At 60.7% G+C, this 449856-nt stretch carries 468 protein-coding genes, 2 tRNA genes, 2 pseudogenes and 1 riboswitch (2 of these 473 running past the window's edge); of the genes and pseudogenes, 207 read left to right on the top strand and 265 right to left on the bottom strand.

Going from position 1 to position 449856, the window contains the following annotated elements; translation table 11 throughout:
- The 8 genes from IHQ71_RS06585 to IHQ71_RS06550 all read right to left on the bottom strand — a co-directional run.
- A protein-coding gene (locus tag IHQ71_RS06585; protein WP_308737921.1) for a Na+/H+ antiporter subunit E crosses the window boundary here: on the bottom strand, positions 1 to 33 show its 5' portion. The gene continues 294 nt to the left of window position 1, outside the view; the window shows 33 of its 327 coding nt (coding positions 1-33); the start codon lies at positions 31 to 33; the stop codon falls past the left edge of the window.
- On the bottom strand, positions 30 to 1574 hold the full coding sequence (locus IHQ71_RS06580) for a Na+/H+ antiporter subunit D (protein ID WP_258161151.1): 1545 nt from the start codon (positions 1572 to 1574) through the stop codon (positions 30 to 32). Before IHQ71_RS06580 ends, IHQ71_RS06585 begins: the two co-directional genes overlap by 4 nt.
- The gene (locus tag IHQ71_RS06575; RefSeq protein ID WP_258161150.1) at positions 1574 to 1948 is read right to left on the bottom strand and encodes a Na+/H+ antiporter subunit C; all 375 of its coding nucleotides are present in this window, start codon (positions 1946 to 1948) and stop codon (positions 1574 to 1576) included. Before IHQ71_RS06575 ends, IHQ71_RS06580 begins: the two co-directional genes overlap by 1 nt.
- Positions 1945 to 2349, bottom strand: a complete 405-nt coding sequence (locus IHQ71_RS06570) for an MnhB domain-containing protein (protein ID WP_258161149.1) — start codon at positions 2347 to 2349, stop codon at positions 1945 to 1947. The genes IHQ71_RS06575 and IHQ71_RS06570 overlap by 4 nt, the downstream gene beginning before the upstream one ends.
- Positions 2346 to 4667, bottom strand: a complete 2322-nt coding sequence (locus IHQ71_RS06565; RefSeq protein ID WP_258161148.1) for a putative monovalent cation/H+ antiporter subunit A — start codon at positions 4665 to 4667, stop codon at positions 2346 to 2348. Before IHQ71_RS06565 ends, IHQ71_RS06570 begins: the two co-directional genes overlap by 4 nt.
- Positions 4668 to 4964: 297 nt before the next feature.
- Complete coding sequence (locus tag IHQ71_RS06560) at positions 4965 to 5627, bottom strand: hemolysin III family protein (RefSeq protein ID WP_258161147.1); 663 nt, start codon at positions 5625 to 5627, stop codon at positions 4965 to 4967.
- Between the two features lie 107 nt (positions 5628 to 5734).
- Complete coding sequence (locus IHQ71_RS06555) at positions 5735 to 6145, bottom strand: universal stress protein (protein ID WP_258161146.1); 411 nt, start codon at positions 6143 to 6145, stop codon at positions 5735 to 5737.
- A gap of 81 nt (positions 6146 to 6226) precedes the next feature.
- Entirely contained in the window at positions 6227 to 7108 is an 882-nt protein-coding gene (locus tag IHQ71_RS06550) for a hypothetical protein (protein WP_258161145.1), read from the bottom strand.
- Between the two features lie 239 nt (positions 7109 to 7347).
- Between IHQ71_RS06550 and IHQ71_RS06545 the strand changes: the two genes are divergently transcribed.
- From IHQ71_RS06545 to IHQ71_RS06520, 6 genes are read left to right on the top strand one after another with little or no spacing between them, the layout of a single operon-like run.
- Positions 7348 to 9195, top strand: coding sequence for a beta-1,6-N-acetylglucosaminyltransferase (locus IHQ71_RS06545; RefSeq protein WP_258161144.1), 1848 nt, complete (start codon positions 7348 to 7350; stop codon positions 9193 to 9195).
- Positions 9192 to 10187, top strand: coding sequence for a glycosyltransferase family 2 protein (locus IHQ71_RS06540; RefSeq protein WP_258161143.1), 996 nt, complete (start codon positions 9192 to 9194; stop codon positions 10185 to 10187). Before IHQ71_RS06545 ends, IHQ71_RS06540 begins: the two co-directional genes overlap by 4 nt.
- 14 nt (positions 10188 to 10201) lie before the next feature.
- Positions 10202 to 11173, top strand: coding sequence for a hypothetical protein (locus tag IHQ71_RS06535; RefSeq protein ID WP_258161142.1), 972 nt, complete (start codon positions 10202 to 10204; stop codon positions 11171 to 11173).
- A gap of 52 nt (positions 11174 to 11225) precedes the next feature.
- Positions 11226 to 12068, top strand: coding sequence for a sulfotransferase (locus IHQ71_RS06530; protein ID WP_258161141.1), 843 nt, complete (start codon positions 11226 to 11228; stop codon positions 12066 to 12068).
- 49 nt (positions 12069 to 12117) lie between these two features.
- Positions 12118 to 12831 (top strand): sulfotransferase family protein, encoded by a 714-nt coding sequence (locus IHQ71_RS06525; protein ID WP_258161140.1) that lies wholly within the window; start codon positions 12118 to 12120, stop codon positions 12829 to 12831.
- Positions 12828 to 13529 carry a hypothetical protein gene (locus tag IHQ71_RS06520; RefSeq protein ID WP_258161139.1) on the top strand — a complete coding sequence of 234 codons (702 nt, stop codon included), beginning with the start codon at positions 12828 to 12830 and terminating at the stop codon, positions 13527 to 13529. Before IHQ71_RS06525 ends, IHQ71_RS06520 begins: the two co-directional genes overlap by 4 nt.
- 7 nt (positions 13530 to 13536) lie before the next feature.
- On the opposite strand, the gene IHQ71_RS06515 is transcribed toward IHQ71_RS06520, so the two are convergent.
- Positions 13537 to 14397: a hypothetical protein gene (locus IHQ71_RS06515; protein ID WP_258161138.1), complete on the bottom strand. Its 861-nt coding sequence runs from the start codon at positions 14395 to 14397 to the stop codon at positions 13537 to 13539.
- Positions 14398 to 14490: 93 nt separating this feature from the next.
- Positions 14491 to 15936 carry a hypothetical protein gene (locus IHQ71_RS06510; protein WP_258161137.1) on the bottom strand — a complete coding sequence of 482 codons (1446 nt, stop codon included), beginning with the start codon at positions 15934 to 15936 and terminating at the stop codon, positions 14491 to 14493.
- Between the two features lie 316 nt (positions 15937 to 16252).
- Here IHQ71_RS06510 and IHQ71_RS06505 point away from each other — a divergent pair, with 316 nt between their 5' ends.
- From IHQ71_RS06505 to IHQ71_RS06485, 5 genes are all read left to right on the top strand, one after another.
- Entirely contained in the window at positions 16253 to 18085 is a 1833-nt protein-coding gene (locus tag IHQ71_RS06505; protein WP_258161136.1) for a hypothetical protein, read from the top strand.
- A 16-nt stretch (positions 18086 to 18101) separates the two neighbouring features.
- A complete protein-coding gene (locus IHQ71_RS06500; protein WP_258161135.1) occupies positions 18102 to 18944 on the top strand; it encodes an ABC transporter permease in 843 nt (280 codons plus the stop codon).
- Complete coding sequence (locus tag IHQ71_RS06495; protein WP_258161134.1) at positions 18941 to 19612, top strand: ATP-binding cassette domain-containing protein; 672 nt, start codon at positions 18941 to 18943, stop codon at positions 19610 to 19612. Before IHQ71_RS06500 ends, IHQ71_RS06495 begins: the two co-directional genes overlap by 4 nt.
- A gap of 168 nt (positions 19613 to 19780) precedes the next feature.
- A tRNA-Pro gene (locus IHQ71_RS06490) sits at positions 19781 to 19857 on the top strand.
- A 158-nt stretch (positions 19858 to 20015) separates the two neighbouring features.
- Positions 20016 to 20732 (top strand): sulfotransferase family 2 domain-containing protein, encoded by a 717-nt coding sequence (locus IHQ71_RS06485; RefSeq protein ID WP_258161133.1) that lies wholly within the window; start codon positions 20016 to 20018, stop codon positions 20730 to 20732.
- 9 nt (positions 20733 to 20741) lie between these two features.
- Here the strand turns inward: IHQ71_RS06485 and IHQ71_RS06480 are convergent, their stop codons facing one another.
- Together IHQ71_RS06480 and IHQ71_RS06475 are read right to left on the bottom strand one after the other, a co-directional pair.
- The gene (locus IHQ71_RS06480) at positions 20742 to 22115 is read right to left on the bottom strand and encodes an FAD-containing oxidoreductase (RefSeq protein WP_258161132.1); all 1374 of its coding nucleotides are present in this window, start codon (positions 22113 to 22115) and stop codon (positions 20742 to 20744) included.
- Positions 22112 to 22573 (bottom strand): DUF4126 family protein, encoded by a 462-nt coding sequence (locus IHQ71_RS06475; RefSeq protein WP_258161131.1) that lies wholly within the window; start codon positions 22571 to 22573, stop codon positions 22112 to 22114. Before IHQ71_RS06475 ends, IHQ71_RS06480 begins: the two co-directional genes overlap by 4 nt.
- Before the next feature lie 524 nt (positions 22574 to 23097).
- On the opposite strand from IHQ71_RS06475, the gene IHQ71_RS06470 reads away from it, so the two are divergent.
- Positions 23098 to 23499, top strand: a complete 402-nt coding sequence (locus IHQ71_RS06470; RefSeq protein WP_258161130.1) for a DUF1236 domain-containing protein — start codon at positions 23098 to 23100, stop codon at positions 23497 to 23499.
- 38 nt (positions 23500 to 23537) lie between these two features.
- Here IHQ71_RS06470 and IHQ71_RS06465 read toward each other — a convergent pair whose 3' ends face one another.
- The gene (locus tag IHQ71_RS06465; RefSeq protein WP_258161129.1) at positions 23538 to 24815 is read right to left on the bottom strand and encodes a DUF763 domain-containing protein; all 1278 of its coding nucleotides are present in this window, start codon (positions 24813 to 24815) and stop codon (positions 23538 to 23540) included.
- Positions 24816 to 25072: 257 nt separating this feature from the next.
- Here IHQ71_RS06465 and IHQ71_RS06460 point away from each other — a divergent pair, with 257 nt between their 5' ends.
- Both IHQ71_RS06460 and IHQ71_RS06455 read left to right on the top strand, forming a co-directional pair.
- Positions 25073 to 27112 (top strand): type I secretion system permease/ATPase, encoded by a 2040-nt coding sequence (locus IHQ71_RS06460; protein WP_258161128.1) that lies wholly within the window; start codon positions 25073 to 25075, stop codon positions 27110 to 27112.
- The gene (locus tag IHQ71_RS06455; protein WP_258161127.1) at positions 27109 to 28425 is read left to right on the top strand and encodes an HlyD family type I secretion periplasmic adaptor subunit; all 1317 of its coding nucleotides are present in this window, start codon (positions 27109 to 27111) and stop codon (positions 28423 to 28425) included. Before IHQ71_RS06460 ends, IHQ71_RS06455 begins: the two co-directional genes overlap by 4 nt.
- A 301-nt stretch (positions 28426 to 28726) precedes the next feature.
- Here the strand turns inward: IHQ71_RS06455 and IHQ71_RS06450 are convergent, their stop codons facing one another.
- The 4 genes from IHQ71_RS06450 to IHQ71_RS06435 all read right to left on the bottom strand — a co-directional run bounded on the left by IHQ71_RS06450 (position 28727) and on the right by IHQ71_RS06435 (position 34446).
- The gene (locus IHQ71_RS06450; protein ID WP_258161126.1) at positions 28727 to 30814 is read right to left on the bottom strand and encodes a S8 family serine peptidase; all 2088 of its coding nucleotides are present in this window, start codon (positions 30812 to 30814) and stop codon (positions 28727 to 28729) included.
- 238 nt (positions 30815 to 31052) lie between these two features.
- Positions 31053 to 32528 (bottom strand): sulfate adenylyltransferase subunit CysN, encoded by a 1476-nt coding sequence (cysN, locus tag IHQ71_RS06445; protein ID WP_258161125.1) that lies wholly within the window; start codon positions 32526 to 32528, stop codon positions 31053 to 31055.
- Position 32529: 1 nt separating this feature from the next.
- Positions 32530 to 33483 carry a sulfate adenylyltransferase subunit CysD gene (gene cysD, locus IHQ71_RS06440; protein WP_258161124.1) on the bottom strand — a complete coding sequence of 318 codons (954 nt, stop codon included), beginning with the start codon at positions 33481 to 33483 and terminating at the stop codon, positions 32530 to 32532.
- A 213-nt stretch (positions 33484 to 33696) separates the two neighbouring features.
- Positions 33697 to 34446 carry a phosphoadenylyl-sulfate reductase gene (locus tag IHQ71_RS06435; RefSeq protein WP_258161123.1) on the bottom strand — a complete coding sequence of 250 codons (750 nt, stop codon included), beginning with the start codon at positions 34444 to 34446 and terminating at the stop codon, positions 33697 to 33699.
- 250 nt (positions 34447 to 34696) lie between these two features.
- On the opposite strand from IHQ71_RS06435, the gene IHQ71_RS06430 reads away from it, so the two are divergent.
- From IHQ71_RS06430 to IHQ71_RS06410, 5 genes are all read left to right on the top strand, one after another.
- Positions 34697 to 35140: an Rrf2 family transcriptional regulator gene (locus tag IHQ71_RS06430; RefSeq protein ID WP_258161122.1), complete on the top strand. Its 444-nt coding sequence runs from the start codon at positions 34697 to 34699 to the stop codon at positions 35138 to 35140.
- A 270-nt stretch (positions 35141 to 35410) separates the two neighbouring features.
- Positions 35411 to 36445, top strand: a complete 1035-nt coding sequence (locus IHQ71_RS06425; protein ID WP_258161121.1) for a sulfate ABC transporter substrate-binding protein — start codon at positions 35411 to 35413, stop codon at positions 36443 to 36445.
- Positions 36446 to 36655: 210 nt separating this feature from the next.
- Positions 36656 to 37513, top strand: coding sequence for a sulfate ABC transporter permease subunit CysT (cysT, locus tag IHQ71_RS06420; protein WP_258161120.1), 858 nt, complete (start codon positions 36656 to 36658; stop codon positions 37511 to 37513).
- Positions 37503 to 38396, top strand: a complete 894-nt coding sequence (gene cysW / locus IHQ71_RS06415) for a sulfate ABC transporter permease subunit CysW (RefSeq protein ID WP_258161119.1) — start codon at positions 37503 to 37505, stop codon at positions 38394 to 38396. The genes cysT and cysW overlap by 11 nt, the downstream gene beginning before the upstream one ends.
- Before the next feature lie 11 nt (positions 38397 to 38407).
- Positions 38408 to 39445, top strand: coding sequence for a sulfate/molybdate ABC transporter ATP-binding protein (locus IHQ71_RS06410; RefSeq protein ID WP_258161118.1), 1038 nt, complete (start codon positions 38408 to 38410; stop codon positions 39443 to 39445).
- A 129-nt stretch (positions 39446 to 39574) separates the two neighbouring features.
- On the opposite strand, the gene IHQ71_RS06405 is transcribed toward IHQ71_RS06410, so the two are convergent.
- Positions 39575 to 39925, bottom strand: a complete 351-nt coding sequence (locus IHQ71_RS06405; protein WP_258161117.1) for a hypothetical protein — start codon at positions 39923 to 39925, stop codon at positions 39575 to 39577.
- A gap of 42 nt (positions 39926 to 39967) precedes the next feature.
- Positions 39968 to 40444 (bottom strand): redox-sensitive transcriptional activator SoxR, encoded by a 477-nt coding sequence (gene soxR / locus IHQ71_RS06400; protein ID WP_258161116.1) that lies wholly within the window; start codon positions 40442 to 40444, stop codon positions 39968 to 39970.
- 83 nt (positions 40445 to 40527) lie between these two features.
- Here soxR and IHQ71_RS06395 point away from each other — a divergent pair, with 83 nt between their 5' ends.
- From IHQ71_RS06395 to IHQ71_RS06375, 5 genes are all read left to right on the top strand, one after another.
- Positions 40528 to 41097, top strand: a complete 570-nt coding sequence (locus IHQ71_RS06395) for an NADPH-dependent FMN reductase (protein ID WP_258161115.1) — start codon at positions 40528 to 40530, stop codon at positions 41095 to 41097.
- A gap of 600 nt (positions 41098 to 41697) precedes the next feature.
- Positions 41698 to 41907 (top strand): cold-shock protein, encoded by a 210-nt coding sequence (locus IHQ71_RS06390; RefSeq protein ID WP_025557033.1) that lies wholly within the window; start codon positions 41698 to 41700, stop codon positions 41905 to 41907.
- Between the two features lie 146 nt (positions 41908 to 42053).
- Positions 42054 to 42341: a cold-shock protein gene (locus tag IHQ71_RS06385; RefSeq protein WP_258161114.1), complete on the top strand. Its 288-nt coding sequence runs from the start codon at positions 42054 to 42056 to the stop codon at positions 42339 to 42341.
- A gap of 58 nt (positions 42342 to 42399) precedes the next feature.
- Positions 42400 to 42648 (top strand): 30S ribosomal protein S21, encoded by a 249-nt coding sequence (gene rpsU / locus IHQ71_RS06380; protein WP_258161113.1) that lies wholly within the window; start codon positions 42400 to 42402, stop codon positions 42646 to 42648.
- Positions 42649 to 42703: 55 nt separating this feature from the next.
- Entirely contained in the window at positions 42704 to 42928 is a 225-nt protein-coding gene (locus IHQ71_RS06375) for a hypothetical protein (RefSeq protein ID WP_258161112.1), read from the top strand.
- 6 nt (positions 42929 to 42934) lie between these two features.
- Here the strand turns inward: IHQ71_RS06375 and IHQ71_RS06370 are convergent, their stop codons facing one another.
- Positions 42935 to 43660: a hypothetical protein gene (locus tag IHQ71_RS06370; RefSeq protein ID WP_258161111.1), complete on the bottom strand. Its 726-nt coding sequence runs from the start codon at positions 43658 to 43660 to the stop codon at positions 42935 to 42937.
- A 151-nt stretch (positions 43661 to 43811) separates the two neighbouring features.
- Positions 43812 to 44813, bottom strand: coding sequence for an asparaginase (locus IHQ71_RS06365; protein ID WP_258161110.1), 1002 nt, complete (start codon positions 44811 to 44813; stop codon positions 43812 to 43814).
- Between the two features lie 68 nt (positions 44814 to 44881).
- Between IHQ71_RS06365 and IHQ71_RS06360 the strand changes: the two genes are divergently transcribed.
- A complete protein-coding gene (locus IHQ71_RS06360) occupies positions 44882 to 45616 on the top strand; it encodes a DUF3750 domain-containing protein (RefSeq protein WP_258161109.1) in 735 nt (244 codons plus the stop codon).
- Here the strand turns inward: IHQ71_RS06360 and IHQ71_RS06355 are convergent.
- The 12 genes from IHQ71_RS06355 to IHQ71_RS06300 all read right to left on the bottom strand — a co-directional run bounded on the left by IHQ71_RS06355 (position 45613) and on the right by IHQ71_RS06300 (position 55774).
- Positions 45613 to 46008 carry a type II toxin-antitoxin system VapC family toxin gene (locus tag IHQ71_RS06355; RefSeq protein ID WP_258161108.1) on the bottom strand — a complete coding sequence of 132 codons (396 nt, stop codon included), beginning with the start codon at positions 46006 to 46008 and terminating at the stop codon, positions 45613 to 45615. The genes IHQ71_RS06360 and IHQ71_RS06355 overlap by 4 nt on opposite strands.
- Complete coding sequence (locus tag IHQ71_RS06350) at positions 46005 to 46277, bottom strand: type II toxin-antitoxin system VapB family antitoxin (RefSeq protein ID WP_258161107.1); 273 nt, start codon at positions 46275 to 46277, stop codon at positions 46005 to 46007. Before IHQ71_RS06350 ends, IHQ71_RS06355 begins: the two co-directional genes overlap by 4 nt.
- A gap of 38 nt (positions 46278 to 46315) precedes the next feature.
- Complete coding sequence (locus IHQ71_RS06345) at positions 46316 to 46999, bottom strand: DUF899 domain-containing protein (protein WP_258161106.1); 684 nt, start codon at positions 46997 to 46999, stop codon at positions 46316 to 46318.
- A gap of 18 nt (positions 47000 to 47017) precedes the next feature.
- Positions 47018 to 47626 carry a TetR/AcrR family transcriptional regulator gene (locus IHQ71_RS06340; RefSeq protein WP_258161105.1) on the bottom strand — a complete coding sequence of 203 codons (609 nt, stop codon included), beginning with the start codon at positions 47624 to 47626 and terminating at the stop codon, positions 47018 to 47020.
- A 68-nt stretch (positions 47627 to 47694) separates the two neighbouring features.
- Positions 47695 to 48474 carry an SDR family NAD(P)-dependent oxidoreductase gene (locus IHQ71_RS06335; RefSeq protein ID WP_258161104.1) on the bottom strand — a complete coding sequence of 260 codons (780 nt, stop codon included), beginning with the start codon at positions 48472 to 48474 and terminating at the stop codon, positions 47695 to 47697.
- Between the two features lie 104 nt (positions 48475 to 48578).
- The gene (locus tag IHQ71_RS06330) at positions 48579 to 49742 is read right to left on the bottom strand and encodes a cytochrome-c peroxidase (RefSeq protein ID WP_374990004.1); all 1164 of its coding nucleotides are present in this window, start codon (positions 49740 to 49742) and stop codon (positions 48579 to 48581) included.
- Between the two features lie 111 nt (positions 49743 to 49853).
- Positions 49854 to 50438, bottom strand: coding sequence for an alkylhydroperoxidase (locus IHQ71_RS06325; protein ID WP_258161102.1), 585 nt, complete (start codon positions 50436 to 50438; stop codon positions 49854 to 49856).
- 68 nt (positions 50439 to 50506) lie between these two features.
- On the bottom strand, positions 50507 to 51334 hold the full coding sequence (locus tag IHQ71_RS06320) for a dipeptide ABC transporter ATP-binding protein (RefSeq protein ID WP_258161101.1): 828 nt from the start codon (positions 51332 to 51334) through the stop codon (positions 50507 to 50509).
- Positions 51331 to 52185 carry an ABC transporter ATP-binding protein gene (locus IHQ71_RS06315; protein WP_258161100.1) on the bottom strand — a complete coding sequence of 285 codons (855 nt, stop codon included), beginning with the start codon at positions 52183 to 52185 and terminating at the stop codon, positions 51331 to 51333. The genes IHQ71_RS06320 and IHQ71_RS06315 overlap by 4 nt, the downstream gene beginning before the upstream one ends.
- A 2-nt stretch (positions 52186 to 52187) precedes the next feature.
- The gene (locus IHQ71_RS06310) at positions 52188 to 53078 is read right to left on the bottom strand and encodes an ABC transporter permease subunit (RefSeq protein WP_258161099.1); all 891 of its coding nucleotides are present in this window, start codon (positions 53076 to 53078) and stop codon (positions 52188 to 52190) included.
- Between the two features lie 9 nt (positions 53079 to 53087).
- Positions 53088 to 54092, bottom strand: coding sequence for an ABC transporter permease subunit (locus IHQ71_RS06305; RefSeq protein ID WP_258161098.1), 1005 nt, complete (start codon positions 54090 to 54092; stop codon positions 53088 to 53090).
- Positions 54093 to 54178: 86 nt separating this feature from the next.
- Positions 54179 to 55774, bottom strand: coding sequence for an ABC transporter substrate-binding protein (locus IHQ71_RS06300; protein ID WP_258161097.1), 1596 nt, complete (start codon positions 55772 to 55774; stop codon positions 54179 to 54181).
- Positions 55775 to 56296: 522 nt separating this feature from the next.
- On the opposite strand from IHQ71_RS06300, the gene IHQ71_RS06295 reads away from it, so the two are divergent.
- Entirely contained in the window at positions 56297 to 56701 is a 405-nt protein-coding gene (locus IHQ71_RS06295; protein WP_258161096.1) for a hypothetical protein, read from the top strand.
- A gap of 52 nt (positions 56702 to 56753) precedes the next feature.
- Here the strand turns inward: IHQ71_RS06295 and IHQ71_RS06290 are convergent, their stop codons facing one another.
- The gene (locus IHQ71_RS06290) at positions 56754 to 57047 is read right to left on the bottom strand and encodes a DNA-binding transcriptional regulator (RefSeq protein WP_258161095.1); all 294 of its coding nucleotides are present in this window, start codon (positions 57045 to 57047) and stop codon (positions 56754 to 56756) included.
- Positions 57048 to 57056: 9 nt separating this feature from the next.
- Positions 57057 to 57362 (bottom strand): type II toxin-antitoxin system RelE/ParE family toxin, encoded by a 306-nt coding sequence (locus IHQ71_RS06285; protein WP_258162759.1) that lies wholly within the window; start codon positions 57360 to 57362, stop codon positions 57057 to 57059.
- A 214-nt stretch (positions 57363 to 57576) separates the two neighbouring features.
- Here IHQ71_RS06285 and IHQ71_RS06280 point away from each other — a divergent pair, with 214 nt between their 5' ends.
- The 3 genes from IHQ71_RS06280 to IHQ71_RS06270 all read left to right on the top strand — a co-directional run bounded on the left by IHQ71_RS06280 (position 57577) and on the right by IHQ71_RS06270 (position 60421).
- The gene (locus IHQ71_RS06280; RefSeq protein WP_258162758.1) at positions 57577 to 58986 is read left to right on the top strand and encodes a cytochrome ubiquinol oxidase subunit I; all 1410 of its coding nucleotides are present in this window, start codon (positions 57577 to 57579) and stop codon (positions 58984 to 58986) included.
- The gene (gene cydB, locus IHQ71_RS06275; protein WP_258161094.1) at positions 58976 to 59980 is read left to right on the top strand and encodes a cytochrome d ubiquinol oxidase subunit II; all 1005 of its coding nucleotides are present in this window, start codon (positions 58976 to 58978) and stop codon (positions 59978 to 59980) included. The genes IHQ71_RS06280 and cydB overlap by 11 nt, the downstream gene beginning before the upstream one ends.
- Positions 59981 to 60232: 252 nt before the next feature.
- Positions 60233 to 60421: a hypothetical protein gene (locus IHQ71_RS06270; protein ID WP_258161093.1), complete on the top strand. Its 189-nt coding sequence runs from the start codon at positions 60233 to 60235 to the stop codon at positions 60419 to 60421.
- 15 nt (positions 60422 to 60436) lie between these two features.
- Here the strand turns inward: IHQ71_RS06270 and IHQ71_RS06265 are convergent, their stop codons facing one another.
- From IHQ71_RS06265 to IHQ71_RS06255, 3 genes are all read right to left on the bottom strand, one after another.
- A complete protein-coding gene (locus IHQ71_RS06265; RefSeq protein ID WP_258161092.1) occupies positions 60437 to 61114 on the bottom strand; it encodes an NYN domain-containing protein in 678 nt (225 codons plus the stop codon).
- Between the two features lie 158 nt (positions 61115 to 61272).
- On the bottom strand, positions 61273 to 63045 hold the full coding sequence (locus IHQ71_RS06260; protein ID WP_258161091.1) for an adenylate/guanylate cyclase domain-containing protein: 1773 nt from the start codon (positions 63043 to 63045) through the stop codon (positions 61273 to 61275).
- Between the two features lie 114 nt (positions 63046 to 63159).
- On the bottom strand, positions 63160 to 63840 hold the full coding sequence (locus IHQ71_RS06255) for a DNA-3-methyladenine glycosylase I (RefSeq protein WP_258161090.1): 681 nt from the start codon (positions 63838 to 63840) through the stop codon (positions 63160 to 63162).
- A 113-nt stretch (positions 63841 to 63953) separates the two neighbouring features.
- Between IHQ71_RS06255 and msrB the strand changes: the two genes are divergently transcribed.
- The 3 genes from msrB (at position 63954) to IHQ71_RS06240 (ending at position 65367) form a co-directional block, all read left to right on the top strand.
- On the top strand, positions 63954 to 64403 hold the full coding sequence (gene msrB / locus IHQ71_RS06250) for a peptide-methionine (R)-S-oxide reductase MsrB (protein WP_258161089.1): 450 nt from the start codon (positions 63954 to 63956) through the stop codon (positions 64401 to 64403).
- Entirely contained in the window at positions 64400 to 64912 is a 513-nt protein-coding gene (msrA, locus tag IHQ71_RS06245) for a peptide-methionine (S)-S-oxide reductase MsrA (protein ID WP_258161088.1), read from the top strand. Before msrB ends, msrA begins: the two co-directional genes overlap by 4 nt.
- Before the next feature lie 158 nt (positions 64913 to 65070).
- Positions 65071 to 65367, top strand: coding sequence for a hypothetical protein (locus IHQ71_RS06240; protein ID WP_258161087.1), 297 nt, complete (start codon positions 65071 to 65073; stop codon positions 65365 to 65367).
- Positions 65368 to 65496: 129 nt separating this feature from the next.
- On the opposite strand, the gene IHQ71_RS06235 is transcribed toward IHQ71_RS06240, so the two are convergent.
- From IHQ71_RS06235 to IHQ71_RS06220, 4 genes are all read right to left on the bottom strand, one after another.
- Positions 65497 to 65868, bottom strand: a complete 372-nt coding sequence (locus IHQ71_RS06235; RefSeq protein ID WP_258161086.1) for a hypothetical protein — start codon at positions 65866 to 65868, stop codon at positions 65497 to 65499.
- Positions 65869 to 66056: 188 nt separating this feature from the next.
- Positions 66057 to 67379: a calcium-binding protein gene (locus IHQ71_RS06230; protein ID WP_258161085.1), complete on the bottom strand. Its 1323-nt coding sequence runs from the start codon at positions 67377 to 67379 to the stop codon at positions 66057 to 66059.
- Between the two features lie 164 nt (positions 67380 to 67543).
- Entirely contained in the window at positions 67544 to 67918 is a 375-nt protein-coding gene (locus IHQ71_RS06225; protein WP_258161084.1) for a hypothetical protein, read from the bottom strand.
- 153 nt (positions 67919 to 68071) lie between these two features.
- Positions 68072 to 69253 (bottom strand): MFS transporter, encoded by a 1182-nt coding sequence (locus IHQ71_RS06220; RefSeq protein WP_258161083.1) that lies wholly within the window; start codon positions 69251 to 69253, stop codon positions 68072 to 68074.
- Between the two features lie 375 nt (positions 69254 to 69628).
- Between IHQ71_RS06220 and IHQ71_RS06215 the strand changes: the two genes are divergently transcribed.
- Positions 69629 to 69991 carry a hypothetical protein gene (locus IHQ71_RS06215; RefSeq protein WP_258161082.1) on the top strand — a complete coding sequence of 121 codons (363 nt, stop codon included), beginning with the start codon at positions 69629 to 69631 and terminating at the stop codon, positions 69989 to 69991.
- Positions 69992 to 70133: 142 nt separating this feature from the next.
- On the opposite strand, the gene IHQ71_RS06210 is transcribed toward IHQ71_RS06215, so the two are convergent.
- Positions 70134 to 70616, bottom strand: a complete 483-nt coding sequence (locus IHQ71_RS06210; protein WP_258161081.1) for a class I SAM-dependent methyltransferase — start codon at positions 70614 to 70616, stop codon at positions 70134 to 70136.
- 291 nt (positions 70617 to 70907) lie between these two features.
- Between IHQ71_RS06210 and IHQ71_RS06205 the strand changes: the two genes are divergently transcribed.
- The 7 genes from IHQ71_RS06205 (at position 70908) to IHQ71_RS06175 (ending at position 77392) form a co-directional block, all read left to right on the top strand.
- The gene (locus IHQ71_RS06205) at positions 70908 to 72701 is read left to right on the top strand and encodes a DUF6538 domain-containing protein (protein ID WP_258161080.1); all 1794 of its coding nucleotides are present in this window, start codon (positions 70908 to 70910) and stop codon (positions 72699 to 72701) included.
- Positions 72702 to 72728: 27 nt separating this feature from the next.
- Positions 72729 to 73265 (top strand): hypothetical protein, encoded by a 537-nt coding sequence (locus tag IHQ71_RS06200; RefSeq protein ID WP_258161079.1) that lies wholly within the window; start codon positions 72729 to 72731, stop codon positions 73263 to 73265.
- A gap of 84 nt (positions 73266 to 73349) precedes the next feature.
- A complete protein-coding gene (locus tag IHQ71_RS06195) occupies positions 73350 to 74564 on the top strand; it encodes a phage portal protein (RefSeq protein ID WP_258161078.1) in 1215 nt (404 codons plus the stop codon).
- Positions 74561 to 74875, top strand: coding sequence for a gene transfer agent family protein (locus IHQ71_RS06190; RefSeq protein WP_258161077.1), 315 nt, complete (start codon positions 74561 to 74563; stop codon positions 74873 to 74875). The genes IHQ71_RS06195 and IHQ71_RS06190 overlap by 4 nt, the downstream gene beginning before the upstream one ends.
- Positions 74872 to 76428 carry a phage major capsid protein gene (locus tag IHQ71_RS06185; protein ID WP_258161076.1) on the top strand — a complete coding sequence of 519 codons (1557 nt, stop codon included), beginning with the start codon at positions 74872 to 74874 and terminating at the stop codon, positions 76426 to 76428. The genes IHQ71_RS06190 and IHQ71_RS06185 overlap by 4 nt, the downstream gene beginning before the upstream one ends.
- Entirely contained in the window at positions 76428 to 77051 is a 624-nt protein-coding gene (locus IHQ71_RS06180; protein WP_258161075.1) for a hypothetical protein, read from the top strand. Before IHQ71_RS06185 ends, IHQ71_RS06180 begins: the two co-directional genes overlap by 1 nt.
- Entirely contained in the window at positions 77048 to 77392 is a 345-nt protein-coding gene (locus IHQ71_RS06175; RefSeq protein WP_258161074.1) for an HNH endonuclease, read from the top strand. Before IHQ71_RS06180 ends, IHQ71_RS06175 begins: the two co-directional genes overlap by 4 nt.
- A gap of 14 nt (positions 77393 to 77406) precedes the next feature.
- On the opposite strand, the gene IHQ71_RS06170 is transcribed toward IHQ71_RS06175, so the two are convergent.
- Positions 77407 to 77697 carry an HNH endonuclease signature motif containing protein gene (locus IHQ71_RS06170; protein ID WP_258162757.1) on the bottom strand — a complete coding sequence of 97 codons (291 nt, stop codon included), beginning with the start codon at positions 77695 to 77697 and terminating at the stop codon, positions 77407 to 77409.
- Between the two features lie 653 nt (positions 77698 to 78350).
- On the opposite strand from IHQ71_RS06170, the gene IHQ71_RS06165 reads away from it, so the two are divergent.
- The 12 genes from IHQ71_RS06165 to IHQ71_RS06110 all read left to right on the top strand — a co-directional run bounded on the left by IHQ71_RS06165 (position 78351) and on the right by IHQ71_RS06110 (position 88168).
- The gene (locus IHQ71_RS06165) at positions 78351 to 78689 is read left to right on the top strand and encodes a head-tail connector protein (RefSeq protein ID WP_258161073.1); all 339 of its coding nucleotides are present in this window, start codon (positions 78351 to 78353) and stop codon (positions 78687 to 78689) included.
- Entirely contained in the window at positions 78676 to 79110 is a 435-nt protein-coding gene (locus IHQ71_RS06160; RefSeq protein WP_258161072.1) for an HK97 gp10 family phage protein, read from the top strand. The genes IHQ71_RS06165 and IHQ71_RS06160 overlap by 14 nt, the downstream gene beginning before the upstream one ends.
- Complete coding sequence (locus IHQ71_RS06155) at positions 79107 to 79520, top strand: DUF3168 domain-containing protein (RefSeq protein WP_258161071.1); 414 nt, start codon at positions 79107 to 79109, stop codon at positions 79518 to 79520. Before IHQ71_RS06160 ends, IHQ71_RS06155 begins: the two co-directional genes overlap by 4 nt.
- The gene (locus tag IHQ71_RS06150; protein WP_258161070.1) at positions 79517 to 79831 is read left to right on the top strand and encodes a head-tail adaptor protein; all 315 of its coding nucleotides are present in this window, start codon (positions 79517 to 79519) and stop codon (positions 79829 to 79831) included. Before IHQ71_RS06155 ends, IHQ71_RS06150 begins: the two co-directional genes overlap by 4 nt.
- On the top strand, positions 79828 to 80214 hold the full coding sequence (locus tag IHQ71_RS06145; protein WP_258161069.1) for a phage terminase small subunit P27 family: 387 nt from the start codon (positions 79828 to 79830) through the stop codon (positions 80212 to 80214). Before IHQ71_RS06150 ends, IHQ71_RS06145 begins: the two co-directional genes overlap by 4 nt.
- Positions 80214 to 81851, top strand: a complete 1638-nt coding sequence (locus IHQ71_RS06140) for a terminase large subunit (protein WP_258161068.1) — start codon at positions 80214 to 80216, stop codon at positions 81849 to 81851. Before IHQ71_RS06145 ends, IHQ71_RS06140 begins: the two co-directional genes overlap by 1 nt.
- A 240-nt stretch (positions 81852 to 82091) precedes the next feature.
- Complete coding sequence (locus IHQ71_RS06135; protein WP_258161067.1) at positions 82092 to 84557, top strand: hypothetical protein; 2466 nt, start codon at positions 82092 to 82094, stop codon at positions 84555 to 84557.
- A gap of 480 nt (positions 84558 to 85037) precedes the next feature.
- Positions 85038 to 85469 (top strand): hypothetical protein, encoded by a 432-nt coding sequence (locus IHQ71_RS06130; RefSeq protein WP_258161066.1) that lies wholly within the window; start codon positions 85038 to 85040, stop codon positions 85467 to 85469.
- 149 nt (positions 85470 to 85618) lie between these two features.
- Positions 85619 to 86110, top strand: a complete 492-nt coding sequence (locus IHQ71_RS06125) for a hypothetical protein (RefSeq protein WP_258161065.1) — start codon at positions 85619 to 85621, stop codon at positions 86108 to 86110.
- Between the two features lie 245 nt (positions 86111 to 86355).
- Positions 86356 to 86547 carry a hypothetical protein gene (locus tag IHQ71_RS06120; RefSeq protein ID WP_258161064.1) on the top strand — a complete coding sequence of 64 codons (192 nt, stop codon included), beginning with the start codon at positions 86356 to 86358 and terminating at the stop codon, positions 86545 to 86547.
- 47 nt (positions 86548 to 86594) lie between these two features.
- Positions 86595 to 87299, top strand: coding sequence for a phospholipase D family protein (locus IHQ71_RS06115; protein WP_258161063.1), 705 nt, complete (start codon positions 86595 to 86597; stop codon positions 87297 to 87299).
- A gap of 68 nt (positions 87300 to 87367) precedes the next feature.
- On the top strand, positions 87368 to 88168 hold the full coding sequence (locus IHQ71_RS06110; protein WP_258161062.1) for a hypothetical protein: 801 nt from the start codon (positions 87368 to 87370) through the stop codon (positions 88166 to 88168).
- On the opposite strand, the gene IHQ71_RS06105 is transcribed toward IHQ71_RS06110, so the two are convergent.
- Positions 88103 to 88717 carry a hypothetical protein gene (locus IHQ71_RS06105; RefSeq protein ID WP_258161061.1) on the bottom strand — a complete coding sequence of 205 codons (615 nt, stop codon included), beginning with the start codon at positions 88715 to 88717 and terminating at the stop codon, positions 88103 to 88105. The genes IHQ71_RS06110 and IHQ71_RS06105 overlap by 66 nt on opposite strands.
- A gap of 291 nt (positions 88718 to 89008) precedes the next feature.
- A tRNA-Gln gene (locus IHQ71_RS06100) sits at positions 89009 to 89082 on the bottom strand.
- A gap of 264 nt (positions 89083 to 89346) precedes the next feature.
- Between IHQ71_RS06100 and IHQ71_RS06095 the strand changes: the two genes are divergently transcribed.
- The 4 genes from IHQ71_RS06095 (at position 89347) to IHQ71_RS06080 (ending at position 92380) form a co-directional block, all read left to right on the top strand.
- Entirely contained in the window at positions 89347 to 89643 is a 297-nt protein-coding gene (locus tag IHQ71_RS06095) for a cupin (protein WP_258161060.1), read from the top strand.
- A gap of 8 nt (positions 89644 to 89651) precedes the next feature.
- On the top strand, positions 89652 to 90551 hold the full coding sequence (locus tag IHQ71_RS06090; protein WP_374990003.1) for an MBL fold metallo-hydrolase: 900 nt from the start codon (positions 89652 to 89654) through the stop codon (positions 90549 to 90551).
- 252 nt (positions 90552 to 90803) lie between these two features.
- A complete protein-coding gene (locus tag IHQ71_RS06085) occupies positions 90804 to 91103 on the top strand; it encodes a hypothetical protein (RefSeq protein ID WP_258161058.1) in 300 nt (99 codons plus the stop codon).
- Between the two features lie 47 nt (positions 91104 to 91150).
- A complete protein-coding gene (locus IHQ71_RS06080; protein ID WP_258161057.1) occupies positions 91151 to 92380 on the top strand; it encodes a glycosyltransferase in 1230 nt (409 codons plus the stop codon).
- Here the strand turns inward: IHQ71_RS06080 and IHQ71_RS06075 are convergent.
- Positions 92377 to 93279, bottom strand: a complete 903-nt coding sequence (locus IHQ71_RS06075; protein WP_258161056.1) for a DUF1499 domain-containing protein — start codon at positions 93277 to 93279, stop codon at positions 92377 to 92379. The genes IHQ71_RS06080 and IHQ71_RS06075 overlap by 4 nt on opposite strands.
- A 294-nt stretch (positions 93280 to 93573) precedes the next feature.
- The gene (locus IHQ71_RS06070) at positions 93574 to 95808 is read right to left on the bottom strand and encodes a tetratricopeptide repeat protein (RefSeq protein ID WP_258161055.1); all 2235 of its coding nucleotides are present in this window, start codon (positions 95806 to 95808) and stop codon (positions 93574 to 93576) included.
- A 148-nt stretch (positions 95809 to 95956) separates the two neighbouring features.
- Here IHQ71_RS06070 and IHQ71_RS06065 point away from each other — a divergent pair, with 148 nt between their 5' ends.
- Positions 95957 to 96367, top strand: a complete 411-nt coding sequence (locus IHQ71_RS06065; protein WP_258161054.1) for a hypothetical protein — start codon at positions 95957 to 95959, stop codon at positions 96365 to 96367.
- A 24-nt stretch (positions 96368 to 96391) separates the two neighbouring features.
- Here the strand turns inward: IHQ71_RS06065 and IHQ71_RS06060 are convergent, their stop codons facing one another.
- On the bottom strand, positions 96392 to 97120 hold the full coding sequence (locus IHQ71_RS06060) for an SDR family oxidoreductase (protein ID WP_258161053.1): 729 nt from the start codon (positions 97118 to 97120) through the stop codon (positions 96392 to 96394).
- A 156-nt stretch (positions 97121 to 97276) separates the two neighbouring features.
- On the opposite strand from IHQ71_RS06060, the gene IHQ71_RS06055 reads away from it, so the two are divergent.
- Both IHQ71_RS06055 and IHQ71_RS06050 read left to right on the top strand, forming a co-directional pair.
- Positions 97277 to 98206, top strand: coding sequence for an AraC family transcriptional regulator (locus IHQ71_RS06055; RefSeq protein WP_258161052.1), 930 nt, complete (start codon positions 97277 to 97279; stop codon positions 98204 to 98206).
- 100 nt (positions 98207 to 98306) lie between these two features.
- Entirely contained in the window at positions 98307 to 99203 is an 897-nt protein-coding gene (locus IHQ71_RS06050) for a DMT family transporter (RefSeq protein WP_258161051.1), read from the top strand.
- Between the two features lie 55 nt (positions 99204 to 99258).
- On the opposite strand, the gene IHQ71_RS06045 is transcribed toward IHQ71_RS06050, so the two are convergent.
- From IHQ71_RS06045 to mutY, 5 genes are all read right to left on the bottom strand, one after another.
- Positions 99259 to 99831 carry a DUF1851 domain-containing protein gene (locus tag IHQ71_RS06045; RefSeq protein ID WP_258161050.1) on the bottom strand — a complete coding sequence of 191 codons (573 nt, stop codon included), beginning with the start codon at positions 99829 to 99831 and terminating at the stop codon, positions 99259 to 99261.
- Positions 99832 to 99833: 2 nt separating this feature from the next.
- Complete coding sequence (gene ppdK / locus IHQ71_RS06040) at positions 99834 to 102503, bottom strand: pyruvate, phosphate dikinase (protein WP_258161049.1); 2670 nt, start codon at positions 102501 to 102503, stop codon at positions 99834 to 99836.
- Positions 102504 to 102624: 121 nt separating this feature from the next.
- The gene (locus IHQ71_RS06035; RefSeq protein WP_258161048.1) at positions 102625 to 102993 is read right to left on the bottom strand and encodes a nuclear transport factor 2 family protein; all 369 of its coding nucleotides are present in this window, start codon (positions 102991 to 102993) and stop codon (positions 102625 to 102627) included.
- The gene (locus IHQ71_RS06030; RefSeq protein WP_258161047.1) at positions 102993 to 103604 is read right to left on the bottom strand and encodes an HAD family phosphatase; all 612 of its coding nucleotides are present in this window, start codon (positions 103602 to 103604) and stop codon (positions 102993 to 102995) included. Before IHQ71_RS06030 ends, IHQ71_RS06035 begins: the two co-directional genes overlap by 1 nt.
- A gap of 16 nt (positions 103605 to 103620) precedes the next feature.
- Positions 103621 to 104694: an A/G-specific adenine glycosylase gene (mutY, locus tag IHQ71_RS06025; protein ID WP_258161046.1), complete on the bottom strand. Its 1074-nt coding sequence runs from the start codon at positions 104692 to 104694 to the stop codon at positions 103621 to 103623.
- Between the two features lie 59 nt (positions 104695 to 104753).
- On the opposite strand from mutY, the gene IHQ71_RS06020 reads away from it, so the two are divergent.
- From IHQ71_RS06020 to IHQ71_RS05990, 7 genes are all read left to right on the top strand, one after another.
- Complete coding sequence (locus tag IHQ71_RS06020; protein ID WP_258161045.1) at positions 104754 to 105260, top strand: DUF721 domain-containing protein; 507 nt, start codon at positions 104754 to 104756, stop codon at positions 105258 to 105260.
- A gap of 144 nt (positions 105261 to 105404) precedes the next feature.
- Positions 105405 to 106070 carry a DsbA family protein gene (locus IHQ71_RS06015; protein WP_258161044.1) on the top strand — a complete coding sequence of 222 codons (666 nt, stop codon included), beginning with the start codon at positions 105405 to 105407 and terminating at the stop codon, positions 106068 to 106070.
- 72 nt (positions 106071 to 106142) lie between these two features.
- Positions 106143 to 109601, top strand: a complete 3459-nt coding sequence (locus IHQ71_RS06010) for a chromosome segregation SMC family protein (protein WP_258161043.1) — start codon at positions 106143 to 106145, stop codon at positions 109599 to 109601.
- A 221-nt stretch (positions 109602 to 109822) separates the two neighbouring features.
- Entirely contained in the window at positions 109823 to 110305 is a 483-nt protein-coding gene (locus IHQ71_RS06005) for a hypothetical protein (RefSeq protein WP_258161042.1), read from the top strand.
- Positions 110242 to 111189, top strand: a complete 948-nt coding sequence (locus tag IHQ71_RS06000) for a hypothetical protein (RefSeq protein ID WP_258161041.1) — start codon at positions 110242 to 110244, stop codon at positions 111187 to 111189. The genes IHQ71_RS06005 and IHQ71_RS06000 overlap by 64 nt, the downstream gene beginning before the upstream one ends.
- A 99-nt stretch (positions 111190 to 111288) precedes the next feature.
- A complete protein-coding gene (locus IHQ71_RS05995; RefSeq protein ID WP_258161040.1) occupies positions 111289 to 113472 on the top strand; it encodes a heavy metal translocating P-type ATPase in 2184 nt (727 codons plus the stop codon).
- Between the two features lie 121 nt (positions 113473 to 113593).
- Positions 113594 to 115852, top strand: coding sequence for an MHYT domain-containing protein (locus IHQ71_RS05990; RefSeq protein ID WP_258161039.1), 2259 nt, complete (start codon positions 113594 to 113596; stop codon positions 115850 to 115852).
- Here IHQ71_RS05990 and otsB read toward each other — a convergent pair.
- On the bottom strand, positions 115849 to 116658 hold the full coding sequence (otsB, locus tag IHQ71_RS05985; RefSeq protein WP_258161038.1) for a trehalose-phosphatase: 810 nt from the start codon (positions 116656 to 116658) through the stop codon (positions 115849 to 115851). The two genes, IHQ71_RS05990 and otsB, sit on opposite strands and share 4 nt — an antisense overlap.
- Positions 116659 to 116810: 152 nt before the next feature.
- Between otsB and IHQ71_RS05980 the strand changes: the two genes are divergently transcribed.
- The gene (locus IHQ71_RS05980) at positions 116811 to 117935 is read left to right on the top strand and encodes an ROK family protein (protein ID WP_258161037.1); all 1125 of its coding nucleotides are present in this window, start codon (positions 116811 to 116813) and stop codon (positions 117933 to 117935) included.
- A gap of 111 nt (positions 117936 to 118046) precedes the next feature.
- Positions 118047 to 120629 carry a hypothetical protein gene (locus IHQ71_RS05975; protein WP_258161036.1) on the top strand — a complete coding sequence of 861 codons (2583 nt, stop codon included), beginning with the start codon at positions 118047 to 118049 and terminating at the stop codon, positions 120627 to 120629.
- 108 nt (positions 120630 to 120737) lie between these two features.
- Here IHQ71_RS05975 and IHQ71_RS05970 read toward each other — a convergent pair whose 3' ends face one another.
- From IHQ71_RS05970 to IHQ71_RS05955, 4 genes are all read right to left on the bottom strand, one after another.
- The gene (locus IHQ71_RS05970) at positions 120738 to 121151 is read right to left on the bottom strand and encodes a hypothetical protein (RefSeq protein WP_258161035.1); all 414 of its coding nucleotides are present in this window, start codon (positions 121149 to 121151) and stop codon (positions 120738 to 120740) included.
- 76 nt (positions 121152 to 121227) lie between these two features.
- Positions 121228 to 122616 (bottom strand): FAD-binding oxidoreductase, encoded by a 1389-nt coding sequence (locus tag IHQ71_RS05965; RefSeq protein WP_258161034.1) that lies wholly within the window; start codon positions 122614 to 122616, stop codon positions 121228 to 121230.
- A 300-nt stretch (positions 122617 to 122916) separates the two neighbouring features.
- Positions 122917 to 124281, bottom strand: coding sequence for a GAF domain-containing protein (locus IHQ71_RS05960; RefSeq protein ID WP_258161033.1), 1365 nt, complete (start codon positions 124279 to 124281; stop codon positions 122917 to 122919).
- Positions 124278 to 124826 (bottom strand): hypothetical protein, encoded by a 549-nt coding sequence (locus IHQ71_RS05955; protein ID WP_258161032.1) that lies wholly within the window; start codon positions 124824 to 124826, stop codon positions 124278 to 124280. The genes IHQ71_RS05960 and IHQ71_RS05955 overlap by 4 nt, the downstream gene beginning before the upstream one ends.
- A gap of 229 nt (positions 124827 to 125055) precedes the next feature.
- Here IHQ71_RS05955 and IHQ71_RS05950 point away from each other — a divergent pair, with 229 nt between their 5' ends.
- Positions 125056 to 125673, top strand: coding sequence for a GNAT family N-acetyltransferase (locus IHQ71_RS05950; protein WP_258161031.1), 618 nt, complete (start codon positions 125056 to 125058; stop codon positions 125671 to 125673).
- A gap of 1 nt (position 125674) precedes the next feature.
- On the opposite strand, the gene IHQ71_RS05945 is transcribed toward IHQ71_RS05950, so the two are convergent.
- The 5 genes from IHQ71_RS05945 to IHQ71_RS05925 form a co-directional block, all read right to left on the bottom strand.
- A complete protein-coding gene (locus IHQ71_RS05945; RefSeq protein ID WP_258161030.1) occupies positions 125675 to 126013 on the bottom strand; it encodes a hypothetical protein in 339 nt (112 codons plus the stop codon).
- Complete coding sequence (locus tag IHQ71_RS05940) at positions 126010 to 126915, bottom strand: S1C family serine protease (RefSeq protein WP_258161029.1); 906 nt, start codon at positions 126913 to 126915, stop codon at positions 126010 to 126012. Before IHQ71_RS05940 ends, IHQ71_RS05945 begins: the two co-directional genes overlap by 4 nt.
- A 142-nt stretch (positions 126916 to 127057) precedes the next feature.
- The gene (locus tag IHQ71_RS05935; RefSeq protein WP_258161028.1) at positions 127058 to 127231 is read right to left on the bottom strand and encodes a DUF1328 domain-containing protein; all 174 of its coding nucleotides are present in this window, start codon (positions 127229 to 127231) and stop codon (positions 127058 to 127060) included.
- 242 nt (positions 127232 to 127473) lie between these two features.
- Entirely contained in the window at positions 127474 to 129528 is a 2055-nt protein-coding gene (locus IHQ71_RS05930; RefSeq protein ID WP_258161027.1) for a calcium-binding protein, read from the bottom strand.
- Between the two features lie 28 nt (positions 129529 to 129556).
- The gene (locus tag IHQ71_RS05925; protein WP_258161026.1) at positions 129557 to 130027 is read right to left on the bottom strand and encodes an anthrone oxygenase family protein; all 471 of its coding nucleotides are present in this window, start codon (positions 130025 to 130027) and stop codon (positions 129557 to 129559) included.
- Between the two features lie 77 nt (positions 130028 to 130104).
- On the opposite strand from IHQ71_RS05925, the gene IHQ71_RS05920 reads away from it, so the two are divergent.
- The gene (locus IHQ71_RS05920; RefSeq protein WP_258161025.1) at positions 130105 to 130749 is read left to right on the top strand and encodes a TetR/AcrR family transcriptional regulator; all 645 of its coding nucleotides are present in this window, start codon (positions 130105 to 130107) and stop codon (positions 130747 to 130749) included.
- A gap of 147 nt (positions 130750 to 130896) precedes the next feature.
- On the opposite strand, the gene IHQ71_RS05915 is transcribed toward IHQ71_RS05920, so the two are convergent.
- Positions 130897 to 132030, bottom strand: coding sequence for a site-specific DNA-methyltransferase (locus tag IHQ71_RS05915; RefSeq protein WP_258161024.1), 1134 nt, complete (start codon positions 132028 to 132030; stop codon positions 130897 to 130899).
- 314 nt (positions 132031 to 132344) lie between these two features.
- On the opposite strand from IHQ71_RS05915, the gene IHQ71_RS05910 reads away from it, so the two are divergent.
- The gene (locus IHQ71_RS05910) at positions 132345 to 133076 is read left to right on the top strand and encodes a carbonic anhydrase (protein WP_258161023.1); all 732 of its coding nucleotides are present in this window, start codon (positions 132345 to 132347) and stop codon (positions 133074 to 133076) included.
- 39 nt (positions 133077 to 133115) lie between these two features.
- Here IHQ71_RS05910 and IHQ71_RS05905 read toward each other — a convergent pair whose 3' ends face one another.
- Positions 133116 to 134537, bottom strand: a complete 1422-nt coding sequence (locus IHQ71_RS05905; RefSeq protein ID WP_258161022.1) for a hypothetical protein — start codon at positions 134535 to 134537, stop codon at positions 133116 to 133118.
- A gap of 242 nt (positions 134538 to 134779) precedes the next feature.
- On the opposite strand from IHQ71_RS05905, the gene IHQ71_RS05900 reads away from it, so the two are divergent.
- Positions 134780 to 135481 (top strand): helix-turn-helix transcriptional regulator, encoded by a 702-nt coding sequence (locus IHQ71_RS05900; protein WP_258161021.1) that lies wholly within the window; start codon positions 134780 to 134782, stop codon positions 135479 to 135481.
- 29 nt (positions 135482 to 135510) lie between these two features.
- On the opposite strand, the gene IHQ71_RS05895 is transcribed toward IHQ71_RS05900, so the two are convergent.
- Positions 135511 to 137469, bottom strand: coding sequence for a calcium-binding protein (locus IHQ71_RS05895; protein ID WP_258161020.1), 1959 nt, complete (start codon positions 137467 to 137469; stop codon positions 135511 to 135513).
- Between the two features lie 246 nt (positions 137470 to 137715).
- On the opposite strand from IHQ71_RS05895, the gene IHQ71_RS05890 reads away from it, so the two are divergent.
- Positions 137716 to 138372 carry a glutathione S-transferase family protein gene (locus IHQ71_RS05890; RefSeq protein WP_258161019.1) on the top strand — a complete coding sequence of 219 codons (657 nt, stop codon included), beginning with the start codon at positions 137716 to 137718 and terminating at the stop codon, positions 138370 to 138372.
- Positions 138373 to 138378: 6 nt separating this feature from the next.
- The gene (locus tag IHQ71_RS05885; RefSeq protein ID WP_258161018.1) at positions 138379 to 138774 is read left to right on the top strand and encodes an SMI1/KNR4 family protein; all 396 of its coding nucleotides are present in this window, start codon (positions 138379 to 138381) and stop codon (positions 138772 to 138774) included.
- 38 nt (positions 138775 to 138812) lie between these two features.
- Here the strand turns inward: IHQ71_RS05885 and IHQ71_RS05880 are convergent, their stop codons facing one another.
- On the bottom strand, positions 138813 to 139067 hold the full coding sequence (locus IHQ71_RS05880) for a DUF1127 domain-containing protein (RefSeq protein WP_258161017.1): 255 nt from the start codon (positions 139065 to 139067) through the stop codon (positions 138813 to 138815).
- Between the two features lie 129 nt (positions 139068 to 139196).
- Here IHQ71_RS05880 and gcvA point away from each other — a divergent pair, with 129 nt between their 5' ends.
- Complete coding sequence (gene gcvA, locus IHQ71_RS05875) at positions 139197 to 140117, top strand: transcriptional regulator GcvA (protein WP_258161016.1); 921 nt, start codon at positions 139197 to 139199, stop codon at positions 140115 to 140117.
- 19 nt (positions 140118 to 140136) lie between these two features.
- Here gcvA and IHQ71_RS05870 read toward each other — a convergent pair whose 3' ends face one another.
- Together IHQ71_RS05870 and IHQ71_RS05865 are read right to left on the bottom strand one after the other, a co-directional pair.
- Positions 140137 to 141477: an FAD-binding oxidoreductase gene (locus IHQ71_RS05870; protein WP_258161015.1), complete on the bottom strand. Its 1341-nt coding sequence runs from the start codon at positions 141475 to 141477 to the stop codon at positions 140137 to 140139.
- 118 nt (positions 141478 to 141595) lie between these two features.
- On the bottom strand, positions 141596 to 141955 hold the full coding sequence (locus IHQ71_RS05865; RefSeq protein WP_258161014.1) for a DUF4406 domain-containing protein: 360 nt from the start codon (positions 141953 to 141955) through the stop codon (positions 141596 to 141598).
- 111 nt (positions 141956 to 142066) lie between these two features.
- Between IHQ71_RS05865 and IHQ71_RS05860 the strand changes: the two genes are divergently transcribed.
- The 5 genes from IHQ71_RS05860 to IHQ71_RS05840 all read left to right on the top strand — a co-directional run bounded on the left by IHQ71_RS05860 (position 142067) and on the right by IHQ71_RS05840 (position 146137).
- Positions 142067 to 142822 (top strand): DeoR/GlpR family DNA-binding transcription regulator, encoded by a 756-nt coding sequence (locus IHQ71_RS05860; protein WP_258161013.1) that lies wholly within the window; start codon positions 142067 to 142069, stop codon positions 142820 to 142822.
- Between the two features lie 80 nt (positions 142823 to 142902).
- Positions 142903 to 143991 carry a hypothetical protein gene (locus tag IHQ71_RS05855; RefSeq protein WP_258161012.1) on the top strand — a complete coding sequence of 363 codons (1089 nt, stop codon included), beginning with the start codon at positions 142903 to 142905 and terminating at the stop codon, positions 143989 to 143991.
- A gap of 76 nt (positions 143992 to 144067) precedes the next feature.
- Positions 144068 to 145192: an alpha/beta hydrolase gene (locus IHQ71_RS05850; RefSeq protein ID WP_258161011.1), complete on the top strand. Its 1125-nt coding sequence runs from the start codon at positions 144068 to 144070 to the stop codon at positions 145190 to 145192.
- Positions 145193 to 145278: 86 nt separating this feature from the next.
- The gene (locus tag IHQ71_RS05845; protein ID WP_258161010.1) at positions 145279 to 145662 is read left to right on the top strand and encodes a DUF6152 family protein; all 384 of its coding nucleotides are present in this window, start codon (positions 145279 to 145281) and stop codon (positions 145660 to 145662) included.
- 4 nt (positions 145663 to 145666) lie between these two features.
- The gene (locus IHQ71_RS05840; protein ID WP_258161009.1) at positions 145667 to 146137 is read left to right on the top strand and encodes a DUF6644 family protein; all 471 of its coding nucleotides are present in this window, start codon (positions 145667 to 145669) and stop codon (positions 146135 to 146137) included.
- A gap of 1 nt (position 146138) precedes the next feature.
- On the opposite strand, the gene betA is transcribed toward IHQ71_RS05840, so the two are convergent.
- The 4 genes from betA to betC all read right to left on the bottom strand — a co-directional run bounded on the left by betA (position 146139) and on the right by betC (position 151828).
- The gene (gene betA / locus IHQ71_RS05835; protein ID WP_258161008.1) at positions 146139 to 147788 is read right to left on the bottom strand and encodes a choline dehydrogenase; all 1650 of its coding nucleotides are present in this window, start codon (positions 147786 to 147788) and stop codon (positions 146139 to 146141) included.
- A 280-nt stretch (positions 147789 to 148068) separates the two neighbouring features.
- Positions 148069 to 149532, bottom strand: a complete 1464-nt coding sequence (betB, locus tag IHQ71_RS05830) for a betaine-aldehyde dehydrogenase (RefSeq protein WP_258162756.1) — start codon at positions 149530 to 149532, stop codon at positions 148069 to 148071.
- Between the two features lie 171 nt (positions 149533 to 149703).
- On the bottom strand, positions 149704 to 149961 hold the full coding sequence (locus tag IHQ71_RS05825) for a DUF1344 domain-containing protein (RefSeq protein ID WP_258161007.1): 258 nt from the start codon (positions 149959 to 149961) through the stop codon (positions 149704 to 149706).
- 337 nt (positions 149962 to 150298) lie between these two features.
- Positions 150299 to 151828 (bottom strand): choline-sulfatase, encoded by a 1530-nt coding sequence (gene betC, locus IHQ71_RS05820; protein ID WP_258161006.1) that lies wholly within the window; start codon positions 151826 to 151828, stop codon positions 150299 to 150301.
- A gap of 211 nt (positions 151829 to 152039) precedes the next feature.
- Between betC and IHQ71_RS05815 the strand changes: the two genes are divergently transcribed.
- The 5 genes from IHQ71_RS05815 to IHQ71_RS05795 all read left to right on the top strand — a co-directional run bounded on the left by IHQ71_RS05815 (position 152040) and on the right by IHQ71_RS05795 (position 156503).
- The gene (locus IHQ71_RS05815; protein ID WP_258161005.1) at positions 152040 to 153848 is read left to right on the top strand and encodes a bifunctional diguanylate cyclase/phosphodiesterase; all 1809 of its coding nucleotides are present in this window, start codon (positions 152040 to 152042) and stop codon (positions 153846 to 153848) included.
- Positions 153849 to 153909: 61 nt separating this feature from the next.
- Positions 153910 to 154905, top strand: coding sequence for an NAD(P)H-quinone oxidoreductase (locus IHQ71_RS05810; protein ID WP_258161004.1), 996 nt, complete (start codon positions 153910 to 153912; stop codon positions 154903 to 154905).
- An 86-nt stretch (positions 154906 to 154991) separates the two neighbouring features.
- Positions 154992 to 155303, top strand: a complete 312-nt coding sequence (locus IHQ71_RS05805; RefSeq protein WP_258161003.1) for a type II toxin-antitoxin system HigB family toxin — start codon at positions 154992 to 154994, stop codon at positions 155301 to 155303.
- 15 nt (positions 155304 to 155318) lie between these two features.
- Positions 155319 to 155699, top strand: a complete 381-nt coding sequence (locus IHQ71_RS05800; protein WP_258161002.1) for a type II toxin-antitoxin system HigA family antitoxin — start codon at positions 155319 to 155321, stop codon at positions 155697 to 155699.
- 114 nt (positions 155700 to 155813) lie between these two features.
- Positions 155814 to 156503, top strand: a complete 690-nt coding sequence (locus IHQ71_RS05795; protein ID WP_258161001.1) for an HAD family phosphatase — start codon at positions 155814 to 155816, stop codon at positions 156501 to 156503.
- 38 nt (positions 156504 to 156541) lie between these two features.
- On the opposite strand, the gene IHQ71_RS05790 is transcribed toward IHQ71_RS05795, so the two are convergent.
- Positions 156542 to 157117, bottom strand: a complete 576-nt coding sequence (locus IHQ71_RS05790; RefSeq protein ID WP_258161000.1) for a hypothetical protein — start codon at positions 157115 to 157117, stop codon at positions 156542 to 156544.
- 281 nt (positions 157118 to 157398) lie between these two features.
- Here IHQ71_RS05790 and IHQ71_RS05785 point away from each other — a divergent pair, with 281 nt between their 5' ends.
- From IHQ71_RS05785 to IHQ71_RS05765, 5 genes are all read left to right on the top strand, one after another.
- On the top strand, positions 157399 to 159975 hold the full coding sequence (locus IHQ71_RS05785; RefSeq protein ID WP_258160999.1) for a VCBS domain-containing protein: 2577 nt from the start codon (positions 157399 to 157401) through the stop codon (positions 159973 to 159975).
- A 181-nt stretch (positions 159976 to 160156) separates the two neighbouring features.
- The gene (gene thrC / locus IHQ71_RS05780) at positions 160157 to 161554 is read left to right on the top strand and encodes a threonine synthase (RefSeq protein ID WP_258160998.1); all 1398 of its coding nucleotides are present in this window, start codon (positions 160157 to 160159) and stop codon (positions 161552 to 161554) included.
- A 22-nt stretch (positions 161555 to 161576) separates the two neighbouring features.
- A complete protein-coding gene (locus IHQ71_RS05775; protein ID WP_258160997.1) occupies positions 161577 to 162878 on the top strand; it encodes a pitrilysin family protein in 1302 nt (433 codons plus the stop codon).
- Between the two features lie 22 nt (positions 162879 to 162900).
- Positions 162901 to 163512: a GNAT family N-acetyltransferase gene (locus tag IHQ71_RS05770; protein ID WP_258160996.1), complete on the top strand. Its 612-nt coding sequence runs from the start codon at positions 162901 to 162903 to the stop codon at positions 163510 to 163512.
- 59 nt (positions 163513 to 163571) lie between these two features.
- On the top strand, positions 163572 to 166424 hold the full coding sequence (locus IHQ71_RS05765) for a sensor domain-containing phosphodiesterase (protein ID WP_258162755.1): 2853 nt from the start codon (positions 163572 to 163574) through the stop codon (positions 166422 to 166424).
- A gap of 26 nt (positions 166425 to 166450) precedes the next feature.
- Here the strand turns inward: IHQ71_RS05765 and IHQ71_RS05760 are convergent, their stop codons facing one another.
- Positions 166451 to 167059: a YqgE/AlgH family protein gene (locus tag IHQ71_RS05760; protein ID WP_258160995.1), complete on the bottom strand. Its 609-nt coding sequence runs from the start codon at positions 167057 to 167059 to the stop codon at positions 166451 to 166453.
- Between the two features lie 134 nt (positions 167060 to 167193).
- Here IHQ71_RS05760 and IHQ71_RS05755 point away from each other — a divergent pair, with 134 nt between their 5' ends.
- Complete coding sequence (locus IHQ71_RS05755) at positions 167194 to 168003, top strand: protein-disulfide reductase DsbD domain-containing protein (protein ID WP_258160994.1); 810 nt, start codon at positions 167194 to 167196, stop codon at positions 168001 to 168003.
- A 51-nt stretch (positions 168004 to 168054) separates the two neighbouring features.
- The gene (locus IHQ71_RS05750; protein WP_258160993.1) at positions 168055 to 168534 is read left to right on the top strand and encodes a peroxiredoxin; all 480 of its coding nucleotides are present in this window, start codon (positions 168055 to 168057) and stop codon (positions 168532 to 168534) included.
- Between the two features lie 50 nt (positions 168535 to 168584).
- On the opposite strand, the gene IHQ71_RS05745 is transcribed toward IHQ71_RS05750, so the two are convergent.
- From IHQ71_RS05745 to coxB, 18 genes and pseudogenes are all read right to left on the bottom strand, one after another.
- Positions 168585 to 169076, bottom strand: coding sequence for a copper chaperone PCu(A)C (locus IHQ71_RS05745; RefSeq protein WP_258160992.1), 492 nt, complete (start codon positions 169074 to 169076; stop codon positions 168585 to 168587).
- Positions 169077 to 169129: 53 nt separating this feature from the next.
- Positions 169130 to 169486 carry a hypothetical protein gene (locus IHQ71_RS05740; RefSeq protein WP_258160991.1) on the bottom strand — a complete coding sequence of 119 codons (357 nt, stop codon included), beginning with the start codon at positions 169484 to 169486 and terminating at the stop codon, positions 169130 to 169132.
- Between the two features lie 142 nt (positions 169487 to 169628).
- Positions 169629 to 171824 carry an esterase-like activity of phytase family protein gene (locus IHQ71_RS05735; protein WP_258160990.1) on the bottom strand — a complete coding sequence of 732 codons (2196 nt, stop codon included), beginning with the start codon at positions 171822 to 171824 and terminating at the stop codon, positions 169629 to 169631.
- Between the two features lie 68 nt (positions 171825 to 171892).
- On the bottom strand, positions 171893 to 172366 hold the full coding sequence (rnhA, locus tag IHQ71_RS05730; RefSeq protein ID WP_258160989.1) for a ribonuclease HI: 474 nt from the start codon (positions 172364 to 172366) through the stop codon (positions 171893 to 171895).
- Positions 172363 to 173340 carry a homoserine kinase gene (locus tag IHQ71_RS05725; RefSeq protein ID WP_258160988.1) on the bottom strand — a complete coding sequence of 326 codons (978 nt, stop codon included), beginning with the start codon at positions 173338 to 173340 and terminating at the stop codon, positions 172363 to 172365. Before IHQ71_RS05725 ends, rnhA begins: the two co-directional genes overlap by 4 nt.
- Before the next feature lie 363 nt (positions 173341 to 173703).
- A complete protein-coding gene (gene ispH / locus IHQ71_RS05720) occupies positions 173704 to 174696 on the bottom strand; it encodes a 4-hydroxy-3-methylbut-2-enyl diphosphate reductase (RefSeq protein WP_258160987.1) in 993 nt (330 codons plus the stop codon).
- A gap of 77 nt (positions 174697 to 174773) precedes the next feature.
- Positions 174774 to 175130, bottom strand: a pseudogene (locus IHQ71_RS05715) (DUF1304 domain-containing protein); the annotation flags it as partial.
- A gap of 25 nt (positions 175131 to 175155) precedes the next feature.
- On the bottom strand, positions 175156 to 175881 hold the full coding sequence (locus IHQ71_RS05710; RefSeq protein ID WP_258160986.1) for an SURF1 family protein: 726 nt from the start codon (positions 175879 to 175881) through the stop codon (positions 175156 to 175158).
- Entirely contained in the window at positions 175874 to 176272 is a 399-nt protein-coding gene (locus tag IHQ71_RS05705; RefSeq protein WP_258160985.1) for a DUF983 domain-containing protein, read from the bottom strand. The genes IHQ71_RS05710 and IHQ71_RS05705 overlap by 8 nt, the downstream gene beginning before the upstream one ends.
- 42 nt (positions 176273 to 176314) lie before the next feature.
- Entirely contained in the window at positions 176315 to 176596 is a 282-nt protein-coding gene (locus IHQ71_RS05700) for a GNAT family N-acetyltransferase (protein ID WP_258160984.1), read from the bottom strand.
- Between the two features lie 17 nt (positions 176597 to 176613).
- Entirely contained in the window at positions 176614 to 176907 is a 294-nt protein-coding gene (locus IHQ71_RS05695; protein WP_258160983.1) for an addiction module antidote protein, read from the bottom strand.
- Between the two features lie 3 nt (positions 176908 to 176910).
- Positions 176911 to 177060 (bottom strand): type II toxin-antitoxin system RelE/ParE family toxin, encoded by a 150-nt coding sequence (locus tag IHQ71_RS05690; protein WP_374989964.1) that lies wholly within the window; start codon positions 177058 to 177060, stop codon positions 176911 to 176913.
- Positions 177061 to 177228: 168 nt separating this feature from the next.
- Positions 177229 to 178104, bottom strand: coding sequence for a cytochrome c oxidase subunit 3 (locus IHQ71_RS05685; protein ID WP_258160982.1), 876 nt, complete (start codon positions 178102 to 178104; stop codon positions 177229 to 177231).
- Positions 178105 to 178157: 53 nt separating this feature from the next.
- Positions 178158 to 178757: a cytochrome c oxidase assembly protein gene (locus tag IHQ71_RS05680; protein ID WP_258160981.1), complete on the bottom strand. Its 600-nt coding sequence runs from the start codon at positions 178755 to 178757 to the stop codon at positions 178158 to 178160.
- A complete protein-coding gene (locus IHQ71_RS05675) occupies positions 178757 to 178900 on the bottom strand; it encodes a hypothetical protein (protein ID WP_258163016.1) in 144 nt (47 codons plus the stop codon). The genes IHQ71_RS05680 and IHQ71_RS05675 overlap by 1 nt, the downstream gene beginning before the upstream one ends.
- Position 178901: 1 nt before the next feature.
- Positions 178902 to 179858 (bottom strand): heme o synthase, encoded by a 957-nt coding sequence (locus IHQ71_RS05670; protein WP_258160980.1) that lies wholly within the window; start codon positions 179856 to 179858, stop codon positions 178902 to 178904.
- 63 nt (positions 179859 to 179921) lie between these two features.
- Complete coding sequence (ctaD, locus tag IHQ71_RS05665) at positions 179922 to 181610, bottom strand: cytochrome c oxidase subunit I (RefSeq protein ID WP_258160979.1); 1689 nt, start codon at positions 181608 to 181610, stop codon at positions 179922 to 179924.
- Between the two features lie 24 nt (positions 181611 to 181634).
- Positions 181635 to 182522, bottom strand: a complete 888-nt coding sequence (gene coxB / locus IHQ71_RS05660) for a cytochrome c oxidase subunit II (RefSeq protein WP_258160978.1) — start codon at positions 182520 to 182522, stop codon at positions 181635 to 181637.
- A 396-nt stretch (positions 182523 to 182918) separates the two neighbouring features.
- On the opposite strand from coxB, the gene IHQ71_RS05655 reads away from it, so the two are divergent.
- From IHQ71_RS05655 to tldD, 4 genes are all read left to right on the top strand, one after another.
- Positions 182919 to 183440, top strand: coding sequence for an invasion associated locus B family protein (locus tag IHQ71_RS05655; protein WP_258160977.1), 522 nt, complete (start codon positions 182919 to 182921; stop codon positions 183438 to 183440).
- A gap of 54 nt (positions 183441 to 183494) precedes the next feature.
- On the top strand, positions 183495 to 183869 hold the full coding sequence (locus IHQ71_RS05650; RefSeq protein WP_258160976.1) for a type II toxin-antitoxin system RelE/ParE family toxin: 375 nt from the start codon (positions 183495 to 183497) through the stop codon (positions 183867 to 183869).
- 11 nt (positions 183870 to 183880) lie between these two features.
- A complete protein-coding gene (locus IHQ71_RS05645) occupies positions 183881 to 184198 on the top strand; it encodes a helix-turn-helix domain-containing protein (RefSeq protein ID WP_258160975.1) in 318 nt (105 codons plus the stop codon).
- 73 nt (positions 184199 to 184271) lie between these two features.
- Positions 184272 to 185687: a metalloprotease TldD gene (tldD, locus tag IHQ71_RS05640; RefSeq protein WP_258160974.1), complete on the top strand. Its 1416-nt coding sequence runs from the start codon at positions 184272 to 184274 to the stop codon at positions 185685 to 185687.
- 8 nt (positions 185688 to 185695) lie between these two features.
- Here tldD and IHQ71_RS05635 read toward each other — a convergent pair whose 3' ends face one another.
- Positions 185696 to 186580 (bottom strand): LysR substrate-binding domain-containing protein, encoded by an 885-nt coding sequence (locus IHQ71_RS05635; protein ID WP_258160973.1) that lies wholly within the window; start codon positions 186578 to 186580, stop codon positions 185696 to 185698.
- A gap of 139 nt (positions 186581 to 186719) precedes the next feature.
- Here IHQ71_RS05635 and IHQ71_RS05630 point away from each other — a divergent pair, with 139 nt between their 5' ends.
- A complete protein-coding gene (locus tag IHQ71_RS05630) occupies positions 186720 to 187853 on the top strand; it encodes a TauD/TfdA family dioxygenase (protein ID WP_258160972.1) in 1134 nt (377 codons plus the stop codon).
- A 212-nt stretch (positions 187854 to 188065) separates the two neighbouring features.
- On the opposite strand, the gene IHQ71_RS05625 is transcribed toward IHQ71_RS05630, so the two are convergent.
- From IHQ71_RS05625 to aroC, 5 genes are all read right to left on the bottom strand, one after another.
- Positions 188066 to 189025, bottom strand: a complete 960-nt coding sequence (locus IHQ71_RS05625; RefSeq protein ID WP_258160971.1) for a hypothetical protein — start codon at positions 189023 to 189025, stop codon at positions 188066 to 188068.
- A 24-nt stretch (positions 189026 to 189049) separates the two neighbouring features.
- Positions 189050 to 190129: a hypothetical protein gene (locus IHQ71_RS05620; protein WP_258160970.1), complete on the bottom strand. Its 1080-nt coding sequence runs from the start codon at positions 190127 to 190129 to the stop codon at positions 189050 to 189052.
- Between the two features lie 5 nt (positions 190130 to 190134).
- On the bottom strand, positions 190135 to 191217 hold the full coding sequence (locus IHQ71_RS05615) for a hypothetical protein (protein ID WP_258160969.1): 1083 nt from the start codon (positions 191215 to 191217) through the stop codon (positions 190135 to 190137).
- Positions 191217 to 192317, bottom strand: coding sequence for a 3,4-dihydroxy-2-butanone-4-phosphate synthase (gene ribB / locus IHQ71_RS05610; RefSeq protein ID WP_258160968.1), 1101 nt, complete (start codon positions 192315 to 192317; stop codon positions 191217 to 191219). The genes IHQ71_RS05615 and ribB overlap by 1 nt, the downstream gene beginning before the upstream one ends.
- A 72-nt stretch (positions 192318 to 192389) precedes the next feature.
- Positions 192390 to 193487: a chorismate synthase gene (gene aroC, locus IHQ71_RS05605; protein ID WP_258160967.1), complete on the bottom strand. Its 1098-nt coding sequence runs from the start codon at positions 193485 to 193487 to the stop codon at positions 192390 to 192392.
- Positions 193488 to 193734: 247 nt separating this feature from the next.
- Between aroC and IHQ71_RS05600 the strand changes: the two genes are divergently transcribed.
- Positions 193735 to 193995, top strand: a complete 261-nt coding sequence (locus tag IHQ71_RS05600; protein WP_258160966.1) for a DUF1344 domain-containing protein — start codon at positions 193735 to 193737, stop codon at positions 193993 to 193995.
- A gap of 81 nt (positions 193996 to 194076) precedes the next feature.
- Complete coding sequence (locus IHQ71_RS05595; protein ID WP_258160965.1) at positions 194077 to 195132, top strand: polysaccharide deacetylase family protein; 1056 nt, start codon at positions 194077 to 194079, stop codon at positions 195130 to 195132.
- A 24-nt stretch (positions 195133 to 195156) separates the two neighbouring features.
- On the opposite strand, the gene pdxH is transcribed toward IHQ71_RS05595, so the two are convergent.
- A complete protein-coding gene (pdxH, locus tag IHQ71_RS05590; protein WP_258160964.1) occupies positions 195157 to 195771 on the bottom strand; it encodes a pyridoxamine 5'-phosphate oxidase in 615 nt (204 codons plus the stop codon).
- A 148-nt stretch (positions 195772 to 195919) separates the two neighbouring features.
- Between pdxH and IHQ71_RS05585 the strand changes: the two genes are divergently transcribed.
- From IHQ71_RS05585 to IHQ71_RS05570, 4 genes are all read left to right on the top strand, one after another.
- Entirely contained in the window at positions 195920 to 196270 is a 351-nt protein-coding gene (locus IHQ71_RS05585; protein WP_258160963.1) for an RT0821/Lpp0805 family surface protein, read from the top strand.
- 89 nt (positions 196271 to 196359) lie between these two features.
- Positions 196360 to 197676, top strand: coding sequence for a DnaJ C-terminal domain-containing protein (locus IHQ71_RS05580; RefSeq protein WP_258160962.1), 1317 nt, complete (start codon positions 196360 to 196362; stop codon positions 197674 to 197676).
- A 140-nt stretch (positions 197677 to 197816) separates the two neighbouring features.
- Entirely contained in the window at positions 197817 to 198656 is an 840-nt protein-coding gene (gene fabI, locus IHQ71_RS05575; protein ID WP_374989963.1) for an enoyl-ACP reductase FabI, read from the top strand.
- 15 nt (positions 198657 to 198671) lie between these two features.
- Positions 198672 to 199253: a histidine phosphatase family protein gene (locus IHQ71_RS05570; protein ID WP_258162754.1), complete on the top strand. Its 582-nt coding sequence runs from the start codon at positions 198672 to 198674 to the stop codon at positions 199251 to 199253.
- Between the two features lie 9 nt (positions 199254 to 199262).
- Here the strand turns inward: IHQ71_RS05570 and IHQ71_RS05565 are convergent, their stop codons facing one another.
- The 3 genes from IHQ71_RS05565 to IHQ71_RS05555 all read right to left on the bottom strand — a co-directional run bounded on the left by IHQ71_RS05565 (position 199263) and on the right by IHQ71_RS05555 (position 201747).
- Positions 199263 to 200576 carry a J domain-containing protein gene (locus tag IHQ71_RS05565; RefSeq protein WP_258160960.1) on the bottom strand — a complete coding sequence of 438 codons (1314 nt, stop codon included), beginning with the start codon at positions 200574 to 200576 and terminating at the stop codon, positions 199263 to 199265.
- Between the two features lie 69 nt (positions 200577 to 200645).
- Entirely contained in the window at positions 200646 to 201101 is a 456-nt protein-coding gene (locus IHQ71_RS05560) for a DUF1284 domain-containing protein (protein ID WP_258160959.1), read from the bottom strand.
- 61 nt (positions 201102 to 201162) lie between these two features.
- The gene (locus IHQ71_RS05555) at positions 201163 to 201747 is read right to left on the bottom strand and encodes a biotin transporter BioY (RefSeq protein ID WP_258160958.1); all 585 of its coding nucleotides are present in this window, start codon (positions 201745 to 201747) and stop codon (positions 201163 to 201165) included.
- A gap of 166 nt (positions 201748 to 201913) precedes the next feature.
- Between IHQ71_RS05555 and IHQ71_RS05550 the strand changes: the two genes are divergently transcribed.
- From IHQ71_RS05550 to IHQ71_RS05525, 6 genes are all read left to right on the top strand, one after another.
- Positions 201914 to 202840 carry a histone deacetylase family protein gene (locus tag IHQ71_RS05550; protein ID WP_258160957.1) on the top strand — a complete coding sequence of 309 codons (927 nt, stop codon included), beginning with the start codon at positions 201914 to 201916 and terminating at the stop codon, positions 202838 to 202840.
- 2 nt (positions 202841 to 202842) lie between these two features.
- Complete coding sequence (locus IHQ71_RS05545) at positions 202843 to 203097, top strand: exodeoxyribonuclease VII small subunit (protein WP_258160956.1); 255 nt, start codon at positions 202843 to 202845, stop codon at positions 203095 to 203097.
- 288 nt (positions 203098 to 203385) lie between these two features.
- On the top strand, positions 203386 to 205299 hold the full coding sequence (locus IHQ71_RS05540) for a methyl-accepting chemotaxis protein (RefSeq protein ID WP_258160955.1): 1914 nt from the start codon (positions 203386 to 203388) through the stop codon (positions 205297 to 205299).
- 113 nt (positions 205300 to 205412) lie between these two features.
- Entirely contained in the window at positions 205413 to 206420 is a 1008-nt protein-coding gene (locus IHQ71_RS05535) for a DUF4424 domain-containing protein (RefSeq protein WP_258160954.1), read from the top strand.
- A 428-nt stretch (positions 206421 to 206848) separates the two neighbouring features.
- The gene (locus tag IHQ71_RS05530; protein ID WP_258160953.1) at positions 206849 to 208033 is read left to right on the top strand and encodes a calcium-binding protein; all 1185 of its coding nucleotides are present in this window, start codon (positions 206849 to 206851) and stop codon (positions 208031 to 208033) included.
- Positions 208034 to 208111: 78 nt separating this feature from the next.
- Positions 208112 to 209293: a calcium-binding protein gene (locus IHQ71_RS05525; protein WP_258160952.1), complete on the top strand. Its 1182-nt coding sequence runs from the start codon at positions 208112 to 208114 to the stop codon at positions 209291 to 209293.
- 27 nt (positions 209294 to 209320) lie between these two features.
- On the opposite strand, the gene dxs is transcribed toward IHQ71_RS05525, so the two are convergent.
- From dxs to IHQ71_RS05510, 3 genes are all read right to left on the bottom strand, one after another.
- Positions 209321 to 211246 (bottom strand): 1-deoxy-D-xylulose-5-phosphate synthase, encoded by a 1926-nt coding sequence (gene dxs / locus IHQ71_RS05520; protein ID WP_258160951.1) that lies wholly within the window; start codon positions 211244 to 211246, stop codon positions 209321 to 209323.
- Between the two features lie 188 nt (positions 211247 to 211434).
- On the bottom strand, positions 211435 to 212616 hold the full coding sequence (locus IHQ71_RS05515; protein WP_258160950.1) for a serine hydrolase: 1182 nt from the start codon (positions 212614 to 212616) through the stop codon (positions 211435 to 211437).
- Between the two features lie 13 nt (positions 212617 to 212629).
- Complete coding sequence (locus IHQ71_RS05510) at positions 212630 to 213553, bottom strand: pirin family protein (RefSeq protein ID WP_258160949.1); 924 nt, start codon at positions 213551 to 213553, stop codon at positions 212630 to 212632.
- Between the two features lie 88 nt (positions 213554 to 213641).
- On the opposite strand from IHQ71_RS05510, the gene IHQ71_RS05505 reads away from it, so the two are divergent.
- Together IHQ71_RS05505 and IHQ71_RS05500 are read left to right on the top strand one after the other, a co-directional pair.
- Positions 213642 to 214382, top strand: a complete 741-nt coding sequence (locus IHQ71_RS05505; RefSeq protein ID WP_258160948.1) for a TlyA family RNA methyltransferase — start codon at positions 213642 to 213644, stop codon at positions 214380 to 214382.
- Positions 214379 to 215629 carry a class I SAM-dependent RNA methyltransferase gene (locus IHQ71_RS05500; RefSeq protein WP_258160947.1) on the top strand — a complete coding sequence of 417 codons (1251 nt, stop codon included), beginning with the start codon at positions 214379 to 214381 and terminating at the stop codon, positions 215627 to 215629. The genes IHQ71_RS05505 and IHQ71_RS05500 overlap by 4 nt, the downstream gene beginning before the upstream one ends.
- Positions 215630 to 215650: 21 nt before the next feature.
- Here the strand turns inward: IHQ71_RS05500 and speB are convergent, their stop codons facing one another.
- The 3 genes from speB to IHQ71_RS05485 are packed head-to-tail and all read right to left on the bottom strand — an operon-like array spanning position 215651 to position 219313.
- Entirely contained in the window at positions 215651 to 216712 is a 1062-nt protein-coding gene (gene speB, locus IHQ71_RS05495) for an agmatinase (RefSeq protein ID WP_258160946.1), read from the bottom strand.
- Between the two features lie 52 nt (positions 216713 to 216764).
- Entirely contained in the window at positions 216765 to 217523 is a 759-nt protein-coding gene (locus IHQ71_RS05490) for a crotonase/enoyl-CoA hydratase family protein (protein ID WP_258160945.1), read from the bottom strand.
- 8 nt (positions 217524 to 217531) lie between these two features.
- The gene (locus IHQ71_RS05485; RefSeq protein WP_258160944.1) at positions 217532 to 219313 is read right to left on the bottom strand and encodes an acyl-CoA dehydrogenase; all 1782 of its coding nucleotides are present in this window, start codon (positions 219311 to 219313) and stop codon (positions 217532 to 217534) included.
- Positions 219314 to 219501: 188 nt separating this feature from the next.
- Here IHQ71_RS05485 and IHQ71_RS05480 point away from each other — a divergent pair, with 188 nt between their 5' ends.
- Positions 219502 to 220494, top strand: coding sequence for a transporter (locus IHQ71_RS05480; RefSeq protein ID WP_258160943.1), 993 nt, complete (start codon positions 219502 to 219504; stop codon positions 220492 to 220494).
- A 14-nt stretch (positions 220495 to 220508) separates the two neighbouring features.
- On the opposite strand, the gene IHQ71_RS05475 is transcribed toward IHQ71_RS05480, so the two are convergent.
- A complete protein-coding gene (locus IHQ71_RS05475; protein WP_258160942.1) occupies positions 220509 to 221000 on the bottom strand; it encodes an SH3 domain-containing protein in 492 nt (163 codons plus the stop codon).
- A gap of 267 nt (positions 221001 to 221267) precedes the next feature.
- Here IHQ71_RS05475 and IHQ71_RS05470 point away from each other — a divergent pair, with 267 nt between their 5' ends.
- From IHQ71_RS05470 to IHQ71_RS05445, 6 genes are all read left to right on the top strand, one after another.
- Complete coding sequence (locus IHQ71_RS05470) at positions 221268 to 221765, top strand: cupin domain-containing protein (RefSeq protein ID WP_258160941.1); 498 nt, start codon at positions 221268 to 221270, stop codon at positions 221763 to 221765.
- Between the two features lie 118 nt (positions 221766 to 221883).
- The gene (locus IHQ71_RS05465; protein ID WP_258160940.1) at positions 221884 to 222849 is read left to right on the top strand and encodes a glycoside hydrolase family 25 protein; all 966 of its coding nucleotides are present in this window, start codon (positions 221884 to 221886) and stop codon (positions 222847 to 222849) included.
- 111 nt (positions 222850 to 222960) lie between these two features.
- Positions 222961 to 223551, top strand: coding sequence for a DUF6656 family protein (locus IHQ71_RS05460; protein ID WP_258160939.1), 591 nt, complete (start codon positions 222961 to 222963; stop codon positions 223549 to 223551).
- An 80-nt stretch (positions 223552 to 223631) separates the two neighbouring features.
- The gene (locus IHQ71_RS05455) at positions 223632 to 224627 is read left to right on the top strand and encodes an L-threonylcarbamoyladenylate synthase (RefSeq protein WP_258160938.1); all 996 of its coding nucleotides are present in this window, start codon (positions 223632 to 223634) and stop codon (positions 224625 to 224627) included.
- Entirely contained in the window at positions 224617 to 226032 is a 1416-nt protein-coding gene (locus IHQ71_RS05450) for an FAD-binding oxidoreductase (protein WP_258160937.1), read from the top strand. Before IHQ71_RS05455 ends, IHQ71_RS05450 begins: the two co-directional genes overlap by 11 nt.
- Positions 226032 to 226418 carry a winged helix-turn-helix domain-containing protein gene (locus IHQ71_RS05445; protein ID WP_258160936.1) on the top strand — a complete coding sequence of 129 codons (387 nt, stop codon included), beginning with the start codon at positions 226032 to 226034 and terminating at the stop codon, positions 226416 to 226418. The genes IHQ71_RS05450 and IHQ71_RS05445 overlap by 1 nt, the downstream gene beginning before the upstream one ends.
- Here IHQ71_RS05445 and modC read toward each other — a convergent pair.
- The 4 genes from modC to IHQ71_RS05425 form a co-directional block, all read right to left on the bottom strand.
- On the bottom strand, positions 226376 to 227488 hold the full coding sequence (modC, locus tag IHQ71_RS05440; protein WP_258160935.1) for a molybdenum ABC transporter ATP-binding protein: 1113 nt from the start codon (positions 227486 to 227488) through the stop codon (positions 226376 to 226378). The genes IHQ71_RS05445 and modC overlap by 43 nt on opposite strands.
- Positions 227485 to 228177 carry a molybdate ABC transporter permease subunit gene (gene modB / locus IHQ71_RS05435; RefSeq protein WP_258160934.1) on the bottom strand — a complete coding sequence of 231 codons (693 nt, stop codon included), beginning with the start codon at positions 228175 to 228177 and terminating at the stop codon, positions 227485 to 227487. Before modB ends, modC begins: the two co-directional genes overlap by 4 nt.
- Positions 228178 to 228188: 11 nt before the next feature.
- Positions 228189 to 228968, bottom strand: a complete 780-nt coding sequence (gene modA / locus IHQ71_RS05430) for a molybdate ABC transporter substrate-binding protein (protein ID WP_258160933.1) — start codon at positions 228966 to 228968, stop codon at positions 228189 to 228191.
- 83 nt (positions 228969 to 229051) lie between these two features.
- Positions 229052 to 231217 (bottom strand): DUF1217 domain-containing protein, encoded by a 2166-nt coding sequence (locus IHQ71_RS05425; RefSeq protein WP_258160932.1) that lies wholly within the window; start codon positions 231215 to 231217, stop codon positions 229052 to 229054.
- Between the two features lie 288 nt (positions 231218 to 231505).
- Between IHQ71_RS05425 and IHQ71_RS05420 the strand changes: the two genes are divergently transcribed.
- A complete protein-coding gene (locus IHQ71_RS05420) occupies positions 231506 to 232069 on the top strand; it encodes a DUF6101 family protein (RefSeq protein ID WP_258160931.1) in 564 nt (187 codons plus the stop codon).
- A gap of 87 nt (positions 232070 to 232156) precedes the next feature.
- Here the strand turns inward: IHQ71_RS05420 and IHQ71_RS05410 are convergent, their stop codons facing one another.
- Positions 232157 to 233956, bottom strand: coding sequence for a calcium-binding protein (locus IHQ71_RS05410; protein ID WP_308737920.1), 1800 nt, complete (start codon positions 233954 to 233956; stop codon positions 232157 to 232159).
- 90 nt (positions 233957 to 234046) lie between these two features.
- Between IHQ71_RS05410 and IHQ71_RS05405 the strand changes: the two genes are divergently transcribed.
- Positions 234047 to 234325 carry a hypothetical protein gene (locus tag IHQ71_RS05405; protein ID WP_258160930.1) on the top strand — a complete coding sequence of 93 codons (279 nt, stop codon included), beginning with the start codon at positions 234047 to 234049 and terminating at the stop codon, positions 234323 to 234325.
- Here the strand turns inward: IHQ71_RS05405 and ubiA are convergent.
- A complete protein-coding gene (gene ubiA, locus IHQ71_RS05400; protein WP_258160929.1) occupies positions 234270 to 235223 on the bottom strand; it encodes a 4-hydroxybenzoate octaprenyltransferase in 954 nt (317 codons plus the stop codon). The genes IHQ71_RS05405 and ubiA overlap by 56 nt on opposite strands.
- A gap of 46 nt (positions 235224 to 235269) precedes the next feature.
- Positions 235270 to 236070, bottom strand: coding sequence for a MipA/OmpV family protein (locus IHQ71_RS05395; protein ID WP_374989962.1), 801 nt, complete (start codon positions 236068 to 236070; stop codon positions 235270 to 235272).
- 229 nt (positions 236071 to 236299) lie between these two features.
- On the opposite strand from IHQ71_RS05395, the gene purD reads away from it, so the two are divergent.
- Together purD and IHQ71_RS05385 are read left to right on the top strand one after the other, a co-directional pair.
- Positions 236300 to 237574 carry a phosphoribosylamine--glycine ligase gene (gene purD, locus IHQ71_RS05390; protein WP_258160928.1) on the top strand — a complete coding sequence of 425 codons (1275 nt, stop codon included), beginning with the start codon at positions 236300 to 236302 and terminating at the stop codon, positions 237572 to 237574.
- A gap of 82 nt (positions 237575 to 237656) precedes the next feature.
- Positions 237657 to 238157 (top strand): plant virulence effector HPE1-like domain-containing protein, encoded by a 501-nt coding sequence (locus tag IHQ71_RS05385; RefSeq protein ID WP_258160927.1) that lies wholly within the window; start codon positions 237657 to 237659, stop codon positions 238155 to 238157.
- 36 nt (positions 238158 to 238193) lie between these two features.
- On the opposite strand, the gene moaB is transcribed toward IHQ71_RS05385, so the two are convergent.
- The 4 genes from moaB to IHQ71_RS05365 form a co-directional block, all read right to left on the bottom strand.
- On the bottom strand, positions 238194 to 238742 hold the full coding sequence (gene moaB, locus IHQ71_RS05380) for a molybdenum cofactor biosynthesis protein B (RefSeq protein ID WP_258160926.1): 549 nt from the start codon (positions 238740 to 238742) through the stop codon (positions 238194 to 238196).
- 16 nt (positions 238743 to 238758) lie between these two features.
- Positions 238759 to 239643 carry a 4-(cytidine 5'-diphospho)-2-C-methyl-D-erythritol kinase gene (locus IHQ71_RS05375; RefSeq protein ID WP_258160925.1) on the bottom strand — a complete coding sequence of 295 codons (885 nt, stop codon included), beginning with the start codon at positions 239641 to 239643 and terminating at the stop codon, positions 238759 to 238761.
- Positions 239644 to 239653: 10 nt separating this feature from the next.
- Positions 239654 to 241756 (bottom strand): tetratricopeptide repeat protein, encoded by a 2103-nt coding sequence (locus IHQ71_RS05370; protein WP_258160924.1) that lies wholly within the window; start codon positions 241754 to 241756, stop codon positions 239654 to 239656.
- A gap of 1045 nt (positions 241757 to 242801) precedes the next feature.
- Entirely contained in the window at positions 242802 to 243071 is a 270-nt protein-coding gene (locus IHQ71_RS05365) for a hypothetical protein (RefSeq protein ID WP_258160923.1), read from the bottom strand.
- Positions 243072 to 243375: 304 nt separating this feature from the next.
- On the opposite strand from IHQ71_RS05365, the gene IHQ71_RS05360 reads away from it, so the two are divergent.
- Entirely contained in the window at positions 243376 to 243975 is a 600-nt protein-coding gene (locus IHQ71_RS05360) for a c-type cytochrome (protein ID WP_258160922.1), read from the top strand.
- Positions 243976 to 244113: 138 nt separating this feature from the next.
- Here the strand turns inward: IHQ71_RS05360 and IHQ71_RS05355 are convergent, their stop codons facing one another.
- From IHQ71_RS05355 to IHQ71_RS05345, 3 genes are all read right to left on the bottom strand, one after another.
- Positions 244114 to 244833, bottom strand: a complete 720-nt coding sequence (locus IHQ71_RS05355) for a DUF899 family protein (RefSeq protein WP_258160921.1) — start codon at positions 244831 to 244833, stop codon at positions 244114 to 244116.
- A 152-nt stretch (positions 244834 to 244985) separates the two neighbouring features.
- Positions 244986 to 246371: an adenylate/guanylate cyclase domain-containing protein gene (locus tag IHQ71_RS05350; RefSeq protein ID WP_258160920.1), complete on the bottom strand. Its 1386-nt coding sequence runs from the start codon at positions 246369 to 246371 to the stop codon at positions 244986 to 244988.
- Positions 246372 to 246496: 125 nt separating this feature from the next.
- A complete protein-coding gene (locus IHQ71_RS05345; protein WP_258160919.1) occupies positions 246497 to 247513 on the bottom strand; it encodes a polyprenyl synthetase family protein in 1017 nt (338 codons plus the stop codon).
- Between the two features lie 110 nt (positions 247514 to 247623).
- On the opposite strand from IHQ71_RS05345, the gene IHQ71_RS05340 reads away from it, so the two are divergent.
- The 4 genes from IHQ71_RS05340 (at position 247624) to IHQ71_RS05325 (ending at position 249784) form a co-directional block, all read left to right on the top strand.
- The gene (locus IHQ71_RS05340; protein ID WP_374989961.1) at positions 247624 to 247830 is read left to right on the top strand and encodes a DUF2007 domain-containing protein; all 207 of its coding nucleotides are present in this window, start codon (positions 247624 to 247626) and stop codon (positions 247828 to 247830) included.
- Positions 247831 to 248631, top strand: a complete 801-nt coding sequence (locus IHQ71_RS05335; protein WP_258160917.1) for a tRNA1(Val) (adenine(37)-N6)-methyltransferase — start codon at positions 247831 to 247833, stop codon at positions 248629 to 248631. It abuts the gene before it with no gap.
- 61 nt (positions 248632 to 248692) lie between these two features.
- Positions 248693 to 249547, top strand: coding sequence for a S49 family peptidase (locus IHQ71_RS05330; protein WP_258160916.1), 855 nt, complete (start codon positions 248693 to 248695; stop codon positions 249545 to 249547).
- A gap of 36 nt (positions 249548 to 249583) precedes the next feature.
- Positions 249584 to 249784, top strand: a complete 201-nt coding sequence (locus tag IHQ71_RS05325) for a hypothetical protein (protein WP_258160915.1) — start codon at positions 249584 to 249586, stop codon at positions 249782 to 249784.
- A 31-nt stretch (positions 249785 to 249815) separates the two neighbouring features.
- On the opposite strand, the gene IHQ71_RS05320 is transcribed toward IHQ71_RS05325, so the two are convergent.
- Positions 249816 to 250115 (bottom strand): hypothetical protein, encoded by a 300-nt coding sequence (locus IHQ71_RS05320; protein ID WP_258160914.1) that lies wholly within the window; start codon positions 250113 to 250115, stop codon positions 249816 to 249818.
- A gap of 146 nt (positions 250116 to 250261) precedes the next feature.
- On the opposite strand from IHQ71_RS05320, the gene IHQ71_RS05315 reads away from it, so the two are divergent.
- On the top strand, positions 250262 to 251215 hold the full coding sequence (locus IHQ71_RS05315) for a glycine--tRNA ligase subunit alpha (RefSeq protein WP_258160913.1): 954 nt from the start codon (positions 250262 to 250264) through the stop codon (positions 251213 to 251215).
- An 83-nt stretch (positions 251216 to 251298) separates the two neighbouring features.
- Entirely contained in the window at positions 251299 to 251979 is a 681-nt protein-coding gene (locus IHQ71_RS05310) for a DUF4328 domain-containing protein (protein WP_258160912.1), read from the top strand.
- Between the two features lie 24 nt (positions 251980 to 252003).
- On the opposite strand, the gene IHQ71_RS05305 is transcribed toward IHQ71_RS05310, so the two are convergent.
- Positions 252004 to 252201 carry a hypothetical protein gene (locus IHQ71_RS05305; protein ID WP_258160911.1) on the bottom strand — a complete coding sequence of 66 codons (198 nt, stop codon included), beginning with the start codon at positions 252199 to 252201 and terminating at the stop codon, positions 252004 to 252006.
- A 305-nt stretch (positions 252202 to 252506) separates the two neighbouring features.
- Between IHQ71_RS05305 and IHQ71_RS05300 the strand changes: the two genes are divergently transcribed.
- The 6 genes from IHQ71_RS05300 (at position 252507) to IHQ71_RS05275 (ending at position 258904) form a co-directional block, all read left to right on the top strand.
- Positions 252507 to 253061 carry a LemA family protein gene (locus IHQ71_RS05300; protein WP_258160910.1) on the top strand — a complete coding sequence of 185 codons (555 nt, stop codon included), beginning with the start codon at positions 252507 to 252509 and terminating at the stop codon, positions 253059 to 253061.
- Positions 253062 to 253323: 262 nt separating this feature from the next.
- Positions 253324 to 255201, top strand: coding sequence for a DUF2207 domain-containing protein (locus IHQ71_RS05295; RefSeq protein WP_374989960.1), 1878 nt, complete (start codon positions 253324 to 253326; stop codon positions 255199 to 255201).
- A 274-nt stretch (positions 255202 to 255475) separates the two neighbouring features.
- Entirely contained in the window at positions 255476 to 257758 is a 2283-nt protein-coding gene (gene glyS, locus IHQ71_RS05290) for a glycine--tRNA ligase subunit beta (RefSeq protein ID WP_258160909.1), read from the top strand.
- A 149-nt stretch (positions 257759 to 257907) separates the two neighbouring features.
- Positions 257908 to 258225: a transcriptional regulator gene (locus IHQ71_RS05285; protein WP_258160908.1), complete on the top strand. Its 318-nt coding sequence runs from the start codon at positions 257908 to 257910 to the stop codon at positions 258223 to 258225.
- Positions 258226 to 258437: 212 nt separating this feature from the next.
- Positions 258438 to 258587, top strand: a complete 150-nt coding sequence (locus IHQ71_RS05280; protein ID WP_258162750.1) for an addiction module killer protein — start codon at positions 258438 to 258440, stop codon at positions 258585 to 258587.
- On the top strand, positions 258587 to 258904 hold the full coding sequence (locus IHQ71_RS05275) for a DNA-binding protein (protein WP_258160907.1): 318 nt from the start codon (positions 258587 to 258589) through the stop codon (positions 258902 to 258904). The genes IHQ71_RS05280 and IHQ71_RS05275 overlap by 1 nt, the downstream gene beginning before the upstream one ends.
- A 3-nt stretch (positions 258905 to 258907) precedes the next feature.
- Here the strand turns inward: IHQ71_RS05275 and IHQ71_RS05270 are convergent, their stop codons facing one another.
- On the bottom strand, positions 258908 to 259423 hold the full coding sequence (locus IHQ71_RS05270) for a glycosyltransferase family 2 protein (RefSeq protein WP_258160906.1): 516 nt from the start codon (positions 259421 to 259423) through the stop codon (positions 258908 to 258910).
- A 123-nt stretch (positions 259424 to 259546) separates the two neighbouring features.
- On the opposite strand from IHQ71_RS05270, the gene IHQ71_RS05265 reads away from it, so the two are divergent.
- The 3 genes from IHQ71_RS05265 to bluB all read left to right on the top strand — a co-directional run bounded on the left by IHQ71_RS05265 (position 259547) and on the right by bluB (position 262554).
- A complete protein-coding gene (locus IHQ71_RS05265) occupies positions 259547 to 260704 on the top strand; it encodes a PA0069 family radical SAM protein (RefSeq protein ID WP_258160905.1) in 1158 nt (385 codons plus the stop codon).
- A 194-nt stretch (positions 260705 to 260898) separates the two neighbouring features.
- On the top strand, positions 260899 to 261552 hold the full coding sequence (locus IHQ71_RS05260; RefSeq protein WP_258162749.1) for a ribonuclease HII: 654 nt from the start codon (positions 260899 to 260901) through the stop codon (positions 261550 to 261552).
- A gap of 50 nt (positions 261553 to 261602) precedes the next feature.
- Positions 261603 to 261778: riboswitch (cobalamin riboswitch) on the top strand.
- Positions 261779 to 261819: 41 nt separating this feature from the next.
- Complete coding sequence (bluB, locus tag IHQ71_RS05255; RefSeq protein WP_258160904.1) at positions 261820 to 262554, top strand: 5,6-dimethylbenzimidazole synthase; 735 nt, start codon at positions 261820 to 261822, stop codon at positions 262552 to 262554.
- 256 nt (positions 262555 to 262810) lie between these two features.
- Here bluB and IHQ71_RS05250 read toward each other — a convergent pair whose 3' ends face one another.
- From IHQ71_RS05250 to IHQ71_RS05200, 11 genes are all read right to left on the bottom strand, one after another.
- Positions 262811 to 263305: a F0F1 ATP synthase subunit B gene (locus IHQ71_RS05250; protein WP_374989959.1), complete on the bottom strand. Its 495-nt coding sequence runs from the start codon at positions 263303 to 263305 to the stop codon at positions 262811 to 262813.
- Between the two features lie 14 nt (positions 263306 to 263319).
- Positions 263320 to 263922 (bottom strand): F0F1 ATP synthase subunit B, encoded by a 603-nt coding sequence (locus IHQ71_RS05245; protein ID WP_258160903.1) that lies wholly within the window; start codon positions 263920 to 263922, stop codon positions 263320 to 263322.
- An 85-nt stretch (positions 263923 to 264007) separates the two neighbouring features.
- The gene (locus IHQ71_RS05240) at positions 264008 to 264232 is read right to left on the bottom strand and encodes a F0F1 ATP synthase subunit C (protein ID WP_099306389.1); all 225 of its coding nucleotides are present in this window, start codon (positions 264230 to 264232) and stop codon (positions 264008 to 264010) included.
- Between the two features lie 72 nt (positions 264233 to 264304).
- Positions 264305 to 265054, bottom strand: a complete 750-nt coding sequence (locus IHQ71_RS05235) for a F0F1 ATP synthase subunit A (protein ID WP_258160902.1) — start codon at positions 265052 to 265054, stop codon at positions 264305 to 264307.
- A 45-nt stretch (positions 265055 to 265099) separates the two neighbouring features.
- On the bottom strand, positions 265100 to 265450 hold the full coding sequence (locus IHQ71_RS05230) for an AtpZ/AtpI family protein (protein WP_258160901.1): 351 nt from the start codon (positions 265448 to 265450) through the stop codon (positions 265100 to 265102).
- A gap of 260 nt (positions 265451 to 265710) precedes the next feature.
- On the bottom strand, positions 265711 to 266847 hold the full coding sequence (locus tag IHQ71_RS05225) for a cell wall hydrolase (RefSeq protein ID WP_258160900.1): 1137 nt from the start codon (positions 266845 to 266847) through the stop codon (positions 265711 to 265713).
- Positions 266848 to 267159: 312 nt separating this feature from the next.
- Positions 267160 to 269028, bottom strand: coding sequence for a potassium transporter Kup (locus IHQ71_RS05220; RefSeq protein ID WP_258160899.1), 1869 nt, complete (start codon positions 269026 to 269028; stop codon positions 267160 to 267162).
- A 57-nt stretch (positions 269029 to 269085) separates the two neighbouring features.
- The gene (locus tag IHQ71_RS05215; protein WP_258160898.1) at positions 269086 to 270066 is read right to left on the bottom strand and encodes a magnesium transporter CorA family protein; all 981 of its coding nucleotides are present in this window, start codon (positions 270064 to 270066) and stop codon (positions 269086 to 269088) included.
- Between the two features lie 233 nt (positions 270067 to 270299).
- Positions 270300 to 271490 carry an iron-sulfur cluster carrier protein ApbC gene (gene apbC / locus IHQ71_RS05210; protein WP_258160897.1) on the bottom strand — a complete coding sequence of 397 codons (1191 nt, stop codon included), beginning with the start codon at positions 271488 to 271490 and terminating at the stop codon, positions 270300 to 270302.
- 695 nt (positions 271491 to 272185) lie between these two features.
- Positions 272186 to 272389, bottom strand: a complete 204-nt coding sequence (locus IHQ71_RS05205) for a hypothetical protein (RefSeq protein ID WP_258160896.1) — start codon at positions 272387 to 272389, stop codon at positions 272186 to 272188.
- Positions 272390 to 273324: 935 nt separating this feature from the next.
- On the bottom strand, positions 273325 to 274059 hold the full coding sequence (locus IHQ71_RS05200) for an autoinducer binding domain-containing protein (protein WP_374989958.1): 735 nt from the start codon (positions 274057 to 274059) through the stop codon (positions 273325 to 273327).
- Between the two features lie 479 nt (positions 274060 to 274538).
- Here IHQ71_RS05200 and IHQ71_RS05195 point away from each other — a divergent pair, with 479 nt between their 5' ends.
- Genes IHQ71_RS05195 through IHQ71_RS05180 form a run of 4 tightly spaced genes read left to right on the top strand, consistent with a single transcriptional unit; the run spans position 274539 to position 277771 of the window.
- Entirely contained in the window at positions 274539 to 275306 is a 768-nt protein-coding gene (locus tag IHQ71_RS05195; protein WP_258160894.1) for an SDR family NAD(P)-dependent oxidoreductase, read from the top strand.
- On the top strand, positions 275306 to 276241 hold the full coding sequence (locus IHQ71_RS05190) for a 2-dehydro-3-deoxygalactonokinase (protein WP_258160893.1): 936 nt from the start codon (positions 275306 to 275308) through the stop codon (positions 276239 to 276241). Before IHQ71_RS05195 ends, IHQ71_RS05190 begins: the two co-directional genes overlap by 1 nt.
- Complete coding sequence (locus IHQ71_RS05185) at positions 276241 to 276873, top strand: 2-dehydro-3-deoxy-6-phosphogalactonate aldolase (protein ID WP_258160892.1); 633 nt, start codon at positions 276241 to 276243, stop codon at positions 276871 to 276873. Before IHQ71_RS05190 ends, IHQ71_RS05185 begins: the two co-directional genes overlap by 1 nt.
- 1 nt (position 276874) lies before the next feature.
- Positions 276875 to 277771 carry an SMP-30/gluconolactonase/LRE family protein gene (locus tag IHQ71_RS05180; protein ID WP_258160891.1) on the top strand — a complete coding sequence of 299 codons (897 nt, stop codon included), beginning with the start codon at positions 276875 to 276877 and terminating at the stop codon, positions 277769 to 277771.
- A 44-nt stretch (positions 277772 to 277815) separates the two neighbouring features.
- On the opposite strand, the gene IHQ71_RS05175 is transcribed toward IHQ71_RS05180, so the two are convergent.
- The 3 genes from IHQ71_RS05175 to IHQ71_RS05165 are packed head-to-tail and all read right to left on the bottom strand — an operon-like array spanning position 277816 to position 281476.
- Positions 277816 to 279234, bottom strand: coding sequence for an amidase (locus IHQ71_RS05175; protein WP_258160890.1), 1419 nt, complete (start codon positions 279232 to 279234; stop codon positions 277816 to 277818).
- A gap of 21 nt (positions 279235 to 279255) precedes the next feature.
- The gene (locus IHQ71_RS05170) at positions 279256 to 280056 is read right to left on the bottom strand and encodes an SHOCT domain-containing protein (RefSeq protein WP_258160889.1); all 801 of its coding nucleotides are present in this window, start codon (positions 280054 to 280056) and stop codon (positions 279256 to 279258) included.
- Between the two features lie 40 nt (positions 280057 to 280096).
- Positions 280097 to 281476: an amidase family protein gene (locus IHQ71_RS05165; protein ID WP_258160888.1), complete on the bottom strand. Its 1380-nt coding sequence runs from the start codon at positions 281474 to 281476 to the stop codon at positions 280097 to 280099.
- 62 nt (positions 281477 to 281538) lie between these two features.
- Between IHQ71_RS05165 and IHQ71_RS05160 the strand changes: the two genes are divergently transcribed.
- From IHQ71_RS05160 to IHQ71_RS05150, 3 genes are all read left to right on the top strand, one after another.
- Positions 281539 to 281964: a metalloregulator ArsR/SmtB family transcription factor gene (locus IHQ71_RS05160; protein ID WP_308737919.1), complete on the top strand. Its 426-nt coding sequence runs from the start codon at positions 281539 to 281541 to the stop codon at positions 281962 to 281964.
- Positions 281961 to 282425 (top strand): SRPBCC domain-containing protein, encoded by a 465-nt coding sequence (locus IHQ71_RS05155; protein ID WP_258160887.1) that lies wholly within the window; start codon positions 281961 to 281963, stop codon positions 282423 to 282425. The genes IHQ71_RS05160 and IHQ71_RS05155 overlap by 4 nt, the downstream gene beginning before the upstream one ends.
- A gap of 235 nt (positions 282426 to 282660) precedes the next feature.
- The gene (locus IHQ71_RS05150; protein ID WP_258160886.1) at positions 282661 to 283014 is read left to right on the top strand and encodes a cupin domain-containing protein; all 354 of its coding nucleotides are present in this window, start codon (positions 282661 to 282663) and stop codon (positions 283012 to 283014) included.
- A gap of 44 nt (positions 283015 to 283058) precedes the next feature.
- Here IHQ71_RS05150 and IHQ71_RS05145 read toward each other — a convergent pair whose 3' ends face one another.
- Positions 283059 to 284954: an acetoacetate--CoA ligase gene (locus IHQ71_RS05145; protein ID WP_374990002.1), complete on the bottom strand. Its 1896-nt coding sequence runs from the start codon at positions 284952 to 284954 to the stop codon at positions 283059 to 283061.
- Between the two features lie 253 nt (positions 284955 to 285207).
- Between IHQ71_RS05145 and IHQ71_RS05140 the strand changes: the two genes are divergently transcribed.
- Positions 285208 to 285459 carry a DUF6460 domain-containing protein gene (locus IHQ71_RS05140; RefSeq protein WP_258160884.1) on the top strand — a complete coding sequence of 84 codons (252 nt, stop codon included), beginning with the start codon at positions 285208 to 285210 and terminating at the stop codon, positions 285457 to 285459.
- Positions 285460 to 285468: 9 nt separating this feature from the next.
- On the opposite strand, the gene IHQ71_RS05135 is transcribed toward IHQ71_RS05140, so the two are convergent.
- The 5 genes from IHQ71_RS05135 to IHQ71_RS05115 all read right to left on the bottom strand — a co-directional run bounded on the left by IHQ71_RS05135 (position 285469) and on the right by IHQ71_RS05115 (position 291119).
- A complete protein-coding gene (locus IHQ71_RS05135; protein ID WP_258160883.1) occupies positions 285469 to 286284 on the bottom strand; it encodes an ABC transporter permease in 816 nt (271 codons plus the stop codon).
- 10 nt (positions 286285 to 286294) lie between these two features.
- Positions 286295 to 287197: an ABC transporter permease subunit gene (locus IHQ71_RS05130; RefSeq protein WP_258160882.1), complete on the bottom strand. Its 903-nt coding sequence runs from the start codon at positions 287195 to 287197 to the stop codon at positions 286295 to 286297.
- A gap of 12 nt (positions 287198 to 287209) precedes the next feature.
- Positions 287210 to 288355 (bottom strand): ABC transporter ATP-binding protein, encoded by a 1146-nt coding sequence (locus IHQ71_RS05125; RefSeq protein WP_258160881.1) that lies wholly within the window; start codon positions 288353 to 288355, stop codon positions 287210 to 287212.
- Between the two features lie 108 nt (positions 288356 to 288463).
- Positions 288464 to 289561, bottom strand: a complete 1098-nt coding sequence (locus tag IHQ71_RS05120) for a polyamine ABC transporter substrate-binding protein (RefSeq protein ID WP_258160880.1) — start codon at positions 289559 to 289561, stop codon at positions 288464 to 288466.
- 142 nt (positions 289562 to 289703) lie between these two features.
- The gene (locus IHQ71_RS05115; RefSeq protein WP_258160879.1) at positions 289704 to 291119 is read right to left on the bottom strand and encodes a short-chain fatty acyl-CoA regulator family protein; all 1416 of its coding nucleotides are present in this window, start codon (positions 291117 to 291119) and stop codon (positions 289704 to 289706) included.
- Between the two features lie 230 nt (positions 291120 to 291349).
- Between IHQ71_RS05115 and aceA the strand changes: the two genes are divergently transcribed.
- Both aceA and IHQ71_RS05105 read left to right on the top strand, forming a co-directional pair.
- Positions 291350 to 292639, top strand: coding sequence for an isocitrate lyase (gene aceA / locus IHQ71_RS05110; RefSeq protein ID WP_258160878.1), 1290 nt, complete (start codon positions 291350 to 291352; stop codon positions 292637 to 292639).
- A 56-nt stretch (positions 292640 to 292695) separates the two neighbouring features.
- Positions 292696 to 292929: a hypothetical protein gene (locus IHQ71_RS05105; protein ID WP_258160877.1), complete on the top strand. Its 234-nt coding sequence runs from the start codon at positions 292696 to 292698 to the stop codon at positions 292927 to 292929.
- A gap of 58 nt (positions 292930 to 292987) precedes the next feature.
- On the opposite strand, the gene IHQ71_RS05100 is transcribed toward IHQ71_RS05105, so the two are convergent.
- The 3 genes from IHQ71_RS05100 to IHQ71_RS05090 form a co-directional block, all read right to left on the bottom strand.
- Entirely contained in the window at positions 292988 to 293725 is a 738-nt protein-coding gene (locus IHQ71_RS05100; protein ID WP_258160876.1) for a copper homeostasis protein CutC, read from the bottom strand.
- A gap of 205 nt (positions 293726 to 293930) precedes the next feature.
- Entirely contained in the window at positions 293931 to 294842 is a 912-nt protein-coding gene (locus tag IHQ71_RS05095; RefSeq protein WP_258160875.1) for an ROK family protein, read from the bottom strand.
- A 14-nt stretch (positions 294843 to 294856) separates the two neighbouring features.
- Positions 294857 to 295732, bottom strand: coding sequence for a LysR family transcriptional regulator (locus IHQ71_RS05090; RefSeq protein WP_258160874.1), 876 nt, complete (start codon positions 295730 to 295732; stop codon positions 294857 to 294859).
- A gap of 70 nt (positions 295733 to 295802) precedes the next feature.
- Here IHQ71_RS05090 and IHQ71_RS05085 point away from each other — a divergent pair, with 70 nt between their 5' ends.
- The gene (locus IHQ71_RS05085; RefSeq protein WP_258160873.1) at positions 295803 to 296081 is read left to right on the top strand and encodes a hypothetical protein; all 279 of its coding nucleotides are present in this window, start codon (positions 295803 to 295805) and stop codon (positions 296079 to 296081) included.
- 53 nt (positions 296082 to 296134) lie between these two features.
- Here the strand turns inward: IHQ71_RS05085 and IHQ71_RS05080 are convergent, their stop codons facing one another.
- Positions 296135 to 297574 carry a glutamine synthetase family protein gene (locus IHQ71_RS05080; protein WP_258160872.1) on the bottom strand — a complete coding sequence of 480 codons (1440 nt, stop codon included), beginning with the start codon at positions 297572 to 297574 and terminating at the stop codon, positions 296135 to 296137.
- Positions 297575 to 298096: 522 nt separating this feature from the next.
- On the opposite strand from IHQ71_RS05080, the gene IHQ71_RS05075 reads away from it, so the two are divergent.
- Positions 298097 to 300634 (top strand): methyl-accepting chemotaxis protein, encoded by a 2538-nt coding sequence (locus IHQ71_RS05075; protein WP_258160871.1) that lies wholly within the window; start codon positions 298097 to 298099, stop codon positions 300632 to 300634.
- 123 nt (positions 300635 to 300757) lie between these two features.
- On the top strand, positions 300758 to 301114 hold the full coding sequence (locus IHQ71_RS05070) for a hypothetical protein (protein WP_258160870.1): 357 nt from the start codon (positions 300758 to 300760) through the stop codon (positions 301112 to 301114).
- 26 nt (positions 301115 to 301140) lie between these two features.
- Here IHQ71_RS05070 and IHQ71_RS05065 read toward each other — a convergent pair whose 3' ends face one another.
- Together IHQ71_RS05065 and IHQ71_RS05060 are read right to left on the bottom strand one after the other, a co-directional pair.
- Positions 301141 to 302319, bottom strand: a complete 1179-nt coding sequence (locus IHQ71_RS05065; protein ID WP_258160869.1) for an MFS transporter — start codon at positions 302317 to 302319, stop codon at positions 301141 to 301143.
- A gap of 109 nt (positions 302320 to 302428) precedes the next feature.
- Positions 302429 to 302638, bottom strand: a pseudogene (locus IHQ71_RS05060) (DUF1127 domain-containing protein); the annotation flags it as partial.
- A gap of 136 nt (positions 302639 to 302774) precedes the next feature.
- Here IHQ71_RS05060 and IHQ71_RS05055 point away from each other — a divergent pair.
- Entirely contained in the window at positions 302775 to 304283 is a 1509-nt protein-coding gene (locus IHQ71_RS05055) for a winged helix-turn-helix domain-containing protein (protein ID WP_258160868.1), read from the top strand.
- Positions 304284 to 304308: 25 nt separating this feature from the next.
- On the opposite strand, the gene IHQ71_RS05050 is transcribed toward IHQ71_RS05055, so the two are convergent.
- Positions 304309 to 304701 carry a GFA family protein gene (locus IHQ71_RS05050; RefSeq protein ID WP_258160867.1) on the bottom strand — a complete coding sequence of 131 codons (393 nt, stop codon included), beginning with the start codon at positions 304699 to 304701 and terminating at the stop codon, positions 304309 to 304311.
- 213 nt (positions 304702 to 304914) lie between these two features.
- Between IHQ71_RS05050 and IHQ71_RS05045 the strand changes: the two genes are divergently transcribed.
- Together IHQ71_RS05045 and IHQ71_RS05040 are read left to right on the top strand one after the other, a co-directional pair.
- Complete coding sequence (locus IHQ71_RS05045; protein WP_258160866.1) at positions 304915 to 307434, top strand: HAMP domain-containing methyl-accepting chemotaxis protein; 2520 nt, start codon at positions 304915 to 304917, stop codon at positions 307432 to 307434.
- Positions 307435 to 307563: 129 nt separating this feature from the next.
- A complete protein-coding gene (locus tag IHQ71_RS05040) occupies positions 307564 to 308853 on the top strand; it encodes an FAD-binding oxidoreductase (RefSeq protein WP_258162746.1) in 1290 nt (429 codons plus the stop codon).
- A gap of 9 nt (positions 308854 to 308862) precedes the next feature.
- Here IHQ71_RS05040 and IHQ71_RS05035 read toward each other — a convergent pair whose 3' ends face one another.
- Together IHQ71_RS05035 and IHQ71_RS05030 are read right to left on the bottom strand one after the other, a co-directional pair.
- On the bottom strand, positions 308863 to 309393 hold the full coding sequence (locus tag IHQ71_RS05035; RefSeq protein WP_258160865.1) for an RNA polymerase sigma factor: 531 nt from the start codon (positions 309391 to 309393) through the stop codon (positions 308863 to 308865).
- Positions 309390 to 309620 carry a DUF2892 domain-containing protein gene (locus tag IHQ71_RS05030; protein WP_258160864.1) on the bottom strand — a complete coding sequence of 77 codons (231 nt, stop codon included), beginning with the start codon at positions 309618 to 309620 and terminating at the stop codon, positions 309390 to 309392. The genes IHQ71_RS05035 and IHQ71_RS05030 overlap by 4 nt, the downstream gene beginning before the upstream one ends.
- Before the next feature lie 266 nt (positions 309621 to 309886).
- On the opposite strand from IHQ71_RS05030, the gene zwf reads away from it, so the two are divergent.
- The 6 genes from zwf (at position 309887) to IHQ71_RS05000 (ending at position 315283) form a co-directional block, all read left to right on the top strand.
- On the top strand, positions 309887 to 311356 hold the full coding sequence (zwf, locus tag IHQ71_RS05025; RefSeq protein ID WP_258160863.1) for a glucose-6-phosphate dehydrogenase: 1470 nt from the start codon (positions 309887 to 309889) through the stop codon (positions 311354 to 311356).
- A gap of 25 nt (positions 311357 to 311381) precedes the next feature.
- Positions 311382 to 312080: a 6-phosphogluconolactonase gene (gene pgl / locus IHQ71_RS05020; RefSeq protein WP_258160862.1), complete on the top strand. Its 699-nt coding sequence runs from the start codon at positions 311382 to 311384 to the stop codon at positions 312078 to 312080.
- A 53-nt stretch (positions 312081 to 312133) separates the two neighbouring features.
- A complete protein-coding gene (gene edd, locus IHQ71_RS05015; RefSeq protein WP_258160861.1) occupies positions 312134 to 313948 on the top strand; it encodes a phosphogluconate dehydratase in 1815 nt (604 codons plus the stop codon).
- Entirely contained in the window at positions 313949 to 314434 is a 486-nt protein-coding gene (locus tag IHQ71_RS05010; RefSeq protein WP_258160860.1) for a GNAT family N-acetyltransferase, read from the top strand.
- Positions 314435 to 314536: 102 nt separating this feature from the next.
- The gene (locus IHQ71_RS05005; protein ID WP_258160859.1) at positions 314537 to 314824 is read left to right on the top strand and encodes a type II toxin-antitoxin system prevent-host-death family antitoxin; all 288 of its coding nucleotides are present in this window, start codon (positions 314537 to 314539) and stop codon (positions 314822 to 314824) included.
- A 6-nt stretch (positions 314825 to 314830) separates the two neighbouring features.
- Entirely contained in the window at positions 314831 to 315283 is a 453-nt protein-coding gene (locus IHQ71_RS05000) for a growth inhibitor PemK (RefSeq protein WP_258160858.1), read from the top strand.
- Between the two features lie 2 nt (positions 315284 to 315285).
- Here the strand turns inward: IHQ71_RS05000 and IHQ71_RS04995 are convergent, their stop codons facing one another.
- The 41 genes from IHQ71_RS04995 to flgF all read right to left on the bottom strand — a co-directional run bounded on the left by IHQ71_RS04995 (position 315286) and on the right by flgF (position 351809).
- A complete protein-coding gene (locus IHQ71_RS04995; RefSeq protein WP_258160857.1) occupies positions 315286 to 316185 on the bottom strand; it encodes a bifunctional methylenetetrahydrofolate dehydrogenase/methenyltetrahydrofolate cyclohydrolase in 900 nt (299 codons plus the stop codon).
- 119 nt (positions 316186 to 316304) lie between these two features.
- Positions 316305 to 317042: a hypothetical protein gene (locus IHQ71_RS04990; protein ID WP_258160856.1), complete on the bottom strand. Its 738-nt coding sequence runs from the start codon at positions 317040 to 317042 to the stop codon at positions 316305 to 316307.
- A 230-nt stretch (positions 317043 to 317272) separates the two neighbouring features.
- Positions 317273 to 318352 carry a hypothetical protein gene (locus IHQ71_RS04985; RefSeq protein ID WP_258160855.1) on the bottom strand — a complete coding sequence of 360 codons (1080 nt, stop codon included), beginning with the start codon at positions 318350 to 318352 and terminating at the stop codon, positions 317273 to 317275.
- A 30-nt stretch (positions 318353 to 318382) separates the two neighbouring features.
- Complete coding sequence (locus IHQ71_RS04980) at positions 318383 to 318619, bottom strand: acyl carrier protein (protein WP_258162745.1); 237 nt, start codon at positions 318617 to 318619, stop codon at positions 318383 to 318385.
- A 226-nt stretch (positions 318620 to 318845) separates the two neighbouring features.
- Positions 318846 to 320255 carry a sulfatase-like hydrolase/transferase gene (locus tag IHQ71_RS04975; RefSeq protein WP_258160854.1) on the bottom strand — a complete coding sequence of 470 codons (1410 nt, stop codon included), beginning with the start codon at positions 320253 to 320255 and terminating at the stop codon, positions 318846 to 318848.
- A 162-nt stretch (positions 320256 to 320417) separates the two neighbouring features.
- A complete protein-coding gene (locus IHQ71_RS04970) occupies positions 320418 to 321236 on the bottom strand; it encodes a WecB/TagA/CpsF family glycosyltransferase (protein WP_258160853.1) in 819 nt (272 codons plus the stop codon).
- A 436-nt stretch (positions 321237 to 321672) separates the two neighbouring features.
- Positions 321673 to 322230, bottom strand: coding sequence for a hypothetical protein (locus tag IHQ71_RS04965; RefSeq protein ID WP_258160852.1), 558 nt, complete (start codon positions 322228 to 322230; stop codon positions 321673 to 321675).
- 6 nt (positions 322231 to 322236) lie between these two features.
- A complete protein-coding gene (locus tag IHQ71_RS04960) occupies positions 322237 to 322617 on the bottom strand; it encodes a hypothetical protein (protein ID WP_258160851.1) in 381 nt (126 codons plus the stop codon).
- 60 nt (positions 322618 to 322677) lie between these two features.
- Positions 322678 to 323238 (bottom strand): rod-binding protein, encoded by a 561-nt coding sequence (locus tag IHQ71_RS04955; RefSeq protein ID WP_258160850.1) that lies wholly within the window; start codon positions 323236 to 323238, stop codon positions 322678 to 322680.
- A gap of 80 nt (positions 323239 to 323318) precedes the next feature.
- On the bottom strand, positions 323319 to 323723 hold the full coding sequence (locus IHQ71_RS04950; protein ID WP_258160849.1) for a hypothetical protein: 405 nt from the start codon (positions 323721 to 323723) through the stop codon (positions 323319 to 323321).
- Between the two features lie 3 nt (positions 323724 to 323726).
- Complete coding sequence (locus tag IHQ71_RS04945) at positions 323727 to 324473, bottom strand: flagellar biosynthetic protein FliR (RefSeq protein WP_258160848.1); 747 nt, start codon at positions 324471 to 324473, stop codon at positions 323727 to 323729.
- Complete coding sequence (gene flhA / locus IHQ71_RS04940) at positions 324470 to 326575, bottom strand: flagellar biosynthesis protein FlhA (RefSeq protein WP_258160847.1); 2106 nt, start codon at positions 326573 to 326575, stop codon at positions 324470 to 324472. Before flhA ends, IHQ71_RS04945 begins: the two co-directional genes overlap by 4 nt.
- 94 nt (positions 326576 to 326669) lie before the next feature.
- Positions 326670 to 326936, bottom strand: a complete 267-nt coding sequence (gene fliQ / locus IHQ71_RS04935) for a flagellar biosynthesis protein FliQ (RefSeq protein ID WP_025556143.1) — start codon at positions 326934 to 326936, stop codon at positions 326670 to 326672.
- 32 nt (positions 326937 to 326968) lie between these two features.
- A complete protein-coding gene (flgD, locus tag IHQ71_RS04930) occupies positions 326969 to 327484 on the bottom strand; it encodes a flagellar hook assembly protein FlgD (protein WP_258160846.1) in 516 nt (171 codons plus the stop codon).
- A complete protein-coding gene (gene flbT, locus IHQ71_RS04925; protein ID WP_258160845.1) occupies positions 327475 to 327924 on the bottom strand; it encodes a flagellar biosynthesis repressor FlbT in 450 nt (149 codons plus the stop codon). The genes flgD and flbT overlap by 10 nt, the downstream gene beginning before the upstream one ends.
- Positions 327921 to 328268, bottom strand: coding sequence for a flagellar biosynthesis regulator FlaF (flaF, locus tag IHQ71_RS04920; protein WP_258160844.1), 348 nt, complete (start codon positions 328266 to 328268; stop codon positions 327921 to 327923). The genes flbT and flaF overlap by 4 nt, the downstream gene beginning before the upstream one ends.
- Before the next feature lie 102 nt (positions 328269 to 328370).
- Positions 328371 to 329426 carry a flagellar hook-associated family protein gene (locus IHQ71_RS04915; RefSeq protein ID WP_258160843.1) on the bottom strand — a complete coding sequence of 352 codons (1056 nt, stop codon included), beginning with the start codon at positions 329424 to 329426 and terminating at the stop codon, positions 328371 to 328373.
- Positions 329427 to 329432: 6 nt separating this feature from the next.
- Complete coding sequence (gene flgK / locus IHQ71_RS04910) at positions 329433 to 330923, bottom strand: flagellar hook-associated protein FlgK (RefSeq protein WP_258160842.1); 1491 nt, start codon at positions 330921 to 330923, stop codon at positions 329433 to 329435.
- 22 nt (positions 330924 to 330945) lie between these two features.
- A complete protein-coding gene (locus tag IHQ71_RS04905; RefSeq protein WP_258160841.1) occupies positions 330946 to 332241 on the bottom strand; it encodes a flagellar hook protein FlgE in 1296 nt (431 codons plus the stop codon).
- Between the two features lie 276 nt (positions 332242 to 332517).
- The gene (locus IHQ71_RS04900) at positions 332518 to 333189 is read right to left on the bottom strand and encodes a response regulator transcription factor (RefSeq protein WP_258160840.1); all 672 of its coding nucleotides are present in this window, start codon (positions 333187 to 333189) and stop codon (positions 332518 to 332520) included.
- Between the two features lie 283 nt (positions 333190 to 333472).
- The gene (locus IHQ71_RS04895; RefSeq protein ID WP_374989957.1) at positions 333473 to 334051 is read right to left on the bottom strand and encodes a transglycosylase SLT domain-containing protein; all 579 of its coding nucleotides are present in this window, start codon (positions 334049 to 334051) and stop codon (positions 333473 to 333475) included.
- Positions 333978 to 335354: a flagellar hook-length control protein FliK gene (locus IHQ71_RS04890; protein ID WP_258160839.1), complete on the bottom strand. Its 1377-nt coding sequence runs from the start codon at positions 335352 to 335354 to the stop codon at positions 333978 to 333980. The genes IHQ71_RS04895 and IHQ71_RS04890 overlap by 74 nt, the downstream gene beginning before the upstream one ends.
- A 2-nt stretch (positions 335355 to 335356) precedes the next feature.
- A complete protein-coding gene (gene motC / locus IHQ71_RS04885; RefSeq protein ID WP_258160838.1) occupies positions 335357 to 336655 on the bottom strand; it encodes a chemotaxis protein MotC in 1299 nt (432 codons plus the stop codon).
- A gap of 3 nt (positions 336656 to 336658) precedes the next feature.
- Positions 336659 to 338128, bottom strand: coding sequence for a MotB family protein (locus IHQ71_RS04880; RefSeq protein WP_258160837.1), 1470 nt, complete (start codon positions 338126 to 338128; stop codon positions 336659 to 336661).
- The gene (locus IHQ71_RS04875) at positions 338125 to 338772 is read right to left on the bottom strand and encodes a hypothetical protein (RefSeq protein ID WP_258160836.1); all 648 of its coding nucleotides are present in this window, start codon (positions 338770 to 338772) and stop codon (positions 338125 to 338127) included. The genes IHQ71_RS04880 and IHQ71_RS04875 overlap by 4 nt, the downstream gene beginning before the upstream one ends.
- A 286-nt stretch (positions 338773 to 339058) precedes the next feature.
- Positions 339059 to 340021, bottom strand: coding sequence for a flagellin (locus tag IHQ71_RS04870; RefSeq protein WP_258160835.1), 963 nt, complete (start codon positions 340019 to 340021; stop codon positions 339059 to 339061).
- A 430-nt stretch (positions 340022 to 340451) separates the two neighbouring features.
- Positions 340452 to 341414 carry a flagellin gene (locus tag IHQ71_RS04865; protein ID WP_258160834.1) on the bottom strand — a complete coding sequence of 321 codons (963 nt, stop codon included), beginning with the start codon at positions 341412 to 341414 and terminating at the stop codon, positions 340452 to 340454.
- Positions 341415 to 341682: 268 nt separating this feature from the next.
- Positions 341683 to 342645: a flagellin gene (locus IHQ71_RS04860; RefSeq protein ID WP_258160833.1), complete on the bottom strand. Its 963-nt coding sequence runs from the start codon at positions 342643 to 342645 to the stop codon at positions 341683 to 341685.
- A 277-nt stretch (positions 342646 to 342922) separates the two neighbouring features.
- Positions 342923 to 343681: a flagellar type III secretion system pore protein FliP gene (gene fliP, locus IHQ71_RS04855; RefSeq protein WP_258160832.1), complete on the bottom strand. Its 759-nt coding sequence runs from the start codon at positions 343679 to 343681 to the stop codon at positions 342923 to 342925.
- A complete protein-coding gene (fliL, locus tag IHQ71_RS04850) occupies positions 343678 to 344190 on the bottom strand; it encodes a flagellar basal body-associated protein FliL (protein WP_258160831.1) in 513 nt (170 codons plus the stop codon). The genes fliP and fliL overlap by 4 nt, the downstream gene beginning before the upstream one ends.
- 14 nt (positions 344191 to 344204) lie before the next feature.
- The gene (gene flgH, locus IHQ71_RS04845; RefSeq protein ID WP_258160830.1) at positions 344205 to 344918 is read right to left on the bottom strand and encodes a flagellar basal body L-ring protein FlgH; all 714 of its coding nucleotides are present in this window, start codon (positions 344916 to 344918) and stop codon (positions 344205 to 344207) included.
- On the bottom strand, positions 344915 to 345439 hold the full coding sequence (locus tag IHQ71_RS04840; protein WP_258160829.1) for a MotE family protein: 525 nt from the start codon (positions 345437 to 345439) through the stop codon (positions 344915 to 344917). The genes flgH and IHQ71_RS04840 overlap by 4 nt, the downstream gene beginning before the upstream one ends.
- Complete coding sequence (locus IHQ71_RS04835) at positions 345436 to 346554, bottom strand: flagellar basal body P-ring protein FlgI (protein ID WP_258160828.1); 1119 nt, start codon at positions 346552 to 346554, stop codon at positions 345436 to 345438. Before IHQ71_RS04835 ends, IHQ71_RS04840 begins: the two co-directional genes overlap by 4 nt.
- Complete coding sequence (gene flgA / locus IHQ71_RS04830) at positions 346551 to 347039, bottom strand: flagellar basal body P-ring formation chaperone FlgA (protein ID WP_258160827.1); 489 nt, start codon at positions 347037 to 347039, stop codon at positions 346551 to 346553. The genes IHQ71_RS04835 and flgA overlap by 4 nt, the downstream gene beginning before the upstream one ends.
- Before the next feature lie 17 nt (positions 347040 to 347056).
- Positions 347057 to 347845, bottom strand: coding sequence for a flagellar basal-body rod protein FlgG (flgG, locus tag IHQ71_RS04825; protein ID WP_258160826.1), 789 nt, complete (start codon positions 347843 to 347845; stop codon positions 347057 to 347059).
- Between the two features lie 12 nt (positions 347846 to 347857).
- Complete coding sequence (locus IHQ71_RS04820) at positions 347858 to 348181, bottom strand: flagellar hook-basal body complex protein FliE (RefSeq protein WP_258160825.1); 324 nt, start codon at positions 348179 to 348181, stop codon at positions 347858 to 347860.
- Entirely contained in the window at positions 348178 to 348597 is a 420-nt protein-coding gene (gene flgC / locus IHQ71_RS04815) for a flagellar basal body rod protein FlgC (protein WP_258160824.1), read from the bottom strand. The genes IHQ71_RS04820 and flgC overlap by 4 nt, the downstream gene beginning before the upstream one ends.
- Positions 348598 to 348600: 3 nt before the next feature.
- Entirely contained in the window at positions 348601 to 348984 is a 384-nt protein-coding gene (gene flgB / locus IHQ71_RS04810) for a flagellar basal body rod protein FlgB (RefSeq protein ID WP_258160823.1), read from the bottom strand.
- A 117-nt stretch (positions 348985 to 349101) separates the two neighbouring features.
- Entirely contained in the window at positions 349102 to 349665 is a 564-nt protein-coding gene (locus tag IHQ71_RS04805) for a flagellar protein (RefSeq protein WP_258160822.1), read from the bottom strand.
- A gap of 1 nt (position 349666) precedes the next feature.
- Complete coding sequence (gene fliI / locus IHQ71_RS04800; protein WP_258160821.1) at positions 349667 to 351046, bottom strand: flagellar protein export ATPase FliI; 1380 nt, start codon at positions 351044 to 351046, stop codon at positions 349667 to 349669.
- A gap of 37 nt (positions 351047 to 351083) precedes the next feature.
- Entirely contained in the window at positions 351084 to 351809 is a 726-nt protein-coding gene (flgF, locus tag IHQ71_RS04795) for a flagellar basal-body rod protein FlgF (RefSeq protein ID WP_258160820.1), read from the bottom strand.
- A gap of 251 nt (positions 351810 to 352060) precedes the next feature.
- Between flgF and motA the strand changes: the two genes are divergently transcribed.
- The 6 genes from motA (at position 352061) to IHQ71_RS04765 (ending at position 357250) form a co-directional block, all read left to right on the top strand.
- A complete protein-coding gene (gene motA / locus IHQ71_RS04790) occupies positions 352061 to 352936 on the top strand; it encodes a flagellar motor stator protein MotA (RefSeq protein ID WP_258160819.1) in 876 nt (291 codons plus the stop codon).
- A gap of 18 nt (positions 352937 to 352954) precedes the next feature.
- Positions 352955 to 353896: a FliM/FliN family flagellar motor switch protein gene (locus tag IHQ71_RS04785; protein WP_258160818.1), complete on the top strand. Its 942-nt coding sequence runs from the start codon at positions 352955 to 352957 to the stop codon at positions 353894 to 353896.
- 61 nt (positions 353897 to 353957) lie between these two features.
- On the top strand, positions 353958 to 354608 hold the full coding sequence (fliN, locus tag IHQ71_RS04780) for a flagellar motor switch protein FliN (protein WP_258160817.1): 651 nt from the start codon (positions 353958 to 353960) through the stop codon (positions 354606 to 354608).
- Positions 354609 to 354653: 45 nt separating this feature from the next.
- Complete coding sequence (locus tag IHQ71_RS04775; RefSeq protein WP_258160816.1) at positions 354654 to 355682, top strand: flagellar motor switch protein FliG; 1029 nt, start codon at positions 354654 to 354656, stop codon at positions 355680 to 355682.
- Between the two features lie 27 nt (positions 355683 to 355709).
- Positions 355710 to 356792 (top strand): flagellar biosynthesis protein FlhB, encoded by a 1083-nt coding sequence (flhB, locus tag IHQ71_RS04770; RefSeq protein ID WP_258160815.1) that lies wholly within the window; start codon positions 355710 to 355712, stop codon positions 356790 to 356792.
- Between the two features lie 5 nt (positions 356793 to 356797).
- Complete coding sequence (locus tag IHQ71_RS04765) at positions 356798 to 357250, top strand: hypothetical protein (protein WP_258160814.1); 453 nt, start codon at positions 356798 to 356800, stop codon at positions 357248 to 357250.
- Here the strand turns inward: IHQ71_RS04765 and visR are convergent.
- The 14 genes from visR to IHQ71_RS04695 all read right to left on the bottom strand — a co-directional run bounded on the left by visR (position 357238) and on the right by IHQ71_RS04695 (position 369934).
- Positions 357238 to 357966 (bottom strand): transcriptional regulator VisR, encoded by a 729-nt coding sequence (gene visR, locus IHQ71_RS04760; RefSeq protein WP_258160813.1) that lies wholly within the window; start codon positions 357964 to 357966, stop codon positions 357238 to 357240. The two genes, IHQ71_RS04765 and visR, sit on opposite strands and share 13 nt — an antisense overlap.
- A gap of 21 nt (positions 357967 to 357987) precedes the next feature.
- Positions 357988 to 358656, bottom strand: a complete 669-nt coding sequence (visN, locus tag IHQ71_RS04755) for a transcriptional regulator VisN (protein ID WP_258160812.1) — start codon at positions 358654 to 358656, stop codon at positions 357988 to 357990.
- A gap of 298 nt (positions 358657 to 358954) precedes the next feature.
- The gene (gene fliF, locus IHQ71_RS04750) at positions 358955 to 360664 is read right to left on the bottom strand and encodes a flagellar basal-body MS-ring/collar protein FliF (RefSeq protein ID WP_258160811.1); all 1710 of its coding nucleotides are present in this window, start codon (positions 360662 to 360664) and stop codon (positions 358955 to 358957) included.
- Positions 360665 to 360825: 161 nt separating this feature from the next.
- Positions 360826 to 361218, bottom strand: a complete 393-nt coding sequence (locus tag IHQ71_RS04745) for a hypothetical protein (RefSeq protein ID WP_258160810.1) — start codon at positions 361216 to 361218, stop codon at positions 360826 to 360828.
- Positions 361219 to 361234: 16 nt separating this feature from the next.
- Entirely contained in the window at positions 361235 to 361786 is a 552-nt protein-coding gene (gene cheD, locus IHQ71_RS04740) for a chemoreceptor glutamine deamidase CheD (protein ID WP_258160809.1), read from the bottom strand.
- Positions 361783 to 362172: a response regulator gene (locus IHQ71_RS04735; protein WP_258160808.1), complete on the bottom strand. Its 390-nt coding sequence runs from the start codon at positions 362170 to 362172 to the stop codon at positions 361783 to 361785. Before IHQ71_RS04735 ends, cheD begins: the two co-directional genes overlap by 4 nt.
- Position 362173: 1 nt before the next feature.
- Entirely contained in the window at positions 362174 to 363235 is a 1062-nt protein-coding gene (locus IHQ71_RS04730; protein WP_258162743.1) for a chemotaxis response regulator protein-glutamate methylesterase, read from the bottom strand.
- A complete protein-coding gene (locus IHQ71_RS04725) occupies positions 363232 to 364131 on the bottom strand; it encodes a protein-glutamate O-methyltransferase (RefSeq protein WP_258160807.1) in 900 nt (299 codons plus the stop codon). Before IHQ71_RS04725 ends, IHQ71_RS04730 begins: the two co-directional genes overlap by 4 nt.
- Positions 364132 to 364133: 2 nt before the next feature.
- A complete protein-coding gene (locus IHQ71_RS04720; protein ID WP_258160806.1) occupies positions 364134 to 364601 on the bottom strand; it encodes a chemotaxis protein CheW in 468 nt (155 codons plus the stop codon).
- A gap of 27 nt (positions 364602 to 364628) precedes the next feature.
- The gene (locus IHQ71_RS04715; RefSeq protein WP_258160805.1) at positions 364629 to 366920 is read right to left on the bottom strand and encodes a chemotaxis protein CheA; all 2292 of its coding nucleotides are present in this window, start codon (positions 366918 to 366920) and stop codon (positions 364629 to 364631) included.
- 16 nt (positions 366921 to 366936) lie between these two features.
- Positions 366937 to 367302 (bottom strand): chemotaxis response regulator CheY1, encoded by a 366-nt coding sequence (cheY1, locus tag IHQ71_RS04710; protein WP_258160804.1) that lies wholly within the window; start codon positions 367300 to 367302, stop codon positions 366937 to 366939.
- Entirely contained in the window at positions 367302 to 367598 is a 297-nt protein-coding gene (locus IHQ71_RS04705; RefSeq protein ID WP_258160803.1) for an STAS domain-containing protein, read from the bottom strand. The genes cheY1 and IHQ71_RS04705 overlap by 1 nt, the downstream gene beginning before the upstream one ends.
- A 142-nt stretch (positions 367599 to 367740) precedes the next feature.
- On the bottom strand, positions 367741 to 369360 hold the full coding sequence (locus IHQ71_RS04700) for a globin-coupled sensor protein (protein WP_258160802.1): 1620 nt from the start codon (positions 369358 to 369360) through the stop codon (positions 367741 to 367743).
- A gap of 196 nt (positions 369361 to 369556) precedes the next feature.
- A complete protein-coding gene (locus IHQ71_RS04695; RefSeq protein WP_258160801.1) occupies positions 369557 to 369934 on the bottom strand; it encodes a hypothetical protein in 378 nt (125 codons plus the stop codon).
- 109 nt (positions 369935 to 370043) lie between these two features.
- Here IHQ71_RS04695 and IHQ71_RS04690 point away from each other — a divergent pair, with 109 nt between their 5' ends.
- The gene (locus IHQ71_RS04690; protein ID WP_258160800.1) at positions 370044 to 370502 is read left to right on the top strand and encodes a YbaK/EbsC family protein; all 459 of its coding nucleotides are present in this window, start codon (positions 370044 to 370046) and stop codon (positions 370500 to 370502) included.
- Positions 370503 to 370507: 5 nt separating this feature from the next.
- Positions 370508 to 370816: an XRE family transcriptional regulator gene (locus IHQ71_RS04685; RefSeq protein ID WP_258160799.1), complete on the top strand. Its 309-nt coding sequence runs from the start codon at positions 370508 to 370510 to the stop codon at positions 370814 to 370816.
- A 39-nt stretch (positions 370817 to 370855) separates the two neighbouring features.
- On the opposite strand, the gene IHQ71_RS04680 is transcribed toward IHQ71_RS04685, so the two are convergent.
- Positions 370856 to 371080 (bottom strand): hypothetical protein, encoded by a 225-nt coding sequence (locus IHQ71_RS04680; protein WP_258160798.1) that lies wholly within the window; start codon positions 371078 to 371080, stop codon positions 370856 to 370858.
- Between the two features lie 64 nt (positions 371081 to 371144).
- Positions 371145 to 371393: a DUF2171 domain-containing protein gene (locus IHQ71_RS04675; protein WP_258160797.1), complete on the bottom strand. Its 249-nt coding sequence runs from the start codon at positions 371391 to 371393 to the stop codon at positions 371145 to 371147.
- Positions 371394 to 371768: 375 nt separating this feature from the next.
- On the opposite strand from IHQ71_RS04675, the gene IHQ71_RS04670 reads away from it, so the two are divergent.
- The gene (locus IHQ71_RS04670) at positions 371769 to 374564 is read left to right on the top strand and encodes an EAL domain-containing protein (protein WP_258160796.1); all 2796 of its coding nucleotides are present in this window, start codon (positions 371769 to 371771) and stop codon (positions 374562 to 374564) included.
- Here the strand turns inward: IHQ71_RS04670 and IHQ71_RS04665 are convergent, their stop codons facing one another.
- Positions 374565 to 375053, bottom strand: coding sequence for a hypothetical protein (locus tag IHQ71_RS04665; RefSeq protein WP_258160795.1), 489 nt, complete (start codon positions 375051 to 375053; stop codon positions 374565 to 374567).
- Positions 375054 to 375534: 481 nt separating this feature from the next.
- Between IHQ71_RS04665 and IHQ71_RS04660 the strand changes: the two genes are divergently transcribed.
- Complete coding sequence (locus IHQ71_RS04660; protein ID WP_258160794.1) at positions 375535 to 376263, top strand: Crp/Fnr family transcriptional regulator; 729 nt, start codon at positions 375535 to 375537, stop codon at positions 376261 to 376263.
- 247 nt (positions 376264 to 376510) lie between these two features.
- Here IHQ71_RS04660 and IHQ71_RS04655 read toward each other — a convergent pair whose 3' ends face one another.
- From IHQ71_RS04655 to IHQ71_RS04630, 6 genes are all read right to left on the bottom strand, one after another.
- Positions 376511 to 377293, bottom strand: a complete 783-nt coding sequence (locus tag IHQ71_RS04655) for an enoyl-CoA hydratase-related protein (RefSeq protein WP_258160793.1) — start codon at positions 377291 to 377293, stop codon at positions 376511 to 376513.
- A 1-nt stretch (position 377294) separates the two neighbouring features.
- On the bottom strand, positions 377295 to 378203 hold the full coding sequence (locus tag IHQ71_RS04650; RefSeq protein WP_258160792.1) for a hydroxymethylglutaryl-CoA lyase: 909 nt from the start codon (positions 378201 to 378203) through the stop codon (positions 377295 to 377297).
- The gene (locus IHQ71_RS04645) at positions 378200 to 380200 is read right to left on the bottom strand and encodes an acetyl/propionyl/methylcrotonyl-CoA carboxylase subunit alpha (RefSeq protein ID WP_258160791.1); all 2001 of its coding nucleotides are present in this window, start codon (positions 380198 to 380200) and stop codon (positions 378200 to 378202) included. Before IHQ71_RS04645 ends, IHQ71_RS04650 begins: the two co-directional genes overlap by 4 nt.
- Before the next feature lie 7 nt (positions 380201 to 380207).
- Positions 380208 to 381809: a carboxyl transferase domain-containing protein gene (locus IHQ71_RS04640; RefSeq protein ID WP_308737918.1), complete on the bottom strand. Its 1602-nt coding sequence runs from the start codon at positions 381807 to 381809 to the stop codon at positions 380208 to 380210.
- A 222-nt stretch (positions 381810 to 382031) separates the two neighbouring features.
- A complete protein-coding gene (locus IHQ71_RS04635; RefSeq protein ID WP_308737957.1) occupies positions 382032 to 383204 on the bottom strand; it encodes an isovaleryl-CoA dehydrogenase in 1173 nt (390 codons plus the stop codon).
- A 99-nt stretch (positions 383205 to 383303) separates the two neighbouring features.
- Positions 383304 to 383780, bottom strand: a complete 477-nt coding sequence (locus IHQ71_RS04630) for an Lrp/AsnC family transcriptional regulator (RefSeq protein WP_258160789.1) — start codon at positions 383778 to 383780, stop codon at positions 383304 to 383306.
- A 137-nt stretch (positions 383781 to 383917) separates the two neighbouring features.
- Between IHQ71_RS04630 and IHQ71_RS04625 the strand changes: the two genes are divergently transcribed.
- The 7 genes from IHQ71_RS04625 (at position 383918) to IHQ71_RS04595 (ending at position 391307) form a co-directional block, all read left to right on the top strand.
- A complete protein-coding gene (locus IHQ71_RS04625; RefSeq protein ID WP_258160788.1) occupies positions 383918 to 384685 on the top strand; it encodes a 3-hydroxyacyl-CoA dehydrogenase in 768 nt (255 codons plus the stop codon).
- A gap of 11 nt (positions 384686 to 384696) precedes the next feature.
- Entirely contained in the window at positions 384697 to 385884 is a 1188-nt protein-coding gene (locus IHQ71_RS04620; protein WP_258160787.1) for an acetyl-CoA C-acyltransferase, read from the top strand.
- 21 nt (positions 385885 to 385905) lie between these two features.
- Positions 385906 to 387138, top strand: coding sequence for a 3-methyl-2-oxobutanoate dehydrogenase (2-methylpropanoyl-transferring) subunit alpha (locus IHQ71_RS04615; protein ID WP_258160786.1), 1233 nt, complete (start codon positions 385906 to 385908; stop codon positions 387136 to 387138).
- 1 nt (position 387139) lies between these two features.
- Entirely contained in the window at positions 387140 to 388153 is a 1014-nt protein-coding gene (locus tag IHQ71_RS04610; RefSeq protein WP_258160785.1) for an alpha-ketoacid dehydrogenase subunit beta, read from the top strand.
- 1 nt (position 388154) lies between these two features.
- Positions 388155 to 389423: a dihydrolipoamide acetyltransferase family protein gene (locus IHQ71_RS04605; RefSeq protein WP_258160784.1), complete on the top strand. Its 1269-nt coding sequence runs from the start codon at positions 388155 to 388157 to the stop codon at positions 389421 to 389423.
- 4 nt (positions 389424 to 389427) lie between these two features.
- Complete coding sequence (gene lpdA / locus IHQ71_RS04600; RefSeq protein ID WP_258160783.1) at positions 389428 to 390819, top strand: dihydrolipoyl dehydrogenase; 1392 nt, start codon at positions 389428 to 389430, stop codon at positions 390817 to 390819.
- A gap of 104 nt (positions 390820 to 390923) precedes the next feature.
- Positions 390924 to 391307: a BA14K family protein gene (locus tag IHQ71_RS04595; RefSeq protein ID WP_258160782.1), complete on the top strand. Its 384-nt coding sequence runs from the start codon at positions 390924 to 390926 to the stop codon at positions 391305 to 391307.
- A gap of 42 nt (positions 391308 to 391349) precedes the next feature.
- On the opposite strand, the gene doeB is transcribed toward IHQ71_RS04595, so the two are convergent.
- The 10 genes from doeB to IHQ71_RS04545 form a co-directional block, all read right to left on the bottom strand.
- The gene (gene doeB / locus IHQ71_RS04590; protein ID WP_258162741.1) at positions 391350 to 392354 is read right to left on the bottom strand and encodes a N(2)-acetyl-L-2,4-diaminobutanoate deacetylase DoeB; all 1005 of its coding nucleotides are present in this window, start codon (positions 392352 to 392354) and stop codon (positions 391350 to 391352) included.
- 10 nt (positions 392355 to 392364) lie between these two features.
- On the bottom strand, positions 392365 to 393546 hold the full coding sequence (doeA, locus tag IHQ71_RS04585) for an ectoine hydrolase DoeA (RefSeq protein WP_258160781.1): 1182 nt from the start codon (positions 393544 to 393546) through the stop codon (positions 392365 to 392367).
- A gap of 30 nt (positions 393547 to 393576) precedes the next feature.
- Positions 393577 to 394569: an ectoine utilization protein EutC gene (eutC, locus tag IHQ71_RS04580; protein ID WP_258160780.1), complete on the bottom strand. Its 993-nt coding sequence runs from the start codon at positions 394567 to 394569 to the stop codon at positions 393577 to 393579.
- The gene (gene eutB / locus IHQ71_RS04575; protein WP_258160779.1) at positions 394566 to 395558 is read right to left on the bottom strand and encodes a hydroxyectoine utilization dehydratase EutB; all 993 of its coding nucleotides are present in this window, start codon (positions 395556 to 395558) and stop codon (positions 394566 to 394568) included. Before eutB ends, eutC begins: the two co-directional genes overlap by 4 nt.
- 3 nt (positions 395559 to 395561) lie before the next feature.
- A complete protein-coding gene (gene eutA, locus IHQ71_RS04570) occupies positions 395562 to 396341 on the bottom strand; it encodes an ectoine utilization protein EutA (protein ID WP_258160778.1) in 780 nt (259 codons plus the stop codon).
- On the bottom strand, positions 396341 to 397000 hold the full coding sequence (gene ehuD / locus IHQ71_RS04565) for an ectoine/hydroxyectoine ABC transporter permease subunit EhuD (RefSeq protein WP_258162740.1): 660 nt from the start codon (positions 396998 to 397000) through the stop codon (positions 396341 to 396343). The genes eutA and ehuD overlap by 1 nt, the downstream gene beginning before the upstream one ends.
- Positions 397001 to 397003: 3 nt before the next feature.
- Positions 397004 to 397663: an ectoine/hydroxyectoine ABC transporter permease subunit EhuC gene (gene ehuC, locus IHQ71_RS04560; protein WP_258160777.1), complete on the bottom strand. Its 660-nt coding sequence runs from the start codon at positions 397661 to 397663 to the stop codon at positions 397004 to 397006.
- Positions 397664 to 397819: 156 nt separating this feature from the next.
- A complete protein-coding gene (ehuB, locus tag IHQ71_RS04555) occupies positions 397820 to 398671 on the bottom strand; it encodes an ectoine/hydroxyectoine ABC transporter substrate-binding protein EhuB (protein WP_258160776.1) in 852 nt (283 codons plus the stop codon).
- A 58-nt stretch (positions 398672 to 398729) separates the two neighbouring features.
- On the bottom strand, positions 398730 to 399515 hold the full coding sequence (gene ehuA, locus IHQ71_RS04550; protein WP_258160775.1) for an ectoine/hydroxyectoine ABC transporter ATP-binding protein EhuA: 786 nt from the start codon (positions 399513 to 399515) through the stop codon (positions 398730 to 398732).
- A gap of 123 nt (positions 399516 to 399638) precedes the next feature.
- Positions 399639 to 401024 (bottom strand): PLP-dependent aminotransferase family protein, encoded by a 1386-nt coding sequence (locus IHQ71_RS04545; protein ID WP_258160774.1) that lies wholly within the window; start codon positions 401022 to 401024, stop codon positions 399639 to 399641.
- Positions 401025 to 401121: 97 nt separating this feature from the next.
- Here IHQ71_RS04545 and IHQ71_RS04540 point away from each other — a divergent pair, with 97 nt between their 5' ends.
- The 4 genes from IHQ71_RS04540 (at position 401122) to IHQ71_RS04525 (ending at position 405716) form a co-directional block, all read left to right on the top strand.
- Positions 401122 to 401604 carry an Lrp/AsnC family transcriptional regulator gene (locus tag IHQ71_RS04540; RefSeq protein ID WP_258160773.1) on the top strand — a complete coding sequence of 161 codons (483 nt, stop codon included), beginning with the start codon at positions 401122 to 401124 and terminating at the stop codon, positions 401602 to 401604.
- 124 nt (positions 401605 to 401728) lie between these two features.
- Entirely contained in the window at positions 401729 to 403225 is a 1497-nt protein-coding gene (locus IHQ71_RS04535) for an NAD-dependent succinate-semialdehyde dehydrogenase (RefSeq protein ID WP_258160772.1), read from the top strand.
- 31 nt (positions 403226 to 403256) lie between these two features.
- Complete coding sequence (locus IHQ71_RS04530) at positions 403257 to 404636, top strand: aspartate aminotransferase family protein (protein WP_258160771.1); 1380 nt, start codon at positions 403257 to 403259, stop codon at positions 404634 to 404636.
- Between the two features lie 9 nt (positions 404637 to 404645).
- Entirely contained in the window at positions 404646 to 405716 is a 1071-nt protein-coding gene (locus tag IHQ71_RS04525) for an alcohol dehydrogenase family protein (RefSeq protein ID WP_258160770.1), read from the top strand.
- Positions 405717 to 405740: 24 nt separating this feature from the next.
- On the opposite strand, the gene IHQ71_RS04520 is transcribed toward IHQ71_RS04525, so the two are convergent.
- From IHQ71_RS04520 to IHQ71_RS04475, 10 genes are all read right to left on the bottom strand, one after another.
- Positions 405741 to 407279 (bottom strand): amidohydrolase, encoded by a 1539-nt coding sequence (locus tag IHQ71_RS04520; protein ID WP_258160769.1) that lies wholly within the window; start codon positions 407277 to 407279, stop codon positions 405741 to 405743.
- Complete coding sequence (locus IHQ71_RS04515; protein ID WP_258160768.1) at positions 407276 to 408217, bottom strand: nucleoside hydrolase; 942 nt, start codon at positions 408215 to 408217, stop codon at positions 407276 to 407278. The genes IHQ71_RS04520 and IHQ71_RS04515 overlap by 4 nt, the downstream gene beginning before the upstream one ends.
- Positions 408214 to 408648 carry a VOC family protein gene (locus tag IHQ71_RS04510; RefSeq protein ID WP_258160767.1) on the bottom strand — a complete coding sequence of 145 codons (435 nt, stop codon included), beginning with the start codon at positions 408646 to 408648 and terminating at the stop codon, positions 408214 to 408216. The genes IHQ71_RS04515 and IHQ71_RS04510 overlap by 4 nt, the downstream gene beginning before the upstream one ends.
- An 11-nt stretch (positions 408649 to 408659) precedes the next feature.
- A complete protein-coding gene (locus IHQ71_RS04505) occupies positions 408660 to 409553 on the bottom strand; it encodes an ABC transporter permease (RefSeq protein WP_258160766.1) in 894 nt (297 codons plus the stop codon).
- A complete protein-coding gene (locus IHQ71_RS04500) occupies positions 409550 to 410587 on the bottom strand; it encodes an ABC transporter permease (RefSeq protein ID WP_258160765.1) in 1038 nt (345 codons plus the stop codon). The genes IHQ71_RS04505 and IHQ71_RS04500 overlap by 4 nt, the downstream gene beginning before the upstream one ends.
- Positions 410584 to 412149, bottom strand: coding sequence for an ABC transporter ATP-binding protein (locus IHQ71_RS04495; RefSeq protein ID WP_258160764.1), 1566 nt, complete (start codon positions 412147 to 412149; stop codon positions 410584 to 410586). Before IHQ71_RS04495 ends, IHQ71_RS04500 begins: the two co-directional genes overlap by 4 nt.
- A 122-nt stretch (positions 412150 to 412271) precedes the next feature.
- A complete protein-coding gene (locus IHQ71_RS04490) occupies positions 412272 to 413321 on the bottom strand; it encodes a BMP family ABC transporter substrate-binding protein (RefSeq protein WP_258160763.1) in 1050 nt (349 codons plus the stop codon).
- Between the two features lie 93 nt (positions 413322 to 413414).
- A complete protein-coding gene (locus IHQ71_RS04485; protein ID WP_258160762.1) occupies positions 413415 to 413735 on the bottom strand; it encodes an NIPSNAP family protein in 321 nt (106 codons plus the stop codon).
- 10 nt (positions 413736 to 413745) lie between these two features.
- Positions 413746 to 415365 (bottom strand): GMC family oxidoreductase, encoded by a 1620-nt coding sequence (locus IHQ71_RS04480; RefSeq protein ID WP_258160761.1) that lies wholly within the window; start codon positions 415363 to 415365, stop codon positions 413746 to 413748.
- 2 nt (positions 415366 to 415367) lie between these two features.
- Positions 415368 to 416195: a uracil-DNA glycosylase gene (locus IHQ71_RS04475; RefSeq protein ID WP_258160760.1), complete on the bottom strand. Its 828-nt coding sequence runs from the start codon at positions 416193 to 416195 to the stop codon at positions 415368 to 415370.
- Between the two features lie 251 nt (positions 416196 to 416446).
- Between IHQ71_RS04475 and IHQ71_RS04470 the strand changes: the two genes are divergently transcribed.
- A complete protein-coding gene (locus IHQ71_RS04470; RefSeq protein WP_258160759.1) occupies positions 416447 to 417073 on the top strand; it encodes a TetR family transcriptional regulator C-terminal domain-containing protein in 627 nt (208 codons plus the stop codon).
- A gap of 6 nt (positions 417074 to 417079) precedes the next feature.
- Here IHQ71_RS04470 and IHQ71_RS04465 read toward each other — a convergent pair whose 3' ends face one another.
- From IHQ71_RS04465 to IHQ71_RS04455, 3 genes are all read right to left on the bottom strand, one after another.
- The gene (locus IHQ71_RS04465; protein WP_258160758.1) at positions 417080 to 418309 is read right to left on the bottom strand and encodes an adenylate/guanylate cyclase domain-containing protein; all 1230 of its coding nucleotides are present in this window, start codon (positions 418307 to 418309) and stop codon (positions 417080 to 417082) included.
- A gap of 133 nt (positions 418310 to 418442) precedes the next feature.
- The gene (locus IHQ71_RS04460) at positions 418443 to 418589 is read right to left on the bottom strand and encodes a hypothetical protein (RefSeq protein ID WP_258160757.1); all 147 of its coding nucleotides are present in this window, start codon (positions 418587 to 418589) and stop codon (positions 418443 to 418445) included.
- A 29-nt stretch (positions 418590 to 418618) separates the two neighbouring features.
- Positions 418619 to 418876, bottom strand: coding sequence for a hypothetical protein (locus IHQ71_RS04455; RefSeq protein ID WP_258160756.1), 258 nt, complete (start codon positions 418874 to 418876; stop codon positions 418619 to 418621).
- A gap of 276 nt (positions 418877 to 419152) precedes the next feature.
- Between IHQ71_RS04455 and IHQ71_RS04450 the strand changes: the two genes are divergently transcribed.
- The 7 genes from IHQ71_RS04450 to IHQ71_RS04420 all read left to right on the top strand — a co-directional run bounded on the left by IHQ71_RS04450 (position 419153) and on the right by IHQ71_RS04420 (position 423491).
- Positions 419153 to 420352: a site-specific integrase gene (locus IHQ71_RS04450; RefSeq protein ID WP_258160755.1), complete on the top strand. Its 1200-nt coding sequence runs from the start codon at positions 419153 to 419155 to the stop codon at positions 420350 to 420352.
- Entirely contained in the window at positions 420345 to 421373 is a 1029-nt protein-coding gene (locus IHQ71_RS04445; protein WP_258160754.1) for a hypothetical protein, read from the top strand. The genes IHQ71_RS04450 and IHQ71_RS04445 overlap by 8 nt, the downstream gene beginning before the upstream one ends.
- A 116-nt stretch (positions 421374 to 421489) precedes the next feature.
- Complete coding sequence (locus IHQ71_RS04440; protein ID WP_258160753.1) at positions 421490 to 421702, top strand: AlpA family transcriptional regulator; 213 nt, start codon at positions 421490 to 421492, stop codon at positions 421700 to 421702.
- A gap of 35 nt (positions 421703 to 421737) precedes the next feature.
- Positions 421738 to 421944 (top strand): hypothetical protein, encoded by a 207-nt coding sequence (locus tag IHQ71_RS04435; protein WP_258160752.1) that lies wholly within the window; start codon positions 421738 to 421740, stop codon positions 421942 to 421944.
- Positions 421944 to 422261, top strand: coding sequence for a hypothetical protein (locus IHQ71_RS04430; protein WP_258160751.1), 318 nt, complete (start codon positions 421944 to 421946; stop codon positions 422259 to 422261). The genes IHQ71_RS04435 and IHQ71_RS04430 overlap by 1 nt, the downstream gene beginning before the upstream one ends.
- 208 nt (positions 422262 to 422469) lie before the next feature.
- A complete protein-coding gene (locus tag IHQ71_RS04425; protein ID WP_258160750.1) occupies positions 422470 to 423309 on the top strand; it encodes a hypothetical protein in 840 nt (279 codons plus the stop codon).
- Positions 423306 to 423491: a hypothetical protein gene (locus IHQ71_RS04420; protein WP_258160749.1), complete on the top strand. Its 186-nt coding sequence runs from the start codon at positions 423306 to 423308 to the stop codon at positions 423489 to 423491. The genes IHQ71_RS04425 and IHQ71_RS04420 overlap by 4 nt, the downstream gene beginning before the upstream one ends.
- A 32-nt stretch (positions 423492 to 423523) precedes the next feature.
- Here the strand turns inward: IHQ71_RS04420 and IHQ71_RS04415 are convergent, their stop codons facing one another.
- The 4 genes from IHQ71_RS04415 to IHQ71_RS04400 all read right to left on the bottom strand — a co-directional run bounded on the left by IHQ71_RS04415 (position 423524) and on the right by IHQ71_RS04400 (position 424713).
- Positions 423524 to 423739, bottom strand: coding sequence for a hypothetical protein (locus IHQ71_RS04415; RefSeq protein ID WP_374990001.1), 216 nt, complete (start codon positions 423737 to 423739; stop codon positions 423524 to 423526).
- A 21-nt stretch (positions 423740 to 423760) separates the two neighbouring features.
- Complete coding sequence (locus tag IHQ71_RS04410) at positions 423761 to 423961, bottom strand: hypothetical protein (RefSeq protein ID WP_258160747.1); 201 nt, start codon at positions 423959 to 423961, stop codon at positions 423761 to 423763.
- Positions 423962 to 424363 carry a hypothetical protein gene (locus IHQ71_RS04405; RefSeq protein WP_258160746.1) on the bottom strand — a complete coding sequence of 134 codons (402 nt, stop codon included), beginning with the start codon at positions 424361 to 424363 and terminating at the stop codon, positions 423962 to 423964.
- An 80-nt stretch (positions 424364 to 424443) separates the two neighbouring features.
- Positions 424444 to 424713, bottom strand: a complete 270-nt coding sequence (locus IHQ71_RS04400; protein WP_258160745.1) for a DUF982 domain-containing protein — start codon at positions 424711 to 424713, stop codon at positions 424444 to 424446.
- A 194-nt stretch (positions 424714 to 424907) separates the two neighbouring features.
- On the opposite strand from IHQ71_RS04400, the gene IHQ71_RS04395 reads away from it, so the two are divergent.
- The 6 genes from IHQ71_RS04395 (at position 424908) to IHQ71_RS04375 (ending at position 427096) form a co-directional block, all read left to right on the top strand.
- Positions 424908 to 425390, top strand: a complete 483-nt coding sequence (locus IHQ71_RS04395; RefSeq protein WP_374989956.1) for a ribonuclease H — start codon at positions 424908 to 424910, stop codon at positions 425388 to 425390.
- Positions 425369 to 425641, top strand: coding sequence for a hypothetical protein (locus IHQ71_RS04390; protein WP_258160744.1), 273 nt, complete (start codon positions 425369 to 425371; stop codon positions 425639 to 425641). The genes IHQ71_RS04395 and IHQ71_RS04390 overlap by 22 nt, the downstream gene beginning before the upstream one ends.
- A complete protein-coding gene (locus IHQ71_RS04385) occupies positions 425638 to 425922 on the top strand; it encodes a hypothetical protein (protein WP_258160743.1) in 285 nt (94 codons plus the stop codon). Before IHQ71_RS04390 ends, IHQ71_RS04385 begins: the two co-directional genes overlap by 4 nt.
- Positions 425919 to 426464, top strand: coding sequence for a hypothetical protein (locus tag IHQ71_RS04380; RefSeq protein ID WP_258160742.1), 546 nt, complete (start codon positions 425919 to 425921; stop codon positions 426462 to 426464). Before IHQ71_RS04385 ends, IHQ71_RS04380 begins: the two co-directional genes overlap by 4 nt.
- The gene (locus IHQ71_RS31875) at positions 426465 to 426707 is read left to right on the top strand and encodes an HGGxSTG domain-containing protein (RefSeq protein ID WP_308737917.1); all 243 of its coding nucleotides are present in this window, start codon (positions 426465 to 426467) and stop codon (positions 426705 to 426707) included.
- Positions 426708 to 426769: 62 nt separating this feature from the next.
- Entirely contained in the window at positions 426770 to 427096 is a 327-nt protein-coding gene (locus tag IHQ71_RS04375; RefSeq protein WP_258160741.1) for a hypothetical protein, read from the top strand.
- Between the two features lie 36 nt (positions 427097 to 427132).
- On the opposite strand, the gene IHQ71_RS04370 is transcribed toward IHQ71_RS04375, so the two are convergent.
- A complete protein-coding gene (locus IHQ71_RS04370) occupies positions 427133 to 427405 on the bottom strand; it encodes a hypothetical protein (RefSeq protein WP_258160740.1) in 273 nt (90 codons plus the stop codon).
- Between the two features lie 203 nt (positions 427406 to 427608).
- Between IHQ71_RS04370 and IHQ71_RS04365 the strand changes: the two genes are divergently transcribed.
- The 4 genes from IHQ71_RS04365 (at position 427609) to IHQ71_RS04350 (ending at position 432433) form a co-directional block, all read left to right on the top strand.
- Complete coding sequence (locus tag IHQ71_RS04365) at positions 427609 to 427824, top strand: hypothetical protein (protein ID WP_258160739.1); 216 nt, start codon at positions 427609 to 427611, stop codon at positions 427822 to 427824.
- A 12-nt stretch (positions 427825 to 427836) separates the two neighbouring features.
- Positions 427837 to 429843, top strand: coding sequence for a hypothetical protein (locus IHQ71_RS04360; RefSeq protein ID WP_258160738.1), 2007 nt, complete (start codon positions 427837 to 427839; stop codon positions 429841 to 429843).
- A complete protein-coding gene (locus tag IHQ71_RS04355) occupies positions 429840 to 431945 on the top strand; it encodes a hypothetical protein (RefSeq protein ID WP_258160737.1) in 2106 nt (701 codons plus the stop codon). The genes IHQ71_RS04360 and IHQ71_RS04355 overlap by 4 nt, the downstream gene beginning before the upstream one ends.
- A 356-nt stretch (positions 431946 to 432301) precedes the next feature.
- On the top strand, positions 432302 to 432433 hold the full coding sequence (locus tag IHQ71_RS04350; protein WP_258160736.1) for a hypothetical protein: 132 nt from the start codon (positions 432302 to 432304) through the stop codon (positions 432431 to 432433).
- A 68-nt stretch (positions 432434 to 432501) separates the two neighbouring features.
- Here IHQ71_RS04350 and IHQ71_RS04345 read toward each other — a convergent pair whose 3' ends face one another.
- The 5 genes from IHQ71_RS04345 to IHQ71_RS04330 all read right to left on the bottom strand — a co-directional run bounded on the left by IHQ71_RS04345 (position 432502) and on the right by IHQ71_RS04330 (position 436369).
- Positions 432502 to 432804 (bottom strand): hypothetical protein, encoded by a 303-nt coding sequence (locus IHQ71_RS04345; protein ID WP_258160735.1) that lies wholly within the window; start codon positions 432802 to 432804, stop codon positions 432502 to 432504.
- 910 nt (positions 432805 to 433714) lie between these two features.
- A complete protein-coding gene (locus tag IHQ71_RS32015) occupies positions 433715 to 433906 on the bottom strand; it encodes a helix-turn-helix domain-containing protein (RefSeq protein WP_374990000.1) in 192 nt (63 codons plus the stop codon).
- Positions 433907 to 434228: 322 nt separating this feature from the next.
- Positions 434229 to 434492, bottom strand: coding sequence for a hypothetical protein (locus IHQ71_RS04340; protein ID WP_374989955.1), 264 nt, complete (start codon positions 434490 to 434492; stop codon positions 434229 to 434231).
- A 1095-nt stretch (positions 434493 to 435587) separates the two neighbouring features.
- On the bottom strand, positions 435588 to 435875 hold the full coding sequence (locus IHQ71_RS04335; RefSeq protein ID WP_258160734.1) for a DUF1236 domain-containing protein: 288 nt from the start codon (positions 435873 to 435875) through the stop codon (positions 435588 to 435590).
- A gap of 170 nt (positions 435876 to 436045) precedes the next feature.
- On the bottom strand, positions 436046 to 436369 hold the full coding sequence (locus tag IHQ71_RS04330) for a response regulator (RefSeq protein ID WP_374989954.1): 324 nt from the start codon (positions 436367 to 436369) through the stop codon (positions 436046 to 436048).
- Between the two features lie 539 nt (positions 436370 to 436908).
- Between IHQ71_RS04330 and IHQ71_RS04325 the strand changes: the two genes are divergently transcribed.
- A complete protein-coding gene (locus IHQ71_RS04325) occupies positions 436909 to 437967 on the top strand; it encodes a VWA domain-containing protein (RefSeq protein ID WP_258160733.1) in 1059 nt (352 codons plus the stop codon).
- A gap of 1446 nt (positions 437968 to 439413) precedes the next feature.
- Here IHQ71_RS04325 and IHQ71_RS04320 read toward each other — a convergent pair.
- The 3 genes from IHQ71_RS04320 to IHQ71_RS04310 all read right to left on the bottom strand — a co-directional run bounded on the left by IHQ71_RS04320 (position 439414) and on the right by IHQ71_RS04310 (position 440377).
- Positions 439414 to 439695 (bottom strand): hypothetical protein, encoded by a 282-nt coding sequence (locus IHQ71_RS04320; protein ID WP_258160732.1) that lies wholly within the window; start codon positions 439693 to 439695, stop codon positions 439414 to 439416.
- Positions 439696 to 439865: 170 nt separating this feature from the next.
- Complete coding sequence (locus tag IHQ71_RS04315; protein ID WP_258160731.1) at positions 439866 to 440168, bottom strand: hypothetical protein; 303 nt, start codon at positions 440166 to 440168, stop codon at positions 439866 to 439868.
- A 2-nt stretch (positions 440169 to 440170) separates the two neighbouring features.
- Positions 440171 to 440377 carry a hypothetical protein gene (locus IHQ71_RS04310; protein ID WP_258160730.1) on the bottom strand — a complete coding sequence of 69 codons (207 nt, stop codon included), beginning with the start codon at positions 440375 to 440377 and terminating at the stop codon, positions 440171 to 440173.
- 350 nt (positions 440378 to 440727) lie between these two features.
- On the opposite strand from IHQ71_RS04310, the gene IHQ71_RS04305 reads away from it, so the two are divergent.
- Complete coding sequence (locus IHQ71_RS04305; protein ID WP_258160729.1) at positions 440728 to 441534, top strand: hypothetical protein; 807 nt, start codon at positions 440728 to 440730, stop codon at positions 441532 to 441534.
- Positions 441535 to 441648: 114 nt separating this feature from the next.
- On the opposite strand, the gene IHQ71_RS04300 is transcribed toward IHQ71_RS04305, so the two are convergent.
- Positions 441649 to 441909, bottom strand: a complete 261-nt coding sequence (locus IHQ71_RS04300) for a hypothetical protein (RefSeq protein WP_258160728.1) — start codon at positions 441907 to 441909, stop codon at positions 441649 to 441651.
- Positions 441910 to 442090: 181 nt separating this feature from the next.
- On the opposite strand from IHQ71_RS04300, the gene ligD reads away from it, so the two are divergent.
- The gene (ligD, locus tag IHQ71_RS04295; protein WP_258160727.1) at positions 442091 to 443155 is read left to right on the top strand and encodes a non-homologous end-joining DNA ligase; all 1065 of its coding nucleotides are present in this window, start codon (positions 442091 to 442093) and stop codon (positions 443153 to 443155) included.
- Between the two features lie 82 nt (positions 443156 to 443237).
- On the opposite strand, the gene IHQ71_RS04290 is transcribed toward ligD, so the two are convergent.
- The 3 genes from IHQ71_RS04290 to IHQ71_RS04280 all read right to left on the bottom strand — a co-directional run bounded on the left by IHQ71_RS04290 (position 443238) and on the right by IHQ71_RS04280 (position 444805).
- On the bottom strand, positions 443238 to 443834 hold the full coding sequence (locus tag IHQ71_RS04290; RefSeq protein WP_258160726.1) for a general stress protein: 597 nt from the start codon (positions 443832 to 443834) through the stop codon (positions 443238 to 443240).
- A 23-nt stretch (positions 443835 to 443857) separates the two neighbouring features.
- A complete protein-coding gene (locus IHQ71_RS04285; RefSeq protein ID WP_258160725.1) occupies positions 443858 to 444166 on the bottom strand; it encodes a PepSY domain-containing protein in 309 nt (102 codons plus the stop codon).
- 144 nt (positions 444167 to 444310) lie between these two features.
- A complete protein-coding gene (locus tag IHQ71_RS04280) occupies positions 444311 to 444805 on the bottom strand; it encodes a ferritin-like domain-containing protein (RefSeq protein ID WP_258160724.1) in 495 nt (164 codons plus the stop codon).
- Between the two features lie 280 nt (positions 444806 to 445085).
- Here IHQ71_RS04280 and IHQ71_RS04275 point away from each other — a divergent pair, with 280 nt between their 5' ends.
- Entirely contained in the window at positions 445086 to 445394 is a 309-nt protein-coding gene (locus IHQ71_RS04275) for a hypothetical protein (protein ID WP_258160723.1), read from the top strand.
- Positions 445395 to 445398: 4 nt separating this feature from the next.
- On the opposite strand, the gene IHQ71_RS04270 is transcribed toward IHQ71_RS04275, so the two are convergent.
- Positions 445399 to 446085, bottom strand: coding sequence for an SOS response-associated peptidase (locus IHQ71_RS04270; protein ID WP_258160722.1), 687 nt, complete (start codon positions 446083 to 446085; stop codon positions 445399 to 445401).
- A gap of 81 nt (positions 446086 to 446166) precedes the next feature.
- On the opposite strand from IHQ71_RS04270, the gene IHQ71_RS04265 reads away from it, so the two are divergent.
- Positions 446167 to 446556, top strand: a complete 390-nt coding sequence (locus IHQ71_RS04265) for a hypothetical protein (RefSeq protein WP_258160721.1) — start codon at positions 446167 to 446169, stop codon at positions 446554 to 446556.
- Between the two features lie 596 nt (positions 446557 to 447152).
- Here IHQ71_RS04265 and IHQ71_RS04260 read toward each other — a convergent pair.
- From IHQ71_RS04260 to IHQ71_RS32010, 3 genes are all read right to left on the bottom strand, one after another.
- Positions 447153 to 447368, bottom strand: a complete 216-nt coding sequence (locus IHQ71_RS04260; RefSeq protein ID WP_258160720.1) for a hypothetical protein — start codon at positions 447366 to 447368, stop codon at positions 447153 to 447155.
- Between the two features lie 281 nt (positions 447369 to 447649).
- Positions 447650 to 447994, bottom strand: a complete 345-nt coding sequence (locus IHQ71_RS04255; protein WP_258160719.1) for a hypothetical protein — start codon at positions 447992 to 447994, stop codon at positions 447650 to 447652.
- A gap of 89 nt (positions 447995 to 448083) precedes the next feature.
- Positions 448084 to 448335: a hypothetical protein gene (locus IHQ71_RS32010; RefSeq protein ID WP_374989953.1), complete on the bottom strand. Its 252-nt coding sequence runs from the start codon at positions 448333 to 448335 to the stop codon at positions 448084 to 448086.
- Positions 448336 to 448534: 199 nt separating this feature from the next.
- Here IHQ71_RS32010 and IHQ71_RS04250 point away from each other — a divergent pair, with 199 nt between their 5' ends.
- The 3 genes from IHQ71_RS04250 to IHQ71_RS04240 all read left to right on the top strand — a co-directional run.
- Positions 448535 to 448948: a hypothetical protein gene (locus tag IHQ71_RS04250; protein ID WP_258160718.1), complete on the top strand. Its 414-nt coding sequence runs from the start codon at positions 448535 to 448537 to the stop codon at positions 448946 to 448948.
- Between the two features lie 84 nt (positions 448949 to 449032).
- Complete coding sequence (locus IHQ71_RS04245; protein WP_258162736.1) at positions 449033 to 449509, top strand: Hsp20 family protein; 477 nt, start codon at positions 449033 to 449035, stop codon at positions 449507 to 449509.
- An 87-nt stretch (positions 449510 to 449596) separates the two neighbouring features.
- On the top strand, positions 449597 to 449856 hold the 5' portion of the coding sequence (locus IHQ71_RS04240; protein WP_258160717.1) for a DUF982 domain-containing protein. The gene runs 40 nt beyond the window's last position; only the first 260 of its 300 coding nucleotides appear in the window; the start codon lies at positions 449597 to 449599; its stop codon lies beyond the right edge, outside the window.

The following is a 449856-nucleotide window of genomic DNA, read 5'->3' as shown; positions in this document are numbered from 1 at the left end:
GAAAAGTTTCAATATCCGGAACGCGCGCATCATGGCCGGGGCTCCGTGAAGACACTGCGGATATAGGTCTCGGGGGCATAAAGGCCGTGGGCGGCGGATTTGGCGAGCACTGCCAGCGGTTCGGGCCAGAGGCCGGCGGCGACACTGGCTGTCGTCAGCACCGCGAGCGCGACGACCGACATGACCGGCAGGCGTGCGGGCTTGATCTCCACGGATGCGGCCCGCCAGAAGGCGAGCAGGAAGATGCGGCCTCCGGCGAACGTGATCAGGAAGCCCGATGTGAGGATCGCGGCGGCAAGCCACCAATGCGATTTCTCCAGCGCTGCGCCGACCAGCATGGCCTTCGGCCAGAAGCCGGAGAATGGCGGCAGGCCGGCCACCGACAGGATGAGGCAGAGGCCGATCGCCGAGAGCAGCGGCGATGATTTCCACAGCCCGCCCGCGCTTTTGAGATCGAAGCTGCCGGATCGCATGGCCATCAGGCCGACGAGGAAATAGAGCGCGGTCATCACCACCATGGAATGCATCATGTAGAAGACCGATGCAGCCAGCGCCTGGATGCCGCCGATGGCGAGGCCCGACAGCATGACGCCGATGCCCGCGATCACCCAATAGCCGAGCGTGCGGCGCAGGTCGCTCTGGGCGATGGCGCCGACCGAACCAGCGAGCATGGTGAGGATCGCGACGATACCGACCAGCGGCGCCAGTGTTTCGAGCGCACCGGGCATCAGCATGACCAGTACGCGGAACATGGCATAGACGCCGACCTTGGTGAGCAGGCCGGCAAACAGGGCGGACACGGTGATGCGGGGCGTGTGGTAGGAGGCCGGCAGCCAGAAGTTCACCGGAAACGCCGCGGCCTTCATGCCGAAGGCGGCGAAAAAGAGCACCGCCAGCGTCATCAGCGGCAGTGTGGACGACTGATGGCCAACTTTCGAGGCGATGTCGGCCATGTTGAGCGTGCCAAAGATCGCATAGAGATAGCCGACCGCGATCAGGAACAGGGTCGTCGCGACGAGGTTGAGCAGACCATATTTCATCGCGCCATCGATCTGCTCGCGCTCGCCGCCGAGCACGATGAGGCCGAAGCTCGAGATCAGCAGGACTTCGAACCAGACGTAGAGATTGAAGATATCGCCGGTGAGGAAGGCGCCGGAGACACCGGCCATCAGGAACAGCAGGAACGGATAGAAGCCGTAGCGCCTGCGGTTGGTGTCGATATCGGAGAGCGCAAAAATGGCACCCGCCAAGGCGACCAAAGCGGCAGTGAGTGCGAGAAGCGCACCGAGCACGTCAACAGTGAATGCGATGCCGAAGGGCGGCAGCCAGCGGCCCATCACCATGGTCATGGGGCCATCCGTCGAAACGCGATAGAGCAATGCGGCATCGATGATCGCGAGAAGCGCCAGCGTGGCAATCGCCAGCGGCGCGTGGAGATGGATGCGCTTGCGGATGGCGGCGAGTGCGGCGCCCATGGTGATGCAGAGCACGACGGGGAGGATGACCAGCCAGGCTTCGGGGGCCGGGTCGGCGACAAAGACGCGCGTGAGGTCGAGAGCGGCAGGCGCAGCCATCAATACCCCTCCGGCGGCGCAGGTTCGTCAGCGGGCTCGGCAAAGCGCATGCCCGTCGTATCGTCGGTCTTCAGCGTCTGCCAGGCGCGGTAGCCGAGCACCATCAGAAAGGCGAAGAAGGAGAAGGAGATGACGATCGCCGTCAGGATCAGGGCCTGCGGCAGCGGATTGGCGGCTGTCGCGGGGAGGACGTCCGATGTGATGACCGGCGGAATCTCCCGCGTCACCCGGCCGGCCACGAAGAGCAGCAGGTTGACGGCATTGCCGAGCAGCGCCACGCCGATGAGGATGCGTATGATGTGGCGCGACAGCATGAGATAGATGCTCGCTGCGAAGAACAGACCGTCGAGCAGGATGAGCGGGGTCTCGATCATTCGTCCTCCGTCTCCTCGAGCGTGAGCAGGATCGACGAGAAGGCGCCGACGACGACGAGATAGACGCCAATATCGAAGCTCATGACGGTGGAGAGGTCGATGCCGATGTCGAACCACAGGCCGGTCATGTAGGGCACGCCGTACAGCGCCGAGGCCATGCCGGAGAGCGCCGAGACGATGAGCCCGATTGCCGCGATGGTCAGCGGATGGAGTCGCAGCATGCGGCGTGCGGCTGCGACGCCGAAGGCCAGCGCGTAAAGCGCAACGCCGGAAGCGGCGAGCAGGCCGCCGATGAAGCCGCCGCCGGGGGAATTGTGGCCTCGCAGCGTGACGAAGACCGAAAAGACGATCATCAGCAGGGTGATGACGGGCGCAAGCGTGCGCAGGATCAGGGAGTTCATATGCGCTCCCTTTCCTCAAGATCAGGATCGTTGAACGTGCGCGTCACGGGCGCGGTCCGCAGCCGAATCAAAGCCAGGATGGCGAGACCGGTGATCGTCACGACGGCGATTTCGCCGAGTGTATCCGTGCCGCGGAAATCGACGATGATAACATTCACGACGTTGGCGCCGTGGGCGACGATTTTCGAGTATTGGCTGAAGAACTCGGTGAGTTCGGTGTTGAACGGGATTTCGACGGCGCGCAGCAGGAAGAGCGCGAAGCCCAGCCCGCAGGCGATGGCAATTGCGCCATCAAACAGGACATGGCCGAGCGGCCGGCGGTCGGTGACATCGAGCCTGAGCCGCGTCATGATCAGCGCGAGAATGACCACCGACAGCGTCTCAACCATGAACTGGGTGAAGGACAGGTCCGGCGCGCCGAACAGCAGGTAGAGCACCGCGACGGCAAAACCCTGGATGCCGAGCGCGACGATGGCCGTGATCCGGCTGCGGGCGATGAGCACCGCGACGAGGCCGATCACGGCGATCAGCATGAAGGCCGCTTCGTGGATCTGCAGGGCCGGCCAGCTTGGCCATGCGGGCAATTCGCCGAATGCGAAAAGCGGCCAGAGCAGGCTGAGCGCAATGACGATGAAGACGACGGTGAGGTAGATTTCCAGCCGCCCGGGCTGGAGGAAGCGCGTGAGATGCCAGGCGCCGCGCACAGTGCCGGAAACGAACTGGTCGAAGCCGCGGTCCGGACCCCAGCCGATGATGTCGAGCAGGCGGCTGGCTGCGGCGCGGACGCGATCGAGGAACAGGAGGATGACCGCGCCGAGCACGATCGTCAGGAGCGAGAGCAGGAACGGCAGGCTGATATGCGGGATGGCGGTGATCTCCACATGTGCCGAGGCGCCCAGCACGGCGGAGGCCATGGGCGAGGAAATGAATTGGTGAAGCTCCGTGGGTACGAGCGCCACGGCGAGGCCCATGATCGCAAGCAGGACCGGGCCCGCCATCAGCAGGACTGGGCCGTCATGGGCGTGCTTCGGTGTCTCAACCGCCGGCCCGAGAAAAACCTTGAGCGCGATGGCGAAGCCGATGGCGAACATCATGGCGTTGCCGGCGATCGCGGCAATCATCGCGAGGTTGCCTGTCGTCAGCGCCGCGTAAATCTCCTCCTTGGCCATGAAACCGGCGAAGAAGGGAATGCCGCCCATCGAGCAGGCGGCGATGAGCGCCGCGGCAAAGGTGATCGGCATGGCGCGGCCAAGACCGCCGAGCTTGGTGATGTCGCGGCTGCCGGCTTCATGATCGATGACACCAGCGATCATGAACAGCGCGCCCTTGAACAGGGCATGTGCGAAGAGATAGAGCACCGCCGCCTCGATCGCCTTTTCGTGGCCGATGCCGGTGAGCATGACCAGCAGGCCGAGCGAGGCGACCGTCGTATAGGCGAGCATCAGTTTGAGATCGGTCTGGCGGAGCGCGAGAAAGCCGCCGACCAGCAGGGTCACGCCGCCGAACAGGGGCAGTGCGGTCTGCCAAAGGTCCATCTCGCCGAAGACCGGGTAGAGCCGCATCAGGAGATAGACGCCGGCCTTCACCATGGTCGCGGAGTGCAGGAAGGCCGAGACGGGCGTCGGCGCTTCCATGGCGTTGGGCAGCCAGAAATGGAACGGGAACTGCGCCGACTTGGTGAAGGCGCCGAGCAGGACGAGTACGAGCGCAGCTTCGGCGAGATAGTGATCACGGATCGCGGCACCGCCGGCGATCAGGCCGCTGATACTATTCGCGCCGGTCAGCTGGCCGAGCATCAGCAGGCCCGCCAACAGGCAGAGGCCGCCGCCGCCGGTGACCAGCAGTGCCTGATAGGCACCGCGGCGGGCGGCCTCGCGCTCGTGATCGAAGCCGATCAGCAGGAAGGAGGTGATCGAGGTCAGCTCCCAATAGATGAACAGCATCAGCAGGTTATCGGATATGACTACGCCCAGCATGGAAAACGAGAACATCAGGATGAAGGCGATGAACCGCCCCTGCCCCGGATGGCCCTTTAGATACGCGCCGGAATAGAGCACGATCAGTGTACCGATGCCGGAGATCAGCAGCGCGAAAGTGAGCGACAGGCCGTCAAGCTTCCAGAGAAAATCGGCGCCGAATGTGGGCGCCCAGGTGAAGCCGCCGGTGATGATGCCGCCGGCCGCAACCGTATCGATATGGCCGGCGAAAACGAGAAACGGGACGAACAGGGAGAGCGCAAGAATCCAGGCAGCGTTATGACCCAGCGCCCGCACCAACAACGGCGAGAACGCGGCGCCCAAAAGCGGCGCGAACAACATGGCTGTCGTCCAGAATTCCAAAGAAGGCGCCCCCGGCGAATTGGCTTCGGGAGACTATTACGGGCTGGAAATCGGCTACGCTACCCCTGGGCGAGCAAAAATCACTCCCGCCAACAGAGGGTAATCGTATCTGGAACGACGATGCCGCTTGCTCCCTCTTCTCCCCCTGGGGAGAAGTGCCGAGCGAATGCGAGGCGATGAGGGGTTCCCTCGATACAAATTCGGCGCTTCGCGCAACCCCTCATCCGGTCCTTCGGACCACCTTCTCCCCAAGGGGAGAAGAGGGAGCAAGCCGGCTCACACCGGAAACCAAACCACGCAGGTCAGCACGGCGGCATAATGCACGCCGGCGGCGGTGACGACGAAGCCGTGCCAGATGGCGTTCTGGAAGCGCAGTTTTTCCCAGACGTGGAAAATGACCCCGACAGTGTAGATGATCCCGCCGGCCAGGATCAGCACCAGCGTCGCGAGCGACAGCACATCATAGAGGTGCGAGAAGATCACCACGCCGCTCCAGCCCATGGCGAGGTAGAGCAGGATGGTCAATTTGTCGAAGCGGCCGGGCCATATGCATTTGAGGGCAATGCCGAATGCCGCCACGCACCAGAGACCGATCAGGTTGGCGATGACGAGCGGATCGGGCCATGCTGCGACCAGGAACGGCGTGTAGGTTGCGGCGATCAGGATGAAGATCGCCGAATGATCGAGGCGGCGCAGGAACCATTTCACCGGCGAGCGCGGCCAGATGTTGTAGGCGAAGGAAATGCCGAGCGAAGCGACGAGGCCAATTCCGTAGATCCAAGAAGCGACCAGCGCGCCCGATGTGCCCCAGACCGTGGCGTAGAAGATGAGCGCCGTCACCGCGATCAGCGCCGCGACCACGCCGACACCATGCACGATACCATCAGCGATGATCTCGCTGACATCGTAACGCCGGAACATGGTCTCGAATGACGTCATCGGTTCGTCCTTGATATCAACCCATGACAACATGGGATCATGATCTCATCAAGACAATACAACGAACAAACGTTCCATCGCGTAACCGATGTGACAGCGCTTTGTAATCAGCGGTCGACGAGAACCGAACAGGTGGCGTGGCGGACCACGCGGTCGGCGGTTGAGCCGAGCAGGTAATTGGCGAGACCCGGCCGGTGCGAACCGATGATGATGAGATCGGCGTGCTCCTCCTCCCCGAGATGGAGAATTTCGCGGGCGGGCGAGCCGATCACGACCTTGACCCTGGCGCTGCCGCCATGCCCGGCATTCAACGCGGCGAGCTTGGTCTCGGCTTCGGTGACCGACTGGTTGATGAAATCCATCGGCAGTTCGATTGTGATATAGGGGGGCACGCTCTCGACCACGTTCATCAGGACGATCTCGCCGCCGGCATCGAGCAGCGTGGCGGCCTTTGCGAGGATCTTCTCGCCCTTTTCGAGCTGGCCCATTTCAACCGGTACGATGATCTTCCTGTACATGGCGGTTCTCCTTATGCGTGCTGATGCAATGTAGGCGCAAAGGCCGGGCGCCACCAGTGCGGGGCGTCGTTCCGTGCGAGGTCAGCCGTGGAATTCCACGCCCGAGGCGCGGATTTTCTCGATATCGGCGCGGTACTTCTCATCATAGGCCGCGATGAGTGCCGGCTCGCTGATTTCGAGCCGGGGATTCGGTTCGTCGAACTCGAAGGTGCGGATGACAGCGCTCAGACGCTTGAGCTCGGCCCGCGACAGATGGTCCTCGAGCTGGTTGATGACATTGAGGCCCTTGATCGTCAGTGACGGCAGAATTTCGCGCTTGAGTTCCCTCTCCGGCACTGTGAAATCGGTGCCGGGAGCAAGGAGCCGGAAGACTTGCGCCGGATTCTCGGAGAACCAGTCATAGGTCCAGACCGTGAGATTTTTGGGGCCGCAGACATTTGTGATATCACTAACGATATCGGCCCATCCCCTCCCCTCGGGCGGAAATTTCTCGAGATATTTCTCGAAGGGCGGCGCCTTGCCTTTCGAGGCCATCTGCAGCCAGGACGAGGTGAGGTAATCGGGATAGCGGCGGATGCAGAGGAAGTAATGTGCTTCGCGCGCGCCGAACAGGCTTTTGAGGATCTTCACCCGCATGCCGGCCCAGGGATAGAGCGCGCCGCGCCAGTAGTTGGCGGAGATCAGGCCGAGCAGGTTTTCGTCCGAGAGGAGAAAGGTCTCGCCCGTTTTGTTCTTGCCGATGATGCGTTCCAGACGGCGCCTGAGAATAGGCCGGGTAAGGAACCGCCAGACCGGGTCGAAAAAGCTCAGCCTGTCGAAGAGGTTGGTGAAGCGCTTGCGCACGACCCAGATGCCGGCCACGCCATAGCCCTTGCCCGAGAGCTCCGCCCTGTTGTTGGCGAGCTGGCTCTGGATAAAGGTCGTGGCGGTCTTGTGAACGCCCAGATGGACGAGAATCTTCATGCGGCGGGATGTTCCGGGTGGTGTGTGGTTCGGCGATCTATAGCGGGTGGTGGTCGGATAGGAAAGGCTCCCGGCAAAAGTGGAAAACCGAGCGCCATATTGCTTTTGAGCGCGTCCATGGATAAACGCTTCAGCCCAAGACAATCAGCGATAAATGGTAGCGGAGATCTGCTTTTGTCGTCCCGCTGACCCTGCATCATCAGGGCTCGACGGCGGCAATACAGGAATACAGGCGCTTAATGGCGAAAATCACGTTCATCATACTGGCACATGAGAATGCCGACCACGTCGCCGACCTGGCAAGCCTGCTCACCGAATGGGATCCGCATGCGAATGCCGTGATCCATTACGACCTCAATTCGCCGACCAAGCAGTTCGAACGCCTCAAGGAACGGACGGCGGCATCCTCGCGCATCCACCTGGTCAAGGACCGGATCAAATGCGGCTGGGGCAATTTCAGCCTGGTGGATTCGGTTGTCCGGGCGCTGCGCGTCGTGCGCCGGGAGAAGATCGATTGCGACCGGGTGATGCTGATATCGGGCGCCTGCATGCCGATCCGGCCACTTGCGGAGCTCTCACAATTCCTCGACGAACATCCGCAGACGGAGTTCATCGAAGCCTATGATTCGAACTGGATGATCGGCGGGCTGCGCAAGGAACGCTATCAATACTGGCATTTCTTCAATCACCAGAAATATCCGAAACTGTTCAACGGACATTTCCAGCTGCAGCGGATGTTCTGGCCGAAGCGGCGCTTTCCGCGTTCGCTCGAGCCGCGCTTCGGGTCGCAATGGTGGTGCCTGAGCTGGAAGCTCTGCGAGAAGATTCTGGATTACATCCAGAAGCACCCGATGGTGTATTTCTTCTTCTCGACGACGTGGATCCCTGACGAGATGTTCTTCCAGACCATGGCCTTCCGCTTCACGCACAATGACAATCTCGCGCGGCGGAACCTGACCTTTTTCCACTTCAACGACTGGGGCAAGCCGATCGTCCTGATGGACGACCATATGGAGATGATCCGGGACCTGCCCTTCTTCTTCGCCCGCAAGGTGAGTTCGGCGGCGAAGAAGCTGCGGGCGAGCCTGATCGATATCGCCAAGCAGCCGGTGCCTGAGAAGCCACTGAAGATCGATTTCTCGAAGCGCTACCATTTTCCCTACAAGGAGATGATCGCGGCACTTCCGAAGGCTTCGCCGCTGACGCCGGCGCTGTTCCAGCATCGTAGCCTGGGCCTATGGCCGGATGTGCTGGAAAATTGCCCACAGAGTTTTACCGTGCTCTATGGCCCGCCGCAGCTGACGCGCCGTGCCGCCGACGCGCTTCGCGGCATCAAGGGCGTGACGGTGCTCGGCCGGGTGCTGCATCCCGGCAAGGTCGATTTCGGGCCGGGTGTCGCGACATTCCGCGGGCTTCATAGCGACGACAACCTGATCCGCGACTTCGATCCACCGACCTATTTCGGCCGCATCCTGTCGCGCGTCGATGACATGGCGGTGATCGAGCTGGCGCCGGGCGACAGTCCACAGGGCGAAATGGCGCTGATGTTGAGCCGCAATGCCGTGGTGCTGCCCGTCATGCCCGAGCACGACAACGATGTGATGCGGCAGATGTACTGGACGCTGGTCGCCGGTGATGGCCAGAAGACCGGCCGTGCATCGACGCCGATCGAGAGTTTCCGCGCCATGCAGAAGGCGGTGGAGGCCAAAGTGCCGCCCGATTACCGGCTGCGCACGGAAACCTATCTCAAGACAGCCAATATGAGTGCCGAGACCTCGGCCAACGACTGGCAGGCAGCGCTCAAGTTCCGCCATGGCGAGGCCGTGATGCCGGTGACGGAAAATCTCGCGCGGATGGAAGACGCTCTCAATGCGCTCACCATCGAGGAACTGATCACCGATCTGCCCGACCATTGGAAGACCTCGGTCTCGATGCTGGGACAGCTGCACGCGCGCTGGCGGCTGCTCAAGCTGAATTTCCCGGTGGCACTGCCCGAACTCTTTACGTCCGCGCTCGAACTGCAGACAGCGGTGCGCGAAGACGCACCGAAGGACCTCACCGAGGCGCTCAGGGGGTTGGACAATTGAATCTCAACTTCAACATGTTCCTGAACCAGGTGTCGCATCACATGCGGATGCGCCGCTTCGGCAAGCAGCTGAAGCTCAAGGTCGACAACACCAAGGCGATGAAGAAGAGCGACGTGCTGCTCTTCATGTGCCTGCGCAACGAGCTGTTCCGGCTGCCTTATTTCGTCGATTACTACCGCAAGCTCGGCGTCAACCACTTCCTCATCATCGACAACAATTCCGATGACGGCTTCATGGATTGGGCGCGGCAGCAACCCGATATTTCCGTGTGGCACACCAAGGCGGGCTACAAAGCGGCGAACTTCGGCATGGAATGGTGCAATTTCCTGCTGCGGAAATACGGCACCGGCCATCTCTGCGTCACCGTCGATCCGGATGAATTCCTCGTCTATCCCTGCATGGAGACGCGGAGCCTCAAGGAACTCGGCGAATACATGAAGATGGAAAAGCGCGAGGCCTTCCATGTCGTGATGCTGGACGCATATAGCGACAAGCCGCTTGCCGAGACCATCTATCGACAGGGTGACAACCCGTGGGATGTCGCGCCCTTCTTCGACCGGGACGGATATCCGCAGATCTCGACGCACGCCATGCCGACATTCACGCGGGGCGGCCCGCGCATGCGGGTGCATAACAGGCGCGATCCGCTGAAGTCGCCGGCCCTCAACAAGATCCCGGTCGTCTGGTGGCAGTGGAATTTCCGTTATGTCAGTTCGATGCACGATATCAAGCCGATGCGGCTGATGCGGGTGCAGGACCGCTTCAATCCGACTCCCACCGGCGCGCTGTTCCACTTCAAGTTCTTCGCCAGCCTGAAGGACAAGGCCGCCGAGGAGATGCAGCGTAAGGAACACTATTACGGCGGCACCGAATATGAGCGCTATGCCAAGGAGAATCGCGAGAATCTCTACGAGGAAGGCGTCAGCGTCCGCTATGAATCGACCGAGCAACTGATCCGGCTCGGCCTGATGTGCCGCGCCAACTGGCTCTAGAACGGAACGGTACGATGTTCTGGAAGATCAAGCGCGCGAAGACCGGCACCAGGCTGACGCTGCATATCGGCATTCACCGCACGGGAACGACCGGATTGCAGCGCGGGCTGGCGGCCAATCGCGACCGGCTCTCGAAACTCGGCAAGTGCTATCCGTTCAAGGGCACCAACCACCAGGATATCGCCTGGGATCTCCATCGCGGTAAAATGACGGGCAAGGAACTGGTCAAGAAGTTGGAGCCCTATGCGGATGCCGGGCATATCATCCTCTCGGGCGAGGATTTCTGCATCCACCAGAATCTCGATTGGCTCACGCCGCTGAAGGAAATCTACGACGTCGATGCGATCGTCTATCTCAGGCGGCAGGACCACTGGCTGATGAGCTGGTATAACCAGCACATCAAGTGGCCGTTTTCGCGCAAGCACTCCGTGATGACGCCGAAGGAGTTTCTCGGCTGTCTCGATGAATTCCATTGGCTCGATTTCGAGCGCATGCTGGGCCTCTGGGAAAAGGCGCTCGGCCGCGAGAAGGTGATGGTGCTGATCATCGAGAAGGGTCAGGTCGAGGATGCGATCGGCGACTTCCTGACCCATGTCGGGATCGATCCCAAGGCGCTGAAATTCGACGCATCGGCACAGAACGACAGCCTGCCCACCGAGACGCTGGAATATGTGCGCCGCGCCGGAATGTACGACATCCCGAATCCGGAGCGAGTGGCGATCATCGGCTTTCTGCAGGAGGTCGCAAAATCGGCGGATTGCAAAGCCAGGACGCTCTACACGGCAACCGAACGGCAAGGCGTGCTCGATCGCTTCGACGCATCCAACCGGGCGACGGCTCGGCACTGGTTCGGTCGCGACGCGCTGTTTCTCGAGGACCCGCCCGATGATAAAGACCTCTATGTCGAAGGCTCGCTGGCGGCCAGGGGCAGTTTCGACGACCTGATGCGGATCGCGATTAATGCCTTGTCTGGAGAACACAAGTGAGGAATAAGCGGCGCTCTTGTATGGATCGCGAGCTTGGATTGAGGAAGACGATATGACATTGCCGGGTTTCATTGGCATCGGAACGCACAAGGCGGGCACGACATGGCTGTACCAGATGCTGGCCCAGAACCCGTCCATCTGGCTGCCACCGCTCAAGGAAGTGCACTTCTTCGATAAGCTGAACGCGACGGAGGACCAGAAACGGCGACGCGCACGGCATCTGGACAAGGCCGCGGATCGCCTCGAGAATTCCAACAGGCAAAGAGGGTCGGCTGGAGACAATGGGGCAAAGGCGGCATTTCTCCGGAGTCTCGCCGGCGACAATATCCTGTCCGACGAATGGTACCGGTCTATCTTCGCCCATCCCGATGCTGTCGGCCGGGTATCCGGCGAAATCACGCCCTCCTATCTCGACCACGCCCTGGATGCGCTGCCAAAGATCCGTGACATGCTGCCGATGACCAAGTTCATACTGAGCATCCGGGAACCGCTTTCACGCAGCCTGTCACAGATCAGGATGGCGATCACCATGGTGGGCAAGACGCCGGAGACCAGAGAAGACTGGGAGTTTTTCATCGACAGGCTCAAGCAAAATCCCCGCGGCACCTACCAGTCGGCGATCCCGCTCTGGCAATCCTTCTTCGGGTCCGACCGGTTGCTGATCCTGCCCTTCGGCAGGGTCAAGCATGATCCCGCCGGCTTCCTGCGCGACGTCGAGGACTTCATCGGCGCCGAGCGCTTCGAAAATTACGATTCCATGACGGAGCAGGTACACAAGACCAAGGATGTCGAGATACCTCAATGGGTGCGCAACGAAGTGGAGGAGATGGTCAAACCGCAGCAGGCCTATCTCATCGAGGCTTTCGGCCAGGGATTTTACGATGCGACGCGATAGAACCGGCGATCGTGCCAGAGTTCGGCAAAAAAATGTTCAGGCTGGTAGCATGGACAAATTCGGGTTGCTCCATATCGGCAAGACGGGCGGCACCGCCGCCAAGACCGTACTCAAGGCTCACAAGGAGCGTGGCGGTGGCGGGCCGGTAGCCCTCTACGGCCATAGAGTGAGCATGCAGGATGTCGCCGACGCGAACATGACCGGCAACGTTATCTTCTTCGTTCGCGAACCGGTCTCGCGCTATATCTCCGCCTTCAACAGCCGGCTGCGAAAAGGCTTTCCCCGCCACGGCAATGACTGGAATGCGCGCGAAGAGATCGCCTTCGAGCTTTTCAAGACTCCGAACCAGCTCGCGGAAGGCTTGAGTGCCGGGGATGCCGAACTTCGCCAGCACGCCGAGGATGCCATGGCCGGCATCAAACATCTCCGGCGCAACTATGGGCATTATCTCGGATCCGTCGAACTGCTCGAACAGGAGAAGGACAGGATTTATTTCATCGGCGCAACCGAGAGTTTCGATAGCGATTTCGGTTTGCTGCGCCAATTGCTCGGCGTGCCCGATGATCTGGAACTACCGACCGACGACTATGGCGCGCACAGGACGCCGGATACTTTCGAGAAGACGGTTTCCGAGCTTGGGCGCAGAAACATCGAGAATTATTACACCGACGATTACAACATCTACAGATGGTGCGCGAAGCGCCGCGAGGAGCTGCTCCCGCTGCGCCGAGCCGAAGCGGCCGAAAAGGCATCCGCGCAATGATTTTCCTCTATCCCGCCCGGCTCGTTATCCTGAGCCAGCCGAAGACCGGCACGACGGCACTCGATCACGCGCTGTCGCCCCGGGCATCGATCGCGGTCAACAATCCGCCGTCGCTGAAGCACATGCCCTACCACAAGTTCATGACCCACGTGGCGCCGTGGCTGCAGGCCCAGACCGGTCTCGAACGTTCGGAATACGAGGTCGTGTCGGTCATGCGGGAGCCGATCGACTGGCTTGGAAGCTGGTATCGCTACCGGACGCGTGAAAAGCTCAAGGAAGCAAACAACAAGAAGCGGCGTGGAAACTACACCGGCAACGTCACCTTCGACGCGTTCGTACAGGAGGTGCTGAAGCCGAAAGGCGAGCGCGCAACCTATGCCGGCCTCGGTAGCCCGTATGGCGTGGCACTCAAGACCGATGGCGGCATCGGTTGCGACCACATTTTTCCCTATGAGGATCTCTCGGGCCTGCACGAGATGATCGAGGAGCGCAGCAAGCGCCCGGTCGATCTGAAGCTTATGAACGTCTCGCCGGTCGGCGACATAACGCTGTCGGATGAAACGCGCGAGCGGCTGAAGACGGCGTGGCAATTCGCCTTCGACCTGCATGGAAGTTTGACGCGAGACGGCAAGATCGAGCCGCGTTTCCGCGCCGCGGGCGATGCGGATACCGGCGAAGATTCCGTGGTTACCGACTGAGCAGCAGTTACGGCCGGTTGCCGATAAAGGTGACGGCCGGATATTTCGCGGCGATCGCGGCGAGATCGGCTTTGTACCGCGCCTTGAGGCTCGCCTTCGCCTCCGCATCCATGGGATCAAAGGCTGGATACTGATCGCCCTTCGGCAGGTTGCGCGCGATCGGATTGACCAGTTTCTTCACCTCGTCATGCTTGAGCGCGCCGCTGAGCACTTCGATAGCCCTGATGGCGACTTCGGAAAACGACTCCCGCACCGGGCCAACCGGATTTTCGAAGATATCGGGATCGAAGCCGAGCATCGACTGGAAGACTTGTTTTTCAAAGTTGCGGAAGTCGGCGAAATCCCAGAGCGTGAGCTTGGCGCCGGGCACCGCCGCATAGATGTCGTCGATCACCGACAGCCAGCTGAAATTGGACGCCTCGAAGATCGCCCGGTACTCGGCGAACGGCAGATATTTCTGGTGCCTGATATACTCGCTGTACATGGAGACCGCGAAACCCGCATATTCCCGAAGCGACAGGAAGATTTCCGGCGTGGCCGTGTGGAACAGTTCGGCCGTGCGGGCAAGGCGCTGCCGTGCCCTTATATAATATTTGTGCTCACGCGGAAGATCGCCGGGCACACCCATGATGTTCTCCTCGGATATGAGGAGCGACATCGACTTGGCCTTGCCGTTCAAAAGCTTCACATAGTCGTTCTCGCGCGTCGTCTCTTCGTTGAGGAGCAGCGTGAAGCCCTTGCGGAAGGTTTCGAGCGGATCGTAGTGAAAGCCGCGCCGGGCAAGGAGATCGACATTGAGCGCGAGCTTCTTCTGCATGTAGGAGGTGGCGGTCTTGTGGGCACCGATATGCAAGAGAATTCGCGGCATTGAACGACCTGTCATAAGCCCGATGGGCAGAAAATCCGGCACTCCGATTAATACGCCGGCCCCACGATGGCAAGCCGGGCGAGTCGGCGGACCTCAATAACCGGTGAACCACCGCTTCAGCCGCACCAGCAGCGGCGACTTCTTCTTACGCGCCGGCCGGTTTGCCCGCGCCTGCATATCTCCGAAACTCGCATAGAGCGGGTCGCCGACAGGCACCGGTGTGGGTATCGTACCGCTCGACAAAGCCGGCAGGCCGCCGGGAAGGGCAAGCTCAGGCCACCACGTAAAAACCGGTTTACCCGACGGCGCCTGAACAGTGCGAGGCGTGGCCACCACCGCATCCGACCGATCCGGCAGCAGCAGGAAGCCGATCTCGCCGTCGCCCGCCGATGGCGCAAGCGCGCGTAGCAGGCGCAGCCCGTCAGGCAGAGCGGCAGCAAAGGCCGCGGCATCGCCTGAGACACCCGGCGTTGCGACCACGAGACGCGTTCCGGCCGTGGACATTGCCGGGATGAAGCGCAGGCCGGCCTTGAAAGAGCCCACCTTGATCAGCTCATAGCCACCGGAGAGCGGCAGGAGTTGGCGCAGCAGGTCGAGATCGGCGCCATTGCGGTAGAGCACGCTCCAGCGCCCCTGCCCCGAAGCGAGATCGGCCAGCGGCAGCGGTTGACCCCCGGTTCGGTCGAACTGCTTCATGACGCGCTTCAGGAGCCTGAAATTGCGGCCCGGCCGGAAATAGCCCTTCTCCTGGCGGCGCGGATGCCAGAGATGCACGAGATGGATGCCGGAAGCCAATAGATCGAGGCCATAAAGCGCAAAGAACGGCCGGAACCCCCAGTAATGCCTGACGCCGTTGTCCTTGTAATCGTTGAAATAATCGCGCGGGCGCGGCCCTTTCGGCGCGATCGTGGCGAGCCGGTGCAGCAGGTCGTAATCCTCCGCGCCATGGCCCGAGAAGCGCGGATCATGGCCGCCGAGCGACAGATAATGATGGCGATTGACCACCATGGCGGAGCTTCCATAGGCGACCGACTGGATCTCCGACTTGGCCGCTTCAAGCGAATCGACATCGCGCGAACCGGCGAAGGGCCTCGCATCGCCGGATGCCTCGAGCCACGCCCTCGTGCCTTCCTCGGTGAGGAAGAGCACCGGCACGCAGAAGAAATCAAAGAGATTGCGGGACAGCCCGCGTCGCGCCGCTTCGGCGTGGATCGCGCGATACATATCCCCCGTGCCGAGAAAATCGATATCGTTGAAGATGATGACCGGCGACTGGCTCATCTGCACGCCGAAATCGCGCGCCTGGCCGATGGAGAACAGCCGATGCGGCGACGGATGCGTGACGATCCTGATGCCTTCGGCGGCAAGTGCGTCGATCGGGCCGCGATGTTCGGGCGGCGTGCCGTAGTCGGAGATGACGATATCGAACAGGTCGCGTGGCACGTTGGCGCAGATGCGCCCGAGCCGCGCCGCGGCCTCATAGGTGGCGCCGGTCAGCCGCAATGGAATGATGAGTGCGATTTTGTCCGTGTTTTCCATGCCGGCTATGCTGCTGTAAATGGCGGCGCGAAAGGCGCCCAACGATCCTCTACACCAAATCGCGCATCAGGTAAGCCGGATATTATCGGTAGAAGCGACTGGGTAGTCCTTGCGGTGCGACAGGCTGCACCCGTGGTAACGAAGTGACCGTTTCTGAAATGAAAATCATATTGTTGGCACAATGGAAATATAATAGATTGGCGGCCGGCAGAGGGGCGCAAATCACTCTACGCCGTTTATTTCTTGCGCCAGGCCCAAGAAAACAATCTTAGCGTGGCGGGTCGCGGACGGCTGGCCGTTTTGACGGAATTTCACATTGGACGCTCCTTTCTCTCCGATACGACGCCCGGGCGACGACGCCTCGAACAATGAACCCGTACGCCGCGATCCGCCGCTCAACAGCGGGGAGACGCCTGCGGCGGTTCAGCGCGACGGAATTGTCGATCAAGCCCAGCCGCGCGCCGTTTTCAACGAACCACGGCCGGTTCTCGTCGAGCCGCGTCCTGTGGTCTCCGAGCCACGGCCCGTCATTCCGGAAGCGCGCCCGGTCGTGCCGGAACCGCGCTCCAGTTTCGATCCCCGCGCCACGTTCAACGATCAGCGTGCCGCCGCATATGAACCGCGCATGGCGGCGCCCGAGCAGCGCGCGGCGGTGAATGAACCGCGCGTGACAGTTCAGGAGCCGCGCCCCCAGCAGGCCCAAGCCACCATAGCCGTGCCACCGCTCGAAGGCGCGGAAGAAGCAGCACTCCGCGACATCGGCGAGGATCCCGCCATTCGTGCGCGACAGCCAAAGCCCGAGGACAAGGCGGGCAAGAGGGAACGCCCCGCCAACAAGGAGCGTCCCGCCGGCAAGGCGGACAAGCAGGACCGCCGCGCCAACAGGATGTTGCGCCGCGAGGCCAAGGGCAAAGCCGTAGCGCTGCCGGCGACCACCACCGGCCGCGCGCTGGACAACGAGTTCGAAAAGCCTGTCCGCAAGCGTGATCAGCAACCGAAGACCAAGCCGCCGCGGCAATGGACCATACCGTGGACGGCTTTGTCCTTCATCGTCATGGTGTTGATCCCGGCCGCGCTGACCACCTTCTACTATCTCTTCGTCGCCAGCCCGCAGTATCAAGTCGAGACCCAGTTCTCGGTTCGCGGAGCAAGCCAGTCCTCGATCGCCACGCTTGGCCTGCCGATGCTCGGTGGCGGCTCGGCGCAGTCGGGCGATTCCTATATCGTCGCGAGCTACGTCGAATCGCTGCAGCTCATTCGCGACGTGCAGCAGGAACTCGGCATCGACCTGAGGCAATTCTACACGCGCGACCACATCGACTGGCTCTACCGTGTCGATCCGGCAATGCCGCTCGAGAAATTCACCGAATACTGGCGCGACATGACCGATGTGAGCTTCAACGCGACGACCGGCAACACCACCCTCTTTATCTATGCCTTCACCGCCGAGGATTCCAAGGCGATTGCCGATGCGGTGCTCAAAGTGTCGGAGAGACTGGTCAACGAACTCTCCGAAGCCAATCGCCAGCAGGTCATGCAGGTTGCCTCCAAGCAGGTGGATCGCTCCGAGGAGCGGCTGCGGAAGGTGCAAGGCGAGGTGCGAAAGCTGCGCGAAGTCGAGAAGGTGCTGACGCCCGAGTCAGTGGGCGCGCAGCTGAACCAGCAGATCATGGCAGTTCAATCGCAGCTCACATCGAACAAGACGCGGTTCAACGCGCTGCTCAAGGAGGTAGACAAGAGCGCCCCACAGGCGCGCGCAATGAAGCGGACGATCGATTCGCTCGAGGGTCAGCTCGCGGAACTGCAAAGCCAGCTCGACGCCACCACGTCGACGACCAGAGACCCCGCCAAGCCGGGCGATCCAGTCAAGCAGAATGTCGCCGAAGTACTCAACAAGTTCGAGGAACTCACGGTGGAACAGGGATTTGCGACGCAGGCCTATACAACGGCACTCGCCGCATTCGAAACCTCGATCGCCGAGGCACAGAAGCAGGAGCGCTATTTCGCGACCTTCGTCTCGCCCACGCGCCCAGAGATCGCGCTCTACCCCTTGCGCTGGCTGGACAGTTTCATCGCTTTCCTGGTGCTGCTCGCGGTATGGCTGGTGAGCCAGTTCCTCTACCGATCGTTCCGTGACCATGCGATCTGATCGTTAGAGCCGAGAGATGTCCCAGGCGATCACGATAAGCGAGGGCGAAACCATTTGGCGCGGGGCCGTTATGAACGGCCGCGTGGTGGTTGCGCTTATCTTCCGGGAAGCCGCGCTTCGCTTCGGTGCCGGGCCAATCGCCTATTTCTGGACGATGGTCGAGCCGACGCTGATGGTCGGGCTCATCCTGGTCATGCGCATCTATGTGAAGAACGTTTCCGCTGCTTTCGGCGAGAGTTCGACGCTGTTCCTGCTCACCGGGCTGATCGCCTTCCGCATTACCCGCAATACGATCAACAAGGCCGGCAAGGCCATTCAGAATAACCAGAGCCTGTTCGGCTTCGGCGCCGTCAAGCCGCCCGATGTGGTGATTGCCCGAACGGTCGTGGAATTCACCATCTGGATGATCGTGCTCACCATATTTTTCGTGGGCTGCGGGCGGCTGTTGCAGATAACGATGATCACGAAATTCCAGGACTTCATCCTGGCGCTTGCCACGATGTTCTATTTCTGCCTCGCCATGAGCTTGTTCAATGCCACGTTCGGCGCGCTGATCCCGATCTGGCGGACGATCTGGAAGATCGCGACACTGCCGCTGCTGTTTGCATCCGGCGTGCTCTATGTGCCCTCCTCCATGCCGCCCGAGATCCAGGCCATCATCTGGTGGAATCCGTTCCTGCACTGCATCGAGGCGCTGAGGTCATCCTCCTATCTCGACTACATCTCGCTTTACAGTCCCTATTACCTTCTCAGCTTCACCACCGCGGTGATGATTCTCTCGCTCGCGGTCGAACGCCTGTTCCGCAAGGAGATCATCCGCTCGCGCGGCGACGACGACGACGACGAGGACCTCCTTTGATCCACTTCGACAATGTCGGGAAAGCCTACAAATCCCGCAAGGACAGGGGCGAGGTCGTCTGGCCGATCCGGAATTTCAGCGCCACGATCGTCAATGGCGAGAGCACCGCGATCCTCGTACCCGAGGGCGGCGGCAAGACGACGCTGATCGATCTCGTCGCGGGAAGCGAATTGCTGACCGAGGGCAGCATCACACGCGGCGGACACATCTCCTGGCCGGCAAGCTATCGCGGCATCATCAGCGCCAAGATGACGGGCAAACAGAACCTGCGCTTCCTCACCGATTGCTACGGCCGGAATTTCGCCGCGGCCTACGAGTTCCTGCAGGAGTTTTCCGAACTCGGCCGCTATGTCGATCTGCCGGTGCGGCAATATTCCAATGAGCAGCGCCACCGGCTGGCACTCACCTCACTGCTTGCGATGAATTTCGAATTCATCCTGATTGACGATGCGTTCGAAGCCGGCGAAAGCAGCTTCCGGCGAAGGACGGCCGAATACGTCAAGGACAATAGCGACAGCATCACCTTTTTCATGGCGACCGGCAATACGCGGCTGGTCGAGCGCTATTGCCAGCGGGCCGGCATACTCAGCGAAGGCACGGTCACCTTTTATCCCTCCGTCGCGGAGGCGATCGAGGCATTCGGAAAGATCAATGACGCCGAATATTGACAAACCGGCGGCGGCCGAATTTTGCCGAAACCGGTGAAAAGCCGGGCTCCAAAGCATCTTTTGTGAAGGAAAATCAGAACATTCGGCCTGTCCTCGAGTAGCGTATTTTCTCTCGAAAAACGCTTGCGGAAACCAGGGACGTGGTCTATAGAACCCCCGCTTGGTCATCGGAGTGTAGCGCAGCCTGGTAGCGCACCTCGTTCGGGACGAGGGGGTCGGATGTTCGAATCATCTCACTCCGACCAAGCCAATCTCCCGATCGCTCTTTCAGTACAGCATGAATTTGCCGCTCACATTGGGCCGCTCTTCAGCGATGCACCTTCCACTTGAAATCTGAAGCTTTTGGGCTCAAATAGCGCCGGCCCGGCTCGACCGGCAGGATCCGCGTTTCGAAGAAAGCCTCATGATCGTTTCTCATCAGCATAAGTTCATCTTCATCAAGCCCCGGAAAGTCGCGGGCACATCCTTTGAAATCGCGCTGTCGAAGTTCCTGTCCGAGGGCGACATCATCACGCCGATTTCCAGGAATGACGAAGAGATCCGCTCCAATCTCGGCTTCATCGGCCCACGCAATTTCAATTTCGCGCTCGTGGACCTGTTTTCGAAAGACAAGCCGGCGGAGATCTTCAAGCGGGAACTGCCGCTGAAATTCTACAATCACATTCCGGCCAAGATGGCCAAACGCCGGCTGCCGGCCAATGTCTGGCGCGACTACCGCAAGATTTCGCTGGTGCGCAATCCCTGGGATCGCGCGGTCTCGATCTTCTTCTGGAAGAACACCAAGCGCGACAGGAAGCCGAAGCTCAAGAACTTCACGCCCTATTTTGCCAAGAACCCGCATCTCATCGAGATCAACTATCCGAACTACCGGATCGACGGCGCCGAGATCGTCGATACCTATCTGCGCTACGAGCATTTCGAGCAGGATATTCTCAAGCTCGAATCCGAAATCCCCGGCATTTCAGGCCTGTGGGAGACGTTCAAGGGCATCAACGCCAAGAGCGAGACGCGCAAGAAAACGATCACCACGCAGGAGATCTTCGCCAAAAATCCCGACGTGAACGCGCAGATCGAGACGCTGAACGCCTGGGAAATCGGGAAATTCGGCTACACGCTGTGAGTCTTAATCTCACGCAGGCTTCAGGTCTCCAATCAGCGTGGGTATCAGTTCCGAAACCGTCGGGTGGATCGGCACGGCCCATTTGAGCGTGCGATAGTCGTTCTTGCCGTTCATGACGTCGAGAATGCCGTGGATCGCCTCGTCGCCCTCGATGCCGAGGATGGCGGCGCCGAGGATCTCGTGGGTTTCGGCATCCGCGACAACAGTCATCAGGCCCTTGGTCTCGTCACGCTCGACGGCGCGGCCGACGCGGTCCATCGGGCGGTCGGAAACGAGAATCTTGCGGCCGGATTTCCGTGCCTCGCGCTCGGTCATGCCGACGCGGCCGAGAGGCGGATCCATATACAGCGCATAGGCCGGAATGCGGCTTGAGACCTTGCGGTCGTCGCCATCCAGCAGGTTCGCGGCCAGGATTTCGAAATCGTTGTACGACGTGTGGGTGAAGGCGCCGCGGCCGTTGCAATCGCCCAGCGCCCAGATGCCTTTGACATTGGTTCGAAGCTGGTCGTCGACCGGGATGAAGCCGTGATCGTCAACCGTGACGCCCGCCGCATCGAGCCCGAGGTCGTCGGTGTTCGGCGTGCGGCCCATGGCAAGCAGGACGTGGCTGCCGACGACCTCGGGCGCCCCGGCCTCACAATCGACACTAACGGCGACCCCGTCCGGATGCCTGGAGAAGGCGATGCAACTTGCATTGGTGCGGAGAGCGATGCCTTCCTCTTCCATGATCCTGGCGATCGCCCTGGAGATCACCTCGTCCTCGCGCGGCAGAAGCGTCGGCTTGCGCTCGATGACGGTCACTTCGGAACCGAAGCGGCGATACATCTGGGCGAATTCCAGCCCGATATAGCTGCCGCCGACAATGACGAGATGCCGGGGCACGAAATCGAGTTCGAGGATATCGGTGCTGGTCATGTAATCGATCTCGCCGATGCCGGGCAGATCGGGCCGCGAAGGCCGCCCGCCGACATTGATAAATATTTGCGGCGCCGTGATCTCCTCGCCATTGACCGCGACGACATTGGCTGATTTGAACTTTGCCGCCGTGCGATAGATCGTGAGGCTCGGCATGCTGCCCAGCCAATCCTCGATACCCTGGCGCGAATCCAGGATGACTTTTTGCGCGCGCGCCTTCACCTTCCCCATGTCGATGCGCGGCGGGCTATCGATGATCACGCCAAAATCGGCGGCGCGATAGGCGATGTGGCCGGCACGCGCCGAGGCAACGAGTGTCTTGGTCGGCTTGCAGCCGGCATTGACGCAAGTGCCGCCGAGGAATTTTCGCTCGACGAGCGCGACCGTCTTGCCCTCGGAGGCAAGCCGGCCGGCGAGTGGGGCACCGGCCTGACCGGCACCGATAATGATCGCGTCGAAGCTTTTCATGCCAGGCTCCAGACGATGAGGAAGGCACCAATCACGGCGACGGCATCCTCGATCAGGGCGGCGGGCAGATCCCTGCCGAAGGAAATGGCGAGCCGGCCACGGACTGCGGCACCGCCATAGGTGCCGGCAACCGCGCCGACCACGCCGGCGATCAGCCCGACCGCCAGCATGCCGGCCGAAGCGCCGAGTGCTGCGCCCGACAACGCGCCCATGATGACGCGGGCCGCGAACTGCGGCGGCACTTTACGGCTCGGCGTGTTGGGAAGCTGGTCGTTGATCAGTTCGGCGATCGCCAGCACGGTGAAAATCCAGGGCGTCCAGCTATAGCCGAGGAAGGCAAGCCAGCTGTGCGAGAGATCGATCCAGCCGAGATAGGCGGCCCAACTGACCGCGGCCGGCGCCGTCATCGCGCGAAGACCCGCCACCACGCCAATGAGAAAGGACAGAACAACAACCATTGCAGACTCCCTGAAAAACCATGAGGCACGAAATGTGCCACAAATATAAAAAGCCGATGAGCCTCCGCTGGAAAAGATGGAGTCAAACAAACCCGGTCCCGGAGCGGAAACCGTGCTTCAGTTTAGTTGACCTGCAAGGCTCGTAGTTCCTCCGAACAATCCGACGTAAAGTGATCTTTGTCAAAGGGTGCCGTGGGATTTCGCAACCAACCGGATGAATCAGCCGGCAGGCACGACACAAGCGCCGGGACGATGAAAGACAGACCTCGAACGGATGCAGCGGCCGGACGACGTCTCCGAGCGCATCCAGGCATTCCACATCTACAAGCTGTCAAGATGCCGCGCGACGGACGCGCTGAAGCTATCCGAGAAGTAGCGCCGCATCTGTTCGGCCCACTTTGCGGCCGACCATCTCGCAGACCCGATCACCGATTGTTTCGATTTTAACGCCCCTTGTAGGAACCATCCCTGCCGGGCGGGGTTTGGCTGTCGTCTTAGTAACCGAAACGAAAAGGAGCTTCGAGATGAGAAAGACAATCATCCTAGCCACCTGTGTGGCCCTTACGGGTCTTGCAATCCCTGCTTACGCCGATGACGACGCGGCCATCACCACTGGTGCTGGCGGCGCGGTCGCCGGTGCCGTTGTCGGCGGTCCTGTCGGCGCCGTCATCGGTGGTGCACTTGGCTTTATTGCCGGTGCCTCGCTTGACCCGCCCCCGGCCGAGGTGGTCACCTATATCGAGGAACGGCCGGCACCTCAGCGCAAGTACGTCGTCAAGGAGAAGGTTGTCGTCGGCACCACCCTGCCGGATGACGTCGTGCTTGAAGAAGTGCCCGACAATGACGCCTATGCCTATACTGTGATCAATGACCGCCGCGTCATTGTCCAAAGGGACAATCACGCGATCGTTAAGATCATCGAATAAGCTTTGACGGAGCGAGCCAGAATGCGGCTCGCTCCGTCCTATGCTTTCTCCCTGCTTTCATACGCGTGGCTGATCGCGCTGCCTGAGCTCCAATCAGGCTCCCAGCCGAAGACGCTTCGTCCCCCGAACTCCGCCGAGTGCTCGAATTCGCCTGCGACGATCTCCTTGAGATCGGGGCCGGTGACGTAGCGCTCCAATTGCCTGGACTGGTCGTCGAGGCGTTTGAGCGCCTGCAATTCCTCGTCGAGGCCGAGACGGCCCTTGCGGACCGCCGACTTCATCACATTGATCGTCTCGTCATAGACCTTGAGCGGCACCGGAAACGGATGCCGGTCCTTGCCGCCATGGGCGAGCGAGAACCGCGCCGGATCGGCGAAGCGGCACGGCGCACCGTGCACCACTTCGGCGACCATCGCGAGGGCCTTGACGGTGCGTGCGCCGACGCCAGGCACCAGAAGCAGGTCTTCGAAATCACGCGGGCCCTGCTCGGCGGCGGCGGCGATATTGCCGTGAAGGCGGCGCATGTTGACATCCTCCTGGCGGACATCGTGGTGGGCAGGCATGACGAGATGGGGCAGCATGGCCTGCGCCGGCGGGGTCATGGAACGACCTTCGATCGCGGCGACTTCCCGGACGATGCGATCGGGACCCAAGGTTTCCAGGAGATCGAGTTGGGCGGATCGCGAATCCCCTGCCCTGATATCCGCGAGGTTGACGATCTCGCCCGTCGCCCGGCCCTCGATCGCCGCGTGCGGTGAATCGACGAAACTCTTCAGTCCCTGTGACAGCCAGTGATAGCGGCGCGCCAGCCTCGTCTCCTCGTTCATGCCCTGCTGGACGACCACCCATTTGCCATCGTCCGCGACGATGAAGCCATGCAGGTAGAGGTCGAAACCATCCTGCAGTGCAGCGCTATCGACCTTGGCGACAAGCCGGCTCGTCCGCGCCAGTGCGGCACCATCGACGCCGGTCCTGTCGCCGACATCGAGCAATTCCTGCGGCGTCCTGCGCGATTGGGCGCCGCGCCCGCCGCAGACATGGAGGCCCAGTTCGCGCGACAGCGGCGGCAGGCCGCGCTTCAGCGCGCCGAGTACCGATGTCGTGATCCCCGACGAATGCCAGTCCATGCCCATGACCGCGCCGAAAGACTGAAACCAGAAGGGATGCGCAAGCCGCGCGAGGAATTCATCCCTGCCATATTGCTGGACAATTGCTTCGGTGATGAGCGCGCCGAGACGCATCATGCGGTCGCCCAGCCATTTCGGCACACGGCCACCGTGAAGCGGAAGATCGGCACTGCCAGTGCGTTTGGTCATGTTCCATGTTTGTTCCGCGCCGCGTGCCAAGTCAAGCCGGTTGATCACGTTGTTTTGTTTCGCAACATCGACATGGCGGTGAGTGAACCAAGATTAGCGTGCAAGTGCGACTGTTTTGCTATTGATTAATCGTAACAATCAGCGTTAATGCCGCAAACCTTGCACGGTTTTGGCGAAAATTTCAGCCGCCAGCAGCCTCGCTTTTGCGGCCTGGAACGTCTGAGGTTATGAACAGATTTTGATTTGAAGAGGCTGAATTGGCGGCGGCCCCCAAGAAAAACGGCGTGGAGGAATTGCGTTCGGCTCTCAACGAGAGCCGCGCCGCGTTCTTTGCCATTGGTATTTTCTCTTTCTTCGTCAATATGTTGGTGCTGACGGGCTCGATCTACAGTCTCCAGGTCTACGACCGGGTTCTCTCCAGCCGCTCCGAGCCGACGCTTGTTGTGCTCACGGTGCTGCTTGTCGCGCTTTATGCCATCATGGGCGTTCTCGACCATATGCGGGCTCGCATTGCCGCGCGAATCGGGGCGCGGTTCCAGGCGAAACTGGAGATGCGCGTGTTCCGCATCGTGATCGACCGCACCATGCTGTCGGCGCAAGGGATCAACACAACGACGGCGCTGCGCGACCTCGATTCTGTTCAGCGCGCGCTGTCCTCGCCAGCGGTCTTCTCGGTATTCGACATTCCCTGGACGCCGGTCTTCGTCGTGATCATCTTTATCTTCCATCCGCTGATGGGGATCGTGGCGGTCATCGGCGGCCTCATTCTCATTGCGCTCACCTGGCTCAACCAGAACGGCACGAAGGAAGACCAGGAAAAGGCGCTGAACGCAGCGCGCCTGTCCGAGGAAATGACCGCCACGCTGCAGCGCGAATCCGATACGGTACGCGCGCTCGGCATGCGCGGCTCGACCGCCGAACGCTGGCAGGCGCTGCGCGAGAGCACGCTGATCAGCAACATTCATTACAGCGACAATAACGGCTTCTATTCGACGACGTCGCGCACGTTCCGCATCTTTCTCCAGTCGGCCATTCTGGGCCTTGGCGCATGGCTTGCCATCCAGGGCCACATCACCTCCGGCGCCATGCTGGCGAGCTCGATCATCATCGGCCGCGCGCTGTCGCCGATCGAGACGATGATCGCCCAGTGGTCGATCATCCAGCGTGCCATGCAGGGCTGGAAGAGCCTGTCCGAGGTGCTGCTGCGCGTGCCGCCGGAACCTGCCCGCACGACACTGCCGAAGCCCCGCGCGATCCTCGAAGTGCAGAACATCTCGGTCGTGCCGCCCGGCGAACGTGTGCCTACGCTCAGAAACCTCTCCTTCGAACTCAAGCCCGGCCAGGCGCTGGGTGTCATCGGCCAATCCGGTTCCGGCAAGTCGACGCTGGCCAAGGTGCTGACCGGCGTCTGGCCGATCCAGGCGGGGCGCGTGCGGCTGGATGGAGCCTCGATCGAGCAATATGGCGTCGACGACCTGGCCAATTATGTCGGCTACCTGCCGCAGGAAGTCGCGCTGTTCGAGGGTACGATCGCCGAGAACATCTCCCGCCTGTCGCTCGAACCGGATTCCGAGCGCGTGGTCTCGGCCGCGCAGAAGGCCGCCGCGCATGACCTCGTGCTGCGCCTCCCGAACGGTTACGACACCCGCCTGCCCGCGCAGGGCCAAAGGCTCTCCGGCGGCCAGAAACAGCGCATCGGCCTCGCCCGCGCTCTCTATGGCGAGCCGGTGTTGCTGGTGCTCGACGAGCCCAACGCCAATCTCGACGCGGAAGGCTCGATGGCGCTCAACATCGCCATCCGCAACGCCAAGAAGGAAGGCCGTTCGGTCGTCATCATGGCGCACCGTCCCGCCGCGATCGAGGAATGCGACCTGATCCTCATTCTCGAAGGCGGCAACCGCGTGGCGTTCGGTCCGCGCGACGAGGTGCTCAAGCAGCATTTGAAGAACTTCCAGCAGGTGACGCCGGGACAGGGTCCGCAATCGCCCGCAGCCGGTGCGCATCTGACGCCGCCACCCAATCCTGGCGGATCAGGCGGGGGTACCAAGGCCATCGCGGGACCGCCGACGGCGCTGCCAGGACTGCTCGGCACCGGTCTTCTGACCGGCGGCATGGGGCGGGTTCCAGGTATCGGCGGACCAAAGAAGACACCGGAAAGCCCCCAGGGCGATCCGAATGCGGGCGGCGACGCGCCGGTCGCCGAGGATGAAACCGGCAAGGATACGGCCGAAGGCGGCAACACCGCCGGCGACGGCAAGCAGGATGATTCCAAGCCCGAGGACGGAACGAAGAATTGACTGCCGAGACGAAGCCAAAAGATGCCTGGAGCATGCGCCGGTACGTGATTTCCGGCTTTCTCACCGTGTTCGTGCTGGTCTTCGGCTTCGGCGCGTGGTCGGTCTTCACCAATATCGCGGGCGCTGTCGTCGGCATCGGCGTCGTGGAGGTCGAGACCAAGCGCCAGATCGTGCAGCACGCGACCGGCGGCGTGGTCGGCAAGATCCTCGTCAAGGAAGGCCAGCAGGTTAAGGGCGGCGAAACGCTGCTCGTCTTCGATGACGCCTTCGACCGTGCCGAACTCAAGGTGATCGAGAGCCAGCTCTTCCCACTTCTCGGCTCGCGCGGCCGGCTGCTCGCCGAGCAGGACGACTCGCCCGAGCCCAAATTCGATCCCGAGCTTGTCGCGCGCGCCAAGACGAGCGCCACGGAAGCCGATATCGTCCGCAGCCAGTCGGAACTGCTGAAGGCGCGCCGGTTGACGCGCGACCAGCAGATGAACCAGCTCAAGGAACGGCAGCAGCAGACCAACCGGCAGATCGACGGGCTCAACTCCCGGATCGAAGGGCTCAACAACCAGATCGCGCTGATCGACGGTGATCTCAAGGGCCAGCGCGAGCTGCTCCGGCGCGGGCTGACGCAGCGCGCCCGCGTCACCGCGCTGGAACGCGACCGGGCCCAGGCGGTCGGCAATATCGAGGAAGCGGACGCATCGATCGCCGAAAGCAAGGCACGGATCGCCGAAGTCGAACTCGCCATCATCAATGTCGGTTCGCAGATGCGCGAGGAAGCGATCAAGGAACTCGGCGACGCCGAGGGCCGGATCGCCGAACTGCGCGAACGCCGGAACTCGACCCTCGAGACGCTCGCGCGCATCGAGGTGAAGGCGCCGATGTCAGGCCGGGTGTTCAACATGACGATACATGCGATTCGTCAGGTGGTGCGCGCCGCAGAGCCGATCCTGGAAATCGTTCCCAATGACGTGAAGCTCGTGATATCGGTGCAGGTTCCGCCTTCGCAGATCGACCAGATCCATGTCGGCCAGAAAGCGGTGATCCGCTTCAATGCCTTCGATCGCCGGCACACGCCCGACCTGCGAGGTACTGTGCGGCGCGTCTCCGCCGACGTGATCACCGACGAGCGTACCGGCCAAAGCCATTACACCGTGTCGCTGACAATCGATCCCGGCGAGGAGAAGTTCCTCGGCAACACGGCGGAGATCATCCCCGGCATGCCGGTCGATGCCTTCATCCAGACAACCGAGCGCACACCGTTCGACTACCTGGTGCGGCCGATCACCAGCTATTTCGGCAAGTCGATGCTGGAGCGCTAAAGGAAGGGCGGCTAAGGCGGCCAGTTCCGCTAGAGCGCTTCATTGTTAAATGGAATCAGTTCTGTTGGCTCAAACGAGTCGGATGGTCGACCGGCCGGCGCGTGTCGTAGCCACGATCTACGACCAAGCCGGCCGGTCGATCAGGCGGCCCGTTTCAGCCAACCCGTAGGGCCGGGCATCTTTCCGCCATGACCTGCGGCGTCGGTCTCGGCCGTACCTATGGGTACGACGCTCGCCCGCCGCCTTGGTCCTGACGAAAACCTGCTCCGGCAGAACTGCTTCCATTTAACAATGAAACGCTCTAAAGATCAAAGTCGCCTTTTACCAGCTTGTGGTTACCGTCGATGCTGAAGAGGATATCGACATCGCCGTCGCCATCCACGTCGCCGCCAGCGAAGGTGACGCCGCCAGAACGCTGGAAATGCAACTGTCCCGCGACGCCGGTCAGATCATGCTCACCGATGAACCTGAACTTGTCGTTCTTGGCGGTGTTGATATTCGCGTCGATGCTTCTGAGATCGAAGACGTCATTGCCCTTGCCGAAATCGCCGAAGACGTCCTGGCCGGCACCGCTGCTGGCACTGTCAAAGACGCCAAAAAAGCGGAATCGATCGTCGCCTTTCCCGCCCAAGACCGTGTCGGCGCCGCGACCGCCGGCAATGATATTGTCACCCTTGCTGCCGGTCAGCGTGTCCTCGCCGTCGCCGCCGAAGATGTTCTCGACGCCTGCAATCGTCATCGCAACGCCGTCGATCGTACCCGTCTTGGCTGCGAGGTTGATCGCAATGGCCGAGGTGACGGCCACGGCGTTGAGCAGATCGACGCCCCCGTTCGTGTCCGCAAGATCTATCGCATGTCCATCGCCGGCATATTCGGAAAACTCGTCGGTGTAGACGTAGCTATCGTTGCGCGTAACCTTGGCGCCGTAGATGTCGATCCTGATGTCACGCAGCAACGCTTCCTCGGTGGCGTCGTCGCTGTCGATGCGCACCTCCCATTCGCCGGCGCTGAGTTCGCCGCGAAGAGCCTGGCTGTGATAGGATACCGGGCCGTAATAACCGCGCGCGTGCGGAAGGTGGGACAGGCTGATTTCCTGGCCATCGGGCGAGGTCAGTGTGATCTCCACAGTCGCGTCTCCCAACGAAATGGCGTCGAACGTGACCACGACCCGCTCGACCGAGATCGATTGCGTGAGTTCGGCGGCGAATACCCGGCCGTCCGTGGCGTCAGCGAGGCTGGTGTTCTGCGCCAGCAAATCCAGCGAAAGATGCTGTTCGTTGCTCGACGTGGCAACACCCGCCCAGGTTTCGGCAAGCCGCACCGCCGCATGTGCGTCGACAAGGCCAAATCCATAGGCGGTGTTGAAGTGCAGACCGCCACCGTTCCAATTGGTCGCACCGTTCCACAGCCACGGATTGGACTCGGTCGCCGATGTGGTCGTGCCGTCGATTGCCGAACCGACATGCCGTGCGGAATAGGCGAGAATCGTCTGCACATCACGCCAGCCGAGATGCGGATTGGCTTCCAGCATCAGCGCGACAACGCCGCTGACCATCGGGGCGGCGGCGGACGTGCCGTTGAAATCGGGAAGATAGTCGCCTGTGGTGTAACCCTCGTTGCCCTGCCTGTCGGTGGATATCAGATCGCCGGGTATTGAAGAGCCGAAGGCGGAAATGAGCAGATGCGTGCCCTCACTCGAATAGATCGACGAGAAGCCGTCCGCCATGATCGCGCCCACGGTCACTTGCAGCGAGTTGGCATTGAGCTGGTTTCCGTTGACGCCAAATGCCGGGATCATATCATTCCAGGGATCGAGATTGCCCGCGGATCGCACCAGTATGGTGCCGAGGCCGTCCCGTCCTTCATCGACGCTTCTTTGCAACGCATCTACAAGATACATTTCGCCGATCTGGAGATTGACGTCGGACGCGTTGTTGTAATCGAAGCTCATATTGACGATGTCGGTGCCGTCCTCGCGCGCAGCATCGAGGCCTGCGATCCACTGGTTGAGGAAAACGCCGAGACCGCTTTCGTAGCTGAGACGGGCGCCCACCAGCGTGGCCCCATACGCCACGCCGACAATGCCCACGTCGTTACGCGCCGCGCCGATCAGGCCCATGACCGGCGTCCCGTGCATATCTTGATATTGAGGGGCACGCGGCGTGGGATCCCCGTCTTCGTTCGTCAAGTCGTAATCGGCAGTGTCGTCGTAGTTGGCAGCGAGATCGGGATGGGTGTAGTCGAACCCATCATCGATCACCATCACCTTCACGCCCTTGCCTGTATAGTCGTCCCACACGGCAGTAACATTGATGTCGTATTCACCGATAGTAACGTTGTAGAGGTACCATTGCTCGGAAAACAGTGTGTCTGTCGGAATGGTTGTCATGATTGCTCCCCGATACCCTGGCCAAATTGATGGCGAATTCTAGGAATTTATGAACGATCAATGCAACAGGTAAAATAAATGCCCGCCATGGAACGTGGCGGAAATATTTATCACCAACGGGGAAAATATATACCTGACTGCGGGACCCGACTATGGCGGTGAAATACCACGGCAATAAAATAAAGGGCCTCCGAAGAGGCCCTGAATGTAGACTATGTAGCTCTATTCATTTTCCTGTTCAGGCATCCAGCCCGTCGATGAGCTTGCGCACGCGGCCCGCAGTCAATCGGCGGATTTCGACTTCGTCGCGGCGGGATGCGAAGAGCGGGCTCGCCATGATCTGGTCGGCGAGATCGGCGGGCAGCGACAACAGCACGCGGGCATCGTCGCCATGGATGGTACTCACCGTGCTTCGGCGTGCGGTGATCATGCCACCGGCCACCGTGTTGTTGGTGTCCGGATCGATCAGGATGAAGGCACCGGTGGAGCGGTTCTGCTCATAGGTATCGAAGACGGCCTGTTCCTCGAACACGAGATGCACCTTGCCGATCGCGTTCATCGGCAGGCGTTCGGCGTCGTTCCAGTTGCCGGCCTTGAGGTCGAGCTGCAGCTTCGGTTCGACCAGCACGCGCTGGCGGCGTGAGCCGGATTTCAGCCAGTAGCGCTTGCCGGGCTCGATGCCTTCGGGCTGCAGCGCCACGAGATGGGCGTCGAAGCCCAGGCCCTGCATCGGCTGGCTGTCGATCGAGACGATCATGTCGCCGCGCGAGATATCGACCTGGCGGTCGAGCACCAGCGTGACGGCATCGCCGGCGACGGCCGCATTGCGGACGAGGTCGAAGGTGACGATCTTGGCGACGTTCGCCACCATGCCCGAGGGCAGGATGACGACCGAATCGCCCGGCTTGACGGCGCCGCCGGAGACGGTGCCCTGATAGCCGCGGAAGCTTTCACCCGGGCGCGAGACGCGCTGTACACTCATGCGGAAGCCAACCGTCTGAGCCGAACGGACGGTCGCCTTTTCCAGCGTCTCGACCACGGTCGGGCCGTCATACCACGGCATGTTGGCACGGCCTTCATAGACGAGGTTCTCGCCCTTCAATGCCGAAACCGGAATGGCGGTGATCTTGCTCACCCCGAGCGAGATTGCCAGCTCCTTGAACTCATGGGCGATCTCGTTGAAGCGGGTTTCCGAGTAATCGACGAGGTCGATCTTGTTGACCGCGAGCACGAACTGCCGGATGCCCATCAGCGAGGCGATCGTGGCATGGCGGCGGGTCTGTTCGAGCAGGCCGGCGCGCGCATCGACGAGAAGGATCGCGAGGTCGGCGGTCGAGGCGCCGGTCGCCATGTTGCGGGTATACTGCTCGTGTCCGGGCGTGTCGGCGACGATGAAGGAGCGCTTGGTCGTGGCGAAATAGCGGTAGGCGACATCGATGGTGATGCCCTGCTCGCGCTCGGCCTGCAGGCCATCGAGCAGCAGTGCAAAATCGGGCAGGCCGAGATCGTTCTGCTTGCCGGAATCGCGGCGCAGCGTGGCGGCCTGGTCTTCCTTGACCGCCTTGGTATCCCAGAGCAGCCGGCCGATCAGCGTCGACTTGCCGTCATCGACGGAGCCGCAGGTGATGAGCCGGAGCGGGCGGGAATCACGGGTGGCGCGCGCGGCTTCGAGTGCCGAAGCCGGTGCCTCGGCGAGATTGGATGTCACGGTCATATCAGAAGTATCCTTCGCGCTTCTTTTTCTCCATCGATCCGGACTGGTCGCGATCGATCGCGCGGCCCTGGCGTTCGGAGACGGTGGCGGTTTCGAGTTCGTCGATGATCTCGTCGAGCGTGGTCGCCGTCGAGCGGATCGCACCGGTGAGCGGGAAGCAGCCCAGCGTGCGGAAGCGGATCATTTCCATGCGCCTCGTCTCTCCCGGCAGCAGTTCGAGACGCTCGTCCTCGGCCAGGATCATCATGCCGTCGCGCTCGACGATCGGACGTTCCTCGGCGAAATAGAGTGGCACGATCGGAATGTTCTCGGCCTGGATGTAGCGCCAGATATCGACCTCGGTCCAGTTCGACAGAGGGAAGGCGCGGACGCTTTCGCCCTGGCGGATCTGGCCGTTATAGACGTTCCAGAGTTCCGGGCGCTGGTTGCGCGGGTCCCACTTATGATCGGGTGTACGGAAGGAATAAATGCGCTCCTTGGCGCGGCTGGCTTCCTCGTCGCGGCGGGCGCCACCAAAGGCAGCGTCATACTTGCCGGCGTCGAGCGCCTGCTTCAGCGCCTCGGTCTTCATAATGTCGGTGTAGAGCGCCGAGCCGTGGGTGAACGGCGTGACGTTTTCCAACGCACCGCGCGGATTGGTGTGGGCGATCAGGTCGAGATCGTATTCGGCGACGATCTTGTCGCGAAACTCGATCATTTCCTTGAACTTCCAGCCGGTGTTCACATGCAGCAGCGGAAACGGCACGCGGCCGGGATAGAAGGCCTTGCGCGCGAGATGCAGGAGGACAGAGGAGTCCTTGCCGATCGAATAGAGCATGACAGGACGCTCGAATTCGCCGGCGACTTCGCGGAAAATGTGGATGGCTTCGTTTTCCAGCGCCTTCAAATGCGGATCGAGCGGCGGGCGGCTGGTGGAGATATCCCTGGAATGGGGATCGAATTCGGACTGGTGCATTTTCGTTCTTTCTCTTTCTTCGAACCCCCTCATCCGGCGCATTCGCGCCACCTTCTCCCCGCTGGGGAGAAGAGGGAGACCGCTGAGCCGCTTCATTCAGAAGGCCAGCTCGGCGTTTCGTTGATCCAGTGATTTCGAGACTTGCATCCTCTTCTCCCCCGCGGGGAGAAGGTGGCCGAAGGCCGGATGAGGGGGAAACCACATACTCAGTTCTTAAAGTTCGCTCGACTCGAGCGACGGCAGCGCTGCTTCCGGCACATGCAGGCCGCATTCGCGCTTCTCGTCGTTCTCCCACCACCAGCGGCCGGCGCGCTCGGGCTCGCCCGGCTTGATGGCGCGGGTGCACGGCTCACAGCCGATCGAGGGATAGCCGCGGGCATGCAGCGGATTGATCGGAACCGCCTGATCGGCGACCAGCTTGTTGATGCGGTCGATATCCCAGTCGGCAAGCGGATTGATCTTGATCAGGTTGCGTTCGGCATCATATTCGGCAAAGGGCGTATCCGACCGGTTGCCGGACTGGCCGCGGCGAAGACCGGTGACCCAGATCTGCGCGCCCGATAACGCCCGCGCAAGCGGCTTGACCTTGCGGACGCCGCAACAGGCGTGGCGGGCGTCGACGCTGTCATAAAAACCGTTCAGGCCATACTGGGCGGCATAGGCGTCGATATCGGCCTTCTCGGGATAGAAGCGGCGGATATCGATGCCGTAGCGCTCTTCCGTGTCGGCGATGAGCTTGACTGTCTGAGGAAAGAGGCGACCAGTCTCCAGCGTCACCACGTCGATATCGAAGCGATGCTCGCCGATGACATGGGTGATCACCTGATCCTCGATGCCGAGGCTCGTGGTGAAGACCACACGACCACCAAGGCTGGCTGCGAGCGACAACCGGCCAGCGAGATCGAGTGCGGCCATCTGGTCGTTCAGCGACTGGGCTTCCGTGGAAAGACTGATCATGTTCATTAAAGTGTCCTGAGATTCCGAGTTCGCCGGATTATCACAGGGTACTGCGTCTTGCGACAGGAATTGCGTTCTCAGGTCCATGCGGCAGTGGAGCAAATATCTCTCCGGTGCGGCCCATCGGCAGAACACTCTTACATCTAGCCGAAAATGAGCATTTCCAGCGGGATAAGCCGCCGCAAAACAGCCTTTATTCACTGTGCATGGCAAATATGGGTTACACTTCCCGAAGAATCATGGTTTCGAGCGTTAGATGATCTCTCAAAAGGCAAAATATGCGTTGCGCGCGCTTGCGGCGCTTGCACGGGCCGAGGCCAAGCGGCCGATGCTGATTGCCGAGATCGCGGAACAGCAGAAGATCCCGAAGAAATTCCTCGAGCAGATATTGCTCGATCTCAAGCATCGCGGGCTGGTCATGTCCAAGCGCGGCAAGGAGGGCGGATACTTGTTGCTCAGGCCGCCGCACGAGATCACCTTCGGCGAGGTCCTGCGCATGATCGACGGCCCGATCGCGCCGCTGCCCTGCCTGTCGCAGACCGCCTACCGCAAATGCGACGACTGTCTCTCCGAGGCCGAATGCGAGATCCGGCACGTCTTTGCCCGGGTGGCGGATGCCACGCGCGAGGTGCTGTTCAAGTCGACGATCGCCGACACGCTCTACGAAGACGGCCGCGCCGCAGTGATGCTGGCGGGCTGATTCCCGCTTCGCCAGTTGGCTCGCAAACCATCCATTTTCCCCGCAAAAACGTAAAATCATTCGTATGAAGCGGCTTTGACTGGTGAAATTTCATACCCGGTTGAAACGTTTTCCCACGTTCCCCATTTCGTCTGCGGCGTAAAATGTCGCCCTGCGTTCCAAATTCGGCTAGGGTGTCGACGCGAATTTTGCTTTCTCCATCTACGTAATTGACATACTCTACCTACCAGATAGAGTTTAGGAATTAACAAATTACTGGAGGGTAATTCGATGTTCAACAAGCCTAAGACAAGCGTTCTGAAACGACTTGGCGGTGCCGCTCTCGGCGCGGCGCTGGCGTTTTCCACCGTCATTCCAGCATTCGCCGACGTGACCCTGCTCAACGTTTCCTACGATCCGACCCGCGAGCTCTACAAGGAATTCAACGTGGCGTTCGCCGCCAAGTGGCTCAAGGACACCGGCGAAACGGTGACTATCGAACAGTCGCATGGCGGTTCGGGCAAGCAGGCCCGCGCAGTGATCGACGGGCTCGACGCCGACGTGGTGACGCTGGCGCTCGAAGGCGACGTCGATGCCGTTGCCAAGAAGACCGGCAAGATCCCGGCCGACTGGAAGAAGCGCCTGCCGCATGATTCCGCTCCCTACACCTCGACGATCGTCTTCCTCGTCCGCAAGGGCAATCCGAAGGGCATCAAGGACTGGGGCGATCTCGTGAAGGGTGACGTCCAGATCGTCACCCCGAACCCGAAGACCTCCGGTGGTGCGCGTTGGAACTATCTCGCTGCCTGGGCTTGGGCCAACAAGGAATTCGGCGGCGACCAGGGCAAGGTCAAGGCTTACATCGCCGACCTCTTCAAGCGCGCTCCGGTGCTCGATTCCGGTGCCCGCGGTTCGCTGACCTCGTTCGCACAGCGCGAAATCGGCGACGTGCTGCTCGCCTGGGAAAACGAAGCCTATCTCGCGCAGGGCGAATTTGCCGATGCCGGCTTCGAGATCGTGACGCCGAGCCTCTCGATCCTCGCCCAGCCCTCGATCGCAGTAGTCGATGGCAATGCCGATGCCAAGGGCACCCGCAAGGTGGCGGAAGCCTATCTGAACTACCTCTACTCCGAGGAAGGCCAGACGCTCGCCGCCAAGAACCATTACCGTCCCGTCGAGCCGAAGCTGGCAAAAGACTACAAGCCGCTGCCGGAATTGAATCTCGTCACCATCGACGACCCGCTGTTCGGCGGCTGGAAAAAGGCCCAGCCCGAGCATTTCGGTGACGGCGGCGTGTTCGACCAGATCTACAAGCCCGCACAATAAGCGACTTCTTACCAACAGGCCCCTCCCCATCCCGGGGAGGGGCTTTGCATGCCGCCACCCTTTCGGCTAATAGACCTCGCCGGGTTTTCGGGCGCACAAGCGCCTGCGCTATCCGGACGACGGGTATGGACGTGGTCGAGATGGGGCGGAAATAATAAAAAACTTCGGAAGGCCAAAGGCTTTCCCGCCTCAGACACAACGGGGAATACAATGACATCACAACCTCTTGCCGAGCGTATCGGCTTCAGGAGGCATAGTGTCATACCGGGCTTCGGGCTCAGTTTTGGCATTACGATCTTCTGGCTGACGCTGATCATACTCATACCACTGGCGGCGCTCGTCATCCGTTCGGCAGGCATCGGCTTTTCCGGCTATGCCGAACTGCTGTCCGACGCCCGCACGCTGCATGCACTGCAGATCTCCTTCGGTTGCGCCTTCATCGCCGCCATCATCAACGTGATCTTCGGCGTGCCCGTGGCCTGGGTGCTGGTGCGCTATAATTTTCCCGGCAAGCGGGTGGTCGATGCCATCGTCGATCTACCTTTCGCCCTGCCGACCGCCGTCGCCGGCATCGCGCTTGCGGCACTCTATGCCAAGAACGGCTGGATCGGATCGCTCTTTGCTCCCTTCGGGATCAAGATCGCCTATTCGCCCGCCGGTATCGTCGTGGCGCTGATCTTCATCGGCCTGCCCTTCGTGGTTCGCACGGTGCAGCCAGTCATCGAGGAGATCGACAAGGAAGTCGAGGAGGCGGCCGCTACGCTCGGCGCCAACCGCCTTCAATCACTCTATCGCGTCATCCTGCCATCGCTGTTTCCGGCGATCCTGACCGGTTTTGCGCTGGCCTTTGCCCGCGCCGCCGGCGAATACGGCTCGGTGATCTTCATCGCCGGCAACATTCCATATGTCTCGGAAATCGCGCCGCTGCTGATCATCATCAAGCTCGAAGAGTTCAACTATGCGGGCGCCACGGCAATCGGTACGATCATGCTGGCGGTGGCATTCGCGATGCTTTTCGTGATCAACCTGATCCAGGCCTGGACGCGGAGATACGCCAATGTCGCTTGACGATTTCAACGCGCCCTCCACAATCCGGGAACGCGAGCGCAAATGGCGCTCGCCCGTCACAGAGCCGCTCGCCGCCAAGATATTGCTGATGGGCATGGCGGCGCTCTATCTCGTGCTGATCATCGTGCTACCGTTGATCTCGGTGCTGATCGAGGCCTTCCGCAATGGCATGGATACCTATGTCGAGGCGCTGAAGGAACGCGATGCGCTTGCCGCGATCCGGCTGACGCTGCTGGTCGCGGGCATCGCCGTGCCGCTGAACCTGATCTTCGGCGTTGCCGCCTCCTGGGCGATCGCCAAGTTCGAGTTCAAGGGCAAGGCCTTCCTGATCACGCTCATCGACCTGCCCTTCTCGGTCTCGCCGGTTATTTCGGGCCTAGTCTATGTGCTGCTGTTCGGTGCGCAATCGGCGCTCGGGCCGTGGCTCAAGCATCACGGCATCGAGATATTGTTCGCGGTGCCCGGCATCGTGCTTGCCACCGTCTTCGTGACCTTCCCCTTTGTCGCCCGCGAACTGATCCCGCTGATGCAGGAACAGGGCACGGCCGAGGAGGAAGCCGCGATCACGCTTGGCGCAAATGGCTGGCAGACCTTCTTCCGGGTGACGCTGCCCAATATCAAATGGGGCCTGCTCTATGGCGTGCTGCTTTGCAATGCACGTGCCATGGGCGAGTTCGGCGCGGTCTCCGTGGTTTCCGGCCACATCAGGGGACTGACCACGACCATGCCGCTGCATATCGAGATTCTCTATAATGAGTACAATCTCGCCGCAGCCTTCGCGGTCGCCTCGCTGCTCGCCCTCCTCGCCCTCGTTACACTCGTTGTCCGCACCGTGCTCGAGATCTGGTTCTCGCATGGCCTCGCCGGCAACAACAAGCATTAAGGACCACTTGAATGGAAATCCGCATTGAAAAGATCCGCAAGGAATTCGACCGATACCCGGCGCTGGACGAAGTCTCGCTTGGCATCCGCTCCGGCGAACTGATCGCGCTGCTCGGCCCCTCGGGCTCCGGCAAGACCACACTGCTGCGGCTCGTCGCGGGGCTGGAACGGCCCACCACCGGCCGCATCTTCTTCGGCCAGGAGGATGCCTCCTGGAAGCCGGTGCAGGAGCGCAATGTCGGCTTCGTCTTCCAGCATTATGCGCTGTTCCGGCATATGACGATCCTCGACAACATCGCTTTCGGCCTGACCGTGCGCCCGCGCGACGTGCGCCCACCGAAAGAGGAGATCCGGCGCCGGGCGCTCGAACTGCTCGACATGGTGCAACTCACCGGCCTGGAAAAGCGCTATCCCAACCAGCTCTCCGGCGGCCAGCGGCAGCGTGTTGCGCTCGCCCGCGCCATGGCGATCGAACCGCGGGTGCTGCTGCTCGACGAACCTTTTGGCGCGCTCGATGCGAAAGTCAGAAAAGAACTTAGGAAATGGCTGCGCGAATTCCACGACCGCACCGGCCATACGACGATCTTCGTCACCCACGACCAGGAAGAAGCGCTCGAACTTGCCGACCGCGTGGTGGTGATGAGCCAGGGCAAGATCGAACAGATCGGCTCCTCGGACGATGTCTATGACCGCCCCAACTCGCCCTTCGTCTTCTCCTTCATCGGCGACAGCGTCAACCTGCCGGTGACGGTATCGGGCGGCACGGTGAACTATCTCGGCATTCCCGTGGGCGTCAGCGACGAACACGAGGGCGAAGGCCAGTTCTTCTTCCGGCCGAGCGACGTGGAACTGATCTCCGAAGGCGACGGCATATCCGGCCGCGTCACCTCGCACCGGCGGCTGGCGGGCACGCGCATCATCGAGGTGGATGTGGGCACGGCGAGGGAGCCGAACCATGTCGAGATCGAGGTGCCGCTTGATGCGACAGCGGAGCGGGGCACGATGGTGAAGTTCCGGCCTGAGCGGTGGAAGATATTTGGGGCGGGGTGACGGAAGAACAACAGTAGCATCACCTTCGGGGCTCCCACAGGTGTCTGGGAGCCTCGCCGGTTTTTAGAAGCGTCCCTCGCGAGCTAGGCTTAGAATTCGCCCTCGTCTTAGCTTGAGCCCGACGCGCTCCTATACGCTATGACCAAACGCACTGCGTTGGACAATGTGGAGTTTCAATTTGGAAACTAATTCAAACAGGCAATCAAAATATTCTTTGTCTAAACTTTCATTGGGGAGCAATTCCTTGTAACCGCCACCTTCGACATATTTTTCCAAGACTCGAATGAACTCGGCTTCTCTTTCGATCGAAACCTCACCCATACGAAACAACCCGATATTTCTATCTAGTTGCTCATCCATATTATGGACCCATTCACCGTCATCGATGTTCTTTGCTGCATGATCGACGACGGCTCTCCAGATCCAGGTGGCTGCACCCCAATCGGATATGTTCTCGGAGAATGAAATTATTGCTGTCATACCACTACCCTACAGCCAATAAGGGCATCCACAACCCAGAGCTTATGCCCTCATCAACTTCTCCCCCAACAATCTCGCCCCCGGCCCTTCCCTGCCTAGCTTGTCATATGGGTTCCTGAGCGGACAGCTCGCCACCGACAGGCACCCGCAGCCGATGCAGCCGTCGAGATGGTCGCGCAGGGCTTCGAGTTCCGTGATCCGCTTGTTGAGGTCGTCGCGCCAGCGGGTGGAGAGGGATGCCCAGTCGTCGGCGGTGGGTGGGCGGTCGGGCGGCAGCGAGTCGAGGGCGGCCTTGATCTCGTCGAGCGGGATGCCGACGCGTTGCGCGGCCTTGATCACCGCGACACGCCTGAGCACGCCGCGCCGGTAGCGGCGCTGGTTGCCCTCGGAGCGTTCGGACGCGATCAGCTTCTTGCTCTCGTAGAAATGCAGCGCCGAGACCGCAACGCCGGCGCGTGTGGCCACTTCTCCCACCGACAGGGTGCGACGCGGATCGAAGCCGGAATTTTTCTTGCTCATGCCACTTGACCTAAAGTTAGGTTGAGGTTTTATGACTCTGGCTCCTTCGACAGTCAAACCCAGATCCAGGCACAGGAGCCGGCATGCGAGACAATCTCAACACCGTCATTCTTATCGGCAGCGCGCGCGAGAACCGGGTCGCCGACCGGGTGCTCAAATGGCTGCTTCGGGAGCTCGGCAAGTATCCCGATTTCTCGATCCGGCTCGCGGATGCCAGGGATTTCGATGCCGGCGGCGTCAAGCGGCGTGCTGCCGCTCGCCTGCTGGAATCCGATGTAAGTGCCGCCGACGCGGTGATCGTACTGACGCCGGAATACAATCACAGTTTTCCCGCACCGCTGAAGACCATGCTGGATTGCCTCGGTGAGCCCTGGAAGAAGAAACCCGTCGCCTTCATCTCCTATGGCGGCCTTTCGGGTGGGCTCAGGGCCGTCGAGCAGTTGCGGTTGGTCGTCGCTGAATTGGACATGGCCGATGTCAGGGAAACGGTGAGCATCCAGAACCCATGGACGAACCTGGACGAAGAGGGTGAGCCTCGCTTTCCCGAACAGTTGAACGCCTCGCTTGCGCGGCAGATGACGGCGCTTGCCTGGTGGGGCTATTCGCTGCGCGCCGCCCGCAACATCGAGATCCGAAAAGGCGATGCGGCATAGCCGCGGGGCCGTGCCGGCACGGTTGGCGATGTCCGCGCGGCCCCGTTGCCGGGGCGCATCCTATTGCAAGCTTGAGGCTATTCCGCCAGAGCGCTTCATTGTTAAATGGAATCAGTTCTGTTGGCTCAAACGGAGTCGGATGGTCGACCGGCCGGCGCGTGTCGTAGCCAAAGCGTACGGCCAAGCCGGCCGGTCGATCAGGCGGCCCGTTTCAGCCAACCCGAAGGGCCGGGCATCTTTCCGCCATGACCTGCGGCGTCGGCCTCGGCCGTACCTCAGGGTACGACGCTCGCCCGCCGCCTTGCTCCTGACGAAAACCTGCTCGGCAGAACTGCTTCCATTTAACAATGAAACGCTCTAAGCCGAGCGGCGGCATCCGCCGCTCGCAAATCCTGGAAATTTGTTTTGTCGAAAAAAACGTTTCGGAAATTATTTTTTATCCAGCCTTGAATTTTCTGCATAATCGTATAAATAGCATTCATCGATACTTGTTTGCGACCTTTGCTTGGGAGCCTTGTGCTTCCTCAGATTTCCTCCAATTTCGATGCGCCTTACCGAATGACCGTCAGGCGAAACTGCGATTGAATAAAGGAAATCGTCATGAACACTGGAACCGTTAAATTCTTCAACACCACCAAGGGCTTCGGCTTCATTCAGCCGGACAACGGCTCGACCGACGTCTTCGTGCACGTCTCGGCCGTACAGCGCGCCGGCATGCGTGACCTCGTCGAAGGCCAGAAGGTCGAGTTCGAAGTCGTCAAGGACAACCGTTCGGGCAAGAGCTCGGCCGAGAACCTTCGGGCGCTCTGATCTCGCAAGAGAATTTTGTCATTCGCCGCCGCTGACCACGGATGTACTGGCAGTCGGCAGGCAGATGACGGGCAAAGGTCGGGGCAAGCCCGGCCTTTTTGCATTATGGCCGTCCGTTTGGGACGCCGCCAGAAAGAGAGCAGCCGATGAGCAAGGCGAAATACGGCGTTGGTGATTTGATCATGCTCCGCGACGGCCCGCTCAGGAATGCCAGAACCGACGGCGAATTCAAGATTCTCGCCGTCATGCCCGACTCCGACGGACAGGTGCAGTATCGCGTCCGTTCGCAAAGTGAAGGCTTCGACCGGAGGGTTTCCTCCAGCGATATCGATACGGAACGTTCGGCCCGATCCAAGGTCGTCGTTCAGCAGACCGCAAGCGCGGTCGCCAAGGAACCGTGGTTCAAGGCGTCCTCGATCAAGGTCCGGAAATAACAGCATATAACACAGGCAAAGCGGGTGGCGCCCTGCCCTCGCGACAAGGAGGTATTTTTTGCAAGTACTCGTCAGAGACAACAATGTCGACCAGGCACTGCGCGTGCTCAAGAAGAAAATGCAGCGCGAAGGCATTTTCCGCGAAGCCAAGGCGCACACCGCCTATGAGAAGCCGTCCGAAAAGCGTGCCCGCGAGCGCGCCGAAGCCATTCGCCGCCACCGCAAGCTGGCGCGCAAGAAGATGCAGCGCGAAGGCCTGCTGCCGATGCCCAAGAAGCCGCTGAGACCGACAACGGCAGCCCGCTAAAAATTCCAAGTGCCGGCGAAAGCCGGCCTATCTCTCTCCATTACAGGAGGATTTCATGGTTGCAACCAAGGAAAAATTCTTCAGCCCGACAAAGCTGAGTGCGCAGCAGAAAGCTGCCACGACGCATGATGCTGCCATGCAGATCATCGATGCCGAAGTGAGCGCGCGCGAGAAGAAGACCCAGAAGCTCCGCCAGCTCAGGCTGGAGCAGGAAGCCGCCAAGCCGGTGGTGACCGAAGCCGCCGCCCCGAAGGGCCGCAAGCGCAAAAGCGCTGAATGACGACCGCTATGCCGCCACGGCGGCAGGCGCGCCGCCGGGCTGTTTGCGTATCCAGAGCAGATAGCTCAACGCGCTGATAAAGATCGCCAGCACCACCACCATCGGCAGCAATCCCTCATGGCCCAGCGAGAGCAGGTGGCGTGTTTGAGCCTGGATCGCTGCGATATTGGCCACCAGCGCGTCGTTGCCGGTGATCAGCCCGACATAGCCGAGAACATGAGGCGAGTTGGCGACGGTGAACGAGAATGAGTAGGACGCGGTGAAGCCCGCCACGAAATACATCACCCGCAACCCGCCTTCCGGCGACTTCTTGTAAAGTTCGACCGGGAAGCACAGGAAGATGACGAGGGCCGCGAGGAACAGCGTCTCGATCGGCATGCCGGCCAGGATCGTTCCCATGTCCACATGCGCGAACCAGAGATTGCCGAAGGTGAAGAAGAATTCCGCCGAGGTGCCGAACCAGACGAAGAATGCCAGCCCCCAGAGCGGGCTCATCTTCAGGAAGCGGATGCGCATGATGCCCGCCGCCAGCACGATGATGCCGCAGGCCACCATGCCATAGGGCCGGACCACGGCATTGAGCTTGGCCTCGAGCCCGCCGCAACTGCCGGCAAGCGAGGCGCAGCCCGATACGCGGATGGCCAGCCAGGAAACATAAAAGAAGTAAATCGCGAAGAAGACGTAAGCCATCGCCGCGAACATGTTCCACCACAAGTAACGTCCGGCAAACATGAAACACTCCCTTCCGGGCGGACAAGTCATGCGCCGCCATGAGGGAATATTAGCAAACACCAACGCTTTCGGTAAAACACCTCGTAAACTGGTTTCCGAGAATTTTACCTAACTTCGGGTTAACCAAGCCTTGGCCACTTCTGGCACAATCTCAGGCCAGAAGACCATCCACTACGCGAACGTCGCCGACTTCGATCCCCTTCCAGTTGCGTATCGTGTGGTTGGCGATCGCGGTGAGACGCTCGCTGACCTCACCGTCGAAGAAGCGCGCGAGCACGCCCGCGACCATCGCGTCGGCAGCGCGGGACGACCCATCGTCGCTTTTGAGCGCGATGGCCAGCCCGCGCTCCGGCACGACGGCGCAGAACATGCCTTCGGCGCCGGTCTTCGCGAAGATGCGGCCGGGAGCGGCCTCCATCAGGCGGGTACAGGTGCGGCCGGTGCCGGCGACGAAGAAGGGTTCTGCCATGCAGGCCCCGATGATGCGCTTCGACGCCCTGGCACGCTTCGGCCCGATGCCCACGCCCGTCGCCATCTTGGCGAAACCGTGCGCCAACGCCCTCAGCGGCACCGCATAGGTGGGGATCGAGCAGCCATCGACGCCGCTGTTTTCGCGGCCGAGCGCAGTGCCCGTCAGGTCGGCCATCGCATCGCGGATCTCCGCTTGCAGCGGATGATCATAGGTCACGTAGCCCTTGGGATCGTGCCCCTCATGGCAGCAGGCGCAGACGAAGCCGGCATGCTTGCCCGAGCAATTGTTGTGCAACTGGTTCGGCCGGTCCATGCTGCGGACCTGGTCGATCAGCACGCTTTGCTGGAACGACCAATGCGCGCCGCATTCCAGCGTCTCCTCGCCGCGTCCGGCAGCCTTCAGCATGGCGCCGGCGAGTGCGGCATGTTCCGGCTCCCCCGAATGCGACGCGCAGGCAAGCGCGATCTCACGGTTGCCAAAGCCATAGCGATCCGCGGCACCGCTCTCAAGCAGCGGCAGTGCCTGCATAGCCTTGCAGGCCGAGCGCGGAAACACCGGCGCATCGATATTGCCGAATGAAAGCACAATCCGGCCCGTCTCATCGGTGACTGCGATAGCGCCACGGTGGCGGCTTTCGACCTGATTGCCGCGCGTAACTTCGACTAGAACCGGATTGGACATGATTTTTCCCTCAATACGCCTGAATTCGCTTTGAAAATCCATCAGTTGGGGAAGACGGAATCATATTCATGCGACCAATCCGGACGATATTGGCCTTTCTGATCTGTGTCTATCTACTGCCGGGTCTTGCCGCTGCGGCGATTTGGGCCACCAAGGAACATCCAGCCAATTGGCGAGCCGCGAGATGGACCAGCAGCCACGTGCTGCCCAACCCCCAAACCAACCGCGAGGCGCGGGTGACGATCTTCGCGGCGACCACCGGCGGCCTCAAGGGCGCCTTTGCCGTGCATAGCTGGATCGTGCTCAAGAAACACGACGTGCCGCGCTATGACCGCTACGACGTGGTGGGCTGGGGGCAGCCGGTGCGCAAGAACGGCTACGAGCCGGACGGCTACTGGTATTCCAACCAGCCTCAAAAAGTATGGGAGATCACCGGCGAGCAGGCCGAAGCCCTGATTCCTGACATCGAGGACGCGATTGCCGCCTATCCGCATAATATCAAGGGCGGCTACCGGCTGTGGCCCGGGCCGAACTCCAATACATTTGTCGCCTCGATCCTGCGTGCGGTGCCCCAGATCGATGCCGTGCTACCGGCCAACGCCATCGGCCGCGACTACCTCCCCGAGGGGCGGCTCTTTTATTACGATCCGTCAGGCGATCTGCATGTGACGCTATACGGCCTGCTCGGAATCTCGGCCGGCGTGAAGAGCGGTTTCGAGATGCATATCATGGGCCTGGTGGCGGGCTTCGACTTCCGCCATCCGGGGATCAAGGTGCCGGCATTTGGAAGGGTTGGGGTTTAGGCAAGGTCCGTCGCGGCAAAATCGTTGCCCTTGTACAGGAGTGTGATGCCGCGGTTCTTCGCGCAGGCGTAGGAGAGGCAATCCGCCAGATTGAGTTGAGCCGGGTGCCCTCGCCCCTTACCATAGCGCTGAAAAGCCTGGATTGCGGTCCAGCCGTCGTTTGCATCGATCGGGCTCACTTCAATTCTCAACTGCTTCAGAAAGCTTTCAACGGATCGTTTGATCCTCTCTGGATCAAGAGAGAGTTTACTCGACAAGCGCATCGCCGCTTCGAGTACGACAAGAGGACTTGTTACCGGACCTTCAGAGTCCAATATGGATTCGGACCAATAGTCCGCATCCTCTTCCAGCGAAAGAATGGCGACAATCACCGAGGTGTCGATAAAGGTCAATCGTGACCCCACATCCTGTCAATCTCATCCTTCGTCATATCGCGTCCACCACCGGGCGATTGGCGCGCAAGATTGGCAGCGATTGCCTGAACCGACGCCAGCCGTGCTGCACGTGACGCCCCGTCATCAAATTGAAGTTGCGCTTCCAGCGCCTGAATAACGGCGTCCGTCATCGAGAGACCGCGCTTCTTGGCAAGCTTTCGGGCCAATTCGTGCGCACGTGGATCGCGTATCTGCAAATTCATGACATCATCTCGATTGATCGTCATGACGATAGCATATCTGTCATGACAAGACGAGTCTTACGTCATGCACAACAACCATGCACCTGTTGCTTCGGCTCATACTGGTCGTTCAGCCGCCACCAGCGATAAGGGTTGGTCTGGGGTGTGCCTTCTGGCGAATCCTCCCAGCTTTCCTGGCGGCCAAATGGAGTGATGTCGAGCAAGCTCCACACCGACCCAAGCTGTTCGACGCCGCGGCTGGTGGTGAAATAGGTGCGATATATCCGGCCGTGGTGCATGATGAAGACGTTGAGCCCGAAGCCGCCGCCGGAGACATCGACGTCGGCGTTGAACTCGGCGCCGGTCGAGTAGAACGGCACGGTCCAGCCGAGCCGCATCTTCAACGCTTCGATCTGGTCGAGAGGCGCCCTGGCGACCAGCGCGAGCGTCGTGTCGCGCTGGTTGAGGTGGACCAGCTTGCCGAGATTGTCGGTAAACATGCCGCAGCCGGGGCACGGTGCCGGGTCGTCCTTCTTCAGCATGTGGTGATAGACGATAAGCTGGCACCGACCTTCGAACAGGCCCGCGAGACTGGTCGTCCCGTTCGGTCCTTCGAAGGCATAGTCCTTCTCGACGAGCTCCCAGGGCTTGCGGCGGCGCTCCGCGGCGAGCGCATCTCCTGCGCGCATCATCGCCTTTTCCTTGACGATCATGGCGTTGTTAGCGGCGAGCCATTCTTCACGGCTGACGATCTCGGGTAGTTGCATGACGTCCTCCCTGGTTAGCTACTGGATCGAGCGGCCGAACAGCCCGGCCACGTAGCGCTTCAGATGTTCGATACTCTCGGCGGCCGGGTCGGCACCGTAGCGCGCCTTGGCGATGATATAGGAGCCTTGAATGACCGCCTGCATATGCAAAGCCAGGCTCTCGGTACTCCAGCTCGCGCCAGGCGCGTGTGCTGTTTTCGCAGCTTCGATATCATCGACCAGTGTCGCGACATGGCTCGAAATGCTTGCCTCGCAGGCTATGCGGATCGGCGGATTGGTGTCGTAGACTTCCTGGATCAGCGTGCCGAGCAGGCAGGTATATTCGGCGAGCGAACCGCGCAGCAGCTGCTTGCGAAATTCGATGTAACCGAGAACCCTGTCCACCGGATCGGTGGGCTTGTGGTAATCCGCGCCGTGGAAAAGCGCGCCCGTCACCTCGGTCCAGCGCCCGGCAGCGGCGATTGCAAGCTCGTCCTTGGTCTTGAAATGGTGGAAGAAGCTGCCCTTGGTCAGCCCGGCGGCGGCGCAGATATCCTCGACACGGGTGGCCGTGTAGCCCTTGGCGCGAAAGACATCGAGCGCGGCGTCGAGAAGCTTGGTGCGAGATTCGTGTTGTACTGGAGTCATGCAATGAAAATACCAACCAGTTGGTATGGAGTCAATCCCTCCTTTTCAGTATCCATGAATCGCCCTTGTCAGGGCATCAACTGACCGCCATTGACGTCGATCATCTGGCCGGTGATGTAGCCCGAAAGCGTGTTGGAGGCGAGGAACAGGAAGGTGCCGACGCAATCCTCGGCGGTTCCGACGCGGCCGAGAGGCACCGCCTTGGCGACCTGCTGCTCCTGCCCCGGCAGGGCGTAGCGATCCTGGAACGGGGTTGCGATATAACCCGGCGCGACGGAATTGACGCGGATGCCGTATTTGCCGAATTCCAGCGCCATGCCCTTGCCGACCGCCTCGACGAACGCCTTGGAGGAGCCGTAGGGACCGGAGCCCGCGGTGCCGCCGGTGCGCGCAGCGACCGAGCTTGTGTGGATGATGAAGCCTCCCTGCTTCTTGAGATGCGGCAGTGCCGCATGCGACGTGGCAAGCACTGAGCGCGCATTGAGATCCATCACCGCGTCGTAATGTTCGTCGGACATGTTCTCGTAAAGCACGCGCGCGACCATGCCGCCGGCATTGTTGATCAGCCCGTCGAGGCGGCCGAATGTCCGGGCCGTTTCATCGACCACGCGCCGCATCTCATCCGACTTGGTGGCATCCCCCTTGACCACGAAGACACTGCCGCCCGCATCCTCGATCTCCTTGGCCACCGCATGCGCGGCCTCGGTGGAGGAATTATAGTGCAAGCCGACCATGCAGCCCTGCCTGGCGAAGGCGCGAGCGAGCGCCGCACCGATGCCGGTCGAGGCGCCGGTGATGAGCACGGCAAGGCCTTTCAGATCCGGAATGACGATATCGGATAGCGACATGGAAGCCTCCCTAAGCGATTGCAATTTGTGTGATTATTGGGCCTAGAGGTAACGGACGATGGTAGCGCTGTCCAGCCCATTGCATCGGTCATTTCGTATGGCTGCTACTTCCCGAGCAGAGGCTCATACCGTTTGTCGGTCAGTGTCTTGAGGAAAGCAACCAGCGCATCGACGCGCTTGTCATCCAGGCCTGGGCCAGTCTCCAGCTTTTCCTTGTCGATATTGTCGGCGACCTCGGGATCGGCCCAGCGCTGGCCGGTTTCGGGGTTGATCTGCCGGCTCTTCTTCTTGGAATTGTACTTGTTGTAGAACAGGATGACGGTCCTCAAATCGTTGAAGACGCCGTTGTGCATGTAGGGGCCGGTGACGGCGATGTTGCGCAAGCTTGGCGTCTTGAACTTGCCGCGTTCCTTCGGATCGCCGTTGACTTCAGGGTTGGCGGCGAGGCCGGAATCGACGAAATCGGGCTTCGAACCGTTCATCTTGCGCGCATCGGGATTGGCCGGCACGCCGATGTTGAAATATTTGTAGGAAGTGAAGGTGGCGGTCTCGAACTTGCCGTCCCTGCCCTTCACGTCATGGCAGAGATTGCAATTGGTGAACTGGGTGGAGAAGAACAGCGTGCGGCCGAGTTCCTCCTGTTCGGTGAACTTCTCTTCGCCGCGCAGGTAGCGGTCGTATTTCGAGTCGAAGGGCGAGAAGGATTTGGTGCGCTCGAAGCTGGCGATGGCTTCGGTTGCGGCATGGAAGGTCTTCTTGGGGTCCTTGATCACATCAGGCCCGTAGAACGCTTCGAATGCTTTCACATAATCCTTGTTCTCGACGATACGCTCGGCAATCGCCTTGTCGTCGGGCATACCCATCTCGATCGGATTGAGCGGCGGGCCGGCCGCCTGTTCCTCAAGGGTCCTGGCGCGGCCATCCCAGAACTGCCCGCCGAGATAGAGGCCTTCGGCATTCTTCTGGAAGGGTGGCGACAGTGCCGCATAGGTCGCGGTCGGTGCGTTGCGGTCGCCGAAGCTCTTGCCGTCGTCGCCGAGCGAAACGGCATTGCCCTTGTGCACGTCATGACGATCCGAAAAGGCGCGTTCCGGCATGTGGCAGGTGGCGCAGGCCTGCTTGCGGTTCATCGACAGGTTGGTGTCGTGGAACAGTGCCTCGCCGAGCTTTTCCCTGGTGGGATAGAGATTGGTCTCGGCAAGGCCTAACCCGCCGGCCAAAGCCAGGACGAGTGAGATGGAACCGGCGATCAGATAAGCGGGGCGCATGGCAGTCGGACGATGTTCAAACGAGCGGCGGCAGAACTTGCGTCCGGCCGTCAAGTTTCGCCTTCTATACACCAAAGCCTCATGCATTTCGCGCGGAAATCCGCGCCTGCGTCAAAACTTCTTGCCGACCGTCATTGCCGCTTTGAACGCCTGATCCTCATCGACATAGACGTCTTCAGGCGTGGTTCCCACGGCATCGAAGAACCGGCTGATGAAAGCTCGAAACGACGCGCAGAGCGCGATATCGGATATCTGCGGGTCGGTGAAACCGACGGCGCGGAGCCGGTCGATATCGAACTGGGTGACCTTGGATGCGTCAATGGTGATCTTCTCGGCATAGGCCAGCATCTCGACATCGCGAGCCGGAAGGCCGGCATTGCGGAAATCCTGCTGCACCGCCAGGACGGTCTCCTTGGAGCCGAGGTCGGCCACCAGCATCCCCGAATAGACGTAGGAGCAATAGGTCGAGGGTATGTGCTTGGCTGATATCAGCGTGATGAGCCGCCATTCCCGCATGCCGAGCGAGAAGCCAGCCCGGATCCGATCCGAGAAATCAGTGTAGATTGGCAGGAGATCGGGCCGCGTCGTCATGCATTTCGCGGTTTCCATGACGAAGCCCATCGAGGCCTTCTGCTTTTCATAGATCTCGGCCACGCGGCCGGTGGCTTCGCTCTCCGCGATTGTCTTGAGATACATGCATCCGCTCCCTGATGATGGTTGGAGCGGATGATAGCAGTGGCGGCAATGTTCGCCTAGCGACGGCCTCAAGCCGCCCGGCGTCTCGCGACACGGGTCTTGATGGCCTCGACATCCACGCGCGGCGTGGCGGCGAACAGCGTCTTGGTGTAGTTGTGCTGCGGGTTGTTGAACACCTCGTCACGCGGGCCGTGCTCGACGGCTTCGCCGTAATACATCACCATCACCTCGTCGGCGATGTGACGGACGACCGAGAGGTCGTGGCTGATGAAGACATAGGTCAGGCGGAACTCGTCCTGCAGGTCTTGCAGCAGGTTCAGAACCTGCGCCTGCACCGAGAGATCGAGCGCCGAGACCGGCTCGTCCAGCACCAGCAGGCGCGGATTGAGCATCAGCGCCCGGGCGATCGCAACACGCTGCCGCTGGCCGCCGGAGAACATATGCGGGTAGCGCGTATAGTGCTTTTCCTCGAGGCCAACCTTCTTCAGCATGGTCATCGCCCGGTCGCGCCGCTCGTCGGCGGCGAATTTGCCGTTGATAACAAGCGGTTCGGTGAGAATTTCACCGATCTTCTTGCGCGGATTGAGCGAACCGTAGGGGTTCTGGAAGACGATCTGCACCTTGCTGCGCATTTCAGGCGTCAGCGGCTGGGACGCGATGTCGATCTTCTGGCCGTCGATCAGCAGTTCGCCCGACGTCGCGGGATCGATCATGGTGATGATGCGGGCGAGCGTGGACTTTCCGCAGCCGCTTTCGCCGACGATCGCCAGCGTCTTGCCTTCCTCGACGGTAAAGTTCACGCCCTTTACCGCATGGACCATCCGGCCCTTCTTGAACAAGCCGCCAGGAATATAATAATCGCGCTTGATATCGCGGCCTTCGACGACGGGGGTCATTGCGCGGCTCCCTGGAAAATCTGCTCGTCGTTGAGCAGTTCGGTGATGGTCGGCAGGCGGCCGCCGGCGGCGTTTTCGGGCAGTGCCGAGAGAAGTGCCTTGGTGTAGGCGCTCTTCGGGTTCTCGAAGAGGTCAACCACATTGGCCTCCTCGATCTTGCGGCCCTTGTATTGCACGATGACGCGATCGGCGGTCTCGGCGACGACGCCCATATTGTGGGTGATCATGATCAGGCCCATGCCGTGCTCGGCCTGGAGCCGCATCAGCAGATCGAGGATCTGCTTCTGGATGGTCACGTCGAGCGCGGTGGTCGGCTCGTCGGCGATCAGGAGTTTCGGATTGCAGGCAAGGGCGGTGGCGATCATCACGCGCTGGCACTGGCCGCCCGACATCTGGTGCGGGAAGTGACCGAAACGATCCTCGGGGTTGGGAATGCCGACCGCGTTGAAAAGCTCGATGGCGCGGTCACGCCGCGCCTTCTTGCCGAGATCGGTGTGGACCTTCAGCACTTCCTCGATCTGGTAGCCGACGGTGAAGCAAGGATTGAGGCTGGCCACCGGCTCCTGGAAGATCATCGAAATATCCTTGCCGATGATCTTGCGGCGATCGGCATCGGACATTTTCAGCATGTCGCGGCCATCAAAGGTCAATGTGTCGGCGCTCACATGCGCCGTCCATGGCAACAGACCCATCGCCGCCAGCATCGAGACCGACTTGCCGGAACCGGACTCGCCGACGATGGCGAGAACCTCGCCGGCATCGACGGAGAGCGACACGCCGTCCACCGCCCGGAATGCGCCGGCGACGGTTTCGAATTCAACGACGAGATTTTTAACTTCGAGAAGGGCCATGGTCACGACCTCTTGAGCTTGGGGTCGAGCGCATCACGCAGGCCGTCGCCCATCAGGTTGATCGCAAGCACGGTGATGAGAATCGCGAGGCCCGGGAAGGTCACGACCCACCAGGCGCGCTGGATGAATTCGCGGGCTTCGGCGAGCATCGTGCCCCATTCAGGTGTCGGCGGCTGGGCGCCCATGCCGAGGAAGCCAAGTGCGGCCGCGTCAAGGATCGCCGCCGAGAAGGCGAGCGTCGCCTGGACGATCAGCGGTGCCAGGCAATTGGGCAGGATGGTCAGAAACATCAGCCTGAGCGTGCCGGCGCCGGCGACGCGCGAGCCGACGACATAATCCTTTCCGCGCTCGGTCATTACGGCCGCGCGCGTGAGGCGCACGAAATGCGGCTGGTTGACGAGCGAGATGGCGATCATCGCGTTGAGCAGGCCCGGTCCAAGCACCGCCACCAGCACGAGGGCCAGCAGCAACGACGGGAAGGCCAGGATGATGTCCATGATCCGCATGATGACGGTATCGATCTTGCCGCCGAAATAGCCGGCAACGAGCCCGATGATCACGCCGGAAAGCACCGAAAGCGTCACGACCACGAGGCCGATGAACAGCGAGAAGCGCGCGCCATAGATCAGGCGCGAAAGGATATCGCGGCCAACGGCATCGGTGCCGAGCAGGAAGTCCGTCGTGCCGCCTTGCATCCAGAAGGGTGCAAGCAGAAGCTTGGTGCGATCCTGATCGTGCGGCAGGTGCGGCGCGATAATCGGGGCTGCGATCGCCATCACGAGGACGATTGCGAAGACCACGAGGCCGATCACCGCGCCGGTATTGCGCGAAAAGTAGAACCAGAATTCGGAGAGCACCGAAGGCGGTTCGATTTTTGTCTGGGTGTTTGCCATCGATTTGTCCTACCGGCCGATCCGCGGATTGAGGAAGCCGTAGAGAATGTCCACGATCAGGTTGACGAACATGATCACCGCCGCGATCAGCATCAATCCGCCCTGCACGACCACATAGTCACGCTTGAAGACGGCATCGACCATCCATTTGCCGATACCCGGCCAGGAGAAGATCGATTCCGTCAGGATGGCGCCCGCGAGCAGCACGCCGACCTGCAGGCCGATGGTGGTGACGACGGGGATCATCGCATTGCGCAGCGCATGGATGCCGATGACCCGGAACGGCGACAGCCCCTTGGCGCGGGCGGTGCGGACGTAATCCTCGCCCAGCACTTCGAGCATGGCCGAGCGCGTCTGCCGCGCGATGACCGCCAGCGGAATCGTGGCGAGCACGATCGACGGTAGGATGAGATAGGCAAGTGCCGAGCGAAACGCCCCGGATTGCCCCGACAGCAGGCTGTCGATCAGCATGAAGCCGGTCGTGGTCGGGAAATAATACATCAGCGAGATGCGGCCCGAGACGGGCGTCCAGCCGAGATAGCCCGAGAAGAAGATGATGAGCAGCAGGCCCCACCAGAAGATCGGCATGGAATAGCCGACCAGCGCGGCGCCCATCAGGGTTTGATCGAGCCAGGTTCCCCGCTTCAGCGCGGCAATCACACCGGCCGGGATGCCAAGACCAACCGCCAGGACGATGGCGCAGAAGGAGAGTTCCAGTGTCGCCGGAAACAGCGTGAAGAACTCGTCCAGTACCGGCCGCTTGGTGACGATCGAATTGCCGAGATCGCCTTGCAGCAGATTGCCGAAATAATCGAAGAACTGGATGTAGAACGGACGGTCCAGGCCAAGATCATGCATGACCTTGGCATAGCGCACCGGGTCCATGACCCGTTCACCCGACATCAACATGACGGGGTCGCCGGGCAGCAGACGAATGAAGGAAAAAGCAATCAGCGCGACGCCCACGAAAGTGGGGATCAGAACCGCAATCCTGCCGAGCAAGAAACGCAGCATGGTATGTTCCATATAGTTGAAAAGGCGGGGCAGCGAAAGCTACCCCGCCAGAAATGCACCGGCTTCACACCGGCCGCACGACCCTTTTACTCTGCGATATCGACGCCGTCAAAGCGATGGATACCGAGCGGGTCCATCATGTAGCCGGAGACTTTCTTGCTGATCGGGCCGAAGGCAACGGAATGGTCGATGGTTGCCCAAGGCGCTTCGCGCTTGAAGACGACCTGAGCCTCTTCATAGAGCTTGGTGCGTTCGGCGAGATCCGACGTGACCTTAGCCTTCTTCACGAGGGCGTCGAACTCTTCGTTGCACCACTGAGCGCGATTGTTGCCGCCGACGGCGGTGCAGCCCAGAAGCGTATCGAGGAAGTTGTCCGGATCGCCATTGTCGCCGGTCCAGCCGAGGATAACGGCGCCATCGCGATCCTTATCGGAGGAGCGCTTCAGGTACTCGGCCCATTCGAACGAGACGATCTCGACCTTGACGCCGACCTTCTCGAGGTCAGCCTGCATCAGTTCAGCAGCACGACGGGCGTTCAGCATGTAGGGACGCGAGACGGGCATCGCCCAGATCTTCATGCTGAGATCCTTGACGCCAGCAGCTTCGAGAGCGGCCTTGGCAGCTTCAGGATCGTACTTATCGTCGACAGTCGACTTGTTGTAGGACCACATTGTCGGCGGGATCGGGTTGACGGCAACCTGGGCGGCACCCTGGAAGACGGCATCGACGATCGCCTGCTTGTTGATCGCCTGGTTCAGCGCCCGGCGCACTTCGGCCTTATCGAAGGGCGCGATGAGCGTGTTGTAGGCGAGATAGGAGACGTTCAGGCCCGGCTGTTCGAGAACGTTGAGGTTCGGGTCCTTCTTCAGTTCCGCGACATCGGCTGCGTTCGGATACGGCATGACATGGCATTCACCGGCCTTCAGCTTCTGGGCGCGGACGGCAGCGTCGGTGGTGATCGCGAAAACGAGATCGTCGAGCTTTTCCTTGCCCTTGAAGTAGTCCGGATTGGCCTTGTAGCGGATCACGGCGTCGGTCTGGTAGGCGACGAAGGTGAACGGACCGGTGCCGAGCGGCATCTGGTTCAACTGGCCCATCTTGCCGTCGGCTTCGAGCTTGTCGGCATATTCCTTCGACATGATCGAGGCGAAGTCCATGCCCATGTTGGCGAGGAACGGCGCTTCGGGTTTGTTGAGGACGAACTTGACGGTCAGGTCATCGACCTTTTCGATCGACTTGATGAGTTCCGGAAAGCCCATGCCCGCGGAATATTCCCAGGCAGCGCCGTCGACATACTTATTCCATTTGTTATCGGCCTTGAGCTGGCGCTCGAAGGAGAAGATCACGTCGTCGGCGTTCAGTTCGCGCGTCGGCGTGAAGAATTCGGTGGTCTGGAATTTCACGCCCGGACGGAGCTTGAACGTGTATTCCTTGCCGTCGTCGGAAATGGTCCAGCTTTCGGCCACGCCCGGTTCGATTTCAGTGCCGCCGTGCTTGAATTCGACAAGACGGCTGTAAACGGTACGCGAGGAGGCGTCGAAAGTCTGGCCGCCGGTGTAGAGACCCGGGTCGAAGCCTTCCGGGGACGCTTCGGCGCAATAGACGAGCGTCTTGGCGGACGCGGCAAATGCGAAAGCCGAGACAATGGCGGTGGCGGCGAGGAGTGTCGTTATTTTTTTCATGATTTCCCCCAGGGTTGCATCCGCGCCTGAACAATTTTAGCGCGGTTGGCCGGAATGGACCGCATTTGAAGGGGAAAATCAATATGACTCCGAGGAAATTTTTTCCAAAGGGTCAAAGTTTGGGCAAAGCCACGTTCAATTTTATGCGAGCCGCAAATTCCCGGCGTTTTCTGGCCGTCGGGCCACGCGTAATGCGGGTGGCGGGAGATTGAACGGAACCTGGAAGGCCCCGCCAACCGGATGGATTTTCTACAAATGAGGGTTAACGCGGAAAAGGCTCGTTCCGCAGCCACCATTCCAACCCCGCCATAGCCTGATCGGTTAGCGTCATGACGCGTCCCTCGCCTCAGTGGACGCACTCTGAGGACGCAATCTGTCGCACCGGGGCGAAGACTGTGAAGAATTGCGTCAATGTGGCGAAAAAGTGATACCGTTTTTTCGCCAAGAGGTTTATGCGGGTTTCGACCGAAACACGTGACCTCCGGGCCTTCCCGGCGCCTATTTCAGAGGAATCCTTCCCGCATGATTTCCCGCATCGCGCTCTTGACCGTCCTTGGCCTTGCCGTCGCTGGCTGCTCGACCGTTGCCGCCGTCTCCGGCGATCCACTATCCGCCCGCTGGGTGGGCCAGGAGGCCGGCAAGTTCTTCGCCGCCTATGGTCCTCCGATTTCCGACGTGGAAAGCGGTTCCTCAACGACCTATGTCTGGCGCGGCGGATACCGCACCCGCAAGGAAGCGGCGCAATATACCGGCGAAGGCAAGGACAAGAAGCTCGTGGCGCGTGCGCGGACGGCCTACCTCGTCTGCCAGGTCAAGCTGGTCGTCGGCTCCGATTACATGATCAAGTCGATCGATGCGACCGTGGACAAGCCCGGCGCCAATGGCGGCCCGACCTGGTGCGAACAGACGCTGGACGCCGCGAAGTAAGATTTCACGGTAGAAGTTTGATGCAGCCCGCGGATTTCGATCCGCGGGTTTTTCATTTGGTAGCTACCGCCTCAATAACAGTCTTCGGACTGCGCTCGATGACGCGAAGATAGGCGAGCGCCGGTGCGTCGGGCCGCCGCCTGCCCTGCTCCCAGTTCTTTATGGTTGCCAGCGGAATTCGAAAGCTTGAAGCGAATTCGCTTTGCGACATGTGAAGCGATTCCCGGATGATCCTGACATCGGGAACATGAACCTCCGTCAACCGCATTCCATCGACCTTGTTGCCTCGCGCATGATCCAGCGCCTGGGTCATGCTCTCAATGAGTTCGTCTGCAAACCGTCCCATAATCACTCCTCACTTTCTTGAAATCGCGGCGGCGATGTTCCGCAGAATTTTCGTTTCATCCGGCGTCAAGTTTTCCTTTCGGGCTTTGGAATAAACCATCAACAAATAGAGTGGCCTCACTTCGTCGTAGAAGAAATAGATCACACGAACGCCGCCACGTTTTCCGCTTCCGCCCCGGGACCAGCGGATCTTTCGAATGCCGCCGGTGCCGGGGATCAAGTCCCCGGCCTCCGGATTGCCAGCGATGAAGTCGATGAATTCCGAGCGCTCCTCAATGGACCACACGGCTTCCGCCTGTTTGATGAAGAGCGGCATCTCCGCCACGGTGATTAGCCTCTGCATAGACGATTTATACGTCATTGGCGCCTAGCTGTCCACAGCTGGCCGCTTCTAAGCCGGAGTACTTCTTTATACCTGCGCCAAACGCGCGCATGTTCAGAATGTCGCGTTGACTCCAACAACCTTTCCAGTTCACGCTTCGTGAAAATTGAGTTACGTTCGTGATGATCCTGGACAGGGAGAATTGATGATGTGGGACAATCTCGATGCGGCGATGCTGGCGCGTCTCCAGTTTGCCTTTACGGTCTCGTTCCACATCGTGTTTCCCGCCTTTTCCATCGGGCTTGCCAGCTACCTCGCGGTGCTCGAGGGGCTTTACCTCTGGACCAAGGACAAGGTTTACGAGGAGCTTTTCGATTTCTGGAAGGCGATCTTCGCCATCGCGTTTGGGATGGGCGTCGTCTCCGGCATCGTGATGAGCTACCAGTTCGGCACCAACTGGAGCGTCTTCTCCGATAAAGCCGGGCCTGTGATCGGGCCGCTGATGGGCTACGAGGTGCTGACCGCCTTCTTCCTCGAGGCCGGCTTTCTCGGCGTCATGCTGTTCGGCAAGAAGCGCGTCGGGCCGGGCCTGCACTATTTCGCGACGCTGATGGTGGCGCTCGGCACGCTGATCTCGGCGACCTGGATCCTCTCGGTCAACAGCTGGATGCAGACCCCGCAGGGCCATGGCATGAATGCCGAGGGCCAGTTCATTCCGCTCGACTGGTGGGCGATCATCTTCAACCCGTCCTTCCCCTATCGCCTCGTGCATATGGTGCTGGCGGCCTACCTGACCACCGCGCTGGTAGTCGGCGCTGTCGGCGCCTGGCATCTCTTGAAGAAGACCGCGCCGGTGCGCTCGCGCCGCATGCTGTCGATGGCGATGTGGATGGTGACCTGCACGGCGCCGATCCAGATCATCGCCGGCGACCAGCATGGCCTCAACACGCTGGAGCACCAGCCGGTGAAGATTATGGCCATGGAGGGCCATTACGAGAGCCATCCGGACGGCGCGCCGCTCTATCTCTTCGGCATTCCCAACGACAAGGAGCAGCGGCTCGACTATGCGGTCGGTATTCCCAAGCTCGGAAGCCTGATCCTCAAGCATCACCTCGATGCGCCTATGGCCGGCCTCGACACGATCCCAGACGACAAGCAGCCGCCGGTTTTCGTCGTCTTCTGGTCTTTCCGGGTCATGGTGGGCCTTGGCTTTGCCATGCTCGGCCTGGGGCTGCTGAGCCTCTTCTGTCGCTGGCGCGGTACCTTCGAGAGCAACCGCTTCTTCCTGAGTGCCGCCACACTCATGGGTCCGGCCGGCTTCATTGCGGTGCTGGCGGGCTGGATCACCACCGAAGTCGGCCGCCAGCCCTATACGGTCTATGGCCTGCTGCTGACGGCGGAATCGCGCTCGCCGATCGCGGCGCCTGCCGTCGCCACCTCGCTGATCGCCTTCATCGTGGTCTATTTCTTCGTCTTCGGCGCCGGCATCTTCTATATCCTCCGGCTGATGGCGCGACTGCCGCGCGATCCGCTGCCCGGACTTACCGAGGGACCGATCCGCGCCGCCGGGGTCAACCCCGGTCCCGCGCAAATCCAGGAGCACGGCCATGCCCATTGATTACGCCTTCATCTGGGCCGCGCTGATTGCCTTTGCCGTGCTTGCCTATGTTGTCCTCGATGGCTTTGACCTAGGGGTCGCCCTGCTCTTCCCGTTCTTTCCGGAGAAGCATGACCGCGATGTGATGATGAATTCCGTCGCCCCGGTCTGGGATGGCAACGAGACCTGGCTGGTGCTCGGTGGCGGCGGGCTGATGGCGGTGTTTCCGCTCGCCTATGCGACGATCCTGCCCGCACTCTACGCACCCATCATCGCCATGCTGTTGGGATTGATCTTCCGGGGCGTGGCCTTCGAATACCGCTGGCGCACCAAGCGCTGGGAGAATTTCTGGAACTGGGCCTTTACCGGCGGTTCCGCCGTGGCGGGCTTCGCACAGGGCGTGGCGCTCGGCGCGCTGGTGCAGGGCATTCCGGTCGTCAATCGGGCCTATGCCGGCGGCTGGTGGGATTGGCTGACGCCCTTCTCGCTGGCCACGGGTGTCGCGCTTGTTATCGGTTACGCGCTGCTTGGCGCTACCTGGCTGGTGATGAAGACGACGGGCGAACTGCTGGAAAAGGCCCGCCGCATCGCGTTGGTCGCGGCGGTGCTGACGCTCGTATCGATGGGCATATTCAGCCTGTGGACGCCATTCCTCGAGCCGCTCTATCTCGACCGCTGGTTCGGCTGGCCGACGGCGATCTTCTCGGTCATCGTGCCGGTGCTGGTGCTCGGCTGCTTCGCGCTTCTGTTCTACGGATTGCGACAGGGTCGCGACGCCCGGCCCTTTCTCGCCGCACTCGGGCTTTTCGTGCTGGGTTTCGCCGGCATCGGCATCAGCTTCTACCCCTATATCATCCCGACATCGGTGACGATCTGGGAGGCGGCTGCACCTGAATCGAGCCTGAAATTCCTGCTCGCCGGCGCCGTGGTGCTGGTGCCGCTGATCCTCGCCTACACCGCCTATTCCTACTGGGTGTTCCGCGGCAAGATCGATCCCGAAGAGGGTTATCACTGATGGCCGAGGGCATCGGAAAGCGGCTGCTCTGGTTCGTCGGCCTCTGGGCAGCCGGCGTCCTGGCGGTGGCAGTTGTGGGGTTGGCCATCAAGCTCGTGCTGGCGTGACTATCCACAATCAATGAGCGGATACCGCCATGAAATTGGTCCGGAACGATACAGATTTCCGGCAATCCCGTGGCAAATTTCCGGCGATTAACCAAGGCTTTCAACCGACATTGCATTCCCCGCGCATAATAGCGATCTCTGACGCATGCAGACATTCGGAAAACGCCAGTACACCCATATGGAACTCGATCCGTGGGCCAGGAAACCCAAACCGCGCGAAAAAGAAGTGCGCGACCGGAGCATCCCAGTCTCCCGGATCACCGGGTACATCATCGCGCTGGCAACAATCGGCGTGATTGCGGTAGCGAGTTTCGAGATGCTTGTGCTGGCTTAATCACGCCATGGCGGTTCATCGGCGCGCTTGCACCCGCTGAGCGCCAAGAACTTCGAATTTCTCGGTCTCGAGCACGAGCTTTTTCAGTTTGCCTGGGCCACAGTGATTGGCACTGAACTCCGGCGCCTGACGCTTTATGTAATCTCCTATCCAGGAAAGCGTGGTGATCCCGTCTGTCGCCGAGGATGCCGCCAGCGCGTTCTTTATGAGCTTGGTCGCCTGAACCAGATGGGATGCGCTTTGCTTCTCCGACGCGGATAATCCGCGAGCGGCGTCGCCGATATTCACAAACTGGCCGCATGCACTCCGGAAGCATTCGGCAGCCTTGGTTGCTCCAAACCCGTAAACCATCATCCCTTGCTCTCGCAGCCTTATCGCCAGCGGCGTGAAATCGCTGTCGGAAGAAACGAGGCAGAACCCATCGACCCGATCTGTCGCCATGATATCCATCGCATCGATGACCATGGAGATGTCGGTCGCGTTCTTGCCTGTCGTCTGAACGAACTGTCGGCGCGACAAAAGCGCGAAGCGCTCGGTGGCTTCGGCCCAACCTTTCGCATCCGCCCGGGCAATATCTCCATAGACGCGGCGGATCGTCGGACTGCCCAGCGTCGCGACCTCCTCGAACAGCCGCTCCACGAATTTGGATGATATGTTGTCGGCATCAATCAGGACCGCCAGGCGCGGCGTCATCGTTGGAGCAGGCATTCGGACTCTCGAAAATTGCACTCAACTCAACTTAATGGAAGAGACCGATCCATGCACAACCAAATCTTCTAAGCCTTAACGTTGAATAAAGATCGCGCGGCCGAGCCCCGTCGCTCGGAACCAACTTCCGGGTCCACTCGCCGCTATTCGACAATCCCCGCCTTGCGCAGGCCGTCGACGCGGCGTTCGAAATCCTCGGGATTCCTGAACGGCAGAATCCGGCGGCGGCGTTCGATAGAGAAGCCGGGATTGATCTTGAAAACCTGTCCCCAGGCCGCCTTCGCCTCATCCATCCGGCCGAGATGACCGTAGCTCGATGCGAGCAGGGCGTAAGACGTCTCGGAATTCGGATTTCGATCGAGCCGCTGTTTGAGCACCTTGACCACGGTCTCATATTCACCGAGCGCGAAGCGAGCCTCGGCGATGAAATAGAGGGCGATCTCGGGACAGAGCGGATCCAGCCGCACATACGCATCAAGTATCTCGAGCGCGCCGGACGGGTCGCCGGAGAACTTCAGGACGTTGCCCATGGCAAGATGACCCTCCGCCGAGTTCGGCGAAAGTGCCAGGCAGCATCTGGCCTCGACCAGCGCCCGGTCGAGGTCGCGGCTCCAGGTTGCGGCAACGGAGAGCGCAAAATGGGCCTGAGGCTCATCCGGGTCCATCTCGACGGCCCGCGTCGCGATTTCCAACGCTCTCTCCAACGACTTGTCGGGATCGTCGGACGATGCCATGATGTATCCATTCGCATGGATGAAGGCCATTTGAGCATGAGCCGCGGCATAAAAGGGACTCAAGTGGATCGCGCGTTGCAGCAGCTCAAGCGCAAAGGCGTTGCTGCTTCTCGTATGTAGCCATGCTTGTTCCCGGGCACGCAGGAAGAGCTCATATGCCTCGACATCGATCGGCGGCCGCTGTGCACCCGATCCTGCCTTGGGGGCGATAAGCTTCAGTTTAAGCGCCTCGACAATCTCCCGCGTCAGTTCATCCTGGATCGCGAAAATGTCGGAGAGATCGCGATCGAAGCGATTAGCCCAGACATGCCCGCCGCCAATGGAGTCGATCAATTGCGCGGTGACCCGGACACGGTTGCCGGCCTTGCGGACGCTGCCCTCCAGGACATAGCGGACGCCCAATGCCCGGGCGACCTCCGGTATCGAGACCGGGCTCGCCTTATAGACGAAGGACGAATTGCGGGCGATGACATGAAGTTCGGCGAGCTTCGAGAGATCGGTGATGATGTCCTCGCTGATGCCGTCGGAGAAATATTCCTGCTCGGCGTCACCGCTCATGTTGTTGAAGGCGAGCACGGCTATCGACGGTTTCTCGGGCGGCTGCGGGTTGGCCTCCGGTACGGCCTCCGCCTGGACCGCCGGCCGAGGCCGGGCGGTTCCGCCGCAATGGACGCTATAGATGCGGATCGGTTCGGCGATGTTCTTGAGTGTGGCTTCCCCAAGATCGCTGACGGCAAGATCGAGGCGCGCCCTCACCTGCCGATAGGCATCCTCCGAAAGACAGATGTCACCGGGTGTGGCAACCCCCTCCAGCCGTGCGGCGATGTTGACGCCATCGCCCATCAGGTCGCCGTCGCTCTCCTCCACGACGTCGCCGAGGTGAATGCCGACGCGGAATTCGATGCGGCGGTTCTCCGGCAGTCCGAAATTGCGCTCGACCATCGCGCTCTGGATTTCAATGGCGCAACGCACGGCATCGACCACGCTGCGGAACTCGATGATGGCGCCATCGCCCGTGCGCTTGACAATGCGGCCTCCATGCACGGCGACGGTGGGATCGATCAGGTCGCTCCGCAGTGTCCGCAATCGCGCAAGCGTCCGGTCCTCGTCCGCGCCGGCCAGCCGGCTGAACCCGACGACATCGGCAGCTAGGATCGCCGCCAGCTTTCGCGACTCGGCCATATGCTCCCCTTACTCGATCTTGTCGATTCTCAGGATATCCGCGCCCGCCAGTCGACGCCCGGCAGCCGCCTTAAAGACAGTACGCGGAAGCGATAATATTAGCAATTAAGCGCTCTAATGGCTGTCGATCGACTGCGCCGCAATCACCGAGAGATGCGACATCGGCAGGCCCGTCTCCTCGGCCCATTGGTTGAACGCCGCCTGGATCGCCTTGCGTTCGGCCTTGCCCGCGCCGTCGCCGGTGATGGCCACGCCGGCATCCTTCAGGCAGGCCACCACATCGCGCGAGATCACAAAGTTTTCCTTGCCGATGGCGCGCAGCACATATTGGCCGGTCTGGCCGCCCAACCGGTCGCCGTGTTTCTTGAGGAATTCGAAGAGACCGACGAGATCGTTCGACGGCCAATCGAGCAGGAATTTCAACGCACTGCCATGTTCCCTCGCGAGATCGCTGACGAAGGCGGCATTCCTGCGGATCGCCTGCACCTTTGCGCCGTGGCGGATAATGCGCTTGTCGCCCAGCAGATCGTGCCAGAAGTCGTCGGGCTGGATGTTGAGAAGGTTCGGATCGAAGCCGAGGAAGGCATCCTCGATTCCCGGCCATTTGCTCTCCACGACCTTCCAGGAAATGCCCGAGGAGAAGATATACTTCGCCATCTCGGCCAGCAGCCGGTCGTCACCACCGACATCATCTCCGAACCGGCCCATATAATTCTTGAGCCGCTCTTCGATCGCGGCCTTGCCCTTGCGGGCCTCGGCCCGTTCGCGGATCTCGCCGAATGCCTTGAGTGCCATCGTCTCCCCTTCCCTCACGTGGTTCTGAAACCTTCGTGATCGCAGATGATTTATGTCGGTCGAGAGCCTATATTGGCACTATCCGAAATCAAGCAACCAGTTTGGAGGATCAATTGCCATCCTATCAGAAGAGCGCGGAAGCCATTGCCCGCCTCACGCCGGAGCAGTACCGGGTCACCCAGCAGAACGGCACCGAGCGGCCGGGCAGCGGCGAATACGAATATAACAAGAAGCCTGGCATCTATGTCGATATCGTCTCGGGCGAACCGCTGTTCGCCTCGTCGGACAAGTTCGATTCCGGCTGCGGCTGGCCGAGCTTCACCAAACCGATCGAGCCGGCGAATGTCGCCGAGTTGCGCGACGCGACGCATGGCATGGTGCGCACCGAGGTTCGGTCGAAGCACGGCGACAGCCATCTCGGCCATGTGTTTCCCGATGGGCCCCGCGATCGCGGCGGCTTGCGCTACTGCATCAATTCGGCCTCGCTCCGCTTCGTCCATCGTGACGACATGGAGAGCCAAGGCTATGCTGACTATCTCAACCAGGTGGAGAATGTGACATGACAACCGAACGCGCAGTGCTCGCCGGTGGCTGCTTCTGGGGCATGGAGCAACTGATCCGCCGGATGGATGGCGTGGTCGATACCCGCGTCGGCTATTCCGGCGGCGATGTGAAGAACGCCACCTACCGCAACCACGGCACCCATGCCGAGGCGATCGAGATCATCTTCGATCCGTCGAAGCTCAGCTATCGCAGGCTGCTGGAGTTCTTCTTCCAGATCCATGATCCCTCGACCAAGGATCGGCAGGGCAATGACCGTGGCACGGCCTACCGCTCCGCGATCTATTACGAGAGCGACGAGCAGAAGCGTGTCGCACTCGACACGATCGCCGATGTCGATGCCTCCGGCCTGTGGCCCGGCAAGGTGGTGACCGAAGTCGAGCCGGTCGGCGATTTCTGGGAAGCCGAGCCGGAGCACCAGGATTACCTGGAGCGCATCCCGAACGGCTATACTTGCCACTTCATCCGGCCGAACTGGCGTCTGCCAGTGCGCGACAAGTCGGCGGCCTGACGAAAGCGGAGCCGGTCGGCCGACGGTCGACCGGACCTCTCTTACCAAAAACACGCAGTTGTGAAGACTCGACCATAGACCACTTTAGGTATCGTAAGATAAGCTGAATGTAGTGGCTCGGCTCCGATAGCGGGCCTCGCCTGTGACTGGAGGCTATCATGCGGCGGTCTCTCCCAACTTTTCTTGCATTGCCACTCACATTCCTGTTCGTCTCCCTGGCTCCGGCGCTCGCCGCCGACGCAGTCAGGATCATTTACGTCAGTCAGATTTCGAACGACGGCGAGCGGGCGGCTATCGAGGCCAAGGCCACCAGGTCCCGCGTCGCCGCGGTGCAGGCCGACATCAATAGTGATCGGAACGCCGTGGCCCAGCTGCGCGCCAAGAACGTTCAGATCCGTAACGTCATAGGTGTGGACCGGTTCTCGAGCGGCAGGACGGTCTATTATGTTCGCTGAGGCGAGCTTGCCGTTTCGAATGCCCGGCTGACCGATCTGCTTCATCGCGAGAAATGTTGAAACGCCAAAAAACGCGCTTCAAGCCGTCCGGCAACGCGCCGGACGGCCTTTTCATGCGTGCATGCCGCCCTATCGCAGGAAGATGACCAGGCCGCCGTTCAGCGCCTGCTGGATGCCGCCGACATTGTTGATCTGCACACCCTCGGCACGCAGCGCGGCTGTTAACCCGCGATTTTCGATGATCGTGGCCTGAAGCGCCTCGACGCGATCCGGATAAACCCTCATCCAGTTGTCGATGCGGATGTATTCGTCGCTGCCCAGCGGCAGATCGTCGATGCGCCGAATGCTGTAGCGCTCGCCGCTCCACTCGAGAATGGCGTCTTGCGGGAAATAGCGGCTGTTGACAAGCGCCTCCGCATGGACGGCCACCGGCAAGAGGGCCGCAGTGCAGGTCAGCGAGGCAAGGCTGATATATGCGATTGTAGCCAGACGGTGCAGCATGGGAACCTCCTTTGCCCGCGCCCGGATTTGCTTGCGACAGGCCAGCAGCCCATGCCGGTCTGGAGGAGTTTCTCTCGTGCGACAAGTGATTTTAGCACATGGCCGTCAATCGAGCGACTGCAATTTCCAGCTTCAATCGCAGCAACTGAAAGACCCCGCAAGCGCCGGCTTGCGGGGTCTTCCTATCGTCAGATGACGACGAAGTTGTCTTCGGTGAGCGAGAGTTCCGACGCAATCGTGGCAAAGCGCTTCATCGCGCCCGCGCCGCTGCCATCGGCGTCGTAGTAGATGTCGCCATTGACGGTGTCGTAGATGATGCGCTGATCGGCGGACGTGGCCACGACGTCTTGCCCTTCCTGAACCGCAAGAAACTCGTCGGCGCCGAGCGTTCCCGTGCCGGCGAGCGCGGTGAAGATCGCGATATCGAGATGAATCAGATCCTCGGACTCGTTGAAGTCCTGGATGTTGTCGACATTGCTCACCTCGTTGAGCGCGGTGTCGAAGACGAAGATGTCCGCGTCGCCGCCGCCGACCAGTTCATCGTTTCCGGCACCACCAGAGATCGTGTCGGCGCCGTCCTCGCCGCGCAGAAAGTTGTCCTTGGCGTTGCCCGTGAGTTGGTCGTCGTAATTCGTTCCTATCACGCCTTCGATGTTGGAAACCTTGTCGGTCTTGCCAAAGCCGTCCTTCACCGTGCCGTCCGAGAGGTCGGCGGAAATGCCGATCCCCAGCCCGCCCTGGTTCTCGTCGCGGTTATAGCGGACGATGTCGAAACCGCCCTTGCCGTCGATCGTGTCGCGGCCGCCGATGCCCATGAACCTTTCGTCTCGGCCGGATCCCTTCATCGAATCGGCGAACTGCGAGCCGCGAAACTCTTCGATATTCTTGAAGGTCTCGGCATTGCCGAACGTATCGGCCACCGTGCCCTTGGCCGCGTCCAGCACGATGCCGCCCAGGGCATTCGGATTTCCGCGTGAATCGGCGAAGCTCAGCTGATCGAAAGCGCCTGCGCCGCCGTCATAGGTGTCCTTGCCCTCGCCGCCCGCGAGGAAATCGTCTCCCCCCTTGCCGTTGAGCACATCATTGCCAGCAAAGCCGAAGAGATCGTCGTTGCCATTGCTGCCATTGAGCTTGTCTGCACGATTGAACAGCCAGCTCTGCACGCCCCAGGTATCGAAGCTGGAGACGGCATCCTCGAATCCCGCCAGCGAGACATTGACCGCCAGGCTGCTGACGAGCGTAAGTCCGTCGCCCAGCATCAGCTCTATCTTGGAAATCTTGCCGCCGACCGCCTCGTCTAGCTCATAGTCGAAGCCGGTGCCGGTGAATTTGATAATAAGGCCATTCGCAAGCTCATAAGTGATGTTGGTCGGCGTATCGATGGTCCTGGTCGCTGTCGAAAGGTCGACAAGCTCACCGATCATAGGATTGAAATCTTCGAAATCGGGAATACTCGGATCATAATCAACCGGATATTTCCCATCCGGAAAGGATACTGTATAAGTCGCCACGTGTTTTCTCCCCATTGCCTGAGAATCGAAACCTAGCACGGGGACTATGTTTTTCAATTCACCCATATGGGGGATAAACTGGAAATACACTTCCAGTAACGACCGGGTTTACAAGCAACCCGGCCCATGTTGCCGGGTGGCATTTCGTTGATCCGACTTTGATCCTATCTGAGGAAGATCACCAGATTGCCGTTGAACGCCTGTTGTATGGCGACGACGTTTCTGAGCTGCACGCTGCGTGCCCGCAGCGCCGACGCAAGCGCGCGATTTTCGATGACGGCACGCTGCAGCGCCTGTACGAGATCGGGATAGGCGTCGACCCAGGCATAGATGCGTTCACGCTCCTCGCTGATGCGTCCGCCCAGTGCATCGATGCGCTTGACGGTGAAGCGTTGGCCGCTCCAGTCGAGGATGGCCTGTTCGGGGAAATAGCGGCTGTTGCTGAGCCCTTGGGCATAACCCGCCACCGGAGCGACAGCGATCGTGCCCGTCAACGCGACAAGACCCAGAAGTGCTGCTGCGGTCAATCTGTTCAACATGGAAATCTCCTTTCATGCTGGAGACAATATGGGATGTGGCGGTGGTGGAGGACAATGCCAGATGTGGGACGGGGTTATCTCCATGAGAGACGCCGCTATCCATAGTAGCAACGCCGCCCGCTCAAACCGAACGCGTCGATAGGCTCGCGGTGATCATATCAACGCCGGATGCGGGGGCACGACGGCGCTACGATGTTCGCGCGCGGCTGAGAGAATGGCAATCAGGCAGCCCAATGCAAGCGTTACAGCGCCGAGCACCGGCAAGCTGCGATAACCATATCCGCCCTCGAGCAGAACGGCTCCCACGACCGCCGCGATGGCAATGCCGATATTGAACCCTGACGGAATGAGCGAGGAAGCCAGGCTTGGCGCATCGGCGGTCCACATAAGGATACGGGCCTGAATCGGGGTGCCGATCGCGAAATTCAGAGCACCCCAAACGAAAATCGTCGCGGCCATAGGCACGGGATAGGGGCTGACCAGGTAAAGAGTGACGCTCACCGCTGCCTGGATTGCAAGCATCACGATGAGCGATGGCATCAGCTTCCAGTCCGACAGTCGGCCACCGATGAAAACACCCAGTGTCGCTCCGACGCCATTGAGCAGGAGTATCCAGGGAATAACCATGGCATCGAGCCCCGTCACCTCCCGCAAGAGAGGCGTGATATAGGTGAAAGGCACCATTTGCCCAATCATCAGAGCAAGCATGAGGATAAGCGAGGTCCAAACCTGCTGGCGACCGAGCACGCGCACCTCACGTCCCAGGTGACCGGATTGCCGGGATTCGGATTTGGTTTGCGGGATCAGAGCGAATATGGCGACCAATGCCAAGACGCCGACCAAGGCCATTGCCCAAAATGTCGCCCGCCATCCCCAAAGCCCACCGATCGCCGCACCGGCAGGCACGCCGATGATGTTGGAGACCGTCAAGCCAGCGAGAATCACGGACACTGCCCTACCCCGGAACGCCTGCGGGACAAGGCCGACGGCAACGACCATCGCAATGCCGAAGTAAGCACCGTGCGCGACGGCGGTGGCAACGCGGAAAGCGAGCATGGTGGCGAAACTGGGCGCCAGCGCACAGGCGATCTGCCCCAGGCAAAAGGCAATCGTAAGCGCTATGAGAATCGCACGCCGAGAAACGCCTCGTGTTGCCATCGTCAACAGCGGCCCGCCGACTGCAATACCCAGCGCGTAGCCGGAGACCAGATAGCCGGCAAACGGAATGGAAACACCCAATCCCACAGCCACTTCCGGCAGAATGCCCGCGATGACAAACTCGGTCGTGCCGAACGCAAACGCAGCCAGAAACAAAGCGAACAAGGGTAAGGGCAATTCCCGCTCCTGATATAGAGATATAATGATCTCTTTATATCATGCTTTGGAGGGTAACAAGGGTGGGTGGTGAACGACCGCTTCTAAAACAGATTGTGCTGGGCCCATGATCACCGAGGCCTGACAATGAAGCCGGCGGTGAAAATCGGCGGGCTTTTAATTGTCTTACTAAACATGCCGCAATGTTTAGTTGCTATTTCAGGGTTTACCTGAATTTTCAGTCGAGTGACAATGCTAGATCAAATTCGGACTTTGCTGATAAAGTGTGGCCTTGTCAAAGACACGAGGCTCGCATCCAGTCCCGCTTTCAAACACATCGCAAAGCAGATCAAAGTCGCGGGCGGTCCCGCTGCCCTATGCCAGCGATATATAGACATGGCGGGACGAGATCCAAAATTCTTCGAGTTTGGTGCGAGGGTAGACCTGTCAGATCAAATTGTCTTGTCCGTCACAGCAGTCGATTGCATTGTGAAGGCCAGAAAGAAAATCGAGGCAGGTGACAACTCGAAGGAAACCGAAGAACTGCTCGAAACCGCGAGCCAAGCTTTCATCATCTCGCACTATCTTTTCACGGACAATGAGCGTGTAGGAGTGATCTGGCGCAAATACGGCGAAGGTGAAATCGTCAACTTAGCGGAAGCCCTGGCGCCTGAAATGAAAGAAATCGCGGCAAGGGCTGAAACAAACCTTACTAAGTGGCTAACCAACGACACTTCGCGGCATCAATCACACTTCTAGCCTAAGATCCTCAACAGGATAAAAAGCACGCCACGATGGGAAGTCCTGGGCGGGCAGCGTTTCGCGAGAGGCTAACGAAGCACGAGGATCGAGGTCGGCCCTAGCTAGACGCGTTCTGCGGGCAACTTTGCAACACGCCCCACTATACTCTGCGATAGAGATAGCAATGTCCGTGATTCACCCCCGAAGGGAGTGGCAGCGGTTCAAGCATAGGATGCTCCAACGGAAGGCCACTGGCGGCAAGACCGCCTGGAGCAAGCACAGCAACAATTGACTGCGGAAGCCAGGCCAGCGTCAAAGCATCGATATCGGCAAAAAACGTGCCTATATCGACATGCGCAAGCGCAGCGCCCGCTCCAGCAAATTGCTTGATGGTTTCGCTGATCTCACCGAGAACCATGTCTTCCTCCGAAGGAGCTGACGCTGGATGCGTGTGTGCCGACCGATCGAATACGACTATTCTTTGCGCGGTAAACTTCTCGCGAAGGTGGTCGTATGTCCGCCCGTTTCCCAGGCCCACTTCCAGAACAAGGCCATCTATTGGAACCCAGCCGTTATCCGCGATGTGATTCAGAACATCGCGTTGCGCCTGCATACGAATAATGAAATTGTCCAGGCGACTCATATAGCTATGCACCATTCATTGTTAGTGGGGGTTGATAGCATGCCATCACAACCTGTGGATCGGGAAATTATCCACGGCGAGGCTCGCCGGAAAGCTATTCCGGTTGCTCGCTTGTAAAGATTCTTATCGTATTGATAATATTGATAAATATAGAACTGGCTGGGGCGCCTGGAACAAAATCCAACTTTTTCTAGACTGATGAAATCGTTCATGTAATTGCTATTGTTGACTTATTCCGAACGAACTTGTAACACATGACTGTAACACACAGACCTTCCACATGGGGCAGTCATGGCACGTTTAAGCTACCTTCTCAGGCGCGGCGCAAGCTACTATGCCCGCATCCGCGTGCCGCTCGATCTCGTAGACATCACCGGCAAGAACGAGCTTGTGAAGGCGCTCGGCACCAAAGACGAGAACGAGGCGAAGCGACTCTTGTGGCCCGTCGTGGAAGCCTGGAACCGCCAGTTCGATGATATGCGCGCCCGCCGCGTCATGACGCCAGACGACAAGGCACACGCGACCTGGCAGCACTACACTGCGACCCTCGAGCGTGACGAACAGCGCCGGCAGACAATGCCGACCCAGGCCGATATCGACGCCGCGACCGAACGCGCAGTCGAAGATATTCAGGCCCGGAAGCTCAATATCCGCGACCCGCTGGCGCTACTCGACGCCGGCCTCGAAGTCCAGATGTTGACTAACCGGCGCGCGCTCGACACCGCCGCCCGTGTCGCCAAGCTCGATGCTCTGCGCAAGCACCTGGTCGAAGGCGAGCCGGCGCTGATCTCGCATGAGGTCGAAGACTACATCGAAACGAACAAGCTCTTGATCGAGCCGATCTCGCCCGATCGCGGCGACACCGCCAGGCGCATGATGCGCGCCGAAATCCAGGCTCTTGAGCGCACCTTTGAGCGTGATCATGGCGACTACACCGGCGCGCCGACCGACCCGATCGTGAAGCCCGCCATCGGCACGGCACGCGAAACGGCAGCACCCGGCGAAACCATCATGGAACTCTTCGCGGCCTATGAGCGGGAGAACCCCAAGGGCATCACGGCCGACACCCTCAAACAGGCACGCCGCGACATTGGCACCTTTGTCGATCTCGTAGGCAGCACTTGCCCGGTGCATCGCATCGACAAGAAGGCCGTCCGCGAATGGAAGGCGCTCTTGATCCGCTACCCGGTGAAGGCGACAGAGACGAAAGCATTCACCGGCATGAAGATTGCGCAGATCGTCAAGCACAACGAAAAGGTAGGCAAGCCGGTGCTCACTCCACGCACCGTCAATCGCTACCTCTCGAGCCTGGGCGCATTCTGCAATTGGCTCGTTGCTCACGGCTACCTCGACATCAACCCGACCGCAGATATGAGCATGGCGAAAAAGAAGGACGCAAGCACCCTGCCCTTCACGTCCGATCAGTTGAACGTGCTCTTCAAGTCGCCGCTCTTCACGGGCGCTCAGAGCGCCGACGAATGGCGCAACATCGCCAAGCCTGGCAATGTCACGATCCGCGATCACCGCTATTGGGTGCCGTTGATCATGCTTTTCTCAGGCGCGCGGCCGGCAGAGATTGCCCAGATGAACGTCGCCGATGTTCGCCAGGATCGCGGCCATTGGATCATGCACATCACCGAAGAGGGAGGCGGCGACAAGAGCGTGAAGACAGGCGGATCTATGCGCGTCGTCCCGATCCATCCCGAACTGGTGAAGCTCGGCTTGCTCAAGTATCACTCCCAGGTGAAGGAAAGCGGCGAGGCTCGACTGTTTCCCGACGCCGTCCGCAATTCGCGCGGCCAGATGATTGCCGATTTCTCGAGGGAATTCGGCCGCTACCTCACCAGGCTTGGCATGAAGGAAGGGCGCGGCCTTTCCCTCTACAGCTTCCGGCATGGTGCCGTCGATGCACTTAGGCGCGCCGGCTATCTGGACGAGAACTTCGGCTTCATTCTAGGCCACTCGAAAAGCACGATGACCGGCCGCTATGGCAATCTACCCCAGGGCATGCTCGATCAGCGCGTAGAATTGGTCAACGCGATCGCCTATCCCGAACTTCGGCTTGAGCATTTGCGTGTATTGTAGTTTGATCTCCCGCAGCGGGGGAATCAAATGGAACCGATGGGATTTGAGATAGCCAAACTGGTAGTGCAAGCTGCCACGCCGATAGTCGTCGGCATTCTAGGGTGGAAGCTCAGCAAACGCCTGAAGGATATCGAGCAGGGGCAATGGGCAAATCGGAAAATAACAGAGAAGCGCATCCAAATATATGATGAAGTTTCGCCGCTTCTAAACAAGCTACTATGCTATTATACGTGGGTCGGCGACTGGCAGAGACACACACCGCAACAGATAATTGATACAAAGCGTTCGCTAGATCAAAAGATATACGTGAACAAGTATCTCCTGGAACCCGATGTTTTCGACAGGTATCAGGAGTTCATGGAGGAGCTTTTTGATCACTACTCGGGCATTGGCGAAGATGCAAAATTGAGGACGTCGTATCTCGATCGTCGCACATCGACGGCGTATAAATGGGACGATGAGTGGAAGCACAGCTTTGTGCCAAACGACATTGCGAACGAAAATACGGTGCGCAAGCTCTATGAGGCAGTGATGCTCGCTCAAAGAAATGGAATAAATGCCTAAAAGATAGGAAAATAATCACTATAGGGATTCACAAGAGCTTCCTAATGTGAGACTCTGTTTCCAAGTTAAACGGGAAGCAGATGAATGCCTTTTACTGCCATATCGAATATTGCCAAGAAGGCCTTTGGCTATGGCGTAGAACAGAAGTCTGTATCTCTCGCCGATCCTGGTATCGGTGCTCTCTTCGGCATAGTGCCCACCGCGTCCAATATTGAAGTTGGCGTCAATGGCGCTATCCGCGTTCCTGCCGTTGCTTGTGCGATCTCGCTGATCTCTGACACTATCGGCTCGTTGCCGGCGAAGGTCTATCAGCGCGACACGAAGGCGACCGCCCGCGAACACCCCGCCTACAAGCTCGTCCATGACGAGGCCAACGACTGGACCAGCGCTTCGCAGCTTCGCGTCGATCTCACCATCGACGCGCTCATGCAGAGCAATGGCTACGCGCTCGTGTCCCGCGCATCCGATGGCCGGCCGCTCGAGCTTCACCGGCTTGAGCCTGGTAAGGTCCAGTATAACCAGGAAGACGACGGCACGCCCTACTACCTTGTGTCCGTCGATCGCGGCCAGGTCCGCTACGAATACACCGACATACTTCATATCCAGCCGTTCGGCGGTGTCTCGCCGATCGTCCTGGGCCGTGAAGCCATCGCACTTTCGATCGCCTTCGAACGTCACATCGCCAGCCTCTTCGCCAACGGTGGCCGGCCGTCCGGTGTCATCACCGCGAAGAAGTCGCTCGATGCCGACGCGAAGAAGAAGCTAGCCGCAAGTTGGTTCAACACCCATGCCGGCAGTAATGCCGGCGGCACTGCCATTCTCGATGAGGAAATGGGCTATCAGCAGCTTTCTGCCACGCTCGCCGACTCTCAGTTCGCCGAGAACCGCCTCGAGCAAATCCGTGAGATCGCTAGGCTCTTCCGCGTCCCGCCGACCATGCTCTTTGAGCTAACGCGCGGCACCTGGTCGAACACCGAAGAGATGGCCCGCCAGTTCTACACCATCACCCTCAAGCCCTGGCTCACTGCCTGGGCCTGGGCCTACGCCCGCGTGTTGCTCACGCCGGAAGAGCGCGAACTGTTCTACATCGAATTCGTCACCGACGACCTTCTCACGACCGACTTCAGCAAGAAGGCAACCGCGCTCGGCCAGTATCGCAGTATGGGCGCGATGACCGGCAACGAAGTGCGCGGCATGCTCAATATGCAGCCGCACCCGGACGGCAACAGCCTTTCAAATCCTCACATCACCACGACGCCGGCAGCGCCCGCGATCGAACCTTCCAAGGAAGACGAATGAAGCACACCGCCTATTTCGGTGACGCGACCTACACCTTCGCGCTCACCGACGACATGATTCTTGAACTCGAGAACAAGACCGGCCTGGGCATCGCCGGCTTCTATTTACGCATGAGCCGCGCCGAATGGAGTTTCGAACATATGGTCGAACTCATCCGGCTTGGTCTCATCGGTGGCGGCACGTCGCCGGCTGTCGCACAGCGCCTGGTCGATACCTACGCGAAGAACCGCGTGATTGATGAGACCTTCCCGCTCGCCTTCGACATCATCGACGCACGCTGGACCGGCAAGCCCGAAGAGGTGGCGGCATGACCGAAGTCGAGAACCTCGAGATCAAGGCCGACGTGTCGATCGATGACGCCGGCACCGTCACGGGCATCGCCTGGCCGTTCGGCTCGCCCGACAGCACCGGCGACCTGATCGAGCCGACCGCCTTCAGGTTCGCGCCCAAGGTCGCAATGATCCTCGAGCACGAACAGCGCGAAGTCGTAGGCGTCTGGGAATCTATGGAAGTCACCGACAAGGGCCTTGAAGTCAAAGGCAGCTTGTTCGTGGAAGGCGTGGCACCCGCTCGCGCGGCACGCCAGCGCCTTCGCAGCGGCATCATGTCCGGTCTCTCGATCGGATATCGCCTTCACGAATACAAGGCGCGCCCCGAAGGCGGGCGCGTCCTGACTGATCTCACCATCACCGAAATTTCGCTCTGCCGTCGCCCGATGCATCCGTCCGCGCGCGTCACCGAAGTCAAATCTCTAATTGAGGAAAGCAACATGGAAAACGAAGATATCAAGAATGAACCGGAAACGAAGAGTGACCCGGTTATCAGCGCCGACGAACTGAAGGCCCTGAAGGCACGACTCGACAAGGTCGAAGCAAAGGCCAATCGTCCGCTCGCCGCCAACAATAACCAGCCGCTCGCCGACAATGACAACGGCACCGAACAGAAGGCATTCGTCGGCTTCATTCGTCGTGGCATCGAACGTCTCAGCGCCGACGAAGTCAAGGCGCTCACGGTGTCCGTTGACGCCAATGGCGGCTACCTCGCACCCGAAGCCCTCGGCAATGAAATCCTGAAGAAGATCGTGGAAATGTCGCCGATCCGGCAGTATGCCAAGGTCACGTCGATCACGGCACCGGAAGTCAAGTATCCGCGCAAGCTCACCGGCACGGCCGCGACCTGGGTATCGGAAATCGCCGCTCGCACCGAATCCGGCATGACCTTCGAACAGGCGACTTTCACCCCGCACGAGCTTTCCTGTTTCGTGCCTGTCTCCCGCCAGCTTCTTGAAGACAACGCCTACGGCCTTGAAGGCGAACTTGTCGCCGACTTCGGTGAAAGCTTCGCCAAGACTGAAGGCCTCGCCTTCGTGACTGGCGATGGCACCGGCAAGCCGAAGGGCCTTCTGGCAGCTACCGGCATCACCGAAATCAAGACCGGCAACGCCGCCACGCTCGGCACCGACCCGGCCGCGACCATCATCGCCATGTTCCACAAGCTGCCGTCCGTCATCGCACAGAACGGCGTCTGGATCATGAACCGCAACACCCTCGGCGCACTTCGCACGCTCAAGGATGGCACCGGCCGTTTCATCATGCTCGACCCGATTACCCAGGGCGCACCGGCAACCTTGCTCGGCCGTCCGATCGTGGAAGCCATCGATATGCCCGACGTTGCCGCGAACGCCTTCCCGATCATGTTCGGTGATCTCCAGGGCTATCGCATCGTTGATCGCATCGGCCTTTCGGTTCTTCGCGACCCCTATACGCTTTCCGACACCGGCCAGGTGAAGTTCACCGCTTACCGCCGCGTCGGTGCGGACGTGTCGCACCCCGACCGCTTTATCAAGCTGAAGGTTGCCGCGTAATGAGCTTGCGGCCCGCCCATGATAAAATCAGCCTTGAACGCGGTCCTTCCCGCCGCGTCCGGTTGCGTGCGTCATTGCGGGCCGCATCCGACCTCGAGCGCAACTATGGTTTCGATCGGCTCTTTCGCCAAGTCGATGAATTCCACTATGGCACCGTCCGCGACGTGATCATGATCACCGCGACCGATCGCCAGGAAGCCGCCGCTTTCCTCGAGGCATTCTCGACCGAACCCCTTACCCGTTTCATCGCAGCAGTCCGCGCGCCCGTCGCCGATATCTGCCGCGCTTTCATCCCCCAGGCCGACCAGGGCAGCAAGCCCTCGACCGGCAAGCCGATGACCTGGCAGGAAGTCTATCGCGAGCTTTACCGCACCGCTGCCGGCTGTCTCGGCTGGACGCCTGACGCCGCCTGGCGTGCGACCCCTATCGAAATCAATGAGGCGTTCACCGGCCACATCGCCATGCTCAAGATCATTCACGGCAGCGCCGACGACCAGGCCGAACAGCCTAACGACAATTACACCGCCGAACGCCTCGAGCAGATTCATGAGCTTGGCTATGACCCCGCCTTCGATCGCGCCGGCCTGGCAGCACTCAAGGCTAAGATCGCAGGTGGCGTATGACCCGCCCGCCGCGCCTTTGCATCTGTGGCAAGATCGTTCCGCATAGCACTCTCTGTCAGTGCCAGCGCGTGGCAACCCGCGCCCGTAATGCACGCCATGACGCACGCCGGCCTTCACCGCGTGACCGTGGTTATGACCATGAATGGCGCAAGGCACGGATCGCGTACCTCGATTTGCACCCGCACTGTGCCATGCTCGGATGCGGCAAGCCCGCTCGCGTCGTTGACCACAGGATTCCCCACCGTGGCGATGATCGCCTGTTTTGGGACCGCACCAACTGGCAATCGCTTTGCACGCCTTGCCATAGCCGCGTGAAGCAGCGGCAGGAGCGCGTGCTATGAGTTCTCGCCGTGTGTTAAGGCTCGATAACCCGCATGCGCTCAAGCAGGTCCGCATTGTAATCCGTGCCGTCTCGACCGAAATGCACCCGCCGATGGCAGTTCGGGCAAAGGGCAATCACGTAGCGCGGATCATCAGGGCCGCCGTCGCTCAACCTTCGGATATGATGAGGTTCCAGGTATGGCGTGCCTCTCGCAGTTTGAAATGGTGCGGGCTGCCTGCATCCTTCGCAATCACCCTGTGCACGCGCGACAACATAATCGCGGACGCGCCTGCTACGCTCCACGACACTGATCTCGCGGAGCATCACGGCCCGACCAGGCTCAATTCTAGACGCCTGAATTGCGAGTGCACGAAGTTCGGCAAGGTCCCTCAGCGGCGGCTGTTCGGCCTCCTCAACAGCTTCTTCGACCGCTTCCAATGGGCGCAGTTCGAACACTATCGCGCGCCGCAGATCTCCGTTTCGATCCGGAGCCTGCCTAAAGTGATAATCGCCATAAACCATGACGCCCTCAAATCGCAGACCCTCGGGCATTTTGCGAAAAAGCAGCAAATCTCGCCCGTTGAGCCAGTGATCTCGGACAGCGGCATTTCCGCGGACAAATTGCATGTCCCCTATCTGACCTTCGCCAAAATATTCAAACACGCCATCGGGCCGAAGACGATCAGCGTAGCCATTGGCAAGCCCCTCTTCACCAGTGATGATGATGACCAATTGATGTGCCGCAGGAGTGATGATCCCACCTTGCTGCTGACCTGCAAAGCGTGCGTGAATATCACGACGACGATTGTAGACACGGCCTCGTTCAAATCCCCAAGTCACGATCTATCCCCCTTCAACAGTTACTTCGCTCCACTACCGGGGGTAGCTCTGAACTTCGAGCCTTGCAAGGGGACCGGCGGGGGAAGGACCGCACAAGAGAGCTTGAATATAGGTTTTTATTCCCACGAGGATTTAGAATGAGCACCATCACCCTTTCACTCTTCAAGGCGCACCTCGGCAGCGACGAACTGATCGACGCCGACGCGCTCGGCGGCTTGGCAACGGCGACCGACGAACTGCTTCAGCACTACATCGACGCCGCCGAAGCTCGAGCCGCTGGGATGCTCGGCAAGCCGCTCGCCGACCTGGCACCCGTGCCGTCCGACGTGAAGCACGCCGTGCTCTTGCTGGCAGCGCACTTCTATTCGAGCCGTGAAGCGGTCCTGATAGGCACGAGCGTCAATGATTTGCCCTACGGCGTGGCCGATTTGCTGCGCAATTATCGCGAAGAGGTGACTGGTTATGTCGCCGAATGAGCCTCTTTCTGCGCAGTCCAGGCGGCTCGAGATGCGCTTGAACGCCGTCCCGGCTGAAATCCTGGCCGCACTTCGCCCCGCTTTGATCCGCAGCGGCGACGACGTGGCGCGCAATATGGCCGCGCTCGCCGAAGCATCGCGTGACACCGGCGCGCTCATCGACAGTATCGCAGTCACTGGACCTGGCGAAACGACGCCGGCCTATGCCTCGAATGGGGGCAAGCGCACCGCCGCGCCTAATCAGGTTCTCGTGACCGTGGGCAATGACGGCGTGCGCTATGGACACCTGGTCGAATTCGGCAGCGCCAAAGCCGAAGCTCAGCCTTTTATGCTTCCCGGCTGGCGGCTCGCTCGACCCAAAATCATGCCCAGGCTCGCCCGCGCCATCACGGCCGCCATCAAGAAGGTAGGCCGCAAATGATCGAACCGACGCTCGCAATCCAGACCGCTATCCGCGCCAGGCTCATCAACACGCCGGCCGTGACTGCGCTCGTGCCGGTGACGCACATCCGCGCCGGCAGCACTCGGCCGGACAAGACGCCCGCCATCATCATGAGCAACGGCAGCACCACGTTGCACGGTCACGACTACACCGCTCAGCGTGTCGCCTGGGTCTACATGGATATTCATATCTGGACCCTGGACGAAGGCGAAGAGCGTGCGAAGGAGGTCGCTTTCGCGGTTACGACCGCGCTCGACGGTGAGATCACGATCGACGGCGGCTATTGTGATCATTTCCGCGTCACCCATAGCGCGTTCCCGCGCGACCCTGACCCCGCGTATGGGCATGGCGTGCTCGGAATTGAGGCATTGGTGAGGTGGCTCGTATGAACGCTGGCAAGCTCAATCGCGTGATCTTCATCGATCGTGAAGCGACGACCCTCAACGCGGCCGGCTACCCCGTAGCGACCTGGTCGCTCATTGGCACCGTCCGCGCCGAAGTGATGCAGCACGTCACCGATGAGGCCGGCACCGGCTACGGTGAAGCCCAGACCGATGGCATCACCTTTCGCACCCGCTACTTCAGCGGCCTTACCACGGCCGATCGCATCCGCTTCCTGGGCCGCACCTACAACGTGGTCGGCCTGGCCGAACTCGGCATCCGCGCCGGCCTCGAGATCAAGGCGACGTTGACGGAATGACCCACCTTCGCGGCGTCAAGCCGGCACTTACTCCCGATCGAGACCCGCTTGCCAAGGCACCCCGCGCGCCGGAATGGATGACGCTCGAGGCGCGTGCCGAATGGAAGCGGATCATGCCGCGCCTCATCGCCGATCGCATCATCACCAAGGCCGATCTCACGGGCGTCGAAAACTATTGCGTGGCGACTGGTCGCGTCCGTGAGATCGAAGCTCAGTTCCGTCTCACCGGCCTGGAGAAGACGCTGTTCGGAATGCAGAACCGCGCAATGCAGACCGCTCGCCAGCTTGCGGCCGAATATGGATTGTCGCCGGTGTCGCGCGCCCGCGTCGGCAGCGCCGCGAATGATGATGATGGCGACGACAACCCGCTGGCGGTGAAGTGATGGCAAGCACCTTCCCTTCCTGGGTCTACGACGACAGCCCGATTGACGACCCGCTCGGCTATGGCGAGCGCGCGGTGACGTTCCTTCGCCGGCTTCGCCATCCGGCCGCCAACAGCAACGCACCGAAGGGCGCAAACGATAATCAGCACCCGAACGCTTTCCAGCTTCACGACTGGCAGGAAAGGATTGTGCGCCGGATTTATGGGCCTCGACACCTGGACGGCCGGCGCGTGGTCGAAACTGTCTTTTGGATGATTCCCCGCGGCAACCGGAAAACCAGTCTCGCCGCGGCGCTCGCCCTCTTGCACACGATCGGCCCCGAACGCGTGCCGGCCGGCCAGGTGATCTTCGCCGCATCCGATCGCGAACAGGCCGGCATCGGCTTCAAGGAAGCCGCGAACATCGTCCGGATGGATAGGCGGCTCGAGGCCGCAACGAAGATTTACACCGCGCATAACAGCGCCAAGAAGATTGTCTTCAAGGCCGAAGGTGTCGAGCTACAGGCGATCTCGAGCGACGGCGCGGCACAGCACGGCAAGACGCCGGCCTTCGTTCTGGTCGATGAGATTCACGTCTGGAAGGGCCGCGACCTTTGGGAAGCGCTCAAGTCCGGCATGGTCAAGACCAGTGGCACGCTCATGGTCATTGCCACGACGGCCGGACGCGGCAACGAGAATATCGGCTTTGACCAGTATCACTACGCCCGTCGTGTCGCGCGCGGTGAGATCGACAATCCTGCCTATCTGCCGATCATCTTTGAAGCCGACGCGACCGACGACTGGCAGAGTGAAGAAGTTTGGCACCGCGTCAACCCTGGCCTGAAGTATGGCTTCCCGAACCTGGACGCCTTGCGCACCGCTGCCAAGGAAGCCGAACACCGGCCGGCCGATCGCTTCGCCTTCAAGCAGTTCAACCTCAATATCTGGCAGGCCCATTCCCGCGACCCGCTCTTCGACATGGCGACCTACGACGCCGGCCAGGTGCCGATCGATCTCGCCGACCTCGAGGAACTGCCCTGTTACATCGGCGTCGATATGTCGGTGAATGGCGACCTCACCGCCGTTGTCGCCGCCTGGCGACATGACGACGGCCGCATTACGATTCACCCCTGGTTTTTCGTGCCTGGCGACGATCTCAAGGCCCGCGCCGATCGCGATGAAGTTCCCTATGAGCAATGGCGCGACGACGACCTGGTAACGGTGATCGACGGGCCGGTGATCGAGCCGCACGCCGTGGAAGATCAAATCCGGGAACTTTGCGCCCGCTTCGACGTGCAGGAAGTCGCCTTCGACCCGCACCTGGCACGCATGACTATGCAGCGCTTATTCGATGAAGGCATCCCGGCAATCGAAATGCGCCAGGGACCGCTCACCATGGGACCGGCAATCGGCGACCTCGAGCGCACCGTCAACGGTCGGATGATCCGCCATGACGGGCATCCGGTGCTTCGCCATCACTTCGATAGCGTCGTCGCCAGTCGAAACGATACCGGCCTCGTGCGGATGCACAAGGGCAAGAAGACGCACCGGATCGACGGCGCAGTCGCCGCCGCTATGGCCGTATCTCGTGCCGTCGCCGGCGAAAGCAATCTCTCCAGCTACAACGATCCCGACAATGACGGGATCTTCACCTTTTGAGGACTGAAGAATGAATGACGTGAATATGCCCGGCCTGGTGGTCGATATCGAAGCCCGGATCGACAAGCTCGAGAAGGGTATCATCAAGGCGAACGCCGCTCATAGGCGCGGCTCGACTGATCTCGAGAACCGTGCCCGCCAGTCGGCTAAGCGGATGGAAGACACGTATGCCAAGTCAGGCGACAAGATCGCCGGCAGCTTCGAACGCATGTTCGCCGGCTTGCCAAGAGCGGGGCGATCGTGGCCGGTGTCGGCGCGACGGTTCTCGCCCTCAAGGAGATCGCCGACAGTGTGGCCGAAGTCGATCGCGAGGCCCGCAAGGCATCCGTCTCGACCCGCGTCTGGCAGCAGTGGACCTATGTGGCGACCGCTACCGGCATGAGCATCGACGGCGTCACCGACGCGCTCAAGGAAATGAACATCCGTGGTGCTGAATTCGCACTCACCGGCAAGGGCAGCGCCGCCGACGCATTCGCGCGCCTGGGCTACAGCGCCGATGAAGTCGCCGAAAAGTTGAAAGACCCGAACCGCTTTCTCGATGACATGATCGGCCGACTTCAGAAGCTCTCCAGCGCCGAACAGGCTTTGAACCTCGATGAGCTTTTCGGCGGCACCGGCGCCGAACAGCTTTCCAAGTTGCTCGGCTTGTCCGTCACCGAAATTCAGACGCTGCGCAGCGAGGCCGCGACCTTCAGCGACGAACAGATCGCAGCCGCAAAGAAGGTAGACGCCGAATGGTCCACGATGTGGCGGAACTTCACCATCATGGCGAAGGGCGCGGCGATCGACGGTGTCGGCGTTGCCAAGTCCGTCATTGAAGCCATTCGCGGCCTGAAGACCGAAGGCGACCTTGCGATGGAAAAGCGCATGACGCCGGAAATCATGGGGAAGCGTCTCGAGGCAGAGCGCCTGAAGAACCTCACCGCCCAGCGCCTGGCGCTCGCCGACCAGATCGCAGCCGTTGAAGCTACGCCCGTTGCGTCCTATCTGGGGCAGCGTGGTATCGATGAGCGCAACGCCGCCCTGGCCGACATGCGCCGCGATCTCGCCGGCCTGGACGCCGCTATCGGCGAAGTCACTGGCGAAGGCGACAAGCTCGGCACCTCACTGAAGAATCTCGACACGACCGCGAAGGCGGTTTCGACCAGCCTCGCTAGCAACACCGCGAGCGCCGCGAACTTCAAGAAGGCGCTCACCGACCTGAAGAACCTGGTTCCGGAATTGAAGGCGGAACTCGACACCCTGGCACAGTCGAGCGCTATGGACACCGCCTACCAGAAGGCAGCACGCTCGGCGACGTCGTGGGGCGAACTTATGCAGGCGACCGACATCGCCGGCCGCGCGAAGAGCGTGGCGACGTTCGGCAAGCACGACAATATTCTCGATCTCATTGGCTCGGTCGAAAGCGGTGGCGACTACAACGCGACCCTCGACAACGGCCGCTGGACTGGCGGCGCTCAGAACCTGACCAGCATGACCTTAAGCCAGGTCCGCGACCTTCAGCGCCAGATGCTCGCCGATCCGGCGAACCGCGCCCTTTATGGTGACGGCCAGGGATCATCCGCGCTCGGCAAGTATCAGATCACCGGCCGGACCCTTGAAGGCCTCATGAGCGAGCTTGGCCTTGCCGGCGACCAGGTGTTCGACCAGAACACCCAGGATGAGCTTGCGCGGGCACTCTTGCGTCGTCGCGGCAACAATCCGGCAGAACTGCGCAACGAATGGGAAGGCCTTCGCCGCGTTGATGATTCGACCATCCGCAACGCTTACGACGGCACGCCGACCGCCCGCACGGCGCTCGATCCGTCCGACGGTCAGAAGGCCGCGACCGATCTCGCCAAGCAGCAGGACGCCGCCCGCACGAGTTTGAACCGCACCGTCCAGGAAGGGCTCGACCTGGCACGGTTCGAACAGTCGATCTCGAGCATGTCGGCATCACAGCAGAAGATTGAGCTTCAGCTTTACCAGGCCCAGGCCGAAGCGAAGCGCAATGGCATTACCTTGTCAGACGCCGAACTCGCGAAGATGCGGGAGAAGATCAGCCTCACCCAGCAGCTTGACTCGAAAAACCAGTCCGTTGCCGCCTCAAGCGAGGGATTGCAGAATGCCCAGAAGTTCTTCGCGGAAGGCTTCACGTCTTCATTGTCGGGCTTGCTCACCGGCACCCAGACTCTCCAGGGCGCACTTCAGGGCCTCTTGAACAGCCTGGTCGATGCTGCCTTACAAGCGGCGTTGCTTGGCAAGGGACCGCTCGCCGGCCTGTTCGGCGGTGCAGCGGGCGGCAGCGGCATCTTCGGCGCGCTCCTCGGATTCAGTGAAGGCGGCTACACCGGAAACGGCGGCAAGCTCCAGCCGGCCGGCATTGTCCACCGTGGCGAGTATGTCATGAGCGCTGTGGCGACCCGTCGCTTGGGCGCGGCTAACCTCGAGGCGCTCCACACTGGCGCGCTCAAGGGTTATGCGTCCGGCGGCTATGTCGGCAACGCGCCGGCCGTCCGCAGGCCCGATCTCAAGGCCGGCAGCGACAATGCGACCCAGGCGATTTCTATCTCGGCACCGATCACGGTCAACGGCTCGGCTGGCACGCCGGCACAGAACGACGACCTGGCAAAGAAAATGCGCCGGGAGATGGAGGGCACCATGCGCGGCCTCATCGTATCTGAGATCATGAAGCAGCGCCGCCCCGGCAACATGCTCAGCCGGTAGTGCCTTTGACTCGAGGATGGTTCATGGCGCGCTCGATGCACCTTGCGGTCATCTTTCATCATGCCGGCCAGGAAGACGCTCAGTGACTCTCTATGTGGATTCAGCGGCACGACTCCCAATTCACCGGGGCTATGTCTGGCACGGGCGCGGAGCGGCCGGCCGGACCATGCCGGTAGTGAACGGGATAGTTGGTTCTCTCCCATGCCGGGAACGTGAACTTTTGCACGTTACTTTCTACTCTCTTATAAGATGTAGTAATACAAAATACATTTCTATGATAAAGATAATAGATAATACGTGCAAAAGTTCACGCTCCCGGGAGGGTGTTCGCGTAACGTGCGAAAGTTCATGAAAATTGGTTCGGCTTCTATCAACGTCCCGGCATGGCGTTACGTGCAAAAGTTCACGAAACTAAGCGTAAGCCTCCATTGACATATTACTAGAATACTGGTATTCCTAATCATCGCAATAGGAGATACCATGAACCCGACTAACTTGAAGCTTCCGCCCCGCCGCCTCGACCAGTTGAAAGCCATTGGCGACAAGCTCGGCTTGTCCGTCGCCGACACCGTCGCACACTTGATCCGCAAGGAGATTGCCGCCGGCACGATCCCCGACACTATTCCTGGCATCCTTGTCGAGAAGGTGAAGGATGGCGTGAAGGTCGCGATCGATAACGGCGAGGCCCGCACCTTCCCCAAGGAAGCAGCGGTGTCTTTTGCTCAGACGATCCGTGGCGTCGTAGATGGCAATCAGCCCACCACGATCGGCCTGAACAAGGGGAGTGACTATGCGGTGATCCGGCGCGGCACCGGATACAAGATCATGGTTCCGTTTCCTGGGAAGGATAACAGCTTCTCCGGCGATCTCGCACGCGACTTCGCCGACCTCATCGAAAGGGCAGCGGCCTGAATAGATGAAGGCCCGACGGTGTGCATACGTCGAGCCTTCTGGAGCAATGCCGCTAAACATTGATAACCGAAAGTAGCAAAATGGACGAAGATTGTCAACAGGCATTGAACGATGACGACATGTGCATCATCATCCGTGAACCTGTGAAGATGACCGCCTACGACCGCCGCTTCACCGAATTGAGGGCGCTCCAGGCCAAGCGTGATCGGCTAATCGAATGTGAACCCATTAACCCGCAGGTTCTCGCCGTTGTCGAGCGCCAAATCGAGAAGGCGCAAGAGCGTTTTGAGATCGAGGGCAAGCGCGGCCTGGAGGATATCTGGCGCAAGCGCCACGGCATAGACGAATGGCGCGCCGGTCCCGGCAAGGAAGAATATAATGCATCACGTCGCACCGTGCGGGCCACGCCGAACGAAAAGCTCACCGGCTGGACCCTCGAGCAGAAGGAGCGGCGGAAGGCCGACAAGCGGTCCGACAACGGGTGGATCAAGCGAAGGCAGGAAAAGGGCTGGACCGAAGACCAGATCAAGTGCGGGCTTATCGTAAGGCAGGGTGAGCGCGCGGCGACCCGCAAGGGTCAAGAGCAGACGACCTTGGACCAGGCCACTATGGAGCAACTGCCGGGCTACGGATCGTTTTGACAATCGTCTGCATCCGACCGCCATCTTGCTATAATGAAATCACCGGCCAGAAACTCGTCCTTCCTGGCCGTCGCCTCGCAGCGAACCCGCACCGGCCGGTCATCCGGTGCGGGGATGTGTCCTGAAGCGAAGTAAGTAAGCGCTTATTTATCACGTAAAATCAATTACTTGGGTAGTTTTTCTGATTGACATCACGATTCCCGACGTGCGACTCTTCAGCCGCAAACTGACCTCAAGGGAACATCATGGACATCCAGCCGACCTACCGCCCGGACGACAACTATCACCACATGCTCGACCGCCTCGAGCATATCGCCAGGAATTTCGACCAGGCCGCGCCTGACGATCTCCGCACACAGATCATCATCGCCGTGGGCGAGATCGGAAACGTCTGGCCGGTGTCGTGCCAAGGCGATTCGTCCGGTTGCGAGATTTGACACTGCGATCACACGGTGCAACGATACGGATTAGGACGGAGGATCAAATGGACGCTGGCGAGCAATATGCCTTACTCGGGAATCTTCTCCAAGATCAGCCGGATTGGGAACCGGCCTCTGTATTGCAATGGATGGGTCGCGTTTACGCGGCAGTCAAATTCATTTCAAATGTCGATGCCGCCAGAATTGAGGTCATCATGGCAACGGCGCACGTCGCTGAGAACTATTCTTTGGTCACGCAGACCAATTCGATTCTCTACAAACTAATCGCCGTAGCAGAGATGAAGGCGCCGGCACCTGTTCGAGGCGCATTTATTGCGGCAGCAAGCCCTCTCGACGCGCTTAACGCAGTAAGCAAGGTATTGTCCACGGCGGCCACCACCGTGAGGATTGTTGACCCTTACATGGACGACAAGGTGCTTACAGATTTTGCTGTCCTCGCGCGGGAGGGTGTGAAGATCGAACTGTTAACCGATGTGCATACGGTAAAGCCCTCATTCGTGCCGGCTGTGGTTCGTTTTTCGGCACAGTTCGGCGCGAAACGGCCTGTAGAGGCCCGCGAGTCACTTCCGCGTCAACTGCACGACAGACTGTTCATCTTGGACCAGAAAGAAGTCTTCGTTCTCAGCCAGTCTTTGAATGGGCTGGCGGTTCGGTCTCATGCTTCGGTCATTCGAGCCGACCCGGAAACCGCGAGCCTGAAAGTGGCCGCATATGAAGCCATCTGGCAGGGAGCAACTTTGGTCCCCTGACCAGGGACATGTCGAGAAGTAATGATTCAGCCGAAATTCTAAACCCTGGAGCGTGAGGACAACTCCCTGTGAAATATGCGAGAGAGAAGCAAGTAAGTTCGCTCCGGAGTTTTGTTGACGGCGCTTTTTGGACCACGATCGTGTTCCTTACGGTTTTTATGCTCTTAGACTTCAAGCTTTCTGAAGCGGCCTGGATTGGCATGCTTGGAAGCATCGTCGTCGCAATATTTACGATTGCGGCGGCTTGGTTTGCGCTAGCCGGCAGTCGTGCTCAGATCAACCAGAATTACGACCTGGAGGAAGAGCGCAGATTGAATTCTCTGATCGCCGCTCGCGCGGTCTTACCAGCGATACTGTCTGAGATGATAACGGCGGCCCAAAACAATATCAGGCTGAGCTTCGAACCTGGTCACGGGCCAATTGGAAGCAAACTGCCAGACGCAACGTTTTTCATGCCCATTCCCACCGACCTCATTCCCCCATACAAGCAGTGCATTGAGCATGCCGACCCTTGTTCACAAGAGCGCCTGGCTAACGTTCTCCGCTATTTTCAAGTGGAACAGGCCCGGCATCGTTCGCGTGAAATACAACAACTACAACCTGCCCTGCAGAAAGTGGCCTATACAGTCCAGATGCACGATGCCATTTCAAGTGCGATTGGATGGGCGGTGATTCATGCACTTATCGGTGACATCTTTAAATATGCTAGGGGCTCTCAGCCCTCAATACCCATGTCGCTAGACGCAAACAAAGTCCGCGAAGCGTTTCTTCTAGCCGAAATAACGTTGGAAATGTATCCAAACCTAGTTGAGATCCTTGAGGGTAGAATTAACGCCGGAAGCATTGAGCGCAATTGGGCTTCTGGGTGAATTTCGGCGCAATTTGAGAGTGTGCCACCACTGGTTTTTCACTCGAGCATTTAGCCGTGCTCGATACGCCGCGATATATTTATAAGCGTTAACGTCGATAGGGTTCTCAACCCACGCGAGCAGCGCCTTGCCGTCGTCCCCATATATGAACTTGACCTGGCTCTCGACAAAGTCATTTGCAAACTCGCGTGAGAGGCCTCTAAGAGAACCGGCCACAAGAATTGCGGCATACCCTTCAACCAAGTTGAGATACGGCTCGTGCCAGTCATCGGGATTTTCTCCCGCTCGCAATGCTTTAGCTTCAGCGATAGAGGCGGAGATTCGGTCATGCAAGCCCAAAACCAATTCGGCGTGGGTGAGCTTAGATGTGCGAATATATTGATAGAGGCCAGCGCCGCCGAGAAGCACGGTCGCTGCCGTCATGACAATGTTTGTCCAGTCTGAAACTGACAGTTCCAGATACCAGGGCAAAGCCTCGGGTATTTTTTGCAACGCGCCTGAGATTGCCCGAAGCACCGCACCGATTTGGTGAAGTGCAAACTCAATCATTTCTTCGGGGAATTGCTATTGCCGGTTTGATTTGTGTTTTGCGATGGGGTTCCGCCGGACGGGGCGGGCCGCAAGCCCGTTGCACTATAACCGTTTTGGATAATCACACGCGGCGGACGAATCTTGCTGCCATCGCTCATTTTCGATTCCTTTAAAAATTGAATTCCTGTTTAGCATAAACGCAAGCGATTCAGAAGCCGGCATTGTTCCAACTGTATCAACCACAAGATTGTAACACTTAGCAGTCTCTAAAATATCGTAAGTTATTGTTTTTGTTGATTAATGCGTTGATGGCTGGGGCGCCTGGATTCGAACCAGGGGTGCCGGTACCAAAAACCAGTGCCTTACCGCTTGGCTACGCCCCAACTGATGTGCCGGGAAAATCAACCATCCCGGCGCGAGTATGGCCGCCTCATAGCAAATGCGTTTTGCGCAGGCAACGGCTATTGCGGAAAAAGCGGCAGGGATGTCGGGCAGGCCGATCGCCGCACGCTATGTGGCCGTTTGTGATCCGCGCGTGGCCGGCGACCGCATCTTTTCCATCACGGGCCGCAATGCGGTCACAAGAATTTGTGACTTTACCCGACACGCCAAAGCCCTAAAGTCGAGGTCACGATTTGGAGTGCCACATGCCCGGTTTCAAAGCCCGCCCGCCTGCCGAACCCACCATTCTTCTCGATGACGCCGTTGTGCGCGTGACGCGCTGGGATTTCGTGCCCGGCGCCGATACCGGCCACCATGTGCATGGCATGGGCTATGTCGTGGTGCCGATGACCGACTGCAAATTCCTGCTGGAGGAAGAGGCCGGCGAGCGCCGCGTCGATATGGCCAGGGGCCAGGTCTACCGCCGCGAGGCTGGCGTGGCGCACAATGTCGTCAATGGGGGGACGGAATTCATGTCCTTCATCGAGATCGAATACAAGTGAGCGAAGAGCTGGAATTTTCATTGGATTTTACCCCTGCCCATGGCGAGGCCGTGCCGGTCGCGCCGCTTGTCGAACGCATCACCGCGCCGAATGCCAGCCCGTTCACCTTCCACGGCACCAATACCTACATCGTCGGCGGCAAATCAGTCTGCGTGATCGATCCGGGGCCTGACAACCCCGCTCATTGGCAGGCGCTGATGAAGGCGCTGAGAGGCCGCAAGGTCACCCATATCGCGGTCAGCCATACCCATACCGATCATTCGCCGCTGGCGAAGAAGCTGAAGGAAATGACCGGCGCCAGGACCGTCGCCGAAGGGCCGCACCGCCCTGCCCGGCCCTTGTTCCACGGCGAGGTCAATCCTTTCGCCGAGAGTTCCGACACCGATTTCCGGCCCGACATCAGGGTGATGCATGGCGACAGGATTTCCGGCGACGGCTGGGTGCTGGAAACGCTTCTCACCCCCGGCCACTGCGCCAACCATGCCGCCTTCGCGCTCGACGGCACCGGCATCGTCTTTTCGGCCGATCATGTCATGGCGTGGTCGACCTCGATCGTGGCGCCGCCGGATGGTTCGATGGCCGACTATATGGCATCGCTCGATATGCTGCTCGGCCGCGACGACCGGATCTATTTCCCCGGTCATGGCGGCCCGGTCGAGGATCCGCCCGCTTTCCTCCGGGGCCTGCGCACCCATAGAAGGATGCGCGAACGCGCCATTCTCGAACGGATCCGGGGCGGCGACCGCAAGATCACCGAAATGGTGGCCGCGATCTACCGCGCAACCGATCCGCGCCTGCATGGTGCAGCGGCACTTTCGGTGCTGGCGCATATCGAGGATCTTTCGGCGCGCGGCGAGATTCTTTCCGCCGGGCCGCCGTCGCTGGATGGGGAATATGAAGCGGCCTGAGGACGGCCTGCGTGATCTCGCGGCAGCCGCCTGACGTCAATCAGCAGCCCGACCCCGTTCTTAAGTTAACGGCAGTCGCGTCCTGCGGGTCTTCTGACAGACTGGCTGGGTTTCGTCTACCACTGTGATCGGACGAACCGGGACAATTCTTTCTCACGAAGCCCCGCCGAATGTTGTACGGAATGATTGCTCTTCTTCCGCCGAAATGTCCTAAAGACTCTCCAGAAGTCATTGCCGCAGCGGATGGTCAGGATGCTTTATTACAAGACAGCTTATGTCTTAGCGATATTCCTGGTCGGGTTCGGCAGCGGTGTCGCATCGGTATATTATCAACCCGGTGACGACATCATCATTATTGCCATGGGGCAGTTGATCGTCTCCGTGCTGACATTTCCGTTGGGTTTCATCGCCACCGCGATAGGGTACGCCGGTGTGTTCACGGGATTCATCACGCCCTTGGAGGCATTGCTTGTCACGACGCCGGTTCATGCCGTGCTGGGTTATGTCCAGTGGTGGCGGCTGTTCCCGTGGCTCTATCGCAGCCGCGTATAGTCCCCATCAAGCCTCGCGAAAGACCTCGCCACTATCATCGGCAAGTCATGACCGTGCCCACCCTTTCCATCTGCGTGCCGTCGCGCAACCGCCAACGCTATTTCAAGGAGACGGTTCGTTTTCTCCTCGAAAATCCGCGCCCGGACGTGGAATTCGTCTTGGCCGATAATTCCGATGATCCCGGGATCATGAACAGGTTCATGGCGGGTATTTCCGATATCAGGGTGAAATACCTGCCCGCCGGTCCACGCGCCTATTCCATGCAGGAAAACTGGGAGCGGACGGTGGCGGCCTCGACCGGCGCCTGGGTCAGCGTGATCGGCGATGATGATTTGATCGATCCCGATCTCGTGGATGCGCTCAATATCGCCCGGGCCTTGAAACCCGGGCTGGAGGCCTTCGCCTGGTCGAACCTGAAATACGACTGGGCTACACCGGACAAGCGGCCGGGCAATGTGCAGGTGCCGCTGGAGGCGACCTTCCACGACATGCCGCAGCAGTTGATCTTCCGCCGCGCCTATCGCTGGGACGATGCCGGCGTCACGCTGACCTGTGGTTTCTCGGTCTACCACTCGGCGATCTCGCGCGATCTGCTGGACCGGGTCATGGCACGCTTCGGCGGCCGCTATTTCGAGCATCCGACGATCGATTACGACAATGCCCTGAAGAACGCGGCGCTGGGGAAAAACTTCGTCTATTGCCGGCGGCCGTTCTCGATCTTCGGCACCTGTCCGGAAAGCAATACGGCGGCGGCCTGGAACCCGAAGCTGTTCAGCGAGGCGATCGAACGGTTCAAGACGGAGGTCGGTCGCGATTACGATCGCGATCCGTGGATGAAGGATTTTCCCTTCCATACTATGCTCGGCATGCCGGCCAGCGTCGCCCAGGTGCAGCAGTTCATGCGCGTGAAACACGGCATCGGCCTGCTGGACTGGGAGCCGAATTTCGCCCGCGCCTGCGCCGCCTATTGCGGAAAATTCGGCGAGCGGGACAATTTCGACCTGATCGCAAAGGGCTTCCACGATGCGTTTGCGGGCTGGAGAGGAGCCAAGTTTCTCAGGTATTTCCAGCCGGAATTCGTGGGCCGACGCGAGGGCTATGTCTATACAGGACTCGTTGGCAGCGACCTCTATGTCGAAGACAATGTCGGCGGCGCAGGCTCGCCGACAGAATTCTATCGGGCAATCAATGGCCTGCTTGAGCGGCCGGCAAATCTCGTTGCGGAACTGCGCACGGCGACCAAGGATTCCACGGTGATTTCAAGGCTTGCCGCCTAGTCTCCCGCGATACCGAGCAACTCGGCGTCGAGTGCCCGGAGATATTTCTCGATGAAAGCAACGCCGGAACCGAGATCGTGGTCGCCGTAGCGCGATGCGACCCGGACATCGACCAGCGTGGTTTCCGTCTCTTCGTGCAGCCTGATCAGCACATCCTGGCGGAAGCCGAAGACGAGGGTACGTTTTTCGCCCTGGATCGAGGGTTCGCCCCGCGGCAGGGCGTTTTCATCCACGCCGAAGTTTTCGGGGCGCGGCAGGGGAACCGGTACATCGAGTGCATCGGGCACCACGTCATCGGTCTTTGCCTGCTGGTCGGCGGGCAGTTCCTGCAGCGCCAATTCAGGCGCGCCGCGCTCGAACTTGATCGCAAGGCCCTGATCCACCGCCACCTTGCGCGCTGCCGTGTAGACGCGGTCGAGTGCGCCTTCGTAGCGGCGGCCGGTCAGGTCGCGCCATTTGGCGAGTTGCGCCTGGCGGTCGGCGGCGCTGACCGGCTTGCGCGGGCCGAGCCATGACATGTCCTCGGGCGGTGCTTCGATCCATTGCGGCGGGTTGGCGAGATCGGTCGAGGCATCGTAGATCTGCGGCAGGTTGAGGTAATTGAACCCCGCGATGCAGAAGCACGAAAGCGGCAGAATGGAAAAGAAGAGTGCGGTGGTGGCCGCCTTCCCGCCGCGCGCGCCCTTGAACCAGAGTGCCGCGATGCCGATCAGCGCCATATAGACCGCCAGCGCCGCGATGACACCCGCGGCCACCGCCACGGCCAGGAAGGACGGCGTGTCGAACGGGCCGAAGCGGTGCATGCCCCAGGCGGCAATGAACATGAGGAAGGCGAAGACGGCGAGCCTGCGGGAGAGGAAAGCTGCCCGCGACACGGGGCGCTCAAAGCGGACGGTCATGCATGCCTCGTCAGAGCGTTTCATTGTTACATGGAATCAGTTCTGTTGGCTGAAACGGAGTCGAATGGTCGACCGGCCCGTTTCAGCCAACCCTCCCGCAGATTTGCTGAAGCAAATCTGCAAGACATTAGAATCGCCGGTCGTCGCGATGCGCGACCGGTGGGCCGGGCATCTTTCCGCCAGTCCCTGCGGCGCCGGTCTCGGTCGTACCTATGGGTACGACGCTCGCCCGCCGCCTTGGTCCTGACGAAAACCTGTTCCGGCAGAACTGCTTCCATGTAACAATGAAGCGCTCTAGCCCGGACTCTCGATCATGCCGAGATACGCTGCTTCCAGATTACGGGCAATGGCGGCTGTGGAAAAGAGCGCGCAGGACGGGATGTTTTCCTGGAGTCGCTGCTTCAGTGTGACAGAGGCACCCTCGGTCGATCCGATGGCGACGGCCCGCTCGACATAATCCGCGATACTCTCCGTCACCAGATCCGGCAAGCCCGCCGCCGTGACGATACTTGCGCCGACGCGCCTGGCGAACGTATCGCCGCGCAGGGTTAGCACCGGCAACCCGGCCCACAGCGCGTCGCTGGCGGTAGTGTGGGCGCCATAGGCGAATGTGTCGAGGAACAGGTCGGCCAGCCGGTGGCGCGCAAGATGTTTCGCCTTCGGCAGCCGGTCGGCAAAGATGAGACGCGAGGGGTCCAGCCCACGCTTTTCGGCTTCTCTCGCGATGTTCTCGGCCGCCGCGGCATCGGTGCGGAACAGCCAGAGCACCGAACGGGGCACGCGATTCAGGATCGCGACCCAGCCATCCAGTACCGCAGCATCGATCTTGTAATTCATCGAGAAGGAGCAGAACACGAAGGCATCATCGGGCAGGCCGAATTCCGCCCTTGACACCGGCCCGGGATCGATAGGCGCCTGATCGTCATTGGCCTGGTAGCAATCCGGCAGACGAATGATTTTCTCGCTGAAATCGGCCTCCGAACCAACGGGCGCAACAATCGGATCGACGATCACGAAATCCATGAAGGGCGAGCCCATCGAGCCGGGATAGCCGAGATAATTGACCTGCACCGGCGCGACGCGAAGTGCCAGCACTTCCGGCCGTGCATGTGCCGTATAGCCGGCGAGATCGACGACGATATCAAGCTCGGCCTCGCGCATCAGCCGCGCCGATGCCGCGACGTCCAGGTCCCTTATGTCCTCGAAGCGATTGGAGCCCGTGACAATGCGCCTGCGGTAGGCGCTCGCGTCATCCGGGCCGAGCGACCAGCTTGAAATCTCGAACCGTGTGCGATCGTGGCTCTCGATGACGCCGGCCATCAATTGCGCGATCGGATGCTCGCGGAAATCCGGCGACAGATAGCCGATACGGATTCGGCCGCCTGCCGGCTTCGAGACCGGCACATGGTCTCCGGCATCGATCGCCCAGCTCTCCGCCTTCTTCAAGGTCTGCCGTCCATGCGCTTCGGCGGCCCGCAATTGCGTCGCGCCATCCACCATCAGGCTGAGCAGGCCGAAGGGCGGCGGGCCATCGTCCATATTATCGACGAACGCCGGGGCCATGACCAGTTGCCGCAACGTCTCTACCTGCCAGTCGATGCCATCCCAATCGCAAAGTTTGCGGCGGATCGAGATGAGTGCCGAGAGCGTCCTGGCGCTGGCGGACCGCAGAGTGTGGCATCGGGAAATGGCATCACGCGCGCCGGTGAGATCACCGGTCTTCTCCCTCGCATTGCCGAGATTGAACCAGGCGTCCGCCAGGTTCGGCCGCATTTTCGTCGCCTGCTGATAAAGCGCCAGCGCTTCTTTATGCTGCCCGCGCTCCTCGACAAGCGTGCCGAGATTGTTGGCGGCATCACCATTGCCGGGGTCCAGGGCCAGCGCCTTGCGGAATGCCGCCTCGGCCACATCCCGCTGCCTCAGATCCATCAGTATCCGACCGATACTGGCGTGAAAACCGCTATGGCCGGGAAAGCGTTCGGCGGCCTCACGCGACACAGCCAATGCTGCCTGGACATCACCGGACTTGTGCAACGCCGATGCCAACCCCTGCCATGCCGGGGCGAGTTGCGGCGCGAGCATGGTGACTTCACGGTACGCGCGCGCGGCGGCGGCATGATCACCGGATTCGTTGAATGCATGCGCCAGATTGTTGCGCGCCTCGCCGAATTTCGGGGCGAGCTTCACCGCCCTCTCGAGCGCGGCGATTCCCTCGGCAACCTTGCCCGATCGGCAGAGCGCGACACCGAGATGATTGAGGATCGCAACATTGGCGGGCGCCAGCATGACTGCTTTCTTGAGTGCCTCGATGCCTGCGGCGAGGTTTCCGGCCTGCAAATGGCAGACCCCAAGCATATGCGCCGCCTCGGGATTAGCCCGCGCCAGGGCTACGGCCTTCTCGACGATCGGCAACGCCTCGGCCCCTTTGCCCGCGGAGAGCAACCGGCCCGCCTGATCGAGCAACGACCGCACGGGCGACGGCACAACCACGCCCTGCCTGAGCGGCGGCATAACTCGGTTTTTTGCCATCAAAAGCCGCTCCCCATGCGCCGAAAACAAGGCGAACCAACATGCTTCCGTGGGCCCTGTCAACGCGCCAAATCGGGGGCGCCGCAATTTCGCCAATCTTTCCAATGACTCTCCCCTCGCGCGGGGGCGTTGAGCAGGAGTTTTTGTTATGCAGACGACACCCGAGAACCAGGCAATTGTCCCTTCAACAGCCAAGGGCACGCCTTCGGCTGGCAAATCGACACCGGTCGAATTCATCGAACTGGGCCTCGGCCTCGAAATGCTGCTCGAAACCCATCCTGTCTTTGCCGATGCCGTCAAGGCCGCGCTGATGCCGCTCGACGGTGAATTCCTGTTCGAACTGCCGCATGGCGACAAGCCCGAAGGCAAGGGCCGCGTTGCCGCAATCCGGCTCGCTTATGCCGGCGCCGACGAACAGCGCCTCGCTTTTGTGATCCTCGCCGATGACGGCATCGAGACCTCCGTGGAAGCCGCCGACGGCCAGCCTGAGCATCTCACCAGTTTTGCCGAAGCCTTTGTCGACGTGCTGGAGCGCCTGGAAAAGGCCGGCGCGCACTAGCACGCCGAACCTCCGTTTTAGATCCTACCAGCCAAGTTTGCCATTGTGATTGAGGAAGGCGGCGGTGACGCCGTTCATCTTGTTGTTGGCGAGCGCAATGGGAATTTCCGCCGCCTGCGCCACACTGCGATAGCCTTGTCCGCCATTCATATCAGTGGCCGTAAAGCCGGGATCGACGGCGTTTACCTTGATGCCATGCGGCTCGAGCGCCTTCGCGAACGAGATCGTGGCGGCATTGAGCGCCGTCTTCGAGCTGTTGTAACCCAGCGCATTGACGCCATGGAACTCGCTGCCGCTATCGAGCAAGGCGGAGATGGAGCCGAGTTCGCTGCTGATCATCACGACCTGTGCGCCTGATGCTGCCTTGAGCAGCGGGACGAAGGCCTGTGTTACGCGGATCGGCCCGAAGACATTCACCTCATAGACCTGCTTCACGTTGGCGATCGGCTCTTCATCGGGGGTATAGGTAAAGCCCTCGGCGATACCGGCATTGTTGACCAGCACGTCGAGCTTGCCGGTCTGGGCTGCGAGTGATTTCGCGGCCTTCGCCACACTCGCATCGTCGGTTACGTCGAGCGGCAGTACATGCACCTTGTGGCCCTTCGCCCGAAGCTTTGCCGCGGCCTCCTCGCCGCGCTTCTCGTCGCGGCTGCCAAGCCACACTTCGTGACCCGCCTCGGCAAGCTGGCGGGCGATTTCGTGGCCAATGCCCCTGTTGGCTCCGGTAACCAGGGCTGTTTTCGTCGTTGTCATTGCTGCGTCTCCTGTTGAACACGGAGCGGAAAATGGTGTGTGATGGCGCCGGGGCGTGAGCCGGATCGTGGCGGATTCCTGCCCAATCCTGTCAAATCTTCGCCCAAGAAACGGGTGGCGCTTGACTGGTAAAACTGCGATTGCCATGTGATGGTGATGCAAGACACGATCATGGAAATGCGCCAGCTGGCGCTCACCCATTCGAAAAGCCGCGAAACGGAAACAGCGATTCCGCGCGTCGTCATTTCCCGCTGCGAGCACTGCGAGGCCCCGACTGGTCCGATGCCTGCCTTCTGTGAGCCGATGATCTGCCTGATCCTGCAAGGCGCCAAATGCATCCTGATCGGCGATAAGGCGCTGCATTACGACCAACCGAGTTACTTTATCTCCACGATCGACGTACCGGCGACCGGCGAAATCTATCGTGCCGGGCCTGACCGGCCCTATCTTTCGATCACGCTGAGGTTCGACCCAACTGTTATCTCCGACGTCCTGCTCAGCATGAAAGACAATGTGCCTCCAGCATCGACCGATCCCGGCTCCGGCTTCGGCCTTGCGCCCGTGACGCCTGATTTGCTCGATTCATGGCTGCGGCTGCTGCGCCTGCTCGATAGGCCGAAGGATATTGCCGTGCTCGGGCCGCTGATCGAGCGCGAGATCATCTATCGCCTCCTCGGCGGGCCCTGCGGCGGCATGCTGCGCCAGCTCGCTACCGGCGACAGCCGCCTCGGCCAGGTGCGCTGCGCGATCGGCTGGATTCGCGACAATCTGGCCCAACCCTTCCAGGTCGAGGATCTCGCCGCCCGCGCCGGCATGAGCGCCTCGGCCTTCCATCGCCATTTCAAAGCGGTGACGGCGATGAGCCCGGTCCAGTACCAGAAGCGGCTGCGTTTGCATGTGGCACGACGTCGGTTGATCGCCGAGGCCGGCGATGTGGCGCGCGTCGCGTTTTCGGTCGGCTATGAAAGCGCCACCCAGTTCGGCCGCGAATATGCAAGGGAGTTCGGCATGTCGCCTGCACGCGATGCGGCGCGACTGCGGAGACTGGATGCCGGGGATAGTGCGGAGATGGCGCGGGTCGCCTGAGTGGCGACAGAGCCAGTTCCTCGCCCGGCGGGCTTGCATTGCTTGATGTGACCGCTATGGAAGGCACTGCATTTTTCTCCCAGGTCCTTCCGATCAAGCAATGTCCCAACTCTCAGAAGCCTCCCCTCAAAGCCGTTCCACGTTCATCGTCAGCATGCTCGCTTTGCTCGGCGCCGCACTCGCAATGAGCATATCGCCGAGCCTGGTGCGCTTTGCCGATGTCGGACCGCTTTCAAGCGCCTTCTGGCGCGTGTTTCTGGCCGTGCCGGTTCTCTGGATGTGGATGAGGGCGGAGGAGAGCCAACCCGGCCAAAGCAAGGGCAAGAGCTGGTCGCTGCCGATCCTGTTGACGGGGCTGTTCTTTGCCGGCGACCTGTTGCTCTGGCACCTCGCCATCATGAAGACCAGCATTGCCAATGCCACCTTCTTCGCCACGATGGCGCCGATCTGGGTGGTCATTTTCGGCTGGCTGGTCCTGAAGCAGAGAGTCTCGCGCTCGACGCTCGTGGGGCTCGGCCTTTGCCTAGTCGGCGGCACCACGTTGATCTCCCAGAGCCTCGGACTCGATGCCGCCCGCGCGGTCGGCGATGCGCTGGCAATCGGCACCGGCGTGTTCTTCGGCCTCTATTTCCTCGCTGTCGGCGCGGCGCGCAAGGATACGGGTGCCGCCCGCGTAACCTTCGAGATGAGCCTGATCACCATCGCGATCCTGCTTGTCGCGGCGCTGGTGGTCGAGGGCGATATCATGCCGCACTCGGCCAAGGGCTGGGGCGTGCTGCTGGCGCTCGCGCTGGTCAGCCATGCTGGTGGACAGGGCCTGCTTTCCGTCGCGCTCGGCCGGCTGCCGACGGTGTTTTCGTCGCTGGTCATCTTCCTCGAAGCCGTCGCGGCTGCGGGTTTCGCCTGGGTGCTGCAGAACGAGCCGGTGTCAGTGCTGCAGGCGATTGGCGGCGCGATCATCCTCGGCGGGATATGGATTGCACGGCCGAGGGGATGATTTAGCTGCACGAGGGCGGCATGCATGACCGAATGCTCAGGCTTAGCGGCGCATTTCAAATCTTCTCAATGATAAGACCCATTATGTGCCAATAGACATCGATATTGGACAGTTCCAGGTTCGTCAGGTCATCGGCGCCACCGAGAAACAGAGGCACCTTGTATCCGGCGCACTCGTCATACTTCGGAGCCGGATTACCCTCCGTACGCCATGCCTCAAAGAACTTGCTGGCAAGCGCGGCATCATGGTCGTCGATTAGCTCGACCTCGTGGAATGTCCGAAGGTTGGAGGGCACTTCCAACGCCTCTCCGGTGCCCGGCTCGAGCATTACGACCGCTGGCTCTCCGTCGACAAGCCGGTCTTGCTCAAGCACGAAAAGACGCCCGAGCCAGTCATAGGCAAACGGAATTGCGTCTTGATGCGCCGGAAAAGCGAGTTTCAGCCGACCACGCCAGTCTTCCATCTCGGCAGGAATGATGACCCGATATATCCCTTCGCCGAACGAGGCCCCGCCAAACTCTCGAAAAAAATCAGGGAGCCCGGCAATTGCCGGCGTGCCCGCCATTTCTGCGCCGGAAGCACGTTGCCATGGATCCTTCGAATAGTTCGCGCGGAAGACGGGAAACATATCTACGCTCTTCCCACTCTTATAGTGGCCTGCGCCGCCGCGAGCTTGGCAATCGGCACGCGGAAGGGCGAACACGACACATAATCCAGCCCCGATTCCTCGCAGAAGGCGATCGAGCTTGGGTCACCGCCGTGTTCGCCGCAGATGCCGAGCTTGAGGCCGGGGCGTGTGCGGCGGCCGCGTTCGGCGGCGATCTTGATCAACTCGCCGACGCCGTCGAAATCGAGGTTGACGAAGGGGTCGCGCTCGATGATGCCCTTCTGGATATAGGTCGGCAGGAAGGCCGAGGCGTCGTCGCGCGACATGCCGAACGTGGTCTGGGTCAGGTCGTTGGTGCCGTACGAAAAGAATTCGGCGACCTCGGCGATGACATGGGCGCGAAGAGCGGCGCGCGGCAATTCGATCATCGTGCCGACGAGGTATTCGATCACCATGCCGGTTTCGGCCATAACGGCTGTGGCGACCTCGTCGATGCGGGCCTTGACGTAATCGAGTTCGGTCTTCAGGCCGACGACGGGCACCATGATCTCCGGTACAACAGCGGCACCCGTCTTGAGCGCGGCCTCGACGGCGGCCTCGAAGATGGCGCGGGCCTGCATCTCGACGATCTCGGGATGCGAGATATGCAGCCGGCAGCCGCGATGGCCGAGCATCGGGTTGAACTCGTGCAGCGCATCGATGCGCTCGCGGAAGGTGGTCGGGTCCATGCCGATGCGCCTGGCAACCTCGTCGATCTCGTCGTCGGCCTTCGGCAGGAATTCATGCAGCGGCGGGTCGAGCAGCCGGATGGTCACCGGCGTGCCGTGCATGATCTCAAAGAGCTCGACAAAGTCGGCCCGCTGCATCGGCAGCAGCTTGGCGAGCGCGGTGCGGCGATCCTCGACATTGTCCGCAACGATCATCTCGCGCATCACATCGATGCGGTCGCCCTCGAAGAACATGTGCTCGGTGCGGCAGAGCCCGATGCCTTCGGCGCCGAAGGAGCGGGCGGCGCGGGCATCGGACGGCGTCTCGGCATTGGTGCGCACCCGCATGCGGCGGATCTTGTCGGCCCAGCCCATGATGCGCTCGAAATCGCGGGAAAGTTCGGGCTGCAGCATGGGCTGCGCGCCCTTGAGCACATGACCCGACGAGCCGTCGATCGAGATGATATCGCCCTCGCTGAGCTTCATGCCCTTGGTGACGAGTTCGCGGTTGCGCATGTCGACCCGGAGCGCACCCGCGCCGCAGACACAAGGCAGGCCCATGCCGCGGGCAACCACCGCCGCATGGCTGGTCATGCCGCCGCGGGTGGTGAGAATACCTTGGGCGGCGTGCATGCCGTGGATGTCCTCAGGGCTGGTCTCGGTGCGGACGAGGATGACCTTGCGGCCTTCCTTCTTCGCCGCGATCGCGCCTTCCGAGGTGAAGACGATCTCCCCCGTCGCGGCACCCGGCGAGGCCGGCAGACCCTGGCCAATGATATCGCGGCGGGCATTCGGGTCGATGGTCGGATGCAGCAACTGGTCGAGGCTCGCCGGATCGATGCGATCGACAGCATCGAGCTCACTGATCAGCTTCTCCTCGACCATGTCGACGGCGATCCTGAGAGCCGCGCGCGCCGTGCGCTTGCCCGGACGGACCTGCAGCATCCAGAGCTTGCCGCGCTCGATTGTGAATTCGAGGTCGAGCATGTCCTTGTAGTGCGCTTCGAGACGGTTGCAGACGGCCATGAACTCGGCGAAGGCCTCCGGCATCAGCTTTTCGAGCGAGGGCTTGTCGGAGCCGGTCTCGATGCGGGCGGCTTCGGTGATGCTCTGCGGCGTGCGGATGCCGGCCACGACATCCTCGCCCTGCGCATTGACCAGAAACTCACCGTAGAGTTCGCGGACACCGGTCGAGGGATTGCGGGTGAAGGCGACGCCAGTGGCCGATGAATTGCCGAGATTGCCGAACACCATGGCCTGGATGCTGACGGCCGTGCCCCAATCCGACGGGATGTTGTGCATGGCACGGAAGGCTACGGCGCGCGAATTGCTCCAGCTCGAAAAGATCGCACCGATCGCGCCCCAGAGCTGCGCCATCGGATCTTCGGGAAAGCTCGCGCCCGCCTCTTCCGCAAGCATGTCCTTGTAGCGTACCACAAGCCCCTGCCATTCCTCGGCGGTCACATCCGGGTCGAGTTCTCGGCCGAGCCGGGCCTTCTCGTCTTCAAGGATCTCCTCGAACACATCCTGGCCGAGGCCCATCACCACGCCGCCATACATTTCAATGAAGCGACGATAGGAATCCCAGGCGAAGCGCGCATCGCCCGTGTCCTCGGCGAGTGCCGCGACCGTCTCGTCGTTGAGGCCGAGATTGAGCACCGTGTCCATCATCCCAGGCATGGACACCCGACTACCGGACCTGACCGATAGCAGAAGTGGCCGGGATTTGCCGCCGAACTTGCGGCCTGTCAAATCCTCGAGCTTGCCGAGAGCCTCGACCACGGCGCCCTTAAGGCCATCGGGGAAGGACTTGTTGTGCTGGAAGTAATGCGTGCAAGCCTCGGTGACGATGGTCAGGCCGGGCGGCACGGGCAGGCCGAGACTGCTCATCTCGGCAAGGTTCGCGCCCTTGCCGCCGAGCTTCTCGTAGAGGTCGGCGCGCCCTTCGGCCTTGCCACCCCCGAATGCATAGACCCATCTGGTCATTCCGGCCTCTCTCCCCGCACGGAATTATGACAACTTCGAGAAAGGCTTATCGTATTGCAGGGACTTTGAAAACAGACGCAGAGGGATAAAATGTTGCAACGCAGCGAAATGCACCATTTGGCTAGATGGAATGGTCAATGACCTCGACGCGGACGATCATGCCGGCATGGTTGAAAGTCACGATCTCCTCGCCGGCACGGATCAGCTTTTCGCCCGTCAGGCGATGGGTGGCGACAAGTTTCCAGACGGAACGGATCGCACGCTCTCCAACGGCTTCGATAATTGTGTCCTCGGAAACCTGATCCGGATAGAGGTCGAAATAGCTGCGGAAGCCGGCCATGATGGGTCCGCGACCTTCCACGACACCGCCGAGGCCGCCTGAATCATAGACGGCATTGTCGGCGAACATAGCCTCGATGGTGGCAAAATCGAGCGCGTTGATGGCGTCGTGATAGGCGATCAGCCGCGCCATGGCATCGAAATCGGGCATCAGAGCAATCCGTAGTTCTTCAAATCCGCGTCGAGTTTTTCCGGGCCGGTGTAGAGCACGGCATTCCAGCCATAGGCGTTGGCCGCATCGACATTGGCCGGGGCGTCGTCGATGAAGAAAGTTCTCGCCGGGTCGAGGTCGAACGCCTTCGTGTGCGCGTCGTAGATCGCGGGATCGGGTTTGATCAGCCGGACGCGGGCCGAGACTGTCACGCCACGCGGCTTCTTCAGGAACGGGAAGATCTGCGAAGCCTGGTCGAACGTGTCGTCGGCGAAGTTGGTGAGCAGCGTCACGTCGCGGCCTTCAGCGATGAGCCGCTCGAGATGATCGACACTGTGCTGGTAGGGATGCGGCACCATTTCGTGCCAATATTTGCGGAATCCGCGAATGTTGAGTTCCTGATCGGGAAACTTGGCGATCAGCAGCGCCTCGGCTTCTTCCCAGGTGCGGCCGCGATCCTGCTCGACATTCCAGTCATGGGTGCAGACATTTTCGAAGAACCATTTGCGCTCGGTCGCATCCGGAATGAGCCGAGAGAACGGGATATCGGGATCGTAGTGGATGAGGACTTTGCCGATGTCGAAAACAATGTGACGAATCTCTGCAGTCATGAATATTCTTTCGCTTCTATTTTTTGAACGCGTCGGGAATAGCGGCGCTGATTGCTTTTTTCATGACAGTTGGCAAGGCCTCGCCGTCAAGATTTGTGACGGGCTCCCACCAGCCGTTATCTTTGTCGCGGGTGCCAGTCAGATCGGCGCGATAGACCGAGAGCCTGAGTTCGAAATGGGTGAAGACGTGGACGACGGCGCCCCGTGGACGCCAGTCGGCGGCGAATGGGGCGTGATCTGTGCTCGTCCCGCCATCGCGGTTGGAGTTCCATTCCGTCGTCGGCACTTCGGTCATGCCGCCGAGCAGGCCGGACTCGATGCGTTTGCGCAGCAGCACCCTACCCTCGCCGTCCACCGCTACGAAAGCCGCGCCTTGTCTGACCGGCCTCGCCTTCTTCTCCGCCTTGACAGGATAGAATTCCGGATCGCTCTCGTGAAAGGCGCGACAATGGTCGCGCCAGGGACAGAGCGCACAGGCGGGGCGCCGTGGTGTGCAGATCGTGGCGCCGAGATCCATCATCGCCTGGGCGAAGTCGCCGGGCCGGCTTTTGGGCGTCAGCGTGGCGAGATGCGACCTCATAACTGGTTTTGCGGCCGGAAGCGCGTCCTCGACCATGAAGATGCGGGAAATGACGCGCTCGACATTGCCATCCATGACCGGTGCCGCTTCATCGAAAGCGATCGCCGCGATGGCGGCGGACGTGTAGTCGCCGATGCCGGGGAGCATCTTGAGCGCCTCCGCCGTTTCAGGGAACCTGCCGCCATGCTCGGCGACGACCGCTTCGGCACATTTCTTCAGGTTGCGCACCCGGGCATAATAGCCCAGCCCCGCCCAAGCCTTCATGACGTCCTCGGTGTCGGCGCTCGCGAGATCCTGAACCGTCGGCCACAGGCGCACGAACTTTTCGAAATAGGCCTTCACCGCCTGCACGGTGGTCTGCTGCAGCATGATCTCTGACAGCCAGACATGGTAGGGATCGGCGATCACGCCCGCCACCCGCATGTCGGGCGTCACCCGCCACGGCAATTCGCGGCGATGGCGGTCATACCAGGCGAGGAGATCGGCGGGCTTGGGCGGGGAAATCGTCATCCATTGCCGCATACGGGGAACACGGCTATGATTCAAGCATAACCGGGCAGCACATTTCGATGAATGACTTCAAACGCAAAGGCGCGATGCAGATCGCCGAGGCCGCCAACCGGCTGATGGATCCCGTCCTGCAGCGCAAGGCGGGCATCAACACGGCGCTGCTCGGCAGCTGGGACGAGATTGCCGGCGCGGATTTCGCCGATTGTTCGCGGCCGGAAAAAATCACCTGGCCACGCCGCAATTCCGAGATGTCGGGCGATACCGGCGGCATGGAGCCCGGCGTGCTGACCATTGCCTGCGAGGGTGCCCGCGCGCTGTTTCTCGCCCACGCCCAGGGCGAGCTGATCCAGCGGATCAACGGCTTCTTCGGCTTTCCGGCCATAAGACAGATACGCATCGTCCAGAAACCCGTCACACCTCATGCCCGCCTCCGCCCACGGCTGAGGGCACTCTCGGCCGGCGAGAAAAGCCATCTCGACGAACTGACATCCGGCATCGAGAGCGAACCGCTGAAAGCCGCCGTCGAACGGCTCGGCAAGGCGGTGTACGGGAGCAAGAAACGGTGAGAAGTCACTGTTTATCAAATGGACTTGATCGGCCATCCGGCAGTCACAATTCTTTGAACAGATCGCAATAGCAACAACTTGCGGGAGCCCGGCGCAAAGTATATCCCGGCTCTCAGCCCATCCGCCTGTCCCCAAGGAGACGACATGCATCTCACCCGCAAAGAATTCCTCAAGTTCCTGGCCGCCGGTACCGCCGCCGCGGCGTTCGCCTCCGTGCCGATGGCAACCGCATTCGCCCAGGAAGCGCCGGCGCCCGAGGGTTCGGTCGATGTCGCAACCCTGATGGCACCCGGTCCGCTGCCCGATGTCTCCATCGGCAAGGCGGATGCTCCCGTCACCATCGTCGAATATATGTCGATGACCTGCCCGCATTGCGCCGCCTTCCACAATGAGACCTTCGACGCGATCAAGGAAAAGTATGTCGATACCGGCAAGGTTCGTTTCGTGCTCCGCGAATTCCCGCTCGATGCGCGCGGCATGGCGGCGATCATGCTGGCCCGCTGTGCGCCCGAAGGACAGTATTTCCCCATGGTTTCCGCACTGTTCAAGAGCCAGGGCACCTGGGCCGTGGCACCCGACGGCCGCGCCGCATTGCTGCAAATGTCGAAACTTGCCGGTTTTACACAGGAGAGCTTCGAGGCCTGCTTGACGAACCAGAAGCTTCTGGATGATGTGACCAAGGTGCGGGAACAGGGATCGAAGGAATTCGGGGTCGATTCCACGCCCACATTCTTCATCAACGGGCAGCGTTATGCCGGGGGAATGAGCGTTGCAGAAATGTCGGCCATCATCGACGCCGCAGCAAAGTAATTCACCTACCATCATATCCATGGGCGGCAGCATTATGCTGTCGCCTTTTTGCGTTCTCATGAGCTGCCTCTCATGAAGTTCAACAAGCTCCGCCTCACCGGCTTCAAGTCCTTCGTCGAGCCATCGGAATTCCTGATCGAACCCGGCCTGACCGGCGTCGTCGGCCCCAACGGCTGCGGCAAGTCGAACCTGGTCGAGGCGCTGCGCTGGGTGATGGGCGAGAATTCCTACAAGAACATGCGCGCATCCGGCATGGATGACGTGATCTTCTCCGGCTCTGGCCAGCGCCCGGGGCGCAATTCCGCTGAAGTCGGCCTCTTCCTCGACAATTCCGACCGCACCGCGCCCGCCGCATTCAACGATGCCGATGAATTGCAGGTGACCCGCCGCATCGAGCGCGAACAGGGTTCCGTCTATCGCATCAACGGCAAGGAAGCCCGCGCGAGAGACGTGCAATTGCTGTTCGCCGATGCCTCTACCGGCGCGCGCTCGCCCGCCATGGTCGGCCAGGGACGGATCGGCGAGCTGATCCAGGCCAAGCCCCAGGCACGCCGGCAGTTGCTGGAAGAAGCGGCCGGCATTTCCGGCCTGCATTCGCGTCGGCACGAGGCGGAACTCAGGCTCAAGGCCGCCGAGACCAATCTCGAACGGCTGGAAGACGTCACCACCACGCTGTCGACCCAGATCGAAAGCCTCAAGCGCCAGGCGCGGCAGGCCAATCGCTACAAGCAGCTTTCCGCCTCGATCCGCGCCGAGGAAGCCAAGCTCCTCCACATCCGCTGGGCACAGGCGAAAAGCGCCGAGGGTGAGGCCGAAAGCGCGCTGAACCAGGCCACCAATCTCGTCGCCGAAAAGGCGCAGGCGCAAATGGAAGCAGCGAAGGATCAGGCCGTCCACGGCCTCAAGCTGCCGGAACTGCGCGAGGCCGAGGCACAGGCTGCCGCCGGATTGCAGCGCCTGACGATCGCGCGCGGCCAGCTTGAGGAAGACATGCGCCGGCTGGAGACCCGGCGGCAGGAACTCGAACGCCGGATCACCCAGCTCGCCGCCGATATCGAGCGCGAGCGGCAGATGATCTCGGGCAATGCCTCGATCGTCACCCGCCTCGACGAGGAGGAGCAGGAACTCCGCGAAGGCTTGGAGAATGCCGCCGAACGCGCCGCCGAACTGGCGGAGGCCTTGGCTGGCGCCACGGCCGAGGTGACCGAGGCCGAAGCCATCATGCAGGCGCTGACAGCCGAACGCGCCGAAGCCGCCGCCACCCGCCAGCAGCTCGAACGCTTCCTTGCCGACCTCGCGCAGCGCCGGCTCAGGCTCGAACGGCAGATCTCCGATGCTCGCGAGGAACTGACGGCGGTCGAAGCCAAGCTCTCCGCCCTGCCCGATCCCGCCGAGAAAGAGGCTGAGCTTGAGGCCGCCGAGCTCGCACACGACGATGGCGAGAAGGCGCAGGCGCATGCCGAGCGCGCGCTGAACGAGGCTCGTGTCGCGCAGCAGGAGGCGCGAAAACCGGTGGAAGATGCGCGTGGCAGGCTGCGCGCTGTCGAGACCGAGGCGGCGACGATCGAGCGGATGCTGACCGCCGGCGGCACTGGCGCACATACGCCGGTTTCCGAGCAGATATCCCCTGATCCGGGGCTGGAAGCCGCCCTCGGCGCGGTGCTGGGCGACGATCTCGACTCGGCGCTCGATCCGGCCGCGTCGGCCTTCTGGTCGATGCCAGGCAATGGCGAGAGCGATCCTGCCCTGCCCGCCGGTGCCACGCCGCTCATCGATCATGTCCGTGCGCCCGCCGAACTCCATCGCCGCCTGCGCCAGACCGGGCTTGTCGATGACGGCGATGGCGATGCGCTCCGTCTCAAGCTCTCACCGGGCCAGCGGCTGGCGTCGCGACAGGGCACCGTCTGGCGCTGGGACGGGCATGTCACCCGCGCCGGCGCGCCGAGTGCCGCGGCACTCCGTCTTCAGCAGAAGAACCGGCTGAAGGCGCTGGAATCCGAGGCCGAGGAAGCACGTATCCTGCTTGAGGACTGCGAAAGCCGGCTCGACGGCGCCACCGATCAGGTCCGCATCGGCGAGGAGCGGCTGAACTCCAACCGCGACAGGGTGCGCCTGCTCGCTCGCAAGCTGACCGAGGCCCGTGAGGCGGCACTACAGGCCGAGCGCGCCGCCGCCGATCTCATCCGCCGCAAGGACAGTGTGAGCCAGCAGATTGCGGGCTTCGACAGCCAGATGGAAGAACTCGGCATATCGGAGGAAGACGCGCGGATCACGCTGGCCGAGGCGCCTGATCTCTCGGGCCTCGAGCTGCGGCTGCGCGAACAGGGTATCCTCGTCGCCGAAAGACGCGCGGCGCTCACCGAAGCGCGCGCGCTGAACGACGCCGAAGCGCGCGAAAACGATGCCCGCCGCCGCCGGATTTCCGCCATCTCCGCCGAGCGACAGGTGTGGCGCGACCGCGAGGCGAGTGCCGCCCGCCAGATCGCCACGCTGACCGAGCGCGAGGAAGAGACCCGCATCGAACTCGAGGACCTCTTGGCAGCGCCCGAGGAATTCGAGGAAAAGCGCTTCAACCTGATGAATGCCATCGCCAAGGCCGAAGCCGCGCGCAAGGAAGCCGCCGACAAGCTGGCCGCCCAGGAAAACCAGCAGCGCGAGACCGATCGCATCGCCCGCGACGCGCTGGCGCTGCTCGCCGAAGCCCGCGAACGCCGTGGCCGCGCCGAGGAACGGCTGGTCTCGGCGCGCGACTGGCGCATCGCCCAGGAGACACGCATCCGCGAGACGCTCGATACCGAGCCGCATCTGGTGCTGCGCCTGACGGGGCTGGCGCCTGATGCCCCCCTGCCCGACACCCGCGCTATCGAGATCGAACTCGAACGGGTGAAGATGGAGCGCGAACGGCTCGGCGCCGTCAATCTGCGCGCCGAGGAAGAACAGGCCGAACTCACCAGCCAGCTCGACAATCTGGTGCGCGAGCGCGACGACATCATCGACGCCATCCGCAAGCTGCGCACCGCGATCCAGAATTTGAACCGCGAGGGCCGAGAGCGGCTGATGAACGCCTTCGACGTCGTCAATACCCAGTTCAAGCGGCTGTTCACCCACCTCTTCAACGGTGGCGAGGCCGAGCTGCAACTGATCGAAAGCGACGATCCGCTCGAAGCGGGCCTCGAAATCCTCGCCCGCCCGCCCGGCAAGAAACCGCAGACCATGACGCTGCTCTCCGGCGGCGAGCAGGCGCTGACCGCCATGGCGCTGATTTTCGCCGTGTTCCTGACCAATCCCGCGCCGATCTGCGTGCTCGACGAAGTCGACGCACCACTCGACGACCACAATGTCGAGCGCTACTGCAACCTGATGGACGAGATGGCGGCGACCACCGAAACCCGCTTCCTGATCATCACCCACAACCCCATCACCATGGCCCGCATGAACCGCCTCTACGGCGTCACCATGGCCGAACAGGGCGTCTCGACGCTGGTGAGCGTCGATCTGCAGACGGCGGAGCAGTTGCGCGAGGCGAGCTGAGGGATCCGCTCCCACCGACGGCATGCAACCAAATACAACCCCTGAAGTTTATCGTTGAAAACATCGCGTAATTGGTGTATGACCGGTGAAACTTTGGAGAATTGGCGCATGTCTCACACAATAAAAACTCTCGCGATATTCTTCCTGCTCTTTCTCGGTATCACGGTCATACAGGTGCAGGTCGCCCCGCCGGCACTGGCCGATTGCCCGAAAGCGCAGGCATGCCGGTAGAGGCGGCCGAGGTCCTCGCCAACGCGCCGGGCATCGATATTCCGCGGCTTCTGGTCGTCCTGTTGACGGCAGGCATCATATTTTTCCTGTCGATCGACCTCGTCAGGGCGAAGGGGAAGCCCTCGGTGGACTCACCGTCGAGCTTCTTCCCGCTCGACAAGGTCATATCGAAGGCCGCATTCTCGGTCGTCTACCTGTTCTTCTCCGGGACGATATCGGTTCTCTATGCAGCGGTTGCGCTGGATTCAGGCAACGTACTGAGCACCGTACGAAAGCTCCTCGGCGAGTATGTCAAGAAATCTGCGTCGCAGGACCTGAAACCGTCCGTCGAAGCCTTGTTTGCCGCCATTCCCTCGTGGTTCGAGCCGCTTTTCGTCTTCATGTCTTTCTGCTGCTGTTCGGCGATCGGGTGCAGACGTGGCTTCTATATCTACGGGATGCGATCATCCGCTCATCGGGAATATATTCCCTGATCGACACCGGAGCGCGTTCGACCGCGACCGCCCTGATGCAGGTATCCGGCAACAGCTATGACGCGGCCAGGGTAAAGCTCGAGGCAGTGAAAGGCGAGTGTCCGGTGCCGGAGGAGTATGTATCCAGGAAGGACGCCGGGCGCCTTTCTTATCAGATGCTCTGGGCTATCAGAGGCTCTATCCTCGATGACGGCTTTACCCAGGCGAACAATGACCTGAAGATCGCACTCGGACTTCCGGCTCCGCCGCATATCAGGACGCGCTTCACCCGGGTCGCCGCCTCGGCGGTCGTCTATATCATGCTGATGGCGCTCTTCATCTCCGTGTGCCCATTGGTCGGGGCCATAGTGGAAACGAGATACGGATTCTTTTGGTCCGACACGACTGGCTGCATTCGCCTTTCATTGAAATTCACCATGGCCTTCACGCTGCCGCTTCTGCTCGCGGTCAGCGTCTATCCGCTCCGACGGCGCGCCTATCACCATATCGAGACGCCGTTTCAATCGATCGCCACGGTGGCAGCGATGCAGTTTGCGATGTCCTTCATTCTGCATGAAATCTATAACGTTATCGAAGCATCCGTGTCGTTTTCGCTCAGCGATACAAGTAGCCTGCTTGACGCGAAGACCCACATTATCACTTTCCTGTATTCGCTAACCCCGATCCTTGCATTTCTTGCCATCCTCATCTCACGAAAATTGCAGCATCACCCCCTGATTGCTTACGCCTTCATCTGCGTTCTCTCGGGCGCCGCTTTCGCTTTGTGTGACTTTGTCTACGAGTTGCACAATCAGGTCATCGACTATTACTTCGTTCACCAGTTCGTCTTCGGGTTCTGGATTACGCTGGCCTTCATTATCTGTGGTCGCATAAGGCGCAACTGATCACTGCGGTCGGAGAGCGTGTTTTTCTGTTTTCCCTCTTGAACCTCTAGTTACTAGAGGTGCTACACGTCCTTCATCGATAGATCGAAAGGCCGGGAAATGTCGGAGAATCACGCCACAAAACTCAAGTACCGCATCGGCGGCATGGATTGCGCGAGTTGCGTCTCCAAGATCGAGACCGCCGTCAACCGGTTGCCCGGTGTCGAGGAGGCGGGCGTCTCGCTGGCGAGCGGCACGCTGACGGTTTTGCCGGGGCCCAATTTCGCGCGTGGCGCGGTGGAGCAGCAGGTCAAGGCGCTCGGATATTCGATTGCGCCAGCGGGCGGCAAAGCCCCGCCGAGCCAAGCCGGACACGATCACGAAGGCCGTGACCACGGCGATGACGGCGGGCACGAGCATTCGCATTTCGAATTCGGCGACGGGCCGTGGTGGAAGACCAGGAAGGCGGTGCTGACCGGCATCACGGGCGCCGCGCTTGTCGTCACCTATCTCGCGCATCTCGCCCTGCCCTCGGTGCCGAACTGGATCTTCGTGCCGGCGCTCCTGGTCGGGCTGGTGCCGATCGCGCGGCGCGCGCTTGCAGCAGCTATGGCCGGCACACCCTTCTCTATCGAAATGCTGATGACGATCGCCGCCGTCGGCGCGCTGTTCATCGGCGCGGTCGAAGAGGCGGTGATGGTCGTCTTCCTCTTCCTTGTCGGCGAGTTGCTGGAAGGCGTTGCAGCCAGCCGTGCGCGCGCCAGCATACGCGGCCTGACCGATCTCGTGCCGAGGAATGCACTGGTCGAGCAGAACGGCGCAACGCGCGAAGTGTCCGCCGAAGCCCTTCAACCGGGTGCGATAATCCTCGTTCGCCCCGGCGATCGTATCGCCGCAGATGGCGTCATCGTCGAGGGTTCGTCGGCAATCAATGAAGCCCCAGTCACCGGCGAGAGCGTGCCGAAATCCAAGGGGCCGGGCGACACCGTCTTCGCCGGCACGATCAATTCCGACACGGTGCTCAAGGTGCGCGTCACCGCTGCCGCAAGCGACAACACCATCGCGCGGGTCGTGCGGCTGGTCGAGGAAGCGCAGGAGAGCAAGGCGCCGACCGAGCGCTTCATCGACCGCTTCTCGCGCTACTATACGCCGGGCGTGCTGGTCGCGGGCGCACTGGTCGCTTTGGTTCCGCCGCTGTTCTTCGCCGGTTCGTGGGATGAATGGATCTACAAGGGCCTCGCCATCCTGCTGATCGGCTGCCCCTGCGCGCTGGTGATTTCGACGCCGGCGGCGATTGCGGCTGGCCTTTCGGCCGGCGCTCGGCGCGGTTTGCTGATCAAGGGCGGCGCGGTCATCGAGTCCTTCCGCCGGGTGACGCTGGTGGCGCTCGATAAAACGGGCACGCTGACCGAGGGCAAGCCTGTCGTCACCGACGTAGTCGGCCTCGGCCGGGCAGAGGACAAGATTCTGTCGTTGGCGGCGGCACTCGAAAGCGGCTCCAGCCACCCGCTGGCCGTCGCGATCCTCGCCAAAGCAAAAGAATTGAAGGCACCTATCCCGCCTGCCATGGCTGCCAAAGCGCTGCCCGGCAAGGGCGTCACGGGGTCGGTCGGCGGCGAGCCGGTGGCGCTGTTGTCGCCCAAGGCGGCGGACGAGGGACATGCCCTTGACGAAGCGACCAAGGCGCGGATCGACAGCCTTAATGCCGAGGGCCAGACCGTGTCCGTGCTTATCGCAGCCGGGGTACCGGTGGGCCTGATCGCCATTCGCGACGAGCCGCGCGCCGATGCCGAAGCCGGTCTTGCGGCACTCAAGGCGGCGGGCATTTCAACTGTCATGCTGACCGGCGACAACGAACGGACCGCGCGGGCGATCGGCGCCAAGCTCGGCATCGAGGTTCGCGCCGGCCTGTTGCCGGAGGACAAGCAGGCGATCGTGCGCGAGAAGCAGGCGGCCGGCGAGATCGTCGCCAAGGTCGGCGACGGCATCAACGATGCGCCGGCGCTGGCCGCAGCCGATATCGGCATCGCCATGGGCGGCGGCACCGATGTGGCGCTCGAAACCGCGGATGCAGCCGTGCTTCACGGCCGGGTCATGGATATCGCCAACATGGTGGCGCTGTCCAAGGCGACGATGGGCAATATATGGCAGAACATCACCGTCGCGCTCGGCCTCAAGGCGGTGTTCCTGGTGACAACCATCATCGGCGTGACTGGCCTCTGGCCCGCCATCCTGGCCGATACCGGCGCCACCGTGCTGGTGACCATGAACGCCATGCGGCTGCTGGCCTGGAAGGGGCGATAGCGGGCGTGGAATAGTACGGAAGCATCTGGACTCTAGCTTTCAGCCACAAGCTGGAGCATTCTGATCTTCCAATGGAATCAGTGTGCTGAGCTGAACACTGGCTAAAACAGGCCGCATGCGCATGCTCTCGGGTACATACGACACAACGCTCGTCACTCTTTCGATACTGATTGCAATCGCGGCGTCCTACACCGCGCTGGATCTGGCTGGCCGCATCAAGGCGGCCACTGGCCGCGTCGCATCGGCGAACTGGCTGGTCACCGCCGCTCTCGCCATGGGCGGCGGCATATGGGCCATGCATTTCGTTGCCATGCTGGCTTACAGCATGCCCGGCATGGACGTGTCCTACGATGTCAGCCTCACGGTCCTGTCGCTGGTTCTGGCGATCGTCGTCACCGGCATCGGCTTCTTCGTGGTCAGCCGGTCGGACGGCGGGTTGCTGGCGCTCGTATCGAGCGGCGCGTTGATGGGCGTCGGCATCGCGGGCATGCACTATACCGGCATGGCGGCGATGCGCATGCGCGCCATGCTGACTTACGACCCGCTCTGGGTCGCGATCTCGGTTTTCATCGCCATCGCCGCGGCAATCGCCGCCCTGTGGCTCGCCTTTGAACGCACGGGCCACAGTCAGAAGATACTTGCCGCGGTTTTCATGGGCTTTGCGGTGTCCGGCATGCACTATACGGGCATGCGGGCGGCCACCTACACGACCCATCACGCGAGGGACATGACCTCCGGCCCGACGAGTTTCGACCAGTTCAGCCTTGCGCTTGGCGTGGCGGTCACGACCTTCTTCATCCTCGGCCTGGCCCTCATCGCCTCGATCTTCGACCGGCGCTTTGCCGTGCTGGCCGAAGGCGAATCCGAGGCGTTGCGCCGAAGCGAGGAGCGCTTCCGCAGCCTCTACCGCAAGACGCCGATGCCGCTGTTCTCGATGACCGAGACCGGCAAGATGACCGAGGTGTCGGATGATTGCCTCAATCTTCTTGGCGTCGAGCGGGCCGCGATGATCGGCCAGCCGCTCGATCGGTTCATGCCGGACGACGCGGCGGCGCATTGGCGCGAGGGCTTCCGGGCCATGCTGATCAAGGATGGTTTCGTCGAGGGCGAATTCCAGGTTCTCGGCGCCAACGGCCGGACGATCGACGTCTATGCCTCGGCGCGGCTTGAAGTCCCTGACGGAGGCGGGGTCGCGGTCCTGGGCGGGCTGGTCGATGTGACGAAAAGGAAGAATGCCGAGGCGGCCTTGCGCCAGGCGCAGAAGATGGAGGCCGTGGGCCAGCTGACCGGCGGCATCGCACACGACTTCAACAACCTGCTCGCCGTGATCATGGGCAATCTCGAACTGCTGAAAAAGCGCGTCGGGGATGATCCGAAGCTCCAGCGTCTCGTCGAGACGGCTTTCGAGGCCGGGCGGCGCGGCGCGAACCTCACCCAGAGAATGCTGTCATTCGCACGACAGCAGCATCTCAGCCCCGCAAGCGTCGATGTCGGCGAACTCGTAACCGACATGAACGATCTGCTGCAGAGATCGCTCGGTCCGCAGTTCAGGATCGAGACCAGTTTTCCCGACCAGCCCGTGCTGGCGCATGCCGATGCGCATCAGCTGGAAATGGCGCTTCTCAACCTGGTGGTCAATGCGCGCGACGCGCTTGGCGAAAGCGGCACGATAGAGATCGACGCCTCGCTGCGCACAATCGCCAATGGCGACCGTCGTCCGCTCGAGCCCGGCGACTATGCCGTCCTGTCGGTGATCGATTTCGGCGCGGGCATGGACAAGGTGACGCTCGCCCGCGCGCATGAGCCCTTCTTCACCACCAAAGGCGTCGCCAAGGGCACGGGCCTCGGACTTTCCATGGTGCATGGATTTGCCCAGCAATCCGGCGGATGGCTTGATATCCAAAGCAGTCCGGGAAGCGGCACGACGGTCGAGATATGGCTGCCGGCAGCACAGGTATCTCGACCCCTCTCCGCGCGAATCGGGAGCGGCGAGGACCGCCCGAACCAGAAGCTCCGCGTGCTCTGCGTCGATGACGACGCGCTGGTGCTGATGAGCACGGTGGAACTGTTGGAGGAACTCGGCCACCGGCCGGTTTCCGCGCATAGCGGCCAGGCCGCCCTTTCCGTGCTTGAGAACGAACCGGAGCCCTTCGACCTGCTCCTGACCGACCAGTCCATGCCCGGAATGTCCGGCCTGCAACTGGCCGAGATCGTGCGGGCATCGCATCCCACGATCCCGATTGTCGTCGCCACCGGCTATTCCGAGCTTTCGGAACATTCGAAGCTGAAGCTGCCTATCCTTCGCAAGCCCTTTACGCAGACGGATCTCGAAGGCGCGATAAGCCAGGTAACGTCCGCCCGCGCCAGCCAAGCGGGTTAATCGTCCAGCAGGCCGAGCTTCGCAATGGCATCGCGCACATGCGCCGGAGACATGATCGTGCTCAGCGCACAGGTGGGCGCCTCCTCCCGTCCGACCCTGATCGAGTGGCCGCCACGGGCGTTGACCACGGCAAACATCGATTCATCCGTCAGGTCGTCACCCATGGCCAGCGGCAGCCGGTCAAGAAACGGCGGCTCGCGGAGGAAGCGCTCCACGGCGTCGCCCTTGCTGGCGCGCGAGGGGCGGATTTCATAGACCATCTTGCCGAGCTGCAGCGCCCAGCCTGGGCCGGCCGCCTTGGCGAAGGCCGACATCTTTTCACCCAGAACCTCCTCGAATTGCGGCGCCAGCCTGTAGTGCGCAGCCACTGCCCCGCCCTTGTCCTCGATCAGGACGCCGGGCATGCGTGATGTGTCGAGCACGAGAATTTCCTTCAGCCGTTCGAATTCCGGTGGAATCTCGGCAAAGATCCGACTGCCGTCGGGGCCGCGCATCTCCGCACCATGCAGGCCGGCGATGGGAAAGACGAAGGGCTTGAACAGCGCATCGGCATAAATCAGCGCCCGGCCGGTGACCAGCGCCACCGCACCGCCAAGCCGTTTGGAAAGGCGGTCGATATCGGTTGCCAAGCCCTCGGGTACCACGATGCTGTCCGGCGTCGGCGCCAGATCGAGCAGACAGCCGTCGATATCGAGGAACACGGCCCAGCCCTCGGGCTCGTTGCGGATTTGGTTCAGTGCCTCGCTGGTCGAGAAGATTTCGTGACGCGGTGCGGGGTGATGGACTGTCCGGGCCTGTTCCGCCATGGCATGCTCCTTGCTCTCATCATAGCTGTAGCCGTGCATTGGTTCCGAACGTCATGAGGGCCAAATCGTTCCTCATCGATTGCCGCGCGGGAACTCGCCCTCAACCATCCGCGTTGGTGAAATGCTGGATTGCAGCGGGCAAGGAGATGCGAATGGCGCGGGGCAAGCTCAAGAAAAAGACAATCGAAGGCGCGCCGCTGATCCACGGCGCGGAAGACCTGCCATCCGTCATTGTCGATGACTATAACAACGAGTTGAAGGACAAGGACGGCTTCATCGGCGACAAAGCCAGCAAATCGGCATTCCAGGGCAAGCTCGACGAGGCCCGCAAGGCGATCCGCAAGGGCGGCGACGATCCCTTGGGAGAGAAACCAACCCGCGAACTCTCCAAGAAGGATATCGACGCGCTGATGCAGGGCGACGACAAGGAAGCGGCAGCAGTCATCATGGGCGCGATCGACGAGTTCGCGGGCGAACTTGCGACTGTGCTGACGAAATACCTCAAGCAGGACGCCTGGAAGAACACCGGTCGCGTGGCGATCGGCGGCGGCTTCAAGCACAGCGTCGTCGGCGAAATGGCGATCGCGCGCGCCGGCGTGCTCGTGAAGTCCGCAGGCCATGCGATCGATCTCGTGCCGATCCAGCATCACCCTGACGATGCCGGACTGATCGGTGCCGCACACCTGATGCCCGCCTGGATGCTGAAGGGCAACCAGGCGATCCTCGCCGTCGATATCGGCGGCACCAATATGCGCGCCGGCGTGATCGAACTCAAACTGGACGACCACCCCGACCTATCCCGTGCCAAGGTGTGGAAATCCACGCTCTGGCGGCATGCCGACGATGCGCCCGCGCGCAGTGCCGCGATCGAACGGCTGGTGGAGATGCTCGAGACGCTGATCGCCAAGGCCGTGAAATCCAAGCTGGCACTGGCGCCGGTGATCGGCATCGCCTGCCCCGGCATCATCAATGCCGACGGCGCGATCGATCGCGGCGGCCAGAACCTGCCCGGCGGCAATTGGGAAAGCGAGCATTTCAACCTGCCGCAGGCACTCGCCAAGGCCATCCCCGAAATCTCCGGCCAGCCCACCTTCGTCGTCATGCACAACGACGCCGTCATTCAGGGCCTGTCGCAAATCCCCTTCATGCAGGATGTGGAGGGTTGGGGCGTGCTGACGATCGGCACTGGGCTGGGGAATGCGCACTTTACCAACAAGGGTGAGGCGGGGGATGCGGGGAAGGCCGAGAAGGGGAAGGATGGGAAGAAGGCGGCTTGAGGCATATCCCGAGAAATAGTCTCTAGACACATCGGATCGCCAACACTCTCAGGTTGACATTGAAAGTGCCGTATCGCTATCTCCTACCTAGAGTACAAGGCTGGGTGGAAAATGGGATTAGCAGTTTCTGAAGATGTCAAGCTTCTCGATAACTTGGTGACATGGCCGGCATCGATTGCCACAGCTGATGGTGGCTGGATTGTCTCGGGGGTGCAAGCTGACGGGGCACTCGTCACAGCCCGCTACGATACCGACGGGTCACTTATCGGCAGCAAGATCGTCGTTACCCACGATGCAGCCGGCGTAAACACGCTAATGCTGACCCCTGACGGCGGCTGGCTGCAGCACTATCAGTCGCAGCAGACCGTCGACGGTACAACCGTCTACTATGAGAACGTGGTCAGATTTGATGCAGATGGCCAACTTGTGGCGGAGCATCACATGCAATCCTCGTATTTCTCTGGCATTGTTTCGCTGGCAACCGGAAATCATGTAATCTTCTCGGGCTCCACCGCTGGTGTCACGGCAGCAATCTTCGACGCGGTCGGAAACGAGGTATCAAGTACCCTGTTTGCGACTTCGCTACTCGCCAACGGCTCCAACGTGATCACCTACGATAGCGGTGCGTGGTCCTTGTTTCTGGCTGGCGAGGGCGAGTTCGGGACCTATCAACTTTACGGAGCCGATGGCGAACTTCTTCAATCGGTTGCGAATATCGAGAGTGGCCGGGTGACTTTCGACGGGGATGGCAGCTATCAGCGCCTCTACAATTTAAATGACGCCGACGCGCACACTCTGACCAAGGTCGTGGAGCGATATGATGCAAATGGGTCATTGCTGGAAACTATCACGGGATCGCCAATCAACTATTCACAGTCCTACATGGGCGACACGACCCACGAACTGAGCAATGGCAATACAGTCGTGGTGTGGACGGACCACGGCTACGACTACCACGGCCACCTCTTTGTGCGGGTGGTCGGGGCGGACGGTGGCCTAATCACCCCGGACCTTGAACTCACGAAGATCAATCCTTATTGGGGCGAATCAAGAATAACAGAACTGGCCGGCGGTGGATGGGTAGTCGAGTACCAGTTTCAACCATCAGGGCAATACACGCTCTTTCAGGTGTTCAACGCCGACGGAACTCCTCATGGCGAGCCATTGCCTATCCTTGGGAACAGCGTGTTTCCTACCGATGACGGCGGCTGGACGACCCAGTTTGTCATGGCTGAACCGGACGGCACTTATTCATTACATACACGTGACTTTTTACCGAACGATATCAACAATGCGCCGCTCGCCGTCTCCAAGGACGTTTGGGGGACCGAAGATACGGCCAATACGTTTTTCCGGCAAAGTTTCGCTCATTATGAACCCGATGGGGATGAGATAACGCATATCGTAATCGAGGAACTGCCCGCACTAGGCACTCTCCGATATGATGGCGCCAAAGTCACCAAAGGTCAGATCATCGACCTCAATGAGATCGATAAACTCACCTGGATGCCACCCTCCGACGCGCATGGCAGCTTTCCGGGCGTGTTGAAATTTAACGTGATCGACGAACACGGGGAGAAAAGCAAGAAAGCAGCGGAGATCAAGTTCACCGTCTTCGGCACCGATGACGCGCCCACTGGCGACGACCTCACGCTCACCATCCGCGAGGATGAGCGAGTCCACCTCACGCGCAACATGCTTCCCGTCTTCGACATCGACGGGGAGATTCTGACGGGCCTGGATATCACTCCTATAGTTAATGGAGGAACGTTTACCCAGGGCGGTTCAGAGGTCTTGGGGCACACGGTGATCAACTGGGAGGGCATTGATGCGATGTATTTTCAGGCGGTCGCTAACGAATCTGGCGACAATTATGCAAAGTTCGCTGTCAAATACATCACTGCCGGTAATAGCACGTCAGAAGAACACATGCTTACCATCAATGTTCTGTCCGCGAACGATGCACCCATATCACAGAATGAGAAACAATATTTCAATCGGGGCGACCGGGTTTATTTGAACGAAGCTCCCCAGATTTCCGACGTCGAAGGTCATGACCTGAAGTCGATCGTTATTACGAGCTTACCGGAAACCGGCAGATTGAAACTGGGCGATGTGTTGCTCAATGTCGGCGACGAAATACTGGCGGACGACATTGATCAAGTGAATTATAGTGCCGGCAACAAGTCGTCATCAAGACTAAAGGCCTTCTTCGAGTTCCATGTCCGTGACAGCGGCGGAGTGGAGAATGGCGGCGATGATCTTAGCGACAAGACCTACAGGGTCGCATTCGATCTGGAAAAGAAAGATGTGCTCTCCGGCACGATGTCGGACGATATCCTGACAGGCTCCAGGAGGGCGGACATAGTTCAAGGCGGTGCGGGCGGCGACGTCATTTTCGGGGGTAGAGGCGAAGACGAAATCTACGGCGGCAGTGGCGGTGACGTCTTCGTTCTCCGACCCCACGGCGGAGTTGACACCATTTACGATTTCTCAATGAGCGAGGATCGCATCGATCTAAGAAGGACACGTATCGATGACTTCGAAGAATTGAAGGAGTACATCGGATGGAATACCGAAACCATAGCTTTCGTTGGCTTTCGTTCGGAGACGAAGCCTTATGGCTACGATGGGTTCAACCTTCGGGACGTAAACTACGAAGAATTGAATGAGACCCATTTCATATTCGGTTAGTACAGCGCTGTTGCCTCCAATATCGGCATGCCGCAAACGCAATTTAACCTGCGCTGACAAGCGCCCGGAGGGCGGAACCTCACCTCCGGGCGTTTCCGTTCGCGGCCGCTATTCGGCGGGCGCGCGGGCGGGTCCGGTCTTCGCGGCCACGCTTGGGTCGGGCATGAACAGGATGACCGCGAAGAGCAGGATGGCGGCGGCTGTGATCAGCGAGCCGATGGCGACGACGGGTTCGAGCGCCGCGTTGCCGCGCAGCATGAGGAAAAGCGCGGGCAGCATGATGATCAGGCCGATCGTGTAGGCGCCGTATTGCAGCCAGGCGAGACGGCGTTCGGCCTTGGCCGGGTTGAAGGCGTAATAGATGCCGAAGATCGCCGATGAGACCCAGCCAAGCAGGTTGACATGGGCGTGCGCCGCCATGGCGCTGTGATCATGGGTGATCGCCATCTGCAGCCCCATGGTGATGCCGGCGAGCAGAAAGAGAATGGCGGTTTGAAAATAGACGCGTGAGAGAGTGGGCAATTTGCTTATCCTTGTTGAAGCACGTTAATCGTGCCTGGGTATGGGGGCCGCGATGCGCGTGCGGCCCCGCTTCCGATCACGCAGCGGGCTTCATCGTGCCAGCGAGGGACTGCTCGCTGCGGAAGATGCGCTGCGGATCGTATTTGTCCTGGAGCGCCTTGATGCGCGTCCAGGCTTCCGGCGAATAACTCATTTCCAGCCGGTTCGGCTGATCGAGATCCGCCTCGCCGACATAGGCGCCGATAACAGATGGCGCGAGCTTGCGTGCGATGGATCGCACCCAGCTCATATTCGCCTCGTCCTCCGCCTGATCCTGCCAGATGGCATAGACGGCGGTGAAAGCGCGGCCCGCCATGGAGAAGGCCGCATCGGGCATCGGCGTCTCCAAAACCTTCTGCGGCAGCACCACGCCGAGGGCGAAACTCTGCGGCGACGGGGCCTTGGCCGTCTCGACTGCAAGCTGGCTGAGGAAATCCAGCGCCTGCGGACCACCCCAATTCGTATCCACCGCATAGCGATGGCCGACGGGGAAGAACTGGTCGATGATCGCATAGAGCGTCTCGAACGGCGTCGGCAGGTTCTGCTGGATGTCGAGCGCGCCGGACGGTGCAAGCGACGCGATCAGCGACAGGGTGGCCAGCGCTTCCTCGTCGGTATCGGCGAAGACGGTGGCAATGCCTGTTGCGACCTTGTCGGCGAGATGCGCGAGCGGCGGCGGCGCACTCGATTGCATCATGGTGAACTCGACATTAGCAGGCACGACCCGCATCGTGTGGTTCATCCAGCGCTCGACACGGGCCGCATCCGATATCGGATAGGTGAACACGCTCGACGTGATGGCGCGCGGCAGCGGCTGCAGTTTCAACCGATAGCCGGTAACGACGCCGAAGAATTCCGGACCAGCGCCGCGGGCGGCCCAGTAGATCTCCTCGTTCTCGGTGGCGCTGGCGCGGTAGAGACTGCCGTCGGCGAGCACGACGTCGACGCTCTCGACGCTGAAGCAGGCGACGCCCCATTGCCCTGAATTCCAGCCGAAACCGCCGCCGAGCAGGTAGCCGCTCAGCGACACCGACGCGCAATGGCCGAACGGGAAGCCGAGGCCATAATCGGCGCAAATGCGTGCCGCATCGCCGTTCTTGACGGTCGGGCCGACATCGGCGATCCGGGCGATCGGATCGACATGGATGTGATTGATCTCGCTCAGGTCGAGTACCACGCCCTCCTGCACCGCGATGCCGGAGAACTGGTGGCCGCTGCCGCGCACGGAGAGCCGCATGCCCGATGCCGTGGCATAGCGGACGGCATATTGCACGTCGGCGACATTGGCCGCCTTGACGATGACCTTGGGGTAACGCTGTGGCTTGCGGCCGTTCCAGATCAGCGCCAGGCGGGCAGCGCCGTAGCCGGGTTCGTCGGGGGTGATGACACTACCCTCGACCATTTTACTCAGAGTCTCGATGTTCATTTCAAACCTCTTGAAGCCATATGGATTGATCGGGTCGGCCGCGAATGGCGGTTCGCAGGTCCGGCCTCTATGGCTACAAGAAATACTAGGGAAGCCGCGTTCGCGCTCGCTAAGACTTCCCTCACCAATACTCAAAGATTGCTAAACAGCATTTCGGGAGTTGCTCTTTGTTGTTTTTTGCTGGCATGTAGTTCATTTAATTCAGTCGCTCGTTTTACTTAAATGCGTACGAAACGAAGCAGGGCCAGCCCCGCGCGAGGCGGAACCAGCCGATGACAGACTTGCCGGAAATGTATTGATCTAGCCGGCGGCCCGGCGGCGCATGTCGTCCGAGATTTCCTCGAGCGCGAGCGCACGATCCGCAATAAGGCAGAAGCGGCCTCGACCGATCTTCTCGATGCGGATCTCGGTGCTTTTTTCGGCCAGGCGCCGGTAGAGCAGGACGAGCCGCGCCTCGAGGTTTTCGGCGAAAGCCGGCAGCCTGAGAACCGGATCGAGCCTGAGCTCGCGGTTGGTGAATTCGCACCTGTTTTCGTAGACGTATTCGCGCACGAGCTTCCAGAACACGGCGCCGGCGACTCCCTTGATGAGATAGTCGCCGTCGATGAAGACGCTGTTGTCGGCCGGGTAGTAGCGCACGGTGAGGTTTTCCCGGGTTGCCGCTGCAGTCACCGGAGCGGTTATGAGCGCCGCCGGACCTTCGTACATTTCGAGCAGCGCGAAGGTCGTGCCGAAATTGTCCGCGACGATGGCGAGCGCATCCTGGTCGTCATAGCCGAAGCAGAGCGCATCCTGGCTCTCGGCGAACAGCACGCCGATGGTGCGGCCGCAGCGGATGATCGGCACCGCGATCTGGCTCTCGGGTTCGCTGAGGCCCGGAAACGGAATCTCCGTGGCCGCGGTCCAATCGAAACCCGACGACTGCGCACGATCGCGGATCGCCGCGCCGTAGGAATAATCCGCGCTCATGTGGTTGATGCGGACCGGCACGCCCTCGCGCGCCGCAGCGCCGATCACACCATCGCCGAGCGGCACTTCGGAGCCGATGCCCGATAGGGGATAGCCGCGCGAGGCGACCGTGTAGAGCTGCTGGCTCGCCTCATCGATCATCAACACGATCGCGTGCTCGATGCCGAGATGCTGCTGGAGGCAGGCGAGCGTGCGCTCGCAGAGTTCGTCGAGATCGCGGCAGTTCGCCAGTTCCGCGCATGTGAGGCGGGTGGCGGCGAGCAGGTTGCGCTCGGGGGCCGGCACCGGCCGTTTCCTTTCCGAAATCGTCTCGATTGCGCGCACGCGGTAGAGATCGGAGCCGAGCAGGCGGAAGATGCCGTGCATGCCGGTATGCGAGGCGATGCCGGCCAGTTTCGCCTTCATGCTTTCGAAAATCGGGCCGCTGGTCTGGGTCTCTTCGTAGTCCAGCAGCATCCGGTACTGCGCCATCGAAACGGGATCGAAGACGACAATCGATGCGGTCCTCGTCGCCAGCACGTTGCGCCGGGTCTTGTTGAAGAACTGATAGGAGAGCGCGATCCGGAACGGGTCCACATAGTGAATCTGCGAGACCATCGAAACGTTCGGTACGCCATCGATGTCAGATGTCGCCATGATGCAGGGCACGACGCCCTCGAAACAGTCCCTGATCGCATCGAGCCCCAATTTGTTCATGATCCAAGCTGGCTCCCCGCCCCCGGTCCCGGCGTCTGCACGAAGGCATCGCTCGGCAGGTATTCGATCACGACGAGTTCCTCATCGGCATACATGCAATAGTGTTCGACAAGGCGATGGGTGTAGGACAAGTCCACCAGTTCATCGCCGAAGTGCCTGACCTGCCGGGCGACTTCGGGCAGATCTGCGGGTTCGACGGCGCGCTTTCGCGTCGCCTTCGCCTTCATCTGGATCGAACGATGCGTGCGCGGTTCGGTGAAGGTGGCGGCAATCCCGGAGCCAGCTTCGAGCGCGGCAAGCAGGGGCGTGTTGATGCATTCGCGCAGATAGATCCGCACCCTGCCCTCGGTCGAGATGATTGCGGAAAGCCCCTTTCCCGCGACCGGCAGCCCGTCCGAGGCCGTGGCGGCCAATACGATGCTGACGCCGCTCTGGCAGAATGCGACGAGATCGGAGGTCAGCACGCCGGCAATAACGGGGCCAGCCCAGTTGCGACGGGCTTCGAGATCCTGATCAGGCGTAAAAGGCTGTGCGGCGCGCGGCATTTTTCGATGAACCCCGGATGTCTTGGTGGTTTGACACGAACCGGGGTTCTGCGCGGGTGATCCCAATCCGTCCCGGCATCCGCCCCGATCGATAAAGCAAGGACGGAAAGCCCGCCGGGTTTATTCGGGAGATCTCCGAAATTTTATCGAACTGCTATCCTGCCATAATCTGGCAGTGGCTGGAGATATGGTCGCGATCAGGATCAAGCGGTCAGAGAGGGTGCCCGCCATGAACACAGCAGCGTTTTCGATTAGCCGCATCGCCCGCACCCAGCCGGCGGAGGTTCACCGCCCGGACGTAGTCGACCTCAAGCGCCTCGTGCTACGCGGGCCGGAGCAGCAGGACATCGGGCCGATGACGGCGCTTGCCGACGATATCAGGGTCGCATCGAAGGCGTGGGAGATGCCGCAGCCCTACACGATATCGGATGCCGGGCGCTTCCTGCGGCGGGTGCGCGAAGCCGACGGTCTCACCGTCTTCGCCATCATGCATCGCGAGACCGGCGGCTTTCTCGGCTGCTGCAAGCTGGACACGAACGAAGACGAGACTGAACGGCAGATCGGCTTCTGGCTCGGCGAAGCCTATTGGAACCGGGGTTATATGACCGAGGCGCTGCAGGGGCTGATCGATCACGCCTACTCGAAGGCCCCTCGCCTCGCTCGGCTCTCGGCCGACATACAGGTGGTCAATCCCGCTGCCCGGCGGGTGTTGGAAAAATGCGGGTTTCAATATGCCGGACCCGGTGCGCGGCGCGATGTGAGATTGGGTTGCCTTGTCCCGGTTGACCGTTACCGGATGGACCGGGGTATCTGGATGGCGCTCAACGCATGGTCGCGCGCGGGCTGAATTACTTCGCGCTCCTGCAGATGAACGGCAGGAAGGTGCTGGCCGTGCCGAAGCCCATGGCCGCTAGCGTCAGGTCGTTGGCGAGCTTGAAATCCGCTGGAGATTGCGGGCAGACATCGGCGCCATTCGAGCAGCCGGCCTTGATGAAATCCTCATTGCCCTTGATGAATCCCTCGGTCACGCCCTTGCGATCGCCGAGATTGAGCAGTTCATGGAATGCCTTGTCGTAGCGGGCGCATTTTGCCTGCGACCAGGCATCCAGCTCGTCATCCGCGTGGCCAGCCGATGCAGCGCCCGCCGCGCAGGCGAGCGCCAGCAGAATCCGGAGCCACAGCGTCATTGCAATTGCGGCTTCTTGAGAAAGCTCTGGCGGTCGGCGGTCTTGATGCGCAGCCAGGCGTCGCGGCCGTCGCGCAGCACCCGAAGCGGGATCTCGGCGCCCGCCGGGCCGCTGTTCCAGACCTTGCGGTAGAAATCGGCGAGCCCATCGACATCGCTGTCGCGGATTTCGGCGATCACGTCGCCATGCCTGAGGCCGGCATCCGCCGCCGGGCTACCGGGTGCCACATTCATCACCACGACATCGCCGTTGCTCTCGGCCGAGAAGGCGCCCAGCCACGGCCTCGCCGGCTTGTTGACCTGGCCGCGCGTGAGCAGATCGTCGAGGATCGGCCTGAGCAGGTCGATCGGCACCGCCATGTTGATATCGGCGACCTCGTTGCCCTGGCTCATCTGCAGCCTGAGAGAGCCGACGCCGATCAGCTTGCCATCGGCACTCACCAGCGCCGCGCCGCCCCATGAGGGATGCGCCGGCGCGACGAAAAGCGCCTCGTCCAGCAAATATTCCCAATAGCCGGCGAATTCCTGCTTGGCGACGATCTCAGCCTCAACATACTGGCCCGTGCCATCGGCGAGCACGACCGGATCGCCGAGATCGGCGCCGGATGCGCTGCCAAGCTCCAGCGCCGGCAGATTGAGCGGCGCGAGCGCCTGGACCAGGCCGAAGCCGGTTTCCTGGTCATAAGCCAGCGCATGCGCCGGCACCACCTGCCCGTCATGGCGGGTCAGCCACACTTCGTCGGCCTCGGTGATGAGGTAGCCGATGGTGAGCACCAGCCCGTTGCTGCGGATCACCACGCCCGAGCCCTCGCGGAGCGTGCCGAGCGTGTTGGCGGTATAGGCATCTTCAGGAACTGTGGCGCGGACGGCCACGATGGACCGCAAGGTGTTTTCGATATTCATGGTCTTGGCTCCCGATGACGCGCGACGGAATTTTCGGCTGGGAGGAGCGCCGCGCGAGTATGGAGGAATGTGCTTGAACCAACGTAGTTCCGAAGCGCGTGCACTGCAAGAGGCATCGGATTCGGCGGCCCTCGCCGCGTCTTTACAGAACCGCACCGGCGATGGTGTAGGCCGCGATCAGGAAGGCGATGAACAGCAGAAGCGCCAGGACGAAAAGTATCTTGGCGATCCGCGCGGTCGCGGCGGAGACGCCGGAGAACCCAAGGATGCCGGAGACGATGGAGATAGCCAGGAATATGAGCGCCCATTTCAGCATGGTGAGTCCTCGGGGTGTGGGGTCGAGGGAGGAATGCGGAGGGTGGGGCGGAAGTTCCGGGCGCGCGCATCAAGTCGCAAGGGAAGTGCCTTGAGTCGATCGATGATGGGCCCGAGACTTGGAAGATGATCCTCTGTTCTACATGACCGGGTTCAACCTGAATTACGGCGTGCCGTGGCAACGGGTGAGCCGGCCAAATAGCGGCACGACAAGACTCGCGACCTTCGCTTGAGGAATGCCCCTCAGACGATCAGGAAATCGCTCGCCGACAGATCGGCTCCCCTGTCGAGCCTGGCAAACAGGATCTTTGCCTCGGCGCCCGAGCCATCCTCGTCATAGTAGAGACTGCCGGTCTTGCGGTTGAAGATGATGTGCTCCAGGGGCCCTCTTGCATCTTCGCCCAGCCTGAATTCCGCGCTCAGCAGCGTGCCCTTGGACAATGCGTCGAAGACCTGGACATCAAGCTCGATCGTGTCCGCGTCGCCGAAACCGATGATGCGGTCGACATTGGTGCGTGCATTCAACGCCTCGTCCATGACAAAACGATCGGCCGCGCCGTGCGATATCAACCGGTCGTTCCCCGTGCCGCCGATCAGCGCGTTCTGTCCCCCGGCGCCATCGAGGACATCGTTTCCTCCCAGGCCGAGCAGCGCGTTCTCCGCACTGTTGCCCGTCAACCGGTTGGCGAGGCTGTTGCCGATCAGGTCGAAATGATCCTCGAACCTCAGTTCCGCATCTTCCACACCGATCGGCATCACGTAATACTGGAAATCGCCCCCCGTCCCGATCAGGACCGTATCGATGCCGCCATCCGGCTGTTCCAGAACCTCGTCCAGGATATACGAAGTAGAGGGCGCGAGACTGGCCGTGAGCAGGCGATAGGTGTCGTCCCCCTTGCCGCCGATCAGGGTGTCGAAACCGCCCTGACCATTGATAATGTCGCCGCCGCCGCCGCCGTTCAACATGTTGGACCACATGTTTCCCGTGATTTCATTGTCCAGAGCGTTGCCCACGACATTGAACACGCCGTCACCGATGACAACGGCATTTTCAATGTTTTTGTCGATGACATAAGTGAGCCGGCCGAGTTCGCTGGATACGGAGACGGTGTCCTTGCCCCCATCGGCCCGTTCCACAATACGATCGAACTCCAGCGATCCACCGACGTCGGATACATCGCCGAGTTCGTAATAATCCCCGTGCCGGCCGCCGATCAGCGTGTCGAACCCAGCCAGGCCATTGAGGTAATTGTAGGCGCTGTTGCCGGTCAGGATGTTGTCGAGTTCGTTGCCAAAGCCATTGATCTTATCGCGACCGGTCAGGACAAGGTTCTCCAGGTCGGCCGACATTTCCCAACGCACCGACGAGCGCACGGTATCGATACCCTGATCGGGCTGCTCATACACGAAATCGCCTTCCCCGACGACATAAACATCGTTTCCGTCGCGTCCGTAGAAAAGATCCTCACCCAGCCCGCCCACCAGCGTGTCATCGCCTTCGCGGCCGATGAGGTAATCGTCGCCCGAACCTGTGATCAGCGTGTTGCCGAATGCGCTGGCCGTGAGAATGGCGCTGCGCGGACCCAATGCCTGCGACAGGTCCAGCCTGCCAGCGTCAGTGACCCGCAACTGGTTGCTGTTGACGAGATCGGTTGCGTCGCCGGCGACGGCAATCTGGTCGAAGCTTTTGAATTGCCGTATCGTGCCCAAGAGTTCGCCGGCTCGCGTGGCAAGCATCTCGACGCTCTTGAATTTCAGGCGGTACAAACCGTTGTCGGAGCCGGCGAACATGTCGTATCCCGCTCCGCCGTCGATCGCGCCACTTTGAACCGACGACTTGCTGAAATCGATGAAATCGGCGCCACCGGCGGCTGCGATCATCGTCGTCATGCCCACCGAATCCAGAATGACGTCGTTGCCCGCGCCGCCGAACAACCGATCCTCACCCGCGCTGCCTTCGAGCCGGTCGCTGCCTGCGGCGCCGAACAGGACGTCATCGCCGAGCATGCCGTAAATCCGGTCGTCACCGCCCGCCCCGCTGAGGGAATCGTCGCCGAGGCCACCGTAGATCGTGTCGGCGCCGGAACCGAGCGTGATCCGGTTGCCCTTGTCCGACGCCATGATGAAAGCCGAAACCGTCCCCAGTTCCCTGGCGAGATCAAGAGCACCTCGATTGCCGACCACCAGCGAGACGGGATCGTCACGCTGCGCCAGCGAATAGCGGATGATGTCGTAGCGCTCGAATGCGCTGGTTGTCGAAGTGATCGTATTTCCATCGGTGTTGAGAATTTTCGGCATGTCCGGGCCTCCCTGGACTGAAATCGGATCAGGCTTTCCGGTCGATGAAGATCGCGGCAATGAGCAGCATTTCCGCCGCCAGCGTCGCGGCCAGGCGCCGTTGGTGCCATATCCACCAGGCGTCGCGAATATCGGCCCAGCCGGACGGCAGGGAGGACGCGGTCCATGTCATGACCTGGGCATTGATCGGCTGGTTGATCAGCCGGGTGATCAATCCGCCGACGACGATCGATGCTGCGGCAAGCAAGTAGAGCGACAACGGTGCAACCCGGTGGCGGCTCAGCACGGCAAGGACCAGCACGAGGGCGAGGCACGCCATCGCCATGGCAGGCAAAAGCGCATTGAGGTTCCTGACGGCGCCGTTATGAACTTCGACGAATGTGGCCGGCGAGTAATCCGCGATCTGATAACCACGCCAGATGCCGAACATGGCGCCGGCGACGAGGCTTACCAGCATCAGCGAGAGCGCCTGGATGAGAGTGGAAAAAATGCCGTGCATGCTCTATCTCCGGGGAGCCTTGCGAGACGCATTTCGCTTAGCTTTACCAATATTAAATACAGTGTATATGTATCCAAATGAACGATGCTGTCAAGCCAAAGCGGAAATACGATGCCGGCCGCCGCGCCGCCCAGGCGGCCGACACCAGGAATGCCGTGATCGATGCCGCCCGAATGCAGTTCATCAATGCGGGGTGGCAAGCCACCACGATTGCCGGCATTGCAAAGGCGGCAGGCGTTTCGCCGGAAACGATCTATGCGACGTTCAGGAACAAGCAGGCCATCCTCCAGGCGGTGGTCGAACGCGCGGTGCGAGGAAATCAACCAGAACAGCCGCTGCTCGAACAAGCGGGGCCCGCAGCGATCCGGCAAGCCCGCGACCATGACAGGCAGATCGCGCTTTTCGCCAAGGACATATCCAGGGTTCTGGCCAATGTCGCCGATGTCATGGCCGTGGTGCGCACGGCGGCGGAGACGGACCCCGCACTGGCCCAACTTTACGCAGCACTCCACGAAGGCCGGCGGAGAAACCTCGGCTTCGTCGCCGCGGCTCTCTTGGCTACCGGCACATTGAGGAACGGCATGGGAGAGGCCGAGGTCACCGCGCATATCTGGCGGCTGGCAAGCCCCGAGCTTTACCTCCTCATGAGCAAAGTCGAAGGATTGACGGAGGAGGCTTATGCCGAATGGCTCCATGAGGCACTGACGCGACAGTTGCTTTGACCATCGGAAGATGAAACCCGAGCATCAGGACAGCATACGGCCCGGAAGGCATTCGCGCTTTCCGGGCCGTTGTCTTCTTCCGGGACTGAAGGACTAAACCGGAAGAAGGGATCTAAGAAGGGTGGCAGGAGCGGGCGTGGTTGGAGGTCAGCCGCCCGCTCCTTCCATACCCTTGCGGATGATGCTTCTGAGATCGTCGATGGGGCGCAGGTCATTCCCATCCTCGTAATGCCAGAAGGTCCATCCGTTGCATGCATCGAGCCCCTGAACGAGGGCGCCGAGACGATGGATCGAGCCGGCAGCGCCGTTAGAGGCGAGCGTACCATCGGCCCGAACGATGGCCGAATGACGGCGACGGGCATCGGTCAGCACCGCGCCGGGCTTGATCATGCCGCTTTCGACCAGCGTGTTGAAGGCGACGCGCGGCTCGGATTTCTTGCCGGTCATCACGGTGAGTTCGGCGCCCGAGAGCGGTTCGACCGCTGCGATGCGTGCCGTCGCCGCGTCGATATAATCCTGCTCGCGCTCGATGCCGACAAAGTTCCGGCCGAGGCGTTTTGCGACCGCACCCGTCGTGCCGGAGCCGAAGAACGGATCGAGCACCACGTCGCCGGGCTTGGACGACGCCATCAGGATACGGGCGATCAGCGCTTCCGGTTTCTGGGTCGGATGCACCTTCTTGCCATCGGCGCCCTTGAGGCGTTCGCCGCCCGAGCAGATCGGGAACAGCCAGTCCGAGCGCATCTGCACGTCGTCGTTGGCCGCCTTCATCGCATCGTAGTTGAACGTGTAGCTCTTGGCATTGGCATCGCGGCTCGCCCAGATCATCGTCTCATGCGCGTTCTGGAACCGGCGGCCCTTGAAATTCGGCATCGGGTTGGTCTTGCGCCAGACGACGTCGTTGAGGATCCAGAACTGCAAGTCCTGCAGAACCGTGCCGACGCGGAAAATGTTGTGATACGAGCCGATCACCCAGATCGTGCCATTCGGCTTCAGCACCCGGCGGCAGGCGAGCAGCCAGGCGCGGGTGAAGGCATCATAGGCCTCGAAGCTGGCGAACTGGTCCCATTCGTCGTCGCAGGCATCGACCAGGCTCTGGTCGGGCCGGTGCAGCGTGCCGCCGAGCTGGAGATTGTACGGCGGGTCGGCGAAGATGATATCGACGGACTTGTCCGGCAGCGCTTCGAGCGCCGCGACGCAATCGCCCTTGATGATCGAGTTCAGCCAGGATTTGCCCGAAGAGATTTCGGGCGACAGAACGCGCGAAGACAAAGCCGCCATGGGATACTCACCGATACGCTTTACAGGAACTCATTTACTGACTGTTATGGTTACCGATCCTGGTTACCAAAGCCTGAATACGCGTGCCGTATCGGGAATTTATTTTTGACGGCATGTTCGGACCATCGCCGGATGCCACGCATTAGTCCCCACTTTATTAGCGACAGCCTTGCGTCAAAATGCGACTTGCCGATCGTCAAAGTCGAGCATAACCAAACGTGCTATTCTCCGCGGTGCCGGAGAAGTGCCGGGCATGGTCTAGGGCGAGCGTAATTCTTCCGCCAACCGTGCCGGATTGCGAAAGGACCAAGATCATGTGCTTTGAATGCGTTTCCACCCGTCTCAACCGCCGCTCCTTCGTCAAGCTCGCCGGCATCGGCGGCATGGCGGCCATGACCGCCGGCTTCGGGATGACAACCCGCGCGCTGGCGTCCGACGCGACCCCTGCCCTTTCGCCCGACGAGGCGCTGGCGAAACTTCAGGAAGGCAACAGGGCGTTCGTCTCGGACGCCGAAGCCTGCGCGGCCAATTTCTCCAAGCGCCGGCAGGATGTCGCCAAGAGCCAGGCGCCGTGGGCGATCGTGCTCACCTGTTCCGACAGCCGGGTCGTGCCGGAACTGATCTTCGGCGGGGTGACGCTCGGCGAACTTTTCGTGGCGCGCAATGCCGGCAATGTGGTCGATACGGACGTGCTGGGCACGATCGAATATGGCGCCGAACACCTGCATGCGCCGTTGATCGTGGTGATGGGTCACAAGCGCTGCGGCGCTGTTTCCGCTGCCTGCGAGGTCGTCTCCAAGGGCACCAGGCTCGACGGCTCGATCGGCAAGATGATCCAGCCGATCCTGCCCGTGGCGCTCGCCGAGACCGATCGCGGCGAGAACTTCATCGACAACACGGTGCACGCCAATGCGTTCAACGGCGCCGAGCGTGTCCTCGCCGAGAGCGCTATCGTCTCCCGCCTGGTGGAAGAAGGCAAGGTGAAGATCGTGCCGGCCTATTACGACCTCGATACGGGCGTGGTCGATTTCCTGCACAAGGTTTGACGGCACGGTTCGCAGGCCGGCCGCCAGATTTTGTGAAGTTTACAAGATGAGATCGCTCCTCATGAGGCCAGTTCCATCAACCTCGATCTCGAGATCGATGTAGCGATCGTTGTCAAGGTTGACGACGATGAAGGTCTTACCGGAGCCATCCTCATAGATCGCGACGCTGCCTGGCGTACTGTCGGGGACAAAGCCATTATCCAGATCTTGAGAATCGCCGAATGCATAAACACCGTCGAAATGGAGGCCTTGATCGCCCTTCCTGGTCAGATTGCCATCGATGCGGTTGAGTATGATCTTGTCCCCGCCGAGGTCGAAATCATCGATGAAGACGCGGGCCGTGTCGCTGTTCCTCACCAAGGCGATATTGCCTATGATAAACCTGTCATTGCCCGCGCCACCCTCCGCCCGGTCGCCGCGCTCGTGAAACATGATCGTGTCGTTGCCGTTGCCGCCGAACATGATGTCCGCACTCCGGCCGCCATCCAATCTGTCGTCGCCATCGCCGCCATAGAGTTGGTCGCGCCCGCCGCGACCGAGAATCTCGTCGCTGCCGCCGAGGCCGAAAATCCATTCGCGGTCGCTGCCATTCGCGTTGGTGCTTGCTCCATAGAGCTTGTCGGCACGTTCCTGGCCAAGCACTGTCAGAACCGAGTCGCCATTGTGGCGGAGTAGCCCCATATTCACCGAGCCCTTCGCGTCGTCCAGCATGACGTAGCTGTTCGGCTTCAGCACGTCGGCCAACAACTGGCCATCCGCGACCGTCAAACCGGCGAGCGCTTTCAGCAGGTCGCCGACGTGGGACGGCTCGTGGTTGCCGATCCGGTCGCCGAGATTATCCTCGCCCAATTTCTGGTGCTGCTGGTAGATGAAAAGGTTGCGGGTCGCCATTTCCTTGGCATGGGCGGTCCAGCTTCCCGGCACGACGTGGTAGACGGGATCGTTCTGGAAACCAAAATTGAAGACGTCGCTCTTGCGGCTGCCGGATAGATATGGCGCCGAGACGCCGACAAAATGGGCGTCCTCGAATGCGCCGTTCCATTTCCCGTTCGCGGACCGGTCGGCAATGATATTGGCAACCGCGCCGCCGAGGCTGATGCCGGTGAAGGTCACATCGAGATCATGCTCCGCCTTGTAGGCGGCGACAGCCTCGATCAAGGGCTCGAACTGCTTGTAGTATTTGCCGGAAAACGTGATGTTGTCATAATCGTTGAGGTCATTGTACTTGTCGGTACCGCGAAAGCCGACGATGAGTTCGCCGTCGGCAGACTCGGTGACGATGGCCTTGCCGCGGCCGTTCTTGCTGGTGAAGATCGTCTTGTCGCCCTGACCCTCGATTCCGATTTCGGACATGGTGAGCGCCTCGAACCCTGCCGGGGGCTCGGCGTTGCCATAGGAAGCGACGGCAACGCGGTAGATGGTCGCGAATTGTGCGAGATCGAGATCGCCGAAAAGGCTCATGAACAGGCTCCGGTATTGAATGCGTTAGGCTAATCGGCTGCATATGCGGACCGATTGCGGCATTCAAGCGACATCGGGGCACTTTGGTTCCATTCGGAAGCTTCGTTTTGCACGCGTACCGCGGCTATCCGCGGGCGTGTGGTGCATCACTGTCACATGCTGGCAGTGCGATATGTTTCGATGCGGATCGAAGCATGCTGAACGGGAATCACGCTAAAATGGCCGCGAATGGAGAATTGCCCATGAGAAACGGACCCGACATTTCCCAGATCGGCGCGCTGATCGGCGATCCCGCCCGCGCCAACATTCTGGCGGCGCTTATGGATGGACGGGCGCTGACCGCCACCGAGCTTTCCGAGATCGCGGGCGTGACGGCGCAGACGACCAGTACGCATCTTGCCAAGCTCGAGGCAGGCGGGCTGATCCGGCCGCAGAAACAGGGGCGGCACAAATATTTCTCGCTCGCTGGGCCAAAGGTGGGGCAGTTGATCGAGTCGTTGACGGTCTTCGCCGCCGATCGCGGCCATCTGCGCCACCGGCCCGGACCGAAGGACGAAGCGATGCGCAAGGCGCGTATCTGCTACGATCATCTCGCCGGCGATCTCGGCGTGCTGATGTTCGACAGCCTGGTGTCACGACGGCACCTGAACTTTGATGACAGGGCAATCGGGCTGACCGGCGATGGCGAAAACTTTCTCACGGGCGCCGGCATCGATCTCGGTACGCTCAGGAAATCCCGGCGACCGCTCTGCCGCTGCTGCCTCGACTGGAGTGAGCGGCGCGATCACTTAGCGGGATCGCTGGGCGCTGCGCTGTTCGACATGATCATCGACAAGGGCTGGGCACGGCGCGACGGCAAGAGCCGCGCGATCGACTTCACCCGCAACGGCGAGATGGCCTTCAAGGCGCTCTTTTCGTTCAGCGCCGAAAGGCCCGGCAGCTAGCCGGGCCTTCGATCCTGCCTCAAGCCGGTTCAGAACAAGAAGTCTGCATCCGTGAGCGCGACAGATCCGGTGAGCTGCAGCTTGGCGTCTTCCTGCCCGTCGCCATCGAGGTCGATCTGCACGATGGTGTTGCCGCCATTGTTGACGTTGAAGCGGATTTCGCCTGCCTCACCGCTGAAGCCGTCGTCGCCGATGAAGATGAGGTCGAGACCGGCCTGGCCTTCCGTGCCCGCGAGCGCCGAGAAATCGATCCGGTCGCCGGCGGAGAAATCGGTGATGATGTCTCGCTGGCCGGCGACAAGACCGATGTCGGCGAGGCGACGGAAAACGAATGTGTCGTTGCCGCCAAGGCCGGTCATCGTATCGAAGCCGCCGCTGCCTTCGATCGTGTTGTCCCCGGTCGTGCCGCGGATGACATCGCTGCCATTGCCGGCCAGGACATTCTCGATCTCGACAAGCGTGGTGACGATGGTGGACGCACCGACGGTGACCTGCGATCCGAGATCGATATTCGCAGCTTCGGTGAAATTCTGAAACACGAGGCGATCAATGCCCGCATCGCCGTCCAGCCGGTCGCCGCCTGTTGTGAAGACCAGGCTGTCGTCGCCGCCGCCGCCGTTGATGGTGTTGCGGCTGGTATTGCCCGCAAGCGTATCCTTGACGCTGGTGCCGACGATGTTCTCGATGCTGAACAGGCGGTCTTCTTCCGCGCCGATCAGACCGATCGGAGCGGTCGTGGCCCGGCCTGCGCTATCGCCATCGCCGAGGTCGATGTCGATGCCGAGCCTTTGGGTCGCGTAAGTCACGGTGTCGGTGTTGGCCCCGCCGTCGATCTCATCGTCGCCGTCGCCACCGTTCAACGTATCGTTCTGGTTGCCGCCGAAGAGTTGGTCACTGCCAGCGCCGCCCAGGATGATGTCGGTGCCATCGAGGCCGTGGATGATGTCGTCGCCATTGCCGCCATTGATGGTGTTGCGGCCACTGTTTCCGGTCAGGCGGTCGACGAAGTTCGAGCCGATCAGGTTCTCGATCGAGATGAGAGTGTCATCCTCGGCGTCGCCGCCGGCGGCGAAGGAACCCAGACCAAGCGTGGCGTCGTTGAGTGTCACGCGGACACCACCGGCCGAACTGCCGTAACTCGCCGTGTCGACGCCGACATCGCCATCCAGGATATCCCCACCGGCACCGCCGAACAGCAGGTCGTTGCCGAAGCCGCCGAAGAGATCGTTTTCGCCATCGGTACCGGTGATGATATCGTTGTGGCGCGAGCCGATGACGTTCTCGATGCTCTCGAAGCTGTCGCCGGTCGCCTCCGAGCCGCTGGGCGTATCCAGTGCCGTGGCACCGATGCGCAGGTTGATGTGAATTGCGGCGAAGGACTGCGAATAGACGACGGTGTCGCTGCCCTGTCCGCCGACGAAGCTGTCGGCGCCCGAGCTGCCTTCGAGGCGATCGTCGCCGCCGCCGCCATTGAGCAGGTCGTTGCCGCTGCCGCCGAGGAGATAGTCATTGCCGTTGTCGCCGCCGAGGATGTCGTTGCCGGCGCCGCCGACGAGCGTATCGTTGCCGGTGCCGCCGAGCAGGACATCGAGGTCCGCGCCGCCATCGAGCACGTCGTTGCCTTCGAGACCCAGGAGATAATCACGGCCGGTCCCACCGAAAAACCGATCGTTGCCGCCGTGGAAAAAGACCTGTCCGAGGCTCTGGGCGCCGATCTCGATATTGCCGCTGACGAAATTGCTGATCGCCAGGCGGCCGCCCTCGCTTTCGCGATTGAAGCTGAAGAGACCGTTGAAATTGGGCTCGAAGCCGATCCAGGTGATGTCCATGATCTGGTCGTCGCCGCCATTGCCATGGATGGTGTCATTGCCCTGGGCGCCCTTCAGCTTGTCGCCGAAGCGGCTGCCGAGCAGCGTGTCGTTGCCTTCGTGACCCCATTCGTCAACCGCGGAATTGGAGGCACGCTTGTCTATGAAAAGATTAGCCATTTCAGTCTCCATCTGTTGACCGGAGGTTCGTCCGCCGGCGATGGAGAAAGGCTAGCCGTGTTTCTTGCCCGGTCATGTTTCGCCGGTAACAGGGGGGTTGAATAAATCCTGGGGGTGAAACGTAAGGCACCTTTCACCGAAGGTTCGATCAGCCATGTTGATGACAGATCAGGCGAATTTTGATTGGACCGGGATAGGATTCTCGCCCATCCTTTCCGCCAAAATCGACAGAGGGGAGACAAATCCATGCTGAAAATCTACGGCGTCTATCAATCGCGCGCATCGCGGAACTACTGGATGGCACGCGAGCTCGGCATCGAATTTGAAAGCGTGCCAGTGATCCAGGCTCGGCGCCTCGATGACCCGCTGGCGCCGGATGCACCGCTCAACAGTCGCTCAGCGGAATTCCTCAAGGTCAATCCGAACGGCCATATTCCGACCGCTGAAGATGACGGACTGGTGCTCTGGGAGTCGATGGCGATCAATCTCTATCTCGCCCGCAAGCACAAGGGTCCGCTCGCCGCCGGCAGTCTCACCGAAGAGGGATTGCTCGAGATGTGGTCGTTCTGGGCGGTCAACAATATCGAGCAGCATGCGGTGAAGATCGTGCTGACTCATGACAATGCGCTGGCAGACACGCCGGGGGGCCGGGAAACGCTCGATGTGGCGACGCGATTGCTCAAGCGCCCATTCGAAATCCTCAACCAGCATCTGGCTGATCAGGATTACCTCGTCGGCAACCGCTTCACAGTCGCCGACCTGAATGTCGCGGAAATCGTGCGCTACGCGATGACGGAGAAGGTGCTGACCGATGCCAATCCGAATGTCGTGGCGTGGTATGAGAGATGCCATGACCGGCCGGCATTCAGGGATATGTGGGCCGTCAGGGCGCAGGAGGGGTGAAGGCGCATGCCATTTCCAGTTGAGGATCAGTATATCGACAAGGCAGAGAGCGAACTCGGCGCCAAGCTGCCCGAAAGCTACCGCCTGAAAATCAAGGCCGAGAATGGCGGCGAACTGCCAACGGATGACGACGACTGGATTCTGCATCCGATATTCGACACCAGCGACCGCAAACGCATTGCGAGGACCGCCAACCATGTCGTGCTCGAAACGAGGAATGCCCGACAATGGCAGGGATTTCCGGAAGGCGCCATGTGCATCGCAGACAACGGATCTGGCGATAAACTGGTGCTGCTGCGGGACGGCTATTCATTCGGCGACGCGGTGTTCGTCTGGTGGCACGAAACCGGGGCGCTCAAACGCATCGCCGACAGTCTGGGCGAATTGATCGAGGTCGAGTAACCGGCGGCCTCAGAGACCAAGGCCGCCGCCTACGACCGTCACCGCACCGTCGATGCCAGCCAGGCAGCCACGGCGGTGCGGCTTTCGAGCATGCCGGCGCGGGTCGTCACGTCGTCCAGTGCGGGCGGGAGATCGGCGCGCTCGACGCCGATGTCGCGCAACAGGTGGTCGGGCAGCTTGCGGAGTTCGGCGGGAAGGCTGGCCTTGGACTCGCGGTCGAAAGCATGCAGGATGCGCCAGGCGAGGTTTTCCAGACGGCCGGTGTGGAAATGGGAATGAGAGATGTCGGCCATGATATGCACTCCAATTTCTGTATCAAGTTTTTTTTGACGTTTTGTCGGTGTACGCAATATCGCGCGTTGACCATAAAAAGGGAAACGAGTAGTTCTAACACGAATATCAAGTTTTCCTTGAAGTGAACCATGCGAACCCTGCCCGGCACACGCGCCTTGAAAATGCTGGTTTCCGCGGGCCGGCACCTGAATTTCACCCGTGCGGCGGATGAAATTGGCTTGACGCCGGCGGCCGTCAGCTACCAGATCAAGGAAATCGAGGACCAACTCGGCGTAAAGCTCTTCGTGCGGACGAACCGGTCGATTCATTTGACGCCCGAGGGGAAGGTGCTGTGCGAGGCCGCAGTGGATGCGCTCGATATCGTCACCAGGGCGACCGCGCGGGTGCAGAAGATGTCGCGGCGTTCGACGACCCAGCTCAAGGTGACGGTCGATCCGCAATTTGCGACGAAATGGCTGATGCGGCGGGTGGAGCAGTTCCGCAAGGTTCACCAGGATATCGAGCTTCGCTTCGACGTGTCCTACGATGTCAAGGATTTCGAACTCGACGACGTGGACGTGGGGATCAGGTACGGCAGCGGCAAATATCCGGGTCTCACGACGCATCGCCTGTTCGGCAATGTGATCGTGCCCGTGTGCAGCCCGCGCCTGCTGGCATCAGGCAAGCCGCTCAAGGAGCCCCGCGACCTGATGCACCATACGCTGGCGCATATCGAATGGTCGCGTGACGGGCTGACCTGGCCGAACTGGCACATGTGGATGGCTGCGGCCGGCGTGCATGATTTCGACGACAGCCGGGCGATCGTGTTCGCGAGTTCCAACGATGCAGTCGAAGCGGCACTTGCCGGCGAGGCGGTAGCGCTGGCGGATTTCGCGATGGTTGCCAGCGAATTGTCCGAGGGGCGGCTGATCCGCCCGTTCGAGCTCAGCGTCAAGGCACCGTCCGAGTTCGCCTATTTCCTCGTCTATCCCAAGGAAGCGGCGGCCGAGCCCCGGATTTCCGCCTTCCGGGAATGGCTGCTTGAACAGGTCGCCGAACCGGTCGAGTAGCCGGTCGGTTTAGGCGGACTCAGGCCAGGGGCTGGATGTTCTGGTTGAGCCGGAAGAGGTTCCCCGGATCAAAGCGTGATTTCAGCTGCTGGAGCCGCCTGTACTTGGCGTCACCATAGGCGGAAATGGCGACCGACACGCCGGCGTCACCCTGTTCATTGACGTAATTGCCGATCACGGAATCATCCGCCAGGCGACCGGCGGTCTCCCTGCCCCAGGCCAGGCAGGTCGCGTCATCCTCGACCCGATCCCAGACCGGTTCCGCGATCCAGTAGAAGCCGGCCTTGCGTCCGGAATATGCCGTCGCGTCGTCGTCGATGTCGGCAATCGCGCCGCCGAGTTGCAGCACGTAGATTTCACAGTCCGGCGTCGGCGCGTGCGCAATGGTTTCCACCATGTGGTCGATCGCCCCATTGCCGATCTCCCGCCAGAACCCGCCCTTGGCATAGTAACGCCGCGACCAGGCAAAGTGCTCGTCGTTTCGGCTCTGGAGTTCAAGGTAGGTCTGGCCCGTCAGACCGCCCTCACCCGAGGAGGCGAGTTTGCCGACCGGCAACAGCATCGCTTCCGCAAGCCCTTTCTCCCCGTGCCAGACGGCTGACAAGCTCAGCCGGGACGGCGTAACCGTAAAGCCGACCGCGAAATCACGGCTCTTCAGCGCAGCGATATCTCGCAAGGCAAGCAGTGCGGCTTTGGCCTGCGCCAATGGATAGGTCCAGTTGCCGACGGTGACGCCGGCGAAGGGATTCATGCGGAAGCGGAACCGCGTTACCACGCCGAAATTGCCGCCGCCGCCACGTATTCCCCAGAAGAGATCTGGTTCGGATGTGGCGCTGGCAAGCACGATGCGACCATCCGCCGTGACGATTTCCGCTTCAAGGAGGCTATCGATCGTGAGCCCGTATTTCCGGCTCGCCCAGCCCATGCCGCCGCCGAGAGTCAGTCCGCCGACGCCGGTATGGGAGATAACCCCCGCCGGCACGACGCAGCCGAGCGGCACAGTCGCCCGATCGAGATCGCCGAGAAGAGCGCCGCCGCCGACATCGACCGTCCCGGCCCGATGGTCGATGCGGACCGCGTTGAGCGCAGCGAGATCGAGGACCAGCCCACCGTCGCAGGTGGAAATGCCCGGCAGGCTGTGGCCGCCGCCGCGCACGGCAAGCAGGCTCCCCGAGGCGGCTGCGGCGAGAACCGCCTTTTGCACGTCGGAAATGGTCCGGGGACGAACGATTGCCGAAGGCCGCCGGTCGGCGATCCCGTTCCAGACCTTGCGATACCGGTCGTAATTCGGATGATCGCGCGAGATGACAGGGCAAGTGAGCCCGGAACGGGAAATGCTTTGCAGCAGCATGCTTGACATGGCGCGCCCCCAAGGATCGCAGTGTCATAGCACAGTTTCATGACGTTCAACGGGTGGTTTCACATAGCCGACGTGAACCCTCGCGCACGCCCAATCGGCTGCCATTGGGGCTATAGGCTCAGGCCGCGACACCGGGCACGTCGTTCAGATCGTACCAGACGGGGATGCCCCGTTCGTTGGCGATCTTCACATCATTGTCGGCACCCTTGGAGGCGCCCGGCAACCGCAGAACGCCCTCGCACATGGCAAGCAGGCGGTGCGCGACGGGATGGAAGATCGCCTCGTAGAGATCGTCGCCGACATGCTTTCCGCCGGCTGCATTCCAGACCGGCAGAGCGACCCATTCGCCGATCATCGGCACGTGACCGGCCTTGAACAGCGCGTGTGATGGCGCTTCGAGCACCTTGAGGTTTGCCGCCATCCTGGCGGGATCGTCACCCGTGCCCGAGCGATAGGGACCTGCGATCAAAATCAACATTTTTCTCTCCTGGACTTGCATGAATTATCACGAATTATCTTGATATAAGTTCATAATTCAGATAATTTCGCGATGTTTCGTGCAATACCGTGCAAATGTCAAGAGGGAAAAATGCTGACCGTGGAACGCAAGGCGCTCATAACAGACCGGCTCCGCCGCTATGGCAGGCTGGTTGCCAAGGCTTTCGCGGAGGAAATGAGCCTGTCGGAAGACACTATCAGGCGCGACCTCCGGGAAATGGCGGCGGACGGGTTGCTTGAGCGGGTTCATGGCGGTGCATTGCCGATCAAGCCGGCACTTCCCGATTTCTCGGAACGCCGGAGCCTTGCATCGGACGAGAAAAAGCGGCTTGGCGCCGCCGCCGCGGCACTTGTCCAGTGCGGGCAGATGATCTTTCTCGACGGAGGAACGACCAATGCCGAGATCGCGCGCGCCCTGCCCCGCACGTTCGGCTTCACCGTCGTCACGCATAGCCCAACGATCGCAGCCGAGCTCGAGCACCATCCGACTGCGGAAGTCATGCTGATCGGAGGAAGGCTCTACAAACACTCCATGGTGGCGGTCGGCGCGGTGGCAGCCGCAGCAATCGCGACGATCAGGCCCGACATCTTTTTCCTTGGCGCCACGGGCGTTCATGCCCGCCACGGATTTTCGACCGGCGATTTCGAAGAGGCCGCGATCAAACGCCAGATCGCCGCCCAATCCGCCAATACCTACGTCGCCCTGACGGTGGAAAAGCTCGATCGGGCCTCGCCCGTCTCCATCATGTCGCTCGAAGCGGCCACCGGCGCGATCGTCGGCGCGGACGTTTATGAGGAAGCACTCGACATGCTGGAAAGCGCTGGATTGGAAATCATACGCGCATAGGGCTGGATTTTTCCCGCAAAGCAGAATAGAACAACGTTCATGAACGTTGTTCACGCAATGGAAACTTTGTGGAGAGTCACATGTTGACCGATGCAGATCTCAAGGCTTTGCGCGATGCAGGCCTGCTCGACGACGCGAAGCTCGCGGAAATCGATGCCTTTCTTCGCCAGAAAACGCAGGTCCCTGCCGGACCAGCCGTGGGCGCCAACCTGCCGCGTTTCGATCTCACCCACGTGCTCTGGTATGCCGGGGCGCTGATCATCATGGGCGCGATGGGGCTTTTCACCAATGAAGCCTTCAACCGCATGGGCGGCTGGGCGCTTGTCGCCTGCGGATCGGCCTATGCCGCTGCATTTCTCACCGCCGGGCACATGTTGTGGAAGAACCAGTCGCTCAGGATTCCCGCAGGCCTGCTGATCGCGGTCGCGGTATCGATGGTGCCGATGATCATCTACGGCGTGCAGGATGCGCTCGATCTCTGGAAATACGCGCTCGGCGATCCAGGCCAGTACCAGAACTTTTTCCCCTACGTGAACGGCAGCTGGATCTATATGGAGATCGGCACGATCATTGCGTCGGCCATCGCCATCTGGCGCTATCCCTTCCCGTTCATCCTGCTGGTCGGCGGCATCGCGCTGTGGTTCCTGTCGATGGACCTGGCAATGTGGTTCACCCGCGGCCCCGGCAACTATGTCGATTGGGAAATGCGCCGCGATGTTTCGCTTTACTTTGGCCTTGCCATGATCGCCGTTGCATGGGCCGTGGATATCATCCGCCGCGACGGACCCGATTACGTGTTCTGGATCCATATATTCGGCGTGATGGCCTTCTGGTGCGGCATGACGCTGCATGATGGCGGCACGGAACTCGAAAAGTTCATTTACTGCCTGATCAATGTCGGCCTCATCGGGCTCAGCCTCTTCCTCAATCGCCGGGTCTATGCGGTGTTCGGGGCGATCGGCGTGGCGGTCTATCTCGGCTATCTCGCCAATGAAGTGTTCAAGGACGTGATCATGTTCTCCTTCGCGCTCTCGGCGATCGGGCTCGGCGTGATCGCGCTCGGCCTGCTGCTCAATCGTAACCGGGCAAGGATGCTGGCCGCCATGGACAATATTGTGCCACAGTCATTGGCATGGTTGCGCCCCGAGCATGCCCGCGCCCAGCTTTGACTGCCAGCGCAGGTAGTCAATTCTTCCGCCCGGTGTTATAGCGGGCGGGAGAACAGGTTGCGGGATCAGGGTATATATGAAATCGGCAGTGTCGAATGCGGGCGTCATTCTCGCGCTGATTTTCATGGTGAGCCTTGCAGGCTGCACCTCCCGGCCGGGACCGGATGTGCTGAACACGGTGCCGGCCCTGCCCGGCGCTACACAGGTCAAGGTCTTTGCCGTGACCACCCGCACCCGGATGACCCCCGACACCAATGCATATGACAACGGCAAGTCCATCGACTCGAACTATGCCGAATTGAACGTCTCGATCCCGCCCGGCCACAAGGACTCGCAGATCGAGTGGCCCAAGAAGGGCAAGAAGCCGAACCCCAAGACCGATTTCGCGGTAATCAGCCAGGCCGTGCTCGACCGCGAGGCTTTTTATGCACAGGTCCGCGCCGCCAATCCCGCGTCGAAAAAGGTCGGCGTCTATGTGCATGGCTACAATTCCAATTTCCAGGAATCGGTCTACCGGATGGCCCAGATGTCGGCGGATGCCAAGCTCACGGCAACCCCTATCGCCTTTTCCTGGCCATCGCAGGGTGAACTCGCGGGCTATGTCGCGGATAAGGATTCGGCGACCTATTCGCGGGACTATCTGGTCGATCTGATGAAGGAACTGACTAGGGATCGCGCCGTCGGTGATGTGACGATATTCGGCCACTCGATGGGTGGATGGCTGGTCGTGGAAGCGCTCAGGCAACTCAAGCTCGAAGGCCGGCAGGACGTGCTGGTCAAGCTCAATGTCATCCTCGCGGCCCCCGATATCGACAGCGACCTGTTTCGCACGCAGATGGCCGTCATCGGCAAGCTGCCGCGTCCAATGATCATCCTCGTCTCCAAGGACGACCGCGCACTCGAGGCCTCCAAGATCCTGAGCTACAGCACCGCCCGCGTCGGCCGGCTCGATGTCGACGACCCGAAGGTGCAGGCGGCAGCGGTCGAAGCCGGCATCGTACTGGTCGATATCACCCAGCTCGAGTCTACGGACTCGGCCAATCACAGCCGTTTTGCCGATGTCGCGGCGCTCTATCCGGCGCTCACCGCCGAATCGGCCAAGAAGCAGAACCTCGGCAATGCCGGCGCCTTCGTGTTCGATGCGGCAGCGGCGACGATCTCGAGCCCGTTCCGGATCGTATCGGGGGCGTTGAAGCAGTAGCGAAAGCCCGTTCAACTTTTGGTGAGAGGGTGGAAATCCCACGCCTTCAGCCGCATTCTCTTCCTGGCTAAAAGAGGAGAGAGACAATGCAGCATCACGCCAGAACTCTCATTTCCGCCGGCATCGTGGCCGCCTTCATGGCGACAGCGGCGCTTGCGCATCACGGCTGGTCGTGGGCCGAGGCCGACCAGATCGAACTGACCGGCACCGTGAATAAGGTGGTCATCGCGCCGCCGCATCCGACCATCGACCTGACCGCCGCCGATGGCGTCGATTGGCATATCGAGCTCGGCAATCCCGGCAATACGGCGCGTTCGGGATTCAACGAGCAATCCGCCAAGCCGGGCGACACGATTACAGTGCTCGGCAACCGCTCGCAGGATCCCGAAGAGAAGCGATTGAAGGCCGTGCGGGTAACTGTGGGCGAGAAGGTCTACGATATCTATCCGGACCGGATCAACAAGAGTTGACGCCGTGGCGTGGCTCGAATGGCTCGGCAGCCTGCCGCACGCCGCGCTGCTGCGCCGGTCGGCCACGCTATACCTGCTGGTCAATGCCGCGCATATAACAGGCATCGGCCTGCTTATCGGCGCGATATTGCCGCTTGATCTCAGACTGATGGGCGTCTTGCGCGAGGGACCGATCAATGTGCTGGCGCCGTTTCTCGTACGTGTGGCAGCGACGGGACTGGCCTTGGTCGTGCTGACCGGTTTTCTATTGTTCAGCGTTAAACCGGTGGAATATGCGGAAAATCCTGCGTTTCTGACCAAGATGGGCCTGCTGGCAGCCGGGTTGGTGAATGTACTGGTACAGCATCGTGGCGCCAGTTGGCGTCCAGCGCTTATCGGCGGAGACATATCCGTCAGCGTGAGGCTGCTGGCTGCCGCGTCCTTTGCGATATGGATCGGCGCGATCGTTGCGGGGCGCTGGATCGGGTTTGTCTGATCTACCGGTCACTCGTTTCCCATCGCGGATTGATCCACGGCTCCTGGTTGCTGCGCGCCAGGCGCGGTTTGCCGAGGATGTGGTCGGCGGCCTTTTCGCCGGTCATGATCGAGGGGCCGTTGAGGTTGCCATAGGTCAGGCGCGGGAAGATCGAGCTATCGGCAACGCGCAGGCCTTCGACGCCGATGACCTTCGTATCTGGATCGACGACCGCCATGGGATCGTCCCTCGAACCCATCTTGCAGGTGCCGCAGGGGTGATAGGCGCTTTCGAGATGCTCGCGCAGAAAGGCGTCGATCTCGTCATCGCTCTGCACGTTTTCACCCGGCTGGATCTCGGGACCGCGATAATCTTCGAACGCCTTCTGGCTGAACAGTTCGCGGGTGAGCCGTACGCAGTGGCGGAATTTGATCCAGTCTTCCTCATGGCTCATATAGTTGAACTTTATCACCGGGTCGGCCATCGGATCGGATGAACGGAGCGTTACGGCGCCGCGCGACTTCGAATGGTTGTAGCCGACATGGACCTGGAAGCCGTGGCTCTTCGCCGCCGCGCGTCCGTCGTAGGAAATCGCCACGGGCAGGAAATGGAACTGGATGTCGGGCTGCCGCACGCCCGGCGCCGAGCGCACGAAGGCGCAGCTTTCGAACTGATTGGAACCGCCGAGACCGTATTTGCCGAACATCCACTGCGCGCCGGCGACGCCCTGCCAGAACCACGGCAGCCAGGAATAGAGCGAGACCGGCTTGGTGGAGATCTGCTGGAAGTAGAATTCCATATGATCCATCAGGTTGGCGCCGACGCCGGGGCGGTCGACCTTGACCTCGATACCCATTTCCTTGAGATGCGCAGCGGGGCCGATGCCGGAGAGCATGAGAAGCTTCGGCGAATTGAACGACGAGGCGGAGATGATGACCTCTCGGTTTGCCTTGACCACCTCGATCTTGCCGCCGCGAGCGATCTCGACGCCGATGGCACGGCCGTTCTCGATGACGATGCGGCGGGCGAAGCAGCGGACAAGCTCGACATTATTGCGCTTCAGCGCGGGCCGGATATAGGCCGAGGCGGTGGACCAGCGGCGACCCTTGTGGATCGTCTGCTCCATCAGGCCGAAGCCCTCCTGCTTCTCGCCGTTATAGTCCTCGGTCGTCTCGAAGCCGGCCTGCTTGCCGGCCTCGACGAAGGCACGGACGAGCGGGTTCTTGGCCGGGCCACGCTGCACATGCAGCGGACCGTCGGTGCCGCGCCAGCCTTCCTGCCCGCCCTTGGAGCTTTCCTGCCGCTTGAAATAGGGCAACACGTCGGCATAGGACCAGCCGGTCGCGCCGCTCTCGTCCCAGCTGTCGAAATCCTCGGCGCTACCGCGGACATAGACCATGCCGTTGATCGAGGACGAGCCGCCGATGACTTTGCCGCGCGGCGCGGTGATGCGGCGGTTGTTGAGGTTCGGCTCAGGCTCGGAGAGATAGCCCCAATTGTACATTTTCATGCTCATCGGCCAGGCGAGCGCCGCCGGCATCTGGATGAACGGGCCCCGGTCGCTGCCGCCGTATTCGAGCACGAGCACGGTGTGCTTGCCGTCCTCCGAGAGGCGGCTTGCGAGGGCGGAACCTGCGGAACCCGAACCGACAATGACGAAATCTGCCTGCATGAAATTCCCCTGCATCTTTGTATTAAGACCCCGCCCCGATCTTAGTTGGCGTGGATTTACCCCTCACCAACTTCGGCCAGGGGTTCGCTAGCTCACCCGGCCTTCGTATCCTCTCCCACAAGGAGAGAGGTAAACCCGCGGCACCGCCTCGCCTCAAAAGAAGAGGGTGAGCGTGGCACCCTACCTCTCCCCTTGTGGGAGAGGATAGCAAGCCCGCGAGAGGCAAAGCCGATCGCTGGACGCGCTTGGTGAGGGGTGAATGCCCCCGCCTAAGCATGGCTCAATACGGCGCCTCGACCTTGCCCATCGCCACATAGACCGTCTTCAGTTCCGAATAATGGTTGATCGCCGCCAGCGAATTCTCACGGCCAAAACCGGATTGCTTCACACCACCGAACGGAATTTCGACCGGGCAGAGATTGTAGGTGTTGATCCACACCGTGCCGGCCTCGAGCTGGTCCACCACCCGGTGGGCACGCGCCATGTCTGACGTGAAAACACCTCCGGAGAGGCCGAATTCGGTGGCATTGGCGCGCTTGAGGACTTCTTCTTCATTGTCGAAATCGAGCACGCACATGACCGGGCCGAAGATTTCCTCCCGCGCGATGGCCATATCGTCGGTGACATCAGCGAAGACGGTGGGCTGGATGTAGCAGCCGGCGGCGGCAACGGAATTCGGGATTGATCCGCCGGTGACCAGCGCGGCGCCCTCGGCTTTGCCCTTTTCGATGTAGGACAGGATTTTCTCCTGCTGGGCGCGGTTGATGACCGGACCCATCTGGGTCGCCTCGTCCTCCGGATCGCCGATCTTGATCGCCTCGGTACGCGCCTTGAGCCGCTTGAGGAATTCTCCCTTCACGCCCTTCTGAACGAAGACGCGGGTGCCGTTGGAGCAGACCTGCCCCGTCGAATAGAAATTGCCGAGCATGGCGCCGCCGATCGCCGAGTCGATATCGGCGTCATCGAAGACGATCAGCGGCGACTTGCCACCGAGCTCCATTGTCACATGCTTGAGATGTCCCGCGGCGGCTTCGGCCACCTTGCGGCCGGTCGGCACCGATCCGGTCAGCGACACCTTGTTGACATCGGGATGGTTGACCAGCATCGGGCCGGTGGTGCGGTCGCCCTGGATGACATTATAGAGACCCTTGGGCAGGCCGGCCTCGATGAGGATTTCGGCGATCTTCAGCGCGCCGAGCGGCGTGTTCTCGGACGGCTTGAAGACCATGGCATTGCCGCAGATCAGCGCCGGGGCGCCCTTCCAGCAGGCGATCTGCTGGGGATAGTTCCAGGCGCCGATGCCGACGCAGACGCCGAGCGGGATGCGCTTTGTATAGGCCCAGTCGGCGCCGAGGGGGATATGCTCGCCATTCAGCGCGGCGCCCGCCACGCCACCGAAGAATTCGAACGCATCCGCTCCCGAGGTCGGGTCGGCGACGATGGTTTCCTGGATCGGCTTGCCGGTATCCAGAGTCTCGAGTTGGGAGAGTTCGCGGTTCTTTACGCGCATGATGTCGGCGGCGCGCTTGAGGATGCGGCCGCGCGCGGTGGGGCTCATTTTGGCCCATTCGACCTGTGCCGCCTTGGCCGAGGCGATGGCCTTTTCGACAATTGCAGGGGTCGCGGCATGCAACCGGGCGATCACCTCGCCTGTGGCGGGATAGATGCTTTCGAACACCGTGCCTGCGGTATCCTCGACATAGTCGCCATCGATGAAATGGCTGGCTTTCGGCTGCGCGCGCATCATGCTCCCCTGCCGGGGTTTTCCCGGATTTAATCAAGTCTGGAACATATAGGGGTGAAGCCTCTTGCGCATCCTTTTTAGCAGGTCAGATTCCGTCCCATTTGCGACGATAACCTGTCCGTTGAAAGATACCGCGCATGGCCGGAGCCATGCGCGGCAATCCGGATCAGGTCACCGAACGATGGTCACCATCTCGGCCTGAAGATTCTTGCCTGTCTTCTGATAGGCCACTTTCACCTTCTCGCCGGTCCTGATGCCCGGATCCTTGAAGCTCGAAGGCAGCTGGAACATATCGCCATTGGCGAGCGTCAGCGATTTGCCGGCGTGGTAGGCCTTGACGGTGCCGGTCACCGACTGGCTCGCCGCGAAAGCAGCGGGGACCATTGCGATGGATGAAAGAATGACTGCGGAAGCAAAAAGAGCGCGCATATGCGTTGTCCTCTTGATCGGCCGCACGAAGGTGATGTGATGGTTCGTGCATTGGCCTGGATGGAAACGTCTGAAACTGTCGCGTCGCACCGATGGTTTGAAAAGTGCCGGCAATTCCCGTTTCCGATGCAGAGAGTTACGCTCACCGCAAAGTAAATCAACTTAATTAAACTTCACATGTTCTTGTTATATTCTGTTTTATATTTAATGTTTACTTTCGCATCACTTGCCACATTGAGAAGATTCTGCCGCAATTGCGGCGGAACTTGGCAGATTTCCCGGCTGCGGCAAAATGACTCTTTGATGGCAAAACATTACTCGCTCGGCGGACGAGTAATCACTCGCCGCGGGGATAACGCTTTGATTCCTCGAGATTATCAAGATTCATATGGTTGCGCATGTAGCGCTCGGATGCCTTTTGCAGCGGCTGGTGATCCCAGGGATAATAGGCCCCGTTGCGAAGTGCTTCGTAGACCACCCAGCGGCGCGCCTGGCTTTCGCGAACCTCTGCGTCAAATCGCGCCATGTCCCAGCGGGCGAGTGCCGTCGACTGGAAATGGCCGAGTGTCGCGGCGTGCGCCGGATCAGCCGCGAGATTTTTGAGCTCATGTGGATCGGCATCGAGATCGAACAGCTGGTCGGGATCGAGCGTGCAATGGACATATTTCCACTTGCCCTCGCGAATGCCGACGAGCGGCGCGTAGGAGCCTTCGGCAGCGTATTCCATCAACACCGGGGCCGTGCGTTCGCCGCCTTGCATGATCGGCACCAGGCTTTCGCCATCGGTCCAGGGCATGATCTCGGCCATCGAAATGCCGGCCAGATCGGCGAGTGTCGGCGCGATATCGAGATTGGAGACCGGCGCGCGGTGCAGGCCGCTTTCGATGCCGGGGCCCGATATCATCAGCGGCACGCGCGCCGAGCCTTCGAAGAAGCTCATCTTGAACCACAGGCCGCGCTCGCCCAGCATGTCGCCATGGTCGGAGCAAAACATGATGACGGTGTCGTCGAGCATGCGGGTGCGGGTCAGCGTATCGACCAGCTCGCCGACCTTCTCATCGACATAGGAGATGTTGGCGAAATAGCCGCGACGGGCACGGGCCACGTTCTCCTCGGTTATGTCGAACTGCGTGTAATCGCAGGAGAGCATCAGGCGCTGGGAATGGGCGTCCTGCTCTTCGAAGGGTATCGCACCCACTTCCGGCAGCAGCTCGTTGCGGCCTTCATAGAGATCCCAGAATTTGCGCCGTGCCACATAGGGGTCGTGCGGGTGGGAGAAGGAGACGGTGACGCACCAGGGCCGGCGGTCGGCATCGTCGTTTTCGCGGCTGAGCTGGTAGAGCTTCTGGTTGGCGAGGAAGGCGACCTCGTCGTCATATTCCATCTGGTTGGTGATTTCGGCGACGCCCGCGCCGGTCACCGAGCCCATATTGTGGTACCACCAGTCGATGCGCTCGCCGGGCTTGCGGTAATCCGGCGTCCAGCCGAAATCGGCGGGGTAGATATCGGTCGTCAGCCGCTCCTCGAAGCCGTGCAACTGGTCCGGCCCGACAAAATGCATCTTGCCCGAAAGCGCCGTGTAATAGCCAGCGCGGCGGAGATGATGCGCGAAGGTCGGGATCGAGGAGACATATTCGGCGGCATTGTCATAGACCTTCGTGCGGCTCGGCAACTGCCCGGCCATGAAGGATGCGCGTGCCGGGGCACAGAGCGGCGACGATGTGTAATTGTTGCGGAAACGAGCGCCGCGCTGGGCAAGCGCCTTGAGATGCGGCGCATGCAGGAAATCGGCCGGGCCATCGGGGAAAAAAGTGCCGTTCAGCTGATCGACCATGATGACGAGAATATTGGGCTTACGGTCGGGCATTTCCGTTGGTTCCGATTTGTTTGTCGTGGGACGCAATAAAGCCTGTTCCGTGCGAAAATCCAGCCTTCGATCACCCGTTTCTTCATTCCGTTTGCGACAGATACCCGGCGCCGTCGCACTGTCACAAAAGTTTCATGCCAGCGGAACGATTTGTCAAAGATTTCAAGCAAGTGTGGTGCCCATAGATCAATCCATTTTCATCGGAGCCATCATGCCTGCCGCCGCCGAACGCATCGCTTTTCCCGTCCGCTATGCAGGCGAAAAGCTCTTCAATCTCGGAAAGGCGGTGCTTGACTGCGCCTTTCAGCCGATCGTCGAAATCACCACCGGGGCGGTGTTCGGCTACGAGACTCTTATGCGCGGCCACGATCAGTTAGGATTCAACTCGCCGATCGAACTGATCGACCGGATGGCGGAGACCGGACAACTCGCGACCCTCGACCAGATGATGTCTGGCCGTGCGCTGGCAAAATTCACGTCGCTTGCCGATTATCGCTCATCGACGCTCTTTATCAATCTCGATGTCCGGCTGATCCCGGAAGGCGGCGCGCTGATCGATGCGCTGCTCCGTCATCTGCGGGCCCATGGCATTCCGCCCTCCTCGATTTGCTTCGAACTCTCCGAGCGCTTTGACAACACCGCCGTGCCGGAATTCGGCGAACTGATCGCCAAGATGCGCCGGTCCGGCTTCAAGATTGCCATCGACGACTTCGGCGTCGGCCGCGGCGAGTTCAAGCTGCTCTGCGACTATCCCGTCGATTATCTCAAGATCGACCGGCATTTCATCGCCGGCGTCGGCGATGCACCGCGCAAGCAGCATCTCGTCAAGAACATTGTCAATATCGCCCATACGCTCGGCATCCGCGTCATCGCCGAGGGCGTCGAGACCGAGGCCGAGTTCCTGTCCTGCCGCGAATTCGGCGTCGATATGGTGCAGGGCTATTACATCGCCCGACCATCGGTGAATGTCGACGACCAGCGCTCGAGCTTCCCGCATCTGCGCGATCATTCGAGAAGCCGGACATCGGCGAGTTCGCTCGACGAATTGCTGATCCGCAAGCAGATCGAGAATCTGCCCTTCGTCTATGAGAACGACTCGATCGAGAAGGTCTTCGAGATGTTCCGGATGAACCCGGAAAACAGCTACTTCCCGGTGCTCAACGTCACCAACGAGCCGCGCGGCATCATCCAGGAATCGCAGCTCAAGGAATTCATCTATCATCCCTTCGGGCGCGACCTGCTCAAGAACCGGGACTACCTCAAGCCGGTCTCCTATTTCGTCAAGAACGCGCCGATCATCAGCCTCGACTCCGACACCCAGGATCTCGTGTCCGCCTTCGCCAACATGGATGGCTGCCACTGCGTGCTGCTGACCGAGAACATGCGCTATTCCGGCACGATTTCGGCCGCCTCGCTGATCCGCATTCTCAACGAGAAGCAGTTGAAGACCGCACTCGACCAGAACCCGCTGACCGGCCTGCCGGGCAATCTCGCGATCGTCAATTTCCTCAGGAATGCCTGCATGGATGCCGACAAGATCCGCTATCTCTGCTATTGCGACTTCGACAATTTCAAGCCGTTCAACGACCGCTACGGCTTCCACGCCGGCGACCATGCGATCTCGCTCTTCGCGGCGCTGATGCGGCGCTATTTCTTTCATGAGAACGAGTTCACCGGGCATATCGGCGGCGATGATTTCTTTGTCGGGCTGAGGGGCATCGACGAGGAGGAGATGCTGCATCCGCTCGGCCGGCTGCTCAACGATTTCTCCTCGGAGGTCATGACGCTCTACAGCGACAAGGAGCGCGCGGACGGCTATATTATCGGCCATGGCCGCGATGGCATCGAGGCGAAGATACCGCTGATGCGCTGCTCGATCGGCGTGCTGGAACTGCCGCAGGGCGTGGTGATCAGCGATATCGACCGGATCAGCGCCGAGATCGCGCATGTGAAGACTCTTGCCAAGCAAAGCGCCAATGGCCTCAGTGTCACCCGGTTCGGCGCAGCGGAGGAAAGCTGACCGGCCTTTCAATCGCGGAAGATCTGGCCTATCTCCAAGGCTCACCTGAATGGAGCATGACATGGCCCTGCCCTCCGAGATGCGCTACATCGACCTGCCGCAGCCGGGCGCACCCGATGCGATGAAACTCGCCACCGGCCCGCTTCCCGATCTCAAGCCTGGCGACCTGCTGATCCGGGTCGAGGCATCGGGCGTCAACCGGCCGGATGTCGCCCAGCGACAGGGCAGCTATCCGCCGCCGCCGGGGGCCAGCCCGATCCTCGGGTTGGAAGTCGCGGGCGAGGTCGTGGCACTCGGTCAGGAGACGAAGGGTTTCAAAGTCGGCGACAAGGTCTGCGCATTGGCCAATGGCGGCGGCTATGCCGAATATTGCGCCGTGCCGGCGACACAGGCGCTTGCCTGGCCGAAGGGCTATGACGCGATCCGTGCCGCCGCCCTGCCCGAGACGTTCTTCACCGTCTGGGCCAATCTCTTCATGATGGCGGGCCTGAGGGCCGGCGAGACGGTGCTGATCCATGGCGGATCGAGCGGCATCGGCACGACCGCCATCCAGCTTGCCAAGGCGATAGGCGCGACGGTGTTCACCACCGTCGGAAACGAGGAAAAGGCCGACGCATGCCGCAAGCTCGGCGCCCTGCATGCGATCAATTACAAGACCGAGGACTTCGCCGCCGTCATAAAGGCGGAAACCAAAGGTGGCGTCAACGTCATCCTCGATATGATCGCCGCCGCCTATTTCGAAAAAAATCTCGCCTCGCTGGCAAGGGACGGCAGGCTTTCGATCATCTCCCTGCTTGGCGGCGCTGTTGCCGAGAAAGCCAATCTTGCGCCGATCATGGTCAAGCGCCTGCACATCATGGGTTCGACCATGCGGCCGCGCACGGCGGAGGAGAAGCGCGAGATTCGCGATGAGCTTCAGGCAAAGGTCTGGCCATTGATCGAAGCCGGAAAGGTGGCGCCGGTCATTCACAAAGTGTTCGATTTCGCCGATGTGGTGGAAGCGCACAGGCTGATGGAATCGAGCGATCATATCGGGAAGATTGTGTTGAGGGTGTAGTATTAGCTAACGCGTCTATCTTCAAAAGCTCGGTCTCATCGCGATACTATTGTTTCCATATTGGGAACCTGCTATACGAGTATTCGATGAATGTGATTGCCAAGTCCGCCCTGGTGCAATTTTGGGAAAGGCAGCCGTCGGGAATGCCCCGAAACGTTGCCAAGGCGGCGATGACGGAATGGCACACGACCGCTTCAGACGCGAATTGGAAGGACTTCAGCGAACTTAGGAAGACCTTCAACTCCGCCGACTATGTGGCAGACGGGAAAGTGGTCTTTGACGTCGGTGGAAACAAGTATCGCATTGTGGGCTTGGTAGGATACCGAACGAAGCGCATTTTCATTCTTTTCGTCGGTACTCACGCCGAGTACGACAAGGTCAAGGTGGTAGATTTATAGTGTAAGGAAAGCTCAATGTTGGATTTTTCCATGCTGCGTACTTTGCAGAGCGAAGCGGAATATCAGGCTGCGCTGAAGGCTGTGCGGCCGTATTTCGACACAGAACCCGCCGAAAATACACCGGAAGCCGCACATTTCGATGCACTCGTGCTGCTGATCGAGCAGTATGAATCGAAGCACTACGAAATCCCACGCGCGGCACCCGTTGATGTCCTGAAATCCATCATGGCCGCCAACAACTATAGTCGGGCGGACCTTATCGAGATCGTCGGATCGAAGTCTCGCGTAGCCGATCTTCTCAATGGGCGTCGTGAGATCAACCTCGATCAAATCCGCAAGATCAGTAAAGCATGGGGCATCCCCGCCGGCGCGCTGGTTGGCGAGATCGCCGCATAGCTGCCTCTGCTGGCAATACCAGCACATAGCGGCCATGCGCCATCCGGCATTGTCACTTCGGCCCTAATCGTGTACCCAACCGAAAACACTCCCTCCCCCACGAGAACAAATTATATGCCCGGTTTTGACCTGATCCTTTTTGATTGCGACGGCGTGCTCGTCGATTCCGAAATCATTGCCGCCGAGGTGGAATCCAAGCTGTTGCGGGATTCGGGCTTCGACATCACGGCGGAAGACATGTGCATCCGCTTTGCGGGCATGGACTGGAAGAGCATTCTGCTGACGATCGAGCAGGAGGCCGATATTCCGGTCTCGGCCCAGCTTCTCGACAAATCCGAAAAGCTGCTCGACGCCGCGCTCCTTCGCCGTGTCAAGATGATCGAAGGCGTGCGCTATGCGCTGGCCAAGATCACCGAACAGCGCTGCATCTGCTCCAACTCGTCTTCGCATCGGCTGGACCTGATGCTGACCAAGGTTGGCCTCAAGCCGTTCTTCCAGGGGCATATCTATTCCGCGAAGGACCTGGGTCCGGACCGGACCAAGCCGAAGCCGGACATCTACCTTTTCGGCGCCAAGCAGTTCGGCGTCGATCCTTCACGCTGCCTGGTGATCGAGGATTCGGTGCATGGCGTGCATGCGGCGCGCGCCGCCGGCATGCGGGTGATCGGGTTTACCGGCGGTTCGCACACCTATCCGACCCATGCCGACCGGCTGACGGATGCAGGCGCCGAGACCGTGATCTCGCGCATGGTGGAATTGCCTGAGATGGTGGAAGCGCTGAAGAACTTCAACGAACTGGTCTAATGGTTTAACGGTGCCGCGCGGCACCCAGTCCCCAAACCTCACTTCGTATTATACGGGCCTTCGTCGATGCCGGCGAAGAGGCGCGTCAGGCCACTCGCGGGAGCGGACAACACGACATTCTCCTTGGTGAAGATGAACTGCGCGTTGCCCTGGCCCGGTGGGATCGTCACCTGGAACGGGGTGAGTTCGGAATAGAGCGTCTGGTCGCCATCGGTGGCGGCAACCCGGATCGGCAGCGAATAGGTACCATCCTTGCCTTCCGGGCCTGTGATGACACGGCCGCGGACGACCACGGTGACGACGAGCCCCTGATCGGTCTGCCTGCATTGGCGGGTGGTGGCGTCGAGAGTGGCCTGGATCACCAGCTTGTTGGGATCGGCCAAGCCCTGGACATTCTTCTTCACGCCCTTGGCGTACTGGGTGTAGACCGCCGTACCCTCGCGGAGATAGACCTGCGGGCAGGCGCCCTGCATGACGACCATTTTCGGATCGTTGCCGGCGGTGTCGCTTTTCTTGACGCTCGAGAACATGCCACCCGTGTCGGTGGCACTGCAGGCAGCGAGGCCGGCCAGCAAGCCGAATGATGCAACAGTACGAAGAAATTTGCCAGACACGTCTACGCCACCCCATATAGTCTCGGCTGCGGCCAAAGATCCAGCCAACAGCATTCAGTCGTGAATTCGGGCCTTTTCATGGCCCCCGGTGATCGGTCTATATCAGCAGCAAAACAAAAAATCGATTGGTCAGCTGAAAGATTCGAAGGGTGCGCGGGCATCCCGCAGGCCCATTTACCCTGATTCATTCGTATGTATTGACCGCCGCACGAGTTTGCGAGCATATCCCTGCTTGAAATACAAAAATTTCATTTAATTGTGCTGTCTAACCGGGGGATTCTATGGCCGACGCAAATAATGACGACGTCTCCGTCAAGGAAGACGCCGTACCAAATACCGTTAGCGGCAACGTCGTACTGAACGATATCTCTTTTGATGGCAGCCCGGTAACGGTTACCAGCTTCGGCACATTTCCGATGAACTACGGCACCTTGGTGCTGAATGCCGACGGAACATTCATATACACGCTCGACAACGGCCTTCCTGCGGTCGACGCGCTCAACAACGGCCAGACACTGACGGATATCTTTATCTACAACGTCAGCGGCGACTTTGCGTCCCTCACCATTACAGTTCAGGGAACGTCCGTAAATCAAATGCCGTCGCTGGCAGCCGACACGAATTCAATCACGGAAGACACCGCCCCAAACCCGGTCATGGGCAACGTGCTGGCCAATGACAGCGATCCCGACAGCAACGACACGCTGGCTGTTACCAATGGCGGCACCTTCAACCTTAATTACGGCACGTTGGTGATGAACTCCAATGGAGGTTACGCCTACACGCTCAATAACTCCAATCCCGCGGTCAATGCGCTCAGTGCGGGTCAGTTCCTGACGGAGACTTTCAACTATTCGGTAAGTGACGGCTTTGGCGGCACCGCATCCTCGACGCTGACGCTCACCATCAACGGGACGACCGACAACGGCGCGCCCATAGCTGTTGCCGACGTCAACTCGATCAAGGAAGACACTCCGCCCAATCCCGTCACGGGCAATGTTCTGACCAGTGATAGCGATCCGGACGGCCATGCCTTGTCCGTGACAAATGCCGGCACGTTCAACCTGGGCCATGGCTCGTTGGTGATCAATGCCAATGGCACCTACACCTATACGCTCGACAACACAAACCCTGCCGTCAATGCCCTCAACAATGGCCAGACGCTGAGCGATTCATTCACCTACAATGTCAGCGACGGGCATGGTGGCACTGCGGCATCCTCGCTTACGATCACCATCAACGGCACGACCGACAACCGGGCGCCGGTGGCGACCGCCGATGTCAATTCGGTCATGGAGGACACGACCCCCAATCCCATCATGGGCAACGTGCTGACCAATGACAGCGATCCGGACGGGAATACGCTGTCGGTCACCAACGCCGGCACGTTCACGCTCGCCTATGGCGTGCTGGTGATCCATGCGGATGGCTCCTATACATACACGCTCGACAACAGCAACCCTGCCGTCAATGCCCTGAACAATGGCCAGTCGCTGAGCGATTCATTCGGCTACAATGTCAGCGACGGCCATGGTGGCACTGCATCGTCCAGCTTGGCAATCACCATCAACGGGTCGACGGATAACCGCGCGCCGTTTGCTGTCGCTGACGTGAACTCGGCGCGGGAATCGGACGGCAGCGTCTCAATCACGGGCGACCTTCTGACGAACGACAGCGATATCGACGGGGACACTGTCCAGTTGATTGCCGTGGAAGTCGCCCAGTATGGTGTGATCAATGTAAACCTCAGCGACGGATCCTACACTTACACGTTCGACTCCGCCCAACCGGCAATCCGCGCACTCGATGAAGGCGAGACGCTCACCGAGACAATCGGTTACTCAATCGGCGACGGCCGGGGCGGCATGGCGATTTCGAACGTCACCATCACGATCAACGGCACGAATGGGAACGTCGCCCCGGTCAATGCCGTGCCGGGCGCGCAGCACGCACTTCGCAACAACGCGCTCGTATTCTCGGCGGCAACAGGGAATTCCTTGGCCCTCAGCGACCTGGATGCGGGAGCGGCGGATGTGGAGGTGACGCTGAGCGCATCCGCCGGAGCAATGACGTTGTCGCAAACGACAGGACTGAGCTTCACCCTTGGAGATGGGGTGGCGGATACGTCGTTCACATTTGCGGGTACCATCGCCGACATCAATGCAGCGCTGGACGGCTTGGAGATCGTCTCCGACAACACTGGTGCCATTTCGATTTCAATGACTACCAGCGATCTCGGCAATACCGGCACCGGCGGCGCCAAGGTCGATGTCGATATCATCTCCATCGATGTCGAGACCAATGTGATCGAGGGCAATTCGAAAGGCGACAGTCTCAGGGGAACGGCATTAAACGACGAACTAATCGGTCGCGGCGGAAACGATTTCATCAGTGGAGGCTTCGGCGACGATATCATTCGTGGCGGCGACGGCAATGACAGACTTTACAACTGGCTGGGCAATGCCACGATTGACGGCGGCGGTGGAGATGACCGTATTATGAGCGGCCGGGGAGCCGATACGCTTATGGGCGGCGATGGCGCGGATGTATTTACGTTCCGCCGAGCCAGTTCCACGCAACCGACGGTGCCGGATCACGCCACGATCATGGATTTCTCCGTCAGGGACCGCGACCGGATCGATATCAGTTTCATCGACGCAAACGAGAACAAGCGCGGCAACCAGGCTTTTGCTTTTATCGGGACCGATGCGTTCAGCGGCAAGGCTGGCGAATTGCGCATTGAGGAAAGCGGCGGGCGAACCTTTGTCTACGGCGACACCGATGGCGGCGGAGCGGCGGATCTCGTCATCGAGTTCAGCTCGGTCATTGCGTTGCGGGAAAGGCATTTCGATCTCTGACAGATTGCACCGATCCGACCTTTTCAACACTTGGCGGATCGGTCTATAGAGCCTCGACATGGGCTGAGCAGTTTTGCAATCGAGGCAATAACACGGGTCGTACGGACGCATTCGGAACACCCCGATTTGCTGCGCGATGATAGGACTGTTCAACCGCAGATTCTGACTTCGAGGTGTTGACGTGCGCTATGTTTCGACCCGGGGCGAGGCCCCTGAGCTTGGTTTTTCCGACGCCCTGCTGACGGGTCTGGCGCGAGACGGCGGGCTTTATGTGCCGAAGGAATGGCCGCATTTCTCGAAGAAGGAAATCCGGGCGCTGCGCGGCAAGAGCTACCAGGATATCGCGCTCGCGGTGCTGACGCCCTTCGCCGGCAAGGACATTTCCGAGGCCGATCTCAAGGCGATGATCGACGAGGCCTATGCCACGTTCAAGCATCCGGCGATCGCCCCGCTGGTGCAGAGCGGGCCGAATTCCTACATTCTCGAACTCTTCCATGGCACCACGCTCGCCTTCAAGGACGTCGCGATGCAGTTGCTCGCCCGCCTGATGGACCACACGCTCGCCGCGCGCAACGAACGTTCGACCATCGTCGGCGCGACTTCGGGCGACACGGGTGGCGCAGCAATCGATGCCTTCGGCGGCCGCGAGCGCACCGATCTCTTCATCCTGTTTCCACATGAGAAGGTGTCGCCGGTACAGCAGCGGCAGATGACGACGACATCACATGCCAATGTCCATGCCATTGCCATCAAGGGCACGTTCGACGATTGCCAGAACCTGGTGAAGGCGATGTTCAACGATCTCGGATTCCGCGACCGGATGCAGCTCGCTGGCGTCAACTCGATCAACTGGGCGCGCATCATGGCGCAGATCGTTTATTATTTCACGGCTGCGATCTCGCTTGGCGGTCCGGACCGTAAGGTGTCCTTTACGGTGCCGACCGGCAATTTCGGCGATATTTTCGCGGGCTACGCGGCCAAGCGCATGGGCCTGCCGATCGCAAAGCTGGTGGTCGCGACCAACGAAAACGACATCGTGGCCCGTACGCTGAAGACCGGCCGCTATGAGATGAAGGGCGTCAAGGCCACCACCTCGCCGTCGATGGACATCCAGATCTCGTCGAACTTCGAGCGGCTGCTGTTCGAGGCCTACGACCGTGATCCATCCAAGGTCAGGATCGCCATGGACGGGCTCAAGCAATCGGGTGCCTTCGAGATCGAGAAGCATGCGCTCAAAGCCATTTCACGCGACTTCAAGGCCGGCCGCGTCAGCGAGAAGGACGTGGCGAAAACGATCAAGGGCGTGCTCGCCGAGACCGGCTACCTGCTCGACCCGCACACCGCAATCGGCGTCGCCATCGCAAAGAAATTCGAGAAATCCAACGCTCCGATGGTGACGCTCGCCACGGCGCACCCGGCAAAATTTCCCTTGGCAGTGAAAAATGCTTGCGGTATTGATCCAGCCTTGCCATCGTGGCTGGACGGATTAATGCAAAGGGAGGAGCGCTTCGAAGTGCTGGATGCGGACATTAAGACGGTGGAAGACTTCATCGCCCATCATGCCCGGATCGGGAACTGACCGGGGCGCCTTTTGGTAAGCGATGAATGTTGAAGTAACCACGCTCCCCTCGGGGCTCACCGTCGTGACAGAAACCATGCCGCATCTGGAGAGCGTTGCTCTCGGCGCCTGGGTGAAGTCGGGATCCCGCAACGAGGCCGAGGACGAGCACGGTATCGCTCACCTTCTCGAGCACATGGCGTTCAAGGGCACTGCCCGGCGTACGGCGCGCGATATCGCCGAGCAGATCGAAAATGTCGGCGGCGAAGTCAATGCCGCCACCTCCACTGAATCCACGTCCTATTATGCGCGCGTTCTGCGGGACGATGTGCCGCTTGCAGTCGATATCCTGGCCGACATCCTCATCGAGTCCGCCTTCGACGAGGAAGAACTCGAGCGCGAAAAGAGCGTCATCCTTCAGGAAATCGGCGCGGCGAACGACACGCCAGACGACATCGTCTTCGACAAGTTCTCTGAAGTCGCCTTCCAGGGCCAGACGATCGGCAGGTCCATTCTCGGCACGCCTGAATCGGTCATGTCCTTCGCGCCGAACCAGATCCGCCGCTATCTCTCGCGCAATTATCTCGCCGAGCGCATGTATATCGTCGCCGCCGGCGCCGTGAAGCACGACGAGTTCGTGCGCGAGGTCGAGAAGCGCTTCGCCGGACTACCGACGACATCCCCCTTTGCACAGATCATCGAACCCGCTCGGTACAATGGCGGCGAGGTGCGCGAATCCCGCGACCTGATGGACACGCAGCTGCTGTTCGGCTTCGAGGGCAAGGCCTATCATGCCCGCGATTTCTACTGTTCGCAGATCCTCGCCAACGTGCTGGGCGGCGGCATGTCGTCGCGGCTGTTCCAGGAAGTGCGCGAACATCGCGGCCTCTGCTATTCGGTCTATGCCTTCCATTGGGGGTTCTCGGACACTGGCATTTTCGGCATCCATGCGGCGACTGGTAGCGAAAACCTGCCCGAACTGATCCCTGTCATCGTCGACGAGCTTCGCAAATCGTCGGAGGAAATCCGGCAGGAGGAAATCGACCGCGCCCGAGCCCAGATCCGTGCTCAGCTTCTCATGGGCCAGGAAAGCCCCGCAGCACGCGCCGGCCAGATCGCGCGCCAGATGATGCTCTACGGCCGCCCGATCTCGAACACCGAACTGATGGAGCGCCTGTCCGGCATCACCACCGGCCGGCTGACCGATCTCGCGGGACGACTGTTCTTCGGCACCACCCCGACGCTCTCGGCGATCGGCCCGGTTGACGAACTTGCCTCGATGGAGGAAATATCACATCTGCTGAACGGCGGCTCGAACCCGGGACACAAGACGGCGGCAGAATAACCGGCAATTCCAGGCGGCGGGCATGGCAAGATCAGTCTTCGGTTTCTTGTCGAAGGGAAGCATACCGGAAGAGATATCGGGCCAGAACCATTACTTCCGGCTGCCGCGAAATTCCGACTATCGTGCCTGGTATGCGCTGCGCAGTGACAGCCGGCTCTTCCTCGAACGATGGGAACCAAGCTGGGAACATGACGGGCTGACCGAAAGCAGCTTTCGGGCACGCGTCATCCGCTCCGCCCAGGAATTCGCCTCGGGCGTCGCCGTACCGCTCTTCCTGTTCTCGCGAAGCGATCACCAGTTGATCGGTGGATTGACGATCGGCCATATCCGACGCGGGGCCTCCCAATCCTGCATGATCGGCTACTGGATGGGCGAACGCTTCGCCGGCCAGGGGCATATGACCGCGGGCCTCACGATCGCCATACACTACATCTTCAACCAGCTTGCCTTGCACCGGATCGAGGCAGCCTGTATTCCGGAGAACGACCGTTCGATCCGGCTGCTTGAAAAAGCCGGATTTCAACGTGAAGGCTATATGAAGGAATTTCTGAAGATCAGGGGGGAGTGGAGAGACCACGTTCTCTATGCCCTGATTGCCGGCAACTATAATAAAATCGGGAAACCAGGCATTTGATGTTGGAATTTTGGAAGCAGCAAGCCTCCGGCCGGGGCCGGTTTGGCGCATGCCTTGGCATGCTGCTGTTTTTCGTCATGATGCTTGCACCCATGAGTGCCATGGCGCTCGAACCCGTGAAAATCTCGCGCGAGGACAAGGCGCTCGATCTCACCGCGATCGCCGAGATCTATGCCGGCCAGGGCGAGGCATTCCAGGTCTCGACGGCCGCTGGCACCGATGGCATCGTACGCCGTATCGAAGTGCGCGCGAGCTCACAGAACCATAATGGCGACTGGGCGGTGTTCGCGCTCGCCAATGTCTCGGACGAGCAGCTCGAACGGCTGATCGTCGCTCCGCATTACCGGCTGGTGAATTCCAAGATCTTCTGGCCGGACCTGGGTTCCGATCGCATCATTTCGATCACGCCGAGCGAAGGCTTCGCGCTCGACCGCGTGCCGTCAAACGATGCGGATGTGTTCTCGATCACGCTCAATCCGGGCGCGGTGATCACATTTGTCGCCGAGATCAATTCGCCGCAACTGCCGCAGCTCTATCTCTGGGAGCCGGAGACCTACAAGGACACGGTCAACGCGTTCACGCTCTATCGCGGCATCGTGCTCGGCATCGCCGGGCTGCTCGCGGTGTTCCTGACCAATCTCTTCGTCATCAAGGGCACGTCGATGCTGCCGGCCACGGCGGCGCTTGCGTGGGCGGTGCTGGCCTATGTCTGCGTCGATTTCGGCTTCCTCGAGCAGCTTTTCGGGCGCAATACGCTCGACGAGCGAATATGGCGGGCGGGCGCGGAAGTGGCGCTGGCCTCGGGCCTGGTGATCTTCCTCTTCACCTACCTCAATCTCAGCCGATGGCATGCCAACCTCGCCTATGCGACGCTCGCCTGGGTGCTCGGCCTCGGCACGCTGTTCGGGGTGGCGATCTATGATCCGTCGATCGCCTCGGGCATTGCGCGCGTCTCCTTTGCGCTGACTGCCGGGGTCGGCATCCTGCTGATCGTCTTTCTCGGCTTCAATCGTTATGACCGCGCCATCCTGCTGATCCCCTCCTGGCTGGTCATCATCGCCTGGATGTTCGGCGCCTGGCTGGCCATTACCGGCCAGCTTGACAACGATATCGTGCAGCCGGCGCTGGCCTTCGGCCTGGTGCTGATCGTGTTGCTGATCGGCTTTACGGTGATGCAGCATGCTTTCGCCGGCGGCGCCTACCAGCAGGGCTTGTTCTCCGACCTCGAACGGCAGTCGCTGGCGCTGACCGGCTCCGGCGATACGATCTGGGACTGGGACGTGGCGCGTGACCGGGTGATGACTATTCCCGATATCGCGCTCAAGCTCGGCGCGGTGCCCGGTGCGCTGCATGGCCCGGCGCGCAACTGGCTGCCACGGCTGCATCCCGATGACCGCGACCGTTTCCGAGCGACGCTGGACATTTTGCTCGCCCAGAAGCGCGGACGTCTCTCCCACGATTTCCGGCTACGCGCCGAGGACGGCCAGTATCACTGGCTCTCTATCCGAGCCCGGCCGGTGCTATCAGGCAATGGCGAGATCAGCCGCTGCGTCGGCATCGTCGAGGACGTGACCGAGCAGAAGAACATCGTCGACCGCCTGCTCAGCGATGCGCTCAACGACAACCTCACCGGCCTGCCGAACCGCCAGCTCTTCCTCGACCGGCTGCAATCGCTGCTGGCGCTGGGTGCCGCCGACGAGAATATGCGACCGACGGTGCTGACCATCGATATCGACCGCTACAAGCAGGTCAACGATTCCCTCGGCATCGCGGCCGGCGACAATATCCTGATCGCGTTGACCCGCAGACTGCGCCGGCTGCTCAAGCCACAGGATACGCTCGGCCGTCTGGCGGGTGATGAGTTCGGTGTCATCCTGACCTCGGAGACCGATCCGGCCCGCATCGCCGATTTCGCCGATGCGGTGGCCAAGGCGATCTCCGTGCCGCTCAACTTCGCCAACGAGGAGTTCATCCTGACGGCCTCGATCGGCATCGTGTCCTGGACCGATCCGACAGTGAATGGCGAAGGCCTGCTCAACGATGCCGAGCTTGCCATGTATCGCGCCAAGAAATCCGGCGGCGACAAGGTCGAGCCGTTCCAACCATCGTTCCGCATGGCGGTTTCCGACCGGTTGCAGCTCGAATCCGATCTCCGCCGCGCCATCGAGCGCAAGGAAATATCGATGGTCTACCAGCCGATCGTGCGGCTGGATGACGCCGAGATCGCCGGCTTCGAGGCGCTGATGCGATGGGATCATCCGCGCCGCGGCAACATCCCGCCGACCGAATTCATTCCGCTTGCGGAAAGCTCGAATTTCATTTCCGAACTCGGCCTGTTCGCCATTGAGCGCGCCACGGCGGACCTTTCGATCTGGCTTGCCCAGATGGGCGACATTCCGTTCTTCATGTCGGTCAACGTGTCGAGTTCGCAGTTGATCAATTCGAACCTCGCCGAGGATGTGCGACGGGCGCTCGCCCATTCCGATTGCCCGCCTGAACGGCTGAAGCTCGAATTGACCGAAACGATCGTGATGGAAAATCCCGAGCAGTCGCGGCTGATACTCGAGAAACTCCGCGAGGCGGGCGTGGGCCTGGCGATCGACGATTTCGGCACCGGATTCTCGTCGCTCGGCTATATCACCCGCTTTCCCTTCGACACGATCAAGATCGACAAATCACTGGTGCGCGACACCAGCGAGAAGCGCGACGTGCTGCTGCGCTCGATCGTCTCGATGGCCAGTGAACTCGGCATGGCGCTGGTGGCGGAGGGCATCGAGAGCGAGGAAGACGCCCTCAAGCTCGGCCAGATGGGCTGCCAGTACGGCCAGAGTTTCTTCTTCGGCCCGCCGATCGGTTCGGATTCGGTGCAGAGGTTGTTGCGGGAGCGGTTTCCGTTGTTGAAGCGGGGGTAACCGGGATCACCCCTCACCCACAGATATCACCCATGCCCCGCCTGCATCGACAGCATCGCCGGATGGATGCCCATCAGAGCCAGCGCGCGATCGTACTTGTCATCCAGCCCATGGTCGAAAATCAGGCTCTCATCCGCCGGGCAGCTAAGCCAGCCGTTGTTGGCGATTTCGCTCTCGATCTGGCCCGCACCCCAGCCGGCATAGCCGAGCAGCAGCGAGGCCTTCTTCGGCCCCCTGCCCCGCGACATGGCGCGGATGATATCGACGGTGGCGGTGAGGCAGATCTCGTCGCTGACCGGGATCGAAGACTGGGTGAGGTAATCATCGGTGTGGAGCACGAAGCCACGGCCGGATTCGACCGGGCCGCCCTTCTGGATCGGAAAATCACGCGTCTCGTCGGGAAGCAGGATCGCATCCTCGTCGGCGACGATTTTGAGATGGCGCAGGATATCGACGAAGCTCAACTGCTGCGGCTGATTGATGATGAAGCCCATCGCGCCATCGCTGGAATGGGCGCAGATATAGACCACGGCGCGGGAGAAATTGCCGTCGGGCATCCCCGGCATGGCGATCAGGAACTGACCGTCAAGAAAGCCGCGCTCGCCTTTGCTCTTCAAAGTCTGGATATCGACCATGGCTCACAGCCTATCAATTCGCGGTGAAATGAAAAGGACGAAGATGCGTCGGGCCGGCTTTTTTCGTATGAGAGTCATGGCAGCACGCTGGCATTCGCCGGATGTGAATGGCCGGAAACCGGGAAGTGCATGAATTGAAAAACCTTTTTAGAGCCGTCCTGTTTGCCGTGCTCGCGGCTTTGAGCTGGCTGCCGCCGGCAGCGCAAGCGGCGATGAGCGAATGGGCGGAATCCGAGGGTGGCCGGATGCGGCTCGTGGCGATCTCGCAGCCACGCAACGACGCGATCCTCGCTCTTCTGCAAATCGAACCGAAGCCCGGCTGGAAGACCTATTGGCGCGACCCGGGCGATGCCGGCATGCCGCCGCAGCTCGATTTCACTGGGTCGATCAATCTGGTGCTTCGGTCGGTTTCATTTCCGGTGCCGGAGATCGGCAATGACGATGGCGGCCGCTTCGTCGGTTACCATCAGCCCGTCAGCCTGATCGTGGAATTCGCGAAGCCACTGCCTGACGCGCCTTCCACGATCAATCTCAATGCGATCGTCGGCATCTGCGAGAAGGTGTGCCTGCCCTTCATGACGAACTTTTCCATGCCGCTGAAACCTGGCCAACCGGAAGGCGAGGAATTCATGCAGTTGCAGCTTGCGCAGTCAGCTCTTCCCGAAAAGCCGGGGAAGGATTTCGAGATCAGGAATCTGCATTTCTCGGCTGACAGCAAGATGATTGAAGCAGAGATCACGTTGCCCGGCGCCGAAGCACCGCAGGTTGCAATCGTGGCGCCGCCGGGTCTGCGGCTGGGCAAGGTGGAGATCGATGCCGGGATGGACAAAATCGCTCACATCCGCATCCCCGTCATCAGCGACAAGGCACAGGCGGAGCGTACGATCACCATGCTCGTCAAATCAGGTGGCCGGGCCATCGAAGCAACCCTTGCGCTGAAATAGCCGCAGCGATATTCCACAGCCAGAATTTCATCACGTCGGGAGAATACCAGCATGACCATTGCCATCGGCGACACATTGCCCGCCGCCACGCTCAAGGAAAAGACATCGGAAGGTGTCACCGATATCGACCTCCAGGAATTTTTGAAGGGCCGCAAGATCGTGCTCTTCGCGGTACCGGGCGCGTTCACGCCCACCTGTTCGCTCAACCACCTGCCGGGCTTCCTGGAAAACCGCGATAGCTTCTTCGCCAAGGGCGTCGACGAGATCGTTGTGCTGTCGGTCAACGACCATCACGTGATGCAGGCCTGGGCCAAGGCGTCGGGTGGCGAAGGCAAGATCCGCTTCCTCGCCGACGGCTCCGCCATCTTCACCAAGGCCATCGGGCTTGAAAACGAGATGAACGGCATGGGTATCCGCTCGAAGCGCTACTCCATGCTGATCGAGGACGGCAAGGTCACCCAGTTCAACATCGAGACCGTGCCGGGGCAGGCCGAGGTCTCTGGCGCCGCGACGCTGCTCGGCCAGCTCTAACCGGCAACCACAGAATTGAAAGGGCCGCCTCGTGGGCGGCCCTTTCGCATTCACATCTTCATGTTCTTCATGTCGTGGCCGTCGTCGCCCTTGTTGGCGGGTTCGACCTTGAACTCGACCTCGACGTCACCGGCCTTTTCGAAGGTCAGCACGGCCTTGATCTTCTCGCCTTCCTTGAAGGGCTGCTTGACGCTCATGAACATGACGTGGATGGCGCCGGGCGTGAGTTCGACGGTCGCGCCGGGGGCGATTTCGAGGCCGCCGGGAACTTCACCCATCGTCATCATGCCGTTGTCGACCTTCATTTCATGGACCTGGATCAGGTCCGCGACATCCGACGAGATCTTGATCAGCCGGTCCGGTTCGGTGCCGTGATTGGTGATCGTCATGAAGCCGCCGCCCGTCTTGGCGCCGGGGTTCATCGCCTTGGACCAGGGATGGCGGATCTCAAGATCGCCGGCCTTGTAGTCGTGTGCGAACACTGGGGTAGTGGAGAGGATGAGTGCGATAAGCGTGACGATCACGCGATTTGCGATATGCATGGATTTGCCTTTCAGAATTCATCGGGATTCTTCGCGCGAGGTTGCGCGTGCGATCAAACGAGGAATTCAGGTGGCCCGCGCGGAGAGGCACCGGGTCCGAAAGATACGGTGATCGGCAGGGATTCCAGCGACTTGAAGTCGGCTGCGATCTCCTGCCGCTCGATTGCTGCCGCCTCGACGGGCGGCGCGGGAATGAGGATGCCGGATGCGATGCGGCAGGCTTCGCAGCCATGCCACGTGATCTTGCCAGACTGGCCATCGCCTCCCGGCACGCAGAGGTCCGCGACGCTGCCATCGGGCAGGACATAGATCGCCAGATCCTGCACTTGCAACGGTTTGGCCGCGACGGGCTGATGCGCCAGACCGGCGGACACGAGCAGCATCGCGCACAGAATGCGCAGCGATGCCATTGCCATGTTCCACTTAGCCGTCATGCCAGATCCCGGGTTTCCGGGACGGGTTTAGCCCGATCGACAGCAATTGACAATGCGGCATGCTGTAATGGCGAGGGCCGGATGTCGCCATCCGGCCCCTTCAACTATTCGTCAGATCTCAGTTCGTGCCCTTGATATCGACCGGGAAGAACAGCGTTTCGCCCGAGGAGTCCTTCACGCCGTCATTGTCGGTGACCGCATAGGCCTTGCCCGAGGCATCGAAAGCAAAGCCTTCGAGCTTGTCGACGACATAGCCGTTGAGCGCCTTGAGGTCGGGAACGAAGTCGCGGACTTCTTCCTTCTTGATGACAGGCAGTTCGCCGCCGAGCTTGGCCGACTTCAGTTCGGAAAGCGCCACGCGATAAAGCTTCTTGAGCTTGGCGTCCTTGCCGATGAGGTTGTCGCGCTCGATAATGTAGGCGTAGCCATCATGGAAGGCGATTTCCGAGAGGCCGACCCAGCCATCGCCGGCTGCTTCGAGCGGATAGCGCACGGCGCCCCATTCCTTGGTCGAAGGCTTGTAGGAGACGAGCTTGACGAAGCCCTTGGGGTCATCCTTCCACTCGCGCTGCATGGCCATCCACAGAACCATGTCGTCGCCCTTGCCGTCGACGGCGATGCCCTCGAAGCCGAAGCGGGTTTCATTGGCCAGGAGCTCTGCGGGGAGTGCGATCTCTTCCTTGATCTTGCCCTTGCCGTTCACATGGTAGAGCGCATGCGGCACGAGCTTTTCCGAATTGCCTTCGGAGGCGAGCCAGAAGCCACCGTCGCCATCGGTGGCGATGCCTTCGATATCGAGCTTCTGAGCCGGCTGGCCGTCGCGCTTGACGACAAGCTTGTCTGATATCACGGCTGGCGTCTGCGTTGCGTCGATGGTGAGGATCGAGGGCTGGCCGCTATAGACCGAGTCGGTCACGGCATAGAGCTGGCCGGGCTTGTCAGGCACGGCGGCGAGGCCGGAGAGCGCGCCCCAGCCGATGATCTCGCCATCCTTGTCCTCAGAGACGATCTGCGGATAGGCGGGCTTGGCGTCGCTCATCTCATAGAGCATGACATGCGAGCGAGCGCCGCCGTCCTCGATCAGATCGACTTCGTTGGCGGTGGCGAGCAGCTTGCGCGACGGGATCGCCACCGCGCCTTCCGGTGAAACACCCGACGGCAGAAGCTGGACGAGGCGCGGTTCGGCGCCGGTATCCTCATAAACTGCCGCGACGGAGGCTCGCTCGGAGAGAACCATGAAATACTTCTTGCCATCGATCTCGGCCGTTTCGAGACCCTCGGGCTCGACGCCCTTCTTGCCGGCGCGGTTTTCCGGGAAATGGCCGATGCGGGCGTTCGCCTGTTCGAGCGAGGCGCCCGATTCATAAAGAACCTTGCCCGTCGTATCGAAAATGGTGAAGCCACGGCTGCCGCCTTCATAATCGCCCTCATTGGCAACGATGATGCGGTTGTCATCCAGCCATTTCACGGCGTCGGGCTCGCGGAGCACGCCTTCCTGTTTCTCGGAGAAATCCAGCGCGCCATCGGTGGTGGCGTCGATACCCGATAAGTCTGTCTTGCCGGCGGAGAAGTGAGTCTTCACCGTGCCGGTATTGCCGTCGATGATGACGATCTCGTTGTTTTCCTGCAGCGTCAGCGCGATCTCGTTATTGGAATTGATCGCGACGAATTCCGGCTCCGGATCTTCCGCCGCGACGCCAGCGATACCCTTGAGATCGACATGCTTGATGGCGGCGCAATCGGCGGCGCCATCCCTGATCGGCACGATCACCAGATCGCCGGCCGGCATCTGCGGGATCTTGCCGTCGTTCAATTCTTCATCGCGTTCGTTCTCGATCGCGATCGCGGCAATGGTCTTGTCCTTGGAGATCGATATCGAATCGGGCTGGCCGCCGAGATCGCAGGTCGCCTCGACCTTCTTGGTCGCGAGGTCGACGGTCTCGAGATTGCCGGTCGGATGCTGCTTGTCCTTCCCGGTGTTGACGGCGACCAGCGCCATGCCGCCGATGATGGCGACCGAGGTCGGTTCGCCATCGAGCATGACCGAACCGAGCGCCTTCGGGGCCCTGGCATCGGTGATGTCGATCAGGCCGACTGCCTTCAGCGGGCTCGACGTGTAGACCAGCGTATTGCCGTCTTCCGTCGCGGCGATGATTTCGGCTGAGGTCACCGACTTGGCGTCGACGTCAGCGGGCGTGTTGTCGGCAACCGCAAAGGAGGCGATGCGGTTGAACACCGGCTCGGAATGGGCAATAGCGGCGGTCGACGCCAGAAGAATTGCGACTGCCGCTGGAATTGAAAAATGTCTCGTCATGAAAATCCCTCCTGTTTCGTTCAGGAGGTCTTTGCGCATGTGCATGACAGGCAGATGACAGAAAGATGTCAGGCGGTCTTATCGACAGGCGCTACCGCCTTCGACTTCTTCTTGAACGGTGCCATGGCCATCCGCGCCAGTTCATCGGCGCGCTCGTTCTCCGGATGGCCGGCATGGCCCTTGATCCAGTGCAGGTTGACCTTGTGCCGGTTGCGCGCCTCGTCGAAGGCCTGCCAGAGTTCGGCATTCTTGACGGGCTTCTTGTCGGCGGTCTTCCAGCCGTTCTTCTTCCAGCCGTGGATCCACTTGGAAATGCCGTCCTTGACATAGGCGCTGTCGGTGTAGAGATCGATCTCGCAAGGGGTTTTCAGCGCCTGCAAAGCCGAGATCGCCGCCATCAGTTCCATGCGGTTGTTGGTGGTCATCGCCTCGCCGCCCGAGAGTTCCTTCTCGGTCTCGCCATAGCGCAGGATGGCGCCCCAGCCGCCGGGACCGGGATTGCCGGAGCACGCGCCATCGGTGAAGATATCGACATGTTTCATGCGGTCACCGGCAGCTTGAGCCCATATTCGGCGGGGTTTGCAATGTTCTGGTGGAAGCGCAGCTTGCGGAGATATTCCTTGGGGTCCTTCTTGGTCACCATGGCACCGGGCGGTGTCATCAGCCAGTCGTAAAGGCGGGTCAGGAAGAAGCGCAGCGCCGAACCGCGGCAGAGCAGTGGCAGCGCTTCGGCTTCAGCACGGCTCAACGGGCGGACGGACTGGTAGCCCTCGATCAGCGCCATGCCCTTGGTGATGTTGTAGGACCAGTCCTTCTCGAAGCACCAGGCATTGAGGCAGACCGACAGGTCATAGGCGAAGAAATCATTGCAGGCGAAATAGAAATCGATCAGGCCCGAGAGGTGGTCATCGAGGAAGAAGACATTGTCCGGGAAGAGGTCGGCATGGATGACGCCTGCCGGCAGGTTTTTCGGCCAATGGCTTTCGAGGAAATCAAGCTCGGCGCCGACTTCCCGGGCGAGGCCCTTCTCGACTTCATCGGCACGGGCTTCGGATTTGTCCCATAGCGGGCGCCAGCCCGAGACGGAGAGCGCGTTCTTCCTGGTGATCGCAAAACCCTCGCCGGCGACATGCATGCGGGCAATCGCCTCGCCGACCGCGCGGCAATGATGGGCGGCGGGCTTGCGCAGCCACATGCCTTCAAGGAAGGAAATCAGCGCGGCAGGCCGGCCGGCGAGCTGGCCGAGCTGCTTTCCATCCTTCCGCGCCACCGGCAGCGGGCAGGACAGGCCGCGATCGGCGAGGTGCTGCATCAGGCCGAGGAAGAACGGCAGGTCGGCGGGATCGACGCGTTTTTCATAGAGCGTCAGGATGTAGGGCGCCTTGCTGGTATGGAGCAGGAAATTGGAATTCTCGACGCCCTCGGCAATGCCCTTGTAGGACATCAGCGTGCCCGCGTCATACGGGGCGAGAAAGCGCTCGAGTTCGTCTTCGGTGATATCGGTATAGACTGCCAACGAACGGATTCCCCTCGGAGATGCACAGGTAGACGCCGCGCGGCGCACTCAAGCAATCTTGCTATTTCAGAAGCCTCCGCGCCGCAACCGTTTGCGACGATTTCGAAGGTGCGAAGGCGTTTTCTGATGTTGAAATTAACCCCTCACCAAGCGCGCCCAAGAACTCGACTTTGTCTCGTTCGGGCTTGCTATCCTCTCCCGCAGGGGGAGAGGTAAAACTCGCGGCACCGCCCTCGCCCAAATTAAAGGTTACGAGCGCGGCACGCTACCTCTCCCCCTGTGGGAGAGGATACGAAGGCCGGGCGAGCTTTGCGAGGCCTTGGCCGAAGTTGGTGAGGGGTGAGCTTCGCGGACCAGTGGTGACTACCCGTTCACCCAAGCCATGTCCTCATGCGTCAGTTCGATCTTCCGCAGTTCCCGATTGACCGGGAAATGCTCGTTCTCCTCGGCCATTTCGGCGAGTTCGACGGTGGCATCGTAGCGCGCGCGGAAGGCGTCGATGATCTCGTTGACGATCACTTCTGGCGCGGATGCGCCGGCGGACAGGCCAACCGTTTGGAGATGGCCGAATGCTTCCCAATCGATCTCCGAGGCGCGCTGGACGAGCGCTGCCTGCCGGGCGCCTGATTTCAGCGCCACCTCCACCAGCCGCTTGGAATTGGAGGAATTCGGCGAGCCGACGATCAGGAACAGGTCGCAATCGGCAGCGGCCAACTTCACCGCCTCCTGGCGGTTGGTGGTGGCGTAGCAAAGCGATTCCGACGCCGGGTCCTGGAGATTTGGGAACCGCTCCTTGAGCTTGGCGATCACGTCCTTCATGTCGTCGACTGACAGCGTCGTCTGGGTCACATAGCCGAGATTATCGGGGTCATCAGGCGCATAGCGCTCGGCATCCTCAACCGTCTCGACGAGCGACATGGCGCCGTCGGCCATCTGGCCCATCGTGCCGATGACTTCGGGGTGTCCCTCATGGCCGATCAGGATGACGTGGCGGCCGAGGCGCTGGTGGCGCAGCGCCTGCTTGTGGACCTTGGAGACCAATGGGCAGGTCGCATCGAGATAGAAGAGGTTGCGGGCGATGGCATCCTGCGGCACCGATTTCGGCACGCCGTGAGCGGAGAAGACCACGGGCTGCTTGCGATGCTCGTCTGGGATTTCATCGAGTTCCTCGACGAAGATGGCGCCCTTGGCCTCGAGGCCCTCGACAACATAGCGGTTGTGTACGATCTCGTGGCGGACATAGACCGGCGCGCCATAGGCTTTAAGCGCCAGCACGACGATCTGGATCGCGCGATCGACGCCGGCGCAGAAACCGCGCGGAGCACAGAGGCGGATGGTAAGCGGAGGAGCGTTCATGGCTGCCTTGATATGTGGTTGTTCGGGTTCGCCGACGGCCCGCAGCAATCCGTTTCCTCAAGATAGGGATTGGCAAAGACGATTGTAACGGCAAGTGCGATCAATGCCGGCAGGCCCTGTACGAAAAGAATGCGGCGTGAAACCGACCAGCCGCCATAAAGCGCGGCGACGATCACGCAGCCGAGAAAGAACATCTTGATGTCGAATGCAAACAGCGGACTCCACACCATCAGCGACCAGATAAGGCCTGCCGCGAGGAACCCGTTATAGAGGCCCTGGTTGGCGGCCAGCACCTTCATCGTCTCGGCCTGTTCGCGGGTGTTGCCGAATGTCTTCAGGCCATAGGGCCTCGACCAGAGAAACATCTCCAACACCAGAAAGAAGATGTGCAGCAGCGCCACCACGGCGACCAAAATGCCCGATAGAAGATACATGCCCGGCCCTCTGAACTCGCTCTTACTAGCTTGGCTTCCGGCGGAATGCCAGTGCCGAAACGACGACCAGAACCGCCGCCAGCCCATACCACGTCACGGCATAGCTCAGGTGGTTGTTGGGCAGATCGATCTGGGTCACGCCGCCCTTGGGCCAGCCGCCCGGATTGGGTGAGGCATCGGCGTCGAGGAAGAACGGCACCAGCTTGCCCGAGGGAACCGCGGCCTGCGCCGCCATCTCGTCGAGGTCCTTCCAGAAGTAGAGTTGCTTGTAGGCTTCGTTATCGGGCACGACCCAGGATGGCTTTTCCGTGAGTTTGGCGCGGGCCAGTCCTTTGATGGTGACGTCGCCGGTGATCTGGCCCTGCTGGCGTTTTGCTGGATCCTTCAGCGCTTCCGGCACGAAACCGCGATTGACGAAGATCGCCCGGCCATCGGGCAGGATCAGCGGCGTGTAGACATGGTAACCCACCTCGCCATCGTCAGTAGCAAAGAAATACTGCTCGTGAGCGTGTTCGAAATGGCCTGTCGCCGACATCCTGACATAGTCGATATCAGCGCCGGATTTCTCGCGTGCCTCGACATCGGGCAATGCCATCGGAGCGGCGGTGCTGCGTGCAGCGATCTCGGCGATCAGCGCCTCTTTCCACTGCAGGCGCTCGACCTGCCAGGTGCCGAGCGACAGCAAAATAATGAGCGCTATGACGATGGCCGCGATCGTGCCCCAACCCGGCCTGCGGACTGTGTCAGCCACGGTCGATCTCGCCCGGTTTGGCCTTGTTGCGATATTGCAGCGCGATCAGCAGCGCCTTCAGCACCCGCAGCAGCCAGAGGCTGAGGCCGATCGCCAGCGGAATCCACAGGATCAGATGCAGCCAGATCGGCCAGCCGTAGTTCGAATCGACATAGAGCGCCAAGCCGACCACGATGAAGCCGATGATCATAATGACGAAGACGGCGGGGCCATCACCGGAATCGGCGAAGGAATTGTCGAGGCCGCAATTGCGGCACACCGGCCGGACCTTCAGCAATCCGTCGAACAGCTTGCCCTGGCCGCAGCGCGGGCAGGCGCAGGATACGCCCGCGCGCACGGGATCGACGGGCGGGAAAAGGGCTTGGTCTTCGGTTCGCTCAGCATCGGTCATGATCGACTGATAGACCATCCCATGGTCTATTGAAATGCGGCATTAGTGGCTGATGACATCATTCCATTCGGGATGCCGCTCCACCTGCGCCTTGAAGAAGGGGCAGAGCGGAATGATCTTCCAGCCGCCCTTGCGCGCGGCCTCGACCGCGTGTTCGGAGAGCTTCACGCCGATCCCCTGCCCGCGAAACTGATCAGGCACCTCGGTGTGGTCGACGATGACCAGCTTCGAAGACGCGCGCGAGAAGGTCATGATCGCCTGCTGCCCCACCTCGCCGATCATGTAGCGGCCGCCGTTCGGGCTGTCCTCGGTGCGAATATCCATATTCAATTCCGCCTGCCTTAAGAGTTCGATCGTGTTGCGGGCTCGATGGTCAGTTTCAAGCCCATCGTGTCTACGATCTTGCGCATGGTTTCGAACCGCAGCTTTGAACCCGGACGCAGCGATTTGTAAAGGCTTTCGCGGCCAAGGCCGGAGGACCTAGCAATCTCCGATATTCCCCGTGCCTTCGCAACGTCGCCCAAAGCCGCGATGAACACCTCCGGATTGTCATCTTCCATCGCTGCGGCAAGATATTCGGCGATGACTTCCTCGTCGTCGAGGAATTCCGATGCATCGAAGCGAATGGTCTGCATGGTTCAATCCTTGTTCAGCGTTTTTGCCAGCGCGATCGCGCGTGCGATGTCGCGGCTTTGTGTCGATTTGTCACCACCGACGAGAAGCAGATAAACGACGTCGCCCTTGCGCTTGAAATAGAGTCTGTAGCCAGCGCCAAAATGAATTCTCATCTCCGAGACACCTTCACCGACCGGCTTGGCATCTCCGATATAGCCACTCCCTGAACTCCAGTGTCATCTCGAAGATATACATCTTGTATCCACTTAGATACGGACTGTCAACAAATCAAAAAGGCCGCACATGGCGGCCTTTCAGTTCGCTAATCCGCAATCACCGCCTCAATGCGCCAGCGGTGCGCCCCAGCCACCCCAGATATAGATGGAGAAGAACAGGAACAGCCAGACGACGTCGACGAAATGCCAGTACCAGGCGGCCGCTTCGAAGCCGAAGTGACGCTCCGGCGTAAAGCCGCCCATCATGGCGCGGATCAGGCAGACCAGCAGGAAGATAGTGCCGATCAGGACGTGGAAGCCGTGGAAGCCAGTGGCCATGAAGAAGGTCGCGCCATAGATCGACTCGGAGAAGCCGAACGGAGCGTGGATATATTCGTATGCCTGGACGCAGGAGAACAGGATGCCGAGTGCCACTGTCAGAACCAGTCCCTGGATCAGGCCCTTGCGGTCATTTTCCAGCAGCGCATGGTGCGCCCAGGTGACCGTCGTGCCCGAGAGCAGCAGGATGATGGTGTTGTAGAGCGGCAGGTGCCAGGGATCGAGGACTTCGAGGCCCTTGGGTGGCCACTGGCCACCGGTGAAGGTGACGCGCGAGGCCTGGATCGCCTCATTGGCGAACAGGCTGGCATCGAAGAAGGCCCAGAACCACGCGACGAAGAACATCACCTCGGAGGCGATGAACATGATCATGCCATAGCGCAGATGCAGCGCCACGACCTCGGTGTGATGGCCTGCATGGCCTTCCTTCACCGTATCCGACCACCAGGCGAACATCGAATAGAGCGTGATGGCGAGACCGATCCACACCAGCCACGGATTGGCGATATCGCCGCCGAACAGGTGGAACGGATTGCCCTGCAGCCAACGCATGTAGCAGACGCCGCCGAAGACCAGCAGGAACGCACCGATGGAGCTGATGATCGGCCAGGGGCTCGGATCGATGATATGGTAGTCGTGTTGTTTTCCGTGTGCACTCGCCATGTCTAATCCCCGGCTATTGACCCCTGCTGCGCGGCTTGCGCCATGCAGACGAATTACAGTTTCTTCGCTTCGCTGTCCCCGACCTTCTGGGCGACAGGCTTGGGCTTGTCTTCCTGGTAGAAGGTATAGGAGAGCGTGATGACTTTCATATCCTTGGTATCCGGAAACTTCACGATTTCCGGATCGACGAAGAAGACGACGGGCATGTCCCGCGTCTCGCCCGGCTTCAGCGTCACATCGGTGAAGCAGAAGCATTCGAGCTTGTTGAAATAGGCGCCCGCGATCATCGGCGTGACGTTGAATACCGCACGACCCGTCTTCTCGCGCTTGGAATTGTTGGTTACCCGGAAGCTGACCTGCACCGTCTCGCCGATGCGTGGGTTCACGCCACGATCCACCGGCTTGAAATCCCAGTTGAGGTCGGACGCGGAATTACTGTCGAGTTCGACGCGGATCGTCTTGTCGAGGATGACGGACGAGGCCTGTTCGACCTTCTGTGTGGTGCCGTTATAGCCGGTGACGCGGCAGAACATGTCGTAGAGCGGCACGGCGGCATAGCTCATGCCGACCATCGCGCCGACAAAGACGACGCACGAAGCCAGGACGCGGATATTGCGCCGGTCGTTTGCCTTCTGGTCGCGCGGGTCGGTCATCAGTTCATCGCCCCCGGCGCCATCTTGATGATCGTCACGGCATAGAAAATCACCACGAGTGCGGCCAGCACCACGCCGATCGCGACATTGCGATTGCGACGGGACTTCCGTTGCGCGTCGGTCAGATCGATCTTTTCCACCATATCAAATCACTCCCTTCAGGCTGGTCCAGGCCTGCACGGCGAAATGATCCGCCATCAGGCACGAGAAGACCGCAAAGAGATAAAGGATCGAGTAGGCGAATAGTTTCTTGGCCGGAACCATGGCCTTGTCGCCATCCGGCATGCGGCGACAGAGCACCGCGAACCAGATAAAGGCCACGCCCAGCGCGCCGGTGAGGACACCGTAGACTGGCGACGCGAAGCCGAGGAATGCAGGCGCCACGCCGGCTGCGGCGGTCAGCACGGCATAGATCAGGATCTGGTCCTTGGTAACCTTCTCGCCCGACACATTCGGCAGCATCGGCACGCCGACCGCGCCATAATCGCGCATCTTGAACAGCGCCAGTGCCCAGAAATGCGCGGGCGTCCAGAGGAAGATGATCAGGAACAGCGTGATGCTCTCGATCGACACACCGCCGGTGACGGCAGCCCAGCCGATCATCGGCGGGAAGGCGCCGGCCGCACCACCGATGACGATGTTCTGCGGCGTCCAGCGCTTGAGCCACATCGTGTAGACGACGGCGTAAAAGAAAATGGTGAAGGCGAGCAGGCCTGCGGCCAGCGCATTGACAGCCAGTCCCAAGATGACGATCGAGAAGCCCGAAAGTGTGAGCCCGAAGGCCAGCGCCTCGCCCGGCAGGATGCGGCCCGACGGGATCGGCCGGCCTGCGGTTCGGGTCATGACAGCGTCGATATCGGCGTCGTACCACATATTGAGCGCGCCTGAGGCGCCGGCGCCGACGGCGATGCAGAGAATGGCGATGAAGCCGATCACCGGATTGATATGGCCGGGCGCTACGACGAGGCCGGCAAAGGCCGTGAAGATGACGAGCGACATGACGCGCGGCTTCAAAAGCTCGAAGTAATCCTTGAACGTCGCCTCTGAAATCCTCAGGGCGTCCTGACCGGATATGATGCGCTCGCCTTTGATCATCGCCATTGGGGTAACTCTATTTTCTTTAGAGGAAACCGCCCGAAGGCGGTTTCCGAGGTTTGTTCGCGCTTACTTGATGCGCGGAAGCTGTTCCCACTGGTGGTAGGGCGGCGGCGACGGCAGCTGCCATTCCAGCGTATCGGCGCCCTCGCCCCACGGATTGTCGCCCGCGACGCGCTTCTTCATGAATGCCTCGATGATAGAGGCAAAGAAGATCACGACACCGACGACCGAGATGTAGGAGCCGATCGAGGACACATAGTTCCAGCCGGCATAGGCATCGGGATAGTCGATGTAACGGCGCGGCATGCCGGCAAGGCCGAGGAAATGCTGCGGGAAGAACACAAGGTTCACGCCGACGAACATCACCCAGAAATGCAGGTTGCCGAGGAATTCCGAATACATGTAGCCGGTCATCTTCGGGAACCAGTAGTACCACGCCGCGAAGATCGCGAACACGGCGCCGAGCGACAGCACGTAATGGAAGTGCGCGACGACGTAGTAGGTGTCGTGCACCACGCGGTCGAGACCGGCATTGGCGAGTTGCACGCCGGTGACGCCACCGACCGTGAACAGGAAGATGAAACCGATCGCCCAGAGCATCGGAGTGCGGAACTCGATCGAACCGCCCCACATCGTGGCGATCCACGAGAAGATCTTGACGCCCGTCGGCACCGCGATGACCATGGTGGCGAAGACGAAGTAGCGCTGGGACTGCAGCGACATGCCGACAGTGTACATGTGGTGCGCCCAGACGATGAAGCCGACGGCGCCGATCGCGGCCATGGCATAGGCCATGCCGAGATAGCCGAAGACGGGCTTCTTGGAGAAGGTCGATATGATGTGGCTGACGATGCCGAAGCCCGGCAGGATCAGGATGTAGACTTCCGGGTGACCGAAGAACCAGAACAGGTGCTGGAACAGGATCGGGTCGCCGCCGCCTTCAGGCGAGAAGAAGGTGGTGCCGAAATTGCGGTCGGTCAGCAGCATGGTGATGGCACCGGCAAGAACCGGCATCGACAGCAGCAGCAGAAAGGCGGTGATCAGCACGGACCAGGCAAACAGCGGCATCTTGTGGATGGTCATCCCGGGCGCGCGCATGTTGAGGATCGTGGTGATGAAGTTGATCGCGCCGAGGATCGACGACGCGCCAGCGATATGAAGCGCGAAGATCGCCAGATCGACAGCCGGCCCGTTCGAACCCGTGGTCGAAAGCGGCGGGTAGATGGTCCAGCCGCCGCCGACACCATGCGCGCCCGTGGTGCCTTCGGCGAACATGGACAGGACCAACAGGATGAAGGCTGGCGGAATGAGCCAGAAGGAGATGTTGTTCATGCGCGGGAAAGCCATGTCGGGCGCACCGATCATGATCGGCACCATCCAGTTGGCGAAGCCACCGATCAGCGCGGGCATGACCATGAAGAAGATCATGATCAGGGCGTGCGCGGTGGTGAAGACGTTGAACATCTGCTTTCCGGCATCGAGAGCGGCATTGGCATCCACGCCATAGACCATCTGGGCCAGACCGTGGAAGAGCTGGACGCCGGGCTCCTGGAGTTCGATGCGCATCATCACCGACAGCGCGCCGCCGATGACGCCCGCGAAGATCGCGAAGATCAAGTAGAGCGTACCGATATCCTTGTGGTTGGTCGAAAACAGCCAGCGTGCGGCAAAGCCGGGCGTATGGGGATGGTCGTCATGCCCATGGCCGTCATGCGTATCATGAGCGGCGTGAGCGTGTTCGGAATGGTCAGCCATTGTGATCGCTTTCCCTGGAATGAATTATTTCGCGTCGCTGGAAGCGACATTGACATTCGACGGACCATCGACAGCCGCCATCAGCGCCTTGTAGGCGCCGGGAAGGTCGGTCGCGGCAGCGGCGAGCCAGACCTTGTACTTGTCCTCGCTCACGACACGGATGGCGATCGGCATGAATGCGTGGTCCTTGCCACACAACTCCGAACACTGGCCGTAGAACAGGCCTTCGCGATCGGCCTTGAACCAGGTCTCGTTCATGCGGCCCGGGACGGCATCGACCTTGATGCCGAAGGACTGCATGGCGAAGGCATGAATAACGTCGGAGGGTTCGGCGGTGACGATCACACGGACAGTCTTGTTGACCGGCACGATGAGTTCATTGTCGACAGCCAGAAGACGCGGATACTTGGACATATCCTCCTTGCCGAGCGCCGCGCGATCCTTGTCTTCGAGGATCAGCGAGTCGAAGGACGGCCCATTTTCCACCGACGGATATTCATAGGTCCACTTCCACTGCGTCGCGGTGACCTTGAGGGTCAGGTCCGGGTTCGTCGGCTGGGTCAACTGGGTCGTCAGCAGCTGGAACGAGGGGATGGCGAAGAACAGCAGGATGACGACGGGGCCGACAGTCCAGATGATCTCGATCAGCGTGTTGTGGCTCGTCTTGGACGGCACCGGATTTGCCGACTTGCGGAACTTGACCGCCACGACGACGAGCAGCGCAAGCACGAACAGCGTGATGGGAACGATGAACCACAGCGTATAAAGGTTGAACCAGCGCGCTTCCTCCATCAGGCTCGTCGCCGCGGGCTGCAGGTCGATCTGCCACGGATAGGGCTGATCAGCCAGAGCGCTTGACGCGAACAGAAGGCCCATGAGTGAGCTCAGCGCCGCAAGAGCTTTGTTCTTCACGAATATTCTCCCCAAGTGTTTGAGCCGGGTCAAACCAAAAAGACGCAGAATCCCTGCAATAATGCCCCCTTAAAACCATAGTTTCGGGCCAGCCGCAACAGGCAGGATGGCTGTTTCATGCGGCATTTTTGCGCAATTTCAAGCCTTTCCAATCTAGACCACGCCCGCGCCCAAGGCCAGCGGATTTTCCTCTTTGGCACCAAGGAGTTGCCGTGCTTTCGCCGCAGTCGTCGGGTTGAAGTCGCGTTGACGTGTGAAGTACCAAGCTCCAGTGCCGCGCAAGTCGCCCATGCGATATCGGAAGGATCGAGACGGCGCGCGCGAGCCGAATTTGACGCTGGCGCCTCGCTTACCGGACCGTATGATAGCGCCCAATGATTCGAAACCGAGGTTTTCATGGTTCTTCGTAGTCCCTCACGCCTGGGCTGCCTCGTCGCAAGCTTCCTCGCACTCCTATGCCTGCCAGCCGCGGCCCAAACGCCGCAGCAGCCGGGCGTCGTCAAATCCAACCACGGCGCCTGGTCGATCGTCTGCGACAAGCCCGCGGGCGCCGGCGAAGAGCAATGCGCGCTGATGCAGAACGTGATCGCCGACGACCGGCCGGAGGTGGGCCTCTCCGTCGTCGTGCTCAAGACCGCCGACCGCAAGGCGAAGATCCTTCGCGTGCTGGCGCCGCTTGGCGTGCTGCTGCCCAACGGGCTCGGCCTCAATGTCGACAGCAAGGATATCGGTCGCGCCTATTTCGTCCGCTGCTTCTCCGATGGTTGCTATGCGGAAGTCGTGCTGGAAGACGCCCTGCTGAAGACCTTCCGCGCCGGCAAGACCGCTACGTTCATCGTCTTCCAGTCGCCGGAAGAAGGCATCGGCATTCCGGTCGATCTCAAGGGGTTTGGTGAGGGATATGACGCGCTGCCTTGAGAGTGGCAAAGAATAGGCATTGCGAATTTATACCTGTTTGGGTATAATTCCCTCATGACGAAGCCTCCTTTTCAATATGGTGAAAAGCCCCTCCATTGGGTGGGCTCGTCGAAGCGGGATTTCATGGCGTTCCCGCAAGAGGTCATCAGCGGCATGGGCTATGCGCTCGGCCTTGCACAACTCGGCGGAAAACATCCGCATGCCAAGCCATGGAAAGGCGAAGGCCCGGGTGTCCTCGAAATCGTCGAGAACCATGATGGCGATACATATCGCGCCGTCTATACCGTTCGGTTCGAAGCAGCGATCTATGTGTTGCATGCATTCCAGAAGAAGAGTCCTTCGGGAATACGCACCGCGACGAGCGACATCGATCTCATTGGTGAGAGATTGAAACGGGCCAGGGAAGATCACGAAAGATCGAGAAAGTGACGGAGGCAACAATGGACATCGAATACGGCAGCACGAATGTTTTCGCCGATCTCGGCCTTCCGGATGCTGTCGGGCGGCAGACCAAGACGCGTCTTGCGCTTGAGATCAATACGATCCTCAAGGGGCGCAAGCTTCGACAGACGTCAGCGGCATCCCTGCTCGGAATCCCGCAGTCCAAAGTGTCCGCTCTGGTCAACTATCGGCTGGAAGGGTTTTCTGTCGAAAGGCTCATGGGCTTTCTCACGTCGCTCAATCAGGATATCGAGATCATGATCAGGCCGAGCCGCAGTGAAAAGGAAGGGCATGTTTCGGTGCATGCGCTTCGGTAAGCACGAAATGCATTCTTGAGATTTCCACTTCCGTTCCTACCTTAGCCACGTCCCGGCTTAAGAAAGCAGTGCAATGAAAACCGATCTCCTCTCGAATTTCGACATCAGCGAAGCCGGCGTCCAGTCCTTCGTGTCCGACACGCTTCGGGGCGCCGATGATGGCGAGCTTTATCTCGAATATTCGCAATCGGAATCGCTGACCTTCGACAACGGCCGGCTGAAGGGTGGAAGCTTCAACACCGACCAGGGTTTTGGCCTGCGCGCGGTCGCCGGCGAATCCGTCGGATATGCCCATTCGGGCGAGATGTCGGAAGCGGCGCTGAAGCGTGCGGGCGATGCGGTGACCGCCGTGACGCGCGGCTATTCGGGCTCGTACGCAGCCGCACCCCAGAAAACCAATGCCCGCCGCTATAGCGACGAGAACCCGATCGGCGCGCCGAGTTTCGAGGAGAAGGTGGCGTTGCTCACCGAAATCGACAGCTATATCCGCGCCAGCGACTCCAAGGTCCGGCAGGTCTCGGCATCGATCTCGGCATCCTGGGAAACGATCGAGATCATCCGTGCCGATGGCACGCATGTGAAGGACACGCGGCCGATGACGCGGCTGAATTTCTCCGTCGTCGCCGGCGATGGCTCGCGGCAGGAAAGCGGCTCCTATGGTTTCGGCGGCCGCAAGCCGTTCACCGACATCCTGACCGAGGAAAGCTGGAAGCACGGCGCCGACGAGGCCTTGCGCCAGGCGCTGGTCAATCTCTCGGCTGATGATGCGCCGGCCGGCTCCATGGACGTGGTGCTCGGCTCGGGCTGGCCGGGCGTGATGCTGCATGAAGCTGTCGGCCACGGCCTGGAAGGCGATTTCAACCGCAAGAAGACCTCGGCTTTTGCCGGCCTGATGGGTGAGATGGTCGCGGCCAAGGGCGTCACCGTCGTCGACGACGGCACGATCGACGGTGCGCGCGGCTCGATCACCATCGACGACGAGGGCACTGCCGCCGGCTACAACGTGCTGATCGAGGACGGAAGGCTGGTCGGCTATATGCAGGACCGCCAGAATGCCCGCCTCATGGGCATGACCCCGACCGGCAACGGACGGCGCGAATCCTATGCGCATGTACCGATGCCGCGCATGACTAACACCTACATGCTGTCCGGCGACAAGACGCCCGAGGAGATCATCGCCTCCGTCAAGAAGGGCCTCTATGCCGTCTCGTTCGGCGGCGGTCAGGTCGATATCACATCAGGCAAGTTCGTCTTCTCCTGCACCGAGGCCTATATGATCGAAAACGGTAAGATCGGCCGGCCGGTCAAGGGCGCGATGCTGATCGGCAACGGCCCGGATGCGATGAAACGCATCACCATGATCGGCAACGACACCAAGCTCGATACCGGTATCGGCAATTGCGGCAAGGGTGGCCAGTGGGTGCCCGTCGGCGTTGGCCAGCCGCATCTGAGGATGAACGACGTTACGGTGGGCGGGACGAAGGCTTAGGCCGCGGCCTAAGGCAGATCAAGAAGCCATGAGGCGAGAAGACGTGCCGAAGGCCGTTCTTCGATCATCGGCGTCGTGACGAGGTAGAATGCGTCGGCGGGCACCAGCGGCAGGTCGTTCAGCTCCACAAGTCGCCCTTCCCGCACCAAATCGCCGGTGATCGATTCCCAGCCCAGCATCACGCCCTGGCCATCGAGTGCGGCCTGGGTCGCCTGCACATAATTGGTGAAACGGCGGCCCGCCGTCCGGTTCTCCGGCAGTCCCATATTCTTGAGATAGGTCGGCCAGGTGATCCAGGCCGGGTCGTCGGTATTGACATGCAGAAGCGTGGTGCGATCCAGCTTGATGCCTGCCGACTTGAGCCGATCACGAAACGGCTGGCTGCAAACCGGCACCACGCGTTCGTCGAACAGCTTTTCCACCGTGCCATCCGCCCATCGTCCATTGCCGTAGCGGATCGCGAGATCGACGGCCGGATTAAGACGCGGCGCGCCCTGCAGCGTGGTCATGACGTTGACGGTGACCTGCGGATGCTCGGCCGAGAACCGCGCGAGCCTCGGCATCAGCCAATAGGTCGCAACGCCCACCGAACAGGCCACCGTCGCGGAATCACCGGTCATCTGCAAATGCCTGACGTGATCGATCGCGTCGGCGATCCGACCCAGGCCCTCCGTGACGGCGACCTCGAGGATTCGCCCGGCCTCGGTTCGCGCCGCTGGCCGTGTCTTGCGGTCGAGCAGTTTCGTACCGACATGGTCTTCCAACTGCCGGAGCGCCTGGCTCACGGCCGGCTGGGTGACGTTCAATTCCATTGCCGCCCGCTGGACGCTGCCTGTGCGTGAGACAGCCTCGAAGACCGACAGAAGGCGCAAGGGCGGCAGCGGCGATGGCATCAATATAATCCCAGAGTTATTTTATCATAAGACGATTCCGGCTTCATAGAATTCCCCGAAGCCATTAAAGTCAATGCATGGAGCGCAAGATCACTCCCAGATCCCGCTCTGCACAAATATTAGACAAACAGGATTCAAAATGGACATCAGCCTCAGCCAGGCCGTAAGACTCAAGGAGCATGGCATCGACGTGCCGCTGCTCGACGGCACGACCGCCTATTTCAACAATTACTGGCTCCGCGACAATTGCCCGACCTCGTTCGACAGCCAGACGCGCGAGCGCACCTACGACATCTTCCACGAGGCCGAAGCGCCGATGCCTGCACAGGTAAGGATTTCGGACGGCGTGCTGGAGATCGAATGGGCCGGCAGCAGCCACAAGACCCGCCATCCGCTCGCATTCCTCGCCAAATACGCCAATGGCACGCCGCGCCATGACCCCGCCGACTTGCCGCGCCGCGCCTGGTATTCGGATCACTATCCGGATATCGCCCGCTTCTCGCAACCGGCACTGCTGGCCGACAAGACGCTGGTTGCCAAATGGATCGAGGCGATGCTGGTCGAGGGCGTCGCGATCATCACCGATATGCCCGACAGCAACCAGGGCCTCGATGATCTCGCGAAACTGATCGGCCATATCCGCCCGACCTTCTTCGGCGAATATTTCGATGTGAAGACACATATCAAGCCGACCAACCTCGCCTACACCGCCAAGGCGCTCGAAATGCACACCGACACACCGGCCGAGGATGTCGCGCCTGGCGTGCAGTTCCTGCATTGCCGTGCCAACAGCGTGAAGGGTGGCGCGAACCTGTTCCTGGATGGCGTGGCCGTCGCCAACGACCTGCGGAAGGAGTTCCCGGAGGACTTCAAGCTGCTGTCGGAGACCGACATCCCCTATTATTGCGAGCATGACCACTACGACATGCGCTCGCGCCAGCGGGTGATCGAGCTCGACGCCCATGGCGAAGTCTCGGGCCTGACGATCAGCCAGCATATGGCCGATATTTTCGACCTGCCGCAGGAGTTTCTCGACGCCTACTATCCGGCCTTCTGCCGCTTCGGCCGCATGCTTCAATCGGACAAATACCTGATGCGCTTCCGGCTCGAGGCCACCGAATGCATCGTGTTCGACAATCACCGCATCGTGCATGGTCGCTCAGCCTATTCGGCGACCGAAGGCGACCGCTACCTTCGCGGTTGCTACACCGATCGCGGCGAGATGCGCAGCACGTATAGGGCGCTGGTGTCGGAGGGACGATTCAAGGGGTAGAGCATTACCCCTCACCAAGCGCGTCCATGTGATCGGCTACGCCTCGCCCGGCCTTCGTATCCTCTCCCACAGGGGGAGAGGTAGGGTGCCACAATCGCGGCCTTCGACTTCGAGCAAGGGGCCGCGGCGAATCTACCTCTCCCCCTGTGGGAGAGGATAGTTCGTCCCCAAGAGGCGGAGCCGATTGGCTGGACGAACTTGGTGAGGGGTGTTCAGCCCAACGCCGCACCAGGGTTCATCCCACCCAGCGCCTTGTCCTTCAACTCCCGGAACTTCGCTGATGCCTCGGACAGTTTCCGGTCCCATTCCGGGTTCGGAACCTGTCCTTCGATAGTGCGGAAATAGACGTCCATCAGCGCGGCGATGGCGAACGGTTCGAGGAACGCCGCCTTGAAGGCCCAAGCGAAGATGATCGCGGCGACGAAGGACCAGCCGGCGAGATAGCCGGGCATGATGTAGAACAGCGTCGCCATGGGTGCGAGCATGACGATGAAGATCACGATCGCGACCACGTAGAGCATGATTGTCAGCCAGACCGCGTTCTTGATCATGGTCTTGCCGTTCTGGGCGTAGAGCACCAACGCCTGGGAGGATGTCTCCCACGGATTGCTCGAGCCGGTCTTGATATTGTAGCCGAGGATGATCTCGTCGACATAGGTCAGCGACATGCGGACGATGCCGGTGATCAGGCCGATCAGGCCCTGCAGGCCGGGGATCGGCAGGAACAAGGCGACACCGCCAAGCATGCCGGTGATGGCGCGGATGACGCCTTTGATCAACTGGTCGAGCACGAACAGAAGATTGGCCTCGCCGAAGCGCGCGGTGACGACTTCCTTGGCGTGGGCGATCTGGCCCTGGCCCAAGGGCAGCGCCTTGCCCTGCATCAGTTCCACCATCACGGCGATGTGGCCGGCTTTCAGGATATAGAGCAGATATTCGCGGATCCAGTAGACCGCGATCGAGACGACGGCGAAGCCGGCAACCCCGCCCCAGATGCCGAAACTCGCCGGATCGTCACTGATATGGCCGACGCCATAGCCGATGCCCGCCCCTGCCCCGGTCGCAGCGATATAGGCGATCGTGATGCCGAAATAGACGGCCATGCGGAGAAGAATGAAAGGAAATGTACGGGCCATCAGCCCAAGTGTGCGGCCTATCGAGAAGTCCCACATGCTGTTTCCCTGACCGTGCCCCGGTCAGAAACCGAGAGTTCGCTGAATGTAGCGCCATGTCCGCATGAAGCGGCTTTTCGTCCATGGTACGCGGCCAGCCTTCAACTTATTCACCGATTCGCCAAGAAGTTTCGCGATTTCGGGATGCTGGGCCAAGCGCTCCATGTCGTGGGACACGATCTCGGTGGCGCCGCGCGGAAAAATCTTCCCATCGACCGGCAGCGGATGGAGCCGGGGACCGAGCTTGGCAATCAGGTCAGCCTCGAGCGCGCCATACCATTCGGCATCGCGATCGAGGCGGACGACCTGCCGGACGTCGCGTCCCGCCTCGCGGATCGCCACGGTGATCTTCTCCATGTCGTCTGTCGAATGACAGGCGAGAAAGAGACGCGAAAAGAGCATCTCGCTTTTCTTGGGATCGTAGTCAGTTATCTTTGCGAGGTGCCGGAGATAATCGGAGATTTCGATCGGAAAAGAGAAGTTGGCAGGCTTGTCACGCGTCGGAACCAGGCTATCCAGTCCGAGAATGTGCTTGCCGAACGCCGTGTAGATATCCTCGCTGCCGCGCCGGACCGCTTCGAAATTCAGGACCGTGAGCCGGAGCTTCGGATGATCAAGGATCGGTTGAAGCTCGATCAGCGCGTTGAGGATATCGGATTTGAGCGGATCGGCCAGCTGGCGCTCGGCATATCTGGGAAACGCCGTGCCGCGCCCGTTCTTGATCGTCTCGCCCCATACCGACACAAGCAGCGAAAGCGGATCGCGCAAAGTGTAGACGATCAGTACTTCGTCCTGATCGAGAACCTTGCCGAGCTTCACGAAATCCTTCGCCTTCCATTTGCGAAAGCCTTCCGAGGAGATCAGCATATTGGCGTTGGCTTTGGCGGCCTGCGCGGCAGCGCGCTTCAGCCGCTTGAACAATCCGCCTTTCTCGGCGAGCACATCGTCTTTCGACGAGACGACCCCGTGGTGTGCGTTCTGAGCTCGCTGCGACACGACGGGATAGAGCCATCCCTTCTGCAACAGTTCCTTGCGGTTGCGATAGAAATTCGATTGCAGATAGGTCGTGGCCGTCTTGCGCGGGCCGATATGGATCACAAGCATTCGGGTCACCTGAACCTGTTGACGAGGCGGCGCCAGCCCATCAGCGACGATCGCGCGAGGTTGGCGACCGTCATCCTGAACCCGCCGGGCCGGAATTTCTTCGTCAGGTCGTCGAGCAGCGCTTTCACCCTGGGATCGGCGGCGAGCACCGTGTCGTCGTAATAGTCGAATGTCGCCTCGCCCTCGAGGAAGAGTTTTGCACCGGGCGGCGGCACCATCTCGGCCGAGAATCGCTTCAGCAGCTTGCGCTCCATCGCGAGATACGCCTCGTCGTCGCGGCGCATCGTCATCACCCGCTTTGCCTGCGGCACGGCGGCGACGGCCTCGATGATCTCCTTGCGGGTGGCACCCGTCAGCATATGTTTGAAGACGCGGCCGATATTGACGCGCTCGCCGCCCTTCCAGCGGCCCATCCGCACCAGCATTGCCCGCATGAACTCTGTCATCTCAAGCGGCTCGCGCTCGTTGGCGGTGCCGCGTTCGGCGTGGGGTAATGTGCCGATGGACAGCACGTCCTCCGTGAGTACATCGAATATGTCGCGACCCTGCCTGCCGATCTCATCATAGAGAAGCACTGTCAGGCCGGCATTTTCGACGTCGCGGTATTTTTGCAGGTCGGTGAGTGGATCGAGCGAGCGGGATTTGCCCGCCTTGCGGACCTGCTCGTCATAGTGCTGCGGCAGCGATTTCGGACCGCCGGTCTTCACCTTCTGCGCCCAGAGCGAATAGGTCAGAGAAACCGGATCGCGCAGCGTGTAGACGATCCGCATTTCATGTGGCGCCATCATCTCCTGCAACCGCTTCAGATGCTGCGGCCGCCACTTGCTGAAGCCTTCCGAGGAGAGCAGGATGTTGAGATTGCCCGCAGTGGCCTTCTCGGCGATCTTCCGGAACGCGGCAGTCTTGCGGCTGCTTTCGTCCAGTATCTCGGCCGGATGATCCGAGAGATCGTGATGGGCGATCACCACGCGCTCGCCCACCTGAGGATAGAGCCAGCCCGCTTTTTCCAGCGCAGCCGCGTTGTAGTGCAGGTTCGTCTGCATCCAGGTCGTCGCTGTCTTGTGCGGCCCGACATGCAGAACGAACATCAGAGCAGCTCCGTGCTCGCGATCTTGATGCCGAAGCCTTCGAGGCCGACATAGTGGCGCTCGCGCGACGACAAGAGCTTGATCGAGGCGATGCCGAGATCTTTCAGAATCTGCGCGCCGAGGCCGATTTCCAGCCATTCGCTTTCGCGCGCCTGCGCTTCGGAATGGCCCTCGCGTCCGTGGCCCATCTTGCGGTTATGCTCCGTGGCGCCGACGCCGACCGAACCCTCGCGGAGATAGACGATGACGCCGCGACCCTCTTCGGCCATCCGCGCCATGAAGCGATCGACCGGGCGGGGATTGCCGAACACGTCGGCTGCGACATTTTCCATATGCAGGCGGACGAGGACATCCTCGCCGTCGCGGATATCGCCGAACACGACGGCGAGATGCTGCATCGGGTCCCAGGGCAGCGAATAGGCGAAGGCCTTGGCCTTGCCGTGCGGTGTATCGATCTCGAAGCTCGCGACGCGCTCGATCAGCGTTTCCTTGCGCTGACGATAAGCAATCAGGTCGGCGACCGAGACCTGCTTGAAGCCGTGTTCTTCGGCAAAGGCCGAGACCTGCGGGCCGCGCTTGACCGTGCCGTCGTCATTGACCAGTTCGCTGATCACGCCGATCGGCGGCAGGCTGGCAAGCCGGCAGAGATCGACGGCGGCTTCCGTATGGCCCGAGCGCATCAGCACGCCGCCCTCGCGCGAAATCAGCGGGAAGATGTGGCCGGGCCGGACGAAATCGGCCGAACTGACATTGGGATTGGCCAGGTTGCGCACCGTGACGGTACGATCATCGGCCGAGATGCCCGTCGTCGTGCCGTGCTTGAAATCGACCGAGACGGTGAAGGCGGTGGTATGCGCCGAATCGTTCTCGGCCACCATGGCGTTGAGGTTCAGCCGCTTGGCTTCCTCGCGTGGCATCGGCGTGCAGACGATGCCCGACGTGTGGCGCACGATGAAGGCCATCTTCTCAGGGGTGCAATGGACCGCGGCGACGATCAGGTCGCCTTCGTTCTCGCGGTCGTCATCATCCGTCACCACGACGATCTCGCCGCGCTCGAAAGCCCGGATCGCATCGACGACGCGCTTCTGGTCGTAAGCCATTCCAAAAACCCCTACTTTCTCGTCTTCCGCACTCCGGACGGGAAACCGCTTCACACTTTCCCTGGAGTTGCTCTAATCTAACCGGCCCGTCTGGCCGCGATCACGCAGATAGTGATCGGCAATGATGCAGGCAACCATCGCCTCGCCGACGGGCACCGCCCGGATTCCGACACAGGGGTCGTGGCGACCCTTGGTCCTGAGCGAAACATTGTTGCCGTCCGCGTCGATCGACAGGCGCTCGGTCAGGATCGATGACGTCGGCTTGACGGCAAAACGCGCGATCACCGGCTGGCCGGTGGAAATGCCACCCAAAATGCCGCCGGCGTGATTGGAGAGGAAGATCGGCTCGCCGTCATTGCCCATGCGCATCTGGTCGGCGTTTTCCTCGCCGGTGATTTCGGCGGCGCCGAAGCCGTTGCCGATCTCCACGCCCTTGACGGCGTTGATCGACATCAGGGCCGAGGCGATATCCTGGTCGAGCTTGCCGTAGATGGGCGCGCCGATGCCGGCCGGCACGCCTTCCGCCACCACTTCGATGACAGCGCCGATGGACGAACCCTTCTTGCGGATATCGGAGAGATATTCCTCCCAGACCGGTACGATTTCCGGATCGGGCGCAAAGAACGGATTGTTGCCGACCTCGTCCCAGTTCCAGTTCTTGCGATTGATCTTGTGTATGCCGATCTGCACCAGAGCGCCACGAATTGTGACGCCTGGAATGACCTTGCGCGCCAGACCACCTGCCGCCACACGCGCTGCGGTTTCCCGTGCCGAGGATCGACCGCCACCGCGATAATCGCGGATGCCGTATTTGGTGTCATAAGTGAAGTCGGCATGGCCCGGCCGGTACTGCCGGGCGATTTCGCCATAATCCTTCGAGCGCTGGTCGGTGTTCTCGATCAGCATGGAAACCGGTGTGCCCGTGGTGATCAGCGTCACGCCATCGGCATCCGGCATGACGCCGGAGAGGACCTTGACGATATCATCCTCACGCCGCTGGGTAACGAAGCTAGATTGACCCGGCTTGCGCTTGTCCATCCAGTGCTGGATCTCATCCAGCGTGAAGCGAATGCCCGGCGGGCAGCCATCGACCACGCAGCCGAGCGACGGCCCATGACTCTCGCCCCAGGTCGTCACGCGAAAAAGATGTCCGAATGTGTTGTGCGACATGAATGCTTATTCCGAGCCGGCTGACCGGCACCTTCAAGGTTTCCCGGGGCACTCATAGTGCCTGAATGCGGAAAATAGAAGCGTAAAAGTGCTGCCGCGCGTGGCGCCAAGCCAGCGCTTGAACAAAGCAAATTTCATGTTAACACTTCCGGCCGGAAATACCCCAATTCGAAGAAAATTTTGCCACATTCAGGAGTGAGACATGGGGAAGCAAAGCGTTGCACAAAAAAACGTCAAGGGAACTTCCATGCGCTTCCTCCTCGCAATCTTCCTGGGCATCGCAGGTTTGATAACGCCGTATAGCGCATTCGCCGAAAGCGCGGATGTCGAAGCGGTGATCGAGGGCGTCGACGAGGACAAGCTGACCCTGGTGCTTGATGATGGCAAGAAGTACCAGGCGCCCGAGGAATTCAATTTCGATGGGCTGAAGAAGGGCGTCAAGGTCGTGGTCTTCTACACCGAGACCGACGGCAAGCGCGTGATCAACGACCTCCAGATCGTGGAATGAAGAGGCGCTGATCTGACATTCAGCAAGGATTAACAGGCGGCTGATAGGTTCCGAAGGTCGTTGGAAACCGGATCATCCGTCATGTTACGCTTCATCAAGAGCCTGACCTCCCCCGCCGTGAAGCGCGCGGTGATCACATCCGGGCTCGAAGTTTCGGCCGTGCTCGACGGGCTCGGCCTGTCCTCCGGAACGCGCGGACTGGGGGCGATCTTCACGCTGCACCACGTGCGGCCGCGTTTCATCAGGCCCTTTCATCCCAACGATATCCTCGAGATCACGCCGGAATTCCTCGACGAGGCGCTGACGACGCTTGCCGCACGCGGCTACGAATTCATCCGCCTCGAAGACGTTCCGGCACGGCTTGCAAACCCGGATGCAAAACGCCCGTTCGCCTGCTTCACGCTGGATGACGGCAATCGCAACAACAAGACCGAAGCCACGCCCGTCTTCACGCGTCACAATGCGCCCTTCACGATCTTCCTCACCAAGGGCTTCATCGAAGGCACGCATTCGCTGTGGTGGGAAACGCTGGAAGCACTGCTCAACAAGGTGCCAGCTTTCGATTTCGACTTCGGCCTCGGCACCGAGCCGGTGCCGGCGGCAACGCATGAGCAGAAGCTCGCCGCGTTCGGCCGGGTCACCGATTTCGTGAGCACATCGGACGAGGCGCGCGCTGTCTCGCAACTCGACGAAGAGGCGCGGCGGCATGGCATCGATCCATTGGCCATCACGCGCGAACTCACCATGCGGGCCAACGAACTGCGAGAACTGGCGGAAAATCCACTCGTCTCCTATGGTGCGCATACGGTCAGCCATCGCGGGCTTGCGCGACTGCCCGAAGCGGACGCCCGGCGCGAGATCGAGCAATCGGTGCAAGCGGTCGAGGCGATGACGGGCAAACGGGCAAACGGCTTTGCCTATACCTATGGCGATGCCCGCTCTGTATCGGCGCGCGAGCGACAGCTCTTGAGAGAGTTCGGCATTCCCATCGGCGTCACGACGCGGCCGGGGGTACTGACATCGGATATGGCTGCCGACATGACGGCGCTACCGCGCATCTCGTTCAACGGGCTGTATCAGAAGGGCCGCTATGTCAGGGCGCTGGCGAGCGGGATTCCGTTCAAGATGGCGAAGTAAGGGGTAACCGAACCGCCAAAACGATCACGGATACATCCGCACCTTCTCCCAGCCCTCGCCTGCCCGGGCGAATTCCACCCGGTCATGCAGCCGGAAAGGCCTATCCGCCCAGAATTCGATCGAGACCGGCCGTAGCCGGAAGCCCGACCAGTGGGCGGGGCGCGGGATGTGGCCGATGCCGAATTTCATCGTGTATTCGGCGACCGCCTTTTCCAATGCGAAGCGGCTTTCGAGCGGGCGGGACTGTTTCGACGCCCAGGCGCCGATGCGGCTGCCGCGGGCGCGGGTTTCGAAATAAGCGTCGGCTTCGGCGTCGGAAACGGTCTCGATGTCGCCACGGACACGCACCTGGCGGCGCAGTGATTTCCAATGGAACACCATCGCCGCCTTCTTCTGCCCGAGCAGTTCCTGGCCTTTTCTGCTCTCATAATTGGTGAAGAACACAAATCCGTCCAGATCGAAGGATTTGAGAAGCACCATGCGGACATTGGGCATGCCATCCGCGTCGACGGTGGCGAGCGCCAGCCCGTTCGGGTCGTTCGGCTCAGCCGATTCGGCCTCCTTCAGCCATGTGCCAAACAGAGAAAATGGTTCATTTTCCTGGGTGAAGTCACTGGTTGTTAACTCATTTCCGCTCATGATCTGAAAGAAGCCCTATCTTTTGTTCGAGTTCTGTAGGCCAAGCTTGCGACACATATCAAAGCCGGATGGCGCCCAAAAGGCCCCTGTCGCAGCTGCGGTGAAATTTGCCGCGGTAGTGGCCTTACCGCTGCTGCTTGCGAGTTGCATGGGGTTAGGCGGGGACGAAACCGACACCAAGATTACCACCAATTCGGTCGACAGCGCAGTCTATAAGGCGCCGGCGGATACCGTTTCCGACGAAGCGACGATCCGCAACGCCGTGTCTTCCGCCGACTTGAGCCGCATGTCGCAGAGCGTGTCCATCCCCTGGGCCAACACGACCACGGGCAGCGCCGGTGTCATCAATTCCATCCGCGAAGAGAACAACGGCTCCTATGTTTGCCGGACGTTCATCACCACGCGGCACTCCTATCGCGGCATCTCGAACTATGGCGGCAAGGCCTGCCTCGTCGGCTCGGGAGACTGGCAGATCATCGCATTCAAGGAAATGACGTAAAAGCAACGGTCGCAACCGTCATTTACCGAACGGATACGAAAGTCTGACATAAGCCAATTATGACAACCTGGTGAATGAGTTCCCGATCCATGGCCAGCGACAACCGGATGCGCGACCCCTATGCAATTCTCGGCATCAGCCGGACGGCGGACCAGCTTGAAATCAAGGCTGCGTGGCGCAACGTCGCCAAAAAACTGCATCCCGATCATAATCGCAACGATCCCCAGGCCCAGACCCGCTTCACCGAAGCCGGTCGCGCCTACGATCTCCTGAAGGACCCGGACAAGCGCCGCCGCTACGACGAGATGCTGAACCGCACGTCGTTCGGTGGCGGTGCGAGCAGCGCCTATGCGCCGGGCAGAGCCGGCGGCGCCAAGGAACCGACCTTCATGGAGAAGCGGGCCGAACGCGCCCGCGCCGAGGCGGAAGCAAAGGCACGGGTCGAGGCGGAAGCCCGCATGCGGGCGGAGGCCGAAGCGGAAGCCCGCGCCAAGGCAGCGGCGGAGGCACGTGCAAGGGCCGAGGCCGAGGGCAAGGCGTCCGCAGCCGCGAAGCCCGCCGCCGGCAGCGAAATGGACGAGGAAACCCAGCAGGCCTTCACCAAGATTTTCGGCGAGCGCCGGAAAGCGGACAGGTCCGCTGAAGCGCCTGCCGGCAATGCCGAGCAGGCTGCATCCAAGCCGGAACAAGCCAAGCCCGAATCGGCAAAGGCGGAATCGGCCAGGACAGACTCCGCGAAAGCTGAAGCCGCCAAGCCCGCCGAGAAGGCCGCGCCACAGGAGGAAGCCCAGCCCGACGTCGAATCGTCCGATCCGCAGGCCGAAGGCGCGCCGTCACCGGCGCTCAATCTCATCTCCTATCTCGTCAAGCGGCTGACGGGCCAAGTGCCGGCACCGGAGAAGGCCCCTGACCTCAATATCGATGCCATGGTGTCGATCGAGGATCTCGTCAATCGCGTCAATCCCGCCATCACCCTGCCCGACGGCAAGCTGCTCAGCATCACCCTGCCCGATGGCGCCATGGATGGCACGACCGTGCGCATGGATGGCTATGGCCACAAGCTGCCCCACATGCGGCGCGGCGACGTGCTGGCGACGCTGCGGGTCAAGCCGCACAAATGGTATCGCACGGATTTCTACGATCTCCGCACCTTCCATGACATCGACATCGAAAACGCGGTGCTGGGTTGCGACGCGACGGTCGAGACGCTTGATGGTCCGGTCAGGATCAAGGTGCCCGAATGGTCCGGCTCGGACCGGACGGTCAAAGTGCCCGGCAAGGGCTTGCCCAAGGGCAACGGCATGCGCGGCGACCTGATCGTGGAGATCCGCGTCATGCTCTGGGACCACCCCGACCAGAAGGTCATCGACCTGATGCGCGCTTTGCGCGAAGGGCTCTTCCTGTGACAGTTCGGTGAAACCGCCTGTTGAAAAACTCCTTTTAAAAGCAACTATTTCACCCTCTGGGACACCAATTCTTGCTATCGCTAACTTTTGGTGATTTGAGCGCAGCTTGAACCGCCGGGCAGCCTGTGCCATAGGCGACAATGGATTATCAGTTTCTGAAGGGGGCACATATGACCGGATTGATGGCGGGCAAGCGCGGCATCATTATGGGCGTTGCCAACAACCGCTCGATCGCCTGGGGCATCGCCAAGTCCATTCATGCCCAGGGTGGCGAAATCGCCTTCACCTATCAGGGCGAAGCGCTGAGAAAGCGCGTCGAACCGCTGGCGGCCGAGATCGGCGCCATCGTGGCCGGCGACTGCGATGTCAGTGACGAGGCCAGCATCGATGCGGCTTTCGCCGAGATCGAGAAGATCTGGGGCAAGATCGACTTCCTGGTCCATGCCATCGGATTTTCCGACAAGGACGAACTGACCGGCCGCTATGTCGACACGTCCCCGGAAAACTTCGCCAAGACGATGCAGATCTCGGTCTATTCGTTCACATCAGTGGCGCGCCGCGCCGAAAAGCTGATGACGGACGGCGGCGCGATGCTGACGCTGACCTATTACGGTGCCGAGAAGGTGATGCCGAACTACAATGTCATGGGCGTCGCCAAGGCCGCGCTCGAGGCGAGCGTGAAGTACCTGGCCGTCGACCTCGGACCGAAGAATATTCGTGTCAATGCGATCTCCGCAGGCCCGATCAAGACGCTCGCAGCATCCGGCATCGGCGACTTCCGCTATATCCTCAAATGGAACGAATATAACGCGCCGCTGCGCCGCACCGTCACCATCGAAGAGGTGGGCGATGTCGGCCTCTACATGCTGTCGGACCTGTCGCGCGCCGTCACCGGCGAGACGCATCATGCTGATAGCGGTTATCACGTGGTCGGCATGAAGGCCGTCGATGCGCCCGATATTTCGGTGGTCAAGGAATAGCTTTCTCGCATGCCCGTGACACATTTCATCATCCGTCACGGGCAGACAGACTGGAATGCCGAATACCGGCTCCAGGGCCAGCGCGATATCCCCCTCAACGAAACCGGCCGCGCCCAGGCGACCGGCAATGGCGTCAGGCTCGCCGGGCTTGTTGATGATCTCTCCGTTTATGAATTCGTTTCGAGCCCGCTTGGACGGGCGCGCGAAACCATGGAGCGGCTGCGCGCTGCCGCCGGGCTCGACCCATCTATCTACAGCCTCGACGAACGCCTGATCGAGATCTGCTTCGGCGACTGGGAAGGCTACACGTCGCGCGAAATCAAGATCAACCAGCCCGATCGCTATCGCGAACGCCACCTCAACAAGTGGGATTTCATCCCGCCCGGCGACCTCGCCGAGAGCTACGAGATCCTCTCCTGGCGCGTCGGCTCATGGCTGAAGGCGCTCGAACGGCCGACCGTCGCCGTCTGCCACGGCGGCGTGATCCGCTGCATCTTCAAGCTCGCCGGCGGTGTGGAGCGGGAGGATGCGGCCAATCTCGACATCCCGCAGGATCGCATCCTGCGCTATGAAGATAATCAGATCGCGTGGGTCTGACCAAAATTCTCAATTGAGATTGAAGGCATACGGCTTGACCGGGCTCGCGACGCCTTGCTCCGGTGCCAGCGACAGCGAATAATCCAGGTGCTGCGGCCCCTGCCCGGTGGCGATGGTGCGGAGATTTTCAGTATCCGGAAACTGCCAAGCACCATCGGTCGTCACGAACGACACGCAGCCATTGGCCAGTTGCTGGCCGAACGCATATTGGACGACATAATATCCATCGGGAATGCCACCCAATTCGGCGCTGGCATTGGCGACCATGTAGACGGCCGCGATCAGGCGCTTAGAGAAAGCGCTCCTGACCTTGACGATTGCCTCTTTCGGCGTGTCGTTGATCAGCGTGATGCCATGGCCCGGCGAGACCCGTGGATTGATGCGGTAGAGAACTTCGCCATTCTCGGGCACCTTCCAGCAGAGCGGCGACGGCTTCAGCTTCGTGTCCGGCAGAATGGCACGGGTGGTGGGATCCACCGGAACCGCCGCATAGGTCAGCGCGGCAATCTCGCGGGTTTCCTGCCTATTGTCCGGCTGCAGGCTTTCGAGCACCACGCCGCCGATACCGAGCGGGAGTATCGCCGCCAGCGTCAGATGCGTCATGGCTCTCAGGGGCTTGATGCGCCAGGGATCCTTGAGCTTGATCTTGCGCGGATTGGCACCGCGCGCTTCCATATCTTCTACCAGTTCGCGCGCGCCCTCCGCCACCTCGCTGTCGCTGGCATCGATCAGCTTGCGCGCCAGCGCATAGCTGAGCTTGCGGTTGCCCTTGGCCGCGAAGGCGCGGCTGTTCTGCCACAGAAGCTGCTCCTCGGCCGCCATGTCGCGCGTGCCGCCAAGGGCATTGCGCGCGATCGCCCGCAGCGTGAAGTAGGGCGCCAGGGGAATGCCCCACCAGCCGAAGACGGCAGTGAACAGCGAGGACTTGATGGCTTCCGTCTGGGCGCAACGCTGGCAATAGATGCCCTGCACCGGGCGGCGGAAGGATGCGAAGACGGCGCTGTAGACGCGTATGAAGGAAAGCTTCCTGGGTTGCGCGGTCGCGCTTCCGCAGCGCGAACAGCAGACCGGATCGATGCCGAGCCAGGAATAATCCTCGTCATCCCTAGTGAAGCGACGGTCGTAGCGCTCCCGCGACTGGATGTCGGAGAGAATCTTGTAGGCGTTGTAGACCTTGTGGAAGTGGAACGAGGATCCATCCGAAGACGTATCTGGATGTGTTTCCTTGGCAAGCCGCCGATAGGCGTTCTTGATCTCCTCCTGATCGGCGGTCGGCATGACTCCAAGGGCGCGGTATAAGCCCTCAGGATCGCTATGGCGCATGCGAACCACCCCCGGTGAAACAACGACGCAATCCTAGCGGAAATCAACGCGGCTTTCCAGAAACAAGCGTCAAATATCGTGACCGTTCCTGACGAGACGCTTTTCGCGGCCTGGCGACGGAACGGAAGGGCTGAAAAGCTTCGTATCGCGAAAATCTTCAGCCGCAATGGTGGTGCAGAATTCCGCCCACGAACACCGGCGACAGGCATCGCGGATCGAGTGGGTGGCAAAATGCCTGCGCAGCGTCGAGATAGTCGCTGCATCCAGCGTCATCGCCTGGCCAACATCCGCCGGGAGCAGTTCCTTGACAGCCGCGACGGCAAGCGCGTCGATATCCCTTGTCTCGGCCTTGCCGCAATCGTGGTTGCAGTCAAGCCGGTCGGCGGGCGTCAGGCCGTTGCAGATGTCATCCGGTCCATCCACGAGCCGGACCGGCCTGCCACGCTCGATGCCCGCCACGATCGACGACATGTTCTCGACGAAAGCGGGCGTATAGCCGTAGCCGCGATAAGTCAGGATGCACAAAAAATGATGCCCGCGCAATTGCACGGGCATCATTGATGTCGGGTCCGATTCGGGTTCGGGCTTAGAGCTGCGCAAAGCGCGAGGCGCCCTTGAGAACGCCCTTGGCCATGACGGCGGCAATCGCAAGCTTCAGAACATCAGCCATCCAGAAAGGATAGAAGCCATATTCCAGCGCCTTATCGAAACCATAGAGGTAGGCGAGATAGGCGATGCCGAGGCCGAAGATCAGGACTTCACCTGCAAGCAGTGTCGCGATCATTCCCATCCAGCCCTTGGTCACGCCGCGATCGGCAAGATAGCCCATCAGCGCGGCTGCGGCGAGGAAGCCGAAGAGATAGCCGCCGGTGCCACCGATGAACACGGCTGGGCCAGACATGAAGCCGGCGAAGACCGGGAAACCAACAAAGCCTTCGACCAGGTAGAGCGCCACGGTTGCTGTCGCCATGCGGAATCCGAAGGTAACGCCGATCAGCATGACGGCAAGCGTCTGCAACGTCATCGGAACCGGATAGAAAAAGACCGTGATCTGCGACATGGCAGCAAGGAAAAGACTGCCGAGGACGACGATCGCCGCCTTTTTGGCGAGCGAGCCGCTGGCAAGCGCCTCAAGGGTTGAAATGCTGGATCTTGTTGCTAGTTCAGCCATCTGGAAACTCCCCATCGCAGATAATTCGGACCTTTCTGTCACAAAATCCGTTCATATTGCAATCGCGAATATCGACGCGCACTGCAATATTCCCGCCACTTCGGATGATTGTTGAAAAGCGATCTACGCGATTTACCCCACTGGCCCTACGCACTAAGGTCTGCCGATGACAACCATCCTTTATGAACATCCTGTTTTCCTTGAGCATCATGTGCCGCCGGGCCATCCGGAGCGCCCCGACCGGTTGCGGGCGTTGAATGCGGCGCTGGAGCACGAGAATTTCAAACAGCTCAAACGGCTCGAGGCACCTGTTGCCAATGAGGATGCGGTGACGCTCGCCCATCCCGAATCCTTCCTTATCGAGGTTATCCGGGCGATGCCTGAGGAGGGCGTGCGCCAGATCGAGTCGGATACGCATGCGAGCCCGGAGAGCCTGAAGGCGGCGCTGACCGGAATCGGTGGAGCCATGGCCGGCGTCGATGATGTCTTCGCGGGCAAAGCCGACAACGTGTTCGTCGCAAGCCGTCCGCCGGGCCACCATGCCGAGCACGACAAGGTGATGGGCTTTTGCCTGTTCAACAATGTGGCGATCGCGGCGCGCCATGCGCAGAAGGCGCACGGCGCCGAGCGGGTGGCGATCATCGACTTCGACGTCCATCACGGCAACGGCACGCAGGATATCTTCTGGGCCGATCCAAGCGTGCTTTACTGCTCGACGCACCAGATGCCACTTTATCCCGGCACAGGCTCCAGACACGAGACCGGCGCCGGCAATATCGTCAATGCACCGCTCAGCCCGAATGACGACAGCGCTGCATTCCGCGACGCTGTGCGAAGCCGCATCCTGCCGGCGCTGCACAATTTCCGGCCCGATCTCGTGATCATATCGGCGGGCTTCGATGCGCATTACCGGGATCCGCTGGCGCAGATCAACCTGGTTGGCGAGGACTTCGACTGGATAACCGGACAGCTGATGGACATCGCGGGCAAATATGCCGGCAACCGGGTCGTCAGCGTGCTGGAGGGCGGCTATGATCTGGAGGGGTTGGCCGAATCGGCGGGCCTGCATATCTGCCGGCTGATGAAAGGGTGACGATGAATACGAGTGCTGAAAAGATCGATGTGAGCGCACTTTCCTTCGAGCAGGCCGTCAAGGAACTGGAAAGCATCGTCGCGCGGCTCGAAGGCGGCGACGTGGCACTCGACCAGTCGATCGAGATCTACGAACGCGGCGAGGCGCTGAAGAAGCATTGCGAAACTTTGCTCAATGCCGCCGAAACACGAATCGAGAAGATCCGCGTCGATCGCGGTGGCAAAGCCGTAGGCACCGAGCCTCTCGATCGCGAGTGACGAATCATATGCGACGCGAGATTTAAGGGCACCGGACCGCGCATGAATATTATTCATACGCATGATCTTTTGACGCCGTTGCAAGCAAATCATCATCAAAGCCCCGAAGAACTAGACAATATTCAATTTTAGCAAAGCTCCCTGCGTCTAAACTCCACCTATAATTGCAACTTGTAATATTAATTTTCCGCAAATACTTCAGATATATATATTGGCATAATCTTACCTGGGTAAGCTTCTTGCCACATTGATGAAGCGTTCTACCCAGGATTGTTTCTGGGGGACATCGTGACTATTACATCAAAGCTTGCCGCCTGCATTCTGTCGCTGGCGCTTATCATCGCAGGTCTGCTCGTCGCGACCTTCATCATCACATCGGATATTTCCGCGAGCCTCAAGACGGTGGTCGAGGATCGCCTCGTTCCCGCCAAGCAGTTGAAGGTGGTCGCCGATCTCTATGCGGTGAACATCGTCGATACCGCGCATAAGGTCCGCAACGGCGGCATGGACTGGAGCGCCGGCGAAAAATCGATCCAGGACGCGAAGGCAGTGATCGAAAAGACCTGGACGACCTATCGGTCGACCTATCTCACCGACGAGGAAACCGCGATCGCGAAAAACTTCGAGGCAAAGGCAAGTGCCGCCGCGCCCGAGATCGAAAAACTCATCACGATCATGACTGCCAAGGATAAGGCCGCACTGGACACCTTCGTCGTCGATCGGCTCTATGCGGTTATCGACCCGCTCGGCTCCGACATCAGCGCGCTCATCGACCTGCAGATTCGCGTCGGTGGCGAGGAATATTCGAAATCCGTCGCCGAGCAGCTGATCTATACCAGCGCGCTCTGGCTTGTCGCATTGCTCGCTGCGGCGGGCGCCGGCTTCGCGCTTTGGGTCGTGCTCTCCAATGTCAGCAAGCCGATCCGGCAGATCACCGGCGCGATGAGTAACCTGGCCGACGGCGACACCGAGGCGGCGATTCCCTATGCCGGCCGCAAGGACGAGATCGGCTCGATGTCGAGCGCGGTGGAGGTGTTCCGCCACTCGGCAATCGAGAACAAGCGGCTGGAGCAGGAGGCCGATGCGGCGAGGCTCCAGGCCGAGGTCGATCGCGTCACGGCTCAGGAACGCGCGGAAGCGGATGCCGCCGAGAAGCTTCGGATCGCCACATCGGGTCTGGGCGCTGCCCTCAAGCGCTTGTCTTCAGGAGATCTCGCCTTCGAACTCACCGAAGCCTTCGCACCCGAATTCGAGGCCCTGCGTCACGATTTCAATAGCTCCATACGCCAACTCGGCGAGGCGCTGTCGCAGATCTCCAGCGGCATCTCGACGATGGACAGCGGGACGCGCGAGATTTCCACCGGCGCGCAGGACCTCTCACGCCGGACCGAACAGCAGGCGGCTTCGCTCGAAGAGACCGCCGCGGCGCTCGACGAGATCACCGCCAATGTCGGCAATTCCGAGAAGCGCACGGAAGAGGCGCGCGGCATCGCCACGCAGGCCAACCAGAGTGCCGTGAAGTCCTCAGAGATCGTGTCGCAGGCCGAAGAGGCGATGCAGCGCATCGAGAGCTCGTCGCAGCAGATCTCGAACATCATCGGCGTGATCGACGAGATTGCCTTCCAGACCAACCTGCTGGCACTCAATGCCGGTGTCGAGGCGGCGCGCGCCGGCGACGCAGGCAGGGGTTTTGCCGTCGTTGCCCAAGAAGTCCGCGAGCTTGCACAACGTTCGGCCAATGCCGCCAAGGAGATCAAGGGGCTGATCCACAATTCTTCGACCGAGGTCGCGGGCGGCGTGAAGCTGGTGCGCGAAACCGGAACCGCGCTGAAAACGATCTGCAGCTTCATCGGCGATATCAACAGCCACATGCAGGCGATCGCCACCTCGACCAAGGAGCAGTCCGTGGGGCTCGCCGAGGTCAACCAGGCCGTCAACGCCATGGACCAGACCACCCAGCAGAACGCAGCGATGGTCGAGCAATCCACGGCGGCCTCTGTCAGCCTGGCAAATGAGGCCGAACGGCTGCGCGGACTGGTCGATCAGTTCAAGCTGGCGAGCGGTGGGGACGCGCAATCTGCCCTGAAACAGGTGGCACGGGCGATGGCGGAGCCGGTGCGGCTGCCCTCGCGCCCGGCAACGGCCGTACGCCGGCCGGCAGCCGCGGCAAGCAATGCCGCCCAGGATTGGAAAGAGTTCTGATCAGCAGAACCAATGCAGGGCCCCTCGATTGCTTCAGGGGTCTTGTGCGTCTCCGGAACCATTGACGGCCGCCTCCCCCGCCCGTAGCTTCGGCCGCGAACCGGAGTTCGACCATGACCCGCATCGCGTCCCTGAGCCTCATCCTCGCCCTTTACGCCACCACGGCAGCAGCCAATGACACGACCGCCGAACTCAAGACGGGCGGGCTGGTCTATACGCGCAGCGACGCGGTCTCGATGGAGGAGGAGAAGCTCTACATCTCGCCGAAAGAGGTGCGGGTGGATTACGTCTTCCGCAACACATCGGACGCAGAAGTCGAGACCTATGTCGCCTTCCCGATGCCGGATATTCCGGGCGGGCCGGAGCAGAACATGGATGCCGGCGATGTCGAGAGCGACAACTTCCTCGGCTTCTCGGTCACCCAGGACGGCGCCGACCTGAAACCCTCGTTGCAGCAGCGCATCTATGTCGGCGACCTCGACATGACCGATGCCATCAACGCCGAAAGCCTGCCGATGAATCCTCAGAGTCAGGCGGCACGAGAGGCACTCAAGAAGCTTCCGCCGGAAACGATCGAGGACTTGCTGACCAGGGGACTTGTCATCCCCGATATCTATGACGACGGCTCCGGCATGAAGAAGGAATATGTGCCGATGTGGACGCTGAAATCCGCCTACTACTGGAAGACCAGCTTTCCCACGGGTAAGGATATCAAGGTTTCCCACCGCTACCGCCCGAGCGTCGGCGGCACCGTGGCGACAACATTCCTCGATGAGAACAACGAGCCGAAGGGCGAGCGTTTCGAGGAATACAAGAAGAAGTTCTGTGTTGACGACAGCTTCGTGAAGCTCGCGAAGAAATCCAATGCCCTGATGCGCGACGGACAGCCTTATCTCGTGGAGAACTGGATTTCCTATGTCCTGACAACCGGTGCCAACTGGTCCGGCCCGATCAAGAAGTTCACTTTGATCGTCGATAAGGGCGAAGGCGACAATTATGTCAGCTTCTGTGGTACGGATGTGAAGAAGACCGGCCCGACGACATTCGAGATGACGGCCGCGGATTTCTACCCCGAGAAAGATCTCGACATCCTGCTCCTGGTGCCGACGCAGGCGCCGTAGCACCAAACCAACGGCTCCACGCTGAAACAATTAATACAGTAAACACGTCCAGCTGAAGCAAGCCTGATACGATCATCCATCAGAATTTATCTTGCAGAAACATAGCGATGCTATCGGCAGGCTTGGTCCGACACGATCGTCTGACCAACGCCATCCCGCCGCTAAGTAATTCATGTAATTAAGTATTTTTCATTCCTGTTACCAGGGGAACAGCCGCAGCGCGCCCTCATGGGTGAGTATGCCTCCATGAAAAGGAAGCAAAAGGGCTTCCGAAACACGGAGGAATCCCATGCAAAACATGAGCATTTCTGAAGATTGCTTTTCAAGGTCGAGCATAAATGGCGACCGATTGATCATCCCGAGCATCAATCTCGACGCATCAGGTGAAGAAGACTTCACCTTTGCGATTGCATGATCGGGAGCTCACCGTGTCGAAGTATGTAAAGAACCAAGACAGCAATGCAACGTGGACCATCGACGAGAGCGATGAAACCTGGACACTGAAGAAGGACGCGACGATCACCGTCTTCGGCGACACGATCGAGGTGCTCGAATCGAGCACCGGCAACCACCTGAACGTGTTCGGCGATCTCGACGCCAACGGCGCACTGGCGCGCGGCATCAATGTGGCCGGCGACGACACGACGATCACCATCGGCAAGGCCAGCCGCATCGACGCCTGGACGGGCATCCGCAATGAAGCGGATGGCCTCAGGGTGATGAACCATGGCGACATCGTCGGCAACGTGCAGGGAATTCTGTCGACGACCGCGGCAGTGATCCGGGGCGATGGCGACATTTCGGGCGAGCGCGGGATCGAAACCTATGGCGGTTCCGTCGTCAAGAACCTCGCCGGTGGCGAGATCATCGGCAATTCGATCGGCATTTTGATCGAGGACGGGTACGACAGCCGGGTCATCAACCATGGCCTGATCAGCGGCGCGGATGCCGCAGTCACGATCACCAGCCTCGGCGACAACCTCTTCAGGAACACGGGCACCGTCTCGGGCGACCTCTATTTCGGTAGCGGACGCGACACGATCGACGTTCGCAAGGGCTTCGTGGACGGCGTGATCAACGGTGGCGACGGAAACGACACGTACAAAGTGTCAAGCCACGACACCGAGATCTCGGAGATCCTCGGCTTCGGCACCGACCGGGTCTACTCGACCTCGTCGTTCAGCCTGGAGGACAACATCGAGAACCTGTTCCTCATCGGCAAGGCCGACGGCAGCGGCTGGGGCAATGACGACGACAATGTCGTGATGGGCAACAAGGGTGATAATTCGCTCGCGGGCGGTGCCGGCGACGATTTCCTCGGCGGCGGCAAGGGCGATGACGTGATGAACGGCGACGAAGGCGAGGACATGTTCGTCTTCAAGCGCGGAGACGGCCATGACCGCATCACCGGCTTCGAAGATGGCGTGGATCAAATCTATTTGCCCGAATTCAAGAAGTTCGACTCTTTCGACGATCTCGAGGGCAGGATCAGCCAGCATGGCGCCGACGTCTGGATCAGCCTGGGTCAGGGCGACCGTCTCGTCATCATGAACACCGATATCAGCATCATCGACGAAAACGATTTCACCTTCCAACTCACATCGGTCGCCTAGCGCATTCGTCAGCCCGGCAATGGGGGCCGCATGAGCGGCATCGGCGAACGTGCGCGAACCGGACCAGGAGAAGTTATAGTGGCCAAGAAAGTCATCAGCGAGGACACCAACGAGCAGTGGCAGATCAACGGCGCCGAAAAGACCTGGACGCTCGAGAAGCAAGCGGCGATCACGGTAGCCGGGGCACCCGCGATTGCGCTCTCCGATCAGGATTTCGGCAACACGCTGAAGCTTTTCGGTGATGTCTCCAGTACCGGCGCCGGCATCCATGCGATCGAAGTCGCCGCCTTCGGCACGACAATCCTTATCGGTGAGCATTCCAAGATCAAGGGCGCCACCGGCATCGACAGCGTCGGGGGCGATACCAAGATCGTCAATCGCGGCGTGATCGAAGCCACGGATTTCGGCATCGATACCAATATCAACACCAACATCCGGAACTTCGGCCATGTCTCGGGCAATTACGCGATTCTCGGCCACGGCGACGACTCCCGTGTCGTCAACGGAGCGGGTGGGACCATAGAAGGCGCGACCGTCGGCCTATATGTGGCCAGTGGAGAAGGTGCCGACGTGATCAACAAGGGCACGATCAGCGGACAGGCCTATGCGGTCGTCATCCTGAGTGACGGCGAAAACACCTTCATCAATACCGGCAACGTCGAGGGCGACATCCTGTTCGGCGCCGGCAATGACATGATTGATACCAGGAAAGGCAATGTCAACGGACAACTCATCGGCGGTGACAGCAACGATGAATACAGGATCTCGAAGGGCGATGCGATCATTGTCGAGGAGGCCGGCGAAGGGTATGACGGAGTCCGGTCATCCGCGACCTTCTCCCTCGACGACCATATCGAGGCGCTTTATCTCACCGGCAAAAAGAACGTCAGCGGCTTCGGCAACGACGAGGACAACAACGTCTTCGGCAACCGGGGCGACAATACCCTTGTTGGCGGAGCCGGCGACGATCTCATCAATGGTGGTCGCGGCACGGACGCGATGATCGGCGAAGACGGCTTCGATTCTTTCCTCTTCATCCGAGGCGACGGCAAGGACACGATCGGCGACTTTACCTTCGGCGAAGACATCATCTGGCTGAACAAGCTCGGGAACGTGGATTTCAGCGATCTCGATATCAGCCAGCACGGCGAGAATACGTGGATATCGCTCGGCAAGGGCGACAGGATCGTGCTGTCGGGCATCGATGCCGATCAACTGACAGAGGACAACTTTTCGTTCCTTCCGCTAGGACCGATCTGACTGTTAAAGCGCCGCGACTTGTAAGCTCTACCCGTTGACCAGCGTGCCATGTTGGCCGCTATCCCGCCCCAGCATATCGAACACCGTCGATACGATGCCCTTGCGGTCGAGACCCGCCAGGGCATTCATCGTTTCGGGCTTGGCCTGTTCGACGAACATATCGGGCATGATCAGTGGCCGCACCTTCAGCCGGCCATCGAGCAGGCCTTCATGGGCGAGGAAATGCAGGACGTGGCTGCCGAAGCCGCCGATCGAGCCTTCCTCGACCGTGATCAGCACTTCGTGGTGACGGGCAAGCTGTCGGATCAGGTCATGGTCGAGGGGTTTGGCGAAACGGGCATCGGCGACAGTGGTCGGGAGGCCGGCCGCATCGAGATCCTCGGCAGCGAGCAGCGCGTCGGCCAGCCGCGTACCAAAGGACAGGATCGCCACCTTGGAGCCCTGCTTGACAATACGGCCCTTGCCGATCTCGAGGATCGAACCGCGTGCAGGCAGGTCGACGCCGACGCCTTCGCCGCGCGGATAGCGGAAGGAAATCGGGCCTTCATCATAGGCGGCAGCCGTGCGCACCATGTGCTTGAGCTCAGCCTCATCAGCAGCCGCCATGACCACGAAACCGGGCAGCGTCGCGAGATAGGTCGTGTCGAACGAACCGGCATGGGTCGGGCCATCGGCGCCGACATAGCCGGCGCGATCGATGGGAAAACGCACCGGCAGTTTCTGGATCGCCACGTCATGAACGACCTGATCATAGGCGCGTTGCAGGAAGGTGGAGTAGATCGCCGCGAATGGCTTGAAGCCCTCGGCGGCAAGGCCAGCGGCAAAGGTCACGCCATGCTGTTCGGCAATGCCGACATCGAAACAGCGCTCCGGGAAGACGCTCGCGAGCTTGCCGAGGCCGGTGCCGTCGGGCATCGCGGCCGTGATGCCGATGATCTTCTCGTCGTGGCGCGCTTCCTCGAGCAGCGCCTCGGCGAAGACCGAGGTATAGGCCGGCGCATTGGGCTTGGCCTTGGCCTGGGTGCCGGTGATGACGTCGAACTTGTTGACGCCGTGATACTTGTCGGCAGCCGCCTCGGCGGGCGCATAGCCCTTGCCCTTCTGCGTCACGACATGGATCAGCACGGGGCCAGTGCTGTTATCACGGACATTGCGCAAAACAGGCAGCAGATGGTCGAAGGAATGTCCGTCGATCGGGCCGATATGATAGAAGCCGAGTTCTTCGAACAGCGTGCCGCCCGTGACATAACCGCGGGCATGCTCGACCGCGCGGGTGACGGCGCGATCGACCTTCTTGCCGAGATAGGCGGTCAGCTTCTTGCCGATCTCGCGGAAGCCGAGATAGGTCCTTCCCGTGGCGAGCCGCGCGAGATAGGCGCTCATGGCGCCGGTTGGCGGCGCGATCGACATGTCGTTGTCGTTGAGGATGACGATCAGGCGCGCATCGAGCGAACCGGCATTGTTGAGCGCCTCATACGCCATGCCGCCGGAAAGCGCGCCATCGCCGATCACCGAGATCACGTTGCGCTTCGTGCCATCGAGATTCGTCGCGACCGCCATGCCGAGGCCGGCCGAAATCGAGGTCGAGGAATGCGCCGCACCGAATGGGTCGTATTCGCTCTCCGCCCGGCGGGTGAAGCCCGAAAGGCCGCCTTCCTGGCGCAGCGTGCGGATGCGGTCGCGGCGGCCGGTCAGGATTTTGTGCGGATAACATTGATGGCCGACATCGAAGATCAGCCGGTCATGCGGCGTGTTGAACACCTTGTGGATGGCGATGGTAAGCTCCACCACGCCGAGGCCGGCGCCCAAATGCCCGCCCGTCCGGGAGACAGCGTCAATCATCTCCTCACGCAGTTCGGCCGCAAGCTGGGGCATATCCTTGTCATCGAGCTTGCGAAGATCGGCGGGAAATTCAACCTGATCGAGGATGGGGGTATTCAGCGCTTGTGTCACTTTGGGTCCTGCTCGCCGGGCGGCATATTCGTGCGGCGTTCTATCGTCTCGAAGGCTTTTTTCAACCGCATCAAGGCGCAATTTAGGGCGTCCGGCAGAAATAGTATACATTTTCGTCGGCAAAGCGACGCCGCAAATAGTCGCGGCACCGGATTTCGATTGAATCCGCAAACGCGCCGCGAATGTTCCTATACCACGACAGACCGGATTGCGCGTATAGCGGCAAGCGCCGTTCGCGTGCGGCGGGGATGAGTGAACTCCGGCCATGTCGAGAGTTTGACCGCAACGAAGTCATGCCGGGGATTGATGTAGATCAGTTGCCCGAAGACGCCCCGGCAGATGGCAACCGGTTCGCCTGGCTCTTCGAGCCAGAACTGGTTGTGATAGGCGCCCTTGGGCAGCGCGATGCGGTAATCGCCGCCGAACTTCGCGTGGTCGCCGTTGGGCAGATCGATGATGAAGGACCGCGGCACGATCTGCCGTCCATGCGCCGCGCCGACATTGCAGATGAGCTGCGCGAAACGGGCGTAGTCTCGGAGCGTGGCGTTGAAGCCACCGTCGGCGAGGCCATAACCCGAGGGATCGACGGTGAAATAGGCGTCCTCCTCGGCCCCCATCGGCGCCCAGAGTTCGCGGCTCACCAGTTCCGGCAGCATCAGGCCGGAGACCCTTTGCAGGATGAAACCGATCACGTCGGTCTCGATCGAGCGGTAGCGGAAGGATTCTCCGTGTGCGGCCTCGGATTCCGTGAGTTCCGTAATCAGCTTCCACATCGTGTCCGGCCAGCCCGGTTTCGGCTCCTTCCAGCCGCAGGCGGCATCGACCTTGGCGATGTGGGAATCGGGTGATGTATAAGTTTCGTCGAACAGCACGCCGCTCTGCATGTCCATGACCTGCTGCACGGTAGCGCCGCGATAGGCCGTGTTGGCCAGCTCCGGCAGGTAATGGGTCACCGGCGCCGCGAAATCCAGTTCGCCCCGCCCATGCAGGATGCCCGCAACCGTACCGACGATCGACTTCGCCACCGATTGCGACAGATGCGTCGTGCGCGGTTGCATGCCGTTCATGTAGGTCTCGGTAACGATGGCGCCCTTGTGCAGCACGATGAAGCCATCGGTGAAGCTGGTATCGAGAAATTCGGCAATCGTCTGCCGCGTGCCGTCGGACTCGAATTCGAGACCAGCAAGATTTTGGGGCGCGCTGGCCAGCGGCAGGACCGGGCCGGGGCCGCGCCAGACCTCCGCCGTCGGCACGATCTGGCGCACATTCTGGAAGGTCCAGCGATTATGGGGAGCGCCATCCCATTCGGCACGCGGAATAAGCGGACCACCTGGATTGCGGGGATCGCGATACTGGCTGGGATCGGTCATCTGTCACTCTCAATCAATTGGCGGGCAGCGGAATGAACTCTTCCTCGTCTCCGGGGACGATGTCGAATTTGCCGGTGCGCCATTCTTCCTTGGCCTGCTCGATGCGCTCCTTCGAGGAGGAAACGAAATTCCACCAGATATAGCGCTTGCTGGCCATCGTCTCGCCGCCGAAGAGCATGAGATGACAGGGCTCGTTGCCCCCGACCAGATCAAAGGTTTCGCCCGGCTTGAAGACCAGAAGCTGGTCGGCCTCGTAGGTGACACCTCCGACAACCAGCGAGCCGGACAGGATATAGGCCGCGCGCTCTTCCGCACCCGCCGGGAACGTACAGCGCTTCTGCGGCGCGATGTGGAGATCGACATAGAGTGTATCCGTGGGAACCTTGACCGGCGATTTGAGACCCATGAAACCACCGATCACCACCTTGCCGTAGTAGCCATCATCCGAAAAATCCGGCAGGTTCTCGGCCTCGGCATGCAGGAAGGCCGGATCCATCTCCTCGTGACTGTCCGGTAGCGCCAGCCAAGTCTGCAGCCCGGAGAGCGAGAGATCCTTGCCGCGCTGGTTCTCCGGCGTGCGCTCGGAATGGACGATGCCGCGCCCGGCCGTCATCAGGTTCACGTCACCCGGCTTGATGACCATGCCGGTGCCGAGGCTGTCACGGTGGGTCATCTCGCCGTCGAAGAGATAGGTCACCGTCGAGAGCCCGATATGCGGATGCGGCCGCACATCGACCGCCTTGCCGGCACGTAGAATCGCCGGTCCCATGCGGTCAAAAAAGATGAACGGCCCGACCAGCCGCCGCTTCGAGGAGGGCAGCGCCCGCCGCACCTCGAAATCGCCGAGATCGGTTGTGCGCGGGATGATCAACTGCTCGATGAGATCGACGGCAGTTGCATCTCCGGGTTCCGGGTCTTCGCCGGGGAAGAAGGACATGATGGTTTCCTTCGAAGGACTTTTACCTGATATAGGCGGCCAACGCGCCTTTCGTAATGACATGGTGCATCTCAGACTGGAAATTGCAATGCCCAATCTCATCCGCCTCGACCAGCTTCTCGTTGCCCGCTCTGAATTCGACAGTCGGTCTCGGGCGCGCGATGCGATCGATCGCGGGACGGTGAAGGTCGCGGGCGCCGTTGCCATCAAGGCTGGGCAGATGGTCGAAGAAGACGCTGAAATCACGGTGAATGACCCGGCGCAGGCTTATGTCTCGCGCGCGGCGCTGAAGCTGATCGCGGCGCTCGACCATTTTGGCCTGTCCCCCGAGGGCCTCGACTGTCTCGATGTCGGGGCCTCCACTGGCGGCTTCACGCAGGTGCTGCTCGAACGGGGCGCAAAGCATGTCGTCGCACTCGATGTCGGCCACGCGCAGCTCGATCAGCGGCTCAGGGACGATCCGCGCATCACCAATATGGAAGGATTCAACGCGCGCGAACTGACTCAGGGTGATCTGCCTACGCTAGCGCAAGCGATCGTCTCCGACGTTTCGTTCATCTCGCTGAAGCTGGCGCTTCGTCCCGCACTGGAACTGGCCGAGCCGGGCACCTGGGTCGTTACGCTCGTCAAGCCGCAATTCGAGGCGGGCCGTGATGGCGTCGGCAAGGGTGGAATGCTCAAGGACCCGTCGCAAGCGCCTAAAATCGCCTGGGATATCGAAGCCTGGCTGAATTCGCTTGGCGGATGGCAGAGCCTGGGTGTAATCCCCTCGCCCATCACAGGCGGAGACGGGAACCACGAGTTTCTGCTGGCCGGAAGGAAATCATGAGCACCGAGACAGTCACAATCCATGCGGTCGGCGCCGAGGGCGACGGCATTGCACGCGGCCCCGAGGGCGCGATCTTCGTGCCGTTCACGCTGCCCGGCGAAGAGGTCGCCATCGCGCGCGTCAAGAACCACGGCATGCCGATGTCATGGTCGAAGACCTCGCCGGAGCGCGTCGCCCCGCCCTGCAAGCACTTCGGCCCCGAGGGCAAGGGCGGCGCGTGCGGCGGCTGTTCGCTGCAACATTGGGCCGACCAGCCGTACCAGGATTACAAGCGCGGACTGGTGATCGATGCACTGAAGGCGAAGGGCATCGAGACCGAAGTCGCGCCGCTCTTCCCCTGTCTTCCCGGCGAGCGACGCCGCGTGACGATGACCGCCCGGCTGACCGACAAGGGCGTCGTGCTGGGTTTTGCCCAGGCCGGCACGCACCAGATCGTTCAGGTCGAGGAATGTCCCATCTCCATGCCCATGATCGTCGCCCGCCTGGAAGGCGTGCGGAAGATCATCGGTGCGCTCGGTTCGGGCTCCGAGCCGTTCCGGGTGGCGATCGGCGCGACGCTGTCCGGCCTTGACGTCAACATCCTCGACCTGAAGAAGGTCGATGCGAAAAAGCGGCAGGCGGCGCTCGATATTATATTGAAGGAGAAGGGTTTCGCGCGGGTGTCGATCGATGGCGAGATTCTCGTCGAGCCGCAGAAGCCGATGCTGGATTTCGCGGGCGTCAGCGTCGTACTTCCGCCCGGCAGCTTCACCCAGGCCACGGTGCGGGCTGAGGACGCCATGGCGGAATTGGTGGCCGGCCATCTTGCCAAATCCAAGCGCGTCGCCGATCTCTTCGCCGGTACCGGCACCTTCGCACTTAGGCTCGCCCGTAAAAGCGCCGTCCACGCCGTGGAATTCGATGCGCCGGCGCTTGCCGCGCTCGATCATGCCGCCCGCAATGCACAGGGCCTCAAGCCCATCAGCATCGAACGCCGCGACCTTTTCCGCCGGCCGCTTCTGCCGCTCGACCTTAAATATATCGACGGCGTGTCCTTCGACCCACCGCGCGCGGGGGCAGAGGCGCAATGTCATGAGTTTGCGCGGTCGAAGGTCGCCAAGATCGCGGCCGTCTCCTGCAATCCCGTGACGCTGGCCCGCGATCTCCGCATCCTGATCGACGGCGGCTACAAGCTGAAATCGGTGACGCCGATCGACCAGTTCCTGTGGTCGAGCCATGTCGAGTCGGTGGCGTTGCTGGAGCGGTAACCCGCTCCATTCAGCTGAGGCTTAGATATCCAAGTCCTTGAACAACGCCTGTGAGGTTTCGGTTCGGATTCCCGCGCCGCTTTCGATTTCTTCCATTGCCGCACGGCTAGCGCTGTTTGGTCTGTTCCTGGCGATGGCATGCAGCGCGATCAAATCGTTGGCGATAGCCGCACCCGCGAGCGCGGTTATTTCCGCGTGGTCGAAGGGCGGCGAGACTTCCACCACATCCATGCCGACGACGTTGACGCCTGCGAGATTGCGGAGGATTTCCTGCGCCTGATAGGTCGTCAGGCCACCGGGGACTGGCGTGCCGGTACCGGGTGCTGCGGATGGATCAAGGCAATCGATGTCGAAGGTGATGTAGCATGGTGCGTCGCCGACGATCGCCTTGATCCTGGCGGCGACCGCCTCCGGACCGAGCTTCTGCACCGCGATGGCGTCGATGATGTTGAAGCCGAGCGGATCGGGATTGTGGGTGCGGATGCCGACCTGCACCGAATGGACGGGATCGACCAGCCCGTCCCGCGTTGCATACCACATCATCGTGCCGTGATCGATGCGGTCGCCCTCGTCGGCCCAGGTGTCGGTATGGGCATCGAACTGGATGACGCGCAGCTTGCCGTGCCGGGCCGCATGCGCCCTGAGCAGCGGATAGGTGATGTAGTGATCGCCGCCGAGCGTCAGCAGCGCGCTGCCGGCCTCTAGAATTGCGCTCGCCTGCTCCGTGATGCGGGCCGCGATTTCCGTTGGCCGGCCAGGATCGAACAGGCAATCGCCATAGTCGATCACCGAAAGCTCGTCATAGGGGTCGAAATCCCAGGGCCATGGACCTGACCACGCCATATGCGCCGAGGCGGCGCGCAGGCCACGCGGCCCAAAGCGCGTGCCGGGCCGGTTGGTCACCGCAAGATCGAGCGGAATGCCCCACACCGCCAGATCGATGCCCGTCAGGTCGCGCGTATAGCGGCGGCGCATGAAGGACAGCGCGCCGGCAAAGGTCTGCTCCATCTCCGTTCCGCGATCCGACGGGCGCGTGAAGGCAAGGTCGCCGAGCTTCGGCGTAAGGTCAAGCGGATCGGACATAAGATGCTCCTCGCTTCATATGTCCGGACGCTAGCCCAGCAACATGGCCCGATCAACGCTTCTTCTCGAAGAACGCCTTGTAAAGCGCTGTAGCCTCGTCGGAGCGCAGACGTTCCATGAACAGCACCATTTCCTCGTCCATGCGGCCAAGAATTTCGGCGCGGTCGCCTTTCACCAGCTTTCGCGAGAGCATCAGCGACTGGCGTGGCCGGTTGATGAGGTGCAAAGCCGCCTTCAGCGTTGCTGCTTCGAGTTCGTCCTCGTCCACGACGCTCCAGACGATGCCGGCCTCGCGGGCCTGTTCCGCCGAGAAGCCGATACCGCCGACCAGCATGGCGAAGGCGCGCTGGTGGCCCATGATGCGCGGGCCGAGCAGGCTCGAAGCGGCCTCGGGAACCACGGCGAGATCGGTGAACGGTGTGCGAAAGACCGTGCGCGGCGTCGTGAATGTCAGGTCGCAGTGGAAATTCATCGTCGTGCCGATGCCGATGGCGATGCCATCGACGCCTGACAGAAGCGGTTTTTCGAAATTGGCGAGCGCATGCAGGAAGGCCAGGACATGCGCCGATTCCGGCGGATTTTTGGCGATCTCCATGAAGTCGGCAAGATCGTTGCCGCTGGAAAATATGCCCGGTACGCCGAAAATCACCGCCGCTTTCACCGCCTCATCGGCATTGGCGCCATCCAGCGCATCGGCCATGGCGCGATACATGGCGCGGGTGATGGCATTCTTCTTATCCCGCCGGTGCATGCGAATAACCAGAATGCCGGGATGCGCCGACGGCCGTTCGAGCTTGATGTCTTCGGTCATATGTCCTCTCAGGCCAGGGCAAGGCGGGCGGCGGCCAGGCTTTCGGCGCCATTCATCACGCGGTCCTTGAGGGCCGCGGTCTCGGAAATCAGGTTCTCGGCGGCAAATCGCGCGAGCGCGATACGGGCCGCATCCTTGCCGTCGCCGCCAGCGGCCAGTCCGCCCTTGGCGAGATAGGCGCCGGTCAGCACCAGCCCGAACAGCCGCTGGTAGGGCGTGGCACCCGACAGCGCCTCGATCATGCGGCCTTCGCCTGTTGCAGAGAGCATCCAGTCGGTTGCCTCTTCGAGATCGGCGATCGAGACAGCGATCTTGTCCGCCGTGTTGCCGAAACCCTCGCGGTTGGAGGCGCGGACGGCGGAGGCGATATCCTTGAGCTCGCCGATGAAGGCCCGGACGTGGTTGCCGCCGGCCTGCGGCAGCTTGCGGCCGATCAGGTCGATGGCCTGGATACCGTTAGTGCCTTCATAGATCGGCGCGATGCGGGCATCGCGATAAAGCCGTGCCGCACCAGTTTCCTCTATGAAGCCCATGCCGCCATGGACCTGGATGCCGAGCGAGGAGACCTCGACGCCGGCATCCGTCGGAATGCTCTTAGCGAGCGGCGTCAGCAGGTTCGCCCGATCGAGCCAGAATTGCTTGAGTTCGCCCGTCGAGGCATGCGCCATGTCGACCGCATGCGCACAGGCATAGGCGATGGCGCGAGCACCTTGCGTCACCGCTTTCATGGTCGCCAGCATGCGGGCAACATCGGGGTGCTCGATGATCGGGCTCATGCCCTCGCCCTGCCAGCCCGGTGCGCGGCCCTGCACGCGCTCCTTGGCATAGGCGACGGCCTTCTGGGTCGCGGCTTCGGCGATCGCCACGCCCTGCATGCCGACCATCAGGCGGGCGTTGTTCATCATGGTGAACATGCAGGCGAGGCCCTTGTTCTCCTCGCCCACCAGCCAGCCGATCGCGCCGGGCTCGTCGCCGAATTTTCCGTCGCCATAGATCATCGTGCAGGTCGGCGAGCCGTGGATGCCCATCTTGTGCTCGAGCGAATGGACATGGACATCATTACGAGCACCGAGCGACCCATCGTCATTGACGAGGAATTTCGGCACGACGAACAGCGATATGCCACGAGATCCCGCCGGCGCATCCGGCAAGCGGGCCAGCACCAGGTGCACGATATTGTCGGTGAAATCGTGCTCGCCATAGGTGATGAAGATCTTCTGCCCGAAGATGCGATAGGTGCCGTCCGGTCGGCGCTCTGCGCGGGTCTTCATCACGCCGAGGTCGGAGCCTGCATTGGGTTCGGTGAGGTTCATCGAACCCATCCATTCGCCCGACACCATTTTCGGCAGGTATTTCGCCTTGATCGCATCGGAGGCATGTGTCTCGAGCGCCTCGACAGCGCCGATCGTCAATGTCGGGCCGATGGCGAAACCCATCGCGCCGGAATTCCACATTTCGAAGGTCGCGACCAGCAGCATGTGCGGCAGCGCCTGCCCGCCGAACGCTTCCAGCCCCGCAAGCGCGTTCCAGCCGCCCTCGGCCCAGGCCTTGTAGAGGGCTGCCCAGCCGTCGGGCGTCTTGACGTTGTGATCATCGAGGGTGGCGCCCTGCTTGTCGCCGACCTCGGCAAGCGGCGCGATTTCATCGCTGGCGAAGCGGCCGGCTTCGGCTATCACGGCATCGACAATGTCTTCGGAGAGGTCGCCCAGTTTGCCGGACGAGAGCGCATCATTGAGACCGGCCACATGCTTCAAGGTGAAGAGAATTTCCTCGATCGGCGCCTTGTACATGCCCACTCCTCCCTGATTCCACCACCAGATTAGGGACAAGACCAGATCAAATCCAGCGAACCCTTTATGACAGCGCTAAATGCTTTTTACGTAAACGTCAATATTCGGATAGCGCTCGGTGCGCCGTTACACAACTGTCACAAAACCTGCCTAAGGCTCACGAACCAATCGCTTTCCGCAGGACAAGTATGGAGCTTCCCGAAACCCGTATTCCCGGCCTCGTCTGGGCGCATCTCTTCGCGCCGGACACCGGAAGCTGCCAGCGCGTACCGCCCGTTTCGACGATAGAGGACCTGCTCGCGCAGGATGGCTTCGTCTGGCTGCATCTTGGTCTCTCCGATGCGCGGGTGCCGGCGCTGATCGCCGGCCTGCCGGGGCTTACATCAGACGCCTATCAGGCGCTGATCAGCCGCGATGCGCACGCGTCGCTATCGGCCACGCGAGAAATGATCTGCGGCACGCTGGTCGACTTCCAGCGCGATTTCGATGAAATGTCGTCCGAGATCGGCTGGCTGCATTTCGCGGTGACGGACAAGCTCATCGTCACGACGCGGCTGCATCCGCTGCGCAGCATCGACCAGGCCCGCGCGGCGATCGAGAAGAGCGGCCGGATCAGCTCACCGCTCAACGTGCTCGGGGCGTTGGTCACCGAGTTCCAGCGCACGGTGGTGACCCTGGTCCCCGAGATCAACGAGGAGCTCAACCTGATCGAGGACTATGTTTACGAAGACGCCGAGAGGGACGAGACCCGCAAGCTGGCGCCCGCACGGCGCACCATCGTCAAGCTGCACCGGCATCTGAGGACCGAACTCGCGCTGCTGCGCCGCGTGACCACCGCCGACGAGGACGAAATCCCCGATGGTTTCGACGATATTGCGCGGCAGCTCAGCGACCGGATCGAAACCGTCGAACGCGATGTGTCCTCATTGCAGGAACGGGCGCGGCTGCTGCATGAGGACATCGATTCCAAGGCGGCGCGGCAGACCAACCGCCACCTCTACATCCTGTCGATCCTGACCGCCTTCCTGATGCCGCCGACCCTGGTGACCGGCTTCTTCGGCATGAACACCGAAAACCTGCCCTTCGCGCATACCGACGGGGGCACGATGTTTGCCGCCATCATCATCATGGCGTCCATCGGCCTTGCTTGGTGGCTGCTTCGCCGGTTCAAGATACTGTAAGCCGATGGCGGAGATTACTGGCAGTTGGAGAAAACCCCGGCCGGCGCCGTATCGCTCTGAATGCAGAAAATCCCACCCCAGTGATAGCCGACGCCCTGCGGCGTGCGGACCTTGAACCACTTGTAGCCGTCCATCCAGACTTCGGGGTCTTGCAGCACTTCCACGGAATCGCCTTCCTGGACGCTTCCGACCTTGGAGAATTCCTGGCCTGGACCCGAACGCAGCACACCGCCATAGGACGTGCCATAGAGATTGACGGCGCTGTAATTGCTGTCCTGCGTCGCCTCGCGCTCGCCCTCGATCATGGTCTGGACCGCGCCTGTGCAAGCGGAACCGAGATTGTTCCACATCGCCTGGTCATTGAAACAGTCGCTGATGGTCTGGTTGTCGCCGCAAATCTCCCGCGCGCGCTGGGAACAATATTCCTCCGACTGGGCATATGCGGCGGACCAGAACAATCCTGCCGACACGATAGCCAGCAAGCTCATGCCAACCGTCTTCATCATAGCCATATCTTTCCGAAACAGCGTCAGCGCCGGCTGACAGTCCTCCCCTTGGCGCCCGTCGCCGGAAGCCGTGCAGAATTCATGGAGAACTATCGCGGCCAGTGCAATGCCCCGTCACGCGCTACGACCGAAGCCCCCGAAAAAAGTCCCGAATGGCCGCAACTCGGGCCGTCGCAATCGCAACTTCGCTAAACTTTTATCCAAGCGGCTAAACGCTCTGAAATCTATGCGTGTTATTGCTGGGCTGACGATGAGAGGATAGTCGCCATGTCGATGCCAAATTCCGCCGGCAGCAGCTTTGCCAACCCCGAATTCATCGCCGGCCGTCCGGACGATGTCACGCTCGTGGATGCGCCGATCAATCCCGAATGGATCGTCGAGGGCAATCCGCGGGCGCGCGCCGGGCTGCATTCGCCGAGCATCGATGGCAACGCCTCCACCCATATCTGGGAATGCACGGCAGGCACCTTCTGGTGGACCTTCCACGACGAGGAAACCGTCTTCATCCTCGAAGGCCAGGTGCGGGTGACGACGCCGAGCGGCCAAACCCGGACGCTTCAGCCCGGCGACATCGCCTATTTCGCCGAGGGCACCAAGGCGCTCTGGGATATCGACGACTATGTGAAGAAGGTCGCCTTCTGCCGCAAATCCTCGAACCCGATCAAGCAGCTCCGCGCCATGCTGGGCCGCATGCGCAGGGTAGTGGTCGGCGAGGTCGTATCGGTTCGCGTGCTCGGCACGATCGGCGTCGCACTGCCGCTTTGAGCTGCGATTCCTGCCACATTCCGGCCAATTTTAGCAACTCGTAATCAAGGCTGGCGCTTTAAGCCTTTGATAAGTATATTGCCACAGGATCGTCACATTGTGACGGGATAGGGCGGCAATGTTCAAATCTACTGTAATAGCGTTCGCGCTTGCTGCGATTCTTGGCGCAGGCATCTCTCATGCTGCCGATAACGAGCCCTGGACCAAGGCGGAAACCGCCCTGGTTATCGATGCCTATGAACTCAACGCCATCGAATGGGACAAGCTGGTCGCCAACAAGCGAATCGCAGGATTCGTCTCAAAGGCTTCCGACGGCTTGCCCGAAGTCTACGATTGCTCGCGACCGCACAAGGGCGACACGGTCAACCACTGCAAGACGATGTGGCGCAAATATGCGGTGAGCCGCGAACTCCACCAGACGCGCCGGATGCTCGCCAAGGCCAATGGCATGCTCTGGGGCGCCTATCACCTCGCCCGGCCGGGCAATCCGGTCGACCAGGCCAACCACTTCCTCGACTATGCCGATCCCGGCGAAGACGATCTGATGGTGCTGGATCTCGAAAGCCTCGACGACAAGCAATTCATGTCGCTCGCCGATGCCGAGATCTTCGCCGGGCACATCAAGGCGCGGACCGGCCGCTATCCGATTCTCTACACCAATCACGACACGGCCCGCTACATCGCCACGCGTCGCGAGCAATATGCGCTGCTGTCGCGCCTGCCGCTCTGGTATGCCCGCTATAAACCCGAGATCAAGGGCGTATTCCCGATGGGCAACTGGGAAAACTACATGATGTGGCAGTTCTCCTCGCTGACCAATTGCGGCAAGAAGAGCTGTCCGATGCGGATCGAGGGCACGCGAGATGACATCGACGTCAACACCGTGCCGATGACGAAGGTGGAACTCGCCGCGATCTGGAAGCAGGGCGGATTGCTGCCCGTCAGGCCACCGGAATTGCAATATCTCGTGCGCGCCACCGGCACGCTCGGTACCAGCGCGATGCCCCAGAATCACGCGATCGCAGAGGCATCAGTGCAAAAGCGTCAGCCGGTGCTTACGGCTCTGAATTATCAGGATTTTTGACCGCCGCTTCGCACCTGCGGTAAGCCTCGCGAAACCATGCGGACCTAGCCTTTAGCAAGTTCTTAACCATGCCCAGGCTAGAGTGTTGTAATGTCCGACCAGAAGTCAGCCATGTCCAAATTGCAGTATGTCGACCAGGAAAGGCCGGCAGCTGTGAAGCAGACAGCTCATTCGGACTTTCTGCGCACCGGCCGCATCGACCGCTCACGCCCCAACTGGGCGCCCGACGAGAAGCGCTATCTCACCTATGAGGAAGTCGCCGAGCGCACCGGCAAGATCCTGACCGCGGCGGGCGAAAAGACCCATGAGCGGCTCAACACGTTCCACCGTTCGATCCAGTTTCCCAAGCTGGTCTTCCACCGCACGCTCACCGGCACGCCGCATCTCGGCTACTGTCACGTCACTGCGGCGAAATCGAAGTTCGCGGAATATTCCGACGTGAACTGGGCCTTCTACATTGCCAATTTCTTCGCCGATATCGCCTCGGACGACCTGAAATTCGAACAGATCAATATGCGCGCCGAACGGATGTATTTCGCCGTCGCCATGGAGAACAACACGGGCAAGAAGCTCGTCCTCGACAAGAAGGTGCGCGGCAACGGCATCCTCTTTCGCACCAACGATCCCAAGACGGCGCTGAAGAACGTGCTGCTTCTCGGTGCCAAGCAGGAAGCGCTGCGGAAGGTGATCCGGGCGATGTAACGTCGCCCTGCCGGCAGTCCGCTTGGCAAAGCGGCTCGCGGGCGATATAGCCGGTCGCACTTCACCAAGCGAAGGCGGACATGGCCGAAATCATCGACATCGGACGGGAACACAGCCAGGCGCTGGCGCGCGGCTGCCAAGTGCTCGAAAGCGCCGAGCCGGTGGCGATCCCAACCGAGACGGTCTATGGGCTGGCCGCAGATGCCACCAATCCGCAAGCGATCGCCCGCATCTATGAGGTCAAGGGCCGGCCGCGCTTCAATCCGCTGATCGCGCATATGTCGGACCTCGCAATGGCCGAGCGCCATGCGGTCTTCGACCCCCTGTCGCGCAAGCTCGCCGAGGCGTTCTGGCCGGGGCCGCTGACGCTGGTCCTGCCGCTCCATGCCGACAGCACCATTCATCCGCTGTGCACGGCGGGGCTCGACACGGTGGGCGTCCGGGTTCCCCAGGGTTTTGCCGGCGAGCTGATCGCAGCCTTCGGTCATCCGCTGGCCGCGCCCAGCGCCAATACTTCAGGCCGGGTCAGCCCGACGGACGCCGGACATGTGCAAGGCGATCTCGGCGACAAGATCCGGCTTATCCTCGATGGCGGGCCAGCCGGCGTCGGCGTCGAAAGCACGATCCTCAAGATCGAAGGCGATACGGTCAGGCTGCTCAGGCCCGGTGGGCTGGCGGTGCGCGCGATCGAGGCATGTATTGGCCGGAAGATTATCCGTCAGGACAAGGCCGCGCAGACAGCCATCGAAGCACCCGGCATGCTGGCTTCGCATTATGCGCCGAGGGCCGATGTCCGGCTCGACCGGCTGCATGTCGAACCGGGGGAAATCCTGGTCAACTTCGGCAACCAGCCGATCGCGGGGCTGGATGATGCGATCGCGATCTTCGATCTCAGTCCGCAGGCGTCGCTCAGCGAGGCGGCGGCCAATCTCTTCTCGATCATGAAGATGGCTGATCAACTGCCGGCGCGCGCCATAGCCTTTGCGCCCATCCCGCACCACGATCTGGGCGAAGCGATCAATGACAGGATTGCGCGCGCCGCGGCCCCGCGTCCCGAGGTGAGTTATGAAGACTGAGCTTATCGAGCGTTTCGCCGCCATCGTCGGGCCGGCTTATGCCATCACCGACCAGCAGGCGCTTCTCCCGCATCTGGTCGAGACGCGCGGGCTCTATCACGGCGCTTCACCCCTGCTGCTGAAGCCTGCGAATACCGCTGAAGTCTCTGATATCCTGACGCTTGCGAGCGAAACCGGCACGGTGATCGTGCCGCAATCGGGCAATACTGGACACGCCGGCGGCCAGACGCCGCGCGAGGGCCATGAAGACGTGCTGATCTCGCTCGAACGGATGAACAAAGTGCGCGAGGTCGATCTCGCCGCGAACACGATGACGGTCGATGCCGGCTGCATTCTCGACAACCTGCACAAGATCGCCGAGGAAAACAGCCGCATGTTTCCGCTGTCGCTGGGCTCGCAAGGAAGCTGCCAGATCGGCGGCAATCTCTCAACCAATGCCGGCGGCACGCAGGTGCTGGCCTATGGTAATGCGCGCCATCTCTGCCTCGGGCTGGAAGTCGTGCTGCCGACGGGCGAAATCTGGGACGGGCTGCGCAAGCTCAAGAAGGACAATACCGGCTATGACCTGCGTGACCTCTTCATCGGTGCCGAGGGCACGCTGGGGGTGATCACCGCCGCCGTGCTGAAACTCTTCCCGCGCCCACGCGGGCATGAAGTGGCGTTTTGCGGGCTTGCGAGTGCGGAGAATGCGCTGGCCTTCTTCCAGATGGCGCAGGATGTCTGCGGCAATGCCCTGACCGGCTTCGAGCTGATGGTCCGGCTAGGCGTCGAATTCACGCTGCGCAACATCCCCGGCGTCCGCGATCCGCTCGCCTCACCCTATCCCTGGTATGTGCTGGTCGATATCTCGACGACCGACCACGAGGACAGTGCGCGCCAGATGATGGAGGCGCTGCTCACCGAAGCCTCCGAACGCGGCTTGGTGCTTGACGCATCCATTGCTTCATCGTCCACACAGGCCCGCGCCTTCTGGCACATGCGCGAGAGCATGTCGGAAGCGCAGAAGCCCGAAGGCGGGTCGATCAAGCATGACGTCTCCGTGCCCGTCTCGAAGATACCGGAATTCATGGCCGAGGCCGAGAAGGCCGTGCTGGCCTTCATACCAGGCGCCCGCGTCTGCGCCTTCGGCCATCTCGGCGACGGCAATATCCACTACAACATTTCCCAGCCGGTCGGCGCCGACAAGCAGGCCTTCATCGCCCAGTGGCGCGACGTTAACAAGATCGTTCATGGACTGGTGCTGAAGTTCAACGGCTCGATCTCCGCCGAGCATGGCATCGGCCAGCTCAAGCGCGATGAGCTTGCCGCGATCCGGCCCGCGATCGAGATGGACCTCATGCGGCGGATCAAGCGGGCCTTCGATCCCGCCCACATCATGAACCCGGACAAGGTGCTGAAGGTCTGATGGGCGAGATTATCCGCACCAATCTGAGGCTGACTTTCCCGGACGGCGCGCCATTGAGCCACGGCAAGGCGGAACTGATGGAACTGATCCGAGAGACGGGCTCCATCAGGCAGGCGGCCGTGCGGATGGACATGTCCTATAGGCGCGGCTGGCTGCTGGTCGATGAGCTGAACCGCATGTTCAAGCAGAGCGTCGTGGAGACCAAGCATGGCGGCAAGAGCGGTGGCGGCGCTGCACTGACCGCGTTCGGCGAGGAATTGCTCAAGCGTTTCCGCGCCATGGAACAGCACACGATGACGGCGCTGAAGGCCGATCTCGACTGGCTGGCGGCGAATGCCAGCCCTCAGGCCGAGCCCGGCCCATCGGGCGCCGATGCCGATACGTGATAGACGCTGCCGCTATCGACGGTAACGGCCTTGAACAGCGCATAGACGGCCACGCCGGGCGCCAGACCCAATCGCTCGCATGAGAGCAGCGTAATGCGTGCCATCAGCCGCTGGCCGTCGCAATCCATTTCCACCAGCATATAGGGGCCATCTCGCGTGATCGCGGTGATGGTGCCGGGAAGATGGTTGAGCGCGCTGATATTTTCGGGCTTCTGCAACGCGATCATGACATCGGTCGATGACACGCGGACACGGACGGCGGTTCCCTCGGGAAGATCGATGGGCTGCAACGTCACCACGGTGTCGCCGATCTCGGCGATCGACAGGCCGTAATACTCCTCCTGTCCGATCATCCTGGCTTCGAGCACCGATTGCGGCGCGATCGAATCGGTCACAAATGAAAGCTCCGGGAAAATGTCCACGGGTGCTCCCTCGGCACGCACCCTGCCCTCGTCGAGCAGCACCACGCGGTTGGCAAGACGGGCGACTTCATCGAGCGCATGGCTGACATAGATGACGGGTATTTTCACCACATCGCGGATGCGCTCGATATAGGGCAGAATCTCCTGCCGCCGGGCGCGATCCAGTGCCGAAAGCGGCTCGTCCATCAGGATCAGCCGGGGAGCCGAAAGCAGCGCTCGTCCGATCGCCACACGCTGCTTCTCGCCGCCGGAAAGCGTCGCCGGTCGCTGGTCGAGCAGCCGCTCGATGCCGAGAAGATCGACCACTTCGGGTTCGGAAATGCTCCGCTCCGCCTTCGGCGAAAAGAAGCGGCCATAGAGTAGGTTCTGCCGCGCCGTCATATGCGGAAACAGGCGTCCTTCCTGGAAGACATAGCCGATGCGGCGGCGATGCGGCGGCACGAATATACGCTGGCCGGTGTCGTTCCAGACAATGCCGTCGAAACTGATGACGGCGTCATCGGGTCGTGTCAGCCCGGCAATCATCTGCACGAGCGACGTCTTGCCGGAGCCGGATGGACCGAACAGTGCGGTCACCCCGCCGCCGGCGGTAAACGCGGCATCGACCTGGAAATCGCCCTGCCGGTGGCGCACTTTGACCGAGATCATGACGCTGCCCCGAGGCGGCGAGCGGCGAACCGAGAGACCGAACCTGCCAACAGAATCGCTGCGAAGGATATGGCAACCGAAAAAAAGGTCAGGCGCAGGGCCATGGGTTCGCCATCGGGGTCCTGTAGTAGGGAATGGATCGCGGAGGCCAGCGTCTGGGTCTCCCCGGGGATCGCCGAAACGAAAGTGATTGTGGCGCCGAATTCGCCTAAAGCCCGCGCGAAGGACGTCACGACGCCTGCGATGATGCCCGGCAGGCTGAGCGGCAGGGTCACCGTCAGGAACACCATGAAGCGATTGGCGCCGAGCGTGCCGGCGGCGGATTCAAGCCGCTTGTCGATCGCCTCCATCGAAAGCTGGATCGCTTGTACCAGCAGGGGAAAACCCATGACGGCGGCCGCGACCGCCGCCCCCGTCCAGCGGAAGGATAGCACTATGCCGATGCTTTCGAGGAAGCCGCCGAACAGGCCTTTCCGCCCGAAGGTCATCAGCAGGAGGTAACCCGTGACGACGGGTGGCAGGATCAGCGGCAGGGCGACGATGGCACTCAGCACCGCCTTGCCGTAAAAGCGCCCGCGCGCTAGGACATAGGCGACGAGGATTCCGAACGGCAGGCTGACGGCGACGGCAAGCGCCGCCACCTCGATGCTCAACCTGATTGCCGTCCATTCTTCTTCGCTGAACCCCATTCTTCAAGCATTCACGAAGAGGCGAGAGTCGTAAAGCCCGCTCTCTTGAAGATGTCAGCGGCTTCCGGGCCGAGCAGGAATTTCATGAACGCGTTCCTGGCCTCATTGGTCGATGCCGCTACGGGTGCGACCGGATAGATGATCGGGGAATGGCTGTCCTCGCCGAAGAAATCCACGATCTTCACTTGCCTGTCGGCCTTGGCGTCGGTCTCGTAGACGATGCCGAGCGGTGCTTCGCCGGATGAGACGAGCTTCAGCGCGGCGCGCACATTGTCGGCACCCGCCACCTTGCCTTCGACATCGGCCCAGACGCCGTAGAATTTCAGCGATTCCTGGCCATACTTGCCGGCCGGCACGCTCTTCGGGTCGCCCATGGCGAGGCGACTGTCACCGAGTGCTTCGGCGAGCTTGAATCCCTTCTCGATCTTGATCGAAGCCTTGGAATCCTTGGCGGCGACCAGCACGAGACGGTTGCCGAGCAGGTTGACGGCTTCTTCCTTCCTCACGGCGTTTTTCTCCACCAGATAGGTCATCCACCTGGTGTCAGCCGAGATGAAGACATCGGCCGGCGCAGCGGCTTCGATCTGCTTGGCGAGTTGCGAGCTCGACGCATAGGAAATGACGACCTTGGTGCCGTTCTTTGCTTGGAAAGCTTTGGCGACATCATCAAGCGACCCTTTCATGCTGGCGGCGGCGAAGACGACGAGGTCGGCGGCCTTGGCGGGCGCCACCGAGGCGAGCCCGAGCATCGCGGCCGTGAGGAGCGAAGACATGAATGTGCGGCGTAGCATGAAGATCTCCCGTTCCAATCGTTATATCCGAACGAATATATCGATGAAAAATCAAAAGCAAGGCGTTTGATCGTGCAGCTCGATCAAGCCTTGAGCTGGGCGATGGAAAGCAGCGTGTCGGCGCTGATGCTGGTCGAGCTGCCGGTGAAGAGCTGCATGAGCGGCGACGTATCGGTCTCGTTGGCGAGATCGTACATTGCGGTGAAGCGGGTGATGAACTTCTGGAGTTCATCAGGATCCTGAAGCTCGTCGAAGTCCATGTAGCGCTCGACGAGCAGCTTCTGCTTCTCGATGTCCATGGTCGACATTTCGGCCGGCAGTTCGTAGGCGGTGCGGAAAACTTCGAGCAGCGCGGTGTCGCCAAGGATGTCGTAGGCCGAGTTGATCGACGGCATCATGCGCTGGAAATAAAGCGCCAGGCGGGCGCCCGCGCTGTCCTCGCCGACTTCTTCCTCCAGGCTCTGCTGCAGGAAGAGATATTCGGTCGTCATCTGCCCATAGCGGCCCTGGATGCCGGAATCGCGGACCGCGATATTGCCCTTGGCATCGAAATTGAACGACGAGAGAATCTCGACGTAACGATGGTCTTCCTGGATATTGACGAAGCTTTCGGGATCGTCGAGGTCCGAGTTGAACACCTGCTTGATGAAATCGTTGGTCACGTCTTCCGGATCGATGCCGTTGGCGACCAGCACGAAATCGACGAGGCGCCTGTTGGCCACGAATTCCGATGCCGTCTGGATGTTCTGGATGTTCTCGGAATAATATTTTGCTTCCTTGGTCGCGGCGTCCTTGTCTTCCTCATGACCGAAACGGGTCTTGGTGATGACATAGTCCTTGGCGGTCTGGGTTATGACCTGCTGCGACTGGGCGAGCCGGGGTGCGGCCTTGTTGCCCTCACTGTCGAAATTGAAGGCGGCGGCGAGTTCGCGGTAGCGCTCGTCCTTCTGCTTGTTGGCGAAACTGTTGGGGTCCGCGAGATCGCTGGTCAGCACCTTTTCGATCACGGAGTCCTTCGTATCATTCGGATCGAAGCCGAATGCGGTCAGGACGAAATCGTAGAGCCTCGGCGTCGATTGCAGTTCCTCGACGCTGTCCATGGAGCCGATGAAGTTGCGGTAATAAGTGTAAAGATCGTCGTCCTTCTGGTCCTGCGCGTCGTCATAACGGGACATGTACTGGCCTGATGTGGTGTCCGTCTGCGCCGCCGTCTGGGCCGTGTTACCGCCGGCAATCGTGCCGTCTGTCTGAAAATTGAACGCCTTGGTCAGCGCCTCGTATTTCTCGCCGCCGAAGACTGTCGCATAATTGTTCGGGTCGTTGAGGTCGCTCGTCAGGATGTTCTTGATCGTGCTCTTGAGGAAAATATCCTCCATTCCGAACGCGGTCTTGACGTAGGCCAGCATGCGGGGATCGTTGACCAGGTCGTCGACATTGGTGATCGAGCCGATCTTGGCCTCGTAATAGTCTTTATTGAGCTGGGCCTCGGCGGGCACGGTGCGGCTCGGCACATAGAATGTATAGGCCTCGACGAGAGCGAGCGTCTGCGTGGCATCCTGGGCTGTCACACCGGTGTCGAGCGTACCCGCTGCATTGAAATTGAAGTTCGCCGTCATCGCCTGTAGCGTCGATTTGTTGGCGACATTGAGCGTATTGACATAGCTCGCGGGATCATTGAGGTCGCTGGTCAGGACCTTTGTCAGGTGGTCCTTGTTCCAGTATTTGGTGTCGAGATTGAAGCCCTTCAGGACGTAGTCCCGGACCCGCTCATCGCCCAGCAGTTCATCGACAGACGAGATCGTGGCTATCTTGCTCTTGTAATAGGCGGTCTCGACCTCGACCGATTCACCCTCGTCTTCGAGCGCCTGCTGGAAGTTCCCGATGACCTCATCGATCTGCCGGGTTGTTTGTACGATCGATGTCTCGGAGGAGAACTGAAACGCGGCCGCGAACTGGGCATAGCGCTGGTCCGTCAGGCGATTGGCGAAGGAGTCGGTGTCGGTCAGGTCGCTTTCCAGCACCTTTTTCATGAAGGCCTTGGCGTAGGTCATGTCTTCCAGCCCATGCGCCTTCATCGCATAGGCATAGAGCCGGTAGTTGTCGACGAACTCCTCGACGGTTTTCACCTTGCCGATATTGTCCTTGTAATACTGCTCTTCCCTGGCGACCTGATTGGACGACGAGACGCGCTCGAGGTTTCCCCTGAGGTCACGGTTGATCAGATTATAGCTCAGGAAGGTGGAGACCATGGAAACCTACATTGCCGGCCTCCGCATTATGCCTTGAAAATCTTATCCGAACCTTACCGGCGGGGCTCTGGATATTTGGCGAAAATGCATCAATTGCCGGACTTGTTGTTCACCATTTGCAAACCGAACCGGCTTGCCAATTGATAACCATCCAACGAGGCAAAGTTTTCTTAACCGAGAATTTTAAGCTGCATCGAAGAGCGGCCCGCTAATCTGACGGCATAAGAGGACAGAATGTCCCGAAAAACAGAAGAGAGATGATCTCTCGAGAAAACAGGGTCGAAATCGATGAACACCATGTACCAGCCCGTGTGGGCCACGAGCAAACTGAGACTGGATCCGGGTCTTTTCCCGCAGCAGCTCCGTTATGAAATCGAGGAAAGCTCGGAAACCGTGAACATCACGCTCGACGAACGCGGCGCCGTCATGCGCCGGGTGCTGCCGTCCAGCGGCCTGCCGTTGACCGTCGCTCTGCCGTCCCGCGTCTTCAAGGGCGTCGCCGCCCGTGCGATCGACCATGGCAATGGCGAAGTGACAGTTACGCTCGAACTTCACCACACCGATGCCGGCTTCTGCATTCCGCTGCTGGTGGCGCACGACCTTTATGATATCGCCGCCGACTGGCGCTCCTGGTCGGAAGCCTATGGCATTCCGATGCTGATGGTCGAGGCCGACGGCGTTGCCCGCGAACTCGACGAGCATCTTATCACCGCCGGTGCCAAGCCTCCAAAGCCCCGCCGCCGCCATTCCTATTTCGCCGACCGCCGCCCCCGCTTCCTGGTCCGCCGCAAGACCGGCAATCTCGGCATCAGCATGAAGATCAAGGGCCGCGAGATTTTCCCGCGCGATTGATCGCATCACATGCGGAAACAAAAATGGCGCCCTCGGGCGCCATTTTCGATTCTATTGGTGTCTGAGCAAGCTAAGACCTGCTTCGGATCAAAGATTGAAGTTCGCGGCCGTCAGATCGAGGTCGTCGTCGAGTTCGATCTGCATGTCGGCGATACCATTGCCATCGATATCGATCTGGATGATCGTCTTGCCGCCGGTCTTGTCCCATTTGACTTCGGGATTGTCGCTGCCGCCGGTAAAGGCACCACCCTCGGCCGCGATGAAGTCGAATTCGTCTCCGGCCAGAAGCGCGGTCAGGTCGAACTTGTCGTCGGTCACATTGAAATCAGTGATGATGTCGAACGTATCAGCCGTAACGCCGCTGTCTCCAATGACGCTGTAGACGTAGACGTCGCTTCCGTCGCCGCCGGTTATCGTGTCGGAACCCGCACCGCCCGTGATCGTGTCGTTTCCAGCAGCGCCCTTGAGCACGTCCTTGCCGTCGCCGCCGAGGATCACGTCGTTGTCGGCACCACCGTCGATGTTGTCATCGCCTTCGCCGCCATCGATCGTGTCGGTTCCGGCTGCTCCAACGATCGTGTCGTTGCCGGCGTCGCCGTTCAGTTCGTCATTGCCTTCGCCGCCGTCGATATCGTCGGCGCCTTCGCCACCGTCGATCGTGTCGTTACCGACGTCGCCGTTCAGCGTATCCTTGCCATCGCCCCCGTCGATTTCGTCGTCGCCATCGCCACCGTCGATCTCGTCGTCACCGCCGTCGCCATTGGCGATATCGTTGCCGTCGCCCGCGTCGATCGTATCTTCGCCAGCGCCGCCGTCGATCTCGTCATCGCCCGTGCCGCCATCGATTTCATCGGTCCCACCGCCGCCATCGATCTTGTCGTCGCCGTTGCCGCCGTCGATCTCGTCGTCGCCGTCGCCGCCGGAAACATCGTCGCCGCCGGCTGCAGCGTTTATGACGTCGTCGCCCGAGCCGCCATTGATGATGTCGATGCCGTTGCCGCCTGCAATGTCGTCGTTGCCGGCACCACCGTTGAGAACGTTCTTGCCACCGCCACCGATGATTTCGTCGTCACCGCTACCGCCATCGATCTTGTCGTCACCGCCACGACCCAACAGCTTGTTGTCACCAGCGCTGCCGGTGATGTTATCGGCGCCATCTGAGCCGATAACATTCTCGACGCCACGGAACTCAACCTTGCCGCCGAAGCTGCCGAAATCGCTCTGGCCGCCAAGATCTGTCTTGAGGCCACCGCTGGTCAGATGGAGCGTATCGGTGCCGTCACCACCATTGACGGTGGTCGTACCCGAACCCCCATGCCCGGCAAAAGTATAAATCTTGTCGTCGCCGGCACTGAGCTTCAACTCGTCATAGACGCCGTTCAGCGCGACGGCGACCGCCCCGGCCTCTTCGTCGGGTTTGAACGTGCCGTGGTCCGGCTCCCTCTGCAGCACTTGCCACTGCAAATTGCGTTCCCAATCTATCGGCCCGTCGCTCACGATCTCGTGCCTGATATTTGCAAAATTCGGTCCGTTTCCGCCACCGCTGCCGGACTCGCTTGCAGCCTTGGCTGCCTCTTCCTGTCCGGACTGCTTGGCCGCGATCGCAGCCTGAGTCTGCTCGATCTCGTCATTCGAGTGTTTGGCGGAAGACTTTGAATCACCGTCGCCGTCTTTTTCGCCTTCCGCAACGTCGACCGTCAGATCCGCACCGCTAAGATCGATCGTGGACGAATCGGTCGCGAGGTTTTGGAATTGCGAAAAATCAAATGATTCGACCTCCAGCGACTGGAACAGATCGCCCAGCCACTTTTCGCCGTTCTCTTCGGATAGTTGTGCAAAATAGGGTATTTTCATCAGTGCAGCCATGAATGTGGCATCGATTGCCATTGAAATCTCACTCCGTCCCAGAGCTCGAACTAAATCAGTTCACTGTTACTTCCATAAGCGCGTGTTCAAGTCAATTTGCAGTATCTTGGGATGCAGATGCTCGAACGACGCGCTGTTTTAGAAATATTGCGGATATCGGGACCAAGCGCGCTGATTTTGCAGCAGGTTGACGACCATGCGTTGTTACCCCGGGAACAGCCAATGGTGCGCGAGGCCCATATTATCGGGACAACAATTCCGGCCGACGGCGCAAAAAAGCCACAGGCGGAAGAAAGCCCGGCTGAATTTGTCCCACAGCCGGGCTTTTCCATTTTCAGGCAAAAGGTATTGCCAACAACAGCCCAAGGAACAGCACTGCGCCGACGGTGAAATTGGACTTGAAGAGCGCCATGCACTGCGCCGGGTCATGTATATCGAGCACCAATATTTGCCAGGCAAGCAGCACGACGGCAATCAGCAAGCCGGTCCAGGCCGGAAAAGCTACCGCCGCTGCGGCGAATGCGATGATCAGACCAAGCAACGTCAATCCGTAGAACAACATCAGCCAGGCCCTGGTATTGCGGCCGAAAAGCAGCGCGGTCGAACGCACGCCGATCAGGGCATCGTCTTCCGTATCCTGATGGGCGTAGATCGTGTCGTAGCCGATCGTCCACGCCACCGACGCAAGATAGAGCATGACCGCGGCGAAGGAGAGCGCACCGAACTCGGCCGTCCACCCCACCAGCGCACCCCAGGAAAAGGCGAGGCCCAGGAAGAACTGCGGCCAGTCGGTGAACCGCTTGGCGAAGGGATAGATCGCCACGATACCGAGGGACAGAAGACCGAGCACGACGGTGAACAGGTTGAAGCTCAACAGCACCGCGAGCCCGACCAGCGCTTGCAGCACCATGAATATCTTGGCCTGCAACCGACTGACCCGGCCCGATGGCAACGGCCGCGAACGGGTTCGGGCCACGGCCATGTCGATCTCATGGTCCACAAGGTCGTTATAGGTGCAGCCGGCACCGCGCATGGCGACCGCGCCGGCGAAGAACAGGAATAGATGCCAGCAAAGCCGGGCAAAGGAGAAATGCCCTTCCGACATGGCGACATTGGCAGCGAGAGTCGCCGACCAGAAACAGGGCCACATCAGCAATTGCCAGCCGATCGGCCTGTCCCAGCGCGCGAGCTGCGCATAGGGCCAGAGTGCGCGCGGCAGCACGCGGTAGACGAAATTGCCCGAGGGCGCGTCGGCGACACGGCCATTGTCGAAGAATGTGAAGCTCATGGCTTTGAGCAAGTATCCGAAACCACTTGCCAGTCAAGCGTATCGATCAGGGGATCTTGAAATTGAACTTATATGTCGCGGAAACGCCGATCATGAATTGATCCCTGGAGCCGCGTTCCTTGACCAGGCTCGAATCCGCAACGGGACCGAGCAGCCTCGTATATTCGGCAAAAAGGCTCGTCTCCAACTGCTCCGTGGCCTTCCAGTTGACGGCACCGCCGATACCGGTCGACTGCAGGCCGCCGTCCGGATTGTATTTCGAGAGCCCGGATTTCGCCGATTCCTTGGCGTTCACGCCATAGTAGGCATCCATGTAGCCTTCTGTCGCAAACGACAGGCGCGGGCCGGCCGAGACGCGGACTGTCGGCGTGACATCATAAAACGCATCCGCTGCGAGATCACCAACGACGCCGTCATGGCTGCGAATGCCCTGCCGGATTTCGGTGCGAAAGCGCATCCAGTCGGTCGGGTAGACTTCGGCGAAGCCGCCCAGTTCGCCGCCCCACTCCACGGGCTTGAGGCCCTTGAGGTCATTCGACGTGTCCCCATCGCGCGGCAACAGTATCTTGCCGGTCACGCCGAGGCGGATCATCCTGTTGTCGTAGAGCGAGAACGACGTGTTGTCGTTGCGCGAGATGAAGCGGACGTCTTCGTCGCCCTTGCCGACCGAGATCAGCGGCTTGCCCTGCAGGATATAGCTATTGTCACCCTGGAAGCGCGGGGCCACGAAGCCGGCGCCGCCAAGCTTGACGTACCAGTCACCCGACCACCAGGCCTCCTGTGCCATGGCCGTCGAACCCAGGAGCACGAGAGCTGCGGAAAGTGCCGAAACTGATGCAGTGCGCAAATCATCACCCCCAAAACCAATCGAGGCGACCCTAACCAGCTTTGGTTACCGATTCAACACGGCGTATGGTTAGCACACAATGAATGTCCGCAGCTGATGCGCGAAATGCACACCTTATGCCGGCTTCGCCCCCAGGCGGGCTTGACCTCGCCGCTGCCCCTCTTTAACCGGAACGTCTCACGCCGGATCCGCGTTTTCCTTTCCGGAATGCCTGCCAGGGAGAAGAGCCATGAACGTCCTCCTCATCGGTTCCGGTGGCCGCGAACATGCTCTCGCCTGGAAAATGGTCCAATCGCCCCTCATCGGCAAACTCTATGTCGCGCCGGGCAATCCCGGGATCGAGAAACACGCCTTCTGCGTCGATCTCGCGGCCGATGATACGGATGGCCTGATCGCGTTCTGCACCGACCGTAATGTGGAATTCGTCGTCTTCGGTCCCGAAGCGCCGCTCGTCGCTGGTATCAGCGACAGGCTGCGCGAGGCGGGCCTGCTGGTCTTCGGACCGTCACAGGCCGCGGCACAGCTCGAGGGCTCCAAAGGCTTCACCAAGGATCTCTGCGCCAAATACGGTATTCCGACCGGCGCCTACCGCCGATTCAGCGACGCCACCGACGCGAAGTCCTATGTCGATGAACAGGGCGCGCCGATCGTGGTCAAGGCCGATGGGCTCGCAGCCGGCAAGGGCGTGACCGTTGCGATGACGACCGAGGAGGCAAGAGCCGCGATCGACGATTGTTTCGCCGGCACATTCGGTGCAGCGGGCGCGGAAGTGGTGATCGAGGCCTATCTCGATGGCGAGGAGGCAAGCTTCTTCGTACTCTCCGATGGCAAGACCGCGCTGGCACTGGCTTCCGTCCAGGATCACAAGCGCGTCGGCGATGGCGATACCGGACCGAATACCGGCGGCATGGGCGCCTATTCGCCGGCACCCGTGATGACCGAGGAGATGATCGCCCGGACGATGAGCGAGATCATCGAACCGACGATCCGGGGGATGGCCGAGATGGGACATCCCTTCTCCGGCGTTTTCTTCGCCGGGTTGATGATCACCGACAAGGGTCCCGAATTGATCGAATACAATGTCCGGTTCGGCGATCCGGAATGCCAGGTGCTGATGCTGCGCCTGAAATCGGACCTGATGGAATTGCTATTGGCGACGGCCAAGGGGGAACTCGACGGCATGACCGCCGAGTGGAGCGACGAGACCGCGCTGACGGTGGTCATGGCGTCCAAGGGCTATCCCGGTTCCTACGCGAAGGGCACGCCGATCGAGGCACTGCCTGAGGATGGCGAGGATGTCCGCGTGTTCCATGCCGGCACGTCGATGAGCGAAGACCAGCTCATCGCCACGGGAGGCCGGGTGCTGAACGTCACCGCACTTGGCAAGACCGTCTCGGAAGCGCGCGACCGGGCTTACCAGGCGGTCGAAGGCGTCGTCTGGGACGGCGGCTTCTGCCGCAAGGACATCGGCTGGCGTGCCATCGCGCGGGAAACCGAAGTTTAGGGATTCTTTACCAGTTCCCCTCAGCCAATCTTAAGGCTTTTTTCATATTCTCGCCGAAACTGGATTGCGGGAGTATTGCTTCATGCGCGTGTACATTCTGGCCCTGGCGGCGTTTTCGGTCACCAGTCTCGCCCATGCGGCGTCGATCAACAGCGTGAAGACGGGCGTCAACAAGGTGCGCAGCATCGAGGCGATCCACTGCGCGAAATGCATCCAGGAGACCAGGAAGAAGGTTGCGCCCGCCGCGATTGAACTCGCGCCCGGCACGCAGAAGGTCGAACTTCGCACCGTCGATGGCGTGACCAAGGTGTATCGCACCGAAGCCTGGCTCGGCGGATCGCCGGTGGTGTTCGTCACCAAGGCATCCGACGCGATGATCGCCAAGCATATCATGGACAAGCCGGCTGAAAATGTCGTGGCAAAGGCTGACGAAAAGCCGGTCGAGCAACCGGCCGCCGCCGACGCCAACATGATCGACCGGATCACCACGACTGCTGCTGTGACGGCCGACATGGGTGCGGCAATCAAGGTCGAACCGAAGGCCGCCTTTGACGCGAGCAAGCTCGAACTGCGACTCGACTGAGCCAGCCAGCTCCCAATGCCCCCAAGCCGGCGCCGGTTATTTGCCGCCGCGCCTCAGGTGCTCGTCGAGCCGGGGCATGATTTCCACGAAATTGCAGGGCATGTGACGATAGTCCAGCTGGTCCCTCAGGATGCCGTCCCAGGCATCCTTGCAGGCGCCGGGTGAGCCGGGCAGCACGAAAATGAAGGTGGCGTTGGCAACGCCACCGGTGGCGCGCGACTGGATGGTCGATGTGCCGATCTTGTCGTAGGAAATCCGGTGGAAGACCGCCGAGAAGCCGTCCATGGTCTTTTCGAACAGCGGCAGAAGCGCCTCCGGCGTCACGTCGCGGCCGGTGAAGCCGGTGCCCCCGGTGGTGATCACCACGTCGATGTCATCCTGAAGCGTCCAGGACTTGACCCGGTTGTAGATCGCCTGCCTGTCGTCCTTGACGATATCCCTCGCGATCAGTTTATGGCCGGCATCCCTGATGCGGGCGGCGAGCGTATCGCCCGATTTGTCATCGGCCGTGGTGCGGGTATCGGAGACCGTCAGCACTGCGATGCCGACCGGAACGAAGGGGCGCGTCTCGTTGAGATCAGGCATGAACTTGTCTTTCCGACTAGATCGTCTTGCAGCCCTGGACATACCAGTCGGGCCGCTCCGCCTCAAGCTTTGCCCAGGCGCGCTCCATGCCGGTTCGCGTCTGGTAGACGCCGAAGCAGGTGGCGCCGGAGCCAGACATGCGGGCCAGCATCGGATCGACGGTCCTGATCAGTTCGAGTGTGTCGGATATGACCGGCTCCAATGTTTCGGCTGATGGCTGGAGGTCGTTACGGGTGGCGCCCAGCGTGCCAATCCATTGCTCTCGCGGGGCTCCGTCCCGCGGCACGTCGAGTGGCGGATTGTTCTTGTTGGTGAGACGCTTGAAGATTTCGGGCGTCGAGACTTCGACCAGGGGATTGACCAGCAGGAGATGCAGTTTGGGGAAATCGCCGAGCAGGGTGATGTCCTCGCCGATACCGCGTGCCAGCAGAGGCTGGCTTTCGATACACATCGGGACATCGGCGCCGAGCGCAAGCCCGATCGCATGAAGAGACGGACGATCCGTGCCCGTTGCCCAGAAGCGGGCAAGGCCGCGCAGCGCCGCAGCCGCATCGGCCGAGCCGCCGCCGATGCCGGATGCGACGGGCAGGTTCTTTTCAAGATGAATGTGGACGGGCGGCGCGGAATTGCCGCGGGCGGCGGCGCGTGCACGGAGCGCATCGCGGGCGCGCAGAACGAGGTTGCCGGTCTTCGGTTCGGAATCCAGAGGCAAGGAGCCGCCGAAGCGACCCGAGACCGTGAAGCGGTCCTCTTCCGATGGGCTGAATGTCAGGCGGTCGCCGGCATCGGCGAAAACGACGAGCGAATCGAGCAGATGGTAGCCATCCGCGCGCTGGCCGGTCACATGAAGCGCCAGGTTGATCTTGGCGGCCGCGAATTCCTCGGTCTCGCCCGGCGCCACCGGGATACCGTCAGTTCTTCGTTTCGGGCAGCTTCAGCATCTGCCCTGGCTGAATGCGGTCCGGATATCGCTTGAGTTCCGGATTGAGATCGATGATTTCCATGAAGCGCTGGCCGTCGCCGAGGATCTCCTTGGCGATATTCCAGAGCGAATCGCCCTTGTTGACGGTGTGCAGCGCCGGCTGCACGGCCTTATCGTCAGCCTTGGGCTCGGCGGCGACCGGATCGGTCGCGGGCTTCGGTTCCTCGAGCTTGATCGCGTCCTTGGCCTGCCCGGCCGGGACCGCGGCTGCAACCTCGACATTGCGGGTAGCGTCGGCGGGCTTCTGCTCGGCCTTCTTGACTTCGATCTCCGGCAGGCCTTCCTTGATCTTCTTGCGGATCTTGGGAATTTCGGCCTCTTCAGGCTTCACGCTCAGCGCGGTGCGCCATTGGAATATGGCTTCCAGCTTGCGGCCGACGCGCCAATAGGCATCGCCCAGATGGTCGTTGATCGTCGCATCGGCGGCCTTGAGTTCGACGGCGCGCTCGAGTTCGCCCACGGCATCCTCGAAGCGGCCCAAGCGATAATAGGCCCAGCCCAGGGAATCGACGATATAGCCATCATCCGGCCTGAGATCGGCGGCCTTGCGGATCATGTCGAGGCCGGTTTCGAGCTTGATGTTCATGTCGACCCAGGAATAGCCGAGGTAGTTCAGCACCTGCGGCTGGTCGGGATAGAGCTCGAGCGCTTTCTCGAAGTTGGGCTCGGCAAGATCCCATTTCTTCAGCCGCTCATAGGCGATGCCGCGCTGGAAGAAGACCGACCAGTCCTTGCGCTTCGGCAACGGCCCGATGATCTCGACGGCCTTGTCGTAGGTCTTGGCCATCTCCGCATATTCCTTTTGGTCGGAAAGCAGGCTGGCATAGGCGAGATAGCCTCGGATATCATTGGGATCGGCTGCCAGGGCAGCCTTGAGATGCTGGCGTGCTTCCTCTGTTTTGCCAGTGTTGGCGAGGTTGAGGCCGAGCTGAAGTTCGGAGACGCGCCGCAACGGCGAATCAGCCGGAACGCGCTTGTACCATTCGATGGCGCGCTCAGGCTGTTCGAGGCTTTCCGAGAGGCCGCCGAGCAGGACGGCGGTATCGGCGCTCGGCGCGAGCGCATAGGCGGTGACCAGGTAGAAGGCGACGATATCCTGCGCGCTCTGGCGATCCGGCGCATTGGTGACCGACTGGTTCAGAGCCGCGCCCACGGAGAACAGCACCGACGAGACGCCTTCGGACGCCGACTTGACGACGAAATCCGGTTTCGCACCGGATTCGATGGTCTTGCGGAATACCGCCAGCGGCACGTAATCAGGCGCGAACGCCTCGCCGACGGAGATCGCATCGAGCGCCTTCTGCCGGTTGCCGGCTTTGGCTTCCAGCGAGGCCAGCGCGAGGACCGCGCGCATATAGGTGTCGGATGCGGAGCCGCCTTCCTCGCGGTTGGCGACTGTTTCGCTCAGTCTTTTCCGCGCCGCTTCGAGATCCCCGGACGCCGCTGCGATCATGCCGGCATTGTAATTCTTGAAGATGCCGTACCATTCCGGGCCTTCCATCTTGTCGATGGCCGCGATGGCATCCTTGGCCTTGCCTTCGCCGAACTGGCCCCAGGCCATGATCAGCGTGTTGATCATTCGGTCCAGTTCATTCGGGCCGTCATATTTGAGGATCGTATAGGCGTCGGCATATTTCTGCTTGCGGATCGCATCGATGCCGCGCGCGATGGTGGCGATGCGCTCGACGGCGGGATCGTTCTTCAGCTTTTCGCCCTCGGCGACGCCTTCGTCGAAATTGCCGTTCATGAACAGGCTGATCATCAGCCGCTGGCGGACCTCGACATTACTCGGGTCGTATTTCAGCGCGGTCTTGTAGAGCGTGATCGCCGAAGCATAATCATAGTCGTTGTCGGCAGTGCGAGCCGCGAGAAACGCACCGGCGAACGTATCGACCGAGCTCGCATCGAACTGGACCACGGGAGCCGGCTTGGTGTCACCGACCGCCTCCTCGGCCTGAGCCGCGCCGGACAGCGCGATCAGCAATGCGAGGGCGGTGCCGAGTGGAAACCGGCATCTTGTATTAAAAGCCATTCTTCAGCCTTTCGAATGGGCGCAAATCAGGCGCTCTAAAAACCATATATCAGACCCTGCCACAAGACAGCCGCGTTTTTGAGGCGCAGTTATCACAATTGCTTGCAGGAGGTCACAGTCTCGTCTTGCCTTGACGCAAGTATCCCCATCCATTCCGAGACACAACTACCCGTTCACGCGGGCGCTTCCGCTCCGTGTTATGACCATGCACGTCCCCGATCCTCTCGCGCTTCGCATGAAGGATCGGCCGGGGCACGTCTCCGTGCCGAGTTATATGGCTGCCTTGCGGCAGCCGGTAAGACACGTATCCGTGCCCCGTTCGGTGTATTTTCATCCGCGAACTCGGCCGTCTGCGCCCATCCCAGCTCCCGGATTTGTCAGATCCAGGCAGGACGGGCCTGTGTGCGGTACAACGCACGCCACGGGTACGGGCCTTTGCAGGCGGTACCCGGGGGAGACCCCTTCTCGCGGACGCCTGATGCGGGACTTTACGTCGTTTCCCCACAACAGGCACCGGTTCTGTCTCGCCCGCATCGCCATGCGGGGTAGCCGAGGGAAGAACGGGAATGATTATAAGGCCGCCGGAGAGCGTGTGGATTTTTTTACGTAAGAGTTTGATTTTGAATGGAATAGTGCGAGGAGAACGGGCCATTTCGAAAGAAACTGCGGAATATTTTCTTTCGCTTCCTATAAGCCATTGATTTCACTCAGAGAAAAATCGCGTCGTCGGCGCTTGGCGGGGGTGTATTGTAACTGATGAAATGCAAACATGTCGTCGCGCTGAAACCTTGCGTCTCTAAATCCACCCCCGTATCCACCTTATTCGTTGATGTACACCTTATCTCGGAGCGAACAGGGTCCCAATTTTCTGGAGCCACGCAACATGGGCGCCCTGACGGCACGTGCGAACAAGGCCGGATCGTTGCGCTGATCGAAGCGCAGGAAGCCGAGAAGCCGATGGTACGCGGACCTTACAGAAAGCGCCCGCTCACGATTAAGATGGAAGGGCGGGAAACCCGCCCCTCGTTTCAGTTCTCGTTCGCCTCTAGTTCTTCCCCGGCTTGTCAGTCGTGGTTGTCGTGTCGCAATTATTGCAGTCGGTGTTTCCCTTGTTTATCTGACCATCTGGTCCCGTCGTTGTGGTACTGGTTGTCGTCTGGCCGTTGTTGTCGGGGTTGGCGTTATCGTTTGTCTTCCCGCCATTTCCCTGTCCGGTCGTCGTCGTTGTCGTAGAGCCATTAGGCCCCGCAAACGCTGGAGCGGACGCTGAGAGCGCGAGTGCCAATGCCATCGAGAACGAAAGAATCGTTTTCATGTCCGATACTCCCTAGAGGCCATTGCACCGCATCTTTGGAGGGGCACGGCCTTGTATGCCACACCAACATAACATTAGACACAACTAAAATTAAAAAGCAATCTATGTCAGGGTATAGCTATTCCTGCCGGCGGCGGATTCTGATCCGTCTGGCACACGCCCGCGGACTGGACTCAGTTGCGTGGTCAGATTTCAAACTGACCCACTACCCAGGTACCGGCAGCAGGGTCCGCTCGCCAATGGATGCAGCTCCTGATAAGATCAGCATCACACTTCAGCTTAAGCCCCGATCTGGAGGCCTCGCATGCCCTGCAGCAGCGCGCTCGCTCCGTTCGTCATCGCCGCTCTCGTGGCCCTCGGTCCGCTGCCGGCTGGAGCGCAGAACAATGCTGTGCCACCGCCGGCGGCGATCTCCCAGAAGGCCAAGCTTTGCGGGATGTGTCACGGTAGGAAAGGTCTGCCGAGTGGTAAGAACACGCCGATCATCGCCGGCCAGCACGAGTCCTCTTTGCTGATAGCTTTGCAGCAATATCGCAATGGAGCGCGCACCGACGACCTGATGGGCCGGATCGCGAAGAATCTTTCCGACGACGACGTGAAGGCGCTTGCGGCCTACTTCTCCGCACTGCCCTGGCCCGCCTACCGCGAGCCGGCCGACGCAGCGAGCATTACCCGCCTCCAAGCGCTGGGCGCCGGGAAGAAGTGCACCTCGTGCCACCGGAAGGATTTCGTCGGATACGCCAACACTCCGCGCGTCGCAAATCAGAAGCTGGACTACCTGATCAAAAGCCTCTCCGACTTTCACGATAACAAGCGCCCGAACGTGCCCGGCATGACGGCCTTGGTGCGCGATTTTTCGGTCGACGACATCGCTGCCATGGCTCACTATCTTGCCGGCTTCTGACGATCAGTTCGGGGTCGGCGATGCACCGAATAGCGCCGCCGAAATAGCGATCACTGCGTTACGGCGATTGGCACCTCTTTGCCCACGAACTAAGCTATCCGTGCGCCGGTCATTTCTGGCCGTTTATGGGTTCACGGCCTAATAATTCAGCTTCGGGAAGAAATCGCCGCGGCCTTCGGGGCTCATGTCGAGCAGGCCCCCGACGGGATCGACCAGGTCTCCGGCACGGGGGTGCTGGCCGGGCTCCTCCGGCGCGTAGACAATTTCGCTGCCCCAGAAATGGCGCACCGTGCCATCGGCATCCCTGTGGAACACATTGTACATCGGCTCGTCCCAATTCTTGCCGGGCTCGTAACCGCGTGCGGCCCGCATTTCGGGCTCGCATTTCGACGTGTCGCCGAAATAGTGGTGGGAGTAATTGTTGCCTGCCGTCGAGAGCAGTTTCACATTCTGCCAGCCACGCTTGCGCGCCAGTGCCTCCAGCCGCGCGATCGGCGACTTGGCGACGATATAGGTCGGGAAGCGCTGGTCGGCATGGTAGACGCTGCCATCCCACCCATCGATCGTGTGGGTGCAGCCGTCGCAGGGCTCGTCGCGTTCCGGCCCGTACATGAAGCTGTAGAGCAGGATGCTGGGATAGGTGCCGAACAGTTCGGACAGCCGCACCTTTTCGGGGCGCTGGTCGGCGCCGATGCGCTCGAAGACATAATCCTCAGGCACTTCACCACCTGATGGAAGCGAACGGCGCTGGGCGGCGACCGCCTCGATCTGGCGGCGCAATGCCATCTCGGCGTCGAGCAGCGCATTGCGCGCGGTGCGGTAATCAGGGCTCTCGTTGGGGAAAGACAGATGCTCCATCGGGCAATCCTTTCGTCAACATTTGGGGCTGCGCGGGTGGCCTATCGGACGAAGTCCGCTGCACGACCGCGCGGCCGAGCTGGCTAAAATGTGTTTTCGAAAAACCACCCGGCCGCGATAAGGTTCCGGTGGGCGCCCTCCCCCAAAGCCACTTATGGCGCTGTCCAGATATCACAGCCTTCGCTGCGGCCCTTCAGCTCAAAGCCCTTATGGAACCGCATGTCGCGACGGAAGCGCTCGCGAATGGTGGCGTCCGAAACGGCTTCCATTGCCGCCTGGCTGATGATGGTGCCGCACGACAGGATGCGCGTGGCGGCTTCCAGCCGTGAGGCCACATTGACGGTATCGCCGAGCATGGCGAACTCCATGCGCCTTGCGTTGCCGATATCACCAAGAATGACCGGCCCGTAATGTACGCCGACCGAAAGGCGGATCGGCTGCAGCCCTTTGCCGGCCCGGTCCGCGTTGAGGCGGGCGATGCTTTCCTGCATGGCGAATGCAGCTAATATGGCGCTGGCGGCGTCATCCGGCGATGGACTGGGCGTGCCAAAACTCGCCATCAGGCCATCGCCCATATACTTGTCGAGCGTGCCGCCGTGGGAAAACACGACCTCTTCGAGTGCCGCGTGAAACTCCCGCAGCAGCGAGATGACGTCTTCCGGCGTGTGCGTCTCGGCGTAGCGCGTGAACCCGACGATATCGGCAAACAGCACCGCGACCTCCTGCGAACGCACGCCGCCCATCGGCTCGTGGCGATGCGCCAGTTCCTCGACCATCGAGGGCGCGAAATAGCGCGACAGGTTGGCGCGTTCGGCGGCGAGATCGGCCTGGCGCATCAGGAGCTGGCTGGCGCGGCGCGACTTCATGCCGAGCATGCCGGCGACGATGATGAAGATCGTGATCTCCTGGACGCGACTGGTGAAATTGACGCTGTTGGGATCGATGGCGTCAAAGATGCGGGGATAATCCGCCACGGCCTCACGCACCCTGTCGGAGAGTTCCGGATAGGTGGTGCCGAACAGGACCACGCCGCCGACCCCGCAGAGCCAGATGACCGCCACCCAGATGCCGAGGCCCTGAACCGTGCGCCAGCTATAGGCGAGCATCGCACTGGCCAGGAAGATGTAGAAATACTGGAAACCATCGAACTTGAACTGGAATGCCGTCGGCCAAGGGTCCGACGCGAGTGGATTGGGCACCGTCATGGTGAGCGTCAGCAGAAGAATATCGGCGAAAATCAGCGCGAGTTCCGCGAAGGACTGGCCGACGCGGGCCGCGCGCAATTGCGCGATGCCGATCACAACGAACAGCAGCAGGATCGCCTCGTAATAGATCATCTCCCAGCGCGGATTGAGATAGATGAGAAGCAGCGCGATGACGGCCATGGCGGCGGCACGCGCCCATGTCGCAATGCGCTGGCCCTCCATCTTCTCGAGTTCGAGCGCGCGCGCCAGATGCGGGTTGCGCAGCGCGAGCCGCTCCTCGGCCAGCCGCGACGACCACGGCGGCTCCCACAGCCAGAGCAGCCAGCGGGCCATCCCGGTCCTCGGCTTGCCAGGTCGTTGTTCTGCTATGTCCAGTCCCACAAGCGAGCCTCCCGTTGGAGGGGAGAGTCTAGCATCGCCGCGGGGTGGCGTCACGGTGGGAAGAAGGTGGGCCGCGATCAGTTCACACGGCCGATGCAGAAATCGATCACTTCGTTCAATGCCGCCTTCCAGGGCGAGGCTGGCAATGCGGCGAGCGCATCGCGCGCGATGGTACCGTAGTGGTTGGCGCGGGCGATGGTGTCGGCGAGGGAGCCGTATTTGGTGATCAGGCCCATGGCGCGTTCGAGGCTGGCTTCGCCATTGTCGCCGTTCTCGATCGCCTCGCGCCAGAAGTGGCGCTCCTCGGCCGTGCCCCGGCGCCATGCGAGGATGACCGGCAGCGTGATCTTGCCCTCGCGGAAATCGTCGCCGGTGTTCTTGCCGAGATCGGCGGCCTTGCCGCCGTAATCGAGCGCATCGTCGACCAGCTGGAAGGCAAGGCCGAGATTCATGCCGAAGGATTTGAGCGCCGAGCGATCGGCGCGGCTGGTGCCCGCGATGATCGGGCCGACTTCGGAAGCGGCGGCGAACAGGGCCGCGGTCTTGGCGCGGATGACCTGGAGATAGTCGTCCTCGGTCGTTTCCATGTTCTTGGCGACGGAGAGCTGCAGCACTTCGCCTTCGGCGATCACGGTGGCAGCGGTCGCGAGCACGTCGAGCGCCTCGAGCGAACCGACCTCGACCATCATCTTGAAGGCCTGGCCGAGCAGGAAATCGCCGACCAGCACGCTTGCCTGGTTGCCCCAGAGGATTCGCGCGGTCTTTCGGCCGCGGCGCATGTCGCTTTCGTCGACGACATCATCGTGCAGCAGGGTCGCGGTATGCATGAACTCTACCGATGCCGCGAGCTTGACATGGCCCTCGCCCTGGTAGCCGAACATATTGGCCGAAGCGATCGTCAGCATCGGCCGCAGGCGCTTGCCGCCCGAGGAAATCAGGTGGTTGGCGACCTCCGGGATCATCTGGACATCGGAGCCCGCCTTGGAGAGGATCAACTGGTTGACGCGCTCCATATCGGCCCGGGTCAGGTCGACCAAAGGCTTGATCGATGCCTGTTTGTTTTTGCTTTCTTCAAGCGGTATGACTACGCCCAAGGGTCCGGCTCCTGTTCATGCTTTCGGCCGGACAATAAAAACCGGCGGCGCTTGCAGCAAGAGGCGAATTGTCCCGCCAAGTCAAAAAAGGGTGAAATGTGATTGAAATCATGCGCAGCAACGATCCCGTGGCGCTTTCTTTCGCACAAAGCCTGATGAAGGACGCCGGAATCTACGCCATGATCGCCGATCAGGGCATGAGCGTGCTCGAAGGTTCGCTCGGAATCCTGCAGCGCCGGCTGCTGGTCGATTCCGACCGCGAGGACGAGGCCCGCCGGATAATCAGGGATGCCGGGCTCGGCGCGGAGCTAAAATAATTGAACGACGCGACCCATGGCGAAACCGCCGATGCCTTCCATTTCGGCGAATTCCATGTCGTGCAGCCGAAAGGTCGGGGGCACAGATCGGGCATGGATGCGATGCTGCTGGCGGCCATGGTGGCAGGCGGGGGCTCGATGAAGGTCGCCGATCTCGGGGCGGGCGCCGGCGCTGCCGGCATTGCAGTCGCGTCGCGAATCGAAGGCGCCGAGGTGACGCTGGTCGAGCGCTCCCCTGATATGGCCGGATTTGCGCGCAAGAGCATGGCGCATCCTCTCAACGAACGTATCGCCCCTCGCCTTTCGCTCATCGAAGCCGACGTGACGCTGAAAGGCAAGGCGCGAGTCGAGGCAGGCCTTCTCGACGATGTCTTCGACCATGTGATCATGAACCCGCCGTTCAACGATCCCGGCGACCGCCGCGCGCCGGATGGACTGAAGGCCGAGGCGCATGCGATGGATGGCGACCTGTTCGAGGACTGGATTCGAACGGCCGGCGCGATCATGAAGCCCGGCGGACAGCTGTCGCTGATTGCGCGGCCGGAATCGGTGAGCGATATCATCGCGGCTTGCGGCAAGCGGTTCGGCGGCGTCGAGATCACATTCATCCATCCGCGCGAGGGCGAGAGCGCCATCCGGCTGTTGGCAAGCGCGATCAAGGGTTCGCGGGCGCGGCTGGTGGTGCGGGCACCGCTCTTCATGCACCCTCAAGGCTCGCACCGGTTCCTGCCCGATATCGACGACCTGAACAACGGCCGCGCGGCCTACAAACGGCTGGGGCGGAACCGCAAACCCGCCTGACCATTGTGTTTTCGGCAAACGCCATTACATGTCGATCCACGATCATCAATTTGGACACGAAATGCTCCGCGCCCTGAAACGCCTGATACCCAAGAAATTCCGCAAGCAGAAGACGGTCATCCCGCTGGTGCGGTTGCAGGGCGTGATCCAGGCGGGCGGCAGCCAGTTCCGGCCGGCGCTCAACATCGCCAATGTCGAGGACCTGCTGGAGAAAGCCTTCGACATGAAGAAGGCGCCGGCGGTGGCGATATCGATCAACTCGCCGGGCGGTTCTCCGGTGCAGTCGCGCGCGATCTTCAACCGTATCCGCGAACTCGCCGCCGAGAAAGAGAAGAAGGTCCTGGTCTTTGTCGAGGATGTCGCGGCATCCGGCGGCTACCTGATCGCGCTTGCGGGCGACGAGATCATCGCGGACCCGACCTCGATCGTCGGCTCGATCGGCGTAATCTCGGGCGGGTTCGGCTTTCCGGAACTGCTCAGGAAGATCGGCGTCGAACGCCGCGTCTATACGTCGGGCGAAAACAAATCGGTGCTCGACCCGTTCCAGCCCGAGAAGCAGAGCGATATCGACCATCTCAAGAGCCTGCAGCATGACGTGCACCAGATTTTCATCGGCATGGTCAAGGCACGGCGCGGGGCCAAGCTGTCCGACAATCCGGATCTTTTCAGTGGCCTTTTCTGGTCAGGCGGGAAAGGCCTGGAGCTTGGACTTGTCGATGGCATTGGTGATATGATGGCGGAATTGAAGAAACGCTACGGCGACAAGGTCGAGATCGAGAAGATCGAAGCCTCCCGCGGTTTCCTCGGCCGTTTCATTTCGAGCGAGAAGAGCGGCATGGGCATCGGCGCGGGGCTGGCGAACGGGCTGGTGGAAACCGCCGAAGAGCGGGCATGGTGGAGCCGTTACGGACTTTGAGGTGACGTTGACAGGGTTTATTCCGGGGAGGAAGCCATGGGCTTCACAAAACTGATTTTCGTCGCGGTGGTGCTGATCGCTGGCTGGTTCGTCTATCGCAAGTTCATCGCCGACGCCCAAAGACTGGTCAAGAAGGCCGAGGTGAAGCGCAAGGAACAGGCGAGCGGCGCGCTGGGCACGCTGGTGAAGGACGAGGTGACGGGAGAGTATAGGGTGAAGCGGGAAGAGGAGGAGTAGGGATAGGACGAGCGGCACCGCCCGCAGCGAACTATAGACCCGCGCTAATCTTCTCGTCGGCGTAGCGCCGCAAATCTCCGAACAGCTTTTCGCTTTCGTCGGTCGTGATCCATTGATCCTTTGGCGTATTCATTCGCCGAACAATCTCGCCCTTCATGGCCATGACCGAATATTTCTGCTTCGGGCTCAACTCTGGAGACTGTATCAGCATCAGAAGCCTCAGATGTTCTTGCGCCAACTCGGAAAGCGAGCCAATGACGCCGTCGCGGATCATGCCTTCCGCGAATTCCAGATAGCGTTCGGGAAGCTCGATGGAAACTTTTACATTCATGGCGATCTCCGACTCTCGATCGACGTGGTTGCAAAGTATATCACAATCCCCCAGCCTTCAATTGGATGACGCGAGGTCAAAAATCCTTGACCCTCACCGCCCGCCATGGCACTCAGCGGCCATCTCTCCACGCCATGGTAGCCGATATGTCCGCAGTTCCTGATCACATGAACCCGAAGCGCTCGTTCCAGGCGCTGATCCTGACGCTGCATAACTATTGGGCGGACAAGGGTTGCGCGGTGCTGCAGCCCTACGACATGGAAGTCGGCGCCGGTACATTCCACCCGGCAACGACGCTGCGGGCGCTCGGCCCCAAGCCGTGGAAGGCTGCCTATGTGCAGCCCTCGCGCCGGCCGTCGGACGGCCGCTATGGCGAGAACCCGAACCGGCTGCAGCACTATTACCAATACCAGGTCATCCTGAAGCCCAATCCGTCGAACCTGCAGGAACTCTATCTCGGTTCGCTCGAAGCGATCGGCCTCGATCCGCTGCTGCATGATATCCGGTTTGTTGAGGACGACTGGGAAAGCCCGACGCTGGGCGCCTGGGGCCTCGGCTGGGAGTGCTGGTGCGACGGCATGGAAGTCAGCCAGTTCACCTATTTCCAGCAGGTCTGCGGCATCGAGTGTTCACCGGTGTCGGGCGAACTGACCTATGGTCTCGAGCGTCTCGCCATGTATGTGCAGGGCGTCGACAATGTCTATGATCTCAACTTCAACGGCCGCGATGGCGACGAGAAGATCAGCTATGGCGACGTGTTCCTGCAGGCGGAGCAGGAATATTCGCGGCACAATTTCGAATTCGCCAATACCGAGATGCTGCACCGGCATTTCATCGACGCCGAACGCGAATGCGTGGCCCTGCTCGCCGCCGGCGCGCCGGGCGACAATGCCAACCTGATGCTGCACAAATGCGTGTTCCCGGCCTATGACCAGTGCATCAAGGCAAGCCATGTGTTCAACCTATTAGATGCGCGCGGGGTAATCTCGGTGACGGAGCGGCAGAGCTATATCCTGCGCGTGCGGACGCTGGCGAAAGCCTGCGGCGAGGCGTTTTTGCTGACCGATGCTGGTGGTGTGAATTTGAAGAGCGCGGCCTAACTTTCGGTTGCATCCCACTTCGATCTTTGCGATGTAAAGTTCAGAGTGGGGCATTCGGATAAGTTATCTTGAAACCAAGTTTGATGGGGCGGGCGGCATTTCTCGGCCGCCTTCGGATCGTATTCAAAGTCATTTCCTGGGTAGCGGTAGTCCCATTGGTCGCATCAGCGGCTTTGACGGTTGCCATGCTTTCAGAGGATCGCGCGGCATTCGAACCTACTTTCGTTAACTCGACCGGCGACATCTTGGAACAAGCGGGCCTGGCTCGCTGGCAGTTTCTGACATGGGCCGCGGCCATCGTTGCCCTCTTGTTTGCGGCGCTGGTCTGGCTCGCCTGGATATATTTCGCCACGAGGTTCCTCCGGATCGTCGGCGTGGAGCCGCCGCGCTACGGTCCGCTATCGGCCGTCGCCCTGCATTTCCTTCCCATTGTCGCCCATGTGATGCCGATGGTGATCATGTCGGAGCTGGAGCGGGTGACGCGCGATCCGCTGCGATGGCGAGATCTTCCCGCAAATTGGCTGCCGGCGACGAGTTGGCTGGCTGGACGGCTATCGCTCACTGCAATGGCGCTGACCGGAGTCTTTCAGGAGCGGGCGCAGACACCCCACCAATATTCTATGGCCTTGTGGCTCATGGTCTTGGCAACGGTTGGCTGTGCGGGCGGCGTCTATCTGTTCAACAGGTTTCTCAGCCGCATGCAGAGGCTGCAGATGGTCCTTGCCGTAAAGATCACAGAAGAACAGGCGCAGGGTCATTCGTGACGACGAACAAGACGGCTTAGGTCTTCAAACCACATCCGTGAGAGAATAGCCCATTTCCCAAACAACCTTGCGGGTGGGATAGGTGCCGGTCGGGAGCTGGCCTGCATAAATCTGCAGGAAGCGGCGGGTGCCGGCCGGCTCGGGTGGGGTCATGGCGACCGCATAATCGAAGAACAGCACCGTAAAGGCCAGGATGTTGATGATGGTTGCGGTGGTCTTCATGACGGTCCCTCGAAGCACGAGTGGTTGGTTGATCTTGAAGACGATATTGGCATGCGGAATCCGACTGCACAGTTTCCCAGGTGACACCGATACTAAAGTGTAAGTCACGCCGAAGCGCTTGATTATCATATGATTTTCGGGATTCTGCGGTATCGCAATTTCTGCCTAGCAAGTTCTGCCTAGCAACATCTTGGGACTCGGCCGGCGCACCCACATTTGATCAAGGCCAAGTCATTTTTCCTCAATGACATCAGGGGGCTGAAACGTTACTCTCGCACCAAACAATCGCGGGGGAGAATTCCAGCATGTCTACCGTCATCGGCGCCATCATCGGCGTGGCAGTCCTTTGGGCCATCCTGCTCTATAACGGCCTGGTCAAGGCGCGTCAGATGGCCGAGGAGGCGTGGTCGGGTATCGATGTCCAGCTGAAGCGCCGCGCCGACCTGATCCCCAACCTGATCGAAACGGTGAAGGGCTATGCGGCACATGAGAAGACCACGCTCGAAGAGGTGGTCGAACTGCGCAACAAGGCGCAAGCCGTGCCGGCGGGTGATGTCGCCACGCGCGGCATTGCCGAGAACATGCTGAGCCAGGCGCTCGGCCGGGTGATGGCGATCGCGGAAGCCTATCCCGACCTCAAGGCCAACGAGAATTTTCTCGAACTCCAGAATTCGCTCGACGGCATCGAAGGCGAGATCCAGATGGCGCGACGCTATTACAACGGCTCGGTGCGCGACCTCAATGTGAAAGTCGAGAGCTTTCCTTCCAACCTGATGGCGGGTCCGTTCGGCTTTACCAAGAAAACCTATTTCGAGATTGCCAACGAGGCCGATCGCGCCTTGCCGCAGGTCAAGTTCTGAGGGTGTCATGGGAGAAGAATCCCCCCCTCTGTCACTTCGTGACATCTCCCCCTCAAGGGGGGAGATTGGAGACTCGTTGCAACGCTCGTGCCTGCCAATACCGTTGAACAGGAAGCAAGGCCGCGCCTCCATCCAATCTGCCCCCTTGAGGGGGAGATGTCCGGCAGGACAGAGGGGAGTATCGAGCAGGATAACGCTTCTACTGTTCGCGCTGATTTCGCTTTTCCTTGCGGCAATCGCCCTCCCCGCCCACGCCGACGAGGTGATCGAATCCTTCCATGCGGCGATCGATCTTTCGCGCGCGGGCCGAATGACCGTGACCGAGACGATCCGCGTGCGGGCCGAGGGCTACAAGATCAAGCGCGGCATCTTCCGCGATTTTCCACTCACCTTCATGGGCGAGGACAACGAGCTTCACCGCGTCGATTTCTCTGTTGTCAGCATCGAGCGCAATGGAGCAAAGGACGATTACAAGACCGAGTCGATCAACGGCGGCGCGCGTATGCGCATCTATATCGGCAAGGAGGACGTGTTCCTGCCGCGCGGCGAATATATCTATTCGATCACCTACGAGACCGGCCGGCAGATACGCTACCGCAAGGATTTCGACGAGCTGTTCTGGAATGTCACCGGCAATGACTGGGAGTTTCCGATCCGCGAGGCCTCGGCGACGATCGTCCTGCCGGAGGGCGTGAGGGCCGAGGACACCGTATTCTTCACCGGCCCGCTGGGCGCCAAGGACAAGAATGCCCGCGTGCTGGAGGAAGGTAACGAGGTGTTCTTCGCGACCACGATCCCGCTCAACCTTCACGAAGGCCTGACCATCGGCGTCAAGCTCGCCAAGGGCGCGATCGATCCGCCCTCGTCAAACGACGAGACATGGTGGTGGATCAAGGACCGGGCGAACTCGATCCTGGCCGGCGTCGCATTTGCAATCGTGCTGCTCTATTTCCTCTGGCACTGGGTGCGGGTCGGCCGCGATCCGTCGCGTGGGGTGATCGTGCCGCGCTGGGATGCGCCGATGGGGCTGTCGCCGGCGCTGGTCAACTATGTCGCCAATCGCGGTTTTTCCAACGGTGGCTGGACGGCGTTTTCGGCTTCCGCGATCAATCTCGCGGTCAAGGGCCATATCGTGCTCGAGGACGTGAAGGAAAAGCTTGCCATGAAGCTTACGGACAAGATACCGGACAAGGCGCTGCCCTCGGGCGAGGACGTGATCTACGGTACGGTCGCCGGCGCGCGCACGCTCAAGATCGACAAGTCGAATGGCCGGACCTTGCAGACGATGGGAGACAAGTTCCGCATCTCGATCGACAAGGAACATACCGGCAAATATTACCGCTACAATCTCGGCATCATCGTCTGGGGCATCATCCTGACGATCGTCGCCTATCTCTCGGTGGTGTTTTTTGGCACGTTCGACACCGATATGCTGGGCCTGCTCGTCGTGCCGGCTTTCATCTTCGTCTTCGTCGCGGTCTTTTCGGCCGCGCTCATAGCGGTCATAAGGGCGGCGCCCGTGATGGTGATCAAGGTCATTGCCGGCTTGTTCCTGGCGATGTTCTGGCTGGGATTTGCGCTGATCATCACCGTCAGCGCCCTGGAACTGCTCAAGATCGCGAAATCGCCGGACGACATCATCGCGCTCGCCTGTTGCGGCGGCATGATCCTGGCGGCCGTTGTTTTCGTGACCTTCATGGGCGCCGCCACGCCGCTCGGCCGCCAGCTGATGGATGGCATCGAGGGGCTCAGGCTCTATCTCACCGTTGCCGAGAAGGACCGGATGAACCTGGCCGGCGCACCCGAAATGTCGCCGCAGCATTTCGAGAAAATGCTGCCTTATGCGGTGGCGCTCGGCGTCGAAAAACCGTGGGCCGAGCATTTCCAAACCTGGCTCGATGCGGCCGGCGTCAACCAGAATTACGATTACAAGCCGGGCTGGTATGCCGGCCGCGAATTCGACCACAAGCAGTTCGGCAACCGCATGTCGAGCTTCTCCAACTCGCTGTCGAGCGAGATTTCCTCGTCGCTGCCGCCTCCGCCCAAGAGCTCGTCATCCGGCTTTTCGTCGTCGTCGAGCAGCGGTGGTGGTGGGTCATCCGGCGGTGGCGGGGGTGGCGGCGGCGGTGGGGGCTGGTGAGGCTTCCTCTTCTCCCCTTGGGGAGAAGGTGGCGCGAAGCGCCGGATGAGGGGTTCTCATCTCGCCGCCGGCGCTTCGCGCAACCCCTCATCTGCCCTTCGGGCATCTTCTCCCCAAGGGGAGAAGCGGAGTCGAGCGGTTTTCTGCCCGCTCGCGATAACGATCGGCAGCGGCAATGGGGCCAGGTGCCCGCGTTCAATTCCCAGATGACATCCCTCCCAGAACTTGCTAGTTCCGGCTCGCAATTGTCGCCGACCGAAAGCCCGATAAATCCATGCCCGATCTTCTGCTTGAACTCCGCTCCGAGGAAATTCCCGCACGTATGCAGCGCAAGGCTGCCGGCGACCTGAAGAAGCTGTTGACCGATGCGCTGGTCGAAGCGGGCCTGACCTATGAGGGTGCGCGCGAATATTGGACGCCGCGCCGGCTGACGCTCGATATCCGCGGCCTGACCGCGCATTCCGCCGACTTGCGTGAAGAGAAGAAGGGGCCGAGCACCTCAGCACCGCAACAGGCGATCGACGGGTTTCTGCGCGGCGCGGGACTGACCTCCATCGACCAGGCCGAGACGCGGACCGATCCGAAGAAGGGCGATTTCTACGTTGCTGTGATCACCAAGCCCGGCCGCAGCGCCGAGGCGATCGTCGCCGATGTGATGCCCGGCATCATCCGCAATTTCCCCTGGCCGAAGAGCATGCGCTCGGGTGTGGCTTCGGCAAAGCCGGGGTCGCTGCGCTGGGTGCGGCCGCTGCAATCGATCGTCTGCATGTGGGGCACCGAGCACGACGAGACCACGGTCATCCCGTTCGAGGTCGATGGCATCGTGGCTTCCAATATCACCTATGGCCACCGCTTCCACGCGCCGGGTGCGATCACCGTGCGGCGTTTTTCGGATTATGTCTCCAGCCTCGAAAAGGCAAAGGTCGTGCTCGATGCCGAGCGCCGCAAGGAGATCATCCTGTCGGACGCCAGGAACATCACCTTCGCCTCGGGCCTGGATCTGGTCGAGGACGAGGCGCTGCTGGAAGAGGTCTCGGGGCTGGTGGAATATCCGCATGTGCTGATGGGCACGTTCGAGGAGGATTATCTGAAAATCCCGGCCGAGATCATCCGGCTGACGATCAAGACCAACCAGAAGTGTTTCGTGACCCGCAAGCAGGGCACCGACGAGCTTTCCAACCGCTTCATCCTGGTCTCGAATATCGAGGCGAAGGACGACGGCCGCGAGATCGTGCACGGCAATGGCAAGGTGGTGCGGGCGCGGCTTTCGGATGCGGCGCATTTCTACAAGCGCGACCAGGCCGATATGCCGGATCTGCACGAGTTGGCGGCCTCGGCTGCGACGTTCGGGCTGGATTTGAAGAAGCCGCTCGACCAGCGGATGGCGAAGCTCGATCATCTCAATGTGACGTTCCATGCCAAGCTCGGGACGCAAGGCGCAAGGGTGGAACGTATCCGGGCGCTGGCGGCGGAGCTGGCCAAGGTGACGGGCGCCGACCCTGTTAAGGTCGATCGCGCCGCCGTGCTGGCCAAGGCCGATCTGCGCACCGAGGCGGTGGGCGAATTTCCTGAATTGCAGGGCCTGATGGGCCGGCGCTATGCGCTGCTACAGGGCGAGGATGCATCCGTGGCTGCTGCGATCGAAGAGCATTGGAAGCCGAATGGGCCTTCGGATCGCGTACCGACCGATGTGGTATCTGTGACCATCGCGCTGGCTGACAAGCTGGATACGCTGGTGGGCTTCTGGGCGATTGATGAGAAGCCGACGGGGTCCAAGGATCCCTATGCGCTGCGCCGTGCGGCGCTTGGCGTGATCAGGATATTGTTGGAGAACAACATCCGGCTCAAGCTTCTACCAGTTTTGATGACCTTAAATCTTCGGTGGTTCCCAGCCTCTGTACAGCCCGACGTAAAGATTCTGCTTGAAGGCATTTCGCCTCTTAATGGCCGGGCCGCCATTGAGGAAGCTGCGCTCTTTACCATGCTGTCGGCCACAGCTGCGTATTCGAACAGCACATTTACCCCAGCACCTAGCTATTATTCGATACTGCACTTCTTCCACGACCGCCTCAAGGTCTATCTCCGCGACACTGGCAAGCGGCACGACATTGTCGACGCCGTGCTGACCGAGGATGCCGACGACCTGCTGACCATCGTGCGCCGCGCCGAAGCTCTGGCCAAGTTCATCGACACCGAAGACGGCAAGAACCTGCTGGCAGGCACCAAGCGCGCCACGCAATTGCTTGCCGCCGAGGAGAAGAAGGGCACCAGGATTGCCGACAGGATCGACCTGCACCTGCTGACGCTGCCGGCCGAGAAAAGCCTGCATGCGGCGATCGTCAATGCCTCGCAGGATGCGGCCGGCGCTGTGGCCCGCGAGGATTTTGGCGCGGCGATGGAAGCGCTCTCGAAGCTCCGCGGGCCGGTCGACACGTTCTTCAACGATGTGCTGGTGAATGACGAAAACGCCGATATCAGGGCCAACCGCCTGGCACTGCTTTCGGCCATTCGCGCCGCGACCGCGACGGTTGCCGACTTCTCGAAGATTTCTGGATAGGCCGCGCCCTCTCGGGGCGTGGTGTGGAAGCCCCGTCCGCAATACCTTCCAGGGCCGATCACCTTTATTTGACTTCGCCGCCGTGAATGCGACGAAATCCACCCCATATTGTGCGGCAAGAGATTTCAATTGCAGCGGGCGGGTATTCAATGGCTTTGACCAGGACGATCAGAAAAACCGTCAAGGCGCGCATCCAGTCGGATGACGGCTTCCGCTACGCGCTGTTCTCCCACGCCGTGGAAGTGATGCTGGCGGACGACATGGCAACCGCCAAGAGCGTGCTCAAGGACTATATCGACGCCACGATCGGCTTCGAGGACCTCGCCACGGAATCCGGCCTGACGGTGCGCCACCTCAAGCGCATGTTCCAGCCTGCGGGCAATCCGCGCGCGGGCGAGATGTTCAGGGTGATCGGCATATTGCAGCGGCACCAGGGGATTCAGCTGGAGGTCAGCACGGCGGCGTGAGGGCTGGACACTTGCGATTGGTAACGGATATGTTACTAATTGCGTATGAAGCTCGTTGAATATGTCGACAGTCTGGGACGAAATCCATTCGGCAAATGGTATGCCAGGCTTGATGCGACCGCTGCCACGAAAGTGACGACCTCACTCATTCGTCTGGAGGCCGGGACCATTCGAACGTCAAATCGGTCGGTCATGGCGTTTACGAATGCAAGATCAATTTCGGCCCCGGTTATCGAATCTATTTCGGCTATGAAGGCAAGGAATTGATCATCCTGGTGGCAGGTGGCAGCAAGGCGCGTCAACAAAACGATATCGCCGAGGCGCAATCCCGATGGCGTGACTATAAACAAAGGAAACCGTAATGGCGTTGACAAGAGATTTCCGGGAGACGGTCAGGGCTCGCATCCAGGCGGATTCGGCATTTCGTGCAGCGTTGCTGTCCGAGGCGGTCGAACTCCTGCTGACGGGCGACATATCGACCGGCAAGAGCATCCTGCGTGACTATGTCAACGCTACAATCGGCTTCGAAGCCCTGTCCACTGAGACCGGCCTGCCGACCAAGAGCCTGATGCGCATGCTGAGCAAGACCGGCAACCCGCGCGCTGACAACCTGTTCAATGTCATCGCAGCACTGCAAAAGCACCAGGGTATCCAACTCTCTGTCAGCACGGCGGCGTGAGGGCTACCGCCCCTCCCTGATCACCCATGCGGGTATCAGCTCCGATCTGAGCTTCCGCACTGATGACGCCTTGGCGAGCGCCGAGAGCCCCATGCCCGGCTTGGCGAGCGCGGCCGCCTGGCGCTTCGGCATCAGGAAGCCGAGTTCCAGCACGCCCTTGCGTTTCCAGCGCTTGAGGAACGGCCGGGGAAAGCTGCGCGAAGGCGAGAAGCGCGCGGGCACCTTGGCGAGCGAGGCATATTCCAGCACTTCCTCGATCCAGCCAGCCTGCGGCCGGGCGCCGGGTTCGAGCAGCATCAGCCATTCGCCGCGCGCCGAGCGCAGCACCTCATGCAGGTCCCATTTGTCGACGAAGCGGCAGCCGGCGGCATCGGCTACGCGCGCCGAACCGTCGCGCGAACCATTGTCCAGCACGATCACGTCGCTCACCAGGCCATCGACGGCGCCGGAGACGAGAACGGCGAGCGTATAGGCAAGTTCGGGCTCGTTATCCCGGCATTCGATTAAAACAGTCAGCATTGCTCACCCATAATTGAAGCCCCGCAAAATTGCGAGTCGGTAATTTTGTTCTTGCAATGTTCTCTTTTTCACGATAGGAAAATAATCATCGAGAGGCGGAGATTCGCCTCCCCGGAGAAGCCAATGATCAACATGTCGCTCGCGCGGCAGGCTGCATTCGCGCCTGCCAACACGGCAGATATTGCCGATAGCCTGCTGAAGGAATCCGGTCTGAGGATCGAGATCGACCGCCGCCGCGGACGTGGTGCCGGGCTCAATCCATCGGGCCGGTTCGAGCCTCGGGAACGCGAGGTGCTCGACGACGGCTGGCAGACCTTCGAGACGCTGGAGCCGTTCAAGACCGAAGTGCAGGTGGAGAGGCCGCGCGCCATCATCACCCGCAACGACAGTCCCGACATTCCCTTCGACCGCTCGATCAATCCCTATCGCGGCTGCGAGCATGGCTGCATCTACTGCTTCGCGCGGCCGACGCATGCCTATATGGGCCTGTCTCCGGGGCTGGATTTCGAATCCAAGCTGTTTGCCAAGCCGGATGCGGCAAAGCTGCTGGAGCGGGAGCTTTCCAAGCCGGGCTACAAGCCGAGGACCATCGCGATCGGCACCAATACCGATCCCTACCAGCCGATCGAGAAGGAATGGCGGATCATGCGCCAGATCCTCGAAGTGCTGGCGGCTGCCAATCATCCGGTGGCAATCGTGACGAAGTCGGCGCTGATCATGCGGGATATCGATATCCTCGCCAAGATGGCGGAGAAGGGGCTGGCGAGGGCCGCGCTCTCGGTCACCACCATGGACCGGAAGCTCGCACGGCTGATGGAACCGAGGGCATCGACGCCGACCAAACGGCTCGAAGCGATCAAGGCGATGAGCGAAGCGGGCATTCCGACCGCCGTTATGGCGTCGCCGATGATCCCGGCACTCAACGACCATGAGCTTGAGCGCATCCTCGATGCAGGCGCTGCTGCTGGTGCGAAAGAGGCGAGCTATGTGCTGCTGCGTCTGCCACTGGAAGTGAGCCCGCTGTTCCGCGACTGGCTGCTGCGCCATTATCCGGATCGCTACAGGCACGTGATGAGCCTGGTGCGCTCGATGCGCGGCGGAAAGGACTATGACGCCGAATTCGGCAAGCGGATGAAGGGCACGGGTCCCTATGCCTGGCAGATCAGCCGCCGTTTCGAACTCGCCGCCAAGAAATACGGACTGACCCGGCGCACGATTGGGCTCAATAGCGATCTCTTCGTGCCGCCGAGCGGCCATGGCGTGCAGCTCTCGCTGCTCTGAATTTGGCATCAACGCTTTCCAGCCGGGGTCTGGCATCCCCGCCCGCTTGGGTTCCGGCTGGGAATACATGATGGGAGCACTCCGCCAGTGCTCCTGTCATGACGAGCATGTTGTAACAACATGCTCGTGGTCCCGGTGCGCCGCCCTTGCACTGGGACTTGCAGGGAATCGGATGAATGTGCGAACTATCCCGCATGGCTCGTATGATCTCATCCGATTCCCTTCCCTTTCCCGAGGAGGAGATTGTTCCCACCTTCCGGTTTGAGAGGGGGCTGATGCGCGACGGCTTCCTGCCGGTCGCTGGGGTCGATGAAGCTGGCCGTGGCCCTCTGGCTGGGCCGGTCGTGGCGAGTGCCGTCATCCTCGACCCGCGAAAAATCCCGAAAGGCCTCAACGATTCCAAGCAATTGACCGCAGCGAGACGGGAAGAGCTTTACGAGGAAATCCTGGCGACGGCGGATGTGGCGATCTCGTCGCTGAGCGCCATCGCGATCGACCGGACAAACATACTCAAGGCGAGCCTTGAGGCGATGCGGCGAGCCGTGGCGTCACTCCCCAAGCGGGCGAAGTTCGTGCTGATCGACGGCCGCGACGTACCGCCGGGGCTCACCTGCCCCGGCAAGGCGCTGGTGAAGGGCGACGCGCGGTCCTTCTCCATCGCCGCCGCCTCGATCGTCGCCAAGGTGACGCGTGACCGAATGATGCAGGCCGCCGGGCTCACCTTCCCGCAATACGGCTTCGAGCAGCATGCCGGTTATGCGACGGAGGTGCACCGTGAAGCGATCACCAATCATGGACCATGTGCGATCCACCGCATGACCTTCAGCCCGTTCCGGCTGATACCCTGACGCGACCCTGCTTGTCGCGCATACTGCTTGCTCGCATTCGCCCAATCCAGTTACATCGTTTTTTGTCCGGTGCCTTTCGAGGAGAATCGGGAAGCCGGTCAAAAATCCGGCGCGTGCCCAACGCTGTGAGGGGGATGGTTTCGCGATATGCCACTGGGAAACCGGGAAGGCCGCGAGCGCCAGCTGAACCCAAGCCAGAAGACCGGCCGGACATGATAGCTGAGGGGCGCGGACGGTCCCTGCGGTGCCAAACCATGTGGGGGACACATGCAGGCCGAACCGTTACGCCACCTCGCTACCGCGGGACCATTTTCCGAAGCCGAACGCGCCGCCGTCTATCGCGCCATCTATTCGAGACGCGACGTGCGCAATGAATTCCTGCCTGATCCGATTCCGGACGAACTACTGCAGCGCCTACTGGCGGCGGCGCATGCGGCGCCGTCCGTCGGCTACATGCAGCCGTGGAATTTCATCGTTATCCGTGATGAGGCGCGGCGCCAAGCGGTGCACGGGATATTCCATGAAGCCAATATCGAGGCGGCCGATAAGCTGGAGGGCGAGCAGAAGCTCAAATATATGAGCCTGAAGCTCGAAGGCATTCTCAAGGCGCCACTCAATATCTGCATCACCTGCGACCGCAAGCGCGGCGGCGATTTCGTACTTGGCCGCACTCACAATCCCAGTATGGACCTCTATTCGACCGTCTGCGCGGTGCAGAACTTCTGGCTCGCGGCGCGGGCCGAAGGCGTGGGCGTCGGCTGGGTCAGCATTTTCGATCATGATCGGCTGAAACAGGAGCTCGGCATTCCCGACAGCGTCGAGATCATCGCCTATCTCTGCGTCGGCTATGTCGACCAGCTGTATTCGAAGCCGGAACTGGCCGTGAAGGGGTGGCGGGAGAAATTGCCGCTGGAGAAGCTCGTCTACCAAGAGCACTGGCCGGAGACGTCGCATGTGCTGGACTTTTATCGCGTGGTGGAATGCCGGGCGCGACCGGGATGAAGGGACGTGGCGTGCTGTTTGTTTCGGAGATAGCCACATCCGAGACGTCATGCTCGGGCTTGTCCCGAGCATCTGGTGACGCCCAATAAGGATGTTTCGTCAGTGGATTACGGCGCCGGCACCAGATCCGAGGGACAAGCCCTAGGATGACGTCGTGGGTGAGTTGGCGCCATGCCGAACACTGACCTCGGAGGCAGAAAACGAAAGGCCCCGCGCGGTGGCAGGGCCTTCAAACCATTCAACTGAAAGCTAAGCCTCAGTTCAACCTTGTCTTCACTTCGCCGACGGCGTTGTTGAAGAGCGCGGCACCGGCCTTGTCGTCGAGCTTGCTTGATATCAGCTTCTCGGCGGCGGCGATGGCGAGATCGACGGCTGCGGCGCGGACGGCGTTGACGGCTTCCGATTCAGCGTTCTTGATCTTCTGCTCGGAAAGCGCGGTACGGCGGGCGACATAATCCTCGGTCTTCTGCCTGGCCTCAGTGGCAAGGGTCGCTGCTTCGCGCTGGGCGGCGGCGACGATTTGCTCGGCTTCGGATTCGGCTTCCTTGCGCTTCTTCTGGTATTCAGCCAACAGCGCCTGGGCTTCGTCGCGCAGGCGCTTGGCCGCGTCGAGTTCGGCGGCGATCTTGGCCGCGCGCTCGTCGAGGCTCTTGGTGATCATCCTCGGCACGCCGAGATAGATTACCAGCCCGATAAAGAGGACAAGAGCGACCTGTGCCCAGATCTGGGCCCACATAGTTGCATCGAACATTGCGATCCCTCTCTTTAGGCCTTGAGCGCGCCGACAGCCGACTTGACATCCGCCTTGGTGACGGAGACGCCGGTCAGTTGTTCAACGATCTGCGCTGCGGTGTCCTCGGCGACAACCGCCACTTCGGAAAGCGCCCTGTTCTTGATTTCATTGATGCTGACTTCGGCATCGGCAATCTTCTTCGAAATATCCGCATCCAGCTTTGTTCGCTCGGCGGCTGCCTCGGCTTTGGCCTTCTCGCGGGCTTCGGCAGCGATCGCATTGCCCTTGGCACGGGCCTCGGCGAGCTCCTGTTCGTATTTCGCGATAGCGGCGTCCGCCTCGTCCTTCATGCGGGTCGCTTCGGCGAGATCAGAGGCGATTCGGCTTTCGCGCGTCTCGATGATGCCGGACAGGCGCGGCGTAATGTGCTTGGCGACCAGATAATAGAAGATGCCAAATGTGATCGCGAGCCAGAGGATCTGCGACGGAAAATGGGACGGATCGAACGGCGGGAAAGCTTCGTGTTCAACTTCGTGAACAGCAGTCGTCGTTGTATTATGCGCGTCACTTGTCGCGGGCGCTGCTGCATCCGTGGCAGCCGTGGCTGACAGAGCATATGCTGTCGTCACAAACATTCCAACCTCCAGGCCAAGAGGGCCGGTATCAAAAACGGATCACGGGGCAATGAGCCCCGCAACGCTTATGCTTTGTCGCAGCCGATCAGCCGAACAGGGCGAGAAGGGCGATGAGCAGCGAGAAGATGCCCAGAGCTTCCGTAACGGCGAAGCCGAAGATCAGGCGGCCGAACTGGCCATCTGCTGCAGACGGATTGCGAAGAGCGCCGGCCAGGTAGTTGCCGAAAATCGTGCCGAGGCCGATGCCTGCGCCACCCATGCCCAGGCATGCAATACCGGCGCCGATGTACTTTGCTGCTTCCGCGTCCATTGTAGAACTCCTTTAAGTCGTTTGTTGCGGCTATTCCAGCGGAGCGGGCGCGCTCCGCGTGTTCGGTGAAACTCAGTGCCCCGGATGGAGCGCGTCGTTGAGATACATGCAGGTCAGAACCGCAAACACATAGGCCTGCAGGAAGGCGACCAGGAATTCGAGGCCGGTGAGACCGATGGTCATCAGCAGCGGCAGGATGGCGCCGGCAATGCCGAGCGGGCCAAGCATGCCGAGCGAGAAGACGAAGCCGGCGAAGACCTTGAGCGTGATGTGACCGGCGAGCAGGTTCGCGAAGAGACGAACCGAGAGGCTGACCGGACGAGAGAGGAAGGAAATGATCTCGATAAACGTCACGAGCGGGATCAGGACCATCGGCACGCCCGAGGGCACGAAGATGCTGAAGAATTTGAAGCCGTGCTTGTAGATACCGTAAACGACGACCGTGCCGATCACCAACAAAGCGAGGCAGATGGTGACGATGATCTGCGAGCCGACGGTGAAGAAGCCGGGGATCATGCCGAAGAAATTGGAAACGAGCACGAAGAGGAAGAGCGAGAAAACCAGCGGAAAGAACTTCTCGCCACCGTGGCCGGTCGCGTCCTTCAGCATTTTCGCCACAAATTCATAGGAGAGTTCGGCAATCGACTGCCAGCGGCCGGGAATGACGGCCTTCGGCGCGGAGGCCCAGAGCAGGAAGGCTGTCGCCACGACCACCGTCAGGACCATGAAGAGGCCGGAATTGGTGAAGTCGTACCTGCCCAGATCCACGATCGTGTTGAGGTGGAACTGGTGGATGGGATCTACCTTGTCTGGTGTCGCCACGTCTGATCTCTCTCGCTTCGCATTTCTACAGCCGGCGGCGGGCGCCTACTGCTTGTCTTTATCCCTGTGCTTTCCGATCCGGTCCACCGGATGCGGCGAACTGACCTTGCCGGTCGTGCGCAACACATTCAGTACACCGGCAACAAAGCCGAGGAGGACAAAAACGATCAATCCCCATGGCTTCGTCGGAAGAAGAAGGTCCAGAAGGTAACCGAGGATCCCTCCCACCACGATGGCGGAAATGAATTCGGAGGAAATTTTCAAAGCCTCGGAGTAGCCTTTGCGGCTAACATCACTAGACTTTTCGATCCCCTCGTCTTTCGGCCGCGCCTGCTCAAGCTTCTGATGAAGGCTATCGCGTCGCTCTTCCAGACTATCCTTGCGGTCCGTCTCCATACCTGACCTCCATTGGAGGCCGAGCCTTAGCCGAGGAAACCCGAGCCCACAAGCTGAATTTCAACTGCCGTGAGAGGTGGAGACCCCCGCCTTCAAGCCGCGTGCAACATAGTTACACTCCGTGATTTCGTCAAGGCGACGAGGAATGAAATTAAGGGGGAATTTATTCATAAAAATCAACGATTTAGCTGATTCAAAAGAAGATTCTTCGATTTGCGGTGCAGCAAGCGGCGCTGAAGACCGCCCGCGCGAAGAATCTGTCAGCTCCAACCGCCGTAGCGGGTGCGGTAGAAGATGTGCAGGCCGATGCGCCCGACCTTCTTCATCGTGCGTCCCCAGTTCGGCCGCACGTAGGTGGCGTGGTAGTGCGTCGAATCGCCGACTTCCTTGAGATAGATCTTGCCGGCGGTCACGGCCATCGCGATGTCCTTGGCCGTCTTGAACTTCGACTTGTCGGTCACGCGGTCGGGAATTCGGTCGCAGGCGAAGGAGAACTGACAACGGTTGCGCCAGTCTTCGTTCTGGTAGACGACGCCGCAGATCGTGTTCGGGAAGGTCGGATTGCGCACCCGGTTGAGCACGACCTGGGCCACGGCGGCCTGGCCCTTGAGTGGTTCGGTGATCGATTCGAAATAGATCGCCTCGGCGAGGCACTGCTGTTCCCTGGGCGTAAACACGCTTGCCGGCAGCACTGATGTCGCCCAGTTGTGATGGACGGCGTCGATCTTCGGCACGAAGCGCTTGGTCGTGTTCTCCGTCAGGATGGAATCGAAGGGCGAGACTTCGGCATAATCCGGCTCGGGGTTGGAATAGGCGGTGGCCAGGCTGTCCGCCTCGTCATTGGTCACCAGGCTCGCGAGCATGGCGGGGACGCCATAATCATCGACCTTGGCGCGGTTCTTGTGGAAGGCCAGCGCGATATCCATTCCCTTGTCAAGGATGTCAGACTTGATGAACGCCGTCTTCTGGTCTTCCATAGGCTCGGCCGAGAACAGGCTTGCCTGGCGGTCGAGGATGGTGCCGGCGGTGAAATCCTTAGGCGGCCGGATGCGCTCGACGGCGATGATGCGGCCCTTTTTGAGCCGCCGATTGACACGATCCTCGTCAGGGGTGACAGGGACGACCTTTTCGTTCGGCGAAAGCGCCACGAGTTTGCCGTCGGGCATCACCAAGCCGCGCGTTTTCGGCAGCGCTTCTTCCTCGTGATGGGCGAAGACCAGTTCTTCCTGATGGATGGAGCCTGCGGGGGAATCGACCATGAAGCTGCGCCAGCTCTCACCCTTGGTGAGGTTCGCTGATATCATCGAGGCGATATCGGCTTGCGCCGCGGCATTCGGAAAACTCATGAGGCCGGCAAGTGCAAAGATCGACGGGGCGAGCCATTTCGAATAGATCATGCCCGAACGCCGCGACTTAGATTTACGCTTTGACACAGGAACGCTACCCCACTCTGCAACAAGAACCAGTGTGGACGATAGTGATGCATTAACCTTGATGATTGGTTAACCGTTAAATTAGGCACGTCGAATGTATGCGCAAAACTATAGCGTTTCGTGAAAATCAATATTCCCGGCCCTTGTTCCGTCCCGTATCCCGAGCCTGCAAAGAGCCGATGAACATGGCGAAAAAACGTCTCCCGGCATCCCAATATCTTGTTGGGGCGCCGGGAGCCGAAATGTCGCAGTTCGCTAATATGTGGAATATTTGTCTCAGACCGAGACATGCGCACCAAGTTCGACAACGCGGTTGGCGGGCAAGCGGAAGTAGTCGGAGGGGTCGGTCGCCGCACCTGCAAGCGCGATGAACAGCCTGTCCTGCCAGGCCGGCATGCCGGAATTGGCGTCGGCGATCAGCTTGCGCCGGCCGAGATAGAAGGATGTCGACATGATGTCGAACTTCAGCCCGGTCTTGCGCAGATGCGCCAGCGCCTGGGAGACGTTCTGGGTTTCCTGGAAGCCGAAATTCAGTTCGAGCAGCTGGAAGTGTTCGGAGATGCGTTCGATCTTGCCGCGTTCCTCGAGCGGCACACGCGGCCGGTTCTGCGTCCTGATCGTCAGGATCATGTTCTGGCTGTGCAGGACGTGATTGTGCTTGAGATTGTGCAGAAGCGCCGCTGGCGTCGATTTCGGATCCGAGGTGAGGAAGATCGCTGTGCCGGGCACTTCGATGGGGCCATGTTCGGATTTCTTCTCGAGCGACCGGACGAAGGCATCGAGTGGAATGTGGGTACGGCGCGATTTCTCGAAGAGAATCCGCGTGCCGCGCCGCCATGTCCACATGATGACGACGAAGCAGCCTGCGATCAGAACCGGCACATAGCCGCCGTGATGCAGCTTGGTGAGGTTCGAACCGAGGAAGATCGATTCGATGCAAAGCAGGGGCGCGACCAGCATCAGCGCCTGCGGACGGCTCCACTTCCAGAAGATGCGCAGGAAATTATAGAACAGGATGGTGGTGACCACCATGTCGCCCGTCACCGCGATACCATAGGCCACGGCGAGCGATTCCGACGAGCGGAACATCAGCACCAGCGCCATGACGCCGAACAGCAGGATCGTGTTGACCGCCGGCAGGTAGATCTGGCCGGTGTTGGATTCCGACGTGTGATAGATTTCCATGCGTGGCAAGAAGCCGAGATGGATCGCCTGCCGAGCGAGCGAGAAGGCGCCCGTGATCACCGACTGGCTGGCAATGACCGTTGCGACCGTCGCGAGGATGACGGCCGGGAAGCGGATCGCCTCCGGGAACATGAGGTAGAACGGGTCGGACAGCGCTGACGGGTCGTGCAGCACCAGAGCGCCCTGCCCCAGATAGTTCAAGATCAGCGCCGGGAAGATCAGAGCGAACCAGGCGAGCCGGATGGGCGCCCGCCCGAAATGGCCGAGATCGGCATAAAGCGCCTCGGCGCCGGTGACGGCCAGGAAGACCGAACCGAGCACGACGAAGCCGACGACGCCGCTGTTGAACAGGAACCAGACGCCGTAATAGGGATTGAAGGCGTTGAGAACGCCCCAGTCATCCTGGATGTGATAGATGCCGATGCCGGCGAGCACGAGGAACCAGAAGGCGGTGATCGGGCCGAAAAAGGCCGACACGGCAGCGGTGCCGCGCGACTGCACCGCAAACAGGCACACAAGGATGACGACCGAGATCGGCACGACGAATTCGTGCATGCCGGGCGCCACGAATTTCAGGCCTTCCACCGCCGACAGAACCGACAGCGCGGGCGTGATCATGGCGTCACCCAGGAAGAGCGAGGCGCCGACCACGCCGATCATGAAGAGCAGGCCCGCGCGCTTTTCCGAAACGGACTTGGTCACCAGCGATAGCAGCGACAGCGTGCCGCCTTCGCCATCGTTGTCCGCCCTGAGCAGGAAGATGACATATTTGAGCGTCACGATGATTGTCAGCGCCCAGAAGAAGAGCGAGATCAGGCCGATGATCTCGGTGCGATCGACGCCGTCATGCGAGACCGGCCGGAGCGCTTCGCGGAACGCATAGAGCGGGCTGGTGCCGATGTCGCCATAGACCACGCCCACCGAGCCGAGCGCCAGCGTGAGCAGTTTCCTCGTCGGCATCGGACCTTTATGGGAGCCGAAATGTCCCGCCTGTTCAGCCATGATGCAATGCCTGACTCACAGCCAGCCCTTCCAGCGAAAGAAAAAATACGGAATGATCGCGGAGACGATCATCAGGAGCAGAGAAGAAGGATAGCCCGATACCCATTCGAGTTCCGGCATATACTTGAAGTTCATACCATAGATCGATGCGACCAAAGTCGGGGGAAGGAGAACCACGGACGCGATCGAGAAAATCTTGATGATGCCGTTCTGTTCCACATTGATCAGACCGAGCGACGCATCGAGAAGGAACGTGATGTTGCCGGAAATGAAGTTGGCATGCTCGGACAGCGACTGGATGTCGCGCGAGATCGAGCGGGCGAGTTCCTTGGCATTGTGGTCGGACTGCACCGCATCGACGGTGTAGAGGAAAGTCATCAGCCTCGAAAGCGAAGCCAGGCTGCCGCGCGCCTTGGAGACCAGCCTGTGGTGGCCGGCGATACCACCCAACAGTTTTTCCAGTGCTCTCGGGGGACGCTTGCGGTTCTGTTCGCCATTCTCACCGAAGATCTTCTGAAGCAGTTCGTCGCCATGCAACTCGGCATGTTCGAGAATCTCGGCCGTGCGGTCCGTGATCGTCTCCATCAGCTTGAGAAGCGCCAAATGAGCCGAACCGATCCCGCCCGGCACGCGGCAGAGCGCTGTGGCGAAGAGCTTGAAGGCGCGCGGATCGTCGTAGCGCACGGTGACGAGGCAATTGGGCGTCAGTACGAAGGCAACGTCGGCCAGCACCGGGCGCGGCGTATCGGCATAGCAGAGCAGCGAGCCGGTCAGATAGACCGCATGCTCGTCGACATAGAGCCGGCTCGAAGGCTCGATGTCGCGCAGGTCCTCGCGGGTCGGCACTTCGATGCCCGTCAGGCGCTCGGCGTAGATGTCCTCTTCCTTGGTCGGGAAACTCATGTCGAGCCAGATCACATCAGGCGGAAGCGCATCCCACGGCTTGTCCACCGTGAGGACCACGGACTCACCGTTCGAACGGTAGGCCGTCATCATGTATTGATTGCTCCGAAGGGATTGATCATGCGCCCCTGCTCAAACCGTTCTATCCCGTTGCGGGAACTCGCGCGCAGTCCTTGGGCCGCGCAAGGAGCGCGGCGTGGGCGGTGGTATTGCCCATCTCAAGCGAAGAATCAAGAAAAGAATAATGCACTGCAACAGGCCCCATATGCTTGACATCGGGGAAACCGGAGCGGCAGCGGCCACTGGAACCGGGGAGATTGGGAGACCTATTCGAACACGATCGCCGGGGCCGTGCGCGCGACAGCACCTTCCCCGGAGAGCTGGCTCCAGACCTTGGCCGCGATGTCGCGATAGACCCTGGCATGCGGGCCATCGGGAGCCGAGACCGTGACCGGCGTGCCGGAATCGGAATTCTCGCGGATGGTCATGGCGAGCGGCACTTCGCCGAGGAAAGCAACGCCGAGTTTTTCGGCTTCGGCGCGCGCGCCGCCATGGCCGAAGATATCGTGGGTGGTACCGCAGGTCGGGCAGACGAAGTGGCTCATGTTCTCGACGACGCCGAGCAGCGGCACTTCCACCTTCTGGAACATCGCGATGCCCTTGCGCGCATCAATCAGCGCCAGATCCTGCGGCGTCGAGACGATCACAGCGCCGGAGAGCGGCACCTGCTGGGCCATCGTGAGCTGCGCATCGCCGGTGCCGGGCGGCATATCGACGACCAGTACGTCGAGATCGCCCCAGGCGACCTCGCGCAACATCTGCAAGAGGGCGGACTGGATCATCGGCCCGCGCCAGATCATGGCGGTGCCTTCATCGACGAGATAGCCCATCGACATGGTGCGCAGGCCGTAATTTTCCATCGGCTTGATCAGCTTGCCATCGATCTGCTGCGGCCGGCCGGAGATGTTCATCAGGCGCGGGACGGAGGGGCCATAGATATCAGCATCGAGAATGCCGATCCTGAGGCCGAGCGCCTGGAGGCCGAGCGCGATATTGACCGCGGTGGTGGATTTGCCCACGCCGCCCTTACCCGACGCGACGGCGATGATGTGTTTAACGCCAGGAATGCCCGGCTTCGGTGCCGGTGCAGCGGGCGCCCGCGGGGCGTGGCCGTGGCTGTGGCCGGCGTGCGAATGGCCGGCATGACTATGTCCTGCTTGTGCAGGCGCAGGTGCGGGCCGCGAGGCTGGCTGGCTGGAACCAGCGCGCTTGTCGGCGGTGAGTGCTGCGAATGCGCCCTTCATGCCGGGCATTTCCTTGACGACGCGCTCGGCGGCCTGGCGCAGCGGCTCGAGTTCCTTGGCGCGCTCGGCCGGCACGGTGATCGAGAAATAGGCCTTGCCGTCGGAGATGAAGACATCGGAGACCATTCCCAGGTCAACGATGTTGCCTTCCATGTCAGGTCCGCGCACGGCCTTCAGCCGTTCGAGCACATCATTGCTGGTGACGTCAGCCATTCTCTCATATCCCGCAGTTATCCTGGGGGTTAGATAGGCGACAGCGGTGCACAAGCCAACAGGCAAGCGACAAGTTTTCAATGCTTGGGAAAAGAAAGCGCCGCCTTCCGTGATCATGGGAGGAGGAATGATCGGAAGGCGGCTGCTCTGATGCGGTCTTTGCGGCCGCGATTATGGTCCCCTCTGGACCTGAAATATAGGAAGCAGGAAGCGTGCCAAGTCGCAAAAGGTATACTTGAGCGGAGAATGCAGGAAAACGGGCAAGATGTTTGGCGGATCAAAGCGATCTGCTGTCTAAATTTTCGGCGATGCGCAACAATTAGGCAAACGCAGGAAGATAAAAACGGCCGCCAGCCTTTTGACAAAGATGTCCGAGTGCCGGCTGTTGACTAAACTCTGAAGTCTGGCGGCAAAAGCCAATTTGCGGCGATCTGAAACCGCCTACTTGCCCTTAGTTTAACTGCTAGACCCGATACACGCTGTAACGAAAGGAACTGCGCAAAAATGAGGGGCGGCTCCGCCTGCCGCCCGGGCGTCACAGAGTCCTCGACTTAGGGGCGAAGCATCATGAGTCTAGCCCACCGCGCGCTCACCACAAGAGTCAAAAAGAGGAACGCCCTGAACTGTACGTTTCCTACCAAATGACGGAGCGTGGGACTGACCGAATGGCTCCATTCCGAAACCGCCCCACAACATCATTGTCTGCCGCCATGCGGATCATTGGCCGACCCGCCCGTCCTGCGCGGCTCGGCTTCCGCATCCGAACCTGGATTTTCGGTCGGATGGCCGGGATTTCGCTGGCCCGGCTGAAGATCGTCTGTCTCGGCGGGGATGTCGTTCTTGGCGAAGTCGCTCGGCGTGATGGCCGGAATAGTATTCGGGTTTGGAATGTTGGGCATTTTGAAGTCCTCCAGTTGGGAGGACGGAACGCTGCGGCGCGGCGTCGGTTCCATGCTGCCGCCGACACGGCAAGCCGGACGGCATGGCTGCAGGGTGCGCTCATCGCTGAAGAAAGTAACCCGCCCGGCAGGGCTGCGGGCGGGTTCTACCAGCGGGCGTCTCCGATGTCGCGAGTTGCGCAAGGGAGTGGGGTACACCTGCCAGAATTTACAGGACATAACGCAAAACTTCGTCCGAGAAGTCACGCTATACGTGTATGGGGGAAATCATATCCCCCGTTTGGGTTAGAAGGCAAAATAAATCGTGATTTTACCCTAAAATTTTAGGGGTTTCTTATTTTCGCAACTTTTCATATCTCAGGCGCCCACGATGCTCTTTTTGTGACGGACATGTCGCCTCCTCCTGACCGGTACGAATGACGCTTCAAACGCAGATCTGCCGCCTGGCGGGCGCACCCCAACACTGGTTATCCGTTTAAGTACGGCCGTATGATTTACTTTTATCAATAAATACGAATCCGCAATCTCACGTATAGTTTCTACTTTGGCGCTTATTTCCGATATATTATCACCGCGTCTTTCCTACGATATTTTACCAATCTGGCTATTTCTACTTCCAAGTGTTGCTTGTCACGGAATTGGTCAAGGCGTAACCTGCCTCCTCACCCAGGGCCGGGAAGAATAACAGAGGAGACAGCGCATGGCCAAGATTCAAATGTTCGACGCATTGGGCGCATACACTTGGCTGCCGGATCTATCTGACGCGGAGACGAGACGCTGATCGATATCACGGATGGCAACTACAAGCTCAATAAGCTCTGCAATACGAGGGTGACTTTGTCCTGACGCTTTTAGAGCCCTTCCGTCTAGCCCTGAAGGACGCTAGGCAACGTGATCACGCCGGACGCGCATTGCCGGCCCTCACCGACAGTCAGTCAGCTGATAATGCCGGTCCGCAACGCCTTGGCCACCGCCTGGGCGCGGTTGACCGTGTCGAGCTTGCGCGTGGCGCGATTGAGGTAATGATTGACCGTATGTTCGGAGAGGCCGAGGATCTCCGATATTTCCGCGCTCGTCTTGCCGGCGGCGGTCCAGTTGAGACAGTCGATCTCGCGATCAGTCAGCGCGTCAGTCGGCTTGACGTCCTTGCGACCGATCTCGTGCAACTTGTCGAAGACATGCGTCGAAATCATCAGGAGCTCGAGCATTTCCTGCCCGTCGAGCGGCGGCCGGTCGCCGAACAGGCTGACGACGCCCCTCTCCCCGCTCGGCTCGCTGACCGGAAAGAAGGCCGATCGCGGCATTCTGAACTGATTGAAAAGCTCGAAGATCGCAAGAGCCCTGCTGTCGCCGCTTTGCATCTCCTGATCGAGATCGACCGTGAATGGCAGCGTGGACTTCCTGAGCCGGGCAACCATGGGAGAATTGACGATGAACCCGGCCTGATCGAATTTTGAAAGCAGTTCGGCCGGCCAGCTCGATATGATGGATGCCGTCTGCAAGGCCTGGGTCGTGGCACCCGGGATGCGCATGACCATAAAGGCCCGCATACCGAACAAATCCGTCACTTTTTTGAGAAACCGGAACATATCGAACTGCGTGGACAAAGTTGAAATCTCTTTCAACAAGCCCTCATGGTCTACCTGACGTGTGTCCCGTTCGTTTTCCATTACCATCTTACTGATCACGCCAGGCAAATATACTCTGCGGCATGATTGACCTCACGCGGTGGATGTGTATCTCAACGCATCGGACATCTTATTGATGGGTTTGCAACGTGCCCGTCAAAGACGATTTCTATACGGAGAACAATTCACCGTCGCAATTGTTCGAGTAATTCTTTTATGGGATGCCAAAGACATCCCAATCAAACAGCTAGCTCTCTATATTTTCTACCCCCGACAGCCCCGTCGCCCGGGGTGTCATGGCAGACATTCGGTTGATTCGCCAGCGTTCGATTGACAATCCGCAAGTACAGGACACCGCGGCATCGCACCCCGGATCATTATTATCTCAACTTGTCACTTCACGCGAACAAAAAGCATGTAAAATCCATTTGAGGACGAAAAGTATGATTTTTTAAAAGAGGGGTTTCCTGCATGGCGCTTCCGGCATATATCAACGGCGGGTGGGAGGAGTTTCGGCCGGAATGCGTTTGCCCAGTGCAATATTCAAAGATCTCGAGAATGCAGGCGTGTTGATCACAGGGGGCGGCTCCGGAATTGGTGCCGCGCTGGTCGAAGGCTTTGCTGCGCAGGGCGCGAAAGTCGCCTTCATCGACATCGACGAGACGGCAGGCAATGCCGTGGTCGATGCGCTGTCCGGTGCCATGCACAAGCCGCTGTTCCTGCATGCCGATCTCACTGATATCGCGGCAATACGAGCTGCCGTCACGTCTGCCGGCGAGGCGCTCGGCGGCATCCGTATACTCGTCAACAATGCCGCCTGGGACGACCGCCGGGATATCGACGATATCACCGAGGAATACTGGCAGAAGAGCCAGGACATCAATCTCCGGCCGGTGATGTTCGTGACGCAGGCTGTGCTGCCGTTCATGCGCGCGACGGGCGGCGGCTCGATCATCAATTTCTCCTCCATCGCCTACATGATGAACCTCCCGGATTTCCCGGCCTACGTGACGGCGAAGGCTGGCATTATAGGGCTTACCAAGGGACTGGCCGGCCGGCTCGGACGCGAGAACATCCGGGTCAACGCGCTTCTTCCCGGCATGGTGCTGACCGAGCGGCAGAAGAAGCTCTGGGTCAGCGACGCCGATGCGAAGGCGCATCTTACGCGGCAAGCGCTGAAATTCTCGCTGGTCGCCGAGGACATGGTGGGACCGTGCCTCTTCCTGGCTTCGGACTGTTCGCGCGCGATGACCGCCCAATCCATGATTGTCGACGGAGGCGTTGCCTGATGCCCAACCCACGCTATGCCGCAGTCGATTGGGGCACGACCAGTTTCCGCCTCTGGCTGATCGGTGACGATGGCGCGATCCTCGGCGAAAGCCGCTCGCGCGAGGGTATGACCACGGCGCGGGAGACCGGTTTCTCCGCCGTGCTGGACAAACATCTTGCCGAGGTCGGCGCGTCGGCCGATACGCCGGTCATCATGTGCGGCATGGTGGGCGCCAAGCAGGGCTGGGTCGAGGCGGGCTATATCGATGTGCCGGCTAGGCTTTCCGACATTTCAAGCAAGGCTGTCAGCGTTCCCGGCGTGAGCCGCGATATCCGCATCCTGCCCGGGCTTGCCCAGCGCGATATCAACGCCGCCGACGTGATGCGCGGCGAGGAAACACAGTTGCTCGGCTGTGCCGAGAGCATGAAGAACAGCGACTGCCTGATCGCCATGCCGGGCACGCACTCGAAATGGGTGCGCGTGGTGCGCCACGAAGTGCTGGGCTTCTCGACTTTCATGACCGGCGAACTGTTCGACGTCATCACGAAGCAATCCATCCTGCAGCATGCCGTCAAAGATGCAGCAGGCTTTGATGGCGGCCATCCCGCGTTCCTGTCGGCGCTTCATATCGCCCATAAGGAGCCGGAACTGGCGACCAACCGGCTGTTCTCGATCCGCGCACGCGGGCTATTGTTCTCGCTGTCGCCGACAGATGCGGAAGCCACGCTGTCGGGCATGATGATCGGGCTGGAGCTTGCCGGCGCGCTGAAATCCGCGCCGAAGGACACGCCGGTCATCCTGGTCGCATCGGGCAAGCTGCGCGGCCTCTACGAGGCGGCATTCCACAGGCTCGGACTGAAATCCACGACAATCGATGCAGACGAGGCGGTGCGCCGCGGCCTCTCCCAGGCCGCGCGCGAAATCTGGCCAAGCGACGAAGGATCCGGCAACTGATGTCCCGCATACCATTTCCACCGATGAAATACCCGCTTGTCGCAATCCTGCGCGGGCTGAAGCCCGAGGAAACACCGGCGATCATCGAGGCGCTGCTCGAAGCTGGCCTGCGGGCGATCGAAATCCCGCTGAATTCTCCCGAGCCGTTCAAGTCGATCGAGATCGCCGCGAAAATGGCGCCGGCGGATGCGTTGATCGGCGCCGGTACCGTGCTCACATCAGAGGACGTCGATCGACTGGAACAGGCCGGAGGCAGGCTGTTCGTCAGCCCGAATGTCGATGTGCCGGTACTGTCTCACGCCGTATCGAAAGGCATGGTGACGTTGCCCGGCGTGTTCACGCCAACGGAGGCACTGGCTGCTGCCCGCGCGGGTGCCACCGGCCTCAAGTTCTTCCCGGCAAGCGCGCTGGGCGTTTCCGGCATCAATGCCATAAGGGCCGTACTGCCGGCCGACCTGATGATTGCGGCGGTGGGCGGCGTGTCGGACGAGAATTTTGCCGACTATGCCAAAGGCGGCATCAAGGCATTTGGCCTCGGCTCCAGCATCTACAAACCAGGCATGTCGGCGAACGAGGTGAGCAAGCGCGCGCGGGCCACCATCGCCGCCTATGACCAAGCATTCGGAGCCTGACATGACAGAGCTGCAACCCTATCCCGGCCGCGCACTCGACAGCTTCAACACCTATCACGGCGAGGGTCCGACCTATGATCCGGCGACGGATACTGCCTGGTGGTTCTCGATCGGCAACCGCGAACTGCATGAACTGAACCTGACGACGGCTAAGAAGACCGTGCACGCCCTGCCCTTCATGGCAAGCGTGCTGGCCCGGATCGACGAGCGGAGGCAGATGATCGCCTCCGAGCACGGCCTGCATGTCCGCGACATCGCGACCGGGGCGCTGGAACTGGTGACGCCGATCGAAAACGGCATCGAGCATATGCGCTCCAATGACGGGCGCTGCCACCGCTCCGGCGCGCTCTGGTATGGCACGATGACCAAGACCGGCGACGCGCACCGCAAGGGCGCTGGCACGATCTACCATGTGGCGTCAGGCAAGGTGACACCTGTTGTCACCGATATCTCGATCCCCAACGGCATCTGTTTTTCGCCCGATGGCGCGATCGGCTATTACGTCGATACGATGGAAAACCTCTACATGAAGGTTGCCGTCGATCCCGCGACAGGCCTGCCGACCGGCAAGCCGGAGGTCTTCTATGATGGACGCTGGGAGGACGGCGGCATCGACGGTTCGGTCTGCGCGGCGGATGGCACGATCTGGAACGCACGCTGGGGTGTCGGCGAGGTGCACCATTATTCGACCGATGGCCGCATCACCGAGCGCTACAAGCTGCCCCCGAAGCAGGCCACCTGCCCGGCCTTCATCGGCAAAAGCGCCGACCGGCTGCTGGTAACGACTGCCCGTGAAGACCTTGACGAAGAGGACCTGAAGGCCGACCCGCAGGCCGGCTACACCTACGAACTGGGGGTGCCGGTCAAGGGCGTGTTCGACGCCGCCTACAAGATTTGATTTGGAATTCAGGAGCCTGAGCGGGGTCAAGCGCGCGAGAGCTATTAGATTTCGGGCGCACGCGCGAGCCAATCCGTGGCTTGCTCATAGGCCGCTGCCATTTCCAGCACCCTGCGATCGGCGCGCGGCGGGCCGACAATCTGGATGCCGGCTGGAAGTCCCGTTTCACTGAAACCGGCGGGCATGGCCGCGACCGGCAAGCCGGCCATGCTTGGGCCGATCACCACTTCCATCCACCGATGATAGGTGTCCATGGCCCGGCCGGAGATTTCGACCGGCCAGTGGATGTCGGCATCGAACGGAAAGACCTGCACCGAGGGCAGGATGAGGAAATCGTAGCGCTCGAATAGCGTGAGAGTGTGGCGATACCAGTCGCTGCGGATCATCGAGGCGGCGTGGACTTCCCGAGCCGTCAGGTCCTGCCCGTTCTCGATCTCCCAGATCAGTTCCGGCTTCATCAAGGCGCGTTTTGCGGGATCGGCATAGTCGGACGCGTTTCCGTTCGAGACGAGGAAGTGGCGCATCGTCTTCCAGCCGTGCCACAGGCGGTCCATATCGAAGCCCGGATTGACAGTCTCCACCTCGGCGCCGAGCGTTCTAAACGTCTCCAGCGAAACTTCGCATAGTGCGAGCACGCCCGATTCGAAGGATAGATAGCCGTCATAATCAGCGAGCCAACCAATGCGCAGGCCCTTGGCATTCAGCGGCTTGATGCGCGAGAAATCCACCTTGGGAAGGGACATCGGGTCGCGGAAATCATAACCGGACTGGATATCGAGAAGTGCCGCGACATCGGCAACCGTCCGGCCCATCGGCCCATTGGTCGATAGCTGCCCGAGATAGAGTTCGGTCTCCAGCGAGGCGATCCGCCCATAGGTCGGCCGGAAACCGATGACATTGTTGAAGGCGGCGGGATTGCGGAGCGAGCCCATCATGTCGCTGCCATCGGCCAAGGGCAGCATGCGGGCCGCGAGTGCCGCCGCCGCGCCGCCGCTCGATCCGCCGGCGCTCTTCGTAAGGTCGTACGGATTGCGTGTGATGCCGAAGACGGGATTGTAGGTGTGCGAACCCAGCCCCTTTTCGGGAACATTGGTTTTGCCGATGATGATCGCTCCGGCTGCGCGGATGCGCGCGACGTGGATGTCGTCGAAATCCGGGACGAAATCGCTTGTGATGGCTGAACCGTAGGTGCAGCGGATGCCCTTGGCTTCCGAGAGATCCTTGATGGCGAAAGGCATGCCGTGCAGGAAGCCGCGCGAGCGGCCGTCATCCAGTTCGCGATCGGCGGCAGTCGCTTCACGCATCAGTTCATCGACATCGCGCAGGCTGACGACGGCATTGATGCGGGGATTGACCTCGGCGATGCGGGCGAGAAATGCCTCCATGACCTGGCTGCACGAGAGCCGTCTGCTGTGGATGGACGCCGACAGTTCGGTGGCTGATAGGGCTGTAATCGTATCCAATGCGAACTCCTGAATGCCTTGTCAGAGCCGGCTCAGGAGGTCGGTCTTCTTGGACTGGAACTCCTCGTCCGTGAGGATTCCCTTCGCATGCAGGCCCGCGAGCTTTTCGATCTTGCTGATGATATCGTCGTCCGCGCTTGCGGTTCGAGGCGGCTCGGCATATGGCGCGTCGCCGGCGAAGGCCTCCGCCAGCACCGTGCCGAAGTCCCGGGACTCGGAATGCTCGGCGACGGCATCGACTTCCTCAAGCGAGGCGAGATCGATAAGCCCATGCTGCGATGTGAAACTCAGCGATTGATCGCCGGATTGCTGCTGGGAGAAGCCGCCGATCCGGTGATCGTGCGTGTCGTAGATCTTGACTTTGCCGCCGAGGTCGATCGCCAGCCGGCGGGTTTCTGGGAAAAAGGCATAGCGCAGATTGTTCTGCGATCCGGTCGAAGCCGCGTGGCCCAGCCCCTCGGGCCACCAGTTGCCGAATAAACCCGGCACGAACAGGCTCGCGCCGCTGCCCTGGACCTGCGACTGGAATTGCGGCGGCGGCAGCGGACGGAAGAGATCGGTGCCGCGCGCCAAGGCGGCGAGTTCCGTACACAGGGCATCGACCTTGGCTTTCAGGCCGTTGTTGAACATATCGCCGACCATGATCATGCCGCCCTGCGACCACTGGCCCATGCCGCCGAGTTCGGGATGATTGAACTGTGCCTGGCTCATATGGCCGGCAACCACCGCCAGCAGCAGATGCTGGGCGGCATCGGTGCTGACGTCGTGCCGGGTGGCAATCTCGCTCAGGGCGCGCTCGCCTTCGTCGGTCAATTGTCTCATCTTCGGCTCCTGTTCGTCAGAAGTAGCACGCATCATCACGTTATAGAACACCGGTGAATCGTGCGAGTTGCAGCAGCCCGATGTCTCCGCCGCACGGACCATCCAGTGCCAAGCCGACCGGCAGGCCCGCGACAGTCGTGCCGATGGGCACGGATATACCCGGCAGGCCGGCATTCGAGCCCGGCCCGGTATTGTGGATCATTGCGGGGAAGACGGGCACGAGGCCGGCATGCGGCAGTTCGGCGAATGCGTCGCCCAGCGGGAAGGCCGGCATGAGGCAAGTTGGGAAGGCGATGGCATCAAGGCGATTATCGGTGAAGAGACTGGTATAGGCGGCGATCAGTTGCTGCCGGACCGCGAGGGCAGCGCGATAGGCGTCGGATGTGGGTGGTCCACCGGAATCGAGCAGGGGAAGCATCAGGTCTCTCACATCATCGCTGGCGATCCGTTCGACCACATCGCGGAATGTGATCTGCGGGGCAAAATCCGCGAGATACTTCATGAGATCCACGCGGCCCTCGTAGCTCGCGACGGTGAAGCTGGAGTCGTTGTGCAGGCGCGCGATATCGGTGACATCCACCGGCACCAATTCCATGCCCGCACTACGGAATTTTTCGAGCGCGGCACGGCAAATTGCCGCGACCTCCGGCTGGACGAACTCCCAGAAATGGCTTCGGGGAATGCCGATGCGTTTTCCTTTGGGTGAGAAGTCGAGAGGCGTCATTTCGCCGGTCACGGCTTCGTGCAGCAGCACGATATCTTCGACCGAACGTGCGAGCGGTCCTGCGGTGTCCCTGCTCGATGAGATCGGGATGATGCCATGCTGGGACCATTTGGCCGTTGTCGGGCGAAAACCCCAGACGCCGCAGAGGGAGGCCGGGATGCGGATCGAGCCGCCGGTATCCGTGCCGATGGCGACGGGAACCAGGTTTGCCGCCACGGCCGCCCCTGCCCCGCCGCTCGAACCACCCGATGTGCGGGTCCGGTCATGCGGGTTCCGCGGCGTGCCCGAGAAAGGATTGATGCTCGTCGTGCCCCATGCGAATTCGTGCATGGTGTTCTTGCCGAGGATGATGGCACCGGCGCCCTTGAGGCGCGTTACGATATCCGCATCGACAGCGGGCATGTGATCCGCGAGTGCCGGCGTGCCGCCTGTATTGGGCAGGCCAGCGACCGCGATGTTGTCCTTCACAGCGATCGGCAATCCGTGGAGTAGCCCCAGGGATTGGCCCGCTCGTCTTGCTGCGTCGGCTTTTCGTGCGTCGATCAGAGCGCGTTGGCGATCGATGACGGAGAATGCGCGGAGTTCGGGATCCGCCTCGATACGCTCGATGAGATGGGAAACCGTCGCTTCCGACGACGTCACGCCGCTGGCTAGCCTGGTGAGCAATTCGGTGGCGGTGGGCGCGGAATCCGGCATTTCACAGGCTTTCAAACGGTGTCCATCCGCCAATGCTATGCGCCGGGAAGCGGAATGGAAACATGATGTTGAAAAATTCCGCCGAAAGCGCTTGCCATGCAATAACCATTAAGTTATATAACTTTTCAGTTATTAATTTGGTGTCCGACATGTCGAGACTCGATGCCGCATTTTCCGCCCTTGGCGACCCCACGCGCCGGGCCATCCTTGCCCGGTTGGCGCTGGGCGAGAACACCGTCATGGAGCTGGCCGAGCCCTTTTCGATGAGCCAGCCCGCCATTTCCAAGCACCTGCGCGTGCTCGAAGGCGCCGGATTGATCACGCGCCGCGCCGAAGGTGCCAAGCGGCCCTGCAAGCTGGTGCCGGAGGCGCTTTCCGAGATCGATCAATGGCTGGCCATGCTGCGCGAGGCACTGACCGCCAATTACGACCGGCTGGACGCGCTGCTGGCCGAAATGCAAACCAGCACGAAAGAGGAGAAATCATGAGCAAGCTGGAACTGAGGACCGAAGGCGACACGCATGTAATCGTCACCCGCAACTTCAAGGCGCCGCCGGAGGCTGTCTACCGCGCCCATACCGAGACATCGCTGGTGCAGAAATGGATGCTCGGCCCGCCGGGCTGGACCATGCCCGTCTGCATCAACGAAGCGAAGCCCGGAGGCAAGATCCGCTACGAATGGGCCGATGGCAACGGCAACGGATTCTACCTGACGGGCGAGTTCGTGGAACTCGTGCCGTTCAGCAAGATCGTGCATGTGGAACGTATGCACCTGCCCGACCCGACGCCGGACAACCATGTCGAGACGCGGTTCGAGCCGGATGGCACAGGCACGAAGATGACGATGCGGATGACGCTGCCGAACAGCGAGACACGCACCGCGATGCTGGCGAGTGGCATGGAGCACGGAATGGAAGACAGCTACGCGCGGCTGGAAACAATGATCTGACTTTCCACGACGTGCCAGCCCCGGAATGGCATGTCCGGGGCTATAATGCCATGTGCGGGCGGCGTGTTTCACCCGGCCCGTCCGGCAACTTCGCAAATGGAACAGACCTGCCGGAGAGGATCACTAGGTTGTCATCTCCAGGGGAGAATGTGCGGCGGCACGGGCTTGCTTTTCTTTCTGGCACCGTCTTCAACCTGCCAGCCCGGACATACCGGGCCAACCTTTGCGAGGAACCATGGAATATGCTGTAAAGCTCGCCGATCCGGCGTCATCCGAACCCGATACCGCCGATATGGAAGGCTGGACCGTCGTCGAGGGCTCACCGTCGATGAAGACATGGGTACTGCACACTTCGGAAGACGGCAGCATGATCTCGGGCTATTGGGAAGCCACGCCGGGCACCTATCACGCCGTCTATAACGAATACGAATTCGTCCACATGATGAAAGGCCGCGTGACGATCACGGCCGAAGGCGGCAAGCCTGTCGTGCTCGGCCCCGGCGACGCCTTCGTGATCGAGCCTGGCTTCAAGGGCACGTGGAAGATCGAAGAGCCTATCCGCAAGCATTTTGCCATCAAATTGAAATGATGGTTCAGGCGGCATCCGATCACGGATGCCGCCGTCTTAAAGTATCAGTTTTTCAACGCCTCCAGTCCGGCGTAAAGCTCCAGCGCTTCAGGATTGGCCAGCGCTTCCTTGTTCTTCACCGGACGACCGTGGACGACCTCGCGGACAGCGAGTTCGACGATCTTGCCGGATTTGGTGCGCGGGATGTCAGTGACCTGGATGACCTTGGCCGGCACATGCCGAGGCGAGGCGCCGATGCGGATCTTCGTCTTGATCTTCTTTTCCAGATCGCCGTCGAGCGAAAGCCCCGGCGCGAGACGCACGAAGAGCACGACGCGCACGTCATCATCCCAATCCTGGCCGATGCAGATGGCTTCGGCCACCTCATCGAGCTGTTCGACCTGATTGTAGATTTCGGCCGTGCCAATGCGGACGCCGCCGGGATTGAGCGTGGCGTCCGAACGGCCGTGGATGATCAGGCCGCCATGCTCGGTCCATTCGGCGAAATCGCCGTGGCACCAGATGTTGTCGAAGCGCTCGAAATAGGCCGCCTTGTACTTGGCACCGTCGGGGTCGTTCCAGAAGCCCACCGGCATGGACGGGAAGGCCTTGGTGCAGACCAGTTCGCCCTTCTCGCCGCGTACCGGCCTGCCCTCGTCGTCCCAGACATCAACCGCGAGGCCGAGGCCCGGACCCTGGATCTCGCCCTTCCATACGGGAAGGACCGGATTGCCGAGCACGAAACAGGAGACGATATCGGTGCCGCCGGAGATCGAGGCGAGCTGCACATCCGGCTTGATGCCCTCGTAGACGAAGGAAAAGCCTTCCGGCGACAGCGGCGAGCCGGTCGAGGTGATCAGGCGGAGCTCCGAGAGATCATGGGTCTTGAGCGGCTCGATGCCACCCTTGCGCACCGCGTCGATATATTTCGCCGAGGTGCCGAAAATCGCGAAACGCTCCTCGGCCGCATAGTCCCACAGCACGTTGCCATTGGGCGCAAAGGGCGAGCCATCGAACAGGCAGAGCGTCGCGCCGCTCGCCAGGCCCGAGGCCAGCCAGTTCCACATCATCCAGCCGCAGGTGGTGAAGTAAAACAGCTTGTCGCCATCGCCGACGCCCGAATGAAAGCGGTGCTCCTTGAGATGCTGGAGCAGCGTACCGCCGGCGGAATGGACGATGCATTTCGGCACGCCGGTCGTGCCCGAGGAGAACAGGATGTAGAGCGGATGGGCGAAGGGCAGTTGCTCGTATTCCACCGGCTTGGCGACGTAGGCAATGGTTGCGGCGTCCATGGTCCGGCCGTCGGGCAGCGAATCGGCCAGAGCCAGGTCGTCGCCGGCATAGCCCACCACCATCACCGGACAGCCGAGGTTCGGCGCAACATGGCGAACTTTGTCGGCCACGTCCTGCAGCTTGCCGTTATACCAATAGGCATCGCAGGTGATAAACAGCTTCGGCTCGATCTGGCCGAACCGGTCGAGCACGCCCTGTTCGCCGAAATCGGGCGAGCATGACGACCAGATCGCGCCGAGCGAGGCGGTCGCCAGCATGCAGGCGATGGTTTCGGGCATGTTCGGCATCATCGCGGCGATGCGATCACCCTTGCCGAGACCCATCGCGCGGAAAGCTTGCTGTAGCTTGGAAACCGTGGAATGGAGCTGGTCCCAGGACCAGCGGTAGCTGACCTTGTCCTCGCCGCGAAAGATCAGCGCGTCACCATCGCCATGCTTGATCAGCAGGTTCTCGGCGAAATTCAGCTGGGCATCCGGGAAGAAGCGGGCGTCCAGCATGATGTCGCCGTGGATGAGATCGCGTGCGCCCTTGCTCCCGCGCACCTGACAGAAATCCCAGACCGCCGACCAGAAGGCGCCGCGCGCATCGATCGACCACGCATGGAAGGCGTCATGATCCGGCAGGTCGACCGCGTTCCTGATCGCGCAGAATGCGCGGAACTTGGTCATCGGGCTCGATGCGATCTCGACATCCGTCGGCGCCCAAAGCGGTGCATTCTCTCCCATACGACCCTCCACGGTGATGCTGGCGGCATAGCAACTCGTTCGCTGCATTGCAACAGAACGCGGATCGAGGGAAATCGCAAGCCCGAACGCGGCATGGGATGGCAGAGAAACGGCGACCTGTCAGGCGACGCCTTCGGCATCAGCCAATTGTTTACCAATATTCGATAAAATTCTCTGGAATGACCCGGGGACTGCCTTGAACCAATTCGTCACAGGCCTGCTGAAGCTTCTGCTCGCATCGCTGATCGCGGGCGCGCTGATGAATCTGTTCGGGCTATCGGCGGAGAAAATCCTGACGTCGATCGGCCTGACCCCGCTCGAAGCGTGGGAATACCTCGCCCGCTTCATCGCATGGGCGATCCCCAATGTGCTGCTCGGCGCGGTGATCATCCTGCCGGTCTGGTTCTTCGCCTATCTCTTCCTGCCACCGCGTTCGAGCGACGAATAGCAGCTTTTTTCAAGGCAACGCCATCGCCGCGCGCTCGTCGCGCTGGCGCTGCACTTCCGCGCGTTTTGTCATCAGGGACGCAATGATCACGCCAGACGTCACGAAGGCGATGAGGATAGTGCTGATTGCGTTGATCTCCGGCGTCACGCCGAGTCGCACCTGGCTGTAGATCTTGATCGGCAGCGTCGTGGCACCCGGTCCCGTGGTGAAGTTAGCGATCACGAGATCGTCGAGCGACAGCGTGAAAGCCAGCATCCAGCCGGCGATGACGGCGGGAAAGATCAGCGGCAGGGTGATCTTGAAGAAGGTCTTGACCGGCGGGCATCCGAGATCGAGTGCCGCTTCCTCGAGGCTCATGTCGAACGTCACGAGCCGGGATTGCACGACGATCGCAACATAACACATGCTGAATGTCGTCAGCGCGATCGTCACCGTCCAGAAACCGCGGTCCATGCCGACGGCGACGAAGAGCAACAGCATCGAGAGGCCGGTGATCACCTCCGGCATGACGATCGGCGCGTAGATCATGCCCGAGAACAACATGCGGCCCGGGAAGCGCATGAAGCGCGTCAAGGCCAACGCGGCAAGCGTGCCAAGGACAGTGGCAATGGTGGCACTGAGGAGTGCGACGCGGATGGTGATCCAGGCCGCGTCCATCAGCCCCTGGTTATTCCACATGGCGACATACCAGTGTGTCGAGAAACCGCCCCAGACAGTGACGAGCTTTGAGGCATTGAACGAGAAGATGACGAGCAGCAGGATCGGGATGTAGAGGAACAGGAAGCCCAGGGTCAGGACGATCGGGTCGAAGCGTGAAGATTTCATGGCTCTCTCCTCACGCTTTCTGCTGCTGGTTCTGGAAGATCATGATCGGCACGACCAGAATCAGAAGCAAGAGCACCGCCACGGCTGACGCCAGCGGCCAGTCACGGTTCGCGGAGAATTCCGTCCAGAGCGTCTTGCCGATCATCAAGGTATCGGCACCGCCGAGCAGGTCGGGGATGACGAACTCGCCGGTGATCGGGATGAAGCAAATCATGGAGCCGGCGATGACGCCCGGGAGCGACAACGGGAAGGTTACCTTCCAGAACGTCTTCCATGGCGGACAGCCAAGATCGCTCGCGGCCTCGAGCAGCGAGCCATCCATCTTTTCCAGCGACGCATAAAGCGGCAGGATCATGAAAGGGAGATAGGAATAGACGATGCCGATGAAGACCGCATAGTCGGTGCGAAAAATGTTGACCTGTTCATCCGGTCCCAGGATGCCGATCGACTGGAACATCACGGTCAGCAGGCCTTCGGGCTTCAGAATGCCGATCCATGCATAGACGCGGATCAGGAACGATGTCCAGAACGGCAGGATCACCAGCATCAGCAACGTCGGGCGGATGGTGGCCGGCGCGCGCGCCATGGCAAGTGCGATCGGATATCCGATCAGCAGCAGCAACAGCGTAGAGATCACCGCTATGCGCAGGGAATTCAGATAGGCGCTGACATAGAGCGCATCGGTGCCGAGAAAGAAATAGTTCTCGAAATCAAGTTGCGAGAAGAACTGGCCAATATTCGCGAAGCCCGTGAACTGGGGCGTATAGGGCGGCATCGAAATCGCAAGGTCCGAGAACGAAATCTTCAGGACGATGAAGAAAGGGGCCAGGAAAAAGAGTGCCAGCCAGAAATAGGGCACGATGACGATCAGCCATCTGGCCGGGTTCTTGCGCGTGTCGAGATTGGTTGCCATGGACTTGCCCCCTCAACGCGTCAGCACGATGCCGGCATCGGCCGGCCAGGTCAGCCAGACTTTGTCGCCGAAGGTGATGGGCCGGTCGACGAGGCGCGAGACGTTGGCCTGTGCGGCGCGCATGACACGGCCGTCTGCCATCTTGACGAGGAACACCGAGAAGTCGCCGAGATAGCCGATGTCGAAGACTTCGCCGTTGACGCTGTTGAAGCCAGGATCGGCCGGGGCATCGAGCGAAATCCGCACCTTTTCCGGGCGGATGGCAAAGGCCACTTCATTGCCCGCGACCGCCGGGCATTCGGGTTGATCTATCCGCACCGAGAGTCCTTCGGAATCGATCGTGACCAGCGAACCTTCCTTGCCGGTCACCCTCGCCTCGAAGATGTTGATATCGCCGATGAAGTCGGCCACATAGCGCGAATTCGGCGCCTCATAGATCTCGGCGGGCGTGGCGATCTGCATGATGATGCCCTTGTCCATGACCGCGATGCGGTCGGAGACGGTCATTGCTTCCTCCTGGTCGTGGGTGACGATGAGGAAGGTCAGGCCCAGCGTGTGCTGGATATCCATGAGTTCGAACTGGGTCTCCTCGCGGAGCTTGCGGTCGAGCGCGCCGAGCGGCTCATCGAGCAGCAACACTTTCGGTCGTTTGGCGAGCGAGCGGGCAAGGGCGACGCGCTGGCGCTGGCCCCCGGAGAGCTGGCTGGGCTTGCGCTTGGCGAACTGATCGAGCTTGACGAGTTTCAGCATTTCCTGAACCCGGCCATCGATCTCGCTCTTGGGAAGCTTATCCTGCTCGAGGCCGAAGGCGACGTTCTTCTCGACTGTCATATGCGGGAAGAGTGCGTAGGACTGGAACATCATGTTGGTCGGCCGCTTGTAGGGCGGCACGCCTGAAATATCCTTGCCCTGCAGCAGGATGCGGCCCTCGGTCGGCTCCTCGAAGCCCGCCAGCATGCGCATCAGCGTGGTCTTGCCGCAGCCGGAAGGACCGAGCAACGAGAAGAACTCCTTCTCGTAGATATCAAGGGTGAGGTCGTTGACCGCGACGAAATCGCCGAAGCGCTTGGTGATCTTCTCGAACCGGATGAAGGGTACCGAGTTTGGGTCGGTCCACGGCATGAATTTACGTTTGACCGGTCCGAGTGACTTCGCCATTTCGCCTGCGCCCCATATTCGCAAATCTTGATTGATCGTCGCATTGTTGATTGCCGGCGACAGCCGGAAAAAGAAAGGGCGGCAAAAGCCGCCCCTCTTTGTCTTGTATCAGCTGCCGGTCTTGATCGTGGTCCAGAGCCGGTTCAGCACGCGCGATTCCTTTGGCCCATAAGGCGAGATCGTGAACAGCTTCTTGGTGGTTTCCTCCGACGGGTAGACCGCGGGATTATCCAGCACCGATTTGTCGATGAACTTCTGCGAGGCGAGGTTGCCGTTGGCATATTGAACGTAGTTCGATGCCTTGGCGATAACCTCGGGCTTCATCAGGTAATTGATAAAGGCATGCGCCTCTTCGACATTCTTGGCGTCTGCGGGAATCGCGAGGTTGTCGAACCACATATAGGTCCCCTCCTTGGGGATAATATAGTTGATTTCGACGCCGTTCTTGGCCTCCTCGGCACGGCTCTTGGCCTGCAACACATCGCCCGACCAGCCGAGCGTGATGCATGCATCGCCATTGGCGAGTTCATCGATATAGGCCGACGAGTTGAACGTGCGCACGAAGGGACGGATCTTCTGATAGACCTCGCCGCCGGCTTCGATATCGGCCGTTTCCTTGCTGTCGGGATTCTTGCCGATGTAGTTCATGGCGATGGCAAATGTCTCATCCGGCGCATCGAGGATATTGATGCCGCAGGCCTTCAGCTTCTCGGCGTTTTCCGGCTTGAACAGCACATCCCAGCTGTCGATCGGCACATCGCCGAGCGCTGCCTTCACCTTGGCGACGTTGTAGCCGATGCCCGACGTGCCCCACATGTAATTGACGGCATATTCGTTGCCCGGATCATACTTGGCCAGGCGCTCGGAAACCTGCGGCCACATGTTGGCGAGGTTCGGCAGCTTGGACTTGTCGAGCTTCTGGAAAACGCCGGCCTGGATCTGGCGCGCCAGGAACGGACCGGTCGGCACCACGACATCATAGCCCGAACCGCCCGCGAGCAGCTTGGTCTCGAGGATTTCATTGGAATCGAAGACGTCGTAGACGACCTTGATACCGGTCTCCTTGGTAAAGTCTTCGAGGATGGCGTTGTCGATGTAATCAGACCAGTTGTAGACGTTGACCACCTTCTCCTGTGCGGTCGATGCAGAGGCGAGCAGAAGCGCTGCTGCCACGCCTGCGGCCAGCCCAAATAGCTGTTTCTTCATGATATTCTCCTGTTTTCCCGGCCTTGAATTGCTTTTGATCTATGTCCGGAGTCCCACTCTGAGAAACAGATTAGAAAGGATTGGAGCGCCCGACAACTAAAAAGTTGCAAATCGTTACAAGGGTGTGGTCGGCCCGTCGCCTTCACTGGAAATCGAAGACACTCATGCCTGCAACCATCTCGTCAAGACCTAGCGGCCTTGTGACCGGCGGTTCGGCGCGCGCGAGACAACCGGGCCGCTCGCAGAGCCGACAGGCTGGCCCCACCGCCAGCGGCGGGCCGCCGGGCAGCGCTTCGGCATAGGCAGTCTCCGCGGCATGGGATTGCTCGCAAGCCAGAAGCAGCGCGGTGCGGCGGACACGCTCACCAAAACCGGCGATCGGGCCTTCCAGCGTACGGGCGATGGTGAGGTAACGCGCGCCACCCGGCATCTCGACAATCTCCGGCAAGACTTGGCCCGGCGCGGCAAACGCCGCATGGATATTGAGCTTGGGACATTGCCCGCCGAAGGCCGCTTGTGGAAAGCCTGCCGCGCCCGAGCGCCGGATGCGATTGCCCGCGATGTCGATCTCCATGGTGAAGAAGGGAATGCCCTGCGCATCGGGCCGACCCATGCTGGTGAGCCGGCTTGCCGCCTGCTCGAATGAGACGCGGAAGCGCGCGCAGAGAATGCCGACATCATAACGTGCACGCCGGGCGGCGGTGATGAAGGCACCATACGGCATCATCACCGCGAGCGCGGCATAGCGGGCAAGCTCGAAGCGCGCGATGCGCCTGGCTTCGTTGGTGGACAGGCCAAGCGCATCTAGAGCGGCCGATATCTCGTCACGGAGCGCGATCTGGCAGGCCTCCTGGGCGATCTCCCGCAACTGGTCGTGCGGATAGAGTCGCTCGGATAGAAAAAGCCGCATCGAATGGCGGTCGTAGCGGCGCCGGAGATTGGGCATGGCATGGATGGGCAGCGTGCGGACGACGATGCCGTGCTCGGCGCGCAGCCATTCACGCAGCACCGTCCCGACATCCTCACCCCCGCCGATGCGCGCATAGAAGGCTTCGGCCGCGTCCTCGATCGCTGCATGGAAATTGGGGCGGTTCTCCAGCCGGTCGCGGACCTCGTCCATGGGAAGTCGCGCGCCGGACAGCGCGGGGTCGTGCCCGGCTTCCGCCAGCAGGCCGGCAAGATCGGAGAGCCGGGCCGCCTGCTCGCGATAGGCGCGGTGCAGCTTGATCATGCCCTGGGCCGCATTGGGTGCGGCTTCGGCGACCTCCACCAGTTCCTCGCCGCCGGGCACCTCGCCAGCCAGCAGCGGATCGGCGAAGACCTGTCGCAGTTCGCTCGCGACCGAACCGGTTTCGCCCTGCAAGTCCTCGATGTCGATCTTGTAGACCGACGCCATCTTGAGGATGAGCTGGACCGTGAGTGGCCGCTGATTGCGCTCGATGAGATTGAGATAGGACGGCGAGATGCCGAGGCCCTCGGCCATCGCTGTTTGGGTGATACCCAGACCGTTGCGGAGACGGCGCACACGGGGACCGGCGAAGATCTTGGCCTCAGCCATTTGTAATATCCTTTACAGACAACGATCCTGCTAACACATTTACATGATTTACAGATTTACATGACGATCCTGTAAAATTCAAGACAGGGTTACTCGAATTTTGTCGAGATTTTCAGGCTCTCTATGGCGTCTCTTCGCAATGCAATGTAAATCTCGTCATATCGAATTGACGCGAATAGCCGATCCCCAAGTCGGCATCCGCACCACTGGAAAAGCGACGGGAGACTATTATGACTGAGTTTTACAATCTGGTTCCATCCGCACCGCAAGGCCGCTTCGACGGCCTCGAGCGCCCCTACAATGCCGAGGATGTAAAGCGCCTGCGCGGCTCGGTCATGATCCAGCATTCGCTGGCCGAAATGGGTGCCAACCGGCTGTGGAAGCTCATCCATGAAGAAGACTTCGTCAATGCACTGGGCGCACTCTCGGGCAACCAGGCGATGCAGATGGTACGCGCTGGGCTGAAGGCGATCTACCTCTCCGGCTGGCAGGTCGCCGCAGACGCCAACACCGCGTCGTCCATGTATCCGGACCAGTCGCTCTATCCCGCCAACGCCGCGCCGGAGCTTGCCAAGCGCATCAACAAGACGTTGCAGCGCGCCGATCAGATCGAGACGCAGGAAGGCAATGGCCTTTCGGTCGATACCTGGTTCGCGCCGATCGTCGCCGATGCGGAAGCCGGCTTCGGCGGACCGCTCAATTCCTTCGAGATCATGAAGGCCTTCATCGAGGCGGGCGCGGCGGGCGTACACTATGAGGACCAGCTCGCATCGGAGAAGAAGTGCGGTCATCTCGGTGGCAAGGTGCTGATCCCGACGGCGGCCCACATCCGCAACCTGACCGCCGCGCGGCTTGCCGCCGACGTCATGGGTACGGCGACGCTGGTCATCGCCCGCACGGACGCCGAGGCCGCCAAGCTGCTGACGTCCGATATCGACGAGCGCGACCAGCCTTTCGTCGATTACGATGCGGGCCGCACGGTCGAAGGCTTTTATCAGGTCAAGAACGGCATCGAGCCCTGCATCGCCCGCGCCATCGCCTATGCGCCCTATTGCGACATGATCTGGATGGAGACCTCCAAGCCGGATCTTGGCCAGGCGAAGAAATTCGCCGAAGCCGTGCACAAGGTGCATCCGGGCAAGAAGCTCGCCTACAATTGCTCGCCGTCGTTCAACTGGAAGAAGAACCTCGATGACGCGACGATCGCCATGTATCAGCGCGAACTCGGCAAGATGGGCTACAAGTTCCAGTTCATCACGCTGGCCGGCTTCCACCAGCTGAACTTCGGCATGTTCGAACTGGCGCGTGGCTACAAGGATCGCCAGATGGCCGCCTATTCGGAGCTGCAGGAGGCGGAATTCGCCGCCGAGATCAACGGCTATACCGCGACCAAGCATCAGCGCGAAGTCGGCACCGGCTACTTCGACGCGGTGTCGGTGGCGATCTCGGGCGGCAAGTCCTCGACGACAGCGATGAAGGAATCCACCGAACACGCCCAGTTCCGCCCCGCGGCGGAGTGAGCGAATATCCCGGACCAAGACTATCAAGAACCCCAGATCACAAGAGGAGAAATGCCATGAGTGTCCAGACCCGAGTCAAGGAACGCGCCGAAGAGCAAGCCACCGCGATGAGTGCCGAGCAGCAGGCGGCGATCCGCATGGTCGCCAACGACCTGCACCGCCTCAACCACGCCGTGATGAAGGCGGTCGATGCCGGCGTCTCGGTCGAGCTGATCCGCTCGGCGCGGCATCACAACGAGGGCAATTGGGGCGACCTGATGATCCCCGTCATCGTGACCCAGGCACAATGATTTCCCTGCACCCGTAAAATGGTGCCTGCCCGGGCCGTCGAGAACGGTCCGGGCCTTTCTATTTAAGGGACATCGCCTGCTTCAGCGCGCGAACCTTGGCCACATCGGTGTGCCTGGCGGTATCAGGAGCAAAGCCGAATTCAACCATCCGGCCTTCGACGGCCGGAACCAGCGACGAGCACGAGGCGTGGATTTCCGATACGCCGAGATCGAGGAATTGCGCGGCGTTGTCCGCCGAGATGCCCGAACCGGGCATGATTGAAATGCGGCCGCTGGCGGCGTCCATCGCTTGCTTGAGGCCACCGATGCCCTCGATGGCAGTCTTCGCGCCTCCCGATGTCAGGATCCGGGAGAAGCCGAGCTTCACCGCAATCTCCACCGCCTCGGGAATTTTCGGCACCAGATCGAAAGCGCGATGCAGCGTGAGGTCGAGGCCGTTCGCGGCTTTCACCAGCACATCGAGAACCATGCGGTCGAGCCGGCCATCGGCCAGGCTGGCGCCGAGCACCACGCCGGCGAGGCCGGCACGGCGCGCCGCCTCGATATCCGCCAGCATGATATCGACCTCCTCATCGCTATAAACGAAATCGCCGGCGCGCGGGCGGATCATGGCGTTGCATGGAATGTCGAACGTCGCGGCGACCTCCATCAGCCCCGCCGAGGGCGTCAGCCCGCCGAGCGCGAGGGCGCTGCAGAGTTCAATGCGGTCGGCACCGCCTTCGACGGCCGCCTCCAATCCAGCGAGGTCATCGACGCAGATTTCGAGGAGGATGTGCTTTCCAATTGACCGGGTCATTTGGGCACACCCCCCTCTGTCCTGCCGGACATCTCCCCCTCAAGGAGGGAGATTGAATGGGGGTACCGCCTCGCCCGATCAACTAACGCTTTCGCCAGTTTCGATGTTAGGAAAGGTCGGGCCGTATGCCTCTTGCGGATCTCCCCCCTTGAGGGGGAGATGTCCGGCAGGACAGAGGGGGGTGTCCGACCTCGACGTATCCGGTTCATGCCTGCGTCCCCAAGCCGAGCAAGGCAGCTCCCGTCAGGCCGGGCTCCACAGTGAGCCCACTCGGCACGACGAGCGGCCGGGAAAAGCGCCGCAGTGTCCTTTGCCGCACCGTCTCGTCGATCCTTGATATCAGCGGTGCCGAATTCGACAGCCCCCCACCGACCGGGACGATCGAGGCGCCGGTGATGTTGACGGCGAGCGCTAAGGGCGAAGCGATGAGATCGACATAGATCTCGATCGTGCGCGCCGCATCGACGTCCCCTGCCAGCCAGCGCGTGACGATCTCCTTGCTCGACAGTTCCGTGCGATGAATTTCAAGGTGCAGGCGTTCCATGCCGCGCGCGCCGCCCACTGTGTTGACGCAGCGCCGCTGGCCGCAGGCGCATTCGTAGGCCGGGATCGCCACCGGCGGATCGCCGGCGAAGAAGGGCAATGCCGGGCCGTGGCCCCATTCGCCGGCGAAGCCACCGTTTTCGTTGACCAGCCGGCCATCGACGACCAGCCCGCCGCCGACGCCGCTGCCGAGGATGGCGCCGAGCACGATCGCATGCCCCCTGCCCGCACCCAGCCCCGCTTCGGCCAGCGCGAAACAATCGGCGTCGTTGGCGATCAGCACATCGACGCCGAGGACGGCTTCGAGATCGGCGGCAAGCGTCCGGCCGTGAATGCAGGGAATATTCGCGACGGTTGCCACCCCCGTTTCGGGATCGATGACGCCGGTGATGGAGAGTGCGATGCGCTGGGGCCGGATACCGGTCGCGGCGATGACGCCGATCAGGGTTGCGACGAAGGCTTCGAAATCCTCAAGCGGCGTCGGCCGTGGCGGCAACGGCGAAATATCGTCGGCCGCGCGCGCCACCGCACCCTTGATGAAGCTGCCGCCGATATCGAAACAGATGATGGCCATTCAATGAGTCCTGGTCAGGTATTTTTTACCGGCCGCTTGCCGGCATATAGTTCCTGATGCGCCTTTAAAAGCTTTGTCAGGCGGTCTGCAAGGGTACGGATTTCGCGGCGGGCGCGGTCGTCGTTGTTGGTCACGACCCATTGCTTGTGGCGGAGTTCGGGAATTTCGTCGCTGGCGCGCTCGATGCCGGGTTCCATGTCACCGATGAAGCAGGGCAGGATGGCGTTGCCGGTCCCGGCCTTGACCAGGTCGAGGATCGAGCGCGGCCGGGTCACCGTCACGACGATCTGGCTTGCGCGGTTCTCATGTGGCCAGCGCAGGTAGCTCGAAATCGCATCGGCTTCGGTGATGGCGATCCAGCGTTCGGGCAGATATTGCGGCGCGCTCTTGGCACGGTAGGCAGCATAGGCAACCTCGCCGATCAGCCGCGAGGCGAGGTTCATTTCCTCCGGCGGATGGGCGCGCAGGCCGACATCGTGTTCGCGGTGGGCGAGCGGCGCGCGGGCTTCCGTCACTGTCATCTCGACGCGGAAATTATCCCGCTCATTGCAGAGGTCGCGGAAATTCTCGGCGATCAGGCGCGCGTTCCACGTCCCCGCCGCAAGCCGGAGTGTAACGGCGCCCGACGATTCCATGCGCCAACTCTCGACGCGACGAACGGCCGATTCCATGTCTTTCAACTGGTCGAACAGGATCTGGCCGTCGGTGGTCAGCACATAGCCGGTCTGGCTGCGTAAAAACAGCGTGCGGCCAATCGATTGTTCGAGTTCGAGAACCCGCCGGCCAACGGTGGCCGGGCTGAGGCCAGACACCTGTGCCGCGCCCGTCAGTCCGCCATGCCGCGCAACCGTGATGAAGACCTGATAGGCGTCCCAGCCGATATTTTTCATGGGTGAATTATATGATGCATTCTCACCCGTATATAAAGAGATTTTTGTCGGATAGATTGAGGACGGTCCGATGGAGCAGACCACTGACAAATCCCGGCAGCGGTTGCTTATAGAATTGCGCATGCCGGCAAATTGCCGGCGCAGTTTCATCGACGTATCCGACATCCGCATTGATAACCGGCCACCGGGCCGGAAGGAGGCTTTTATGCAAGATATGCTCGCAGCATTGCTGCTCGTCGATCATTTTTCCGGACGCTACCGCCCGGTAGACCGCCCGCCCGCGCGACCCGAGCCGGAATCGCCCTGGACGCGGATATTCGCCTGGCATCGGCGGAATACAAGCCGGTAACGAAACGGCCCGGATTGCTCCGGGCCGTCTGCATATTGGACTTGTGCAATCACTCAGACGTTGAGCAGCAGGTATTCCCGCTCCCAGGGGCTGATCACCTGCATGAAGGTCTCGAATTCGCCGCGCTTGACGCCGGCATACATGCCGATGAACTCGTCGCCGAAGACCTCGCGCAGCGCAGGCTCGTTCTCCAGCAGCGATACACCTTCGAGCAGGCCGCGCGGCAGTTCGATCGAGCCTTCATTGGCCGTGCCGTCGGATGGCGGCGTCGGATGGAGGCCCTTCATGATGCCGAGCCAGCCACAGGCAAGCGACGCTGCGAGCGCGAGGTACGGATTGGCGTCCGAGCTCGGCAGGCGGTTTTCGACGCGGCGGGCGGCGGCATCTGAGACTGGTATGCGGAACGCCGTCGTGCGGTTGTCGTAACCCCAGGCATTGTTGACGGGGGCCGACATGCTCGGCGTCAGGCGGCGATAGGAATTCACATAGGGCGCCATCATCACCAGTGTCTTCGGCACGAAAGTCTGCATGCCGCCGATGAAGCCATAGAATTCCTTCGATGCCGTACCGTCCGGGTTAGAGAAGACATTCTTGCCCGTCTTGATATCGACCACGGACTGGTGGATGTGCATGGCCGAGCCCGCCTGGCCTTCCATCGGTTTGGCCATGAAGGTGGCATAGATGCCGTGGCCCATCGCGGCTTCCCGGATGGTGCGCTTGAACATGAACACCTGGTCGGCAAGCTCGACCGGGTCGCCATGGCGCAGGTTGATTTCGAGCTGCGCCGGCCCCTCTTCATGGATCAGGGTATCGATCTCCAGCCCTTGAGCGGCCGAGAAATGGTAGATGTCGTCGATCAGCTCGTCGAACTCGTTGATGCCGGCCATAGAATAGCCCTGCCCGCCCTGGATCGAGCGGCCCGAACGACCCGTCGGCGGCTTCAGCGGATAGTCCGGATCTTCGTTTTTGGCGACGAGGTAGAACTCGATCTCGGGCGCCACGACCGGCTTCCAGCCGCGATCCTTGTAGAGCGACATGACGTGCTTGAGCAGGTTGCGCGGAGTGTAGCGCACGGCCTTGCCGTCGGTATCGACGATGTCACAGATCACCTGCGCAGTCGGATCGGTTTCCCAGGGCACGACGGAAAGGGTCGAAAGATCGGGTACGAGCTTTATGTCACTGTCTCGCGAGTCGTAGCGGAATTCTTCGGTCTCGTCTGGATAACCGCCTGAGATCGTGTGCCGGTAGATCGCCGATGGCAGTGCGAGCGAGGTATTGGAGGTGAATTTCGAGGACGGCATCATTTTTCCGCGCGGAACACCGGCTAGGTCGGGCGTGATGCATTCGATATCCTCGATGCCGCGGGCGCGCAGCCATTCGGCCGCCTCCTTCCAGTCGGAAACACCACGGGTATTGAGCAGAACGGGGGATGGCTTTGGAGGAGTCGCAGTCGTCTTCTGAATGATCTTGTTGCGGACTTTCTTGGCTGCCATGATTAACCTGATTGTTGTTGCTCCCGGCGGCGATCATAGCTCTTCCCGGCCAAATGGCGAGGGGGGCGAAACGAAATTCGGCACAGTTGGAGCCTCAGGCAAGACCTTGCCGCACGATTTCAGCCTTTCTTAAGGGATTGGCTCCATCGTGGACGCACTGACCTTCGAGGGACCATCCATGCATCAGGATCACTCCACCCGTCGTCTCCGCCGCGCTCGCGCCATTGCAAAGCCGGCCCGCCTGGATATCCGGTCAGCGGTACGGATTGCCATATCCGTTTCCATGCTCGCGGCTGTTCTCTATGCTTTCAAAGCCCTCGCCTGAACGCGACGGCGAAGCAATTCGCATAAAAGCGTGCTTACGGTTTGCGGACGCTTAGCGCCGTAATGCAAAATTAATACGAGCAATCAATAATCCGTGAACCAGACGGTCTCTGACTCGCGAATGCCGGGAAGAGTGCAATGATTGCATTGCCGTCGATCCCCAGCTCATTTTGCGCGTTCCGGAGGAGACTTGCTCCCATGAATATCGACAGGATTCTATCCCGCTTCAGGATCCAGACGAAAGTTCTCATCTTCATCCTGCCTTTCGTGGTGTCGATCACCGCGGTCGGCGTGACCGGGCTTTATGCCTCGGGCCTGCTACAGGGGCGGATGGAGATCTCCAACAGCGTATTGCAATCGCTTTCCGGTTTCCGGGACGTGTCCGGCGCGATGAACAGCTTCCTGGAAAACGCCACGGCTGAAAAGCGCGACGATCTGGCAAACAGGCTGAAGAGCCAGGGCGAGACGCTCTCGGCAACGCTCGCACAACTCGATGCCAGTGCCGAAGGGCGCGCCGACCTCGAGAGCGCCTCGAAATCCGTCGATGGCATTATCGCCCGCGTCGGCGAACTCTGGACACTGCATGAGAGCGAAGCGGCTCTCGACAAGAGCATCCGCACCAATCTCAACGTCATCACGACGTCGCAGATGAAGGTGCTGGAAGCCACGACGCAGATCCAGAAGGGCATGCGCAACGACGAGAACGCGGCAAAATCGCTGCTGCGTGAGGCCGACCGCATCAACACCTCGGCGAAGTTCCTGACCGACACCTCCAACCTGTTCATGAAGGCCAAGACGCCTGACGAGAAGTTCGACGTCGTCAAATCCAACCTCGGGGAACTCAAGAAGCGCCTCAGGATCCTGACGCCGGCCCTGCCGGAGGGCAACAAGGCGGTCGCCAAGTCGCTCGCCGCCGCGATCAAGGAACTCGACACGCTTGTCGCCGCCAATGACAAGTCGCTGGATGGCATCGCGAAGATGTCGAGCAAGCTTTCGAGCTTCCGCCAGACATCCGTCTATCTCGGCGTCGCCGCGGCGCTGAAGATGAAGAACGCGACACAGAAATTCTCAGAACTCGACACTCCGCTGGTCAAGGCCGAAGGCGTGCTGCTCGACAGCCGCAAGGTGGTAACCTCGGGATACTCTATCCAGATCGAGCTTGCCCGCTTCCTGGTCGATCCGACGGAAATCAACCGCAAGCGCCTGTTCGGCGAGTTCGAGATCGTCCGCAAAGACATGGTGATGCTGGAAGGCAGCGCCAAGGACCAGGCGTTCTTCGCGCCGCTCAAATCATCGTTCCTGCCGGCGGTCGACGCCATGGACAAGGATGCCACGGCACTGGTGAAGGCCAGCGAGGAACGCCATCAGAAATTCGCTGCCACCGCCGCTGAGATCGACGTCATCTGGAAACAGCTCACCTCCTTTGCCGAACTGCAGAAGCAGAGCGCCGGCCAGGAACGCCAGAGCGCCAACGGAATTTCCATCGGCGCGACCGTTCTCGGCATTGTCATCGCCATCTTCGCCGGCATCGGCCTGGTCATGACCTTCAAGGGCCCGATCGGACAGATTACCTCCTCGATGCGCCGCCTGGCCGAAGGGGCGCTGGACACCACGATCAACGGCGAGGCCCGTGTCGATGAAATCGGTGAAATGGCCCGCGCGCTCGGCGTCTTCAAGCAGAACGCCGTCGCCAAGATCGAGATCGAGCAGCAGAGCGAAGCCGAACGCATGGCCGCCGAAGACGAACGCCGCCGCAACGATGCCGAGAAGCTCGATGTCGATCGGCAGATCGATTTCGCCGTCAATGCACTGGCCGCCGGCCTCGGCCGCCTGTCTCAGGGTGATATCTCGCAGACGATCGAGACGCCGTTCTTCGGCAAGCTCGAGACGTTGCGCAACGACTTCAACGGCTCGCTGGTGCGGCTGCAGGATACGCTGAGCCAGATCCGCAACAATGCGCAGATGATCCAACACAACTCGAACGAGCTGTCGGGTTCCGCGGACGAACTGTCCAAGCGCACCGAGCAGCAGGCCGCCTCGCTCGAACAGACCGCTGCCGCCGTCGAGGAGATCACCGTCACCGTCAAGTCCTCGGCCGAACGCGCCGAGGAAACCAATCAGATCGTGGCGAGCACGAAGCAATCCGCCGATGCATCCTCCAAGGTCGTCGGCAATGCCATCCAGGCGATGGCGCGCATCGAAGACGCGTCCTCGAAGATTGTCCAGATCATCGACGTGATCGACGAAATCGCCTTCCAGACCAACCTTCTCGCGCTCAACGCCGGTATCGAAGCGGCACGTGCGGGTGAGGCAGGTCGGGGCTTCGCCGTCGTGGCGCAGGAAGTTCGCGAGCTTGCACAACGCTCGGCGAGTGCTGCCAAGGAGATCAAGGACCTGATCGACAAGTCGACCACCGAAGTCAATTCCGGCTCCCGCCTCGTGCAGGAGACGGGACAGGTTCTCTCGGAGATCTCGAAGAAGATCCTGACGGTATCGGAGCAAGTCGATCTGATCGCCATGGCGAGCCGCGACCAGTCGAACGGCCTCGGCGAGGTCAATTCCGCCGTCAACTCGATGGACCACATGACGCAGAAGAACGCGGCCATGGTGGAAGAGACCAATGCCGCGACACGCCAGCTCGCCCAGGAAGCCGATACGCTGATGGCCCTGGTTGATCAGTTCAAGCTGTCGCCGGTGGCCGGCCATGCGCAGGAACGCCATCGCCGGGTCGCCTGAGCGAAGCATTCCTTCACAAGATCAGCGGGCCTTTCGGGGCCCGTTTTTTTGTTGCCACGCTGCCACATTTCGATGCAAGCGGCCCGTCTTTGGCGATGTTTTTAGTGGCTCGTCAAGAGCAAGATGAGACGCTCTGGCCTGTATGCGCGCTGGCCGTCACCCCAACGAAGTCGCCACCGGCGCGCGCTATGTCGGGGAGACGGCGACGCGCTGATCGAGATTTCACACCAGATCGTCGAGATTTCCAGCCAGGTCGACCTGATCGCAAGATCGGCGCGCGAACAGTCCGTGTCGTTGCAGGAGGTCAACGCCTCAGTCGATTCGATGGACCAGATGACCCAGCGCAACGCCGCCATGGTGGAAGAGACGAGTGCTGCCACCCGCCAGCTCGCCGAGGAAGCCGACATGCTGATGGAACTGGTCGGCCGGTTCCGACTGGGCGATGGCGAGGCACAGACCGGATTTGTCCGCGCCGCCTGATATCTGACATCACATCCAAAAGTCCTTCAGCGCTGGGGACCCCGTCTCCGGTGCGGTGCCATCAAGAACACCGCCAGCACACAGCACAGCACGCCAAGGGACACTGGCAGTCCCTGGTGTCCGATAAGTTGCATCGTGAGGCCGGTGGCGGGCGAGCCCACGATGCCGCCTATGCCCCATGCCAGCGCGAAGGCCGCATTGCCGGCGATCAGGGCCTGGCCGGTGAAACGCTCGCCGAGTTGGATCAGTGCCATCGTGTAGATCCCGAACGAGGCTCCGCCCCAGACGAAAATGATCGGCCAGATGAGCCATGAATGGAAGCTCGCCGGCATCAGCAGGCAACCGGCCAGCGAAACCAGGGCGCAGAACAGCATGGTCCGCATCGAGCCAGATTGTTCGGCGACGCGCCCGAGCATGATCTGGAAAACGGCATTGCCGGCGATGAAACAGGTGATGAGCGAGGCGATGCGCCCCTCGCCGCTGCCGAGTGCCGCGCCATAGACCGCGAACAGGGAAAGCAGGCTCTGCTCGAAGGCAGCGGCGGCGAAAACCGCGAATAACAGCAGCGGCGCCAGTGCGAAGAAGCCGCCGACCGATGTCGCCTCACCTTCGTCAGGCATATCAGGCAGGCGCGGCACGACCGCGAGCACGATCAGGCCACAGAGAAGGAAGGCCACGATGCCGACCATGAACGGCGGCCAACCCTGCGTCCCGACCAGGCCCAGCGACAGCGGGCCGATGGCAAAACCGCCCGAAACGATCGATGAATAGAGGCCCATAATGCGGCCCCGGCGCGGCGCGGGCGTGATCGTGATCAGCCAGGTTTCGCTGATCACATAGAGCGGATTGGCAACGAAGCCGAGCAGGAAGCGCAGCGGCATCCAGGCCCAGACGTCCTCAGTCCAGGCAATCGCGATCAGGATCGGCGCGGCCAGGATCGAGCACAGGATCGCCAGCCGTCCGCCGCCCAGGCGGCGAGACAGCGCCGGAATGAAGGGCGCCGATACGATGAAGCCCAGCGGCGTCATCGCAGCAGACAGGCCGATCAGGCCAGACGTCGTCCCTTGCCGCTCCAGGATGAAGCTGAGCAGCGGATAGGTCAGGCCCTGCGCGAGGGCGAACACCGTGACGGTCGCGATGATGCCCGCCATCGCGGCCCATGGCGTCCGATCATCTCGCGGCGATGTCGTGCTATCGGCAGTCATGCGGCCCCTGAATCAGTGCTGTAAAAATTCCGGCAATTGCAAGTGCCGGTGAACCACTGAGGCGAGCCGATACTGACGATCCGATATCATTGGCGTGTTCGCCGTATGTCTGCCAGAAGGGCTTGGCGATCTCCGCCTCGGCCTGCCGTTTTGTAAGACCTGTATCATCGATCAAATGAGGATTGTCCCTTAACATTTGCTCGAGTTCCCAGCGAAAAAATGCCCGCTCACGCCAGGCCGCAATCGTGCCTCGCAGGGTCGCCAGACTGTAATGCCGACGCGACATTTCCGCCAGCCTCAGGGTGGGACTATCATTCATGGCAGCCTCCATACGATTTGAGAGCCGGTGGCCCTCGACTTGAATGAGACTACATTCTGCCGGATGCGATCAGAGTCGTACTTAAGCCCTCCCAAATAGTTCGCAAAAAGTTCCAAAGCCGCTATAGCTGCGTCCTATGCAGGACACGCGCATTGCCTTTGGTCCGTTCGTCCTTGATCCGGGAGCTGAAACGCTTCTTCGGAACGATGTTCCGGTTGCCGCTGGCTCCCGCGGTGTAAAGCTGCTCGCCGCGCTCGTCGGACGGCCCGGGCAAATCGTCGGCAAGGCCGAACTGATGGATGCGGCATGGCCGGGTTTGAATGTCGAGGAAGGCAATCTGACCGTCCAGATCGCGCAACTCCGCAAGCTGCTTGGCCCGGCTCCCGATGGCGGTGAATGGATCGCCACGATTCCGCGCGTCGGTTACCGCTTCACCGGGACCATCGAACAGCCTGGCGGTGCGAAGCGTGAGCCTTTGGCCTTGCCCAGCAAGCCATCGATAGCGGTACTGCCCTTCGTCAATCTCTCCAACGATCCCGAGCAGGAATCCTTCGCGGACGGGATGACCGAGGACCTGATCACCGACCTTTCCAGGACATCCGACCTGTTCGTCATCGCGCGCAATTCGGCCTTTGCCTACAAGGGAAAGTCGATGGACGTGCGCGAGATCGCCGAAGTCCTCGGCGTGCGCTACCTGCTGGAGGGAAGTGCCAGGCGCGCCGCCGGGCGTGTGCGCATCAACGCCCAGCTGGTCGATGCGATGAACGGCGAGCATCTCTGGGCGGAACGCTTCGATCGCGGCCTGGAGGATATCTTTGCCGTTCAGGACGAGGTCACCGCCAAGATCGTGGAAGCGCTGCTCGGCCGGCTGCGCGTGACCCCGCCGCGCAATCGCCCCAGGAGCCTGGAGGCCTATGATCTCTGCGTGCGGGCACGCAGGTTGATGGACGATTCGCCGCAAACCGGACGTGAGGCGCATCTGATGCTCACGCGCGCGATTTCGCTCGATCCCGGTTACGCGGAGGCCTATCGCTGGCTTGCCATGAACCACTGGATGGGATGGGTGCATTGGGGTCAGCCGATGGAACCCAACCGCAGCCTTGCATTGGAGCTGGCACGCAAAGCCGTCGAGATCGACCCCAACGACGCCGGCTGCCACTGGGTCCTGGCGAACCTGCTCGCATATGAACGCAAGTTCGCCGAGGCGGATGCGGAATTCGCCACAGCCATCGAACTCGACCCCAACGAGGCCGACACCTGGGCAACCCTCTCCGACATCGCGTGTCTGGGCGGGCGCGTCGAGGAAGGCCTCGAACATATCCGCAAGGCGTTTCGGCTGAACCCGTTTCCGCCCAGCTGGTATTATCTGGTGCTGGGGGCAACCCAATACGCCGCCCGCGACTACGAAGCCGCCGTCGCGACGCTGAAGCGAGAAGAGACCTATCGCACGAGCTCGCGCCGCTTCCTGGCGGCAAGTCTTGCGCAGCTCGGCCGGCTCGACGAAGCGCGCACGGAGGTCGAGCTTTTCCTCATCGCAAACCCGCATTTTTCGACCCAGTATTGGGTCGATACGGAGCCCTTCGGTGACGACGCCATACGGGATCATGCCATCGAGGGCTTCCTCAAGGCCGGCCTTCCGGCGTGACGCGCCTGTGGGCGGTCAGCGCGCCCTATTCCTCGGAGCGACCCTTGGCGTCACGATTGCGGTCGTATTTTCTCATGTGCGGGAACGGCGGCAACCAGGATTCGCGGCGGGTGGTCCAAAGCTCATAGGTCGGCGTCAGTTGGTCAGGGGCATCGAGCGACCCCAGATTCACTTCGATCTCGTCATCGTCGCGTGCGAAAACGGGCGAGCCGCAGCGGGGGCAGAAAAATCGCCCAAGGTAGTCGCCTGTTTCGCCCTCGATCGCCACCGCCTCCCGCGGGAAGATGGCGGAAGCGTGAAAGAGGGCGCCATGATGCTTGCGGCAATCGAAGCAATGACAAATCCCGATCCGGTATGGGCGCCCCGACGCCACAAATCGGACATTGCCGCATCGGCAACCACCGGTGAACCGGTCCATGCTGCATCTCCTCAAAGATCAAACGCCCGATTGGTTACACCCGACCCCAGTCTGCCCGCAAGGTATTAACCGTATTTCAGGTCATACTGAACTATATTTGCGAATTGTTAAGTATGATCGTTTACATTTTGTTGACCATAAGAAGCACCCGCCAGTGCTCGTGCCTTTTCCTGAAGTGTCCAGTTGCCTTAGCCAATCCCCGGGGTCAGAGCGATGTTCTTCGACAAAATTCTTTCGCGATTCAAGATTCAGACCAAAGTCTTTCTTTTCGTCATCCCATTTGTTCTCTCCATGCTCGCCGTTGGGCTGACCGGACTCTATGCTTCTGGCCTTCTCGTCGGCCGCATGGAGATTTCCAATACGGTGATGACCTCGCTGCGCGGCTTCAAGGACGTCTATGCGAGCATGAATCGGTTCCTCTCGAACGTGTCCGACGAGACCTACCAGGACGCCAAGCACCGGGCGGCCGAGCAGCTCGCCGCGCTTGAGGCGACGGCCGCAAGCCTTGATACGGAAGCGGGCGTCGACCAGCTCCGCCAGGCCGTGGACGAGGCGAAAGGTATCTCGGCCAACATCGAAAGCATGTGGCAGCTTCACGAAGCTGAAGTGAAGTCGCTCGCCGAGGTCAATTCCATTCTCGACGAGATGGTGAAAATGCAGGAAGAGACCCAGCGCAAGATCACCGCGCTGGCCAATGCCGGCAGCCGCAAGGCCAACAAGAACAAGTCCAGCCTGCAGAAAGCCTACGCGCTCGATCTTGCGGCCGACATGGTCAACAGGATGTCGTTCGACTTCCAGAAAGAATCGGAACTTGCAAAGAAGCTCGAAGCGCTGAAGAAATACGCGGTCGAACTCGAGACCACGATGAAGACCGTCAAGGTGCTGCTGCCGAAGGACAAGGCTTCGGCCGGTACAGCCTTCGAGGCCGGAGGACGGCCGCTGCTCGACGCGATGATGAAGAACGATGGCGGCGCATCGGCGCTCGAAAGCGCCGGCGCGCAGTTCTTCAAGCTGCGGGCCTCCGCATCGCTGTTCAAGGAAATCTCCGGGATGATGACCCGCGAGGCGATCAAGACGATCAAGGCAACCGACGCCGAAATCTCCAAGGCCGAGGCGATCGCCGGGCGCATGCGCTACGTCAACCAGAACCACGCCACGATCCGTATCCTGGCATCCAAGCTGATCTATGCACCGTCGGCGGAGACGCTCGAAGGCGTCAAGCAGTCGATTTACATGTATGAAATCGAGATAGAGCGCGTCTCCAAGGGCGCAAAGGAAGATCCCTATTTCACCGCCCTGCCGGAGAAGACGGCGGCGATGAACGCAAGCCTGATGAGTGCCGGCACCCAGATCGTCAAGAACTCCGCCGACCGCAATGCGAAATTCGCCGACGCGGCGGCGCGCATCGACCGGACCTGGCAATTGCTCTCCGACTTTGCCGCCCTGCAAAAGGAAAATGCGAGCCACGAGCGCAAGGAAGCCAACACGATCTCGATCGGTGCGACGGCTCTCGGCATCCTGATCGCGCTGCTGGCCGGCATCGGCATGGTCTTCACGTTCAAGCGGCCGATCGGCCAGATCACCGCCACGATGCGGCGGCTGGCGGACGGCATGCTCGACACCGGCATTTCAGGCGACCGCCGCTCCGACGAGATCGGCGACATGGCCCGGGCGCTGACCGTGTTCAAGGAAAACGCGCTCGCCAAGGTCTCGATGGAAGAGCAGGCGGACGACGAACGCCAGGCCGCCGAGACGGAAAGGCTGCGCAACGAGCGCGAGCGGCAGGAGATCAACCGGCAGGTCGAATTCGCGGTGGAAGCGCTGGCGATGGCGCTCTCGGAACTGGCGCATGGCAGGCTCGATACATCCATCGACACGCCGTTTGCGGGCAACCTCGACAAGCTCCGGCACGACTTCAATACCTCTGTCGTCGGGCTTCGCGACACGCTTGCCGAGATCCTCAGCTCGTCGAGCATGATCCAGGACAACGGCCGCCAGATGCATGAAGCAGCCAACGACCTGTCCAAGCGCACCGAGCAGCAGGCGGCGGCACTCGAGGAAGCAGCCGCGTCGATCGAGGAAATCACCGCGACGGTGAAGACCTCGACGGAGCGCACCGGCGAGGCGCAGAAGATCGTATTCTATGCCAAGCAGAAGGCCGACAATTCCTCGGAGATCGTGCAGAACGCCATCTCGGCGATGATGCGGATCAAGGACGCTTCCAACAAGATCGGCCAGATCATCGGCGTCATCGACTCGATCGCCTTCCAGACCAACCTCCTCGCACTGAATGCCGGTGTCGAGGCCGCCCGCGCCGGCGAGACCGGCAAGGGCTTCGCGGTCGTCGCGCATGAAGTGCGGGAACTCGCACAGCGCTCGGCCAAGGCGGCCAAGGAGATCGGCAGCCTGATCGTCAATGCGACCGACGAAGTGGCAACAGGCGCCCGCTTCGTCGAGGAGACCGGCAGCGCGCTGATCGAGATCTCGAACCAGATCGTCGATCTCTCTGGCCATGTCGATCTGATCGCGACCTCGGCCCGCGAACAGTCGGTCTCGCTGGAAGAGGTCAACGCATCGGTCAACGCCATGGACCAGATGACCCAGCGCAACGCAGCCATGGTTGAGGAAACCAATGCGGCGACGCGGCGCCTCGCCGAAGAGGCCGATGTGCTGATGGAACTGGTGGGCCGCTTCCATCTGGATGCCGACGGAAACCGGCGCGAAGCAGCCTAATCCTTTTTCAAGTCCTCTTACAGCGGCCCGGGTCTCCCGGGCCGTTCTATTTCTGCCGGCGCAGCTTGTCTCTTCGAAGGCTTTCAGGCTAGACACTTCGGGCATTGAAACAACGTCCGAGTCCGCATGATGGCATGGCAGAGCCCGATCTCCCCCGGTATTTCCTGGTATGAAGCGTCGATCGACGACCGACCGGAATATCCGCCGCTCGATGGATCGGTCAATGCCAGCGTCGCTATCATCGGTGGTGGTTTCACCGGCCTGCAGGCGGCCTACAATCTGGCGAAATCCGGCGTGGATGTGGTGCTGATCGATGCAAACCGCTTCGGTGATGGCGCATCCGGCCGCAATGGCGGCCAACTCGGTACCGGCCAGCGCTGGTGGCCCGAGGAATATGAGGATGAGTTCGGGCTGCCGCTTTCGAAGGCGCTGTTCGACATGGCCGAGACCGCCAAGCATCACCTGCTGGATTTCGCCACCGAGCATGAGATCGACATCGAATACATGCAGGGCCACATGCTCGTTGGCCACAAGGCCCGCTACGAAAAGGCGTTCCGCGCCAATCCCGAAATCGCCGCCGAGCGCTACAACTATCCGCATCTCCACTTCATGGAGAAGGAAGAGACCGCGACCAGGCTTGGTTCGGCGCGTTTCCATTTCGGCGTTTACGACAAGAATACCGGTCATATCCATCCGATGAAGCTGATGGTGGGTCTTGCGCGCGTGGCGCAGGCCGCGGGCGCCAAGATCCACGAAATGACGCGGGCGACCAAGATCAGCAAGCAGGGCGGCAAGGTCGTTATCGAGACGCCGCGCGGGACGATTACCGCAGACAAGGCGCTGGTGGCCACGGATGCCTATACGGACGGGCTGGAACCGGTGACCGAGGCGCATGTGATGCCGATCGGTTCGTTCATTGGCGCGACGCCGCCGCTCGACAATTTCCCGCCGATCCTGCCGGGCAAGGAATCCGTCGCCGACAGCCGTTTCGTCGTGCGCTATTTCCGCAAGACCAGGGACAATCGCCTGCTGTTCGGCGGGCGCGAGGCCTATACGTCGGAGAAGCCGCGCGACATTACCGATCACATCCGCCGGCAAGTGGCTGAGATCTATCCGGCGCTGAAAGATATCGAATTCACCCATGGCTGGGGCGGCTATGTCGGCATCACCCTGCCCCGCCAGCCCTTCGTGCGCGAGATCATGCCGGGCGTGACCTCGATCGGCGGTTATTCCGGCCACGGCGTGATGCTCGCCAACTATTGCGGCAAGCTCTATGCCGACCTCGTGACCGGCGCCAACAGGACCGATCTCGAACTCTTTCGTGGTCTCAAGGTGCCCGCCTTCCCCGGCGGCACCGCACTGCGCGCGCCGCTGCTGTTCCTGGCGCTCAGCTGGTATGCCATGATGGATAAAATCTGAGCCCGGATACTACGTCTCCGGCCCGAGATATTCGCGGACCAGCATTCGCGCCCTGTGCAACCGCGCCTTGGCGGCTTGCTCGGTGATTGACAGCCGCGCCGCTATCTCGCCGATCGTCAGTTCCTCTATGTCGCGTAGAATAATGATCCGGCGATAATGTTCCGGCAGCGAAATCAAGGCTGCATCGATATCGAGCCGGAGTTCGTGGTCGGCACGGCTGATGTCGGGATCGGCTTCCGCGCCCGTTGACGACCCCGCAAAGCGCGCCGCCAATCTGACCTGCCGCAGGCATTCGCGCTTGACGACTGCGAAAAGCCAGGACAGCAGCGCGGCGGCCACGCGTAGCGTGCCCACCTGCCGGTACAGGACGATCATCGCGTCCTGAACCGCGTCGTCGATGTCCTGGCTCTTGCAGGTCTGGCGGGCATAGCGGCGAATATCGGGCTGGCAGATGACCAGAAGTTCGGAAATCGCCCTCTGGTCCCCGGCCTGTGCCGCCACTACGAGATCCGCCGGCGGGCGTGCCTTGGCTGCGGTCATCCGGAATCTCCGCTTTCACGACCGCTGACCTTCAGCTTCCGGCCGAGCATCGCGCAGGCCGGGCAAAAGCCTACGAGACCCGTTGCCATGGTCATCACCCCAGCCGCTGCGATCATGTAACCGGTCAACTGGCCCGGCAGCAGCAGCAAACCAGACAGGAGCATCACCGCGCCGCCGACAAGTCGCGCAACCTGCTCCCGTTCGCCCACATTCTTACGATAAAACATATCCGTTCTCCACGCTTCCGTCAGCCGTGATTGGCTGGCGTGGTCTAAGAGAAGGTGACGCGGCATTTGGATTCGCCGCACTGCAAAAAAATCTTCCGTCGGGCCTTTGTGAATGACTGGCAGCGCCGAAAATACATGCCTATAACACATGCCAGTGTTATCCACTCCGTGGGCTCGATGAAAAGCACGGAGATTTTTGCGTCGGGCCACTGGTTTTTTTAAATCGATTAGATTAAACCGCCCACGGGGGCAAAAGAGAGAGTGTCATGAGCAGTCAGTTCATTCCAGTCGAACCATTTGACTATGTCGTCTTCGGCGGCACCGGCGATCTTGCCGAGCGGAAACTCCTGCCGGCCCTTTATCATCGTTTCGTCGCCGGCCAGTTCACCCAGCCGACTCGCATCATTGGCGCGTCGCGCTCCGAAATGACCGACGAACAGTATCGCAAATTCGCCACCGAGGCGTTGGGCACGTTTCTCAAGCCCGGCGAAGCGTCGGCCGAGGAAGTCAAGAAATTCTGTGCGCTGCTTTACTACGTGTCCGTCGATGCCTCATCGGACAAGGGCTGGGACAAGCTGCATGACATTCTCGACGACGGCAAGGAGCGCGTGCGCGCCTTCTACCTCGCCGTCGGCCCGCAGATCTTCGGCCCGATCAGCCAGAAGATCCGCGACCACAAGCTGATCACCAAGAACACCCGCATCGTGGTGGAAAAGCCGATCGGCCGTGATCTCGCCTCGGCGCTCGATCTCAACGACACGATCGGCAAGGCCTTCCGCGAAGAGCAGATTTTCCGCATCGACCACTATCTCGGCAAGGAGACGGTGCAGAACCTGATGGCGCTGCGCTTCGCTAATGCGCTCTACGAGCCGCTGTGGAATTCCTCCCATATCGACCATGTGCAGATCACCGTCGCCGAAGCCGTTGGCCTCGAAGGCCGTGCCGGTTACTACGACAAGGCTGGCGCACTGCGCGACATGGTGCAGAACCACATCCTCCAGCTGCTCTGCCTTGTGGCGATGGAAGCCCCCTCCTCGATGGGTGCGGAAGCCGTGCGCGACGAGAAGCTCAAGGTGCTGCGGTCGCTGAAGCCGATCAATGCCTCGAATGTCGAGAAGATGACGGTGCGCGGCCAGTACCGCGCCGGCGCATCCGATCAGGGCGCCGTGAAGGGCTATCTCGACGAACTCGAAGGCGGGGTCTCCAACACGGAAACCTATGTCGGCATCAAGGCAGAGATCGCCAATTGGCGCTGGTCAGGCGTGCCCTTCTATATCCGTACGGGCAAGCGGCTCGCCAAGCGCGTTTCGGAAATCGTCATCACCTTCAAGCCGATCCCGCATTCGATCTTCGACAGCACGGCCGGCCGCATCAACGAGAACCAGCTGATCCTGCGGCTGCAGCCGGACGAAGGCGTCAAGCAGTCGCTGATGATCAAGGATCCGGGCCCCGGCGGCATGCGACTGCGCGAAGTGTCGCTCGACATGATGTTCGCCCAGACTTTCGACGCCCGCAATCCCGACGCATATGAGCGGCTGCTGCTCGACGTCATCCGCCAAAACGCGACGCTCTTCATGCGCCGCGACGAGGTCGAAGCCGCATGGCGCTGGATCGATCCGATCCTCAAGGGCTGGGAAGAAACCAACCAGCAGGTCCAGGGTTATACGTCGGGCACCTGGGGGCCGAGCCAGTCGATCGCGCTGATAGAGCGTGACGGCCGGACCTGGCACGAATAGCTAAAGCGAAGGGCGAGACAGGCAGATGGCACATCACTTCAATACCTTCGCCAACGGCGCCGATCTCGCTGAAGCCCTTGCCATGCGGGTGGCGACGCAACTCGCCGAGGGCGTTGCTGCGCGCGGCGAAGCGTCCATCGCCGTCTCGGGCGGCTCGACGCCCAAGGCCTTCTTCAAGGCACTGTCGGTCAAGGATATCGCCTGGTCGAGAGTGGTGATCACGCTCGTCGATGAGCGCTTCGTGCCGCCGGAAAACGACCGGTCCAACCACGCGCTGGTTTCATCCCTGCTGTTGCGGGACAAGGCAGCGTCCGCGAAGTTCGTGCCGCTCTATCATGCCGTCGCCGATGCCGAAGACGCGGCCTTCCTCACATCGGGTGACGTCAAGCGCATATCCCAGCCATTCGACGTGGTGATCCTCGGCATGGGTGGCGATGGCCATACGGCCTCGTTCTTTCCTGGCGGCAACAACCTCGAACGCGCGCTCAGCATGCGAGGCCCACGCGGCGTAATTACGATGGAGGCCCCAGGCGCAGGAGAGCCGCGCCTGACTTTCACGTTCTCGGCGCTTCAAGATGCGCGCCTGCTCGTGCTGCATATCGAGGGCGAAGCCAAGAAGCCGGTGATCGATACCGCGCTGGCGCAGGGCGCGGCAGGACCGCTGCCGATCGCCCGGGTGATCGCCAATGCGAGCGCCGATACCGAGATTTACTGGGCTCCCTAGCCCGGATCCGCGGAGTGCTCCCAACGCTCCGCTTACTGTCGAAAGGAACTGTCATGGCAGCCGATGCACGGATTACAGCCATTACCGCCCGCATTGTCGAGCGTTCGAAACCCGCACGCGAAGCCTATCTCGGACGCCTGAAGGCCGCCGCCAGCCGTGGCGCGCATCGCGGCGTGCTTTCCTGCGGCAACCTCGCCCATGGCTTTGCGGTCTGTTCCCCCGCCGAGAAGGAAATGCTCGCGGCCGACCGCGCGCCCAATCTCGGCATCATCACCGCCTATAATGACATGCTTTCGGCCCACCAGCCCTACGAGACCTATCCCGCCCTCATCCGCGAGGCCGCGCGCGAGGCGGGCGGCGTAGCACAGGTGGCGGGCGGCGTGCCAGCGATGTGCGATGGCGTGACCCAGGGCCAGCCTGGCATGGAACTCTCGCTCTTTTCGCGCGACGTGATCGCCATGGCGGCAGGCATCGGCCTGTCGCACAACATGTTCGATGCAGCCGTCTATCTCGGCGTCTGCGACAAGATCGTGCCGGGCCTGGCGATCGCCGCCCTGACGTTCGGTCACTTGCCGGCGGTCTTCATTCCCGCCGGACCGATGACCACGGGCCTGCCGAACGACGAGAAGTCGCGTGTCCGCCAGCTCTTCGCCGAAGGCAAGGCCGGGCGCGCGGAACTGCTCGAAGCCGAGTCCAAATCCTATCACGGCCCCGGCACCTGCACCTTCTACGGCACCGCCAATTCGAACCAGATGCTGATGGAGATCATGGGCTTCCATATGCCCGGCTCCTCCTTCATCAATCCCGGCACGCCGCTGCGCGATGCGCTGACCAGAGAAGCAACCAAGCGCGCGCTGGCGATCACCGCGCTGGGCAACGAATTCACCCCAGCCGGCGAGATGATCGACGAACGTTCGATCGTCAACGGCGTCATTGGCTTGCACACGACGGGCGGCTCGACGAACCACACACTGCATCTGGTGGCGATCGCGCGCGCGGCCGGCATTCACCTGACCTGGCAGGATATTTCCGATCTGTCGGACGTCGTGCCGCTGCTCGCTCGCGTCTATCCCAATGGTCTGGCCGACGTGAACCATTTCAATTCCGCCGGTGGCATCGGCTTCCTCATCCGCGAACTGTTGAAGGACGGCCTGCTGCACGATGACGTGCGCACCGTGTTCGGCCATGGGCTCGAGGCCTATACGGTCGAGGCCAGGCTCGGCGAGAATGGCGGCGTGATCCGCATGCCGGTTCCCGAGACCAGCGCCGACCCGAAGGTGGTCGCCACGATCGAGGCGCCGTTCCAGAAGACCGGCGGGCTGAAGATGCTGAAGGGCAACCTCGGCACCGGCGTGATCAAGATCTCGGCGGTCAAAGCGGAACGCCACGTCATCGAGGCGCCGGCCAAGGTGTTCCACACCCAGCAGGCGCTCAACGACGCCTTCAAGGCCGGCGAACTGACGGGCGATTTTATCGCAGTGGTCCGCTTCCAGGGCCCCAAGGCCAACGGCATGCCGGAGCTGCACAAGCTGACCACGGTGCTCGGTATCCTGCAGGATCGCGGCCAGCGGGTGGCATTGCTCACCGATGGCCGCATGTCCGGCGCATCGGGTAAGGTGCCGGCGGCGATCCACGTGACGCCCGAGGCCAAGGATGGCGGCCCGATCGCCAAGATCCGCGAAGGCGACATCATCCGCCTCGATGCCGTCAACGGCACGCTCGACGTGCTTGCCAAGGACGATTACGAGGCGCGGACGCCGATCACCATCGACCTCAGCGACAACGATTATGGCATGGGTCGCGAACTGTTCTCGATCTTCCGCCAGATGGCGGGTCCGGCCGATCACGGCGCGGGTGTGCTGGCGTAAATGTTGCGGCTCGCGACGGCCGACGATATTGCGACGATCATGGCGATCGAGCGCAGCCCCGGCTATGACCAACTGGTCGGCCGGTCGTCGGCGGAATTCCACGCGCGTGCGATCGTCGATCCCGATTATGTCTATCTCGCGGGTTTGAAGGACGACGGCACGATCGGTGGCTTCGGCATCCTGCGCGGCATCACCGAGATTATGGGCAACCTCACGCTCAAGCGCATCGCGGTCTCTTCACCGGGCGAAGGTTTCGGGAAGAGGCTGCTGCTTGAGGTCATCGACTGGGTCTTCGAGAACACGCAGACACACCGGTTCTGGCTCGACCACATCATCACCAACGACCGCGCGGCCCACGTCTATGAGAGCTGCGGCTTTCGAAGGGAAGGCGTCATGCGGCAGGCCTATGCGTTGCCGGATGGCACGAGGATCGACCTCGCGCTGATGTCGATCCTCAGGCCGGAATGGGCCGAGCGAAGAAAATAACCTTGCAAATCCGAATCGAATTCCATAATTGCAAGGTAAATAACCTCGCTTGATTTTTCGCGCAGTTTTACGTATGTTACGCAAAACTTGCGAGGTGTTTCAATGGTCTCAGTGCCAGCGTCCGAATTGCAGAAGAATTTCGGGGAATGGCACGACCGTGCCTATGATGGCCCTGTCGAAATCACCCGTTATGGACGAACCACCGCTTATCTGGTGTCGGCCAAGACGTTCGAAGAGATGCGGGCAAACTACCGAAAATCGGTACCGATCGAGGCTTTATCGCAGGAAGAAATCAACTTGATCGCGGCATCGAAGGTCGAAACCGAAAAGCCCTATACGCTCGATGACATTCCGGATGTCGAACCTTCAGGTCAATCCCCCCGCCGGTAACCTGAGATGAAAATTCCCGCCGAGCCACCGGTCGGCCATCTCGTCGCTTATGAATATCTATGGTCTTCGAAGGCAGGTGTCCAAGACCATGGTGAGAAGACCTATCCGGCCGCAATCATACTGGCCCGTGAAGGCCTTGGCTCGGCCACCATTACTTATTCGCTAGGCATTTCGCACTCACCGCCTCGGCCAGGGCAGCGAGCCCTGCCGGTGCCGCCCAAATTGAAGCGATGGCTCGGCCTGGATGCTCTACCGTCCTGGATTTACCCAGACCAGATCAATATCTTTGTGTGGCCTGGTCCAGATTTGCAGCCTGCGGACCGGCTTTCAAACCGGCCGGACGCTCGCGATAGCTGCGTTATCGGAGCGCTTCCGGACGATTGGTTCAAATTGGTACTGGACGATGTAGCCGAAAGCTACAGGCTTAAGCTCGTGACGCCAATCAAACGTAACGAATAGAATCAGAAGCTCGGCGCCTTCTTGCCCGCCTTGCGGTATGCCGCAATCACCGTATTGGCCATCAGCATCGCAATCGTCATCGGGCCTACGCCGCCGGGGACTGGGGTGATCGCGCCGGCGACGGGCTCGCAGGCGGCGTAATCGCAATCGCCGACGAGCTTGGTCTTGCCTTCGCCCTTTTCCGGCGCCGGCACGCGGTTGATGCCGACGTCGATCACGGTCGCGCCGGGCTTCACCCAGTCGGCCTTGACCATTTCCGGGCGGCCGACGGCGGCGACGAGGATGTCGGCCTTCGAGCAGATGCCGGGCAGGTCCTTGGAGCGGGAATGGGCCATGGTGACCGTCGCATTCTTCGACAGAAGCAACTGGCCCATCGGCTTGCCGAACAGGTTGGAGCGGCCGATGACGACGGCGTTCAGGCCGGAAAGGTCATCGCCCCTGATGGTGCGGACCAGGATCAGCGAACCGGCCGGCGTGCAGGAGATGAGGCCGGTTTCGCTGTCACCGGTGGCAAGCTTGCCGGCATTGACGACGTGGAGGCCATCGACATCCTTTTCCGGCAGGATCAACTGGATGACGGCTTCGGAATTGAGATGCTTCGGCAGCGGCAATTGGACGAGGATGCCGTGGATCGACGGGTCGGCATTGAGCCCGGCAACGAGCGTCATCAACGCTTCCTGCGTGGTATTTTCCGGCAGCGAATATTGGGCGGACTTGAAGCCGCATTCCTTGGCCATCTTCGACTTGGAGCCGACATAGGCCTGGCTCGCCGGATCGGCGCCGACGAGGACCACGGCAAGGCCCGGCTTGATGCCATCGGATGCCTCAAGCGCTAGCGTCGAGGACTTGATCTGGTCGATCACGGACGCAGCGACGTCCTTGCCGTTGATGATGGTTGCCAAGTGGATCTCCTCACCCAATCGATTTAAGTCACGGCGATCCTAGCGTCCGGATGCAGGGTGCAACCGTCATATCGCGTCGCCGAGCGGCGCTCTTTCACTATTGGGAATGACAGGTAAATTCAATAGCGCGAGCGGCGTCTTGGCGGCAGAAGATCGTCCAAACGGTCCTGGAGGTCCGCAACCGTTTCACGCAGTTCGTGGATTTCGTCGTCGTCGCGGTAGGACCGGCGCGAGGGGCGGGAGGTTTCCCGACGCGCCGGTTCGCGCGTGGCATGAATGCGGATCTCGCCTGCGGAAACGGCGAGGTCATCCGCCACCGAGCGGAAGGCCGAGACGGTTTCGCGTAGCACCGCGGAGAGCGCGTCGATCTCGCCCACGGACGGCACGGCCGGCGCCGGTTCGCGATGTTGTGCGACTGGGGCTGACTGCGGATGGTCGATGAAGCGCTTGGCGGCCTGGCCGATCAGGTAGACCGCCTCGCTGAACTTGAGGAAGTCAGCTTCGCGTGCGCGCGCATCATCGGCTGTCGCGGCCTGCATCGGCGGCGGGTCGATGACGGCACGCGAGGCGCGGGCGGGCTCTTCGGACGGGCGGTCGATCGCGGCGAATTGTTGCGCGCGCTCCATCTGCCCCTTGCGCTTCAGGATCGCTTCGATCTGCGCCGACAGGGTGAGGTCGGGCTGTTCCGGCATTGCCGGCTGCTGTTCCCGCATTGCGGGCCGCTGCTCGCGAAGCTTTGCTGCCATTTCCCTCAGACGTGCCTCCATGGTGTCGACGAGCCGATCGTCGGGAATCGCGCTGTCGGGCTCCGCCTGGACAGCATCTAACAGGTAGTCGAGGAGCGGACGGCTGTTCATGGCAATGACCGGCTGGTTGCTGAAACCTTGGCCGGATACGCAGCCCATACACATGAATGAAGCGCAAGGACGAACCCTGCCACCGTCAAAACATACTCATGCGATGGCTAACAAAGGGTTAATTTCCACGCCGAGGATTTCGGCGAGGCGATGACGCCCGAACGTCACGCCCAGGGAGACCGTATTCGCGACAAGCTACCCAATCGGCAGATTGTCTTCACCCAGCCTTTTCAACCAGCGACGATGGAACCAAGGACATCGGCCAACTCGCCGCGGCGGGCCAATTCGCCATAGACGTGATGCTTGTCCCAGCCGGGGATCGGATGAACCCGGGCGGTCGGAATGTCCTTGAAGCGAGACGCCTCCATCGCGTCGCGTGGCATGTCGGCGCCGTGGTACAGGTGGACCGAGATGCCATTGTTGCGATAGTCTTCGAGCAGGTTCGGTTCGACCAGTTCGCCGCGTTCGATCCGCTGCATAAGCATCGCATACAACGGCCGATCGTCGGCGTTATCTATTCCGTATTCAAACGACGTCGGCCCGGCAAAGCTCATCACCTGGTCTGCTTCCAACAGGTGGCCGAACTGGAGCGCGTTATACCCGCCGCCGGAGCTTCCCATGCACACCAGACGGGTGCCGCCAAGACGCTCAACGTCCCGCCTCAGGTGTTCAAGTGTCTCATCGAAATTGCCGATCGACTTGATGCCAGAGAAAAACAATGCGCGATGGGAGTCACGCATGATGATGATATTGCAATCAAGCGCCTCCAGCCACATGAGCAGCGAATTCAGCTCAAGGCCGAAGTGTCCGCCGACGCCACCGAACAGAAGAAGGGTGGTTTTCGATCCGCGATCAAAAACCTGGTAGTCCAGCCAGCGCCGGTCCTTGATGCTCAACGGGCCGCCATGCCAATTTGGGGGGAAAAGTCCCACTCCCTGCTCGCGAAATTTGGCCTTGTCCCAGAGCTTTTGGGCAACTCGAACATAGGCGCGACCCACATTCACGTGCCCGGAACAGACAATAAAGGACAGAATTGCCTTGCCGGTTAGCGCCTTCGTTCCGGTCGTATCGAAGGGTTCACCCGCGAGGCCCTTTTTCAAAGCCTCCACGGCCTGCCTGCTTTGCGAAAGAACCTGCGGGCGACCTTCGAAAACGCGCTGCATGCAAGCATCGACGGCGTCGTAGTCGATGACCGGTTCTTGCAAGAGCGGGTGGATGTGCTCCCAATCCTCGAATAGCATCTTCAACCGGCCACGTTGCGCTATCGGCGTAGCGTCGTCCCCCGGTACTTCGCCTTGCGCATGCAGCATCAGAAATTCCTACCTTAGGTATCGCGGATCTCAGGTCCGCGCCGCCATGTAATCGACGACTTTACGGATGGTTGTGAGCTCATTCGCGTCGTCATCGGAGATGTCGACATCGTAGGTTTCCTGAATAGCCAGCAACAGCGACGCTGTATCCAGTGAATCGAGCCCTGCTTCCTCGAAATCGATATCGACGGATAACTTGGTGTAGTCCTGGCCTTCTCTCACTTCGGAGAGCAATTCCCTTACCTTCTGTTCGATCGCTGCGACCACGCCCAAGATCCTCTCAATCTCGTTGGAGCCCGGTCGAAGCCGGGACAACCGCTCAGTTGGCGGTTCAGATAAAACTAAAGCCGCACAAATTCAAGCGGGGCACGGCTGGCGTAACGACTCGCTATGTTGTGCCGCCCGCAAGAAAAAGATTCTCGGCGGCAAGGCCACTTCGTCCGAATCTCGGCTCATCATATGGCGTCAAAGCAGCTCGTTATCTTAGTGGATGTCAGTCGTCTTCATCAGATGTCCGCTTGGCCCTACCCACGGGCTGAGGAGCCGCTGCCTGCTTCCGGATCACCTGTTGCGCACGGTGATGTGCTTTCAATTCCCCGTCCAGGCTGTGATCGGCATCCCCGTCCGAGAGCAGGTTCGTCGCTTCCCAAGGATCAGTCCGATGGTCGTAGAACTCACGTCCAGAGTTCCAGTACTTGATATATCGATAGTGCTCAGAGCGAATGGAAATGCTGAGTTTCTGCGCTTCTTCGTCTTTCATCGTCCAAGACGAGGGTGCGTACCATCTCTCCGGAGCTGAGCCTGTCTTGATAGTCTCGGCGAGATTCTGGCCAGAGAAGCTTTCACTCGGGGCGAGGCCCAGCAAAGATAGAATGGTCGGCGCGATGTCAACTGATGAAACCGGTGCCCCAATCCTTCTCGACTCCAGGCCGGCGCCCGCGAAGATCAGCGGTACGCGCAATGCTCTCTCCCAAAGGGTGAACTTCTTAAAGGCGAGCTTTTCCCCCAGCTGCCATCCGTGATCCGACCATAGCACGATCAGCGTCTGGTCCCACAGATTGCACTGCTCGATCCAGTCGAGGATCAAGCCGAGCTTGGCATCGGCGTAAGCAATAGCGGCCAGGTACGCCTTAACGAACAGCTTATACTCGCCGTATCTATGGATGATTTTGCCGATCTTGCTGGTGCGATAGGCAAGCTTGCGTCCGGCATTTGGAAGCCCCCTATGGACCTCTTCGTTCGCGGGATCAAAATGTTCCTGCATGAGCCCAGGAGGATCCGCCACTTCGTCCGGAAAAAGGTCAAAATACTCCTTGCGCACAATGAATGGCAGGTGGGGCTTATATGTGCCGCAGCCCCAGACCATGCCCTCGGCACCTGGCTTGATCTTGTCAATAATCCAGTCGACGTTGATATCGTCGCGCGACGGCAGGCCTGTCGCGTCGATGCCGTAATCGAGCGCTCCGTTTCCTGCCTTGGCCGCCTTCGATAATTTGGGAAAAATCACCGGGTCAGTAAAGTGATAGTCGTCCCAGTCCGCTGAATCGAGCGCATCCGACGGCGACACCAAGCCCTTGTGGGTGACGTGGAATATCTTGCCGGTACCGATCGTCGACATCCCCCTGTCCTTAAGATGGCCGATGATCGAGGCACGTTCTCCATACCTGAAGAAATTGGACCACAAATGGTCGTTCGAATAGACGCCCGTCTCCCATGGCCACCGCGAGTAGAGCGCGGCGGTGCGGGCGGGTGAACAGGCTGGCGCCGCAGCGTAGGCTTGCGTAAACGCAACACCGCGATTTGCAAGCCTTGTCAGGTTGGGCGTGTAGGCCTGAGGATGCCCCCCGAGATGCTCGGCCCAGTCATTCATGTCCTCTAGGGAAACGAGTAGAAGATTTTTCATTGATCACTTCAATTTGTTGGCGCGCGCACCGGTATCACGCCCGAATCGGGAGGACAACATGCGCCCAACTGAGGGCAACCGAACATATTCAGCTGCATATGCCGCCGCGCATCGCGTATCAGCATGTCACGTTCAAGATGAGGCAACGTGGCTGTGCTTGCATCAATTCTCGGGCAGTTCGCGCCGTTCCCGATACGCTACCCAGAATGCCTGCATGCGCTCGATCGCGGAGAAGACGACCGTCCGCATCGCGAAGATCGGGCCGCCGATGAAATAGCGCTTCCACAGGCGCTTGGGCTCCTGGCGCAACCGATGCAGCCACTCCACCCGTAGCGAACGCGCAGACTCGGGCGCGCGCGTGAACTCGCCGGCCATGAAGTCGAAAAGAGCCCCGACGCTGATCACCAGGCGGGCGTGTTCAGGGCGGATATAGCGGTCGATCCACTTTTCCTGCTTCGGCGTGCCCATGGCGACCAGCAGGATATCGACCTTGTGCCGCGCGATCTCGTCGGAGACGGACCACGAATCCTCGTCCTTGAAGAAACCGTCCTGGATGGCGACGAATTCGTGCCAGGGTGCATGCTTGGCAAAATTCTCACGCGCACGCTCCAGCACGTCAGGGCGGGCGCCGACGAGGCCGACGCGCTTGGGCGTGGTGATATAGGTCATCAGCGCGGGCACGAAATCGGTGCCGTTGAGATTGGCTGGGAACATCTTTCCATGCATGGCGAAGGAAGCGAGGTCGACGCCGATGCCATCGGGCAGCACGAGGTGACGCGAGAGCGCATCGCGGTATTCGCGGTCATGGGCCATCAGGTTGGCGTTGTGGGCGTTGAGGAACGATATCGTCGTCTGGCCGACCGGCACGTCGGCAAGCGTGCTCACGAACGTGAACGCCTCCGACCAGTCCAGATCACAGACCGGCAATCCGAAGATCAGCCGCTGCGAACTGAGCACAGCCATGTTCGAAATGATATTCATTCCCGTCTCCCGCCTTGTGCCTGGGTTTACCCAGCAGATGCCTGAGGCTCAGCAAGCTTCGTGCCGCGATTGGCGGAATCGACCCTCATGCGTAACCGGCGTCATGGATAAGGAGATACCAGCGACGCTTGAAATGCCGCTTAAAGGAACCATTCAAAAGCATTTTCAATAACTTACGGTTCGTTAACCATCGACCGAAATTGTGAATGTTTTCAAGGGTTTCCAAGGTTTGCGAGGGAGAGAGAACCTGTTCTTCGGGCGAAGAATCCTTGGCCGAAATGCGGCGCAGCAAGCGCGAACCGTCATTTCGGGACAGGAATTATGTTCCGGAACTGGAATTCCGTTAAGAAATTCTGTCGAAAAACGCGACAAACGAGGATCGGCCAGCCTCGCGGCCAGCCGATTAGCAAGAATTCGTTAACGATTATCGGCGCGCTCAGTGCGCGTTGCCGCCGTCGCTCTTGGCCGGTGTGATGTCGTCGGGCGCCTTCTCGGAGACGATGCGCTCGCCGCTCTTGATCGTCGATCCCGGCTTCGACATGCTGGACAGGATTTCTTCCTTGGTCAGGTAGTCGATCTGCTCGACGATCACGTCGAGCACCACTTCCGAGCCCAGCTTCTTGTTGAGCGCTTCCTTGACACGGGCCTTGAATGACTTGAGATCGAAATTGCGGTTGTCGCTGACCCGGATCACCTTGTCGCCGACAAGCTCGGTATACATTTCGTCGGTCAGAAGTTCGGGAATCGGAAGCGTGATCTCACCAAGCTTGGTCTTGTCGGTGATGAAAGACGTCCGCGTCAGGAAATAGCCTTCCACCCTGCCCTGTGCGATCACCGGAAAGGTCACGACCTCGCCCTTGACGAGTTCCTGCATGGCCTTCTTCCTGGCCTCTTCCTCAGCCGGATCGGGCGCCTTCGACACCTGGATCGAGAAATAGACCGATCCGAGCGTGACGACCGCGACCCAGACGCCTGATATGATCAGCTTGAGCATTTGGGCCTAGATCTCGCCGTAACGGAACTGTTCCTGGGTGTAGGTGCCGTCGCCTTCGTTTTCCTGCACCGCGCTTCGCAGGATGTCGGCCACCGTCCGCATCGCGTTCATGTGGGCTTCGAGCCTGCGGGCATTGACCTGCAGCTTCTTCTTCATGACCTTCATGTGGTCGGCGAAGCCTTTCGGATATTCGCCGGGTATGGTGTCGCGGCAAAGCACGGTCAGTTCATAGAGGCAGCGGCTCTTGTGGACGTTCGACGCCTTGATGTCGAACTTCATGTCGGTGCCGATCCGCTCGTTCTCGTTGTCGATGATCAGTTCGAGCCGGCCGAGTACCGTCCTCAACCGGATGTCCTTGAAAGGCTCTTCAACTGCCGCCATCGTCATAGTGTCGTCCCCGCCAGGAAAATAGAATTAAACCAATTCGCCGGTATCAGAGCCTGGGCTCTAGCCGGTCTTCCGGGCGTCATCGCCCGGTAAAAGCTTGTCGAGCGCCTGGAGCTGATGCTGGTTGATCAGCTGCGTCTCCATCTGCAGGCGGTCCGCGCGGTTTATCTCCGCCTTTTCCGCCTTGTCCTTGGGCTTCATCGAGCCGTTTTCCATCAGCTTCTCGGCGATGCCGACACCGCCTCCCTTGGCGATCTCGTTGGCGACCTGCTCGGCCATCATGCCCTTCCAGATTTCACCGGTCGCACCCTTGCCGTAGACTTCCTCGCTCTCCGGCAGCATGGTCTTGATGAAGTTCTGGAGCACCATGGCCTCGAACTTGCGATAGGTTTCCGGCACCTGCTTCTTCTCGACGCCATCGAGGCGATGCTTGAGCTTGTGGGCATCGGCCACCGGATCGCTGCGCATGATCGCCGCAAAGGATTCGTCGGTGCTGGCGAGCCGCGTCGCTTCCGCCGTCGCCTGACCCGCCTTGAGCTTGGCCTGCGCGACTTCCAGCACGGCCGGGTCGGCATTGTTCAGCACGTCGAGGACGATATCGGTGGGAGGTGAAATTGCCATGTAAAAACCGCCGCATGGGAAGCATAAATGCTGTAGCCGGCATCTTCACTTTTCTACCTTGACCGTGGCTTGCGGGGCGGTCAGAGGGGTCCGCGACGGGCGGAAAGGGCGAATTGCTGGTCGAGCAATTCGTAGATCGTCTTCTCTTCGGCCTCCCGGTCCTCGACCTCGCGCGCGTCTTTCGCCTGCTCGGCGAGACGATCGGCCTTGGCGCGCTCGCGCAGGATTTTCTGCTCCTGGATCTGCTGCATGGTGCTCAGATGCTGGTCCTTGGCGGTCAGCCGGCTGATCTGCCCGGAATAGATGCTGGCGAAGAGCTGGTGGACCGTGTCGAGCGAGCCGATGGCATTGACCGCGGCGGACATGCTCTCATCTATTTCGGCGCGGGCCCGGGCGGTGGCGGCCAGTTCATACTCCGCCATATGCTCGAGATGGCGCTGGACCTTCACGAGACGTTTTAATTTTTCCGACCGCGTCTGCGCCATTCGTCACCTGAAAATCGGGCCGAACGCGTCGGCATAGAGGGAAAGCATGGCCGACACGCCGAGATAGAACAGGATCGTGCCGCCCATGACCATGTAAGGCGTGGATATGAAGTAGACGGGCACGATCGGCGCCAGCTTGTTGATGAAGCCGATCGCCATGTTGAAGAGCACGTTGAACAGGATGAAGGGGCTGGCGAGCCGCAACATGACCGTGAAGGTGGCAGAGAGCGTATCGACCATGGAGACGAGCGCCTTTTGCGGGTCGAATATCGCGCCGGGGGGAAGCGTCCTGTAGGTCTCGGCGAGTGCCATGAAAACCTGATGGTGGAAATCCAGCATGAAGAGCACCATCAGGCCGGCGAAGGTGATGACGTTGGTCAACTGACCTTCGGCGCTGTCTTCCAGAATATCGCCCGCGGGCGGCGTGTTGAGACCGATCATCATGGTAATGACGGTGCCGAGGAACTGCAGGCCGAGCGCATAAAACCGCGTCAGCATGCCGAGCACGACCCCGGTCAGGGTCTCGAAGATGCAGAGCAGAAGATAATCCGGCGTCGTTCCCTGTATCCTGGGGAAGATCGAGTCCCACATCACGGGCATCAGCGCCATCGTCACGGTGACCGCGAGCAGGATGCGGAACATCACCGGCACGCGGGCCGTGGAGAAGCCGGGCAGAACCAGTATGCAGCCGCCGATCCGGCAGAATGCCGCAAACAGCGCCAGAACTATGCTCTGCGGATCGTCGATCATGAAATGGTGCCGAGGATCTTGATCTCGATGCCCTTGGCAAGTTCGACATGCGACAGCACGGGCAGGGTTGCGAAGAGCCGCTCGACGATCATGCGCACATAGGAGCGCGTTTCCGGCGAGGTGACGAGCACGAAAGGCAGGCCGCGATCGAGATATTCGCGGACGACCTTGGTTGCCTGTTCGGAGAATTCCTCGAGATGGCGCGGGTCGATATCGAATTCGATGATTTCGCCCTTCGTGTCGCGCTTGATGGCCTGGTGGAAAACCATGTCCCACTTGTTGCCGAGGCGCAGCACGCGGAGCAGGCCGTTGTCGGAGAGATCGCCGCAGATCTGCTGGGCCATGCGCACGCGCACATGCTCGACGATCTGCTCGGTCTTGCGGACATGCGGCGCGAGTTCGGCGACGGCTTCGAGGATGAGATGCAGGTTGCGGATCGAGACCCGCTCGGCGAGCAGCAGCTTGAGCACCGCCTGCAGGCCGGAATAGGACATATGCGTGGTGCAGATTTCGTCGGCGAGCTTCTTGTATTCCGGATCCAGCCGATCGATCAGGATTTTCACGTCCTTGTAGGAAAGAAGCTGCGGCAGGTTGTTGCGGATGACTTCCGAGAGATGCGTGAGCACCACCGAGACGTTGTCGATCGGGTGGAAGCCTTCGCGCTTGAGTTCTTCCGTGAAGGTTTCGATGACCGACACGGCCGGCATGCCGAACGCTGGCTCCCTCACCTCATCGCCCGGCGCGGAAGGCTTGCGTCCGCCACCGGTGATGACAAGCACTTCGCCGACACGCAGCATGTTCGAGGCGACCGTCGTGCCGTGGATGCGGATATGGTACGCCTTGTCGGAGATCGAGATGTCGTCCGAAACCTTGATTTCCGGCACGACAAAGCCGTATTGCGTGGCGAATTTCTTGCGCATCTTGCCGACGCGGAAGGCCAGTTCCTGGTGGGCGCCGAGAAGCCTCGTGGAGACCTGCTTGCCGAGCAGCAGTTCGATCTCCGGCGTCCTGAGCGCCTGCTTGACCGAGTCCTTGTCGTCAGCCTTGACCTCCGCAGCCTTGCGCTGATCCTCGGCCGCCAGTTCATTGGCAGCCTCTTCCTGTGCCCTCTGGCGCGGGATCATGAAAGCGGCAAGGCCCATTGAGCCGCCGAGCACGGCGAACGGCAGGAACGGCAGGCCCGGAACGATTGCCAGAATGCCGACCATCGCCGAGGCGACACCGAGCGCGCGTGGATAGCCCGCGAGCTGGTCCATGACCGCCTTGTCGGTCGTGCCCGTCTGGCCGCCGCGCGACACGAGCAAGCCTGCCGCCAGCGAGATGATCAGGGCCGGGATCTGCGAGACCAGACCGTCGCCGACCGACAGGCGAACGAAGACGTCGGCCGCTTCGGTGAGTTCCATGCCATGGCGGAAATAGCCGATGATGATGCCGCCGAAGATATTAATCGCGGTGATCAGGAGGCCGGCGACCGCGTCACCGCGGACGAACTTGGACGCACCGTCCATGGCACCGAAGAACGAGCTTTCGTCTTCCAGTTCCTTGCGGCGGCGGCGTGCCTCATGCTCGTCGATCATGCCGGCCGAGAGGTCGGCATCGATCGACATCTGCTTGCCGGGAATGGCGTCCAAGGTGAAACGCGCGCCGACTTCGGCGATACGCGTCGCACCCTTGGTGATGACGATGAAGTTCACCACGATCAGGATCAGGAAGACGATCAGACCGATGACGAAATCGCCCGACATGACGAGGCTGGCAAAGCCAGCGATCACATGACCGGCAGCGTCATGGCCTTCATTGCCGTGCGAAAGGATGACGCGCGTGGTCGCGATGTTGAGCGACAATCTGAGCATCGTGGCGATCAGGAGAATGGTCGGGAACGACGAGAAATCGAGCGGCCGCTGAATCCACAGCGAGACCATCAGGATCAGGACCGAGAAGGAAATCGAGAAGGCCAGCCCCAGGTCGATCATGAAGGCCGGTATCGGCAGGAAGAGCACCGACAGGATGATGACGATGCCGACGGCAAATCCGATGTCGCGGCCGCGAGGCGCCACCTTCGGAATCGTCAACGTTGTCAGAGAAGACTGTACATCAGCCATATGCCACGCGCCTCTTCATGAGCCGGATTTCTGAACGGCCCATGGATAGCGGCTGAAACTTGCGCGAGGGGTGTCTCGCCGGGTCGCGAAGCGGTCAGAAACCGCTTTCGACGCGCGAGAAGATCATGTTGGTGAAGATCGATATCTGCGAGCCGATGAACGGCGCGGAAATCGCCACGGCCGCAAGCACGGCAAGGATCTTCGGAACGAAGGTCAGGGTGATTTCCTGCACCTGGGTCAGCGCCTGGAGCAGCGCTACCACGACGCCGACGATCATGGCGGCGAGAACCGCCGGGCCGGAAGCGGCCAGCACTGTCCAGATCGCAGCCTGGACGATATCGAGTGCATCGGCCTCATTCATGGCAAATCCTCGCAGACGGTGGCCGGGCCGGGTTATTCACCGGCCGAGCTGGTCTCATCGGTTTGGCCGTCATCCGGCGTGTTACCGGTGTCTTCGCCGTTATCCGGCGTATTCGTGTCCGGCGTCGTCGGCGTCGCGCTGATGCTGATGCCGCTCTGGATGACCACTGTATCACCATTTTCAAGAGTCGCGGTCAAGCCATCGGATTTCACTGCGACAGACTTGACGACGCCGGTGGTCTCGCCGTCGGCGCTGGTGATGGTCTTGCCGATCATGCTTGCCGCCTGGCTGAGCGACGTTTCCTGGATGAGGCTCTCCAGATGCGTATTGGTCTTGATCGCCTGCTCGACGCTGGAGAACGTCGCCAACTGCGACATCTGCTCGCTGGCATCGATCGGGTCGGTCGGATCCTGGTTCTTCATCTGTGCGACGAGCAGCTTGAGAAAGCTGTCATAGTTCAGCGTCGCTTCCTTGGCATCGGTCGTCGCCGCCGTCTTGGGGGTCGAGACAGGCGTCGCGGTGACGTTGTTGACTGCGTCTACTGCCATGGTGCGATCTCCCTGCGGATCTGCTCGCGTACCGCAGGCGTGATTTCCTGCGTGCTGAGGATGCGCTCCTCGATTGGGTACAACGTGCGAATGGCTTTCAGCGCATCGAACGGCCGGCCCGAGGTCACCACTGCATCGATCCGCTTCAGCTCTGCCAGGATCTCGTCATTGGTGAAGCTGGCAAGCAGCATCGTGATCGATTTCTTGAACATGATCATGGACTGGCTTGCGCCTTCCGGATTGATCAGCATCATCTGGACGATGAAATAGAGCTGCTTGAGCGGCGTCGTGGCACCCTCGGGCTGCAACACGTGATTTTCCAACAGGAATGTCACATCGTTGAGGAACTCGATCGCTACCTTGCGATCAACCCGGAGGACGGCGCCGTTTATGAAGATACGCTCGCCCGATTTCAGCGAGATACGCAAAGTGCTTTTCATTTCAATCCATCCCTGATGATGGTGACGATATCGGCGATGCCCTTGAAGTTGTCCGATTTCCGCACGCGGATTCTCTCGGCTTCCTTGAGCACCCAGATGCCGATCGAGATAAGATCCGCCCTGACGCTGAGTGGCAGTTGATTTTCCGGGCTGCGCAGGTCGTCAATAAACGCGATCCAGACGCGGCGCGTGAAGAACAAAGCTTCAACGGCTTCCCTGGATTCCCGGCCGTTTCTCATGGCCGCCTGCAGCATGGTAATCGCCTTATCCAGCACCTGCCTTTCGCGGTCCTTCGAATCGGCGACATCATCCGCCATGATTTCTGCATAGGAAAACTGGTACATTCAGCCCCTCACTCCGGTCATTCTTTGAACGTAAACCACTTGCCTGAACCCAGGCTTACGCTCTTAATTCTACGCGTTACACGACGAAAACTCGAACTATACTCAGAGCTCGTTGACGAGGCTGAGTTGCGAGATTCTCGCCGTCAGGTTGTATGAAATTTCCATCTGATTGCTCAGAGCCGTGATCCGGCTCGAAGCTTCGTACACGTCCACGCCTTCCAGATCGTCAAGGTTGAGCTTGACGATATCGACCTGCGCCTGCAGCACTTCATTGGCAAGTTTGACGCGATTTTCCGACAGGCCGAGCTGGCTGCGTTCCGCATCGATGCCATAGATCGCCTGCCCCATGAACCCGATCGCCTTGTTGGAAACGACCGCGCGCGTATCGCTGTTGATCGGCAGGTTCAGGAGCTCGATGCCGATCACCGCCGCAAAAGCCATGCCGCGGAACGCGTCGCCATTGACGGTGGTCGAACTCTGGACGACTTCGGTCCTGGAGATGCGGCTGGTCATCGGCGTATCGGAGGCGGTCGACCAATTGGTCTGCCAGTCGGTGCCGCCCATGAACATCGGCTCGACGACATTGTCGAGAAAGTCCTGCATCTGGACGTCGGTAATGCCCTCAGTCTGCGGGTCGGTCTTGGGGAATCCGAAAAACCCGTCGAAGGCCGTGTCGAATGCCGTCCGCGCACCGGTTTCGTCGGTCATATAGTCGCCGAGCGGCTTGACGTCGGTATTGATGCCGGCCAGGACATACTCGCCATTCACTGAAGTATTCGACGAATCGACGAACTGATCGAGCACGTCGGTCAGGGTCTGCACCGCGGTGGATAGCTGGGTGCTGTCGGTCGATCCAGCCATAGCCACGAATGTGTTGAGCGCAGTCTGCCCCGCATTGGAAATGGTTTCGAGCGCCATCTGGGATGAGGAAAGCCGCTGGGTCACGACCGAATTCGTCGCGACCAGGTTCTGCATCATGTCGGCTTCGCGATGAAGATCAAGGCTGCGCGTCGTGGTGGCGCCGAGTTCCTCGCCGATATTATAGAGCCGTCCCGACACGACTTCCTTCTGTGCCTGGATCAGTTCGTTCTGAACCTGGTTGATCGTCTGGCGCATGGCCGACTGAACGGAAAGGTTGGATATGAAGGAAGTTTTCATGGTCTATCACACCGCTGCCAACAGGGCCTGCATCATCTCGTCCACCGTGGCGACGAGCTTGCTCGAAGCCTTGTAGCTCTGCTCGAGTTCGAGCATCAGCGACATTTCTTCGTCCAGACTGACGCCGGTCGTGTTGGAAAGCGCCTCGACCACGCGGGTCAGCTGCGCCTGCTTGTTGTCTTTCGCGGTGGCGCTTTCCGAGATCAGCTGTTCGAGCCAACCCACGGAACCGGTCGCATACTCGCCAATCGTCGTGCGGGCATCGAGGAAGGCCGCCGTATCGAAATCGCGGTCACCTTCAAAGGTGGCGACATAGCCGTCGAGAAGCGTGGAGTAACCGGCTTCGTTATTGACGTTGCCGAGATAGTCGGTGGCGGCGATGCCGAGGCCGTCCACGTCGTAGCCGCCATCGCGCAGAAGGGTAGCGTCGCCACCCTTCGACTTGACGAGGCTGTCATTGACCTTGATCACCGAAGAAAGGCCGGGAACGAGCGCACCCGTCACCGGGATCGTATCGCCGCTCGCATATCCGCTCCAGGTGAACAGACCCGGAATCGGATCAGCGCCGCCGCCCGTCATATCATTCTGCTGGAACATCTCGATCAGGCCGCGCGCGGTTTCATCGAGCTGGTTCTGATAGGTGGGAATGATCGAATCCCGGACCTGGAGAAGCGCCTGCAGCTTGCCCTTGGCCGTGGTGTTGCCACCCTCGCCGGCGGTGATCTCCGCCCCATCGATGATGAGGGGATTGCCTTCTGTCACGGCGTCATAGGCCGGCTGCGGGAGAAAAAGGATTTTCCGCTTGTCGACATCGAACAGCATGGTGCCATCGCTCGTATAGAGCGCCATGTCGTTGTCGTTGCGCGTGAAGGAACGCACGCCGACGATCGCCGAAATCTGCTTGAGATACCGCTCGCGCATGTCGAGCTCGTTATTGACGTCCCGCCCGAGCGTCGTACCGGCCTTGATCGCGTTATTGACGTCGCCGAACTGATCGAGAAGACCGTTCAGCTCTTCGATCAGATCGCCGATTTCCTGATCGACCGTACCCCGCATCGACTGGATTTCGGAGGAGATCGCGTTCAGCGAATTGGCGACATCCGAGGCGCTCGAAATGACCGTTGCCGCCAGCGTCGATTCGTTCGGCTTGGTGGCATAGGCCTGGAGATTGTCGCGAAGCGTCTTGAGGTAGGTCGACGGGGCAGTCTCGTAGTCGTTGCCTCCCAGCAGGGATCTCACACCCTCCAGCTTCTGCTGGAGGAGGTCCTGCGCGGCGGAGTCGGCCGTCGAATGCATGGTCTGCTTGACCAGGCCATTGTCATAAGTGCGCTCGATGGTCATGCGCTGCGCGCCATTCGCGTCGATGCTGGTCACACCGACACGCCGGGAATAATCCGGATTCGAGGCATTCGCGATATTACGGGAAAGTGCCGCACTCTGCAGGCCCGTATTGGAAAAGATCGTTTGCGCGGTGCTGATCGCCGATGACAGAGACATGGAGCCGGCCTACCTTTCAAAATTACCTTTTCAGGTTGACGAGGACGTCCATGAGATCGGAACCGGTCTGGAAGACCTTGGAGTTCGCGGTATAGGTGCGCTGCGACTCGATCATCCGGGTCAGCTCCTCGGCGATATCGACCGTCGAATTCTCGAGAGCGCCGGAGACGATCGAACCCATTCCGTTTGAATTCGGGAAACCGAGAATGACGATGCCGGAGTCGTTGCTCTGGGCGTAGACATTGCCCGAGATGACCCTGAGCTCGTCTGGGCTCTGCACGGTCGCCATGGCAAGGCGGTACATCGGCACGAGGTCGCCGTTCTCATATTGCGCGTAGACGATGCCGTCTTCGGCCACCTGGATCTGCTCGACCTCACTCGGCGCATTGCCGTTGACCGATGCCCGGACGGTGAAATCATAAGAGAGCTGGGTCAGTTCGGTGAAATCGAGCGAGAGCTCGACCATGTTGGGAACTAAACCGCCATCAGCGGCAGCAGGCAGCACCACCGTGGCGAGCGCCTCGGATGCATCCGTCAGCTTGCCGGTGACGGGATCGAATTCAATATCGATCGGATCGACGACCAGCGAATCCGTTGCATACGGGAATGAGCCCGTCGTTTCATCGCGGCCGGCGGCGTTGAAGATCGCCATCTGCCACATGTTCTCGTCCGTCTTCGAGAAATAGACGTCGTAGAGCACTTCATTGCCAAGCGTATCGAACGCCTTGATGGAGGTCTTGTGGGTATATTCCGTCGTCTCATCGGAGCCGTCGGCCGGAAGCAGGGCGGGATCGACCACTTCAGCGCTGGCGTCGAGGTTCGAGAAGAACTGTCCGAACGAAGAAGGCGTGGCCACCAGGCCGTCCGAGGTGATCTTGACGGGTTCGAGGCCCGCATAGCCATTGACCACGGGCGTGGGCTCGTCAGACGTATAGGGATAGCCGAGCAGCTTGTAGCCGCCCGCATTGACCAATTCGCCATCACCGTTCGGCACGAAGGAGCCTGCGCGCGTCATATAAGGAACACCGCTCGGATCCTCGACCACGAAGAAGCCGTTGCCGTTGATGGCAAGATCGGTCGCCGAGGACGTATATTGAAGGGCGCCCTGGTTGCTGATCCCATAACGGATATCGGTTTCCACGGCACCCGAATTGTAGTTGCCGGAGACCGAGGGCAGGAGAAGGGAGGAAAATTCGGTGGACGCGGCCTTGTAGCCGGTCGTGCCGGCGTTTGCGATGTTATCCGCCACCGTGCTCAAGCGGCTTGCCTGGGCATTCATGCCAGACGAACCGGTTCTCATCATTCCATAAAGGCTCATGTCGGTTCCTCGTGTCCGTAATTCATTTACAGAATAGGAAGCGCGCCTTGCGTGAACCTTATAGGACCCTCAGGCAGGACCCGAACCCATTGAATTCATGAAATCCCGCCGGGCCATGCCTGCGACAGGCAGCACGCCAGGAATCAGAAAGCGGGCCTCGATCCTGAATGTTTGTTTCAGGATCGAGGCCCGCCATCCAGGAATGGAAGAATTCGATATGTCCGGCCTGGCCCCCGAGTGCCGCTACGGCTTCATCGCCGTGCGCGCATCCAGGCCTTACTGCCAGTCGATGCAGTATCCCAGGAAGCGCTTGGAATCGATCGGATCGAAACCGAGGCGCTTGCGCAGCTTCTTGCGAAGCTTGCTGATATGGCTTTCCACAACGTTCTCCTCGACGTCCTCGTCGAAGATGCCGTAGATCGCGTTGAAGATCTGGGTCTTGGAAACGCGCCGTCCGCGGTTCGCGACCAAGTATTCGAGAATGCGCCGTTCACGCCGCGGCAAGGGAAACACTTCGCCGCCGATTTCCGGGTCGCGCCCGTCCGAGAAAACCCGGACCTGGCCAATGTCGACATAGTTCGTGTGGACCTTCTGCCGGCGGCGGATTGCCGCTGCCCGCGCCAGGATTTCTCTCGGATGGACGGGCTTCCTAACCACGTCGTCGACACCACAATCAAAGAATGCAAGCGTCGTTTCGAGAGAGGGAGAATCAGACACCGCGATTACCGGGGCCTGGCTTCGATCCCTGATCGCCTTGGGCAGTTCGAGCGAGAGCTCCGACTGTCCGATCAGGAAGGCTTCGACGGCATCAATATCCGTGTCCGCCGCCGTGGTTACCCATTCCCCAAATTCCACCGGATCGAAACCCGTCGAGGGTACTCCCTCACGAAAGAAAAGTGATGTGTAACCGTCTTTTACGAGTGTACGCTCATCAACCACTACGATCATCAGCCGCCTCCGAATCAGTGTAGTGAACCTATGCATCAATAAGTACGAATCCGGCGAATCGCCGTAAATATGCGGGAAGTGAGTGACATAAATTAACAGTAGATTAACAGAATAATAGCGATTTGATCTATATCTAGTGGCGGACTTTCCTGAGGCATACTAAACTTCAAAATCCACGTTAACATATGGTTAAGTCCACAGATAAAATGGCTAGCGGTATTGACTCGCCACATTGTCGCCCAGATTGCTCGCGTTCCGATTCAACCCATACGTTCAGCTACTTTCAGTTGCCGCAGAAATCGGATGCAGTCGGCGTCCATTTTCCGTAACCGGTCGCGACCAGGTTGGAGATGACGCGACACACGTACCGCTTTTGTGCCGGATCGTTGTTCGGGCCCGCATGGTAACGCGCCACCGCCATCGTCCATGTGACATGCTTCGAATGCAGCCTGGACAGAAATTTCGCCGCGTATTCGACATTCTTTCTCGGATTGAGCATGTCGTCTGGCGAGGCGAATTGATCGCCATGGTAGTGATGGTTGATTTGCATGCAGCCGAGATCGATGAGTTTCGAGCCCCTGTCGCGGGCATCCGAAAAGGCGACAAGCGCATCTTTTCTCGACGCGGCGAACACTGCCTTGCCTTCGATATTCAGCGCCCATGGCTGGAGCGAGCCACGCTTGCCGGTCTCGGTCAGTCCCACCGAATAGAGAATGCCCTCGGGCACGCCATATCGCGTCGCGGCAGCCGCGATCTCCCGCTCACAGATGCCGGACGAAGCGCGTGCGTCAGAGGTAGATATCGCTGGCGCGAGAAGAATCAGTCCTGCCGTCAGCAGACGTGGAAATCCCGGCATCTTCATCGCGTGTCCATGAATCCTGGTTGCCCTGGCGGGCATTTTCGTTGCGACCACTGGCCTGCTTGTCCTTCTGGCCCTGGTCCTGCCGCGCGAGATCACGATCGGCGTTGGCTTCCGTGCGCTCCGTGGCATTGAGCTGGACCGATACCTTGTCGATGCTGAAGCCCTGGTCCTGCAATGCCTTGACGATGCCGTCCTGATCGTTCGAGAGATGCCGGTAGGCCTCGATCGTATCGACGCGCACTTCCACCGTCAGCTCGTCGCCCTTGAGCTTCAGCGACGCGACCATGTTGCCGAGATCGCCGGGATTCATCTGGAGCTTGAGCGTGTTGACTTCCTTCACCGTATCGCCCTCGAGCGACAGTTCGGCGCGGTTCACATGCGCAAGCGCCTCGGTCCAGGTCGTATCGGACTTGATGGCGCTGGTCAGCGTCTGGGTGTTGGTCTCAGTGGAGAAGCCGAGATAACGCCGCGCCTCGATAACCGTGGCGGTATCGAACTTCGTCGCGTTCGAGCGCTTGTCGGTATCGGCTACGCCATCCGTGCCGGATTTGGTGAGCGGCACATCGATAGGCCTGCCCTTGCCATCGACACTGACCAGACGCACGGATTCGGTTACTGAATCGTCCTTGCCGTGCGCGTGGTCGTCGCGCTTGGTCGTGGCGGCAGCGTTTTCATGGGCATTCAGCAGGAGGATCTCGGCCTTCTTGTCCGTTGCGAGGGCGGTCGTCTCGTCCTTGACGTCGGCCTTTTCGGTGTCGTCGTCGTGCTTTTTGACAGGCTTGGCGGTGGCTTCCTTGGCGGGGACAAGCCCCAGCAACATGCTCAGCTCTTCGGACGGGCTTGCCGCCACCTCCTGCGCAATCGCTGCATTGCCGGCTTCGGCGGTAACCTTCTGAGCCATCCGCTTGGCGACATCCAATATGTTGGCGAGCGCCTTTTCAGCTCCGCCGTCCTTGCCTGCATCGGGCGCGACCGCAGCTTTCTGGCTCTGCTTGAGAAGCGCCAGGCGGATCCGGCTCTCGGTCGATTCCGCGACATTGCGACGAACGGCATCGGCGGGCGTCGCTACCGTGCTGGCGGAAGGATCATCGCTCGTCACACTGGCGGCGGCATCGTCCTCGACAGCGCCGTGCCGATTGTCGCGGCCGCCGTTTGGCGTTTCCTGCTGGTTCGCCTTGGAGACGTAGTCCTGGAAGCTGTCGCCACCCTCCGTGCCGCCGGTGCCGGAGGCACTCTGCTGGTCACGATAGGCGGGCTGGACGGGCGGGGATTGGGGCGGGCCTGCAAGGATTTGATCCATCATCGTCAGTTGCTTCCTGTCGATAGAAGTGTGTCGATATCTTTCAGCTTGGAGCGCCCCACACTCACGAAATCCTCGACCTCGTCGATCCTGGAATCGAGTGCCTGCTTTCTTGTCTCTTCCGGCAGGTTCTGGGTGCTGGGCAGCGTCTCGGCCAGAGCCTCCTCGGAGGCCTTCACGACACGCTCGGACATCATATCCCTGTATTCCTTGTCGACCATGACACGTTCGACTTGCCTCAGACTGTCCTCACCCGGCTCCTTGACCACCTCTTCGGCCACTATACGTGCCGCGTCCCTGAGAAAACGGTCCTTCGGCGAAAGCGATTTATCGGGGATCTCGGCGAGCTTTTCGAGCACCTGATTGATGCCGTCACTTGGGATGTTGACGATGCCGGAATAGAGTTCGGCAAGAGCGAGCTGACCGGCATCTTCCGCCGACGAAAGCCTGCGCGCCTCTTTCGAGGCAAAATCGGTGAGCGGCTTGTTGCCGTCTATCGCTGCACGGCGTCCCAGCCTGAGATAGATTTCCCGCTGGCGCTTGCGCTCGATGAGTGACAGCACGGCCTTGATCTCATCCGGCGGAAGCGCATTCTTGTGGTCGATGGCCAGCGAGACGAAAATGTCGGCGAATTGCGAGGCATAGGGCGAATTCATGAAGCGCCTGGCATAGCGGCGCGCAAAAGGTAGCGCACGAGCCGTGTCGCCCTTCGCGGACGTGATGCCGAGCGAGCGGCGCAGAGCCGCCTCCTCGATGATCGTGCCCGGTGCTTCGGCGCGCGCCCAATCGAAGAATTTCAGCGCGGCGTCGGTTTCCTTCTCCATCAGCGCATTGGCGCCGATCAATTCGAGATAGGGGCCAATGCGGGAATTCCGGTATTCCGGCACGACTTCCTGCAGCTGCTTGAGCGCGGTGGCTCCCCTGCCGGATAGATAGCGCCGCAGGATGCTGGTAACGCGGTTGTCGAAATTGCCCTCGACGTCGCGCTCGGCGAGTATGTCGAGCGTCTCGGGATTGCCGCCGCTCATCGCATAGATCAGCGCCGCATCGACATTCCGGGGGTCATCGAACACGGCCATGTCGATGGCGCGCAGGCGCTTGTCGATCTCCTCCAGCAGGTAGCGCTGCATGTCGACCGAATCGAGATCGCCGTTGATGACCTTGTCCTGGATCGTCTGCAGCGAGCGGATCATCAGGTAGGGCGGCGCGATCTCGGCGGTTTCTTCAGCCGAAACGCTTGCCGCCTGGCCGGAGGCCAGGCAGATCAGCGTCATCAATCCGAAGCCAGTCGAGCGGAGTGCCATTCGCTACTCCGAATTCGCCTGGAGGAGGATCTCGATGCGCCGGTTGGATGCGTCGAGAGGCGCCTCTGGCAGTTTCAGCCGGTGATCGGCGAAGCCCGATATCTGGGAAACCCGATCTTCCTTCACACCGCTGCTCAGCAGCATGAAATAGGCACTCTGGGCGCGCGCGGTCGAAAGCCGCCAATTGTCATAGGCCTTCGACTTGTATGGCCGACCGTCGGTATGGCCGCGAATGGCGATCTGGCCCTTCCGGTTCTTCAGGAGCTTGGCGACCGTCTCCATCGCTACGACCGTTTCCCTGGTGGGAATGGCCGATCCGGACCGGAACATCGGCGTCTTGACCTGGTCGGAGATGCTGATCAGCATGCCGCCCTCGGCGGGTGTGACCAGCAGGCCTTCGGCGAGATAGCCGGCTTTGGGGCCGAGTTCCTTGCGCAAGGCCGCCTGCAGACGTTCGGCGAGCTTTGCGGCCTCGGCCGCCTTCAGTTCAGCCTCGTCGAGCTTGCCGTCCTGGTTCTTGTCGAACTTGGCCAGCAATTCCTTGTCGGTCTTGCCATCCTTGTCCTCGTCCGACTTGCCGAGCTTGTCCTTTTCGGTCTGGCCGAGCTTGTCCTTGTCCGACTTGCCGGCCTTGTCCTTTTCAGTCTGGCCAAGCTTATCCTTGTCTGATTTGCCGTCCTTGTCCTTGTCGGCCGTCTTGGACTTATCCTTGTCGGTCTTGCCCTCACCCGGTTTGAGATCGCCCTTTTCCTGCTCGCCGCTCTTCTTGTCGCCGGTCAAGGCGTCGCCCTTGAACATGGAATCGGGATTGTCGGCATTGATGATTTCGCCATCGCCGGGCAGCCCGGCCGTCTCGGCGGGAACGTCGCTGGCATTGGCAGGCGAGGTTTTCGAGACTTCGACCTGCTGGGTCCAGAAATCCGGGTCGAAAATATCCTTGAACGCTTCGCCGCCGTCCGCACCCGTACCGGGCCCGGCATCATTGGCGCCACCGTCACCCTTGATGCTGATATTGGCCTTGTCCTCGGTCTCCTGCGCGATCTCGGCGATCACGGCATAGGGATTTTCGAAATAATCCGCCTCGGAGGCCTTTACCTGGTCCATTTCGGAGGTCGTCTTGTCCTCCTGTCCGGGATCGCTTTCGTTGTTCGCCGACTTGCCGTCCTTCTTGTCCTGCTGTTCCTCGGTGGCGTCGTTTTTCTCTTTCGCCCGCTTCGGCGTCTGGATGCCTTCGTCCGGCGGCACTTCGCTGGTCAGCTTGATGGGATTGAAGTAGCTGGCGACGGCAGCCTTGGTTTCCTCGTTTGCGGCATTGACCAGCCACATGATGAGGAAGAAGGCCATCATGGCGGTCATGAAGTCGGCGTAAGCGATCTTCCACGCACCATGACCACCGTGTTCCTCGTGGCCCCGGTTGCGCTTGACGATGATGATTTCATTTTTGCCGTGATGGTGGCTTTCCGCCTCGCTCATTCCATCACCTCGGCAAGCGACTGCGCCCAGACCGACAGCCGCGTCGTCAGCACGGTCTCGTTGATCTCAACGAAAATGTCCGTCATCTCGGCTTCCATGTGCCGGCAGGGAACGCCATCGGCTTCGAGCCGCGGCTTGAGCAGTTCGAAGAGACGCCCCGGGCCGCGCACCAGAACTTCAGCCGCCTTTTCCTCGATGAAGGCATTGTGGACCGCGTCGGCAAGCGCCGCGATCGAACGGCGGGCGAGATCCGCTTCCACGACGGGCAGCAGGACCTGAAGCGCCTGGTCGGCGACCGATTGCGAAATGGCGAGCGTCATGTCGAAGAACCGCGCATGGATCACGCTCATGATCTCGTTTTCGTGCTGTTCGTGCATCGCCTGCATTTCGTGCGAATGCTCTTCGGCGATGGCCGCGAGATCGCCAGCGAAGCGCTCCTCGCATTCGGCGACTGCCGCGGCATGGCCTTCCTGGCGTGCCGCCTCGCGCTCGGCTTCCAGGTCGATGGCCGGCTCCGGCTCGGCGAAAAATCCGAGGTCGTCGAGCGGCGAACCGGCAAGGCTCGAAAGGATGTTGGTCTCGACCAGCGCGGTGGATTCCGGAACGCTGAAATCCTTGAGATACTTCGTCAGCATGGCATTCATCGCCGCCGCCATCTTTCTCTGGAGTCTGCCGCGACACAGGAGCGGCCTCTTGATGCGGAAAACTAGAAGTTCAATCTTGTGCGAAGATGAAATGCATTGGGCCGCGTCAGGGCAATAACGCGGCCCAACTTCCCCATTCCGCGCCGATGACCGGCGGCGCGGTGGAACGGGTGTTCCCAAACCCTCAGATGCCGACCGGTCCGGCCACCCGAGGTTCTCCCGAATCAAATCTGGCGGAGACTGCCGGAGCCTCGATATGCCCCGGCCGGCGCGCCCATCCCGGCTCTTACTTGAAGAGCTGGAGGATGTTTTCGGCGTTGGAATTGGCGATCGAAAGCGCCTGGATACCAAGCTGCTGCTGCGTCTGCAGTGCTTTCAACCGCGTCGATTCCTCGTTCATGTCGGCATCGACGAGACGACCGATGCCCTTATCGATCACGTCCATCAACGTCGACACGAATTCGTCCTGCATCTCGATACGCATGTTGATCGAACCGAGCGTCGCCGCCGAATCCGTGAGCGTCATCAGCATGGCATCGACTGCCGAGATCATGCCGTCGACTTCCAGATCGGTGGTCGTGGTGGAAAGGCCGACCTCGGTCCCGCTCGCGGCAGTGGTGGAGCCGGCATTGAGGAGGAAGTATGTCGAAGCGGTGGGCGTCGTACCGACCATCTGGGTCGTAACCACGGCGCGCGTCAGGATGCCCTGTCCCGCATCATTGGTGTCGATCAGCGTCGATGTGCGTGTGTCGAATTCGAGTGTCTCGACGGCAACGGTGCCATCCGACGCGCGATTGAACGAGCCCACCATCTCGACCGTTGTCGGCGGAAACGTGGTGTCGTTGTACAGCCAGTTCTCGCCGGAGAACGACGCCGATTCCGCGATCGACTGCAACTGTGCCTTCAACTCGCGCAATTCTTCGTTGATCTTGTTCTTGTCGACGCCCGGCTCGCGTGCCGCGACCAGCTTGGCCTTGATTTCCGTGACCACGTCGATCGCCGATTCGAGACCGGTATAGGCGGTGTCGGTTTTCGCCGCGCCCAGTCCGAGGGCGTCCTGAACGGTGGACAGCGCCTTGTTGTCCGAACGCATGGTCGTTGCGATCGACCAATAGGCGGCATTGTCCGACGCCGTTTCCACCCGGTAGCCGGATGAAACGCGCTGCTGCGTCGTTTCCATCTTCTGATTGATGTCGCGGAGGGTCTGCAGGGCAGCCATAGCGGCTGCATTGGTCATCATGCTGGTCATATTCTTTGCCCCATAGGGAGTTTCAGGGACATTCCGGAGTCTACGCACCGGCAATGGCAGCTACGCTTCATGCTATCGGCACCGCTTTGCCCTGGGTGACCGATCCGCCATTCTTTAATTCTATGTAAACATTCATGGTTAACCAGCGGTTAACAGACCAGCGCCGAGTCAGGAATTATTAAACAACATTAATAACGTCTAAAATTGGCAACGTCTGCAGCAGTCGAGCGGCGTCCATCATGAACACCACGGCAACCCCGCCGGCACAAATGCCTGCGATGCTATTCTGGCTGTCGAAGCTTGCGGCAGGCTGACTTTGTCCCCAAACGGAAACGACCTCCCGGTGCGTTGCTGCGGGAAGTCGTGGAGAAACGGAAAACGCCGGCTGCTGGGCAGCCGGCGCTTGATATCAGACCGAAGTGGCTCGTTCTTAACGGAAGAGCGAGAGCACGTTTTCGGAATTGGAGTTGGCGATCGAGAGCGACTGGATGCCGAGCTGCTGCTGCGTCTGCAGGGCTTTGAGCTTGGTTGACTCTTCGTTCATGTCGGCGTCGACCAGACGGCCGATGCCCTTGTCGATCACGTCCATCAGGTCGGCAACGAAGTTGTCCTGCAACTCGATGCGCATGTTGGTCGAGCCGATCGTGGCCGCGGAGTCGGTCATCGATGCCAGCATGGATTCCACTGCGGAGATCATGCCGTCGATATCGGTGGACGTGGTCGTGGAGTCGAGCGCGATTTCGACGCCGGAAGCCACGGTCTGCGACGATGCATTCACCAGGAAGTACGTGGCGGATGTCGTGTTGGTGCCGGTGCCGGTCGTGACGACGACGTCGCCGGTCAGCAGGCCGTTGGCAGCATCAAACGTATCGACGAGTGTGGAGGTGGAGGTGTCGAACTCGAGGATACCGACCGAAACGGTGTTGTCGGCTGCACGGTTGAACGAACCGACCATTTCGACCGTCGTGTTAATGGTCGCGTCGTCATTGTAGAGCCAGTTCTCGCCCGAGAAGGAGGCCGATTCGGAGATCGATACCAGCTGGTTCTTCAGCTCGGTAAGTTCCGAGTCGATCTTGTCCTTATCAACGCCCGGTTCGCGGGCGGCGACGAGCTTGGCCTTGATTTCGGTGACCACGTCGATCGCCGAGTTCAGGCCGGTATAGGCGGTGTCCGTCTTGGCTGCACCCAGACCGAGGGCGTCCTGAACGGTGGAGAGTGCCTTGTTGTCCGAGCGCATGGTAGTTGCGATCGACCAGTAAGCGGCGTTGTCGGCAGCGCGGTTGACGCGAAGGCCCGAGGATACGTGGCTCTGGGTCTCTTCCATGTCCTGGCCGATGGAGCGCAGGGTAGCAAGAGCCGCCATTGCAGCGGTGTTGGTGATGATACTCGTCATATTCGTACTGCCCCTCTGGAACGGGTAAATAATTGGAAGGGACATTCCGGGATGTCAGAACCGGTAACGATGGACAGCTTCATGCCAGCTAACCGGTGTATTAAGGTCAGCCCGTCGTTTCTATGAGATCCAATAAACACCGTTAAGGTTAAGGAACCTTGAAGGTTGGATAGCTATTAACCACGTTTGTTAGCCATAAAAAATTCGGCACGAAAAAGCCGCCCAGGAGTCCCCGGGCGGCTCTTTATTGACCCTGATGCTTTCCGGATTAACGGAAGAGCGACAGGATGTTCTCGGAGTTCGAGTTGGCGATCGAGAGCGCCTGGATACCGAGCTGCTGCTGGGTCTGGAGCGCCTTGAGGCGGGTCGACTCTTCGTTCATGTCGGCATCGACCAGGCGGCCAATGCCCTTGTCGATCACGTCCATCAGGTCGGCAACGAAATTGTCCTGCATGGTGATGCGGGTGTTGGCGGCGCCGAGGGTCGCGGCAGCGTCGGTCATCGTGGTCAGCATCGAGTCGACAGCGGAGATCATGCCGTCGAGGTCAGCGTCCGTGGTGGTTGTCGAGAGCTCGATTTCAGTGCCGGAAGAAGCAGTCTGCGACGAAGCATCAACCAGGAAGAAGCTGGCGGCCGTCGTGTTGGTGCCGGTGCCGGTGGTGATGGTGATCGTGCTTGTCAGCAAGCCACCTTCCGCGTCGAAGGTATCGACGAGCGTCGATGTGCTGGTGTCGAATTCGAGCACGCCGACGGAAACGGAGTTGTCAGCCTTGCGGTTGAACGAACCGACCATTTCGACCGTCGTGTTGGCAGTCGAGTCGTCGTTGTAGAGCCAATTCTGGCCGGAGAACGAAGCGGACTCGGAGATCGAGACCAACTGGTTCTTGAGTTCGGTCAGTTCCGAATTGATCTTGGTCTTGTCGACACCCGGTTCGCGGGCGGCAACGAGCTTGGCCTTGATTTCGGAGACGACGTCGATGGCCGTGTTCAGACCGGTGAAAGCAGTATCGGTCTTGGCAGCTGCCAGACCAAGCGCGTCCTGGACAGTGGACAGTGCCTTGTTGTCGGAACGCATCGTGGTAGCGATCGACCAGTAGGCGGCGTTGTCGGAAGCGTCAGCGACGCGATAACCCGTGGAAACCCGGTTCTGCGTCTTTTCCATGTCCTGCGAAATCGAACGCAGGGTGGAAAGGGCCGCGATCGCGGAGTTGTTAGTCATAATGCTGCTCATGGGGGTGTCCCTTTAATACGCGTTACAGATGAGGGACATACCGGGTTCATGCGAATTTTACCGGTGACGACGGTTCGGCTTCATGCCACTCGGCCCGTTTTTCGTTCGGGTCCTTACTGTCGTGTGAGGGCTACTATTGGTTTCAATGCTTGCGTTTGTCTTAATCGGAGGACCCAGCCGCCGGACCGCTCAATTCATAGAAAACGAAAGGTAAAGACGCGCTAGCTAGTTCTAGCGCGCCTTTTACGGAATCGTATCGTTTTGATTGTTTGGGTGTCTAAGAGAACGACCGCACGAGACTGCCGACAAGCAGGTTCCAGCCATCGATCAGCACGAAGAACAATATCTTGAACGGCAAAGAGATCGAGGTCGGCGGCAGCATCATCATGCCCATCGCCATGGTGATCGTCGCCACGACCAGGTCGATGACCAGGAACGGCAGCACGATCAGGAAGCCGATCTCGAAGCCACGCCGGATTTCCGAGATCATGAATGCGGGAACCAGGACCCGGAGGTCGACCTGGCCGCCGGTCGTGGTCTGTTGGCCGCGTTCGGTGGCGATATCGGCAAACAGCTTGAGGTCCTTGTCGCGTGTGTTGGCGGCCATGAATTCGCGGAAAGGCACGGACACGCGCTGCAGCGCCTCCGCCTCGGTGATCTGTTCGGCGAGCAATGGCTGCGCGCCGTCACGCCAGGCCCGGTCGAGCGTCGGCGCCATGACGAAGAAGGTCATGAACAGCGCGAGGCTCGTCAGGATCATGTTGGACGGCGTGCTCGCCAGTCCCATGCCCGACCGCAGGATCGAGAAGGCAATGATGAAGCGCGGAAAGCTGGTGACCATGACCAGGATGCCGGGCGCCACCGAGAGGATGGTGAGCAGGCCGAAGGTCCGGATGATCCAGTTGGCGACCGAACCGTTGACCGGCGTATTGAGAATATCGGGCGTCGTCGTCTGCGCCAGCGCGCCGCCCGCCAGGCTCGAAAGCAGGATGACGACGAAGGCGATGGCGATCTTCCGGAGAGCGTGACGGGTCATTGGATCAGAAATGTCCTGAACATCAATCTGGAGACCTTGCCTTCGGAGATCATGTCGATGCGCTCCTCAAGGTCCTCCTTGAGATACTGGAAGCCGCGCGGCCCCTCGATCTGCTGCAGCGAAACCGTGCGCAGATAGACCGCGATATCCTGGTGGATGGTTTCGGCGAGCTTGACGTCGGGCTTGTCCTTGAACAGCAGCGCCACTTCGAGCCGCACCCAGCGATCCGTCGGGAAGGCAAGATTGGTGGTGATCGGTTCGAGCTGGATCACGCCATTGGCTTCGGTCGAGATGCGCGGCAGGCCGTCTTCCTTCTCGCCTTCGGGGGCCGCTGCAGCCAATTCCGGCTGCTCGGCAATTTTCGGCTTCGCGACATCGGGCGTCAGCATGCCGCCCAAAATCCATCCGCCGGCGCCGGCGATGACAGTGACGACACCCACCGCCGCGATGGTCATGATCAGCCCGGACCACTTTTTGGCGGGCGCCTGGCCCATCGTTTCGTCAAGCATCGGGCTTTTCCAGACTAGAACGGTGAGAAAACATCGATGACCTGCTGGCCGACCGGTGCGTTCTGAATTTCGGAGAGCCGTCCACGGCCACCATAGGAGATGCGGGCTTCGGCGATCTTCTCGTAGGAGATCTTGTTGTCGGCATCGACATCGTATGGCCGGGCGATACCGGCGAGATTGAGGACGCGCAGTTCCTGGTTCACCCGGACTTCCTGCGAACCTGAGATCAGGAGATTGCCGTTGTCCATGACGCCGGTGACAACCACGGCCACCTGAAGGTCGAGCTTTTCCTTGCGCTCGATCGAGCCATCGCCCTTGGCGTCCGAACTCGACGAGTTGCTGATCGACGCATCGAGACCATGGTCGTTATGGGTATCGGAGCCGAACAGGTTGAACTTCTTGGCCCAGGAGCTTTCGCGGCTGCGTTCCGTCGTGTTGTCGAACGAGGCCTTGTCGTCGATATTGATCGTGACCGTCAGGATGTCGCCGATCTTCAGCGCGCGTGCGTCCTTGAAGAGCGCCGATCTCTCATCGCTCCACAGCGAGTAGCCGGTCGCCACCTGCTGAGGTTCCTTGGGATAGAGCGCCAGTTCGTTGGTCTTGGCGAGATTGAGGCCCGCACCGATTGGGCTCATGGCCGGCGCGCGGTTGAGATCCTTGATCGCCTGGCCGGAGCAGCCCGTGAGCGCCGCCGTCGTAACCAGGACCGCCGCAAGCTTAGACTTCATGATGGATTCCTCTGCATATTGCGGCTGCCTGCGGCCGAGATGATCTCAGTCAAGGCCGCGGCCTTCTTCGGATCCATCTCGGCAAGGATCTGGCTGGACTGGCGTGGCGAAAGCTTCATGATGATGGCTGAGGCCAGATTGGGATCGATCAGGTTGAGCTGGCCGGCCGCGGCATCCGGTTTCATGCCCTTGTAGATATCGACGAGCCCGCCTTCCGCCTTCTTGAGGAAATCGTTGCGCTGCTTGAGCCAGCCTTCATATTCCGACTTGCGCTTCTCGAGTTGCGCGATGCGGTCATCCACCTGCGCCTGGAGCTTGGCGAGTTCCTCGCGCTGGAGAAGGTAGCGCTGGTCGCGGGCTGAATCGGCGATGTTGGCGCAGAACGCCTTGATCTCCTCGCGCGCCGTCTTGACGGCGGGCTTCGGCTTTTCTTCCAGCGCGAGCGCCCCGGAGAGCGATCCGACCAGCAGGACGAGTGCCGGTGCAACGGCTATACGGGCAAACCTCTTCAAAGTCGTCATTGCAACACGAGCTCCGCATGAAGTGCGCCGGCCGACTTGATGCCCTGCAGGATGGCGATGATGCCGTCGGGCTTCACGCCGATACTGTTGAGGCCGGATACCAGGGTTTTGAGATTGGGACCGGAAAGGATCGCCACCTTGCTGCCAGCCTGGTCGGCGATGATATCCGTCGAAGGCTGTATCGCGGTAACGCCATCCGAGAAGGGTAGAGGCTGGACCACGGTCGGGTTCTCGCTGACCTGCACGGTGAGCGTGCCGTAGCTGACTGCGACCTGCGAGATCCGGACATCGGCGCCGATGACGATCGTGCCGGTTCGTTCATTGATGACAACGCGTGCCGGCGCATCCGCCTCGACCGTCAGGTTCTCGATCTCGGCCATCAGCCGGGCGAGATCCGCATTGCGCGGTTTCTCGACAACGACCTCCTGGTTGTCGTTGACCGATGCGATGCGGCCGCCATAGGTCGTTGCCGCGAATGCGTTGATCGTGTCGGACATGCGAACCGCGGTGGAGAAATCGGGATTGCGCAATTGCAGGACCAGGTTGACCGAATCCTTGAACCTCGAAGGCAGCGGTCGCTCGATGATGGCGCCGTTGGGTACACGGCCCGACGTCGTTACGCCCTGTGTGAGCTGTGCGGCATCACCCGTCGCCGAAAATCCGGAAACGATGATGGCGCCCTGGGCGACGGCATAGATCTGCCCGTCGGCGCCGGTCAGCGACGTCATGACCAGCGTGCCGCCACGCAGCGATGTCGCATCGCCCAGTGAACTGACCGACACATCCATGCGCGAGCCGGGGCTGGCGAAGGGCGGCAGATTGGCGGTGACCATGACCGCAGCGATATTCTTCGAACGATTCTCGCCGCCCTGGGTGGAAATGCCGAGATTCTCCAACATCGCGCGCAGCGACTGCTCGGTGAAGGGCGATGCCCTCAGGCTGTCGCCGGTGCCCTGCAGGCCGACCACGAGACCGTAGCCGATGAGCTGGTTGTCGCGCCCGGACTGCAGCGAGGCGATGTCCTTGATACGGGCGACCGAGGCGGCATTCGCCATCTCCGGAAGACTGCCCAACGCCATCAACAATGCCATTGCGAGCGCGAAAGCTCTCTTCATTTCTGCACCACGAGCACGGTTCGGTCCGGCATGACGGTACCGGAAAGAATGACGCCCGTATCCGTATTGCGGGCCTGGATGAGTTCGCCGACGATACCATCGGCAAGCGGCGTGCCGGACGCGGTTATGCGAAGCCCGCCATTGTCGTAGACCAGCAGCACCTTGTCGCCGCGCTTGACCGTGAAGGGCTGGCGGAGTGCGGAAACCATGATGGTACGGCCCGGCAGCAACGTGCGAGTGGTCACGAGGCCCCTCACTTCCGAGATTTCGCGGGCATAGCCGCCGGAGAGGTTCTTGTTGGTCACCTCGACTGTCTGCAGCCGCTTGGAGTCGATTTCCTCGCCGGGATAGATGATCTGCGTCGGCACGACCGCATAGCCGAGATTGTCGGCCATGACGTGCAACGGAGCGAGGACGGATGCCGAGAGAACCGCGCCCAGGGCGGTCCTCTTCAATGCCTTTGCAAATGCTGGGCGAAACGTCATGTTTGCCTGCCTTTCACTTATCTCATGTTCTTGCTGACGGTGGCCGCCATTTCATCGGCGGTGGTGATCACCTTGGAGTTCATCTCATAGGCGCGCTGCGCCGAGATCAACTCGGTGATTTCCTTGACCGGATCGACGTTCGAACCTTCGAGATAGCCCTGCTGGATATAGCCGTAGGCCGGATCGTCGGGTGCGCCGATGACGGGCGCGCCGGAGGCCGGTGTTTCCTGGAACAGGTTGTCGCCGAGTTCCTTGAGGCCTGCTTCGTTGACGAAGTTGGCGAGCTGGAGCTGGCCGACCTGGGTCAGATCCGTTTCCTTGCCGATGCGGACGAAAACCTGGCCTGAACGGTTGATGCTGACTTCGGTCGCATCGACCGGAACCGTGATGTTCGGGATCACACGTGCGCCGTTGATGGTGACGACTTCGCCATTCTCGTTGGTGTTGAAGGCGCCGTCGCGGCTGTAGACCGTGCCGCCATCGGCGGTTTCGATCTGGAAGAAGCCCCGGCCGATGACCGCCAGGTCATAGCTGTTGCCGGTCGCGACCAGATCGCCCTCGGTGTGGAGGTTGCGCACGGCGGAAGTCTTGACGCCGAGGCCGATATGGATGCCTTCCGGTACCAGTTGCTGGTTTGCCTGGTTGGGTACCCCCGCGGCCCGGTCCGACTGGTAGATGAGGTCGGAGAATTCAGCACGCGCCCGCTTGTAGCCGGTCGTGTTGATGTTGGCGATGTTGTTCGCGATGACCTCGAGATTGGTCTGCTGCGCGTTCATGCCGGTGGCTGCGATGGCTAGGGCTCTCATGGATGCTTATCCTTAGATTGGCATTCTTATGACTTCGAGATAGGCCGACACGACCTTGTCGCGGAATGCCATGGCGGTCTGCAGCGTCTGGTCGGCGCTCATGACAGCCTCCACCACTTCCCTTGTGCTTGCCTTGCCAAGGATGCCGTCCATCGAAGTTTGTTCGGCCGTCTTGAGGCTTTGCGAGAAATTGGTGCTCACCGAGTTGACGAAGTCGGCGAATGTCGCGCCGCTCGGATCTGTCTCGGCGATGGCGGGTGCCACTTCCTTGGTGGACGCGTCCCGCATGGCGGCGGCAAGCGCCGCCGAACTGACTGAATTGATTGCGTCTATCATGACGATGACCTCAGGAGATCGATGGTGGAGGAGATAAGATCGCGCGCCTGGCGGATCGATTGCAGATTGGCCTCGTAGGAGCGGTTCGCTTCCCGCATGTCTGCCATTTCCACGAGGATGTTCACATTCGGCATCTTGACCACGCCATTGGCGTCGGCCGCGGGATTGCCCGGATCATACTCGGTCTGGAAATCGGAGCGATCGACGCCGAGCTTCTTGATTTCGACGGTCATCACGCCGGACGCGCGGTCGAGCTCTTCGTTGAAGGAGATCGTCTTGCGGCGATAGGGATCGGCGGCCGGTGTATCGCCTGTCGAGCGAGCGTTGGCCAGATTTTCCGACACCACGCGCAGGCGGGCGGACTGGGCTTCGAGACCCGATGCCGAGATTTTGAGGGATGCTGTCAACGGATCCATTTATCAGCCCTTTCTCACGGTCATCATCATCATCCTGTTGAAGGATTTCACGATGGCTGTGTTGAGGTCGTAATCGCGCTTGATCATGCCCTCCTTCATCAGCTCGTCGGAAAGCTCCACCGAATTGCCCGAGAGTTGCTGCGCGCTGCCTTCGTTGACCTCGGACTCGACCACATAACGGTCGGCCGTCGCATCGGTGAAATGCAGCGGGTTGGTCGTCGTCATCGGCATGGTGGTGTTCTGGAGCACGGCGTCGAACGGCGTGACATCCTTGGCCCGGAAACCGGGCGTGTTGGCATTGGCAATATTGCCGGAAACGGTGCTCTGACGAACGCTGAGCCATTCGGCCTGCCGGGACGCAACTGCAAAAAGCTGGATTGATTCCATCACTATCTCCGTCATCATGACTGGCATGAACTTACGAAGACAATCTTGCGCGGGACTTGCTGTGTATTAACGATTGGTTAACCAGCCGAAGCGGCGGAAAACCTGCGCCATCGGGCGCTATTTTCCGCTTGGAGCGTAGACCACGCCCTTGTCGGTCACGATGACCCACTTGCCGTCACGCTCTTCCAGGCTGGTCACCTTCGAGAGGTCGGGCAGCGTGTCGCCTTCCCGGACGACATAAATGCCTGTGCGATCCTCGATCATCGCCTGGCCCTTGACGACATGCAGCAGGCGGAAGACGCGCGGTGCGGCCGGGAAAGGCTGGGCCGGAATGGATGCTTGTTCCTGGTTATCCTCCTCGACCGCTGCGGCCGGCACGGTTCCGGTGATGATCTGGTCTTCCGGCTTGGGCAGGACGGTGTTGTTGTCGCGATCGCCGATGCCGCTCGGCGAGGCGATCACGACCGCCTTGCCGGCCCGTTCGGGCAGGTCGCGCGAGGTGATCTGGCGGATATATTCGAGGCCGAACTTGTCCTCGTTGAAAAAGACGTACCAGGGGAAGAACGCGGCGACCAGCGCGAGCAAGGCCCCCGACCAGCCGATCACGCGATCGGCGGTAAAAAGACCCTTGCGCTTGGGGGAGAGCGGGGACACGGGTTCGTCTGCGTCGAAATCGGTCATATCATCTCTGCCTTATCGGGGCGCCCTGTTGCGGCTGAGCCTGGGCGGCCGCCTTCAGCGCATTGGCGAGGTCGGCGAAGCTGTCCCTGGCCGGACGGTCGCTTGGCGTCTGCTTGAGAATTTCGTAGATTACCGGCACCTGCTTGACGGCGATATCGAGATCCGGATCCGCGCCCTGGCGATAGCCGCCGATGAGCCGGAGATCACGGGTTTCCTCGAAACGGTGCATCAATGCCTTCAGCCGGCCGACCAGTTTCTCTTCATCGCCTTGCCACGCCTTGCGCGCGAGACGCGAGACCGAGGTGAGCGGATTGATCGGCGGGTAACGTCCCTCCTCCGCCAGCGACCGATCGAGCACGATGTGGCCATCGAGAATGCCGCGGGTCGAATCGGCGATCGGATCGTTGTGATTGTCGCCATCGACGAGGATCGAAATGATCGCCGTGATCGAGCCCGTGCCTTCCGGCCCCGGCCCGGCGCGTTCGAGCAGCTTCGGCATTTCGGTAAAGACCGACGCGGGATATCCGCGCGCGATCGGCGGCTCGCCCGAGGCAGTCGCGACCTCCCGGATGGCGTGTGCGAAGCGCGTCACGCTGTCGACGATGAGCAGGACATTGTCGCCCTGGTCGCGGAAGTGTTCGGCAATGGTGACCGCCGAGAGCGGCGCCATCTTGCGCAGCATCGGGCTTTCATCCGAGGTCGCGACCACCGCCACCGACTTCTTCAGGTTTTCGCCGAGCGTGTCCTCGATGAATTCGCGCACTTCACGGCCGCGTTCGCCCACGAGTGCGATCACGACCTTGTCGAAGGCGTCGGCGCGGGCCAGCATCGACAGAAGCGTCGATTTGCCGACGCCGGAGCCCGCGAAAATGCCGAGGCGCTGGCCGAGGCAGAGCGGCGAGAAGATATCGATGGCGCGCACGCCTGTCTTGAAGCCCTTGGTCACCCGCTGGCGGGTCATCGACGGCGGCGCGGTGTTGGAGATCGGCCGGCGATGGATACCGCTTTCGAGCGGCCCGAGACCGTCGATCGGCTCGCCGAGCGAATTGATGGTACGGCCGCACCAGTTTTCCGTCGGCGCCAAGCGAAATGCACCGCGCCGGAGAATGAGATCACCAATGCCGATCGGCTCACCGGGTTCGATGGGGCAGACATAGGCGAGGTCCGGCTCGACGCGCACGACCTCGCCGAGATGTACGCCAGTTCGGGTCTGGTGCGCCACAAACTCGCCGAGCCGAAGGTGATGGGAAAGGCCGGTGACAGTGTAGTGGCCCGCGGCCATCGTCTTGACCCGGCCGCCATGGGCAACGAGCATTTCCGGATGGCTGAAGCGCCGCAGCACGGCCGCGGTGGCGGCCATCTTGCGGCTAGTGCCGGTCATTTCAGGAAGATCCATCAAGGCTCAATACCCGTTCATGTTAGCGCGCGCCGCCGAGTGTCTTGATCGCATCGGACAGGCTGGTCTCGCTGTCGCGCATCAGCTGCGTGACGTTCTCGAAGGCCCGCGACACGGTGATCATCTGCGTCATCTGCTGGATCGGGTTGATATTGGCCTGTTCCAGATAGCCCTGTACGACACCGGCGTCGGCGCGATCGACGACCGCCTGCGGCTGCTCGGACGGGATGATCGCGCTGTTGCCGGCGCGGGTGAAGTTCGGACCGATATTCGCCTCGAGCAGGCCAAGTGCCGCGACGGGCAACCCATTCTGATAGAGCGTGCCGTCGCTTGAAAGGTCCGGTGCACCGGCCTGGGGATTGAGGGTGATCTGGCCGCCGCCAGCATCGAGCACCGGATAGCCTTCCAGGGTCACGAGCGCGCCGGATTCAAGCATGGAGAAGCGGCCGTCCTTGGTGATAGCGCTGCCCGATGGCGTTTCGATCGAAAACCAGGTGTCGCCCTTGGTCGCGAAATCGAGCGGATTTTTCGTCTGAATCAGGCCACCATTCTGGGTGGATATGTATTCCTCGCCTTCCGAGACATAGTCGACACGCGTACCCTCGGCGCGCGTCATCACGTCGTCGAACTTGAGCTGAGTAGCGCGAAATCCGACCGTATTCATGTTGGCAAGGTTGTCCGCGATCGTCGTGAGACGCCGCTCAAGCGCGATCTGCGAAGACAAGGCTACATAGAGACCTGATTGCATGGTCTTTCCCCGTGCCGGAAAGTCATTCCCGGAAAGTCGATTTTGAATTGGTTCTGACCGGAAACCCGGCGCCGGCAGACATTAAGAATGCCAGTCCCCCGCCTGCTTCCTGGGAGGGAATGTGGTGGCATTTGCTTGCGCGAACCTGTTCCGGATTTTGGTTGCAAAACAGAGCCTTCCAACAGCTTCACGCAAGCCAGAATCTCTATTTCCAAAGTCCATATTCCAGTAACAGGCGCAGGCTCCGTCTCATGAATATCATCATCGGTCTGGTCATCGTCTTTGGCTGCATCATCGGCAGCTTCATGGCCAGCGGCGGTCACATCGACGTCCTGTGGCAGCCGTACGAATTCATCATCATCATCGGTTCGGGCCTTGGCGCGTTCGTCGCCGGCAATCCGATGAAGGTAATCAAGGATTCCGGCAAGTCGCTGGGCGAGGCCTTCAAGAACAAGGTTCCGAAGGAACGCCATTATCTCGATACGCTCGGCGTGCTCTATTCGCTGATGCGGGATCTCCGCACCAAGTCGCGCAACGAGATCGAAGCCCATATCGACAATCCCGAGGAATCCGCCATCTTCCTGACGGCGCCGACGATTCTCAAGAACAAGGAATTGACGGCCTTCATCTGCGATTATGTCCGCCTGATCATCATCGGCAACGCCCGCAGCCATGAGATCGAGGCGCTGATGGACGAGGAGATCGAGACGATCTCGCATGACAAGATGAAGTCCTATCACGCTGTCCAGGCGATGGGCGACGCCTTTCCCGCCATCGGTATCGTCGCGGCCGTCCTCGGCGTTATCCACGCCATGGGCGCGATCAGCGAACCGCCGGAAGTGCTCGGCCACCTGATCGGCGCAGCACTCGTCGGTACCTTCACCGGCATTCTCGTTTCCTACTGCATCGTCAATCCGCTCTGCTCCATGATGAAAGCGGTGCGGTCGAAGCAGAACAGGCTCTATGTCATCGTCAAGCAGACGCTCATCGCCTACATGAACGGCTCCGTGCCGCAGGTGGCGCTCGAATACGGCCGCAAGACGATCTCCTCCTACGAACGTCCATCCATCGATGCTGTCGAACAGGAAATGATGAATCCTGGCGGCGGCGGAGAAAAAGCTGCTTAAAAAACGGAAGTTGAAGCAATGACTGCTCGCAACACCCTACCCATGGATCCGAAGCTGCTGGCCATCATGACCGGCGAACTCGGAAATAACTCCAGGATCGGAAAGACCTGCGCCGACCTCGGCGCCGTGTTTTCAACATTCCTGCCGGACCTGATCGAATCGGAAGCGGCGCTGAAGTTCACCTTCGCCTACGATTACTGCGAGACGGGCCTCAAGGACGACCTGCTCGGCCACCTCGACGACTACATGGTGTTCGTCGATGGATCGCTGAAGAACTGGTGCTCGGACTTCACGATCGCATGTCCCTCGCAGATCATTTCCGCGATGGTCGAATGCCTCTTGGGCGGCGATCCGGAAAGGCTGGTCGAACCGGTGGCGCGGCCGGCCTCGAGCATCGAGCTGGAAATGGCGCCGATGATCACCGACAAGATCGCCTCGGTGCTCAAATCCGCGGTCAATGCGCCGGGCAATTACGAGCCGATCCTGACCAAGCCGTACAACGCCAAGGACAAGCCCAAGCATCCGGAAGATTATGTCGATCCCTTCGCGGCGATGGTGCGGATCAGGATCGAATTCGGCACGCTGACCAGCCATTTCTGCATCATCATCCCGCATCGGACGCTTTTGAAGACCGATGTGAAGGCGCCGAAGGCCACGACAACCTCGAAGGCGCCTCCGGGCTGGGCGGAAATGATCCAGGAACAGGTCCGCCGTTCCGACGTCAAGGTAGAGGCCCGCATCCGGTTGACGCCTCTCAAGCTCGGCGCGATCTCGAGGCTCAGGCCCGGGGACGTCATCCCCTTTCTCGAAAAGACCGACGTCACCGTGCAAGTCAGCGCCAATGGTCGCGATCTTTACGATTGCGAGTTCGGCCGCTCCGGCGAACGCTACACAGTGAGAGTGAAGGACACGGTGGGCGGTGAGAACGACCTGCTGAACGACCTCATGGCGAAAGCATGATTTTCTACAATCCCTTTTCAAAATAAAGCCCGGCACAAGTTACAAGTGGAATAGTTTCGACATGGCACCGAAGAAAGCAAAATTAGAGGATCAGGCTCTGGAAACCCCCGGCATCGACGCCGAGCTGGACCAGGCAATCGATGATCTGCGCGGCGTATTGGATGCCGACGCGAGTGGTGGCGCGGCGCTCGACAACGATTTCGGCGCGGATTTCCCTGCTGCAACAACGGACACGAGCTTCGGTGGCGATTTCGGCCTCGACACCGATGCCGAATCCGACATTGGCTCCGACTTCGGGCTCGATGGCGACACGGCTTCGGATTTCGGTTCGGAATTCGGCGCATCGACCTCCTTCGGCGGCGATACAGGCCTTGGCGGCAACGCCTTCGGCGGAAATGACTTCGGTGCCGCACCAAGCTTCAACGAGAGGCAGGCTTCCGAGCCCGGCAGCTCGATGAATTCCAATCTCGACATGATCATGGACATTCCGATCGACGTCCAGATCGTACTCGGTTCGAGCCGCATGCAAGTCTCCGGTCTGATGAACCTGACCGAAGGCGCTACGATTTCTCTCGACCGCAAGATCGGCGAGCCGGTTGACCTTGTTGTCAACGGCCGGCTGATCGGCCGCGGTGAGATCACAGTTCTGGAAAATGACGAGACCCGATTCGGCATCAGGCTGATCGAGGTCATGGCGATCAGGAAATCCTGATCGTCGCACTGGAAACAGCCGGGATGAACCCGGGGAGGTTTTCGCATGTTCGACTTCGATAGTTTCGAGAACTCGGGAGACGGCCTGTCCTCGCCTGAAAAGGCGGCGGCCGTCCTGCTTGCCATGGGGCGAGGTGTCGCCGGCAGGCTTCTCAAATATTTCACCCAGGCCGAGTTGCAGGCGATCATCCAGTCGGCGCAGACGCTCAGGAGCGTCCCGCCGCAGGAACTGGTGGGGCTGGTCAACGAGTTCGAGGACCTGTTCACCGAAGGTGCAGGCCTGATGGACAATGCCAAGGCGATCGAGGGCATCCTCGAGGAAGGCCTGACGCCTGATGAAGTTGACGGCCTGCTCGGCCGTCGCGCCACCTTCCAGGCGCTCGAGACGTCGATCTGGGACCAGCTCGAAAACGCCGATCCGACCTTCATCGCGAAATACCTGCTCAGCGAGCATCCGCAGACGATCGCCTATATCCTGTCGATGATCCCCTCGTCGGCGGGCGCCAAGGTGCTCATGCAGATGCCCGAGAGCCGCCGCGCCGATATCCTCAACCGTACGGTCAACCTCAAGGACGTGAGCCCCAAGGCGGCTCAGGTCATCGAGAACCGCGTGATGGAAATCATCCGCGAACTCGACTCCGAGCGCAACTCGGTCGGCAGCGTCAAGGTCGCGGACCTGATGAACCAGCTCGACAAGACCGAGGTCGAAACGCTGCTCGATTCGCTGGAAGCGTTGTCCAGGGATGCAGCCACCAAGGTGCGGCCGAAGATCTTCCTCTTCGAAGACCTGCTCATCATGCCGCAACGCAGCCGGGTTCAGCTCTTCAACGACATCTCGGCCGATGTCATCACCATGGCGCTGCGCGACACGGCGATGGATCTCCGCGAGGCCGTGCTGTCGTCGATCGGCGCGCGCCAGCGACGCATGATCGAAGCCGATCTCGGCGCGGCCGGGGCGGGCGTCAATGCCCGCGCCATCGCCGTCGCCCGCCGGTCGATCGCGCAGGAAGCCATCCGTCTTGCCGTCAACGGCCAGATCCAGCTCAAGGAAACCGACCAGGCCGCTGCAGCCTGATCACCATAAGCTCGAGGAGATTATCCTATGGCTGATGGTGTTGATAAAGACAGCAAAACAGAAGCCCCTACCCAACGAAGATTTAGCGAAGCGGCGGAGAAAGGTAACGTACCTTTCTCTCGCGAAGTCACGGTCTTCGCCTCGACGCTGGCGATCTACATCTACCTGCTCTTCTATTTGCCCGCGGGCGTCGCCCATCTCTGGGAGACGCTTCGGGACCTCTTCGAGAAGCCCGACCAGTGGCGGTTCGAGAACGGCCAGGACATCGTGGCGTTGTTCGTGCGGCTCGGCTGGGAATCCTCGGCACTCGTCGCGCCGGCGTTCGTTCTGATGGCAATGTTCGGCGTCGCGGCCTCGATCATGCAGAACCTGCCGACCCCGGTGCTCGAACGTATTTCTCCGAAGCTTTCACGGCTCAGCATCCCGGCCGGCTTCAACCGCATCTTCGGCCTGCCCGGCTATGTCGAATTCGGCAAGTCGCTGTTCAAGGTCGTCGTCGTCGGCACCGTGATCACCTTCTCGCTGAAGAGCGAATTCATCTCCTCGCTCGACGCGATGTATGCCGATCCGACCTTCCTGCTCGGCCGGCTGACATCCGACGTCAAGGTGATCCTGATCATCATCATCTTCGCGACCGCCACGATCGGCATCGCGGACTATTTCTGGACCCACCATCAGTGGTTCACCGAACTCAAGATGACCAAGGAAGAGGTGAAGGAAGAGCGCAAGCAAATGGATGGCGATCCCATCATGAAGCAGCGCCAGCGGTCCTTCGCCCGCGACCTCGCCCGCAAGCGCATGATGGCCGCGGTTCCCCGCGCCACCATGGTCATCGCCAACCCAACCCACTTCGCGGTCGCGCTGCGCTACGTGCGAGAGGAAGACGCGGCGCCTGTCGTCGTCGCCAAGGGCGCGGACCTCATCGCGCTCAAGATCCGTGCCATTGCGGAGGAGCACGGCATCCCCGTGTTCGAGGACAAGCCCCTGGCACGCTCAATGTTTGCGCAAGTCTCGGTGGATAGTGTGATTCCGCCGGTGTTTTACAAGGCGGTCGCTGAACTCATCCAGCGAATCTACGCTTCGAAGAGCAAACCCAGACGCGCGAGCTAGCATTGATGAAAAAGATACCGCATTCCACGGAGCACGAGAAGATCGTTGCCGAAGCTCTATCGCCTGTGGCGACAGAACTGCGCCTGATCGATGCTGCCGACCTCGTATCGCTGTTGCGCTATGAGCGTTGGGGCAACATTTCCGATCTCGTCGCATCGGCGGCGGAGCTCTATTTCCTGCCGGGCACCGTGCGCTTCGGCACCGGCGGCGACTATCGGCTGGACTGGGATTCCAAACCCGAAATCGTGCTCGACCTGGAGATCAAGCCGGAGGGCGTCACGATCTACGCCCAGCTGTCGCTTGCCGACCTGCAGGCCGGCGTCGAGATCAATCACATCAATTTCCACCGGCCGTCGGTCGATCCCGACGACGACACGGCATTCCTGGCGCGATCGCTGATCGACGCGCGCTTCGTGGTATCCGGTGGTGGTGAAGACCGCTCAGCTCAGGCGATGTAGCCGAGCCGGATCGCCTTGGCGATCGCCTGGATGCGGTTCACCGAATCGAGCTTCATGGTCGCCGCCGCCAGATAGGCGTTGACCGTATGGACGGACAGCCGGAGCTTCTCCGCCACTTCCTCGCTGACGAGACCGTCGCCCGCCAGTTGCAGGCAGGATATCTCGCGGCTGCTCAGCACCTCATCCGGCGCCGAACGCCGCTCGTCGAGGACAAGAAGATCCATCATCAACTGGTGGCTCCTGTCATGCAGATCGACCACTGCCTCGCTGGTGAGATCGAAGTAGTTCGCCACGAACACCGTGTAACCGTTGCCCATGCCGCCGAGCCTGACCGGAAAGGCGACGCCCGACACGGGCAGAACGTTCGGCTTGATGTGCTTGACGAAGCCGGCGAAATCGGTGGTCTCCGCCGTCTGACTCGCCTCTACCCCGTTCCAGAGCAGCGGCAGCGAAGAGATTTCGAGATGATCCAGCAGGGCCTGGCTGTAATGGTCGAGGATCTCGGACGCCGCGATATCGCCATCCGACGCGAAATTGTCGATGATGCAGGTGAGCTTGCGGCGGCTCGGCAGACCTGAATTGTTGGTCTTGAAGACGGCGAAATTCCTGGCATGCGCGAAACGCTGCATGGCCACCAGTCTCGGAAAGAAATCCGCCCGGCTGACAGGCCGCCCCTGCCGTTTGGCGGTATCGTTCTTCCCCTTGGTATCCTTCATCGCCGCCGCCGCTCTCCCCTGTCAAACCAGATTGTGCCGCACCGCATAGGCTATCGCCTCGGAACGCGTCCGGGTGGCCGTCTTGCGCATGACGCTGGTGATGTAATTGTTGATCGTGTTCTTCGAAATGCCGATGATCGTGGCGATCTCGTCGCTCGTCTTGCCTTCGGCGATCCAGTAAAGGCATTCCAGTTCGCGATCCGTCAGCTCGAGTTCGCGGCTGACCTTCACGTGCTCGCTGAACATGAGGCTCGCAAGATAGCTCGCATAGACACCCGTTGCGCGCACGCGCTGCTGGGAAAAAATGAAGTCCGCGGGGCACATGAAGGTGAGGCAATAGCGATTGCGGCCGACATTGAAATTGACCGAGCAGTATTGCTGGCTTGCACCCTTCGGCAGGTCCGGCGTATCCGGCATCATCGCGAACAGCGGCTGAAGAATCGAGAGGCATTTGTCGAGTTCGGTCGCACGTGACAGGTCGGACATCAGCGACGCGCCGCTTTTGCGCACGAGGTCGAAGGGCCAATTGGAAGAGATCACGTTTTCGAGCGCATTTTCACTGTTGATATCCTGACGGATCAACAGGAAGCCGGCCGCACCCACATAGTCGGACAGTGCCCGCAAGCCCCTGGAGATGTCGCCACTTTCGGCGGCCTCCGCGAGGCGGTTCACGAGTTGCTCGTTCGTCATATGCCGCAGTTCAGGAGCCGGGGCTTGCTCGGAAGCCCCGTTCTTCGGCAATTCGTTCTGCTTAATCCCCGTCACCTAGCCCACCGCATCTCTGGCCTAAGGAAATTAGAATTTCCCCAGTGGTTCGCAGCCCCGATTTGCGAATCACCTGCCCTATTTGATGTTCTGATTCGCGGACGAATTCAATGAATATTAACGTGAGTTAATTTATATCCGGAATTGTCAACGTGTGAAATCTTCACCACAAGATTTCGCATAGCTGTCAGAAGGCCAGTCGCTGATAAGAGGAAAGCGGCCCTCAGGCCGCTTTGTCGTTGGATGCCCATTTGCGCAGGATCTTGGCCGCTCTCTCTTCGGAGAGATCCACCATGCGGGCCAGGCGCCGCTCGGGGCCTTCCTTGACGCGCTTGGCCAGTCCGCCGCCTTCCTCGTCCATGGTGAGCAGGTCCTCGGTCGAGTCGAAGCCGAAGTCCGAACCGAAGCCTTCCATGAGTGTGGACCCCGGTCCACCGACCGACGGCGGGGAGAAGTCCGGCAGTTCGAGGCCGGAGGTTTCGCCGAGCGGCATGACACCCGCCGGACCGCCAACCTGGGCTGCGGCCAGTTCGGGGCCGCCGATCGCCCGGATCAGCGGGCGGAAGCCCAGCCAGACGATGAGGAATGCCACCACGACGAAAGCCAGCGCATTGATCATGCTGCCCATGTTGCGCATGAAGACATCCATGAAGGACTCGCCCGTCGCGGCATCCGCGAGAAGCTGGTTCTCGAGGAAATCCATCGCGGTGACGTTGACCGTATCTCCGCGCGCCTCGTCAAGGCCGGCAGCCGACGCAACGATCTTCTGCATCTCGCTGATGAAGCCGTCGTACTTTGTCTGGTCGAAGGGCTCTCCGACGAGCTTCATGACGCGGCCGCGATTAATCACGACGGCGATCGAAAGCTTGTCGATCGTGTAGCCGTTGCGCACCGTGGCGACAGTCTTCGAATTGATCTCGAAGTTGGTCTGCTCTTCTTTCTTGTCGTTCTGGTCGGAAGACTTTGGTCCTGTCGTGGTCGAATCATTGCCCTGGGGCACGTTCTGCTCGACCGTCGCCGCCTCGTCGGCGCTGACCTGCTCGGACTTCTGGTTCTCCTTGGTAACCCGCACGGAGCGTTCGACCTTGGATTCCGGATCGTAGATGGTTTCCTGGATCTGCTGGGCATCGGTGTTGAGCTTGGCAGTGACCGAGGCGCGGAAATTGTCCATGCCGAGGAAGGGCCCGAGCGCCTTGTCGATATTGCTCTCCAGCTCCATCTGGACATTCTGGGAGATGTTGAGGGAGCGGTTCATCGAACTGTTGGCCGGGTCGTCGCCGGATGCCAGCAACTGGCCGGCCGAATCGAGGATCGTCACGTCATCCATCGAAAGCCCCGGCACGGCCGAGGCGACAAGATGGCGGATGGAGGCTGCGGCCTGCCGGCCCGCCGACTGGGAGGCCCGTATCATCACCGATGCCGTCGGCTTCTGTTCCGCCTGGCGGAACGAACCACGATCGGCCATCACGATATGCACGCGCGCCGCGGTTATGCCGTCGATCGTCTGGATGGTGCGGGCGATTTCGCCTTCAAGGGCGCGAACGCGGGTGACTTCCTGCATGAAGGAGGTGAGGCCGAGCGAGCCGACATTGTCGAAAAGTTCGTAGCCGGCATTGGCGGAGTTCGGCAGGCCGCGTTCGGCAAGGAAAAGACGTGCCTTGCTCGTCTGGCCGACCGGCACCATGATGGTGGTGCCATCGCCGGCGGTCTGGAAATCAATGCCGCCTTCGGAGAGCGCCATGCTGATCTGGTTGAGGTCGCTGGATTCGAGATTGACGTAGAGCGTCTCGTAGCCGGGCTTGTTGACGTAGTACGTGCCGAACAGCACCATTACGATGATTGCCACGCCCACCGCGCCGAGCGCCAAAAGGCGGCCCGACCCCAGTCCGCCCAGGTTTTTCAGGATGGCAGTAAGCTGATTCAACAGATTCATTCTGTTCTCACGCGTTTGCAGAGTCATGCCGAGAGATCATTCTCGACGACAAGCTACGAGATCAAACTTGCGCGAAGGTTTTCTTCAGAAGGAATAGTTGAGCGGGCGTTCAGCCCTTCCGGTCATATGCGTGCCCCGGAAACCCGGAGCCTGTGGAAACCCTAGAACAAGTCGAAGTCGCCCGCGGCCCTATTAAGCGGCTGGGAGTGTCCATGGCGGAGCCCACCGCCGGACAGCGCCTTCTGCATGTCGGCGAGCTTGACGAGGTTGAGCGCGGTTGCGACATCGACCAGATGCTCCTCGGGAATGCCGGCGGCAATCGTGTCGATGAATTCGGCCAGGCCGCGGGTCTTCTGAACCGCCAGGTCGATGCCCTGCATCACCATCAACTTCTCGGCAGCACCGAGGAGCTGACCTGCGTGGTTATCGGATATCGAGGGCTCAATGCGCTCGATGAGGTAGGCGACATCGTGCAATTCGGCAACGATACGCATCAGGATGTCCGGGAGCGATTCCTCGTGAGGAAGTTTATTCGACGCAAAACTCGACTGCATGACGCAACACCTGATTTTAAAAGAACTCGATTGAACTTTCGACTGGCTTCGGAACGGCAATCGGACGTGTTTCCTGGCGGACGGTACGCTGGGTCTCGGCACCGGTCAGCGCATATTGACGCGCCCGGCCCGACACCGGCCAGAATTCGAGCTTGCGGCCGGCATCACCACCCGTGGACGCGCTGACGATCTGGATGCCTTCGTCGCGCAGGAAACCGGTCGCGAAATCGGCATTCTGCTGACCGACATTCGAAAACGAGGCGATCGTCTTGGCGCCACCGAAAATCTTGGCTTCCAGGCGGTCGCGGCGCGCGCCCTGCTTCAGGAGGCCGTTGATCAGCAATTCCATCAGATGAACGCCATAGCGCGAGACATCGCCACCTTGCGCCAGGGCATCGACGGAGCCCGGCAGCAGAAAATGGTTCATGCCACCTACGCCGTTCGTCGGATCGCGCAGGCACGCAGCGACACAGGAACCGAGCACTGTAGAGAGGACCACGGAAGGATCGTTCGAGACCTTCCATTCGCCCTGTATGACATGCATACGCCGAAAGCCGTCTGCATTCATTTCAGGGATCCAAACACGGCCTCGATGGCAGCACGCATCTTTTCGATCGTGAACGGCTTGGCGAGGACATTGTTGGCACCCATCTGTGCGGCCTTCTGCACCAGAGCCCGGTCGCCCTGGGCGGTCAGGATGATGAAGGCGGCCTTCTTGGTGGCCGGGTTCGAACGCACCGCCTGGAGCAGGCCAAGCCCGTCCATCTTCGGCATGTTGAAATCCGAGATCACCAGGTGATGCGGCTGCTGGGCCATGATCTGCGCGCCCTGCATACCGTCGCCGGCCGCGGTGATCTGTTTGAAGCCGAGCTGTGTCAGTGCATCGCTCAACAGAAGCCGGCTGGTCACCTGGTCGTCCACGATGAGGACCTTGATTTTTTCAGCGATAGACATTTTAGTCGCTCCCTTCTTTTCGGGCGGCTGTAAGTTTCAGTATTTCCTCCCCGATGCCGTTGAGCGGAAGCTGGCTTTCCACAGCCCCCAGTTCAAACGCCACGCGGGGCATTCCATAGACAATGCAGGTTTTTTCGTTCTGCCCGACGGTGCGGGCGCCTGCATGCCGCATTTTCAAAAGGCCCGAGGCACCGTCTCGCCCCATGCCAGTGAGAATCACACCGACCGCATTGCGGCCCGCGAGCTCGGCAACCGAATCAAACAGCACGTCGACCGAGGGCCGATGACCGTTGACCGGCGGCTTGTCGACAAGCCGGCAGGAAGGCGCGTGAGGATTGACGACGGTCAGATGCCGCTCGCCGCCGGGTGCCAGGTAGATCCTGCCGATCTCCAGGCGTGCTCCATCCGTCGCTTCCTGCACCTGTGGTGCGCAGAGCCGGTTCAGCCGCTCCGCAAAGCTTTTAGTGAAGGTGCCGGGCATGTGCTGAGTGATGACCGTCGGAGGGCAATTAACCGGAAATCTCTTAAGAACTTCTATCAGCGCCTCGACACCGCCAGTGGACGAACCGATCGCCACGACCTTGCGGCCAACCCGGTATTCGGGCACCGCATTGGTGTTGGCGGCCGGGGCCGGGGCAGCGGCAGGTTTGCGTGTATATTGATAGCTGGCGGCTGACTTGGCGGCGGCCTTCACCTTCTCGATCAATTCGTGGAACGGGCGCGCATCGCCTGGCACCGGCTTGCCGATACAGTCAAACGCGCCGATCTCGAGTGCCGCGATCGTGGCATCCGCCCCGCGCTGGGTGAGCGAGGATACCATGATGACGGGCATGGGCCTGAGCGTCATGATCTTTTCGAGAAACTCGAGGCCGCTCATGTTCGGCATCTCGATGTCGAGCGTGACGACATCGGGGTTGAGTTCCTTGATCGCAGCGCGCGCCTGCAGCGCGTCTCCGCACTGGCCGATGACGCTCACATCAGGATCGGAATTGAGCACAGCGGAAATCAGGCCACGCATGGTGGGGGAGTCATCGACGACAAGGACGCGAGCTGGCGACATCAGACCTTGCCCCCCGGCTTGCCGTTGTAACGATAGGTGGTGATGCCCGTATTGTCGAAGCAGGCCTTGGCGTCGCCCGACACGCGCTCGGAATGGCCGATATAGAGATGGCCGCCCACCGGCAGAAGCTCGGAGAAACGCGACCAGATGCGCATCTGGGTCGGCTCGTCGAAATAGATCACGACATTGCGGCAGAAAATGACGTCGAACTTGCCCTTGAACGGCCAGGCGGCCATCAGGTTCAGCTCGTTATAGGTGATCAGCCGCTTGACTGCATCGACGACCTGGAACTTCGGCTTGCCATCGACGGCGACTTCCTGGAACCATTGTTTGCGCATCTGCGGGCTGACGGTTTCGAGCGAAGCGGCATCATATGCGCCCAGGCGGGCAGCCGCGAGGATCTTCGGATCGATGTCGGTCGCCAGGATCTTGAAGTCGTAGTCGGCGATGTTGGGCATGAGCGAAAGCGCGGTCAGCGCGATCGAATAGGGCTCCTGCCCGTCCGACGACGCAGCCGACCAGATGCGGGCACGGCCGCCGGCCTTGAGCCGCGACACGAGACCCGGAAGCACCTCATCGCGCAGATTGTCGAAATGGTGGTTTTCGCGAAAGAAGCGCGTGAAATTGGTGGTCAGGAAGGACAGCATTTCCTTGCGTGCCGCGCTGCCGGCCGGCGAGGAAACCAGCGCGCAATATTCGCGGAAATTCCTCAGGCCGAGCTGCCTGATATGCTTGGACAGCCGGGAATAGACAAGCGAAGCCTTGGTCTCGTTGAGGAAGATGCCGGCATCGGAATAGATCATCGCGGAAACCTCGGCGAGATCCTTGCGCGTCAGCGGGAATTCCCCGGCTGCGAGGACCTCGTCAGGATTGCGGCGCTGATCGATGGCTACATTCATGGTCAAGCCGCTTCGCTTTCATGTTCCGGGAACAGGGATTCGAGTTCGATGACGCAGATCATCCGGCTCTCGATCGCCAGAATGCCCCGGGCAAACGACCGTTCGAGATTGGATGCGATCTCCGGGGTCGGCTGGATATTGTCGTCGGTCACGGTCAGTATATCGGACACCGCATCGACCAGCAGGCCGACGACCTTCTCGCGTACCTGCGCCACGATGATGACGTGCCGTTGGGTCGGTTCGGCAGGCTTCATGCCGAGCCGGAGCGAGAGATCGACGATCGGAAGGACGACGCCGCGCAGGTTGATCACGCCCTTCATGTAGGCGGGCGAATGGGGCATGGGCGTAGCGGACGTCCAGCCGCGAATCTCGCGAACCGACATGATGTTCACAGTAAATTCCTGATCGCCGATGCGGAAAGCGATAAGCTCCCGGCCTCCATGCGAAATGGTTTTTCCAGTGTACGACATACGCTTACGCCCGTTCCCTTCCCTGGATCATCCGACAGCCGCGAGCGCGTTTTCAGGCCGGAGCGCCTGTCCACGCGAAGCTGCCACAACCGCATCGACGTCGAGGATGAGCGCCACGCGCCCGTCGCCCAGGATCGTCGCAGCAGCGATTCCCGGCACATGGGTGTAGTTCGCCTCGAGGCTCTTGATGACGACCTGGCGCTGACCCTGGATGGCATCGACCATCAGGGCACGCTGGCCGCCGCCCTCGGATTCCACCAGAAGTGCGACGCCATCGACCGGATTGGCCGGCTGGGGGCGATAGTTCAGGATGCGGCCGACATCGACCAGCGGGCAGAAGGAATTGCGGATCGCGATCAGTTTCTGATGGGCGCCGAAGGAGTGGATCGCAGCGGCTTCGGGTTGCAGCGTTTCGACGATTGCCGTCAGCGGGACGACCAGGGTCTGGTTGGCGACAGTCACCACCATGCCATCGAGGACGGCGAGCGTCAGCGGCAGGCTCATGGTAAAGGTCGAGCCGTGGCCCGGGCGCGAGGAGATCGATATGCGGCCGCCGAGTGCCTGGATCGAGCGCTTGACGACGTCCATGCCGACACCGCGGCCCGATACGTCGGTGATCTTGTCGGCGGTCGAGAAGCCCGGCATGAAGATGAGGTTGTCGATCTCTTCGTCCGACAGGTTGGCGTCGGCGGGGATCAGGTCGTTGTCGATCGCCTTCTGCTTGACCTTCTCGCGGTTGATGCCGGCGCCGTCGTCGGAGAGTTCGATGACGATGCGGCCCGAGCGATGCTTTGCGGTCAGCTTGACGGTGCCTTCGGAGTTCTTGCCGGCGGCTTCGCGCTTCTCGGTCGATTCCAGGCCGTGGTCCACGGCGTTGCGGATCATGTGCATGAGCGGCTCGGCCAGCTTGTCGATGACAGTCTTGTCGACTTCGGTGTTCTCGCCCTCAGTGATCAGGCGGACCGATTTGCCGACCATGTCGGCGACTTCGCGGACGATGCGCGACATACGCTGGAAGACAGGCTTCACCGGCTGGGCACGGATCGCCATCACCGAGTCCTGGATCTCGCGGGTGAGCTGCTGCAGCTCCTCCAGACCCATATTGATTCCATTGGTGCCGCTCTGGTCGTTCTCGATCACGCTCTGGGCCAACATGGCCTGGTTGATGACGAGTTCGCCGACCAGGTTGATCAGGCGGTCGACGCGGTCGAGATCGACGCGGATGGTGGGCGTGCCACCGGCTGGGTCGCCACCGGACTTGGCCGCGGCGGCGGGTGCTTCCTTTTCCTTCTTCTCAGCCACGCGCGCTGCACGTGCTGCAACGGGCTCCGCGGCGCCGGTTTCCTGGGCCTGCACGGTGGCCATCAAGGTTTCGACGCTGGCGATGTGATCTTCGCCTTCCATTGTCAGCGCAGCGTCATCGTCCAGCATGGCGAGATCGAACGGAACGGGCTGCATCGGCAGTTCCTCGTTCGCGGCCTTGGCGGTCTCTGCCCTGGCCTCGAGCGGCTTGACCTCAAGCTCGCAATCCCACTCGGCGAATTCGAAAACCTGGCGGATCGCGTCTTCGCCCTTTTCGGTCTTGATCCAGACCTTCCAGCTGAAATAGGCCGCTTCGGGCTCCATTTCATCTAAAACAGGCAATGCCGACATGTCGCAATGAATGCTCATTTCACCGACACGTCGCAGATCGCGCAGCAGCAGCGCCGCATCATTGCCCTTGGTGTAGAGTTCAGAGCGCGGCTTGAAGTTCACTTCATAGGTCGGGACATCAGCGACCACTTCCTCTTCGGCGCCGAAATCGTCGAAGGAGAAGGGAATGGGCGTAAACCCGCTGTCGTCCGCCGGAGCAGCAGCAACCGGTGCGGGCATTGGTGCGGCCCTTGCCGGGGCCGCCTTGACAGGTGCTGCTTCGGCATGACCGCCGCCGACGCTTTCGCCATTGGCAAGCGCCTCGAGGTCCTTGACGAGGCCGGTGGTCCGGCTCGGATCGATGGTGCCGCCGTCACGGGCCGCATTGGTCAGGTCGGCGAGAACGTCCGCCGACTTGAGCATGACCTTCATGACTTCAGCACCGGGGTCCAGCTTGTTGGATCGAACGCAATCGAGAGTGGTCTCGAACACATGGGCGAAGGCGACGAGATCGTCCAGCCCGAACGCGCCGGCACCCCCCTTGATGGAATGAACGGCCCGGAAGACCGCGTTGACGGTCTCGGAATCGGTTTCGCCATCATTCATCTTGAGGAGACCTGATTCCAGTTCAGCGAGCTGTTCCTCGCATTCCTGGAAAAAGATCTCTTTGATTTCGTTCATATCCATAGGAGTAAATTCCCGGTTAGGCGGTCACGCGCTCGATGGCATCAATCAGCTTGGTCGGATCGAAAGGCTTGACGATCCAGCCCGTGGCGCCAGCCTGGCGCGCGCGGTTCTTCTTTTCCGCATCGCTCTCGGTCGTGAGCACGAGGATTGGAATCGCCCGGTATTTTTCATTGCGGCGAACGCCTTCGATGAAGCCGAAGCCATCGAGACGCGGCATGTTGATGTCGGTCACGATCACATCGGGATCACAATTTTCGAGAACCTCGAGGCCCTCGATGCCGTCTTCCGCCTGGATCGTTTCGAATCCGGCGTTGTTGAGCGTGACGAGAAGCATGTTGCGGATGGTTCTGGAGTCATCCACCGTCAGAACTTTTTTCTTCATTATTTGCTCTCCTTTGCGAGCAGATGATCGTAATTCACGCCGATGAGCTGCATTGTCTTGGTCAATGCATCCGACATCTTCGAAAAGGTGAAATTCAATTTTTCTTCTTCCCAAGTCTTTGCAGCCGACATCAGGACCTGGATGCAGAGCGCGCCCGCCCGCTCCACGGCGGAGGCATCGATCGCCACATCCGCACCGCGCAAGTTCATCAGCTTGCCATGGAGATTGCCGGCCTCGTTGAGGTCGAGCACCTTCTCCAATGACAGTTCCTTCGTTGCGGCTGTCTGGCCCTTCATGTGGTGGTCCCCTTGTTGTCCGGGATCGTGACCGATGCCTGGGCACCGGTTCTGTGTCGCGGCTCCTGATCGATGATGGTCTGCCTGCCTTGCCAGCGCGTCGCATCGCGCGGCCCTGATGTTGCGGAGAGATGCCGGCGCGTCATGCCACCGCCCTCCCCGCGAGAAGAACCGGCGACCCAAGGGCCGCTTCGAAATCGTCGAAGTCGTCCTGGAACTGCTCGATCACCGCCACGGCCTGCGATTTCGGCGTGCGGGATGCAGGACGCTCCTGCCTCCGTTCCAGACGGAATTCCCTGATCGTATTGCCGAGTTCGAGAATGACGGACTGCAATTGATCCGCCTCATCCCGGGCCTCGGTTGCACGAGCGACGGTGCCCATCAGTTCCTGGCTCACGGCAGCGGTCGCTCGCGCGGTCGCGGCAATATCGGAGGCGGTTTCAGCCGTCTCGGCCGCCAGCGTGACGATCGTCTCGTTGATGCCGGTGACCTGGGTCACGATGTCGCCGATTGCGTCCTGGGTACGGGCGACCATCTGGACGCCGCTGTCGACCTGGGTCTTGGTGCCGGTGACGAGCTGCTTGATTTCGCGGGCCGCATCGGCGGAACGCTGCGCCAACGCGCGGACTTCCTGCGCGACGACGGCAAAGCCCCGTCCGGACTCGCCGGCCCGCGCGGCCTCGATGCCGGCATTCAACGCCAGCAGGTTGGTCTGGAACGCGATCTCGTCGATGACGCCGATTATCTGGCCGATCTTCTCGGCCGACTGCTCGATGCCGGACATCGCTGTGATGGCCTCGCTGACGATCTCGCCGCTGGTGACCACTGCCTGCCGGGCCTTGACTGTTGCAGCCTCGGCGCTTTTAGCGCTCGCAGCGCCGCGTCCCGCCTTTGTCGCGATTTCATCGAGTTCCGCAGCGGTCGCCGCAAGGCTGCCCGAGGAACGGCCGACGCCGTCGGCGATCGCCGTGGCGGACAGCGAGAGCCTGCCGGTGGAGGCGCGCGCAACTTCGCTTTTCTCCGATGTGGTGCTGAGTGCCGACTGGATGTCGGAAAGCGCGGAATTGAGGCTATCGAACACGTCGGCGTAATGATCAGCGGCGCCGGTCTCCAGCCCGCCCGAGAAGTCCTTCGCGGCAAGGCACTCGGCGATGGCTGCAAGCAGCGTCCTGGTCTCGGCACGCTGGGCACTGCGCGCATCGGCCAGCGCCTGCTGATGGCTCATGCGGCTTTCGTTGAAGCGAAGAGACACCGCGATTTCGAGATCGACCAGCGCGGTCCGCAAAACGGCGGTGACAATGTCGGCGAGCTTTGCCTTGCGTGCCGCAGCAGTCGCAAACATCGATTTCGGCCAGAATTCATCGATCAGTCCCGAAACGAGATGTTCCAGCACGACGGCATGTCCGGCAATGTGCCAACGTGGGTCGATACCCATGCGCCGTTCGGCATCGGCGAGCGCACGCACGCGTTCGGCATAGAGCGCATCGAAGCGGGCATCCGTCAGCACTTCCCAGTGCGACTGGTCGAGGTCGTGCAGCCTTTCGAGCTGAGCCTCGCTCTGAAAATTCCGCGCTGCATCGGGATAGGACTGGAAGCGGTGGAAGAGGTCGCGGAGCGCGTTCTTGAGATGGGGCAGCAGGAGATTGCGATGCTCGCGCATCAAGGCGGTGCCAGCGGCATCAAGGCCGGCAAAGCGAAGACGGCCGTTCAGGCTCCCGCCTTCCCGCTGGTCCTTCCCCGCCTGTTTTGCCGCCTCAACCAAGTTATTCCCCGTCCAAACGCATGATGCCAGCCGACGGGCTGACATGAACTTCGCCTCTCGCTTCATGCCCGGACGACCCTTCCCGGCGGTAACGCGCAGGGATGCTCAAGCCCGGTGAGAGGCATACATTTTCGATGAATTCCGGATTGCGAGTACCGGTACGACGAGGCGGCATCATGCCTGGGGAAAGACGCAACTATCCCATTTCGGCGTGACCTAAATCTTTATGGTTAATTCCTTGCCTGAAGGTTAACGCAACATGCAAACACTTGGTGTTACAAAAATAAATCCTAATATTAAAACCCGCGAGATCAGCAGACAGACTGCCTTTTTGCCTGACGGCGACAAGCTTGAAGCAAGCAACGGCCGCTACCAAGACCGTGCCTGATGACGATGAAGTCACTTGAGGAAGAGCAATGATTGTTCTCGGATTGACCGCCACGCTGATCGCCACGTTCACGCTGGCTGCGTTCACCATACTGCTGAGCATAGATTTCGACCGGAACATCGCCGCAGCGCGGATATTCTGAGACAGGTCACCAGCAAAGACTTCTAGCCCGGTGCGCATGCGCATTTCGGGCCGATGCTATTTGTGGCGCTTGGTTCGAGTCTTCCGGCATTTCCAAAGCTGTCGAAATCCGGCTATAAGGCCTCATTGCGAAATCAGCGGCAGTCCATTTTTCATGAGCGTTCAATCCGTAAAAGCATTCTTCGCCGCCAAGGCTCCCGACATCGAAGTCATAGAACTCACGGTCAGCACCGCCACGGTGGATCTGGCCGCCGCCGGTCACGGCGTGAAGCCCGAACAGATCGCAAAGACGCTGGCCATAAGGCTCGGCGAAGAGATCGTGCTCGTTGCGGCCAAGGGAACCGCGCGACTGGACAACAAGAAATTCAAGGCGCAGTTTTCCGCCAAGCCCCGCATGCTCTCCTTTGATGAGGTCGAGCGCGAGACCGGCCATCCCGTTGGCGGCGTCTGCCCCTTCGGACTGGTGAGGCCGCTCAAGGTCTACTGCGATATTTCGCTCCAGCCTTATGACGAAGTGGTGCCGGCGGCCGGCGGGACGAATGCGGCTGTCAGGATTTCGCCTTCCCGCATGGCCGAACTGACCGATGCCCAATGGATTGACGTTTGCGAGTGACAACGATGACCATCACAGCCGCCCAATGCCGTGCCGCCCGCGCCCTGACCGATATCTCCCGTGAGATGCTATCGGAGACGACCGGTGTCGAGGAAGATGTCATCCGGGCCTTCGAGAAAAAGCTGGCCGAACCCGATGCCGAGATCATCACGCGGTTGGGTCATCAACTCGAAGCGTATGGCGCTGTGTTCGTACCCGAGGATGCGCATGGTGGCATCGGCGTGAGGCTCAGATTCACCCGCTCCGAGGCGAAGCGGGTTGCCAACCTCGAGAACGAGGGTGGGCCGGTCGGCGACGACGATATCGGCGACTGAACCTACCCAGCTGTCACTTTCGCTCAATCAGCTAGCGATTCAGGCCAAATCCGGCTGAACGGGCTTCGGAATGCGGCTTTCCGGATCGATATTCAAACGATCCTTCTTCGGCACTTCCGGCGTCGTATCCTGCTTTTCCCCATCGGGAACAATCGCGACCGGCAGGCCGGTTTCCTTGTCGATCTGCATGTCGTGGTCGTTACCGCGGACGGGTTCGCCGCGCCGACCGACGCCGCTGCTGGCATCCTGGTTGCGCTGATCCATTGCAAAACTCCTTATGCTAAAGCTGGACGGGCCGGGTCGTACCGGCTCCCTGAGCGGATCATCTTCAGTGAAGGGACTGGCCGTCGCTCTCCTCGATGGCATCGGCGCCATTTACGGATAACTTGACGCGACCGCCCTCTACCCCGGCAACATTGTCGAATGAAATAAAATGGTGGTGGTCCTGATGGCCAGGATCGTTCTCGCTACGCGTCAGCTTTATGCGGTCGCCCTCGATGCCATCGACGGTACCGACGTGGCGGCCATCGGCGCCAACCACTTCGGCATGTTCCTTGATGTCAGATATATTGAACATGGTGATCTCCTTTCGACGGGGATTAACGCACAGAGGAGCAAATTGGATGCATGGGAAACCGAGCCATGTCTAATTGTCATCTAGATACGCCCGTATAAATTGTATCAAGTCAATGCATATGTAGTTTCGCTACGCGATCGACTTCTCGGTAAAGAAATCGTTACCGGACTGGAAAAATAAGAGAAATCAAAGGCGGTGGTTACGACAGCGCAGCCTATTCTTGACAAAAATCAGCAAGAAATCCTGATGTTCCCTGCGCCGGTTACAACCATTGCATTTAAGACACTGAAATCGTTGCATCATCCTGACTGCGATTCAATTTTCCTTAAGTGCCCGCCGATACGTTCGCCACACTCAGTTTAGTTGGTGGTCATAATGTATCGAGTTCTCTCCTGCTTGGCGGTCGAACATAATCTTTGGCTCGTTGCCTTGGCCGGCCTCATCTGCTTCCTGGCAAGCCATGCGACGATCGTCCTGGTCCAGCGCGGCAACGAAGGGTCGGGGCTGGCACGCTGGATCTGGCTAGGGGTGGCCGGCGCATCTGGCGGATTCGGAATCTGGTCGACGCATTTTATTGCTATGCTTGCCTACGACCCAGGCGTCGTTGTGGGATACGAACCCGAACTCACCTTCTTGTCGCTGGCGATGGCGATCGTGGCAACCTTTGCCGCAGTCGCCTGTGCCGCGTTCCTCCGTGGATTTACCGGCTACGCCGCAGCGGGTGTCCTGTTCGGTTCGGGCGTGGCAAGCATGCACTTTACCGGGATGACTGCCATCGAATTCCCCGGCTCCATCATCTGGGATCATGCCTATGTGGTGGCGTCGATCGTAATCGGAGCAGCGCTTTCAACGCTGGCCTTCTGTGTCGCCTCCACTGCGAAATCTCACAACACGCGCAAATTTGGCGGCACGATCCTGCTAACCCTTGGGGTCGTTTTGCTGCACTTTACCGCCATGGGTGGGGTGACCGTCGTGTCAAGCGTCGAGACGCTCGATCCTGCGTCGCTGCTCTCTCCGTCGGTGATGGTGATCAGCATCGCCGCGACCTCGCTGTCGCTGCTGACATCGGGACTGATGGCGATGACATTCGCCGTTCGCGCCGAAAGCCAGGCGGCGGCGAGCGAAGCCAATTTCAAGCGCCTCGTGCAGGGCGTGACCGACTATGCCATTTATATGCTCGACGTCGAAGGCCGCGTGAGCAACTGGAATGCCGGCGCGCAACGCGCCAAGGGCTACACCGCCGACGAGATCGTGGGCCAGGATTTTGCAAAGTTCTATTCCTGGGAAGATCGACGCAAGGGTCTGCCGGCGCGTGCGCTTGCGACCGCGCTGACCGAAGGGAAGTTCGAGGACGAGGGCTGGCGATTCCGCAAGGACGGTTCGTCTTTCTGGGCGCATGTCGTGATCGACCCGATTCGCGACGAGAGCGGCAAGCTTCTCGGCTATGCCAGCATCACGCGCGACAAGACCAGACAGAAGCAGAACGAGGACGGCATCGCGACTGTCACGCGCAATCTCGACATCGCACTCGAAAACATGTCGCAAGGCATCTGCCTGTTCGACAAGGACGAGCGTCTGGTGCTGGCCAACAAGCACTACAGCGAAATCTTCGGCTTCCCCGCGAGCCTGGCCGTTGCCGGCCGCCTCTATCGCGAGATCCTCGAACAGGCTTTTCTGAACCGTTTCCAACTGCCCGAAATCGCGCTTCCCCGCGCGGCGGAGCATTACGAACGGGCCATGGCAGTGGTGCGCTCGGGCTCCGGCAGCACGATCCAGAAATATCAGGACGGCCGCTCGATCCAGGCGATCTACAACGCCACCAGCGATGGCGGCTGGGTCGTTACCTTCGAGGACATCACCCAGCGCCTCCAGTCGGAGGAAAAGATCGCTTACATGGCGCGGCATGACGGCCTCACGGGCTTGCCGAACCGGGCGGAATTCAACGAAATGCTCGACGACGAGATCAAGCTGGCCGAGCGTACCCACGCCAAAGTCGCCGTGATCGGCATCGATCTCGACAAGTTCAAGGAGATCAACGACCAGCACGGCCATGCCGCCGGCGACCAGGTGCTTGTCGCACTCGCCGAGGCGATGACCGCAGCACTCCAACAGGGCGAATTTGTTGCCCGCTTCGGCGGCGATGAATTCGCGGCGATCAAGCGCTTCACCGACATGTCGGAACTGCACGATTTCGCCGGCCGGCTCGAAAAATGCCTCGTCGGCGACATGAATATCGACAGCTTCGAAGTCCGCACCGGCGCCAGCCTCGGCATCGCACTCTATCCGGCGGATGCGACGGACGGCGAACAGTTGCTCGCGAATGCCGACCTCGCCATGTACCGCGCCAAGAACTCGATCATCCAGCGCGTCTGCTTCTACGAAGGTGCGATGGACGAGGCCGCCCGCAGCCGTCGCGCGCTGGCCAACGATTTGTGGGTCGCGATTGAAAAGAAACAGTTCCACCTGAACTACCAGGTCCAGAAATCCGTCGCGACCGGTGCGATCACCGGATACGAAGTGCTGCTCCGCTGGTATCATCCCGAGCGCGGCAACGTGCCGCCGATGGATTTCATCACGCTGGCCGAGGAATGCGGCGCCATCCTGCCGATCGGCGAATGGGTGCTGGCGGAAGCCTGCCGCGAAGCCGCGACCTGGGAAATGCCGCACAAGATCGCGGTCAACCTTTCCCCGGTCCAGCTCGGCCATGCCGACATGGCGGCGATCGTCCGCAACGTGCTGATTGAAACCGGCCTGAACCCCAAGCGCCTCGAAATCGAGATCACCGAAAGCTCGATCATCACCGACAAGAACCGCGCGCTGATGACGCTCAGGCAGATCAAGGATCTCGGTGTATCGATCGCCATCGACGATTTCGGAACCGGCTATTCGTCGCTCGAGACGCTACGTGCCTTCCCCTTCGACAAGATCAAGCTCGACCGCAGCTTCATGAACGAGGTGGAAACAAGCCCGCAAGCGAAGGCGATCATTCGCGCCATCCTCGCACTCGGGCAGAGCCTCGAAGTCCCGGTGCTCGCCGAAGGCGTCGAGACGCAGGATCAGCTCGAAATCCTGCTCAGTGAGGGCTGCGACGAAGCCCAGGGTTATTTCCTCGGGCGGCCCAAGCCGATCTCGGACCTGCTCCGCAAGATCGCGGAAGTCAAAGCGGCGTAACTAGGCGCCCGCGCCCGGTGAGATTTCTTCGGCGCTGCCGATCAGACTTGCGAACGCCGCCGCATACGCCGCGCGCATGGCGAGGCTCCGGGTTTCGGATTCCTCGGGCAGGTCAGGTGCCACCCGTCGCATGACGATGCCGCTGATCAGCTTGGCCTGCTTGCGGTGAACCGGCTGGGCGTGGCTCTTTGCTTCCTGATAGCTTTTCTGAAGATCGGCACTCTGCCAGGCCGGATCGGCGACGACGGAAGACGCGGCCTTCATCGCTGCCTTGGTCGCCGCCTTGAAGGCGGCGGGCTCGATCGGCGGTGCAGCCTTGTGGTCCTCGACCGGCTTTTCCGGCTTGGCCATGGTCTTGGCCACGAACACTTCCCGCAACGCCTGCTTGCGCGCGAGGACGGGCTTCGGCATGGCGAAAGGCTTGGCCGCGACGTCGGCCTTGGGTGCAACCGCCACGGGTTTTTCGGGCGCGCTCTTGCGCTGATCCACAGCCGGCGCCTCTCCTGAAGGAGGCGAGGTCTTGAATTTCAGCGAAAGTATTGGTCTTCCTGTCTTCCCGTCCATATCCCGGCCCTGCCTGAGCAGTTCGAAACCGCCACCCGTTAGCACTCCTTCACGTGAGTTGCATGACGTGTCAACCGTCAAGGCGGATTTGACAACCAAACAGGCTACGCTTTTTCAAGAATGCTGCCGTCAGGACTCGAAATGCACAAAGCCCCGGTACCGTTCCCTTGGGAAATGATGCCCTCGACGATAATCCGCACAGCTCTCCCGATTGCCGCCGTCGAGGCCTCCAAAGCAGGCTTCGTCCCCTCTTCGGTGGAGCGTTTGAATTGATTTCCATCAAAATCGACCTCTCACTCATAAGAAGTGGGGATTGTAAAACAATCGCAGGGCGCGCTCTTTAGATAAACCCAAATCTTCAAATTTAGGTGGGATGACTATCTGTCCATCGGAAGCGAGTGGAGCCATGGAAGCGCGAAGGAAAGATTTTCACGTTGTGGAGATGCCATTGGCATGCCGCTCGTGTGAGACGCGCGAGGGCGGCATCTGCGGTGCCATGACAGACGGGCAACTTTCCGAACTCAGCCGCTTCACCGCGCGCCGGAAAGTTGATCATGGTTCGGAACTGCTCAGCCAGGGAGAACGCATCGTCTCCTATGCAAATATCATCAAGGGTGTCGTCAAGCTCACCAAGAGAATGTCCGATGGACGCCAGCAGATCGTCGGGCTGCAATTCGCACCCGGTTTCATCGGCCGGCCCTTCGCCAATGACAGTGCGCTGACCGCAGAGGCGGCCACCGATATCGAAATCTGCGTTGTCGCCAAGTCTGCACTCGACCGCATGGTGATGCGTGCGCCTGATCTCGGACACCGGCTCCACAGCCAGGCGCTGGTCGAACTCGACGATGCGCGCGACTGGATGCTGACACTCGGCCGCAAGACGGCGCGCGAGAAGGTCGCGAGCTTCCTGCACCTCATCGCCACCCACAGTGATGGCGACAGCAGCGGAACACTGCGGTTCGAACTGCCGCTGAGCAGGCAGGACATCGCGGATTTTCTTGGCCTCACCATCGAGACCGTCAGCCGGCAGGTGACCAAGCTGAAGCAGGAAAAGGTGATCCGCATCGAGACCACTCGCAGCGTCACTATCCACGATATCGATCGGCTCGCGGAAGTCGCAGGCATCGACTACTGATCGTCGTCGCGCTGCGGGTGGCGTCGCTTTCTCACGGTTAGAGCGTTTCATTGCTAAATGGAAGCAGTTCTGCCCGGCGCCGCAGGTCATGGCGGAAAGATGCCCGGCCCTTCGGGTTGGCTGAAACGGGCCGGCTGATCGACCGGCCGGCTTGGCCGTATGCTTTGGCTACGACACGTGGCCCACCGGTCGACCATCCGACTCCGTTTGAGCCAACAGAACTGTTTCCATTTAACAATGAAGCGCTCTAAACGTCGTCTGCGCTAAGCACCCAGCCCGGCCTGCGCTTTTCGGCGAAGGCGGTGCGGCCCTCGCGCGCCTCGGTGCTTTCGCCCAATGTGGCGATCATGCGCTCGGCATATGCCAGCCGTTCGGTCTGCGGCATGTCCTGCATCTCTGACAGGGCCTGCTTGCCGGCCGAGATCGCACCCGGCGCGCCGAGCATAAGCTTGTCGAGAACTGACTGGATGAGGGCGTCGAGTTCGGCAGCGGGAACCGCGCGATTGATGAGGCCATGGCGTTCGGCCTCCTCAGTGCCGATCGTCTCCCCGAGATAAGCCATCTCTCGGAAACGGCGCTCGGGGATCTGGCGCGTCAGGCGTGTTGCGATCATCATCGGAAAGACGCCGACGCGCACTTCGGGCAGGCCGAACTTGGCGTGATGGGCAGCATAGGCGAGATCGCAGGCCGCGACGAGACCAAGGCCGCCGGCAAGCGCCGAACCGTTGAGACGGGCGACCACGAGCTTGCTGCACGCCTGAACCGCCCGCAGCACATTGCCGATCGGGTTCGTCCCGCCCGCCGAGGCGAACATGCTGGATTGGTCCTTGAGGTCGGCGCCGGAACAGAACGTTCGTTCGCCGGCTCCCGTCAGGACGATCGCCCTGACGCCTATATCGGTCGAGGCCTCACCAAGCGCCTCAACCAGCGCTGCCGTCATCGCGCCATTGATGGCATTGTGCCTCTCGGGCCGATTGAGCGTCAGCCAGAGCACGGACCCTCGGCGTTCGACGAGCAGTTCCTCGGCCATGTCAAGCCTCCCTTCTCGCCAGGATCGCCCGGCCGGCCCGCGCGGCATTGGGACGGTTGAGGCGTTCGCTGATCCAGCCGCCGATCTCAGCAACCGTATCGAGATTAACACCGGTCTCGATCCCGAGACCACGCAGCAGATAGACCACATCCTCGGTCGCGACATTGCCGCTGGCGCCCCGCGCATAGGGGCAACCGCCGAGACCGGCCACGGAACTGTCGAAGACCGAAATGCCCTCCTCCAGGCTGGCCAACACGTTGGCGACGCCCTGGCCGCAGGTGTCATGGAAATGCATGGCGATCCGGTCCTTCGGCACGGAGCCAGCCACGCCCCTGATGATGCCGCGCATCTGATCCGCGGTGCCGACACCGATCGTGTCGCCGAGCGAGAGTTCGTAGCAACCCATGCCGATCAAAGCGTTCGACATCTCGACGACGGCGGCAACGGGAACATCGCCGTCATAGGGGCAGCCGGCGACACAGGAAAGGTAGCCGCGGACCTTCAACCCCTCGGCTATCGCCCGCGTGGTCACCGGTGCCAACCGCTCGAGGCTTTCGGCACGCGAGCAAGCGATATTCTTCTGGCTGAAGCCTTCTGAAGCCGAGACGAAGACCGCGATCTCTTCAACGCCGACGGCAAGTGCGGCTTCCAGCCCCTTCATATTAGGAACCAGCGCCGGATAAGACGTGCCCCCTTGTCTGGAAATGCCGGCGAAGACCTCAGCCGAATCGGCCATCTGCGGCACCCATTTCGGCGAGACGAAGGAGCCCGCTTCCACCACCGGCAAGCCTGCACGTGCGAGGCGATCGACGAGCTCGATCTTCACGGAGGCGGGAACGATGGCCGCTTCGTTCTGCAGGCCATCTCGTGGCCCGACTTCGACGATTTTCACCTTCGTCGGCAGCGTCATGACCCGGCCTCCGGCGTGAACGACACGAGCACAGTGCCCGCCTCGGTCATCGCGCCTTCGGCGCAGTTGAAGGCATCGACCACGCCATCGGCCGGTGCGCGAATCGTGTGCTCCATCTTCATCGCTTCCATGATGATCAGTGCCGTGCCCTTCACGACACGCTCGCCGGGAGTGGCAAGGATCGCGCGGATGATGCCGGGCATGGGTGCGGTCATTGCGCCAGCCGCAGCTTCGGAACCGCCCTCGCCCATCGGATCGGGAAGCGTGATGTGGAGATGTTGCCCCTCGGAGAAGAGATCGAAGCGCTGGCCGTCGCCCCAGAAGAAACCACGGACTTTCCGATCGCCGATGCGGGCATCCAACGTGCCTTCTGTACTCAATGTGCCATCGATATCAAGGCCGGTGCCCTCGTGCTCGAAGCGGAAGCCCCGATCGAGATGCTGAACTGTCGGCGTAACCAATTTCCCATCGAGTTCGATGCGCAATGTTTCGCGAGCGGGAACATTCAACCGGAAGCCATTCATCCGGGACCAAGGACTGGAAGCATCGGATGACGCCGCTGCCTGCCGTTCCGCGGTGGCGCGTCGATGAAGCAGGAGGCCAAGGCCGGCCAGCGCGATGGACGACGCATCGATCGCTGGCGCTGCGAGAAGTTCGTCCTCGTGGCGGCCGATGAAGCCGGTGTCGAGGTGGGCCTGTTCGAACGACGGCAGGCCGACCAGCCGCGAGAGAAAGCCGACATTGCTGCTAACGCCTGTAATCGCGGTATCGGCCAGTGCGCGCCGCATGCGCGAAACGGCAGCCGTGCGGTCCTTGTCCCAGACGACCAGCTTGGCGATCATCGGATCATAATGCACGGTGATACGATCTCCCGCGCGGATGCCGCTGTCGATGCGGACATGCGGGCCAGCCTCGGGCATCCTCAGATGCGAGACGAGGCCGGTCGAGGGCAGGAAGCCATTGGCGGCATCCTCGGCATAGATGCGCGTCTCGATCGCATGGCCGTTGATCGTGAGGTCGCGCCAGCTCTCGGGCAGCCGCTCGCCGGAAGCAACCCGCAGCTGCCACTCCACGAGATCGAGGCCGGTGATGAACTCCGTGACGGGATGCTCGACCTGCAGCCGTGTGTTCATTTCCATGAAGTAGAATTCGCCCCTGCTATCGAGCAGGAATTCAATCGTACCCGCGCCGGAATAGCCAATGGCTTTTGCCGCAGCCACCGCAGCCTCGCCCATCCGCTTGCGCAGGTCCGGGGAGAGCCCCGGCGCCGGTGCCTCCTCGATGACCTTCTGGTGACGCCGCTGGATCGAGCAATCGCGCTCGAACAGCGAATGGCAATTGCCGTGATTGTCGGCGAAGACCTGCACTTCGACATGGCGGGGGCGCACGAGATATTTCTCGATTAGCATCCGGTCGTCGCTGAAGGACGCCATCGACTCGCGCTTGGCGCCCGCTAGTTCGGCCGCGAAAACGTCGGGCGTTTCCGCCACACGCATGCCCTTGCCGCCGCCGCCGGCCGAAGCCTTGATCAGCACGGGATAGCCGACATCGGCCGCTTCAGCGAACAGCACCTCTGGCGACTGGTCCGCGCCGTGATAGCCGGGCACCAGCGGCACGCCGGCGCCCGCCATCAGCGCCTTGGCTTCGCTTTTGCCGCCCATGGCGCGGATCGCCGATGCGGGTGGTCCGATGAAGATCAGGCCGGCTGCCGTGCAGGCGTCGGCGAAATCGGCATTCTCCGACAGGAAGCCATAGCCGGGATGCACGGCCTCGGCGCCGCTATCGACTGCGGCCGCGATAACCTTCTGCTGGTCGAGATAGGATTGCCGTGCCGGCGCGGGACCAATCAGGCGGGCATCGTCGGCGAGCGCCACATGCTGGGCATCGCGGTCGGCTTCGGAATAGACGGCGACCGTCTCGACGCCCATCCGGCGCGCAGTGCGGATGACGCGGGCGGCGATTTCGCCGCGATTGGCTATCAGGATTTTCTTGAACATCACTGCCTCACATCCTGAAAATGCCGAACCGGGTCGGTTCGATCGGCGCATTGAGCGAGGCCGAAATACCCAGGCCCAGCACCATGCGGGTATCGGCCGGATCGATGATGCCGTCGTCCCACAGCCGGGCGCTGGCATAGTAGGGGTGGCCTTCGATCTCGTATTTGTCGCGGATCGGCGCCTTGAAGGCCTCTTCCTCCTCGGCAGACCAGCTCTTGCCGCTTGCTTCCATCCCGTCACGACGCACCTGCGCCAGAACCGACGCCGCCTGTTCGCCGCCCATGACGGAGATGCGGGCATTCGGCCACATCCAGAGGAAACGCGGCGAATAGGCCCGGCCGCACATGCCGTAATTGCCGGCGCCGAACGAGCCGCCGATGACCACGGTGAATTTCGGCACCTTGGCGCAGGCGACCGCCGTCACCAGTTTGGCACCGTCCTTGGCGATGCCGCCGGCCTCGTATTTCCGGCCGACCATGAAGCCCGTGATATTCTGCAGAAAGACGAGCGGAATGCCGCGCTGAGCGCAGAGTTCGATGAAGTGGGCACCCTTGAGCGCCGATTCCGAAAACAGGATGCCATTGTTGGCGACGATGCCGACGGGATAGCCGAAGATGTGGGCGAAGCCGCAGACCAAGGTCGTGCCGTAGAGCGCCTTGAACTCGTCGAAATCCGATCCATCGACGATGCGGGCGATCACCTCGCGCACGTCGAATGGTTTGCGCGCATCGGATGGCACGATGCCGTGCAGATCGCTGGTGGGATAGAGCGGCTCGGTGCTCGCACGCAGTTCGAGGTCGACCAGCTTGGGCCGATTGAGCGTTCCGACGATGCTGCGCGCCATCGCCAGTGCGTGCCGGTCGTCGTTCGCATAGTGGTCGGTGACCCCTGATGTGCGGGAATGGACGTCAGCGCCGCCGAGGTCCTCGGCAGACACGACCTCGCCGGTCGCGGCCTTGACCAGCGGCGGGCCGCCGAGGAAGATCGTGCCCTGGTTCTTGACGATGATCGACTGGTCGCTCATCGCGGGCACATAGGCGCCGCCGGCGGTGCAGCTTCCCATAACCACGGCGATCTGAGGAATGCCCTCGGCGGACATGGTCGCCTGATTGTAGAAGATGCGGCCGAAGTGATCGCGATCGGGGAAGACCTCGTCCTGGTTCGGCAGGTTGGCGCCGCCGGAATCCACCAGGTAGATGCAGGGCAGCTTGTTCTCGCGGGCGATCTCCTGGGCGCGGAGGTGCTTCTTGACCGTCAGCGGATAGTAGGTGCCGCCCTTCACCGTCGCATCGTTGACAATGATGACGCATTCGCGCCCAGAGACACGACCGATGCCGGTGAGAATGCCGGCGGCCGGAATGGGTTCGTCATAGACATTGTAGGCGGCGAATTGCGAGAATTCGAGGAAAGGCGTGCCGGGATCGAGCAGGCCGTCGATCCGGTCGCGCGGCAGAAGTTTTCCGCGCGAGAGGTGGCGCTCACGGGCTTTCTCTCCGCCGCCGATGGCGATGGTCGAGACTTTGGATTTCAGGTCGTCGACGAGGCCGCGCATGTAGGCGGTGTTCGCGTCGAAGGTGGCGTGGTGAGGGAGGGTGGAGGTGAGCTTCATTAGGTGAGGCCTCTATTCCGGGCAGAAAGATCCCGCCCCGCCCCCTCCCCACAAGGGGGAGGGGCTAACCCGTTGCGGCCGTCGTCTTTCTCCTCGCAACGTTGCTGCGAGTGGAAACGATTTGAGGAGAATAAGACGGCGCGGCGATGAAGCCCCTCCCCCTTGTGGGGAGGGGTTGGGGCGGGGTCTTTATCGACAAACACAAAGCCAGCCATCATCCCCTCACGCATTGCTCTTGAACAATTCGCGCCCGATCAGCATCCGCCGGATCTCGCTGGTGCCGGCGCCGATTTCGTAAAGCTTAGCATCGCGCAGCAGCCGGCCCGCCGAACTGTCGTTGACGTAACCCGAACCACCGAGAAGCTGGATCGCATCGAGCGCCACCTGGGTCGCGCGCTCGGCGGCAAACAGGATGGCGCCGGCGGCATCCTGACGGGTGATGCGGCCGCGGTCGGCGGCGCGGGCCACGGCGTAGACATACGCGCGGGAAGAATTCATCGCCGTGTACATGTCGGCGATCTTGCCCTGGACAAGCTGGAATTCGCCGATCGCCTTGCCGAACTGGTGGCGCTCGCGGCTATAGGGCAGGACCAGATCCATCGCCGCCTGCATGATGCCGATGGGGCCGGCGGCCAGCACGGCGCGCTCGAAATCGAGCCCGCTCATCAGCACACCGACGCCACCGTCAAGCTTGCCGAGGATATTCTCCTCAGGCACTTCGCAATCCTCGAACACCAGTTCCGACGTCGGTGAGCCGCGCATGCCGAGCTTGTCGAGTTTCTGTGCCGGGCGAAAACCCTTGAAGGTCTTCTCGATCAGGAAGGCAGTGATGCCGCGTGGTCCGGCGGCCATATCGGTCTTAGCGTACACCACCAGCGTATCGGCTTCGTGGCCATTGGTGATCCACATCTTGGTGCCGTTCAGCACATAGCGATCGCCCTTCTTGTCGGCTTTCAGCTTCATCGACACGACGTCGGAGCCGGCGCCGGTTTCGCTCATCGCGAGCGAACCGACGTGCTCGCCTGAAATGAGCTTAGGGAGATAGCGGTTCTTCTGCTCCGCCGTGCCCCAGCGGTTGATCTGGTTGATGCAGAGGTTGGAGTGGGCGCCATAGGAGAGGCCGACCGATGCCGATGCACGGCTGACCTCTTCCAGCGCCACGCAATGGGCGAGATAGCCCATGTCGGCGCCGCCGAATTCTTCCTTCACGGTGATACCATGCAGGCCGAGCGCGCCCATCTCAGGCCAGAGATGCCTGGGGAAACGATCCTCGCGGTCGGTTTCCATCGCGAGCGGGGCGATCCGGTCGGCGGCGAATTTCTGTACGCTGTCGCGCAGCGCGCCAATATCGTCTCCGAGATCGGCATCGAACAAAGCGGCGAGATCCATAGTCAGTTCCTCCACTTGGGCCCGCTGGGTTCAACCTACTCCAGCATGGCTCACCCGCAAAGCGCCTTCCGGTCTCCCGCTTTGCGGCATTCCTCTCATTGGCCCTTACGAGCCGCCTTTCCTCTCGCCCACCGAAACCGAACGGCGGATGAAGGTCTTGATCGCGAAATTCGACTGGATGCGGGCGACGCCGGGCACCGTCGTCAGGAAATCCAGCAGTTCCTGGTAATGCGGCAAGTCGCGCACCATGGCATGCAGCAGGTAATCCGAGCTGCCCGATGTCTGGTAGCCGCCTACAACCTCGGGAACCGACGATACGCGCTCCTCGAAGGCGATCAGCACATCCTTGGTCTGGCGCTCGAGCGTGACCGAGATGAAGACGCCGATGGTGCCGAGCAGGCGGCTTTCGTCGAGTACCGCAGTATAGCCCTGGATGGTGCCGCTCTCCTCCAGTTGCCGCACGCGCCTGAGCGTCGGCGAGAAGGACAGGCCGATTTTTGCCGCGAGATCGCGCCAGCTGATGCGGCCGTCTTCGCCGAGTATGGCAAGAATCTTGCGATCGAAAGAGTCCAGTTCACGCATCTGGATCAATTGATCTACAGTTTCAGCCAGTATTGGATCATTACTGTCGCCATCGCGCTTCCTCCCAATTCAAATTTGCGCTGAAATAAACATTGAAGGGTGCTATTGTCAAATCCGGAGTGAGTTGAGGAGATCGCATGCGGATCAGCGGTAAGGTTTTTGTCGTCACCGGCGGGGGCTCGGGTCTCGGTGCCGCCGTGGCGCGCAGGCTCGTGGCTGAAAGCGCGCATGTGGTCGTTGCCGATGTCAATGGAGCTGCAGGCGCTGCGGTTGCCGCTGAACTCGGCCCGGCCGCGAAGTTCATCCGCACCGACGTGACCGATGAAGCCGAGGCAGCGAGGGCGATCTCAACGGCGATCAACACGTTTGGTCATCTGCATGGGCTGGTGAATTGCGCCGGCATCGCGCCGGGCGAGAAGGTGCTTGGCCGGGAAGGACCGCACGCGCTCGCGAGCTTCACCCGCGCTATATCAATCAACCTCATTGGAACATTCAATATGATCCGGCTGGCGGCCGAGGCGATCGCCAAGCAGGAGCCGGGCGCCGATGGTGGGCGTGGCGTCATCATCAACACTGCCTCGATCGCCGCCTATGATGGCCAGATCGGCCAGGCGGCCTACGCGGCCTCCAAGGGCGGCGTCGTGTCGATGACCTTGCCGATCGCGCGCGAACTTGCGCGCCACGGCATCCGCGTCGTGACGATCGCGCCGGGCATATTCGAAACGCCGATGATGGCGGGGCTGCCGCAGGATGTGCAGGATTCGCTCGGGGCAAGCGTACCCTTCCCCAGCCGGCTCGGCCGGCCCCAGGAATTTGCTGCGCTGGCGCAGCATATTATTGAGAACGACATGCTGAACGGCGAAGTCATCCGCCTCGATGGCGCGCTGCGCATGGCGCCGAAGTGAAGGAGACGTCCATGACATCCCATGACCCTGTTGTCATCACCGGCATGGCCCGCACGCCGATGGGCGGGTTCCAGGGCGAGCTTTCAGGGGCCACGGCGCCGCAACTGGGCGCGACGGCGATTTCGGCCGCACTGTCCCGCAGCGGTATGGACGCCGTGAGCGTGGACGAGGTTCTATTCGGCTGCGTGCTGCCCGCCGGTCTCGGCCAGGCACCGGCGCGGCAGGCGGCGATCGGCGCTGGTATTCCTTATGCGACGGGCGCGACCACCATCAACAAGATGTGCGGATCGGGGATGAAGGCGGTCATGCTGGCGCATGATCTTATCGCCGCCGGCAGTTCCAGCATCGCGGTCGCGGGCGGCATGGAGAACATGACCAACGCTCCCTACCTGCTCGACCGGGCGCGCGGTGGATACCGGCTCGGCCATGGCCGCGTCATCGACCATATGTTCCTCGATGGTCTGGAAGATGCCTATGACAAGGGCCGGCTGATGGGCACATTCGCCGAGGATTGCGCCGAGGCCTACCAGTTCACCCGTCCGGCGCAGGATGACTTTGCGATCACATCGCTGACCCGGGCGCAGAAGGCGATTGCCGAGGGCATGTTCGATGCCGAGATCACACCGGTGAGCGTGAAGAGCGGTCGCAGCGAGAGCGTCGTCGAACGCGACGAGCAGCCCGGCAAGGCCAGGCTCGACAAAATCCCATCGTTGAAGCCTGCCTTCCGCGATGGCGGCACGGTGACAGCCGCCAATTCGAGTTCGATTTCGGATGGCGCCGCCGCGTTGGTTCTGATGCGCCGTTCGGAAGCCGAGCGCCGAGGGCTTACACCACTCGCCACGATCACCGGCCATGCCACGCATGCACAGGCGCCCAATCTTTTTGCGACAGCACCGATCGGCGCGCTCAACAAGCTGAGCGACAAGACCGGCTGGAACCTCGCCGATGTCGACCTTTTCGAGATCAACGAGGCCTTCGCCGTCGTCGCCATGGCGGCGATGCGCGATCTCGACCTGCCGCATGACAAGGTCAACGTCCATGGCGGCGCCTGCGCGCTCGGCCATCCGATCGGCGCTTCTGGCGCTCGCATAATCGTGACGCTACTTGCGGCGCTCGCGCGTTATGATCTCAAGCGCGGCATGGCCGCGGTCTGCATTGGCGGCGGCGAGGCCACGGCTATCGCCATCGAGCGGCACTAAGGTTCTGGAGGAACGACAAGCATGACCGAAACAAACAAGCTCAGCCTCCACGTGCCCGAACCCGCCGTGCGCCCCGGTGGCCAGCCGGATTTCTCCAACGTCAAAATTCCCAAGGCGGGCTCCGTGCCAAGGCCCGAGGTGGCTGCGGCGCCAGAGGACATGCGCGACCTGGCCTATTCGATCATCCGCGTGCTCAACCGCTCGGGCGAGGCTGTCGGCCCCTGGGCCGGCTCGCTGACCGACGAGGAAGCGCTGGCGGGCTTGCGCGACATGATGCGGCTGCGCGCCTTCGACGCCCGCATGGTGATGGCGCAGCGGCAGGGCAAGACCTCGTTCTACATGCAACATCTCGGCGAGGAGGCGGTGAGCACCGCTTTCCGCAAGGCGCTGGTGAAAGGCGACATGAATTTCCCGACCTATCGCCAGGCCGGCCTGCTGATCGCGGGCGGCTTTCCGATGGTCGAGATGATGAACCAGATCTATTCCAACGAACTCGACCCTCTCAAAGGCCGCCAGTTGCCGGTGCTCTATTCCTCGAAGGAGCATGGCTTCTTCACCATCTCGGGCAACCTCGCGACGCAATATGTGCAGGCGGTGGGTTGGGCAATGGCTTCCGCCATCAAGGGCGACACGAAAATTGCGGCTGCCTGGATCGGCGACGGTTCGACGGCGGAATCGGATTTCCATTCGGCGCTGGTTTTCGCCTCGACCTACAAGGCGCCCGTCATCCTCAACATCGTCAACAATCAGTGGGCTATCTCGACCTTCCAGGGCATCGCGCGTGGTGGCTCCGGGACATTCGCGGCGCGCGGCCTGGGCTTCGGCATCCCGGCGCTGCGGGTCGATGGCAATGACTATCTCGCCGTTCACGCGGTGGCGAAGTGGGCGGCGGAGCGGGCGCGGAGGAACCTCGGACCGACGCTTGTCGAATACGTGACCTACCGCGCCGGTGCGCATTCGACGTCGGACGATCCGAGCGCCTATCGCCCGAAGACGGAATCCGAAGCATGGCCGCTCGGCGACCCGATCCTCCGGCTCAAGAACCATCTGATCCTGCGCGGCATCTGGTCCGACGATCGCCACAAGCAGACCGAAGCCGAGATCACCGACGAAGTAATTCAGGCCCAGAAGCAGGCCGAGGCGCATGGCACATTGCATGCCGGCGGCGGCCCATCGGTGCGGGATATTTTCGAAGGCGTCTATGCCGAAATGCCGCCCCACATTCGCCGCCAGCGCCAGAAAGCAGGATACTGACATGCCCAAGATGACGATGATCGAGGCGGTGCGCAGCGCCATGGACGTGTCGATGGAGCGCGACGACGACGTGGTCGTGTTCGGCGAGGATGTCGGCTATTTCGGCGGCGTGTTCCGCTGTACCCAGGGCCTGCAGGCGAAATATGGCAAGACGCGCTGCTTCGATGCGCCGATCAGCGAATCCGGCATTGTCGGCACCGCCATCGGCATGGCGGCCTACGGCCTCAAACCCTGCGTCGAGATCCAGTTCGCCGACTACATGTACCCGGCCTATGACCAGATCACCCAGGAGGCCGCCCGCATACGCTATCGTTCGGCCGGCGACTTCACCTGCCCGATCGTGCTGCGCATGCCCACCGGCGGCGGCATATTCGGCGGGCAGACGCACAGCCAAAGCCCGGAAGCGCTGTTCACCCATGTCTGCGGCCTCAAGGTCGTGATGCCGTCCAATCCCTATGACGCCAAGGGCCTGCTGATCGCCTCGATCGAGGATCCGGACCCGGTGATGTTCCTCGAACCCAAGCGGCTGTACAACGGCCCGTTCGACGGACATCATGACCGGCCGGTCATTCCCTGGTCGAAGCATGAATTGAGCGAAGTACCGGACGGACATTACACGGTGCCGATCGGCAAGGCCGAGATCCGCCGCAAGGGCAGCGCCGTGACCGTCATCGCCTATGGCACGATGGTGCATGTGGCGCTTGCCGCAGCCGAGGAGACCGGCGTGGATGCCGAGATCATCGATCTCAGGAGCCTGTTGCCGCTTGACCTCGACACGATCGTGCAATCGGTCACTAAGACCGGCCGCTGCGTCGTGGTGCATGAAGCAACGCTGACGTCAGGCTTCGGCGGCGAGATTGCAGCGCTGGTGCAGGAGAGCTGCTTCTATCATCTTGAAGCGCCCATCGTCCGCGTCGCCGGCTGGGATACGCCTTATCCACATGCGCAGGAGTGGGATTATTTCCCCGGCCCCGCCCGCGTCGGGCGCGCGCTCACCGAAGTGATGGAGGCGTGAGATGGCCGAATATGTGATCACCATGCCGGATGTCGGCGAAGGCGTTGCCGAGGCGGAACTCGTCGAATGGCATGTGAAGCCGGGCGATCCCGTGCGCGAGGACATGGTTCTCGCCGCCGTGATGACCGACAAGGCAACCGTCGAAATCCCCTCGCCCGTTGCCGGCACCGTGCTGTGGCTGGCCGGCGAGATCGGCGACACGATCGCGGTGAAGGCGCCACTGGTGCGGATACAGGTTGCGGGCGAAGGCGATGTCGAAGAGCCCGTTGCGGCTCACGTGGAGGAAGCCAAGGCCGAAGAACGCCTGCTGGTTGCCGAACCCGAGAAGGTCGAGCCCGTCAAGCAGCCAAGGCCGGCCGAGCGGGTTGCACTTGCCAAGGCCCCGGCAGCGGGGGAAGAGCGCAAGCCGCTTGCCTCGCCGGCCGTACGCCGCCGCGCGCAGGATATGGGTGTCGACCTGAGGCAGGTGCATGGCACGGGTCCTGCAGGCCGCATCACCCATGATGATATCGAGCAGTTCCTTTCGGGCGGATCGCAACAAGCGGCACCGGCGGGTCTTGCCCGAAAGACCGCGACCGAAGAGATCAAGATGGCGGGAATGCGCCGCCGCATCGCCGAGAAGATGTCGCTTTCGGCTTCGCGCATTCCCCACATCACCTATGTGGAAGAGGTCGATGTGAGCGATCTCGAGGATCTCCGCGAGACGATGAACCGGGGCCGCAAGCCCGACCAGCCGAAGCTCACCATCCTGCCCTTCCTGATGCGGGCATTGGTGAAGACGCTTGGCGAGCAGCCAGCGATCAACGCGACCTTCGATGATGGCGCGGGCATCATAACCCGCTATGGCGCCGTGCATATCGGCATCGCGACCCAGACGCCCGCAGGCCTGACGGTGCCTGTGGTCAAGCATGCCGAGGCGCGCGGCGTCTGGGATTGCGCCACCGAAGTCGCGCGTCTCGCCGAGGCCGCCCGCAACGGCTCAGCCCAGCGCGACGAGCTTTCGGGTTCGACGATTACCATCACCTCGCTCGGGGCGCTGGGCGGCATCGTCACCACGCCGGTGATCAATCACCCAGAGGTGGCGATCGTCGGCGTCAACAAGATGGTCGTTCGCCCGGTCTGGGATGGCAACCAGTTCATCCCGCGCAAGATGATGAACCTGTCGTCGAGCTTCGACCATCGCGTGGTCGATGGCTGGGATGCCGCGATCTTCGTCCAGCGGATCAAGGCGCTGCTCGAAACGCCTGCCCTGATTTTCATCGAAAGCTGATGCCATGAAAGAGATTTCCTGCAAACTTCTGGTCATCGGCGCGGGTCCCGGCGGCTATGTCTGCGCCATACGAGCGGGCCAGCTCGGCATCGATACGGTCATCGTCGAGGCGAAGAAACCGGGCGGCACCTGCCTCACAGTGGGTTGCATTCCATCCAAGGCCTTCATCCACGCTGCCGAGGAATTCGACAAGGTCCGGCATTTCGCCAATGGCGGCAGCGCGATCGGCATTTCGGTCGAGGCGCCTCGGCTCGACCTAGGCAAAACCGTCGAATGGAAGGACGGCATTGTCGGTCGGCTGACGGGCGGCGTGTCGGCGCTGCTCAACAAGGCCCGCGTCAAGATCGTCAAGGGCGAGGCCAAGTTCCGCGACGGCAAGACCATCGAGGTGGAAACCGAGACCGGCACCCAGATCATTCGTGCGGAGAACATCGTCATTGCCACCGGTTCCGAGCCGGTCGAGATACCGGCTTTGCCCTTTGGCGGTACGGTGATTTCCTCCACCGAGGCGCTTGCCCTGCGCGAGGTTCCGGCAAAGCTCGTCGTCGTGGGCGGCGGTTACATCGGGCTCGAACTCGGCATCGCCTTCTCCAAGATGGGCTCCGCCGTGACCGTGGTCGAGGCGACGAAGCAGATCCTGCCACTCTACGACGCCGATCTCGTGCGGCCGGTCGCCAAGCGGCTGAAGGAACTCGGGATAAGGGTGTTGACCAATGCCAGCGCCAAGAGCCTGTCGGATGGCGGGCTGGTCATTCAGACAGCCGAAGGCGGGAGCGAAACCCTGCCCGCCGACAAGGTGCTGGTGACCGTGGGCCGCAAACCGCGCATGGAAGGCTGGGGGTTCGATGAACTCGACCTCGACCGGGCCGGCCGTTTCCTCCGTATCGACGACCGCTGCCGCACCTCGATGCGCGGCATTTACGCCATAGGCGATGTCACCGGCGAGCCGATGCTGGCGCACCGGGCGATGGCGCAGGGCGAGATGGTCGCCGAGATCGTCGCGGGCCACAAGCGGAGTTGGGACAAGCGTTGCATTCCGGCGGTTTGCTTCACCGATCCCGAGATCGTCAGTGCCGGCCTCCTGCCTGACGAAGCGCGCGGACAGGGACTGGAAATCAAGATCGGGCAGTTCCCGTTCAGTGCCAATGGCCGCGCGATGACAACGGAGAACGAGGACGGTTTCGTGCGCGTCGTGGCGCGGGCCGACAATCACCTTGTGCTCGGCATCCAGGGTGTTGGCCAGGGCGTGTCCGAACTCTCCAGCGCCTTCGCATTGGCGATCGAGATGGGTGCCCGGTTGGAGGATATCGCGGGCACGATCCACGCACATCCGACACGCAGCGAGGGCTTCCAGGAGGCCGCCCTCAAGGCAATGGGCCACGCGCTGCATATCTGACGCGCTTGCCTCGTCGCAGCACGGGATCACAAGGCCGTGAGCTTGGGAACGAGACGGCCTGTGGGCCGTTTCGATCGGCACCACGTAATGCCGAGGAAACCCCAATGAGAAAAACAAATTTAATGCTGGCTGCTGGCCTGGGCGCGGTCTTCGCCGTATCCTCGATCCTGCCTGCGCAAGCGTTCCCGAATTCACCGTCCAAGGTGGAAACGAATTCGCCCATCGTATTCGCAAAGACAAAGGTCAAGGTCAAATACTATCGCGGCCATCGCGGCTATAACTATCATCGCCGCGGCTACAGGCGCCATATCGACGGCTTCTGGTATCCGCCTACCGCATTCGTGGTGACGGTAAGGCCGGGCGTTCGCGTCTATGGCAATCGTCATGTCCGCTGGTGCCGCGCGCAATATGCGAGCTACCGCGCTTCCGACAATACCTGGAAGCCGCGCGGCGAACGCCGTCGGATTTGCCGCTCGCCCTATCGCTGATGAAAAGGCCGGAGGCGTGAACGCGACCTCCGGCACTCCTCGCTAAGCGCTGGTTTCGACAGCCAATACCGAAACGCAATCGCCCGGCTTGACGAGGCCGGGGAAATGACGTGCGGCAAGTATGCCGTCCATTTTCGCTTTCACCGTTTGCGGTTCGGCACCCGTGCGGCCCACTGGATAGATGAGCGCGACCGTGTCGCCCGCATGGACCTCATCGCCGAGATCAGCAACGAACTCGATCAGGCCGGGATCTTCAGCGAACGAAAAGCAGTTGCCATCCGGCATGTCGAGCCATGAGGTCTTATGCTCCTCGACGTCTCCCTTAAGTATGCCCGCCTTGACCAGGACATTGCGGACACCGCGCTTGGCAATGCCGGCCGTTCTGGCCGTAGCAGTGCCACCACCGCCGAGTTCTGTGGTGACGAAGATCTTGCCCATTTCCTCGGCCGCCGTGTCATACATGCCGACCGCGTCGATCTCCAGCATCGCCATGGAATAGGGCGCGCCAAAGGCTTCCACCAATTCGAAGCTCTTGCGTTCCTGCTCCTTGTCCGGCAACCGATGGGCGGCGCAGTAGGGCAGAAAATCCAGCGTCTTGCCGCCCGAATGAAAGTCGAGGACGATATCGGCCATCGGCAGCAGGTGCCGCTGGAAATAATCGGCAATCTTCTGGGTGACCGTGCCATCGGGCGCACCGGGGAAGCTGCGGTTCATGTTGCCCTTGTCGATCGGCGACGTCCGCGTGCCGGCGAGGAAGGCGGGATAATTCATCGCCGGCACGATGATGACCGCGCCTGTCACGTCCTCGGCCTTTAACGAACGCGCGAGATCGAAGAGCGCGATTGGCCCCTCATATTCATCGCCATGGTTGCCGCCGGTGAGAAGGGCCGTCGGCCCCTCCCCGTTGCGGACAACCGTGATCGGGATCATCACCGAACCCCAGGCGGAATCGTCGCGGCTATAGGGTAGCTTGAGAAAGCCGTGCTGGACGCCCTCGGCCATCAAGTCGATGGTCGGGGAGATTGGCGACGGCCGAAGTTCACGCATGCTCATACGCTTAGTCCTTCACAACCAGCTTGCGCGGCACATTGGCCAGGCATTCCACGCCCGTTTCGGTGATCAGGATGCTCTCGGTGATTTCCAGGCCCATGGTTTCGAGCCAGAGGCCGGTCATGAAGTGGAAGGTCATCCCGGGCTTCAACTCGCTTCTGTCGCCCGGGCGCAGGCTCATCGTGCGCTCGCCCCAATCCGGCGGATAGGAAACGCCGATGCCGTAGCCGGTGCGGTTGTCCTTGACGATGCCGTATTTCTTGAGGACGGCGAAGAAGGCATTGGCTATATCCTCGCAGGTATTGCCGGGCTTGGCGGCGGCGAGGCCGGCATCCATGCCTTCGAGCGTCGCTTTTTCGGCATCGAGGAATTCCTGCGTCGGCTTGCCGAGGAAGACGGTGCGCGACAGCGGCACGTGGTAACGATTGTAGCAGCCCGCGATCTCGAAGAAGGTGCCCTCGCCCGATTTCATCGGCTTGTCGTCCCAGGTCAGGTGCGGCGCGGAGGCGTCGCGGCCCGAGGGCAAGAGCGGCACGATGGCCGGATAATCGCCGCCGAAGCCATCGACGCCGCGCGTGCCGGCAGCGTAGATCTCGGCGACGAGATCGCATTTGCGCATGCCGACTTCGATTTTGTCCGTTATGCGCTGGTGCATGGCCTCGACGATGCGGGCGGCATTGCGCATGTACTTTATCTCAGTCGGACTCTTTACCGCGCGCTGCCAGTTCACCAGCGCGGTCGCATCGATGAATCTGGCATTCGGCAGATGTTTGACCAAAGCGGCGAACGCTGCCGCCGAGAACCAGTAATTGTCCATCTCCACGCCGATGCGGAGCGAGCCAAAGCCCTTGTCCGCCAATACGCTTGCGAGATAATCCATCGGATGCCGCTCGGTCGACTGCACATAGTGATCGGGATAGCCGATGATGTTCTCGTGCTTGAGATAGGCGGTCAGCTTGGCGCCGTTGGCATCCTGCCCGCGGCCATACCAGATCGGCTCGCCATGCGGCGGCACGATCACCGCCTGATGCACATAGAAGGACCAGCCGTCATAGCCCGTCAGCCAGTTCATGTTGGATGGGTCGCTGCAGATCAGCAGGTCGATACCCTTGGCCTCCATCGCCTTCCGGGTCTTGTCGAGGCGCGCGGCAAATTCCTCGCGCGTGAATTTGAGTTCGACATCAAGCATTGTTTTTCCTTCCCGTGCGGTATTCCGCATTCACATTTCGAATTTCGTGCCCGCGCCTGTCGCTCGGGCGCGTGCAAAGGCAAGCGTGGCGATCGCCGTGTCCTGGATGCCGGTGCCGGTCAGGTCGGCGAAGGTGATCTCCTCGTCGCTGGTGCGGCCCACGGTATGGCCGGCGACAATCTGGCCGAGCTCGGCGAATTCCTGGTCGGCGGCGACGAGGCCCTTGGTGATCGCGTGATGCAGTTCGCCGAGTTTCCGCGTCTGCGAGAGCCGGTCGGCGACGTAAATATCGGCGCGGATGATGGCGGCTGGATCGATCTCGTTTTTGTGCTCGGCATCGGAGCCCATGGCGGTCAGATGTTGGCCGGGCGCGAGCCATTCAGCCTTGACGATCGGTTCGCTCGACGGGGTGGTCGTGACGATGATATCGGCGCCCGACATGGCGGCCCGAGGATCGCCCGATGCCGTGACTTCGATGCCCAGTTTCGCGCCCAGCGCCCTGGCAGTGGCTTCCGCCTTGGCGATATCACGCGCCCAGATGCGGGCCTCGCGGATAGGCCGGACAAGCGCCAGCGCTTCGAGCTGCAGGCCGGCCTGCATGCCGGCGCCGAAGATCGCCGCGTTGGACGAATTCTCGCGCGAGAGATGCCTGGCGGCCACCGCGCCGGCCGCCGCCGTTCTGATATCGGTGAGGTAGCCGTTGTCGAGCAGCAGCGCCTGCACCAACCCTGTTTTGGCCGACAGCAGCACCATCATGCCGTTGGTGGAGGGAATACCGAGCTTCGGATTGTCGAAGAAACCGGGGCTGATCTTGATCGCGAAACCATCGAGGCCGGGGACGTAGGCCGTCTTCACGTCGACCTCGCCGCGTGCTTCGACAATGTCGAGCCGCAGGATCGGCGGCATGACGACCGGCTTGGTTGCCAGCGCGTGGAATGCGTCCTCGACGCAGGCGATGGCGTCGGCATCGAGACGGATGATCTTGCGGAGATCCTTCTCGGTCAGGATGGTCATGTCGCTCATGGCGCGTCCTCCAATTCGCCGCCGTTGATGATGTGGCGGTGCAGGCGCATATCGATGTTGCGGCCGGAGAGGATGACCGCTGTGGGGCCTGAGAGTCTGGCATTGCCGGCGACCAGCGCCGCGATGCCAATGGCGCCGGCACCTTCCAGCACCTCGCGCTCCTGCTCGTAAGCATGGCGGATGCCGGCTGCGATCTCGGCCTCGGTCACCAGTATAATGTCATCGAGCAAGGTCTGGCACATCGAAAAAGTCAGCTTGTTGTCGAGCCCGATGCCGCCGCCGAGCGAATCCGCAAGGCTCGGATATTCCTCGACCTCGACCGGACGGCCGGCGGCAATGCTCAGCTTCATCGCGGCGCCGCGATCCATGGTCAGGCCGATGATCTTTACACCCGGCTTGAGCGCCTTGACCGCAGCCGCGATGCCGGAAGCAAGACCGCCTCCGGAGACCTGTACCAGCACCATCTCCAGGTCCGGCAGATCCTCGACCAATTCCAGGCCAATCGTGCCCTGCCCGGCGATCACAGCCGCATTGTCGAAAGGCGGCACCATGATCAGCCCTTCTTCGGCAACGAGACGATCGACCTCTATCTGCGCCTCGTCCTGCGACCTGCCCGATATCCTGACCTCGGCGCCAAGCCGCCGCACCTCATCCACCTTGTTTTGCGGAACCAGGCTCGACATGCAGATCGTGGCCTTCGACCCCACAGAGCGGGCAGCATAGGCCAGCGCCCGGCCGTGATTGCCGGTCGAGGCCGCCACCACGCCATGCTTCCGCTGGTCCGCCGATAGCGTCAGCATGGCATTGGTGGCGCCTCGAAGCTTGAAGGCACCGGTGCGCTGGTGGCTTTCGAGCTTGAGATGGACCGGCACGCCGCACAGCGCGGACAGGCTTGCCGACTGGGCCATCGGCGTCCGCAGCACATGGCCGGAAACCCGGGCGGCCGCTGCACGGATATCATCGAGGCTGACATGACGTTCGGCAGACATCGGTCAGACCCCGGGCACTTGCATTGTCATCAGGCGGCCGAGTTCCGGACGAGACGCCTGATCGCCGCAGAGCCGCAGGCACTGCCAGGCGGTCGCGAGATTGCTCGTCACCACGGGCTTGCCGATCGCCTGTTCGATTTCTGCTGCCACGCTTGCCGCGCGCAACGCTGTGCAGGAAATGAACAGCGCATCGGATTCCGGATCGAACGCCTCCTTGGCGAAGGCGACGATCTCCGAAGGCGCCACGCGCGCCATCTCGCGGTCGTCGGTCATGTCGAGGCAGGTGAAGCGGTCGATGCCGAAACCGAGGCCGGAGAAATAATCCGCCATCGGTCGGCTGGTCTCGATTGTATAGGGCGTGAGCACGCTGATATTGCGTGCGCCGAAAGCCTTGAGACCAAGCACCGCAGCCGCGGTCGGTGTCACGACATTCACGCCGGGCTTGGCCTTGCGGATCGCCGCTGTCACTTCGTCGTCGCCGATCACCACGGAGGCAGAGGTGCAGGAATACATGATCGCATCGAGCGGCTCGGCGGGCAGGATCAGCCCCGCGCCCGTGGTCAGCGACGGCTGCATGGCGCGGAGATTTTCCGGCGTCGTCGGGTTGGCGTAATGGATGCGGCTGACATAAATGCCGATATCCGGGCTCGCAACCATGCGGGCGAAATCCGGCTCGGTCGTGTGGTCGGTGGCGAGGATGACGAGCCCGATGCGCTTCTTGAGCGGCCGGTTGTCGAGCTTTGGCGCACGCGAGGCCACGCCGATTTCGATATCGCGGATCATCAGTTGTACCTCCGGGCAAAGCGTTCCTCGAGCCAGCGCAGGAAGACGACCGAGATCAGGCTCATGACGAGGAAGAAGATACCGACCAGGGTCATCGGCTCGATGTAACGGTAACTCGAATTGGCGACGCTTTTCGCCTGGTTCATCAGTTCGAGCACGGTGATCGCCGAGAGCAGCGGCGTTTCCTTGAACATGGCGATCAGGTAATTGGCGAGCGCCGGGATCATCGGCGGGATCGCCTGTGGCAGGATCACGTGGATCCAGGTCTGGCGTGTCGTGAGGTTGGCCGCCTTCGCCGCCTCCCACTGACCGCGCGGCACGTTCTCGATGCCGGAGCGATAAACTTCGGCGGCATAGGTGCCGTAGTGCAGGCCGAGGCCAATAACGCCCGCCACGAGCGCCGGCAGGCGGATGCCGATGTCGGGAAGCACGTAAAAGATGAAGTAGAGCTGCACCAGCAGCGGCGTGCCGCGAATGAATTCGACCACGAAGCCCGTCGTTTTCGACACGACAGCTACCGGCGAGCGGCGCAGGATGGCGAACACCAGGCCAACGATCGCGGCAACGATCGCGCCGAGCACGCTGGCGATGATGGTTATCTTCAACCCCTGAAGCAGGGTCGGCATGATCTGCCAGACGAATGCCCAATCCCACTCCATCACTTAAGCCCTCACGCCATCGAGGTTTCGGGTCACACGGCGCTCCAGCCGGCGCATGAAGAAGGAGATGGTCCAGGACATCGCGAAATAGAGGATCAGGATCGTGCCGAACGGGATCAGCGTGCTGCCGGTCTGGGCGCGCACGACCTGAGCCTGGAAGGTCATGTCGGTGAGCGAGATCAGCGACACGACCGCAGTGCCCTTCAGAAGCTCGATCGCGTTGTTGCAGAAGGTCGGCAGCATCAGCGGCAGCGCCTGCGGCAGGATGATATAGCGCATGCGCTGGAAGCGTGAGAGGTTGACGGCGATACAGGCCTCGAACTGTTCACGCGGCACGGATTTGATGGCGCCGCGCACAACTTCAGCACCATAAGCCCCGACATTGAGGCCAAGGGCGAGGACGCCGGCCTGCATCGGCGTCAGCGTCACGCCGGCAAAGGGCAGCACGAAATAGACCCAGAAGAGCTGGACGAAAATCGAGGTGCCGCGGAAGAACTCGATATAGGTGGTGGCAAGCGCCCGGATGGCGAAGAAACGGGACAATCGGCCGAGCCCGGCAATGAACGCCATGACCAGCGCCAGGGCGGAACCCATGACGGTCAGCTCGAGCGTCACCAGAGCGCCCTGCAGAATGAGGCCTATATAGCCGGACCAGTCGATCATGCGCTCGTTCCGTTTTGAAGATTGCCCCTCACCCTAGCCCTCTCCCCGTAAGAACGGGGCGAGGGGACGCTAGAGGCGTTGCCGGTGCCGCAAGTCCCTTCTCCCCGCGTGCGGGGAGAAGATGCTGGCAGGCAGATGAGGGGCATCCCAACCACACTACTTCGCAGCACACAGCTTGTCGCGCGAGGTCGACATGGCAGCAGCCGCCGAGAAACCGTAGGGCTCGATGATCTTGGCGAATTCGCCGGATTCCTTGAGCTTCTTCAGTTCGACATCGAAGGCGTCGCGTAGCGCCACGTCATCCTTGTGGAAGGCCGCGCCATCGCAATAGACCGGCGCGCCAACGACAGGAGCGATGACTTCGAGGTTCGGATCGTTGGCCTTCTTCACGAGGTCGTTGATCGACAGCACCGGCAGCGAATAGGCGTCGATACGGCCATCCTGCAGCATCTTCAGGCCGCTCTGGCCATCCGGCACGACGATGACGCGATCGCGCGGCACGCCGGCGTCGAGCGCCAGCTTCTCTTCGGTGCCGCCGCCCGGCGCGCCGATTTTCGCATCGGGGTTCTTGGCGATGTCAGCGTAGCTCTTGAAGCCGAGCGGATTGCCCTTCTTGACCAGCAGTGCTTCGGCATCGCAGAGGATCGGCTCGGAATAGGCGACGGCCGCGCAACGCTCCGGCTTCATGAACAGGCCGGCGGTGATGACATCGTGACGATGGGCCTGAAGGCCGGGGATCATCGCGCCATATTCGGAGATCGATGCGACGATCTCGTTGATACCGAGGCGCTTGAACACTTCGCGTGCGACATCCGGAGCGGCGCCCGAAACCTTGCCATCCGCCGCGACTGCGGTGAACGGCGGCTCGTTGGCGATGGCGACGCGTGCGAAGCCCTGGTCCTTGAGTTCCTGAAGCTTGTTCTCGTCGGCCGACACCGGCGCCGCCGCGAGCATGACAGCAAGCGTGGAGGCGCCTGCCACTGATTTGATGATGCTGGATAATTTCATAGTTCGTCTCCTCTGAGGATTTAACCTGTTGTTGTTGGAGCATGCCCTCGCGTAACGCTCAGACGCGGTGCCCTGCCGCTATGATCTTGCGCAGGAAGGTTTGCGTCCGTTCCTGTTTGGGATTGCTGAAAATCTCGTCCGGCTTGCCTTCCTCGACGATTTTGCCGCGATCGAAGAACAGTATCCGGTCGGCAAAATCGCGGGCAAAGCCCATTTCGTGGGTGACAAGAAGCATGGTCATGTCGGTCTCGGCGGCCAGCTTCTTCATGACGTTGAGCACTTCCTCGACGAGTTCCGGATCGAGCGCCGAGGTCACCTCGTCGAACAGCATGATGCGGGGCGAGAGCGCCAAGGCGCGGGCGATCGCCGCGCGCTGCTTTTGCCCGCCCGAGAGCTGCGCCGGCACATGCTTGGCCTTGTCGGCCATGCCGACCATGTCGAGCAGCTCCATCGCCCGCTTTTCGGCTGCCGGCCGCGCGATGCCTTTGGTCAGGATCGGGGCGAGCGTGACATTGTCGAGCACGGTCTTGTGCGGAAAGAGATTGAAATGCTGGAAGACCATGCCGATCTTGGACCGCATTTTCTGCAGGTGCCTTTCGTCGGCGGGCACCAGCTGACCGCCCTTGGGCATGTGATAAAGCTGTTCTCCCTCGACCTCGATATGGCCGCCGGAAATGCTCTCGAGCGTCATGAGGATGCGCAGGATCGTCGTCTTGCCGGAACCGGACGGACCGATCAGCGCCAGCTTCTCGCCGGGCATCACGTCGATCGACAAGCCATCGAGCACGGTCAGCGGACCGTAGCGTTTGACGATATTGTCGATGCGGATGATGGGCTCTGGCATTCATGTCTCTCCCTGTTGAGACAAGCGATGCCCTAACGATTATCCTGATCCGAAATCATGTCAATTAACAAAATAATATCATGACAATTTTTCTGAACCTGCCCAGAACGGGGACATATCGCCTTAAATAGCGAGCAGCAGGGCTTCAGGATCGGCAACGCTCAACGAAGCTACAATCCCCAATCCAGTCTTCAGTTCCACCTCGGTCGTTGAGCCGAGAGAGATGCGTACGGCGGGATGCCAGGTCTCGCCGCTGGTGCGGAAGGAACTGCCCGGCGCGATCGCCACGCCCCGGAGCCGCGCCTGGGACACGAAGCCTTCTTCGGTATGCGCGCCGGTCAGCGGCAGCCAGACATGCAGGCTCTGCGGATGATCGCGGTAATCGAGCCCGGCGAGTGTTTCCGCCGCGATGGCATGCCGGACCGCGAGCGCACGGCGTTGCCAGCCAACCAGCTCCATCGCCGTGCCATCACCAACCCACTTGGTGGCAATCTCGGCAATCGAGGGTGTCGCCATCCAGTTGGAGACCAAGTGCCGGTTGGCGACGGCTGCTACATAGCGGTCGGGCGCAGCGAGGTAGCCGATGCGCAGGCCAGGCACGGTGATCTTGGTGAAGCTGGTGATGTAGAGCGTCCGCTCGGGCGCAATGGCGGCCATCGGCGGCGGACGATTCTCAACCAAAGGGCCGAGAATGTCGTTCTCGATGATCGCGAGGTCGTGCCGGCGGGCGACCTCGGCCAGCGCCTCGCGACGCTCCGCGCCCATCATCGCTGCCATCGGATTGATCACGGTCGGCTGCAGGAAGACGGCGCGGACATTGCCCTTGCGGCAGGCGGCTTCGAGCGCTTCCGGCAGCATGCCCTGTTCGTCGATGGACACACCTTCGAGATGGAGGCCGAGATAGGTCGAAAGCGGCACCAGGGTGTGATGGCTGATCGCCTCGACCACGACTGTAGAGCCCGGTGGAGCCACGCTCATCAGAGCCGTGGTCATGCCCGAGGTCGCGCCGTTGGTGACGCTGATATTGAGCGGGGACACGTCGAGCCCGCAGCGCGCGAGCCATTCGGCGGCCGCAACGCGGTGCCGGGGGAAGACGACATTCGGGCGGAAAGACAGGGCCGAACTCGCGGGCAGGTTCTCCGCCAGCCAGCCGAATGCTTCCCGCATCTTCTCGAGATGATACTGGTCGCAGGCGGGCTTCAGGATCGAGAGGTCGATGAGTTCGCCCAGCCTTTCCGGCAGATAGGGCGGCTCTGGTTCCTTCCTGAGCGTCTGAACGAAGGTGCCGCGACCGATCTCGCCCGATATCAGCCCACGGCGGATCAGGTCGTCATAAGCGCGGCTCACCGTCTGAACCGAGAGTTTCAGGCTATCGGCCATCATCCGGTGTGGAGGAAGGCGGGCTCCACTCGGCAGGATGCCATCCTGAATGGCGCGGGCGATCTGCTCGGCGAGCGAGAGATAGGCCGGGCGGCGAAGGAGGGTCGGATCGGGTTGCCAATTTGTCATGATTATACAGCTACCAAAACCAGTACAATTGACAACCGAAATTTACTCTTCCAATGTCCGCGCACACAATTTGTCATGAATCCGGACTGGTGAAACCATGAAACTCGATGCCGTCGACCTCAGGATCCTGGACGCCATCCAGCGCGACGGCCGGATCACCAAGCTCGCGCTTGCGGAGAAGGTGGGCCTGTCACCGACCCCCTGCTGGATGCGGTTGCAGAAGCTGGAGAAGGCGGGCATCGTCAGTGGTTACCACGCGCATCTCAACCTCCGGAAGATCGCGCCTGTTGCCACCGTGCTGATGGAAGTGACGCTCGCCAACCACCGCCAGGCGGATTTCGATCGTTTCGAGCGAGTGATTTCAGCGCTCGACGAGGTCGTCGCCTGCTGGTCGGTCGGCGGCGGCGTCGATTATGTGCTGAAGGTCATGACGCCGGATATCGACACCTACCAGCGCTTCGTCGATGGGCTGCTCGACCGCGAGATCGGCATCGAGCGCTACTTCACCTATATCGTCACCAAGACTATCAAGGAGGAAGTGGCACAGCCGCTGGCCGGGCTGCTGCCGGATCAGGCGTGAACGGAGAAAGTCTCTGCGGCCTGGCTCGGATATAGAGAGAGTCTCTACAGCAGCGCGCCAGAACAGACAATTTCTCCGGCTACAATGGCTAGACTTGGGTTCAGACCAGACCGAGGAGACCGGAATGACCGCCATTTTCGCGCGCGCCGATTTTCATGACGCCCTGGCGGGCCTCAAGGACCGCCACCTGCTGCGCAACCTCGCCTACGCCGATGGTCGCTGGCTGGCCGGCAATGAAGGCAAGGGTTTCGAGGTTACCGATCCCTCCAACGGCAAGGTGCTGGCCTGGGTCGCGGCTGTAGATGCCGATCAGGTAACAACGACGATCGATGCCGCGAGCCGCGCCTTTCCGAAATGGCAGGGCCTGCTACCGCAGGAGCGGGCGAAAATCCTGCGCAAATGGTACGAACTGATGCTTGCCCATCGTGAAGACCTGGCGCTGATCATGACGCTTGAACAGGGCAAGCCGCTCGATGAATCGCGCGGCGAGATCGATTACGCCGCTTCCTTCGTCGAATGGTATGCCGAGGAAGGCAAGCGCTTGAATGCCGAGAGCGTCACCAGCCACCTGCCCGGCGCCGAAATGATGGTGCGCAGGCAGGCCATCGGCGTCGCAGGCCTCGTCACGCCATGGAATTTTCCCTCCGCCATGCTGACGCGCAAGGCGGCGGCGGCACTCGCCGCCGGCTGCACCGTGGTTGCCCATCCCTCCTCCGAGACGCCGCTATCGGCGCTGGCACTGGCGGAACTCGCCGAACGCGCGGGCATGCCCGCGGGCGTTTTCAACGTGCTGACCGGTGACGCCGCAACCATCGTCGGGCAAATGTGCCGCGACAGCCGCGTCCGGGCGATGAGCTTCACCGGTTCGACCCAGATCGGCAAGCTGATCGCCGAACAGAGTGCGGCAACGATGAAGCGGCTGGTCATGGAACTCGGCGGACACGCGCCACTGATCGTGTTCGACGATGCCGATATCGACCGCGCCGTGCAGATCACGATCGATGCGAAGTTCGCGACGTCGGGGCAGGATTGCCTCGCCGCCAACCGCATCTATGTCCAGCGCGGCATCATCGAGGCGTTTACCGCACGGTTGGCCAAGCGCGTTGCGGCGCTGAAGGTCGGCCCCGGCCTCGAACCCGGTGTCGACATCGGGCCGCTGATGCACGAGCGTGGGATCGCCAAGGTCGAGGAACAGGTCACCGATGCCATCGCCCATGGCGCACGGCTGGTGACCGGCGGCAAGCGGCATGCAGCCGGTCCGCTCTTCTATGAGCCGACGCTGCTGACCGATGTGCCCGACAGTGCATTGATCATGCGCGAGGAGACGTTTGGGCCGGTCGCGGCAATCACCGCATTCGACAGCGAGGACGAAGTCGTCGCTCGCGCCAACGACACCGAATACGGCCTCGTCGCGTATGTCGTGACCGAGAATGGCGCTCGTCAGATGCGGCTCGGGCGCGCGCTCGACTATGGTATGGTCGCCGTCAACCGGGTGAAGATCACCGGCGGGCCGATCCCCTTCGGCGGCTGGAAGCAATCCGGCCTTGGCCGCGAAGGCTCGCGCCACGGCATGGAGGCCTTCACCGAACTCAAATATATCTGCATCGACACTGCCGCCTGAACATCAGACGCCATTGAAAAGGAATTTTCCCATGCTCGACCGCAACAACGAACTCAACGCCTGGGACCGGGACCACTTCTTCCATCCCTCGACGCATATGGGCATGCATGCGCGGGGCGAGACCCCAACCCGGGTGATGGCGGGTGGTGAGGGCGTTTACATCACCGACGTCAATGGCAAGCAGAGCCTGGATGCCTTTGCCGGCCTCTATTGCGTCAATGTCGGCTATGGAAGGCAGAAGATCGCCGATGCGATTGCCGAGCAGGCGAAGAACCTCGCCTATTATCATGCCTATGTCGGGCACGGCACGGAAGTCTCGATCACGCTCTCCAAGATGATCATCGATCGTGCGCCGCAGGGCATGAGCCGCGTCTATTTCGGTCTCTCCGGTTCGGACGCCAACGAGACCAACATCAAGCTGATCTGGTACTACAACAACGTGCTCGGCCGGCCTGAGAAGAAGAAGATCATCTCGCGCTGGCGCGGCTATCACGGCTCGGGCGTGATGACCGGCTCGCTGACCGGCCTGCACCTGTTCCACAATGCCTTCGACCTGCCGCGTGCGCCGATCCTGCATACCGAAGCGCCTTACTATTTCCGCCGTCCGGACCTTTCGATGAGCGAGGAGCAGTTCGCCGATTATTGCGCCCAGAAGCTCGAAGAGATGATTCTCGAAGAGGGTCCGGATACGGTCGCGGCCTTCATCGGCGAGCCGATCCTCGGCACCGGCGGCATCGTGCCGCCGCCGAAGACTTATTGGCAGAAGATCGGCGCGGTGCTTGAGAAGTACGATATCCTGCTCGTCGCCGACGAGGTCGTCACCGGTTTCGGCCGTCTCGGCACGATGTTCGGCTCGGATCATTACGGCATGAAGCCCGACCTGATCACAATCGCCAAGGGCCTGACCTCGGCCTATGCGCCGCTTTCGGGCACGATCGTATCCGACAAGATGTGGCAGGTTCTGGTGCAGGGTTCCGATGAACTCGGCGCGATCGGCCACGGCTGGACCTATTCCTCGCATCCGATCTGCGCGGCCGCCGGCGTTGCCAATCTCGAACTGATCGATGAATTGGGCCTGGTGGAGAATGCCGGCTCGACCGGCGCCTATTTCCGCCAGCAGCTGACCGATGCGCTTGGCGGCCACAGCCATGTTGGCGAAGTGCGCGGCGATGGCCTGATGGCCGCAGTCGAATTCGTCGAGGACAAGACCGACCGGAAATTCTTCGATGCGTCGAGGAAGATCGGCCCGCAGGTGTCGGCAGCGCTGCTCGAACGCGGCGTGATCGGTCGCGCCATGCCGCAGGGCGATATCCTCGGCTTCGCACCGCCGCTCTGCCTCACACGTGACGAGGCCGATATCGTGGTTAAGGCCGCGACCGAGGCTGTCGAAAGCGTACTCGGTTCGCGCTGAGGTATGACGATGCATTCTGTTCCGAAGACCATGGCCGCCGTGCAACTCGTTGGCCATGGCGGCCTCGACAAGCTGGTCTACAGCCGCGCGGTGCCCGTACCCCAACCGGCCGCCGGCGAGGTTCTGATCAAGGTTACGGCCTGCGGCATGAACAATACCGATGTCTGGGTGCGCCAGGGCGCTTATGGCACGGAGGATGATCCCGCTGCCGTATCGACTTGGCGGCGGCAGGGCAATACGCTGGCCTTCCCGCGCATCCAGGGCACCGATACGGTCGGCCATGTAGTCGCCGTTGGCGAAGGCGTGGATGCAAGCCGGATCGGCGAACGCGTGATGGTGGATTTCTCCATCTACAATCGCGACGACGATAGCCTTGCCGACATCGATTACATGGGCCATGGCCGCGACGGTGGATATGCCGAATACATGGTCCTGCCCGCCGAGAACGCTCATGTCGTGAATACCGATCTCAGCGATATCGAACTCGCCACCTTCTGCTGCGCCTACCTGACCGGCGAGCAAATGCTCGAACGCGCCCGGCTCGCGGCTGGCGAACGCGTGCTGGTGACAGGCGCATCCGGCGGCGTCGGCTCGGCGATCATACAGCTTGCCCGCGCACGCGGCGCCATCCCCTTTGCCATATCAGGCAAGGGCAAGGAACAGGCGGTTCTGGACATCGGCGCCGAGGCTGTGATCACCCGCGGCGAAGGCGATCTGGTCGAGGCCGTCCGGCGGGTGACTGACGGTGCCGAGATCGATGTCGTGGCCGATCTTGTCGCTGGATCGATGTTCAACGATCTCCTGAAGATCCTGCGGCCCGAGGGGCGCTATACGACCGCCGGTGCGATCGGCGGGCCCGTCGTGCAGCTCGATCTCCGCACCATGTATCTCAAGCAGTTGGAACTTCACGGCTCCAGCCAGGGGACGCGCGGCGATTTCCGCCGGCTGGTGCGCTATATCGAGGAAAAGAAGATCCGTCCGCTCGTCGGCGGGGTTTATCCCCTGTCGGATTTCCACCGCGCCCAGACGGATTTCATGGCCAAGAATTTCATTGGCAAGCTGGTGGTCGTTCCGGATTGACGGAAACCAGGCGCCGGGCAAGCGTCAGGGCCAGTGGCGGTTCGTGCCTGAGCCGGCAATCATGTCGCCCTGATAGCGATTGAGGCCGATATCCTGGAGCGAGGCGCGGCGGTGGATTTCCGCCATGACGGGCTCGAATATCGCGTTGCGCTTTTCGAGTTCGGCGTGCTCAACGAGATGGGCCGGCACCAGTTCACGGATTTCGGCAAAGATCGCCACCTCATCGACTGTCGTCAACCGGCCGTCCTTCATCACGATCCGGCCATCGACCATCACCAGTTCGATCGAGGAACCGTTCTCCGAAAAGACCAGATGTTTGTCGATGTCGTTGCAAGGCATGAAACTGTAGCTGTCGAGATCGAGGATCAGGAGATCGGCCGCCTTGCCCACCTCCAGCGAGCCGGTCACGTTTTCCAGCATCGCCGTGCGCGCGCCACCCATCGTCGCCATCCGCAGGATTTCATCGGCGCGAACCCATTGGCCATAGTCCGGGCCGGAGACGCTGTGGATCAGGCCCGCGACCCGCATGACATCAAAAATACGCGACGTGTCGTTGGAGCAGACGCCATCGGTGCCAAGCCCGACGGTTACACCGGCATCGAGCAGCCGGCGGATCGGTGCAATGCCGGCGCCGAGCTTCTGGTTGGAGACGGCGTTATGCGCGATCGAGACGCCCGCCTCGCCCATCTTCGCCATGTCGTCATCACTGACCCATACGGAATGCGCAATGGTGGTGTTACGGCTGAGAACGCCGATCTCGTGCATATAGGCGATCAGGCTCTTGCCGTAGAGTTCGTGGCCGGTGACAGCCTGCACCTTGGTTTCCAGCACATGGGTGTGGAACGGCACCCGCCGGTCGCGCGCCAGATCGTGGCAGGCGAGCAGCAGGTCGCGCGTGCAACGCTGCGGCGCCGAAGGCGCGATCATGAAATTGAGCCGCCCGGCCCGTCCGTGTAGCGAATCGAAGACGGACTTGCAGTAATTGATATAGGCGTCGGCCGTCATCGGCGGGCCGAAATCGAGCTTGTCCTGCAGCTCTTGGGGCATGACCTCGCGGGCATAGGGCAGTGCATCGAGCGTGTGGATGTTCATCACCGCGCTCGATATGTTGGCGCGGATGCCGGCATCCTCATAGGCCTGGAAGACCAGCCCGAGCCGATCGAGATCATGCGCCGGCGGATCGAAGAAATCGTCGCAGAATGTGGTGACGCCGTTGCGCAGCGATTCCATCGCCAGCAGCAGGCTGCGGAGATAGAGCAGCCGCTTGCCGATCGCGCCGTTCATCAGCAGCGGATAGGCATAGAGCAGCCAGATTTCCAGCGGCATGCCCTGGTAGCGGCCGCGAAAGAAGGTCTCGCTCGAATGGGTGTGGGAGTTGACCAGCCCCGGCATCACCAGCTTGCCCCGCGCGTCGATGATTTCGGCGGCGGGATCGGCGGACAGGCCGATGCCGATGGCCTTGATCGTCCGGCCTTCGATCAGGATGTCGCCCTGGAAGGTCGCGGTGCCGTGTTCGGCGCCCATCGCCAGGATCGTGGCGCCTTTGATCAATATCTGGCTCATGGCAATGCCTTCAAGGAGTTCGCCAGCAGGTCGTAATAGGCGACCGGGTCGCCGTCGCGCACGTAAAAGACATTGCGCGGCCGGTCGGTGATCTGCCACCAGTCAGCCACGGTCATGCCGGTTGTCAGCGTGCCGTTGAGTTCGACGGAGACGTTGATCTGCCGGCCCGAGAAGATTTCGGGCGCCAGCATGAAAGCGGGCACGCAGGGTCCATGCAGCGGCGCGCCGTCCCAACCGTATTTCCTGAGGTCGAAGGCTTCCGAGAATTCAAGCATCTCCGCCGTGGCGATACCGCAGCGATTGCCGAGCGCCCGCATCGCCTGAAGCCGTTCCGGCGTCGAGCGCATCTGGTGGGTGACATCGAGCGGCAGCAGCGTTGTCTTGATGCCTGCCTTGAGCACGATGTCGGCGGCTTCGGGATCGACATAGCAGTTGAATTCGGCTGATGGCGTGATGTTGCCGACCTCGAAATAGGCGCCCAGCATGGCGACGATCTCGACGATCTTGTCAGTTATATCGGGTGCTTTGCGCAGAGCGACGGCGAGGTTGGTCAATGGCGATAGCGCGCAGATCGTGACCTCGCCGGGATGGGCGCGGACCGTGTCGATAATGAAATCCACGCCGTGCCTGTCCTGCGCTTTGATCTCAGGCACCGGCAGGTCTGGACCGTCAAGGCCGGTCGGGCCGTGCACATGCTCGGCCATCACGAGCGGCCGGATAATCGGCTGCGGGCATCCCGCGAAGACGGGAATATCCGGCCGGCCGGCCAGTTCCATCAGCTTCAGGCAATTGGTGATCGTATGGTCGAGATTGATGTTGCCTGCCGTGGCGACAAGGCCGAGCACATCGAAGGCCTGGCGCTGGCCGAGGATCATCAGGATCGCCGCCGCCTGATCCTGACCAGGGTCAGTCAGTATGATCAGCTTGCGCGTCGTCATGCCGCCGCCTCGGCGAGCTTGCCGGGCGCACCGCCTTCGAGCCAGGCATAGAGTTCCCAGGTTTCACCATCCGGGCCGTGGAAATAGAGGCAGCGGGCGTTCCAGGGGTAGTTGTCCGGCGGCCTGACGAATGTGACGCCATCGCCCGAGAGTTCTTCATAGATGGAATCCAGCGTGGCGGGACTGTCGATCAGGATCGCGATCAGCACGGCCGAGGCCGAGCCGGGTGTCACCCGGACGTCTGCATGCATCGCGATATGGTCGCGCTCCCAGAGCGCCAGCGTGATGCCGGCGCCGGTGAAATCGGCAAAGCCCGGCGCGCGATGCTTGAGCATGAAACCGAGCTTTTCGGTGTAGAACCGGATCGAGGCTTCGATATCGGTCACCAGGATGCAGACGTCGCGGATCGGGTGTTTCTGGGCAAATTTCATGGGTCTATCCGTCATTGATCGCGCAGTTCGGCAAAGCCCGCCGCAGCCTTGGCGCCGCCGCGCAGCTTGCCGCTCAGCCAGACGCCGAAGATCGTCGCGAGGTAGGGAAGAGATTGCAGGAGATCGTGCGGCACCTTGCCGCCGAAAGTGAGCTGGGCGCGGATACCGAGCGCGCCGACCACCGCGAAGAAGAGTGCGGCAAGCGTAGCGCCAATGGGATGGGCTGCACCGAAGATCACGGCGGCGAAGGCCATGAAGCCGCGGCCGGAGGTCATACCCTGGGCGAAGAATTGCAGGCTGCCGCCGGCAAGCTCGGCCCCGCCGATCGCGCAGAGCACACCGCCGAGGGCAAGCGCCACCAACCGCATGCGTGACGGATTGGCGCCGATGCTGCGGGCCGCGAAGGGGTGCTCGCCGCAGGCCGCGAGCTGGAGGCCGAACCGGGTGCGGCGCAGAAGCACCCACATGCCGAAGACGACGAAGGGCATCAGCAGCACGAAGATCGACAGTACGCCATAGGCGCCGAACATCGGCCCCAGCTTCGGCACGCCGAAAGGCGCATTGACAGAGGCCTGGCTGCCATAGATCGACTGGACGGCAAGTGCCGTGCCGCCGATGCCGAGCCCGGTCAATCCGAGCCCGGCAATGATCGGATTGGCCTTGAGCTTCTCGATCACGAACCACAGCAGCACCGAGGCGAGCACGCAGAACAAGATAGCGATCAGGATTGCGACCGCGAATGAACCCGTGAGCATGATGCCGAGGATCGTCGCGCAGGCGCCGATGATCATGATCCCTTCGAGGCCGAGGTTCCAGACGCCGGCCCGCTGCGCGATCACGCCCGCGAGCGTGACATAGATGAGCGGCGTGCCGGAGCGCAGGATGGCGATGATGATATCGTTCATGGCGAACGCCCTCCGATGCCGAGTATCCGGTCGACGAATTTCGAACGCGCGGTGATGAAGAGCGCAATCGCGGCGTTGATGATATCGATTGCCGCCGCCGGCAGGCCGGCCATGATCGGCAGGTAGAGGGCGGCTGAAGCAAGCCCGCCGAAGAAGATCGCCACGACGGCGGTGCCGACCACGGAGAGGTTGGCCACCAGCGCGATCAGAATCGCTGTGAAGCCATGGGTTGGCAGAAAGCCGCTGGCGATGCGGCCATTGGGACCCATCAGTTCGATCGTTCCGGCCAGACCCGCCAGCGCGCCTGAGATGATGAAGCTCGAAAGCCCGAGTTGCCAGAGCTTGGCGCCCTGCCATTGCACCATGGTGCCGTTGCGTCCGGCGAGGCTCGCAAGGACGCCGAAGGCAGTGCGGTTGACGAGCAGCCACATGACGACGCCGACCACTATGGCGATGCCGATGATCGTGGGCGACAGGCCGAGCGAATTCGAAATGCGGTATGCAGCGTCGAGCGGTCGGCTGGAGGCCTGCTGCCCCGAGCCCGACGGGTCCTTGAGCGGGCCCGATGTGACATAGATCAGCAGCAGCGAGGCGAGGAAATTGCCCATCAGCGTAGTGATCACCTCATCGGTGCCGGAACGCAACTTGAGCAGGCCGGGCCATAGCGCCCAAAGTGCGCCGCCGGTCATGCCCGCGATGAAGCAGACCGGGATGACGATGGCTGCAGGCGCGCCCTTCAGCCATTCCGCGGCGAAGGCGGCGAAGATCGCTCCGACATAGAACTGGCCCTGGGCGCCGATGTTGAAGAAGCCGGCGCGGAAGGAAATGCCGACGCCGACGGCGGTGATGAAGAGCGGCAGCGCCCAGCGCAGACTTTGCGACCAGGCACCCGGTCGCAGGAAGGCACCGTCGGCGACCGAGGTCAGCATCAGGTAGGAATCGTAGCCCGCGATCTGGAACACCACGGCGCAGAGGGCGAGCGCCAGAGCGACAAATACCAGGCTTCGGACGATGGATAGCAGCCGCGCGGTCATTGGCGGACCCCCGTCATGGCGGCGCCCACCGACTGGATGTCATAGGGTGCGGCGAATTCTCCGGCGATCCGGCCAGACAGCATGACGACGACGCGATCGCTGATATCGAAAAGCTCGTCGAGATCGGAGGATATCAGCAGGATTGCGCAGCCGCGATCACGGGCGGCGCGCAGCGATTGCCAGACGAAGGCGGTGGCGCCGATATCGAGACCGCGGGTCGGCTGGGCGGCGATGATCACCTTGGCGTCGGAATCGACCTCGCGTGCGAGGATGACCTTCTGCGCATTGCCGCCGGAGAGCGAGCCAGCCTTCTGGTCGGAGGAATGGTAATGCACGCTCCAGGATTTGAGCGCCCCGTCACAGAGCGCCCGAATGGCGCCGGGACGGATGAGCTTCAGGAGTGGCCCTTGGAGGAGCGTGCGGGCGCTCCAGTTTTCCCAGAGCGAGCTTGTCAGGCTCAGGCCCTCGGTGTTGCGCTCGAAGGGGATGATCCGAAGACCCAGCCCGCGCCGGGCCGACAGAGATGCGCCGCCGACATCATGTCCCGCTAGGCTGATGCGGCCGGCGCCAAGATCGGCGAGACTGGCGATGGCGCGGACGAGGGTCTTCTGGCCGTTGCCTTCGACGCCGGCGATGCCGAGAATTTCGCCGGGCCGGATGATGAGATCTATATCGTCGAGAGCCGCGCCTTCGCTGTCCGGCCGAGTCGATACGCCGGCGAGTTCGAGGACGGGGTTGCCCTTTGGTGTGGCGGGATCATGGCCGAGCGCGCCAGCGTCGGATCGCGCGCCGACCAGCGCCAGCCTGTCATCGGCATCGAGGTTTCGTGCCGCCTCACCGACGATCAATGCCGCGAGCCGCTCGGCATCGATTGTCGCGCAGGCCACCGGCCCGTCGATGAGTTTGCCGCCACGGAGCACCGTCACGGTATCGGCGATTGCCAGCACTTCGCGGATCTTGTGGAGAATGAGGATGACCGTGACGCCGCGCTCCTTGAGCTTGCGGACACGGGCGAACAGCATCTCGATGCCGGCAGGCGAGAGCACCGCAGTCGGCTCGTCGAGGATCAGCACTTTTGCATCGGTGACCAGCGCCCGGGCGATCTCGATACCCTGCTGGGTTTCGACGGGCAAGTCGCGGATACGGCGCGAGAGATCAACCTGGACGTCCAGGCTCTTGAGATGCGGTGCCCAGCGCTTGAGCAGCGAGCGGCGGGAATAAAGTGCGCCGGGACCATTCGACCCGAACTCCATCGCCTCGGCGACAGTGAAGGATGGCGGCAGCGCGAAACTCTGGTGGACGAGCTCGACGCCCGCCGCGCGGCTGTCGTTGACATGGCCCGTACGGATCTCGCGGCCGTTGATATCGACCGCGCCTTGCGCCGGGCGAACGAGGCCGGAGGCGACCCGTGCAAACGTGGTCTTGCCCGCGCCATTCTGGCCGACCACGGCGTGGATCAGCCCCGGCGCGAAAGACACGGAGACATCGGACAGCGCCACGACGCTGCCATAGGTCACCGTCACGTCGCGGCAGGTCAATGCGGATGGGCTGGTTTCCGGCATGCGCTGGGAATCCCATGAAAGAAGGTGATGGAGCGGTTCGCGGCCGCAGACAGGGCTAATTGCCGCGCCCGCGAACCTGCCCGTGATCCCCTCCCTGAACAGAAGGAGGGGAGCGGTTCGAATTACAGCGCGGTATTGAAGGGAACCTTGATCGAACCGTCAAGGATGCCCTTCTTCGCCGTTTCGATATCGGCCCACACGTCCTTGGTCTTGCCGGTCAGGTCGGCCGGACCCTGTTCGGCGAAGACTGGCGACGCCACGAAATCGATGACGCCAGTGCCAAGTCCGGTCGGCTCATGCGTGCCGCCCTTCCACTCTGATCCGAGCGCCTTGGAGACTTCGTTATAGAGCGACTGGCCGAAGTCCAGCGCCACCAGCGCGATGACGGATTTCGGGCCGAGCGCATATTGCGCCGGCGAGATGCCGCTGACCATCCGGCCTTCCTTCTCGTTGGCGGCGGCAATGATGCCACCATCGGTCGCGGCCGAGTCGGTCTGGATGTAGTCGATGCCATCATTGTACATCTGGGTGGCGATTTCCTGGCCCTTGGCCGGGTCCTGGAAGGAGCCCGCGAAGGCGGCCGTCACGGTGGCGTTCGGGTTGACCGACAGCGCGCCGGCCTTCAGCGCGTTGAAATCCGCATTGAGCGGCGGGATGGAGATGCCGCCGATATAGCCGATCTTGCCGGATTTCGAGACCTTGGCCGCGAACATGCCGGAGAGGTAGCAGCCGAGATAATAGTCATAGGAAACCGTAACCACATTCGGGATGGCCGGCTCGAAGGGGTCTCCGAAGAGCTGGATCCACTTGGTATCGGGATAGGAGGATGCGAGTGCCTTGAACGGCTCGGCGACCTCGTTGAAGGTCGAGACGATGACTGCCGCACCGGCATCGCCGAGAGTACGGAACACGGTCTCGTAGGTGGCCGGATCCTGCGCGTAGACGGCGCGGTATTCGAAGCCCTTTTCCTCCGAAAGCTGCTTGAGCTTGGCGATCATGGAATCGACCGGGCCATTGTCGCCGGCGGCCTGGGTGTGGACGAGTGCCACGAGCCCGCCCGCGGCACGCGCAATGGCGGGCATCAAGCTGGCGGTGAGGCCGAGTGCTGCGGCGCCGGCGCTGATCTGCAGGAAGTCGCGGCGATTGAATGATGCTGTCTTGTCTTGTGTCATTGTCTGTTCCCTTTTTCTTTGGTTTTGGCTTTATGCTGGTCGGCATCCCCAGGGCTGCCGCATGCGTAGTTTCCTAGATTCCGCAGGCCTTCTTCAGACGCCGGGCGAGCACGGCGCCGGATTCATGATCATCACATCCTGTTTCTCGATGGCGTTGAGCGCCCAGACCTCCGAGATGAACTTCTTCCAGTCCGGATCGGCATACATGGCGGCCCGCCGCTGCTCGCGATCGGCCAGGCTGTCATAGGCCCACATCAGGACGGTGGTATGCAGGTGGCCGAGTTCGGAGACATAGAGGCCAACGAACTTGTTCAGGTGCTTCTTCTGTACGGGCAGGCCCTCGGCCTCGTATTTCCGCATCCAGAGGTCCACCGTGCCGGGCTTGAACGTGTAGGTCCTGTGTTCGAGTATCATCGGCGTTTCCTCAGGAATTCAGGATGAAATCGGCGCATTTCTCGCCGATCATGATGGAGGGGGCATTGGTATTGCCGCTGGAGATGATCGGCATGATGGAGGCATCCGCAACACGCAGTCCATCGATGCCGTGCACCTTGAGCCGTGCATCGACCACCGCTTGGGGGTCGTTACCCATCTTGCAGGTGCCGACAGGATGGAAGGTCGTCATGGCGGTGGCGCGCAGCCAGGCGGTCAGGTCATCGTCATTGAGCATGGCTGGCCCCGGCGCCAGTTCCTTGCCGCGATATTTGTCGAACGCCTTCTGAGCGATGATCTCGCGGGTCAGACGGATGCCCGAGATCATCGTCCTGATATCGAAATCCGTCTTGAGGTAATTGGCCTGGATTTTCGGCGCGGTTGCGGGGTCGGCGGATCGCAGCGTGATCTCGCCACGGCTCTCTGGATTGACTGGGCCGACGCGCAGCGTGAAGCCGTGATTGGCCTCGACCGTGCTCTTCTTGAACGGATTGGGGAAATGCAGGTTGGCGGTCTTCTCGAGCGCCGGCATGAAATGGAGCTGGATATCGGGCGCCACAAGCTCGTCGTTCGAACGGATGAAGGCGCCGGCTTCATAGGGAAATGTCGTGGTGATGCCCTTGCCGAAGAGCAGGCCCTGGATCATCGAGACCGTCAGCTTGTCGGCGCGGAGATCGGAGTAAAGCGTGACCGGTTCGCGGCATTCCCATGACATGACGCAATCGACATGGTCCTGCAGGTTCTTGCCGACGCCCGGCAGTTCGTGGATCGGCTTGACGCCGGCGGACGCGATCTCCGCGCCGGGCCCGATGCCGGAGAGCAGCAGCGCCTTCGGCGAATTGATCGTGCCGGCGGAGAGCACGATGTCGCGGTCGGCATAAGCCTTCTCGACCGTGCTTTCCCTGACATACTCGACGCCGACGGCCCTGCCGCCCTCGATGATGATGCGGCTGGTTTCCGCACCGGTCAGCACGGTGAGGTTGGGACGAGCGAGCACCGGCCTGAGGAACGCGAAGGAGGTCGACCAGCGCTTGCCGTTCTTGATGGTGAAATCGAAACGGCCGAAGCCTTCCTGGTCGGCGCCGTTGAAATCGTCGTTCAGGGGGTACCCGGCTTCTGCACCTGCCTGGGCGAAGACATCCATCAACGGATTCCAGCCCCGCGCCCGGCAGACCGTCAGCTCGCCATCGCGATTATGAAAGGCGCTGTTGCGTTCGATATGGCCCTCGGAGCGGCGGAAGGCAGGCAGCACCTCGTCATAGGACCAGCCCGGCAGGCCGAACTGCGCCCAGCGATCGTAGTCATGCCGGTTGCCGCGCACATAGATCATGCCGTTGATCGTGGAGGTTCCGCCCAGCACCTTGCCACGCGGCCAGTAGAGCTTGCGGCCGTTGAGATAGGGCTCCGGCTCGGTATGGTAATGCCAGTTGTAGAGCCCGGAATGAAAGAGCTTGCCCATCAGCATCGGCAGCCGGAAGAGCGGATTGCGATCGCGTCCGCCGGCCTCCAGCAGCAGGACCTTGTGGGATGGGTCCGCGGACAGTCGATTGGCAAGCACGCAGCCCGCCGAGCCCGCGCCGATGATGATGAAATCGTAGCTCTTGCGCGCCATGGTCACCACCCGATCGGCGCGGCGCCCATGGCCGCGAGATGGTTGTTGCAGAGCACGAATGGGTTTGGCATGGCGAGCACGGCCTCGGCACGCGCGGGATGATCGCGCAGCACGCAGGCCAGCCTCCCCGCCTGCCCGTCCCTTATGCCGGCGGCCTTGATGACCTCCGCAGCCGCATCGCCGAATCCCAGAACGACGAGAGGCTGGCCGCGCGCGGCGAGCGCCTCGATTGTGGCGATCATCAGCGGCCGCCAGAGGGGGAGATGTCCCTGTGACTGGTGTGGATCGATCGACACCTGGAAGCGCGTCAATGTCAGCGACGCGTTGAGAAGTAGCACGCCTTGTCCCACCCATCGATCGGCGATCGCCGAAGGAGACTCGAACGCCGTTTCCGGGGCCGTGATCATTTCGCGCACATCTGGCCAGCGATCGAAGCTTTCGGCATAATCAGGTTGCCCGGTCCGCGCGGCGAGGATGAGCTGCATATAGGCGCGGATGCTTTTGGAGAACATTTTGTCCAGTTCGCGCCAGTCGGCGACATTGCCGGCCTCGAAGGCGCGGCCGGTGGCAAAGCCCGGTTCCGGATAGGGGTCCTGCCCGAGGATCACGCAGCGCACTTCATGCGGCTCGATGCCGTCGAATGCCCGCAGCATATGCGCGCCGGGCGGCTGGCCGGGAAAATGCCGGCCCTTTCGAACCGGGAAGATAGGCTCCCAGATTTCCATGTCCAGCGCCGGCTCCATCGCATCGAAGCCAAGCTCGACATGGCCGAGACAGTTGCGCCACGCCTGGGGAAGGTCGGCGTGCCAGCCTTCCAATACAGCGCTCATCGCTTGTCTCAACTGAATTGGCATCATGCCATCCCCTCGGTCGCTTCTGAAAATAAAGTTGCCAAAAGCTGACCAAAGTGTCAACTTCTGAAAATAGAAAAAATGACCGGATCGTCAAAAAAAGTGGACCGAATCGTCAGGTTATTGTTTTTGCCCGGATGCCGCGTACAGTGCTGCATCCGCACCTAAATCCGCGCGTGCAATTTTCGACGGATACAGCTATTGACGGGATGTTGGGAGTTGAATGGGACATGCCACGCAAGGTGAAGGATCAAGAGGAGCGCATCCGTGAACGCAATATCCGCCTTATCCTGAAGGCGGCGATCGAGATTTTTTCGAGGAAAGGTTTCGACGGCACGCGGATTGCGGAGATCGCCGAGCGATCGGGCCTGCCCAAGGCCAATGTCTATTACTATTTCTCCTCGAAGGAGGAGATCTACACCGCAGTCATCGCTCACCTGATCCGGGGCTGGGACGATGCGCTGAAACAGCTTTCACCCGAGCGCGAACCTGCCGAGGCATTCGAAGCTTATATACGTTCCAAGCTCGAATATACCCGCAAGAACATCACCGAATCCCGTCTCTTCGCCAACGAGATCATCCAGGGCGCCCGGTTCCTCAAGAAGAAGGACCGGCTGCACATGCAGGAGGTGACGACCGAACGTGTCGCCGTCATCGAAGGCTGGATCGCCGCGGGCAAGATGGCTCCCGTCGATGTGCGGCATCTTTTGATCATGCTGTGGTCGGCGACGCAGTTCTATGCCGATTTCGAGCCGCTCGCCTGCGACGCACTCGGCAAGAGCCGGCTTAAGGCCGAGGATTACGACAATGCCGCCAAGACCATCGCCGAGACCGTGCTGCGCGGCATCCTTCTCTGATCACTCTCAATCAAACTTCAGCGCGAAGACGTCGATCTGCTCCTCGATGCCCTTGAGGGAGAATAGGCCGAGCGCGTCGGCCTCCGCCTGGCATCCAGCAGTCTCGACGAAGGTCTTCGACAGCAGGACGGGTCGCTTCACCTCCTTGGTGAGCGTTTCGAGCCGCGATGCGATGTTCACGGCCGGGCCGATCACGGTGAAATCGAGACGCGTCTTCGAGCCGATATTGCCATACATGACGTCCCCGATATGGACGCCGACGCCGTAGCCAAGCTGCGGATGGCCGTCCCCGGCGCTCTTCACGTTCAGTTCGGCCATGGCGGCCCTGCCCTTCCTGATCGCGCTCAGGAGATCGGCGCAGGCGGTGGGAACCGAGAGCGGGAACACGGCGAGCAGGCCGTCGCCCATGAATTTGAGGATCTCGCCGCCATGTTCCTCGATCGGCCCGGAAAGGGCGTCGAAATAGGCATTGAGCAGGTCGATCACATAATCGCGCGGCCAGAGCGAGGACAGTTCCGTGAAGTCGCGAAGATCGCAGATCATGACTGCGGCACTCATCGTCGCACCGCTGCCCCGCGTGGTCGCGCCGGCCAGGATCTCCTCGCTGGCATGAGGCCCGACATAGGTGCGGAGCAAGGTGCGTGCCATGACATTCTTCACACGGATTTCCGTGACAAGCGCCAGCACCGGAATGAGATCCTTGAGAAACTCCAGATGCTGCTCCGCAAACCCGCCGGGGCGCGCCGTGGAGAATGTCACGACATGCCGCTTCCCAAGCGTATGATCGAGCGGCCATGCCACATATTCAGTCAGGCCCTCCTCGCGCAGATCGGTATAAAGCGAGGCTTCCGACGCGGGATCGGCGACCGGCTCCTCGAGGTTTTTGCGCAATTCCCCGGCGCCATCGTGGATTACCTTGAGCGGGCTCCTGAGAAAAACCTGTGTATTCTCGACCTCGTATCCATAGAGGTCGATTTCCGCCTCTTCGAGCCCCGTGCGCCATAGGAGTCTCGCGCCGCGCCATTGCGGATGGTTGGTCTGGAAATGCAGGGAAGCCCGCGCGACCGGCACACCGGCTGCAACCAGCCGCTCGCTCATTTCGACCAGTATATTGTCGACGAAGCGCTGGTCGCGCGTATCGTGGACGAGCCAGTCGAGCACCTTCCGGCGTTTCGCGGGCCAGGTGCCGTCGTGTTCGTCCAGATTAATGGGAACTGTATTCTCAACCATCGCCATGCGCATGCGCCCCAAACAAATGCCTGCCGCATATCTTGGACCGCCAAGGCGTGAATGCAAGCGGATGCGCGAATATTCGCACGCTCGGGAGACGGGGGTGGAGCGGCCGACGCCTCGCCGCCGCCCATCCCAATCAGTTGGTTTCCAGCGAGACGCCGTTTTCGTTGAGCTTGAGCTCGACGCCGTCGGGCTTCTTTTCCTCCTGATAGGTGTAAGTCGCAAACCCGGCGACCGCCACAAGCAGCGCGCCGATGATGAGATAAAGGCCGTTTCTGTTCAAATTCACATCCTTCAATTCATGAAAAAATCTCAGAGGTGCCAGCGAGACCCGCTCGCACTGGCAGTCGTGCCGATCAGATATCCAACTGCCAGGCCAATAATGCCGGCGGAAACCGCGATGGTGGAAACGGTACCGGGATTATCGCGAATGACCCCGATCGAGGGCTTGGCAGCGCGCTCCAACTTGTCAACGCCGGACGAGATATTGGCCGACATCTCGACCAGTTCGGCCTTGAGATCCTGAATCTGCTCCTGCAGGCGGGTAACTTCGAATTCGTTCTTGTCCACGTGGTGACTCCATGTTGCGGGTCACCAGCAACGTTGTCGGTCGCGGCGAAGTTCCGAAGGAACTCCCAAAGATAGCGCTCAAACACAACTGTTCACATGGAGGCGAGTGGTGCCCGGGACCGGCATTGAATTGATTTGTCAAGGCTTTTCAGCTTTAGTCATGGCTTATCAAACATCCTGGTACCCACGGCTTTCTGTTGCGTCAGGCGCTGTCATCCCTTATCATTTGCCTTCAGCGAAGCGCAAATCAATGTGGGGATAGACGGGGGGATCGATTTGACAGCCCGAACTTTAAACAAGCTCACGGCACAGGAAGTCAAAAGCAGGCCACCCGGAAAGCATTCTGATGGTGGTGGCCTCTGGCTGATCAAGCGCGAAGGCGGGGGCGGCCAATGGGTTCTTCGAGTGACTGTCCACGGTAGGCGCCGCGAGATGGGCCTTGGGTCAATGACCGATGTATCCCTCAAGGAAGCCCGCGAAGCAGCGGAGCGTCATCGATCGATTGGCCGCAGTGGCGTGGATCCTATCAAGGAACGGCAGCGCCAGAAGCGCGAGGCCGCCAAGCGTCTCCACATGTTACGCGAAATTGCCGAGGATGCGTTTGAAAGCCGAAAGGCCGAACTGAAGGGCGACGGCAAGGCGGGCCGATGGTTCAGTCCCCTGGAACTTCATATTCTTCCAAAGCTCGGGAAGGTTCCAGTTGCGGACATAGATCAGACGGATATCAGGGATGTCTTGGCGCCGATCTGGCACACCAAATCCGACACCGCGCGCAAGGCCCTAAACCGCCTGAGCATTTGCATGCGCCACGCTGCCGCGCTGGGTTTGGATGTTGATATCCAGGCGACGGAGAAGGCCAAGGCCCTGTTGGGCAAGTCTCGGCACGTTGCAGAGAACATCCCCGCTATGCCGTGGCAGGAGGTGCCCGCGTTCTATGCCTCTCTGTCTGACGGCTCGCTGACGCACCTCGCACTGCGATTGTTGATCCTGACCGGCGTGCGATCGAGCCCACTTCGCTATTTCCAAGAAAAGCAGATTGATGGCGACATCTGGACTATCCCGGCGGACAGTATGAAAGGCCGAAAGGAAAAGACCCAGGCGTTCCGCGTGCCGCTTGTGCCCGAGGCACTGGAGATTATCGACCAAGCTCGACCACTATCGAAAGATGGCTTTCTATTCCCAAGCATCCGCAAAGGCGTCATTTCTGACGCGACCATGAGTAGGCTGATGGAGCGGCGGCAGATGACATACAGACCCCATGGCTTTCGCTCCAGTCTGCGGGACTGGATTGCTGAGACCACGGACACGCCTCATGACATCGCCGAGACTGTGCTCGGCCATTCGGTCGTCGGCAAAGTCGTCAGGGCTTATCGTAGGACTGATTTCCTCGACCAACGTCGAAAGCTCATGGAAAAGTGGGCTAAGCACGTCACCGGACAGAATGGGCAGGTGTTGCGGCTGGTTTCAGATGGCTAACACAACACTCCATCCCGACGAACGGAAGGCAGCTTTAGCGATCGGGTTCGATCTCACCTGTCTAACAGACATGTATGCGCCAAATAGGAAGTTTCACGTGTTCAGCGCGGTTGCCTTCCTAAAGGACACAAATGGTCTGCATGCTCGATGGAACGATGCACCGGACGATTTGCCAAATAGATTTGTTCGACGGGCTTTAGATTTTGCGATGAACGACGCATTGACGGCGGCAATGCACGAAGACAGGCTGAAATTTAGCGCTGACAAGATAGACGAAACGGCAAAGGCCGCAGCAAAGGTCGGCAAGGCCCTTAGAGAATTTATTCGCGCCGGCACCCCCAGAACTTGGGAGCTTTCGGAAGACGGCATGACAATATGGCGAGAGGACGCCTCTCTGGGCAATCCCACGGAAGTTCTCGTACGAGAGTCAGGTTTGTTCCTTACAAATAATATCAGAGCCTTGCACATCAGTGCTGAGCCTAGGCGGCGAGTTGCGCGAGCGCTGGTCAAAAAAGATGGTTCGCGTGACGGGAATGGCCTTCCCACGTTGATTGATCTGGCCGGCTCAGACCTTCGTACTCTCGGCCTCGCAATCGATCTGTTCAACCGGCTCGAAGCGCACTCCAGAAAATCGTCGCTGCGAAATGGCCGTCAAAATCCAGGTGACCCCGCAAAGTTCGCGTTCGTCAGTGTGATGGCAGATGCATGGATGTGTCTGACCGGCAGATCGCCCAACAAAGGCACCCAGTTCAACCAGTTCGATGTATTCCTGCACCTTGCATGGGCAGATGCCACTAGCTTGCCCTTGGCAACCACACCGTCAACGAAGCGAAGATCCACACCCGTAGCCAGAAACCTTGAGTACCCAGAGGGGCTGGTGGTCAAAGGTGGTCGGCGAAAAGAAGGGCAAAGCCCTTTCACCCACATGATACGCCGTGCAGTAGATAAGATACGCGAGAGCGACGTTCACCCCGAAGAGGCAGACTTTGCAATGCCTGCTTGGTTCACCGAACTCGACTGACAGGCTCATGCAATCCGCGCATAGACCCCTCTCAATTTCATCCGGGGTCTATTTCTAGTTTCCGCTAGCGGGATCAAGCACCCTCATCCTTGCGCCAACAATCGCAAGGAACTGAGATGAATATTTCTGAAAAACCTCGCATTGCTCCCGATGCCCTCCTCACTGACAAAGACGTTGCCAAGATGCTCTGCGCGAGCGTGGCCACCGTTTGGCGTCGTGTGCAGGATGGCACCCTCAAACGTCCGATCAAGATCGGCACTTTAAGCCGATTTCCCCAATCCGACATCGTCGCATTCATTGAACGCGCCAAGACCAGCCGGGCGGCCTGATCGCCCCGCCAACCTGTTTCCATCGGAGAAAAGAAATGTCTATCAAGACCAGAAACCCGGCCGCGCTTTCGCAGGGCCGGGCTGGAAATGGTATCAGTGGTTTGGTCGCCCTTGATATTCAATCCAGTCATAGCGCAAATGCTTGCTACGTTCAAGCGCACCTCACCCGCAAGTTCCATCTCCAGCCGGTCGTTGCACGTCTCGTCGCCGATCTTGCTGGCCTCGGCGCGAGGGTTCGGTAATGAAGAAAATCGAACGCCTGGAAGTCGTGTTCCGCATCCTGCCTGATGGCCAGCCTATGAAGGCGATCGGCCGGGATGCCTGGATGCTTAAAGAACTGATCAGGGTAGGCTCGCGCGGCCTGACCTCATTGGAAAATCCGGCGCCCAGAATTTCGGGCTACGTCTTGAAGTTGCGCAAGCGCGGCCTCGTAATTGAGACCATCCACGAAAACCACGATGGCCCTTTCGCCGGCAACCACGCTCGTTATGTGCTGCGTTCGGAAGTCGCCGTCATCAGCGACAGTTCCAAGCCCGATGCGGAAGGAATAGCCGCATGACCAGCAAACGTTATAACAATACATCGGGGGCGCCAGTGGCGCCTCCTACCGCCATCGTTCGCCAAGCCGCCATGTGGCTCGCCGATCAAACCACGCCTCCCGCGCCGCTTGTCCCGTCTCTTCGCGATCGGTTCAAGCTGACAGCCATGGAGGCATGCCAGGCCAGCGAGCTTGCCGGCCGGTTCCGGACTCTGCGGAGGGCGTTCGCATGATTAACGATGTCTCACAGACAACGGCCAACATCGCGCAAGGGAAGTCGCCTTATCAACAAGCGTGTACCGACCTTGTGGCGTTCAAATTGACCTTACTGGAGACCGTCGCGGCCGATCCTCGGTTAGCCAAAGCGCCATGCCTCGCTGCGATTACTGTCTACTTGTCCTTTCTCACCATCGACAAGGAAACGCTGAAACCAAAGCCGGTGTATGCGTCGAACCTCAAGCTCATGGCCAGGGGTAACATCCGTACAAAGGTCACCGCCGGCCTCGCTCGCCGGACGCTGGTCAAGGAGGGCTATCTTCTGGCGACGAACAGCACCACTCGGTACGGATGCGCCAAGTTTCGCGTGGCCAACCCACATTCCGAGCGAGTGCAAATGCACGTTCGCGAGAGCGAGGACTTCTATGCTCGTAAGGAGATTGAACGCAAGGAAGACGAGCGCCGTAAGAGGATTTTGAAGAGGCAGGGGGTGATAGTTACTGACACCCCTTGTTTGCCGAGGGGTGATAATAACTATACCGACAGGGTGATAGTTACTGATACCAAATACCATAGAGTAAACCTTAGAGATTATCTCTTAGAAGGGGACGCTCATTATCAGAGGGACGTTTCAGAGAAACTGACCTCCTACGCTGATCTTGATGACGACCCCCATCAGCCATTCCCCAAGCCGGTCGATGACCACGACGCTGAATCGATGATCGACAGCATTTGTGCCGGCAAGGATGTAGAGCCCCGTTTCCGGAATCGTCTCAAAAGCATGTTGAACGATGCAATTCTGACGCCAAACATGGCAATCAGGATGCTCGCCCAGATGGAGGCCGCCGCATGACCCAACTTGATCTCTTCGATTGGGCGGACAAGCGCCCCTCCAACGTCATCAACTCCCGTTGGCGCTTCGAGGCCAAAGTTGAAATGCTTGTGAGAAACATACTCGACGGCCGACTGCCACCAGAAAAGGAGGGCGAAGTTATAAGGCCAGATCGCTTCCAAAAATGGAGGGCGGCCGCATGACCAGATACCTGGAAAAATCCGGCAACGGCGCGCTATTCCTTGGGCGGGGCACCCTTGTCCGAAGTGGTTTTGAAACCATCAGAGACATCGCGCTTGCGCGGATCCTGAAGGTTCTCGCCATTCGCGTCCCGATCGACCACCGGGTTGTCCTTGGCAGGGAGGTAACCGCGTGGCCGAGACTCTTCGGGTCCTTCCCAGCGAGGCGACTGATCGGTGGTGCCTGGCGCACCATCCCTTGGCGATTTGATAGTCATCTGGCAGTCCTTTCCTCAGTTGCGTTTATTGGTTTGGTCGCGGATATCAAAGCCTGGGTTCGGCGACGGTTTTTTATCTGCATTCTCAATAGTGGCGTCGTCCCGCCCAGTGACTGCTCGCGGCGTCGCACTGACGAGACCGTTGTTTTTCCGGTCCCCCTGCGATTTGGCAAACTGGCCCTTCGCGTCGTGCTGAATGTCTGTCTTTTTGGCCATTCAACTATCCCTCGGCGGCATGTTGTTGCGGACATCGTTCGGGTCGATCCCGATTTCCGGATTACCCTCGAACTGAGGTCCATCCAATTCGGTCGGGCCGAATCCGGGCTGAGCGCGCGGGTCAAGCGTGCCCGTGCCATCCACCGCCGCTATTTCGTCAAGCAAGTTCGGCTTCTGCGTCTCGGTGAAGGCGAGAGTTTCGGCTTCCTCGGAGATAGAAAGTTTCGTTGCAGGCAAGGCGCCGTCGCCGGCCGGGACGAGCTCGTCGATCGGGTCAGGATCGGGACCACGCCTCTCGTTGATATGTTCATGCCCACCGTGGGGGTCGTTAGCGCTCGCACCTGTTCGGCGCTGGTCGCTGTTGGGATTGGATCCGGGGTTGTTGATTGCTGCGCCTGGCATTGCCGCTTCTCCTCGTTACTTCGGAATAGAACGCCCTCTTTCGACGCACAGTTCCATCCGGGCGTAGGAAGCGATAGGAGTTACCAGGACCAGCGGCCGGCAGTCTGCCAATCGGCCTCAGTCAACGCCGCACGAAAAGCCAGCCATGCCGGCCGGGCCATCACGGCGTTACGGGAACCCTGCTTGCACCGCTCCAGGGCGAGATTAAACAGGTGGCCGCGCGCTACCGGCCAGTCGCCCTCCATGAGAGCCACGGCTTCGGCAGGGCTGCTGACCACAATCTCTTTTCCCACGGCGATGCGTAGGGTCAAAGGAGGCCAATCTTCTGTCTGTTCCAGTGAGATTTGCATGAAGCCGGAAACGCCACATGATCTGAATAGTTTCGGAGGGTACGATAGTGTACATTTCTCCTAACAGTCTCCTTCCGCCTCGCGCCGATATCCTGGGCCTTGGTGACGGCGTCAGTTGCGCGTCCTCATCGCGATTGAGCGTATTTACCGATGGCGCGTGCGTGCCAAATCCAGGCGTAGGCGGATGGGCTTTCGTGGCCTATCGGGATGGCCTGGAAATCGCCCACGACTTCGGCGGCATAGACATCGCCACGAACAACGTTGCCGAACTGACGGCACTGCTCCGTGCAGTGGAATGGATCGCCGAGAACGCGGCCGGTGAGTCGGCGACCATCATCAGCGATAGCAAGTATGTCGTGGAAGGCTGCAACATCTGGCGCCATTCGTGGCGGTCGAAGGGATGGAAGCGCAAGGGCGCCAATGCTAAGCCAGCAAATCAGGCAGTTGCGAACCTTGATCTATGGCAGGCAATCGATGCGGCGTTAACGGAAAATCCGTTAATCTCCATCGCGTGGTGCAAGGGTCATTCGGGCATCCTCGGCAACATCCGCGCCGACGAACTGGCATCGATCGGCCGTGCCTCGCTCGACAGCCGCGATGAAAATCCTAGCGCGGCGCTGGACAGAGAGTACGCCGCAATCATGGGAGGCCAGTCATGGACTTCGCAAGCCATCTGAACACGCTGCCCCTAGACCGGATCGATATCTATGCCTGGCCCGAGGATGACGGCAGCATGGAATTCTGGGTATTCCACTGCGGGCGCAATCTCCTGGACATGACCTATCAAGGCCCGAGCTACGTGGACGCACTCATCGAAGCCATCCGGCTCAAGCACCGTTACGAACTGCCGATCTATGACTTTGGCGGCGCGATCGAGTCCGACTTCACCACCTGCCATCTTCATCTCGACAGGTGGGCGCTCCAATGAACGAGAACCGCCCAGCACCCATCCTTCTCAAGCCCGACGACATCGTCAACGTGGATACGGCCGCGCATTCTGTTGGTCGATCGCCGAAAACGATCAGACGTTGGTTTGGGGACCACAAGATAGGCCGGCAATCCGCGCCGAACGCCACACTCCAGATATCGCTCCCGGCTGCTCACATGGTGGCATCTGGCGATCTGGACGCACTCGAACTGCTTCGTACCGGGGAGCGTCATCACCCCTCGGTCAAGCGCTATCTCGATTTTCTAGGATTACCTGCATGACAAAAACCACAAAAACCAAATCGCCGGCAAAGGCGCCTACGCAAACACTGGTAGGCGTGCCGAAGAAACGAGGGCTGATCCTAACCTTCAACCCCGCCACTATGGAAATCAGCCTCGACGGTGACAAAACCCGGCAGGCGTTCGGGTCCGATGACGATGGCTTCAAAGACGGACTAATCGAGCAACTTGTCCAGATGACCGCCGTCAATGGGAAGATCAACGAAAAAACGCTCCACTTCGTCGCCGGCGCGATGATGGACATCAGCCCGCGTAATGCAACTGAAGGGCTGCTTGCGGCGCAGACCGTCGCCAATCACGTCCTGGCAATGAAAATAGCTCGGCTCGCCGTGACATGCGACGGGATCGAGAAATTGCAAAAGCTAGAAACCATGATGACGAAGATGATGCGTACCACGACAGCGCAGATGGAGGCACTTCACAAGCTGCGGAACGGTGGCAAGCAGAAAGTGAAGGTCGAGCACATCCATATTCACGAAGGCGCTCAAGCGGTTATAGGCGACGTCACGACCGGGGGGAGGTAAATGAAAAAGCCCATCAATCCCATGCAACTTGCTCCTCGTTGCGGTGCAAAGTCCAAACGCTCCGGTCTCAAGTGTCAATCACCTGCGGTCAAGGGAAAGCGCGTTTGCCGAATGCATGGGGCGAAAGCAGGGGCGCCATCCGGTATCGCCAACGGCAACTGGCGCCACGGGGCTACGGAAAAACCGTTCACTGAGATGATGGATGTCTTGCGTAAAGTTCAGAGGCATTGTCGCCCAATATAGGGGGATGACAGACCGCGCAGTTACTCTTACGTTATTTCAATGACCGTAATGGGGAGGCAGCTATGCGCCGATTTTTGTTTGTGGTTCTAAGTCTAACATTTCCCATCACTTGCCTTGCGCAGACTGCCGAGGAACAACGAGGCAGATGGCTGGAATGCCTGGCCACCGCTGCCGCGAAATATGCTGCCAAGACACGCGAGCGACCGGAGGTCATTGTGGAGGCTGCGTTCGGGAAGTGCAAACAACAGCGCCTGGCGTTTCTTGGCCAAATGATCAAGGAAAGCACGGAATTTGATTCCACTGACGTCTCGCACCTGACCGAAGAACAAGAGGAAATGGAGCGGTCTGGCCTGCTTGCGGTCGTGCTCGATACGAGGGCGGCGCAATAGCAGGACGATTGTTACATGGCGCGCGCCAGCAAATGACTACTGAACAGAAACCGTAATTGGACCCGGTTCGGCTTTCATTTTCTCAACAAGATCCAAGACTGAGCGAGCCATAGCCTCAGCGGCGGCGACTGGCATAACAAGCCTTCCTATGACTACTCGATCAATACCAGGAGGATTGGTAGTGTAGTCGGAATGAACAGCCTCGAACGTTATTCTCATGTTCCCATTGAAGTTAAAAAAACCCACTGCTGAATCGGCAAAAACATCCGGAGCATTAGGATTATTCAGTAGCGGTGGTGCTGTAGTCATGCTGGATGCTCCCTGTCAGCCGCGTCACCAAGCTAGGTTAAGCCAGCCAAGGCGGGTTATCGAGTCATTTTGTACCTCCCGAAACACTCATAGAATTTTTTTTGCCCGCTGGTTAGGGCACAGATGTCCACATTGAGCAAATACCCACGGTCGCAAGGATGTGGTCAAATGCCCTCATCGATCAATCCTGATGAGGCGCGACCATGTCAGAATACAACGCTCAGAACCCGGTTCGTCCCGTGTCGATTACGCTGAACGGCGGCCGAGTGTGTGAAGGCTTCCGCTCAGCGCTTTTCGAGGCTGCGGGTAGGCAAGGCAAATCCGTCAATGAACTCGTGCTGGAAGCCGCTGGCGAAAGCCTGAAGGCGGCCGGATATCATTTCCCAGCCGTGTTTCCCGGCAGCCGAATGAACGCATAGGGGGTCAACAGCGTGGTTGGATACATTTTCGGTGGGGAAGGTCTCCCCAAGACACCTCAGGAACTGGCAAGGCTTCGCGCCGTAGCGGAAGCGCTTGGCGGCCGGCGCCGCACCCCGCAGACTGTTGGCGAGGGCATTGCATCGATCGGCGACGCCATTTTGTACCGGGCCACGATGAACAAAGCCGACAAGGCGGAAAAGTCCGGTATCGAGGCAGCGGACACCGTGGGCGATGACGCCATCAGCAGCCTGTTTGGTCCACGCGACCAACCCGATACGAACCTTAGCGTCACGGATGCGGCGCCGGCCGTCGTGCCGACAATAAAGTCGCCACAGGATGCTGTAGACGCATCGCCTCAGCAGCCGCTCACTCGCGACCTGGCCGCGCGGGAATCCTATATCCGCCAAGCAGCGCAAAAGCGCGGTGTCGATCCTGATATTGCGGTCAGGGTTGCCCGTTCCGAGGGCTTGGCTCCAGGCGTCTGGCAGTCCCGCGTGAAAAAGGGCGACCAATACGAACCGTCCTATGGCGACTTCCAGATGCTTGTCGGCGACGGGAAAACCTTCCCGAAGGGTCTCGGCAACGACTTCCAGGAACGAACTGGCCTAGATCCCCGCGACCCGAAGAACGCCAACGCCATGATTGATTTCGCGCTCGATCACGCGAAGAAGGACGGTTGGCGCGCCTGGTACGGTGCGAAGAAGGCTGGCGTGAACCGCTGGGACGGCATCAACGCCAACCAGGTCGCGAGCCTTGACGCCAAGGTGCCTGCGAGCGCCATGATGCCGCAACAGGATCAGGTGCCGGTCGTGCCTGTGCCTGATGGTTTCCAGCAGCCCGACCCGATGGCCCAGCAGCAGATGCAGCAGCCTGTGGAAGTGGCCCAGAACTCCGATTACTTTCCCCCAGCACCTCGCAAGATGGTTGCTGCCGCTCTCTCGCAAGGCATGTCGCCCGACATCATGAAGGCGACCGAGGCGCTTTCGAATCCGTTCCTCTCGCCCGGCAAGAAAGCCATCATCCAGGCGCTGATCAAGCGTAGGTTCGAAGAAGAGGATGCCGCCCGCGAAACGCAAAGGCAGCAAGCCGACCCGAAGTACCAGATGGATCTCGAAAAGGGCCGGCTCGAAATCGACAAGATCAAGAATCCGCCCAAAGCGCGCCGCATGACCGAGCAGGAAGAGAAGGAACAAGGCTTCGACACGACCGGCGTCTACGAAGTTATGCCAGATGGCAGCACCAAGACGGTGCAGGAGCCCAAGAAGCGCAACTCCGTGACCGTGAATGACAGGGTTATCGACGCTGACACGAAGGAAGTCATCGCCGATTTTTCGACACCTGACGCCGACTGGGAGAAGCTGAACGACACGACGATTTACAACAAGCGTACCAACGAAATCAAAAAGCTCGATGGTGCCCCGACCAGCGATTTCAAGGATGTGACTTCACTCCGCAAGGAAATCCAAGACCTCCCCAGCTACAAGAACCTGTCCCAGGCGCTCCCGATCTATCAGAGCATGGCAGAAACGGCGGGCCGCAATTCCAAGGCGTCTGACCTCAATCTCGTCTATGGCATGGGCAAGATATTCGACCCGACCTCCGTTGTGAGGGAAGGCGAACAGGTCATGGTTCGCAACACCGCTTCCCTGCCTGACTGGTTCCAGGGTGTTGTTGCCAGCATCAACGGCGGCGCTACGTTGACGCCTGAAACCCGCAAAGCGCTGATGCAAGAGGCTTACAGCCGCGTGAAGGCTTATGATGGTCAGTTCCAGAACGACAGCACGCAATTCAAGGGCATTGCGGCGCGCAACAAGTTCAACGAAGCCGACGTTATCCCGACATTCAATCCCTACGCCCCTTGGCAGGCTGACGCCTCGCAGGCTGACCCCGCGACAGGGCAAATGCCGATGGATGGTACCAATGCCACTGTGATGCCTTTAGCGAACTCTGTTCCGGACGGCGTGGATCCTGAGGACTGGAAATTCATGACGCCTGAGCAAAGGAAGCTTTTCCAATGACGCCAGAGCAGATGAAGGCCATTGCCATTGCGCAAGCCAGGCGCAAACGAATGCAGTCTGAAACCGGCGAGACAGTGGACGCTGAGGCGCCTGCCGACGACTTCGAAACTCTCATGAGGGCCGAGGCCGCTAAAGTCAGCCAGGCAACGCGTGATAACTCGCTTGTTGATGATCTGAAGGCGATACCGGGTCGCGCCGAGGAAATGGTGCGCACGATGGGACGTGGTGTTCTTGGAGTCGGCTCCTATCTGGATGAAGCGGACGCGGCGACGAACGCAACCCTTGCGCCTGTCGTGGATCCACTGTTGCCAGACAGCTACCAGAAGCTGCCTCAAGAGACCTGGGGCGATCGGTATGACAAGGCCTTGGAAATCCAGCGCGGCAAGGACAAGACATTTGACGAGGAAAATCCTGCGACCTCGACAGGACTGAAAATCGGCGGCGGCGTGCTGTCTGGGCTCGGTCTCTTGAAGGCGGCACCTGTCGCTGGTCAGTACGTTCTAGGCAATATGGGTCGAACGACCGCTGGAAAGGTTATTGCGTCAACAGCTGCCGGGGCTGGTGCGGGGGCTGTGCAAGGATTTGGTGCTGGCGAAGGAAATGCTGAAAATCGGGCGAAGCAATCCGCTGAAGAGATGGTAATCGGCGGGATTCTTGGCGGTGCCGTAGTACCCATTTCCGCTTTAGCGAGCAAAGGCATAAAGCTTGGCAAAGAGTATTTCACGCGCCAGAAGGTTGCAGACGCCCTGTCTGGCATCAATCGTGACGCGGCGAAGTATGTCGAGAAGGAGCTTGCCGACCCCGCCAAGGTCGCGATGCAGAAAGCCGAACTGGACAAGCTCGGTCCTGAGGCGATGCTGGCGGATGTGTCGCCCGATTGGCTCGGCGTTGCTCGCGGAGCCTCCACCCGTCCCGGCACCCGCGATGATATCGTCAACGCTCTCATGGACCGTTCAAAGGCCGCTAACACGCGACTTGGCGAGGATGTCCGGCAGAACCTCGGCGATGCCGTTATTCCCTCGCAAGTCAATGAAGGCATTGAGGAGAGCCAAAGGGCAGTTGGTCAGTTGTACGCCCCGCTGTTCGAAAACGCGCGGGCCGTGGATACCACCGACCTTGCAAACAGTCTGGATTCGGCGGTTGTCAATCTTCGCGGCCCCGCGCAGGAAGCACTTCGCCGAGTGCGCGGCTATCTCAACATTCCGGGGGAGCAAGTTCTTGACCCGAACCCGCGTGCGCTCTTCGAAAGCAGGCAGGCGATTGACGGGCTCATCACCAGTGAAACGAACCCCAAAGTAGTCCAACAGCTTACCCAGGCTCGGCAAGAGATTGACGGTCTTCTGAGCGAGGCGGTCCCACAGATCAAGGAAGTGGATGCGCAATTCCAAGAGTTGGCCCGTCAAAAGGAAGGCCTTACTCAAGGTCGGCCAGTTCTGAACAATGAGGCAAGCGCACTTCGGCCAGAGGAAGTCGATGGCATGCTCACGGAAGGGGCATTGCCCGCAGGCGAGATGATCGGGCCATCCGGTGTTCCCACGCGCATCAAGCAGAGCACGCGCGCGGAGATCGAGCGCGCAGTTGGCACCAAGGCTAACGACCTCGGCGCACTAAAGCGGATTGTGCAGGGTGAAGGCGATTGGAACCGCGCCAAACTCGGCATGATGTTCGGGGATGAAAACGCCGAACGGGCGCTGGCGGCGATCGATCGGGAAGCCGCATTTGCCGACACTGCTAACCGCGTCGCGCGCGGCTCAGACACCGCTATGGCAAACCGCTTCGGGGACTTCCTTGACGAAACAGCAAAGCCGAAGACACTCCCCGGCGATACGACTCTCACTGGATTGGCCCTCAAGGGCGGCAAGAGCATCGCTGACTCGCTGCTGAGGGAAAACGCGGACAGTGCCGCCTCTCGCTTCGCAGAGCAGATAGGAAGCCTCAGCGTGGCAAAGGGCGATAGCCGTGATGCAATCGTTCAGGCGCTCATGAACCGAGGCCTGCGGCTTCAGTCGGTTAACGATCCGAAGATCCAGAAGTTGATTGCGGCCCTTCTCCAGACCGGAGGCCGTTCGGCCTATCCGTCTTTACCTGGAGTTCGGGAATGATATCGCTCCGAGTCCCACCAACCGAGCCGCATGCCAATGAAAACACCGAACACAAGGCCGCCAATGGCGGTTTGCGCAGGAAACGGAATGAACCCCACTACTTGCTCAAGCCCGTATCTCAGCACGAGCAGGAGGCCGATCGTTACGGCGCCTGCCAATTCGACGATAACCTTCAGAGAGCGATGCGTCGGCTCATTCGGGTCGTGATCAATCTGCAATTCCCGGCCCTCGTGGCATAGGACAAAAACATGGCCTTCATATTCGACGGAAACGACCCACGGCGCAATAGCCCCGAGACCTCACGCCAACGGATCGCCCGCGCCCTCATGCGCCCACCACGGGACGTAGGAAGCGGCATGGCCATGATGGGTGATGCCCTGGCTTACCGCGCTCAGAAGAATAATCCGTATCCGAAGGCACCTGGTAATTCGCCATTCTCTGGCATCGGGCGCATCATGGGAATGTTCGGCAAGCCGGGGCTCTATTGAGAAATGGAGGAATGCAAGAGGCGTCGGGCGTACCGAGTTCTGGCGGCCGTAAGCGCCACGCCGGCCCATCACGCCGCCACCACGACCGACGGGCGCGCGCCGCCGTCATCGGCGTCCAAAAGAATAATCCCCCGATACGTCTCATCAATCGATCCCGACGCTTCGATGAAATCCTCATAAGCGGTACGCGATATAGCGATGCTCTTGGCGTCAATGCCGCGCTCATGCAAGCCATCGAGTACACCGTCTAGCCATAGGATTGCCTGGATCAGACCAATCGACCCGACGTTATCCAGTATCGCCGTGCCGCCTTGCTCCGCGAGGTCACGCCCTACGAACTCCCCGGCACTATGCCAGTCCACTTCCGCCATGGTCATTTCCAGAGAAATGTAAATACGGTGCGGCGCCTGCCATCCTTGCCCACATTCTGCACCCGCACATACGAAAGCATACGCGGCTTACCTGCGCGCTTTCGATAGCACGCGGCCGGCACCTCGATTACTTCTCGCGGCTGAGGGCTTTCATTACGCTGCATGGATGTCTCCGTTTTCTGTGCGCGCGATCAACACACAGCCCTCAAAACCAGTTCCATCTTGAAAATAAAAAAGGGCTCGGTGCGGGAGGAGGTGCGCCGAGCCCTTGATGATGGACCGCCGACTGGGAGGAGGAGCGCCGGCTGGTCGCATTGCGCGCTTGGGAGGAGATAAGCGGCCAATAATCATACAATAAAATCGCAGCGCAGCACCGTCAACCATTTTTGCTGCGGTGCGACAAAGTTGAGCAATGCTCGACCCAAAGGAAAAACAGGTGGCACCGCACAGACCCTTTCTCTGGCGCCGGTCAACACTGCCTGCCCCATAGACATTAGCAAGGTTGCGCGAATGCGAGTTCAAAGAGCGTACATGCGCAGACCTAACGAGGAACATATGCACAGATCCATCGCGCACGCCGCGCAGGCCTCGACGCCGACGAAGTCTATATCCCGTCTGGGGTGGAGACTGCGCGACCGCTGACGGTCGATCCGGAATACACGATTGACATCAATTGACGATCCTGAGGTCGAGGCTTTGCTGGAACCTGGCCCGGCAGCAATCAACCTCCGCTTTAGTTCATTTGCCAACACGGGCAAGACTTCCTCGACGATCGGCCGATCGCGTATGTCGCCGACTCGCGTTAGCAAGACATTGAACAGTGAGGCAGCTTCGCTGGCGACTGCGTTGCCTGTGATCGGCACGATAAACCCGTTCGACGGCGATATAGAGCCGCTCCATTGCCCAGGGATCAACTGCAGTTGGTGGTGCGGGCCCCCTTATACGGATCGACGAACATGCTTCCAGCGCCGGTCAGTAACCAGTCAGGGCGGATGCCAAACGCCCGCTGGTAAGCAAGCAAGATTGACGCTGTAGGCTCAGTTTTCCCCCGCTCATACGAAGCCAGCGTTTGTTTCCCAACACCGAGCTTTCGTGCCCACACCTCCCGATCCGGATCGTTGAAATGCCGTCGGATCGCGCGCAGCCGCGCGCCGAGTTCGGTTTTCGGCTCAAGTTCAGGTCTCGCCAATAGTTTCCAGTCCCTGTTCGGATCTGAATTTGCTTTGGTACTGTGCCGCCTGGAGCCATCGTGCCCTTGCGGCCGCTGCTGAGGGTCCTGTCGTTCTTACCTCAACGTCCATGTAATTTCCGACAGCCATCCAAAGTGAGTTGCTCGTTTGGAAAACATCAATCCGCACTTCGGCGCTTCCGAGCTTGACGGTCATCATCGAGTCTCGGCCCTGTATTTCATACCTGTCGTCTCGTCATCGAAGCCTTGGCTGTCGGACGGCAAATTGATTTGAGTTCGCGGCGACGAGTGTGGTCACCGGACGCTTTGCCAGATAGATGCAATAGTCATCGAACGCATCAGCGAGTGCAAGAGCGGCTTCGCTTTCGCGCCAGCCGGCAGCAACCATATCTAAAACAATCCGCCGTGCTACCGCTTCCGTTTCTCGCCGGCATTGTGCAGTTCGTTGAGGATTTGAGGCATCGAAGATCGGTGAATGGAGATCGACCATAATAGGCACGTGAGCCTCCGCAATGCGATTTAACGCACAACAACCCCTGAAAATTAAGGGGGTTCCATCTTTCTGAATCTGAACGAAAGTGACCAAGCCGACAGCCGTTAAACGGCGGGGTAATATGCCAGCTGGTCAATATTGGTATGACCCGATTTGCCGTGGCGATCAATGTACAGAGTCAATTTTCTGAGTAGCTGTGGTAGTATGTCGCAAACATGTTCCGTTGGTCGCAAGTGGCCATAGCCACGGAACTACCAGTGGCAGCAATCCTGCTTTTAGTGAATCCTTGTTCGACTGTTTGATCCGCAATTCCGTCTATGACCAGGGAGCCGATAGTCAAGGGATGAAGTTCGCGCACCGGGCACAACTTGGAATATATTGACCTCGACGGGATTTGTGGCACGATTTGGGGAAATGAAAGGCCGTGCTCTCTATCAACTCGCCAAGTCGTCCTGGACAATACCCACAGCGAGGGAAGGAATGCGAGCTCGCATCGAATCCGACTTCCTTCGGCAAGTCATTGATCTCCACGCACCCTACGTCGACCTTGATCACGTTCTGGAAGCACTTGCGGAGGACGCAACGAAAGCCGGATGGACAGAACAAGAGTTGACAGATGCAGTTGTCGAGCTGGCGCGCCGCCACAGGATGAACCGCTTTCGCAGCTTCGCATCTTTGGCGCTATGAATAACTGCGGGATGCAGCAGCCCGGTCGTGCACATGCCGGCTGGCTGTTTTTTTCGAACGCGTCCGCGCCGCACACGATTGGCCGGCGAGTGTCTTGCAGACGCCGATGTCGGACGGCCTAAAGGGTCTGTGCAGACTTGGAGTCTGCCGAGCGATTGCGCCATGCTCCGCATCGTCCGGCTCGCAGACGATCCAACCAATCCTTGGGTGCTTTCTTGATCGCAGTAAGGCACTGCCGCTCAACGATTGTGGCCTGTGGTTCGGCCACCGGCGCCTCGGCCGCCACTTTTAAAGATATGATCAAAATCAGTGCGGTTGAGAATATTGCAAATTTCCACATTGGTGGCTCCAGGAGCCTTGCTTTAATCTGGCGTCGGCTCCAGCCGACGCCAGCGCCCCTTCCACGGCATTGCGTCAATCGACGATTTTCACGACCTTGCGGGTCTTCGGTTCGACGATGACGCGTTTCTTGTTGACGAAGGCAAAGCCATAATCGTCGTGGTCTGGAACATTCTTGATCACCACCTTGTCCGGCAGCGATGAGCCGACGACGATATCACCGTCAATGGTCGTGTCTTCGACCTGCTGCTGTGTGACGTAGGTGGTCACCGTGTCGGGAATGACCACCGTGTCCTGCGCCATGGCGTAGGGGGCCGACAGAGCCAGCGACAGGCCGGTGAAAGCAATAAGAACGTTTTTCATTGTGGTTCTCCAGTTGGGTGGCGTGGTGTGGCGCCCAAACGGAGACCAATCAAGAAAGTTCCGAATTCAGCGCCAACGCTCTGAATTTGTAATGATTTTCGCGTCAAGCTTGCGGAACTGAGCTGAGACACTATCCAGAAATTGAATGCACCGATTGTGATTGGTGTGAGTTAGTTCGCTGCTGGCACTGCAGCGTTGAGTAGCGTTGCAATCGCCGTTACCAGTAGCGCAGGGACATACGGTTTTGAAATCATAATGCTGTTCGGGACGCCGTGCACGGTCCATTCTGCACTGTGCTGGCCGCTAACGTAAACGACCGGCAGATCCGGACGGGCTTCGCGAGCGCGGCGTGCGACATCCCAGCCACTTGGACCGCTTCCCAAATTGATGTCTGTGACCAGCGCGCTTATCTCGCCGTTCTCAATCTCAACAAACGCCGACGGACCGTCATTAGCCGTGAGAACCCCATCCTGTAAGATTGTCTCAGCTTCCAACAACAATAATGCATCGTCTTCTACAACGAGTATCCTTGGGCAAAGCTGCTTCGTTCATGGATCACCCGCTCGTCAAACGTCGTACTAATCGAGGTGGCTGGGAACGCGGCTCGCTTAAGGTATGTTCCATTTGAATAGCGTCCATTTCAAAATACCCCGGTTCCTGATTGGTTGAACGATCAATTTCGTTCTAGGTAGGCTGAAACGGAGTCGGACCTCGCAGTGCGAGCAAAAGGAAGCGGCCGCTCGGGATCAAGCGTGCGGCCGCTTCTTTTAGAACGCAGATTTTACGGGATCAGCGCCCCTCTCTAATACTGTTTGGCGGTTAAAATTCTATTGTTCTAATGCTGGATATAGTCCGTTAACCCTCACCGATGGTGCCTGGAAAAGCAGTTGCGGAATTTAAATGTCGATTAGCAACTGAGCCATACAATTGATCGGAGGTTTGATAGGAGAGTGGCATGCGATTTTGGTCACTGCGGCAGAAATGCTCCAACGCTTTCGGAAGATTCACGCAAGACCGGGGTGGAAACCTTGCAATGGCGTTCGCCATAATCAGTGTCCCCTTGCTGGGCGGCATGGGGGTCGCGTTCGACTACACCATGGCACTGAATACCCATCGTGAGATGCAGAGCAGTCTGGACGCCGCGCTCGTGGCAGCAATCAAACAGATAGAAGCCAAGAACAAAGACGAAAAGTCCATTCGAGCTCATATGGAAAACTGGTTGGCGGCTGAAGCCCAGTCAGGCAGCAAGTACAAACTTGATACCAACAGTATCGTTATAGACTTCGGGGGCCAGGACATCACCGCCACGGCGCAGGCAACCGTACCAACGAGTTTCCTCAAAATCCTGGGTGTAGACACCGTCCCCGTGTCTGTGCAGGCGAGCGTGCTGGGCGGCGCGGACATCGTGACGAAGACTGCGTTTTCCATGTATCTGGTGCTGGACCGATCCGGTTCGATGGATTACCCTACGACCACCGCCTATACGACGACGTGCATGAACGCGAGCAACAAGCCGTATATTTGCACCAAGGTTTACAAAAAAATCGAAGCGCTGAAGCTGGCGACTTCCGACCTCCTTACCCAATTCGTAGACGTTGATCCGGATCTCAAATATGTCCGCACAGGCGGCGTCTCCTACAACAATGCTATGCAAACGCCGTCCGACCTTAATTGGGGCACCTCCGCAATCCTGCAATATGTAAACGCTTTGACGGCAACCGGCACCACGAACTCTGGTGAAGCCATGGAGGAGGCGTACGAAAGCCTGAAAGACTCCGACGAAGACAAAGCGCACAAAGACAAGAATGGCACCAAGAAGCCGGACAAGTACATTGTCCTGATGACCGATGGTGAGAACAACGTAAACGGCGCGGACGCTAAGACGAAGAAATATTGCGACAAGGCGAAAACGCAGAAAATGACGGTATATTCAATCGCGTTTATGGCGCCTGCGGCCGGCGAGGCCCTACTTAAATACTGCGCTACTTCGTCCGCGCACTATTTCTCTGCCGACAATACCAAGGAACTCGTTGCGGCATTCAAGCTGATTGGTGCCACGGCCGCGAAGACGCTCGTGAGACTGACGAATTGACAGTCGACGAGACCTGTTTTGCCGTGCACTCCAAACTCGCAACGCGTGCCACGCGGACGTACGTTAGCAGCGTCGCCGTAAATTGGTGGTCGCTACGGAACCTTTCCCAAGCCGATCCATTCTAGGTGCACAGCTGTGGATCGTCCCCCGCCTTTTTTGACCACAGCTAGAGCATCCTTCCCGCCGTCGGATGACTCCAGTCAATAAACCCGATGCCTTCCCCTGAGGCGTCGGGTTTTTCATGAGAAAAACTGCGTTCGTTGCCGCAGAGAGGCACCATTTCATCACACGATGCTTTTGAAGAGACTAGATAAATAGGCATTACGTTCCGGCGGAATCCACCCCCGTATCCACCTTATCCGTTGATGTACACTCTCGGAGCGAATAGCGTCCCAGGGGCACCCACCACTACCTCGCGGGGAACAGCCGGATATGAGGTTCAGCTGCTCGTTTGAAGATAGTAATTGATGCGTGGTCCGGGCGGCACATCTCTGTGAGTGGGTACTGGCGGAAAACATGGCAGTAAACCGCCCCGCCCGGAGAATGAAGGATGCCACGATTATTTTGGCACGCAAGTTAAACCGATCATTAACCTTACCTCGCCCAGATGACGCAGGCTTCCGATTAGTTCTACCGCGCGGGCAGGACTGTCGTTGGCCCCATTTAATACGCGGTACGGTTTGACCGCTCTCGCGAAGCTCGCTGATGGCGGCTTCTAAAGCCTCGGCCGTGCTTTCTAGGTTCGGGACGCTGACCCGGAATGCATATGCTCCCCCTTCGACCGTCGCCTCGACAATTGAACTGCGCAGGTGACGATTGAATACCTCAAGGTGCTCTCCGGGTATCGGCATGGAGGCCTCCTGTTCACTTTCCTCGAACAGCGGCGACGCCGCACGACCGGACGGTCTTTTGAAGGATGGCGCACCAAACTTGCCGGTATGATGCGCCAGAACTAGATACAAATCCCGTCCGGCACTCGTGGGGACGAGCATTTAGTAACGTACCGATCGGACATCAGTTGCGTCGAACCGAACTAAAGATAAATGGGCGGAGACGCGCGAGGTTTGGCGAAGGAATGATAGCTGCCCCGCCGACCGGGATCCATGTTTCCATAGCCGCCGGTCGGGGTGACTCCGCGATTGAGGCGCGGAATTAGCATTCCATAGTTTATCTGTGACTGAACAAAAATCAGATTAGGAATGTGACCCAACGGCGAGAGTAGTCGCGCGACCCATGCAGGGCTGTTTGGGTAGACCGGGGTACTGGTCTCAGGCTTTGGCCTGCGCGCTTAAATAGACAACGCCCGAAGAGTGGTTTTTGTTCAGGGAATTGATCCAGGTCAATTATAAGTGAAGCTTAATAAGACTTAAGTTAGAATTACTTGACGGAGGTTTAGCGAAAAAGTATGATGAAATCTAGGTGAGAATCAACACCACATAGCGGTGTCTACCCCTGCCGCGAATTCAGGCCGGCTCTCGCGTCGGCCTTTTGCTTTGGGGGGCCGTCGCCTACGACGCCGTGCTCTTCCTGCGTTAAGTCCAGGCTGATTAAGTCGGGGGCGTCATTTTCGCCGACCTGCCGTGCTGTACGCGGCTCAAGTGTTTCTGTATCGCGGACGATTTCCATCATTTCAGCGACTTTGGTTTCGAGGCCGTCCGCGCCGTGGGGAAATAGCCCTGCAGCGATGGCCTCGTCATAAGTCATCGCGTTTTCGTTGTTATTGGTCATGCGCTTTACCTTTCGTGTGTGCGTTATGCGTCAGGCGTGGTCGCGCTGATCAGTGGTGTTGCAAGCTAGCGAGTATTAGCGCCATTCAAGGTGACACCAAGGCATTGTGGCCTCAATTCCCACTGACCTCAACGTGCCGGGCCAAGGCTACGGCAAAAGAAATGGCGCGATTATGAGCGCGTTCTCGTGCGGGCTTTCATCCGATCCCAATAGTCCTCAACCGCCTTCGCAGCCTCAGCCGCCGATAGGCTATATCCGGCATTTGGCATGATAGGCGAGCCGCGAAATCGCGGAGGATAACTACCGGACCAACGCCACGGACCTTTTTTCAAGCTCTCTCGGTCAAGTCGGATTCTTCCTGCGTTCATATCGCCATCAAATGCGCAGTAGTCTTCGAATGGCTTTCCATTAATGTCTTGTTCATCCTGCCAGGTTCGGCGCCAGCGGTATTTTTTCTGCCAGTCGTCAGCCATGATCAATCCGGATCATCTGCGGGGTCGGGGTCTTCGGCATTAATTGCTGACTGGTTCTTCACGACCGCTTGCAGGGCGTCCATTGCTTCCCCCGTGCTGTAGCCGGCGTCATTGGCTTCGGCCATCAATTCAGAGACGCGGTCATCCATGGTGGCTTGAAGTTCGGTCTTCCTATCTGGGTCATCGAGGGCGCGGCGGGCAAGTTTCATGGTCAATCCTCGCTGTTACGCCTGTCTCGAAAGAAGCGCTCTCGTTCCGCCTTGAGCTTGATAACGGACGCCTCGATCGATTTCATCATCGCTTTCTGGGCCGCTATGAAGGCTTTCGAGTTGGACGATGGGAGCGTAGCCGCGCCCTTCATTTGATCGATCGGGCGCGGCCGCATAGGCCGGTTACTCTCTACATGCCCGGCCATATTGAAACCTCCGAAACTCGACTAACGCGAGTCAATCGAATGGCCTGCGACTCGTTCCGCGAGTGAGGAAAGATTCTTCGCAACCGACTTGACCGAAGGGTGCGACGTCTGGTCAGTTCCTTTATCGCATCTGGAGGCGAGAGGATGAGCGGGGCTGGTGTGGAACAACATTTTGAGTCACCTAAGGCGCTGATCGACCATGCGCGAAACAACCTCTACCGGCTAGACGTTGATGTCACAGACTGGACTAACTCCGGCCCATACCAATTAACTGAAGCATTTGATGAAGTGGACGGTATGGACGTCTTCACATTGAGGTTGAGGGAAGCTATCCCGAAGCGGTTTTCCTTGCAGACCTTTGATATCGTAGGAGAGCTTCGTTCCGCTCTTGATCAGGCCGTTCATGCATGTGCAGCCAACTTTGGAAACGCGCCTAGCAGCGGATTGCATTTCCCGATCGCCGAAAGACCCGAAGGGCTGACAAACGCCCTCGACAACGGGGGTTCAAGAAACATTCCGGCTCAGATTCGCCCTTTCTTCCGAGCGTTCGGCACTCACAAGATGGGCAACCCTACCATTTGGGCGTTAAACAAGCTTCGCAATACCAAGATGCATGCGTTGCTCATCCATCCCTGTGTCGCTACGAATGGCGTCGTTGCGGTGCCTCATATGGAGCCTGGGCAAACGTCATACGCCTATTATGGCAGGCAGCGATTCCGTATTGGCCCGTGGCAAGATGCTGAAAACGGCATGGAGATTTTCGCCTGTTCGCACGGTGTCGAGCGGACTTTCCACCTGGAGGTCGATGCGTTCCTCACGGTCGGCAACAGCCCTCTTTTGGTTGGGAAAAGCCTAACTGGTATCCTCAACGCTATGGCGGGCGAAGTCGAGAGAATCGTGACGGCCATCGAAACCGAGACCGCAAGAATAGTAGCGCTCGGCACGCCTTAGCGAAATGTTTCTATGGTCTCAGGCTACGGCAAGCGCCGACCCGAGGACGACCGCCCCGCAAAGCTTCAATTGGTGGGGATGGCTGGTTGCGCTAGTGCCGATGGCCTTTAGCGCCTACCTTCCTTTGAACATCGGTGCAAATGTCAGATCATATCGCAACATGCATCGATCCTCGCCTTTGCTTCCCGCGCGTGGACAGCCCTCGCCCTCGGCGATTTTGATCAGCAACAGCGGCATTGGCGTATCCTCGATACGCTCCATCATCGCATCCGCGTCGTACCGGCGCTCCAAGCCGCACTTGTCGCACATGACAGCTATCTTTTCCCCGCGATAATGTGAAAGCTTCGGCACGCCATGCGCGCGGCGCGGTCTCATCACCTAAGCAACTCTGACATCTGGTAAGCGCCAATAAGGCCCGCAACAAAAAAAGCGGCAAAGATAACTGCCCACCACAGTACAGTCTTGCGCCAGGACTTGCTTTCCCAGTCGTAAACCATAGCCACTCCTTACATGGGCTATAGACAGCATTTTAATTATTCTATGGCGCAATTGGGAAATGGTAAAGCGTTCCCACCCTCCCAAGTCCGCGCCGCTCAAGCGCGATGTTGATCTGCCGCTCGTTTCCCGGCCGATCACCCCGCCTGATCCTCGCCAGGGTCGTATCCCGTTCGACCTCATGCCGGAACGTATCGAGCCGTGCCTGGCTCTCTTGGCGCAAAAAGCCCCGGCCGGCGACCAATGGCAATACGAGATCAAGTGGGATGGCTATCGCCTCGCAATCCATGTCGAGCTCAACGGCATTCGCATCATCACGCGCGGCGGTCATACCTGGACTGACCGTTTCCCCCATATCGCAGCCGCTGCCCGTTCATTCAGCCCCAGGACGCTCATTCTCGACGGAGAGGCCGTCGTGCTTGACGAGCAAGGGCGATCGGACTTCAGCGCGCTCCAGAAGGCTCTGGGTGGCCGTGGCGGCAAGCGCAGCGCGGGCGAGGCTGTCTTCATCGCGTTCGACCTACTTTATCTCGATGGCCACGACTTGACCAAGTTCGGACAGCATGAGCGCCGGCAGATGCTAGAGGACTTGCTTGCCGATCGCGACGGCGCCATCAAGTTCTCGGAGACGATTGAAGCCGATGGCGAGGAACTGCTGAAGCAAGCCTGTGCGCTCGGCCTCGAAGGCATTATCGCCAAGCATGATGACCGGCCCTATCGATCGGGCAGGACTGGTGATTGGCTCAAGATCAAATGCGTCCAGAGCGACAGTTTTGTCATCGTGGGCTATGAGCCATCCACCTCAATGCCCGGCGCCATCGCGAGGCTTCTCTTGGCTGCGATGAAGGACGGTAAGCTCGTCTACGTGGGATCGGTCGGGACGGGCTTCAAACACGCTCAGGCGCGCGACCTGAAGTCGCTGCTGGACGGAATGAAAACCGATCGGCCGGCAATAGCCAAGAAGGGAAAGACGCTGGTCTTTGTTCGGCCCGAATTCACTGCCGAAATCGAGTATCGCGGTTGGACCGATGACGCAAAATTGCGACACGCGTCATTCAAAGGGCTGAGAGATAAAGTGGATGCGAAAAGCATCTTTACTCTTGAAGGGCCCAGTGCTTCTGAATGAAACTTCTGACAGCGGCTACCATTCTCGCCGCAGTTTAAGAAATTGAACGCCGCCGATCTCGGGGACCGGCGGCGCAATGGTATCATACGAGTGGATATCTATTCCGCTCCTGAGCGATCTGATCGCGGGAATAGGGATCGAGGCTCGGATCGAAGCCCTTCCAGCCCTGCTGCTCATAGGCACTGCGGCGCATGGCGGGATCGACGGGCTGGTTGCCCTTCAGAATGCCCTCCGCTTCCGCGACACGGTTTTCGTCAACCCGGGCGGTCACCAACGAACCACCGCGACGGACGCCCTCGGCATAGACATGCGCGTCATTTTCCGGCACGCCTGACTCTGTCAGCGCGCCGATGATGCCGCCGGCCGCGCCGCCTACTGCTGCACCAGCGACCGCGCCGACGGCCGTGGCTGCGAGCCAGCCGGCAGCCACAACGGGGCCTACGCCTGGGATGGCAAGCATGCCGAGCCCGGCCAACAGGCCACCTGCTCCGCCCGCCACAGCGCCGAGACCAGCACCGGTGCCCGCGCCTTCGGCGGCATCGGTGTCGCCGTCATAGCGGCCGTCGCCATTGTTGGACACGATGCTGATGTCATCATGCGAAATGCCAGCGCTTTCGAGCTGGGATACAGCAGAGCGGGCATTGTCGTAATTGTCGAATAGTCCTGTAACTGTTCTCATGGGTCATTCCTTCCCTAAAATTCTTATTGAGAGACGATGTTGCCTTGATAATCGAGGCCGACCGGCATCGACTTGCCGCCCTTCATGGCGGTGCCGCGCCATACGCCCTTGTCGTCCAGCTTGAGCGCCGACACATCGGTGAAGCCGGCCTCGACGATGCGCTCCTGCGCCTGTGATTCCGTGAAGCTGTTGGCGCCTTCTACTGGCGCGGTGGCGTTCTTCGAATCCGGCGTGGCGACGGCTGGCGTATCGCCATCGGTCGCTGTCGTCTGGGCAAAGGCATGCATTGAGACGGCGCTGAGCAGCGCCGCTGCGATAAGTGTCATTTTCATGATTTTTCCTTATGGTGGAACGAATTAACCTCGTGTCTGGGAAACTCGCAATGGAAATGGAGGTTCCTTGCCCGCGAAAATTTAGATTGCTGGTTTCACTTCGGTTTCGGGGGTGGCGCTTTTCGCCGCCCCGTTTTTCCTGGGCTATTCCGCGTTCTGATTGACCACGGAGGTCGCGATCGAAGTCAATGCAAGATCGGTCGCCTGTTCTTCGTCCAGCGTTGTCTGCAATAAGCCTGCCGCATCGGTAAGACCCAGTTCCAGAGCCCATGTCCTCAGGGTGCCGTAGCGAGACATTTCGTAATGTTCGACGGCCTGCGCAGCGGAAAGAAGGCCGGCGTCGAGAGCGGGCGACCCCTCATATTCTTCCATGATTTCGGCGCCTTCGTCGGTGATGCCGAGGATTGCGGGACAGGTCTTCTTCGCAGGCTCCTTGCCGATGATGGCAAAAACCTCTTCAAGCCGAGTGACATGGACCTTGGTTTCCGCGAGATGCTTTTCGAATGCACCCTTGAGCTGGCTACTCTTGGCCGCTTCCTGCATTTTCGGGAGAACCTCGACAATCTTGTTCTCTGCGAAATAGACATCCATCAGCGTGTCGTGGAACAGCTCGTTAAGCTTCTTAATTTCCTTGGCCAAAGTGGCCTCCTGTCATCGGGGGGAATACAGCCGTATGGCGGTAATACGCAGATTGCGCGCTTAGTAACCGCAAGCGACAACGGAGGTTCCGGTACGATACCGGACACTATTCCGCCCTGCGCTCGTTGGCCTTTTGCGATGAGGCTAGGCAATGCGATTCAATTGAATCTCCCGCGACTGTTCCGCGAGTGCAAAAAGAATCCATTTCGCGTTTTCGGCTGTCTTGACTATTTTCCTATCCGTGAACAGAATGAGAACATTCGAACCGAGAGGAGTTCTCATGAGCACGCCAGAGGAGCCTGACACGCTACGTTCCATCATCGATTATCGACAGAAGCGGGGCAAAAGCACCTACGAGACTATCCAGGTCTATGGTGAGAAGTACGCGCCCGAGACATTCGCCCATGCCCCTATTCGCGAAACCTTGTCACGCGAGCATCGCTTGAGGAAGGAGATTGCTGCCCGCAGGGCGCGCGGGCAACCTCTTATTCCCGAGTTTTCTCACATGAGCAAAGTGCCGAAGTGGGAGTTGCCTGCATATGAGAGCTACTTCCAAGAACTGCAGGCTCTTATCGACGCTGGGGCCTGAGATTTCAAAGCGGGTTGATCTCGATCCCCGGATCGCCGGCGAATTTAGAGCTGTTCACATCTCTGCTGACGCGGTGGAACTGTAGCTGCCCATCAAGGTGATGGTCGAGCAGTTCCATGGCATCGCCCGGTCCCGTTTCGGCCGCCAGCCATTCGTCATAGACTGCCGGATCGAGAATGACCGGCATGCGGTCATGAAGCTGGCTGACCGGTTCTCCGGCCTCCCGGGTGATGATGGTGCAGCTCGTCACGCCAAGTTTGTCATTGTGCGCCCACAGCCCTGCGAACGAGAACGGCTTTCCGCCGGGCAGGTGGATGTACCACGGATCTTTCGTCTTGCCCTTCGGGTCTTCGGGATTGAGCGTCCATTCGTAAAAGCCATCGGCCGGGATCAGGCAGCGCTTCGACTTGAATGCATCTTTGAAGGCTCCTGACGTGGCGACAGTTTCGATCCTGGCATTGAACATTGCCGCCTTGGGCATTTCCTTTGCCCAGAATGGCACGAGCCACCAGCGCGCTTCCTGGGCGATTTCGTTGCCGTCCTTGTCGTTGTGGACGATCGGGACGGTTTGGGTGGGGGAGATGTTGAACCGCGCCGGCATGTCGTTGCGGCCGACGAGTGGATCAAGGGTGAGGCGGTAAAGGCCGTGGATTTCGGCCCAAGACAGGCGATGAGTGAGGCGTCCGCACATGGGCGATTATTCTCGTTTCTCGTGGTCAGTCCGGCAGTAAAGGCAGCCTAGCCACCAACGTCAAGAATATTGAGAAATACGATGCGAGAGACCAAACTGATACGAAAGGGACGGGACTGGCATATCTGCTTCAAAGCGCGCGGCACCATTGAAGGCAAGCGGGCCATTGCCTGGCTGCGGACATGCGACGACGCGTTCATATGCAAGGTTGGTGAAGCCGATGCCATTGAGCCGTTGCCAGGCAACTACACCCCGGATGCGGCCATTGCGCGCGATCTGTTCCACAACATCATTTATGAGGTCGATGCCCACGGCAATGTCCTAGAAGCAATGGGCGGCGCCAACAATGCTATTGCGGCCCGCGCGGCTTTCGAGGCACTCGTTAAGCAGTCTGCGCCCAATCGGCGGCTGTCGATGCGCCACGGTGCCCATGAAACGGGTGCGGCAGTAGGGAAGACCGAGACGATTTGAAAGCTGAAACGTTCGTCGCTTTCCGTCATGCGGTGGGCGCGGGATGGCGCGGATAATCCAGAGGTGTATTCTCTGATGTCATACTCGAGAAGCGCTACCCAACCAGGCCTACGGCGATCGGCTCGTTCATAGATGCCGGCCTGAAAATCTATGGCCGTCGCACGCGCGACCACGACTTTCATCGGCATTGAAAGGAGCGCCCAGCTGAACGAGGTCAACGTCCAGCTGGGACTATACCTGATACCTACTTGCCTTTATTGGACGACTTCGAGCCGCCCTTGGAGTCACCTCCAGAGCCTTTGCTGCTTGAGCTCTTGCTGCCCGAACTGCTCGACTTGCCGTCATTCTTGTGGCTTTGCTCGCCCGCCTTAACATGCTGTTCGTGCGTACCGCCTTGAGTTGCCATTCTCGTATACTCCATTGGTTTCGGCCACATGGCCACAAAAGGAACCCGCTTCAGTTCCTAAGGTTTCGGTACGAAAACGCACAGTTTGCGATGACTCCTCGTTGATGGCTGAATGGAACCTGCTCTGGTACGGGGGAGGCGCAAAGCATGCTCACAGAGGCGCCTGGTCAAGACGATCGACGAAGGGCGATTACTCCATCTCCGGAAGTTTGCCGTGCTGAAATAGCACCTCTGGGGGACCATACTCTCCGACACTTGGATCAGCTGACCGCTGCCAGGCTGTAACGCCCGCATGCTTGCCAGCGATGATCTGAGCCTCTCGCTTGGCCCGGGCGGCATCGTTAAATTCCCAAGGATCGAAGGCCGGCACGAGATTGCCCTCGTCGTCCTCATTGAAGGCAGCCATGACAATTAGCTTCCCAAGTGGTTGGGCCATAGTTCATCCTGTTCTTGCTTTGATCTCATCCTGACACAGCGGCGATCTAAGTCAAGTCGGGCGAGCTATCGACACTTTCAACTTTGTCGGGCATCCTTCATTTGTTGGGGGAAGATGGCCACGGCGAAGAGGAAGCCTTGGCGGCATCATCGTCATACTCGGCGGCGCCTGGCTGATGGGCTTGTTCGTCGGAGGCGAGGATACCAAGCCGCGTCGCGTGCCGGCAACCGACCTAACCAGCCCTTCGGCCTTCATTGACCGGAGGGTTCTTCTTCGAAAATTTTCAGCTTTGCGGCAGCACCATTGGCTTCATCCATCGACGCATCCAGGGTGGCTTTAAGAATACGAAGCTCAGCCAGTAGGCGCGGGCTAAGAGCTTGTGACTGCCAGTTGCCAAGCTTCTCCTGCCATTCGGCGACCTCGACAATGAGCTTGCGAGACCGATCCGCTGTTTCAGGGTTAGGATTTCGGGCCGCACGCTCAGCGTTGTCTGCCAATTCGACGAGTTCGACGGTGCTTACGACCCAGGTGGGCAGAGCCATGCGCAGGGTGACGACCTCAGAAACAACTGCATCATCGGCTGGATATTGGGTCATCAGAATTCCTAGTTTCGGGAACAAGCCCGCTTGCCGAGAGTGAAACGAGAGAAGCGAATTGTAGTGCATGCGCGCTCGAAGAGGTGGCTTTAGCGTGGATACTGGTTGCGCGGCTCTAATCCGTTCGCATTCCGACAGTAAAGGGCACGTTGAATAGCCGCGCGCCGAGTTCGTCCTCCACCTCGAATTCGCTGCCCTCTATGTTCGCTCCACCGGCATGCGGTCGTCCGCGCGGCCTTTTCAGCGTGTTCGAAGGCGGCTTTCTCGTTAGGGAATTCGGCTCCAACAATGTCCTTGATCAACTTCTCACCGTCGCGCACGTGGAAATGGTATCGGGCCATCTGATTCCTCCAGATCAATAAAGCGGTCGGGAGCAACTAAGCGCCTTTAAAATTTGGAAAGATAGAGTGGGCGAGGAGTTGTCCGAACCACTCGACTTCGCGACCAATAATTTGTCCGCTTTTCAAGTAGGTTGACGACTTGAAACAGAGCGCGGCAATCTTAAATTTTTTTCGTCCTAACATCAGTCAGGAGGTTTTTATGAGAAAGGTAGAAACCATCAACCGCCACAATGAAACGCATGCCGAGATCGACCTTGTATCACTACTGAACCCGGCCGAATATTTCTCTAGTCCAAAGCAGGTTCTGGAGGCGCCGACGCTCTCGAAGCAGGAGAAACGCGCCATTCTCGCGTCGTGGGCGTCCGATCAGTATGCAGTGGAATCCGTTCCAGCCCTCCGGGAGTTGCCAGGGTCTCATGCCCTGGTCAGAATTCAAGATATTCTCGCAGCGCTAAAACAACTTGATGGACCCCATGTCGAGATCCAGCGCTCGTGGACGTTGAGGTGGCCCAAGAGGCTCAAGAGATACAACGAGTATCCGATGCACGGGGCAAATAAGGCCGTCAAAAAAATTCTTGAGGGAGATATTGAAATGCAAAATTCGCCCAACTAAATCGATCGCTGCCGGCGCCGAGAGGGCCGGCTTCACAAGGCTCGATGGCCTTGATACCCATGTTGCTTCAAGGAGGATATGGCTATGGCAACATCTTACGATTACAGCCCCCTGTTCCGGTCCAGCGTCGGTTTCGACCGGGTTTTCAATTTGCTGGAAAACGCCCAGCGCGTCCGTCCGATCAGTGATTGGCCGCCTTATGACATTCTGAAAATTGGAGACGACACCTACCGCATTACGCTGGCGGTCGCGGGCTTCGGTGAAAAGGATCTTGACCTTACATTCAAGTCGAACCTGCTGATCGTCACCGGCCGCAAGGAAGGGGACAAGGCTGACGGCTATCTCCATCGCGGCATTGCCGGCCGGCCGTTCGAGCACAAGTTCGAGCTAGCCGACCACGTCAGGGTGACGGGAGCGAGCCTGGTCAACGGCCTGCTGTCTGTGGATCTGGTCCGGGAGATTCCTGACCAAATGAAACCGCGAAAGATTGCGATCCAGACCGTGGCTCCGTCCATAACTTCGGTTGACCCCCAGCAGATCGAGGGACAACGGGCTGCTTGACCGGGCGCCAGTTGTCGGCAAGAACTCTCGGCACCGGGCGGGAAAGTCCGGTGCCGCTCAATGATCGGGATGAAAAGGAGAGGAGCCATGAAACCCGATACTTTTGACAAGCCGGTCCGCGTTCTGGTTGGTCTCGGGGCGGTGCGGGAAATCCGCAACGTCTTGGAAGCTTATATGTTCTTGAATGACGCGCCCGGCTATATGCGTAACCCGGCGCAGCGGATGGCCCTGAACGCGTGCAAGGCAGCTTTGCTGGGCGAAATAGAGGCTGAAACTGCGCGCGGAGCATTCGAGGCCTTCGCCAGCAAGCACGATCTAATCGCGCCGGAAACCGACTATTTGGTGGA

Source organism: Rhizobium sp. TH2 (assembly GCF_024707525.1).
GTDB lineage: Bacteria > Pseudomonadota > Alphaproteobacteria > Rhizobiales > Rhizobiaceae > Rhizobium_E.
Note: the sequence above shows the minus strand (reverse complement) of the source record. Positions and strands in the feature narration are given on the sequence as shown.

Bases quoted from the DNA above. Each gene is read 5' to 3' on its own strand.
- IHQ71_RS05960 (WP_258161033.1), bottom strand. From the start codon at position 124,281: ATGAACAAATTGGGGCTCGATGCGATCAGGGACTGTTTCGAGGGCGTC.
- IHQ71_RS05245 (WP_258160903.1), bottom strand. From the start codon at position 263,922: ATGTTTGTGACGACAGCATATGCTCTGTCAGCCACGGCTGCCACGGAT.
- IHQ71_RS05885 (WP_258161018.1), top strand. From the start codon at position 138,379: ATGCCATTTCCAGTTGAGGATCAGTATATCGACAAGGCAGAGAGCGAA.
- IHQ71_RS04695 (WP_258160801.1), bottom strand. From the start codon at position 369,934: ATGCGCATGCGCACCGGGCTAGAAGTCTTTGCTGGTGACCTGTCTCAG.
- IHQ71_RS04820 (WP_258160825.1), bottom strand. From the start codon at position 348,181: ATGATAGACGCAATCAATTCAGTCAGTTCGGCGGCGCTTGCCGCCGCC.
- IHQ71_RS06405 (WP_258161117.1), bottom strand. From the start codon at position 39,925: ATGACAGCAATAATTTCATTCTCCGAGAACATATCCGATTGGGGTGCA.
- IHQ71_RS06180 (WP_258161075.1), top strand. From the start codon at position 76,428: ATGAGCTTGCGGCCCGCCCATGATAAAATCAGCCTTGAACGCGGTCCT.
- IHQ71_RS05475 (WP_258160942.1), bottom strand. From the start codon at position 221,000: ATGATGAAGACGGTTGGCATGAGCTTGCTGGCTATCGTGTCGGCAGGA.
- IHQ71_RS06105 (WP_258161061.1), bottom strand. From the start codon at position 88,717: ATGATTGAGTTTGCACTTCACCAAATCGGTGCGGTGCTTCGGGCAATC.
- IHQ71_RS05070 (WP_258160870.1), top strand. From the start codon at position 300,758: ATGAGACGCTCTGGCCTGTATGCGCGCTGGCCGTCACCCCAACGAAGT.
- flgK (WP_258160842.1), bottom strand. From the start codon at position 330,923: ATGTCTCTGTCATCGGCGATCAGCACCGCGCAAACGATCTTTTCCAAT.
- IHQ71_RS06315 (WP_258161100.1), bottom strand. From the start codon at position 52,185: ATGGCCCTTCTCGAAGTTAAAAATCTCGTCGTTGAATTCGAAACCGTC.
- IHQ71_RS05200 (WP_374989958.1), bottom strand. From the start codon at position 274,059: ATGGAAAACGAACGGGACACACGTCAGGTAGACCATGAGGGCTTGTTG.
- IHQ71_RS05100 (WP_258160876.1), bottom strand. From the start codon at position 293,725: ATGACCCGGTCAATTGGAAAGCACATCCTCCTCGAAATCTGCGTCGAT.
- IHQ71_RS06190 (WP_258161077.1), top strand. From the start codon at position 74,561: ATGAAGCACACCGCCTATTTCGGTGACGCGACCTACACCTTCGCGCTC.
- motC (WP_258160838.1), bottom strand. From the start codon at position 336,655: ATGGCACTCCGCTCGACTGGCTTCGGATTGATGACGCTGATCTGCCTG.
- IHQ71_RS05505 (WP_258160948.1), top strand. From the start codon at position 213,642: ATGCCCAATCTCATCCGCCTCGACCAGCTTCTCGTTGCCCGCTCTGAA.
- IHQ71_RS06225 (WP_258161084.1), bottom strand. From the start codon at position 67,918: ATGTTGAACAGATTGACCGCAGCAGCACTTCTGGGTCTTGTCGCGTTG.
- IHQ71_RS05365 (WP_258160923.1), bottom strand. From the start codon at position 243,071: ATGAAAACGATTCTTTCGTTCTCGATGGCATTGGCACTCGCGCTCTCA.
- flgH (WP_258160830.1), bottom strand. From the start codon at position 344,918: ATGAAGTCTAAGCTTGCGGCGGTCCTGGTTACGACGGCGGCGCTCACG.
- IHQ71_RS04375 (WP_258160741.1), top strand. From the start codon at position 426,770: ATGCGCCGATTTTTGTTTGTGGTTCTAAGTCTAACATTTCCCATCACT.
- IHQ71_RS05895 (WP_258161020.1), bottom strand. From the start codon at position 137,469: ATGGCTAATCTTTTCATAGACAAGCGTGCCTCCAATTCCGCGGTTGAC.
- IHQ71_RS04520 (WP_258160769.1), bottom strand. From the start codon at position 407,279: ATGAGCCAGATATTGATCAAAGGCGCCACGATCCTGGCGATGGGCGCC.
- IHQ71_RS04675 (WP_258160797.1), bottom strand. From the start codon at position 371,393: ATGTTCAATATATCTGACATCAAGGAACATGCCGAAGTGGTTGGCGCC.
- IHQ71_RS04445 (WP_258160754.1), top strand. From the start codon at position 420,345: ATGGCTAACACAACACTCCATCCCGACGAACGGAAGGCAGCTTTAGCG.
- IHQ71_RS05900 (WP_258161021.1), top strand. From the start codon at position 134,780: ATGAGAAACGGACCCGACATTTCCCAGATCGGCGCGCTGATCGGCGAT.
- IHQ71_RS05795 (WP_258161001.1), top strand. From the start codon at position 155,814: ATGCCCGGTTTTGACCTGATCCTTTTTGATTGCGACGGCGTGCTCGTC.
- IHQ71_RS05925 (WP_258161026.1), bottom strand. From the start codon at position 130,027: ATGCACGGCATTTTTTCCACTCTCATCCAGGCGCTCTCGCTGATGCTG.
- IHQ71_RS05285 (WP_258160908.1), top strand. From the start codon at position 257,908: ATGGCTTTGACCAGGACGATCAGAAAAACCGTCAAGGCGCGCATCCAG.
- IHQ71_RS05160 (WP_308737919.1), top strand. From the start codon at position 281,539: ATGATGTTGAAAAATTCCGCCGAAAGCGCTTGCCATGCAATAACCATT.
- IHQ71_RS06360 (WP_258161109.1), top strand. From the start codon at position 44,882: ATGCGACCAATCCGGACGATATTGGCCTTTCTGATCTGTGTCTATCTA.
- ehuD (WP_258162740.1), bottom strand. From the start codon at position 397,000: ATGGAGTGGGATTGGGCATTCGTCTGGCAGATCATGCCGACCCTGCTT.
- IHQ71_RS06160 (WP_258161072.1), top strand. From the start codon at position 78,676: ATGTCGCCGAATGAGCCTCTTTCTGCGCAGTCCAGGCGGCTCGAGATG.
- IHQ71_RS05535 (WP_258160954.1), top strand. From the start codon at position 205,413: ATGACCCGCATCGCGTCCCTGAGCCTCATCCTCGCCCTTTACGCCACC.
- IHQ71_RS04650 (WP_258160792.1), bottom strand. From the start codon at position 378,203: ATGACGCTGCCGACGAAGGTGAAAATCGTCGAAGTCGGGCCACGAGAT.
- IHQ71_RS04945 (WP_258160848.1), bottom strand. From the start codon at position 324,473: ATGATCGACGATCCGCAGAGCATAGTTCTGGCGCTGTTTGCGGCATTC.
- IHQ71_RS06410 (WP_258161118.1), top strand. From the start codon at position 38,408: ATGGAAATCCGCATTGAAAAGATCCGCAAGGAATTCGACCGATACCCG.
- IHQ71_RS04285 (WP_258160725.1), bottom strand. From the start codon at position 444,166: ATGAAAATGACACTTATCGCAGCGGCGCTGCTCAGCGCCGTCTCAATG.
- IHQ71_RS04500 (WP_258160765.1), bottom strand. From the start codon at position 410,587: ATGACCGCGCGGCTGCTATCCATCGTCCGAAGCCTGGTATTTGTCGCT.
- IHQ71_RS04990 (WP_258160856.1), bottom strand. From the start codon at position 317,042: ATGAACAGCCGTCCGCTCCTCGACTACCTGTTAGATGCTGTCCAGGCG.
- IHQ71_RS04690 (WP_258160800.1), top strand. From the start codon at position 370,044: ATGAGCGTTCAATCCGTAAAAGCATTCTTCGCCGCCAAGGCTCCCGAC.
- IHQ71_RS04835 (WP_258160828.1), bottom strand. From the start codon at position 346,554: ATGAAGAGAGCTTTCGCGCTCGCAATGGCATTGTTGATGGCGTTGGGC.
- IHQ71_RS05635 (WP_258160973.1), bottom strand. From the start codon at position 186,580: ATGCCATCGCCGCTGCCGCCCTTGCGCCTTCTGTCGGTCTTCGAGGCT.
- betC (WP_258161006.1), bottom strand. From the start codon at position 151,828: ATGCCCGACCGTAAGCCCAATATTCTCGTCATCATGGTCGATCAGCTG.
- pgl (WP_258160862.1), top strand. From the start codon at position 311,382: ATGGCACATCACTTCAATACCTTCGCCAACGGCGCCGATCTCGCTGAA.
- IHQ71_RS04350 (WP_258160736.1), top strand. From the start codon at position 432,302: ATGGCCATGATGGGTGATGCCCTGGCTTACCGCGCTCAGAAGAATAAT.
- IHQ71_RS06500 (WP_258161135.1), top strand. From the start codon at position 18,102: ATGTCCCAGGCGATCACGATAAGCGAGGGCGAAACCATTTGGCGCGGG.
- IHQ71_RS05180 (WP_258160891.1), top strand. From the start codon at position 276,875: ATGACAGAGCTGCAACCCTATCCCGGCCGCGCACTCGACAGCTTCAAC.
- IHQ71_RS05040 (WP_258162746.1), top strand. From the start codon at position 307,564: ATGGCATGGCAGAGCCCGATCTCCCCCGGTATTTCCTGGTATGAAGCG.
- IHQ71_RS04595 (WP_258160782.1), top strand. From the start codon at position 390,924: ATGAGAAAAACAAATTTAATGCTGGCTGCTGGCCTGGGCGCGGTCTTC.
- IHQ71_RS06035 (WP_258161048.1), bottom strand. From the start codon at position 102,993: ATGCCCGATTTCGATGCCATGGCGCGGCTGATCGCCTATCACGACGCC.
- IHQ71_RS05915 (WP_258161024.1), bottom strand. From the start codon at position 132,030: ATGGCGGCTTTGTCTTCGCGCGTTCTGTCGCCCGAAATCTCTTCGGGC.
- IHQ71_RS06555 (WP_258161146.1), bottom strand. From the start codon at position 6,145: ATGTACAGGAAGATCATCGTACCGGTTGAAATGGGCCAGCTCGAAAAG.
- IHQ71_RS05880 (WP_258161017.1), bottom strand. From the start codon at position 139,067: ATGGCCGACATCTCTCATTCCCATTTCCACACCGGCCGTCTGGAAAAC.
- flaF (WP_258160844.1), bottom strand. From the start codon at position 328,268: ATGTACCAGTTTTCCTATGCAGAAATCATGGCGGATGATGTCGCCGAT.
- IHQ71_RS05090 (WP_258160874.1), bottom strand. From the start codon at position 295,732: ATGAAAAATATCGGCTGGGACGCCTATCAGGTCTTCATCACGGTTGCG.
- IHQ71_RS06055 (WP_258161052.1), top strand. From the start codon at position 97,277: ATGCAAGACACGATCATGGAAATGCGCCAGCTGGCGCTCACCCATTCG.
- IHQ71_RS04875 (WP_258160836.1), bottom strand. From the start codon at position 338,772: ATGAATGCCATGCTGACGAAGTATCTCAAGGATTTCAGCGTTCCGGAA.
- IHQ71_RS05890 (WP_258161019.1), top strand. From the start codon at position 137,716: ATGCTGAAAATCTACGGCGTCTATCAATCGCGCGCATCGCGGAACTAC.
- cysD (WP_258161124.1), bottom strand. From the start codon at position 33,483: ATGCACCAGTCCGAATTCGATCCCCATTCCAGGGATATCTCCACCAGC.
- IHQ71_RS06530 (WP_258161141.1), top strand. From the start codon at position 11,226: ATGACATTGCCGGGTTTCATTGGCATCGGAACGCACAAGGCGGGCACG.
- IHQ71_RS06080 (WP_258161057.1), top strand. From the start codon at position 91,151: ATGACCGTGCCCACCCTTTCCATCTGCGTGCCGTCGCGCAACCGCCAA.
- IHQ71_RS04620 (WP_258160787.1), top strand. From the start codon at position 384,697: ATGACATCCCATGACCCTGTTGTCATCACCGGCATGGCCCGCACGCCG.
- IHQ71_RS06330 (WP_374990004.1), bottom strand. From the start codon at position 49,742: ATGCGCCCCGCTTATCTGATCGCCGGTTCCATCTCACTCGTCCTGGCT.
- lpdA (WP_258160783.1), top strand. From the start codon at position 389,428: ATGAAAGAGATTTCCTGCAAACTTCTGGTCATCGGCGCGGGTCCCGGC.
- IHQ71_RS05675 (WP_258163016.1), bottom strand. From the start codon at position 178,900: ATGGTGGAAAAGATCGATCTGACCGACGCGCAACGGAAGTCCCGTCGC.
- IHQ71_RS05385 (WP_258160927.1), top strand. From the start codon at position 237,657: ATGCGCGTGTACATTCTGGCCCTGGCGGCGTTTTCGGTCACCAGTCTC.
- IHQ71_RS06280 (WP_258162758.1), top strand. From the start codon at position 57,577: ATGTGGGACAATCTCGATGCGGCGATGCTGGCGCGTCTCCAGTTTGCC.
- IHQ71_RS05460 (WP_258160939.1), top strand. From the start codon at position 222,961: ATGTCCAAATTGCAGTATGTCGACCAGGAAAGGCCGGCAGCTGTGAAG.
- IHQ71_RS05965 (WP_258161034.1), bottom strand. From the start codon at position 122,616: ATGAACATCGAGACTCTGAGTAAAATGGTCGAGGGTAGTGTCATCACC.
- IHQ71_RS04895 (WP_374989957.1), bottom strand. From the start codon at position 334,051: ATGAAGATGCCGGGATTTCCACGTCTGCTGACGGCAGGACTGATTCTT.
- IHQ71_RS04490 (WP_258160763.1), bottom strand. From the start codon at position 413,321: ATGACACAAGACAAGACAGCATCATTCAATCGCCGCGACTTCCTGCAG.
- IHQ71_RS05080 (WP_258160872.1), bottom strand. From the start codon at position 297,574: ATGGCAGCCAAGAAAGTCCGCAACAAGATCATTCAGAAGACGACTGCG.
- flgG (WP_258160826.1), bottom strand. From the start codon at position 347,845: ATGAGAGCCCTAGCCATCGCAGCCACCGGCATGAACGCGCAGCAGACC.
- IHQ71_RS04615 (WP_258160786.1), top strand. From the start codon at position 385,906: ATGACCGAAACAAACAAGCTCAGCCTCCACGTGCCCGAACCCGCCGTG.
- otsB (WP_258161038.1), bottom strand. From the start codon at position 116,658: ATGGCGGAACAGGCCCGGACAGTCCATCACCCCGCACCGCGTCACGAA.
- IHQ71_RS05085 (WP_258160873.1), top strand. From the start codon at position 295,803: ATGGAGCAGACCACTGACAAATCCCGGCAGCGGTTGCTTATAGAATTG.
- IHQ71_RS05370 (WP_258160924.1), bottom strand. From the start codon at position 241,756: ATGGCTTTTAATACAAGATGCCGGTTTCCACTCGGCACCGCCCTCGCA.
- IHQ71_RS05765 (WP_258162755.1), top strand. From the start codon at position 163,572: ATGCTGCTGTTTTTCGTCATGATGCTTGCACCCATGAGTGCCATGGCG.
- IHQ71_RS04630 (WP_258160789.1), bottom strand. From the start codon at position 383,780: ATGCGTGAACTGGACTCTTTCGATCGCAAGATTCTTGCCATACTCGGC.
- IHQ71_RS05195 (WP_258160894.1), top strand. From the start codon at position 274,539: ATGCGTTTGCCCAGTGCAATATTCAAAGATCTCGAGAATGCAGGCGTG.
- IHQ71_RS05065 (WP_258160869.1), bottom strand. From the start codon at position 302,319: ATGACTGCCGATAGCACGACATCGCCGCGAGATGATCGGACGCCATGG.
- flgF (WP_258160820.1), bottom strand. From the start codon at position 351,809: ATGCAATCAGGTCTCTATGTAGCCTTGTCTTCGCAGATCGCGCTTGAG.
- betB (WP_258162756.1), bottom strand. From the start codon at position 149,532: ATGCGCGCGCAGCCGAAAGCCAGCCATTTCATCGATGGCGACTATGTC.
- IHQ71_RS04915 (WP_258160843.1), bottom strand. From the start codon at position 329,426: ATGAAAACTTCCTTCATATCCAACCTTTCCGTTCAGTCGGCCATGCGC.
- IHQ71_RS06515 (WP_258161138.1), bottom strand. From the start codon at position 14,397: ATGCCGCGAATTCTCTTGCATATCGGTGCCCACAAGACCGCCACCTCC.
- IHQ71_RS05555 (WP_258160958.1), bottom strand. From the start codon at position 201,747: ATGGCTGAACTAGCAACAAGATCCAGCATTTCAACCCTTGAGGCGCTT.
- fliF (WP_258160811.1), bottom strand. From the start codon at position 360,664: ATGAATCTGTTGAATCAGCTTACTGCCATCCTGAAAAACCTGGGCGGA.
- IHQ71_RS06435 (WP_258161123.1), bottom strand. From the start codon at position 34,446: ATGAACATGATCAGTCTTTCCACGGAAGCCCAGTCGCTGAACGACCAG.
- fliL (WP_258160831.1), bottom strand. From the start codon at position 344,190: ATGCTTGACGAAACGATGGGCCAGGCGCCCGCCAAAAAGTGGTCCGGG.
- IHQ71_RS04645 (WP_258160791.1), bottom strand. From the start codon at position 380,200: ATGTTCAAGAAAATCCTGATAGCCAATCGCGGCGAAATCGCCGCCCGC.
- ppdK (WP_258161049.1), bottom strand. From the start codon at position 102,503: ATGACCAGATGGGTCTATGCATTCGGGGGTGGCAAGGCCGAAGGGCGC.
- IHQ71_RS05405 (WP_258160930.1), top strand. From the start codon at position 234,047: ATGCAGATGCTCGAACGACGCGCTGTTTTAGAAATATTGCGGATATCG.
- IHQ71_RS05420 (WP_258160931.1), top strand. From the start codon at position 231,506: ATGAACACCATGTACCAGCCCGTGTGGGCCACGAGCAAACTGAGACTG.
- IHQ71_RS06525 (WP_258161140.1), top strand. From the start codon at position 12,118: ATGGACAAATTCGGGTTGCTCCATATCGGCAAGACGGGCGGCACCGCC.
- IHQ71_RS06350 (WP_258161107.1), bottom strand. From the start codon at position 46,277: ATGACGATCAATCGAGATGATGTCATGAATTTGCAGATACGCGATCCA.
- IHQ71_RS05705 (WP_258160985.1), bottom strand. From the start codon at position 176,272: ATGACCGATGCTGAGCGAACCGAAGACCAAGCCCTTTTCCCGCCCGTC.
- IHQ71_RS06395 (WP_258161115.1), top strand. From the start codon at position 40,528: ATGCGAGACAATCTCAACACCGTCATTCTTATCGGCAGCGCGCGCGAG.
- IHQ71_RS06015 (WP_258161044.1), top strand. From the start codon at position 105,405: ATGCATCTCACCCGCAAAGAATTCCTCAAGTTCCTGGCCGCCGGTACC.
- IHQ71_RS05980 (WP_258161037.1), top strand. From the start codon at position 116,811: ATGGCGCGGGGCAAGCTCAAGAAAAAGACAATCGAAGGCGCGCCGCTG.
- IHQ71_RS05325 (WP_258160915.1), top strand. From the start codon at position 249,584: ATGGGCTTCACAAAACTGATTTTCGTCGCGGTGGTGCTGATCGCTGGC.
- IHQ71_RS05480 (WP_258160943.1), top strand. From the start codon at position 219,502: ATGGAGCTTCCCGAAACCCGTATTCCCGGCCTCGTCTGGGCGCATCTC.
- IHQ71_RS04605 (WP_258160784.1), top strand. From the start codon at position 388,155: ATGGCCGAATATGTGATCACCATGCCGGATGTCGGCGAAGGCGTTGCC.
- apbC (WP_258160897.1), bottom strand. From the start codon at position 271,490: ATGGCTGACGTCACCAGCAATGATGTGCTCGAACGGCTGAAGGCCGTG.
- flbT (WP_258160845.1), bottom strand. From the start codon at position 327,924: ATGAAAAGCACTTTGCGTATCTCGCTGAAATCGGGCGAGCGTATCTTC.
- mutY (WP_258161046.1), bottom strand. From the start codon at position 104,694: ATGACGATTTCCCCGCCCAAGCCCGCCGATCTCCTCGCCTGGTATGAC.
- visR (WP_258160813.1), bottom strand. From the start codon at position 357,966: ATGAAGGATACCAAGGGGAAGAACGATACCGCCAAACGGCAGGGGCGG.
- IHQ71_RS04965 (WP_258160852.1), bottom strand. From the start codon at position 322,230: ATGCTCAAGCTGATCATATCAGGCGTCTGGGTCGCGGTCGTCACGCTC.
- IHQ71_RS06545 (WP_258161144.1), top strand. From the start codon at position 7,348: ATGGCGAAAATCACGTTCATCATACTGGCACATGAGAATGCCGACCAC.
- IHQ71_RS04315 (WP_258160731.1), bottom strand. From the start codon at position 440,168: ATGGCTGACGACTGGCAGAAAAAATACCGCTGGCGCCGAACCTGGCAG.
- IHQ71_RS04715 (WP_258160805.1), bottom strand. From the start codon at position 366,920: ATGGATATGAACGAAATCAAAGAGATCTTTTTCCAGGAATGCGAGGAA.
- IHQ71_RS05330 (WP_258160916.1), top strand. From the start codon at position 248,693: ATGCTCCGCGCCCTGAAACGCCTGATACCCAAGAAATTCCGCAAGCAG.
- IHQ71_RS04525 (WP_258160770.1), top strand. From the start codon at position 404,646: ATGCATTCTGTTCCGAAGACCATGGCCGCCGTGCAACTCGTTGGCCAT.
- IHQ71_RS06030 (WP_258161047.1), bottom strand. From the start codon at position 103,604: ATGACTGCAGAGATTCGTCACATTGTTTTCGACATCGGCAAAGTCCTC.
- eutA (WP_258160778.1), bottom strand. From the start codon at position 396,341: ATGATCCGCGATATCGAAATCGGCGTGGCCTCGCGTGCGCCAAAGCTC.
- IHQ71_RS05990 (WP_258161039.1), top strand. From the start codon at position 113,594: ATGCTCTCGGGTACATACGACACAACGCTCGTCACTCTTTCGATACTG.
- IHQ71_RS05075 (WP_258160871.1), top strand. From the start codon at position 298,097: ATGAATATCGACAGGATTCTATCCCGCTTCAGGATCCAGACGAAAGTT.
- IHQ71_RS04380 (WP_258160742.1), top strand. From the start codon at position 425,919: ATGACAAAAACCACAAAAACCAAATCGCCGGCAAAGGCGCCTACGCAA.
- IHQ71_RS06535 (WP_258161142.1), top strand. From the start codon at position 10,202: ATGTTCTGGAAGATCAAGCGCGCGAAGACCGGCACCAGGCTGACGCTG.
- IHQ71_RS05515 (WP_258160950.1), bottom strand. From the start codon at position 212,616: ATGACCGATCCCAGCCAGTATCGCGATCCCCGCAATCCAGGTGGTCCG.
- IHQ71_RS06020 (WP_258161045.1), top strand. From the start codon at position 104,754: ATGAATGACTTCAAACGCAAAGGCGCGATGCAGATCGCCGAGGCCGCC.
- IHQ71_RS05250 (WP_374989959.1), bottom strand. From the start codon at position 263,305: ATGTTCGATGCAACTATGTGGGCCCAGATCTGGGCACAGGTCGCTCTT.
- IHQ71_RS06470 (WP_258161130.1), top strand. From the start codon at position 23,098: ATGAGAAAGACAATCATCCTAGCCACCTGTGTGGCCCTTACGGGTCTT.
- IHQ71_RS04950 (WP_258160849.1), bottom strand. From the start codon at position 323,723: ATGGCGCAGACGCGGTCGGAAAAATTAAAACGTCTCGTGAAGGTCCAG.
- IHQ71_RS04345 (WP_258160735.1), bottom strand. From the start codon at position 432,804: ATGGCGGAAGTGGACTGGCATAGTGCCGGGGAGTTCGTAGGGCGTGAC.
- IHQ71_RS06465 (WP_258161129.1), bottom strand. From the start codon at position 24,815: ATGACCAAACGCACTGGCAGTGCCGATCTTCCGCTTCACGGTGGCCGT.
- betA (WP_258161008.1), bottom strand. From the start codon at position 147,788: ATGCAGGCAGATTTCGTCATTGTCGGTTCGGGTTCCGCAGGTTCCGCC.
- IHQ71_RS04440 (WP_258160753.1), top strand. From the start codon at position 421,490: ATGAATATTTCTGAAAAACCTCGCATTGCTCCCGATGCCCTCCTCACT.
- IHQ71_RS04425 (WP_258160750.1), top strand. From the start codon at position 422,470: ATGATTAACGATGTCTCACAGACAACGGCCAACATCGCGCAAGGGAAG.
- IHQ71_RS05050 (WP_258160867.1), bottom strand. From the start codon at position 304,701: ATGGACCGGTTCACCGGTGGTTGCCGATGCGGCAATGTCCGATTTGTG.
- IHQ71_RS05940 (WP_258161029.1), bottom strand. From the start codon at position 126,915: ATGAATATCGAAAACACCTTGCGGTCCATCGTGGCCGTCCGCGCCACA.
- IHQ71_RS04960 (WP_258160851.1), bottom strand. From the start codon at position 322,617: ATGACGATGGCGGCAGTTGAAGAGCCTTTCAAGGACATCCGGTTGAGG.
- fabI (WP_374989963.1), top strand. From the start codon at position 197,817: ATGGATTATCAGTTTCTGAAGGGGGCACATATGACCGGATTGATGGCG.
- cydB (WP_258161094.1), top strand. From the start codon at position 58,976: ATGCCCATTGATTACGCCTTCATCTGGGCCGCGCTGATTGCCTTTGCC.
- IHQ71_RS04660 (WP_258160794.1), top strand. From the start codon at position 375,535: ATGGAAGCGCGAAGGAAAGATTTTCACGTTGTGGAGATGCCATTGGCA.
- IHQ71_RS06150 (WP_258161070.1), top strand. From the start codon at position 79,517: ATGAACGCTGGCAAGCTCAATCGCGTGATCTTCATCGATCGTGAAGCG.
- IHQ71_RS04745 (WP_258160810.1), bottom strand. From the start codon at position 361,218: ATGCAGTCGAGTTTTGCGTCGAATAAACTTCCTCACGAGGAATCGCTC.
- IHQ71_RS06340 (WP_258161105.1), bottom strand. From the start codon at position 47,626: ATGACTCCAGTACAACACGAATCTCGCACCAAGCTTCTCGACGCCGCG.
- IHQ71_RS05845 (WP_258161010.1), top strand. From the start codon at position 145,279: ATGCAGCATCACGCCAGAACTCTCATTTCCGCCGGCATCGTGGCCGCC.
- IHQ71_RS06550 (WP_258161145.1), bottom strand. From the start codon at position 7,108: ATGAAGATTCTCGTCCATCTGGGCGTTCACAAGACCGCCACGACCTTT.
- IHQ71_RS06385 (WP_258161114.1), top strand. From the start codon at position 42,054: ATGAGCAAGGCGAAATACGGCGTTGGTGATTTGATCATGCTCCGCGAC.
- IHQ71_RS04420 (WP_258160749.1), top strand. From the start codon at position 423,306: ATGACCCAACTTGATCTCTTCGATTGGGCGGACAAGCGCCCCTCCAAC.
- IHQ71_RS04655 (WP_258160793.1), bottom strand. From the start codon at position 377,293: ATGGCCGAGGAACTGCTCGTCGAACGCCGAGGGTCCGTGCTCTGGCTG.
- IHQ71_RS05815 (WP_258161005.1), top strand. From the start codon at position 152,040: ATGCCTGCCGCCGCCGAACGCATCGCTTTTCCCGTCCGCTATGCAGGC.
- IHQ71_RS05165 (WP_258160888.1), bottom strand. From the start codon at position 281,476: ATGCCGGATTCCGCGCCCACCGCCACCGAATTGCTCACCAGGCTAGCC.
- IHQ71_RS06085 (WP_258161058.1), top strand. From the start codon at position 90,804: ATGCTTTATTACAAGACAGCTTATGTCTTAGCGATATTCCTGGTCGGG.
- flgD (WP_258160846.1), bottom strand. From the start codon at position 327,484: ATGGCAGTAGACGCAGTCAACAACGTCACCGCGACGCCTGTCTCGACC.
- IHQ71_RS05995 (WP_258161040.1), top strand. From the start codon at position 111,289: ATGTCGGAGAATCACGCCACAAAACTCAAGTACCGCATCGGCGGCATG.
- ubiA (WP_258160929.1), bottom strand. From the start codon at position 235,223: ATGAGCTTCACATTCTTCGACAATGGCCGTGTCGCCGACGCGCCCTCG.
- IHQ71_RS05130 (WP_258160882.1), bottom strand. From the start codon at position 287,197: ATGGCAACCAATCTCGACACGCGCAAGAACCCGGCCAGATGGCTGATC.
- IHQ71_RS05735 (WP_258160990.1), bottom strand. From the start codon at position 171,824: ATGACGAGACATTTTTCAATTCCAGCGGCAGTCGCAATTCTTCTGGCG.
- IHQ71_RS06065 (WP_258161054.1), top strand. From the start codon at position 95,957: ATGCAGACGACACCCGAGAACCAGGCAATTGTCCCTTCAACAGCCAAG.
- IHQ71_RS05585 (WP_258160963.1), top strand. From the start codon at position 195,920: ATGGGGTTAGGCGGGGACGAAACCGACACCAAGATTACCACCAATTCG.
- ehuB (WP_258160776.1), bottom strand. From the start codon at position 398,671: ATGAAATTATCCAGCATCATCAAATCAGTGGCAGGCGCCTCCACGCTT.
- doeA (WP_258160781.1), bottom strand. From the start codon at position 393,546: ATGCTTGATGTCGAACTCAAATTCACGCGCGAGGAATTTGCCGCGCGC.
- aceA (WP_258160878.1), top strand. From the start codon at position 291,350: ATGACTGAGTTTTACAATCTGGTTCCATCCGCACCGCAAGGCCGCTTC.
- IHQ71_RS05920 (WP_258161025.1), top strand. From the start codon at position 130,105: ATGAACGATGCTGTCAAGCCAAAGCGGAAATACGATGCCGGCCGCCGC.
- IHQ71_RS05425 (WP_258160932.1), bottom strand. From the start codon at position 231,217: ATGGTCTCCACCTTCCTGAGCTATAATCTGATCAACCGTGACCTCAGG.
- IHQ71_RS05695 (WP_258160983.1), bottom strand. From the start codon at position 176,907: ATGCAGACCATTCGCTTCGATGCATCGGAATTCCTCGACGACGAGGAA.
- IHQ71_RS06290 (WP_258161095.1), bottom strand. From the start codon at position 57,047: ATGGGACGGTTTGCAGACGAACTCATTGAGAGCATGACCCAGGCGCTG.
- IHQ71_RS04865 (WP_258160834.1), bottom strand. From the start codon at position 341,414: ATGACGAGTATCATCACCAACACCGCTGCAATGGCGGCTCTTGCTACC.
- flgB (WP_258160823.1), bottom strand. From the start codon at position 348,984: ATGGAATCAATCCAGCTTTTTGCAGTTGCGTCCCGGCAGGCCGAATGG.
- IHQ71_RS05265 (WP_258160905.1), top strand. From the start codon at position 259,547: ATGATCAACATGTCGCTCGCGCGGCAGGCTGCATTCGCGCCTGCCAAC.
- IHQ71_RS05905 (WP_258161022.1), bottom strand. From the start codon at position 134,537: ATGAGCCTTTTCGGCGATCTCGATCTCGCACAATTCGCGACCATCTAC.
- IHQ71_RS06050 (WP_258161051.1), top strand. From the start codon at position 98,307: ATGTCCCAACTCTCAGAAGCCTCCCCTCAAAGCCGTTCCACGTTCATC.
- IHQ71_RS04670 (WP_258160796.1), top strand. From the start codon at position 371,769: ATGTATCGAGTTCTCTCCTGCTTGGCGGTCGAACATAATCTTTGGCTC.
- IHQ71_RS06520 (WP_258161139.1), top strand. From the start codon at position 12,828: ATGATTTTCCTCTATCCCGCCCGGCTCGTTATCCTGAGCCAGCCGAAG.
- IHQ71_RS04300 (WP_258160728.1), bottom strand. From the start codon at position 441,909: ATGAGACCGCGCCGCGCGCATGGCGTGCCGAAGCTTTCACATTATCGC.
- IHQ71_RS06115 (WP_258161063.1), top strand. From the start codon at position 86,595: ATGGACGCTGGCGAGCAATATGCCTTACTCGGGAATCTTCTCCAAGAT.
- IHQ71_RS04625 (WP_258160788.1), top strand. From the start codon at position 383,918: ATGCGGATCAGCGGTAAGGTTTTTGTCGTCACCGGCGGGGGCTCGGGT.
- IHQ71_RS04470 (WP_258160759.1), top strand. From the start codon at position 416,447: ATGCCACGCAAGGTGAAGGATCAAGAGGAGCGCATCCGTGAACGCAAT.
- IHQ71_RS05410 (WP_308737920.1), bottom strand. From the start codon at position 233,956: ATGGCAATCGATGCCACATTCATGGCTGCACTGATGAAAATACCCTAT.
- IHQ71_RS04265 (WP_258160721.1), top strand. From the start codon at position 446,167: ATGCGAGAGACCAAACTGATACGAAAGGGACGGGACTGGCATATCTGC.
- IHQ71_RS04335 (WP_258160734.1), bottom strand. From the start codon at position 435,875: ATGAAAAACGTTCTTATTGCTTTCACCGGCCTGTCGCTGGCTCTGTCG.
- motA (WP_258160819.1), top strand. From the start codon at position 352,061: ATGAATATCATCATCGGTCTGGTCATCGTCTTTGGCTGCATCATCGGC.
- IHQ71_RS05205 (WP_258160896.1), bottom strand. From the start codon at position 272,389: ATGCCCAACATTCCAAACCCGAATACTATTCCGGCCATCACGCCGAGC.
- IHQ71_RS04545 (WP_258160774.1), bottom strand. From the start codon at position 401,024: ATGACAAATTGGCAACCCGATCCGACCCTCCTTCGCCGCCCGGCCTAT.
- IHQ71_RS06300 (WP_258161097.1), bottom strand. From the start codon at position 55,774: ATGAAAAAAATAACGACACTCCTCGCCGCCACCGCCATTGTCTCGGCT.
- IHQ71_RS06145 (WP_258161069.1), top strand. From the start codon at position 79,828: ATGACCCACCTTCGCGGCGTCAAGCCGGCACTTACTCCCGATCGAGAC.
- IHQ71_RS05620 (WP_258160970.1), bottom strand. From the start codon at position 190,129: ATGCTTGTGATCCATATCGGCCCGCGCAAGACGGCCACGACCTATCTG.
- IHQ71_RS05045 (WP_258160866.1), top strand. From the start codon at position 304,915: ATGTTCTTCGACAAAATTCTTTCGCGATTCAAGATTCAGACCAAAGTC.
- IHQ71_RS05105 (WP_258160877.1), top strand. From the start codon at position 292,696: ATGAGTGTCCAGACCCGAGTCAAGGAACGCGCCGAAGAGCAAGCCACC.
- IHQ71_RS05760 (WP_258160995.1), bottom strand. From the start codon at position 167,059: ATGGTCGATATCCAGACTTTGAAGAGCAAAGGCGAGCGCGGCTTTCTT.
- IHQ71_RS06335 (WP_258161104.1), bottom strand. From the start codon at position 48,474: ATGTCGCTATCCGATATCGTCATTCCGGATCTGAAAGGCCTTGCCGTG.
- IHQ71_RS05215 (WP_258160898.1), bottom strand. From the start codon at position 270,066: ATGATGACGGCCTACCGTTCGAACGGTGAGTCCGTGGTCCTCACGGTG.
- IHQ71_RS06305 (WP_258161098.1), bottom strand. From the start codon at position 54,092: ATGCTGCGTTTCTTGCTCGGCAGGATTGCGGTTCTGATCCCCACTTTC.
- IHQ71_RS04840 (WP_258160829.1), bottom strand. From the start codon at position 345,439: ATGACGACTTTGAAGAGGTTTGCCCGTATAGCCGTTGCACCGGCACTC.
- IHQ71_RS04535 (WP_258160772.1), top strand. From the start codon at position 401,729: ATGACCGCCATTTTCGCGCGCGCCGATTTTCATGACGCCCTGGCGGGC.
- IHQ71_RS05680 (WP_258160981.1), bottom strand. From the start codon at position 178,757: ATGACCGACCCGCGCGACCAGAAGGCAAACGACCGGCGCAATATCCGC.
- IHQ71_RS04480 (WP_258160761.1), bottom strand. From the start codon at position 415,365: ATGGCGCGCAAGAGCTACGATTTCATCATCATCGGCGCGGGCTCGGCG.
- IHQ71_RS06155 (WP_258161071.1), top strand. From the start codon at position 79,107: ATGATCGAACCGACGCTCGCAATCCAGACCGCTATCCGCGCCAGGCTC.
- IHQ71_RS05030 (WP_258160864.1), bottom strand. From the start codon at position 309,620: ATGTTTTATCGTAAGAATGTGGGCGAACGGGAGCAGGTTGCGCGACTT.
- IHQ71_RS04505 (WP_258160766.1), bottom strand. From the start codon at position 409,553: ATGAACGATATCATCATCGCCATCCTGCGCTCCGGCACGCCGCTCATC.
- IHQ71_RS04680 (WP_258160798.1), bottom strand. From the start codon at position 371,080: ATGGATCAGCGCAACCAGGATGCCAGCAGCGGCGTCGGTCGGCGCGGC.
- IHQ71_RS05870 (WP_258161015.1), bottom strand. From the start codon at position 141,477: ATGTCAAGCATGCTGCTGCAAAGCATTTCCCGTTCCGGGCTCACTTGC.
- IHQ71_RS05700 (WP_258160984.1), bottom strand. From the start codon at position 176,596: ATGGATATTCGCACCGAGGACAGCCCGAACGGCGGCCGCTACATGATC.
- IHQ71_RS04355 (WP_258160737.1), top strand. From the start codon at position 429,840: ATGACGCCAGAGCAGATGAAGGCCATTGCCATTGCGCAAGCCAGGCGC.
- IHQ71_RS06010 (WP_258161043.1), top strand. From the start codon at position 106,143: ATGAAGTTCAACAAGCTCCGCCTCACCGGCTTCAAGTCCTTCGTCGAG.
- modA (WP_258160933.1), bottom strand. From the start codon at position 228,968: ATGCTACGCCGCACATTCATGTCTTCGCTCCTCACGGCCGCGATGCTC.
- IHQ71_RS06390 (WP_025557033.1), top strand. From the start codon at position 41,698: ATGAACACTGGAACCGTTAAATTCTTCAACACCACCAAGGGCTTCGGC.
- IHQ71_RS04900 (WP_258160840.1), bottom strand. From the start codon at position 333,189: ATGATCGTAGTGGTTGATGAGCGTACACTCGTAAAAGACGGTTACACA.
- IHQ71_RS04410 (WP_258160747.1), bottom strand. From the start codon at position 423,961: ATGGCCAAAAAGACAGACATTCAGCACGACGCGAAGGGCCAGTTTGCC.
- IHQ71_RS06560 (WP_258161147.1), bottom strand. From the start codon at position 5,627: ATGACGTCATTCGAGACCATGTTCCGGCGTTACGATGTCAGCGAGATC.
- IHQ71_RS05950 (WP_258161031.1), top strand. From the start codon at position 125,056: ATGAACACAGCAGCGTTTTCGATTAGCCGCATCGCCCGCACCCAGCCG.
- IHQ71_RS04540 (WP_258160773.1), top strand. From the start codon at position 401,122: ATGAAACTCGATGCCGTCGACCTCAGGATCCTGGACGCCATCCAGCGC.
- IHQ71_RS04260 (WP_258160720.1), bottom strand. From the start codon at position 447,368: ATGGCTGCCTTCAATGAGGACGACGAGGGCAATCTCGTGCCGGCCTTC.
- IHQ71_RS04970 (WP_258160853.1), bottom strand. From the start codon at position 321,236: ATGAATATCATTTCGAACATGGCTGTGCTCAGTTCGCAGCGGCTGATC.
- IHQ71_RS05645 (WP_258160975.1), top strand. From the start codon at position 183,881: ATGGACATCGAATACGGCAGCACGAATGTTTTCGCCGATCTCGGCCTT.
- IHQ71_RS05170 (WP_258160889.1), bottom strand. From the start codon at position 280,056: ATGAGACAATTGACCGACGAAGGCGAGCGCGCCCTGAGCGAGATTGCC.
- IHQ71_RS04510 (WP_258160767.1), bottom strand. From the start codon at position 408,648: ATGAAATTTGCCCAGAAACACCCGATCCGCGACGTCTGCATCCTGGTG.
- IHQ71_RS04720 (WP_258160806.1), bottom strand. From the start codon at position 364,601: ATGTCGTACACTGGAAAAACCATTTCGCATGGAGGCCGGGAGCTTATC.
- moaB (WP_258160926.1), bottom strand. From the start codon at position 238,742: ATGCCTGATCTCAACGAGACGCGCCCCTTCGTTCCGGTCGGCATCGCA.
- IHQ71_RS06325 (WP_258161102.1), bottom strand. From the start codon at position 50,438: ATGTATCTCAAGACAATCGCGGAGAGCGAAGCCACCGGCCGCGTGGCC.
- IHQ71_RS05600 (WP_258160966.1), top strand. From the start codon at position 193,735: ATGCGCTTCCTCCTCGCAATCTTCCTGGGCATCGCAGGTTTGATAACG.
- IHQ71_RS05930 (WP_258161027.1), bottom strand. From the start codon at position 129,528: ATGCCGAAAATTCTCAACACCGATGGAAATACGATCACTTCGACAACC.
- IHQ71_RS05465 (WP_258160940.1), top strand. From the start codon at position 221,884: ATGTTCAAATCTACTGTAATAGCGTTCGCGCTTGCTGCGATTCTTGGC.
- flgC (WP_258160824.1), bottom strand. From the start codon at position 348,597: ATGGATCCGTTGACAGCATCCCTCAAAATCTCGGCATCGGGTCTCGAA.
- IHQ71_RS05935 (WP_258161028.1), bottom strand. From the start codon at position 127,231: ATGCTGAAATGGGCGCTCATATTCCTGGCTATCTCCATCGTCTCCGGC.
- flgA (WP_258160827.1), bottom strand. From the start codon at position 347,039: ATGACGTTTCGCCCAGCATTTGCAAAGGCATTGAAGAGGACCGCCCTG.
- IHQ71_RS04765 (WP_258160814.1), top strand. From the start codon at position 356,798: ATGAAAAAGATACCGCATTCCACGGAGCACGAGAAGATCGTTGCCGAA.
- IHQ71_RS05775 (WP_258160997.1), top strand. From the start codon at position 161,577: ATGAATGTTGAAGTAACCACGCTCCCCTCGGGGCTCACCGTCGTGACA.
- IHQ71_RS05580 (WP_258160962.1), top strand. From the start codon at position 196,360: ATGGCCAGCGACAACCGGATGCGCGACCCCTATGCAATTCTCGGCATC.
- fliN (WP_258160817.1), top strand. From the start codon at position 353,958: ATGGCACCGAAGAAAGCAAAATTAGAGGATCAGGCTCTGGAAACCCCC.
- IHQ71_RS05055 (WP_258160868.1), top strand. From the start codon at position 302,775: ATGCAGGACACGCGCATTGCCTTTGGTCCGTTCGTCCTTGATCCGGGA.
- IHQ71_RS05825 (WP_258161007.1), bottom strand. From the start codon at position 149,961: ATGCGCGCTCTTTTTGCTTCCGCAGTCATTCTTTCATCCATCGCAATG.
- IHQ71_RS05630 (WP_258160972.1), top strand. From the start codon at position 186,720: ATGGACATCAGCCTCAGCCAGGCCGTAAGACTCAAGGAGCATGGCATC.
- flhA (WP_258160847.1), bottom strand. From the start codon at position 326,575: ATGGCTGATGTACAGTCTTCTCTGACAACGTTGACGATTCCGAAGGTG.
- rnhA (WP_258160989.1), bottom strand. From the start codon at position 172,366: ATGAAACATGTCGATATCTTCACCGATGGCGCGTGCTCCGGCAATCCC.
- IHQ71_RS05910 (WP_258161023.1), top strand. From the start codon at position 132,345: ATGTGCTTTGAATGCGTTTCCACCCGTCTCAACCGCCGCTCCTTCGTC.
- IHQ71_RS06310 (WP_258161099.1), bottom strand. From the start codon at position 53,078: ATGGCAAACACCCAGACAAAAATCGAACCGCCTTCGGTGCTCTCCGAA.
- IHQ71_RS05225 (WP_258160900.1), bottom strand. From the start codon at position 266,847: ATGATCTATTCGAAATGGCTCGCCCCGTCGATCTTTGCACTTGCCGGC.
- IHQ71_RS06425 (WP_258161121.1), top strand. From the start codon at position 35,411: ATGTTCAACAAGCCTAAGACAAGCGTTCTGAAACGACTTGGCGGTGCC.
- IHQ71_RS05150 (WP_258160886.1), top strand. From the start codon at position 282,661: ATGGAATATGCTGTAAAGCTCGCCGATCCGGCGTCATCCGAACCCGAT.
- IHQ71_RS05785 (WP_258160999.1), top strand. From the start codon at position 157,399: ATGGCCGACGCAAATAATGACGACGTCTCCGTCAAGGAAGACGCCGTA.
- IHQ71_RS05450 (WP_258160937.1), top strand. From the start codon at position 224,617: ATGAAGACTGAGCTTATCGAGCGTTTCGCCGCCATCGTCGGGCCGGCT.
- IHQ71_RS06565 (WP_258161148.1), bottom strand. From the start codon at position 4,667: ATGTTGTTCGCGCCGCTTTTGGGCGCCGCGTTCTCGCCGTTGTTGGTG.
- IHQ71_RS04880 (WP_258160837.1), bottom strand. From the start codon at position 338,128: ATGAGCGAGGCGGAAAGCCACCATCACGGCAAAAATGAAATCATCATC.
- IHQ71_RS06480 (WP_258161132.1), bottom strand. From the start codon at position 22,115: ATGAAAAGCTTCGACGCGATCATTATCGGTGCCGGTCAGGCCGGTGCC.
- IHQ71_RS06575 (WP_258161150.1), bottom strand. From the start codon at position 1,948: ATGATCGAGACCCCGCTCATCCTGCTCGACGGTCTGTTCTTCGCAGCG.
- IHQ71_RS06510 (WP_258161137.1), bottom strand. From the start codon at position 15,936: ATGGAAAACACGGACAAAATCGCACTCATCATTCCATTGCGGCTGACC.
- IHQ71_RS06285 (WP_258162759.1), bottom strand. From the start codon at position 57,362: ATGCCGCTCTTCATCAAACAGGCGGAAGCCGTGTGGTCCATTGAGGAG.
- IHQ71_RS06345 (WP_258161106.1), bottom strand. From the start codon at position 46,999: ATGCAACTACCCGAGATCGTCAGCCGTGAAGAATGGCTCGCCGCTAAC.
- IHQ71_RS04890 (WP_258160839.1), bottom strand. From the start codon at position 335,354: ATGATGGATCAAATCCTTGCAGGCCCGCCCCAATCCCCGCCCGTCCAG.
- IHQ71_RS04705 (WP_258160803.1), bottom strand. From the start codon at position 367,598: ATGAAGGGCCAGACAGCCGCAACGAAGGAACTGTCATTGGAGAAGGTG.
- IHQ71_RS05095 (WP_258160875.1), bottom strand. From the start codon at position 294,842: ATGGCCATCATCTGTTTCGATATCGGCGGCAGCTTCATCAAGGGTGCG.
- IHQ71_RS04775 (WP_258160816.1), top strand. From the start codon at position 354,654: ATGTTCGACTTCGATAGTTTCGAGAACTCGGGAGACGGCCTGTCCTCG.
- cheY1 (WP_258160804.1), bottom strand. From the start codon at position 367,302: ATGAAGAAAAAAGTTCTGACGGTGGATGACTCCAGAACCATCCGCAAC.
- modC (WP_258160935.1), bottom strand. From the start codon at position 227,488: ATGATCTCGGTCAAAGTGCGCCACCGGCAGGGCGATTTCCAGGTCGAT.
- IHQ71_RS04400 (WP_258160745.1), bottom strand. From the start codon at position 424,713: ATGCAAATCTCACTGGAACAGACAGAAGATTGGCCTCCTTTGACCCTA.
- speB (WP_258160946.1), bottom strand. From the start codon at position 216,712: ATGTCCGATCCGCTTGACCTTACGCCGAAGCTCGGCGACCTTGCCTTC.
- IHQ71_RS05445 (WP_258160936.1), top strand. From the start codon at position 226,032: ATGGGCGAGATTATCCGCACCAATCTGAGGCTGACTTTCCCGGACGGC.
- IHQ71_RS04255 (WP_258160719.1), bottom strand. From the start codon at position 447,994: ATGACCCAATATCCAGCCGATGATGCAGTTGTTTCTGAGGTCGTCACC.
- IHQ71_RS06265 (WP_258161092.1), bottom strand. From the start codon at position 61,114: ATGACGCCGCGCCTGGCGGTCCTGATTGATGCCGACAACATATCATCC.
- IHQ71_RS32010 (WP_374989953.1), bottom strand. From the start codon at position 448,335: ATGGCCCGATACCATTTCCACGTGCGCGACGGTGAGAAGTTGATCAAG.
- IHQ71_RS05010 (WP_258160860.1), top strand. From the start codon at position 313,949: ATGTTGCGGCTCGCGACGGCCGACGATATTGCGACGATCATGGCGATC.
- cysN (WP_258161125.1), bottom strand. From the start codon at position 32,528: ATGACCGTGACATCCAATCTCGCCGAGGCACCGGCTTCGGCACTCGAA.
- purD (WP_258160928.1), top strand. From the start codon at position 236,300: ATGAACGTCCTCCTCATCGGTTCCGGTGGCCGCGAACATGCTCTCGCC.
- IHQ71_RS31875 (WP_308737917.1), top strand. From the start codon at position 426,465: ATGAAAAAGCCCATCAATCCCATGCAACTTGCTCCTCGTTGCGGTGCA.
- IHQ71_RS06095 (WP_258161060.1), top strand. From the start codon at position 89,347: ATGCCCGGTTTCAAAGCCCGCCCGCCTGCCGAACCCACCATTCTTCTC.
- IHQ71_RS05860 (WP_258161013.1), top strand. From the start codon at position 142,067: ATGCTGACCGTGGAACGCAAGGCGCTCATAACAGACCGGCTCCGCCGC.
- IHQ71_RS06130 (WP_258161066.1), top strand. From the start codon at position 85,038: ATGAACCCGACTAACTTGAAGCTTCCGCCCCGCCGCCTCGACCAGTTG.
- cheD (WP_258160809.1), bottom strand. From the start codon at position 361,786: ATGAATGCAGACGGCTTTCGGCGTATGCATGTCATACAGGGCGAATGG.
- IHQ71_RS04430 (WP_258160751.1), top strand. From the start codon at position 421,944: ATGAAGAAAATCGAACGCCTGGAAGTCGTGTTCCGCATCCTGCCTGAT.
- IHQ71_RS04735 (WP_258160808.1), bottom strand. From the start codon at position 362,172: ATGTCTATCGCTGAAAAAATCAAGGTCCTCATCGTGGACGACCAGGTG.
- IHQ71_RS06125 (WP_258161065.1), top strand. From the start codon at position 85,619: ATGACCGCCTACGACCGCCGCTTCACCGAATTGAGGGCGCTCCAGGCC.
- IHQ71_RS04485 (WP_258160762.1), bottom strand. From the start codon at position 413,735: ATGATACTCGAACACAGGACCTACACGTTCAAGCCCGGCACGGTGGAC.
- IHQ71_RS05550 (WP_258160957.1), top strand. From the start codon at position 201,914: ATGACAACCATCCTTTATGAACATCCTGTTTTCCTTGAGCATCATGTG.
- ribB (WP_258160968.1), bottom strand. From the start codon at position 192,317: ATGGCTTACGACCAGAAGCGCGTCGTCGATGCGATCCGGGCTTTCGAG.
- IHQ71_RS04610 (WP_258160785.1), top strand. From the start codon at position 387,140: ATGCCCAAGATGACGATGATCGAGGCGGTGCGCAGCGCCATGGACGTG.
- IHQ71_RS05320 (WP_258160914.1), bottom strand. From the start codon at position 250,115: ATGAATGTAAAAGTTTCCATCGAGCTTCCCGAACGCTATCTGGAATTC.
- IHQ71_RS05360 (WP_258160922.1), top strand. From the start codon at position 243,376: ATGCCCTGCAGCAGCGCGCTCGCTCCGTTCGTCATCGCCGCTCTCGTG.
- ehuC (WP_258160777.1), bottom strand. From the start codon at position 397,663: ATGATCGACTGGTCCGGCTATATAGGCCTCATTCTGCAGGGCGCTCTG.
- IHQ71_RS05805 (WP_258161003.1), top strand. From the start codon at position 154,992: ATGAATGTGATTGCCAAGTCCGCCCTGGTGCAATTTTGGGAAAGGCAG.
- IHQ71_RS06200 (WP_258161079.1), top strand. From the start codon at position 72,729: ATGGAACCGATGGGATTTGAGATAGCCAAACTGGTAGTGCAAGCTGCC.
- IHQ71_RS05865 (WP_258161014.1), bottom strand. From the start codon at position 141,955: ATGTTGATTTTGATCGCAGGTCCCTATCGCTCGGGCACGGGTGACGAT.
- IHQ71_RS05455 (WP_258160938.1), top strand. From the start codon at position 223,632: ATGGCCGAAATCATCGACATCGGACGGGAACACAGCCAGGCGCTGGCG.
- IHQ71_RS05655 (WP_258160977.1), top strand. From the start codon at position 182,919: ATGGTTCTTCGTAGTCCCTCACGCCTGGGCTGCCTCGTCGCAAGCTTC.
- IHQ71_RS04320 (WP_258160732.1), bottom strand. From the start codon at position 439,695: ATGACCAATAACAACGAAAACGCGATGACTTATGACGAGGCCATCGCT.
- IHQ71_RS06580 (WP_258161151.1), bottom strand. From the start codon at position 1,574: ATGGCTGCGCCTGCCGCTCTCGACCTCACGCGCGTCTTTGTCGCCGAC.
- IHQ71_RS05275 (WP_258160907.1), top strand. From the start codon at position 258,587: ATGGCGTTGACAAGAGATTTCCGGGAGACGGTCAGGGCTCGCATCCAG.
- IHQ71_RS06375 (WP_258161112.1), top strand. From the start codon at position 42,704: ATGGTTGCAACCAAGGAAAAATTCTTCAGCCCGACAAAGCTGAGTGCG.
- IHQ71_RS06450 (WP_258161126.1), bottom strand. From the start codon at position 30,814: ATGACAACCATTCCGACAGACACACTGTTTTCCGAGCAATGGTACCTC.
- fliP (WP_258160832.1), bottom strand. From the start codon at position 343,681: ATGACCCGTCACGCTCTCCGGAAGATCGCCATCGCCTTCGTCGTCATC.
- IHQ71_RS05770 (WP_258160996.1), top strand. From the start codon at position 162,901: ATGGCAAGATCAGTCTTCGGTTTCTTGTCGAAGGGAAGCATACCGGAA.
- IHQ71_RS05650 (WP_258160976.1), top strand. From the start codon at position 183,495: ATGACGAAGCCTCCTTTTCAATATGGTGAAAAGCCCCTCCATTGGGTG.
- IHQ71_RS05185 (WP_258160892.1), top strand. From the start codon at position 276,241: ATGTCCCGCATACCATTTCCACCGATGAAATACCCGCTTGTCGCAATC.
- IHQ71_RS05120 (WP_258160880.1), bottom strand. From the start codon at position 289,561: ATGAAGAAACAGCTATTTGGGCTGGCCGCAGGCGTGGCAGCAGCGCTT.
- IHQ71_RS06075 (WP_258161056.1), bottom strand. From the start codon at position 93,279: ATGACCGTCCGCTTTGAGCGCCCCGTGTCGCGGGCAGCTTTCCTCTCC.
- tldD (WP_258160974.1), top strand. From the start codon at position 184,272: ATGAAAACCGATCTCCTCTCGAATTTCGACATCAGCGAAGCCGGCGTC.
- IHQ71_RS05670 (WP_258160980.1), bottom strand. From the start codon at position 179,858: ATGGCGATGATCAAAGGCGAGCGCATCATATCCGGTCAGGACGCCCTG.
- IHQ71_RS05625 (WP_258160971.1), bottom strand. From the start codon at position 189,025: ATGTGGGACTTCTCGATAGGCCGCACACTTGGGCTGATGGCCCGTACA.
- IHQ71_RS05690 (WP_374989964.1), bottom strand. From the start codon at position 177,060: ATGAGAATTCATTTTGGCGCTGGCTACAGACTCTATTTCAAGCGCAAG.
- IHQ71_RS05315 (WP_258160913.1), top strand. From the start codon at position 250,262: ATGTCCGCAGTTCCTGATCACATGAACCCGAAGCGCTCGTTCCAGGCG.
- IHQ71_RS06205 (WP_258161080.1), top strand. From the start codon at position 70,908: ATGGCACGTTTAAGCTACCTTCTCAGGCGCGGCGCAAGCTACTATGCC.
- ctaD (WP_258160979.1), bottom strand. From the start codon at position 181,610: ATGGCTGACCATTCCGAACACGCTCACGCCGCTCATGATACGCATGAC.
- IHQ71_RS05340 (WP_374989961.1), top strand. From the start codon at position 247,624: ATGCGCAGCAACGATCCCGTGGCGCTTTCTTTCGCACAAAGCCTGATG.
- IHQ71_RS05270 (WP_258160906.1), bottom strand. From the start codon at position 259,423: ATGCTGACTGTTTTAATCGAATGCCGGGATAACGAGCCCGAACTTGCC.
- IHQ71_RS05300 (WP_258160910.1), top strand. From the start codon at position 252,507: ATGTCTACCGTCATCGGCGCCATCATCGGCGTGGCAGTCCTTTGGGCC.
- IHQ71_RS05595 (WP_258160965.1), top strand. From the start codon at position 194,077: ATGTTACGCTTCATCAAGAGCCTGACCTCCCCCGCCGTGAAGCGCGCG.
- cysT (WP_258161120.1), top strand. From the start codon at position 36,656: ATGACATCACAACCTCTTGCCGAGCGTATCGGCTTCAGGAGGCATAGT.
- IHQ71_RS06475 (WP_258161131.1), bottom strand. From the start codon at position 22,573: ATGGTTGTTGTTCTGTCCTTTCTCATTGGCGTGGTGGCGGGTCTTCGC.
- IHQ71_RS04365 (WP_258160739.1), top strand. From the start codon at position 427,609: ATGTCAGAATACAACGCTCAGAACCCGGTTCGTCCCGTGTCGATTACG.
- IHQ71_RS05545 (WP_258160956.1), top strand. From the start codon at position 202,843: ATGAATACGAGTGCTGAAAAGATCGATGTGAGCGCACTTTCCTTCGAG.
- IHQ71_RS05975 (WP_258161036.1), top strand. From the start codon at position 118,047: ATGGGATTAGCAGTTTCTGAAGATGTCAAGCTTCTCGATAACTTGGTG.
- IHQ71_RS04385 (WP_258160743.1), top strand. From the start codon at position 425,638: ATGAACGAGAACCGCCCAGCACCCATCCTTCTCAAGCCCGACGACATC.
- IHQ71_RS04275 (WP_258160723.1), top strand. From the start codon at position 445,086: ATGAGCACGCCAGAGGAGCCTGACACGCTACGTTCCATCATCGATTAT.
- IHQ71_RS06320 (WP_258161101.1), bottom strand. From the start codon at position 51,334: ATGACCCCCGTCGTCGAAGGCCGCGATATCAAGCGCGATTATTATATT.
- IHQ71_RS06365 (WP_258161110.1), bottom strand. From the start codon at position 44,813: ATGTCCAATCCGGTTCTAGTCGAAGTTACGCGCGGCAATCAGGTCGAA.
- IHQ71_RS05800 (WP_258161002.1), top strand. From the start codon at position 155,319: ATGTTGGATTTTTCCATGCTGCGTACTTTGCAGAGCGAAGCGGAATAT.
- IHQ71_RS05615 (WP_258160969.1), bottom strand. From the start codon at position 191,217: ATGTTCGTTCTGCATGTCGGGCCGCACAAGACAGCGACGACCTGGATG.
- IHQ71_RS05310 (WP_258160912.1), top strand. From the start codon at position 251,299: ATGGGGCGGGCGGCATTTCTCGGCCGCCTTCGGATCGTATTCAAAGTC.
- IHQ71_RS04390 (WP_258160744.1), top strand. From the start codon at position 425,369: ATGGACTTCGCAAGCCATCTGAACACGCTGCCCCTAGACCGGATCGAT.
- IHQ71_RS05035 (WP_258160865.1), bottom strand. From the start codon at position 309,393: ATGACCGCAGCCAAGGCACGCCCGCCGGCGGATCTCGTAGTGGCGGCA.
- IHQ71_RS04860 (WP_258160833.1), bottom strand. From the start codon at position 342,645: ATGAGCAGCATTATGACTAACAACTCCGCGATCGCGGCCCTTTCCACC.
- IHQ71_RS04955 (WP_258160850.1), bottom strand. From the start codon at position 323,238: ATGGCAATTTCACCTCCCACCGATATCGTCCTCGACGTGCTGAACAAT.
- ligD (WP_258160727.1), top strand. From the start codon at position 442,091: ATGGTAAAGCGTTCCCACCCTCCCAAGTCCGCGCCGCTCAAGCGCGAT.
- fliI (WP_258160821.1), bottom strand. From the start codon at position 351,046: ATGACCGGCACTAGCCGCAAGATGGCCGCCACCGCGGCCGTGCTGCGG.
- flhB (WP_258160815.1), top strand. From the start codon at position 355,710: ATGGCTGATGGTGTTGATAAAGACAGCAAAACAGAAGCCCCTACCCAA.
- bluB (WP_258160904.1), top strand. From the start codon at position 261,820: ATGCAGGCCGAACCGTTACGCCACCTCGCTACCGCGGGACCATTTTCC.
- IHQ71_RS04475 (WP_258160760.1), bottom strand. From the start codon at position 416,195: ATGAGCGCTGTATTGGAAGGCTGGCACGCCGACCTTCCCCAGGCGTGG.
- IHQ71_RS04725 (WP_258160807.1), bottom strand. From the start codon at position 364,131: ATGAATGTAGCCATCGATCAGCGCCGCAATCCTGACGAGGTCCTCGCA.
- IHQ71_RS04305 (WP_258160729.1), top strand. From the start codon at position 440,728: ATGAGCGGGGCTGGTGTGGAACAACATTTTGAGTCACCTAAGGCGCTG.
- IHQ71_RS06120 (WP_258161064.1), top strand. From the start codon at position 86,356: ATGGACATCCAGCCGACCTACCGCCCGGACGACAACTATCACCACATG.
- eutB (WP_258160779.1), bottom strand. From the start codon at position 395,558: ATGTCTGCCGAACGTCATGTCAGCCTCGATGATATCCGTGCAGCGGCC.
- IHQ71_RS05355 (WP_258160921.1), bottom strand. From the start codon at position 244,833: ATGGAGCATCTGTCTTTCCCCAACGAGAGCCCTGATTACCGCACCGCG.
- IHQ71_RS04905 (WP_258160841.1), bottom strand. From the start codon at position 332,241: ATGAGCCTTTATGGAATGATGAGAACCGGTTCGTCTGGCATGAATGCC.
- IHQ71_RS05750 (WP_258160993.1), top strand. From the start codon at position 168,055: ATGACCATTGCCATCGGCGACACATTGCCCGCCGCCACGCTCAAGGAA.
- modB (WP_258160934.1), bottom strand. From the start codon at position 228,177: ATGGGGTTCAGCGAAGAAGAATGGACGGCAATCAGGTTGAGCATCGAG.
- soxR (WP_258161116.1), bottom strand. From the start codon at position 40,444: ATGAGCAAGAAAAATTCCGGCTTCGATCCGCGTCGCACCCTGTCGGTG.
- IHQ71_RS06570 (WP_258161149.1), bottom strand. From the start codon at position 2,349: ATGAACTCCCTGATCCTGCGCACGCTTGCGCCCGTCATCACCCTGCTG.
- IHQ71_RS04465 (WP_258160758.1), bottom strand. From the start codon at position 418,309: ATGGCGATGGTTGAGAATACAGTTCCCATTAATCTGGACGAACACGAC.
- IHQ71_RS05500 (WP_258160947.1), top strand. From the start codon at position 214,379: ATGAGCACCGAGACAGTCACAATCCATGCGGTCGGCGCCGAGGGCGAC.
- IHQ71_RS04805 (WP_258160822.1), bottom strand. From the start codon at position 349,665: ATGACCGATTTCGACGCAGACGAACCCGTGTCCCCGCTCTCCCCCAAG.
- IHQ71_RS04785 (WP_258160818.1), top strand. From the start codon at position 352,955: ATGACTGCTCGCAACACCCTACCCATGGATCCGAAGCTGCTGGCCATC.
- IHQ71_RS05000 (WP_258160858.1), top strand. From the start codon at position 314,831: ATGAAAATTCCCGCCGAGCCACCGGTCGGCCATCTCGTCGCTTATGAA.
- IHQ71_RS06270 (WP_258161093.1), top strand. From the start codon at position 60,233: ATGCAGACATTCGGAAAACGCCAGTACACCCATATGGAACTCGATCCG.
- IHQ71_RS05810 (WP_258161004.1), top strand. From the start codon at position 153,910: ATGGCCCTGCCCTCCGAGATGCGCTACATCGACCTGCCGCAGCCGGGC.
- IHQ71_RS06255 (WP_258161090.1), bottom strand. From the start codon at position 63,840: ATGGCACTCAAGGCATTCGGCGAGATCCGCGAACGGGCCGAGGCCCGC.
- IHQ71_RS04640 (WP_308737918.1), bottom strand. From the start codon at position 381,809: ATGAAGCTCACCTCCACCCTCCCTCACCACGCCACCTTCGACGCGAAC.
- IHQ71_RS06240 (WP_258161087.1), top strand. From the start codon at position 65,071: ATGCGGCGGTCTCTCCCAACTTTTCTTGCATTGCCACTCACATTCCTG.
- IHQ71_RS05005 (WP_258160859.1), top strand. From the start codon at position 314,537: ATGGTCTCAGTGCCAGCGTCCGAATTGCAGAAGAATTTCGGGGAATGG.
- IHQ71_RS05855 (WP_258161012.1), top strand. From the start codon at position 142,903: ATGTTGACCGATGCAGATCTCAAGGCTTTGCGCGATGCAGGCCTGCTC.
- IHQ71_RS06170 (WP_258162757.1), bottom strand. From the start codon at position 77,697: ATGCTCCGCGAGATCAGTGTCGTGGAGCGTAGCAGGCGCGTCCGCGAT.
- IHQ71_RS05135 (WP_258160883.1), bottom strand. From the start codon at position 286,284: ATGAAATCTTCACGCTTCGACCCGATCGTCCTGACCCTGGGCTTCCTG.
- IHQ71_RS06235 (WP_258161086.1), bottom strand. From the start codon at position 65,868: ATGCTGCACCGTCTGGCTACAATCGCATATATCAGCCTTGCCTCGCTG.
- IHQ71_RS04325 (WP_258160733.1), top strand. From the start codon at position 436,909: ATGGCGTTCGCCATAATCAGTGTCCCCTTGCTGGGCGGCATGGGGGTC.
- aroC (WP_258160967.1), bottom strand. From the start codon at position 193,487: ATGTCGCACAACACATTCGGACATCTTTTTCGCGTGACGACCTGGGGC.
- IHQ71_RS04405 (WP_258160746.1), bottom strand. From the start codon at position 424,363: ATGCCAGGCGCAGCAATCAACAACCCCGGATCCAATCCCAACAGCGAC.
- IHQ71_RS06185 (WP_258161076.1), top strand. From the start codon at position 74,872: ATGACCGAAGTCGAGAACCTCGAGATCAAGGCCGACGTGTCGATCGAT.
- IHQ71_RS05485 (WP_258160944.1), bottom strand. From the start codon at position 219,313: ATGTACAAGGCGCCGATCGAGGAAATTCTCTTCACCTTGAAGCATGTG.
- pdxH (WP_258160964.1), bottom strand. From the start codon at position 195,771: ATGAGCGGAAATGAGTTAACAACCAGTGACTTCACCCAGGAAAATGAA.
- IHQ71_RS05850 (WP_258161011.1), top strand. From the start codon at position 144,068: ATGAAATCGGCAGTGTCGAATGCGGGCGTCATTCTCGCGCTGATTTTC.
- IHQ71_RS05510 (WP_258160949.1), bottom strand. From the start codon at position 213,553: ATGTCCTTCTTCCCCGGCGAAGACCCGGAACCCGGAGATGCAACTGCC.
- IHQ71_RS06140 (WP_258161068.1), top strand. From the start codon at position 80,214: ATGGCAAGCACCTTCCCTTCCTGGGTCTACGACGACAGCCCGATTGAC.
- IHQ71_RS05945 (WP_258161030.1), bottom strand. From the start codon at position 126,013: ATGACGCTGTGGCTCCGGATTCTGCTGGCGCTCGCCTGCGCGGCGGGC.
- IHQ71_RS06045 (WP_258161050.1), bottom strand. From the start codon at position 99,831: ATGTTTCCCGTCTTCCGCGCGAACTATTCGAAGGATCCATGGCAACGT.
- IHQ71_RS05125 (WP_258160881.1), bottom strand. From the start codon at position 288,355: ATGGCGAAGTCACTCGGACCGGTCAAACGTAAATTCATGCCGTGGACC.
- IHQ71_RS06215 (WP_258161082.1), top strand. From the start codon at position 69,629: ATGGCGGGACGAGATCCAAAATTCTTCGAGTTTGGTGCGAGGGTAGAC.
- gcvA (WP_258161016.1), top strand. From the start codon at position 139,197: ATGCGAACCCTGCCCGGCACACGCGCCTTGAAAATGCTGGTTTCCGCG.
- IHQ71_RS04515 (WP_258160768.1), bottom strand. From the start codon at position 408,217: ATGACGACGCGCAAGCTGATCATACTGACTGACCCTGGTCAGGATCAG.
- glyS (WP_258160909.1), top strand. From the start codon at position 255,476: ATGCCCGATCTTCTGCTTGAACTCCGCTCCGAGGAAATTCCCGCACGT.
- IHQ71_RS06260 (WP_258161091.1), bottom strand. From the start codon at position 63,045: ATGGCCGAGTCGCGAAAGCTGGCGGCGATCCTAGCTGCCGATGTCGTC.
- IHQ71_RS06485 (WP_258161133.1), top strand. From the start codon at position 20,016: ATGATCGTTTCTCATCAGCATAAGTTCATCTTCATCAAGCCCCGGAAA.
- IHQ71_RS05490 (WP_258160945.1), bottom strand. From the start codon at position 217,523: ATGACCGAAGACATCAAGCTCGAACGGCCGTCGGCGCATCCCGGCATT.
- IHQ71_RS05565 (WP_258160960.1), bottom strand. From the start codon at position 200,576: ATGCGCCATAGCGATCCTGAGGGCTTATACCGCGCCCTTGGAGTCATG.
- IHQ71_RS04270 (WP_258160722.1), bottom strand. From the start codon at position 446,085: ATGTGCGGACGCCTCACTCATCGCCTGTCTTGGGCCGAAATCCACGGC.
- IHQ71_RS05240 (WP_099306389.1), bottom strand. From the start codon at position 264,232: ATGGACGCGGAAGCAGCAAAGTACATCGGCGCCGGTATTGCATGCCTG.
- IHQ71_RS04370 (WP_258160740.1), bottom strand. From the start codon at position 427,405: ATGACTACAGCACCACCGCTACTGAATAATCCTAATGCTCCGGATGTT.
- IHQ71_RS06175 (WP_258161074.1), top strand. From the start codon at position 77,048: ATGACCCGCCCGCCGCGCCTTTGCATCTGTGGCAAGATCGTTCCGCAT.
- IHQ71_RS06370 (WP_258161111.1), bottom strand. From the start codon at position 43,660: ATGTTTGCCGGACGTTACTTGTGGTGGAACATGTTCGCGGCGATGGCT.
- IHQ71_RS04495 (WP_258160764.1), bottom strand. From the start codon at position 412,149: ATGCCGGAAACCAGCCCATCCGCATTGACCTGCCGCGACGTGACGGTG.
- ehuA (WP_258160775.1), bottom strand. From the start codon at position 399,515: ATGCCAGAGCCCATCATCCGCATCGACAATATCGTCAAACGCTACGGT.
- ispH (WP_258160987.1), bottom strand. From the start codon at position 174,696: ATGAACGCTCCTCCGCTTACCATCCGCCTCTGTGCTCCGCGCGGTTTC.
- zwf (WP_258160863.1), top strand. From the start codon at position 309,887: ATGAGCAGTCAGTTCATTCCAGTCGAACCATTTGACTATGTCGTCTTC.
- IHQ71_RS05155 (WP_258160887.1), top strand. From the start codon at position 281,961: ATGAGCAAGCTGGAACTGAGGACCGAAGGCGACACGCATGTAATCGTC.
- IHQ71_RS05470 (WP_258160941.1), top strand. From the start codon at position 221,268: ATGTCGATGCCAAATTCCGCCGGCAGCAGCTTTGCCAACCCCGAATTC.
- IHQ71_RS04530 (WP_258160771.1), top strand. From the start codon at position 403,257: ATGCTCGACCGCAACAACGAACTCAACGCCTGGGACCGGGACCACTTC.
- IHQ71_RS05230 (WP_258160901.1), bottom strand. From the start codon at position 265,450: ATGGAGACGGACCGCAAGGATAGTCTGGAAGAGCGACGCGATAGCCTT.
- cysW (WP_258161119.1), top strand. From the start codon at position 37,503: ATGTCGCTTGACGATTTCAACGCGCCCTCCACAATCCGGGAACGCGAG.
- IHQ71_RS05745 (WP_258160992.1), bottom strand. From the start codon at position 169,076: ATGCATATCGCAAATCGCGTGATCGTCACGCTTATCGCACTCATCCTC.
- IHQ71_RS04250 (WP_258160718.1), top strand. From the start codon at position 448,535: ATGAGAAAGGTAGAAACCATCAACCGCCACAATGAAACGCATGCCGAG.
- IHQ71_RS05260 (WP_258162749.1), top strand. From the start codon at position 260,899: ATGGCTCGTATGATCTCATCCGATTCCCTTCCCTTTCCCGAGGAGGAG.
- IHQ71_RS04685 (WP_258160799.1), top strand. From the start codon at position 370,508: ATGACCATCACAGCCGCCCAATGCCGTGCCGCCCGCGCCCTGACCGAT.
- IHQ71_RS05190 (WP_258160893.1), top strand. From the start codon at position 275,306: ATGCCCAACCCACGCTATGCCGCAGTCGATTGGGGCACGACCAGTTTC.
- IHQ71_RS05685 (WP_258160982.1), bottom strand. From the start codon at position 178,104: ATGGCGAGTGCACACGGAAAACAACACGACTACCATATCATCGATCCG.
- IHQ71_RS06195 (WP_258161078.1), top strand. From the start codon at position 73,350: ATGCCTTTTACTGCCATATCGAATATTGCCAAGAAGGCCTTTGGCTAT.
- IHQ71_RS05115 (WP_258160879.1), bottom strand. From the start codon at position 291,119: ATGGCTGAGGCCAAGATCTTCGCCGGTCCCCGTGTGCGCCGTCTCCGC.
- IHQ71_RS05740 (WP_258160991.1), bottom strand. From the start codon at position 169,486: ATGGCATCGCTGCGCATTCTGTGCGCGATGCTGCTCGTGTCCGCCGGT.
- edd (WP_258160861.1), top strand. From the start codon at position 312,134: ATGGCAGCCGATGCACGGATTACAGCCATTACCGCCCGCATTGTCGAG.
- IHQ71_RS05955 (WP_258161032.1), bottom strand. From the start codon at position 124,826: ATGCCGCGCGCCGCACAGCCTTTTACGCCTGATCAGGATCTCGAAGCC.
- IHQ71_RS06005 (WP_258161042.1), top strand. From the start codon at position 109,823: ATGCCGGTAGAGGCGGCCGAGGTCCTCGCCAACGCGCCGGGCATCGAT.
- IHQ71_RS06070 (WP_258161055.1), bottom strand. From the start codon at position 95,808: ATGGCAAAAAACCGAGTTATGCCGCCGCTCAGGCAGGGCGTGGTTGTG.
- fliQ (WP_025556143.1), bottom strand. From the start codon at position 326,936: ATGAATGAGGCCGATGCACTCGATATCGTCCAGGCTGCGATCTGGACA.
- IHQ71_RS04975 (WP_258160854.1), bottom strand. From the start codon at position 320,255: ATGAAAAATCTTCTACTCGTTTCCCTAGAGGACATGAATGACTGGGCC.
- IHQ71_RS04245 (WP_258162736.1), top strand. From the start codon at position 449,033: ATGGCAACATCTTACGATTACAGCCCCCTGTTCCGGTCCAGCGTCGGT.
- doeB (WP_258162741.1), bottom strand. From the start codon at position 392,354: ATGCGTGAACTTCGGCCGTCGCCAATCTCCCCGACCATCGACTTGATG.
- eutC (WP_258160780.1), bottom strand. From the start codon at position 394,569: ATGAGCGACATGACCATCCTGACCGAGAAGGATCTCCGCAAGATCATC.
- IHQ71_RS06060 (WP_258161053.1), bottom strand. From the start codon at position 97,120: ATGACAACGACGAAAACAGCCCTGGTTACCGGAGCCAACAGGGGCATT.
- IHQ71_RS06295 (WP_258161096.1), top strand. From the start codon at position 56,297: ATGATTTCCCGCATCGCGCTCTTGACCGTCCTTGGCCTTGCCGTCGCT.
- IHQ71_RS05350 (WP_258160920.1), bottom strand. From the start codon at position 246,371: ATGGCCCGCTGGCTGCTCTGGCTGTGGGAGCCGCCGTGGTCGTCGCGG.
- IHQ71_RS04310 (WP_258160730.1), bottom strand. From the start codon at position 440,377: ATGAAACTTGCCCGCCGCGCCCTCGATGACCCAGATAGGAAGACCGAA.
- IHQ71_RS04435 (WP_258160752.1), top strand. From the start codon at position 421,738: ATGTCTATCAAGACCAGAAACCCGGCCGCGCTTTCGCAGGGCCGGGCT.
- IHQ71_RS04985 (WP_258160855.1), bottom strand. From the start codon at position 318,352: ATGCTGCATGCGCAAGGCGAAGTACCGGGGGACGACGCTACGCCGATA.
- IHQ71_RS04290 (WP_258160726.1), bottom strand. From the start codon at position 443,834: ATGAGAACAGTTACAGGACTATTCGACAATTACGACAATGCCCGCTCT.
- IHQ71_RS06210 (WP_258161081.1), bottom strand. From the start codon at position 70,616: ATGAGTCGCCTGGACAATTTCATTATTCGTATGCAGGCGCAACGCGAT.
- IHQ71_RS05305 (WP_258160911.1), bottom strand. From the start codon at position 252,201: ATGAAGACCACCGCAACCATCATCAACATCCTGGCCTTTACGGTGCTG.
- msrA (WP_258161088.1), top strand. From the start codon at position 64,400: ATGACAACCGAACGCGCAGTGCTCGCCGGTGGCTGCTTCTGGGGCATG.
- IHQ71_RS04870 (WP_258160835.1), bottom strand. From the start codon at position 340,021: ATGACCAGCATGATGACCAATGCAGCCGCTATGGCTGCCCTGCAGACC.
- IHQ71_RS05145 (WP_374990002.1), bottom strand. From the start codon at position 284,954: ATGACCAAGTTCCGCGCATTCTGCGCGATCAGGAACGCGGTCGACCTG.
- visN (WP_258160812.1), bottom strand. From the start codon at position 358,656: ATGACGAACGAGCAACTCGTGAACCGCCTCGCGGAGGCCGCCGAAAGT.
- IHQ71_RS06165 (WP_258161073.1), top strand. From the start codon at position 78,351: ATGAGCACCATCACCCTTTCACTCTTCAAGGCGCACCTCGGCAGCGAC.
- IHQ71_RS05220 (WP_258160899.1), bottom strand. From the start codon at position 269,028: ATGCCGACGAGGAAACTGCTCACGCTGGCGCTCGGCTCGGTGGGCGTG.
- IHQ71_RS06430 (WP_258161122.1), top strand. From the start codon at position 34,697: ATGATCTCTCAAAAGGCAAAATATGCGTTGCGCGCGCTTGCGGCGCTT.